General features: G+C 45.3%; 389 protein-coding genes, 1 tRNA gene, 3 pseudogenes and 2 riboswitches (1 of these 395 cut by a window edge). Of the genes and pseudogenes, 275 read left to right on the top strand and 118 right to left on the bottom strand.

Annotation, left to right across the window (positions count from 1 at the left end):
• Positions 1-79: 79 nt before the first annotated feature.
• The gene (locus L6I86_RS08695; RefSeq protein WP_056624388.1) at positions 80-1,513 is read right to left on the bottom strand and encodes a SpoVR family protein; all 1,434 of its coding nucleotides are present in this window, start codon (positions 1,511-1,513) and stop codon (positions 80-82) included.
• Complete coding sequence (gene yhbH, locus L6I86_RS08690; RefSeq protein ID WP_056624384.1) at positions 1,510-2,667, bottom strand: sporulation protein YhbH; 1,158 nt, start codon at positions 2,665-2,667, stop codon at positions 1,510-1,512. The genes L6I86_RS08695 and yhbH overlap by 4 nt, the downstream gene beginning before the upstream one ends.
• A gap of 340 nt (positions 2,668-3,007) precedes the next feature.
• On the opposite strand from yhbH, the gene L6I86_RS08685 reads away from it, so the two are divergent.
• From L6I86_RS08685 to L6I86_RS08620, 14 genes and pseudogenes are all read left to right on the top strand, one after another.
• Positions 3,008-3,553 carry a hypothetical protein gene (locus tag L6I86_RS08685; protein WP_236286235.1) on the top strand — a complete coding sequence of 182 codons (546 nt, stop codon included), beginning with the start codon at positions 3,008-3,010 and terminating at the stop codon, positions 3,551-3,553.
• A 138-nt stretch (positions 3,554-3,691) separates the two neighbouring features.
• Positions 3,692-5,218, top strand: a complete 1,527-nt coding sequence (locus L6I86_RS08680) for a replicative DNA helicase (RefSeq protein WP_236286233.1) — start codon at positions 3,692-3,694, stop codon at positions 5,216-5,218.
• On the top strand, positions 5,202-5,966 hold the full coding sequence (locus L6I86_RS08675) for a DUF6063 family protein (protein WP_276574820.1): 765 nt from the start codon (positions 5,202-5,204) through the stop codon (positions 5,964-5,966). The genes L6I86_RS08680 and L6I86_RS08675 overlap by 17 nt, the downstream gene beginning before the upstream one ends.
• Positions 5,950-10,380 carry a coiled-coil domain-containing protein gene (locus tag L6I86_RS08670; protein WP_236286221.1) on the top strand — a complete coding sequence of 1,477 codons (4,431 nt, stop codon included), beginning with the start codon at positions 5,950-5,952 and terminating at the stop codon, positions 10,378-10,380. The genes L6I86_RS08675 and L6I86_RS08670 overlap by 17 nt, the downstream gene beginning before the upstream one ends.
• Positions 10,381-10,835: 455 nt before the next feature.
• A complete protein-coding gene (locus L6I86_RS08665; RefSeq protein ID WP_236286220.1) occupies positions 10,836-11,669 on the top strand; it encodes a (2Fe-2S)-binding protein in 834 nt (277 codons plus the stop codon).
• Positions 11,670-11,754: 85 nt separating this feature from the next.
• Positions 11,755-13,571: pseudogene (locus tag L6I86_RS35790) on the top strand (FAD-dependent oxidoreductase).
• A 124-nt stretch (positions 13,572-13,695) separates the two neighbouring features.
• Entirely contained in the window at positions 13,696-14,316 is a 621-nt protein-coding gene (locus tag L6I86_RS08655; RefSeq protein WP_236286218.1) for a hypothetical protein, read from the top strand.
• A gap of 288 nt (positions 14,317-14,604) precedes the next feature.
• Positions 14,605-15,246, top strand: coding sequence for an ABC transporter substrate-binding protein (locus tag L6I86_RS08650; RefSeq protein ID WP_236286212.1), 642 nt, complete (start codon positions 14,605-14,607; stop codon positions 15,244-15,246).
• On the top strand, positions 15,243-15,488 hold the full coding sequence (locus L6I86_RS08645; protein ID WP_236286210.1) for a hypothetical protein: 246 nt from the start codon (positions 15,243-15,245) through the stop codon (positions 15,486-15,488). The genes L6I86_RS08650 and L6I86_RS08645 overlap by 4 nt, the downstream gene beginning before the upstream one ends.
• Positions 15,485-15,706, top strand: a complete 222-nt coding sequence (locus L6I86_RS08640) for a helix-turn-helix transcriptional regulator (protein WP_236286209.1) — start codon at positions 15,485-15,487, stop codon at positions 15,704-15,706. Before L6I86_RS08645 ends, L6I86_RS08640 begins: the two co-directional genes overlap by 4 nt.
• Positions 15,703-16,236 (top strand): hypothetical protein, encoded by a 534-nt coding sequence (locus L6I86_RS08635; protein ID WP_236286207.1) that lies wholly within the window; start codon positions 15,703-15,705, stop codon positions 16,234-16,236. The genes L6I86_RS08640 and L6I86_RS08635 overlap by 4 nt, the downstream gene beginning before the upstream one ends.
• Entirely contained in the window at positions 16,233-16,559 is a 327-nt protein-coding gene (locus tag L6I86_RS08630) for a hypothetical protein (protein WP_236286206.1), read from the top strand. Before L6I86_RS08635 ends, L6I86_RS08630 begins: the two co-directional genes overlap by 4 nt.
• Positions 16,556-17,254, top strand: coding sequence for a sensor histidine kinase (locus L6I86_RS08625; RefSeq protein WP_236286204.1), 699 nt, complete (start codon positions 16,556-16,558; stop codon positions 17,252-17,254). Before L6I86_RS08630 ends, L6I86_RS08625 begins: the two co-directional genes overlap by 4 nt.
• Before the next feature lie 75 nt (positions 17,255-17,329).
• Positions 17,330-18,286: a 3'-5' exoribonuclease YhaM family protein gene (locus tag L6I86_RS08620; protein WP_236286203.1), complete on the top strand. Its 957-nt coding sequence runs from the start codon at positions 17,330-17,332 to the stop codon at positions 18,284-18,286.
• Positions 18,287-18,932: 646 nt separating this feature from the next.
• On the opposite strand, the gene L6I86_RS08615 is transcribed toward L6I86_RS08620, so the two are convergent.
• Complete coding sequence (locus L6I86_RS08615) at positions 18,933-19,394, bottom strand: Lrp/AsnC family transcriptional regulator (RefSeq protein WP_056624330.1); 462 nt, start codon at positions 19,392-19,394, stop codon at positions 18,933-18,935.
• A gap of 284 nt (positions 19,395-19,678) precedes the next feature.
• Here L6I86_RS08615 and L6I86_RS08610 point away from each other — a divergent pair, with 284 nt between their 5' ends.
• The 12 genes from L6I86_RS08610 (at position 19,679) to L6I86_RS08555 (ending at position 33,835) form a co-directional block, all read left to right on the top strand.
• Positions 19,679-21,064 (top strand): amidohydrolase family protein, encoded by a 1,386-nt coding sequence (locus tag L6I86_RS08610; protein WP_236286198.1) that lies wholly within the window; start codon positions 19,679-19,681, stop codon positions 21,062-21,064.
• 25 nt (positions 21,065-21,089) lie between these two features.
• Positions 21,090-22,085: an aromatic ring-hydroxylating dioxygenase subunit alpha gene (locus L6I86_RS08605; protein ID WP_236286196.1), complete on the top strand. Its 996-nt coding sequence runs from the start codon at positions 21,090-21,092 to the stop codon at positions 22,083-22,085.
• A 211-nt stretch (positions 22,086-22,296) separates the two neighbouring features.
• Positions 22,297-23,379, top strand: a complete 1,083-nt coding sequence (locus tag L6I86_RS08600) for an ABC transporter substrate-binding protein (RefSeq protein WP_236286195.1) — start codon at positions 22,297-22,299, stop codon at positions 23,377-23,379.
• A gap of 24 nt (positions 23,380-23,403) precedes the next feature.
• Positions 23,404-24,783, top strand: a complete 1,380-nt coding sequence (locus L6I86_RS08595; protein WP_236286194.1) for an amidohydrolase family protein — start codon at positions 23,404-23,406, stop codon at positions 24,781-24,783.
• Between the two features lie 9 nt (positions 24,784-24,792).
• Positions 24,793-25,515, top strand: coding sequence for an NAD(P)H-dependent oxidoreductase (locus L6I86_RS08590; RefSeq protein ID WP_236286192.1), 723 nt, complete (start codon positions 24,793-24,795; stop codon positions 25,513-25,515).
• A gap of 101 nt (positions 25,516-25,616) precedes the next feature.
• Complete coding sequence (locus L6I86_RS08585) at positions 25,617-26,429, top strand: creatininase family protein (RefSeq protein ID WP_236286190.1); 813 nt, start codon at positions 25,617-25,619, stop codon at positions 26,427-26,429.
• A gap of 38 nt (positions 26,430-26,467) precedes the next feature.
• Positions 26,468-27,271: an ABC transporter ATP-binding protein gene (locus L6I86_RS08580; protein WP_236286188.1), complete on the top strand. Its 804-nt coding sequence runs from the start codon at positions 26,468-26,470 to the stop codon at positions 27,269-27,271.
• A 20-nt stretch (positions 27,272-27,291) separates the two neighbouring features.
• Positions 27,292-28,635, top strand: coding sequence for an FAD-binding oxidoreductase (locus L6I86_RS08575; protein ID WP_236286186.1), 1,344 nt, complete (start codon positions 27,292-27,294; stop codon positions 28,633-28,635).
• A 99-nt stretch (positions 28,636-28,734) separates the two neighbouring features.
• Positions 28,735-29,550 carry an ABC transporter permease gene (locus tag L6I86_RS08570; protein WP_235550648.1) on the top strand — a complete coding sequence of 272 codons (816 nt, stop codon included), beginning with the start codon at positions 28,735-28,737 and terminating at the stop codon, positions 29,548-29,550.
• Between the two features lie 39 nt (positions 29,551-29,589).
• Positions 29,590-30,831, top strand: a complete 1,242-nt coding sequence (locus tag L6I86_RS08565) for an amidohydrolase family protein (protein WP_236286364.1) — start codon at positions 29,590-29,592, stop codon at positions 30,829-30,831.
• A gap of 137 nt (positions 30,832-30,968) precedes the next feature.
• Entirely contained in the window at positions 30,969-32,876 is a 1,908-nt protein-coding gene (locus L6I86_RS08560) for a sensor histidine kinase (protein ID WP_236286185.1), read from the top strand.
• Positions 32,877-33,004: 128 nt separating this feature from the next.
• Entirely contained in the window at positions 33,005-33,835 is an 831-nt protein-coding gene (locus L6I86_RS08555; RefSeq protein ID WP_236286184.1) for a methyltransferase domain-containing protein, read from the top strand.
• Positions 33,836-33,968: 133 nt separating this feature from the next.
• On the opposite strand, the gene L6I86_RS08550 is transcribed toward L6I86_RS08555, so the two are convergent.
• From L6I86_RS08550 to L6I86_RS08540, 3 genes are all read right to left on the bottom strand, one after another.
• Positions 33,969-34,208: an NHLP leader peptide family RiPP precursor gene (locus L6I86_RS08550; RefSeq protein ID WP_236286183.1), complete on the bottom strand. Its 240-nt coding sequence runs from the start codon at positions 34,206-34,208 to the stop codon at positions 33,969-33,971.
• Between the two features lie 74 nt (positions 34,209-34,282).
• On the bottom strand, positions 34,283-35,221 hold the full coding sequence (locus L6I86_RS08545) for a hypothetical protein (RefSeq protein ID WP_236286175.1): 939 nt from the start codon (positions 35,219-35,221) through the stop codon (positions 34,283-34,285).
• Positions 35,218-37,503 carry an AraC family transcriptional regulator gene (locus L6I86_RS08540; protein ID WP_236286173.1) on the bottom strand — a complete coding sequence of 762 codons (2,286 nt, stop codon included), beginning with the start codon at positions 37,501-37,503 and terminating at the stop codon, positions 35,218-35,220. Before L6I86_RS08540 ends, L6I86_RS08545 begins: the two co-directional genes overlap by 4 nt.
• 273 nt (positions 37,504-37,776) lie before the next feature.
• Between L6I86_RS08540 and L6I86_RS08535 the strand changes: the two genes are divergently transcribed.
• From L6I86_RS08535 to L6I86_RS08500, 8 genes are all read left to right on the top strand, one after another.
• Positions 37,777-38,700 (top strand): ABC transporter permease, encoded by a 924-nt coding sequence (locus L6I86_RS08535; RefSeq protein ID WP_236286172.1) that lies wholly within the window; start codon positions 37,777-37,779, stop codon positions 38,698-38,700.
• Positions 38,701-38,749: 49 nt separating this feature from the next.
• Positions 38,750-39,604, top strand: a complete 855-nt coding sequence (locus L6I86_RS08530) for a carbohydrate ABC transporter permease (RefSeq protein ID WP_236286362.1) — start codon at positions 38,750-38,752, stop codon at positions 39,602-39,604.
• Positions 39,605-39,678: 74 nt separating this feature from the next.
• A complete protein-coding gene (locus tag L6I86_RS08525; protein ID WP_420851860.1) occupies positions 39,679-41,277 on the top strand; it encodes an extracellular solute-binding protein in 1,599 nt (532 codons plus the stop codon).
• 134 nt (positions 41,278-41,411) lie between these two features.
• On the top strand, positions 41,412-41,852 hold the full coding sequence (locus L6I86_RS08520) for a MarR family winged helix-turn-helix transcriptional regulator (RefSeq protein ID WP_236286167.1): 441 nt from the start codon (positions 41,412-41,414) through the stop codon (positions 41,850-41,852).
• A 40-nt stretch (positions 41,853-41,892) separates the two neighbouring features.
• A complete protein-coding gene (locus L6I86_RS08515) occupies positions 41,893-42,813 on the top strand; it encodes an AEC family transporter (protein WP_056624274.1) in 921 nt (306 codons plus the stop codon).
• 97 nt (positions 42,814-42,910) lie between these two features.
• Positions 42,911-43,213: a hypothetical protein gene (locus L6I86_RS08510; RefSeq protein WP_236286166.1), complete on the top strand. Its 303-nt coding sequence runs from the start codon at positions 42,911-42,913 to the stop codon at positions 43,211-43,213.
• A 35-nt stretch (positions 43,214-43,248) separates the two neighbouring features.
• Positions 43,249-43,617 (top strand): DUF423 domain-containing protein, encoded by a 369-nt coding sequence (locus L6I86_RS08505; protein ID WP_236286360.1) that lies wholly within the window; start codon positions 43,249-43,251, stop codon positions 43,615-43,617.
• A 193-nt stretch (positions 43,618-43,810) separates the two neighbouring features.
• A complete protein-coding gene (locus L6I86_RS08500; protein ID WP_236286165.1) occupies positions 43,811-45,670 on the top strand; it encodes a putative bifunctional diguanylate cyclase/phosphodiesterase in 1,860 nt (619 codons plus the stop codon).
• A 42-nt stretch (positions 45,671-45,712) separates the two neighbouring features.
• Here L6I86_RS08500 and L6I86_RS08495 read toward each other — a convergent pair whose 3' ends face one another.
• On the bottom strand, positions 45,713-46,204 hold the full coding sequence (locus tag L6I86_RS08495; RefSeq protein ID WP_236286163.1) for a hypothetical protein: 492 nt from the start codon (positions 46,202-46,204) through the stop codon (positions 45,713-45,715).
• Positions 46,205-46,357: 153 nt separating this feature from the next.
• Between L6I86_RS08495 and L6I86_RS08490 the strand changes: the two genes are divergently transcribed.
• From L6I86_RS08490 to L6I86_RS08430, 13 genes are all read left to right on the top strand, one after another.
• Positions 46,358-46,543: a hypothetical protein gene (locus L6I86_RS08490; RefSeq protein WP_236286162.1), complete on the top strand. Its 186-nt coding sequence runs from the start codon at positions 46,358-46,360 to the stop codon at positions 46,541-46,543.
• A gap of 448 nt (positions 46,544-46,991) precedes the next feature.
• Positions 46,992-47,294 (top strand): YunC family protein, encoded by a 303-nt coding sequence (locus L6I86_RS08485; RefSeq protein WP_056624253.1) that lies wholly within the window; start codon positions 46,992-46,994, stop codon positions 47,292-47,294.
• 227 nt (positions 47,295-47,521) lie between these two features.
• Positions 47,522-48,310 carry a basic amino acid ABC transporter substrate-binding protein gene (locus L6I86_RS08480; protein ID WP_420851856.1) on the top strand — a complete coding sequence of 263 codons (789 nt, stop codon included), beginning with the start codon at positions 47,522-47,524 and terminating at the stop codon, positions 48,308-48,310.
• A gap of 83 nt (positions 48,311-48,393) precedes the next feature.
• Positions 48,394-49,041 (top strand): amino acid ABC transporter permease, encoded by a 648-nt coding sequence (locus L6I86_RS08475; RefSeq protein WP_056624247.1) that lies wholly within the window; start codon positions 48,394-48,396, stop codon positions 49,039-49,041.
• Position 49,042: 1 nt separating this feature from the next.
• On the top strand, positions 49,043-49,774 hold the full coding sequence (locus L6I86_RS08470) for an amino acid ABC transporter ATP-binding protein (protein WP_236286160.1): 732 nt from the start codon (positions 49,043-49,045) through the stop codon (positions 49,772-49,774).
• Between the two features lie 141 nt (positions 49,775-49,915).
• The gene (locus tag L6I86_RS08465; RefSeq protein WP_236286158.1) at positions 49,916-51,670 is read left to right on the top strand and encodes a sensor histidine kinase; all 1,755 of its coding nucleotides are present in this window, start codon (positions 49,916-49,918) and stop codon (positions 51,668-51,670) included.
• Positions 51,671-51,677: 7 nt separating this feature from the next.
• Positions 51,678-53,249: a response regulator gene (locus L6I86_RS08460; RefSeq protein ID WP_236286156.1), complete on the top strand. Its 1,572-nt coding sequence runs from the start codon at positions 51,678-51,680 to the stop codon at positions 53,247-53,249.
• Between the two features lie 151 nt (positions 53,250-53,400).
• Complete coding sequence (locus L6I86_RS08455; RefSeq protein WP_236286154.1) at positions 53,401-54,090, top strand: ABC transporter ATP-binding protein; 690 nt, start codon at positions 53,401-53,403, stop codon at positions 54,088-54,090.
• A complete protein-coding gene (locus tag L6I86_RS08450; RefSeq protein WP_236286358.1) occupies positions 54,080-55,120 on the top strand; it encodes an efflux RND transporter periplasmic adaptor subunit in 1,041 nt (346 codons plus the stop codon). The genes L6I86_RS08455 and L6I86_RS08450 overlap by 11 nt, the downstream gene beginning before the upstream one ends.
• Positions 55,121-55,183: 63 nt before the next feature.
• On the top strand, positions 55,184-58,057 hold the full coding sequence (locus L6I86_RS08445) for an ABC transporter permease (RefSeq protein ID WP_236286152.1): 2,874 nt from the start codon (positions 55,184-55,186) through the stop codon (positions 58,055-58,057).
• 2 nt (positions 58,058-58,059) lie between these two features.
• Entirely contained in the window at positions 58,060-58,944 is an 885-nt protein-coding gene (locus tag L6I86_RS08440) for an ABC transporter ATP-binding protein (RefSeq protein WP_236286150.1), read from the top strand.
• A 177-nt stretch (positions 58,945-59,121) separates the two neighbouring features.
• Entirely contained in the window at positions 59,122-60,417 is a 1,296-nt protein-coding gene (locus L6I86_RS08435) for a homocysteine synthase (protein ID WP_056624226.1), read from the top strand.
• Between the two features lie 202 nt (positions 60,418-60,619).
• Positions 60,620-61,486: a M15 family metallopeptidase gene (locus L6I86_RS08430; protein WP_236286149.1), complete on the top strand. Its 867-nt coding sequence runs from the start codon at positions 60,620-60,622 to the stop codon at positions 61,484-61,486.
• Between the two features lie 59 nt (positions 61,487-61,545).
• On the opposite strand, the gene namA is transcribed toward L6I86_RS08430, so the two are convergent.
• Positions 61,546-62,550, bottom strand: a complete 1,005-nt coding sequence (namA, locus tag L6I86_RS08425; RefSeq protein ID WP_236286148.1) for an NADPH dehydrogenase NamA — start codon at positions 62,548-62,550, stop codon at positions 61,546-61,548.
• Between the two features lie 366 nt (positions 62,551-62,916).
• Between namA and L6I86_RS08420 the strand changes: the two genes are divergently transcribed.
• Together L6I86_RS08420 and L6I86_RS08415 are read left to right on the top strand one after the other, a co-directional pair.
• A complete protein-coding gene (locus tag L6I86_RS08420) occupies positions 62,917-63,933 on the top strand; it encodes a Gfo/Idh/MocA family protein (RefSeq protein WP_236286146.1) in 1,017 nt (338 codons plus the stop codon).
• A gap of 40 nt (positions 63,934-63,973) precedes the next feature.
• Complete coding sequence (locus L6I86_RS08415; RefSeq protein WP_236286144.1) at positions 63,974-64,942, top strand: helix-turn-helix domain-containing protein; 969 nt, start codon at positions 63,974-63,976, stop codon at positions 64,940-64,942.
• A gap of 334 nt (positions 64,943-65,276) precedes the next feature.
• Here the strand turns inward: L6I86_RS08415 and mtnA are convergent, their stop codons facing one another.
• Positions 65,277-66,374 (bottom strand): S-methyl-5-thioribose-1-phosphate isomerase, encoded by a 1,098-nt coding sequence (mtnA, locus tag L6I86_RS08410; protein WP_236286142.1) that lies wholly within the window; start codon positions 66,372-66,374, stop codon positions 65,277-65,279.
• Positions 66,371-67,591 (bottom strand): S-methyl-5-thioribose kinase, encoded by a 1,221-nt coding sequence (mtnK, locus tag L6I86_RS08405; protein WP_236286141.1) that lies wholly within the window; start codon positions 67,589-67,591, stop codon positions 66,371-66,373. The genes mtnA and mtnK overlap by 4 nt, the downstream gene beginning before the upstream one ends.
• A gap of 238 nt (positions 67,592-67,829) precedes the next feature.
• Between mtnK and L6I86_RS08400 the strand changes: the two genes are divergently transcribed.
• The 8 genes from L6I86_RS08400 to sufB all read left to right on the top strand — a co-directional run bounded on the left by L6I86_RS08400 (position 67,830) and on the right by sufB (position 74,846).
• Positions 67,830-68,288: a Dps family protein gene (locus L6I86_RS08400; RefSeq protein ID WP_236286139.1), complete on the top strand. Its 459-nt coding sequence runs from the start codon at positions 67,830-67,832 to the stop codon at positions 68,286-68,288.
• Between the two features lie 92 nt (positions 68,289-68,380).
• The gene (locus L6I86_RS08395; RefSeq protein ID WP_236286138.1) at positions 68,381-68,560 is read left to right on the top strand and encodes a hypothetical protein; all 180 of its coding nucleotides are present in this window, start codon (positions 68,381-68,383) and stop codon (positions 68,558-68,560) included.
• A 265-nt stretch (positions 68,561-68,825) separates the two neighbouring features.
• A complete protein-coding gene (locus L6I86_RS08390; protein ID WP_236286136.1) occupies positions 68,826-69,395 on the top strand; it encodes a DUF1802 family protein in 570 nt (189 codons plus the stop codon).
• Positions 69,396-69,561: 166 nt separating this feature from the next.
• Positions 69,562-70,392 (top strand): Fe-S cluster assembly ATPase SufC, encoded by an 831-nt coding sequence (gene sufC, locus L6I86_RS08385; RefSeq protein WP_056624201.1) that lies wholly within the window; start codon positions 69,562-69,564, stop codon positions 70,390-70,392.
• A gap of 53 nt (positions 70,393-70,445) precedes the next feature.
• Positions 70,446-71,741 carry a Fe-S cluster assembly protein SufD gene (gene sufD, locus L6I86_RS08380; RefSeq protein WP_056624198.1) on the top strand — a complete coding sequence of 432 codons (1,296 nt, stop codon included), beginning with the start codon at positions 70,446-70,448 and terminating at the stop codon, positions 71,739-71,741.
• Positions 71,738-72,964 (top strand): cysteine desulfurase, encoded by a 1,227-nt coding sequence (locus L6I86_RS08375; RefSeq protein WP_236286134.1) that lies wholly within the window; start codon positions 71,738-71,740, stop codon positions 72,962-72,964. Before sufD ends, L6I86_RS08375 begins: the two co-directional genes overlap by 4 nt.
• Positions 72,951-73,385 carry a Fe-S cluster assembly sulfur transfer protein SufU gene (gene sufU / locus L6I86_RS08370; RefSeq protein ID WP_236286133.1) on the top strand — a complete coding sequence of 145 codons (435 nt, stop codon included), beginning with the start codon at positions 72,951-72,953 and terminating at the stop codon, positions 73,383-73,385. Before L6I86_RS08375 ends, sufU begins: the two co-directional genes overlap by 14 nt.
• A 63-nt stretch (positions 73,386-73,448) precedes the next feature.
• Positions 73,449-74,846: a Fe-S cluster assembly protein SufB gene (gene sufB / locus L6I86_RS08365; protein ID WP_056624188.1), complete on the top strand. Its 1,398-nt coding sequence runs from the start codon at positions 73,449-73,451 to the stop codon at positions 74,844-74,846.
• Positions 74,847-74,905: 59 nt separating this feature from the next.
• Here sufB and L6I86_RS08360 read toward each other — a convergent pair whose 3' ends face one another.
• Entirely contained in the window at positions 74,906-75,337 is a 432-nt protein-coding gene (locus L6I86_RS08360; protein WP_236286356.1) for a PH domain-containing protein, read from the bottom strand.
• 178 nt (positions 75,338-75,515) lie between these two features.
• Here L6I86_RS08360 and L6I86_RS08355 point away from each other — a divergent pair, with 178 nt between their 5' ends.
• The 6 genes from L6I86_RS08355 (at position 75,516) to L6I86_RS08330 (ending at position 79,865) form a co-directional block, all read left to right on the top strand.
• Positions 75,516-76,628: a C40 family peptidase gene (locus L6I86_RS08355; RefSeq protein ID WP_236286131.1), complete on the top strand. Its 1,113-nt coding sequence runs from the start codon at positions 75,516-75,518 to the stop codon at positions 76,626-76,628.
• 122 nt (positions 76,629-76,750) lie between these two features.
• Positions 76,751-76,972 (top strand): hypothetical protein, encoded by a 222-nt coding sequence (locus L6I86_RS08350; protein WP_236286127.1) that lies wholly within the window; start codon positions 76,751-76,753, stop codon positions 76,970-76,972.
• Complete coding sequence (locus tag L6I86_RS08345) at positions 76,969-77,631, top strand: hypothetical protein (RefSeq protein WP_236286125.1); 663 nt, start codon at positions 76,969-76,971, stop codon at positions 77,629-77,631. Before L6I86_RS08350 ends, L6I86_RS08345 begins: the two co-directional genes overlap by 4 nt.
• Before the next feature lie 4 nt (positions 77,632-77,635).
• Complete coding sequence (locus L6I86_RS08340; protein WP_236286123.1) at positions 77,636-78,832, top strand: glutathionylspermidine synthase family protein; 1,197 nt, start codon at positions 77,636-77,638, stop codon at positions 78,830-78,832.
• A complete protein-coding gene (locus L6I86_RS08335; RefSeq protein ID WP_236286122.1) occupies positions 78,829-79,479 on the top strand; it encodes a hypothetical protein in 651 nt (216 codons plus the stop codon). The genes L6I86_RS08340 and L6I86_RS08335 overlap by 4 nt, the downstream gene beginning before the upstream one ends.
• Positions 79,476-79,865, top strand: a complete 390-nt coding sequence (locus L6I86_RS08330) for a DUF350 domain-containing protein (protein WP_056624173.1) — start codon at positions 79,476-79,478, stop codon at positions 79,863-79,865. Before L6I86_RS08335 ends, L6I86_RS08330 begins: the two co-directional genes overlap by 4 nt.
• A gap of 15 nt (positions 79,866-79,880) precedes the next feature.
• Here L6I86_RS08330 and L6I86_RS08325 read toward each other — a convergent pair whose 3' ends face one another.
• The 3 genes from L6I86_RS08325 to L6I86_RS08315 are packed head-to-tail and all read right to left on the bottom strand — an operon-like array spanning position 79,881 to position 82,767.
• Positions 79,881-80,930: an HD-GYP domain-containing protein gene (locus L6I86_RS08325; protein ID WP_236286121.1), complete on the bottom strand. Its 1,050-nt coding sequence runs from the start codon at positions 80,928-80,930 to the stop codon at positions 79,881-79,883.
• A 46-nt stretch (positions 80,931-80,976) separates the two neighbouring features.
• Entirely contained in the window at positions 80,977-82,041 is a 1,065-nt protein-coding gene (locus tag L6I86_RS08320; RefSeq protein WP_276574818.1) for a ThiF family adenylyltransferase, read from the bottom strand.
• Between the two features lie 21 nt (positions 82,042-82,062).
• On the bottom strand, positions 82,063-82,767 hold the full coding sequence (locus tag L6I86_RS08315; protein WP_276574817.1) for a molybdenum cofactor biosynthesis protein: 705 nt from the start codon (positions 82,765-82,767) through the stop codon (positions 82,063-82,065).
• A gap of 124 nt (positions 82,768-82,891) precedes the next feature.
• Between L6I86_RS08315 and L6I86_RS08305 the strand changes: the two genes are divergently transcribed.
• From L6I86_RS08305 to L6I86_RS08255, 11 genes are all read left to right on the top strand, one after another.
• A complete protein-coding gene (locus L6I86_RS08305) occupies positions 82,892-83,362 on the top strand; it encodes a molybdopterin-dependent oxidoreductase (protein ID WP_236286117.1) in 471 nt (156 codons plus the stop codon).
• Between the two features lie 68 nt (positions 83,363-83,430).
• Positions 83,431-84,897 (top strand): bifunctional metallophosphatase/5'-nucleotidase, encoded by a 1,467-nt coding sequence (locus L6I86_RS08300; protein WP_236286116.1) that lies wholly within the window; start codon positions 83,431-83,433, stop codon positions 84,895-84,897.
• 47 nt (positions 84,898-84,944) lie between these two features.
• Positions 84,945-85,757, top strand: a complete 813-nt coding sequence (locus L6I86_RS08295) for an undecaprenyl-diphosphate phosphatase (RefSeq protein ID WP_236286114.1) — start codon at positions 84,945-84,947, stop codon at positions 85,755-85,757.
• A gap of 118 nt (positions 85,758-85,875) precedes the next feature.
• Complete coding sequence (locus L6I86_RS08290) at positions 85,876-87,009, top strand: HD-GYP domain-containing protein (RefSeq protein WP_236286113.1); 1,134 nt, start codon at positions 85,876-85,878, stop codon at positions 87,007-87,009.
• Positions 87,010-87,084: 75 nt separating this feature from the next.
• Complete coding sequence (locus L6I86_RS08285) at positions 87,085-89,310, top strand: MMPL family transporter (protein ID WP_236286112.1); 2,226 nt, start codon at positions 87,085-87,087, stop codon at positions 89,308-89,310.
• A gap of 128 nt (positions 89,311-89,438) precedes the next feature.
• Positions 89,439-90,566 (top strand): radical SAM/CxCxxxxC motif protein YfkAB, encoded by a 1,128-nt coding sequence (gene yfkAB, locus L6I86_RS08280; protein WP_236286111.1) that lies wholly within the window; start codon positions 89,439-89,441, stop codon positions 90,564-90,566.
• Between the two features lie 26 nt (positions 90,567-90,592).
• The gene (locus L6I86_RS08275; protein WP_056624147.1) at positions 90,593-91,930 is read left to right on the top strand and encodes a hemolysin family protein; all 1,338 of its coding nucleotides are present in this window, start codon (positions 90,593-90,595) and stop codon (positions 91,928-91,930) included.
• 14 nt (positions 91,931-91,944) lie between these two features.
• Positions 91,945-92,991: a sporulation integral membrane protein YtvI gene (gene ytvI, locus L6I86_RS08270; protein ID WP_236286110.1), complete on the top strand. Its 1,047-nt coding sequence runs from the start codon at positions 91,945-91,947 to the stop codon at positions 92,989-92,991.
• A 193-nt stretch (positions 92,992-93,184) separates the two neighbouring features.
• Complete coding sequence (locus L6I86_RS08265; RefSeq protein ID WP_236286105.1) at positions 93,185-93,424, top strand: spore coat associated protein CotJA; 240 nt, start codon at positions 93,185-93,187, stop codon at positions 93,422-93,424.
• Complete coding sequence (locus tag L6I86_RS08260; RefSeq protein ID WP_236286101.1) at positions 93,421-93,687, top strand: spore coat protein CotJB; 267 nt, start codon at positions 93,421-93,423, stop codon at positions 93,685-93,687. Before L6I86_RS08265 ends, L6I86_RS08260 begins: the two co-directional genes overlap by 4 nt.
• A gap of 15 nt (positions 93,688-93,702) precedes the next feature.
• Positions 93,703-94,272, top strand: coding sequence for a manganese catalase family protein (locus L6I86_RS08255; protein ID WP_236286097.1), 570 nt, complete (start codon positions 93,703-93,705; stop codon positions 94,270-94,272).
• A gap of 268 nt (positions 94,273-94,540) precedes the next feature.
• On the opposite strand, the gene nagA is transcribed toward L6I86_RS08255, so the two are convergent.
• Both nagA and nagB read right to left on the bottom strand, forming a co-directional pair.
• A complete protein-coding gene (nagA, locus tag L6I86_RS08250) occupies positions 94,541-95,713 on the bottom strand; it encodes an N-acetylglucosamine-6-phosphate deacetylase (protein ID WP_236286096.1) in 1,173 nt (390 codons plus the stop codon).
• Positions 95,710-96,438 (bottom strand): glucosamine-6-phosphate deaminase, encoded by a 729-nt coding sequence (gene nagB, locus L6I86_RS08245; RefSeq protein ID WP_171637939.1) that lies wholly within the window; start codon positions 96,436-96,438, stop codon positions 95,710-95,712. Before nagB ends, nagA begins: the two co-directional genes overlap by 4 nt.
• 262 nt (positions 96,439-96,700) lie before the next feature.
• On the opposite strand from nagB, the gene L6I86_RS08240 reads away from it, so the two are divergent.
• The 4 genes from L6I86_RS08240 to L6I86_RS08225 all read left to right on the top strand — a co-directional run bounded on the left by L6I86_RS08240 (position 96,701) and on the right by L6I86_RS08225 (position 99,358).
• Positions 96,701-97,372, top strand: coding sequence for an HAD family hydrolase (locus L6I86_RS08240; RefSeq protein WP_236286095.1), 672 nt, complete (start codon positions 96,701-96,703; stop codon positions 97,370-97,372).
• A 75-nt stretch (positions 97,373-97,447) separates the two neighbouring features.
• Positions 97,448-97,672 carry a spore germination protein gene (locus L6I86_RS08235; protein WP_236286094.1) on the top strand — a complete coding sequence of 75 codons (225 nt, stop codon included), beginning with the start codon at positions 97,448-97,450 and terminating at the stop codon, positions 97,670-97,672.
• A gap of 250 nt (positions 97,673-97,922) precedes the next feature.
• A complete protein-coding gene (locus tag L6I86_RS08230; RefSeq protein WP_236286093.1) occupies positions 97,923-98,951 on the top strand; it encodes a cation diffusion facilitator family transporter in 1,029 nt (342 codons plus the stop codon).
• 29 nt (positions 98,952-98,980) lie between these two features.
• Positions 98,981-99,358 (top strand): ArsR/SmtB family transcription factor, encoded by a 378-nt coding sequence (locus tag L6I86_RS08225; RefSeq protein ID WP_236286091.1) that lies wholly within the window; start codon positions 98,981-98,983, stop codon positions 99,356-99,358.
• Positions 99,359-99,423: 65 nt separating this feature from the next.
• On the opposite strand, the gene L6I86_RS08220 is transcribed toward L6I86_RS08225, so the two are convergent.
• The 5 genes from L6I86_RS08220 to L6I86_RS08200 all read right to left on the bottom strand — a co-directional run bounded on the left by L6I86_RS08220 (position 99,424) and on the right by L6I86_RS08200 (position 105,646).
• Positions 99,424-100,530: a YheC/YheD family endospore coat-associated protein gene (locus L6I86_RS08220; RefSeq protein ID WP_236286088.1), complete on the bottom strand. Its 1,107-nt coding sequence runs from the start codon at positions 100,528-100,530 to the stop codon at positions 99,424-99,426.
• A 6-nt stretch (positions 100,531-100,536) separates the two neighbouring features.
• Positions 100,537-101,664, bottom strand: coding sequence for a YheC/YheD family endospore coat-associated protein (locus L6I86_RS08215; RefSeq protein WP_236286086.1), 1,128 nt, complete (start codon positions 101,662-101,664; stop codon positions 100,537-100,539).
• Positions 101,664-103,028, bottom strand: a complete 1,365-nt coding sequence (locus L6I86_RS08210) for a YheC/YheD family endospore coat-associated protein (RefSeq protein ID WP_236286085.1) — start codon at positions 103,026-103,028, stop codon at positions 101,664-101,666. Before L6I86_RS08210 ends, L6I86_RS08215 begins: the two co-directional genes overlap by 1 nt.
• 105 nt (positions 103,029-103,133) lie before the next feature.
• On the bottom strand, positions 103,134-104,240 hold the full coding sequence (locus tag L6I86_RS08205) for a YheC/YheD family endospore coat-associated protein (protein WP_236286083.1): 1,107 nt from the start codon (positions 104,238-104,240) through the stop codon (positions 103,134-103,136).
• A 14-nt stretch (positions 104,241-104,254) separates the two neighbouring features.
• The gene (locus L6I86_RS08200; protein WP_236286081.1) at positions 104,255-105,646 is read right to left on the bottom strand and encodes a YheC/YheD family endospore coat-associated protein; all 1,392 of its coding nucleotides are present in this window, start codon (positions 105,644-105,646) and stop codon (positions 104,255-104,257) included.
• 535 nt (positions 105,647-106,181) lie between these two features.
• On the opposite strand from L6I86_RS08200, the gene L6I86_RS08195 reads away from it, so the two are divergent.
• The 7 genes from L6I86_RS08195 (at position 106,182) to L6I86_RS08165 (ending at position 112,405) form a co-directional block, all read left to right on the top strand.
• Positions 106,182-106,520, top strand: coding sequence for a hypothetical protein (locus L6I86_RS08195; protein ID WP_236286080.1), 339 nt, complete (start codon positions 106,182-106,184; stop codon positions 106,518-106,520).
• Positions 106,521-106,550: 30 nt separating this feature from the next.
• Positions 106,551-107,516, top strand: a complete 966-nt coding sequence (locus L6I86_RS08190; protein WP_236286079.1) for an FAD:protein FMN transferase — start codon at positions 106,551-106,553, stop codon at positions 107,514-107,516.
• A complete protein-coding gene (locus L6I86_RS08185; protein WP_236286078.1) occupies positions 107,513-108,085 on the top strand; it encodes a ferric reductase-like transmembrane domain-containing protein in 573 nt (190 codons plus the stop codon). Before L6I86_RS08190 ends, L6I86_RS08185 begins: the two co-directional genes overlap by 4 nt.
• A gap of 116 nt (positions 108,086-108,201) precedes the next feature.
• A complete protein-coding gene (locus L6I86_RS08180) occupies positions 108,202-109,257 on the top strand; it encodes an acyltransferase (protein WP_236286076.1) in 1,056 nt (351 codons plus the stop codon).
• Positions 109,258-109,782: 525 nt separating this feature from the next.
• Positions 109,783-110,511 carry an oxygen-insensitive NADPH nitroreductase gene (gene nfsA, locus L6I86_RS08175; protein WP_236286075.1) on the top strand — a complete coding sequence of 243 codons (729 nt, stop codon included), beginning with the start codon at positions 109,783-109,785 and terminating at the stop codon, positions 110,509-110,511.
• Between the two features lie 86 nt (positions 110,512-110,597).
• Complete coding sequence (locus tag L6I86_RS08170) at positions 110,598-110,900, top strand: hypothetical protein (RefSeq protein ID WP_235550640.1); 303 nt, start codon at positions 110,598-110,600, stop codon at positions 110,898-110,900.
• Between the two features lie 176 nt (positions 110,901-111,076).
• The gene (locus tag L6I86_RS08165) at positions 111,077-112,405 is read left to right on the top strand and encodes a DRTGG domain-containing protein (protein WP_236286073.1); all 1,329 of its coding nucleotides are present in this window, start codon (positions 111,077-111,079) and stop codon (positions 112,403-112,405) included.
• On the opposite strand, the gene L6I86_RS08160 is transcribed toward L6I86_RS08165, so the two are convergent.
• From L6I86_RS08160 to L6I86_RS08150, 3 genes are all read right to left on the bottom strand, one after another.
• Positions 112,402-112,695, bottom strand: coding sequence for a YtpI family protein (locus L6I86_RS08160; protein WP_236286064.1), 294 nt, complete (start codon positions 112,693-112,695; stop codon positions 112,402-112,404). The genes L6I86_RS08165 and L6I86_RS08160 overlap by 4 nt on opposite strands.
• Before the next feature lie 85 nt (positions 112,696-112,780).
• Positions 112,781-113,182 carry a sporulation membrane protein YtrI gene (locus L6I86_RS08155; RefSeq protein WP_236286063.1) on the bottom strand — a complete coding sequence of 134 codons (402 nt, stop codon included), beginning with the start codon at positions 113,180-113,182 and terminating at the stop codon, positions 112,781-112,783.
• Positions 113,183-113,268: 86 nt separating this feature from the next.
• A complete protein-coding gene (locus L6I86_RS08150; RefSeq protein WP_056624073.1) occupies positions 113,269-113,601 on the bottom strand; it encodes a YtrH family sporulation protein in 333 nt (110 codons plus the stop codon).
• Positions 113,602-113,724: 123 nt separating this feature from the next.
• Between L6I86_RS08150 and L6I86_RS08145 the strand changes: the two genes are divergently transcribed.
• From L6I86_RS08145 to L6I86_RS08110, 8 genes are all read left to right on the top strand, one after another.
• Positions 113,725-117,324 carry a DNA polymerase III subunit alpha gene (locus L6I86_RS08145; RefSeq protein ID WP_236286062.1) on the top strand — a complete coding sequence of 1,200 codons (3,600 nt, stop codon included), beginning with the start codon at positions 113,725-113,727 and terminating at the stop codon, positions 117,322-117,324.
• Positions 117,325-117,445: 121 nt separating this feature from the next.
• Positions 117,446-117,946: a phosphatidylglycerophosphatase A family protein gene (locus tag L6I86_RS08140; protein WP_056624067.1), complete on the top strand. Its 501-nt coding sequence runs from the start codon at positions 117,446-117,448 to the stop codon at positions 117,944-117,946.
• Between the two features lie 263 nt (positions 117,947-118,209).
• A complete protein-coding gene (locus L6I86_RS08135) occupies positions 118,210-118,398 on the top strand; it encodes a hypothetical protein (RefSeq protein WP_028554922.1) in 189 nt (62 codons plus the stop codon).
• A gap of 66 nt (positions 118,399-118,464) precedes the next feature.
• Complete coding sequence (gene accD, locus L6I86_RS08130; RefSeq protein WP_056624064.1) at positions 118,465-119,331, top strand: acetyl-CoA carboxylase, carboxyltransferase subunit beta; 867 nt, start codon at positions 118,465-118,467, stop codon at positions 119,329-119,331.
• A complete protein-coding gene (locus L6I86_RS08125; protein WP_056624060.1) occupies positions 119,321-120,301 on the top strand; it encodes an acetyl-CoA carboxylase carboxyltransferase subunit alpha in 981 nt (326 codons plus the stop codon). Before accD ends, L6I86_RS08125 begins: the two co-directional genes overlap by 11 nt.
• Positions 120,294-122,048 carry a pyruvate kinase gene (pyk, locus tag L6I86_RS08120; protein WP_236286061.1) on the top strand — a complete coding sequence of 585 codons (1,755 nt, stop codon included), beginning with the start codon at positions 120,294-120,296 and terminating at the stop codon, positions 122,046-122,048. The genes L6I86_RS08125 and pyk overlap by 8 nt, the downstream gene beginning before the upstream one ends.
• Positions 122,049-122,483: 435 nt before the next feature.
• Entirely contained in the window at positions 122,484-122,927 is a 444-nt protein-coding gene (locus tag L6I86_RS08115; RefSeq protein WP_236286059.1) for an acyl-CoA thioesterase, read from the top strand.
• 4 nt (positions 122,928-122,931) lie between these two features.
• Positions 122,932-123,327: an FxsA family protein gene (locus tag L6I86_RS08110; protein ID WP_236286057.1), complete on the top strand. Its 396-nt coding sequence runs from the start codon at positions 122,932-122,934 to the stop codon at positions 123,325-123,327.
• A gap of 32 nt (positions 123,328-123,359) precedes the next feature.
• On the opposite strand, the gene ytvI (L6I86_RS08105) is transcribed toward L6I86_RS08110, so the two are convergent.
• Positions 123,360-124,496, bottom strand: a complete 1,137-nt coding sequence (ytvI, locus tag L6I86_RS08105) for a sporulation integral membrane protein YtvI (protein ID WP_236286055.1) — start codon at positions 124,494-124,496, stop codon at positions 123,360-123,362.
• 186 nt (positions 124,497-124,682) lie between these two features.
• Here ytvI (L6I86_RS08105) and L6I86_RS08100 point away from each other — a divergent pair, with 186 nt between their 5' ends.
• A complete protein-coding gene (locus tag L6I86_RS08100; RefSeq protein ID WP_236286051.1) occupies positions 124,683-126,824 on the top strand; it encodes an RNA degradosome polyphosphate kinase in 2,142 nt (713 codons plus the stop codon).
• On the opposite strand, the gene L6I86_RS08095 is transcribed toward L6I86_RS08100, so the two are convergent.
• On the bottom strand, positions 126,790-128,331 hold the full coding sequence (locus L6I86_RS08095) for a Ppx/GppA phosphatase family protein (protein ID WP_236286049.1): 1,542 nt from the start codon (positions 128,329-128,331) through the stop codon (positions 126,790-126,792). The genes L6I86_RS08100 and L6I86_RS08095 overlap by 35 nt on opposite strands.
• Before the next feature lie 299 nt (positions 128,332-128,630).
• On the opposite strand from L6I86_RS08095, the gene citZ reads away from it, so the two are divergent.
• The 5 genes from citZ to L6I86_RS08070 all read left to right on the top strand — a co-directional run bounded on the left by citZ (position 128,631) and on the right by L6I86_RS08070 (position 134,654).
• Entirely contained in the window at positions 128,631-129,743 is a 1,113-nt protein-coding gene (gene citZ, locus L6I86_RS08090) for a citrate synthase (protein ID WP_056624039.1), read from the top strand.
• 157 nt (positions 129,744-129,900) lie between these two features.
• On the top strand, positions 129,901-131,199 hold the full coding sequence (gene icd, locus L6I86_RS08085; protein ID WP_236286047.1) for an NADP-dependent isocitrate dehydrogenase: 1,299 nt from the start codon (positions 129,901-129,903) through the stop codon (positions 131,197-131,199).
• A gap of 51 nt (positions 131,200-131,250) precedes the next feature.
• On the top strand, positions 131,251-132,192 hold the full coding sequence (mdh, locus tag L6I86_RS08080) for a malate dehydrogenase (RefSeq protein ID WP_236286046.1): 942 nt from the start codon (positions 131,251-131,253) through the stop codon (positions 132,190-132,192).
• 176 nt (positions 132,193-132,368) lie between these two features.
• Positions 132,369-133,943 (top strand): DNA-binding protein, encoded by a 1,575-nt coding sequence (locus L6I86_RS08075; RefSeq protein ID WP_236286043.1) that lies wholly within the window; start codon positions 132,369-132,371, stop codon positions 133,941-133,943.
• Positions 133,944-134,213: 270 nt separating this feature from the next.
• Positions 134,214-134,654, top strand: coding sequence for a hypothetical protein (locus L6I86_RS08070; RefSeq protein WP_236286042.1), 441 nt, complete (start codon positions 134,214-134,216; stop codon positions 134,652-134,654).
• Positions 134,655-134,809: 155 nt separating this feature from the next.
• On the opposite strand, the gene yfbR is transcribed toward L6I86_RS08070, so the two are convergent.
• On the bottom strand, positions 134,810-135,406 hold the full coding sequence (yfbR, locus tag L6I86_RS08065; protein WP_056624026.1) for a 5'-deoxynucleotidase: 597 nt from the start codon (positions 135,404-135,406) through the stop codon (positions 134,810-134,812).
• A gap of 285 nt (positions 135,407-135,691) precedes the next feature.
• A complete protein-coding gene (locus tag L6I86_RS08060; RefSeq protein ID WP_236286041.1) occupies positions 135,692-136,834 on the bottom strand; it encodes a polysaccharide deacetylase family protein in 1,143 nt (380 codons plus the stop codon).
• 117 nt (positions 136,835-136,951) lie between these two features.
• On the opposite strand from L6I86_RS08060, the gene L6I86_RS08055 reads away from it, so the two are divergent.
• From L6I86_RS08055 to L6I86_RS08040, 4 genes are all read left to right on the top strand, one after another.
• Complete coding sequence (locus L6I86_RS08055; protein ID WP_236286040.1) at positions 136,952-138,502, top strand: fumarate hydratase; 1,551 nt, start codon at positions 136,952-136,954, stop codon at positions 138,500-138,502.
• A 135-nt stretch (positions 138,503-138,637) separates the two neighbouring features.
• Positions 138,638-140,434, top strand: a complete 1,797-nt coding sequence (gene pnpS, locus L6I86_RS08050; protein WP_236286039.1) for a two-component system histidine kinase PnpS — start codon at positions 138,638-138,640, stop codon at positions 140,432-140,434.
• 120 nt (positions 140,435-140,554) lie between these two features.
• Positions 140,555-141,271, top strand: a complete 717-nt coding sequence (locus L6I86_RS08045; protein WP_236286038.1) for a response regulator transcription factor — start codon at positions 140,555-140,557, stop codon at positions 141,269-141,271.
• Between the two features lie 190 nt (positions 141,272-141,461).
• Positions 141,462-142,544, top strand: a complete 1,083-nt coding sequence (locus L6I86_RS08040; RefSeq protein ID WP_236286037.1) for a Gfo/Idh/MocA family protein — start codon at positions 141,462-141,464, stop codon at positions 142,542-142,544.
• A 65-nt stretch (positions 142,545-142,609) separates the two neighbouring features.
• Here L6I86_RS08040 and L6I86_RS08035 read toward each other — a convergent pair whose 3' ends face one another.
• A complete protein-coding gene (locus L6I86_RS08035) occupies positions 142,610-143,488 on the bottom strand; it encodes a helix-turn-helix domain-containing protein (protein WP_236286036.1) in 879 nt (292 codons plus the stop codon).
• 192 nt (positions 143,489-143,680) lie between these two features.
• Between L6I86_RS08035 and L6I86_RS08030 the strand changes: the two genes are divergently transcribed.
• Positions 143,681-144,523, top strand: a complete 843-nt coding sequence (locus tag L6I86_RS08030; protein ID WP_236286035.1) for a phytanoyl-CoA dioxygenase family protein — start codon at positions 143,681-143,683, stop codon at positions 144,521-144,523.
• 97 nt (positions 144,524-144,620) lie between these two features.
• Here the strand turns inward: L6I86_RS08030 and L6I86_RS08025 are convergent, their stop codons facing one another.
• Complete coding sequence (locus L6I86_RS08025) at positions 144,621-146,435, bottom strand: glycoside hydrolase family 43 protein (protein WP_236286034.1); 1,815 nt, start codon at positions 146,433-146,435, stop codon at positions 144,621-144,623.
• A 248-nt stretch (positions 146,436-146,683) separates the two neighbouring features.
• On the opposite strand from L6I86_RS08025, the gene L6I86_RS08020 reads away from it, so the two are divergent.
• A complete protein-coding gene (locus tag L6I86_RS08020) occupies positions 146,684-147,838 on the top strand; it encodes a family 43 glycosylhydrolase (protein WP_236286033.1) in 1,155 nt (384 codons plus the stop codon).
• 48 nt (positions 147,839-147,886) lie between these two features.
• On the opposite strand, the gene L6I86_RS08015 is transcribed toward L6I86_RS08020, so the two are convergent.
• Complete coding sequence (locus tag L6I86_RS08015) at positions 147,887-148,672, bottom strand: AraC family transcriptional regulator (RefSeq protein ID WP_236286032.1); 786 nt, start codon at positions 148,670-148,672, stop codon at positions 147,887-147,889.
• 504 nt (positions 148,673-149,176) lie between these two features.
• Between L6I86_RS08015 and thrB the strand changes: the two genes are divergently transcribed.
• Positions 149,177-149,677, top strand: a complete 501-nt coding sequence (gene thrB, locus L6I86_RS08010) for a homoserine kinase (RefSeq protein WP_276574814.1) — start codon at positions 149,177-149,179, stop codon at positions 149,675-149,677.
• 165 nt (positions 149,678-149,842) lie between these two features.
• Here the strand turns inward: thrB and L6I86_RS08005 are convergent, their stop codons facing one another.
• A complete protein-coding gene (locus tag L6I86_RS08005; RefSeq protein WP_236286030.1) occupies positions 149,843-152,947 on the bottom strand; it encodes a collagen-like triple helix repeat-containing protein in 3,105 nt (1,034 codons plus the stop codon).
• Positions 152,948-153,302: 355 nt separating this feature from the next.
• On the opposite strand from L6I86_RS08005, the gene L6I86_RS08000 reads away from it, so the two are divergent.
• Entirely contained in the window at positions 153,303-153,677 is a 375-nt protein-coding gene (locus tag L6I86_RS08000; protein ID WP_276574813.1) for an HAD-IA family hydrolase, read from the top strand.
• Positions 153,678-153,806: 129 nt separating this feature from the next.
• Here L6I86_RS08000 and L6I86_RS07995 read toward each other — a convergent pair whose 3' ends face one another.
• A complete protein-coding gene (locus L6I86_RS07995) occupies positions 153,807-154,691 on the bottom strand; it encodes an AraC family transcriptional regulator (RefSeq protein WP_236286028.1) in 885 nt (294 codons plus the stop codon).
• A gap of 116 nt (positions 154,692-154,807) precedes the next feature.
• On the opposite strand from L6I86_RS07995, the gene L6I86_RS07990 reads away from it, so the two are divergent.
• The 12 genes and pseudogenes from L6I86_RS07990 (at position 154,808) to L6I86_RS07935 (ending at position 169,405) form a co-directional block, all read left to right on the top strand.
• The gene (locus L6I86_RS07990) at positions 154,808-158,149 is read left to right on the top strand and encodes a DUF5107 domain-containing protein (RefSeq protein WP_236286351.1); all 3,342 of its coding nucleotides are present in this window, start codon (positions 154,808-154,810) and stop codon (positions 158,147-158,149) included.
• A 26-nt stretch (positions 158,150-158,175) separates the two neighbouring features.
• Entirely contained in the window at positions 158,176-159,096 is a 921-nt protein-coding gene (locus tag L6I86_RS07985) for an aldose epimerase family protein (protein WP_236286027.1), read from the top strand.
• A gap of 47 nt (positions 159,097-159,143) precedes the next feature.
• Positions 159,144-159,325 (top strand): annotated as a pseudogene (locus L6I86_RS07980) (ABC transporter permease); the annotation flags it as partial.
• Positions 159,326-159,536: 211 nt separating this feature from the next.
• Positions 159,537-160,505, top strand: a complete 969-nt coding sequence (locus L6I86_RS07975; RefSeq protein ID WP_236286026.1) for a lysylphosphatidylglycerol synthase transmembrane domain-containing protein — start codon at positions 159,537-159,539, stop codon at positions 160,503-160,505.
• A 1-nt stretch (position 160,506) separates the two neighbouring features.
• Positions 160,507-161,967 (top strand): alkaline phosphatase family protein, encoded by a 1,461-nt coding sequence (locus L6I86_RS07970; RefSeq protein ID WP_236286025.1) that lies wholly within the window; start codon positions 160,507-160,509, stop codon positions 161,965-161,967.
• Positions 161,960-162,709, top strand: a complete 750-nt coding sequence (locus L6I86_RS07965; protein ID WP_236286024.1) for a glycosyltransferase family 2 protein — start codon at positions 161,960-161,962, stop codon at positions 162,707-162,709. Before L6I86_RS07970 ends, L6I86_RS07965 begins: the two co-directional genes overlap by 8 nt.
• Positions 162,706-164,235, top strand: coding sequence for a hypothetical protein (locus L6I86_RS07960; RefSeq protein WP_236286023.1), 1,530 nt, complete (start codon positions 162,706-162,708; stop codon positions 164,233-164,235). Before L6I86_RS07965 ends, L6I86_RS07960 begins: the two co-directional genes overlap by 4 nt.
• A 125-nt stretch (positions 164,236-164,360) precedes the next feature.
• On the top strand, positions 164,361-165,392 hold the full coding sequence (locus L6I86_RS07955; protein WP_236286022.1) for a hypothetical protein: 1,032 nt from the start codon (positions 164,361-164,363) through the stop codon (positions 165,390-165,392).
• A gap of 53 nt (positions 165,393-165,445) precedes the next feature.
• Positions 165,446-166,936: a copper amine oxidase N-terminal domain-containing protein gene (locus L6I86_RS07950; protein ID WP_056623849.1), complete on the top strand. Its 1,491-nt coding sequence runs from the start codon at positions 165,446-165,448 to the stop codon at positions 166,934-166,936.
• Positions 166,937-167,026: 90 nt separating this feature from the next.
• Complete coding sequence (locus L6I86_RS07945; RefSeq protein WP_236286021.1) at positions 167,027-167,950, top strand: FTR1 family iron permease; 924 nt, start codon at positions 167,027-167,029, stop codon at positions 167,948-167,950.
• A gap of 54 nt (positions 167,951-168,004) precedes the next feature.
• Positions 168,005-168,769, top strand: a complete 765-nt coding sequence (locus L6I86_RS07940) for a Rossmann-fold NAD(P)-binding domain-containing protein (RefSeq protein WP_236286020.1) — start codon at positions 168,005-168,007, stop codon at positions 168,767-168,769.
• Positions 168,770-168,790: 21 nt separating this feature from the next.
• Positions 168,791-169,405: a fumarylacetoacetate hydrolase family protein gene (locus L6I86_RS07935; protein WP_236286019.1), complete on the top strand. Its 615-nt coding sequence runs from the start codon at positions 168,791-168,793 to the stop codon at positions 169,403-169,405.
• Between the two features lie 5 nt (positions 169,406-169,410).
• Here the strand turns inward: L6I86_RS07935 and L6I86_RS07930 are convergent, their stop codons facing one another.
• Positions 169,411-170,991: a PucR family transcriptional regulator gene (locus tag L6I86_RS07930; RefSeq protein WP_236286018.1), complete on the bottom strand. Its 1,581-nt coding sequence runs from the start codon at positions 170,989-170,991 to the stop codon at positions 169,411-169,413.
• A 273-nt stretch (positions 170,992-171,264) separates the two neighbouring features.
• On the opposite strand from L6I86_RS07930, the gene L6I86_RS07925 reads away from it, so the two are divergent.
• From L6I86_RS07925 to pckA, 16 genes are all read left to right on the top strand, one after another.
• A complete protein-coding gene (locus tag L6I86_RS07925) occupies positions 171,265-172,143 on the top strand; it encodes an ABC transporter substrate-binding protein (RefSeq protein ID WP_236286017.1) in 879 nt (292 codons plus the stop codon).
• A 31-nt stretch (positions 172,144-172,174) separates the two neighbouring features.
• Entirely contained in the window at positions 172,175-172,825 is a 651-nt protein-coding gene (locus L6I86_RS07920) for an amino acid ABC transporter permease (RefSeq protein WP_056623832.1), read from the top strand.
• 12 nt (positions 172,826-172,837) lie between these two features.
• On the top strand, positions 172,838-173,617 hold the full coding sequence (locus L6I86_RS07915; RefSeq protein ID WP_236286016.1) for an amino acid ABC transporter ATP-binding protein: 780 nt from the start codon (positions 172,838-172,840) through the stop codon (positions 173,615-173,617).
• A gap of 1 nt (position 173,618) precedes the next feature.
• Complete coding sequence (locus L6I86_RS07910; protein ID WP_236286015.1) at positions 173,619-174,521, top strand: nitrilase-related carbon-nitrogen hydrolase; 903 nt, start codon at positions 173,619-173,621, stop codon at positions 174,519-174,521.
• A 39-nt stretch (positions 174,522-174,560) separates the two neighbouring features.
• Positions 174,561-175,307, top strand: a complete 747-nt coding sequence (locus tag L6I86_RS07905) for a sulfite exporter TauE/SafE family protein (protein ID WP_420851859.1) — start codon at positions 174,561-174,563, stop codon at positions 175,305-175,307.
• 56 nt (positions 175,308-175,363) lie between these two features.
• On the top strand, positions 175,364-175,831 hold the full coding sequence (locus L6I86_RS07900; RefSeq protein WP_236286014.1) for a NanQ anomerase/TabA/YiaL family protein: 468 nt from the start codon (positions 175,364-175,366) through the stop codon (positions 175,829-175,831).
• 300 nt (positions 175,832-176,131) lie between these two features.
• Positions 176,132-177,067, top strand: a complete 936-nt coding sequence (locus tag L6I86_RS07895; protein WP_036744170.1) for an ABC transporter permease — start codon at positions 176,132-176,134, stop codon at positions 177,065-177,067.
• Between the two features lie 16 nt (positions 177,068-177,083).
• Positions 177,084-177,965: a carbohydrate ABC transporter permease gene (locus tag L6I86_RS07890; protein ID WP_236286013.1), complete on the top strand. Its 882-nt coding sequence runs from the start codon at positions 177,084-177,086 to the stop codon at positions 177,963-177,965.
• Between the two features lie 59 nt (positions 177,966-178,024).
• Positions 178,025-179,542: an extracellular solute-binding protein gene (locus L6I86_RS07885; RefSeq protein ID WP_236286012.1), complete on the top strand. Its 1,518-nt coding sequence runs from the start codon at positions 178,025-178,027 to the stop codon at positions 179,540-179,542.
• Between the two features lie 41 nt (positions 179,543-179,583).
• Positions 179,584-181,050 carry an aldehyde dehydrogenase family protein gene (locus L6I86_RS07880; RefSeq protein ID WP_236286011.1) on the top strand — a complete coding sequence of 489 codons (1,467 nt, stop codon included), beginning with the start codon at positions 179,584-179,586 and terminating at the stop codon, positions 181,048-181,050.
• Positions 181,051-181,083: 33 nt separating this feature from the next.
• Positions 181,084-181,995, top strand: coding sequence for a dihydrodipicolinate synthase family protein (locus tag L6I86_RS07875; protein ID WP_236286010.1), 912 nt, complete (start codon positions 181,084-181,086; stop codon positions 181,993-181,995).
• Complete coding sequence (locus tag L6I86_RS07870) at positions 181,992-183,161, top strand: mandelate racemase/muconate lactonizing enzyme family protein (protein WP_236286009.1); 1,170 nt, start codon at positions 181,992-181,994, stop codon at positions 183,159-183,161. Before L6I86_RS07875 ends, L6I86_RS07870 begins: the two co-directional genes overlap by 4 nt.
• A 95-nt stretch (positions 183,162-183,256) precedes the next feature.
• Positions 183,257-185,470, top strand: coding sequence for an AraC family transcriptional regulator (locus L6I86_RS07865; protein ID WP_236286008.1), 2,214 nt, complete (start codon positions 183,257-183,259; stop codon positions 185,468-185,470).
• A 34-nt stretch (positions 185,471-185,504) separates the two neighbouring features.
• Positions 185,505-186,611: a glycoside hydrolase family 88/105 protein gene (locus L6I86_RS07860; RefSeq protein ID WP_236286007.1), complete on the top strand. Its 1,107-nt coding sequence runs from the start codon at positions 185,505-185,507 to the stop codon at positions 186,609-186,611.
• A 22-nt stretch (positions 186,612-186,633) separates the two neighbouring features.
• Entirely contained in the window at positions 186,634-187,605 is a 972-nt protein-coding gene (locus L6I86_RS07855) for a bile acid:sodium symporter family protein (protein ID WP_236286006.1), read from the top strand.
• A 197-nt stretch (positions 187,606-187,802) separates the two neighbouring features.
• On the top strand, positions 187,803-189,386 hold the full coding sequence (gene pckA, locus L6I86_RS07850) for a phosphoenolpyruvate carboxykinase (ATP) (RefSeq protein ID WP_420851855.1): 1,584 nt from the start codon (positions 187,803-187,805) through the stop codon (positions 189,384-189,386).
• Positions 189,387-189,530: 144 nt separating this feature from the next.
• Here pckA and L6I86_RS07845 read toward each other — a convergent pair whose 3' ends face one another.
• Together L6I86_RS07845 and L6I86_RS07840 are read right to left on the bottom strand one after the other, a co-directional pair.
• On the bottom strand, positions 189,531-190,247 hold the full coding sequence (locus L6I86_RS07845; protein WP_236286005.1) for a response regulator: 717 nt from the start codon (positions 190,245-190,247) through the stop codon (positions 189,531-189,533).
• Positions 190,219-191,856, bottom strand: a complete 1,638-nt coding sequence (locus L6I86_RS07840) for an ATP-binding protein (RefSeq protein ID WP_236286004.1) — start codon at positions 191,854-191,856, stop codon at positions 190,219-190,221. Before L6I86_RS07840 ends, L6I86_RS07845 begins: the two co-directional genes overlap by 29 nt.
• A 251-nt stretch (positions 191,857-192,107) precedes the next feature.
• Here L6I86_RS07840 and L6I86_RS07835 point away from each other — a divergent pair, with 251 nt between their 5' ends.
• From L6I86_RS07835 to L6I86_RS07815, 5 genes are all read left to right on the top strand, one after another.
• Positions 192,108-193,178, top strand: a complete 1,071-nt coding sequence (locus L6I86_RS07835) for a tripartite tricarboxylate transporter substrate binding protein (protein ID WP_236286003.1) — start codon at positions 192,108-192,110, stop codon at positions 193,176-193,178.
• 67 nt (positions 193,179-193,245) lie between these two features.
• Positions 193,246-193,707, top strand: a complete 462-nt coding sequence (locus L6I86_RS07830) for a tripartite tricarboxylate transporter TctB family protein (RefSeq protein ID WP_236286002.1) — start codon at positions 193,246-193,248, stop codon at positions 193,705-193,707.
• A gap of 1 nt (position 193,708) precedes the next feature.
• Positions 193,709-195,235, top strand: a complete 1,527-nt coding sequence (locus L6I86_RS07825; protein WP_056623786.1) for a tripartite tricarboxylate transporter permease — start codon at positions 193,709-193,711, stop codon at positions 195,233-195,235.
• A 5-nt stretch (positions 195,236-195,240) separates the two neighbouring features.
• Positions 195,241-196,668, top strand: a complete 1,428-nt coding sequence (locus L6I86_RS07820; RefSeq protein WP_236286001.1) for an NAD-dependent malic enzyme — start codon at positions 195,241-195,243, stop codon at positions 196,666-196,668.
• Between the two features lie 48 nt (positions 196,669-196,716).
• Positions 196,717-196,971, top strand: coding sequence for an HPr family phosphocarrier protein (locus L6I86_RS07815; RefSeq protein ID WP_236286000.1), 255 nt, complete (start codon positions 196,717-196,719; stop codon positions 196,969-196,971).
• 335 nt (positions 196,972-197,306) lie between these two features.
• On the opposite strand, the gene L6I86_RS07810 is transcribed toward L6I86_RS07815, so the two are convergent.
• Entirely contained in the window at positions 197,307-198,068 is a 762-nt protein-coding gene (locus tag L6I86_RS07810) for a YheC/YheD family protein (protein ID WP_236285999.1), read from the bottom strand.
• 183 nt (positions 198,069-198,251) lie between these two features.
• Positions 198,252-199,205, bottom strand: coding sequence for a helix-turn-helix transcriptional regulator (locus L6I86_RS07805; protein ID WP_236285998.1), 954 nt, complete (start codon positions 199,203-199,205; stop codon positions 198,252-198,254).
• 208 nt (positions 199,206-199,413) lie between these two features.
• Between L6I86_RS07805 and modA the strand changes: the two genes are divergently transcribed.
• The 18 genes from modA to L6I86_RS07715 all read left to right on the top strand — a co-directional run bounded on the left by modA (position 199,414) and on the right by L6I86_RS07715 (position 234,868).
• Complete coding sequence (gene modA, locus L6I86_RS07800; protein WP_236285997.1) at positions 199,414-200,265, top strand: molybdate ABC transporter substrate-binding protein; 852 nt, start codon at positions 199,414-199,416, stop codon at positions 200,263-200,265.
• 11 nt (positions 200,266-200,276) lie between these two features.
• A complete protein-coding gene (gene modB / locus L6I86_RS07795) occupies positions 200,277-200,939 on the top strand; it encodes a molybdate ABC transporter permease subunit (RefSeq protein WP_236286346.1) in 663 nt (220 codons plus the stop codon).
• Positions 200,940-201,172: 233 nt separating this feature from the next.
• On the top strand, positions 201,173-204,172 hold the full coding sequence (locus L6I86_RS07790; RefSeq protein WP_236285996.1) for a chondroitinase family polysaccharide lyase: 3,000 nt from the start codon (positions 201,173-201,175) through the stop codon (positions 204,170-204,172).
• Positions 204,173-204,216: 44 nt separating this feature from the next.
• The gene (locus L6I86_RS07785; RefSeq protein WP_236285995.1) at positions 204,217-206,445 is read left to right on the top strand and encodes a helix-turn-helix domain-containing protein; all 2,229 of its coding nucleotides are present in this window, start codon (positions 204,217-204,219) and stop codon (positions 206,443-206,445) included.
• A gap of 222 nt (positions 206,446-206,667) precedes the next feature.
• On the top strand, positions 206,668-207,579 hold the full coding sequence (locus L6I86_RS07780; protein ID WP_236285994.1) for an ABC transporter permease: 912 nt from the start codon (positions 206,668-206,670) through the stop codon (positions 207,577-207,579).
• A 12-nt stretch (positions 207,580-207,591) separates the two neighbouring features.
• Complete coding sequence (locus L6I86_RS07775) at positions 207,592-208,476, top strand: carbohydrate ABC transporter permease (protein WP_236285993.1); 885 nt, start codon at positions 207,592-207,594, stop codon at positions 208,474-208,476.
• Between the two features lie 60 nt (positions 208,477-208,536).
• Positions 208,537-210,153 (top strand): type 2 periplasmic-binding domain-containing protein, encoded by a 1,617-nt coding sequence (locus L6I86_RS07770; RefSeq protein WP_236285992.1) that lies wholly within the window; start codon positions 208,537-208,539, stop codon positions 210,151-210,153.
• Complete coding sequence (locus L6I86_RS07765) at positions 210,150-211,592, top strand: sulfatase family protein (protein WP_236285991.1); 1,443 nt, start codon at positions 210,150-210,152, stop codon at positions 211,590-211,592. The genes L6I86_RS07770 and L6I86_RS07765 overlap by 4 nt, the downstream gene beginning before the upstream one ends.
• 133 nt (positions 211,593-211,725) lie before the next feature.
• Positions 211,726-212,772, top strand: coding sequence for a glycoside hydrolase family protein (locus tag L6I86_RS07760; protein ID WP_236285990.1), 1,047 nt, complete (start codon positions 211,726-211,728; stop codon positions 212,770-212,772).
• 408 nt (positions 212,773-213,180) lie between these two features.
• Entirely contained in the window at positions 213,181-218,232 is a 5,052-nt protein-coding gene (locus tag L6I86_RS07755) for a pectinesterase family protein (RefSeq protein ID WP_236286344.1), read from the top strand.
• A gap of 95 nt (positions 218,233-218,327) precedes the next feature.
• Positions 218,328-220,040, top strand: coding sequence for an S-layer homology domain-containing protein (locus tag L6I86_RS07750; protein WP_236285989.1), 1,713 nt, complete (start codon positions 218,328-218,330; stop codon positions 220,038-220,040).
• A gap of 61 nt (positions 220,041-220,101) precedes the next feature.
• Positions 220,102-226,611 (top strand): pectinesterase family protein, encoded by a 6,510-nt coding sequence (locus L6I86_RS07745; RefSeq protein WP_236285988.1) that lies wholly within the window; start codon positions 220,102-220,104, stop codon positions 226,609-226,611.
• Positions 226,612-226,903: 292 nt separating this feature from the next.
• On the top strand, positions 226,904-228,253 hold the full coding sequence (locus L6I86_RS07740; protein ID WP_236285987.1) for an ABC transporter substrate-binding protein: 1,350 nt from the start codon (positions 226,904-226,906) through the stop codon (positions 228,251-228,253).
• Positions 228,216-230,018 (top strand): cache domain-containing sensor histidine kinase, encoded by a 1,803-nt coding sequence (locus L6I86_RS07735; protein WP_236285986.1) that lies wholly within the window; start codon positions 228,216-228,218, stop codon positions 230,016-230,018. The genes L6I86_RS07740 and L6I86_RS07735 overlap by 38 nt, the downstream gene beginning before the upstream one ends.
• Positions 230,011-231,282 carry a response regulator gene (locus tag L6I86_RS07730; RefSeq protein ID WP_236285985.1) on the top strand — a complete coding sequence of 424 codons (1,272 nt, stop codon included), beginning with the start codon at positions 230,011-230,013 and terminating at the stop codon, positions 231,280-231,282. The genes L6I86_RS07735 and L6I86_RS07730 overlap by 8 nt, the downstream gene beginning before the upstream one ends.
• Before the next feature lie 139 nt (positions 231,283-231,421).
• Positions 231,422-232,363 carry a carbohydrate ABC transporter permease gene (locus L6I86_RS07725; RefSeq protein WP_236285984.1) on the top strand — a complete coding sequence of 314 codons (942 nt, stop codon included), beginning with the start codon at positions 231,422-231,424 and terminating at the stop codon, positions 232,361-232,363.
• On the top strand, positions 232,356-233,195 hold the full coding sequence (locus L6I86_RS07720; protein WP_236285983.1) for a carbohydrate ABC transporter permease: 840 nt from the start codon (positions 232,356-232,358) through the stop codon (positions 233,193-233,195). Before L6I86_RS07725 ends, L6I86_RS07720 begins: the two co-directional genes overlap by 8 nt.
• 110 nt (positions 233,196-233,305) lie before the next feature.
• Positions 233,306-234,868 carry a glycoside hydrolase family 43 protein gene (locus L6I86_RS07715; protein ID WP_236285982.1) on the top strand — a complete coding sequence of 521 codons (1,563 nt, stop codon included), beginning with the start codon at positions 233,306-233,308 and terminating at the stop codon, positions 234,866-234,868.
• Between the two features lie 53 nt (positions 234,869-234,921).
• Here L6I86_RS07715 and L6I86_RS07710 read toward each other — a convergent pair whose 3' ends face one another.
• Positions 234,922-236,280, bottom strand: a complete 1,359-nt coding sequence (locus L6I86_RS07710) for an ABC transporter substrate-binding protein (protein WP_236285981.1) — start codon at positions 236,278-236,280, stop codon at positions 234,922-234,924.
• Between the two features lie 380 nt (positions 236,281-236,660).
• On the opposite strand from L6I86_RS07710, the gene L6I86_RS07705 reads away from it, so the two are divergent.
• From L6I86_RS07705 to L6I86_RS07665, 9 genes are all read left to right on the top strand, one after another.
• Positions 236,661-239,726, top strand: coding sequence for an S-layer homology domain-containing protein (locus L6I86_RS07705; protein ID WP_236285980.1), 3,066 nt, complete (start codon positions 236,661-236,663; stop codon positions 239,724-239,726).
• Between the two features lie 138 nt (positions 239,727-239,864).
• Positions 239,865-243,017 carry an ATP-binding protein gene (locus L6I86_RS07700; RefSeq protein WP_236285979.1) on the top strand — a complete coding sequence of 1,051 codons (3,153 nt, stop codon included), beginning with the start codon at positions 239,865-239,867 and terminating at the stop codon, positions 243,015-243,017.
• A 3-nt stretch (positions 243,018-243,020) separates the two neighbouring features.
• Positions 243,021-244,118 (top strand): BTAD domain-containing putative transcriptional regulator, encoded by a 1,098-nt coding sequence (locus L6I86_RS07695; RefSeq protein ID WP_236285978.1) that lies wholly within the window; start codon positions 243,021-243,023, stop codon positions 244,116-244,118.
• 261 nt (positions 244,119-244,379) lie between these two features.
• Complete coding sequence (locus tag L6I86_RS07690; protein ID WP_236285977.1) at positions 244,380-244,775, top strand: (R)-mandelonitrile lyase; 396 nt, start codon at positions 244,380-244,382, stop codon at positions 244,773-244,775.
• Between the two features lie 178 nt (positions 244,776-244,953).
• Positions 244,954-246,858: a 1,4-alpha-glucan branching protein GlgB gene (gene glgB, locus L6I86_RS07685; protein WP_236285976.1), complete on the top strand. Its 1,905-nt coding sequence runs from the start codon at positions 244,954-244,956 to the stop codon at positions 246,856-246,858.
• Between the two features lie 7 nt (positions 246,859-246,865).
• Positions 246,866-248,047: a glucose-1-phosphate adenylyltransferase gene (locus L6I86_RS07680; RefSeq protein WP_276574811.1), complete on the top strand. Its 1,182-nt coding sequence runs from the start codon at positions 246,866-246,868 to the stop codon at positions 248,045-248,047.
• Between the two features lie 23 nt (positions 248,048-248,070).
• The gene (gene glgD, locus L6I86_RS07675) at positions 248,071-249,204 is read left to right on the top strand and encodes a glucose-1-phosphate adenylyltransferase subunit GlgD (RefSeq protein ID WP_236285975.1); all 1,134 of its coding nucleotides are present in this window, start codon (positions 248,071-248,073) and stop codon (positions 249,202-249,204) included.
• A gap of 23 nt (positions 249,205-249,227) precedes the next feature.
• A complete protein-coding gene (locus L6I86_RS07670) occupies positions 249,228-250,043 on the top strand; it encodes a PPK2 family polyphosphate kinase (protein WP_236285974.1) in 816 nt (271 codons plus the stop codon).
• 29 nt (positions 250,044-250,072) lie between these two features.
• Positions 250,073-250,615, top strand: a complete 543-nt coding sequence (locus L6I86_RS07665; RefSeq protein ID WP_236285973.1) for a DUF1003 domain-containing protein — start codon at positions 250,073-250,075, stop codon at positions 250,613-250,615.
• 129 nt (positions 250,616-250,744) lie between these two features.
• Here the strand turns inward: L6I86_RS07665 and L6I86_RS35640 are convergent, their stop codons facing one another.
• Entirely contained in the window at positions 250,745-250,876 is a 132-nt protein-coding gene (locus tag L6I86_RS35640) for a hypothetical protein (RefSeq protein WP_268796257.1), read from the bottom strand.
• 44 nt (positions 250,877-250,920) lie between these two features.
• Positions 250,921-251,802 (bottom strand): AraC family transcriptional regulator, encoded by an 882-nt coding sequence (locus tag L6I86_RS07660; protein WP_236285972.1) that lies wholly within the window; start codon positions 251,800-251,802, stop codon positions 250,921-250,923.
• A 118-nt stretch (positions 251,803-251,920) separates the two neighbouring features.
• On the opposite strand from L6I86_RS07660, the gene L6I86_RS07655 reads away from it, so the two are divergent.
• The 12 genes from L6I86_RS07655 to L6I86_RS07600 all read left to right on the top strand — a co-directional run bounded on the left by L6I86_RS07655 (position 251,921) and on the right by L6I86_RS07600 (position 275,447).
• Complete coding sequence (locus tag L6I86_RS07655) at positions 251,921-253,786, top strand: ADP-ribosylglycohydrolase family protein (protein WP_236285971.1); 1,866 nt, start codon at positions 251,921-251,923, stop codon at positions 253,784-253,786.
• Positions 253,787-254,064: 278 nt separating this feature from the next.
• Positions 254,065-258,537 (top strand): S-layer homology domain-containing protein, encoded by a 4,473-nt coding sequence (locus L6I86_RS07650; protein ID WP_236285970.1) that lies wholly within the window; start codon positions 254,065-254,067, stop codon positions 258,535-258,537.
• 198 nt (positions 258,538-258,735) lie between these two features.
• The gene (locus L6I86_RS07645) at positions 258,736-259,746 is read left to right on the top strand and encodes a zinc-dependent alcohol dehydrogenase (protein WP_236285969.1); all 1,011 of its coding nucleotides are present in this window, start codon (positions 258,736-258,738) and stop codon (positions 259,744-259,746) included.
• Positions 259,743-260,876 carry a Gfo/Idh/MocA family protein gene (locus L6I86_RS07640; RefSeq protein WP_236285968.1) on the top strand — a complete coding sequence of 378 codons (1,134 nt, stop codon included), beginning with the start codon at positions 259,743-259,745 and terminating at the stop codon, positions 260,874-260,876. Before L6I86_RS07645 ends, L6I86_RS07640 begins: the two co-directional genes overlap by 4 nt.
• A 34-nt stretch (positions 260,877-260,910) precedes the next feature.
• Positions 260,911-261,789, top strand: coding sequence for an AraC family transcriptional regulator (locus tag L6I86_RS07635; protein WP_236285967.1), 879 nt, complete (start codon positions 260,911-260,913; stop codon positions 261,787-261,789).
• A gap of 149 nt (positions 261,790-261,938) precedes the next feature.
• Positions 261,939-266,957: a golvesin C-terminal-like domain-containing protein gene (locus tag L6I86_RS07630; RefSeq protein ID WP_236285966.1), complete on the top strand. Its 5,019-nt coding sequence runs from the start codon at positions 261,939-261,941 to the stop codon at positions 266,955-266,957.
• Between the two features lie 78 nt (positions 266,958-267,035).
• Positions 267,036-268,847: an S-layer homology domain-containing protein gene (locus L6I86_RS07625; protein ID WP_236285965.1), complete on the top strand. Its 1,812-nt coding sequence runs from the start codon at positions 267,036-267,038 to the stop codon at positions 268,845-268,847.
• A 119-nt stretch (positions 268,848-268,966) separates the two neighbouring features.
• Positions 268,967-270,061, top strand: coding sequence for a response regulator transcription factor (locus L6I86_RS07620; protein WP_236285964.1), 1,095 nt, complete (start codon positions 268,967-268,969; stop codon positions 270,059-270,061).
• Positions 270,058-271,836: a sensor histidine kinase gene (locus L6I86_RS07615; RefSeq protein ID WP_236285963.1), complete on the top strand. Its 1,779-nt coding sequence runs from the start codon at positions 270,058-270,060 to the stop codon at positions 271,834-271,836. The genes L6I86_RS07620 and L6I86_RS07615 overlap by 4 nt, the downstream gene beginning before the upstream one ends.
• Positions 271,837-271,935: 99 nt before the next feature.
• On the top strand, positions 271,936-272,904 hold the full coding sequence (locus L6I86_RS07610) for an ABC transporter permease (protein WP_236285962.1): 969 nt from the start codon (positions 271,936-271,938) through the stop codon (positions 272,902-272,904).
• A 27-nt stretch (positions 272,905-272,931) separates the two neighbouring features.
• A complete protein-coding gene (locus tag L6I86_RS07605; RefSeq protein ID WP_236285961.1) occupies positions 272,932-273,807 on the top strand; it encodes a carbohydrate ABC transporter permease in 876 nt (291 codons plus the stop codon).
• 26 nt (positions 273,808-273,833) lie between these two features.
• Positions 273,834-275,447, top strand: coding sequence for an extracellular solute-binding protein (locus tag L6I86_RS07600; RefSeq protein WP_236285960.1), 1,614 nt, complete (start codon positions 273,834-273,836; stop codon positions 275,445-275,447).
• Positions 275,448-275,735: 288 nt separating this feature from the next.
• Here the strand turns inward: L6I86_RS07600 and L6I86_RS07595 are convergent, their stop codons facing one another.
• Together L6I86_RS07595 and L6I86_RS07590 are read right to left on the bottom strand one after the other, a co-directional pair.
• Entirely contained in the window at positions 275,736-276,809 is a 1,074-nt protein-coding gene (locus tag L6I86_RS07595) for an amidohydrolase family protein (RefSeq protein ID WP_056616897.1), read from the bottom strand.
• A 17-nt stretch (positions 276,810-276,826) separates the two neighbouring features.
• Positions 276,827-277,180, bottom strand: a complete 354-nt coding sequence (locus L6I86_RS07590; protein ID WP_056616894.1) for a Rieske (2Fe-2S) protein — start codon at positions 277,178-277,180, stop codon at positions 276,827-276,829.
• Positions 277,181-277,281: 101 nt separating this feature from the next.
• Here L6I86_RS07590 and L6I86_RS07585 point away from each other — a divergent pair, with 101 nt between their 5' ends.
• The 16 genes from L6I86_RS07585 (at position 277,282) to L6I86_RS07510 (ending at position 296,125) form a co-directional block, all read left to right on the top strand.
• Positions 277,282-278,100, top strand: a complete 819-nt coding sequence (locus L6I86_RS07585) for a helix-turn-helix domain-containing protein (protein ID WP_236285959.1) — start codon at positions 277,282-277,284, stop codon at positions 278,098-278,100.
• A complete protein-coding gene (locus L6I86_RS07580) occupies positions 278,097-279,833 on the top strand; it encodes a sensor histidine kinase (RefSeq protein ID WP_236285958.1) in 1,737 nt (578 codons plus the stop codon). The genes L6I86_RS07585 and L6I86_RS07580 overlap by 4 nt, the downstream gene beginning before the upstream one ends.
• Complete coding sequence (locus tag L6I86_RS07575) at positions 279,830-281,431, top strand: response regulator (RefSeq protein WP_236285957.1); 1,602 nt, start codon at positions 279,830-279,832, stop codon at positions 281,429-281,431. The genes L6I86_RS07580 and L6I86_RS07575 overlap by 4 nt, the downstream gene beginning before the upstream one ends.
• 253 nt (positions 281,432-281,684) lie before the next feature.
• On the top strand, positions 281,685-282,635 hold the full coding sequence (locus L6I86_RS07570) for an ABC transporter permease (RefSeq protein ID WP_236285956.1): 951 nt from the start codon (positions 281,685-281,687) through the stop codon (positions 282,633-282,635).
• 20 nt (positions 282,636-282,655) lie between these two features.
• Positions 282,656-283,522 (top strand): carbohydrate ABC transporter permease, encoded by an 867-nt coding sequence (locus L6I86_RS07565; protein WP_236285955.1) that lies wholly within the window; start codon positions 282,656-282,658, stop codon positions 283,520-283,522.
• Between the two features lie 62 nt (positions 283,523-283,584).
• The gene (locus tag L6I86_RS07560) at positions 283,585-285,090 is read left to right on the top strand and encodes an extracellular solute-binding protein (RefSeq protein WP_236285954.1); all 1,506 of its coding nucleotides are present in this window, start codon (positions 283,585-283,587) and stop codon (positions 285,088-285,090) included.
• 21 nt (positions 285,091-285,111) lie between these two features.
• Positions 285,112-285,861, top strand: coding sequence for a LamG domain-containing protein (locus L6I86_RS07555; RefSeq protein WP_236285953.1), 750 nt, complete (start codon positions 285,112-285,114; stop codon positions 285,859-285,861).
• A gap of 547 nt (positions 285,862-286,408) precedes the next feature.
• Positions 286,409-286,654 (top strand): hypothetical protein, encoded by a 246-nt coding sequence (locus L6I86_RS07550; RefSeq protein ID WP_236285952.1) that lies wholly within the window; start codon positions 286,409-286,411, stop codon positions 286,652-286,654.
• An 84-nt stretch (positions 286,655-286,738) separates the two neighbouring features.
• Entirely contained in the window at positions 286,739-288,094 is a 1,356-nt protein-coding gene (gene gabT, locus L6I86_RS07545) for a 4-aminobutyrate--2-oxoglutarate transaminase (RefSeq protein WP_236285951.1), read from the top strand.
• A gap of 9 nt (positions 288,095-288,103) precedes the next feature.
• Positions 288,104-289,528 carry an aldehyde dehydrogenase family protein gene (locus L6I86_RS07540; protein ID WP_236285950.1) on the top strand — a complete coding sequence of 475 codons (1,425 nt, stop codon included), beginning with the start codon at positions 288,104-288,106 and terminating at the stop codon, positions 289,526-289,528.
• Positions 289,529-289,777: 249 nt separating this feature from the next.
• Positions 289,778-292,210, top strand: a complete 2,433-nt coding sequence (gene helD, locus L6I86_RS07535; RefSeq protein ID WP_236286342.1) for an RNA polymerase recycling motor HelD — start codon at positions 289,778-289,780, stop codon at positions 292,208-292,210.
• 195 nt (positions 292,211-292,405) lie between these two features.
• Positions 292,406-293,044, top strand: a complete 639-nt coding sequence (locus L6I86_RS07530; protein WP_236285949.1) for an FHA domain-containing protein — start codon at positions 292,406-292,408, stop codon at positions 293,042-293,044.
• Between the two features lie 19 nt (positions 293,045-293,063).
• Positions 293,064-294,356: a UDP-N-acetylglucosamine 1-carboxyvinyltransferase gene (gene murA / locus L6I86_RS07525; protein WP_236285948.1), complete on the top strand. Its 1,293-nt coding sequence runs from the start codon at positions 293,064-293,066 to the stop codon at positions 294,354-294,356.
• A 55-nt stretch (positions 294,357-294,411) separates the two neighbouring features.
• Entirely contained in the window at positions 294,412-295,182 is a 771-nt protein-coding gene (locus tag L6I86_RS07520; RefSeq protein ID WP_236285947.1) for an arylamine N-acetyltransferase family protein, read from the top strand.
• A 156-nt stretch (positions 295,183-295,338) separates the two neighbouring features.
• Positions 295,339-295,641: a hypothetical protein gene (locus L6I86_RS07515; RefSeq protein ID WP_236285946.1), complete on the top strand. Its 303-nt coding sequence runs from the start codon at positions 295,339-295,341 to the stop codon at positions 295,639-295,641.
• 13 nt (positions 295,642-295,654) lie between these two features.
• Positions 295,655-296,125, top strand: coding sequence for a hypothetical protein (locus L6I86_RS07510; RefSeq protein ID WP_236285945.1), 471 nt, complete (start codon positions 295,655-295,657; stop codon positions 296,123-296,125).
• On the opposite strand, the gene L6I86_RS07505 is transcribed toward L6I86_RS07510, so the two are convergent.
• Both L6I86_RS07505 and arfA read right to left on the bottom strand, forming a co-directional pair.
• Complete coding sequence (locus L6I86_RS07505; protein WP_236285944.1) at positions 296,122-297,738, bottom strand: glycoside hydrolase family 26 protein; 1,617 nt, start codon at positions 297,736-297,738, stop codon at positions 296,122-296,124. The genes L6I86_RS07510 and L6I86_RS07505 overlap by 4 nt on opposite strands.
• Positions 297,739-297,885: 147 nt before the next feature.
• Positions 297,886-299,397, bottom strand: coding sequence for an arabinosylfuranosidase ArfA (gene arfA, locus L6I86_RS07500; protein WP_236285943.1), 1,512 nt, complete (start codon positions 299,395-299,397; stop codon positions 297,886-297,888).
• A 146-nt stretch (positions 299,398-299,543) separates the two neighbouring features.
• On the opposite strand from arfA, the gene L6I86_RS07495 reads away from it, so the two are divergent.
• From L6I86_RS07495 to L6I86_RS07470, 6 genes are all read left to right on the top strand, one after another.
• Positions 299,544-300,446, top strand: coding sequence for an ArsR/SmtB family transcription factor (locus L6I86_RS07495; protein WP_236285942.1), 903 nt, complete (start codon positions 299,544-299,546; stop codon positions 300,444-300,446).
• A 143-nt stretch (positions 300,447-300,589) separates the two neighbouring features.
• Entirely contained in the window at positions 300,590-301,351 is a 762-nt protein-coding gene (locus L6I86_RS07490) for a DUF975 family protein (RefSeq protein ID WP_236285941.1), read from the top strand.
• 13 nt (positions 301,352-301,364) lie between these two features.
• Complete coding sequence (locus tag L6I86_RS07485) at positions 301,365-302,384, top strand: hypothetical protein (RefSeq protein WP_236285940.1); 1,020 nt, start codon at positions 301,365-301,367, stop codon at positions 302,382-302,384.
• A complete protein-coding gene (locus tag L6I86_RS07480; protein ID WP_236285939.1) occupies positions 302,381-303,223 on the top strand; it encodes a hypothetical protein in 843 nt (280 codons plus the stop codon). The genes L6I86_RS07485 and L6I86_RS07480 overlap by 4 nt, the downstream gene beginning before the upstream one ends.
• A 167-nt stretch (positions 303,224-303,390) precedes the next feature.
• Positions 303,391-303,669 carry a hypothetical protein gene (locus tag L6I86_RS07475; protein ID WP_057310523.1) on the top strand — a complete coding sequence of 93 codons (279 nt, stop codon included), beginning with the start codon at positions 303,391-303,393 and terminating at the stop codon, positions 303,667-303,669.
• A 217-nt stretch (positions 303,670-303,886) separates the two neighbouring features.
• A complete protein-coding gene (locus tag L6I86_RS07470) occupies positions 303,887-305,650 on the top strand; it encodes a glycoside hydrolase family 2 protein (protein WP_236285938.1) in 1,764 nt (587 codons plus the stop codon).
• A gap of 95 nt (positions 305,651-305,745) precedes the next feature.
• On the opposite strand, the gene L6I86_RS07465 is transcribed toward L6I86_RS07470, so the two are convergent.
• The 8 genes from L6I86_RS07465 to L6I86_RS07430 form a co-directional block, all read right to left on the bottom strand.
• Positions 305,746-307,431 carry a hypothetical protein gene (locus tag L6I86_RS07465; RefSeq protein WP_236285937.1) on the bottom strand — a complete coding sequence of 562 codons (1,686 nt, stop codon included), beginning with the start codon at positions 307,429-307,431 and terminating at the stop codon, positions 305,746-305,748.
• Complete coding sequence (locus tag L6I86_RS07460; protein WP_476739353.1) at positions 307,428-314,138, bottom strand: DUF7507 domain-containing protein; 6,711 nt, start codon at positions 314,136-314,138, stop codon at positions 307,428-307,430. Before L6I86_RS07460 ends, L6I86_RS07465 begins: the two co-directional genes overlap by 4 nt.
• A gap of 136 nt (positions 314,139-314,274) precedes the next feature.
• Entirely contained in the window at positions 314,275-315,048 is a 774-nt protein-coding gene (locus L6I86_RS07455) for a class I SAM-dependent methyltransferase (protein WP_236285935.1), read from the bottom strand.
• Between the two features lie 162 nt (positions 315,049-315,210).
• Complete coding sequence (locus L6I86_RS07450) at positions 315,211-316,086, bottom strand: carbohydrate ABC transporter permease (RefSeq protein WP_056616807.1); 876 nt, start codon at positions 316,084-316,086, stop codon at positions 315,211-315,213.
• 16 nt (positions 316,087-316,102) lie between these two features.
• A complete protein-coding gene (locus tag L6I86_RS07445) occupies positions 316,103-317,032 on the bottom strand; it encodes an ABC transporter permease (RefSeq protein WP_236285934.1) in 930 nt (309 codons plus the stop codon).
• A gap of 75 nt (positions 317,033-317,107) precedes the next feature.
• On the bottom strand, positions 317,108-318,772 hold the full coding sequence (locus L6I86_RS07440) for a type 2 periplasmic-binding domain-containing protein (protein ID WP_236285933.1): 1,665 nt from the start codon (positions 318,770-318,772) through the stop codon (positions 317,108-317,110).
• 368 nt (positions 318,773-319,140) lie between these two features.
• Positions 319,141-321,510, bottom strand: coding sequence for a helix-turn-helix domain-containing protein (locus tag L6I86_RS07435; protein WP_236285932.1), 2,370 nt, complete (start codon positions 321,508-321,510; stop codon positions 319,141-319,143).
• Between the two features lie 129 nt (positions 321,511-321,639).
• The gene (locus tag L6I86_RS07430) at positions 321,640-322,905 is read right to left on the bottom strand and encodes an MFS transporter (protein ID WP_236285931.1); all 1,266 of its coding nucleotides are present in this window, start codon (positions 322,903-322,905) and stop codon (positions 321,640-321,642) included.
• Between the two features lie 157 nt (positions 322,906-323,062).
• Here L6I86_RS07430 and L6I86_RS07425 point away from each other — a divergent pair, with 157 nt between their 5' ends.
• The 3 genes from L6I86_RS07425 to L6I86_RS07415 all read left to right on the top strand — a co-directional run bounded on the left by L6I86_RS07425 (position 323,063) and on the right by L6I86_RS07415 (position 324,522).
• Entirely contained in the window at positions 323,063-323,296 is a 234-nt protein-coding gene (locus tag L6I86_RS07425; RefSeq protein ID WP_056616791.1) for a cold-inducible protein YdjO-related protein, read from the top strand.
• Between the two features lie 164 nt (positions 323,297-323,460).
• Entirely contained in the window at positions 323,461-323,883 is a 423-nt protein-coding gene (locus L6I86_RS07420) for a DUF2663 family protein (RefSeq protein WP_236285930.1), read from the top strand.
• A gap of 30 nt (positions 323,884-323,913) precedes the next feature.
• Entirely contained in the window at positions 323,914-324,522 is a 609-nt protein-coding gene (locus tag L6I86_RS07415; RefSeq protein ID WP_236285929.1) for a carbohydrate-binding family 9-like protein, read from the top strand.
• Between the two features lie 226 nt (positions 324,523-324,748).
• Here the strand turns inward: L6I86_RS07415 and L6I86_RS07410 are convergent, their stop codons facing one another.
• Positions 324,749-325,948 carry an ornithine--oxo-acid transaminase gene (locus L6I86_RS07410; protein ID WP_236285928.1) on the bottom strand — a complete coding sequence of 400 codons (1,200 nt, stop codon included), beginning with the start codon at positions 325,946-325,948 and terminating at the stop codon, positions 324,749-324,751.
• Positions 325,949-326,184: 236 nt separating this feature from the next.
• On the opposite strand from L6I86_RS07410, the gene L6I86_RS07405 reads away from it, so the two are divergent.
• Entirely contained in the window at positions 326,185-327,603 is a 1,419-nt protein-coding gene (locus L6I86_RS07405) for an aspartate ammonia-lyase (protein WP_236285927.1), read from the top strand.
• 61 nt (positions 327,604-327,664) lie between these two features.
• Here L6I86_RS07405 and L6I86_RS07400 read toward each other — a convergent pair whose 3' ends face one another.
• Together L6I86_RS07400 and rocF are read right to left on the bottom strand one after the other, a co-directional pair.
• Complete coding sequence (locus L6I86_RS07400; RefSeq protein WP_276574822.1) at positions 327,665-328,027, bottom strand: glyoxalase superfamily protein; 363 nt, start codon at positions 328,025-328,027, stop codon at positions 327,665-327,667.
• A gap of 33 nt (positions 328,028-328,060) precedes the next feature.
• The gene (gene rocF / locus L6I86_RS07395; protein ID WP_420851858.1) at positions 328,061-328,969 is read right to left on the bottom strand and encodes an arginase; all 909 of its coding nucleotides are present in this window, start codon (positions 328,967-328,969) and stop codon (positions 328,061-328,063) included.
• Between the two features lie 236 nt (positions 328,970-329,205).
• Here rocF and L6I86_RS07390 point away from each other — a divergent pair, with 236 nt between their 5' ends.
• Positions 329,206-330,501 (top strand): hemolysin family protein, encoded by a 1,296-nt coding sequence (locus L6I86_RS07390; protein ID WP_236285924.1) that lies wholly within the window; start codon positions 329,206-329,208, stop codon positions 330,499-330,501.
• Between the two features lie 55 nt (positions 330,502-330,556).
• Here the strand turns inward: L6I86_RS07390 and L6I86_RS07385 are convergent, their stop codons facing one another.
• Positions 330,557-331,789, bottom strand: a complete 1,233-nt coding sequence (locus tag L6I86_RS07385; RefSeq protein ID WP_236285923.1) for an aminopeptidase — start codon at positions 331,787-331,789, stop codon at positions 330,557-330,559.
• Positions 331,790-331,958: 169 nt separating this feature from the next.
• Between L6I86_RS07385 and L6I86_RS07380 the strand changes: the two genes are divergently transcribed.
• Both L6I86_RS07380 and uxaC read left to right on the top strand, forming a co-directional pair.
• On the top strand, positions 331,959-332,891 hold the full coding sequence (locus L6I86_RS07380) for a VanW family protein (RefSeq protein ID WP_236285922.1): 933 nt from the start codon (positions 331,959-331,961) through the stop codon (positions 332,889-332,891).
• Between the two features lie 135 nt (positions 332,892-333,026).
• Complete coding sequence (uxaC, locus tag L6I86_RS07375; RefSeq protein ID WP_236285921.1) at positions 333,027-334,427, top strand: glucuronate isomerase; 1,401 nt, start codon at positions 333,027-333,029, stop codon at positions 334,425-334,427.
• A 130-nt stretch (positions 334,428-334,557) separates the two neighbouring features.
• Here the strand turns inward: uxaC and yicI are convergent, their stop codons facing one another.
• A complete protein-coding gene (gene yicI / locus L6I86_RS07370) occupies positions 334,558-336,879 on the bottom strand; it encodes an alpha-xylosidase (protein WP_236285920.1) in 2,322 nt (773 codons plus the stop codon).
• A 147-nt stretch (positions 336,880-337,026) separates the two neighbouring features.
• On the opposite strand from yicI, the gene L6I86_RS07365 reads away from it, so the two are divergent.
• On the top strand, positions 337,027-337,950 hold the full coding sequence (locus L6I86_RS07365) for a helix-turn-helix domain-containing protein (RefSeq protein ID WP_236285919.1): 924 nt from the start codon (positions 337,027-337,029) through the stop codon (positions 337,948-337,950).
• On the opposite strand, the gene L6I86_RS07360 is transcribed toward L6I86_RS07365, so the two are convergent.
• On the bottom strand, positions 337,898-338,722 hold the full coding sequence (locus tag L6I86_RS07360) for a helix-turn-helix transcriptional regulator (RefSeq protein ID WP_236285918.1): 825 nt from the start codon (positions 338,720-338,722) through the stop codon (positions 337,898-337,900). The two genes, L6I86_RS07365 and L6I86_RS07360, sit on opposite strands and share 53 nt — an antisense overlap.
• Before the next feature lie 157 nt (positions 338,723-338,879).
• Between L6I86_RS07360 and L6I86_RS07355 the strand changes: the two genes are divergently transcribed.
• A complete protein-coding gene (locus L6I86_RS07355) occupies positions 338,880-340,163 on the top strand; it encodes a Gfo/Idh/MocA family oxidoreductase (RefSeq protein ID WP_056616737.1) in 1,284 nt (427 codons plus the stop codon).
• A 22-nt stretch (positions 340,164-340,185) separates the two neighbouring features.
• Complete coding sequence (locus tag L6I86_RS07350; protein ID WP_236285917.1) at positions 340,186-341,202, top strand: dienelactone hydrolase family protein; 1,017 nt, start codon at positions 340,186-340,188, stop codon at positions 341,200-341,202.
• Positions 341,203-341,251: 49 nt separating this feature from the next.
• Here the strand turns inward: L6I86_RS07350 and L6I86_RS07345 are convergent, their stop codons facing one another.
• Together L6I86_RS07345 and L6I86_RS07340 are read right to left on the bottom strand one after the other, a co-directional pair.
• Positions 341,252-341,629 (bottom strand): YmaF family protein, encoded by a 378-nt coding sequence (locus L6I86_RS07345; protein ID WP_236285916.1) that lies wholly within the window; start codon positions 341,627-341,629, stop codon positions 341,252-341,254.
• A gap of 104 nt (positions 341,630-341,733) precedes the next feature.
• Entirely contained in the window at positions 341,734-342,168 is a 435-nt protein-coding gene (locus tag L6I86_RS07340; RefSeq protein WP_056616729.1) for a methylglyoxal synthase, read from the bottom strand.
• A gap of 248 nt (positions 342,169-342,416) precedes the next feature.
• Here L6I86_RS07340 and L6I86_RS07335 point away from each other — a divergent pair, with 248 nt between their 5' ends.
• The 6 genes from L6I86_RS07335 to L6I86_RS07310 all read left to right on the top strand — a co-directional run bounded on the left by L6I86_RS07335 (position 342,417) and on the right by L6I86_RS07310 (position 349,910).
• Positions 342,417-343,043, top strand: coding sequence for an SLOG family protein (locus tag L6I86_RS07335; protein WP_236285915.1), 627 nt, complete (start codon positions 342,417-342,419; stop codon positions 343,041-343,043).
• A 639-nt stretch (positions 343,044-343,682) separates the two neighbouring features.
• Entirely contained in the window at positions 343,683-345,752 is a 2,070-nt protein-coding gene (locus L6I86_RS07330; protein WP_236285914.1) for a bifunctional aldolase/short-chain dehydrogenase, read from the top strand.
• Between the two features lie 27 nt (positions 345,753-345,779).
• On the top strand, positions 345,780-347,000 hold the full coding sequence (gene rhaI / locus L6I86_RS07325) for an L-rhamnose isomerase (RefSeq protein WP_236285913.1): 1,221 nt from the start codon (positions 345,780-345,782) through the stop codon (positions 346,998-347,000).
• Complete coding sequence (rhaB, locus tag L6I86_RS07320) at positions 346,994-348,496, top strand: rhamnulokinase (RefSeq protein ID WP_236286338.1); 1,503 nt, start codon at positions 346,994-346,996, stop codon at positions 348,494-348,496. The genes rhaI and rhaB overlap by 7 nt, the downstream gene beginning before the upstream one ends.
• Positions 348,497-348,505: 9 nt before the next feature.
• Positions 348,506-349,267, top strand: coding sequence for a DeoR/GlpR family DNA-binding transcription regulator (locus L6I86_RS07315; protein ID WP_236285912.1), 762 nt, complete (start codon positions 348,506-348,508; stop codon positions 349,265-349,267).
• Positions 349,268-349,412: 145 nt separating this feature from the next.
• Positions 349,413-349,910, top strand: coding sequence for a metallophosphoesterase family protein (locus L6I86_RS07310; RefSeq protein WP_236285911.1), 498 nt, complete (start codon positions 349,413-349,415; stop codon positions 349,908-349,910).
• A 64-nt stretch (positions 349,911-349,974) separates the two neighbouring features.
• On the opposite strand, the gene L6I86_RS07305 is transcribed toward L6I86_RS07310, so the two are convergent.
• Complete coding sequence (locus L6I86_RS07305) at positions 349,975-350,838, bottom strand: aldo/keto reductase (protein ID WP_236285910.1); 864 nt, start codon at positions 350,836-350,838, stop codon at positions 349,975-349,977.
• A gap of 351 nt (positions 350,839-351,189) precedes the next feature.
• Here L6I86_RS07305 and motA point away from each other — a divergent pair, with 351 nt between their 5' ends.
• Positions 351,190-351,987, top strand: a complete 798-nt coding sequence (motA, locus tag L6I86_RS07300) for a flagellar motor stator protein MotA (protein WP_236285909.1) — start codon at positions 351,190-351,192, stop codon at positions 351,985-351,987.
• Entirely contained in the window at positions 351,984-352,790 is an 807-nt protein-coding gene (motB, locus tag L6I86_RS07295) for a flagellar motor protein MotB (RefSeq protein ID WP_236285908.1), read from the top strand. The genes motA and motB overlap by 4 nt, the downstream gene beginning before the upstream one ends.
• Before the next feature lie 326 nt (positions 352,791-353,116).
• Here motB and L6I86_RS07290 read toward each other — a convergent pair whose 3' ends face one another.
• Positions 353,117-355,042, bottom strand: a complete 1,926-nt coding sequence (locus tag L6I86_RS07290; protein WP_236285907.1) for a methyl-accepting chemotaxis protein — start codon at positions 355,040-355,042, stop codon at positions 353,117-353,119.
• Positions 355,043-355,313: 271 nt separating this feature from the next.
• Here L6I86_RS07290 and L6I86_RS07285 point away from each other — a divergent pair, with 271 nt between their 5' ends.
• The 5 genes from L6I86_RS07285 (at position 355,314) to phoU (ending at position 359,674) form a co-directional block, all read left to right on the top strand.
• Positions 355,314-356,222, top strand: a complete 909-nt coding sequence (locus tag L6I86_RS07285; RefSeq protein ID WP_236285906.1) for a phosphate ABC transporter substrate-binding protein — start codon at positions 355,314-355,316, stop codon at positions 356,220-356,222.
• A gap of 205 nt (positions 356,223-356,427) precedes the next feature.
• Positions 356,428-357,366 carry a phosphate ABC transporter permease subunit PstC gene (pstC, locus tag L6I86_RS07280; protein WP_056616694.1) on the top strand — a complete coding sequence of 313 codons (939 nt, stop codon included), beginning with the start codon at positions 356,428-356,430 and terminating at the stop codon, positions 357,364-357,366.
• Entirely contained in the window at positions 357,363-358,220 is an 858-nt protein-coding gene (gene pstA, locus L6I86_RS07275; RefSeq protein ID WP_056616691.1) for a phosphate ABC transporter permease PstA, read from the top strand. Before pstC ends, pstA begins: the two co-directional genes overlap by 4 nt.
• 3 nt (positions 358,221-358,223) lie before the next feature.
• A complete protein-coding gene (pstB, locus tag L6I86_RS07270; protein ID WP_236285905.1) occupies positions 358,224-358,991 on the top strand; it encodes a phosphate ABC transporter ATP-binding protein PstB in 768 nt (255 codons plus the stop codon).
• A gap of 23 nt (positions 358,992-359,014) precedes the next feature.
• Complete coding sequence (gene phoU, locus L6I86_RS07265) at positions 359,015-359,674, top strand: phosphate signaling complex protein PhoU (RefSeq protein WP_056616685.1); 660 nt, start codon at positions 359,015-359,017, stop codon at positions 359,672-359,674.
• A 63-nt stretch (positions 359,675-359,737) separates the two neighbouring features.
• Here the strand turns inward: phoU and L6I86_RS07260 are convergent, their stop codons facing one another.
• A complete protein-coding gene (locus L6I86_RS07260) occupies positions 359,738-361,309 on the bottom strand; it encodes a response regulator (RefSeq protein WP_236285904.1) in 1,572 nt (523 codons plus the stop codon).
• A 187-nt stretch (positions 361,310-361,496) separates the two neighbouring features.
• Here L6I86_RS07260 and L6I86_RS07255 point away from each other — a divergent pair, with 187 nt between their 5' ends.
• Complete coding sequence (locus L6I86_RS07255) at positions 361,497-363,239, top strand: GGDEF domain-containing protein (RefSeq protein ID WP_236285903.1); 1,743 nt, start codon at positions 361,497-361,499, stop codon at positions 363,237-363,239.
• An 18-nt stretch (positions 363,240-363,257) separates the two neighbouring features.
• On the opposite strand, the gene L6I86_RS07250 is transcribed toward L6I86_RS07255, so the two are convergent.
• Positions 363,258-364,007, bottom strand: coding sequence for an HAD family hydrolase (locus L6I86_RS07250; protein WP_236285902.1), 750 nt, complete (start codon positions 364,005-364,007; stop codon positions 363,258-363,260).
• Between the two features lie 141 nt (positions 364,008-364,148).
• Here L6I86_RS07250 and polA point away from each other — a divergent pair, with 141 nt between their 5' ends.
• From polA to L6I86_RS07225, 5 genes are all read left to right on the top strand, one after another.
• Complete coding sequence (gene polA, locus L6I86_RS07245) at positions 364,149-366,812, top strand: DNA polymerase I (RefSeq protein WP_236285901.1); 2,664 nt, start codon at positions 364,149-364,151, stop codon at positions 366,810-366,812.
• Between the two features lie 56 nt (positions 366,813-366,868).
• On the top strand, positions 366,869-367,723 hold the full coding sequence (gene mutM, locus L6I86_RS07240) for a DNA-formamidopyrimidine glycosylase (protein WP_236285900.1): 855 nt from the start codon (positions 366,869-366,871) through the stop codon (positions 367,721-367,723).
• Between the two features lie 105 nt (positions 367,724-367,828).
• Complete coding sequence (locus tag L6I86_RS07235; protein ID WP_236285899.1) at positions 367,829-368,569, top strand: MntP/YtaF family protein; 741 nt, start codon at positions 367,829-367,831, stop codon at positions 368,567-368,569.
• A gap of 35 nt (positions 368,570-368,604) precedes the next feature.
• Positions 368,605-369,201, top strand: a complete 597-nt coding sequence (gene coaE / locus L6I86_RS07230) for a dephospho-CoA kinase (protein WP_236285898.1) — start codon at positions 368,605-368,607, stop codon at positions 369,199-369,201.
• The gene (locus tag L6I86_RS07225; protein WP_236285897.1) at positions 369,198-369,785 is read left to right on the top strand and encodes a lytic transglycosylase domain-containing protein; all 588 of its coding nucleotides are present in this window, start codon (positions 369,198-369,200) and stop codon (positions 369,783-369,785) included. The genes coaE and L6I86_RS07225 overlap by 4 nt, the downstream gene beginning before the upstream one ends.
• 100 nt (positions 369,786-369,885) lie before the next feature.
• Here the strand turns inward: L6I86_RS07225 and L6I86_RS07220 are convergent, their stop codons facing one another.
• The gene (locus tag L6I86_RS07220; protein ID WP_056616653.1) at positions 369,886-370,095 is read right to left on the bottom strand and encodes an alpha/beta-type small acid-soluble spore protein; all 210 of its coding nucleotides are present in this window, start codon (positions 370,093-370,095) and stop codon (positions 369,886-369,888) included.
• Between the two features lie 111 nt (positions 370,096-370,206).
• Here L6I86_RS07220 and nrdR point away from each other — a divergent pair, with 111 nt between their 5' ends.
• Positions 370,207-370,707: a transcriptional regulator NrdR gene (nrdR, locus tag L6I86_RS07215; RefSeq protein ID WP_236285896.1), complete on the top strand. Its 501-nt coding sequence runs from the start codon at positions 370,207-370,209 to the stop codon at positions 370,705-370,707.
• A gap of 62 nt (positions 370,708-370,769) precedes the next feature.
• On the opposite strand, the gene L6I86_RS07210 is transcribed toward nrdR, so the two are convergent.
• Together L6I86_RS07210 and L6I86_RS07205 are read right to left on the bottom strand one after the other, a co-directional pair.
• Positions 370,770-371,192, bottom strand: a complete 423-nt coding sequence (locus L6I86_RS07210; protein ID WP_236285895.1) for a DUF4183 domain-containing protein — start codon at positions 371,190-371,192, stop codon at positions 370,770-370,772.
• A 283-nt stretch (positions 371,193-371,475) separates the two neighbouring features.
• Positions 371,476-371,664 (bottom strand): hypothetical protein, encoded by a 189-nt coding sequence (locus L6I86_RS07205; RefSeq protein ID WP_236285894.1) that lies wholly within the window; start codon positions 371,662-371,664, stop codon positions 371,476-371,478.
• Positions 371,665-371,706: 42 nt separating this feature from the next.
• Positions 371,707-371,805: riboswitch (cyclic di-GMP riboswitch) on the bottom strand.
• An 84-nt stretch (positions 371,806-371,889) separates the two neighbouring features.
• On the opposite strand from L6I86_RS07205, the gene L6I86_RS07200 reads away from it, so the two are divergent.
• Positions 371,890-372,063 carry a hypothetical protein gene (locus tag L6I86_RS07200; protein WP_236285893.1) on the top strand — a complete coding sequence of 58 codons (174 nt, stop codon included), beginning with the start codon at positions 371,890-371,892 and terminating at the stop codon, positions 372,061-372,063.
• A gap of 49 nt (positions 372,064-372,112) precedes the next feature.
• Here L6I86_RS07200 and htpG read toward each other — a convergent pair whose 3' ends face one another.
• Entirely contained in the window at positions 372,113-373,993 is a 1,881-nt protein-coding gene (gene htpG, locus L6I86_RS07195) for a molecular chaperone HtpG (protein ID WP_236285892.1), read from the bottom strand.
• A gap of 598 nt (positions 373,994-374,591) precedes the next feature.
• A complete protein-coding gene (locus tag L6I86_RS07190; protein WP_236285891.1) occupies positions 374,592-375,263 on the bottom strand; it encodes a DUF559 domain-containing protein in 672 nt (223 codons plus the stop codon).
• Positions 375,264-375,441: 178 nt separating this feature from the next.
• Between L6I86_RS07190 and L6I86_RS07185 the strand changes: the two genes are divergently transcribed.
• The gene (locus tag L6I86_RS07185; protein WP_236285890.1) at positions 375,442-376,197 is read left to right on the top strand and encodes a PIG-L deacetylase family protein; all 756 of its coding nucleotides are present in this window, start codon (positions 375,442-375,444) and stop codon (positions 376,195-376,197) included.
• Entirely contained in the window at positions 376,146-376,577 is a 432-nt protein-coding gene (locus L6I86_RS07180) for an MFS transporter (RefSeq protein ID WP_338113372.1), read from the top strand. The genes L6I86_RS07185 and L6I86_RS07180 overlap by 52 nt, the downstream gene beginning before the upstream one ends.
• An 817-nt stretch (positions 376,578-377,394) precedes the next feature.
• On the opposite strand, the gene L6I86_RS07175 is transcribed toward L6I86_RS07180, so the two are convergent.
• Together L6I86_RS07175 and L6I86_RS07170 are read right to left on the bottom strand one after the other, a co-directional pair.
• Entirely contained in the window at positions 377,395-378,063 is a 669-nt protein-coding gene (locus tag L6I86_RS07175; protein WP_236285889.1) for an NAD-dependent epimerase/dehydratase family protein, read from the bottom strand.
• 141 nt (positions 378,064-378,204) lie between these two features.
• A complete protein-coding gene (locus tag L6I86_RS07170) occupies positions 378,205-379,035 on the bottom strand; it encodes a helix-turn-helix domain-containing protein (RefSeq protein WP_236285888.1) in 831 nt (276 codons plus the stop codon).
• A gap of 194 nt (positions 379,036-379,229) precedes the next feature.
• Between L6I86_RS07170 and L6I86_RS07165 the strand changes: the two genes are divergently transcribed.
• Positions 379,230-381,482 carry an FAD-dependent oxidoreductase gene (locus L6I86_RS07165; RefSeq protein ID WP_236285887.1) on the top strand — a complete coding sequence of 751 codons (2,253 nt, stop codon included), beginning with the start codon at positions 379,230-379,232 and terminating at the stop codon, positions 381,480-381,482.
• Between the two features lie 215 nt (positions 381,483-381,697).
• Here L6I86_RS07165 and L6I86_RS07160 read toward each other — a convergent pair whose 3' ends face one another.
• Positions 381,698-382,081, bottom strand: coding sequence for a GerAB/ArcD/ProY family transporter (locus L6I86_RS07160; protein WP_236285886.1), 384 nt, complete (start codon positions 382,079-382,081; stop codon positions 381,698-381,700).
• A 24-nt stretch (positions 382,082-382,105) separates the two neighbouring features.
• Between L6I86_RS07160 and L6I86_RS07155 the strand changes: the two are divergent.
• A pseudogene (locus L6I86_RS07155) lies at positions 382,106-382,285 on the top strand (spore germination protein); the annotation flags it as partial.
• A gap of 99 nt (positions 382,286-382,384) precedes the next feature.
• Positions 382,385-383,575: an oxalate decarboxylase family bicupin gene (locus L6I86_RS07150; RefSeq protein WP_236285884.1), complete on the top strand. Its 1,191-nt coding sequence runs from the start codon at positions 382,385-382,387 to the stop codon at positions 383,573-383,575.
• Between the two features lie 63 nt (positions 383,576-383,638).
• On the opposite strand, the gene L6I86_RS07145 is transcribed toward L6I86_RS07150, so the two are convergent.
• The 7 genes from L6I86_RS07145 to L6I86_RS07115 form a co-directional block, all read right to left on the bottom strand.
• A complete protein-coding gene (locus L6I86_RS07145; protein ID WP_236285883.1) occupies positions 383,639-386,059 on the bottom strand; it encodes a 3-keto-alpha-glucoside-1,2-lyase-like domain-containing protein in 2,421 nt (806 codons plus the stop codon).
• A gap of 23 nt (positions 386,060-386,082) precedes the next feature.
• Positions 386,083-386,964, bottom strand: coding sequence for a carbohydrate ABC transporter permease (locus L6I86_RS07140; protein WP_236285882.1), 882 nt, complete (start codon positions 386,962-386,964; stop codon positions 386,083-386,085).
• Between the two features lie 19 nt (positions 386,965-386,983).
• The gene (locus L6I86_RS07135; protein ID WP_236285881.1) at positions 386,984-387,889 is read right to left on the bottom strand and encodes a carbohydrate ABC transporter permease; all 906 of its coding nucleotides are present in this window, start codon (positions 387,887-387,889) and stop codon (positions 386,984-386,986) included.
• A gap of 157 nt (positions 387,890-388,046) precedes the next feature.
• Positions 388,047-389,420: an ABC transporter substrate-binding protein gene (locus L6I86_RS07130; RefSeq protein WP_236285880.1), complete on the bottom strand. Its 1,374-nt coding sequence runs from the start codon at positions 389,418-389,420 to the stop codon at positions 388,047-388,049.
• Between the two features lie 89 nt (positions 389,421-389,509).
• Positions 389,510-391,111: a response regulator gene (locus L6I86_RS07125; protein ID WP_236285879.1), complete on the bottom strand. Its 1,602-nt coding sequence runs from the start codon at positions 391,109-391,111 to the stop codon at positions 389,510-389,512.
• Positions 391,089-392,879 (bottom strand): sensor histidine kinase, encoded by a 1,791-nt coding sequence (locus L6I86_RS07120; RefSeq protein ID WP_236286334.1) that lies wholly within the window; start codon positions 392,877-392,879, stop codon positions 391,089-391,091. Before L6I86_RS07120 ends, L6I86_RS07125 begins: the two co-directional genes overlap by 23 nt.
• 446 nt (positions 392,880-393,325) lie before the next feature.
• A complete protein-coding gene (locus L6I86_RS07115; RefSeq protein ID WP_236285878.1) occupies positions 393,326-394,000 on the bottom strand; it encodes a DUF6022 family protein in 675 nt (224 codons plus the stop codon).
• Between the two features lie 107 nt (positions 394,001-394,107).
• Between L6I86_RS07115 and L6I86_RS07110 the strand changes: the two genes are divergently transcribed.
• Positions 394,108-394,818 carry a TetR/AcrR family transcriptional regulator gene (locus tag L6I86_RS07110; protein ID WP_236285877.1) on the top strand — a complete coding sequence of 237 codons (711 nt, stop codon included), beginning with the start codon at positions 394,108-394,110 and terminating at the stop codon, positions 394,816-394,818.
• 627 nt (positions 394,819-395,445) lie between these two features.
• On the opposite strand, the gene L6I86_RS07105 is transcribed toward L6I86_RS07110, so the two are convergent.
• The 4 genes from L6I86_RS07105 to L6I86_RS07090 form a co-directional block, all read right to left on the bottom strand.
• Positions 395,446-395,901 carry a VOC family protein gene (locus tag L6I86_RS07105; RefSeq protein WP_236285876.1) on the bottom strand — a complete coding sequence of 152 codons (456 nt, stop codon included), beginning with the start codon at positions 395,899-395,901 and terminating at the stop codon, positions 395,446-395,448.
• Between the two features lie 81 nt (positions 395,902-395,982).
• Positions 395,983-396,432, bottom strand: a complete 450-nt coding sequence (locus L6I86_RS07100) for a DoxX family protein (RefSeq protein WP_236285875.1) — start codon at positions 396,430-396,432, stop codon at positions 395,983-395,985.
• Positions 396,433-396,452: 20 nt separating this feature from the next.
• The gene (locus L6I86_RS07095; protein WP_236285874.1) at positions 396,453-397,049 is read right to left on the bottom strand and encodes a TetR/AcrR family transcriptional regulator; all 597 of its coding nucleotides are present in this window, start codon (positions 397,047-397,049) and stop codon (positions 396,453-396,455) included.
• A 203-nt stretch (positions 397,050-397,252) separates the two neighbouring features.
• Positions 397,253-398,287, bottom strand: coding sequence for an AraC family transcriptional regulator (locus L6I86_RS07090; protein ID WP_236285873.1), 1,035 nt, complete (start codon positions 398,285-398,287; stop codon positions 397,253-397,255).
• 112 nt (positions 398,288-398,399) lie between these two features.
• On the opposite strand from L6I86_RS07090, the gene L6I86_RS07085 reads away from it, so the two are divergent.
• A complete protein-coding gene (locus L6I86_RS07085; protein ID WP_236285872.1) occupies positions 398,400-398,981 on the top strand; it encodes an NAD(P)H-dependent oxidoreductase in 582 nt (193 codons plus the stop codon).
• A gap of 84 nt (positions 398,982-399,065) precedes the next feature.
• On the opposite strand, the gene L6I86_RS07080 is transcribed toward L6I86_RS07085, so the two are convergent.
• Complete coding sequence (locus L6I86_RS07080; RefSeq protein ID WP_056616564.1) at positions 399,066-399,224, bottom strand: hypothetical protein; 159 nt, start codon at positions 399,222-399,224, stop codon at positions 399,066-399,068.
• A gap of 203 nt (positions 399,225-399,427) precedes the next feature.
• Here L6I86_RS07080 and L6I86_RS07075 point away from each other — a divergent pair, with 203 nt between their 5' ends.
• Entirely contained in the window at positions 399,428-401,077 is a 1,650-nt protein-coding gene (locus L6I86_RS07075) for an alpha-amylase family glycosyl hydrolase (RefSeq protein ID WP_236285871.1), read from the top strand.
• Positions 401,078-401,088: 11 nt separating this feature from the next.
• Here L6I86_RS07075 and L6I86_RS07070 read toward each other — a convergent pair whose 3' ends face one another.
• Complete coding sequence (locus L6I86_RS07070; RefSeq protein ID WP_236285870.1) at positions 401,089-401,631, bottom strand: PadR family transcriptional regulator; 543 nt, start codon at positions 401,629-401,631, stop codon at positions 401,089-401,091.
• A gap of 122 nt (positions 401,632-401,753) precedes the next feature.
• Here L6I86_RS07070 and L6I86_RS07065 point away from each other — a divergent pair, with 122 nt between their 5' ends.
• Positions 401,754-402,878, top strand: a complete 1,125-nt coding sequence (locus L6I86_RS07065) for a serine hydrolase domain-containing protein (RefSeq protein ID WP_236285869.1) — start codon at positions 401,754-401,756, stop codon at positions 402,876-402,878.
• A gap of 302 nt (positions 402,879-403,180) precedes the next feature.
• On the opposite strand, the gene L6I86_RS07060 is transcribed toward L6I86_RS07065, so the two are convergent.
• The gene (locus tag L6I86_RS07060; protein ID WP_236285868.1) at positions 403,181-403,468 is read right to left on the bottom strand and encodes an SDR family NAD(P)-dependent oxidoreductase; all 288 of its coding nucleotides are present in this window, start codon (positions 403,466-403,468) and stop codon (positions 403,181-403,183) included.
• An 83-nt stretch (positions 403,469-403,551) separates the two neighbouring features.
• Between L6I86_RS07060 and L6I86_RS07055 the strand changes: the two genes are divergently transcribed.
• On the top strand, positions 403,552-404,172 hold the full coding sequence (locus L6I86_RS07055; protein ID WP_236285867.1) for a DUF5701 family protein: 621 nt from the start codon (positions 403,552-403,554) through the stop codon (positions 404,170-404,172).
• Here the strand turns inward: L6I86_RS07055 and L6I86_RS07050 are convergent.
• Both L6I86_RS07050 and L6I86_RS07045 read right to left on the bottom strand, forming a co-directional pair.
• A complete protein-coding gene (locus L6I86_RS07050) occupies positions 404,169-405,323 on the bottom strand; it encodes a PQQ-dependent sugar dehydrogenase (RefSeq protein ID WP_236285866.1) in 1,155 nt (384 codons plus the stop codon). The genes L6I86_RS07055 and L6I86_RS07050 overlap by 4 nt on opposite strands.
• Positions 405,324-405,357: 34 nt before the next feature.
• Positions 405,358-405,840 carry a CBO0543 family protein gene (locus L6I86_RS07045; RefSeq protein WP_236285865.1) on the bottom strand — a complete coding sequence of 161 codons (483 nt, stop codon included), beginning with the start codon at positions 405,838-405,840 and terminating at the stop codon, positions 405,358-405,360.
• 234 nt (positions 405,841-406,074) lie between these two features.
• On the opposite strand from L6I86_RS07045, the gene L6I86_RS07040 reads away from it, so the two are divergent.
• Entirely contained in the window at positions 406,075-407,151 is a 1,077-nt protein-coding gene (locus L6I86_RS07040) for a glycosyltransferase (protein WP_236285864.1), read from the top strand.
• A gap of 17 nt (positions 407,152-407,168) precedes the next feature.
• Here L6I86_RS07040 and L6I86_RS07035 read toward each other — a convergent pair whose 3' ends face one another.
• Both L6I86_RS07035 and L6I86_RS07030 read right to left on the bottom strand, forming a co-directional pair.
• Positions 407,169-407,840: an acetyltransferase gene (locus L6I86_RS07035; protein ID WP_236285863.1), complete on the bottom strand. Its 672-nt coding sequence runs from the start codon at positions 407,838-407,840 to the stop codon at positions 407,169-407,171.
• Positions 407,800-408,912 carry a DegT/DnrJ/EryC1/StrS family aminotransferase gene (locus L6I86_RS07030; protein ID WP_236286332.1) on the bottom strand — a complete coding sequence of 371 codons (1,113 nt, stop codon included), beginning with the start codon at positions 408,910-408,912 and terminating at the stop codon, positions 407,800-407,802. Before L6I86_RS07030 ends, L6I86_RS07035 begins: the two co-directional genes overlap by 41 nt.
• Before the next feature lie 394 nt (positions 408,913-409,306).
• Here L6I86_RS07030 and L6I86_RS07025 point away from each other — a divergent pair, with 394 nt between their 5' ends.
• Entirely contained in the window at positions 409,307-410,053 is a 747-nt protein-coding gene (locus L6I86_RS07025) for a metallophosphoesterase (protein WP_236285862.1), read from the top strand.
• A gap of 572 nt (positions 410,054-410,625) precedes the next feature.
• Here the strand turns inward: L6I86_RS07025 and L6I86_RS07020 are convergent.
• Positions 410,626-410,698: transfer RNA gene (locus L6I86_RS07020), tRNA-Ala, on the bottom strand.
• 210 nt (positions 410,699-410,908) lie between these two features.
• Between L6I86_RS07020 and L6I86_RS07015 the strand changes: the two genes are divergently transcribed.
• From L6I86_RS07015 to L6I86_RS07005, 3 genes are all read left to right on the top strand, one after another.
• On the top strand, positions 410,909-411,196 hold the full coding sequence (locus tag L6I86_RS07015) for a hypothetical protein (RefSeq protein WP_171633970.1): 288 nt from the start codon (positions 410,909-410,911) through the stop codon (positions 411,194-411,196).
• Between the two features lie 17 nt (positions 411,197-411,213).
• Positions 411,214-411,732 carry a VanZ family protein gene (locus L6I86_RS07010; RefSeq protein ID WP_236285861.1) on the top strand — a complete coding sequence of 173 codons (519 nt, stop codon included), beginning with the start codon at positions 411,214-411,216 and terminating at the stop codon, positions 411,730-411,732.
• Between the two features lie 242 nt (positions 411,733-411,974).
• Complete coding sequence (locus tag L6I86_RS07005; RefSeq protein WP_236285860.1) at positions 411,975-413,792, top strand: SgrR family transcriptional regulator; 1,818 nt, start codon at positions 411,975-411,977, stop codon at positions 413,790-413,792.
• Between the two features lie 17 nt (positions 413,793-413,809).
• On the opposite strand, the gene L6I86_RS07000 is transcribed toward L6I86_RS07005, so the two are convergent.
• On the bottom strand, positions 413,810-414,073 hold the full coding sequence (locus tag L6I86_RS07000; RefSeq protein WP_056616503.1) for a hypothetical protein: 264 nt from the start codon (positions 414,071-414,073) through the stop codon (positions 413,810-413,812).
• A 158-nt stretch (positions 414,074-414,231) separates the two neighbouring features.
• Between L6I86_RS07000 and L6I86_RS06995 the strand changes: the two genes are divergently transcribed.
• Positions 414,232-414,897: a tetratricopeptide repeat protein gene (locus L6I86_RS06995; RefSeq protein ID WP_236285859.1), complete on the top strand. Its 666-nt coding sequence runs from the start codon at positions 414,232-414,234 to the stop codon at positions 414,895-414,897.
• A gap of 11 nt (positions 414,898-414,908) precedes the next feature.
• Here the strand turns inward: L6I86_RS06995 and L6I86_RS06990 are convergent, their stop codons facing one another.
• Positions 414,909-415,970, bottom strand: coding sequence for an acyltransferase (locus L6I86_RS06990; RefSeq protein ID WP_236285858.1), 1,062 nt, complete (start codon positions 415,968-415,970; stop codon positions 414,909-414,911).
• Between the two features lie 269 nt (positions 415,971-416,239).
• Here L6I86_RS06990 and L6I86_RS06985 point away from each other — a divergent pair, with 269 nt between their 5' ends.
• The 4 genes from L6I86_RS06985 (at position 416,240) to L6I86_RS06970 (ending at position 420,850) form a co-directional block, all read left to right on the top strand.
• On the top strand, positions 416,240-416,671 hold the full coding sequence (locus L6I86_RS06985; RefSeq protein ID WP_236285857.1) for a DUF86 domain-containing protein: 432 nt from the start codon (positions 416,240-416,242) through the stop codon (positions 416,669-416,671).
• Between the two features lie 83 nt (positions 416,672-416,754).
• Positions 416,755-417,387, top strand: a complete 633-nt coding sequence (locus L6I86_RS06980; RefSeq protein ID WP_276574810.1) for a helix-turn-helix transcriptional regulator — start codon at positions 416,755-416,757, stop codon at positions 417,385-417,387.
• 394 nt (positions 417,388-417,781) lie between these two features.
• Positions 417,782-419,404: an S-layer homology domain-containing protein gene (locus tag L6I86_RS06975; RefSeq protein ID WP_236286322.1), complete on the top strand. Its 1,623-nt coding sequence runs from the start codon at positions 417,782-417,784 to the stop codon at positions 419,402-419,404.
• Positions 419,405-419,602: 198 nt separating this feature from the next.
• Positions 419,603-420,850, top strand: coding sequence for a S1C family serine protease (locus L6I86_RS06970; RefSeq protein ID WP_236285856.1), 1,248 nt, complete (start codon positions 419,603-419,605; stop codon positions 420,848-420,850).
• Between the two features lie 70 nt (positions 420,851-420,920).
• Here the strand turns inward: L6I86_RS06970 and L6I86_RS06965 are convergent, their stop codons facing one another.
• The gene (locus L6I86_RS06965) at positions 420,921-421,556 is read right to left on the bottom strand and encodes a bifunctional 4-hydroxy-2-oxoglutarate aldolase/2-dehydro-3-deoxy-phosphogluconate aldolase (RefSeq protein ID WP_236285855.1); all 636 of its coding nucleotides are present in this window, start codon (positions 421,554-421,556) and stop codon (positions 420,921-420,923) included.
• Positions 421,557-421,736: 180 nt separating this feature from the next.
• Between L6I86_RS06965 and L6I86_RS06960 the strand changes: the two genes are divergently transcribed.
• Both L6I86_RS06960 and L6I86_RS06955 read left to right on the top strand, forming a co-directional pair.
• Entirely contained in the window at positions 421,737-422,183 is a 447-nt protein-coding gene (locus L6I86_RS06960; protein ID WP_236285854.1) for a DUF948 domain-containing protein, read from the top strand.
• 14 nt (positions 422,184-422,197) lie between these two features.
• The gene (locus L6I86_RS06955; protein WP_236285853.1) at positions 422,198-422,563 is read left to right on the top strand and encodes a YtxH domain-containing protein; all 366 of its coding nucleotides are present in this window, start codon (positions 422,198-422,200) and stop codon (positions 422,561-422,563) included.
• Between the two features lie 55 nt (positions 422,564-422,618).
• On the opposite strand, the gene L6I86_RS06950 is transcribed toward L6I86_RS06955, so the two are convergent.
• Together L6I86_RS06950 and L6I86_RS06945 are read right to left on the bottom strand one after the other, a co-directional pair.
• Entirely contained in the window at positions 422,619-423,743 is a 1,125-nt protein-coding gene (locus L6I86_RS06950; protein ID WP_056616459.1) for a phosphodiester glycosidase family protein, read from the bottom strand.
• Between the two features lie 118 nt (positions 423,744-423,861).
• A complete protein-coding gene (locus L6I86_RS06945; protein WP_236285852.1) occupies positions 423,862-424,524 on the bottom strand; it encodes a helix-turn-helix domain-containing protein in 663 nt (220 codons plus the stop codon).
• Positions 424,525-424,732: 208 nt separating this feature from the next.
• Between L6I86_RS06945 and L6I86_RS06940 the strand changes: the two genes are divergently transcribed.
• The 5 genes from L6I86_RS06940 (at position 424,733) to L6I86_RS06920 (ending at position 428,468) form a co-directional block, all read left to right on the top strand.
• The gene (locus L6I86_RS06940) at positions 424,733-425,152 is read left to right on the top strand and encodes a disulfide oxidoreductase (protein ID WP_236285851.1); all 420 of its coding nucleotides are present in this window, start codon (positions 424,733-424,735) and stop codon (positions 425,150-425,152) included.
• Between the two features lie 89 nt (positions 425,153-425,241).
• Positions 425,242-426,234 carry a polysaccharide deacetylase family protein gene (locus L6I86_RS06935; protein ID WP_236285850.1) on the top strand — a complete coding sequence of 331 codons (993 nt, stop codon included), beginning with the start codon at positions 425,242-425,244 and terminating at the stop codon, positions 426,232-426,234.
• Positions 426,235-426,346: 112 nt separating this feature from the next.
• Entirely contained in the window at positions 426,347-427,156 is an 810-nt protein-coding gene (racE, locus tag L6I86_RS06930) for a glutamate racemase (RefSeq protein WP_236285849.1), read from the top strand.
• A 124-nt stretch (positions 427,157-427,280) separates the two neighbouring features.
• Entirely contained in the window at positions 427,281-428,156 is an 876-nt protein-coding gene (locus tag L6I86_RS06925) for a M14 family metallopeptidase (protein WP_236285848.1), read from the top strand.
• A 99-nt stretch (positions 428,157-428,255) separates the two neighbouring features.
• Positions 428,256-428,468: a hypothetical protein gene (locus L6I86_RS06920; RefSeq protein ID WP_056616437.1), complete on the top strand. Its 213-nt coding sequence runs from the start codon at positions 428,256-428,258 to the stop codon at positions 428,466-428,468.
• Between the two features lie 464 nt (positions 428,469-428,932).
• On the opposite strand, the gene L6I86_RS06915 is transcribed toward L6I86_RS06920, so the two are convergent.
• The 3 genes from L6I86_RS06915 to L6I86_RS06910 all read right to left on the bottom strand — a co-directional run bounded on the left by L6I86_RS06915 (position 428,933) and on the right by L6I86_RS06910 (position 431,590).
• Entirely contained in the window at positions 428,933-429,100 is a 168-nt protein-coding gene (locus tag L6I86_RS06915) for a hypothetical protein (protein WP_162261632.1), read from the bottom strand.
• Positions 429,101-429,205: 105 nt separating this feature from the next.
• A complete protein-coding gene (locus tag L6I86_RS35635) occupies positions 429,206-429,337 on the bottom strand; it encodes a hypothetical protein (protein ID WP_276574809.1) in 132 nt (43 codons plus the stop codon).
• A gap of 6 nt (positions 429,338-429,343) precedes the next feature.
• Positions 429,344-431,590: an FAD-dependent oxidoreductase gene (locus tag L6I86_RS06910; protein ID WP_236285847.1), complete on the bottom strand. Its 2,247-nt coding sequence runs from the start codon at positions 431,588-431,590 to the stop codon at positions 429,344-429,346.
• Positions 431,591-431,710: 120 nt separating this feature from the next.
• Here L6I86_RS06910 and L6I86_RS06905 point away from each other — a divergent pair, with 120 nt between their 5' ends.
• Positions 431,711-432,490, top strand: coding sequence for an AraC family transcriptional regulator (locus tag L6I86_RS06905; protein ID WP_236285846.1), 780 nt, complete (start codon positions 431,711-431,713; stop codon positions 432,488-432,490).
• A gap of 55 nt (positions 432,491-432,545) precedes the next feature.
• Here L6I86_RS06905 and ytvI (L6I86_RS06900) read toward each other — a convergent pair whose 3' ends face one another.
• The 3 genes from ytvI (L6I86_RS06900) to L6I86_RS06890 are packed head-to-tail and all read right to left on the bottom strand — an operon-like array spanning position 432,546 to position 434,823.
• A complete protein-coding gene (gene ytvI, locus L6I86_RS06900) occupies positions 432,546-433,658 on the bottom strand; it encodes a sporulation integral membrane protein YtvI (RefSeq protein ID WP_171633992.1) in 1,113 nt (370 codons plus the stop codon).
• Positions 433,659-433,676: 18 nt separating this feature from the next.
• The gene (gene map, locus L6I86_RS06895) at positions 433,677-434,423 is read right to left on the bottom strand and encodes a type I methionyl aminopeptidase (protein ID WP_236285845.1); all 747 of its coding nucleotides are present in this window, start codon (positions 434,421-434,423) and stop codon (positions 433,677-433,679) included.
• A 40-nt stretch (positions 434,424-434,463) separates the two neighbouring features.
• A complete protein-coding gene (locus L6I86_RS06890; protein ID WP_056616422.1) occupies positions 434,464-434,823 on the bottom strand; it encodes a winged helix-turn-helix transcriptional regulator in 360 nt (119 codons plus the stop codon).
• A 220-nt stretch (positions 434,824-435,043) separates the two neighbouring features.
• Between L6I86_RS06890 and L6I86_RS06885 the strand changes: the two genes are divergently transcribed.
• Both L6I86_RS06885 and L6I86_RS06880 read left to right on the top strand, forming a co-directional pair.
• Positions 435,044-435,346: a HesB/IscA family protein gene (locus tag L6I86_RS06885; RefSeq protein ID WP_056616419.1), complete on the top strand. Its 303-nt coding sequence runs from the start codon at positions 435,044-435,046 to the stop codon at positions 435,344-435,346.
• Positions 435,346-435,567 carry a YuzB family protein gene (locus L6I86_RS06880; protein ID WP_028556521.1) on the top strand — a complete coding sequence of 74 codons (222 nt, stop codon included), beginning with the start codon at positions 435,346-435,348 and terminating at the stop codon, positions 435,565-435,567. Before L6I86_RS06885 ends, L6I86_RS06880 begins: the two co-directional genes overlap by 1 nt.
• 59 nt (positions 435,568-435,626) lie before the next feature.
• On the opposite strand, the gene L6I86_RS06875 is transcribed toward L6I86_RS06880, so the two are convergent.
• On the bottom strand, positions 435,627-436,121 hold the full coding sequence (locus tag L6I86_RS06875) for a glutathione peroxidase (protein ID WP_236285844.1): 495 nt from the start codon (positions 436,119-436,121) through the stop codon (positions 435,627-435,629).
• A gap of 70 nt (positions 436,122-436,191) precedes the next feature.
• A complete protein-coding gene (locus L6I86_RS06870; protein ID WP_236285843.1) occupies positions 436,192-437,082 on the bottom strand; it encodes a TIGR01777 family oxidoreductase in 891 nt (296 codons plus the stop codon).
• 189 nt (positions 437,083-437,271) lie between these two features.
• Here L6I86_RS06870 and L6I86_RS06865 point away from each other — a divergent pair, with 189 nt between their 5' ends.
• The 5 genes from L6I86_RS06865 (at position 437,272) to L6I86_RS06845 (ending at position 441,016) form a co-directional block, all read left to right on the top strand.
• On the top strand, positions 437,272-438,495 hold the full coding sequence (locus L6I86_RS06865; RefSeq protein ID WP_236285842.1) for an MDR family MFS transporter: 1,224 nt from the start codon (positions 437,272-437,274) through the stop codon (positions 438,493-438,495).
• 115 nt (positions 438,496-438,610) lie between these two features.
• Positions 438,611-438,704, top strand: a riboswitch (cyclic di-GMP riboswitch).
• A gap of 118 nt (positions 438,705-438,822) precedes the next feature.
• Positions 438,823-439,128, top strand: coding sequence for a hypothetical protein (locus L6I86_RS06860; RefSeq protein ID WP_171633998.1), 306 nt, complete (start codon positions 438,823-438,825; stop codon positions 439,126-439,128).
• Between the two features lie 145 nt (positions 439,129-439,273).
• Positions 439,274-440,188, top strand: a complete 915-nt coding sequence (locus L6I86_RS06855) for an exopolyphosphatase (protein ID WP_236285841.1) — start codon at positions 439,274-439,276, stop codon at positions 440,186-440,188.
• Positions 440,189-440,258: 70 nt separating this feature from the next.
• Positions 440,259-440,654 (top strand): SMU1112c/YaeR family gloxylase I-like metalloprotein, encoded by a 396-nt coding sequence (gene gloA2, locus L6I86_RS06850; RefSeq protein ID WP_236285840.1) that lies wholly within the window; start codon positions 440,259-440,261, stop codon positions 440,652-440,654.
• 35 nt (positions 440,655-440,689) lie between these two features.
• On the top strand, positions 440,690-441,016 hold the full coding sequence (locus L6I86_RS06845) for a copper amine oxidase N-terminal domain-containing protein (protein ID WP_236285839.1): 327 nt from the start codon (positions 440,690-440,692) through the stop codon (positions 441,014-441,016).
• Between the two features lie 475 nt (positions 441,017-441,491).
• Here the strand turns inward: L6I86_RS06845 and L6I86_RS06840 are convergent, their stop codons facing one another.
• Entirely contained in the window at positions 441,492-442,631 is a 1,140-nt protein-coding gene (locus tag L6I86_RS06840) for a THUMP domain-containing class I SAM-dependent RNA methyltransferase (RefSeq protein WP_056616402.1), read from the bottom strand.
• Positions 442,632-442,767: 136 nt separating this feature from the next.
• Between L6I86_RS06840 and L6I86_RS06835 the strand changes: the two genes are divergently transcribed.
• Entirely contained in the window at positions 442,768-443,403 is a 636-nt protein-coding gene (locus tag L6I86_RS06835; RefSeq protein WP_236285838.1) for an O-methyltransferase, read from the top strand.
• Between the two features lie 56 nt (positions 443,404-443,459).
• Here the strand turns inward: L6I86_RS06835 and L6I86_RS06830 are convergent, their stop codons facing one another.
• On the bottom strand, positions 443,460-443,681 hold the full coding sequence (locus L6I86_RS06830; RefSeq protein WP_236285837.1) for a hypothetical protein: 222 nt from the start codon (positions 443,679-443,681) through the stop codon (positions 443,460-443,462).
• Positions 443,682-443,845: 164 nt separating this feature from the next.
• Complete coding sequence (locus tag L6I86_RS06825; protein WP_236285836.1) at positions 443,846-444,817, bottom strand: metallophosphoesterase family protein; 972 nt, start codon at positions 444,815-444,817, stop codon at positions 443,846-443,848.
• A 130-nt stretch (positions 444,818-444,947) separates the two neighbouring features.
• On the opposite strand from L6I86_RS06825, the gene L6I86_RS06820 reads away from it, so the two are divergent.
• Complete coding sequence (locus L6I86_RS06820) at positions 444,948-446,225, top strand: CapA family protein (RefSeq protein ID WP_236285835.1); 1,278 nt, start codon at positions 444,948-444,950, stop codon at positions 446,223-446,225.
• An 18-nt stretch (positions 446,226-446,243) separates the two neighbouring features.
• A complete protein-coding gene (locus tag L6I86_RS06815; protein WP_236285834.1) occupies positions 446,244-446,870 on the top strand; it encodes a fumarylacetoacetate hydrolase family protein in 627 nt (208 codons plus the stop codon).
• Between the two features lie 61 nt (positions 446,871-446,931).
• Here the strand turns inward: L6I86_RS06815 and L6I86_RS06810 are convergent, their stop codons facing one another.
• Positions 446,932-448,125, bottom strand: coding sequence for an HD domain-containing phosphohydrolase (locus L6I86_RS06810; RefSeq protein WP_236285833.1), 1,194 nt, complete (start codon positions 448,123-448,125; stop codon positions 446,932-446,934).
• Between the two features lie 201 nt (positions 448,126-448,326).
• Here L6I86_RS06810 and L6I86_RS06805 point away from each other — a divergent pair, with 201 nt between their 5' ends.
• Positions 448,327-449,139, top strand: coding sequence for a DUF92 domain-containing protein (locus tag L6I86_RS06805; RefSeq protein WP_236286321.1), 813 nt, complete (start codon positions 448,327-448,329; stop codon positions 449,137-449,139).
• A 29-nt stretch (positions 449,140-449,168) separates the two neighbouring features.
• Here the strand turns inward: L6I86_RS06805 and L6I86_RS06800 are convergent, their stop codons facing one another.
• The 5 genes from L6I86_RS06800 to L6I86_RS06780 form a co-directional block, all read right to left on the bottom strand.
• Positions 449,169-449,474 (bottom strand): LapA family protein, encoded by a 306-nt coding sequence (locus tag L6I86_RS06800; protein ID WP_236285832.1) that lies wholly within the window; start codon positions 449,472-449,474, stop codon positions 449,169-449,171.
• Between the two features lie 234 nt (positions 449,475-449,708).
• The gene (gene pepF, locus L6I86_RS06795; RefSeq protein WP_056616376.1) at positions 449,709-451,499 is read right to left on the bottom strand and encodes an oligoendopeptidase F; all 1,791 of its coding nucleotides are present in this window, start codon (positions 451,497-451,499) and stop codon (positions 449,709-449,711) included.
• Between the two features lie 248 nt (positions 451,500-451,747).
• The gene (locus L6I86_RS06790) at positions 451,748-451,930 is read right to left on the bottom strand and encodes a hypothetical protein (protein ID WP_028556538.1); all 183 of its coding nucleotides are present in this window, start codon (positions 451,928-451,930) and stop codon (positions 451,748-451,750) included.
• Positions 451,931-452,012: 82 nt separating this feature from the next.
• Positions 452,013-452,849, bottom strand: a complete 837-nt coding sequence (locus tag L6I86_RS06785; RefSeq protein WP_056616369.1) for a TerC family protein — start codon at positions 452,847-452,849, stop codon at positions 452,013-452,015.
• Between the two features lie 266 nt (positions 452,850-453,115).
• The gene (locus L6I86_RS06780) at positions 453,116-453,361 is read right to left on the bottom strand and encodes a hypothetical protein (protein WP_056616367.1); all 246 of its coding nucleotides are present in this window, start codon (positions 453,359-453,361) and stop codon (positions 453,116-453,118) included.
• 189 nt (positions 453,362-453,550) lie between these two features.
• On the opposite strand from L6I86_RS06780, the gene L6I86_RS06775 reads away from it, so the two are divergent.
• A complete protein-coding gene (locus L6I86_RS06775; RefSeq protein WP_236285831.1) occupies positions 453,551-454,255 on the top strand; it encodes a class I SAM-dependent methyltransferase in 705 nt (234 codons plus the stop codon).
• A gap of 139 nt (positions 454,256-454,394) precedes the next feature.
• Positions 454,395-454,592 carry a cold shock domain-containing protein gene (locus L6I86_RS06770; RefSeq protein ID WP_028556542.1) on the top strand — a complete coding sequence of 66 codons (198 nt, stop codon included), beginning with the start codon at positions 454,395-454,397 and terminating at the stop codon, positions 454,590-454,592.
• A gap of 128 nt (positions 454,593-454,720) precedes the next feature.
• Here the strand turns inward: L6I86_RS06770 and L6I86_RS06765 are convergent, their stop codons facing one another.
• The gene (locus L6I86_RS06765) at positions 454,721-455,341 is read right to left on the bottom strand and encodes a TetR/AcrR family transcriptional regulator (protein ID WP_236285830.1); all 621 of its coding nucleotides are present in this window, start codon (positions 455,339-455,341) and stop codon (positions 454,721-454,723) included.
• Between the two features lie 123 nt (positions 455,342-455,464).
• Here L6I86_RS06765 and L6I86_RS06760 point away from each other — a divergent pair, with 123 nt between their 5' ends.
• Positions 455,465-457,690 carry an MMPL family transporter gene (locus tag L6I86_RS06760; protein WP_236285829.1) on the top strand — a complete coding sequence of 742 codons (2,226 nt, stop codon included), beginning with the start codon at positions 455,465-455,467 and terminating at the stop codon, positions 457,688-457,690.
• Positions 457,691-457,735: 45 nt separating this feature from the next.
• On the opposite strand, the gene L6I86_RS06755 is transcribed toward L6I86_RS06760, so the two are convergent.
• From L6I86_RS06755 to L6I86_RS06745, 3 genes are all read right to left on the bottom strand, one after another.
• Positions 457,736-458,383, bottom strand: coding sequence for a nitroreductase family protein (locus L6I86_RS06755; RefSeq protein ID WP_236286320.1), 648 nt, complete (start codon positions 458,381-458,383; stop codon positions 457,736-457,738).
• A 154-nt stretch (positions 458,384-458,537) separates the two neighbouring features.
• The gene (locus L6I86_RS06750; protein WP_236285828.1) at positions 458,538-459,671 is read right to left on the bottom strand and encodes an MFS transporter; all 1,134 of its coding nucleotides are present in this window, start codon (positions 459,669-459,671) and stop codon (positions 458,538-458,540) included.
• 65 nt (positions 459,672-459,736) lie between these two features.
• Entirely contained in the window at positions 459,737-461,071 is a 1,335-nt protein-coding gene (locus L6I86_RS06745) for a multi antimicrobial extrusion protein MatE (protein ID WP_236285827.1), read from the bottom strand.
• 170 nt (positions 461,072-461,241) lie between these two features.
• Between L6I86_RS06745 and L6I86_RS06740 the strand changes: the two genes are divergently transcribed.
• Positions 461,242-461,373, top strand: partial view of a hypothetical protein gene (locus L6I86_RS06740; protein ID WP_236285826.1) — the start only. The gene runs 183 nt beyond the window's last position; 132 of the gene's 315 nt are visible here — the first part of the coding sequence; it begins with the start codon at positions 461,242-461,244; the stop codon falls past the right edge of the window.

Genomic DNA, 461,373 nt, shown 5'->3' with positions numbered 1-461,373 from the left:
TATATCGGACTATGGGCCTGCAATTTTTAGCGAAATAAATGCACAACCAAAAGCCCAACCCCCTGGGTTGGGCTTTCTCTTACAGAAACCTCCGATGATGCTTCTTCCCATCAAAGCTAAATAACACCGGCTTATCTTCTACCATCGTATGCATATGAATGGTCTTACCCCACAGCTTATAAATATACGGCAGCGTCCGCTCGACATATTTCAAATCCAGCTCCACACCTTCAAAAGCATGCTTCAGATACAGCTCCCCGTTACGCTGGTAGTCGCCATCCTCAACAACGATGTAAGGGAATCCTCCATTTACTCTGGAGTAAATGAGCTGATCCCGCGTATTCTCCCACGTTTTGTCTGTGATTTTCCACTCAGGTCCTTTCTTCTCAAATACGTACAGATCTAACTCTTCAACCAGTGGCTTATTTAAATAGTTGCGGATAAACGAGGTATCGGACTCGTATTCACGAACTTCGAAGATTTTCTTCCTGCCTTGCCCAGGCTTCCGCCCGAATCTGCGGATTTCTTCATCGGTTGGAGCATCCCAATGTTTTTCGATGTCTTCAAATATTTTGACACCCAGATAATAAGGATTTAAGGAATGGCGAGAGGGAACGACGACGGAGGAGTTCAGCTTGGAGTATTCGATCGTTTCTTCCTCGGTTAAATCCAACTCACGCAGGATATGTTGATGCCAGTAGGAGGCCCAGCCTTCGTTCATGATTTTGGTTTCGAGCTGCGGCCAGAAGTAGAGCATTTCATCACGCAGCATGGTCAGGATATCTCGTTGCCATTCTTCCATATAAGGGGCATTTTCCTCTATAAAAAGAAGGAGATCCTTCTCCGGTTTCGGTGGAAAACGCTTCGTATCTTCTTTATCCAAGGAGACAATAGGCTTGTTTCGACTATCTAAGTCCCATAAATCCTCATACCCGTATGTGGCTTCGCCTCGAACGGTTGGTGTAGCTGCCTTGTTATTTTCTTGGCGTTTGCGAGTCTGACCATACGTTAGCGTTAGTACAGGGTCAATGTGCTCTTGGATGGCGAGAACGGCATCTATGAATTGTTCGACCTCATCGATTCCATGCTCAATTTCATATTGGCGGATGCGTTCAGCTGTAGCGGACATGCTCTCGACCATGTTGCGATTCGTTTTGGAGAAGCGTGCGTTATTTTTGAAAAAGTCGCAGTGGGCGAGCACGTGCGCGACAATGAGTTTATTCTGAATCAGCGAATTTCCGTCTAAAAGGAAGGCGTAGCACGGGTCCGAATTGATGACCAATTCGTAAATTTTACTAAGTCCAAAATCGTACTGCGTTTTCATGCGATGAAAATTTTTACCAAAGCTCCAGTGACTGTAGCGTGTCGGCATCCCGTAGGCACCGAAGGTGTAAATAATTTCCGCCGGACAGATTTCGTACCGCATGGGAAAGAAGTCGAGCCCAAAGCCTTTCGCGATCTCCGTGATTTCATCAATAGCATATTCCAGCTTTTGGATTTCGGATTTACTCACTGTGCAGGCACTCCTTCCTGTTTGGTAAAAAAGGTTTTCAACGCTTTATACACTTCACCTTTTTCACGGATGACATAATGCAAGAATTTCGGATTGTTGATATGGCGGAAAGCGGACATCAGCGTTGAACTGCGGTTATATTGATTCACTTCCCCGTAGCCAAACATATTCGAACGTTCCATTAATTGTGTAATCAGCTTCACACAGCGCTCGTTATCGGATGTTAAATTATCGCCGTCCGAGAAATGGAAGGGATAAATATTGAACTGAGATGGGGGGTACCTTTTATCAATAATATCAATGGCCGTTTGATAAGCTGAGGAGCAGATCGTGCCCCCACTTTCGCCTTTCGTGAAAAACTCTTCCTCTGTCACCTCTTTGGCCTCGGTATGATGCGCGATGAACACAATCTCAACGTTCTCGTATTTCGTGCGCAAGAAGCGGGTCATCCAGAAAAAGAAGCTGCGGGCTATGTACTTCTCGAAGGAGCCCATGGAACCAGAGGTATCCATCATGGCAATAATGAGCGCATTGGAGTGCGGTTTTTCGATTTCTTCCCATGTTTTAAACCGCAAATCATCTGGTGAAATATGATGGATTCCCGGCGAGCTGCCGCGCGAATTGCGGCGCATATTTTCGAGGATCGTCCGTTTCTTGTCGATGTTGGACATGATCCCTTTTTTACGAATATCGTTGAAAATAACTTCGGTGGATGTCATATTCCGCTTCTCTTTTTGCTGCAAATTCGGCAGCTCGAGCTCGGAGAACAGCATCGCTTGCAGCTCTTCCATGCTGACTTCCGCTTCGTAATAATCCTCGCCGGCTTGATCGCCAGCGCCTTCGCCTTTGCCAGGACCTTGGGCAGGCTGCGGGTCTGTTCCAAGTACATCGCCAACCTGTGAATCACCGTCGCCTTGACCAACATGCTTGCCTTTGTTGAAGTTGTAGCGGAAGCGATATTCGTCTAAGCTTTTTATCGGTACCTTCACGACTTGTTTACCATTGGACATGACAATACTTTCGTCTGTAACCAGATCAGGAAGGTTCTGTTTAATCGCATCTTTGACCTTCTCTTGATGTCTGGTTTGATCTTGGTATCCTTTGCGGTGGAGTGACCAATCCTCTTTGGAAACGATAAATAAGGGCTCTGTCATGGGGACACCTCCTTGGCGTTTATGATAAGCAGAACGCTAATCAGACATAGGGGAATAAAGCTTGTTATTAAATATATTCAAGTGTGCGGGGGATATGTGGTGGCGGGCGGATTTTCTCTTCAGCTTCGACTTTTCACCTGACTGTGTCTTTAAATTAGAAGGAATATTCCAAGCGTAATTTTCTATATAAAACAAAGTCTGTCGATTCTCCCGCGGCCACGCATCGGAGATCAAGCAGACTTTTTTCTTATTTCTGGAATCCGTCAAAGATCAATGGTTTGAACGATCACAATCGGTTATGATGTAAGGTGGATATATTCTCAAACAGGAGCATGCGTTCATGAATCCCAACTCTATCATTCGTACATATTTGCAAAAGATAAAGAATAGCAAAGTCTCACTTCACGAATTAGAAGCTTTATTTCAAGGCCAGCCATGTACCTACGAACAATTCGCTCAGTCGGTACTTGAGCTTGAAGCTGAGGGGATCATTCAGATGGTTCAGAGCAAAGGGAGAACGGGTAAGCGACCATCCCTTGCCTATCAATATAGCGTGCAGAAGAATCGGTTAAAAGTAGATACGCATAAGGACATCCATCAGGCCAGGATGCTGCTGCATCCTGATATTCAACTGGATACTTACTATTCGGTAGGAGCGGAAGTTTGGGAGCAAGACAGGCCCTATTTGAAACGGATTGACGCTTATTTGAAGCGGGGGAAGCTTCCAACCACCCCAGTACCGGCGCCGGAGCGCAGCTTTGAGCTAGTTGCAGATGAGAAATGGATAACAGAGAAGCAAGGGAAAGAGCAATCTAGCCCTTCCCTTTTACAGAGCATGTCTGAGCCTAGAGTTTGCAAACGGAAAAGAAAACCAACGTGGCCATGAGCAAGCGTTGCAGGATTTTCTCTTTCATTTTACGGTGGAAGAACAGAAAATTATTAACCAATGTCTAACAACGGGGGGCTATTTTCCCCAAGAAGTATTATCGACACACGAGCTTTGCAGAATTTGGAGGCACACAGCATGGACTACGTAGAAATTGGTCAGGTGATTTCCGGGTTTCGGGAACGAATGACCAAGCTGGCACTTTTCGACCCGCTCTATGAGCTGCAGAGAAAGCGCCAAACAGATCGACAGAACAAACCCATTGATTTTATGGAACTCGGGCTTCTAACCCTGCTTTACTTTTTCGAGCAGAAATTGATGCGAAATAACAAGGCGGGTGTCAAAGACTTAGCCGAGTTTCTACTCAAAGTGACGGGAATCTTCATTGATTTAGATGAAGCGGGATTTGAGGATCTAGCTAGGCAGATCACACAAGTGTTTCGCCCGACGACAGGGAAGAAGCGGGATTTTACGTTTATGAACTGGGAGTCTGGGGTGCGGGAGCATATTTACATATCGATTCTAAAAGCGAATGCCTTCGATTTAAAAACGAATACGCAATACTACACGCTCGACGAGGATGGGTTGGAGCTTATTTTTGCGACCAAGGAATTTTACACCGAATTTCAATTGTCCATTCATCAGTTGGTATTGCGCAAACAGTTGGAAAAGGGTGAGTTTGAAGGCGCTCTGCGGCAAATTAACGAAATGCGGATCGACGTGGAAGCTTTGCAGGAACGGATGATTAAGCTCGAGCACGAGTTGAAAAGAAACATTGTATCGGAGGAAACGTTCGGACGATATAAAGGTCTGCTAGAAGATATTTATTTGCGATTACAAATGGAGAATGAGGAGTTTGAAGAATTACGCCAATTCGTCAAAGAGACCAAGGATCGCGTTCAGGCACAGACCGTTAGACAGACGGATCAACGACCTTATGAGTTAATTTTACGGATATCGAATGAACTGGAGAAGGTACATGGCGAGCATTCCGTTCTTTTTCACCAGAGTATGGTGTTGAAATCACATGCCTTGGGCGCAGCGCAAGAATCCTTGTATTATACCGGACTAGATTCCTTTAATTTTGATCAGGATATTGCTTCTCTTATTTTTAGTACGCCGTTGCCATTGGAGACAATGAAAGGTGTTATTGCTCCGTTCTTACCTGTGCAAGAGTCGAAGATGTGGTCGCTGTTAACGGTATGGTCTGAGCAAAATTTACTTGAGGATAGCACTGGACAGGAGCGTGAGGATACGTTTCTGGAAATTGGCGGAGACAGCGATGAATACCGGTACCAGACGATGCAGAAAAAGTTGTACAAGCATCTGATGGAGCTCCTTCTGCAAATGATGGAAGAGCAGGGCCAAGTTGAAGTGAAACTTTTCATCGAACAGTTCGAAATACGTGAAGATGCAAGATTGCTGAGCGAGAGAGCTTTCTACGATTTTTGGATTTATCTGCATCAGAGAAGCCCCTTACGGGCGGTGGATATGGATCAGCAGCAGAATGAGGAGCAGGCGACATTACTGGAAGATATGTATGCGCTTCTGGGAAGCCGCTGTTTGGTCGTTATTGAACAACAGGAGATCATTCAGGTGAATGACAGGTTTAGCATACAGAATATGTTGATTTCATGGGGAGAACAGGATGACAATCGGACTTGAAAATGGAACAGTAATGAAAGCTTTTCGGATCTACACGTTGCTCGCTCGCGATAACGAGGTGGGGAAAGAGTGGCTCCAAGTCTACATGGCGGACGACGTGGTCCGCGGACTTGTGGATCAATTTGCGCGAGAAGTCGATTGCGTAACGATCATTGCTGGCGAACAACTGTATATGATTCCGGAGACAAGGCTATCGCCTTTTCATATGAATAACGAAGTGATTAAACGCACTTATCTGCGGGCGAACGCTGTGAATGCGGATCTTTATCTCATGTATGTCAGCATTATTGTGCTTATTGGTGCCTTCTATGATAGCTATCAAACGATGGAGCCCACGAGAAGTTTTATCGGGATTGAAGAGTGGACAGCGCTTGTGAATGAGCGAATTGCCTTATTGAAAACACATCCGGAAGCGGAATTAATAGAGATGGAGAAGGAATTCTCGTATAACTGGACAGCCTTGATTGAAAAATGGAGTGCCATGGATGATATCAAGGAGACAGCCGCGAGGCAAAGCGGGAATACGATCAGCCGGGTTAGTTTCATGGATTCTGTCCGCAAGTTTCTCATCGCGCAAGAATTGGTGATCGATATTGGCAATCAGGAAATTACATTGACCGAAAAGGCCAAAGTGGTTGTGCAGCGCTATTTTATGGAACTAGAGTATAACCGTGGTATTTTGGAGTTTTTATATCAAAGCCATGATGCATTTGAGGGGGAGGGAAGCGAACATGCCAGCGATCTCTAGAATACGATTTACGAATGTCGTCTACGAGGACGGAAATAAGCGTTACAACGACGAGTTGTTTCATTTCGATGGGCATAATGGCGCGATTCTGTTGGAAAATGGAGGAGGCAAGACGGTTTTCATCCAGTCTGCTATTCAAGCCATTTTGCCACATGAGGAGCTAGCTGGGCGTAAAATTAAAGATACGTTAAGTCTCGAAAATGGCCCTGCACACATCGCGATCGAGTGGATTCTAAGCGAGCGGCCTCGGCGATATGTCGTGACCTGCATCAGCTTATTTTTGACAGCAACAGGGATTGATTCTTATCGGTATGTGTATGACTATCCAGTACTTGATCCCGACGCGATTGATCGGATTCCTTTTGTGAAAGAAAGCGCGGGCCATTTGCGAGCAGCGGATAAAGGTGAAATTCATGATTATTATCACCAGATGACGGTGAAGAGAATGAATGCGAAGCTGCCAGCCTCGATGAAAGAATACAGAAAAATATTGGAAAATGATTACCATATTATAGCTTCAGAATGGGAACGGATTGCGAAGATCAATAGCTCGGAGGGCGGGGTTGAGAGCTTCTTTGACGAATGCAAAACGACGGGCCAGTTGTTTGATCGTTTGTTAATCCCGACGGTTGAAGATGCGATGGCTGGCTATGAACAAGGCGAGTTCGCGAATAATTTTGAAATGCATAGGGATAGCTTCAAAAAATATAAAGAATTAAAAGAAAAAATTGAAGAAAACAAAAAAATACTCGTTGAATTGGACCAGTATGTGCTTCGTTATGCCACGATGGATACGAGGCAGGTGGCTTATGCAGCTGCACAAGCTGAAACGAAGGCCTATTGGCTGCTCGTTGGTGGGCAGAAGAATGAGGAAACCGCCAAGCTCTCGGGGTGGCATCAGATGATATCGGCATGCGATGAGCAATTGCAGGTATTGGCTCGGAAGAAGGAATCGCTGCATATTGCGAAGCAACAGCAGGAGCAATCTGTCTTGGAAACGAAGCTCAAGCTGATTGAGGATGACGTTGAATTCAAAGAACAACTTGTCCGAAGTGCGAAAGAGAGCTACTATTCGTTGCGTTTGGCCGATTACAGGCAGCAGTGGACCTCGGCCGAGGAGCGTATGAACTACGTGCAACGGGAACTTGAACAATTCGGTCACACCCAAGAAGAGGATGTTCTGCGGAACGCATGGAGCCAGAATGGCGGGCAAATTCGCGGTATTTTCAGCAAGATGGAGCAGGAGTGGCAGGCTGAACAAGAGAAGCTCAGTCAGGAAGAAGCTGCACATCAGAATAGGTTGAACCTAGAGGAAACGATTCTGCGTGATCTCTCAAGCGAATTAGAGCTATTAAACAAGCAACTCATTGAACATAGATCGCTTGTACAAGCCCGCGAGAAAGATAGAGATGTGCTGAGGGCAAATGTTTTGGCCAATCCTGCTGTCGAGAGCATGGAGGGCAGCATGGCAGACTGGAGTCAACGTTATCAGAAGTTGGATGACAGTAATGTTCAGCTGGTCCAGAAGAATAAGGATTTGGCATTGGGCAAAGAGGAAAGTGAGAGACAACTTGCAGACGTGAGTGAGAGCCTCAAGGCTGCCTTCGTGGAGCGGGCCAATACAGAGCATAAGCTCGAATCATTTAAAAAAGAGCAGCAATCCATGCTTGAAGTAATCGCATCTTACAGGTCTTCATGGGGAAGACTCACGTCTGTTTATGAGAAGCAGAGTTCGATTGAAGAACGACTTAGTGAGGATACGGCAAAGCTCCTGCTCGAGAAAGAAGCTTACTTGCTGAAAGAGCGTCTTGCTTTTCGCTATATCGATGATTATAGCTCTCAGCCCATATTTTTTGCCGATGTCTATGTGGCGGGCTTAGTGGACAAGTGGAGAAACCAGTTCAAGTTATTGGAGACAGGTATTCAATATTTGCAGAGTTTGAAGTTAACCGAGCGGGCGATGACGCATCCTCTATGGTCCGTCACGTTGATTACGACGGAAGGTGAAGTTGGGTTAGTTACAAGCAAGCTGCAGCAGTATGCGGAAGATATGCAGTTCCCGATTCAGGTAATCTCTTCTCAGGAAGCGGCGCGTCTAGCGGGTAGTGATGCACCGGTGGCAGCGGAGGATAGCGCGTGGGTTGAACCGCAGCATTGGCGTGATAATGCGGAGGCGGCAGAATTCATCAACTGGAAGCATACGATCTCCTTGAAAGGAGAGGAAGTTCGGACAGCACGCAAAGAAAAGGAACGTGATCTGCAGCGTACTTCTGAGCTTCAAGCTGCGTTTAGCCGATTCCTCTTGCAATATCCGCTTGAGGCTGTGCAAGAAATGGAAAGGCGAGTAGGACTTGCGCGCGATTCTGTGCGTGAACTAGAAGGCCAAGAGGATGCCATCAAGAAATCCATTCGTCAGGCAGAGCAGGTGATTCAGCAGCATAATACCGTCCTGGATGAGCAAAAAGAGGAAATGATTCAGCTCGGGCAGTGGATTGAAAAAGGGCGGAAGTATGTTGAGCTGGGCAAAGAAATCGTGACATTGAACGGGGCGATCGACCAGCTTGCCCAGCAGTCTGACGATCAGCAGCATAAGCTGGAGGGCAGACGGCGCTCAATGGAGCAAGCGAAGCTGCAGAGCGAGTCCTTAAAGGGCAGAATGAGCGTTTTGAGAACGGAGAAAGCGAGTCTGTTAAGTCAAGATCTATATATCGAACTAGTGGATGTGCAGCCTATTGAAGCGAAGTATAGCTTAGATTGGTTGAAAACAGAGAGAAAAGATTTGCATCTCAAGCTCAATCATATTTCCCAAGGGCGCCAGCAGCTGGAAACGGAGTTAAAGCATGCTCAAGCTAGCAGAACAACGTTGGAGCGAGAGATGAACAAGCTTCGCTTGGAACAAGCGGATCTGAACTTGAACGAGGAGCTTGCTTTTTCTGTGACGGGTGAAGATCAGATGTCACAGCTATTGTCTGAGCTCAAGGAACACGAATCACGGTTGACACGCGATAAGGAAGAATTGGTGCGGGTCGACAAACAATTTAATGAATTGACAGCGCGAATTAAATTACTGATTGAGCAGTATAGTGGTTTACACGAGGGTGAGCGGCCACTAAGCTTTACGGAGTCTCTGAGCGTAGTGGATGCCCAAGTCCAGAGTGAGGATGCACGTCTGCAAAAGCAGAAATTGGGCTTACAGCAGCAACACACGCAAATCCAGGCGCAATTAAGTAAAATCGGAGATGTGATCGATTACTTAAATCAATACAAAATTTTGCATGGGTTTGAAAATCCACTCATTCAAGCAGCTTTTATTACACAGGAGCAGAAAGCGGAGTTTCTGAATGACCGCATGAGATGGGTACGGAAATCTGTGGCGTTGCTAATCGCCTTGATGAAAGAACTAGAAGCGGAAGAGTCGACGGTGAAAAAGGCCAGGCTGCATTTTATTGATTTTTGCCGGAAACAAATTAAGGATGTCAAGATGAGGGATATGGCTGAGCAAGGTGTCGAGAACAAAGACAACTATGTGGAGCTGACACAATTTCAGCATAAAATGCACAGCCGCATTGAACGCGTCAATCAAGTCGCGGAAGAGACGATGCGCACACACAATCAGCAGCTTGAACAGTATATCATTCATGTGCACAGCCATTTGAAGCTGATCGCGTCTGAACTTCGAGATATTCCCAATAAAACGAGAGTTAAAGTTGAAGATCAGTGGAAGCATATTTTCTCCTTTCTCATTCCTGAATGGGATGAACTTGAGGCGAAAGATCATTTGCGCAAGCATCTAGAATGGGTTTTGACCGAACTAGAAAAAGGCCATTACCGTGATGAGAACGATCAAGAAGTGAAATCAACGGTTCGCAAGGAGCTCGAAAAATGGTTGGATACCAAGCAGCTTCTGCAAATTGTTTTGCAAGAAAAAGTCATGAAAGTTTCCTGCCGTAAAGTCACCAATGAAAATAACGTAACGAAGGCTTCCTTCTCATGGGAACAGTCGAACAATTGGTCTGGCGGGGAAAAATGGAGCAAAAATATGACATTATTCTTAGGCTTACTTAACTATGTCGCCGAGAAACGCCAACATATTCAAGCGAACATGAAGCGGCATCGCACCGTGATCCTCGACAATCCGTTCGGGAAGGCATCGAGTGACCATGTGTTAAGTCCTGTGTTTTTTATCGCGGAACAGCTTGGCTTCCAGATCATCGCACTGACTGCGCATGCGGAAGGCAAATTCCTCAAGGACTATTTCCCAGTTGTCTTTAGCTGTAGGCTTAGACAGGCAGCCAATGGAAGTAAACTGGTCATGACCAAAGAAAAGGAAATCAATCAAGCTTATTTCCGTGATCATGCGCCGATTTCGCTGGAAAGACTAGGGGACGTTAAGCAGATGGAGTTATTTATCTAGGGAGGGCTTTACTTCATGAACCAAGCGGGAGTATATGCTGTATTACGTACCTAACAATGATAGTATGTTCCCCGTTTAACGGACACCAGCGACGTTATTTCTAATAAAGCAGACAGTGTCCTCGTGTAACGGACACGAGCGACGTTATTTACTGTTTTGGAGGCAAAATTGTGCCCTAATCAGGGGAATAACGGCCATGTTGTCCGTTAGAATTTGTAATGGCTACTTTGTCGCTTAATAACGTTTCCTGCGTCCGTTAAACACTAGGTTGGCTTTATTTCCTGGCGAAAAACAATTGTTTATTGAATTACAAAAAGTCTGCTTAATCTTCTGTGGCTACGCTTCGGAGAACAAGCGGACTTTTTAGTTACTTCAATGACGGAACGAAATGGTATACTAGTTCCCAAGAGGATGAAGATGGGTGAGATACGTTAACGACAAGGGGAGAGGGGAATATGAGCACATCGGTTCAGGCTTATATAGCGGAAAATTACGGAGTTCGGATGGAGTCCCATCCGGACCCGCTTTTCACGATGGCAGGACAGCAGCTTTTAACGGAAAAAGGGATGCAAGAGTTCTTAGCTGCTTACTCGCCCTTGATGAAAGCACTCGAACCCGCAGCGGCTGGTGCTTATTTAATTAGCCGTCTCGGGGGTCTGAATGCGGCGATGCAGTATATGGTTACACATGATGAATTATTTGATCTGTCTCCGGAGTTATGGTCGCTGCAATTGTATCGAAGTGAGAAGGGGTTCGTTGAGTTCCGTATTGTGCTTAAAGAATTAAGAAAACTTAGTGGTCCAGAGTGCGGACATCGAAGTGAATGGCGTGAAGAACACTTATCCCACTGGTATGCTGGGACTATTCGGCCAATTGTCGAAGCAATCGCCGTTGCCGCCGATATGGACATTCATCATTTGTGGAAAATTATACCGATGCGCATTCGTTTTATTTTCGAACAATGGAAACAAATGAATACATCAGAAGAGTGGCATGCTCGTTATGCTGAGGACCATTTATTTGTAACGAAGGAATTGAAAGGTGAAGTATTCGGCCGACTTCGGAATCCCTTGTATGCCAAGGTTGTGACTGTGGATTACCCTGGTTATCCCGGCGAGCCCGACACGAAAATTAAACTGAAGACGGCCTGTTGTATGTACTACCGAACAGAAGGCGGGCAATATTGTTATACGTGTCCCCGGATGAAGCCGCAAGAGCGCGATGAGCGCAAAGAACAATTGCGAGTTCAATTCGCTCAAGAAGCAGCCGCTAAAATTGCTGTGAACTAACGCACTCATACGGTCATTTTCCTGTTGGTTTTTTTCTGCAATATGCATACAATAAGGGAAAGCACGTATTCGATGCAGCAGGGTGATGAACTTTTTGAAAAATTGGCTAGCTAGTAATATGAAATCGACATTGATTATCGGTATTCTCGCATTTATTACGATAGCTGGCGGAGTATTAGGCTACTTCGGACTGCTCCGAGACAGTGATGGGGGATTTACCCTACATACGCATTCGACCTTTCAGCCAGATGTGGTTGTCATGGGAACAGAATTAGAGGGCATGTATCTTGCTCAAAAGGCAAAGAAGGAAGGTCTCGACGTATTAATCCTCGAAACGAAAAGCCGACTAGGCGGGCAACTCATTCAAGGTGAGATGCTCTATCTCGATGGAACCTACGATGATGAAGGCACACTGCTCATGCAAGGCGGCATGAAGGAGCTTTTCCAAGCGTATACACAAGGAAGTATCCGTACAAAAACGGATTTTGCCCATTATTTCCACAAACTTATTGAAGGCATACCCGTTGAGAAAAATATCGTGCTTGAAGACTTGCGAGTAACAGGCAATAAGGTCATTTCTCTCGCTTATCAAGACGGTGATGGGAAAAAGCGGATGGTGAAGCCTTCCTATCTGGTTGATAATTCGGATGACGCTGCGTTGATTCGCAAGCTTGATGTGAAACCGCTTCCTGGGTTAGAAGCGCTATATGGGAGTAAGGAACGCGAATATATGAGTGGTACGTACATGATGAAATTTAAGGGAGTCGATTGGGATAAGTTTCAAACTCAGTTTTGGAAAATGACGAAGATCGAGCGTTCTCATACATTCGGACCTGAAAGCTATGTGAATTCGCACATCGCTTATGGGTTTCCTCCAATCGTATCGGCGTATGAACTGCACAACAAGAATGAGCTTAATCTCCGAGGATTGAACATTCTTAATCAAGGTAATGGAGAAATCATGATTAACGCGCTTCAGGTATACGGTATTGATCCGAGCCGGAAGGAAACAATCGAACGAGGGATGCAGCTCGCCAAGGAAGAAATGCCTTTCATACGCGATCATCTTCGCAAGCATATGGCTGGCTTCGAGAAGTTGGAGCTAGCTGGAGACAGGCATCGGATTTAATGACCGGCCGGATGTTCTGGGATAACGTTAGCGTCGGTGGGTATTTTATGGACATTCAAGGCTCACGCTCGAATCGGGAGGGACTGGCTATTGGGCGTCCGGATAAATATGGGATGCCTCTACGAAGCTATTTGCTTCATGATTACGACAACGTTGTCACCGCGGGGAAGCTGGTTGGTGCAACCGCTGTGGCTTACGGGAGCGCAAGAATACAACCGAACGGGGCAATGGCTGGAGAGACCATAGGCGTATTGATGGCGCAGATGCAGGGGAGAAGCCTGAAAGCGACGACCCCAGAGGAGATCGCTCGCCTTCATAAGCGGATGGAGAAGACTTATCAGATCAAGCTGTATGACCAAGTAGCGAAGGACAAAATTGCTCATCTCTCAGAGGCGGAGCGGTCAGAGTTGGACAATGGAAGGATTACATTGCTGAAAGGCAACAAAATCGCACATCATTTGCCTTTTATCAGAATCAGATTGGAAGGTCAAGCAATCACTTATAACGGGATCAAGCCAATTGTCATTGGAGGCATCCCCTGGGTGCCACTCAGTCAAACGTTTGAGAAGCTAGGCCAGGGTGATGCTACCTACGATGAAGAAAATAGACGTATTCAATACACGTTTATGGGAAGGAATGGAACAATTCCTTCGGCAGACGTACAAGTGCTGAACAATTTCGTGCTCGTAAGCTGGGCGAAACTTGCGGAAGAACTAGGCTACCATTGGGATTGGAATGAGTCTCGCGATGAGGTCATCGTGAGGCGTTTATAAGCGTGTTTGAAAGACTGCCTGAGCATAAGCTCAAGCAGTCTTTTTTTGTTTTGGCCAATGCCCACACCTTCCCACGCCATAAGCAATAGTCTACTCTATATGGTGATTAGGAGTGTGTATACAGATGAATAGATACGGAACGAGTAAGCGACTCGTCAAATTCCAAAGAAAAGCTAACTTGCACGTGGCAAAGCCAATCCAACAACGCGTGTATGCGATCCGCAAAGTCGCTACGGTCATGTTGCCATTTTACCGCAAATTGGTGAGCAGCCGTACGTACTCCGTCCAGTGGGCGAAGGCCGTGCGGGAGGCAGATATTGCACGCATGAATAAGCTGCTGCGCTCCGTCATCGGTTCAGAACCGCTTTCGGCCTTAGCGTCGAATGGCGTGGGGTGGTTCGTCGATTTGCCACTGCCGAAACCGCTGCTTGTAATCACGAATGGGACAACGATTCGTCCAGGTCAAGTGCAGTTCACGTTCAGTTCCACGATTAATCGTGCGATCGCGAAAGCAGTCATTCCTCTATATCGGGAAATAATATGCAATCCGAGTTACGCGGCGCTGATCGTGAAGGCAATCAATACGCAGAATGAGACCTTGTTGAATCATCTGATACGAAGTACAGTGACGAGTCGGAGACTTGTTTCAGTTCAAATAGATTTCTCTGGCTTTTTCCTCGGGTTCAAATATCCAACGAGCAAATATGTGTATCTAAATGAGGTTTTTCGTGAGTATGTCATGTAAAAGGTTATGATTAGGCGCCTTGATCCCTGAGTTTGAAGGATTCGCAGGTGCTTGGCTGGTTGGCAGATGGACAAGCACTGCACAGCTGTATCAACTTCCCTCATCGGGAAACCTATCACCTTTAGCGCCCGTTCCTATCAATAATGGATATGCATCTGTAAACGCTTCATTTGTGATAGTTTTTATCAAGGCAGCGTCCTATTTTTCCCAGGTGCAGGATGATATTCTCTTAATAGGAAAGAACAAGGCACACAACCATTAGAACAAACCATTCAGGAGGAAGCGGATATGAACAAAAAATGGGGTAAAATGCTCGGCAGTGTGGGGATTATGACGGTACTTGTCTCCGCAGTTGTTGGATGTAGTAGTGAGAAGGCAGCGGTAGAGACGACGAAACCAGCGCAAAGTACAGAGACACCTAAAGCGCAAGCAAAGCCTGTTACGCTACGGTTTGCTTGGTGGGGGTCTGATGCTAGGCATAAAGCAACTTTAGCGGCAATTGAGGCTTACACCAAATTCAATCCGAATGTGAAAATTGAAGGCGAGTACCAAGGATATGAAGGTTACCAACAGAAGATTATGACGCAAATTGCTGGCAACTCTGCACCTGATCTGATGCAATTGGATTACCCGTGGCTGCCAAGTCTATCTGCACAAGGTGATATTTTCGTGGATTTGAGCAAAGAATCAGTGATTGATCTTAGCCAATTTGCGAAGAAAATTTTGGATGAGTATGATTCCGTAAATGGCAAACTTGTTTCATTGCCAATGGGAACGAATGGTTTTGGGACGATGATTAATAAAGCCTTTTTCGATAAAAATGGTCTTTCCACTGACACGGTAGTGTCCATTATCCCAAGATTAATATTATCTTCTTTAGTGCTTACAAAGATTTCGATTATGCTCAAAAGGCAATTGAAGTTGGTGTGAAACGATATATATTGAAATCCACGAATTTCAATGAACTAGTTCGTGTTTTCACGACGATTAAGACAGAGCCGGATAACCTGAACCAAGCCGCAACCCCGCTGCAAGCGAGGAGTCAGCCGGAAGATCTAGCTAATTTTGCCGACAAAATGATCCACACCATTAAAGAGCACGTGGAGCAGAACTATCAGCATGTGACCTTGGAGGATCTGGCGCGAATCGTGAATTTAACCCCGATTATTTGAGTAAGTTTTTCAAAAAACACGCAGGAATTCTTTTCTCTGAGTACTTAACGCAAGTTCGCATGCAGCGAGCAGCACAGTTTCTGGATGATATTCAATACAAAACATATGAAATCAGCGAGATGGTAGGTAATAGCAATGCTTTCAATTTTACTAGGGCGTTCAAGAACTACTATGGCATGAACCCGAGGGATTATCGTAATAAGAAGGAGTTGAAATGAGGAAAAAGTTTTTTATCAAAAGCCTAATCCGCTTAATCATTCCTTTATTGATTCCATTAATCATTCTGGGGACATTTTCGATTATTACGACGCAGCGCTATATCAAAAAAGAAGTCAATACGTCCAATTACAAAACGCTTGAACAAACGAAAAGTACAATTGAATTGCTTTTTAATGAGCAGGAATCGTTGCATTATACCTTTAACTACAATGCGCGTTTGATTCAAAAGCTGAAGTCAGTTTTGCGAAATGAAGAATTGAATCCGTATGATATAGAGGCTTATGGAACGTTCATGAGTATGATGAATTCTCCAGCCAACATTAAACCCTATATTCATTCGATCTATCTGTACTTTTCTAATGACAAAGGGAATTTCCTTGCCTCGAACGAGGGAATTACGAGTATTACCCAGTTTTATGATACATCGTGGTTCCGGACGGCGAGTTCTATGACGAGTGAAGGTGACCTTGTTATCCAAAATAGAACGATAAAAAGATTCTCTTTTGAAAAACCGAAACGCCGGTCGTGACGATCTACAAAAAAATATACGCGCCGGGCTCCACGAAACCTGATGGCTGCCTTGTGATGAACATTAAGAAGGAAGATATAGAGAAGGTAATGAGTGATTTCCTATACCTGCCGCATCAAGCTATTTTTCTTCTGAACACCGGCGGTGAGGTTATTGCGAGCTCGAATGAAGAGGAGCTGGATGTTAGTCAACTGCTGGACGCGAGTCAGCTTCCTTCAAACTTTTATGAGAAGACGACTTCGAATGAGCGATACATTATCTCGAGTATTGCTTCTACGCAATATCCGATGACCTATGTGACCGTTTCGCAGGAAGTTATTTGAAAATCCAGCTGTCAGAGAAGAAATACAGGCTGCAAGCGATGGAAATGATGGCGCTGCAATCCAATATTAATCCCCACTTTTTGGCGAATACGCTGCGAACGATTTTCTGGAAATCGATGGGCCAAACGGGTGGTCATAACGAAGTGAGTCAGATGATCGACTATTTGTCGGAGGTTGTGCAGTATTCAATTAGCCAGGGGAATAAAATGGTTACGCTAGCTGAGGAGATTTATCATACGAGCAATTATATTGAAATTCTCAAAATTCGCTACAAATCAAAGTTTCAAATCATTTGGGAATACGACGAGGCGATCACCCATCATATGGTTATGAAGTTAATGCTGCAGCCACTTGTTGAGAATGCCATTTATCATGGGATCAAAGAAAGTGAGCGCTTCGGCTACATCCGAATTCGAATGAGAGCACGTGGCCCTCTCATTGCGATTACGATTTTGGACACTGGTGTCGGAATGACTAGAGCGAAGCTGTTGGAACTTAGGAAAACGTTGAAAGCGGAGGATCAAGTCGAGCATATTGGCCTCTTTAATACGAGTAAGCGGCTTCAGCTCACGTTCGGGGATAAGCATCGTTTTCACATTCGGAGTAAGGTGGGATATGGTGCGGTGGTTGACATTACTTTCCAGACGGAAGAGGGATTGGTCTTAGAAACAGGTGCGGAGAGGGATGCGGTATAAATTTCTAGGCGGGCCACTAATCAATTAGGCGTATTTCGTAGTATAATGTTCCTATTGATTATTGGAGGCACACACATGACATTAATTAAACATTTACAAGCACCAGATGAATTTACGGGCTTTTACTTAATTAAAGAGTTGGAAATTAAACAGACGAATACAACACCTGCCAAAGATTTCATGGATATTGTACTCTGTGATGCGAGCGGACAAGTATCCGCCAAAATGTGGGACGTCAGCGCTGCGGATAAAGAGACCTTTTTCCCAATGACCTTAGTAAAGGTACAGGGACTTGTTCAACTGTACCGTGAACGCTTGCAAGTGAAGATTGGGAAAATTCGCAAAGCGCTGCCGGAAGATGGCGTGCAAATCACTGATTTTATTCGTTCTGCGCCGATCAGTCCAGCTGATCTGATTCATACGATTAATGGTGTATTAGCGAGTATTACGAATCCAACGATTCAGTCAATCGTTTCGTTTTGCGTGGCGAAGGTCGGGGATAAGCTGGACCATTATCCAGCGGCTAAGACGCATCACCATGCGTATTTCGCTGGGCTTGCCTATCACATCGTGCGGATGCTGGAGCTTGGTGAGTTTGTTTGCAAGCAGCGTCCATTTCTCAATGCGGACTTGATCAAAGCAGGCATTATCCTTCATGATATTGCAAAGCCGGAGGAAATGATCGCGCAACTCGGCATCGTTTCCGACTATAGTGTGCAAGGGAAGCTACTGGGACACATCTCCATGGCGTCCAACTGGATTACAGAGGCTGCTCTGCACCTTGGGTTAGATCTTCAATCCGACCTCGTCATTGGATTGCAGCATATTGTCCTTTCTCACCACAACTTGCCGGAGTGGGGAAGTCCTGTACTGCCGCAGCTACCGGAGGCAGTCGCACTTCATTACATCGACTCGATGGATGCGAAGCTGCAAATGGTCGAGGACACGCTGCTCATCACACCGGAGTCCGAGTCTTGGACGCCGATGATCCGCGGGTTGGAAAACAAAGCGATGTATCGGTTGAAACTGTAATAGAGGAAAGCTGTTTCCAAGTGGAAGATCTACTTGGAAACAGCTTTTTGTTTTTGGGGGAGGTAGCTGGAGTTAAGTGCCACCGCAACGCCGCCACTATTACCCGCAGCCGCACCTGCACTCGCACCCACACTTGCACCCGCACCCGCTACCCAGCCTAGGCGCTCATATAAAAGTGAATATATGGAAAATATGTTGTTAATTTCATGGTAATCTTCGCTTTATTTGAAATAACTGTAAAAAGTACAGTTATTTTCAATCGAACCCCGCCCAAATCAACAGAATCGAGAGAATTAAATGTACTTTTTCCATCTACTCTCTACATTTCATCCTAAACTGACGATATAGCTGGAGTTTTTCCAGTTAATTGAATCTAAGCGGGCTCGCCCTCCGAGACTTCTCGACCTAATAGTAAATCTCCGCGGGTTGCTTTCTTTACAATCAATTAATGATGCTACTCAACACCCAAGCCTGCCACAATTCTCATATTCAGCAGCATTATTATTAATTCTCCACCTCACCAATTAACCAACTCCAATCCCATTCCCATCAACAGTACCTCAACCCACAAGTACCCTTTAGTAGCCAATCTTTTCTCCTCGACAAAATCCTCGGCAGTTAACCACCACTCTCGACCGATACCAAATCAAAGCTCCAAACCCGTCCCTTGTTTGAATCTTTTAATCACCATTTGTGTGTTCACGCGCACAACGCCGTTCAGCTTGTAGATGTTCTTATAGAGGAATTCCTCCAGCGCAGCATCATCCTTTAACAAAGCGTGCATGTGTAAGGAGCTGGTTCCCGTCATTTGGTAGATCGACACCACATTCGGGTCCGCCGAAAGTGTGTTTCCCACTTCCTCCGCGAAGCGCGGCTCCACTTCCACTTCGAAGAATGCACTAACTACCTTCCCTAGCTTCGTTGCATTCAAGCGAATCGTAAAATTCTCGATAATTTCATTGTCGATAAGGTTTTCAACACGCTTTTGAATCGCGACACGCGATAGATTCAGAATCTCACCGATTTTTGCATAGGACATTCTGCTGTTCTCATGCAGCAACTTAATAATTTCTTGATCGACAGGGTCCAGAACGTGCAAATCTAACATAATCATCACTCCTATTCATAATCTAAAAATATATACAATTGCACAGTATTCCTTGCTAACTTCAAAATATGCCTTAAAAAGCATTGAAAATACAACAAATGTTAAGCGAAAATCACACTATCAATAAATAAACGAAACAATTCTTATGATACACATTTACACATGGTGTTGACGATTTTCGAAAGTGTACATATAATCATGTTAATTAATATAACATATATAAACCAATATGAGTTAAATGTTAGATAACATAACACATAAAACATAAAACGAGGAGGTGCCGCATGACCAAAAAACTCATCTACAACGGAACCGTCCTGACAATGAATGCCACGAACCAAATGTTCAAACCAGGCTATGTGTACATGGAACATGATGTCATCTGTGAAGTTGGCGAATGGAAATCAGATGGCAGTTTAGATCATCTTCTCACAGAGTCCTCCTACCGTTATAACGCAGAGGGGAAAGTAATTATCCCCGGCATCGTGAATGGCCACACGCATCTGTTTCAAACATTTATGCGAGGCGTATCTGATCACTCCCCCTTAGCCCAGTGGCTGAAAGAGATCATTTGGCCGATGAGTCTCGCGATGGAGCCGGAGGATTTCTATTTAGCCGCATTGATCGGGTGTATAGAGAATTTGAAATCAGGCGCTACCTATATGATGGATCATCACTACATCCACACGTACCCAGAGAATGATGCCAGTGTGTTAAGAGCAATGATTGATTCGGGGATTCGTGGACATTTGGCACGAGGAGGATCCGACCTAGCAGGAGAGGTTCGCTTGCGAGAGACAGGTGAGCAGATTTTCAACGCCACAGATCAATTGCTTGATCAGTGGGAAGGTGCAGGAAATGGCCGCATTCGAATAGCGCTTGGACCACTCAATTTATATGGTTGTTCCCGAGAATATCTCGAACAAGCAGCCGTGTTCAGTCGAGATCGTAAGCTCATTTCTCATGTACATGTCGCAGAAACGAGTGAACAAATCGACACAACGATGGCGCGATACGGTCTTAGAAATTTGGAGCTTCTAAATGAAGTAGGCTTACTCAGCGATCAGACACAGATTGTCCACGGTGTTTGGCTGGATGACGGAGAGCTCGACCTCATCAAAGAAAAGCAAGCATCCGTCATCCATTGTCCCGTTTCCAATATGTACCTAGCTTCCGGCGTTGCACGGGTACCTGAGATGCTGCGGATGGGCATCAATGTTGCGCTAGGAACAGATGGTCCTGGCAGCAACAACTGCCAAGATAACCTCGAAGTGCTGAAATTTACTGCTTGCTTGCACAAGGTGAATGAGTTGGATGCCACATTGCTGCCTCCGATGGATGTACTGCGTATGGCCACAGTGAATGGGGCAAAGGCTGTTGGCCGAAGCCAGGATTTAGGCAGCCTCGAACCAGGGAAGAAAGCAGATCTAGTGACCGTTGATATGATGAAAGCCCATATAAGTCCCGTGCATCGCGCTTCTTCAGCTCTTGTCTATAATGCGAACGGCAATGACGTCGATTTGGTGATGGTAGGCGGGCAAGTCGTTGTGGAGCACGGGAAGAGCACATGGATTGATGAGCAGGAGATTTTGAGAAGAGCACAAGCCAGAGTTGACGTACTTAGAAGCAAGTTAGCGGGGCAGTATCCTATTTTTGCGAATCAAATGTAGGTCCAATTAGAGGAGGATGAATTCTATGGCATTACAACGTCTACATGATCCCGTTCTTGAACATGATTGGCATGCGGTGTACCTTGCATCTGAGCTGAAAGATCAACCGGTAGGTGTCATCATTTTAGGAGAAAGAGTAGCCCTTTATCGCTCTAGCCGGGGCGTTCACGCCATGCAAGATCTCTGTGTCCATCGTGGAGCCATGTTATCCAAAGGGTGGGTCAAGGATGATGTGCTGGTTTGTCCGTATCATGGCTGGCAGTACGACTCCTCGGGACAGTGTGTTTGTATTCCTGCACAACCCAAAGGCGAGAAAATTCCGCTTCGCGCGAAAGCCGTGACGTACGCTTGTGAAGAGAAATATGGCTTCATCTGGGTATGTATTGGTGAACCTGCAGCCCCAATCCCGCATTTTGAAGAGTTTGCGAATCCAGAGTACCACCCACTTCCGTGCGGACCCTATAAGGTTGCAGCAGCAGGGACGCGTGTCATTGAAAATTTCACAGACTTCGCTCACTTAATGTTCGTCCATCAGGATTTACTGGGTCACCCAGACTATGCCGAGCTTCCTGATTTCCAGGTTGTGAAAGAAGAGGATCGCATCTATATCGAAAATATTCCGATTTTCCAGCCTGTTGCGCATTCGGGTTCGGATAAAAGTGAGGGTACTACGTATGTCTATATGAAGGAAGTGTATCGGCCCTTGTCTGCTAGGCTATCGAAGGCGGATCCAAGCAATGGTCAAACGTTATGGATTATGCTCACCGTACTTCCTGTAGCTGCGGAAGAATGTGTCGTCTTCATGATGGTTTCACGTAACTATGCGTATGACGTTGATGACGCGAACTTCATTAAATTCCAAGACATCGTGTTTGAGCAGGATGCTAGGGTCATTGAGACGCAGAAACCTGAGCTGCTGCCTCTAGATCTGCAAGTCGAGTTGAATCATAAGGTGGATCGTTTCTCAATTGCGTATCGTCGTTGGCTGAAAGAATTAGGCGTGGTGGTTGGGACAGTTTAGCTCTAAGACATAATGTTCGGTTTTAAGTGGTATTATTCACTTTACAATAATCATACAGTTGGAAAAGTAATGAAAAGGCGTACTTTTATTGTGTAAAAATACAAAACATCAGTCTATTCGTTGACGCAGACAAGCCGTGAAACGTATATTTGACTCAAGGTTAAACAAGATTTGTAGACATAGAAAACCAAATATGGAGGGGAAGTTAACCATGAAACGATTTCAACGTACTCTTGCACTTGCAACGAAACGCCCAGCAGCTGTATCCCTTAGTTTAGTGATGATTTCTAGTTTGTTAGCCGCATGTGGAAGTTCCAGTACTCCTGTTTCCTCGTCTGCGCCAACAGCAGCACCAACGGTGGCGGCGGCTTCTCCTGCAGCATCAGCGGCACCAGCCGCCAAACCGATTGTTCCAGCAACGGTGGTCTTGAACTGGTTCGCGGAGCCTGAGCATGGTGGGAATTTTGCTGCTTTGTCGAAAGGCTATTACAAGGATGCAGGTTTTGATATGACATTGATGCCTGGTGGTCCTTCTGTATCCTCGACACAGATTGTAGCATCTGGTAAAGCCCAATTCGGGATGGCGAACGGTGATGATATTTTGGTAGCCAGACAAGAAGGAATACCAGTAGTGGCGATTGCAACCTCTATGCAAAAGAGTCCACAAGCCCTGTTTTATCATAAAGATGCCGGTGTGAAAGACTTCGGAGATTTAAATAGTCATAAAGTGTATGTAGCATCCACGGCGAGCTTCTGGCAATTTATCAAAAATAAATACAAGTTAACAAACGCACAAGAAATGAAATATACAGGTCAATTAGTGAACTTTGTGAGTGACAAAACGGCGCTAACGCAAGGCTATGTGACCTCTGAGCCATTCACGATGGATCAACAGAAGGTTGAATACGGTACGCTGCTCGTTGCCGATTCTGGTTATAAAATTTACGCTGGCGTGTACTTCACGACAGAGAAGATGATCGCAGAGCATCCGGATCAGGTCAAAGCCTTCGTTGAAGCGACGGTAAAGGGTTGGGATTACTACAAAGATCATTCCGATGAGATCAATCCAAGCATACAAACGAAGAACCCAGACATGGGCCTCGACATGATGAAATACAGCGCAGCGAAGGAAATGGACTTTGTATTCGGTGGCGATGCAGCGACTAAAGGCACAGGCATTATGACTAAAGAGAGATGGGAAGAAGTGCAGAAGCAATTAGTTGAAGTAGGCGTACTGAAGACTGCTGAGAATATTGATAAAGTGTTTACGACACAATTCTTGCCTAAAAAATAAACAAAACTTCGGGAGGTGGCGGCATTGGCTTCTAACAACAACATCGATCTATGTAACGTCAGATTGCCATTATTAAATGAGGGGGAATTATATCGTCTCTCGATTCGCGATGGTCATTGGACGCATATTCGCATACAAGAAGCAGATGCCGCTGCTCCCATTTCAACCTCGCTCGAGTCATGGAATCCTGATCAACATGTAGAAATGTCCAACATTACAACACTTGATCTTGAAGGTAAAATCTTGCTTTCAAGCTTTGTGGATTCGCATATGCATCTCGACAAAGCGTTTTCCTTAACCACCGTGGAGAATATCAGCGGTACGCTGGAAGAGGCAGTTCGCAACTACTCATCGGCATCGCCTACGTTCTCGAAAGACGAGATTAAAGCCAGAATGATGCGATCGGCGCTGCAGGCACTGTCTTTTGGAACTACACACATTCGCACGCATCTGGATTTCAATCTTCGATATTCACGGGACATCGCTTTACGTACCATTGAAGCCGCACTGGAAGCCAGAGAGGCCTTAGCGCCATACATGACTTTGCAGCTTTTCCCGATGTGTCCGTACAATTTCATGTCTCTGGATAATGAAGCCATTGAGGAAGCCTTACGGATGGGGGTGGATGGTATCGGTGGTGCACCGCATTTATCGGTAACACCGAAGGATGACATTGATTTTATTTTCAAAATGGCAGAGAAATACGATGTTCCGATTGATCTACACTGTGATGAAACTGATAATCCGCAGATGCGAACTGTTGAATATGTAGCAGAGTGCACGAAAGAAAAAGGCTATGAGGGCAGAGTGACCGTTGATCACTTGTGTGCATTAGCCTCGATGACTGATAAGGATGCAGGCGGCATCATCGACAAGATGGCAGAGGCCAAACTAAAGGCAGTTTCCTTGCCTGCCGTTAATCTCTATTTGCAAGGCAGACAGGATTCATTCCCTGTGAGAAGGGGCGTCACTCGCTTAAAGCAAATTCATGAGCGAGGCATCCCAATTGCAGTTGCATCGGACAATATTCATGATCCATTTCACCCTTTCGGGCGAGGGGATTTACTTCAAATAGCACTGATCTCTTCCTATGCTGCTCATATGGGCAGACCCGCAGATCTTCGCACATTGCTGCGAATGATCACAGAGGCTCCCGCAAAGGTTCTTGGACTTTCTGCCTCTGGGATTACAGGAGGTTATCCAGCCAATTTCGTCATCGTAGATGGCAGCTCAACCGAAGAAATCTTTACCATGCTCCCTGAACGCAGATGGGTGTACAGCCAAGGACGCTTTGTCAGATCCCCTGGCACGAAAGCTGCGTGGAACAACAATGCCTTAGCTCAGTTATGGCAAAAGGCAAGTGAAGCTGTATCGTTCCAAAAGCCCGAATTCGCGAAAGGGTGAACCGTCAAGATGGCTAATCTGTTGGTCATTTATTACAGTGCCTTTGGTCACGTGTATCAGATGGCGCAAGCCGTTGCAGATGGTGCAAGCCAATCAGGCGCGCATCCTGTAAGAATTGTGCGTATACCCGAAATGGCTGCCGATGTGAATCGTGTGATTACATCTGATAAAGATAGACGCCCTGCGCTGCAGGAGAAGACATCTAGCTCCACTACGTTAGCTAAGCAATTTCGTCTTACGGATCGTTATCAGAAGTATGAAGCTACACTCGCGCTGCAAAAAGAAATCCCAATCGCGACAAATGATGATCTGCGTTGGGCTGATGGGATCCTTTGGGGCTTCCCCACATATTACGGCTCAATGCCCGCGCAAGTGAAATTGTTCCTTGAGATGGCTGGAGAGCTTTGCATCGAGGGTGCCCTTGAGGGCAAGCCGACCGGCATATTTAATAGTACAGCGTCCATCCATACAGGACATGAAGCAGCCATATTAACCGCGATGGTCCCCTTATTTCATTTTGGGATGATTTTCGTGGGATTGCCATATTCGGAGAATCCGGAGTACTTAACGTCAGATGCGATTGGCTGCTCGCCTTATGGGGCTTCCACTTTAGCTGGGCCGGATAGTTCACTTTCGCCAGATCCTAGAGAGCTGCTGATGGCAGCGCGATTAGGTGAGCGAGTAGCAGACATTGCGGCTGCTATCAAGCAGTTTCAAACCAAGAAAGCATAAGGCGTGCACCATTTAAAATTGGCAAGTAGAAAGAACCCCTCTTTGAAGAGTTTGGTTCTTTTTTCGCAAATAGATGATCTATCTTACAGGAGGTGCTCAGCATGACATTTAATCGCTATCAAGGGAAAGCTTGGGATCGTTGCTTCTTCCCGAGCCTTAGTAAACTTCAGGTGGCTGAGATTCCCAAAGAAAATGCATTAATCGTGCTTCCAGTCGGAGCTGTTGAGCAGCATGGTCCGCATATGCCGGTGTTTACCGACACGTTAATCTCGGAAGTGCTGTTGACTGAAGCTTTCGAGCAGCTTCCTGATGACGCGAATATATGGCTGCTGCCAGCCATCCCCTATGGGAAGAGCACAGAACATTTAGGTCATGCAGGAACCATCACCTTATCGGCAACAACGTTAATGGCTGTTGTGATGGATATTGCGAAAAGCCTGCGGCAAAGCGGATTTCAGAAGCTCGTTCTCGTTAACTCGCATGGTGGGAATACCGATCTGTTGAACATGATGGGCAGAGAAATTCGGATCGAAACGGGTTTAGCTGTGTTTCGCTTAGATCCTGGTGGGCTTGGCGGCGCTGATGAATGGATAACACCGCTAGAGAAACAAGCGGGCATTCATGCAGGAGATATGGAGACATCCATCGTCATGGCGGCAATGCCGCATTGGGTGAACATGGATGTAGCGCCAACGGAGTATCCGAATTACCCCGAATCTCGTTATGTGGCACTTCGGAATCGCGCCTTCGCTTGGGTGATGGATGATCTCTCTCATACCGGCGTATCCGGAGATGCCACGGCAGCAACAATGGCCAAGGGTAGGGCAATGACGGAAAAGTATGGGACTTATATCGCAGAGGCGCTGCTCGCATTCCAAGCCTTCGATATGCAAACGCTCAAAATCAGCAAGTAGATCTGGTAAGCCACTAACACGTATAGGAGATGACAAATATGTCGAAACATTCTTCTCTAATGGATACAGCTAGCCCCCAAACCGCAGGTTCTACTTTCGTGAGTATGACGAATCTCTCCAAGACCTACCCGAATGGAACGATTGCCTTGCAGGATGTCAACCTGACCATTCAAGAAGGTGAATTCTTATGCTTTGTAGGTCCATCGGGTTGCGGGAAATCGACGATATTCAAAATCATTACAGGCTTATCCAAACCAAGTAAAGGCTCGTTGGATGTCTTTGGAACGACTCCGAAGGAAGCACGCAAGCAAAGTGACATCGCTTTTGTGTTTCAAGATCATACGCTCTTACCCTGGTCGACGGTTGAAGCGAATGTGAAGCTTCCGCTGGAATTGCGCGGAGTGGATAAGAAGACCCAACAACAAGAAGCGGAGCGAGTGCTTGAACTTGTTGGATTGAAGGATTACATGAAAGTGCTGCCTAGGCAGCTTTCTGGTGGTATGAAAATGCGCGTATCCATCGCGCGTGCGCTAATTTCGAGACCGAAGCTGCTGCTGATGGATGAACCGTTTGGTGCGTTGGACGAAATTACGCGTCAAACCTTGCAAATGGAGCTGCTCAATATTTGGCAGCAGGATAAATCGATGACCGTGTTATTCGTGACACATAATGTGTTCGAATCGGTTTTCTTATCAACAAGTGTCGTTGTGATGACACCTCGACCAGGTAAAATCTCAGCACGTATTGATATACCTGTTCCTTTTCCAAGAGATGAATCTTACCGAACAACAACGCAATTTAGTGATTTAGTGCGCATTGTGAATGACGCTCTGGACCATTAAGACGAGAGGGTGAAGACAGCATGTCCACAGAAGCGGAAGTTACCTGGGTTCATCAGATCGAAGAGCAGCTAGGGAAAGAAATCGTATCCATCGATCAAGCAACAAGAGATAAGCTTTCTAAGGATTATTACTGGTACTCTCCTGTACTTAATCGTAGGCTGGAGGGAATAGCATCGGCCGATGTCGTCGTGCTGCCCCGTAATGAAGACGAAGTGGCTAAGGCTTTGGCTTTTGGATATCGCCATGGCATTCCTGTGACGGTACGCGGTGCTGGGACTGGCAATTACGGTCAGGCCGTTCCCTTACAGAAAGGGATCGTTCTGGATCTAAGCCGCATGGATGAAATCCTGGAGATTGGACTTGGCTATGCGCGCCTGCAATGCGGAGTTCGTCTAGGTGTTATTGATAAAAAGGCACGTGAAGTGGGGCAAGAAATTCGCATATACCCTAGTACGTATGTGAAGGCGACGGTTGGAGGCTTTGTGAGCGGTGGCTCTGGCGGTATCGGTTCGATCATGCATGGCAATCTGTGGGATGGCAACGTCCATGAGGCTGTGATCTATACGATGGAAGAAACACCCCAGCGCCTCGTTGTTACAGGTCCTGAATTGTTTAACTATATCCACAATTACGGGACTACCGGTATTTTGACCGAGGTCACCATTCCACTTTCACCGCGTACTGAATGGACACAAGGCATAGCCCAATTCCCTACTTTTGAGCAGGCGATGCAGTTTGGTGAGGCACTCGCTCGTGAAGAAGCGATTCCCAAACGTCTCATTGCACCGATGGAATGGCCGATTCCTTCCTATTTTGTACCCTTTAGCAAAGTAATTATGCCAGAAATGGCTGCTGTTATGTTGGAGTTTGCTGAAGAAACACTGCGGTTAGTAGAGATGCTTGCGAAGCGATTTGGCGGTCATGTCGGTCATGTGATCGAGGCCAAAAACTACCGTAAAACCATAGGTGTATCTGACTTTACATGGAACCACACGACTTTGTGGGCGATGAAGACAGACGCATCGATGACGTATCTGCAAGCAGGCTTTAAAGTGGATAGCTACTTAGAACAAATAAAGCAAATCAAATCGAAGTACAGCGACGAAGTCTATCTGCATGTCGAATGGGTGCGCAGTGGCGGAGCGGTGACGCCTACAGCCCTCCCTGTTGTAAGGTTTACAACGGAAGAACGCTTATATGAAATCATCGAATTTTTCGAATCTATTGGTGTCAAAATATTTGATCCACATACCTGGGTGCTCGACCAAGGTGGTCGTGGCGAAGTGGGCAGTATGGAACGCAAGAAGCGGGAGAATGATCCGAAGGGGCTTCTCAATCCTGGCAAAATCATTTGTAAGTCATAAAGAAGGGGGATATGTGCAATGGCTGTCGATTCGAAGTACCTACAAATACTACCTGATGAAATATTTCCCGCTCGTGAACGTGCAGCTTGGATGAGTCGCATGGAGGAGGGCGTGTCGTTTAGTCGCCGTTTGTTGATGCTGCTCAAACAGCTGCTGCCGCCTTTAGTTGCGTTCGTAGTCTTTATTGGCGGATGGGAGCTGATCGCTGCCTTGACGCACGCGCCAGTCTACCTCGTTCCTAAACCCTCGGATATTGTGAAAGCCGCTATCGAGAATAGGAGCGGTCTTTGGGTATCCGTGCGAACGACAACTTTCGAAGCTGTTCTTGGATTTATACTCAGTATTATCCTAGGCATAGCGGGTGCTATTCTGCTTGCCAGTTCGAAATGGATTGAGAAAAGCGTGTATCCATACGCGATTATTTTACAAACGATTCCCATTGTTGCAATCGCACCATTGATCGTGATCTGGTTCGATGCAGGTATGAATGCGATTGTGATTATTACTTTCTTAATCGGGTTCTTCCCGATGCTATCGAATACCTTAATTGGACTTAATTCGACGGATCAAAATATGAGCAATTTGTTCTATTTGTATAATGCCAATGGCTTTCAAACGATGTGGAAACTTCGTATTCCGGCCGCGCTTCCTTATATTGTGGCGGGTTTGAAAATTTCTTGTACCTTGTCAGTTGTCGGTGCCATTGTCGGGGAATACATTGCCGGAATTGGCGGGGGGCAAGGTGGATTAGGCTATGCGATCACCTATGCAGCTGCCCGACTAAAGACGCCATACTTGTTTGCATGCGGGTTATCCGCTTCTGCGCTGGGGATTGTTTTCTTCCTGTTGGTGAATGCCTTTGCCAAATGGCTCCTAAGCTCCTGGCATGAGTCTGAAATGAAGCGTGATAATTAATCGCGTAGCTCTAGATATGAGGTGATTAACTTGCTTGATATGGTCTATCGTCAAATTCGTTTACTCGGTGATCACGAGTTCCAAGGACCTATAGATATCGGCGTGGCAAATGGTAAAATTGTCGCGATGGGTAAAGTTGCCGATCACGGCGAGCGAGAGGTTGATGGGACGGGGCACTTGCTGCTGCCGCCTTTCGTAGAGTCGCACATTCATCTAGATACCGTGTTAACTGCGGGGGAGCCTAATTGGAATGAGAGTGGCACGTTATTCGAAGGGATTGATCTATGGCAGAAACGAAAGCGGACACTCACGTTTGAGGACGTCATGGCACGCGCGGAGAAGGTGCTTCGGATGCAAATCTCATCGGGCGTCCTTCATGTACGGTCGATGGTGGATATTTCAGATCCAAGTCTGACTGCTTTAAGAGCGATTCTCGCGCTTCGTGAGCGTGTGAAGCCTTACATGCATGTGCAGGTTATCGCCTTTCCACAGGAGGGGATTCGTGCCTGTCCAGATAACGAACGACGGCTAGAGCTTGCCTTGGAGCTTGGTGCCGACGGTATAAGTGCAGTCCCACATCTGGAGCCTACGCGATCAGAAGGAGAAGCATCCTTGGACATCTGCTTCCGGATTGCGAAAAAGCATGGATGCTTCGTTCACGTGTTCTGTGATGAAATGGATGATCCCCATTCCACGTTCTTAGAAAATGTTGCTCATTTGGCCCTTCGCTCGGGCTTAAGAGAACGAGTAACTGCTGCACACGTGAATGCGACAGCCTATTATAGTGAAGCTTATTTTCAGAAAATACTGGGTCTCGTGGCCAGATCGGGCATTCATATCGTATGCTGTCCGCTCATCAATAGCGCCATGCAAGGGCGATTCGACAGCAGTCTCAAAGGTCGTGGTATTGCTCGCATCAAGGAAATGTGGATGGCCGGTATCAATGTCAGCATTGCTCATGATGATATTCGGACGCCATTCTATCCTTTAGGAACGGGAAATATGCTTCAAGCGGCTCATATGGCTGCGCATTTAGCCCATATGACGGGGCGTGAGGAACTAGACGAGCTCGTTCGGATGATTACCCTACGAGCTGCCCGAACGTTACAACTTAAGGATTACGGTATTGGTTTAGGCCTACCTGCTAGTTTCATTATGCTTCCTGGTGAGACGGCAATGGATCTTATTGGCGGGCAATCTACGTGCCGCAATGTCGTTAGTCAGGGTCAACTTATTACCGAAACCTTGCCAGCCAAAACGTTTTGGTTCTCTGATAATTAAGGAGCGCTCGCCTATTGGAATGGGGCGAGCGTTTCATTTTGTTTGTAGAATGTTTACTTTGCTAAGAAGGAAAGCACATAACCCCGTCGAATTCATTTAATGTAAATTACTTACAGTCATCGGGGGAAGGTGAATGCATGCAACAATGGCTTCAAAAACATCATTTGCGGTGGAAAATAGGGTTGGTTATCATGTTTGGCTTATTATTTATGACTAATCATGCTTTCGCGGAGCAGCCTAATGATGTGAAAACAATTCCAAACTGGGAGATGAAGTGGGGGGGGCCCGATGATACGATTCAAAATATCATAGCTTCGTCACTTGAAGATCGATGGATGACGATCGAGAGTGGAGCAAAGATGCCGGATAAACCGGAAGAGGTTACTACAGCGTGGGTTCGCATAAAGCTACCAGAACAGCTTACTAAGGACTACGGTATGTATATTGATGAGATATATGCACAGCAGTTATCGGTGTATATAGGTGATCGACTCCTGCATGAGGTTAAGTTTGATTTCCCTACGGATCGACAGCGAAGTTTATTTCCACTTAGTGCAGAGGATGCTGGGGGAATTGTTTACTTAAAGCTACAGACATCCATGGACCGATTAGGTGTACAATCTGACATACAATTAGATCACTATTCGAATTTGACCAGAACATACATATTCCGGGATTTACAGAACATTATTCTTGGGTTTGCTTTTATATTTATTGCTGTGATCATGCTCATTTGTTCTTTCTGCTTGAAGAAAATTGGGCGAGCTACCTGGATTTCTCTTAGTTTAATCATACTATCGTTAGGTACTATCTTTCTTACCTATTCACCATTTCTGTATGCAAATTTTACTCGGTTTGGAGATGTATTCCTCGATATATTTGATATTTCTTTGGCGGTATTATTACCTTCACTGATGTATTTCTTCGAAAAAATATTTGATAATGGTAAATTTAAATGGATTCGTATTCTTCGTAAATTTCAAATAGGCTATTCGGTGATCTCGATTATCTTCATGCTGATAAATCAACTAAATAACTATAACTTTATTCAAACGTATTTCTTTTTTTCGGTTACTGTTCTTGGTGCAATTATGATTTTTCAATTTATCATTATTATTGGTCTATCCATTGTTTTTGTAATAAGAGGTAACAAAGAGGCAGTTATTTTCTCTTCAGGATTCGCTATTTTCGCGCTAATGGGGATGTTTGATCTTATTCTTTACTATGCAAATAATCAAAAGTATCAGTTTTTCCTATGGAAATTTGGTGTGGTGGGCTTTATTATCGCACTCATTGTTATTTTAGGCAGGCGATTCGCAATCAATCAGGAGCAGATGGCTAACTATTCAAAAGAACTAGAATTTTACAATCATCAGCTTCAGCTTTCCGAAAAGATGGAGATGATTAGCTCCTTAGCTGCTTCCGTTGCCCATGAAGTGAGAAATCCATTACAAGTTACACGAGGGTTTCTACAGCTAGTAGCGGCTAGAACGGATGATAAGAATAAGGAGTATATGACGATTGCCATCGAAGAACTAGATCGTGCCTCCGTCATTATTACGGATTTCCTTACATTTGCTAAGCCACAGCTGGATGAAATTGTGGAATTGAATGTGAGCAAGGAAATTAATCAAATTGAAGGGATCATTATGCCCTTAGCCACCTTGAATGGTGGACGGATTACTGTCAATGTACCTGCTGATTTACACATCAATGGGAATTCGTCAAAGCTGAAGCAAGTCTTGATCAACCTTATCAAGAATAGTATCGAAGCGTTTCAAGTCGATGGGCAAATTAATATTTGGGCCTATGAGAAAGATAATGAGGTGTTCATTCATATCAAGGATAATGGAGAGGGCATCGAACCTATGCAGTTAACGAAACTAGGCGAGCCTTATTATTCGACGAAGACGAAGGGGACCGGGCTAGGCCTAATGGTAACGTTCCGGCTAATCGAGATTATGAAAGGGCACATTGAGTTCAAAAGTCAAAGATACTTGGGTACAGAGGTTATTATTCGGTTCCCCATTGTCACAGTTACTTGAATCCGTGAAACTTTCCGGAATGCAGACTTCCCATTCAGAAAGTTGTGTAAATCCTGTCAAGTACGAACAATTCACGTAGAGTAGTGTATTTCAATAAATCCATATAGGTTAATTTACGGGGGTGCTGGATGAAAGAGCGTCAGTCAACTTACAACATTCAAGAAGCGTCTCTGGGTTTTGAATCTGAAGTAGAACGGTTGAAGTTACAGGCAACGATGGGATGGACTAAAGAATTTCGCAACCTTCAATTGTACGGATTAGAGAACGGAATGAGGATCATTGAACTCGGTAGTGGACCTGGCTTCGTTACAGAGCAACTCGTTAATAGCTTGCCAGACAGTCAAATTACAGCTTTGGAAATTGATGAGACGTTACTTAATAAAGCTAAGAAACTGTTGGATAATGTACCTTTGTCAAGACTGCAGTTTGTGCAATCATCGGTTTATGACACAGGATTGCCTGATCAATCCTTTGATTTCGCTATTGCAAGGTTACTCTTTCTTCATCTGCATAATCCTCTACTGGCCGCCCAAGAAATTTATAGAGTGCTAAAGCCAGGAGGGAAGCTTGTTATCATTGATGTAGATGACGGAATCTTTGGGGCATTTAATCCTGATATTCATGCGCTACCTAGTGTGTTAAAGAAAGTGGCTGATTACGTAGCCGAAAAAGGTGGAAACCGTCACATTGGGAGGAGTTTGCCACGCTTATTAAAAAATGCAGGTTACATAGATGTGGATATTGATGCGATTATTCAGCATAGTGACATTCTTGGAATCGAGGGTTTTAAGCGTCGACTTGACATCAACCGTTTCGCTGTTTTTTTCAAGAACGGGATTATTAATAAGCAAGAGTATGATCAGTTAGAAGAAGCATCCCATCAAATTAACAATTCCGCTGAAGCTTATGCGATGATGACCTCTATTACGGCATGTGGTAAAAAACCAGAGCTGCAGTAAGTTTGGGTTAGAAAGCGAAATAGTGGTTTAGGGATGGAAAGTTAATTAAGAAAACTTAAGCTCACGGCTTATGGCCTATCTAACTAAAACTAAAAAAGGTGTCCCGCTTTTTAAAGCGGAACACCTTTTTATATTACCAAACGCATTCTACGCTATTAGATGATACCAATATTTTAGCTGGATTTGTAGGGATTACTAGTACGAAATCTGTCGATGTTTCTTCAACAGCTTTAACCTTGATGTCTTCAGGAAGTGTAATGTTAAATGCTTGTTTCAGCGCTGCTCTCGGGTTGGCTAGAAGTTGTTGTTTGAAGGCTTCATCTTCCCAAGCTTTTTGAATAATTTTGGCTTTTACGCTATCATTTGTGGACATTTGTAATCACTCCTAGTCATTTGGGTAATTTTTCCTACAAATAAAAGTATACCACGATCATATCTATTAATCTATCAAAATCTATCAGAATTAGACAAAAAATAGTAGAATCCACCAGAGGCTAAAGTCGCCCTTCGTTCTTTGATTTCTTGTGCTACCCGATGGATATTTTGTACGAGAGAATCATGGAAGGCAAGCAGTTGCTCCATGCCTACTGATAGGGTTAGCAGATGCGCGTGGTGAGAGTCAGCAGTCTTTCCGTAATCGGCGAAGAAGTCATGGACGTAGAGCTGCTGCTTAATCATTTCAGGCGTTAGCGTATCTTCTGTCGAAAGCTGCAATTGCTTGCTGATAGAGGCTAATAAGCAATTATAAGAGCCATCTGCTAGATCTTCTTCCCAGTCTGCCCAATCATCCAACATCTGCAGGGTTACGAGTGTCTGTTCAACGGCATCCGTTACGACAGAAATGAGATGTGATTGTTTAGCAAGCAGCAGTGCTCCTGTACTGGCATTTTTAACAGGACTAGCTTTCTTAGCAATTTGAAATTTGTCCTCGTGGAAATAATCGGATTGTCGTTCATTTGTGACACTTTTCGACCATTCTAGGATATAGGTTTCGTAATAGTCCCAGAAGGGGGAATCTGAAGGGAATAGCTCTCGATAAATCGAGAGGAATTGGACATGGAATAAGTTGGCGAGTGGCAGTTTGCTTGCGTGTTCGCCTTTGTTAGCGTCCATAATATCATCTTGTATGAAATAGTACAGCATGACAAAGATATTCCCTAGAGAAAGCTTGTTAAACGACTCTGCAGGCAGCTTGCAGATGTCTTTCATCCAATACGGAAGAAGATAACAAATATAATTCTTGCTGCTACCTTCTTGAGTGGGATCAAACTTAGCTAAATAGGTAAGACCTAGCTGGTCCAATGGAGAAGGGAATTGGCGTACAGCATCCTTTGCTTCTGCAAAAATAAGATGTAATTGATTCTTGTGATCATGGAGCCAATTCATCGTTCTTCAATTCCTTTCTGTTGGAGCGTATTTTCATATTTGAGTTGTTTGCGGAAATCGTTCGGTGTAATCCCATTATATTTTTTAAATAAACGATAGAAATAAGAGTCGCTCGTAAAGCCTGTCTTCTCAGCGATTTCAGCAACGGAAAGCGATGAGTTTAAAAGCAGATCTTTGGATTTGTTCATCCGCACATCTTGAATCACATCGGTAATGGCCGCCATCGTGTGCTGTTTGTACAACCGGCTAATATAAATGGAAGACATCGCGAGTTCATCGGCAATTGAGTTCAGTGACAAGTTCTGATTCGCATAATCCCGATCAATGATATCGTTCATTTTCTTGATCAGCTCCACATGCTTAGAGCTTCTTTTCTCATCGAGCTTTTTCTGAAGCTGCTTGAATACGTCAATGAACTGCGCGTTAATTTCTTCAATGGTCTCGACGTGGGTCAGAGAAGCGACAGCGGCATCCAAGTAGAGGGGGAAGGCTAGCGCATTATTCTTGTTAATCGTTGTTAGTACATTATTAACGGTTAAGGTGAGGTGGGAGATGGCCAAGTGGACGACCGTGTAAGGATATAGTGATGTTTCATTCACGATGTCGGTATAAAGCAGTTCGGCCTCTTCCGAATCGCCTGTCATGAGGCAATCGACGAGTTGTTTTTCCTTCTGAGATGGGAATTTGTACTCCTTGGTGCGGTATGCAATGATTTCATCCGACCAAATGATGCAGCCATGTCCTCTAAATAAACGATGGTAAGAGGCCTCAAGCAGTTGCTTATAGAGTTGGAAACACGGTATCGCTTCGTCTTGCAGCGGGCTTACTGTAATCGATACGGATAATTTAATGAAGGAAGAAATGGATGCTTGCATATTTTGAAGTAACTCAGTGAAATGTACAGGTTCCCATTTGAAGTCCGTTTCTTTCGCAGAGAGAAGCAACAGAATATGATCATCTCCCATATCAATGCCTTCCGCGTGAAAGGTGGAGGCGCTGATTTCGGTACCGATATTCATGATGGCATAGCGTAATAAGGTAAGTTGATCTTTATAAGTTCGAATGTTTTCTTCATATTTATCAATTTTGACCATGAGAAGTAGAGAAGGATGATCAATGGTGATTTTGGAGCCGAAATAGGTTAATTTCGATTCCAAGACTTGAGGGTGGTAAGCGTCTCTGCCCAGCATAATATTTCTCAGGAAATTTTGTCGTAAAATTTGCAGGTTATCACGCTTTTCGATTTCTAACGTTTTTAAGCTTCGAATGACCTTATCAATAGGACCGAATAATCGTTTGGACATGAAGAACGAAATGAGAAGCCCGAGTAGAAGAATGCTAAGTGAGATATAAATCGTTTTGAGACGCATGTCTCTGATCTCTTTTGTGATAATGGTGTAAGGGGTTGTGCGAACGTAACGCCATCCTAGAGAATCAGGAGCTGTATACGAAATCAAAGACTTATTCTCATTGACGGTATCAACCAAATAACCCGGTGTAGAAGCATTAGCGATAATTTTCTGGATGTAGCCTTTATCTGCATAATTGGAAAGTACAGGATTGGATCCATCTGTGGAGATCAGAACGCCTTCTTTATTAATAATAAATTCGTTGCTTGCCCGATTGTTTGCGATTTTTTTCAATGACTTATTGAAGAAGGACTCTGAGATATTGACGACAACGGCCGAATTCAAAGAATTATTCAAATTGATGGCATCATAGCACAAATAGGAATAGATCCCGACAGTTGTTGTTTGGAGTGAGCTTACATTAGTTGACTTGAAGGTTCTTGGAATCGGTAAGAAAGGAATGTAATCCTGAAAATGATCGAGGATATCGACCATGCCAGGGTCGCCAAGATTAGCTTTTGTTTGGATGCCGCTCTGAAAGTTATTCGAGCTGACGTAGAAAAGCTCTGAGTTTCCGTTATACACATAAATGGAATCAATAAATGGCATGGCTAGCCGATATAAATTCAATTGAGCCATGCTGCCTTGGACATCATAAATATCTGGTTTATCGTAAAACAACAATTTACTAATGACGAAATCACGATAAATTTGAAAAGACAGGGAGGTTGCAGTCTCTGTTATCGTCCGAATTTCTTGACTCGTTTGGAGCAAGGAGTTGGAGTCGGATTCATACACTTGCTTCAGCGCAATATTGTCGAAGTTGACATAAAGAATCGTAGAGGAGACAAGCAAGGTAATGACAATGGATAAAACAATACTGAGAAGTATGTTGCGATACATAAATTTGCTCTCTTGATTTCGAAGTATCAAGTTATCCGTCCCCCCCTTAGGTAAAAAAAGTATATCCCAACTTTATTCGGCTTGCAATGGAATCGGAGAGCTCATGGGCTGGAAAAGCACTATAAACGCCGAATTCTCCATGAAAGTTTACATTGTGCATATGCCGTTTAGGCGGTTTTGGGTGGGTTCGTTCATAAATGTTAGCAGATCTTCAGTATCCTTGACAGAACGATTCTGTCTATAATTCGAGTATGGCAACCGACAAGATAAACAAGACATATTAACGCAGGGAGGTATTACAGCATGATCCGAAAGAAAGGATTTCTCTATGAGTTAAACAAAAATAAATTGTTGTTTCTCATGATAGCGCCAACATTAATCTTCTTCTTTATTAATTCGTACGTACCGATGGTTGGGATCTACTTTGCATTTACCCGGTTTGATTTTAATGGGGGACTTTTCGGAAGTCCGTTTGTAGGATTGGAAAATTTCGAGTTCTTATGGAAATCAGGCGTTCTGTGGACGCTAACGCGGAATACGGTGGCCTATAACCTGGCATTCATCGTGTTTTTAAATGCGACAGCCATCTTTTGCGCCATCCTATTAAGTGAAATGACAGGAAAGTTCTTCAAGAAACTTACGCAATCCGTGATGTTCTTACCTTATTTTATTTCATTTGTTCTCCTCAATGCAATCGCTTACAACATGTTTAATTATGATACTGGATTTGTAAATACGACGCTTAAATCCTGGGGATCTAACCCGGTGGACATTTATAACACACCTTCTTCATGGGTTTTTCTTCTGATTATGTTCTATGTATGGAAAAATGTAGGCTACACCATGGTAATCTATCTTGCCACGATAACGGGTATAAGTGATGAGTATTACGAAGCAGCGACGATTGATGGAGCGAACATTTTCCAGCGGATTTGGTACATAACGATTCCGATGCTGAAGCCAACCTTCATTATATTGCTCTTATTCGCACTCGGCAGCATTATGAAAGGTCAATTCGATCTCTTCTACCAATTAATTGGAAACAACGGTATTCTGTATAACGCAACCGACATCTTGGATACTTACGTTTTCCGCTCTTTAAAGGTTACGTTTGACATCGGGATGGCGACTTCAGCGGGGCTGTTCCAGTCGATCTTCGGTTTTGTACTTATTATGACTGTGAACTATCTGATTAAAAAATCAAATGATGAATATGCACTTTTCTAGGAGGTGACTGCACTTGCGTACCAGAGGAATTGATTCCGTTACATTCAACATGATTGCCTATCTTGTCATTATCGCGTTTTCTGTGATCTGTTTGTTTCCCTTCCTTCTCATCATTTCTGGTTCACTAACGGATAATGAATCCATTATACGAGATGGATATCACCTCATACCGAGTGTCTTTTCATTGACAGCCTATAAGGCGGTTCTAACGTTCCCTGAAAAAGTATTAACAGCTTACGGGGTTACGATTTTTGTGACGGTTGTTGGGACGGCGCTAGGGTTGTTCATGATGACGATGGCCGGTTACGTGCTGCAAAGGAAAGATTTTAAATACAGGAATAAGCTTTCCTTCTATATTTACTTTACTACGCTTTTCGGTGGTGGCCTTGTCCCTTGGTACATCATGATGACGAAATATCTGCAATTAACAGATACGTACGCAGCACTGATTTTCCCAGGACTCATGTCTCCATTCCTTATTATATTAATGCGCAGCTTCATTAAGTCATCTATTCCGGAAGAGTTAACAGAGTCTTCGAAGATTGACGGCGCGAATGACTTCACGATTTATTACCGTGTCGTTCTTCCGCTGGCTATGCCTGGGATTGCCACTGTTGGATTATTCCTGGCTTTACATTATTGGAACAGCTGGTTTTCGACATCGCTCTTCATTAATGATCAGAATAAATACGAGCTGCAGTATTTCTTGTATAACATCATTAATACAGCTGCTGCGGTTTCACAGTTGGGTGTCAGTACGGGGGTAACGATGAGTCAGGACATTCCATCGGAATCTACCAAACTAGCCATGGCTATTATCGTAACCGGTCCGATTTTATTTCTGTATCCATTCGTTCAACGATTTTTCGTTAAAGGCCTAACCATAGGCGCTGTAAAAGGTTAGAACTGTAACGGAGTTATTCCGTCAGCTAACATAGATGGTTTGACCTATTTAAATTATGCACAAATAAAGGGAGGATTTACATGAAAAGTAATGCGAAAAAGATGTACAGTGTGTCAATGGCATTAGCGCTTGCCGGTTCCGTTGTTGCAGGGTGTAGCAGCTCCACATCCACAAGTTCGCCAAGCCCTTCCGCAGCAGCAGCAACGAAAGCACCAGAAACTACAGCAGCAGCGGCTACAGCTAAGCCAGCAGGAATAGACACATCGAAGAAAGTAGAATTGCAATTCTATATGTTAGGACCTGCACCGAAGGATCTTCCAGTCATTGAGGAAGAAATTAATAAGCTGGCCTTGAAGGATCTGAACGCGACGGTTAAATTCAATTTCACAACGTGGACGGATTGGGATCAGAAATATAAGTTATTATTATCTTCCGGCCAAGCGGTTGATTTGATCTTCACAGCAGAGTGGACGCAATACCAATCCTATGCCAAAAAAGGTGCTTTCCTAGCACTAGATGAGTTGCTTCCGAAAGCAGCGCCTAAATTGAATAGCTTCGTACCGAAGGACATGTGGGAAGCTGTCAAAATTGATGGCAAAATCTACACCGTTCCTGCCACTTATAAAGAATACGTAACGACAGGGTTTATCTGGCGTGAAGATCTCAGAGAGAAATTCAATTTGCCGAACCCGGATTCCCTTGCTAATTTCGAAGCGTATCTAGCTGGAATTAAGAAAAATGTACCTGATATGGTACCATTGGCAGCGAATAGTGATGTAAAAGGCAGTCTATCTGATCAATACAAAAACTTAACAATCGATCCCATTGGAGCCGTTCCTTATGGGTTGAACATTGGCTATAAAACACCATCAGAGGTTAGCTTGTACTGGGGTTCTGCTGAGCACTTAAATGAGCTGAAAGCAATGAAAAAATGGCAGGATGCTGGCTACATTACGAAGAACGTTTTGAACACGAAGGATGCAATGACGGATTTGATTACAAGTGGTAAAGCAGCAGCCAACCTAGGAGATAATCCTAGCCGCTTCAATGATCAAAAGTTGAAAATTGCTTCTACACACCCAGACTGGAAGCTTGAGTACTACCCAGCGCCAATGATTAAAGGTCATGCTGAGCCGGTTCACCCGATCCACAATGGCTTTGCGATTCCAAAAAGCAGTAAAAACGCTGAGCGTGCACTTGCCTTTTACGAAAAAATGGTAACAGACAAAACGTATAATCAATTGACTGAGTACGGTATCTTAGGTAAAAACTACACCGTTGATAATGGTTACTACACCATGATCGGTGACACGAACAGCAATGGTTTCCCTAGAGAAGCTATGCAGGGCTGGGCATGGAGAAATCCTGAGTTTATGTTATTCGATAAAGGATACGATGGCGTGAAAAAGATCTTCACTGATCTGGATAAAATTGCAACACCTGATAAATACACAGGCTTTGCAGAAGACTACACGAGCTATCAAGCAGAAAGAGCAGCATTAGAGCAAGTGGAGAAACAATATCTGTACCCTCTTGAAGCGGGTCTCGTTGCGGATGTTGAAGGCGGATTGAAAACATTTATGGAAAAAGCCAAAGTAGCAGGGCTTGATAAAATCCAAGCTGAATACAAGAAACAATGGTTGGAGTATGTGAAAAGTCAAAATATTAAATAAGTAAACTTGAAAAACGCGGATGTGTGCCCGATGGATGGGTGCTCATCCGCGTTTTGTATTGACAGTCGCAGACTTTTTGTTTAAATTGGAAGCAAATCGATTGTTCACAATATGACGGAGGAAAGGAAACGACTATGAGCAGCAGTGAATTTTTGAAGCTGGAGAATCAGCTTTGTTTCAGCCTATATGCGAGCTCCAGAGCGATCACTCGGATGTATCGCCCTTTTCTAGAGGAGCTCGGTATCACGTATCCGCAATACTTGGTTCTGCTTGTGCTCTGGGAGCAAAAGGAGAGCACAGTGAAGGAGCTTAGTGAGAAGCTTGATCTAGACTCCGGAACATTGACTCCGATGCTCAAAAGAATGGAAGCGCAGAAATTGCTCGTTCGGAACCGTTCACAGGAAGACGAGCGGGTCGTCCTTATTCGCATCACAGAAGCCGGACTAGCTCTCTACGATCAGGCGCTGTGCATTCCGCAGACACTGTTCGCTTCGAGTGGTTTATCACCGGAAGAAATTGCGAATTTCAATACGCAGTTGAAACGAATTATCACAAGCGTTAATGCCTCCATGTAAGGAGCATCATGGGGATTCTCGATGAATTGAGGCTATTGCAATGAATTATTTCGTGTATATTCTAATCAATAATATTGTTCCGATTTGTATCATGATCGCGATTGGCGTGACCATGTATCGCGCCTTTCAAATTGACATTCGCACACTCTCGAAGCTGAACTTTTATGTATTTTCGCCAGCGCTTGTTTTTGTAAAGCTGTATGAATCCGAAATGAGTCTCTCTATCCTCATGCAGGTGCTCTTATTTTTTGTCATTTTCTTCAGCCTTTTATTTGCGATCATTGAAGTGATCATCCGCATACAGAAGCTGCAGCGCGGCATGCGGATCGCCATGCGCAATAGTGTGATTTTCTACAATAGCGCGAATTATGCACTTCCACTCAATCAAACCGTATTTGGCGGCAACGCCTATACACTGGCTATCCAGATCGTTATTATGATTATGCAGACGCTAATCCCTAATACTTACGGAATTTACACGTTAAATGCACATAAGGCTACTTGGAAAGCGACGATGAAAACGATTCTTTCTTTACCCGTCATTTATGCCATTCCAATAGCACTCTTATTGCGTTATTATCATGTGCCTGTGCCATCTTCGATCGACATCCCGTTGAACTACATCGCAAATGCCTTTATGGCCACAGCGCTGTTGACGTTAGGCGTACAGCTTGGCGCCATGAAATGGACATTTCAGTTCTCGAATGTATTATTGTCGAATATGCTGCGCTTGGCGATAGGTCCGTTGTTAGGTTTTCTGGTTGTGTGGATGTTGGGGATTGAAGGATTGACCGCGAAGGCGTTGATTCTGTCCTGCGCAGTTCCAACGTCATTAAGTAGTGTACTCCTTGCCATTGAGTATGAGAATGAGGCTGAGTTTTCTTCACAGGCAGTCTTTACTTCGACACTATTTAGCATGTTTACGATACCAATTGTCATCTATTTGTTGGATTTTATTTGAACATTGTGGGGAATCATGAAACTAGCAGGAATATCGACAATTTTCGGCGAATGGGTATATATACCTAAATACATCCAATCGAGGGGGATTTTTTACGATGAGATACCAATTTTGCCAGTACGTCACGATTGTCGATATGAATGATGAGATTTTGTCCGAGGTGATATTTGAACACGGAGAATTCGAATCGAATGCAGTCTCCATTGGTTCTTCCGTTTTGATTCATCAACTAGGTTTGAAGCAGTTCGACGTTGTCTATGACAAGCGTGAGGGAAAGACGATTCGTTATAAGATCGAAGATATTGAAGTCAATTTAATCGAGCAGCCTACCGTTACGCGTGTTTTCTTGGAGCCTGTTCGTTTAATTGTAGGCCAACATGATATTGGTGAAGTCGAGTAGTTCATTACAGCAGTGAAAGGAAATAAAGTCTTATGATGAAATTGTTTATGATCTTAGGAAGCTTGAATGCTTTCCTATCTGTCGCATTAGGTGCGTTTGGCGCCCACTATTTAAAAACGAAAATACCTGATAAGATCGACGTGTTTCAAACAGGCGTTCATTATCACATGATACACGCGATTGCTTTACTCGTGATCGCGCTGCTCTCTGACAAGCTAGGAAATACTTCCCTGGTGAATGCCTCAGGTTGGGCCATCTTCATCGGAATTATCTTGTTCTCTGGTAGTTTGTATGGATTAAGCTTGACGGGTATTAAAGCCTTTGGACCTATAACTCCGTTAGGCGGATTAAGCTTCCTTGTCGGTTGGGCTCTGTTAGCCATTGCGGCTTTTAAATTAAATTAGTCGAAAAGAGCCGGAGAAATCTGGCTCTTTTTCGCGTTTCATGGCAAGTTAGCAGGAAATGGCACAACCTTTGTAGAAAGTAAACAGTGAATGGTAATGTGCGCGAGATTAATTTACATCATTTGGGAGCTAGGGTCGGACATCTACGAAAGGCTTCCCTATCGAACATAGAATTATAGAAGGAGGCGAATTCGTGAACAATCGGCTCTATATTGGCGTATATGTCGTCGTAGCCATATGCGTTAGCATTTTCGTAAAGCCGTACGCCCCATGGATTTGTCTCTTGGGCGCACTCGCACTACTTTATGTATTGCATGCTAAGAACTCGCTGCGTCAACCGCAGATACCCAAGGAACTCCCGAGAGATCATGCGTATCTAAGTGTACTGGATTCACTATTTGAACATAATCCCAATGCGATCGGGATATTTAATGATGAAGGTAAATTTATTCGCATGAACCAAGCAGTAGAATCGATTCTGGGATACTCGGTCACAGACCTGCTGCATCAACCTTTTACGGACATTGTAACGGAAGAACAGTTGGAGCTAACCGAGTGGCAATTGCAGCAAAGTCGCAACGGAATTCCATATACTTTTGATACGTCGGTGCTGCACCAGCGCGGTTATCGCGTCGATTTGCACGTAACCGCTGTTCCAGTCGATATTCATCACCATTCCAAAGGTAATATTCTGATTTGTCAGGATATTACGGAACGTAAACGTGGCGATGAGCAAGTCCGTTATATGGCCTATTACGATGATATGACCGGCCTTCCGAATCGACGGTTATTTAAAGATCATTTGAACGAACGACTGCGTCTATGTAAAGAAGAAGGAAATAAGGTCGCGGTGTTTTATTTGGATATTGATCGCTTCAAACTTGTAAATGATAGCTTTGGACATGACTATGGTAACATGCTGCTGCTTCAACTCGCAGAACGGTTCACTCGCTGTTTGACCGCTGAGGATTTCCTGGCGCGTACAGAAGGTGACGAATTTGCCTTTTTCTATTCCAATGTGGAAGATGTGAATGATGTGATGACCGTTATTGCTGAAATCAATCGTGTCTTGGAGAAGCCCTTCCTCCTTGAACAGTATGAGCTGCATGTCACGGCAAGCATTGGTGTCGCCATTTCCTCGGAAGATACAGATGAGGCTGACGTATTGATGAAATATGCGGATATTGCATTAGCCAGGGCCAAAGAGAAAGGTCGAAACGATTTTCAGATATTCAATTCGGATATGAAATCTGTTTCGATTAATCGTTTGAGGCTGGAGAATGAGCTACGCAGAGCATTAGTTAATGAAGAATTCGTACTTTACTACCAACCTCAAGTGGATATAGGATCGGGGCGAATTGTTGGTGTAGAAGCTTTAATTCGGTGGAATCACCCGGATAAGGGAATGGTTATGCCTAATCATTTTATCCCATTAGCGGAAGAAAGTGGTTTGATTGTACCGATTGGCGAGTGGGTGCTCCGTGCGGCATGTAAGCAAAATAAAACATGGCAGTCTGAAGGGTATGCACCTATTCCGATCTCCGTGAATTTATCGATGAGACAGTTTTTTCAGCATAATCTGAAAGGGAAAATAAGCCATGTTCTTGAGCAGACCGAGCTGGATCCGCGATATTTGGAGTTGGAAATTACTGAAAGTATGACGATGGATGTGGATCATGCCATTCAATCACTTCTTGAATTGAAAGAGCTTGGTGTGAATGTGAGTATCGACGATTTCGGTACTGGCTATAGTTCGCTTTATTATTTGAAGAAATTTCCGATTGATAAGCTGAAGATTGACCGCTCCTTCGTACGCGATATCATGGTAGATCCGAATGACGCAGCCATTGTTGCGACCATTATCGCCATGACGCACCATTTGAATCTGAAAGTTATCGCGGAAGGTGTAGAGACAGAGGATCAATTGAAATTCTTATATCAGAATCGATGCAACGAGGTCCAAGGTTATTGGTTTAGTCCTCCTGTTGATCGTTTAGAGCTGGAGCATATGCTGAGGCATGGCATTTCAGTTGCAGCTGCGTCAAGTGAATAGAAAAAGGTACCCTTGCAGATCGTTTGCAAGGGTACCTTTTATTCAATTTGTTGCCACGTAGTCATCAATTTCATTTAACTTGAACAGATATACCTTCTTCTCATCAACATGATAGACAGTTACATTCTGGCTGCTCGCGTCAAAATTGAGGATTCGACAAGGGAGGTTTAGTTTAATTCCCTGCGCTTTGACCACCGTCAAACGAATCAAGGTATTGTTCGTTTTGAAACTCTCTAACTGCTCAACAATGTGCTTAGCGGCTTCAGTTGGGTTCGTTCTGCCAGTTGTGGTTGGCGTAGGAACGACAGTTTTTTTATTTGTATGTAAGGAAGCTGGACTTCCTTGTTTCGTATTCAATTCAATAAGTTGACCGAGCTGGATACCTTTAAGGATTTGGTAATCTTTGATCGCGTCTACATTTAACAAATGAAGGAGCTTTTCCATTGCTAGGCCATTGGTTTGATCTTCAATTAAAATCTCTACGGTGAATAAATGTCCATGCTTCGGACTTGTGTTTGAATCCCGTTGGTTCATCATAGCCTCCTAACTGCACTGAAATCGCACTCATCCTAACTATATCATGATATCATTAGCAAATGTAGCCTCGTTTTCATTAATGGCTCTTTCCCCTGAGTAATTTCGAGTAAATGTGAGTAGAGCAAATAAATCGATATGGGAGATGCCACATTGGATGATTATACAGCACGAGAAGATCTGAGATTAAAATTGATGGAGGCAGAAGCCATTCTCAAAGAAGCAGAAGAGGAATATGCTTTATTTGTAACGCAATTAAAAGTGTATGAAGACGTTATTAAAGAACAGAAAGAAAAAATTCGCATGATTAAAGCAACATCGCAGTTCCACCTCCAGTAAACCTGTAAGAATACCCCGCATGAAGGAAGGTTGCGCTATGAAATGGATCGTACTTGTTATCGTCCTATTGAGTGTGCTTCTTTTGATTTATAGACTAACCTTTAGAATTAGAGATAAGGTTGAGACGACGAAAATTATACAGATGTCACTTCACGGTAAGCGAGTATCCAAAGTGAATAAACAAATGTGTTCGTTTTGTCGTAAAAAGGATAAGAAGCTGAGTTTCTATTCAGACGAACAAGGAAGAGTTGTAGGTGTTTGTTCAGTATGTAGACCTCAAGCAGAGCGGAGAGCTCTAATGAGGTTATGAAATGGTAATGAATTAGCCTTATTTCACGAAATTCACAATAAAATGGAAAAACACACAGAATCTTTACAGTGACCTCACACCGTACTAGCCACAGGCGCATATACTACCGTAAGACTGCGAAGAGGAGCTGTGCAGAGCATGATGCGCGTAGAACCCATTCTTCTTGAAGGACATACAGCAATCGCGATAGAGGTTAAATTGCCGAAAACGACCTTGTTAGTGGTGACAACGGATAAAGGTTATATTATGTGTGGCGCCCTCGACGTGGCGTTGCTCAACGAGCGATTAAGTGACAGGAATATTGTAGCGGCGAGAGCTACCGGGGTTCGAACGATCGAGGAGCTGTTGGAAGCACCACTTGAATCAGTAACCTATACGGCGGAAGACCTAGGTATTGTAGCTGGGATGACTGGACGAGAAGCGATACTTAAAATGATGTAAAACAATTTAACGGCAAGCTCAAGCGCTTGGGTCTCTAAGACCTAAGCGTTTTTTTGTATCATGCATGATGACAAAGCTGTGTAGGCCGTCTGTGCATAAAACTGAAAATGCATAAAAATTCACACTTCCTGCAATTTCCTTGCTTTTTTTACACATAAAAGTGTTGTTATTTTATTGACCAAATGTTAATATATGATTCGTCCATTACATAGAACGGGGGAAAAATGATGAAAAAATTAATGATTTCTGTAGTAGCAGCAGCTTTAGTTTTAACAATGGCAGGTTGTGGATCGAAAGATAGTGGTGGCACGAAAGTTAAATTTGCAACAGATGCAGCTTATGCACCGATGGAATATATGGATAAAGACAAGGTTGCAGGTTTCGATATTGACTTCCTTGCTGAAGTGATGAAAGAAGCAGGTCTAGCTTATAGCGTTACGAACACGGGCTGGGACACAATGTTGACGAGTGTTCAACAAGGTAAAGAGTATCAAGCCGGTATTTCCAGCGTATCCATCACAGATGAGCGTAAACAAACGTATGACTATACAGCTCCTTATTTTGAGTCAACAAACATGATTCTTGTTAAAGAAGGCAGCCCGATTAAAAGTGCACTTGATTTGAAAGATAAGAAAGTAGCGGTTCAAATCTCTACTACGGCTGATACGCTTATGACGAAAATCATGGGTGGCGATAACAAGTCCCTGAAACGTATGGATAATAACACGCTTGCTTTGATGGAACTTGAAAGTAACGGTGTTGACGCAGTTGTTGCGGATATTGCTATTATTCGTGAGTATGTTAAAAATAATCCAAACAAAAAATTCGTTTCGATCGCTGACGCGAAAAACTTCGAATCCGAGTACTACGGTATCTTGCTTCCTAAAGGCAGCGACTTAAAAGCGAAGCTGGATCCAGCTATTAAGAAAGTAATCGAGAACGGCAAGTATGCGACTGTGTACAAAAAATGGTTCGGTCAAGAGCCAGATACGAAAAAATTGCTCGATCAAAAATAAAAGTTCAAAAGCATGCGTGACTTAACCTTACGCATGCTTTTCTTCTGTGAGTAGCAGAATAATTAATGGAAAGGAAGTGTGGAATGGATTTTCGGTTTGATATTATTCTTGATTATGTTCCCTTGCTGCTGAAAGGTACGCTATGGACGATTGGTATTTCCATTCTCTCCATCTGTTTTGGGTCTGTACTGGGTCTGGCAGTTGGTTTAGGTAAAATGTCACACCGCGGCTATTTGAGATGGCCGACAAGTATTTATGTTAACTTTTTCCGCGGCACACCGTTGCTGGTTCAAATATTGCTTGTTCACTTTGGGGTTGTTCCTTTGTTTTTAGGGTCGACGAACCCGATCATTGCTTCCATCGTGGCATTGTCCTTGAATTCAGCGGGGTACATGGCGGAGATCTTCCGTGCAGGTATTCAATCGATTGATAAAGGCCAGACAGAAGCCGCGCATTCTCTGGGCATGACGCATTTCCAAACGATGAAATCGGTTATTTTACCCCAAGCGATCAAACGAATGATTCCGCCTTTCGGGAATGAATTTATCGTACTCATCAAGGATTCCTCGTTGTTCGCCATTATCGCGGCGCCTGAGTTGATGTATTGGTCGAACGCGATGCGCAGCCAATATTTCAAAGTATGGGAGCCTTATCTGACAGCTGCACTTATTTATTTTATCCTTACTTACTCTCTTAGCAAGCTTCTTGGCTATATTGAAAGGAGAGTATAATATGACAGCTTTAATCGAAGTAAAGAACTTGAAAAAAGCGTTCGGAGATAACGTTGTTCTTCGTGACATTAGTACGGAAATTCGACACCAAGAGGTACTGGTTGTAATTGGCCCCTCCGGATCAGGGAAATCTACGTTCTTACGTTGCTTGAACCTGCTGGAGCAGCCCGATGGTGGAACGATCACGATTGATGGTCGCAATCTTATGGATCCTGCGAACAAAATTAACGAGATCCGCATGGAATTAGGTATGGTTTTTCAGCGGTTTCATTTATTCCCGCATATGAAGGTTATTGATAATATTATGCTTGCGCCAATCCAGGTACGGAAATGGCCGGAGGATAAAGCACGGAAGAACGCCTTGGAGCTTTTGGCCAAAGTTGGACTCGCAGACAAAGCGAACGCACTTCCGGATTCTTTATCCGGTGGTCAGGCACAGCGTGTTGCGATTGCACGTGCACTAGCGATGGAGCCGAAGATCATGTTGTTCGATGAACCGACTTCAGCACTGGATCCCGAAATGGTTGGTGAAGTACTCAACGTTATGAAACAGTTGGCCAAAGAAGGTATGACAATGGTCGTCGTGACGCATGAAATGGGCTTCGCGCGTGAAGTAGGCGATCGCGTCATGTTCATGGAGCAAGGTGTTATTGTGGAGGAAGGCAGTCCGAAACAAATTTTTGAGGCACCGACTCAGGAACGTACGAAATCGTTTTTGTCCAAAGTGCTATAGTGATATATATGAGGAGGCTCGCGCTTAGCGCGGGCTTTTTTTGTTATTTCATTAAAAAATGAAACTACAAAAATTTCCAATATGCTATGATAGAAATAAGTTCATTCAGATAACAATCCAGTCGAAAATGAAAGGTGACGTATGCCATCGTTGTTCTCTCACCTCACGAATCGATTCCAACTTCGTGTGTTTCTCTATGTATTTATGGCGATTTCCCTGCCAGTAGGACTTGTGCTGGATATGGGCTATCAGCAGTTCTCCTCTTACACGAACAAAACGGTTATGCATGCCGTGGATGTACAACATGATCAAATCATCACAGGATTACAGCAAGAATTACGTTATATAGAAGAAATGACACATCGACATGCAGCGGATTATGGCCTTATTTCGTATACGAAACTCAATGATTCTTCCTCACAGGCTGCCAAAGAACTGAGTACCTATGTGAATAACTTGTTATCAGAGCAAACTGTACACACGCGTTATATCGAACAGGTATGTCTGACCGTTCAGTCAACCAATCGCACATTATGTGCTCATACAGGGGAAACGGATGGGGCTCTCGTTCCACAAGTGAAACGTACGAACAAACGTTTTGAGTCGTTAGGAGATGAATCTAGTCGGTATAACGCCTATCTAATGACCTATTCAGAGTCAATTATAGACGGATCAAATACACAAGAGCTTGGTAAACTTACAATTTGGATGAATATGAACAAGGTTTGGAAGGAGTTCACTGTAAAGAGTCCAACACATACTTATGTATTGATGGATCCAGATCAACGGGTGCTGTATCGAGAAGGTGTTTACTCCGGGGATTTGCTGCAAGGAGCTGGTCCGCAAGTTGGCAGTGTGTCTAGGGATGGGACGATGATTCATTCGGTGAAACAAATGGAGGTTATCGGAAATATTCCTTGGCTATCGTACTATGAGGCACCTATGTCAGAAGGTCTTCTAGAAGTATTCCCTAACTACCGTACTTGGCTCATCGCCCTCATCACTTTCATAATCGCACTTAGCCTAGGTGGGTTACTCCTCTTTATCAACGCTGTGACGAAGCCGCTTTATGTTCTGAAAGCATTAATGAATCGTGCAGAGCGAGGTGATCTGAGGGCCTATTGGACGTTCAAAAGTTCTGATGACTGGACGCAAGTAGGCGAGAGCTACAATCAGATGTTGAATCGATTGGAGGATTTAATTAAGCAAGTGAAGCGGGAGGAATCCCTGAAGAAAGAAGCTGAAATGGAAGCGCTCCATTATCAATTGAACCCCCATTTCCTCTACAATACATTGAATACGATCAAATGGGTGGCCAAAATCCATAAGACACCTCAGATCTCAGAGGTGGTTAGTGCGTTAGTTCGCCTTTTGCAAGCTAGCTTAGGTAAAAAAGGGGACTTTATCACCTTACGTGATGAAATTGGTTTAACGCATGATTACATGGAAATTCAAAGATTTCGTTACGGGGATCGCATTCAGATGGATATGCAAATAGATGACATCACATTAGGTTGTTTAGTTCCCAGGATGCTCTTACAACCGCTGGTGGAGAACGCGATTATTCACGGTATTGGGCCAACCAAGCGTGAGGGCGTTATTACGATTCGGACATGGTTGGATCGCGATCTATTATTTTGCCAAGTTGAAGATAATGGGGTTGGCATGCAAGTCGAAGAGGGCGGCTCCGTTTGGAATGCGATGGCAGCAACTGGCACTGGAGGTGCGCAGGCTGATCTTATGCTGAAGGAGCGAATGAGCGGTGTGGGGATTTCGCATATTCGAGAGAAAATAAAGCTGATCTATGGACCCGAGTACAAAATGCATATTAGCAGTAAACCCGGAGAAGGAACCACGGTTCGCATGTTTCTTCCCATTCATCAAGGTGAGGAGTAAAGCGTACATGAATGTGCTTGTGGTGGATGATGAACCTATCATTCGGCAAGGTTTGCGTGAGCTGGTAGATTGGGAACATTTCGGCTTTACGTATGCGGGTGATGCTGAGGATGGCTTAGAGGCATACGAGCTTATTGATACCTTACATATCGACATCGTCATAACGGATCTCATTATGCCTCGAATGGATGGCTTGGCATTGATTCGAAAGCTCAAAGAATGTTCAAGACCGATCAGCAGCGTTGTCCTGAGCTGTATGGATGACTTCACTTATGTCAAAGAAGCGATGAAGCTGGGAGCCAAAGACTATATTCTGAAACCAACGATGGAGCCCGAGTCGTTAATGGACATCCTGGTAGGCGTTAAGGGCGATCTGGAAATACAGCGAAATGAGCGAAGGGAGCAGGGGCTGCGAGAGCTGGAGCTCGCGTCGACTCTGCAGATGCAGCTATCGACCCGACTGCATACATATCTGCAGTCGGGGGTTGGCGAAGCGGAGCTGCAGGCTGAGCTATTCGGCGCATCTGCAGACAGCTCAAGGGCAGATGCAGCAACTGGCAGCCTAGTCAGCCTGCTGCTGCACACTGGTGCCAGCGCCGCTACCACGGGCTGGCGCTGGACCGGCTGCCTCGCGGCGCTGCCGCTGGCCGCGGACAGCGTGCTGCTGCTCATGCCCGTGGCAGCAGCAGTCACAGACAGCGGCGCCCTCGCTGCTGCCGCAGCGCTCGAGCGCGCTGCGCAGGTCCGGCTCGCAACCGCGCCGGACTGGTTCATTGGAGCCGGCGTCGTCCTACGCCGGCTCCAAGATGTGCAGCCTGCTGCGGCGCTGCATGCGCAGCAGCTGCACGAGCGATTCTACGGCGTGAGCCGGAATCGCCGAATTATGCTTGCGCCGGAGGCCGCAAGCACGCCAACTGCAGCGCTGCCGTATGACATACGCAGCGACCTGCTGCGCTGTATCGTACACGATAACAGCGAGGGGTATCTGCATCACGCGGACGTTCTCTGCGCGAGACTGATGGAGCAGCGCCCAGAGAAGGAGCGGGTGCTGCCTTTTATCCAAGAGCTGCTCGCGTTAGCAGCTGGTTATGCCCGCGAACGCGGCTATGCGGAGATTGAACGCTATGAAGAATTGTTCGTGCATAACAAAGCACTTCATCCATGCGCCAGCTTTGAACAAGTAAAGCTGTTTCTACTGCAAGCGATGAGCATGCTTAGCGAGCATCAAATCGCGCTTGAGAACGATCAGAAGCATCGCTCCAATAATCCGTTTATTCGGAAGGTACTCACGTATATGCGAGAGAATTATGCCTCGCCAATCAGCACATCGGACATGGCTGACCATGTCAGGCTCAGCCGCAGCTATTTAAGTGATTTATACAGTAAGGAAATGGGAGAATCTCTGAGTGAAACGCTGACTCGAATTCGAATGGAAGAAGCGAAGCGGAGGCTGCGTGCGGGCGAAATGAAAGTATATGAAGTAGCAGATGCCGTTGGCTTTCCTGATGCCAAAACATTTGCAAAAACGTTCAAGCGTGTTGTCGGTTGTTCACCGAAAGAGTTCGAGAAGCCGAATTAGACTGATATTTCCCCTAAGTTAGTAAGGACTCACAAAAACGAACAAACAGACACCTTTTCCAACAAAGGCAGTCTGTTTATTTGTTATGTAAAGGTTTACATTTATAGAGAAGATGCAGGATTAGCGTAAAGATGAGGTGTTCACTTTGACTATGCAGGACAATCAGGTGCCTATGGTGCAAGCCATTGGTGTAACACGTGTGTTTGGAAAGGGGTCAGGAGCGGTTCATGCCTTGCGTGGAGCGAATCTCTCGATCCCTAGAGGCAGACTTGTGGCTTTGCGTGGAAGATCAGGGTCAGGGAAAACAACGTTACTTAACATTATAGGTGCCTTGGATCATCCTTCGGAAGGGGCAGTTTACTTGGAAGGGATGGAAATCAGCACACTCTCTGAATCCAAGCGAAATGAACTCAGACGGAAGCAAATCGGGCTTATTTTCCAATCGTTTGCCTTAGTGCCGTATATGTCTGCCTACGAAAATGTAGAGTTTGGTTTGCGCATATCGGGTGTACCTCCCAGTCAATATAAGATTCTTGCCGAAGAGGCGCTGCAATTCGTGGGGTTAAAGGCAAGAATGAAACATCGACCCTATGAGCTTTCTGGCGGAGAACAACAGCGAGTTGCCATAGCAAGAGCGATTGCTCATAAGCCTAAGCTGATTCTGGCAGACGAACCTACAGCGGAATTAGATAGTCGAATGGGGCTTCAGATTCTTAAACTATTCAAGGATTTGGTGAAGGAAGGGATGACCATAATTTTGACTACGCATGATTTGGCGATTATGGAAATTGTAGATGAAGTTTATGCATTGGAGGATGGTTCCATTGTCGATGAAGGTTAATAAAATCGCATCAAGGCTTGTGCTACTAACAGGTGCCCTTTTCATACTTGCTGGCTGCTCGCTGCTGCCCAAAGAAGAAGACGCGTTGAAGCCGCCGTTGGTGAAGCCAGTCAAAGAAAACTTTGAGCTGTATGAAGTGAAGAAAGGCTCCATCATGAGGAAAGTCAGTGCGATGGCGACACTAAGATCAAGCAAAACGACTAATTATTTTTTTAAAGAATCGGGTCACCGACTCGCTGGATTGCGTGTCAAATCTGGAGATATCGTGAAGCAGGGGGATGTGCTTGCGGAACTAGAGCAAGGTGATTTAGAAACAAAAATTGCCCTGCAGAAATTGAATTTGGAGAAGGCTCAGATCGCTTATACGCAAGTTAGGATGACCTCGAGTTCGTCGGAACAAGAGTTGTCTATACGTCTTAAGGCGATCGATGTGGAAGCAGCACAGCTGCAGCTCGCTAATTTGCAAGCTGAATTGGCAAAAACCAAATTAACGGCTGAAGCCGGTGGCATAGTTACGTATGTGACGGATGCTCAACAAGGAAATATGGTGGATGCTTACAGCACGCTAGTCGTTGTTTCAGATCCGAGTAAGCTGCAGTTATTTTATGAAGCACCAGACAGTGGGACGCTAACAGGGATTGAAGTGGGGATGAACGTGGAAGTGAAGTTCGGATCTAATGGAAGTGTGGTGCCAGGCAAAGTGCTGCAGACCCCTTCAAGTGCGCCTCGGACCGATAATAAGCAGATAGCTGAGCGTAATGCCAAAACGATCATAGTGGGGATTCCAGAAGGCACAGCTGGCGCAGAGATCGGGGCGTCTGGTGATATGACAATCATTGTAGAGAAACGTGATAACATCCTAATTATTCCAAGAACAGGTCTCCGCTCTTATCTAGGTCGAGATTATGTGCAAGTACTGAATGGCGAGAGCCGCAAAGAAGTCGATGTCGAGAAAGGGCTTGTCTCCGCTACGGAAGTAGAAATCCGAACGGGGCTAACGGAAGGCCAGAACGTCATTTTAAATAATTAGCACACGTGAAGGATAATGTTTACGATACTAGTTTTGCTAAGCAAAACTTTTAGGAGGATTACAATGGCTTTATTACTGATGATTCTCCGCAAAATGGCAAAGAACCGTTGGTTAGAGCTAAGTTTATTACTAGGGTTAATTATTTCTGTCGCCCTTGCGAGCTCCATGCCGATTTATACGCATGCCATTTTGCAACGTATGTTGATCAAAGATTTGGAAGTTCAACAAACGAATACACAGAAGCATCCAGGACTTGTAGCGAACCAGGCTTACTTTGGCAAAGCCAAAGAAGGTGATAAACGATTAGCAGAAACGGACGCGTTCATGACCGCAATGAGTAAGCGCTTTGATTTACCGATTCTGCTTTCTACGGTAACCAGGGGTACCAAGACGTATAAACTTACACCTAGCGATCCAAGTAAATTAGATCCCAAGGTAAATAGGTATGGCGAAATTGCTGCCATGACCGATTTGGAAAAGCATATTCGTCTTGTTGATGGCGTCATGCCTTCCACAAAGCCCGTAAACGGCGTTTATGAGGCTTTGGTATTTCCAGAGTTGTTGACGAAGCAGAAAATCGTATTAGGTAATGAACTTACCATCGTGGACGATGATTTGAAGAGTACTATTCGAATTAAACCGGTTGCCGTGATTGATCGGGCCGATTTCACTGACCTATATTGGACAAATACGATGAAGGATCTGAATTCAAGATTTTTCATTCCGTCGGTCTTATTTGAACAAGATTTTACGAAAAGAAGTAATTTCATGGATCAGTTTTCATACTGGGATATCGTCTTGGATTATCATCAATTGAAGTTAGAGGGTATTGACACCTTTATCGCGACTCAGAAGGAAATAGACGACTATTTTAGTCGAAATTTAGAGACGTATACATCCAGTAATACAACGATAATCACCTTGCAATCCTATGGGGAGAAAGAGAAAAAGCTCCGTATCCTGCTATGGTCATTGAATGTGCCCGTTTGTATTTTACTTGCTTTCTATTTATTTATGGTTGCGAATTTGATTACCGATCGGCAGAAAACAGAAATCGCCGTGCTGCGAAGCCGAGGTGCAAGCCGAGCTCAAATCATGATTGGGTATGTGATCGAAGGTATTTTACTAGGTGGAGTTGCTCTGTTATTCGGTCCATTTGTAGGGCTGCAATTAACGAAAGTCTTAGGTGCTTCTAATGGCTTTCTGTCATTCGTCCAACGTGCAGCGATTGAAGTAAAGCTAGGTCAAGAGGCTTACCAGTACGGGTTAATCGCAGTAATTGCTTCGGTTGGTATGGTGCTCATTCCTGCTGTACTCGCGACACGAGTGAGCATCGTGGGTCATAAACAAACAATCGCGAGGAAGAATAAGCTTTCTTTTGTCCATAAAATATATCTAGACGTCGTCTTATTGGCTGTGTCCATGTATCTCTTGCAAAGCTTTAAGCGACGGATGGATGATTTAAATGCTCTAGGATTAGATTCTCTGGACATGAAGGTTGATCCGCTTTTATTTGTTGTCCCCGCCTTTTTCATATTCGCTATGGGGCTCTTTCTGCTCAGGATCTATCCTTGGGTCATTAAACTGATCTATGCAGTCGGTCGAAAATGGTGGCCGCCCTACTTATATTCAACGCTGTTGCAAGTGGGGAGATCAACGACCCAATATCAATTCATCATGTTATTTATTATTATGACATTGGCAACGGGTATTTTTAGCGCGAGTGCAGCAAGAACGATGAATAAGAATGTGGAAGAGAAGATTCAATATAAGAATGGTTCAGACATCGTCTTGCAAACCGCATGGGATAATGATGCACCACCTCCACAGTCAGGTCCGCCAGGACTCGATAGTGGAGAGAAACCTCAAGGCAGCGAAGGCGGGGGGAAGAAACGCGTTCAATACGTAGAACCGCCGTTCATGCCGTTCACACAATTGACCGGTGTAGAGTCTGCGGCAAGGGTATTTAAGAAAGAAGATGCGTATATTTCCATTGGCAAAGATACGAAAAAGACGACACTCATGGGGATTGATACCGATGATTTCGGTCGAACAGCCTGGTTCCGGGATCATTTATTAGATCATCATTTCTATGACTATCTGAACGTGTTGGCGACGGATTCCAAAGCAGTTCTGATCTCTAGGTCCATCGCGGAGGAAACGGGAGCCAAAGTGGGAGATGTCATTCGAATTGGCTGGAATGATGTGGAAGGTGCTACATCGGTGATCTACGGTATCATTGATTATTGGCCTAGCTGGAATCCGAATCCGATCTTAACGGCCTCATCGAGTTCAGGAAGCAAAACAAATGCACCGAAGCTCGTCATCGGACATCTTTCTTTTATCCAAAATAATTTAGCTGTAGAGCCTTATGATGTGTGGCTAAAGCTGAAGCCAGATATGACTAGTCAAGCCTTATATGAGTCATTAGAGCAGAAGCGCTTGTCAGTCACACGTCTAGTTGATACGAATATGATGGTGATTTGGTCGAAGAACGATCCCTTCCAACTGGCAGTGAATGGTGTTATGACGCTTGGATTCCTGATCGCGATTGGCATCAGCTTCATAGGATTTCTCCTATATTGGTTACTCTCGTTGTATGGCCAGATCCTACAATTCGGTGTGCTTCGTGCCATGGGAATTTCCTATAGACAGTTGATCGGAATGCTAGTCGCCGAACAGCTTCTAACGTCGGGGGCTGGCGTGCTGATCGGGATGATTACGGGGAATGTGGCTAGCCGTTTGTTCGTTCCTTTATTCCAGTTAACGTTCGATTCGTCAAGCCAAGTGCCACCTTTTCAAGTCAGCTTTGATCCGAAAGATCAGCTTCATTTGTATATAATCGTTACGATCATGATCGGGCTTGGATTGCTGCTGCTCGGCACGATGCTCTCCAGAATTAAGATTCATCAAGCCGTTAAGCTTGGGGAGGATTAGGTATGATTCATTGTGAGAATTTAGTTAAAATTTATAAGGCAGCTGATCTTGAAGTTGTTGCGCTGCAAGGCCTTGACCTTCATATTCAAGAAGGGGAGTTGATGGCCATTATCGGCAATAGCGGCAGTGGGAAATCGACGCTGCTCAATATGCTGGGAGGGCTGGATCGACCGTCGGCTGGCAATCTGAGTGTGGATGGGAAAGATTTATTGAAGTTTAAAGAGTCCGATTTGGTCAAATATAAGCGGGAAACCGTTGGCTTCGTATGGCAAAATAATGCCCGTAACCTGATTCCCTATTTGACGGCACTCGAAAATGTAGAATTGCCCATTCTGCTGCAGGGTCGACGCAAACGCTATCGTGCGCTGGATTTATTGGATGCTGTAGGCTTGAGTCATCGGAGAAATAACAAACTTAATGAGCTGTCTGGCGGTGAGCAGCAACGCGTCGCAATCGCGATTGCACTAGCCAATCAGCCTAGGCTTTTGCTCGCGGATGAACCGACCGGATCTGTCGATACGAAGATGGCGAATCAGATCCTTGATCTGTTTCGAGAGCTGAATCGCAGCTTCGGTCTGACCGTCGTGATCGTTACGCACGATCCTCTTCTGGCGAAGAAGGTAGACCGTGTAGTTGCGATTCGTGACGGCAAAACCTCCTCCGAGATACTACGACGCAAATCCTATCAGGAAGAATTGCTGGAGCTGGAGCAGGGGATTATTTCGTCAGAAGAAGATTCCCATGTTGAATATGCGGTCGTCGACAAAGCTGGCAGATTGCAAATTCCAGCTAACTATCTGGAATCCATAGGTGCTGCGGGGACGAATAAAATGCGTGTAGAAATGGAAAACGGACGCATTATACTACTCCCACAGGACAAAACGTGAGAAATGCTCGTAATCGAAATTCGTTTCGATTGCGGGCTTTTACATATTGGAAATTCTTGTGTTGACTTTAGGTAGAATTTTCCTTTAAACTTATATCATACTATTTTAGTAGGAATTAAATTAGTTATTATATCTTTGGTGGATCCACAATGAATCATTATCCTAGGAGGCATGTTCATGTCAAATTCGGAACGTAAACATTTACCAGAAACACTAGCGATTCACGCAGGTCAAAAGGTTGACCCCGCGACTAATTCACGAGCGGTTCCTATCTATCAAACGACGTCGTATGTGTTCAACGACACCGAGCATGCTGCGAATTTATTTGCACTGAAGGAATTTGGCAATATCTATACACGGATTATGAATCCAACGACAGATGTATTTGAGCAACGTATTGCTGCACTGGAAGGTGCGCCTGCCGCGCTTGCGGTGGCGTCCGGTCAAGCAGCTATCACGTTTTCGATTCTGAACATTGCCGAAGTTGGTGATGAAATCGTATCTGCTTCGGCTTTATATGGTGGGACTTATAATTTATTTGCGAATACATTGCCTAAATTAGGGATTAAAGTGAAGTTCGTTGATGCAAGTAATCCTGATAATTTCCGAGCTGCGATTACGGAGAAAACGAAAGCCATCTATGCTGAATCCATTGGCAATCCCAAAGGGGATGTTTTGGACATTGAAGCCGTAGCGGCGATTGCGCATGAAAATGGCATTCCGCTTATCGTAGATAATACGTTCCCAAGTCCGTATCTGCTTAGACCGATTGAGCATGGCGCCGATATTGTGGTGCACTCTGCGACCAAGTTTATCGGAGGTCACGGTACGACTATCGGTGGGGTTATTGTCGACGGAGGGAAGTTCGATTGGGCAGCAAGCGGCAAATTCCCAGGTTTGACGACACCAGACCCGAGTTATAATGGTGTTGTTTATACGGAAGCGGTCGGTTCGATAGCTTATATTATCAAGGCACGCGTGCAATTATTGCGAGATTTGGGAGCGTCCCTATCCCCGAATAGTTCATTCTTATTATTACAAGGCTTAGAAACGCTGCATCTTCGTCTTGAGCGTCACAGCTCCAATGCGTTGAAGGTAGCTCAATATTTAGAAGCACATGAGTCCGTGGAGTGGGTAAGCTATGCTGGTTTAGAAAGCCACCCGACGTATTCACTGGCTAAGAAATACTTACCGAAAGGTCAAGGAGCCATATTGAGCTTTGGCATTAAAGGCGGTATCGAAGCCGGCAAAAAGCTGATACATGCTGTAGAGCTATTCTCTCATTTGGCCAATGTGGGAGACTCCAAATCCTTAATTATTCATCCTGCAAGCACGACACATTCGCAATTAAATGAGCAGGAACAAGCATCAGCTGGTGTATCTCCTGGACTTATTCGTCTATCCGTTGGAACAGAAGCGATTGAGGATATTATTTATGATTTGGAACAAGCCATCGTCGCTAGTCAGAAGTAAACTTGAAACATTAACCCGTTCCGCATAAAATATGAGAAGGCTGCGATTTAGGAGCTCAACCTAAATGCAGCCTTTTTTGTTGAGCTAAAATAATAGCGAGCATGAAACTTTTTTATCTAAATCGCGGTCTATTACTTTGAAAAGCTTTTTCAACCTCTTGGAGGCATGACGACACGAAATGAAAGGACTAATGAAAACCAACATGAAAATCAAAATGAATGTATCCATTGCCATTCTCTTGGCGTTAACTATTGTGGCAGGTTGTGGGAGTAAGAACGAAGGAGCCTCTACGATTACTCCTAGCCCAACACCTACAGCTAGTGCGACAACAAGCCCCACGGTTTCACCAAGTGTAGGAACGACACCTACGCCATCAGCGACTACTTCACCTGCGGCTACAGCTACAGTGAAGCCATCGTCGAATCCTGTGACTTCACCTGCTGCAAGCCCTACGCCAACTAAGAATGGCGCGATTCAGGTGATTGCCAAACCGGAAAGTATTACGGTTCTCGTCAATAAGATGAACTCGCTGCCATCCAGCTATGAGCCGACAGATCTTGTCTATCCGAACATTGCCTTTACATTTTCCGAAAAAATTGACAAGCGCAAAATGCGCCAAGTCGCAGCAACTGCCATAGAGAAGCTATTCGCTGGAGCGGCCAAGGATGGTGCTCCGTTAGCAGGTGTTTCTGCGTATCGCTCGTATGCAACACAGAAATCCCTTTTTGAAGCCTATGTGAAAAAAGACGGGGAAGAAAAGGCTAAAACCTACAGCGCTGTACCTGGAACTAGTGAGCATGAAACAGGGCTTGCCATCGACGTCACCGGCAGCAATGGGAAATGTGCAGCTGCGGATTGTTTTGGTGGAACGAAAGAAGCGATTTGGTTAGAGAAGCACGCGGGTGAGTATGGTTTTATTATCCGCTACCCACAGGGGAAAGCTGCCATTACGGGCTATCAATATGAGCCATGGCATTTACGATATGTGGGAGCCGACATTGCGAAGGAAATCCAGTCGAAGAACTTGACGATGGAAGAGTATTATCACACTGTTCCTGTTTCGAAATAAATGTATGCCAAAAATCCCGCTGGACGTGTGAAGTCCAAGCGGGATTTTTATGCTTTGGTTTACCATCCTCGTTGATAAGGTCCCGGTGGTGCGAGCTCGACGCGTAAGTCACGGGCGGCAGATCTAGCCCAGTAAGGATCTCGTAACAGCACTCTACCTAGAAAAATAAGATCGGCACGGTGATTCTGAAGAATCTCTTCCGCTTGCTGCGGTTCTGTAATCAATCCGACAGCACCGACAGGGATGTCGGATTTGGTACGAATTTCTTCGGCGAAAGGCACTTGGTAGCCTGGGAAAAAGTTCGGAACGATCGGTGCATTGCCACCGGAGCTGACATCGATCAGATGGACGCCAAGTTCTTTGAGCTGAGTTGCGAAATAGACATGATCCTGCGGTGTAAGTCCGCCTTCCACATACTCATGAGCCGAAATACGGACAAACAGGGGACCACTCCACTGCGTTTGAATAGCCTGAACCGTTTCACGCAAAAAGCGGAATCGTCCCTCTTGATCACCACCGTACGCATCTTGACGATGATTCGAGTAGGGAGATAGGAATTCATTAATGAGATAGCCATGAGCCGCATGTATTTCAATAACGTCAAACCCCGCTTGCTTGGCACGGTCAGCTGCATCAGCAAACGCTTTGATCGTATCCTGAATATCCGTGAGTGTTGCTTCCTCAGGTGTTTTGAACGTATCTGAGAAAGGGATGGCAGATGGGGCTATAATCGGCGTATCCAGGACGGCTTTTCTGCCTGCATGGGCGAGCTGAATGCCTGCATGAGAGCCATGATGATGGATGGACGTGACAACACGCTTTAAGCCATCGATATGTGCGTCATCCCAGATTCCTAAATCTCGCGTTGAGATCCGTCCTTGTGCAGTGACTGCTGTGGCTTCAAATATAAGTAGTCCCACCTGGCCAACGGCCCGTGAAGCGTAATGAATATGATGCCAATCCTTGACTTCACCAGTTTCATCCGATGCATACATACACATAGGTGACATGACGATACGGTTCTTCAAGGTTAAGCCGGCAATGGTGTAGGGTGTAAATAACATGCATAATCAACTCCTTACAAAGGATAGAAATAATTACTCAATTGTATACTATTCCTCTTGGAATTATCAACTTTAAGTTTCTGACCACATAAGAATTTATTGGTTTCCGGTACATGGAAAAACAAATTCTTATTGGCGATAAAAACAACCTTTGAAACGCGGTCGCTCATCCTTGAAGGACTTCGATAGAAGTTTTTTTCATTTAAAAAGCTTGACGTACTAGAGATTCTATCCTAATCTTCGTGTAAGATAATAAATATATGTATGTCGTAATGTTGCACCTTCATCTGTCACGAATTCGAAATTTATCCGCATTCAAGCCCGTGATACAATGAACCCAAGTCACTTATTTGGAGGTCATTCAGGATGAAAGTAGCAATGTTGAGTTTCTGGCATGTACATGCAAAGGATTATGCGAAACAGGTAAACGAGCACCCGGATACAGAGATCGTTGCGATTTGGGACGAGATTGTAGAAAGAGGACAGCAAGAAGCTGAAACACGAGGTGTGGCCTTCTACGCAAGTCTTGAAGAGTTACTAGCCAATCCAGAAATCGAAGCCGTTGTTGTAGATACACCTACCAACCTTCACCGAGATGTCATCATCGCTGCTGCACGGGCAGGTAAACATATTTTTACAGAGAAAGTCATTGCTCCTACGCTTCACGAAGTGAACGAGATCCTCGCAGCTGTTGAGGAAGCAGGCGTGACCTTAACGGTCTCCTTACCACGTTTGAATTCACCATCAACACTCGCTATTCAAGATATCGTTGCTAAAGAGTTATTGGGGCAAATCACGCTTGTGCGTACACGACTCTCACATAATGGCGGAATTTCGACGACGGCGAATCCGAATGGCTGGTTGCCTCAGCATTTCTATAATGCGGAGCAATGTGGTGGCGGAGCACTCATCGATCTTGGTTGTCATCCGATGTATCTCAATCGTCTACTACTAGGTCTGCCCGTCTCTGTAAGCGCTTCTTATGGCTATGTGACGGGAAGAGAAGTTGAAGATAATGCCGTATCGCTGCTCCAATATGATAATGGTGCGTTGGGTATCGTTGAAGCAGGCTTTGTGAATGCATTCTCGCCTTTCGTTATTGAAGTACATGGCACGGCAGGCAGTGTATTATACTCAGAGCAAGATGGCCGTGTTATGCTGCGTACGAACAAGCTGGAAGAAGCGACAGGACAATGGGTGGCTTACGAGGCTATACCAGAGGCAAAGCCAACTGCGTTTGACCAATGGGTTGCACATATTCAAAATGGTACCAAAGCTACCGAAAATATCGGATTGGCTGTAGACTTAACGAAGCTAATGGAAGCTTCCAATCTATCCGTGGCTAGCAAAAGCCAAGTACGTTTGGATTCACTGACCAACTAATACTAATCGCCAAATCTGGAAAGGAAGCGGTGTTTCCTCTATGAGTCAACCCTTTTACTTCGAACCTATGCTAGAAAATCCGATGGCGTTAGATCGTCTAGAATTAAGCTTTCGTTGGGGAGCTTACGGAATTCGAGTATTGCGTTGTCATCTGACTTCCTTTCCAGCTGGAGTGATCGTAAACTATCATCAGCATTCCGAATACGAGATTCACTATATCCCTTGCGGCAAGGGGAGAGTAATTCTAGACGGAATTACACATCCACTCCATGAAGGACTGCTCTACGTCACAGCACCTGGTGTCATTCATCGGCAAGAAGCAGATGAGCATGAAGCGATGGGTGAACTGTGTCTACACGTGGATATTGTGAAACTATCAGATAAGGAAGAAGCAGGATCCTCCGCGTTGTCCTCCTCTGGTTGGGGAGAGGAATGGGAGATGGCAGAAGCCGAAGCATGCATTGGACAGCTTGGTGAACTGCCGCATACGCCAGCAGTGGATCGCCATGAAGCGATGAAATGCTTCCTCGTCGCTTACGAAGCGTGGCGAAACAATCAATTAGGTCAGTACACGGTTATTAAACAGTCCATTATCCAGATGCTGTTAAGAACCGTTAGTGCGTATAAACCGGAACAACAGGGCGTTAATCTGCCAGCTCGTGATATGAAGAACTATCGTTATCAGATGGCCGTTCAATTCATTACAGACAATTTCCGTCGTCCCCTGACTTTGGAGGGGGTAGCTGAGCGCGTGCAGATCAGTTCTAGGCAGCTTCAACGGATTTTCAAGGAAAAGGCCAATGTTTCCTTCAGTGAATACTTGGAGCAAATTCGCCTCAAATTCGTATGCAGCGAGCTGCAGCAGACTACGCTGACACTGGAGAAAATAGCAGAGCGCAGCGGCTTCACGTCCAGCAATTACTTACATTACGTATTCAAGAAGGCACACGGCACAACGCCTAATGCCTACCGTGAAAATACAGTGCTCCAACACGCGAGCACGATGTAAATCCCACAAACAGAGCTATCCGTAAGTAGAGAATCTACTTCTGGACAGCTCTGTTTGTTTTGCTCAAGCTACTCCTACCACCACAAATCAGCAATCCCCCCAGCCGCCACTAGCATCCTACTAACTGGAAAACATACAGCTATTTCGAACCAATTTCGCACTTTGAACCGAATAACTGGAAAAACTCCAGCTATTTTCAGGATTTCTCCGCATAAGAAGCAGATAGCCGGAATTTAACTGGAGTTTTTCCTTCTAAGCTCATAGTTTAGCTGAAGCTGATGAATTTAACTGGAGCTTTTCCAGTTAAACAAATCACTTTCATCCCAACAAAGATCTATTCGAAAAGCTTACGCAGGTTTTCGCCATAAGGTGCCTGAACGATGCCTTTTTCCGTGATAATCGCGGTTACATACTCATTCGGCGTCACATCGAATGCCGGATTGAACACTTTCACGCCAACAGGCGCTGTACGCTTGCCAAATCCTTGCGTGATCTCGTCCTCATGGCGCTCCTCGATCGGAATATCGCCGCCAGTCGGCGTGTTCAAGTCGATTGTCGACAGCGGACTTGCCACATAGAATGGGATGCCATGCGCCTTCGCCAGCACAGCTACGCTGTAAGTGCCGATTTTGTTGGCTACATCGCCGTTCGCCGCAACGCGGTCCGTTCCGACGATGACCGCCTGAATCCAGCCCTTCGCCATGACCGCGCCGGCCATGTTGTCGCAGATCAGCGTGACGTCTACGCCAGCCTGCTGCAGTTCAAAAGCCGTAAGCCGCGCGCCTTGCAGCACGGGCCGTGTTTCATCGGCGAACACTTTGATGTTCAGCCCTTGTTCCTTCGCCAAGTAGAACGGCGCTAACGCCGTGCCGTACTTGGCAGTAGCCAAACCGCCGGCGTTGCAGTGCGTCAGCACGCCGAACCCATCCTCGAACAGCGTGAGCGCATGTTCGCCAATACGGCGGTTGGTGTCTTCGTCCTCCGCCTGAATCACTTGCGCTTCTGTTAGAAGCGCAGCCTTGAACGCATCCGGGCTAACGCCTTCGGCTGCCAAGCTACTTGCTCTCGCACGCATGCGATCGAGCGCCCAGAACAAGTTCACCGCTGTCGGACGTGACGTCGCCAGGTAATCCGCTTGCTTCTGGACTTCTTCCAGAAGCCCATCAACAGCAGCATCCACGCCGCGGATGCCGAGATATACCCCATACGCGGCGGCGATCCCAATCGCAGGTGCGCCGCGAACTTTCAAGTGCCGAATCGCTTCCCACACCTCAATCGGTGTCTCCAGCGGTAAATACACAATCTCCTCCGGCAGCAGTCGTTGATCCAGCAAATCCAGCTGCTGGCCGTTCCAGCGCAAGGATTGCAAAGCACCTTGCACGTCATTTTCAGCACTTACGTTGCTTCCATTTACATCATTCGTAGTCGTCATAGTACAAAACCTCTTTCTGCTGCTCGTGTTGCGATTGCGATTAGCTCATCAATCGTCGTAACCTGACGGTTAGCTCGAATGCTGGCTGTGCCGATCGTTAAGGCCATGCGCTGAGCGCGTTCTCTTGCTGCAGCATCTTCGATTTTATCGATATCGGCGACGTGGGCAAGACCCACTACGCGACGGACCATTTTGGCTCCTGTGAATCCAACCGTATCACGTAGCAAGTTTAACAAGAAGTAATCTTGGTAGCCTGGAGCGGTAAATACACGGTCAACCCCTTGCTCATTCCAAAGGGCACGGAAATTTTCTTCAAAGTGTCTCCATACATCCTTAATGGTTTGTGTTAAATAGGCACGGTAAGCGGAACGGCTTTCTTCATCCTTACTCCAACCTTCTTGTGCAGCAAAGTTAAGTAAGAGATTGGCAAGAACAGCACCAATATCGAAGCCCATCGGACCATAGTAGGCAAATTCAGGGTCAATCACTTTCGTAGAATCGGGTTTGATGAAAATGCTGCCCGTATGCAAATCGCCATGAAGCAGGGCTTGTGCTGAAGTGAGGAACTTATTTCGTAGAATCGCAACTTCGAATTGAAGCTCGCTATCTGCCCAAAGTTGTTCCGCTGCATCACGAATTGGGGCTTCGATATTGTTCGTTTCCGCATCCCGATACGGATCATCGAAGATCAAATCTTCCGTGATTTTGCAAAGTTCAGGGTTGATGAAGCGTCCCAGCTGAATCTTTTTATCTTGTTGATTTTTGCCTAAGTCGGATGTAAAGAACAATGTACTAGCTAGAAAACGCCCGATATGTTCAGCAAAAAGCGGGTATTGGTTACCCTCAATCAACCCTCTGCGCATGATGACATGATCGCTCAAATCTTCCATTACTGTAAGCGCTAGGTCTGCATCATAGGCGTACACATGCGGGACTAGGTCTGGCACGAGCCCTTCTTCAATGATCAATGCTTCGCTTTCAATGCGCGCACGATCGAGCGTCAACGGCCAGGATTCCCCAACAACTTTGGCATAGGGAAGAGCTTGTTTCAAAATAATACTTTTTCCTGTAGCAGCCTCTGTTATACGAAATACGAGGTTTAAATTCCCATCCCCAATTTCTTGGCTGGTCAGATCAGAACCTGGTTGAAATAATTGCGGAATACGGCGTGCGTATTCGATGGCTTGCGCTTCCGATAACGGATGATAAGTGGACATGAGTGAACCTCCTAAAAGTTTTCGTCAGAAAACTGACTTCGTATGCGTCCTCTAATTTGATTGGAATTAATTCCAACTAATTTACTGAGTATTAATTGTCTTTACCTAGTATAAGACAAATTGTTTCCGCATGAAATACACTTTTCGGAAATGTCGTTTATTTTACATAAAATCCGCGTGATTAACGTAAATTAGCGTGTACAAGGACGATTTTTAGGCAAAACGAAGGAGGATTTGCATGACGAGCTCAACATTAGTTTCAACGCAATCCATTCAAACTGTTCTTAATAAGCAAATTTCCAACTGGAATTTACTGTTCGTTAAGCTTCATAACTTTCATTGGTATGTAAAAGGGAATCAATTTTTTACGCTTCATGTAAAATTTGAGGAGCTCTACAATGAGGCTGCGCTGCATGTGGATGAGTTGGCTGAACGCTTATTGGCGATTGGCGGTCAACCTGCCGCTACGATGAAAGCTTACTTAGAAATTTCTTCGCTAAAGGAAGCATCCGGCACGGAATCAGCTACGAAAATGGTTGAAGCGATTATAGAAGATTTCACGATCCTTACGCAAGAGCTGAAGGCGGGCATGCAGATCTGTGAGGAAGAGAGTGACGATACCACATCGGATATGCTTTTGGCGATCCAAACATCTTTGGAAAAGCATCGTTGGATGCTGCAATCATTCCTGGGATGAGAAATTTACACAATCTTTAACTTACACAAACATTCACGATATGAAATTCCATTATCCTAGAGATAGACGATTTCAAAGGATGTGAAATGGATATGAAAATTCTGAATGTCCTATTCGCGATTGCTGTGGGCACTATTTTCCTACTCCTTGCGTACCAGGCAGATGCACCTGACAGCACCCATGATCCGAATCCAATGAAACATAATCAAGACCAGTTTACCCGAATGCAGGTTACGTATGAGAAAACCTCTATCGAGGCAATTCAAGGATGAGCGACCGCGTTTGAAGAGGAGAGACTTTGGACTCCGACCAAAGATCCCTATAAATGGTTTTATCGCCAATAAGAAAATATAAATTTTCGGAAACCGATAACTTATATTTTCTTATGTGGAGAGAAGAATGTAGAGAAATAAAGGAATGGCCGACTTTAGGGCTGTTCCTTTTTATTTTTCCTGAAAATTGTCAATCTGCATTTGTTTTGCTTTCAAAGTTTATTTATAATAGATAGATTAATGAGGAGAACGAGGGGTTGGCGAGATGGGGAATGGGAAAGCATTGAAAGAGTGGGCCTCTGCAGTAAAAGCGTTAGAAGCTGGCTCGCAAATTTTTATTATGCGCAAGGGAGGTATTGTCGAAGAAACAAGAGATTTCCAGGTGGAATCGAATGATTTCTTTCTCTATCCAACATATGAGCATCAGAGAAAAGAACTACTGAAAGAGCAGTATCGCGGGATTATCGATGAAACGTTGGTCAATTGGAGCGCGCAGGATACACACGTAACAATCAACTCCTTTGCCCGAATGGTGGAAGATATCGAAGTCAGCGACCAAGAAAAGCTAAATCAGCTATTCCCTTTTCATATTTGGACAGAAAATTTCACAGAAGAGCGATTGAAGTGGAAACGTAAAAACCCGCTGCATATAATGATTTTAAGGGTTTATACGCTGAACCAACCAATCCAAATTGAGATCGAACAGGCCTATATTGGCTGCAAATCATGGATACAACTACAGGCACTGGTACCGGATGATTCCGGCATGACACCCGTGTTGAATGAGGAAGAATTTAACGCACAAGTTGCTGAAATAAAACGTACTTTGGCGTAAAATTCACGTAGCATTTCACAAAACGCTTGCCTTTTTCATGGAATTGCCCTTTCTTGATTTGTCACAGTAAGTTATAATAGAATTATTCTAATGAGAATCAGTGATAATCATTTCCTATGATTGTCATCTATCTAGTACACTCAAACATTATGGAGGCTTAAAGAAAATGGCAAATTCATCAACATTTACAATAGAGGGTCTGAAAGCGACCATCGAAGGAAAGGAAATTTTGAAAGGTCTTAGCCTAGAAATCAAAGGCGGCGAAATTCACGCGATCATGGGGCCGAACGGTACGGGTAAAAGTACATTGGCATCCGCGTTAATGGGTCACCCGAAATATGAAGTAACAGAGGGCTCTGTTACATTAGATGGCGAAGATGTTCTTGAAATGGCTGTTGACGAGAGAGCTCGCGCTGGCTTGTTCTTGGCTATGCAATACCCAAGTGAAATCACGGGTGTAACGAATGCTGACTTCTTGCGCAGTGCAATGAATGTTCGCCGCGGTGAAGGCAACGAAATTTCTTTGATCAAATTTATTCGTCAAATGGAAGCAAAAATGAAGCAATTGGAAATGAACCCTGAGTTCATGCACCGTTACTTGAACGAAGGTTTCTCCGGCGGTGAGAAAAAGCGTAATGAAATTCTTCAAATGCTTTTGCTTGAGCCTAAATTCGTTATCCTTGATGAAATTGACTCCGGTCTAGATATCGATGCTTTGCGTATCGTTGCTGAGGGTGTTAATGCAATGCGCAGTGAAGAGCGTGGATTCTTAATCATTACGCATTACCAACGTTTGTTGAACTACGTTAAACCTGATTTTGTACATGTTATGATGCAAGGTCGCATCGTGAAATCCGGTGGTCCTGAGCTCGCTGAGCGTTTGGAAGCGGAAGGTTACGATTGGATCAAAGAAGAACTTGGCATCGTTGATGAAACGGTTGGTCAAGACGAGGAAGAATTCAAAATTCCTATGAACACACCAGGGCCGAAGTACTAGGAGATGAGAGACTTTGATCTTAGGGTCAAAGATACTTATAAATGGAGGAAATCATGAGCACTAAAACAACACTTTCCATCGATACTAATGCTGTTACTGAGCTCTCCCGCAGCAAGCAAGAGCCGGAGTGGATGACAGCCCTTCGTACTGAAGGGGTAGCATTAGCGAATTCGTTGGAATTACCTATACTAGAAAAAACAAGAATCGACCGTTGGAGCATTTCCGCCTACGGTTCCTATAAAGAGCAAGCAGCTTTGAGCTCACTTGATGCACTGCCTGAAGTGACTAAGGGCTTGACGAGTTCTGGCAACCTGATCGTACAACGCAACTCCGGTATCGTGTTCAATCAAGTATCCGAAGAATTGAAAAAGCAAGGCGTTATTTTCACAGATCTTGAAACGGCTGTTCGTGAGCATGGAGATTTGGTTAAACCTTACTTCATGAAGGCTGTTCAAGCGAATGAAAATCAACTTACAGCTTTGCATGCAGCATTATGGAATGGCGGTATTTTCATCTACGTTCCCAAAAACGTTGTTGTTGATATCCCACTTCAAGCTTTGTTTGTTGCAGATGATGCAGAAGCTACGTTTGCACCGCACGTTCTCATCGTTGCTGAACAATTCAGTTCCGTTACGTATGTAGACAACTTCGTGTCTTCCGTTGGCGGTGCAGATCTTGTACAAAACGGGATCGTTGAAGTGTTTGCAAAACCAGGTTCACGCGTTAGTTATTCCTCCATTCATAGCTTGGAAGCATCCGTAACAGATCTCACTTATCGTCGTGCGATTCTTGAAGATGACTCCCGTATTGGTTGGGTTGTTGGTGAGTTGAACTATGGGAATTCGATGTCCGATACGACGTCTATTCTCAAAGGGAAAGGCTCCGACTCCGATGCGAAAGTCATCTGTGTGGGTACGCACGAACAGAAATTAAACTTGACGACTCGCGCTGTTCATTGGGGCAAAGCGTCTACAAGCGATATGATTACACGCGCAGTTATGCGTGATAGCTCTACAGCGATTATCAACGGAATCACGAAGATCGAGAAAGGCGCACAAGGCTGTAACGGTCAACAAACCGAGAAAGTCTTAATGCTTAGCCCGAAAGCTCGCGGAGACGCGAACCCGATTCTTCTCATTGATGAAGATGATGTTAAAGCAGGTCACGCTGCAAGTGTTGGGCAAGTGAATGCAGAACAAGTTCATTACCTAATGTCCCGTGGGATTACCAAGGAAGAAGCTCAACGCTTAATCATTTACGGATTCTTGGCACCAGTTGTTTCCGTAATTCCAGTTAAGAGCGTTGAAGAACAGCTGCAAAGCTTAGTGGAGAGGAAGCTAGGACAATGATATCTGCCGAGATACGTGAACTTTTTCCCATTCTGAAGCAAGAAGTGAACGGTCATCCTCTGGTTTACTTGGATAGTGCTGCTACTTCCCAGAAGCCTATTCAGGTGATCGAGGCACTGAAGCATTACTACGAGTGGGATAATGCGAACGTTCATCGCGGGGTTCATACCCTAGGTTCCCGAGCAACTGATGCGTATGAAGGAGCTAGAGCCAAAGTGGCTAAGTTCATCGGCGCAGCTAGTGAGCAGGAAATTATTTTCACTCGCGGCACTACAACTGCTATCAATATTGTGGCAGCTAGCTTTGCCGAATCGGTACTTCGTGAGGGCGATGAAATCGTCCTTACACCGATGGAGCATCACAGCAACCTGATCCCTTGGCAGCAAGCTGCTAAGAAATCAGGCGCAACTTTAAAATATATTCCGCTGCAGCCAGACGGATCCGTATCCCTTGCAGATGTTGAGAACACCATTACCGATCGTACTAAGATTGTTTCGATTGTGTATGTGTCCAATGTGCTCGGCGTCATCAATCCGATCAAGGAAATTGCCGCTATTGCCCACAAGCATGGTGCCAAAATCATGGTCGATGGTGCGCAAAGCACACCTCATATGAAAGTGGATGTGCAAGATTTGGATTGTGACTTTTATGCATTATCCGGGCATAAGATGTGTGGACCTACCGGAATCGGGGCATTGTATGGGAAGAAGTCTTTATTGAATAACATGGAACCTGTTGAGTTTGGCGGAGAAATGATCGATCATGTCGATCTTTATGAGTCAACTTGGAAAGAACTTCCGTGGAAATTCGAAGGCGGAACGCCTATGATTGCAGGAGCAGTTGGGCTTGGCGCGGCCATCGACTTCTTAACCGAAGTTGGGATGGATAACATATTTAAACATGATGTGGAGCTCACGAACTACGCATTGGATCGTATGATGCAGATTCCTGACTTAGCTGTATATGGTCCTACAACGAATCGTGCAGGACTGGTAACGTTCAACCTTGGGGATGTTCATCCTCATGATGTAGCAACCGTGTTGGATTCCATGGGTATTGCAGTTCGTGCTGGTCACCACTGCTGCCAGCCACTTATGAGATGGTTAGAACAAAGCAGCACGGCTCGTGCAAGCTTTTATCTATATAATACGGAAGATGATGTAGACCGTCTTGTGACGGCTTTACTGAAAACAAAGGAGTACTTCGGCGATGCAATTGGATGATTTATACCGTAGAGTAATTATGGATCACTATAAAACTCCTCGCAACCGTGGAAAATTTGAGTCCGGCGAGTCCGTTACGATTGACCTTAACAATCCAACCTGTGGGGATAAAATTTCCCTGCAGATGCAAGTTGAAGAGGGTATCGTGAAAATGGCGAAATTCACAGGTGAAGGCTGCTCGATTAGCTTATCCTCTGCATCCATGATGACGGATGCTGTCAAAGGCAAAACAGTCGAAGAAGCACTGAAGATGGCTGATAATTTCTCAGGCTTGATGAAGGGCGAATCCGTAGAATTTGAATATGAAGACATTGAGGCCCTGTCGGGCGTTAACAAATTTCCAGCGAGGATTAAATGCGCAACTCTGGCGTGGAATGCACTACGCAAAGGGATTGAACATTCTCATAAGACCGATAACTAACGCATTTGCGGGTGGAATAGGTTAAAGATATGGAACAAAGAGAACGTTAAGGAGGAATCAACCATGGCGAAACAAATGCCAGATTTAGAAGATTACAAATATGGTTTTAGAGATGAGCACAAATCCATTTTCCAATCCGGTAAAGGCTTAACTCGTGAAATCGTTGAAGAAATCTCAAGAATTAAAGGCGAACCAGAATGGATGCTAGAATTCCGTCTGAAATCCCTTGAGCAATTCTTCAAAATGCCTATGCCACGTTGGGGCGGAAACATGGATGACTTGGATTTCGATGATATCCAGTACTATGTTCGTCCATCCGAAAAGCAAGGTAAAACGTGGGAAGAAGTTCCTACGGAAATTAAAGAAACGTTCGACAAGCTTGGTATCCCTGAAGCAGAGCAAAAGTTCCTTGCTGGTGTATCTGCACAGTATGAGTCTGAGGTTGTTTACCACAGCATGCAAAAAGAACTTGAAGATCAAGGTGTTATCTTCACAGATACAGACACAGCTCTTCGTGAATATCCGGAGTTGTTCAGACAATATTTCGGAACGATCATTCCGCCAGCTGACAACAAATTTGCTGCATTGAACAGCGCAGTTTGGTCCGGAGGATCCTTCATCTACGTACCAAAAGGCGTTAAATGTGAAGTGCCTTTGCAAGCTTACTTCCGTATTAACTCCGAGAACATGGGTCAATTCGAGCGTACGCTGATCATCACCGACGAAGATAGCTTCGTGCACTACGTTGAGGGCTGTACAGCTCCAATCTATAGCACGAACTCACTTCATAGTGCGGTTGTTGAGATCGTTTGTCTGAAGAACTCCCGTGCTCGTTACACAACGATCCAAAACTGGGCACCTAACATCTACAACCTCGTTACGAAACGTGCGGTTGCAGAAGAAGGAGCTACAATGGAGTGGGTTGATGGTAACATCGGTTCCAAGCTGACAATGAAGTACCCAGCAGTTGTTCTTAAAGGCCGCGGCGCTAAAGGGATGGTTCTTTCCATCGCTGTTGCAGGCAAAGGTCAACATCAAGATGCGGGCGCGAAAATGACGCATTTGGCACCAGATACAACTTCCACGATTGTTTCTAAGTCGATCTCCAAGCATGGCGGTAAAGTAACGTACCGTGGTTTGGCTTCCTTCGGACGTAACTCCCAAGGTTCCAAAGCTAACATCAAGTGCGATACGTTGATCTTGGATAACGAGTCCACATCGGATACAATTCCTTACAATGAAATCCTGAACGATAACATTACGCTTGAGCATGAAGCAACAGTATCCAAGGTATCTGAGGATCAATTGTTCTACCTCATGAGCCGTGGTCTTACAGAAGCAGAAGCAACGCAAATGATCGTTATGGGCTTTATCGAGCCATTCACCAAAGAACTTCCGATGGAATATGCCGTTGAAATGAACCGTCTCATCAAGTTCGAGATGGAAGGATCTATCGGTTAATCTCCAGATAATAAAAAAAGCGTGCCAGAGATTTTTCTCTGGCACGCTTTTTTGCCATGTTATCCGTTAATTCGCTTACGATTCTGTGTTGCTGCCGATTGGAGGGCCACATATAACGACTGGATATTGAACTTTTTCTTGAATTCAAAACGATAAGCCGCCGTCGTAATGTTATTCGCTTTGTAATAAGGTGAGGTTATGTAATGAATAATGAGTTCGCTGTCATCAAACCCTGTACCGCCAGATTCCATCGATACCTCATAGATGGCATCCAGATCTATCGTGGAGACTTTGGTTTTCTTACCAGTGACACCTTGATGATCAATAAGGATAATGCGCTCGTCGGTGATTACAAATGAATCTCGAACAAGTTTAAAACCTGTAGAGATAACTTCATTTGGCATGAGATAAGTACCATACTGCCTCGTAAGCTCCTCAACAGATACTTCTGATAAATTTCCTAGTAATCCACTAAAAATACCCACTATCATCACTCCTTCTTGAACAAATATATGTATTAACTCCACATTTATACGGCATTCTCCTCTTACAGATTCCATTCCTTCCAACAAACGCCAAGCCCATTTGAACGAACGGATTGCATATTTGCATGCCACTTGTCTCACTCTATAAAGGATAATAATGTGTCCCTGAAGGAGAGAGAATTTCATGTGGAATAAGCTAAAGATACCGGCAATAGGAAGCGTGATCGTTGTGCTGGCGATTTCGACTGCTTGTGGGAAGGATCATGCGAGCCCACCAAGTGTAACACCGTCTCAAAGCCCGACAGGTTTAACTGGCTCTGGTAATTCGGTTACGAAGAGTATGTCGCAAGCGGGCAAAGAGATCATTTCACTAGCAAGTAATGATGCCGTTCTACCGATGAAACAAATTGGAAATGTCAATTATGTATCTGCCCAAGATCTCATTAAAACACTTAAATTCCAATCTGAATGGGAAGATTCTGAAGGTAAGCTGATTTTAGGGGACAATGATGCTAATTTTGAGTTGATCATGAACTCGAATAAAGCCATGAAAGATGGGGCGGATATTCAATTAAGCCAGCCGGTAGTGAAAGAGGGCGGAACGGCTTACTTACCTGTCTCAGACTTAGCTGACTTATTTCAAGATGATATGTCGTACGAGGTTAGAAAAGGGGACGTCATTATTCATGCTTCGCCCATTGCGATCATCGAACATGAAGATGACCCAGCAAGTGCGAATGATAACTCACCAGAGTTGAGTTTCGGAGATGATCCTACAGATCCATTCAAAGGCAACGGGGCAGGTGCTAATCCTGCAGGGATGCCTATTCAGACCCAACATGATCTTCAAGTATGGTCGCCAAATGATCAAAATGATGTTATGCCGGTTTTGAAGAATATCGATATTAATGCATTGATTAATAAAGGGGAAAATTATATGGGTGTAAAGTATAAATTTGGTACAGGCCCATATCCCCAAACAGGACGATTTGATTGCTCGACATTTACCCAATATATTTATGGGAAATATAATATTAAACTGCCGCGGGTAGCTCGGCAACAAGGTACTAAAGGTAATTTGGTTTCTCGCAAGTCGTTACGCAAAGGGGATCTGATGTTTTTCTACGTGCCAGGTCGTTTCAAATCGAACAAAACCGTTGGTCATGTAGGGATTTACATTGGAAACATGAAGATGCTGCATGCCTCCCCGGAGCCGAAGAATGGGGTACAAATCAGCAATATTGATAAAGCTTATTGGAAAAAAACATTTCTAAAGGCAAAGAGAATTGCCTATTAATAGGAGTAATGGGAAAAGTCTATCCGATGGATAGGCTTTTTATTTTTATCTATTTTGAAACAATTGAATCTCTCGTGCGTTTAAATGTGTAGAAAGTTTTTTTTGTGGAGGAGGCTAGCAGTATGACAATCGTGCTTTATGAAAAGTTGCCCGAGGGGCAACTGCTCAAACTTGGTGAACGTGCCTGGGATGATCAACTTATTCAAGCCTTAAATGTGGCTAACTTTATTCTCGTTGGCGGAAAGGAATACGAAATGATTGAGGGCCGTTTGAATCTAGATCTCCAAGTATTTGAGTTGCTGCTCGTGAAAGCTGGCGCTGTAGGGGGAGGGAGCAAGGAGTGAAACGACCGCTTAAAGTACTATCAACTTCACTGAGTTTGATCTTGTTAGGCCACTTGCTGCTAGGAACAGCACAAGCTGCGGAGACACCTGGTCCCAATACAGGCTCATCTAAATTGGTGGAATGGTCGAATGAGGATGTTAAGGCCTATTACGATCCTCAGGTCGATTGGAAATTACCTGTCCCGCCTGATAAGGGTTTAGCTGCACCTTCACCTACGCCAACACCAGTTACGACAGGCAGCAGTGCCTCCAGCAGTTCTACTGTCATTGTGAATCAGGTTTCGGGAAGTGGAATTGGTAGTGGCTTTGGATGGGATGATCTGCTGCTATATCATCTGATTTTCAATACGGTAAGTCCGTATTCATCTAGCAGTTGGGGGAATAATCATCGCTCGTATTATTATCGATCCAATACGCCATATGTTAATAAAACGTATCAACCCAGCTCATTTACGAATCGTTCGACGACGAAGACACCAACAACTTCAAGTGGTAGTGGGACCTTTACTTCGAATTCGAATAAATCGTCAACTACCACCAAATCAAATACAACAGGTTCCTCTGCTAGCGGCTCCAAGTCAACATCAACTTCATCAGGCAGCATAGGTGGTAAATCAAGCGGTTTTAGCTCCTCCTCCAGCTCAAGCTCTGGGGGTTAATGGCATGGTATTTGAAGTGATTGGGACACCAGCCCCTGACAGAAATTCTCGCGTACAGCAACTAGCTGAGCTTGGATTTACATGGGCTAATTTGGAGAACGAAGAGTACTGGATTGATCAGCTTGTCGTTATGTCGAATGAGGTATATCAGGACCTTATTCATGCTGCTGCTGGACTGTGGCAGGCGTTTGATAAAGCTGCCTGCTACGTTTTCGGCAAAAGGGAGCTTTATGCAGACTTATCGATACCAGAAGTACTATGGGATGGGCTGGATCGACTTGAGCCGAATGGCGAAGGCTTCATAAGCCGCTATGCGAGATTTGATTTTACTGTCGATCAGGCAGGCAACATTAAATTACTAGAACTAAATGCAGATACGCCTACGGGTTATGTCGAAGCCTCCATTGCGACTCCGTGGCTTTGTAAGCAATATGGGTTGGAATCACCAAATGGCAGGATGAAAGAGCTTCTAAAAGCGGCCTGGGAGATCGAGGCACCTGATTATGCAGCCTGTATAGCCTACGGTGTACATGCAGAAGACACAGGGACGATAGATGCGCTTGTTGCACACAGCGGAAGAAAAATGACCTGCGTGGACTGTTTGGATTTATGGATCGACGAGGGCGTCGTCAAGGTTGGTGCTGATCAGACCATTCAGCGTATGTTTGCCTTATATCCGAAGGAGTGGATGGGGGTTGACGACGGGGGAGAAGCGCTGTCGTATGCAATCGAGGAGCAATTCGTTCATTTGTTCAATCCTCTGCATGCTGTGATTTTACAATCCAAAGGCTTGCAAGCCTTGATCTGGGATCTTCATATCAGACAATCCACGTTATTTACGCAAGAGGAACATGACATCATTCAGACTTACATGCTGCAGACCTTTACGAATCCTATCCTTGCAGGTAACTATGTGTCCAAATCGATGTTTGGCCGCGAAGGCGGCTCAGTTGAGCTATATAACGAGTTAGGAGAATTGGAATACAAGGATGAAGCGGGCTTCGATACGAGTGTGTTTTTTAAACGTGTGTATCAAGAACGGGCAGACCTGCCGCGGCTAACCTTTCAGCATGGTCAAGGACATTTATTAACCGGTCTATTCGTATTGAATGGTACGCCATGTGGACTTCTAGGTAGAGCTGGCGGCATCATAACGGGAAATGCAAGTCAATTTGTGGCGATTGGAGTGAAAGCGCCTTGAAACAAGGAAGATTTATACTATTGGCAGTAGGACTTATCGGCATCATTGTCATCATTTGGATCATCTCAACGGCATTTGATAAGAAACCATCCGTCCTAAGCCAATCAACAACAGGCAACATATCGACAACATCGAAGTATGCTCCTGGTGATGTGCCATGGGACTATCAAGTCCAGCAAGTCAAGATTGGTGATCTCATCGATGGTGATATGGTGCTGTTACCGAACAATGACCGAATGTCTAACGATCAGAATTTTGCGACTGGGGATAGTATCTGGGTATTGAGTTTCATGCAAGCCACGATGAAAGCAGACAGTCAAGGGAAGAACGATGTCACGTTGTCGCAATGGAAACCGATCAAGTCCTTCAAAACAAAAGAAGAAGCCGACAAAGATCTAGTGGAGCTGAAAGTGGAAATAAAGACGGATGTGAAATTAATCGGTGTTTATAAAACAGAGCTGGATAGCCAATTCAGGTACTTTGCGGTAGTAGAATTGCCAACTGGGCAGAAGATTAAGCAACCGATTCCAGAAGAGAGATACAAAGCGTTCAAGGATAAAAAAGAAGTAAGTGTAGTCCTAGAGGAAGTACATGATTATACAGATTTTGATCAATCGATGGCTAAATTTCGGGGGTGGGCAGAGTGATCGTTGTAGATCTTATTATAAGTTTATTCGTCATTGTCTTGTTACAGTTTGCAGGGATGTACATCTTTAGTTTAATGACACCCTATCGGGATATGGAAGAAATAAATAACGGCAATGTGGCTGTGGGGATTACGATGGGAGGCAAGTTCGTAGCTACGGCCATCATTCTAGGCATTGCCGCCTACACGAACTCCTCCATTTGGCATATGAGCTTATGGTTTGCGGTAGGGTACGCATGCTTAATAGCCTCATATTGGGTGTTCGATTGGCTTACCCCAGGTATGAAGCTATCAGATCAGCTAAAGGGAGGGAATGTGGCTGTAGGTACCCTTCTTGCTGCGGTGTATATTGGAATCGCGATTTCGGTAAGCAGTCTAATTATTTAACCTATTATCTATGTATTAGATCGCAATTTTTGTAATTTCTACATTTGCAAGCTGCGATAAATCCAAGAACTGATTGTCAATGTTGATGAGCGGTCGGAAGAAATCAGTAGGGTTCGTCATGATGATCGTTCCTTCACGTCCGTCGCTCAAAGACACTTTTTTACCAATAAAGTTAGGAATCATGTTACGTATGAACACTTGGGTGATCTTGGGATCCAGCTCGCCGAAGCTCATGCGGTGAAGCTCTTTAAGTACATGCAGAAGATCACGTCGCTGTTGATACACTCTGCTGGATATCATAGCGCTATAGACATCTGCGACCGCGACAATCTTGGAGTAGGAATGGATGTCCGTACCGCTTTTCCGTAGGGGATAACCTGTACCATCCATACGCTCGTGATGTTGAAGAGCAACAAGTGCGAGCGTCTCATCTTTTAATGATTTACGAATGATATCATACCCATGAATGGTATGCTTCTGAACTTCCTCGAATTCTTCCTTTGTCAGCTTACCTGGCTTATTCAGTATATCGGGATGTATTCTACATTTGCCGATATCGTGCAAATAGCCTGCTTTTCCGATGACGATAGCATCCTTCTCGGATTTATTCATCCATTTGGCAATATAATAAGACAGCATCCCAACTTGAACGCTATGCTGTAGGGTATAGTCATCTTTACTATGCAAAGATAGAAGCAGGGAAACAACATCCTTTTCCTCTTGTATGCTGTCGATCAGTGGATTGAAAGCGGATTCTACAACGTCATTGCGAAGAGATCCACCGTCTTGCAAAGCTTCAAACATTTCTTTAATACCCTGTGTTGCGTTGTTAAAAGAGGTTACCTGTAAGATATTAGCTTGTCTCGTTGGCGCTTCCTCTACGACTTTCTCGATTTCACTGCTTCTTGGAGCTATATCAACATAATCCACACTGTGGCGATTGAGCATCGAAATGTCCCCAGCATCGAGAACAGTGCCCGAGGATAGAAGATGAAGGCCTACGGCATTGTAGGAATCGGAAATTAATTTGTCACCAACAATAAGTTGAAGCACATGTACACGCATAGAAGCTCCTCTCCAAGTCCTAGTATCTGGTAGGTATATTGTAATACTACATCCCAATATAACGACTGTAAAGACTTTTGGCTTGAATTAAATCCTCAGTCCCTTGAATGAGAACACGACCGCCAGGGAATAGAATTATTTGGATATCTGAAGAAGCGTGAAACTTAAGTAGAAAACGGTTTCTCTCAACCAGGCCAAGAGGTTGTAGTCGTTCCTCCCAGTATTCCAGTGGTTGCGTGCTGGGAATAACCGGTAGAATTTGAACCGAATTGCGCCCGCATAAGGATTGAATTGTATCACTTTCAAGATGGGCATCTAAGTACTCATATTGCTTCTGCGCACAAGCGGGACAATCTGACTTCTTAGCACCAGAGACCCGTATTGCCGAGTTCTGATTGAACCATAAGTCCCATTGCTGCATGCTGAGATTGAGCTGCTCCGTAGCACCTACGAGCAGCTTAAGCGCCTCTGTGGCTTGAAAAGAAGCGACAACATGGATGATTCCTCCAATGACACCAGCAGTGTCACAAGTATCCGTGGTGCCCGCAGCAGGTGCTTGTGTGAACAGGCAGCGCAAACAAGGTGTTCGTTCAGGGATAATCGTCAATGAGACACCTCGCGAAGCCACGGCACCACCATAGATCCAAGGGATCCCTAATTTCAAGCTGACATCGTTGAGCAAGAACCGAACGGCAAAGTTATCGGTGCCATCGAGAATCACATCGACATCATGAAGCAATTGTTCAGCATTTGTGGCATTAAGATCACAGACATGAGGATCTATGACGACATTGGAATTAACTAGCTGAAGACGTTTCGCAGCGGCGATTGATTTGGGAACCGTGGCAGCAGCGTCCTCTTCATCGTACAGCATTTGTCTTTGCAGATTGCTTTTATCAACAAAATCACGATCAATGATCCGAACAAATCCAACGCCTGCTCGCACCATATGATTGGCAAGAACGGTGCCTAAAGCACCCATACCAACAATAGCAACACGACCAAGGCCAAGTTTGCGTTGACCTTCCATGCCAATTGGGGGAAAAAGAATTTGTCTCGAATAACGCGAGTCAACATCTGACGCAGTTTCTGTATGTAAATACGGGTCCAAGTGAAGTCATCTCCGTTCAAATCAGTTATCAGTTTGCGGTGCTTGTAGCGGGTTCCAGGGTCCTGTTTGATTGCCTTTCCATTCGGACCCATCCTCCCATATTTCTTTTTTCCAAATGGGTACGATTTGTTTCAAACGCTCAATCGCATACCGACTTGCTTCATAGCAATCAGCGCGGTGAGGGGAGGATACAGCGATCACGACGCTGGCCTCTGCAATTGCAACCTTACCTAATCGATGTGTAATGGCACAAAGCGTGCCAGGCCACTTCGCATCGATTTCTTCGCCGATGCTTGCCATCGTTTTCAAGGCCATGGGGGCATAAGCCTCATACTCCAAAAGGACGGTTCGCTGTCCATACGTCATTTCTCGCGTCGTGCCGATGAAGGCAAGTGAAGCACCGTGGTTGGGATGATTCACCTTAGAAGTCACGGAAACGACATCAATCGTTGAATTGGTGATTTCATAAAGCGAAGGCTGTCCACCTGAAACAGGCGGAATAAGTGCGAGCTCGTCGGAGGTGGAAACCGTTTCCTGATCACCGGCATAAGCTTGATTTTTGGCGAAAAAGCATATAGGAAGCTGCGCCGAGGCAGCAGGATAATCGGTGATGATTTTATCCTTCAATTGTGCAATGGTAATCGAATCTTGATCGACTGAAATCGTCAGAACCGCAGTACCGAATAGGTCTACAAGACCTGCGAAGAGTTGAATGTGTAAGTTCAATTTGTTTCTCCTTGTGATAGATGTTAGAATCCCTTACAGCATATCATATTTTGCCCTGAAAATGGTATAATGGAGTGATCCTTTGGAAGGACATGGAATTTGAATTGACGGAGGAGATCTACGCATGCAAACCAATTCACACATAGAAGTGTCTGACTTACATAAGCACAAAGAAACCTTTACTGTTGACGAAATGGTCACACTCTCGGATCTGCGGTTGAACATTCAAGATCGGGTTCCAGCGGTGGAAGGGGAGGCATTTGATCTCAAATCATGGTACCGAAACTGGAATAACAAGGGGAAACATCCTGAAACTGAAGAGCCAACGCATGTGAGAGTGGAAGCGGTAGATGAGTTCCAAGCGTTGATTCCTTGGGGGCAGGCGGATCAAGCGCTATTCCTATACGCACAAAAGGGACAACCATTGAAGAAAGGGTATCCTATTCGACTATACGTACCTGATGGAAGCAGTGAATGTCTGAATGTAAAAAGTATTGTAAAGGTATGGTTTCTGAACGATCCAAGTTTAGGTGAAGAAGCAACTTATGGGTTTAAGAACAAAGTTACCCCGGGTGAGCTCAAATTCAAGAAATGAGGAAGGGGATACTTGCATAATATAGAGACATGCTAGGATCTACTTGCCCATGAAGAGAGGTGAACGGGATGACGTCCCCCTTGCAACGGCTAGTCATATTACATACGAATGATATTCATAGTCACTTTGAACAAATGCCCAAGATAAGCGCCTATTTTGATCGTGTCCGCCGTCTCTGGCCGCCAGATCAGGTATTGACACTTGATATTGGCGACCACATGGATCGGATGTTTCCAGAGACAGAAGGAACGAATGCGATCGCCAATTTGGAAATCATGAATGCTACGGGCTACGAAGCTATGGTTCTAGGCAATAATGAAGGATTAACCTTCACACCGGATTGGCTCAGGGCTGTTGTTTTGGAGCATGCGAAATTTTCGATTATTGGCAGCAATATTACGGATATCAACACGAAGGAAACGCCAGATTGGATGTTGCCATCACTTACGATTGAGAAATCAGGTCTTCGTATTGGTCTGATTGGGGTTACGGCTGCTTATCAAGCTTACTATGAGCTGCTAGGCTGGGATGTAACGGATCCTATGAAGGCTGTAAACGCCCATGTGAGCCTATTACGTCCCAAGGTGGACATTCTAATCGTTATGTCGCATCTGGGCCTAAGAACGGATCAACGGATGGCTGAGGAGTTGGATGGCATCGACATCATCCTTGGTGGTCACACCCATCATTTACTCGAAGAGCCGCTGCTGCTCAGCGGCACTTATATTGGTGCGGCCGGTAAGTTCGGTCAGTATGCCGGCCATATCGAGCTTGCCTACGACCCGGCGCAGCGCCGGATCGTAGAGCTGAACGGCCGCGTCGTCCCGATGACGGACGCGAGTGAAGAAGACAGCAGCGTCATCACGCTGCTGGAGCACTACCGCATCGCCAGCAGCGCCTCGCTGGCGGTGGAAGTAGCGCAGCTGCGGCAGCCGCTGCGCCTGGATTGGTACGGCGAGTCCCCGCTCGGCAACTTGCTTGCCGCGGGTATTCGCCGCTGGACCAGCGCCGAGATCGGGCTGGTCAATAGTGGGCAGCTCCTTCAGGGACTGAAGGAGGGGGGCTTGACCCGGGGCCGGCTGCTGGAAATCTGCCCCGGCCCGATCAATCCCTGCCGCATGCTGCTCAGCGGCGCGGACATTCGTCAAGCGCTCGAAGAGTCGCTGCTTGACGAGTTCATGGAGAAGCCGATACGCGGCTACGGCTTCCGCGGGGAGGTGCTAGGTGTCCTCTGTGTGGACGGGATAACCGTCCAAGTGGATGCCTCGCGCCCTCCCTACGAGCGCATCGTCGCCGTATATGTCGGCGAGGAATTGCTGGATCCAGAACGGTCCTACCTCGTGGGTACGATCGATATGTTTACGTTCGGCTCAGGCTATTTATCGCTGAGCCGAGGCAAGGAGATCGTTTACATGCTGCCGGAATTTATCCGTGATGTGTTAGCTGATCAACTGCAAGATGAGGCTGCGATTGCAAACAGCCACCACCTTCGGTTCTTAGATGTTGTCAGACCCAGTCCTAAACAGGTAGAATAGGAACCGGAGCAAGATTCCTGATAATTATCAGAATATAGGGGGCAATTATGCATACAATTTTTGAGGCGATCATTATTGGGATCGTTGAAGGCTTGACGGAGTTTTTACCCGTGTCCTCGACAGGACATATGATTTTGGCACAAAGCCTGCTAAACACACAAAATGACGAAGTCATGAAGACGTTCGATTTCGTGATTCAATTGGGTGCTATTATGGCGGTCGTCATTATCTATTGGAAGCGAATCCTTTCCTTATTTGGACTTGTGAATCGGAAAAGCGAAAGTAAAACTGGGAAAAAGCTGAATTTATTTCATATTTTAATTGGCATCCTACCTGCTGGTGTGATCGGTGTTTTATTTAATGATATTGTGGATGAGAAGTTATTCAATACAACAACTGTCTTAGTTGGACTCGTGCTCGGTGGTATTCTACTAATCATTGCTGAGAAGAAAAAGGAACAACCGAAAACGACGGTCCTTGATGATTTGACGTATCGACAAGCATTCGCTATCGGATTGTGGCAGCTCGTATCGATTTGGCCTGGCTTTTCTCGATCAGGTTCCACGATTGCCGGTGGTATGCTTTCTGGTGTAAGCCGTGCCGCTTCAGCGGATTTCACCTTCATTATGGCGATTCCAATTATGTTCGGGGCTTCAGGCGTCTACTTTTTGAAAAATTATGAAGCATTGTCATCCGATGATTTGGCCTTCTTTATTGTAGGATTTCTAGTGGCTTTCGTAGTGGCTTTACTGGCTGTTGTATCCTTCATTAAATTTGTACAAAAGATGAAGCTCACTTACTTTGCGTATTATCGTTTTGCCATTGCGATTATTTTCGCGCTTTATATGTTTTTAAAGTAAAATATTTATGAAACATTAGCGAATCGCGTCGAAAGACGCGGTTTTTTGTATTGAACTTTTCTTAAAAATCTATTACATTTAAATAGAACGTAATGCTCACCTATGCGGGGGTCCTGAAATGCTGTTTATGCCGATCAACATGTGTCAACCTGGGATGAGGCTGGCTAAGAATATATACAACGATGATGGTATGGTCCTTCTGGCCGTTAATGTTGAGCTTACACAGAGACTCCTTGATCGCTTGTTTAGTTACGGAATTGATTATATTTACATAGAAGATGCTAGAACGAATGATATTATTCAACAAGATGTTATTCAGGACGAAACAAGAAGCAGAGCGGTTACCGAAATTCGCAATACGTTCAAGAAGGTAATGGAAGATTCCAATAAACGCGGAGCTGTGAATTATTACGACATTGGTCGTAATTTTCGTGATGTCATGAAGATGATTATTGATGATCTTAGTGCTCATGATGGCGCTATGGTCATGCTTAATAATATGAATGTGAAAGATAATTACTTATTTCAACATTCGGTTAACGTGAGTATCTATGCGATCATGCTTGGAATCAGTTATGGGTATAGTCGAGATAAGCTCGAGACGCTTGGCTTAGGTGCGTTACTGCATGATATTGGGAAAACGAAAGTGCCATTAGGCATTCTTCGCAAGCCTTCGCAGCTAACACCAGACGAGTTCAAGGAAATGAAGAATCATACAACCTATGGCTTCAATCTATTGAAGGATGAGCCGAATATCCCACTTCTTTCAGCTCATTGTGCCCTGCAGCATCATGAACGGATTAATGGCAGTGGATATCCGCGGGGGATTCAAGGGGGCGAGATTAATGAGTTCGCCAGATGGATTGGACTTGTCGATTCCTATGATGCTATGACGACTACACGGGTATATCGCAGACCTTTATTGCCACATGAAGCGATGGAGCAGTTATTCGCTGGCTCTGGCACGATGTATGATCAAAGTCAGATTGCTTTGTTTCGAGACAAAATTGCTATTTACCCACTAGGGATTACAGTACGACTGAATACTGGCGAATATGGCCTCGTATCGAAGTTGAACATGTCTGTTCCGCACAGACCTACTATCCGCGTATTACAAGATGAAGCAGGTACAGTACTTAAGGAACCTTATGAAATCGATCTTTCAAGCAAGCTATCGATATTAATTTCCGAAATTGGAGAAATTAAGGTAAGTGAATCAGAATTAGATTCAAGTATGCCTACACTTCTATAGTATAGATATAGCACGTATTAGATAAAGAACCTGGGAAACCAGGTTCTTTTTGTAGATTAAGGAGGAGGAAGCACGATGCGGGAGTCCTTGGAAAAAGGTGTGTTTTGGAGATGGGGGCACGCCATGTTTCGGTTCCGATGGTTAGTGCTAACGATTGGCATTAGCTTAATGCTGATCTTTGCTATGTTTGCTCAAAAAACGCCAGGGATGTTGAAAGACAATGGGTTTACTCCAAAAGGGAGCGAATCTGACCTCGGCTTGATTCATATGAGGGATGAGCTTGGTGTGCCTCGAACACAGCTGAATATCGTGTATACGGGGCATAATGGGCTTGATTTAACGGTGAAAGATCAGCAAGATGCGATTATGGCCTCACTTACGAAACTGAAAGAACTGCCTTATGTGGAGGATGTGAAATTTGTAACTACACCTCGGAATGAGGGACATCTAGAAATCCAGGCGGTAAGTGTATCGCTCACGTTGGATACAGATCCTGCACTAGAGGCATACCCGGAGCTCAAGTCGCTTGTTCATCCACCGGCAGGTATGGATGTGTATGTAACGGGAGGTCCCGCAATTCTGTATGACATGCAAGTAGCCAGCAAACATGATATTGCCAAGTCGGAAGCGATTGGTTTACCTATTGCACTAATCGTGTTGTTAATTGTCTTCGGTACCTTCGTTGCAGCACTCCTGCCTATGGTCGTGGGATTAATGAGTGTGACGCTCACGCTGGGAGTTACCTATTTTATCGCACAACATCAATCTTTATCGAATTTTTTGCCGAATATGGTTACGATGCTGGGGCTTGCTGTTGGGATTGACTATGCACTCTTTCTGGTTAGCCGGTTTCGTGAGGAACTCAAAGTACAAGGTAGTGTAGCTGCTGCCGTAGCCATGACATGTCAAACAGCAGGAAGATCGATTTTCTTCTCAGGTATTGCTGTACTCATTGGTTTATTGGGGATGCTGTTTGTGGATTTGACCTTCTTCCGGTCTCTCTGTCTCGGGGGGGTTATCGTTGTTTCTATTTCCGTAATTGTGGCTAATACCGTATTGTTAGCGCTTCTAGGTATTCTAGGTCATCGCATTAACTCTCTACAGGTCGTTCCTAAACGATTCCGTAAGCAAGAAACATCGAAATTCTGGGAGAAAATCGCCTATGCGGTGATGAAACGTCCAGTTGTTTTAGTTGTGGTAGTAGGCGGTGTGTTGATCTACAGTATGACGCCGATCTGGCATATGAAATTAGGTGTACCGAATGCGGAGGTCCTTCCTCCAAGCTATGAGTCCCGTTATGGAGCGGAGCTGCTCAAAACCGCCTATGACCCTCGTATGACAGGGCCGATTCAAATTGTGATACATACGAAAGAAGAAATCTGGTCATCAGCTTCGATTGGTGAGATTCAAGCCTATGGAGAACAGGTCAAAGCTGTTGCTGGCGTAAAAGAAGTGCAGAGCTATCTAACCGTCTTAGGGCAGCATTCGAATGCAGAGCTTGCGGGTATGTTTACAAAGTCTGATGTTCAAAAACAGTTAGAAGAAGCGCAATTAGCGAAAGGTCGTACTGCTTTGATGGTTGTTATCCCTGAGAAGGACACGGATGATCCTGCGACGGATCAGTTAGTTCACGAGCTCCGCAAGTTGGATAAAGAAGGAATTGAGACTACCGTGACAGGTGGACCCGCCTATCGATTGGACATTATTGATCGCATTCAAAAGGAAATTCCTGAAGTTCTTATTTTCGTTATGGGAATTACCTATCTCGTACTCTTGTTGGCATTTCGCTCCATCCTGCTCCCGCTCAAAGCTGTGCTGATGAATATGCTTAGCTTAGGCGCTAGCTTAGGAATCGTTGTATTAGTTTTCCAACATGGATTTATGGCAGATATGCTGCACATTACGTCAATCGGATATGTGAGTGCAACGCTGCCTGTAATCATCTTTTGCGTCGTTTTTGGTATCTCCATGGATTACGAAGTATTCCTTATTTCACGTATCATGGAAGAGTACGAGGCAAGTGGCGACAATGATCAGAGTACAGCGGAAGGTTTGAAAAAAACAGGGAGCTTAATTACAAGCGCGGCTTTCATTCTTGTTGTCGTGGTTGGATCTTTTATTTTCACGGATATCGAAATTATGAAAGCATTGGGACTTGGCCTCGGACTCGCCGTATTGATTGATGCCACGATCGTACGGGTTATGCTTGTTCCTGCGCTAATGAAACTGCTCGGTGACGCCAATTGGTGGGCACCAAGGTGGCTCCGTGTGAAGCCTAAGGGAAAAGTGGAGAAGCGGTAGCGCCATCTGCACTTCCTGTCTCTGTTTCCTTTTTTGTGAATCATAAGTTACAATAAAGGGCATAGGTATAGGCATAATAGGTAGTAACATGTTCTTGAATAGGAAATGATAGGTCAGGTGTAAACAGCATGAATAGGAACGTAACACACTCCATCTTACCGGAGTTAACTCCCCATTATGATCCTTGGGACCCCATTCGGTCATATCGGAAATACGGGAAACATGTATTAACCAGCATAGAGCTTACCATCACCAATCTGTGTAATATGCGTTGTGAGCATTGTGCAGTTGGTGATTCACTTACGATGTCAGAAGGACCACGTATTCCGTTGCCAGTTATTTTACAAAAGCTGGATGAAATTGAACATTTGGAAACGATCAGTTTAACAGGCGGCGAGCCGTCTTACCACATCAAGATTGTGAAGGACTACATGCTGCCAATCCTGAAGTACGCGCGGGAGCGGGGAATTCGCACTCAAATCAACTCGAATTTAACATTAGATTTGGAGCGTTATGAGCTGCTTGCGCCGTATCTCGATGTGATGCATATTTCGTTTAATTATTTGAATGCAGATGATTTCCATCAGGTAGGATTTGTGAATTCTCAGCGTCCGGTCGGGCAAGGAGCGGCATTAGGGATGTATGAGCGAATGGTGAATAATACGATCGCGCTAAGTAAGGGCGGTTTGTACGTTTCTGCGGAATCGATGATTAACACGCGAACACATTTGAAATTGCCAGAGATTCATCAGTTAATTAACGAAATGGGCTGTAAGCGTCACGAGGTACATCCGATGTATGCAAGCTCTTTCGCCTCACATCTTCCGATGGTTACGTTGGACGAATTGCGTGCGAGTATCCATCGCTTGTTGGACCACCGCAATCCGGACATGTGGATGCTGTTCGGCACGCTGCCTTTCTTCGCATGTAATGAACTGGAAGCGGACCGTAAGTTAGTTAAGCGTCTACGTGAGGAGCAAAATGTTACGGTTCGTAACGACCCAGATGGGCGGAACCGATTGAACGTCAGTACGTTTACTGGCGAGGTTTTCGTCACCGATTTTGCTAATGAGCCTCCGCTTGGAAATATACACGATGATGGGCTTGATGATATCTTTGCACGTTGGGAGAACAATCCGCTGAACCAGCGGGTGAATTGTTTCTGTAGTACGGCATCCTGTTGTGGACCCAACCTGCTTGTAGCTGACTCGTACTATCGCACTGTGGATTTCAAAAGCCGTAAAGCTATTATCTAATCATCTTTCTGAAGGAGAAATACATTTTGCCACATACGTCGTTTGATTTCGGTTCCATCGCACTCAATCTTTTCCTGGTTATCTTACTCGTTCTGTTAAATGGATTTTTCGTAGCAGCTGAGTTTGCCCTTGTGAAAGTTCGACATTCTCGTATTCAACAGCTTGTCAATGAAGGCAGCGGAAAAGCTAAATATGCGAGTATCGTAACGTCACAACTGGATAGGTATTTATCAGCCACACAGCTTGGCATTACACTTGCCTCTTTGGGACTGGGTTGGATTGGAGAGCCTGCGATTCATGATCTGATTATGGAACCTCTATTTCATACGTTTGGTTTAGGGGAATCCGTGTATACAACGACTTTGTCTTTTGTTATTGCTTTCGGATTTATTACGTTTATGCACATTGTGTTAGGGGAATTGGCCCCTAAATCATTTGCGATTCAAAAACCTGAATTGACCTCTTTGTGGCTCTCAGCTCCGCTATTGTTTTTCTACAGAATATTTCGCCCGATTATTTGGGTGCTTAATGGCGCAGCGAACAAATTTCTGGCGATGATCGGCGTAGAGCCTGCCAGTGAGAACGAAGCGGCGCATACAGAGGAAGAAATTCGAATCCTGATGGATGAGAGTGTCAAAAGCGGTCATATCAATGAAGATGAGATGACGCTTTTCGATAATATTTTCGAATTCTCCGATCTCATCGCTCGTGAAGTGATGCTGCCGCGGACAGATATGGATTGTCTGTTTCTAGAAACAAGTTTTATCGATAATTTGCGATTCGTTCATGAAACCAAGCACACACGCTACCCTGTAGCTGATGGGCATAAAGATAACATCGTAGGTTTTGTACATATTGCTGACTTACTTACGGCGGATCCTGATGTTGAGCAGGAACTCAAAACCTTCATTCGTCCGATTCTAAACGTCCCGGAGTCGATGGAAGTTAGCCGCGTACTTAAGCTCATGCAGAAAAAGCATTCCCAACTCGCGATCGTTGTTGATGAGTATGGGGGAACTGCGGGTCTCTTAGCTTTGGAAGATATCATCGAGGAAATCGTGGGAGAATTGCACGACGAATTCGATGTGAATGAGCGACCTGGCGTGGAAGTGAAAGACAAATATACCTCTGTCGATGGTCGTGTATTGCTGGAAGACCTGAACGACATGCTGGACCTTCAAATTGAAGACGACGATGTGGATTCGATTGGCGGCTGGCTGTTCAAGAAGGTGGAAGGCGCGCCTGTCAAAGGGAAGAAAGTGCCTTATGCTAATCATGTTTTCGAAGTGACTGAGGTAGATCGATTACGTATTGTTCGTATACATATAACGAATATCGACACGGTTAAACCGGGAAATGAATAATCGGAGGAGTCTCTATGTCACCCAGGACAGCTATAATCATGGCGATAGGAATATTGGTGTTATACGGTTTGTTCACCGTAGGGCTGCCATTTTTCTTAGCGTTGGTGACTGCTATTTTTTTAGACCCACTCACAACTCTCTTGATGCGTGTCGCGAAAATGAAACGCTTTGTCGCCGCAACAATCGTTAGTACGGCATTTACTTTGCTGATGGTGGCATTAATCTATTTTATTGGGATGAATGTCGTAACGGAGTTAATCGATCTTGGTCGTAAAGCGCCTAATTATATGGAGGATGTCAATAAATACGTGGATCAAGCTGTGGTGCGAACCCAAGTATTCTATGATTCTTTATCACCAGAGATGGCAGCGCAAGTACAGACGTGGGTAGAACGGAGTACAGAGACGTTAACCGGAGCATTGACAAGTATTTTGAGTGGTATTTCAGGCTTTTTCCTCAATATGGCCGGGAAAATTCCTAATTTATTCATGCTATTGATCATCTATGTGATCACCTTGTATTTGTGCATGTACAACTTGCCCAATTTGAAGGTTGCTTTTCTCTCGATGTTTGAAACGAAAACGAAGGATAAAATGGAGCATGTGCTGACTTATTTGCGTGAGGCCATTTTTGGCTTCATACGCGCTCAGCTGATCATGGCGATCTTTACGTATTTGTTGACTTTCATTGGATTGCTCGTCCTTCGAGCAGAGTACCCACTCGCAATTTCACTGCTCGTTATGGTGATGGAATTCGTGCCTGTGATTGGGACTGGAATTATTTTCATCCCATGGATCATTTATCAGCTGTTGCTAGGATATACGAGTATGGGAATTGGGCTATTCGTGCTCTTCTTGATACTCATCATCCTTCGTCGGATTGTAGAGCCTAAAGTGCTTAGTGATGCGGTTGGGATCAACTCTTTAGCGGCTTTAATTTCCTTGTACATTGGCTTTGAATGGCTAGGCTTTGCTGGCTTGTTCCTCGGCCCTCTGGTCGTCATTATTTATCAAGCATTGCGCAAAGCAGGCGTGCTGAATTTGAATATTAAATTAGATTAAAAATGGGCTAAAAGAAATCCCTTTTCGAATTGCGTGGGTGCAATCGGTGAGGGATTTTTTTGCGTTGGTGGAGAGAAAGGCTTGGGAAAGAAGCAGAAGTGATTTTTCCATCGAAAAAGTTGGGGAAATGGTGATTTTGGTCAAGTTATGCCGCATATAACGAGTCATATAGGCTCTGAAAAGGAGGAGACGTATGTACACACAATTTAAAAGTTGGTACCCGTATATCGGACCATGTGATCCTTGTCCACCGATTCGAGTGAAATGGTATAATACACCGCCACAATTATATATGCATTTTCAACCGCCAGGATTGCCGCAATTTAGCCCCTATGATGCCCTGAGAATAGGAACATTGTGGCCAGCACTTTATGGGCCCTATCCGAATCCGTTACAGGAGACAAGAGGTGATGAAGGAGGCCAATCAACATGAGCGAGCGAGTACTGCCTGAAGCCTATTACAAGCAACTTCGTGATTTGCAAGCCGTGGATTTTGTATTGGTGGAGTTGACTCTGTATTTGGATACGCATCCTGACGATCTCAGCGTGCTCCAGCAGTATAATCAATTTGCCCATAAGCGCATGCATATGGCACAACAGTTCGAAATGGAGTTTGGCCCCTTGATGCCCTTTGGACACAGCTTCACGAAAGCGCCATGGCAGTGGGTGGAGACTCCTTGGCCATGGCAAGTTTAAGAAGGAGGATAGCCCATGTGGATTTATGAGAAAAAGTTGCAATACCCAGTCAAGGTAAGCAAATGTGATCCGCGGATGGCCAAACTGCTTCTTGAGCAGTATGGGGGAGCAGATGGGGAACTTGCTGCGGCACTTCGTTATTTGAACCAACGCTATTCGATTCCGGATAAGGTTGTAGGTTTGCTGACGGATATAGGTACGGAGGAGTTTGCTCATCTTGAGATGATTGCGACCATGGTGTATAAGCTGACGAAAGATGCCACTTTGGAGCAAATGAAAGCGGCAGGATTGGATGATCACTACGTAGCCCATGATCGAGGGCTCTTTTATCAGAGCGCTGGTGGTGTCCCCTGGACCGCAACCTACATACAAGCGAAAGGAGACCCTATCGCCGACCTTTACGAAGACATAGCAGCAGAAGAGAAGGCGAGAGCGACTTACCAATGGTTAATTGACGTGACCGATGATGTGGATTTACAGGATAGCTTGAAATTTCTGCGGGAGCGGGAGATTGTGCATTCCTTGCGGTTTAGGGAGGCAGTTGAGATTTTGAAAGCGGATCGGGAAGAGAAGAAGATTTATTAGGGAGTGGTGCCGGTAAAACCGGCTAACTCGGGTGTGGGAGCGAACCTGTGCAAGGAATTAGTCGAAGAACCCGGCTAACTCGGGTACAGAGGCGAGCTTGAGAGAGGAGTTACTCGGTAAAACCGACTAACTTGAGTGAAGAAGTGGCTCTGCTTATGAATCTAGTTAAGTCTTGCTGAAACTTAAATCAAAAAGAGGTCACTCCTCGTTGAATAACGACAGAGTGACCTCTTTTTCATATTAAATTTAATTAATTCGACAACCACGATTAAGCTTCTTTCATCGCCACGCCGTGCACCCAAACCTGCTCGAGCTCAAGCTCCGAGCTGATCAGCAACAAGTCGGCGTGCTTGCCTGCGGCAATCGAGCCGTGCGTCGCTTCGAGGCCGAGCAGCCTCGCCGGATTGCCGCTAGCATAGCGGCTCGCGTCTGTGACGCTGACACCGACCTCGCGCACCATAAACCGGAGCGCATCGATCATCGTCAGCGTACTGCCGGCGAGCGCGCCGCCCTCCGTCAGCCGGGCAACGCCTGCCTGCACGGTCACGGCTTGGCCGCCGAGGTCGTACTGCCCGTCGCCGAGCCCGGCGGCGGACATAGCGTCCGTGATCAGCAGCAAGCCATGCGGCTGCTTCACCATCGTCAGCAGCTTAATCGCTGCTGGATGCACATGGATCCCATCGGCGATCACCTCGCCGCTGATGCGTGCGTCGGTGAGCACAGCACCGACGGTCCCTGGCTCGCGATGATGCAGCGGCTTCATCGCGTTGAAGGTATGCACCGCATGCGAGAGCCCCACTGCCACCGCCGACTGGATGTCGGCGTAAGAGGCGTCCGTGTGGCCGCATGCGGCAACGATGCCATGATTGCGCAGCCACGCGATCATCTCATGGCCCCCCTCGCGCTCGGGGGCCAACGTCAACTGCTTCATGAGCTGCGGGAACCGCTCATGCCATTCTTTCAACCAATCAAGCTGCGGCGTAACCATGAGCTTCGGATCTTGAGCGCCGGCCCACTTCGGCGAGATGAAAGGACCTTCCAAGTGCACGCCAAGCAGCTGAGCATAAGGCATGCCCTGCTCCATATAGCTGTGCACTTCAACGAGCACACGATCAATGGCTTCACGCGTTGCGGTCATCGTCGTAGCCAGCATGCCAGTTGTGCCGTGGGAAGCATGATATTTGGTGATCGTATTCAAAGTTTCCGAATTCGCATCCATGAAATCTGCGCCGTAACCGCCGTGCACATGAACGTCAATGAAGCCAGGCAGTAACCATTTACCGTCTGCTTCGATGCGAACCACACTTGGACTAGCTGTGTCCTGCCAATCAGATGGTTCGCCTACGTAGGCCAATTTGCCATCTACTACATGAACAATTCCATTTTCAATGATACCATGTTCCGTGACGACCTTGGCACCTGAGATGAGTAGCTCGCTCATTCGAACAGCCTCCCAGCCTCAGCATCAAGAAGAACAACTAGGTGAGGATGAGTCTGCAGCAGTGTTGCAGGAACTTCGGTTGTAATAGGTCCCGTTAGAGCGCGATGTACGATTTCGGCTTTATCAGCGCCGCGTACGATCAATAGAATTGTTTTGGCTTTCAAAATGGTACCAACGCCCATCGTCAAAGCATGTGTAGGCACGTCATTAATGGAATCAAAGTATCGCGCATTGGCTTCACGCGTTTCTTCTTTTAATTCAACACGGTGTGTACCACTGATTAAGGAATCGTCAGGCTCATTAAAGCCGATATGACCATTATGGCCAAGGCCTAGAATTTGCAGATCAATTTGCTTCGCATCATCCAAAAGTTGATTGAATCGCTCACACTCTGCTTCCAAATCAGGTGCATTTCCATTCGGGATATGAGCGGCTTCCGCAGGAAGATCAATATGCGCAAATAAATGCTGCTGCATATAAGCATGATAGCTTTCAGAATGATCCTCAGGTAAGCCAACGTACTCATCTAGATTAAAAGTTGTCACTTGTTTAAAACTAACGCGCCCCTTCTCGTAGGCTTTCACGAGCTCTTCGTAAATACCAACCGGTGTGCCACCTGTGGCTAAGCCGAGAACAGCTTTGGGCTGCATTTGAACCAGAGAGGTTATAATACCTGCACCTGCTTCGTTAAGTTCTTGTTGATTCTGGAAAATATGAAGATTCATATTCATTATTCCTCGCTTTCATGGATGTAAGATGGAAGTGGTTAGAGAGATAAGTAAGTTCAATTACTATTTAGTAAGAGTTCGTTTTATTTTGCGTGAAAATTTCATTTATTGATCAAATTATTCTCATTTCAATCATAACTGATATTTTTAAGATCGGCAATAACCATTTTCCACTATTCTACATTGACTTACATGGGTATGTTTGCCATTCTTAACATAGATCATTACAACTATTTTATACATATAAAGGAGTAAGAACATGACTACTCGGGGACAACTGCCAGAAGCGATGCTTTTTGATTTGGATGGGACGTTATTTCAGACGGAAACCTTACTATTACCAGCTTACCATGCGACCTTCGACGAGCTTCGAGCCCAAGGAATATATGAAGGGGAGACACCGCCTGAAGAACGAATTCTCGGGGCGTTAGGCATGCTCCTTGAACAAATATGGATGCGTGTTATGCCAGAGTCGCCTGTTGCCGTACATCAGGAGGCTGATAAGCTTTTGATCAAATACCAGGTCGAGGGACTTCAGGAAGGTCGCGGGGTATTATATGAGGGTGTGGCAGAAACCTTGCAGACCTTGCATGCCAAAGGCGTTCGACTATTTGTAGCCAGCAATGGGTTAGAAGATTACGTCAAACAAGTTATCGCGGAGATGGGGCTAGAGCATCTGTTCGAGGGCTTATATAGTGCAGGAGAGTATCAAACGCGTTCCAAAGTAGATTTAGTCCAAATTTTGCTTGAAAAACACGGTATTCAGTCTGCTTGGATGGTTGGAGATCGTTCGTCAGACGTAGAAGCGGGACTTCGCAATAACCTTACTGTTGTGGCATGCGACTATGCAGGCTTTCGAGACGCTGGTGAACTTGAGGGTGCACATATCCGAATTGGACGATTTGCTGAGCTGCTTGACTACATATCCTAATTCTCGCAGGTTGTCGCAAAGAGGGAGCCTTGGGCATACACTGTAGCACATTGAGAGATAAAGGTGCTGATCAGAATGCCTTCTTTTGTAGGGATATTTAATATTATAAGGAATGAAGGAAACCTGATTAACGGAGATACGTGTATCATAGCCCCGACGAGTGCTTCCAAAACATACACAGGAGCTGGCGGAGGAATCACTGGGGACTTCTCCATATCTGGGACCGTATTCAGTGCGACAATTACAGTAGACCCTGACGTGGTGGAAGCTGGGGCGAATAAAACAGCAACGGGGACCTAAGCGAGTCTAGTTGCTCATGAATAAGACCGATTCATGCTCACCATGCGTGGTGTGACGAATCGGTCTTATTCCACTTGAGAGAGTATAAGTTTTCGCTCATCCTCGAAGGATATCGATACAAGTTTTTCTCATTTTTGGAGAAGCCTATTGACACTGGCAAGCATGCTTATTTATTATTAACATATGAGTAATCATTCATATATCAATTTGTAGTTATAAGTATGTAGTGTGCAACTGGGGAGGGAATGCCATGCATCAGCATGATTCGAAAAAGGAACACGCATGTGGACATGACCACGGAGAAGCTAAGCATCATGAAGCTGAGAACCACGGTCAACACCATGATCATCATCATGACCACGGGCATCACCATCATGGGCACGGACATCACCATGGACATCATCACGGGCATTCAGGCAATAAGCAAGGGCTGCTGATCGCGTTAGGCATAACAGCGGGTATCATGGTGCTTGAATTTGTTGGCGGACTCTGGACGAACAGTTTGGCACTGCTATCGGATTCTGGTCACATGCTAAGCGATGCAGGTGCGTTAGCATTGAGCCTTTTAGCGCTATGGTTTACAGCGAAGCCTAGCTCAGCTCGTTTATCCTTTGGATTTCATCGTATTGAAATATTAGCAGCACTTTTTAATGCGGTGACCCTATTCGTCATTGCTGGACTCATTATATGGGAAGCGATTGAACGATTCCTCCATCCTACTGCCGTTGCTAGCGGGTCCATGATGATCATCGCGTGCATAGGACTAATCGCCAATTTATTAAGCGCTTGGTCGCTCATGCGTAAGGGCGATGTACATGGTAATCTAAATTTACGCAGTGCTTATCTGCATATCTTAGGTGATGCGTTAGGTTCTGTTGGCGCAATTATTGCCGGTGCTGTGATGCTGCTGTTCGGCTGGTACGCGGCAGATCCAATTATTAGCATCATTGTGTCACTACTTATTTTAAGAGGCGCCTGGGGCGTCCTGAAATCAACCCTTCATATCTTGATGGAAGGAACACCAAGTTCTATTTCTATGGTCTCTGTTAAACAAGTCCTAGAAGGAATCGAAGGTGTCATTGATGTGCATGACTTGCATGTGTGGACGATTACTTCGGGCATTGAAGCCATGAGTTGTCATTTGCTGATTAAGGATGATCAGGATAGCCAAGCTATTCTGCAGCAAGGAATTAGCGTGATTGAGAAGCGGTTTGGCATTACACACGCGACCATACAAATTGAGAAGTCAACGATCAACCATCAAGCGCTTCCGGTATAAAATACGTGACGAAGACAGGAGGATTTCCTATGGATAAGGGAGTACTGGAAGCGAGGAAAGTATCCGAGGATGATTGCAGCTGTGAGCATACGGCTATAACGCAAGCGGAACGAGAGAGTGAGCTGACCGATGAGCAAGCGACTGGAATTGCAGAGATCTTCAAAGCTCTAGGGGATCCTACACGCGTCAAAATCATCTACTTTCTACTGAACAAGGAGCTTTGTGTGCACGATCTGGGCATGCGAATTGGGATGGAGCAGTCTGCAGTATCCCATCAGCTTAGGTATTTGCGGGATCTTCATATTGTCAAAAGACGAAAAGAAGGCAAGACCGTTTATTACTCTTTGGACGACGAGCACATTGAGCAAATTTTTGTACAAACGATGGGGCATCTAGGGCACGAATAAGCGAAGTAAACCCAAAAAACAAGCGTTCACCCAGCAAGGTGATTCGCTTGTTTTTTCGTGAACGATTAATCAGTTCTGTCATCCGTGCCTTTTTTCTGCCGCAGCATCCAAAGCGCATATTCTAGTGGCCTTGTTACGGCCTTCTGGTAGGTGGCGTGCTGTCCGATCCTGCGAAATACTTCCCTTGATGGTTTGGGATTTACTTCAAGCAGCCAGACATTGCCTTTGGGATCTACAGCGATATCCATCCCCAATTCACACAGCTTCCCGAATTTGACCTCCAAATAGTCGGCCAGCTTATAGGCGAAATCGTTCATCTCGTCTTTGATGCTTACAATTTTCTCTTGAGATGAGAAGCGGTATCCTAGTAAGCGATCTTGCGTTACAGCCGTGCCGCCACCGTGAAGATTGGAAGTAATACTGCGATGAGGGCCAATTCTTCCTGCGCACCCCGTCACTTCCCATTCGCCTTGACCATTTTTCTGAATCAATAACCGATAGTCATGAACACGACCATCATTCAATGTTAGATGGATCCCTTGCTGAACGACATAGTCGGGACTCAGATTCAGCGTATGCAGCTTAATGGCCAGCTGTCTCTCATTCGCTCTGAAGGGAGCAATGATCGATCGGTATTGATTTCTGCCTTGTAACAAATAGAGATCATTGGAAATCTGTTCAATTCGAAGAATTCCTCTACCTCCAGTGCCATTTTTCGGTTTTACGTAGATGAGCTTATGTTTCTTCAGAAACCTCATCAACTCATGAATGGTGCTATAGCGAACGGTTGATGGCAGATAAGGGCGAATGGCATTGCTTTGAGAAAGGGTTTGATGCATCGCCCATTTATTGGCCAGCGGTTTGCTCAAGTAGATGAGCTTGGCATGGCGGTTGCGAAAAGATTGAAGCATATGATAATTCGCCGCGGCTTTATAGCGGCAGCGATCGTAGATAATGGGAGGTAATGTTGTGTACTTCCGAAGCCATCTTCCTCGACTTGTATCAAATGTGAGAGTTCGCACGGCATTTCCCTGTACATCCGCCGGAGTAAACACCTCGACTTGAACGCCTAGCCGTTGGCCTTCCTTGCTAAGCCGCTTGAAATAGGCTAGTTCCTCAAGTCGTGAGTTGTTTAAATAAATAGCGAGTACGCCTAGTCGTTCTTGAGCCAAGCATAATCACCTTCTTCTCCGATTATTGATCAAATGCAGACTGTATTGAATAATCCGTTCAAGCGATTTCTGGCGGATTTGAGGTTCATCGAATTTCATTGGTTTCGAATTCGCTTCAAAAAACCAAATATGTCCAGACGTATCAACACCGATATCCATGGACATTTCACCAAGTGGATTGCCTGATGATTTCTCTATTTGTGTAGCCAGTGTTATCGCCGCTTGACGAACCCGTTTGAGAATATTTTTGGCTTCTTTGGGCCCGAAAACATAAGCAAGCAGCTTCCTTGGTTCGTCAATGGAACCTCCGCGCGGAACGTGTGTGGTTATGCTAGCTTTGCCTGCTACGCGGGCGCCAATCCCCGAGACACTCCATTCACCTCTTGCAGTTTTCTGGACTAATGCACGCAGATCGTAAGCACGTTCTTTGAATCTGGTTAGCGCAATCCCTTGTTGGACGATATAATCTTGGCCACCGCTATGACGCTCCCAATCATGCCAGATATCCTCCGAACCGTTATGATAACTATAGACCATCTTCTTGTCTTCAAGGCGACTAAGACGATATTGTCCATTGCTTCCCTTAGTGGTAACACGATCTATACGCATAATGCCCATACCAGCTTTACCTTTAACAGGCTTCAAATAGAGTACAGGGTGCTTTTGTAATAATTGGGAGAGATCAGATACTTCTTTCATTTGCAGGGTATCCGGCATGAACGGCTTACTTTCTTTAGCGTTATTTAACCAACTGAATAATGTCCATTTATTGAAAAAGGAAGGATTGAATAAATGAATGCTGGTGCTGCGTTTACAAGCCTGAATCGTTTGCTGGACCTCAGGTCTCATTTCCATTTTTCGATAAGGGATACGGTTGTAAACAACTTGAGGAGAGGGAACGAGTTCCCTGCTCCATTTATTCGCACTTGGTCGAAAGCGATATCCGTACATTTCAGAGTTCGAAATACTGAAGTCCTTGGTTGTCACGACATAAACGTCCAGACCATATCGCTCGCCTGTTTTAATCAGGTCAAGAAAGTTATCTAAATTTCCACGAAATACACGGGAACTGTCTTTTACGGTGAGGATAGCTAATGTTGGTTTAGGAGCTCTCTCATGAAGGGTAAAACCCATTAGTTTTCCCTCCTTGAGCGGAAACGGCTCAAATAAAGACAATGCTCATACACACTTTGAAGGGTGGCCGTATCTCCTTCTTTTAGCGAAGGATGCTTGAAAATAGATCGACCAGGCTTTGCATTAGCTTCAAACATCCACACTTTTTCGTTTTGATCAATTCCGATATCGAAACCTAATTCTCCGAGTAAATGATTGTAATTATTTTCAATGCCTTGTGCGAGTTTAATCGCTGTTTCCTTGGCATTATCAAGAATTTGTTCCCCGCGTGCCCCATAAACTAGACGAAGAACCTGCTCAGGTGTCATGAGCTGCCCACCGTTTCGGATATGCGTTGTGACACTGCCTTTTCCTGATTTCTTAGCCCCGATCGCTGCAACAACCCATTGGTTACTGCCGTTTTTCGTTAAGTGAAAGCGGAAGTCAATCGGACAGTTATCAATTTCGATGAGTCGAATTCCTTGTTGGGCGACATAGCTGGCTAAACGGCCGCGTCCCGTTCCCAGCATTTGCATTAAACCTTCGAATTTGGCATAACGAATCAGGACGTTTTTATTCCCTTTCCGGAAGCGGACGAAATAACCACGCTTCGGATTATAGGTAACACGATATATGCCGATGCCAAGGCTGCCTGCTGTTGGTTTTAAGTAAATAAATTTATGTTTATCCAGCATTTCTTTGATTTGTTCGGCAGTGGGATTTATTCGGGATTCGGGTACGAAGCGAAAGGCTTCGTCGCCATCTAGCATTTTGTAAACATCCCATTTATCAAAGAAGCTCCAGTTAAAGATCGGAACGCCTCGTTGTACGAAGCGATTCTTAAATCCCTCCATTCCTGCTGATTTCTCAGCTTTACGGCTAGAGAGCCGATTGTAAATGACATCTGGAAGCGGGAAGGTTTTACGCATCCAACCGCCGCCTTCTTTGGGAATAATGCCCGATACGGTCTCTTGAATCCAATTCACACTCTTAGGGCTGAAAGCGAAGCTGAAAGAACGTTGTGAGCCCGTGTTGATAACTTGACGTATGAAGCCTGTTTTGGAACCGAATGGCGATGTACCGTTTTCCACATTGGTTAAAACACCAATAAGTGGACCGATGCGAAGCTCTTTATTGTTGGTATTAACGACTAACACATTCCCAGTGCGAGGAATACGCAAGGAGGCCATTAGGGAAAGCGGGATGTACATATGCTGACCACTTTTTTTGATCAAACGGACCGGTAACGAAGTCCCTTTACTCCCAACCTTTACAGTAATGGATTTAGTTCCGGTTAACCGTAAAGCTTTGGCGAGATCACTCGTTAAGTAGACCGATCTATCTGTTCGTTGTACGGCGTGGAGCATACACGATGTCAAACTCATTAGGTTACCCTCCTAAACTTGTTGCCCTACGGGGCTTTCCGTGTCAAACCAAGCAGATATGACGTTCTGCCCCCATGAGCACGTTCAAACAAAGCTTAGCTAACTTCAGCTCAGCTGTTTGTTCAACAAAAATCCAGCATAGTGGATTGGATTTGCAATTGATTTCGAACGAGCTCGCTCATTATGCAATCGGGCGAAAATCGTTCGACCCGGCTTTGAATTCACTTCAAGAATCCACACGCGTCCGCTGGTATCAATACCGAAATCAATGCCTAACTCGGCTAACCGACCGTGATTGGACTCGAGTACAGACGGGATATGATTAGAAAGCGTGGTTATGGTGTCTATTAGTTGTTCGGACTTCATCACCCCGAATTCGCGAGTTAGATACGCACTCACATCTTCGGCAGTACCTCCGCCATGCAGATTAGAAGTGATGCTTCCAGGCTTTCCAACGCGAACGGCCATGCCCGTATGTTCCCAATTTCCCCGACCATTTTTCTGAACTAGCGATCGTACGTCATAGGACATTCCGTTCATGGAGTGGAGTTGTAAATATTGTTGCAGGAGATAAGGACGTGAGCCTATTTGATGCTTCAGCCATTGCCAGCAAGCTGACCATTCTTGAAACTCTTCTGAGACGGGATGATTACGTCCATCTCGTCCTTGCAGCCCAAATCGGGAACCCTCTTTGTGAATGTGAATTGCACCCTTGCCTTGACTCCCGCCTTGAGGTTTTAAGAATGCATCTGAATGGCTCTGTAACCAACTTTCAAGTTGATGTCCGCTTCGGAGTCTACTGGTCTCTGGCAAGTAGGGCAGTAAGGCAGGATCTTTCTGCAGAATCAGCCCCACTTCCCACTTTCCGCCAAGACCGTAGCCAAGGAATCGAATCGTAGGGATCTCACGCAGCTTGCGTACATGATATTGATAAGTGAGATAACTATGTTTATTACTGAAGAAGCAGCGATCATAGATGAGAGAGGGAAGGGGGAACAGCTTAGTCATCCATGCTGACTGTATCCGGTCATACATATAGCCTCTTACCATCCCTTGCATCCAATCGATGCGATTTGGCGAGAAAACAAACACATCGATCCCTTTGCTAGCACCATGTGCCGACAGATTCTGATAAAAACTCGAGCTTGCAAAGGGCAGTTCTCGGTTTAGTTCGGTAACCATGATGCCTAACAAAGGTCGTTGTGTTCGCAATCGCATAGTTCACCTCAATGCTTCGCTAGAAAACGAGCGTATTTAACTAAAGTTCTTACAGATGGTCTGATTTTATTTTTCGTGTTGTCGGTGTTGAGCGCTGTATTATCATCCTTAGAGGGCTTGGAGTTCACTTCGAGCAGCCATACTCTACCTGATCGATCAACAGCAAGATCAATTCCTAATTCACCGAAATGACTGGGGATTTGGGTTTCGATCCCTTTGGCAATGTCCAAAGAGGCCTTGCGTAAACGACGAATAATTGAAGCGCGCGCTGCAGTCGTGGAGAAAGAGGCTTTGGCGAGCGCAGCCGGTACAGTGGATAAGGATCCACCTCGTGCCAGGTTAGAAACAAAGTGCTGAGCACCTGCAATCCGACCTACAATCGAAGTGATTTCCCATTCTCCTTTTTCTCCCCGCTGCACAAGTGCTCGGAAGTCAATCGGATTCCCCTCGGATGAAATGAGATCAAGTCCTTGCTGTATTTGATAGCGCTGTGTCTTAAGCTTTCCGGAAACGGATTGAAAAACGGCTAGCAGAGAAGGGAATGTTTGTCGGCGGACGCCTGCAAGGCTAGTTGAATGAGCCGTATACGCTTCGCCAAGGCCTTCTCTGCGAATACGAATAATGCCATTTCCAAGACTTCCCGTAATGGGTTTAAGGAATAGAACACTATGGCGAGCAGCCATAGATTTCAGCATTTGAAAGTTTTTGAAAAGATAAGACTCAGGCAAGTAGCTATGCAACGAGCTATCTTTCCGTAAAGCCTCGAAAACCTCTGTTTTGTTGAGATATTTCTCATTAAAGATTTCCGTGCCATAGCGGGACTTAACGTCCTTCATGAACTGTTGAACATTGGGCATATTCTCGTACTTGCGTGAGGTGAGACGATTGTAAATGACATTCGGAATCGGGAACGTTCTTTTACTCCAAGAACCATTGGCATAAGAATAAGCAGAAAGTGACTGTGGGTTGGCGCGCATTTCTTTGGGTGGGAAGAAACACACGCTAGCCCCCATCTGATCACACGCATCGGTCAGTTCTTTACAAAAAGTGGTGATAGCACCAAAAGGGCGGCTCGTAGAACTCGCGTTAACGCGGCTAATCATGACACCAATTAAGGGTCCAATCGACATTGTATTCGAAGTTGGCTTATAGTTGATGGTAAGCCGAGCCCCATGATGAAGACCTATCTTAGATGCAAGCGCAGGGTCGACACGAAGGCTATTCGGTACAGCAGCTGTGACCACTTTAACATCCTGCTGAGAGGAGCCGAATCGCATGTTAATCATTTGATTGGACGGAACTTTCCATTTTCTTGCAATAGCTTCACTTAGAACAACGGTCCGATCATCCAAAAAGATGCTGGTGCTTTGAATGGTTACGCCAACTTTCGATCTGGTCAATAGTGAACACTCCTTCCAGCATGAGAAAATCCCTATCGAGGCCATTCAAGGATGATCGACCGCTATTCTCCCCTACAAAGTGACGAGAATCTTCGAAGCAAAGTCAGTCCGCACTGAGTGAGAGTTCAGTCGGCATCTACACTTTCCGCTTAACACGGTTAGTCATCATTGGCTTTCTTCGAAATGCGCTTCTACATTATTTTGTGGGGGCCCCGGGAAAGGAGAGACTTTGGTTTCCGACCAAAAATCCCTATATCTGGTAGATTTTATCTCCAACAAGAAAGTTGTTTGGTAAACCGAAAGCGAATACTTTCTTATCTGGTCATGGCGGTATTGCTGTTTATACAAAGTAAACTACTCCATCATATGAGGACATATTTCCCTTTGTGCCTAGGCTTCGGGAGGAAAGCGCCCATTCTTCAAACATAACTTCAGGGATTATTCAGCTAATTTTTAGGGTTTACTCAGGATTTTAGGTACTTAACCGCGTATAATGAGCTTAGATTCTTATTCATAGAGATGGGATGGGATGGGTATGAAAGCATCCTCAAAATGGACCAAATGGCAGATCGGACTCGTTAGTGCGATGATTGTTGTCTATTTGTTTCAGGAAGTTAAAGAGAGCCCTGAATTTCTTGCAGCTGTTCAAAAAGCATCGAATTCTATGCTGAATACGACAACCGTGGTTGCACAGAAAAAGCAGGATGTGCCACCTTCAGAATCTTTCGATCGCAATTCAGGTAATAGGATGAAGCGCAGTGCAAGTAGTAGTCGAGGCCAGCTTAATCAGTCAGATAGCTCTTCCGCGCAATCACTTCCACAATCGCAAACGCAAAACAATACGCAGACCCACACAAGAAGTCACGCATCCTAGCTTCGAGTCTGGGCTGGAGGGGATGGCTACATGTTTCGAGACTTTACATTTCGTGCGATGAATTCACACATACAAGTCTTATTGGAATCGGAAAAGTCAACCGCTGAGCTTGAAATCCCTGTATTGGATGGTTTTGATCTTGCTGAGCAAAGGTTTAGCCGGTTTCTTCCTACAAGTGAATGCTCATATCTCAATGCGAGAAGTGGTCAGCTAAGTTTTGTTTCCGACAGCATGCTCGAAGTTCTTGAACTAGCGAGGCATTATAAGGAACAAACAAATGGTGCTTTTGATATTTGTGTTGGACATGCAATGGAACAGGCTGGATATAGACAATCATTTGAGCGTATACAGGAACGAATGATGGAGCTTGAGCAACCGAATTCTCCCCCATACTTAGGTATGGCGCTGCAAGTGGATCCTTGGATGAAATCGGTTCGCTTATTAGCTGGGGACAAAGTGGATTTCGGTGGAATTGTGAAAAGCTGGACTGCACAGCAGGTTGCGAATCGTTTGAGGACGGATTGGCGAGTTCGTAGAGGCTTCATTAATGCTGGTGGAGATGTAACGGTATGGGGAGGGGCTGCAGTGAATGAGCCTTGGTGTATCGGGATTGCCAATCCCTTCGAAACGGATCCGTCCAAGGAAGTTACGCTTCAACTACGAACGGGTGCTGTAGCTACTTCCAGCATTTTACGCAGACGTTGGCTAACGAACGCAGGGGAGATGCACCATTTGATAAATACACGCACGATGCGGCCAAGCCTATCATCTGTTGTGCAGTGCACAGTTGTCGGCCAAGATTTGATTGCATGTGAAGTCTGGGCAAAAGTGTTGTGTATGCTCGGAATGGAGGAAGGAGTTCCGCTCTTCCAACGTAGATCACAAGATATGGAAGCGCTCATATATACCTCTGTGGGTGATGTGTTTCAAGTGAAGCCGCTTCTCGGGAGCATGGAGCATTCCTGGACAGGGTTGAAAGGAGAAAGAAGCTTATGATTCAATTCTTGATTGAACTGCCAACTTGGATGCTTATTCGAACCTTTGGTATACTTTCTTATTTAACTTTGTTCGTTGGCATGGCGATCGGTATTATCTATAGCTATCCCCAGATCAAAGGGCATAAGAAAGGCCAACTGCTCCGCTGGCACACCTATGCGAATTTAACAGGAACCTGCTTTGCCCTTCTACACACGGCTTTTCTCATTATAGATACTTTCATGCCTTTCGACTGGGCGGAACTGTTAATCCCTTTTTCAGCTAAAAATAATCCAGTACTGAACGGCTTGGGGACGATCGCCATGTATGGTTTACTCCTTGTACTGTTCACAACAGATATTCGAAATAAGTTGAAAAGAAAGGTATGGCTTGCCCTTCATCTGTTGTCTTATCCGATATTTGTATTGTCCCTGCTGCATGGATTCTTCCTAGGGACAGAAAGTAAGCAAGGCTGGGCAGCCATGATGTATATCGCAACAGCGATCATTCTTGTGAGTTTAACGTTGGTTAGATTTCAATTGTCGTCACGTAAACGTCAAGTTAAGGTAGGTCAATCGAAGCAAGTATGATACAGAGTTCCAATCCATGCGATTGGGACTCTTTTGCGTATTCCCTTGTTGCGAAACATGTCGAAAATGTCTATAGTTAAAGGGTATTTATTATGAAATGAGGATAGAAAACCGACATGGCAAAAGCAAAGATTACGGAGCTTGATATTGTCAGAGCTATTTCCATCTTGGCTGTAGTTCTGATTCATGTAACGGCGGACTGGACAGTAGATCCAGCGTTGAAAGGCAGCAGCACGCAGCTGTTTATTTTATTTTTGAACAAAATAAGTTATTTTGCTGTGCCTGTCTTTATTTTTTTGAGCGGCATCGTGCTGTTCTATATTTATGCGGATAATTGGAGCGCTAAGCAAGCTGGCATATTCTATTGGAAACGCGTTCGGCAAGTGCTGGTCCCCTATATCGTTTGGTCCTTTTTCTACTATATATATAATCCGTGGTTATGGACGCCAGGGCATCCACTTAAAATAGATTTAAGTGTATTTCTCAAGCAGCTAAAATGGGCAGATTCCGGCTATCATTTATATTTTATGATCATTATTGTGCAGTTCTACCTGTTGTTTCCTTTGCTCGTCTGGGCAGTAAGGAATGCAGCATGGTTTCGTAAAACACTAGCCTTTTGGGGATTAGCGATTCAAGCTGGTGTCTACATCTATAGTCACTGGGTCGGACCTATCAGCCATAAGCCGGAGCTATGTATCACCTATTTCGGTTACTTCCTAGTTGGCGGCGCCATTGGGATGAATTACAGCAATTTCCGCGCGTGGCTGGATCGCAACAAAGGGTGGGTCATTCCATCCTCAATCTTGAGTGGTTTGGTGTACACGGGACTGTATTTATTAGCTTCTAGAGGATATTCTTTTGAAAATACATGGTATGAGATTGCGTGGCTGCTGTACAACCTTGGCATTGGTGTGAGCATGATCTGGATGGCTAAGGAGCTCTTGTTAAAATGGAAGCGTGTTGCGAGCTTTTTCGTCTCACTGGGGATGGTCTCCTTCGGCGTCTACCTGATGCACCCCGCCCTACTCTCCTTATGGAAATATAAGGTTCACATGCCGGGATCAATTCTACTATTTAATGTCTATAATGGCATTGTGTTTGTCTTGATTGTGGCCATACCGTGGATCTTAACTTTGTTGTATCGGAAGGGAAGAAAAGTTTTGTTTAAGTGAGGTAAGAAACCTCTGAGCAGTAGCTCGCTTAGCATTTGTACCAGCTATTACGGGAAGAGTTCTGTTCTAGCCCCATTCTAGTCCAGCACCGGTCAGACATTCTCATCAGCACCTGCATAAAGAAACTATGATGCCTCAGCTTTCACAAAAACGGCTCCCACAAAACTGCGGCAATGCAGCTTTGGTGGGAGCTTTTTCGTGGAAAAGGGGAATATGTGCCTTGAACGAGCATTAGGAACTGGCAGAGGTCCTGCGCTGCGCACCATCCGCTGAGCCCCCGTACGAGTATCAGTAGTGTGGACTATTAGCAGAGCTTCCGCACGTGCACGAACATCCTGCCCCCCTCATCATCAGTTACCAGCCCCACTATCTACTCTAGCATCCTCGTCCTCACCACCCCAGTCTCTGCAACTGCCTCAACACCAGCCCGCCAAAACACCTCTCATTTCAAATCTGATCAGCATTTGAAAATCGCTCCAAATTCAAGGATACTGATAGAAAAGAGATAGAGGAGTGGACCCATTCATGAATGCAATCATTGATCTACTAAAAAGTCATCGCTCTATTCGTAAATTTACGAATGAGCCCGTAAGTACCGAGCAACGCGAGGCGATTATCCGAGCGGCTCAGGCTGCTTCCACCTCTAGCAATATGCAAGCATACAGCATCATCCATGTGACAGATGATGATCTGAAGAGCCAGCTAGCTGAGCTAGCTGGCAATCAAGCTTACGTCAGCGAGTGCCCGCTGTTCCTCGTGTGGTGCGCAGACCTTTACCGCTACGCGGAGGCGGTCCACCAACACGTGGACACGCCGGTCACCGGCAATGCTGAGAATCTCATCATTGCCACGGTCGAGGCTGCATTAGCTGCGCAAAATGCAGCGATCGCTGCCGAGTCACTCGGCCTCGGCGTCTGTTATATCGGCGGGCTGCGCAATAAGCCCGCGGAAGTATCCGAGCTGCTGGGCCTGCCACAGCTCGTGTACCCGATCTTCGGCATGTGCATCGGCATGCCGGACCAAGAGCCGCTGCACCGCCCGCGGCTCCCGCTTGAAGCCGTATACCATGAGAATCGGTATACGCTCAATCCAGCCGCGGCCCTTGCATACGACGAGACGCTACGCGACTATATGAACGTGCGTACCGGCGGCAAAGTCGATACGACCTGGTCCAAGGAAATGGCTGCGAAAGCGCAGCGTCCAAGGAAGCATATGAAAGCCTTTCTAAGCAGCCAAGGCTACGAAGTAGAATAAACTTGGACATGTTGCGCCCCACGCATTCATATCTCGACGACTTGTCTCATACAATGGAAGTAGGTAGAGCTAGGTTCGAGGTTATTATGAACGAAAGGCGTGTGATTCGGTTGAAAGGTTTCAAAAATGTCGTGTACATGAGTTTGGCGGTCGGCATGTTATTTTATTCCATTCCCCAATTGAATTTTCGCGAAGTGGGCTCATTGCCGATGATTTTTAGCGTCATCTGGCTTGTGATGGCGCTGCTCATCATCGCCGCACATTTGCACCAAATCCTTGGTGTAGATGAAGAGAAACGCAAGCAACAACTCCGCATTAACCGGATGAAGAAATGGCAAATGGAACAACTTGTACAAGGCAGACGGAAGCTTCTTCAATTCCGCAAGTAAGCGAAGAATGAGCTAAACTTTGACTTCGAACATATGTTTGGTATAATGACTATGAAGCATCCAATCCTATAGGGTTGGATGCTTTTCCATCTTCCAAACCCTCATTGTTCTTACCCAGTGGAACGATTATACTAGTAGTACAGACTAATACAGGATCTAATAATGAGGTGTAACAGTTGGATACACATTCCGTCGATACATTAACGAAGCATGAGCAGATTTTGCGGCACATTGAGGACTTGAAGTTAGGAAGTCGGATTTCCGTACGCAAAATCGCCAAAAATATGGAAGTCAGCGAAGGCACAGCATACCGCGCAATTAAAGAGGCCGAGAATCAGGGACTCGTTTCAACGAAAGAGCGGATCGGAACCGTTCGTGTCGAGAAGAAACTCCGTCAGAACATTGATAAGCTGACTTTTGCCGAGGTTGTGAACATGGTGGATGGCCAGGTGCTTGGCGGAGCGAAAGGGCTGCATAAGACGCTGCATAAGTTCGTCATCGGCGCAATGGAGCAAGACGCCATGATGCGTTATATTGAGGCAGGCAGTTTACTTATTGTAGGTAACCGGAATAAAGCTCACTTGTGTGCTCTCGAACAAGGCGCTGGCGTTCTTATTACAGGTGGATTTAACACGAGTCCTGACGTCAAAGTTCTAGCGGATGAGCTGGAACTGCCGATTATTTCAAGCAGCTATGACACGTTTACCGTCGCATCCATGATTAACCGGGCTATCTACGATCGTTTGATCAAAAAGAAAATCATGCTCGTGGAAGATATTCTCGCCTCTGGTGCAGCCCTCTTCGCCTTAAAGGCGAATAGTACATTGAAGGATTGGCAGCGCATGTCCGAGGATACAGGCTACAGCCGCTTTCCTGTTGTCGATGAGTGGAATCGGATTATCGGTGTTGTAACGTCCAAAGATATGGTTGGCGCGAGTATCCAACAATCCGTTGATAAATTAATGACACGCAATCCATTAACCGTGTCACCGCAGACGTCGGTCGCATCGGCCGCACACATGATGGTGTGGGAAGGCATTGAGCTTTTGCCAGTTGTGGATACGAATCGCAAAATCGTCGGTGTGCTGAACCGCAGCGATATCTTGAAAGCCATGCAATCGATTCAGAAGCAGCCGCAGAACGGCGAAACCTTTGAAGATTTGATCTGGTCCGGGATGGAAGAGGTCAGAGATGAGAAGGGCAAACTGCAATTTCATGGTGTCATTACACCGCAGATGACGAATCATTTGGGGACGGTTTCGGAAGGGGTTCTTACGACACTTATGACGCAGGCAGCCTATCGCATTGTGCAGGAGCATAAGAAGGGGGATCTCGTCATGGATAATATGTCGACCTACTTTCTAAAGCCGCTTCAGATTGATTCCAAAATAGAAATACGACCCACCATCATTGAGGTGAGCCGTAAATTTGGCAAAATCGATGTAGAGATTTACCATGCAGGAGCCCTGGTTTCCAAGGCGATGCTAACCGCACAAGTGATCTAGCGGAGTAGACGATCAAAGTGACCGTGATTCCGAATACCAACGAAAACATTGAATACACCGATCAATACGAGCACGGTACCGAAAATGCGGCGGAAGCTGGATTCACTGAAGAAAAAGATCTGTGTAATCGCAATGAGTACGAGCATCAAGCCCATGCAAATGTTCATGCGTGCTGTGTACAAGCCTCGTTTGGCAGCATCTGGTTCGCGACGTGAGCGAATGCTATAGAACAAGGTAAGCCCAAGGAAGAGGCAAATAAGAATGAATAACGTCAATTGTATGGCGTGCATAACGACAATCCGTCCCTTTTCGTTGAATTTACAATTAACTTTAGCGATTTTAAGAGGGGATTGCAAGATGAGCGGCCATTTCACGTTATGTTTTTTTCTCTTGCGCTGTAATCCAAAGGGTTAATTCGGTTTGGATTAACACAATGGATTTGACCTCGACGACATATTTTTTATCATGCAGGAAATACGTTCTTTGTGTGATAAGACGTTCGTAGAGGGGTTGTGAATCCCTGACGAAAGTTGCCTTTTGGCCAATGACGAGCTTGAGCTCAGCTTTCACATCACCTTCGATTTCCTTTTGAATATCCTCGCTGATTAGATCATCTTGATTTTTGGGCAGCAGATGAACATTAATGACATTGACTAAGGTTTGATTATTTTTGGTTTTATTCAAGCTAGCGATATCATCTTGGAGATCATAATTCTCCTGTATAACCTTATGCAATTGTACGTACAACTCATTATACGTGTGTTGATGAATGCTCATATAAACTGCGCTCCCAATGATTGCTCCCGACAATAATAATCCGAAGCTCGCAAGCAGTCGTTGGTATCGGGCAAAAGGAGGGACTCTCAAGGCTGATGCCCACCTTTGCAGATCATTTGAATAAGCGCAGTTCCGAATTGTGCCCCTGTAAATGCAACGACGATATAGACAATCTGCTTGATTGCCGGATTGAGGTGGCCGATGGCCACATGACTTTCAATATAACGGATTGGATCAATAGTACCGCCTACCGCAGCGACCATTGCCCAAATTTTGATATTTTCCGAAATGGTCAGCATTTTCTCGGTTGGAGATTGCAAGGTTAATACGGCTGCGATCCCGCTTAACATACTGCCTCCGAATACGACTCCAAACGCAATACAGAAATACATGATAATACTTGCCCAAAAGCCAGCCATGTGCCAATCGCTTCCTTTCTACTGAGTTGGAGGACATACTCTCTCTACTACTGTATGGGACTGGCTAGCTCCAATATGATAAAATGTAAGGAATAAATCACGAAAGAAGGGGGGAACCAGCGGATGAGTTCGTTTGTACATCTGCATGTGCATAGTGAATATAGCTTATTAGATGGTGCGGCACGGATGGAGGAGCTTGTTACACAAGCTGCCAATCTGGGCATGACTTCTTTGGCGTTGACAGATCATGGCGTCATGTATGGGGCGATAGCTTTCTACAAAGCTTGCAAACAGCGGGGCATCAAACCAATTATTGGCTGTGAGGTTTACTTCACTTCGAGTTCCATTCGTGAAAAAGGATCGCGGCAGGAACAGCCGATTTATCATCTTATTTTGCTTGCCAAAAATTTCAAAGGCTATCAAAACCTAATGAAGCTCACGTCGATTGCACATCTACAGGGCTTTCACTATAAACCACGTATTGATTTAGAGCATTTATCCCAACACTCGGAAGGGCTTATTTGCCTTAGTTCCTGCTTAGGCAGTGAGGTTTCTCAGCATTTGCTGCATAACCGATATGACGAAGCTCGCAAAGCAGCAGAGCGTTATCGCGACATATTCGGTGACGATTTCTTTCTGGAGATTCAAGATCACGGCATGATTGAGCAGAAAAAAGTGATGGTTTCGATGATTGAATTGAGCAAAGAGACCGGGATTCCTTTAATCGCAACGAATGATGTGCATTATGTAACAGAGCCAGATCATGTCATGCAGGATATTCTTATTTGTATAGGCACTGGCAAAACAGTAGAGGACACAGATCGCCTCAAGATGGGCACGAGTCAGATGTATTTGAAAAGCGAAGAGGAAATGCGGCGTTTATTCGTCCATGTGCCTGAAGCGCTTGCGAATACTGCTGTGGTTGCCTCGCACTGCGAATTAGAACTGAAGTTCGGTAAGTCGATTTTGCCAAGTTTCAGTCCGATCCCTGAGCATTTAACAGCAGGGGCTTATTTGCAGGAGCTGTGCAGACTAGGGCTAGAACAGCGTTATGGAAGCAAGCCTGAGTGGCACGATGCGAGCCATCCATTGAGAAAACAAGCCGAAGAACGACTCTCTTACGAGCTTGGTGTCATAGCGAACATGGGCTTCTCGGATTATTTTTTAATCGTGTGGGACTTTATTCGATTCGCGCATGAGAAACGGATCATGACAGGGCCAGGGCGGGGATCCTCTGCGGGAAGTTTAGTAGCGTATGTGCTCCGCATTACGAATGTCGATCCGCTGCAATATAAGCTGCTATTCGAACGATTTTTAAATCCGGAACGGATAACGATGCCCGATATTGATATCGATTTTAGCGACGAACGTCGGGATGAAGTTATTGATTATGTCGTTGCCAAATATGGTCATGAACATGTAGCCCAAATCATTACCTTCGGAACGATGGCGGCGAAAGCCGCAGTTCGGGATGTAGGGCGTGTCCTTAATGTGCCTTATGGGGATGTGGATCGGGCAGCAAAAGCAATTCCGAATCAACTCGGGATGACTTTGAAGGAAGCACTTCAGGTTAGCTCAGATTTGAAAGGGATGGTAGCCAGACAACCGAAGACTGCAGAACTATTAGAGATGGCTATGCGAGTTGAGGGGATGCCGCGCCATGCTTCAACGCATGCTGCCGGAGTCGTCATTTCACGAGAGCCACTAACGCATTACGTACCTCTACAAGAAGGAACGACACAGACGGCACTCACCCAATATACGATGGAGCATTTAGAGGCGATCGGACTCCTCAAGATGGATTTCTTGGGGCTACGGACGCTTTCCATTATTGAACGAACGGTCGATTGGCTTTCCGAAATGGAAGAGGTTCAGATTAACTTCGATCTCCTTAATATGGATTCGGATGCTATCACCTATGAGATGCTTAGCAGAGGGGAAACAACAGGCGTATTCCAATTGGAGTCAACAGGTTGTCGCAAGGTCCTCAAGGACTTGAAACCATCTGAATTCGAAGATATTATTTCTGTCTTAGCCTTGTATCGTCCAGGTCCGATGGAGTTTATTCCCAAATATATTGCCGGTAAGCACGGACAAGTGGAGGTTGTTTACCCGCATCCAACGCTTGAGCCCATTCTACGGGACACTTACGGCATCATCGTTTATCAAGAGCAAATTATGCAAATTGCCTCGTCGATGGCAGGTTTCAGCTTAGGAGAAGCGGATCTACTGCGTAGAGCTGTTTCCAAAAAGAAGCGGGAAGTCCTTGATGAAGAGCGAACACATTTCGTGTCGGGAAGTTTACGTCAAGGCTTTAACGCGGATGAGGCGAATCATGTGTATGATATGATCGTGCGGTTTGCCGATTACGGCTTCCCGCGTGCTCATGCAACAGCCTATGGCGTCCTTGCCTTCCAAACGGCTTATCTTAAAGCGCATTATCCGATCTACTTCATGGCCTCGATGCTAACCGCAGTCATGGGGAATCATCGTAAGGTTGCTGAGTATGTTGACGAATGCAGACGAGTGAAGTTAGCTGTCCTGCCACCCGATGTGAATGGCAGTGGAACGGTGTTTACGCCGGATTCGAGTGCTGGCGCTATCCGATTTGGACTGGCTGCTATCAAAAATGTAGGAACACAAGCCATCGATGCCATTCTTAGCGAGAGAAAGAAAGCTCCGTTTGAGAGCTTGCTTGATTTCTGTCGCAGGGTCGACCTCCGTGTATGTAATAAGCGGGTTGTTGAATCGCTTATTCAAGGCGGAGCTTTCGATTCACTCGGTGGACATCGTGCCCAGCATCTCGCTATTCTCGATGAAACCATTGCTTCTGCTACGAAATGGCGCAAGGAACGGGACGATCTGCAGCTTCACCTCTTCGGATTCGTTGAAGAGCCGAACTGGGAGGTGGAGGTGCCGAATATCCCTCCGATGCCGCAATCCAAGCAGCTCGAGCTCGAGAAAGAGCTGCTCGGTATGTATATCTCTGGTCATCCACTGGATGCCTACACGGAACAGCTAGCAGAGCTGGATGCCGTGATGCTGCATCAGTTAACAGAGCTTCCAGATCATAGCGATGTTCTGGTTGCTGGGATGATCCTCTCGAACAAGACGATCGTCACCAAAAAAGGTGACCCGATGGCGTTCATGGAGCTGGAGGATCGCATTGATAAGGTCGAGGTGGTCTTGTTCCCCGAGACCTGGAAGAAGTCGGCTCCGCTCGTGCAGAAGGGCAGACTGGTTCTCGTCCGTGCGAAGCTGCAGCTTCAGGACGAGGACCCGCCCAAGCTGCTCGCGGAGCAGCTGGCCGCGCTGGACGACCCGGAGGCCGTCCAGCGGCTTCGCCGGCAGCCTGCGGGCAGACGATCCCCTGACGACGTCAGGGATCGTGCACCGCGCCCGGCTGCCTCACAGAGCGGCGCGCGCAGCGCCGCTCCAGCACCGCAGGCGGCCCCGGCAGCGGGGCGCCCACAGCCTACCGCTGCTGAGGCGAAGCCGCAGCGCGTGTTCGTCAAGATCACGGCTGATTGCGAGCAGCCGGATAAGCTCCTGCAGCTGAAGGCGCTGTTGAAGCTGCATAAGGGCCAGCTTGCGGTTGCGCTATTCTATGAGAGCAGCAACAAGCTCTTGGCCTTGAGCGACCAGTACCGGGTCGATCCGAACAAGGATCTTACGCGCATGATCGAGACGATTATGGGCAAAGATTCCGTGCGAGTAAAATGAGAAAATTTTAATCTTTGTTTTTCGCTTGTCGTTCTTGTGGTAAATATGACTTCCTCCGCATATGAATAGGAACCCGGCTTTTCTTATTCATATAAGCATCCCATTGCTAGGAGGAGGATTTATGACCGAACAACACATGATCCAGCTACTCCAGAAACGCGGCGTGTCCGTGGATCAAGTCTCAGAAATTGTATACAAGCTGCAGAAGCCGTATAATGATCAACTCACGATTGAAGAATGTGTAGACAGTGTAATGGCCGTACTTTCTAAGCGTGAAGTGCAATACACCCTCTATACAGGGATTGCACTGGATGAATTAGCCGAGAAGAAACTGCTGCCAGAGCCGCTGCAATCGATTCTTGAGGTGGATGAACCTCTCTATGGGGTAGACGAGACGTTAGCTCTAGGTATTGTTCATGTGTATGGGATGATTGGTTTAACCAGCTTCGGCTATTTGGACAAGGAAAAAATTGGAATTATTCGTGCTTTGAATGATGATCGCAGCGCTGTTCATGTGTTTCTAGACGATTTAGTTTGTGGATTAGCGGCAGCAGCCTCAGCCAGAATTGCTCACCAAAATGAGCATGCGCCTGATTATAGCTCTAAACACCGTCTGGACTAAGCCTAAATAGTTCAGGCTTTATTTTACATATAGAAATGATATGTTTCACGCGTTAAATCTGCTATATTTCTAGATAAACGCTCACGTCCAAAGTGGACTGTGTAGTCGTTTATTTTCGTTTCATCGATGTGCTCTGTTGCGGGCAAAAGTGGAATTATGCTATCATTATTGCATTGTGTGTTCCTATGCGTATAAAGGATGTTATTATCGTCATTGCTTAGTTGCCTTAGTGGTTGTAGTTGCACGTCATAGGAGGTTTATTCATGTGGACGGTGATCTATATAGCTCCTACTGCGAAAATTGCAGAGCGGATTAAACAGAGACTGACGGAAGAAGGTTTTCTAGTTCAGGTACGAGGCATCTCTTTATCCAAAAACCAGTTTGAAATTGTTGTTCCCGAAGGGGAGCTAGAAGAAGTACAAGAAGTGCTCAATTCTATTTTACATAGATAGATAAAGTAGAACTAAGAAACGTGGCTTGTCAGGGAATATAGATCATAGCCAAGTAGAGGTGGAAATGTGCTAAAGGATTTATTTCAAAAGCGAAAATATGCAACGATTCCTTCCGAGAGAACGAAAAGGGATATTCCTGAGGGTTTAATGAATAAATGTCCGAAGTGTGGCACGATTCAAACAAGCAAAGAGCTTGAGAAGAATCTAAAAGTGTGTACGTCTTGCGGTTATCATTATCGTTTAAGCGCATCTGAACGAATCCAACTTACGCTCGATGAAGGTCAATTTGTAGAATTTGATGCGGATATGATCTCCGAAGATCCATTGCAGTTTCCTGATTATGTCGAGAAATTGGACAAAGCCAAGAACGCTACGAAACTTCAAGATGCGATTATGACGGGTCAAGGAACAATTGGCGGATTTCCGGTTATCGTTGCGGCGATGAGCTTTGATTTTATGGGAGGCTCGCTAGGTTCCGTTGTCGGTGAAAAAATGACGAGAGCCGTCGAAATTGCGATTGAGAAAAAGCTTCCGATTCTCATTTATTCCACATCTGGTGGCGCACGTATGCAAGAAAGTATTCTTAGCCTTATGCAAATGGCCAAAACGAGTGCAGCATTGTCCAAGCTCAGCGAGGATGGCGGATTATTCATATCTATTATTACCGATCCGACATTCGGCGGGGTTTCGGCGAGCTTTGCGATGCTTGGCGATATTATTATTGCAGAACCGGCTGCTTCGTTTGGTTTTACGGGCCGCCGTGTTATCGAGCAAACGATTAAGCAGAAGCTTCCGGATAATTTCCAAACATCTGAATTCAATCTCGAGCATGGTCAGCTCGACAAGGTCGTCTGCCGCAAGGATATGAGACCGACGTTAATTAAGCTGCTCGACATGCATGGAACGAAGGAGGAGGCGACTTATGGCGGGTGAAATGCCGTTTGAACAGCCACTGGCGGAACTAAAAAGCAAAATTGCGGAGCTGCGTAAATTTGGGGCAGAAAAGCAAATCGACTTTTCAGAGGAAATTCGCCGTTTGGAAGAAAGATATGCGCAATTAGAGGATGAACTGTATACAACGATGACGTCTGCGGAGAAAATGCAATTAGCACGTCATCCGCAAAGACCGACGACGATCGATTATATTAACACAATTTTTACGGATTTCATTGAGTTTCATGGTGATCGCTTATATGGTGATGATCTAGCTATCGTTGGTGGACTGGCGAAACTGAACGGGGTACCCGTGACGGTTGTTGGTCACCAAAAAGGGAAAGATACGAAGGACAATATCGCGCGTAATTTCGGATGTCCGCACCCTGAAGGGTTCCGTAAAGCGCTGCGTTTGATGCGTCAAGCTAACAAATTTAAGCGTCCCATTGTGACATTTATTGATACCAAAGGGGCATTCCCTGGGAATGCTGCGGAAGAACGCGGTCAAGGAGAAGCGATTGCCAGAAATCTACTGGAAATGGCCTCTTTTCGTGTGCCGATCATTTGTATCGTTATCGGAGAGGGCGGCAGTGGCGGCGCTCTTGCATTAGGTTTAGGTAATAAGGTGTTAATGTTGGAGAACGCGATCTATTCGGTTATTAGTCCCGAAGGCGCGGCTTCGATTCTTTATAAAGATGCTTCTAAAGCATTACACGCGGCAGAAGCTATGAAAATTACGGCTGATCACATCCTTGAACTCGGTGTCATCGATGGAATCATACCGGAGCCCAAGGGCGGCGCTCACCGGGATTTACCAACACAAGCCGAACATATTAAATCAGCGATCTGGGAACAGCTTCAGCAACTGCTAAGTTTGAACGAACAGGAGCTGCTCGAGGACCGTTACCGGAAATTTAGAGATATCGGTCGGTTCACATTCACTCAGGAGGGTAACAGTAACCATGCGTAAAACCAAAATTGTCTGTACGATTGGACCAGCAAGCGAATCACAAGAAAATCTTAAAAAGCTTCTAGAAGCGGGCATGAACGTAGCTCGTCTTAACTTCTCCCACGGAGATTTTGAAGAGCACGGTGCACGTATCCGCAACCTTCGCGCTGCATCCGCCGAGACTGGTAAAGTAGCTGCTATTTTGCTTGATACCAAAGGACCGGAAATCCGTACAGGTAAGCTAAAAGAAGAGCCAATTGAGCTTGTTCAGGACAAGCATATTATTTTGACAACCGAAGAAATTCTTGGGGATACAGACCGTATTTCAGTTACGTATTCGGATCTGCCGCGTGACGTTAAAGTCGGATCAACGATTCTGATCGATGATGGTTTAATCGGTCTTACGGTTGTTGATATTCGTGGAACTGAGATCGAATGCCGTATCGTCAATGGCGGAACGATCAAGAGTAAAAAAGGTGTTAACGTACCAGGTGTGAAAATCAGCCTTCCAGGTATCACAGAAAAAGATGCGAATGATATCGTGTTCGGTATCGAACAAGGTGTAGATTTCATCGCAGCTTCTTTCGTGCGTAAAGCAAGTGATGTCATGGAAATTCGTGAATTGTTGGAGCGTCACAACGCTTCGCATATCCAAATCATCTCCAAAATCGAAAACCAAGAAGGCGTTGACAACCTTGACGAAATTCTTGAAGTTTCCGACGGTTTGATGGTTGCTCGTGGAGATCTTGGCGTTGAAATTCCTGCTGAAGACGTACCAGTTGTTCAAAAACAAATGATCAAAAAATGTAACATCGTTGGTAAACCGGTTATTACGGCTACAATGATGCTCGATTCCATGCAACGTAACCCGCGTCCTACACGTGCGGAAGCAAGTGACGTAGCGAATGCGGTATTCGACGGAACAGATGCGGTGATGTTGTCCGGTGAGACAGCAGCTGGGAAATACCCAGTTGAATCCGTTGAAACGATGGCTCGTATTGCTGAGCGTGCAGAAGCGGCTTTGGAATATAAAGAGATTTTCCTTCGTCAAGCACAAGCGCAACAAGTAACTGTAACAGAAGCGATCTCGCAAGCAGTAGCAAACTCCGCATTAGAGCTAGGTGCGAAAGCGATTCTAACGGCAACAGAAAGTGGTTACACAGCGCGTATGGTATCCAAATACCGTCCAAAATCCCCAATTATCGCTGTTACACCAAGCGAGCAAGTGATTCGTCGTTTATCCCTTGTTTGGGGTGTTATTCCGGTGTTGGGTACACAAGCGAAAACAACAGATGAGCTATTCAATCTAGCGGTAGACAGCTCCATCAAAACAGGAATCGTTTCCCTTGGCGATATCGTTGTCATCACAGCAGGCGTGCCAGTAGGCCGCTCTGGAACAACGAACCTAATCAAGGTTCATCACGTTGGTGAGATGATTGCCAAAGGGACAGGCATCGGGATGCAAACGGCTACGGGTACGGTTGTAACGGCGCGCACACCTGAAGAAGCTAACGCCAAAATGGTAGACGGCGCTGTGCTTGTAACAGTTTCAACAGATAAAGAGTACATGCCGGCTGTTCAACGAGCCTCTGCTTTGATTACCGAAGTGGGCGGCATCACGTCTCACGCGGCAGTCGTTGCACTAAGCCTTGGGATTCCAGTCATCGTAGGTGTAGAAAATGCCGTTGAATTAATTAAAGACGGTACAGAAGTTTCCATTTACCCAGAAGTAGGCGTTATCTACTCAGGTCAAGCGAGCGTTCTGTAAGAAAAGAGATAATGAAGAGTGAAGCGAGAGTATTCTTGCTTCACTCTTTTTTGCGTTGTTTTGATTCTACTAAACATGATTTAGGAATTTTCATGCCTCATCTACTCTAAACTAACCTCGAACTTTTAAACTTTGAACCCATTGGACTTTTCCAATGGGAAGCCATTATAAATGGCCAAAAAAGGGATTTGAATGGATAAATCCAATCAAATATCAGAAAAAGGGCATATTCAGACCAAGATAGGGCTCATCCAATGGATAAATCCAATGTTTAGCTTAAAAGAGAGGGCTAAAATAGAGTATTTAATGTATTTATCCAATGACACGAACTGAAAAAGGAATAACAGAACCCAAACGCGCCTCACAGCAGCATTTAAGACTCACATGCTACCTATGTTATAATGGATTTACAAAGTCATAGCGGGAGGATGTATCATGACTCAGCAACGGTGGCACCAACAACAGCTGCGTGTGCGTTATCAAGAGACGGATCAAATGGGGGTTGTGTACCATGCCAATTATTTGACTTGGTTCGAAATCGGCCGTACAGAGCTTATACGATCCCTAGGTTATCCCTATCGCAAAATAGAGGAAATGGGACTCTTGCTTCCCGTTACAGAAGCGGATCTCAAGTTCAAAAAACCAGCGCGATACGATGATCTCGTGGGTATCTATACATGCGTATCACAAATAAGCAGCGTTCGGATGCAATTTGCGTATGAAATTCGGAGAATAAACGACGATTTCACCGAAGAAATATTGGTGACAGGAACATCTGGTCATGTTTGGGTGAATCCTTCTTGGAGGCCAGTACGTATAGAAAAGGAAGCGCCAGAATTGTGGCAGCTTATTGCGAAGTATACTGAAGACGGAGGCTAAACCTATGTTTCGATGGATTATCGCTATTTTTATTCTCGTTCCTGCCGTAGAAATTACTATGTTAATCATGCTTGGACATCTAGTCGGAGGTTGGATGACCTTCCTGTTAATCATAGCGAGCGGTTTCTTAGGTGCTTACTTTGCGAAGCGCGAGGGGCGCAAGGTGATGGAATATGCGAAGTTCGAGTGGTCGCAGGGTCAGCTGCCAGCGCAGCAAATCCTTGATGGTATCTGTATTTTCCTTGGAGGAATTTTGCTCATTACACCTGGGTTCATTACGGATATTCTAGGTTTCCTGCTCGTCTTTCCTTACACAAGACCGATTTTCAAAGTATTACTGCTGGCCATCATTCGCAAGCAAATTGGCAAAGGCAATATGCACATCATCAATCGCAGATAAGTAACGAGTAAACGAAAGGCTCGGTCATCCTCCTATTCAGGAGGTGCCGAGCCTTTGTGTATGTAAGCTGCTATATCATGGAAGATTCTTGCCCGATAGAAGGCGGTTATTAGGATAAGGGAGACAGGTCCGACGATGAGTCCCAGCAGCCCGAAAAGTTTTAACCCTACAAACATCGCAATAAGCGTAGCAAGTGGATCCAGCCCGACTGAGGAGGCTAATACCTTGGGCTCCATGATTTGCCGCGCGATCACAATAACGCCATACAGGACACTGAGTCCAATACCAAGCACGATATTACCTTGAGCGAAGAAAACATAGAGGATCCATGGTACCATCACGGCACCTGTTCCCAGATACGGCATCAGGTCTGCTAAACCGGTTAATAAGCCGATGGTAATCGCATAATCAACACGGAGAATAAGCAAACCGATGATCACGACGAGTGCAGTAAGTGAAACGAGAATCAACTGAGCTCTCATATAGCCGAACAAGGCTTTCTGTAGATCCGTTCGGATCAATTTAGTCGTTTTAACAATCATGTCAGAGAAGATGCCCTTATAGCGTTTGATGAGCCCGTACCAGTCTTTACTGATGAAAAAAGTGGCCAACATGACGATGATCGTGATCGTCGCTATATTAGGTAGAGATGTCAGGAAAGCTTTGAGTGCGGCAAAAGTATAGGTGATGACCAATTTACTAACGTCGGCAATAGAGCCGGCAGTCGAGGAGAGATTGGTGTTAACTGTCTCCTGATATTTTGGATTATTTTCAAAAAACTCATTCACACGTTCAATCCATTGCTGGAAAGTGACTGAATTAATGAACACATTGAATTCCTCGACCCATCGGTTGATTTGAAGTTGAATCGTATCCGCAAGGGAGCCAAGTTCCACGACAATATTAGCTACAAGCAAAGTAATAATCGTAACCATCGCACCTAAAAATAAGAGCATGGATAACGAGACAGACAGCCACCTTGGCAGCTTTAATTTGAATTGAAAGAAATTAACTAGCGGGTTGAGCATAAGTGCGATAATCCAACCAAAAATAAATGGGTAAATGAGTGGAACGATATAGTAAAAGGCAATGGCTGCTAAGAAGAGAATTATGGCCACCCATATGCCTCTGAAAATTTGGTGAACCAGTCGCGGATTTAGGATACCCATGGTAGGAATCACTCCTTGTTTCAAGTCATTTATATTGTAACATGAACATGGATAAATACGGAAATATCATGATCTTTACAAAATCTTAATATATTGAAATACAGGGTATTGGATTGTCGCCCCACTAAGCCGCATAGTACAATGGAGATATTAGGTCACTAAAAATGGAAAAATACTGGAGGATTTATGAGTATTGCGCGCGAACCAGAACTAAAGGACGTTAAAGAACTCAAAGAAGTCAAAGAAGTCAAAGAGATTTCAACCAAGTACTTAAATCGTGATTTGAGCTGGATCGAGTTCAATTGGCGTGTGCTTGAGGAAGCGCAGGATGCGAGTACACCATTGCTAGAGCGTGTGAAATTTCTGTCGATCGTATCGAGCAACCTCGATGAATTCATGAGTGTTCGTGTCGCAGGACTCAAGGATCAGATTAAGGCTGGCTATACCAAAAAGGATTTCACCGGCTACACACCGGCAGGCCTCATTAAACGCATTATGAAGCGCACGGCGAAAATGGTGACAGAGCAGTACAAGACATATCGAGAAGTGACGCGGCTTTTGACGAAGGAAGGCATTGTATTTACCGAGTATGAGGATCTAAACACGTCTCAGAAAAAGGCCATGGATGCCTACTATCATGACATTATATTTCCTGTATTGACGCCGATGGCAGTCGATCAAAGCCGTCCTTTTCCACTTGTACATAATCAGTCGTTATATTTGGCCGTTTTACTTGTACGCGAAGGCGAAGATTTGGATGAGGAGCCTTATTTTGCAATCGTCCAAATTCCTAGTAATTTAGCTCGCTGCATACCTGTTCCTACCCGTTCCAATAGTAAAAAGACAGAATTTATTCTGCTTGAGGAACTGATTGAGCATCACATTCAATCGCTATTCAGCGGGTATACACCGATTTCTGTGCATGGGTTCCGTGTCACGCGTAATGCGGATCTAACGCTTAATGAAGAAGGCGCGGAGGATTTACTGGAAGAGATCGAAAAGGAGCTTAGACGCAGACGTTGGGGCTCACCCGTGAGGTTAGAGGTACAAGAGGGGATTCATCCTTATGCGTTAGCACAATTACAGGATGAATTTGAGATCGAGGAACAAATATTTGAGATCGATGGCCCTTTGGATATCACCTATTTTATGAAGCTTGCCAACACATTGAATGGGTTCGATAATCTACGTTATCCACGCATTGTTGCCAAATATCCTATTGAGTTTGAAGACACAGCAGATTCGGCGGACTTTTTTAATATTCTCAAAATGAAAGATGTCCTCGTTCACCATCCGTATGAGACGTTTGATGCAGTGACGGACTTTATCGTTCATGCCGCTTATGATCCTCACGTATTGGCCATCAAAATGACCTTATACAGGGCGAGTGGTAAATCGCCGATTATTCAGGCATTGGCTAGAGCGGCAGAATCCGGTAAACAAGTGACGGTAGTTGTCGAACTGAAGGCAAGGTTCGATGAAGAGCGGAATATAGCCTGGGCGAGAATGCTGGAGAAATCGGGCTGCCACGTCGTTTACGGACTAGTAGGACTCAAAACGCATGCCAAAATCACACTTGTCGTTCGTCAGGAAGAACATACGCTTCGACGTTATGTTCATGTTGGAACAGGTAACTATAATGACAGTACGGCGCGGCTCTATACAGATGTAGGCTTGTTCACGTCCAACAGTGTGATTGGAGAAGATGCTTCTGCGCTTTTCAACGAAATTACGGGCTATTCTGCCCCTCACGATTGGCAATCCTTTGCTGTCGCGCCAACGGACTTGAAAGATAAGTTATTTGAGCTCATCGCACGTGAATCGGAGCATGCTAAAGCCGGTCGTCCAGCTCGAATTATTGCGAAAATGAACTCCCTATCGAATCAAGAAATGGTGGATGCGTTATACGCAGCGTCACAAGCTGGTGTGAAGATCGAACTCATCATTCGAGGTGTCTGCTGCTTGAGGCCAGGTGTGCCTGGTCTAAGTGAGAATATTACCGTTCGGAGTATTGTAGACCGATTCCTGGAACATTCACGGATTTACTATTTCGAAAATGGGGGATATGTCGATGTCTATCTATCTTCAGCAGATTGGATGACGCGTAATTTAACTCGGCGAATTGAGTTGATGTGCCCGGTTTTGGACCGAGATATGAAGAAAATGATGATTCAAATTCTAAACGTGACACTCCATGATAATGTCAAAGCGCGAGAGCTGATGCCCAATGGCATGTATACGCGCATAAAAAATGAACTGACCCCTTATCGGAGCCAGTTCGAGGCGATGCGGATTACTTCATGGAAAAAACTTCGGTTTGAATCTTAAGCTTAATACCCCAGATTTTATCGAAATCTTTGGTGAATGCGTTAAGCTCCTTGAGTTCCAAATAAGGGTTATGCGCACAAAGCAGATTAAGATTCATGGAAGTATCATTGCGCTGGATCCTGATGGCTGCAAGAATGGGTTGTGTCTCGCTGGCATCCATAGCCATGGCAAGCTTAAGGATCGTACCAAGCTTAATGATTAAGGTAACATCGGATTCCAGTAATAGGTCCTTGTATACAAGTGCCTGCTGCTGGGTCCGATTTTTTGTTTTGAATGTTGCGATCAGAGAGGCAATGACAATCTCACGATGACTGAGGCCGTCAATATGCGCTTCTTGAATCATGTATTCGGTGTGCTTCAAGTATTGGTAGTAATGGACACTCACACCAATTCGGTACAAAAGAGCAGCTGTGTGCAGCATCAACCTGCCGCGTGCTTCCAGATCTGTCGATGGCGCCAGCGCGTCGTACAGTTGCATAGCAAAGGTATCAATATGCCGGACATGCGTGGTAGCTGCATTTGGGTGAAGTGCCAATATATTCTGAATGCTGGCTTCCAATACGTCAGCTTTCACGGGTTGCTTCGGATTATAGGTTTCAAAGAAAAGTCCGTCACGTAAACCAGATCCGCTGATGAGACAAGATGAGGATTTCGCGGCTTCGAAGATCGTCTCTAGAATAAGCAGGCCAGGTACCATGATATCAGCTCGTTCTTTGGCGAGGCCATCGATTTTCTTCCGTTTCTCAATAGTTATTGTGGATAACTGCAATGAAAATTCCTGCACCTCACCTGGCTTCATGACATAATTGTGAGCCAGCTGAAGCGGGTAATTATTTCGCTTGCGGCTCATTTTACCAAGTGTACGGATCGTCCCGCCTAGTCCGATCATTGGAAGATTAGGGGATTGCATAATCCATGGTTGAGAAGCTAACGCTTCGTTCACCATCTTGCGAATATCGCTGATTTCGGAATCTGTTAGATTAGCGCCCTTCATAAATTGACGAGTGGTATTCACGGCTCCAAAAGGAAAAGAGACACTTTGAACTAACTTCCGATCCTTTACTAAAGATACCTCCGTGCTTCCGCCACCGATATCAATAATCATGCCATTGCGGATATCCATGGAGTTAATGACGCCTAAATAACCATAGCGAGCCTCCTCAAAGCCGCTCAGAACCTCAATCGTGAGCCCTGTTTGTTCCTCGAGAATGCGTACGATTTCTGATGTGTTGGCAGCGTTCCGAACTGCAGCAGTAGCAACGGCTCGAACAGTTGTAACAAATTGAGACTGGCATAACCTGGCATAGTGGGTTAAGATAGGAACGATTGAAATAATATCTTTGTTATGTAAGATGCCATCAGGACCCATGCGTTCGCTAAGTCTTGCGGAATCTTTATGCTCACTTACAACGCGATAAGCTCCATGGGCATTTATTTCATAAATGACAAGTCGGATGGAGTTGGATCCGATATCGATGATGCCAATCCTAGTTGCAAGGTTGCTCATTATGTCGCTCCTTTTTAACTCAATTCACGGATTCATTCCTTACATTGTATCAATCTCGCACAAGGTCTACAAATTTTTCCGCGAACACTGCATAATTCGAGGAAATTAACAAAAACTTGTATCGTGTGTTTAGAACCTGTGTACGAAAAATGGTGTGAAAATTCCGCCAAAAAGAATTTCTATGGTAGTGATAATTTACTTCTATGACCTCTTTTGTTCACTTACCAAGTAAAATACTTTATTATTAAGAGTAGAAAACAGCAATATTATGCTAATAGAGTAGCTAAGGAGAGATTCCCATGTCTGCAACCAAAGGTTTAGAAGGAATTGTAGCCACAACCTCGTCGATCAGCTCCATTGTAGATGGTGTGCTTACGTATCGCGGGATTGATATTGATGACCTCGCAGAAAATGCGACTTTTGAAGAAGTTATTTACTTACTTTGGTTCGGTAAATTGCCTACTCAAGCTGAACTTGAGAAATTGCAAAGCGACCTGAACGCATACAGCAAAGTACCAGACGCGGTAATTGATCTTATTCGTGCCTTCCCGAAAGATGTGAATTCCATGGCTGCACTTCGTACAGCAGTGTCTGCACTTGCCCTGTATGATGCCGAAGCAAATGATTCAAGTTCGGAATCCAATGTGCGTAAAGCCATCAAATTGCAAGCGCAAATCCCTGCTATTATCGCGGCGTTCGCACGTATTCGTGAAGGCAAAGAGCCAGTAGCTTCCCCAGGATATTCTTCTGTAGCTGCTAACTTCTTGTTCCAACTGACGGGTAACGAGCCGGATAAAGTTGCAATCGAAGCTTTGGACAAAGCATTAGTACTTCATGCTGACCACGAGTTGAATGCATCCACATTCGCTGCGCGCGTAACTGTAGCAACATTGACAGATATCTACTCAGGTATTACTTCCGCAATCGGCACACTCAAAGGACCTCTTCACGGTGGTGCTAACGAAGCGGTAATGGTTATGCTGGAAGAGATCGGTACTGTTGAGAACGTTGTTCCTTACATTAACGGTAAATTAGAGCGCAAGGACAAAATCATGGGCTTTGGTCACCGCGTATACAAAAACGGCGATCCACGTGCAAAGCACTTGCAAAAAATGTCCTATGAGCTTGGTAAATTGACGGGCAACCTGAAATGGTACGAAATGTCCATTAAAGCAGACGAGTTGGTAACAGGTCTTAAAGGTTTGAAACCGAACGTTGACTTCTACTCGGCATCCGTATACACAACGCTAGAAATTCCACGTGACTTGTTCACGCCGATCTTCGCGATCAGCCGTACATCCGGTTGGGCAGCTCATATTCTTGAGCAGTACGAGAACAACCGCTTGATCCGTCCTCGCGCTGAGTACACAGGTCCAGTTAACCAAAAATATATCCCAATTGGCCAACGCTAATTGTTCATGCATTAAGCTCAAGGTGCGGGCAGTTCGGTACCCATCCCTAGGTCATCTGGGGGAGTACTGCGACTCCCGTCACTTTTTGTGTGCCTAGTTATGCACAACATATAGAAAAGAAATCATTTTCATACAAATTTGAGGAGGAACTATTATCATGCCACAATTCGAAGCTTACGAACTTCCAACAGAAGGACAAAAAATCACGATCGAAAACGGTGTACTTCAAGTCCCTAACAATCCAATTATCCCTTTTATCGAGGGTGACGGTACAGGTCCTGACATCTGGGCAGCTTCCGTACGCGTTCTAGATGCTGCAGTAGAGAAAGCATACAAAGGCGAAAAGAAAATCGCTTGGTACGAAGTATACGCTGGTGAGAAAGCATTCAACAAATTTAACAGCTGGTTGCCTAACGATACGTTAACAGCTATGAAAGAATACATCGTTTCCATCAAAGGACCTCTAACTACACCAATCGGTGGCGGTATCCGTTCCCTGAACGTGGCACTTCGTCAAGAGCTTGATCTTTACGTATGTTCCCGTCCAGTTCGTTACTTCGATGGCGTACCATCCCCAGTTAAACGCCCTGAGTTGGTTGACATGGTTATTTTCCGTGAAAACACAGAAGATATCTACGCAGGTATCGAGTGGGAAGCTGGATCTGAAGCAGTTAAGAAAGTAATCTCCTTCTTGCAAAACGAAATGGGTGTTAACAAAATCCGTTTCCCTGAAACTTCAGGTATCGGTGTTAAACCAGTATCCTCCGAAGGTACAGAGCGTTTGGTTCGCGCAGCTATCGAGTACGCAATCAAACATGGCCGCAAAACATTAACATTGGTTCACAAAGGTAACATCATGAAATTCACAGAAGGCGCGTTCAAAAACTGGGGTTATGAGTTGGCTGAGCGTGAATATGCTGATAAAACATTTACATGGGCACAATACGATCGTATTAAAGAAGCAGAAGGCGCAGAAGCTGCAAACAAAGCACAAAAAGATGCAGAAGCTGCTGGCAAAATTATCGTAAAAGATGCTATCGCTGACATCGCGCTTCAACAAGTATTGACACGTCCAACTGATTTCGACGTAATCGCTACATTGAACTTGAACGGTGACTACCTGTCTGATGCACTTGCTGCACAAGTTGGTGGTATCGGTATCGCTCCAGGAGCTAACATCAACTACTTGACTGGTCATGCAATCTTCGAAGCAACTCACGGTACAGCTCCTAAATACGCTGGTCTTGATGTTGTTAACCCAGGTTCCGTAATCCTTTCCGGCGTTATGTTGCTTGAGCACCTTGGTTGGTTGGAAGCAGCTGAGCTGATCTACAAAGGCTTGGAAACATCCATCAACAACAAAACTGTTACTTATGACTTCGCACGTTTGATGGAAGGCGCGAAAGAAATTAAGTGCTCCGAGTTCGCGAACGAAATCATCAAAAACATGGCTTAATTCATACCTATCGTTGAGTTAGACAAAAGATTATGAGGAGGTACATTTTAAATGGCTATTCGTCGTAATAAAATTACCGTTGTTGGCGCGGGTTTCACAGGTGCTACTACTGCTCTAATGCTAGCTCAAAAAGAACTTGGTGACGTTGTTTTACTCGATATTCCGCAATTAGAAAACCCTACAAAGGGGAAAGCACTTGACATGCTTGAGGCAGGTCCAGTGCAAGGCTTTGACGCTCAAATCACAGGTACATCCAGTTATGCGGATGCAGCTGGTTCTGACATTGTCATCATCACGGCAGGGATTGCTCGGAAACCAGGGATGAGCCGCGACGATCTTGTTAACACAAATGCGGGTATCGTGAAATCCGTATGTGAGAACGTGAAGGAAGTTGCTCCTGATTCCATCGTGATTATTTTGAGTAACCCTGTTGATGCGATGACTTACGTCGCTTACCAGGCGCTAGGTTTCCCGAAAAATCGCGTTATCGGTCAATCCGGTGTACTTGATACAGCCCGTTATCTGACGTTTATCTCGCAAGAGTTGAACGTATCCGTTGAGGATGTGAAGGGGGTTGTTATCGGTGGACATGGCGATGACATGGTACCACTCGTGCGTTACACATACGCTGGCGGGGTGCCTATTGAGAAGCTGATCGCAGCTGATCGCATCGAAGCCATCGTTCAACGTACACGTACTGGCGGCGGCGAAATCGTTAACCTGCTTGGTAACGGTAGTGCATACTACGCACCAGCGGCTTCTCTTGTGCAAATGACGGAAGCCATCCTGAAAGATAAGAAGCGAATCATTCCAACAATCGCGCTGCTTGAAGGCGAGTACGGCTATAACAACCTGTTCATGGGTGTTCTCACAGTTCTGGGTGCTAACGGCATCGAGAAAATTATGGACATCGAATTGACAGACGCTGAACGATCTGCATTGGACAAAACAGCTGAATCTGTACGTAACGTCATTAAAGTAGTGGCAGGTTAATAAATGAGAGGCCAGTCTCCTAGGTTTTAGGGGGCTGGCCTTTTTTTGTAATGATGCACAAAAAGTTGTTGTTTTTGTAAATTAATTTCCAGAATCTATCCCATGAGCATGGCCTATGATACGATATGTATAGCCAAATTACATTGGTTAATTATTCCATAGGATGGTGGGAATTAATGTTGAGAAGAAGTTGGTTTAGCAAGAAAGGCTTGCGAAGATTGTGGGTTACCGCGGCAATATTTAGTACATTGGTAAGCGTCGTACCGCAAGCATGGGCGGAAGGACCAAATGATCCAGCACCATCGATTACACCTGCATCCCCTAATGGAAAAAAGGTCTTGTTTGATAATACCCATGGTCAAACTGCAGGAGCGGCAGATTGGGTAATCGATGGGGCTTTCTCTGATTTCGCAAATGCGTTAGGAAACGCCGGTTACTATGTGAAGGAATTACGTAAAAGCACAGCAATTACACTTTCGGACTTATCTGCTTATGATGTATTCGTTATAGGGGAAGCTAATATTCCATATAAAACCACAGAACAAAGCGCTATGCTGCAGTACGTGCAAGCAGGCGGTAGCATTTTCTTCATTGGCGATCATTACAATGCAGATCGGAATAAGAACCGCTGGGACGCTTCAGAGGTATTCAATGGCTATCGCCGAGGGGCTTGGACGAATCCTGCCTTAGGGATGAGTACCGCAGAGGCAACTTCGGCAGCGATGTCAGGAGTAGCAAGCTCAGACTGGTTATCGACGAACTTCGGTGTACGTTTCCGATACAATGCGCTAGGTGATATCACGGCGAATAATATGGTGAGCGGTGCGCAGGGGTTTGGCATAACAAGCGGAGTTTCCACCGTGGCTATGCACGCAGGTTCTACCTTAGCGATTACCGACCCTAACAAAGCAAAAGGTATCGTGTATTTGCCGGCGACAACGACGAAATGGGCGAGTGCTGTGGATCAAGGCGTATACAATGGCGGAGGCGTAGCGGAAGGACCGTATGTGGCCGTTTCCAAAGTCAGCGCTGGTAAAGCGGGCTTTATTGGTGATTCATCGCCTGTTGAGGATGCAACACCGAAATATAAGCGAGAGGAAACAGGCGATACGAAAACGACATATGCCGGTTTTCAGGAGCAGAATGACGCAACCTTGCTCGTCAATATGGTCAATTGGTTAGCTACCAAAGAGAGCTACACGAGTTTGACGCAGGTGTCAGGATTGACTTTAGACACGGCGACCACGCTATTCACATGGGAACAGCCGGCTAACACGACGGAGCCGCAAGCGGAGCCATGGGCAGCACCAGCAGCAGGGTATAAGTGGTATGATCCAACGACATTTAAAGTAGGATCGTATGGAGTTGCTTCGTCTACGAATACAACAGACCCCTTTGCTTTCGTTCATCAAGCTCAGCTGCCGAATCATTACGTATTCCAAGTAAAGATTATTATGAACGGGTTAGCTGCGAATTCGACAACCACTGGTTATAATCTAGGGATTTACAATGGTTCTGGAACGCAAGTGGCGAAGGTACAGAATAGTGATGGCTCATGGCCAGCTGCCTATGGATATAGCACGAGCTTCTCGATGACAGCGAATGCTAGCGGGCACGCAGAGAAGATTGTCAGTGTCCAAATCAATACGACCGCATCTGGAGCAGCGAGCATGCGGATTAGACAGAATACAACGAATAAATTCACGGAAGCTGTGACGATTGCAAATGTAGCAGCAGAGCCGTTGCCTTAAGCCCATAAGATTAAACGAAGGTAGAACAACGCCAGCTTCCTGTACGGAAGCCTCCGGATGAATGGACAATAGAGGATCGAAAGGTCATTCTATGTCACTGTTCGAAGGCTTCCGCAGGGAGAGTAGGGGTTGTTTTCTACTTATTTAGTCACAGTTTTATGGAGATATGGTGAATTTGTAAGAATTTTGACATCGCTTTCTTGTTACCCACATTCCGATTCTGTATACTAAAAGAGAACGATTCTAATTAAAATTGCGGAGGTCGACTTAATGCCAGAATCAGTGCAACATGTAATGCTTTTTTTACACGTAATTAGTGCTTTATTGCTTGGATCTTATGTTGTTTTCCCTTTCATTGTAGGACGAGCTGCTAGCTTATCCGGCGCAGGACAAGAAAGCTTCATGGGATTACTATCTACGCTTAACCGAATTGGTCAGTTTTCATTGATTGTTACCTTCATCTCTGGAGGAGCAATGGTTAGCGAAGGTAGTTTCTCTGGTTTATGGATGGCACTCGCTATCATTTTACTCGTAATTGTGGGGGCAGTTACAGGAATGATCGGTGGCCGCATCAAGAAATTGAGAGCGAACAGTGCAGCAGGTAAAAGTACAGCAGCTGATGCTGCGAAAATTAAAACATTCAGCTGGATCGCTGCTATCGCGGTTATCTTAGCTATTGTGATTATGACAAATCCCCAAATTTTGGCGTAGTCGATAAAGATACAAAAAGAACCTCTTATATCGCATGGAACATGCGGTGTAAGGGGTTCTTTGTTGATGATATTTGCTGAATAATTATTTAGCGAATGAGGTGAATTAGGTGAATATAGCTGGAGGTTTCCAGTTATTCGAGTATGAAACTGAAATTAGCTCGGGTCCGCGATATCCAACGTGATCTCATCCAACGTTTTCTCGAAGGAGGCACTCATATGCTCCAAGAAGTAATCGACTTCCGGCATGTTCATCTTTTTCAAGCTGTCGAGCACTTGCTGCTTAGCAACAACAAACTCGCGGTTGCCGGTAGAAAGCTCTGTTAAGCATTTGATATAGGCTTCGATTAGATCAGCGGCCTTTACCCAACGGTAGAGCTCAGGGTCAGGATCTTGAATGAGGCCACGATAGATGTTGCTGAGCGCTGGTGGGATTGTGCCTATCAGCCGTTCTACGGCGACGTCTTCAATCTCGCGGAAATTCCGCAGAATTTGCTCGTTGTTGTGTTTCACGGGCTGAGGGATGTCACCCGTCAGCACCTCGGAGGCATCGTGGAACAATGCGATAGAGACGACGCGGTCGGTCGGGACATTCCCACCGTAGACTTCGTTGGAGATGGTGCACAGCATGTGCGCGATCGAAGCTACGTAGAAGGAATGCTCGGCTACGTTCTCGCGGCGCATGTTCCACATGAGACTCCAGCGGTCAATATATTTGAGACGATATAAGTAAGCGAAAAAGTGATGATTCATAAGTGAATAATTTCCTCCTGAAAACGGACCGCAAACATTCCGCAATTTATGGTACCTAACAGGTATATCACTTCGCCAATTTGAAGTCAACAAATCAGTTTGGCGAGTGGGAAGGAAGGGACTGTTCCGTAAGATACCGCTCCTCTTGCATCTTAGTTTAAGTCCATTTCAACTAAATAGGTATCTACGTTACCTCTGAGACTCGTCTTGAAAGCTAAAAAGATTGCACAAAAAATGCTGTCCTAAAGTAGAAATATCTACTTATGGAACAGCATCTAGTTGTGTCTATTTCACGCTCGGCGACACCCGTTCAGCCATCTTACCGGTGGCCGGGGTATAGACGAGCGATTGCCCGATCAGCGCTTGCAGATCATCAAGCGCGATCGTGACCTTCCCGTGCTCACGCAGCACGGGCTCCCGCAACCGGACGCGCGTGTCGCTGCCGCGCGTTGCGGTCTTGGCATTCACCTGCAGGGTGAATGCCTGTTGCCCGAGGCGGAGGCGAAGCGCTCCGCCTTCAGCCGTGGCGCTGCCGCCGAGCTGCGAGATGGCAGCGGCGGCGTCCAAGCGCAGCGGCGCACTGTCACGCTGCGCCTGAACACGGCGCTGGATCGAGCGCAGCAGCAGCTCCGGCGTGATGTTCGGGCTGCCCGCGTTGATCCGCGGGATCAACATGTGATCGGCGCTGCGCGTCGCCATCTCGGGCGAGATCGTGAAGGCGTAGCGGATGCCTGCCTTCTTCACTTGTTCCGTCGCCGCAGGCGATGTGATGCCGTACGGGTACGCCATCGCGTCGAGCGGCTTGTTATCCGTGAGCGGTGCAAGCTTGCCGATGCAGGCTTGCGCATCCGAGAAAACGCGCTGCTGATAAGCATCCGCGTTCTCTCCATCAAGTCTGCCTACAAGCGCGGCTTCTCCACTCGGGAGCTTGTGGTGAAGGTTGTCCGTGTGGCAGCCGATGTCGATGAAATTCGTCGTATGCGTCATTTCGCTGATTTGCTCCTTGGACATCGACGGAATATAGGAGGCCAAGGGGTTCGCTAAATCCGTTGTGATGACGAAGTTGACAGCGGGTATGCGTAAGCTTTTGAGAATCGGATAAGCTCCTGTAAAGAAGCTTTGATACCCATCATCAAAAGTGACCAGCACCGCGTTCGATGGAACCGTTGAGCCTGTCAAATACATTTTAAACTCATCTAATGAAATAAAATGATAGCCTTTGCTGAGCAGAGTTGTTAACTGATTCTGAAATAGCGCACTTGTGATTGTACTTGAGCTTGTATCGGTGTCATGGATGTGATGATACATCAGGACGGCAACCTGATCTTGGAAGTAAATGGTCTCGGACCGTTCAGCCTGCAAAGGGGTTAGCAAAAGCGTAAGCCCTAGTAGACTAACGAGAATCGAAATCGCAATCCGTTTATACATGTCAGTGAATCTCCTTGTTTTGCTCACAAGAACCGTCGAACTGTTCCTATGAGGTATGGTATAATGGTTTATATTCTTTACGATTATGCGGGTAATTGAGAGGAGCTAGAAAGCGTTATGCAACATTTTTATCAAAGTGTGTATGATTTAATTGTAGAAACATCCACGAATCTTCCTGGTGATGTTCGTCGTGCGGTACAGGCTGCACAAATAAAAGAGGACAATGGCACGCGTTCCGCGTTGTCGCTATCCCGAATTGCTGATAACATTCATATGGCGGAAACGAATGTATCCCCGATTTGTCAGGATACAGGAATGCCAACGTTTATTATACACTGTCCAGTTGGGGCAAACCAAATTGTTATGAAGAAACATATTCTTGAAGCCGTTGCGAATGCGACGAAAGCTTCTAAACTTCGGACGAATTCCGTAGATTCACTTACGGGTGCTAATAGCGGGGATAACCTCGGGCCAGGAACACCAGTTATTCATTTTGAGCAATGGGAACGCGACGATGTGGAAGTGAAGCTCATTCTCAAAGGCGGCGGATGCGAGAACAAAAATATTCAATATAGCCTACCAGCTGATCTGGAAGGTGTAGGCAAAGCAGGTCGTGACCTCGATGGGATTCGCAAGTGCGTTATGCACGCGGTCTATCAAGCACAAGGTCAAGGTTGCAGCGCAGGCTTTATTGGTGTTGGCATCGGTGGCGATCGGACAAGCGGTTACGAGCTTGCGAAGCATCAATTGTTCCGTCATGTTGACGATGTAAACCCACATCCAGACCTTCGTAAGGTTGAAGAGTACGTGATGGAGCATGCAAACACGCTAGGGATTGGGACGATGGGCTTTGGCGGTCAAGTTACTTTGCTTGGTTGTAAAGTGGGAGTGATGAACCGTTTGCCAGCTAGCTTCTTCGTTTCTGTGGCGTATAACTGTTGGGCGTTCCGTCGCCAAGGTGTGATTTTGAATGCGGAAACAGGCGAAATCAATGGCTGGTCTTACCCACGAGGTGTTGAGGTTTCTTTCCAAGAGGCTTTCGAAGCAAGTGCGGAAGAAGCTAGAAACACGCCACAAGAAGAGCGTCGCGAGATCGTGTTGACGACTCCAATTTCGGAAGAGCAAATTCGCAGCTTGAAGGTCGGTGATGTCGTAGTTATTAATGGGACAATGCACACTGGACGCGATGCCTTGCACAAATATTTGATGGATCACGATGCACCAATCGATCTGAATGGCGCAGCTATTTATCACTGCGGTCCGGTTATGGCTAAGGATGATGCGGGTGAGTGGCACGTGAAGGCGGCTGGGCCGACAACGAGTATTCGTGAGGAGCCTTACCAAGGCGAAATTATTAAAAAGTTCGGTATTCGCGCGGTTATTGGTAAAGGCGGCATGGGGCCGAAAACGCTAGCGGCGTTGAAAGATCACGGCGGTGTATACTTGAATGCCATTGGTGGTGCTGCACAGTACTACGCACAATGCTTCAAAAAGGTTGAAGGCGTTGATTATCTAGAATTCGGTATTCCAGAAGCGATGTGGCATCTGGAAACAGAAGGCTTCGCTGCGATCGTGACGATGGATTCACATGGCAACAGTCTACATGCAGATGTAGAGAAGAACTCGTTAGAAAAATTGGCAGCTCTGAAAGAGCCCGTTTTCAAATAATAATTGGCTCGGGATCACCTTTACAAAAAAAATACTGGATTAGCTGTAGAAATTAGGGTTACTATTTAGAGTAGCCCTTTTTCTATATGTTATAGACTACATCGGCACACAACCCTGTTGGAGGTTCATGCATCCATGACGAAATTTCGTGCAAAGTTAACCCTGATTTTAATCTTATTAATTGGATGCTCGATGTTGGTTGCCGGTATTTTCATGGCAAAGGTTCTCGAGAGTTCACATGTGAATTCATTACAAGAAAATATGGAGCGAGAGCTTCATGTGATTGCTTCCAGTGGTGTATGGGATTATCAAGGGACGGACGCGGAGTTGATTAAGTATTATACGGCGCAGGCCCACCGGCTCAAAGACGCGACAACGGAGCGATTGACGTATGTACGTGCTGACGGCAAAGTTCTCGGTGACTCCGACCAACTGCCAGAGCAGATGGACAATCATTTAACAAGACCGGAAATCGCGGCAGCGGCTAAAGATGGAATTGGTTATACGACACGGTATAGTGACACGCTAAAGGAGAACATGCTGTATGCCGCTATTCCGGTAAAAAATGAAGCCAAAGTGACAATGGGGTATTTACGTATTTCGTTGAGCTTAGCTCAAGTAGATAAATCCATTCGCAGTCTCTGGTATTTCCTTGTTTCAGGACTCGCGATCCTCTTTGTTATTGCAGGTATTGTCAGTTATCGCATTGCTAAAGGAATTACACGTCCGATCGAGCGGATGACGAAAGTAGCGCAGCAAATCACGAATTTGAATTATGAATCTCGTGTCCCTGCTTATCGGAATGATGAGGTAGGGCAGCTTGGACAGGCTATTAATCGTATGTCTGAAAGCTTGCAAGGTCAAATGGCGCGCATCCAAGAAAATGAACGCAGACTGCAAGGCGTCATGGAAAATATGATGAGCGGCATCATGATGATTGACCGCGAAGAGCGGATTATGCTGCTCAATCCTTCAGCTGAAGCTATTCTGGGCTTCTCATCCCAAGAGCTATTAGGGAAGAAATATAATGAAGCAAAGCAGCAATATGATTTTACCAAGATGATTCAAGAATGCATTGAGCTTCAGGAACCGATTTCGGACGAGATGATGTTCTATTACCCAGCTGAGCGTATCTTGGATATTCATTTGAGTCCTATTGCACATGAAGATGAAGAATGGTCAGGCGTGCTTATCGTCCTGCACGATATCACGGCAGTTCGCAGATTAGAGCGAATGCGCAGTGAATTCGTGGCGAATGTTTCCCATGAGTTGAAAACGCCCATTGCGGCAGTTAAGGGCTTTGCGGAGACGCTGCTGGCAGGCGCGTTGAACGATAAGGAAACGGCGGTATCGTTTCTGCAAATCATTTTTGATGAGAGTGAACGGTTGAACCGATTGATTGGGGATATTCTAGAACTTTCGAAGATTGAATCGAAGCGAATTCCGATGAATTTCTCTCCTGTTTATTTGCCTGAATTTGTAGATAGATCACTTAGTGTATTGCGAAAAGAAGCCGAGAAGAAGCATATTGAGCTCAGTATGACGGTTGAGGATGATATGTATATTGAAGCGGACGAGGATCGGTTGCGACAAATTATCATCAATTTGCTGTCCAATGGCATTGCCTATACGCAAGATGGCGGGAAAGTCAGGCTTCGTGTAGAACCTCTGGAGACCAATGCTGACGGGGATTATGAGCGACTGCGCATCATTGTCTCGGATACGGGGATGGGAATTCCGAAGAAGGATTTGCCGCGTATTTTTGAACGGTTTTATCGGGTGGATAAAGCGCGCTCCCGAAGCTCAGGCGGTACAGGACTAGGGTTATCCATCGTTAAGCATTTAGTGGAAATGCATAAAGGCACGATTCGCGTTGAGAGTGAAGTTGGCGTAGGTACGAAATTTATTATTGAATTGCCTGTGATTCATTAAAATAGATCGATAATAAGTTGCGGATTTACACCGCGATGACGAAGGTTTTACAATGCCTTTACATTTGTGTGATACACTCAAGTTGTGCATTGTTAATAAACTGTAAATGCGGGGGATCCCATGGCACAAAAGATACTAGTAATTGAAGATGAGCCGACATTGGCTCGGTTGTTATCTTATAATCTTTCGCAGGAAGCCTATGATACGAAGGTCATTGATCATGGTGGAGATGGCCTGCAGGAAGCGCTTCAGCAGTCGTATGATTTGATTATTTTGGATATTATGCTGCCAGGTCTTAGTGGCTTTGAGGTGTTGGCGAAGCTTAGACAGAAAGGAAATCGAACGCCTGTCATTATCCTGACGGCACGCAACGCAGAAGATGAAGTTGTACAGGGATTGAAGCATGGGGCGGATGATTATATCACGAAGCCATTTGGGGTGGCCGAGCTGCTTGCGCGTGTGGCTGCTGTCTTGCGGCGTACTCAATCGGATGAAGCGGCTGCGGATATAGCCAAATCGAATGAGAAAGTGATTCAGGCGGGTGAGCTTCGTATTTATCCAGAGAAATATGAAGTTGTGCTGGGTGGCGAGTCGATTCCGTTGCGTCCTAAAGAGTTTGAGGTTCTGTTATATCTAGTTCAGCGACCAGGCGTCGTTGTTACACGAGATGATCTTATGAATATCGTGTGGGGCTTCGACTATATTGGGGGCCAGCGTACGGTTGATGTGCATGTGAGCTCTCTGCGCAAGAAGTTGGAAATGAATCAGCAGTCGGTTCAGATTGATTCAATACGCGGCGTGGGGTACAAGCTTGTAGCCACGATGATTAAAAAGTAAGTAGCATGGATGCTGATTAGTCAGTGGCCGTGCTTTTTTTCTGTTGTGGGACTTAGAGGCGATAACACAATTGCATACAATATTCGCAAAATCGGGAATTTTATTAACGGTGGTATTGGGTATAATTAATATATACATATGAGTACTGTCATTATAAGAATTTGCAGGATCATTATAGAGGAGGAACATCATGTCAACGACGTATCGGATCGCGATTATTGGGTGTGGAGGGATTGCTAATGGCAAACACATGCCTAGTCTAAGTAAATTGGACAATGTAGAAATGGTAGCATTTTGTGATATCATTTCGGAGAAAGCGCAGGAAGCTGCTGCGAAGTTTGGCAAGGGAGAAGCTCGCGTTTATGAAGATTATCGTGAGGTGTTGAAAGACAGCTCCATCGATATCGTACATGTGTGTACGCCGAATGATTCCCACGCGGAAATTACGATTGCTGCTTTGGAAGCAGGCAAGCACGTGATGTCAGAGAAACCTATGGCGAAAACAGCAGCAGACGCAAGACGTATGGTTGAAGCAGCTAAACGTACTGGCAAAAAGCTAACCGTTGGCTACAACAATCGCTTCCGTGGCGATAGCCAACATTTATATAAGATTTGTTCCGAAGGCGAGCTTGGCGACATTTATTTCGCGAAGGCACATGCGATTCGTCGCCGCGCAGTACCTACATGGGGCGTGTTCCTAGATGAAGAGAAACAAGGCGGAGGCCCGTTGATCGATATCGGCACGCATGCATTGGATTTGACGTTGTGGATGATGAACAACTATGAGCCAGCGGTTGTTTTGGGGACTTCCTATCACAAGCTATCCCAGCGTGAGAACGCGGCAAATGCTTGGGGCCCTTGGGATCCAGCTAAGTTCACCGTGGAAGATTCCGCATTTGGCATGATTACAATGAAAAATGGTGCCACAATTATTCTTGAATCGAGCTGGGCGTTGAATACGCTTGAGGTTGACGAAGCGAAATGTACACTTTCCGGAACGGAAGGCGGCGCTGATATGAAAGGCGGCCTTCGCATCAACGGTGAGAAGCACAGTCGTTTGTTCACGACAGAAGTGGAATTGCAAGCGGGCGGAGTTGCATTTTATGATGGAAAGGCAGAAGTTGCCTCAGATCTAGAAATGAGATTATGGATTCAAGCGATAGAGAATGACACTGATCCTGTTGTTACACCAGAGCAAGCTTGTGTGGTATCTGAGATTTTGGAAGCCATTTATGAGTCTGCGAAAACAGGTAAAGCTGTATATTTCGACTAGGACTATAAAATCCTATTTCCTGGGAAATAGTTAATGACATGAAAAATCCCTTCTTCCGATAGCGATTATCGGTTGGAGGGATTTTTTGTTGATTTTCGATGCTCACCAGGTGACGCGCCAGTGCGTTGTTTGAATATTTTAGAAAAATGATGCAAATCAGCAAAGCCACAATATTCGGAGATGGATTCAAGACTGAGCTCTGTATTAATAAGTAGTTCCTTGGCATGGTGAATGCGCATCTGCAGTAAGTATTGATGAGGAGAAGTGCCGTAACGTTGTTTGAAGAGGAAACTGAACCTAGAAACAGATAAATTGGCGCGATCCGCCATATCCTGAACGGAAAGGGGATCACTCAAGTGATTTGAGAAATAGGAGGTGATCCAGTTTAGGGATGGCGTAGGTGAAGGAACCTCGCGTTGATACGATTCTAATAAAGTTAGGATGATTTCTAGCATAATTTGCTGAGCTTTTAGTTGGTTAAGCGGATTAGACAAATGGACAAGCTCAATGGTTTGCATCAGTTTTTCTTTGAGCAGAAGGGGATCTTGTGGTTGGACGTGTACGGGAACTCGAATACTGAATAGTTCTTGAAGAGTTGGTTGCATCAGATGGCTATAGGCAGATAGGTCAATTTGCCCTGGTCGTGTGGGAAAGCTATCTTCTCTTTCGGGATTATAGGCGATGTCAAAGTGGAGAAATGGTGTGACTGTGTTCGTTAGTCCCTCTAAGGAAATCAGACTGCCTGGTTGGACGAGGCAGAATTGACCTGGATTGAATATGTACTTCTGATGATCGACCCAAAAACAGCATGTACCTTCCTGGATGTATACCAATAAATAGTCGAGGAGTCTTCTCTCTGGGTAATTCCATGGTTTGCGAACGGCAAAGTCACATTCTCTGATGTAAGGGACAATCGGTGGGGTATCCAGTAGTGGTTGCAGCATGAAAGGCCTCTTTTCATAAAATTCACAAGTATCTTCCGGATTGTAGGTGGTCGTACACTACTCTATTTTAGTGCAGGAAGAGTGTTGAAATCCAGTTGTTTTTGACAAAACGATAACCTTGTTTGACAAAGATTATTAGGGACGAGGATCCTATAATAAAGCTATAAATAGACAAATAGAGGTGCATAGCGAATGAGTAATCTAGAGGCGAATCAAATCCACGCATTACCATGGTTAGAAGACAGTTACGCGTTGTCGCAAGAGCAGCAGGCCAGCTATCAGAGAGATGGCCACATCGTTCTTCGCGGAGTAGCGAACGAAGCCGAAATCAATATTTATGAACCGATTATCTCCGATTTGGTGAAAAAGTTGAACAACCAAGATAAACCTCTAGATCAACGTGATACGTACGGGAAGGCCTTTATCCAAATTTCTAATTTATGGGAGCAAAGTGAAGCGATTCAACGTTTCGTGTTTGCTAAGCGTTTTGCCAAAATTGCCGCTGACTTAATGGGTGTTGATGGCGTTCGTATGTATCATGATCAAGCGTTGTATAAAGAACCACACGGCGGTCATACCCCTTGGCATCAAGATCAAATTTATTGGCCGCTAGATACAGATAAGACGATTACGATGTGGATGCCGCTTGTACCGATTTCTGAAGCAGTGGGTTCGATGACTTTCGCATCACAATCCCATCTCTTGGGCTACATTAATAAGATGGTTATTTCCGATGAATCCCATCGTACGCTGGCAGGCTATATCGAGGGGAAAGGGTTCGAAACCAAATCTCACGGTGCGATGGCTGCAGGAGATGCAACGTTCCATGCCGGATGGACGCTGCATAGCGCGCCAGGCAATCCGACGGATACGATGCGTAAAGTCATGACGGTTATTTATTATGCAGATGGCTTGCAAATTGCTGAACCGGATAGTAAAGCGCGTGAAAGTGATTTGAAAAGGTGGTTTCCTGGCTTGCAGCCGGGGGAGCTAGCTGCTTCAGAGCTGAATCCATTGTTATATAGCCGCAAATAAATAAAGAGATCGCTTGCCCACTTAGTGAGCATTAAGAATGGCAAATCGCCGATCAACACCCCTTTGAAACAAGGTGTTGATCGGCGATTCGTTGTTTCTACAGCTGCACAGGTTGTATAAAACCGTCTTCCCCAAATGTGAGCGAATCTATGCAAGTTTCCCGATGAAAGCCTTTGCCTTGCTTAAACCGGGTCGTTGGAGTTACAAACCTGTGATAGGCAATCCAATATTGATCCGTGCCGGGCTCTTGGAGTATGGAATGATGAGCAGTGCCGAGCATATCTTTTTCTTTATTTTTGACTAGAACGGGGTAATGGAAAGTGACTGGACCGTACAACTGCTCAGCGGTGCCATAGTTGACGTGATAGTCTTCGCTGCCAGTATCGTCACATGACCATGTAAAATGATACAACCCTCCTCGTTTGAGCACGGTCACAGCCTCTCGGAAGTCGTGTAGGCCGTCCACATTTCTCATCGTATCCTCCGCTATGCTAATCATATCGTCGCTGAGGCGTACGATCGTTGGGTTCCCATTTCCGAACAACAAGTAAGCGGTGCCGTCGTCCTCTACATAAATGGATGGGTCAATGGTCAAGCTCATGGGAATCCCCAAACGCTTCATTTGCTCCATCGAGATAAGAGGCTCAGGTTGTGCGCGAAATGGGCCCACAGGTGTCTTCGCAACCGCAACGCCGATTGCGTGGCTTCCGCTTTTCGTTTTGCCGCAGAAGTAGTAATAATAGTTGTCATTCCTGAAAGCAATCGCAGGCGCCCACGCGGAACCGATGGTCCAAGGGACATCCTCCGTAGCAAGATCCAAAATGATTCCCTCATCCCGCCAAATCTTTAAGTCATCCGAGGAAAAAGCGCGAAATTGCGTGCCAGACCAGCCATCAAAGCCATCGGTGGTAGGATAGAGGTAATAACGATCACCGAATTTCACAAGATCCGGGTCGGCAAATTGTCCGGGCAGCACCTGATGGCCGTCGCCGAATGCCGCGAGTAGACGGCAACTCTCTTCAAAAGTAATCGGTAAGACGCCGCCATGACGTTTCTTGGATGTTCCCAAGTCGAACTCGCCATCCTCCAGAACTCGAAACTCACCGCTTTCCAGATCTGAGGTGAGAAGCGGGAGGTAACCTTTTCCTTCTGCGAATCGGTCTACGATGAGGCACCATTCTTCTCGTTCGTTAAACTTATAGATTTGAGGGCCTTCCACGCCTAACAAGGCTTCTAATGCCGGGGCAATCAGTGGGGTGAAAGCGTCTCTTTCTAACGATGTGCCTTTTTCGACTCGAATGTTTTTGGTCGTTTCATCTTTGGAATAACGGTAATAGTAACCGTTATGCGCGATCATCGTCGTATCGATGATATGGTTATCCCGCTCAATGTACGGTTCAGCCGCTGTGAAACTGCGGAAATCTTTGGTGCGTGCACAGTAGATCTTTTGTTTCCGCTCTTCCTCATGCGGTTCCTGCGTGGCTGAGGCCCAAAATACAAGGAAATCGCCGGAGACTTCATCATAAATGGATTCCGGTGCCCAAACACAGCCAGCATTAGGCAGACCAACCGTAACGGACCAAGGGGAGGACCAATGCACCAAGTCGGTCGATTCCCATACGATAATGTCGCGACTTCCAGCATTAACAGCTGTATGCCATCCTTTTCCATTTGCAATACGGAGATCCGTGGCGATCAGATAAAATTTGGTGTCCTTGGGTGACCGTACGATAAAGGGATCCCGCACGCCTTTTTCCCCCAACTCGGAACACAGTACTGGCTGACCGGCGTTAAGGTCCTTCCAATGTAAACCGTCCTCGCTATAGGAGAAATAGACTTGTTCACCGTCTGGCTGTTCCCCGATAAAATGTACTAAAAGATAGCCCATATAGGCTTGATTCAACAATGACACGTGAAACACTCCTTACCCAATTTTAGTGATCATAGTGAAAGTATAGGAGACTCCTATGGACGGATCAATAGACTATCATGGTATTCAACTGACTTATTGTCCTTATTTTCAGATAAAGGAAGTGTAATAGATCAGTTATTAGGCAGAATCTGTTATTGTCCCGAACGGATGGATAACTCTATACTAAATAGAGTGAAATTTAACGATTTGATAACTAATCATGAAATCGCCATAAAGGAGTGCCCACTATGAGCCATGCAGTGTCAGCCGAGATTCAAATTTCCGTTCCTGTTAACCAGATACCGGAAATACCTGCCCAAGTTGAGATCGAATACATTGAAGGGTTACGCGCTGCGGTGAATGTAAAATGGGATGCTGTTAAACTAGAAGTAAAGGGACAACCCTGTACATTTCAGATAAAAGGGACAGCGCATGAGATCACCTATCTGGATCCTTGGATATTCCAGCGGGCGGATCCCCATGTGCTGAAGCATACGGACGGTTATTATTATTTTACAGCTTCAGTTCCGGAATATGATCGGATTATTCTTCGAAAGGCGCGAACGCTTAGTGGGTTAAGGGAAGCCCATGAAGCAGTAATTTGGGTTAAGCATGAGACGGGGGAGATGGGCAACCATATCTGGGCTCCAGAGATTCATTTCATCCATGGCAAATGGTACATCTATTTTGCAGCAGGAACGGCTGAAGATAGATGGGCTATTCGTCCCTATGTCCTGGAGTGTTCTGATGCCGACCCCATGACCGGTCAGTGGATTGAAAAAGGAAAGATATTTTTGGATTTTGAAAGCTTTTCCTTAGATGCCACGACATTCCACCACCGGGGGGAGCAATATCTAATCTGGGCTCAATACCAGGAAAAGGACAGCAATTTGTATATCGCAAAGATGGCTAATCCGTGGACGATCTCGGGTCCACAAGTATTAATAGCGAAGCCTGAGCATCATTGGGAAATTCAAGGATTCCGTGTGAATGAGGGACCTGCTGTGCTGATGCGTGATGGAAGGATTTTTGTTACCTATTCCGCTAGCGCTACAGATCACAACTATTGTATGGGATTACTGGAAGCTTCTTTGGAAGATGATTTGTTGGATGCCCGTTCATGGCGTAAACAGCCATCACCTGTATTTCAGACCAACGAGGAGACTAGTAACTACGGTCCTGGACATAATTGTTTTACTGTGTGTGAAAATGGTGCCTTGGATCTTATCGTATTCCATGCACGACCTTACCGAGATCTTATCGGCAGCCCATTGACAGACCCGAATCGTCATGCTCACGTACAAGTCATTTCATGGAATGAAGATGGTACTCCTTGTTTAGGAACTCCAGGAAGAACGGCTATCGATGTTACTGTGATTGCAAAGATTGTAGTTCAGTCCTAATCTAGGATACTTAGGCTGTCGAGATCTTCTCGACAGCCTTTCATGTATTCAATTTGGCCCTCCAGCTCTATATTGACTGGGAGTAACACCCACAAATTTTTTGAACTGTCTCATAAAGTGAGTGTCATTCTCATACCCGCACTTTCTCGAAATAGTACTTATGGATGTGCTGCTGTTCATGAGAAGATACTTGGCGTATTCCAGTCTCGCCTTAATGAGATCCGTTATGATGGAGCACCCGAACAATTCCTTATATAAGTGTTGGAAATAAGATTTGCTTAAATTTACGCTGGAAGCGAGCATATCTACTGTATATGTGACGTTAGGTGCACTATACAGTTGGTTTCGCAGTTGTGTGAATGGCAGGAGATATCGGCTCTTATGCTCATGAACAGCCGTCTGTTTGTGTATGGTGACCAGTTTCATTAAGAGAGATTTAAGCTCACAATCCAGAATTCTCTCCATTAAAGGGGAAGCCTGTCTAACAAGATTGCTCATTTCCATAATACATTTGGAGATTAACATCGTATCTTCAGCGCGTACTGGCGTATCCATTGGAAAATCGATCTCGGTCAGGAACGCGTCTATGCCGTTACTGGAACAATGAAACCAATCATTGATAAACGGCTTTTCATAATGTCCGTAGAGGTGCGGAGTATGAGGATTCAATAACATATAGGTATTCTTCTCGATTGACATTAATTTACCGTGAAGCACTAGTTTTGTGTTGCTCTTAAATAACACAAAAGCATAATCGCCTGAGCCTTTCGGCCGATCAATGACGATGCCATCTTCGTGTAAAAAATTATAACCACAAGCAAGCAGTTGTATCATTACGTATCACCATAAGATCATAGATCATGAGATTTTTTTTATCTTCCAGAACGTAAAGAAAGTTAAATGATAAATCAATTTATTATAGCACAATAAATCAGTATAATGCTGTGGCATCCAAATGGATATGTATCATATTCGCACTAGCTGTTCTTGCATCATGGTCTACTTTTCTAAATCCATCAATCGCTTCGGCATCTTTCGAAGACCTCTTTAGTGAAAGGGCTGAACACATTAATGCTGTCGGTTTTAAACCAATGATTTTTTTCCATGGGTTGTATGGTGGAGACTAGCTGATAAAAATAGGCTTAAAGATATCATTTTGTTCGGTGTTTCATTGAGTTTTCTCATCTCAATGTTAGACCACATAGGTTATGAATTAAATCTTTGGATATACCCGCATAAACTATTTCAACGGGCGTTTAATGACCTCTGAAGGATATTTATGATGATTGCCGAATGGTTTAACGAAACCAATATCAATTAGCAATAGTGAGGAAGAATATGAATATAGTTCTTATAGGTATGTCTGGAGCAGGTAAGAGCACTTTAGGTGTTTTACTTGCCAAAGCTTTAGGAATGGACTTCGTGGATACAGATATTGTTATACAACAACATGAAGGTAGGCTGTTACAAGATATAATTGATAATGAAGGTATCGAACAATTCTTGGAAATCGAAGAAAGAACTGTGTCTGAATTGCAACTGGAAAATTGCATAATTTCTACAGGTGGAAGTGTTATATATTCAGAAAAGGCTATGAATATCCTAAAACAGGATGGTCAGATTATTTATTTACATGTCCCCTATGAAGAAATTCAGAGAAGACTAGCAAATGTAACAACCAGAGGCATTGTTATAAAGAAGGGAAATAGTCTAAAGGATGTTTACGAAGAAAGAGTCCCTTTATACAATAAATACAGTGATCATACCCTTGATTGCTCAAATAAGAATATTGAACAATGTGTTAGTGAGATTCTAGAAAAAGTACAAGAATGTCGTTGATTATTCAACTAACGAAAGAACGATAGCACAATAATAACACAGGTTGCCGAGATACTGGGCGGCCTGTTCAAGTAACGGGCAGCATTCCTATATGTAGAAATACGAGGTTTGGAAAACAAAAAAATCCGCCTCTCATCAAACGACGGATGTGTTCGTAATATGCACTTAATTAACTGCGGGATTAGTATTGACGGATAAGGGGAATAGGAATATGACATTAGGATCCCCTGGAAACGTGGATGTAAGAATGCCATAGTTCTTGACTGTTACTATAACTGTCGAGAATATGCAAGGGGACACGTTGCTAATAAGAGTCGTATTGATGAACCGAAGTACGTTTGGCGGTGCTGCTGTACTGTCAATTATAACCGTTGATGTGGGACCAAAGGTTCGATATAAACCTTTAAACGTATAGTCCGCAGAGTTACCATTAGGCAGGTTGTTTATATTAATGGTTTCCACATCAAACGACTCTACCTCATCTGCATATAGTTGAACTCTGCCTGTGCTGGAGGTTCGCAGTCCGTTGTTCGAAGAGCGAATGTAATCAATATCTCCAATAAAATTGGCATCATTAGCAAGGAGAATACCGAATCCAGTGATAAGTCCTGTTCCATTTTCAATCCGGCTTCCCTTTACCTGTAAGGTACCGGTGGTCATAGCAATGGCAGCTGTATCCGTTAGCGTTACACCGCCCACAACAGTTAGCACATCGAAGAAGAAGTTTGAAGATGCTGTAGAATTATATTGAAGACAAGTACCGCCCACTCTCATTTCGTTGATATGCGCCTCGAGAAATGCCGTATCCGAAACAACAATACCTGCATAATCCGTACCACCCTGAATTAAATCGCCGACGATTCGGGCTGCAACATTTCCACTGAGAGCGATGATAATGCGTTCTAAGTCGGGTTGAAACACTGAAATCTCGACAAATGTGAGCGTTACGAAGCCCAAGCTCGCCTCCAATGCACGGGTGCCCATTTGAATTCTGTTGATGTTGCCGTTAAAAGTCCCTCCGGAAACCACAATTCCCGTGGAGGGGGCAAAGGTGTTGAATATAAGCTCTCCATCTATTTCAAGATTTCCATTTATGACTCGTATCATTTGCGATGAAAAGAAAGCATCCATCCGATTGAATCGAATGATGGCGTTGCCTGTTTCTTGAAGAATTAAGCTAGTTCCCGCATATATAGGGTCTGGGTTCACTGTGCTGAATAGCTCATTTACGTAACAACGCAGATTGGGGTTGCCGCCGGACGATAGATGGATGCAGCTTCCAAATGCAGAGATCACATTAACGTTTGCATCGACTAGACCATCCACGATCAGCAAGGCTGTCTTTAAACCGCTGCCGCTATCATTGGTGGTGATGCGATCTCCGATCATATTCAAATTGCCACCGGTCTCCACAGTAATAAGTCCATTAACAGAGCCGGTAATCTCTTGGAAATTGAGAAATAAGTTGCTATTATTGGCCACTCGGACTGCCGGAGCCGCCTGTCCATTGGTCGACATCTGCATAACAGTCAGCTTGTGACTGCCTCCAGTCACTTGAATACAGCCAGACTCGCTGGAAATAAGATCCACCTGCAATCTCATTTGACCACCTTGAAGATCGATGACTGGGCTCATTGTCTGGAAGGAGTTCATAGTTTTGCTATGGATAACTGCCTCACCATTTAGCATTAAAATACACGCATCTTGACTAAATATTCTATCAAAATCACCCGTGAATTGAGCAGACCCGCCAAGAACAAGTGTTGGAGCTCCTTGATTAATCACGACCAAAATATAGGAATTCAAACTAACCGACCCGCCTTGGATAGATACTCCTTGGGAAACGCCTACTAAAGCGATGGAGTAGCTGATAAAGCTTCCTGCAAATACAGGTGCGACATCTATAATGAGCCCGGAAATGGTCTGAATAACTCGGGTTCGCATGGTAATAACCGATAATTGGTTCGGAGCACTGTTGTTCACAACGACAGCCCTGCCCCCACTAGTGATCATCGTGGCTTCAAGATTCACGCTAATCGGATCTGTCCCCGCAAACATGATGAGGTCATCTGTACCGTTGGTGTCGTTCGTAATTTCAAAAGCTTTCATAAATAACGTTCCGCTTGAAATCACAAGCGCGGAACCTCCAATGATACCGTTCGTGATACTCTCCTGGACGTTGATGGTGTAATTGCCGCCTCCGGCGAGATTGATCGTATTGCCTACCGTATCACTCATGGATTCACAATCAAAGTGGATCGTGCTGGCACCTGTGCTTTGGAGAATGGAACTGCCACCAGTTGTTGCCCCATTGGTCAGAAACACACCCTCTCCAAGCACGTCAAAATCAATCGCGGTTCCTAGATCATCAAAAAGATTTGCAACTGCTGTGACTATGGCACCCTTTTCAAATACCCAACTGATCCCGTCTTTAGCCAAATTCGTCTCTGTATACGATCCGGGTCGTACTACGATTGTTGTGCCAGAAGGAGCGGCAGCCACAGCCGCAGCTGCCGTTTGCCAAGGCTTGGTCATGTCATCAAGCATGGCTGTTGCGTTGTTCCCATACATAGAATCGACAAATGCCGTCTGATTCACAAGTAACTGGGAAGGGCCTGCAGCGCCTGTGCCACCTGTTGCTCCAGTAGCACCTGTTGTACCAGTGGCTCCAGTAGCTCCAGTAGCACCTGCCACACCTGTAGCACCTGTAGGGCCTGTTGCACCTGCCACACCAGTAGATCCGGTAGCTCCAGTAGCACCTGCCACACCAGTAGCTCCGGTAGCTCCAGTAGCTCCAGTAGCACCTGCCACACCAGTAGATCCAGTAGCTCCAGTAGCACCTACCACACCAGTAGATCCGGTAGCTCCAGTAGCACCTGCCACACCAGTAGATCCGGTAGTTCCAGTAGCACCTGCCACACCAGTAGATCCGGTAGCTCCAGTAGCACCTGCTACACCTGTAGATCCAGTAGCTCCAGTAGCACCAGTCGGACCTGCTCGACCCCGTTTACCATGATGTTGATTGTCATCAACATCAAATTCAATTTTTATTTTACTTCCGTTGTACAACTTTATTTTCACTTCCTCAGCCCATTTCCAATCAATACTTTCAAGAAAGGGCTTGAGTTCATCCTCTCTTTCATGCTCATCTTCGTCTTTATCGAAAGACAGCTCAAATTTATTCCCATATAAATAATTAATTTCAATTTCCTTGATTTTTTTGATACCTACGGACTCAATAGCTTCTTTAACTATTTTAACGCCCCCCATAAAGTGGTACCTCCTTTTGAAACTCTCTTATACTAATATATGACTATAAATAGATGTCTGATTGGACGAATTAAATAGAGTATCTATAAATGGCTTTCGTCTATTAAAGATCGCGATTTAAAAAAGGAGAGAATCTCATAGTTACGGTCTGGGATAAACTATAAGCCTGCCACTGATGGGCTTACACCTTATTCGGTAGAAGGTATATTACGGTAGGTTCTAACGGGGGAAGTTCGCGACGGCAACTATATTCAACCAGTTTACTATTTCAAGGTAGTACAGATGACAAAGTGCCAGCTAATGCAATTTCTGCTGCTCCAAGTCTATACCTTTTAGCAGTATAGACAATGAAATATTGGATATGTTGGACCAAATAAGAGCTTTGGGATTGAAAATCTGTCTAATTAGCAATTGTACGCCAGAGGAAATTTCAGCATGGGATTCCTGTGCCATATCAAAATATTTTGATGATGTTATCTTTTCTTTTGCTGTCAAAACGGCAAAACCTAATTCTTCCATTTATCATCTTGCCTGTAAAAGAATGGGGGTGTCACCAACTGAATCATTATTTGTTGGTGACGGGGGCTCCAATGAGCTAGAAGGAACTGCAAGTATTGGAATGAGGGCTTACCATGCTACATGGTTTATTCCGACTTTCAAAAGTGAAAAAATTATGGGTTTTCCCAAGCTAATAAAGCCATCAAAGTTACTAGAATTAATAAGACCTTAATGTAATAATCAAAATTTTTTTGACAGTTATCTCGGAGTCCCTTGGTGTAGAAGGCTCCAAAAAGATTTATATGACAGTTGAAGCAGGCGATAATACACACTTCAATGATTCAAGATCATTTCCTCCATGTTATCCTTTCGGAACGTTTCGAAAAGTACTAGGGGCAGAACCCATCATTTTCTTAAATAATCGCGAGAAATAATAGGGATCAGTAATCCCAATGCTTGCGCCAACTTCTTTGATAGACAGAGGCGTTAAACTGAGCAGTTGGGCTGCTTTTTGAATTTTCATACGTAAAAAGTATTCAATCGGCGGAAATCCTGTTTCTTCGTTAAATAATAAAATTAAATGCTGTCTAGATAAGCCAGTGTGTTTGGCCAACTCAGGGAGCTTAATGGCTTCTTCAATACGATCATTCATGTATTGGATGGCAACTTCTAGATAGTACTCCCTCTTTTTGACTTTGGCTGTACCGCCTACACGGATACCAATACTGCTAATCAGTTGGCGGATTGACTGGGAAACATGTGTGTGGATGGGTAATGAATAGGTTTTATCGGATAGCAAGTAATAACATTTATCAAAAACATCTTTGTACTCGGTTATAGTGCCGATGGGTAAATGTAGGGGGCCCGTATCCATTCCGTACATTTTTATAAAAGCCGCTGTATGGTCGCCTTGGAGATGAAACCAGTAAATACTCCATGGTGTATGGGTAGATGCTCCATATCGATGTGGTGTATGGGCAGGAATGACTGCCAAGTGATTTTGAGTTAGGGTGATTGCAGGTTGTTGACCTAATTGGATCCAACCTTCTCCTTCGGAGCAAAAGATGAAAATATGAGAGTTGCTGCCCTCGGGACGTTCGCGATAATGATGGCGAGCATGTGGGAAGAAGCCAATATCACTTACGAATAAATCACGCGTCAGCTCGGAGCGGGATAGTTCAGTTTGCATATAATCAGGAAGGATGAACAATTTCTCCTCTTCAAACCCTTCCGGTTTTCCAGCCATATCCAATTGTCGAACCTCCCTCTGATAATAAGAATATAATCCATTATATTAAGCATTTTGTCAATTGGCTGTTGGCAGCTTCCGAGGTAAAGTAGAGACAATCAGATAAGGGAGTGATGATGTTGAGTCAGAAGGTTCGCATATGGGAAGAAGCAAAGTCGATTCCGACTTATGGCATTGGTGAGCCGGATCGCAATCCGATGTTCTTAGAGAAACGTGTTTATCAAGGAAGCTCTGGTAAGGTATACCCTCATCCAGTTATCGATAAAATTGAAGATGAGAAGAAGCCCCATTCTTATCGTATGGTGATATTAGAAAATGAATTTGTTCGTATCGAGATTATGCCTGAGCTTGGCGGACGCATTTACCGTGCGTTGGATAAAACGAATGATTACGACTTCGTTTATTATAATCAAGTCATTAAACCAGCACTGGTTGGCCTAGCCGGTCCATGGATTTCCGGTGGCATCGAATTCAACTGGCCGCAGCATCACCGTCCAAATACGTACGGTCCGGTTGAATACAAGCTCACTGAACAAGAAGACGGAAGCGCTACCGTATGGGTGAGTGAGATCGACCGCATGTACGGCACGAAAGTGACGGCGGGATTCACGTTGTATCCAGGCAAAGCCTATCTAGAAATTTCTGCACAGCTATATAATCGAACACCGGAACCACAAACGTTCTTGTGGTGGGCGAACCCTGCAGTTGCGGTAAATGAGCATACGCAATCTGTATTTCCACCAGATGTTACAGCCGTCTTTGATCACGGGAAGCGTGATGTGTCTAGGTTTCCAATTGCAACAGGAACATACTACAAAATGGATTATTCGGCAGGCGTTGATATCTCACGCTACAAGAACATTCCGGTTCCTACATCGTATATGGCTTATAAATCTGATTACAACTTCGTTGGCGGTTATGATCATGGTGTGCAAGCAGGCTTGTTGCACGTGGCGAACCATCATGTGTCTCCTGGTAAGAAGCAATGGACGTGGGGGAACGGTGAGTTTGGGCAGGCTTGGGATCGCAATCTGACAGATGAAGATGGCCCATATATCGAGCTCATGACTGGCGTTTACACAGATAACCAACCGGATTTCACGTGGTTACAACCCTATGAAGAAAAATCATTCAAGCAATATTTCATGCCTTACAAAAATATCGGAGTCGTTAAAAATGCCTCCATCGATGCTGCAGTCAACTTAGAAATTGATGAAAAGACACGTGAAGCAGTTGTTCTTGCTTATGCGACTTCCTTGTTTAATGGCGCTGTTGTCCAGTTACAAGGCCGTAGCCGAACGTATTTGAAGGAAATTGTGGAGCTATCTCCAACACAAACGTTCAAATCAGTCCTTACACTGGATGAAAACGATCAAGCACACGATTTGAAACTGACTGTTAGGGATGCCAAAGGGACGCTGCTCATTGCTTACCAGCCAGCGAAGCCTTCGATTGAGCAAGTCCCAGATGCAGCTAAGCCACTGCTGGAACCAGCGGAATTAAAAACGAATGAGCAGCTGTATTTAGCCGGTCTACATTTAGAGCAATATCGCCACGCAACCTTCGAGCCGGAAGATTACTATTTGGAAGGCTTAAAGCGCGACCAGGATGATAGCCGTATTAATGTAGCTTACGGCACACTCTTGCTGCGTCGCGGGCTGTATGACAAAGCGGAAGTTCACTTCCGGACGGCAATAAAGTCTCTGACTTGGCGGAATCCGAACCCCTATGACAGTGAAGCTCTCTATCAATTAGGCGTAGCGCTTAAGGAACAGGGACGTAAAGAAGAGGCATACGCTGCACTATACAAATCGACATGGTCCGCGAACTGGCAAGATGCAGGCTTTTTCACACTGGCACAAATTGCTTGTGAGAAAGGTTCGTACAGTGAAGCGTTGGAATTGGTTGAGCGTTCACAAGTACGCAATTCCCGCAATTACAAGGCGCGTCACTTGAAAGCTGCGCTTCTGCGGAAGCTCGGACATCTGCATGAAGCACTAGTCTTCTCGCAGGAGACACTGCTGCTGGATATCGCGGATTTCGGATCAGCGAACGAACGATACCTTACGCTTTCAAGCCAAGGCGAGCAGGTGATTGCAAATGAAGTGAAGACGGAGCTTGTGCGACTCATGCGCGGCGATGCGCATAATTATTTGAACTTGGCGGCGGATTATGCGAATTGTGGCTTATATGAGGAAGCCATTGAATTGCTAGGACGAATTATTCAAGATCACGATTCTGCAGAAGTGAACCCGATGATTCATTACACACTTAGTTTTTTACATGATAAAGCAGGAAATGCTGACAAGGCTGGACGCCATAGAAAAGCTGGAAACGCGGCGAATTCAGATTACTGTTTCCCTAATAATTTATTTGATTTGCAAGTGCTGACAAGCGTTATTGCTGTGGATACTGAGGACGATGATAAAGCGCACTATTACCTTGGAAATTGGTTTTATGATAAAAAAAGATACGAAGATGCGATAATGCATTGGGAAGCATCACGTACCATTCGAGAAGATTTCCCGACCGTGCATCGTAATTTGTCACTCGCTTATTTCAACAAACGGGGGGACAGAGCATCGGCTCTGATTTCCATGGAGAAAGCCTTTGCTTGCAGGCAGGATGATGCACGGGTTTTCTATGAACTGGATCAATTGTATAAAAAGCTTAGTTACACCGCAGCTACTCGTTGCGCTAAGCTAGAGGAACACCAAGCTTTAGTTAACAAACGTGACGATCTCTACGTGGAGTATGTTACTCTCCTTAATGCGCAAGGTTATCATGACAAAGCTATTCAAGCTATACAATCACGCAATTTCCACCCTTGGGAAGGTGGCGAGGGTAAAGTCACGGGTCAGCATGTGTTTGCCCATGTTGAGCTTGCGAAAATAGCGTTAGCCGATAATCATTTTGAAGCGGCAGTATCATTTTTACAACAAGCACTTATTTATCCGGATAATTTAGGTGAAGGTAAACTGTCGGGAGCGCAAGAAAATAATGTGTATTATTATCTTGGACTTGCTCATGAAGGTTTAAAGCAGACGAAGCAAGCACAGGAATGTTTCGAAATGGCTTCACAGGGACTAGATGAGCCAGCAAGTGCCATGTATTACAATGACCAACCGCCTGATATGATCTACTATCAAGGAATGGCCTGGCTTGCTCTGGGCAATGAGAAGGAAGCTAAGCGCCGCTTCAATAAGCTGATCGATTATGCAGAGAAGCATCTGTTTGATGAAGTGAAATTTGATTACTTTACAGTTTCCTTGCCAGACTTCCTAGTATTCGAGGACAATTTGAATGTTCGAAATGAAGTTCACTGTCTATATATGATGGGTCTGGGGTATCTCGGTCTGGGTAACATGGAAAAGGCGAAGGAACAGTTTGAAAATGCACTAGTTTTGGAAGCGAATCATTCAGGTGCACGCATTCATTTGAGTATGTGCAAATGATGACTGAGCGTATAAGCAACATAACAATGGGATCTTATAAAGGTTTCTTATCGGTGACCATTGAAAATGAACAAATCCGCATGGTGATCGTACCGAGCCTCGGAGCCAAATTGGTTTCACTGGTTTATAAGCCTAGTGGTAAGGAGTGGCTGATTGATTCAGGTGAAAGACCTTTAAGACAGCCTGAATACGGCTCTTCTTTTGGCGAATGGGATATGAGCGGTTGGGATGAATGTTTTCCGACGATTAACACTTGTCCATGGGAAATGGATAAGAGCATGAACCTGCCCGATCATGGCGAAATTTGGTCGCTTCCTTGGACATATAGAATCGAAGAGAACGAGGTTATTTGTTCGGTAGAAAGCCAGTTGTTATCGTATCAGTTCACAAGAAGCATCTCCTTCTACTCGGGGAATAAGGTAAGGATGAATTACCGTGTGGTAAATAAGAGTGATCAACCCATGCCTTTTTTGTGGGTGCCTCACCCCCAACTTGCAGTCACTGAACCGACGCGTATACTTCTTCCTGAATCCATGTCGGAAATGCTATGCGTGTACGAAGGTCATAGGCTGAAGAATGGGGAAACGTATGCTTGGGATGATATATCTTTCATTTACCCCAAGGTTACTGGAGATGGAAGAAAGTTTTATTATGAGGGGCAAGTACCTGTACGTTGGTCTGGCCTATACGGTCAGGATAGTGAGAATTTCTTGATCGTCTCTGTTCCAAAAGAGAAGGTTCCTTATCTAGGAGTTTGGATAGATGAAGGCATGTTCAATGATCGAGTTACTTGTGCATTAGAGCCTAGTATTGGTTACTATGATTCACTTGATATGGCCGTAAGTAATGGGACTGCACAGACAATACCAGCACACGACTCTTTTGAATGGTATGTAGATATAGACCTCGGTGCAGGAGATTGGCATGATGTAATTGACAAGTTATAAGGATATGCATTATGAAAAGAGGATGCACTTAGGTGTGTCCTCATTCGACAGTCGGACTTGTTCAGCTTCCAGGGATGATGACAGGTATGATCGTGGCAGGAGCTGAGCAGTGGAAGCTGTGCGTTATCAAATTTTAATCGTATTCTCCTTTACCGGCTCTGCAGCATTTACGAGCATACTGTTAAGTGTCTTCATCTATAAGCTAGTGTTTTCGGAACAGCTGAAGTAAAGGTATTTCACGAGAGCCGATAAGTAGTTATTGTTTTGGATAAAATAGACAGCACAAGAAACCTGAGGGATTGCAGTTCATGCTGCCCTCAGGTTTTTTATACACTCTGGTAAATCTTCGATTGACGTAAAGGTGTAAACCGCCTATACTGACCATGATTCTCATTCTCATGCTGGTATTTAACTTCATTCCAAAGAAGGTCTCAACAAATATGCTGACAAAAAAACGAATGATCCAATCTATAGCGATCATTCTGGTCGTTTGTTCCATTGTTATCACATGGCAATGGTTCGATTCGAAGGAATGGCTTCGCGATGTAGGGCTGCTCTTCCGCCGGCCCAAATGGTTTGCCTTCATGGTAATCGCCTACTTAGCTTCCTTTCTTCTCAAAGCGGCAGCTTGGCGAATTTACGCGGGACAAGATGTCAAATTCTCGTTCTATTTTCATGCGATTAGCTACAGTTTGCTCGTAAACCATGTGCTGCCGATCAAGGTGGGAGATGGGGTCCGAACCGGTTTATTAATGAAAAATGGCAGAAAGTCATGGGAGGATGCACTCCATTCCGTAGCGGTTATGCGCCTGTTGGATATGCTTGTGCTTGGGGTCATTGGAGGCATTGGTATCGTCCGCATGGGTCTGCCTTCTTCATGGATGTGGGTGACGCTGCTAGCCTCTGGCACAGCGATTCTCGCAACGGCTCATTATTTACCTGTGATTCGCAAATTCCCATTTGTCGTCAAACATTCTGCCTATTTTCATCTTAAAATGCTTTCGGGCAAAGGGCTCGCCATTCTGGGCTTAATCACATTCAGTTGGGTGCTAGAAGCGGGGGTCATTATCGCAGTCTTCCAAATTATTAATTTGCAATTAGGAAGCATTTCGCTCGTATGGGCCAATAGCATGACGATTGCTGGGCAAATTTTTCATATTACACCTGGGGGCATTGGCACCTATGAAAGTACGATGAGCGGCTCACTTGCCTTATTGGGTATAGATGGGAAAGACGCCTATAGAGCGGCGCTATTGTCGCATACGTTTAAATTTCTATTTGCCTATGCGTTAGGTGGCTATTCTTTGTTGCGGATGCCGCTGCACTTTAGAGAAATGAAAGCTTGGATTAGCCGAGTCACAAGTCAAACTAAATCACAATCCTATAACAAAGTGCGGAAGGAAGATTAATATGAAAAAGGCATCATCTTTTGAGATTGTTGCAGCACGCTGCTGGAACCTGTTGAATGAGGGGAAACCGTTTACACCAATTTTCGTTGTCGGCGTTTTTCTGTTGTACCATATCGGTGTATGGTCTGATTCTAGCTTTTGGAGCGCGGCGGGTCTAAGCCTGCTTGTGACGCTTCCTCTATTTGTACTTTATTATTGCTTCGATTTTCCGCTCTTTTTACGCAATTATTTATGGTTGCCTCTTATTGCCGCACTTCTTATTTGGGAACGAAATGAACTAACTCTATATGTGCTGGCGTTAGGGGTGTTTTATTTTTTTACGATTTATTTCTGGGGCACGTTTTACTACCATTTGCGAATTGGAACGACCTGGTGGAATTTCACACGCTTTTGGAAGCTTGTCCTGAAGAATAGTGACTCTACAAGCGGCAATGCGCAGGAGCAGATGCCTAAGTTTCTACTGTTGCTGTTTGTATGGAGTCATTATTATGGTCAATTCGAGGCGGATGTTTCGGTTGATGTGGGTACAGGGCTGCTATTTGCAGGAGGTTTGTTGATCTACAGTTTCATTCTGCACCGTAACTTATTCGACTGGAAGCCATCTGAAATTCCAACGTATACACGTGATTCAAGCCCTGTACAAGCAGGCGCTAGAGCATTGAACCAGAAAGTGATCGTTATCGTTGTGGATGGTATGCGTAAAGAACGCTTTGAGGAAGCGGATGCCCCATTTATGAAGAAACTGCGAGCAGAAGGCACCGAATATGCGCAAATGGAAACCGTATATCCAGCGCGTACCGTAGTATGCTTCTCCTCGATGTTTACAGGTACATATCCACGTGAGCATGGGATTCGCTCCAATATGGTGTGGAAGCTGGGTATTCGGGTTGAGAGTATTTTCGATTCACTGCGTAAAGTGGGCAAAAAAGGTCGCTTGCTGGGCATTGCACACTTGATTGACTCCATGAGAGACGATGTGGAGAGTGTGACGGCTGTTATGCACAACGATGTTGCAGATCGTAATATCATCGAGCGAGCGAAGAAGATTATGGCAGAGCAAAATCCTGACCTACTCGTTGCCCAATTAATTGGAGTTGACCAAACAGGTCACAGCCGAGGTGTTCTCTACGATGATTACACGCAAAAGATTGCCGAAGCGGACCAACTTATTGAAGAGTTCGTCGGTTGGCTCGAAGAACGCGGTATGATGGCGAATACAACATTGATCATCTGTGCAGATCACGGGCAAGCAGATGGCATTGGCGGACATGGGCATCTTGACGAAGGCGAGCGTTATGTACCTTTCTTCCTGCACGGTCCAACCATCGAAGCGGGCCGCCGCATTGATGAGAAGCATTCACTCGTATCTATGGCGCCGACGCTGGCTTATTTGCTGGGAGCACCCTTTCCAAGCCATAGTCGTGGACCTGTTCTAACGGAGGCTATTAAAAATCATGACTAAGAAAAAAATCATCGTTTTCATGCCTGCACATAATGAAGAAGAGAATATCAGCGGGGTCATTGCCCGCGTTCCGAGAGATTTCCACCCGCAATATGAGGTGGAAGTGCTTGTGATCGACGATGGGTCTAAGGACCTCACCGTCCAAGTTGCGCACGAAGCGGGGGCCGACCACATTGTGTCGTTTCCGCACAATCGGGGGCTCGGCGCAGCCGTTCGCGAAGGGCTGAAGCAATGTTGCCTGCTCGGCGGCGACATTGGCATCATGATTGATGCGGATAATGAGTATCCACCGGAGCAAATCCCTGACGTCCTTACGCCCATTATCAGCGGGCGCGCGGACTACACCTTTGGCTCACGTTTCAAAGGCCATATTCAAGGGATGAAGTTGCATCGCCGCTTAGGCAACTATACCTTTACCCTGCTGCAGGCGATTCTACTGCGCAGATGGATTTATGACGGCCAGTCAGGGATGCGTGGATTCTCACGCGATGCCATGGAGAACGCCGTCATTATTCATGACTACAATTACGCCCAGGTGCTCACGATTAATCTGGTTCGTCAGGGCTACCGTTTAGAGGAGATTCCGATCTCGTACCAAGTACGGACCAAGGGTCAATCCTTCATCAAGTTCAGACAGTATGTATCTTCCGTAATTCCGGCGATTTACAAAGAAATGAGACGTCCCGTCTCCCGTAAGCGCAAGGCCACTGTCCAAATGCATCGAGATGAACCGAGCTTATGACACGTAACGCGTTAGTAATGGCGTTTTTTGCAGCTGCAGTTATAGCCAGTGTGATCTGCCTTAGTCTGCTATATGCGAGTCCTTATGTGCGTACATGGGACGAGGTGGACTTCACACTCGCACTGCATCGGTATGATCTACTGGCCATGCAGCCTCATTTTCCTGGATATCCCTACTTTATTCTGGGTGGTTGGTTTATTAATCGATGGATGAATAATCCCGCTATCGCCTTATCCGTCTTCAATACCTTAGCGGCATTAAGCTCCGCGATTCCTATGTTTTTATTAGCACATCGTCTGACGGGTAGCGGCATCAAGAGCCTTTTGCTGCCTGCACTCGTTTTAAGCAGCCCCTACATTTGGCTCATGTCCTCACGTCCCATGTCGGAATGCGCAGGCATGGCCATGCTGTGGTGGTTTCTTTGGAGTATCCGCTTTGCGATGGATCGTCCGCACGCTGTGCTGCGTCACGGGCTAGCGCTGCTGATGTTCAGCTTCTTGATGGGGATACGCCTATCTTTCTTTCCTTACGGTTTAGCCTTATTCCCCCTCTGGTATTCGCTTTGGCAGCAGGGGGCTACCCGTTGGAGGAGATGGCTCCGAGTAGGAGGTTCAGCTCTGGCAGCAGGGCTGTTTCAATTGATTTGGGTAGCCGGCTTGGTACTTTCAGAAGGAAATGTGGCTGGCTTCTGGAAGTTGTCCCTAGCTTTTGTAGAGGGGCATTTCTCTGAGTGGGGCGGTGGAGTGATCTCAACGCCGATGCCCATGGGGGACCGAATCATCCAGCTATTCGGGCAAAATTTGCTAGGTTCTGCCCTTTTCGGTGGTTCCATTCTAATTGGAGCGAGTCTCGCGATTTTGGCTGTCATAACGTTGGTCGTACGAGGATTCGTCGCATCGATAGAGCAGCTTAATAAAGAGAACAGGAATTACTTACTTTGGTTGGTCGGTTGTGCTGTTCTTTATTCCATATGGGCGTTAATAGGTCAAAATATCGAAAAACCTCGACATATTGTTCCAGTCGTTTCGCCAATTTTATGCCTCCTGTTTGTCTATATCATTCGAACGGCAGATGCTGTGAAGGCCTCAGATCCCAAGTCCCGACTGTTGAGACTAGCACCAAAGTTACTGTACACGCTCTTCATTAGTTTCATTGTCGTACAGGTTTTCTATGGCTCGCAGCTATTAAAAAGGCAGGCTTTGGACGAACCGGCGATTTATCAGCTGCATGACTATCTGAGTAGCTTGCATGAGCCTCTCATTCTGTTTACATGGGAAGAAACGAGAGTCCTGCAGTACTTACAAGCAGATTACGAACATGAGCGCATCTATACGTACGGGTATTTCCAATCATTGGCAGGAGCCAATTCGGATCGACGCGTTTTTCTAACCGATCATGTTGTGCAAGGTTTTGCCGCTCAGGGAAAATCGGTGGAATCGCATTTAAAACAGATTGCCGAGTTTACATCCGATTCGCTGTTTGACCCTGCCTATGGACACGTGACTTTATTTGAATGGGTTCGTTAGTTACCTTTATGAACGGACGATGATCAATGTGTGATCAAATTGTAAAATAAAGGTTGACATAGAAATGGACAATGATTATCATTATCAATGACATTGAGAATCACATTCATAGTAGAGGTGAAGATATGAAAAGATGGCTACTAGCCGGATTGACTCTTGTGATTGCGGCAATATTGATCCTGCCGACTTCCGCGCTGGCCTATTCTTACGGCGACGCCAATACGGAAGATGTCGCTGAGACGTTCAAACTGGTGCAAGCTAGTGTTGGTGATGGTGCGAATGATTGGGGAGCAGCTGAAGGTGCGTACAAAGAGAGAAGAGCAGAACTTGTAGCACACTTTGGTGAAGAGGTCGGAACTACGTTAGATGCTAATTTCAAGGAAAAGGATAATAAATTAGTTATTGCTAATTTCAAAGCTGTCCTTGTTATGAACTTAGATCGTCGTTTTACCTATGCTGAACAGGGTATTGATGACTATGCGGGTGCAAAGCTGCTATTGGCGAAAGCCAAGGCAACCTATGATACCCTAGAGCCTTACATAGGATCGGGCAAAGCAGAAATTGATAAGTCATTTGACGCTGCCCTTGATGCATTAGGTAATCCAGGATTGTTCGGCGTTGGGAAGAAGCCAGTGCAGCCTGCTGTCTTTAAGGAGAAGGTTGATTTTATCTTTGGTAAGGTAAAGCCACTATTTCCTTATAAAGCTTACAGTGCACCAGCACCAGCTGCCACAAGTACGCCGACGCCTACCGTTAAGCCGGTAGAGACGACAAAGACAGAGCCCGTTGTGAAGGTGGAAGTTAGTCCTAAGCAAGAACAGCCTGCTGCCACGACGGAGGCCAAACCGGCAGAGACGAAGGCGCCAGACGCAGCTGCGACAGTATCGACAAGTTCTCCTGAGCCGTCTGCATCAGTAAGTCCAAGCCCAACACCGACGACTGAAGCGGCTAAGCCTACTGCTACAGTAGAAGCACCCGCTAAAGCTACAGAGACTAGCGCAGCCGTGAAAGCTGAGCCTGTGAAAGAAGCAGCCGCTCATGCACCGATGCAACGCTCAGACAAAACGAATCCATGGGTCAGTGTTGGTGTCATTGGTGGTGTCATCATTGTATTAGGCGGGGCCGTATGGTTCGCTCGCAAAAGAAAGTGGATTTAACCGTAACCGTTAGGTCAACCAAAAAATTGAGACGAATAGAGGAGAAACTTATCATGCGTAAATTTTTATCAGTAGTATTAAGTGCTTCAATCGCTCTATCAAGCGTTGTTACAGTAACATCCGTTGCTTTTGCAGAAACTAAATTTCAAATCAAAGAAGATCAAACGATCTCCGCTAGCCTTAAGTCGTTCACAGATATTAAAGCACTCTTCACAGATAAAACGGATAAAGCTGTGCTTGCTGATATTAAGAAATTATATGTTGATAAATTCCAAACAGATGTTAAACGACTGGATGTCAACATCAAAGCAGATGACCCTAAAATGGATGCCAACATCTTGCTTATTTTGGATGCTGCCATTAAAGGTGACTTGCCAGTAGGTCCAGCGAAAGAAGCAATCGATAAAGGATTGCAATGGTATTACTTCTTCGCACTTCGTGATTTGATGAGTAACCAAGTACGTCCTGCGTTGACCAAGGGTGACATCGCTGGAGCAACGGCTGCATTCGATAAAGTCGTTCAAATTTATGAAGGTGCTCTACAAGCTAACGTTGTAAAACGTGATACGAAGTATAGCTTGAACATGGTTCCACTTTTGAAAACAACAATTGAGCTAATTCAAAAAGATATCAAAGACAACAACTTGAATGACTTTAACTTTCACCGTCAAATTCTTGACAAAACATTGATCAAAAACTATGCGCTTGCAACATATACATACGCAGAAAACGTTGGATTAGCTGCTGCAGCTGACCAATCAAAAGCGATCACAGAAGGTTACTTCCTGTTTATGCCTGTATACACTTACCTTAAAGGCGGAAGCCCTGCTGACGCTGATTTCGTTAAAAATGCCTTTGCTTCCGGCGATGCTAGCAAAATCAAACAAGCTGAAATTGGTGATGCGCTTCAACGCACGATGATCGGTAAAGTATCTGAATACCTTAACCAAATCCTAGTTAAACAAGAAGCTGGTGATCTACAAGGTGCACGCGGATATGTTGCTGAAGGTACGATGTTCCTTGCTAGCCAAGAAGTGTTCTTAGGTAAAGAGAAATTTGCAGCTGCAAGTGTTGCAGCTACGAAATTAAATGAAGCTGTTGATAAATCCGATGCAGCCGCTACGAACGCAGCAATTTTTGACATCGTAAAATTCCTCGTTGACAAAGATGGTTCCAGCTTAAAAGTGAACGACAAAGGATATAAAGTAAATGGTGCTGCTTTCACAGCTGAGAATGCTCCGTTCGTTAATCAAGAAAGCGGCCGTACGCTAGTACCGGTTCGAGTTATTGCTCAAGCGATTAATGCGCAAGTTGAATGGGTTGAAGCAACGCAAACGATCGTGATCACGAAAGATGGCAAGAAAACAGAAATCAAAGCTGGTTCCGATCAAGTTGTTGAGAATGGTAAAGTAAACGAGAAAGTTAAATTGGATCAGCCGGTTGTTCTTCAAAACGGCAGTTCATTCATCCCATTACGTGCAGTAGCTGAGTTGTTCAGTTATGGCGTATTCTATCAAAATGGTGAGATCATCATTCTTCGTTAATCATCTCGTTCAGAAGGGAGACACTTGTGCTGTATAAGCACAAGTGTTTTTCAATGTTCAGATGCAAGGAAAGAGAACAGGAGGCAGATCATGGATTTACAGGCATTTCTCATTACGTTTCGCGAAGCACTGGAAGCCATTCTCATTGTAGGTGTCATCCTTACTTATTTGACTCGAATTGATGCGATCCATTGGCATAAATGGGTATGGGTTGGCGTGTTTTTCGCCATAGTTGTCAGTTATGGCTTGGCTCTTGCTTTCCAGGTTTTATTAACTGGTTTTGCAAGTATGGGTAGTCAGAATTATTTGAAGATCGGGATTATGCTCGTCTCATCTGGTTTATTGACTCATATGATTATGTTCATGGGGAAGCAAAGCAGTGAGATGCAAGGCAAGGTTCAGAGCAAGGTTGCTCATATATTGACCATTGGCGGCGCCATTAACATGGTTGTTCACTCCTTTTTGGTCGTTGTGCGCGAGGGGGTAGAGACAGTATTCTTCTTCGCAGCCATTACGGGAGGCAATATTCAGAAAGCACTTGAAAGTTGGGGAGCTCTATTCGGTCTGGTGCTAGCCGCAGTGGTGGGACTACTCTTTTTCAAAGGGACGAAGAAAATTCGTTTAAGTACTTTCTTCCGCATAACTGCCGTGTTTCTGATGATGATTTCGGCTGGACTGTTTGTTCAGGCGATTGGGATTATGCAGGATTTAGGAATTATAGGCAGCCTATATCGAACAGCAGGACACCAGATAGCTGAAATTTATAATATTACGGCCTTTATGCCAGAACACCCTATTGACGGTGTGCAATATCTGCGTGATTATGGAAAAGAGCCGCTTATTAACGGCCAAGTCGGTATTTTCTTTAAAGCTTTCCTTGGTTATACGCAGAATCCTTCACTGGAAGAGTTCGTGGGTTACTGGGGATATTACTTCTTAGTATTCATTCTTCTAGCTGTTCAGAAGAAGCGTCAGGAACAGCAACAGATCCAAGAAGATAAAGTGGCAGCGTAATACATAGGGGAGTCGTTTATAAATTAATTAACAACATGAGGAGCGAGGATAACGATGAAGATAGGAATTGTTGGATATGGCCATGTAGGCAAAGCGATTCATGCTTTATTTCCCAAGGCTGTTATATATGATGGACCTCTACAGATGGGCAGCCAAAATGAGGTGAACGCATGTGACATGGTGTTTGTTTGTGTTCCGACGCCCTCGCTTCCGAATGGTAAATGCGATACATCTATTGTGGAAGAAGTTGTTGTGTGGCTGACATCTGAAGTGATTGTTATTCGTTCGACCGTACCAGTTGGCTTCACGGATGATATGAAGGAACGCACAAGGAAGAGAATCGTTTTCCAGCCTGAATATTACGGGGAAACAGTGGATCATCATTTTGCAGACTTGCGTCACCGTACGTGGCTTACGCTGGGAGGCGCATCTGCTGATGCTAGCCTTGTGGTCCGTGCGTATCAGCAGGTGTATAACGCGGAAGTGAGAATACGGTTGACAGATGCTCGTACAGCCGAAATGGCGAAGTACATGGAGAATTGCTTCCTTGCGCTGAAAGTGTCATTTTGCAACGAATTTTATGATGTCGCTGGTGCTTACGGCATTGATTACAATGAATTGCGTGAAGTTTGGCTCGAGGACCCTCGAATCGGGCGAAGTCATACATTTGTCTATGAGGATAATCGCGGTTATGGTGGCAAATGCCTGCCCAAAGATGTTAACGCACTCATCAGCTTCGCTGAGGATAAGGATGTTAACGTCGACTTAATGCGATCTGTTCAGCAAAAAAACAACCGACTTCGGGATTTAAAGGATTAGAGAAATAAAGGGGAGCTTCTCATGAATATCCAAGCGTACTTGAAAGAAACACGCAAAATCATTGGTGTGGGACCGAATTTTAAAGCTTTTCGCGCTCAAAAAGGGATCACCCATGAAGAGGATCCCTTCCTCTTTATCAAGTCTCCGCAAAGCTTAACAGTAGAGACCGATATTTATTTGCCGCCCCAGCTTACGGAGTTCATCTGTGAGGTGGAAATGGCGGTCATTATCGGTCAGGAAGCCAGAAATATTGCGGAAGAGGATGTAGCGTCCATTGTCGCGGGCTATGCTATTGCTAATGATATGACGGCGAGCGCGCATTTTGATACGGGAAGATTCAAGATGTTTGATCAGATGACCCCGATTGGCCAGATGGTTTCTATTGCTGATCCACATCAGGTTGATCTCGAAATGTGGGTGAATGGCAATCTTATTCAGAAAGATAACACAGTGAACCTGCTATTCTCTTCGAACTGGTTGATCTCGCATATTTCACGCATGACAACCTTATGTAAGGGGGATATCATCCTAACAGGGACACCGTCGAATCCAATGACTTGTCAAATTGGCGATGTCGTTGAGATGAAGAGTCCGCAGCTAGGCAATCATCACTTTACGATTCACAAGGAACTATGAGCCCATCATAGTTCCTTTTTTTTTGTGGAAAAAGCGAACACTTTGACAGCCATTTGCAATTGGAAACGAATATCAGGGTCTTTCAAATCAACCCCTAATAAGGTTTGAACTTTTTCTAGTCGATAGACAATGGAGTTGTAATGGCAGTAAGAAGCCTTTGCGGTTTCCTTAATGTTGCCGCCGAATTGCAAGTAAGTAATTAACGTATCAACAAGCTTAGCGTTATTCTCTTTATCGAACATGTATAGGGGCTGAATATACTGAAATAGCTGTTTTTTGATGGATTCTTGATCAGAAAGTACATGAACAATCGAGTACATACCGAGTTGGTCGTAGTAACATAGCGTTTCATTTGGCTGAATGAAGTCCCAGAGTTCTAGTGCCGTTACGGTTTCTTTGTATCCCTCGTTTATGTCGGACAGTCCCTTCATACTGCTGATGCCAAGACGAATGCCAGGTTGTTTCAAATATTTATGGAGCTCTGATTGAAGCTTCTGATAGGCGCTTTTCTGATTAGCCAGCGGCTTTGGAATAAGGAAAACCCATTCATTCCCCATAGAAAGTAAGACAATGCCTTGAAGAATACAGTAAGCTTTCACATTCATGATTTCTCTTGATGAAAAAGGTGGGAGCGGTGAGGTTAGACAAACATTGTAGCTAGTTTGCAGCTGAAGTCCGCATGAAGCAGCCTGCAGCGCTATGGCCTGTGGATCGGTAATTTCACCTAGGATCCAGGTTTTGAGAAAAAGATCTTTCTGATTATCCTCTAAACTGCGCAGCGAATGTTGTTTGCTGAGGTGCAGGGTTAGTAAGTTAACCGTATGCTGAAGCAGGAACTGCAACGGCTCCCATTCCCCGTCCTTACAACCCCAACAGACAAAGTAAGCCATCGTTTCGTTATTTTTCTCAATCGGCAAATAAATGGTGGTTGTGTCAGCGTCGAGCCAATAAGAAGGCAGTGCTGTGGTAGATGAATGCGGTGCAACGGGCCGAAGGTGTCTGGCATCAGGCCATTCCTTCCTAAACGCGGGATCAGTGGCATACATGTCAGATTCATAGGTAATCAAGGCAGCTTGCAAACCTGTACTCTTGGAAAATGTCTCAATAAAGGTTTTGCTGTTCTCGCCCATAATTAGCGTACTGGTAAGCAACTGTATCTTATGATGCTGTTCCATGAGCCAATTCGTTTTCTGGTTGAGAATTTCCTCAAGCACTTCCGAAATAGTCTGGGAATAGCCGATTTGATAGGCCAGCTCCAAGATGGGCAGCCCATATTCATTAGAAAGAGTAACCATTTCTTCTGGAACGGTTTCGAGATACCGCTTGGTTTTGATACCTATAGCGGCTATTCCTGTTGCAGCAAGTTTGGGAATCAGCTCATTCTGAGCATTGGGGTTATCTTTAATGGAGTATGCGGTGGTGAGGAGGAGATCGCCATGCCTTACCCAGTTGAAAACATCCGGTACTTCCATCACATTCACATTGGTAATGCGACGGTTTAAGCCATTGGCGCCACTTATGATAGGATCTTCTCCAAATAGGAAAGGTTTATGAGCGATTAATTCATTCACACTGATTCCATTCATAGCCTGACCTCCTCAATTGTTATGTTAATAAACCTAACATAAAATGAAGATGGAGGAAAGAACAAATTTAGTAGGAAATACTAAAAAAATCTTTCGTATATAGAGGGAAAGTAGAATGAATCGTTGAATATTACCGTTATGAGTGCAGAATTTTTGTGAATGGTTCACAATGGAATCATGATAGATTTGTGAAGCAACTCTAATGTAAACCTAATTTCAATGATATATAATCTAACATATAAAGACAATATACATTACGGGGAGCTGGGGAAAATGAAACATGGTAAATGGATGAGTAAGGGCTTGGTTATTGCATCGCTTTTATTAGTTACCGCTTGTGGAAGTAAGGCAACGACAACAGGTACATCTGCTAAGCCTACAGATCAGTCAGTAGCATCAACAACTTCAGCCGTGGCTGCATCAAGTGTGCCTGCAACATCAGCAACAGTTCAGCAAATTAAAAAGAACGGCAAGCTCGTGATTGGAACAAGCGGAAACTTCCGTCCAATGACCTTCATGAATGAACAAAGCCAGATCACAGGACTAGATATCGACATCGGTACAATGATTGCAGAGAAACTTGGCGTTAAGGTTGAGTTCGTGCCAGGAAACATCTCAGGCTTAATCCCAGGTCTCGTAGCAGGGAAATTTGATCTTGTGATGTCAGCTCTTTCGGAAACGGATGAGAGAAAGAAGAGTATTGATTTCTCCATTCCTTATGGCAAAGACGGCACGGTAGCTGTGACGTTGAAGGATACCACCAAAGTAGAGGACGTAACAAAGCTGAGTGGTCTGATTACAGGCGTGATTGGCGGTTCAGCAACACATACCGTCATTAAGGAATTCGGAGGCTTCAAAGAGCTGAAGGAATACCCAGGGAATGCGGAAGCATTCACAGATCTAAAAGCAGGTCGAATCGACCTTTATGCAGTTGGCAACATTGCAGCGAACGATTACATCAAGAATGATAAGAGCGATAAGCCACTTAAGCTGGTTGGTAATGTTGCAGCAGTGAAAAACATGGGAGTAGGTATGCGTAAAAATGAACCCGAATTAAAGGCAATTATTGATAGTTTGATTGATGAGAAGATGAAGGACGGAACTATCGATAAACTCGCTACCAAATGGGTAGGGGCACCGCTTCCGAAGTAACCTAAAAATAAACAGAAAATGAGTGATTGGCATGGACTGGGAAATTGTATCCAATTATATGCCCCTCTATTTAGAGGGGGCGCTGACGACTTTCAAAATCTCCATACTAGCCATCTTGTGCGCAACAATACTTGGCTACTTTATTGCTCTTATGAGGCTTTCCAGTATCAGTGTAGTTCGCGGCATTGCCTTCGTTTATGTATGGGTATTTCGAGGAACCCCGTTAATGCTTACGCTGTTCTGGTTGTATTATGCGACACCATTCGGTCTCAAGCTTCCTGCCTTTGTCGCAGGGCTTGCGGCCATGTCGATCAATTCCGCTTCCTTTAAGTCGGAGATCATTCGAGCAGGCATCATGTCGGTGGATCGAGGTCAATTAGAGGCAGCGGATTCGATCGGGATGAACCCTTTTCAGAAGATGATTCGCATCACCATCCCGCAAGCAATTAGACTGCTAACCCCACCTTATATTAATAACTGTGTCATCATGCTGAAAGAGTCAGCCATCGTATCCATTGTTACCGTGCCGGATTTAATGCTTGGCGCACAACGAGCTTATAACAGTACATACAGTGTCATGGAGACACTGGGTGTGGCAGGCGTTATCTACTTAACCATGACCAGTTCGATCATGTTGCTGCAATTCTTCATTGAAAAGAAGCTGCGTATTGCGAAAAGGTAGGAGGCGTGAGATATGATTCATATTCGTGGACTAAATAAACAATTTCATGAGAAAAAGGTACTGGATCAAATCAATCTCGAAATTCGAGAGGGTGAGGTTGTCTCGATTATTGGACCGAGCGGTGCGGGGAAAAGCACATTACTACGCTGTATGAACCTACTGGAGGTGCCGACCTCAGGGGAGATTTACGTGGATACACGTAAAGCCGAATATAAGACGAACGCTCGCGGCCGCTTAACGCTTCAATCGTACATGAAATTGACCTGGCTTCGATCGGAGGTCAGCATGGTCTTTCAGCAATTTAATCTATGGCCGAATAAAACCGTACTGGATAACGTAACCGAGGGACCGCGTATTGTGAAAAAGGTTCCACGTAAAGAAGCAGAAGCCAAAGCGATTAAGCTGCTTGAAAAGGTTGGCTTACAAGAGAAAATTAATGAGTATCCCGCTAATTTATCGGGTGGTCAACAACAGCGTGTGGCGATAGCAAGAGCTTTGGCCATGGAACCAAAGGTTATTTTGTTCGACGAGCCGACGTCCGCACTTGACCCTGAATTAGTCCATGAAGTGCTCGATATCATGGTCAAACTTGCGAAAGAGGGCATGACGATGGTCGTCGTGACACATGAGATGAATTTTGCTCGCAACGTATCTGATCGCGTTCTTTTTATGGAGGATGGTCAAATTACGATGAGCGGGAAACCAGATGAAGTTTTTCATTTGAAAAATGCGAGGATGAATCAATTCATGCGAAAGATCACCCATGAGGTCGAACTGAGAGGAGTTAACTAAGATGAAGATTGCCAGCAGCCAGTTTCGGGCCAAAAAGCTAAGATCAATGAAAGACTTTGAGGATCATGTTCGTTGGCACGTTGAATCAGCCGTAGCACAAGGGGCGGAGCTGCTCTTATTGCCTGAGTTTTTCGCGATTGAGCTGCTCACGCTGCACCATTTTGACATCAAGAGTACGGAGGATGTCACGAAAATTTTCGAGTGGTTTGGCAAGGAATACACAACAGCGATCAAGCAATTATGTGCCAATTTGGCCAAAGAGTATCAAATCACACTCGCTGCGGGGACACATTTCGCCTATCAGCCGGATCGTAAATGCTATTACAATACAGCGTATGTCTTCACAGCTAGCGGCGCAGTCTTTGAACAGAACAAGATTCATCCTTCTTATGAGATGGTGTATAACAAAGAATTGACCACACCTGGCGATAAGCTGGATGTTTTCGAAATAAATGGTGTGACCTATGGCATCTCCATCTGTTATGATAACTCGTTTCCCGAAGTGGCGCGTATCCTTAGTCAAATGGGGGCTGATATTATCCTCGCACCGACTTGTTGTCTCGATGAGTGGGGGCAAAGCCGCAATATTCTATTCGCTCAGGCAAGAGCTTCGGAGAATCAGGTGTACGTTGTGAATAGTCATATGATCGGATCGATTCCGTTTCCAACGCATATTCCTTACGGTTTCACATTCACGGGTAAAAGCGGCATCTATTCACCGATTCAACCGATGATTGGCACACCGAATGCGATTGTCAGCCAAGGGGAAGCGAATGTGGAGATGGTTGTCGTCGGAGATATTAATCTAGATTACTTGAAATACATTCGAGAAAATGGACATAATCGGAATCGTACCGATATGAGGCCTTCTTTCTATCAACAATATGCCTTTCAAACAACCTGAATGAGAAAGTAGTTGGCGAATGTGGACATTCTAGTAACCATGCTTCTGATGGGGATGATCTTAGGCTTTGCCGGGACGGGGGGCTCTGGCTTTATTATTGGGATTCTTCTAGCCGTGTTTCATGTCCCTGTTCATACAGCGCTTGGCACTTCAATTGCAGCAATGGTTTTTACAACTTTATCGGGTTCAATCAGTCATTTCCGAGAAGGGAATGCTAGGCTTCGCTCAGGCCTCATTATTGGAGCCTTCGGAGCGGGTGGTGCGTATGCTGGAACCTTTGTGGCTCGCATGATTGCAGCCGATCAGCTGATCTGGCTAACCAGTGGTATGTTGTTCGTCTCTGGACTTCTTATTTGGCTTCGAACAAGCAAGGTGTTTTCCTCGAAGGAGCGGGTGCTTGCTACGGAATCCGACGAGTTAAAAAAGGTGAAGTTCTGGTTTTTAGCGGCGGTTACGGGTATAGTAACGGGATCACTCTCTGGAGTCTTTGGGATTGGATCGACACCATTCATCCAGCTGGCTTTGCTCATTCTATTCGGGTTTCCACTCCGACAAGCGGTGGGGACGACAATGGTCGTTATTCTACCGATCGCTTTGTTCGGGTCGATTGGATTTTTCCAAGCGGGATTCTTGGACTTTGTATTGCTCGCTCAAGTCGTTGCAGGGACGATGATCGGCTCTTATATTGGGGCTAAGTTTACGAAGAGAGCTCCGAAGCTGCTGCTTCGCTCGGCGATGATCATGACACCGATAGCAGGATCGTTATTGATGCTAGTGAAAACATAGGATGTGTGAGGACTTCACTCGGTTGAAACGATCATATTGGCAAGGAGGAACCACACGTGATCTTAGGAGATTTCCGTAAGTGGTCAGAGGATAAATGGTTATACGCAGAGCGGCTTGCGCAGCATTTGGACTACCTGTCTACATGCACATTCGATGATATCGAGGATGGGGTATATCCTGTGGGGGAAGACGGTACCTATCTGGTCGTGAAAACGACAGCTACGCTTCCCTTCGCGGAGGCATTGCCAGAGCGACATCAACGATATATGGATATTCACTATATCCTTGCCGGATCAGAGACCATTGGATTCGCACGGGATTGCGAGAGGAATCAACCGGTTGAGGTGAGTCCAGCCATTGACGATCATACCTTTTTCGATGGTGCGGAAAATGAGATGGAGTTGACGCTATGTCCAGGGCAGTTCGCCATTTTCATGCCATCAGATATTCACAGGCCTTGGTGCAGGGATACTAAGTCCGACTATGTCAGAAAGGCTTTACTGAAAGTGCCTGTCTGTAATTAATGTATAGTATTAGAAAAGTTTATAACGAAGCCCAGTAAATTAGATAGTTAATTTACTGGGCTTTTTTGTGTGATATAACGGAATGAAGCTAATAGCTAAATCATTACGATGACAGCAAAGAATGATTACTTGAAGGTTTCACATCCGCTAAACGCCCGTCATGTAAGGGTTTTCAAGGTTGAGAAAAAGAAGTTAAATGAGTACGATAGCCTGATATTCATTTCATAACTTATGATACGAGGGAAGCCAAACACATACCAGTCAGGAGGAAGTCGAGTGCCGCAACCCTTGGAAGCACAAATGCAAAGAGCTCGATTAAGCTCATTTAAACGATCACAGCTAGTGCGAGATCTCTTAAGAGATCGATGGATGTATCTACTTTTGTTTCCCGGGATCTTATATTTTGTCGTATTCAAATATGTTCCAATGCTTGGTCTGGTCATGGCGTTTCAGGACTACAAGCCTTTTACCGGATTTATAAACAGTCCATGGGTTGGCTTTAAACATTTTGAACGATTTTTTATGGAGCCCCAATTCTGGTCACTGTTTCGAAATACTTTGTTGTTAGCCATCTATAATTTAGTCTTCTTTTTTCCGCTTCCGATCCTATTAGCTCTTATGATTAATGAAGCGCGAAGAGAGATGTTCAAACGAATCGTCCAAACATTGCTCTATTTGCCGCATTTCATTTCGTGGGTAGTTGCTGTAGGTATATTTTATGTGTTATTTACGACAGAGGGTGGCGTCGTTAATGAATTGCTGGCACAATTCGGGTTTGAGAAAATCCCATTTATGTTGAGCGAAGAATGGTTTAGACCCATGATTATTGCGCAATCGATTTGGAAAGAGGCAGGTTGGGGGACGATTATCTTCTTAGCCGCTTTGTCTGGCGTCGACTTGCAATTATATGAGGCTGCCCGTATGGATGGGGCTGGTCGCTGGCGTCAACTCTGGCATATTACGATACCTGCGATCCGCAGTACGATTGTAATTCTGTTTATTCTACGATTGGGCAGTTTCCTGGATACAGGCTTTGAACATATCTTCCTGATGTTGAACTCGATGAACCGTGAAGTGGGCGAAGTGTTCGATACCTATGTGTATATGAAGGGTTTGACACAGGCGCAATATAGTTATAGTGCTGCAGTTGGTTTGTTCAAATCGTTAGTGGGGCTGATACTTGTCCTCGGTGCGAACAAGCTAGCGAAGAAGTTTGGCGAAGAAGGCGTTTACTAGGAGGTGGAGATATACAATGCCAACAAATGATAAGACATTAAGCAATAAAGTATTTGATTGGGTTAACTATGCGTTATTAACACTTGTTTCCTTGATCACGATTATACCGTTTGTCTATATTGTTTCGGTATCTTTTGCTGCCCCTTCAGAGGTTGTCAAAGGTGGATTGCTTTTGATACCTACTAAATTTACGTTTAGTGCGTATAAATACATTTTTTCAACGGACACCATGATTAGAAGCATCGGCGTATCGATTTATGTAACCGTTTTAGGAACATTGATCAATCTCATACTCACTTCGTTTACGGCGTATCCATTGGCTCGGGCCACGTTGCGTGGGCGTAAAACCTTTATGCTATTAATCCTCATTACGATGCTTTTCAGTGGCGGCATGATTCCGACCTACTTCGTCGTCAAATCGGTTGGTCTAATTAATTCATATTGGTCTCTTATGATTCCAACAGCCATTAGTGCATTTAACTTAATCGTTCTAAAAAACTTTTTCCAGCAAATTCCTGATGGATTGGAAGATGCTGCGAGAATTGACGGCTGCAACGATATCGGAACTTTATTCAGAATCGTGCTGCCCTTGTCCATGCCAGCTATGGCGACTTTCGGACTGTTTTACGCAGTGGGACATTGGAATACGTTCTTCCATGCTGTTATTTATATCAACGATTCTGAGAAATGGCCCGTACAGGTTGTGCTTAGGCAAATTGTGCTCATGTCTCAAGATAAAATTGGTGATTCGACCTCACAGTCCGATCCGACGGATTATTTGCCTCAAACGATTCGGATGGCTTCGATTGTCGTCGCGACAATACCGATTGTTCTCGTCTATCCATTCTTACAGAAGCATTTCGCGAAAGGCGTTTTATTAGGTTCGGTAAAGGGATAACCTATAAGGGTTCATCTTTGCATATGTACCATATTATTCATAATCATGGAGGGGTAAGAATGATGAAAAAAAGGTATATGGCTTTACTTTGCTCCATCGCATTGACAACAGGTACACTTGCAGGTTGCGGAAACAGCACAGATCCGAAGAAAGAAGAAAAAACGGTGGATAACACACCACTAGAGGTAACCATTGCTACGCCGCAGGTAGGGGAAGCGCCTAAGAAGGGCAGCGATATCGAGTTGGCGATAGAGAAATATACGAATGCCAAAATTGATATTCAATGGATTCCAGATGCTGCTTTTGAAGACAAGAAGAACATCATGATTGCTTCTAGCGAAATGCCTAAAGCTTTTAAAGTGAAAGCTAACGCATCGACCCTAAATGCCATCCAGTCTGGCTTGTTCTGGGAAATTGGCCCTTTATTGAAGGATTACAAAAATTTATCGGAGCTTAGTCCGATGTATTACGACAACATTAAAGTGGATGGCAAACTATACGGGTTGCCGTTATACCGTGACATAGGACGTGCAGGTATCATCTACCGTAAAGACTGGTTTAGTGGGCTCGGCTTAAAGCCTCCAGTTACACTAGACGATTGGTACAACATGGCCAAAACAGTGGCAGAAAAAGATCCGGATAAGAATGGTCAAGCGGATACGTACGGCTTCTTCTTGGATAAAAACTATAACGATCCAGTTCTTAGCAGCAGCTTTTTAACTCGTCTATCTGTTCCGAATGGGGCGCCTAATAAATGGGGGGTTGAAAATGGTAAAATCGTAGCTGAATTTATGACGAAGCCGTATATGGACTCCTTGAAGTTATTGAAACGTTTGTATGCTGAGAAATTAATTAACCAGGATTTCTCCATCGTGCAAACAGCGGATTCCGATAATAAATGGAATGCTGGTAAAGTTGGTATTCGTGTTAACACGGTAGCAACAGCTGCTGCACTTTCTTTTGATAATGTTTCGAAATCAACACCAAGCGCAGTAGTAGATGTCGTACCATTTGAAGGTCCATCTGGACTTAAAGTTCCGGCTGAGTCTGGAAACAACGGTTTCTTCCTATTCCCTAAATCAAGCGTGAAGAAGGAAGCGGAACTGAAGCGCCTGTTAGGCTTCTTCGATAAGCTGCTAGATGCTGAAATGTCAACACTGCTGACAAGAGGAATTGAAGGCAAACACTTTACCAAAACCGAGGATGGCAAAGGACAAATAAAAGATTTGACATTGTTCAACCTTGAAGTTAAACCGTATCGTGATAGCTTGCCGTCATTCGAAACAGCAGGAAAAGGACTCCCGTTGAAGCAAAATGATCTTCAGGCAAAAGGTTCGAAGATCGCTCAAGATAATCTGAAAAGTGTCGTTCCGAATGTGGCCCTGACATTTAATTCGAAGACCTACGCCGAAAAAGGCGTTGAGCTCGATAACATGATTCGTGATGCTCAAACCAAATACATTATGGGTAAAATCGACGACGCTGGCTGGCAGGCTGAACTTGATAAATGGATGAAAGCAGGCGGCGAGAAGGTCATTGCTGAGTACACGGCAGAATACGCTAAGCAGAAAAAATAGAGTGATCCATAAATATAGAGTCTGAGAGACGGAGTGAGTACATGCTTACAAATGTAAATGTCATCGAAAAAACCGCGTATATCAATGGCTGCTGGGTAGAACCCGGCAGCCACCCTTCTAAGGATCATTACAGTCCCCTAAATACGGAGTTGTTAGTAGGACGGAGCCTCCAATTGAGCAAGGAAGACGTTGACTTAGCCGTTGCGAGTGCTAAGAAAGCGCTTCCAAATTGGTCAAGCTTGTCAGGTACACAAAGAGCAGCTCATTTGTTTAAGGCTGCACAGAAGATTGAGGATCATCTAGAAGAGTTGGCACAGCTTCTCACAGCAGAGATGGGTAAACCAATCGGAGAAGCGAGAGGTGAAGTCAATCGTGCTGTCGTACTGTTCCGGTATTACGCAGGTGAGGGACTACGCGGCATTGGCGAGGTATTGCCTTCCACGGACGGTGTATCCCACTTATACACGACGAGGGTACCACTTGGCGTCGTAGGTCTGATCACACCTTGGAATTTTCCTGTTGCCATTCCCGTATGGAAGATGGCTCCAGCTTTAATATTCGGTAATACCGTTGTATGGAAGCCTGCAGAGCATTCTACCATTACGGCAGCCAAGCTCATGCAGCTCTTGGAAGAGAGCGGCTTCCCGCAAGGTGTAATCCAGCTAGTTAGCGGCTCAGGTTCCGTTGTCGGACAGCGTATTCTAGATCATCCTGATGTGACGGGAATCTCATTCACGGGCTCAGATGCTGTCGGCAAGCAAGTTTCGCAAGCCGCATCGTCCCGTCATGCGAAATATCAATTGGAGATGGGCGGGAAGAACGCGACCATTGTGCTTGCGGACGCCGATCTGGAGAAAGCGGCTGATGTCATCATTAGCGCTGCCATGCGATCTGCTGGCCAAAAGTGCACGGCGACTAGCCGTGTTATCGTCGAGAAGTCTGTGAAGGAACAATTGACCTCCTTATTGATCGAGCGAGCGAATCGCATTAAATTGTCCAATCCGCAGGAAAATGACTGTTACCTTGGACCTGTTGTGTCCAAACGCCAATACGAGTCGATTCTGGAATTTATCCAAATTGGTATCCAAGAAGGAGCCCAAGTTCTTGCTGGCGGTAAAGCGAAGACGGAAGCCGAATTTGCTAAAGGGTACTATATCGAACCTACGATTCTAGATCGTGTCGACCCGCAATCCACGCTCGCACAAGAGGAAATTTTCGGTCCGGTCTTAGTGATTAACGAGGCCGATCATCTTGATCATGCGATCGATCTGGCTAATAGCGTTCGTTACGGATTAGCAGCTGCTATTTTTACACAAAACCAAAAGCATGTTCATCACTTTGTGAATCGTATCGAGGCAGGCCTGATCAAGGTGAACGGTGAAACCGCTGGTGTGGAACCGCAGGCTCCATTTGGCGGGATGAAGCTATCCAGCTCCTATTCTCGTGAACAGGGAAGAGCAGCAATCGAGTTTTTCACACAGGTCAAAACGGTCGTGATTACACCATAGTCGTGGGAACGAAACGAAAGGAAGAGAACTCAGATGGATTATGCTGCATTCAGTAAAAGGCTGGAAACGATTTCAGCTATCAATATTACACCTTTTGATGAAGAGACGCGCCGTATTGATTGGGAAGGACTGGAAGCGAATATCGAGTTCTTGCTGGCAAATGGTACCGAAGTGATTGTGCCCTGCGGAAACACGGGCGAATTCTATGCGTTAACGCTGGAAGAAGCCAAGGAAGTGACCAAACGGGTCGTTGAAATCGTAAATCATCGTGCTATTGTTATGGCTGGAATCGGATATTCCGTTGAAACCGCTGTAGAGCTTGGTAAGCACGCCCAGCAGGTTGGAGCGGATTGCGTGATGATCCATCAGCCCATTCATCCTTATATCACGACGCCTGGTGCGGTGTCCTATTACCGTAATGTGATTGAAAGCTTGGATATTCCGTCCATCCTTTATTTGAAAGATGCTCATGTTTCGGACGATATCTTGTTTAGCTTAGCACCGTTGGATAAATGCGTGGGTGTGAAGTATGCGATCAACGATCTTCCGCGTTTTACCGAAACGGTGCGCAAGATCAGCGCTGACTACAACATCGCCTGGATCTGCGGGACAGCTGAAAAGTGGGCACCTTTCTTCTACAATGCAGGCGCAAAAGGATTTACATCGGGCTTAATCAATGTAAATCCCAGCATCTCGCAGGGGATGCTGCAAGCATTACGCGATCAAGATTGGCCTACTGTGTGGAGACTGTGGGAAGATGTTCTGCCTTTCGAGAACTTGCGTGCCAAATATCATGCAGGTAACAATGTGGTTGCTGTAAAGGAAGCGATGGAACAGTTGGGACTTCGTGCCGGCGTTACGCGCGAACCTGTAGATCCTTTGAATGAAGCGGATAAGAAGGAAGTAACGAATTTACTAAACGCATGGGGGCTGCTAACAACATGAAAATTTCAGATCTTAGACTTACGGTTATCGCAATGCCGCGTAATACAGGGTTTGTCTGCAAGCATGTCATCGTGGAGATTGATGCGGATAACGGATTAACAGGTATTGGTGAAATGTCGGACTTCTCTCATCTTCCTCATTATTCATTAGACATTCAGGACATGGCTGTGGTGCTCAAGTCCATTCTATTAGGCCAGAGCCCATTTGATATTTCACTGCTCAATAAGGAGCTGCTCAGCAATTTTCCAGAAACGATGTTTTATTATGAAAAGGGTAACTTTATCCGTAACGGAATTGATGCGGCATTACACGATCTTTGTGCGAAATCGCTAGGTATTTCCGTAGCTGAATTTATTGGCGGCAGAATCAAAGAGAAAATTAAAGTCTGCTATCCAATTTTCAGACATCGCTTTATGGAAGAGGTAGAAGAAAATTTGGCGATTGTCCGCGAGAGACTGAGTAAAGGCTTTGATACATTCCGACTCTATGTTGGAAAAAACTTAGATGCCGATGAAGCATTTTTGGCTGGCGTAAAGCAGGAATTTGGATCGAAAGTTACGATTAAATCGCTGGACTTCAGCCATTTATTGGACTGGAAATCGGCGTTGAAGGCCACGAAGCGATTGTCGCAATATGATTTCCAAATGGTGGAGAGCCCAGCGGTTCAGAATGATTTCGAGGGACTTCATCATTACCGAATGAACACGGAATACCCTGTAAGTGAGCATGTATGGAGCTTCCGTCAGCAGTCCGAAATGATTAAGCACGATTCGGTGGATATCTTCAACATATCACCTATTTTTATCGGTGGAATTACCGCTGCTAGGAAAGCGGCTGCTGCTGCGGAAGTCGCTGGCAAATCCTGCTTGATCGGCACAACGCAGGAGCTGTCTGTAGGTACAGCCGCTATGGCACATCTGGGAAGTTCTCTAGTAAATTTAAACTATACATCAGATCCGACTGGACCTGAATTGTATATTGGCGATATTGTTAAAAGTCCAGTGCAATACGAGAAGGGATATCTTCTTGTTCCAGGCCGTGACTTACCCGGTCTAGGTATGGAGCTTGACTGGGATCAAATCAACAAATATCGCGTGGACGATCTAAGCTGGGGGAACGTATCTGTTCATCAACTTCAGGACCGTACCTCGCAAACCAAGAAGTAAGCATGCAAGCAGCCGTCCGCACATTCACACCGGACGGCTGGTTTTGATATAATAAGGGTCATTGAAACGAAAGTAAACAGAAGTGAGGAATAACATTGCCCACCTATTTATATCGCATGATCCTATTCGCTATGTTGCTGGTTGCCATTCCAGTCACGACAATCGGAATGATTTCTTATCATATTTCCTCCCAAGATATAGAGAAAAAGGTTAAAGAAAGCAATTCTCAAATTTTGCTGCAGAACCAGATGAGAATTGAGCAAGTATTGAAAAATGTAGAAATGGGTGCCGTGCAATATTTAAACTCACCGCTTGTAACAGACAACCTCTACAATGCGTTGACACAGGATGATTTCCAAACGATTACAAGCCTTGCCAAGGGTTTATATAACTTGCACTCTTTATCGGGCGTAGCTGACACCCACCTCATTAACCTGGAAAAGGACTGGATGATCAGCAATTTAGGATTCACCCATACGGCGGATTATTCCGATAAAAACCTTTTGCAAGATTACGCAAAAAATCCCAAAAATTTATTCTGGTTAGCAGATGAATATGGGGTTCGGATGATTGTAAAGCTCCCAATGATTGCTCCTTCGGCAGCTCCGAAGGCATTACTGATCATAGAAATGTCGAAGACGGAATTGGAAAAAGGGTTAGCCCAAACGAAGCAGTTGGGAGACATCTATGTACTGAACCGCGAGCACATCCCCTTCTTAAGTAACGCGGGAGCAGATTATATTTCCGATTCGATCCTGGAGCCTTTGAAAAAAGTGACAGATGCTAACGGCTATTATGAAGGCAAAAATACAGCTGTGAATTACCGAGTATCGTCCAATAGTTGGATTTATGCTTCCGTCGTTTCCATTGGTCAAGTGACGATGGAATCCAAGAAGATTGCACTCGTTACAATTAATGTCTGCTTGATTGTCTTCCTTGTGATTGCATCTGCCGCATTCTACGTGAGCAGACGGATGTATTCTCCGATCCGACGTTTATTTCAGACGATGGAACAGTTCGGCGGTGAAACGACAGAGTCTCGCAGGAAAGATGAGTTTGCTTATATCGAGGATAGATTTAATGCGTTATTCCGGACACGGAAGCAGTTTCAACAGCAGCTTCAAGGTCAAACGGGACAGATGAAAGAGTTCTTCCTGTTGAAACTGTTCATGGGACAGGTGACGGAGAGCGAATTTGCTTTCAAGTGTGAAACCTATGGCTTCGCGGAAAAAGGGAAGCCCATGGGTGTGATTGCGCTGCAGATCGATTCCCTTCAGGATACAAGATACATGGAAAGCGATAAGGAATTGCTGTTATTTGCTATTCATAACATTGTCAGTGAGCTTTTGCCAGCTAATCGTTTGCTTGGTTCCTTATTGCTGGATCAGTCTCAGGTATCCCTGCTTACTGGGGATGTCGAAGATCTGCAGGAACTGCAAGTGAGTTTTCACCAAGCGGCGGAGGAAATTAAAGATAAGGTGCACGAGCTGCTTCAGCTGAAAGTCAGCATCGGTATCAGTCGCGTATTTTCCCGATACACGGATGCCATGAATGCACATGCAGAGGCTTTGGAAGCGCTGAAGCGAAGGATTCGTCTGGGGAATGATATCATCATTCATTATGATGATATTGAAACGGTTCATGAGAACAGCAAACATCTGGCAGCCTCGCTGAATTATTTGGAAGATTATTTCGTAAACGCATTAAAAACGGGTGATTCCACATCTACGTTTGAACATTTTGATAAATACGTTGCGTTGATCATGGAAAGAGAGATCCGGTTTAACGATTTTCAATTCGTGATGATTGAACTGATTACGGAGATTCATGGCTTAGTCCAGCAGCAAGGCGGTAAATTGGAAGGCTTAATTGATTCGAAATCCGTGCTTCATTCTTTTATGAAGTTGAACACGGTACAAGAAATTACGTCTTGGTTTAAGACCGAATTGCTGCCGCCAGCACTCGCCTTCTTCAAAGGACGGGCAGATTCGCAATATATCAACCTCGCGCATCAAATGCTTACAATGATTCATGAAGGATTCGAGCAGGATATTACACTTGAATCGTGTGCTGCTCAGCTCAAATATCATCCTGTTTATGTCAGTCGTGTTTTTAAGAAAGAGATCGGTGTTACTTTTATTGATTATTTAACCAACTATCGGGTTAACATGGCGAAGAAATGGTTGAAAGAGACAGATATGAAGATTTCGGAAATTGCGGAGCGGCTGAATTATGCCAATTCTACGGGTTTTATCCGGACTTTTCGAAAGCTGACAGGCATGACACCTGGCCAATATCGGGACACCTAAGTTAACCATGTTAACCATTTGGGAGATGAAACATATGACGTATCAAATGCTGGATCAACTTAGAGATCACTATATGGAAAGTGAAGGGAAATGGTTTTCCCTGCGTTGGCATTATATTGAGAACTGTATTCTCAAATCGTATATGGACAGCTATAAGCAATCGGGTAATGAAGACTTTTACCTGTTCGTCAAAAGCTTCATCGACCGTCTGTATGATGAGAATGGCAGTATCCCGGCCATTGATGTGCGTTATTATAGTATTGATCAAATCAGACCAGCGACTATTCTTTTTGACTTATACCAAAGAGAGAATGATCCCAAATATAAGCATGTGCTTGATTTGATCTATGAGCAGTTGAAAACCTATCCAAGAACAGCGTCAGGAAGCTTCTGGCATAAAGAAAATTATCCAAACCAAATTTGGTTGGATGGACTTTACATGGGACAACCATTTTTGGTTCGTTACATCAAGGAATTTGAGGAAAAGAAGGATTATTCCGATACCATACATCAATTTTTAAATGTAAAAAAGTTTATTTTTAATGAAGAAAATCGTCTATACTACCATGCTTATGACGAGAGTAGAGAGATGTTTTGGTGCGACAAAACGACGGGCATGTCTCCGAATGTCTGGGGGCGTGCTGTAGGCTGGTTGGTGATGGCCTTGGTGGACGTACTTGAACTTCTGGAAGATGAACAGGTGAACAGCGAGCCTCTGAACATGATGTTGCAGGAAACGCTAGACGGTATGTTACCTTACCAGCATAGCGGGGGTATGTGGTATCAGATCGTTGATATGGGAGATCGGCCAGGGAATTATTTAGAATCTAGCGGGACCTTGATGCTGGCTTATGCGATGTTGAAAGGTTCGCGCCTTGGCTATCTTGCTACCGAATACGCTGAGCGCGGGAAGTCTGCCTTTGACGCTACTGTCCAGCAATATCTCCGTGAGGAGGATGGAGAAGTGCTGCTTGGTGGAATCTGTAGAAGTGCAGGACTTGGCACAAATCCGGATACAGGCAAGGTTCGTGATGGGACCTTTAAGTACTATACCGAAAACGAAATCATCGTGAGTAACAATGGACATGGCGTAGCACCGTTGATTATGGCGTATACCGAGGTTAAGCTTTCAGAGCTTTAAAGTCAAGTTAGGAGAGAATCCAATGCTGCATAAATTAAACAAGAGCCTGGAGAAATGGCTTCCGCTGATTACTCCAACGAGTGTTATTCTAGGAATTATTTTGACAGTATGGTTAAAGTCCTTTACTTACTTAGTACCATGGATCTTCGGCTTTATGACATTTACAGGCAGCTTAAGTATGAACTTTAAAGATTTAAAAAGGGTATTAATACAGCCTTTCCCGATTTTCGTCTCACTGCTTGCTCTGCATGTGTTGATGCCTGCTATAGCATGGATCATCGGCAATGTATTTTTTCATGATGATGTGTATCTGAGAACGGGACTAATTCTAATGGTCGTCATTCCTACTGGTGTCGTAAGTTTCATGTGGGTTTCCATCTTTAAGGGGAATATTGCGCTAACGTTATCGGTTATTTTGATTGATACCCTATTATCGCCGTTTCTCGTTCCTTTTACGATGGATGCGTTTCTCGGCGTACAAGTGAAGATGGATGTGTTTGGTATGATGAAAGGCCTTTTCTTTATGATCGTCCTTCCGTCCTTATTGGGTATGCTGCTAAATCAACTTTCGCAAGGAAAGGTGAAGGAGAAATGGGGGCGCCCCTTATCGCCCTTCTCTAAAATAGGGTTGGCCTTCACCATTGCGATTAACAGCGCTGTGGTGGCACCATATTTCACGAAAATTGACAGTAAATTGGTCCTGACAGCTTGTGTGATTGTCGTCATGGCTTCATCTGGTTATCTGATTGGTTGGCTGATCGCCAGATGGCTAAAGTGGGACCGTGATATCATGGTTACCATGGTGTTTAATACCGGGATGAGAAATAATAGCGCTGGTGCCGTGCTGGCCATTTCGTTTTTTCCGCCGCCTGTCGCAATGCCTGTTATTATGTGTATGCTTTTTCAACAACTCCTCGCTTCCTTGTTCGGGCAATTATTATGCAAAGCACCTGATTCGATAAAACTGAAGCGTGTATCACAAAAAACGATATAAGGGGAATTCAGGTGTTCACATGCCGTGCAAGGAATATTGTACTTACCGGTAAGGGAACATTAGACGGACAGGCAAGTGCCGATGTGTGGTGGAACTGGAAGCATCACCATTATGGATCAGATATCGGATTTTGCTGGGATGTAATCTTCGAGGCAGCTTTTCATGAATGCCATTGAAGAAAAGGAGGGCGACAGCTTATGAAGATGACTAACACGAATCGTCGTCAGTTAGAAGAAGTACTAGCAAGGGAATCGGTTCATTATCAATTATCTGTTCCTAGACTTGTGGAAAAGGCAATAGCTCGTGAAGAAGGTGTATTAGCCGCGAACGGTGCGTTTAGTGTTTCCACTGGTAAATTTACAGGACGTTCTCCGAAAGATAAGTATATCGTTTATGAACCGTCTGTCGCTGATCATATTGCTTGGGGATCTGTAAATCAAGAGATGTCCCAGGCTAGTTTCGATAAACTATATGAAAAAGTATTGGACTACTTAAACGATCGTGAGCTTTTTGTATTCGATGGTTTTGCTGGTACTGATCCCAATTATCGGTTGCCAATTCGAATCGTTAATGAGTATGCATGGCATAATCTGTTCGTTCATCAACTATTTATTCGTCCAACAGAGGAAGAATTGACAACGCATTCAGCAGAGTTTACAATTCTGGCTGCTCCGGGGCTAAAAGCGAATCCCTCAATTGACGGAATACGATCGGATACATTTATTGCTATCTCTTTTGAAAAGAAAGTAGTTCTGATTGGTGGCACGGAATATGCTGGTGAAATGAAAAAGTCGATATTCAGCGTTCTTAACTATGTATATCCCTTTAAAGGGATATTTCCAATGCATTGCTCTTCCAATATTGGTGTGAATGGTGATGTGGCGCTTTTCTTTGGACTTTCAGGCACGGGGAAAACCACACTGTCAGCAGATCCTGATCGTCATTTAATTGGAGATGATGAGCATGGCTGGACAGAAACCGGAGTATTTAACTTTGAGGGCGGATGTTATGCCAAATGTATTGGCCTTTCTAGAGAGAAGGAGCCTCAAATTTGGGAGGCTATTCGATTCGGTTCTGTGTTAGAGAATGTGGTTCTGGAAGCTAATACCGGGAAAACGGACTATAACGATAACTCGATTACGGAAAACACTCGTGCCGCTTATCCGATTGAATATATTTCTGGTGCCAGGATTCCAAGTCTTGGAGGACATCCGGAAGTGATATTATTTTTGACAGCGGATGCTTCAGGTGTGCTTCCTCCTATTGCTAAGCTAAATAAAGATCAGGCCATGTATCACTTTCTTTCTGGCTATACGTCGAAATTGGCAGGGACTGAGCGCGGAGTTACAGAACCAGAAGTTACGTTCTCAGCTTGTTTCGGAGCCCCTTTCCTTCCACTTCGTCCTAGCGTGTATGCGGAACTATTAGGTAAGAACATCGAAAAGCATCGTGTACGCGTTTATCTAGTGAACACAGGATGGTCTGGAGGGGCATACGGCACTGGTAAAAGAATGAATCTTGCTCATACAAGAGCAATGGTTACGGCCGCGATTAACGGGAGTATTGAACAAGCCGAATATAACCAAGATCCTATTTTTGGGTTTTCGGTGCCCAGTCATATTCAAGGAGTTCCAAATGACATTCTTATCCCCAAAAACACGTGGGAAAATAAGGCCGCCTTTGATTTAAAGGCTTCAGACTTGGCGACTCGCTTTGCAAAAAACTTCGAAAAGTTTGATGATGTAAGTGAGGGTATTCGCTTAGCTGGACCTAGCGTGTAAATAGCCTTTTTGACTGTGTGAAAAAGCAAAAGCGATCCTTAACTCGGATCGCTTTATTATTTTAGAAAACTTCAATGGCATTTTTACCAGATATAGTTGGTCAACCTTAGAATACGAATATATCAATCAAAGGGGCAGGTCACATCACGACTCCCGTTTACGATACACTCTCTCAGGGCGACCCACGACGCCATAAGTCAGATCGGCGAAAACTTCGCCCGAGGAGACTAGATGCTCCAAATACCGGCGTCCAGTCGAACGACTGACGCCTATTTCTTTGGCGATTTGATCCGCAGTCATCCCGTCTGCCGCGGTAGAAATCGCCTGAACGATTTTGACTAGCGTTAATTTGTCGATGCCTTTAGGGAGATACGCAATCTCAGCGCGGGAATCTTTTTTACTCGTTCCCAAAATGAGGCGATCGACATCGCTTTGATTAATAGAGCCCGTATGATGAAGCCGATTCAACTCGCTATGGAAGTCTAGATAACGCAGGAGCGTTTCCTGCAGCCGATTGAAAACAAGTGGTTTCATAATATAATCAAACGCTCCGCTGCGAACGGCTTCCCGTATAGCCTCGGCTTCTTTGGCAGCCGTGATCATAATGACGTCGGTATCTCGGAAATGTTGACGAATATAGGAGAGCAACTCCAAGCCATTGGAACCAGGAATGTAAATATCCAACAGAACTAAATTTGGCCGTAAAATGTCTAGCTGTTCCTTGGCTTGAACATCGTCTGTAGCGATACCGACAACGTGAAAGCCGTCTACTTTTTCAATAAACCTTCGGTTTATTTCGGCGATCTTCACATCATCTTCGATAATCAAAACTTCAATGTTCGGTTGTTGGTGTTCCATCATCAGAGATTGAACTCCTTTCTGTGGACATCGGATGTTTCGGTATAGCGACGGTGAAGAGTGTGCCGCATTCCGGGTTTTTATGGAAAGTGATATACCCGTTAAGCTTATGGACAGCGTGCTGGACTAAGGCTAAACCGATGCCGCGATGTTCACCTGCTTTAGTTGAGAATCCTTTCTCAAATACGGCATTGCCTAACTCATCGGGAATGCCAACGCCGCAGTCCTCGCATTCGATAATCAAATCCTCGCCCAGATCGGTTAAAAATAATTTTACATAGGGCGTTTGTTGTACCTCAACGGCCAGAACTGCTTCCATGGCATTGTCAATCAAGTTGCCGATGATGGTGACGAGTAAATTTCGGTCGATTTCCGGAGGAATATCTCGAAATGAGCTTTCACGGTCAATTTCAAAAGTTAGCTTCAACTCCTGTGCATGATTGAATTTGCCAATCAACAGCCCCCCAATCATGGGATCAGGGATTTCGGTCATGATGAACTGCACCCAGTTCTGGTGCACGTCTGATTCCTTGGAGATGAGATCGACAGCTTCTTGATACGATTCCAATTGGATGAGTCCAGAGATGACATACAGCTTATTGGAGAATTCATGCGTCTGAGCGCGCAGTGCTTCAGCGAAGCGTTTCACCTGAGACAGCTCCTCGGCCAACCGGTAGAGCTCGGATTTACTTCGAAAGCTTGAAACGGCACCAGTAACACCGTGTTTTCGGCTCACAATCGGCACACGATTGACGATGACATCATGATCGCCGATCAGCATTTCATGGTCAAATTCGGCTTCGCCCGTACGTACCACTTCATGCAATCGCGTGTTCGGGATCACATCTTCAATGTGTCTGCCTGTAATTTTCGCACTGAGGGGCAGCTGCATAAGCTGCAAAGCATAACGGTTTGCCATTGTGATGATGCCATCTCGGTTTACCGCGATAATTCCCTCACGGATCGTTTGCAGAATGGCTTGTTTCTCGGTATACAGCTCACCGATTTCCTTAGGCTCAAGTCCATGTATGGAGCTTCGAACATTACGTGCGATAAGGACGGAGCCGATCAGGCCAACGACTAGGACGATGAGAGAAATGAGCTCGATTCGCGACTGATAAGTATAGGTAATCGAGTTGATATCTTTCGTAAGAAATCCAACGGATACAATGCCGATGACATTGCCTTGATCATCAAACAGAGGCGCTTTACCGCGAAGTGAAGGGCCAAGTGAGCCGATGGCCTTGGAGATGATCGATTGTCCTGCAAGAACAGGACCGTTGTCCCCGCCGACCATTTCTTGCCCAATTCGTTCAGGGAGCGGGTGTGAGTAGCGAATGCCTTCGCGGTTCCCGACAACGATATACTCGGCATCGATTTGATCTCTTACCTTTTCGACGAGAGGCTGGATGATCTTGGATGGATCCGAAGTTTGAAAAGCCATACGAATATCAGACATATTAGCAACGGTTTCAGCCACCTTTAAGGCACGAGTCCCGATTTGATCCTCTAGTGCTGTGGTCATCATGTAATCAAATATACTGCCCAAACTGATGATGACGATGGAAAGGAACGAACAAATAATGAGGATAAGCTTGGTATGAAGCCTCATTTTCCACGCAGCCTCCCATTTTTGGTTAATTTAGAAGAATGTATGTGTTTGGTATTGTAACATAAAGCGTTCTCATTTTGATGATTATAGGGTCTCCAGATCCGTGAACAATATGAACAAAATGGTCAAAACGCCGTTATTACAACTAATCGCCATAAACTTCCCAATAGGCACAGGGGGTGTTATTCTGAAAGCGCTTCAAAGAAAGCGGATACATTGATAAATTAAAACCAAACATGGAGGGGTTTCATTTGATAAAACAACTTTTTTCAGCATCTTGGAAAGTAACAGCTATTAGCTTGCTTGCAGTTAGTTTGTCCGCTTGCGGAAGCAATTCAGCGAAACCATCATCGTTATCAACGTCATCAACGTCATCAACGTCATCAGCTCCAGCAGCTGCGAAATCCAATTATCCAGAAAAAGCACTTAGCATTATCGCTCCATCTGGTGCTGGCGGCGGCTGGGATATGACTGCACGTACCATCGCTAAAGTATTAACGGAAACAAAAGCAGTCGATAAGCCCGTTTCAGTTGAAAATAAACCAGGTGGTGGCGGTACTGTATTTATGGCGGAATACGCGACTAAAGATATCAAAGATAACTACAAGCTGTTCGTGAGTTCGCCACCAATCCTTATTAATCATTTGAAAAAAGAAGGAAACACACCTTACGGCTACAATGATACGACGCCGTTAGCACAACTGACCAAAGATTACGGCGCTGTCGCGGTAGCAGCCAATTCGAAATACAAAGATCTGAAGTCCTTGCTAGCTGATATGAAAGCAGATCCTACGAAGCTAACGGTTGCGGGCGGTTCGGCACCTGGTTCCATGGATCACTTGGTATCGATTCTACCCGCGTTCAAATTTGGGATTGACCCGAAAAAAGTGAAATACGTGTCCTATGACGGTGGCGGTGAAGCCGTAACTGCGTTGCTTGGCGGTAATGCTGATGTCTTAGGTACAGATGCTTCTTCCTTAGATCAATACGTGAAAGCTGGAAAAATCCGCATACTTGCTGTTGCAGCACCTGCCCGCCTTGGTGGCAGCCTGAAAGATGTTCCGACGATGAAGGAACAAGGCGTTGATGCCGAATTCCTGATTTGGCGCGGTTTCTTCGGACCGAAGGACATGTCAGCAGATGCAAAAAAATACTGGGAAGATACGATTAAGAAAATGGTAGATTCCGATGCTTGGAAAAAAGAAATGCAAGCGAACAGCTGGGAGTCGGATTATAAGAAAGCAGATGATTTCAAAGCTTTCTTGGGCCAGCAAGAAACACAATTGAAAGATATGCTGACAGCGCTTGGTATGCAGAAATAAAACCTAACGAGACAAGGGAGAAGATGACCTCTTCTCCCTTGCCCTTAGTGGGGTAGGAGGCAGAGAAATGAATACAACGTTTGATCGTTATGCAGGTATCGCCTTTTTCGCGATTGGTCTTGCCTTTGTGATTGGTTCCTTAGGTATTTCAACTAGTGCTTATGGTAGTAATGTAGGTGCTAATATCTTTCCGATGATTTTGGGCTCGTTCTTGTCTTTGATGAGTTTGCGTCTTATTTATGAGACGTTCCGCAGGCAGCGTGCTGAGAAGGGCAAAGAAGACTTGGATTACAAACGATTTCTCATTATTTTCATCGCGGCTGTCTTATATGCCTATTTCCTTGAAGATATCGGGTTCGTGATCTCCACGTTCCTGTTCCTTATGATTGGTTTTCAAACGATGCAAAAGGGGAGAGTATGGGTTTCCTTGCTGATTGCAGCTTGCTTCTCTTATGGTGTGTATTACTTATATGTGAATCTGCTGGATGGTTCGCTTCCCGGATTTCCAACATGGTTAGGGGGGGCATAAGATGAGCACTTTGGATTATGTGTTGCACGGTTTGGGCACAGCGATGCAGTGGCATAATGTTATTTTTGTATTTTTGGGCGTATTGATTGGTACGGTGGTTGGCGTTCTACCTGGAATTGGCCCGATGAGCGGTGTTGCTCTCTTGATTCCGATCACGGCAACAATGACAGCTGGCTTAGGCCCAGAAGAGGCAGCTACGAGTTCCATCATTTTGTTGGCAGGCGTGTATTATGGGGCGATGTACGGAGGTTCGACGACGTCGATTCTATTAAACACACCTGGAGAATCGTCTTCTGTCGTCACAACACTTGACGGTTATCAAATGGCCAAACAGGGTAGAGCAGGAGCAGCGCTCGCGATTTCAGCAATCGGTTCCTTCGCTGCGGGCATTATTTCGCTGATCGGTCTTATCTTCTTGGCTCGTCCTTTGTCGGCAGTCGCAATCAAGTTCGGACCTGCTGAATATTTCTCCTTGATGGTGCTCGGCTTGCTCGCGATCAGCGGACTGGCTGGGAAATCGATGGTGAAGGCGCTTATGATGACGGCATTTGGTCTGTTGTTAGCGACGATCGGTATCGATAACGTGTCGGGCGTGGAGCGATTCACCTTCGGCATTCCTGAGTTATATCAGGGCTTGGAATTCCTGACTGTGGCCGTGGGGACATTTGCTGTCGGCGAAGTATTCAAAACCATCCTTCAGCGCGAAGGAAACGATGGCGAGATTGCCAAGATCAATCGCATTCTGCCGACAAAACAAGATATGAAAGACAGCGCGGCACCGATTGCACGCGGTTCTGTGCTTGGTTTTTTCATCGGCTTACTTCCTGGTGCAGGCGCTATTCTTGCTTCTTTCTTTGCTTATATCGTGGAGAAGAAGATTAGCAAAAATCCGGAAAAATTCGGCAAGGGTGCTATCGAGGGTGTCGCTTCGCCGGAAGCTGCGAATAACGCTGCATCGGGTGGTGCGATGATTCCGCTTTTGACATTGGGGATCCCATCCTCAGGAACGACGGCTATTCTGATGGGTGCTTTCATTATGTACAACGTCCAGCCAGGTCCATTGCTATTCCAAGACCACCCACAGTTAGCATGGGGGGTTATTGCAAGTATGTTCGTCGGCAATCTCATGCTGCTGATTCTTAATATGCCGTTGGTTAAAGTGTTTGCCAAAGTCATTGAAACACCTGCTAAGTATTTAATTCCGTTAATCATCGTCTTTTCCGTATTCGGGGTTTATGCCGTACAGTATTCGACGTTTGATTTAATGCTCATTATGGGCTGTGGTCTTGTGGGATACTTCTTATCTAAGAATGATTATCCACTAGCACCACTCGTACTTGGTCTTATTTTGGGTCCAATGATGGAAAACAACATGCGCAGAGCACTGACCATTTCAAATGGTGATTTCATGATCTTCCTGCAAAAACCGGTTTCTCTTGTATTTCTCATCATCGGTCTGATCTGGATTACCATTCCGCTGATAATGAAACTTAGAGGTAAAAATGTACTTGTGAATGAGGAAGGGTAACTAATATGAAAAATACGATGGCTGGCAAAAGTATTATTTTGCGTCTGGAATTGTTAACAGAGCAAATCCATTTCGGTCAATTAATTACGGTAATTACCGAAAATGGCGGGGATGTTATCGCGATTGACGTTATTCAAACCGGTGCGAATTGGACGGTTCGAGACATTACCGTATCCGCTTCCGAACAGTCCCAGTTGGACAGTATTGTCGCTAGGATGAAGGATCTCGCTGGTGTACGGCTGGTTCACGTGTCGGATCGCACATTCCTGCTTCATCTCGGCGGCAAAATTGAGATGAAGCCCAAATCACCAATTCAGAACAGGGATGATCTTTCCCGCGTGTACACGCCGGATGTAGCCAGGGTCTGTATGGCTATCCATGAAGATGAGACTAACGCTTATAAGCTGACGATCAAGCGAAATACGGTCGCTGTTGTTTCCGACGGCAGTGCCGTGCTCGGACTTGGAAACATCGGACCCTATGCGGCGATGCCTGTCATGGAAGGCAAGGCGATGTTGTTCAAGCAGTTTGCTGATGTCGATGCTTTTCCAATTTGTTTAAGCACGCAAAGTACCGAAGAAATCATCGCGACCATCAAGCATTTGGCACCAGGTTTCGGCGGTATTAATCTGGAGGATATATCCTCTCCACGATGTTTTGAAATTGAAGAACGGCTGCGGAATGAACTGGACATCCCCGTATTCCATGACGACCAACATGGTACAGCTGTGGTCTTATACGCAGGGCTCATCAATGCGTTGAAAGTAGTTGGCAAGCAGATTAATGAAGCGAAAGTTGTCGTCTGCGGTATTGGTGCAGCGGGAATGGCTTGCTCCAACATTTTGCTGGCTGCAGGCGTGAAGGAACTGATCGGGGTTGACCGAGAAGGTGCGTTGGTACGTACGAAAGAGTACGCCAACCCGCATTGGACGGAATACGCGGAGCGGACGAACCCTAACCTGCGCTCAGGTAATCTTCATGACGTTATCGAAGGAGCAGATGTGTTCATCGGACTCTCCGCAGGAGGCTTACTGAAGCGGGGGGATGTTGAGCGAATGGCGGCTAAACCCGTAGTGTTCGTGATGGCGAACCCAACGCCGGAAATTCATCCCGATGAAATCGAAGATATCGTGGGTGTCGTTGCTACGGGGCGTTCGGATTTCCCGAATCAGATTAACAATGTACTGTGCTTCCCAGGTATATTCCGTGCGGCCTTGGACTGCCAAGCCTCTACGATCAACGAAGAAATGAAGCTGGCCGCTTCCGCCGCGATTGCGTCGGTTGTCACACAGCAGGAATTGAACAAGTTATATATCATTCCAAGTGTATTTAATCAAGAAGTAGTTAGACGGATTCGTGAAGCCGTCATCCGTGCGGCTATTCAAACAGGGACAGCGCGACGGATACCGCGTGAGTTTCGACAGGCGGAATAGTCCTACCGAAACGGATACCAACGATGGAACTAAAGTGGAGGGATTCGTATGGGTGGTTTGGAAACAAAAGCCATTGTAGAAATCAATCAAGCGGCGAATCAGTTTCAATCCAGTATTGTCATTCAGGTGGGTACGAGGTTTATTGATGTGAAAAGCATTCTGGGTTTGAGCGTTACGCTATTCAACAATCAAGCGTACAAGCTTGATATTCATGGACCTGATGAAAAGGAAGCCATTGAGGTCATGAAGAGGATTTTTGAGAAGCATGACCTAAAGTTAGATCGTGGGCAGACATATAATTAGAGGATTTTAAACATAGTAATCTATGAAACTAGCCCTCGCATCTATGAATCATATGAATATCATATATTAACTCAATTGAAAGGAGTTGATATATGATGCTTTTGGTCAACCAGTTTTATGGCATAGTTTATAGAAATGCTAATGGAACAACCACCGTTTTTAATGCGCGCGTCGTGGCAAGAGGGTTAACTAGAATAAGAATTAAATTCATGAACGCGAGAGGTTTTATCGTGTTTAGATTTCTTTTCATTCGCCAAATTCTTAGATTTGTCTTAATTTAATAGCAATAGTAAAACACTCCAATTCCATGTTTACAAGGATTGGAGTGTTTTACATTACTTACGTCGCAGACGTAAGAACCGTCCGTTTGCTCGCGCGTAATGCAGAGCTTTGAAGAACATCTTTTTATCATGTAATTGGTTGAAAATAAAGGGATCCGGTGATGTATTAACTTCTATTACCCATGGTTTCAATTTTCTATCGATGCCAATGTCGATACCAATCTCTTTGAATCCCGGATAACTCGTCTGATAATGCTTAGCAATTCGATACCCTAATTTTCGCAGGCTATGGATATAATCCTTTTTCTTCTGTCCATTTACATAGGAACTAAGCAGCAATTCTAAGGGTAACGGCTTCCCGCTATTATGAAAGTTTGTCACTATTTTCTTGGGATGCGCGACACGACCGATATAACCAGTAGTTTCCCAAGTTTTCATCTGGTTTTTTTGCACCATAATACGTATATCGAATATTCGCTTGTGATGAGTTAGAAGATGAATGCCTTGTTGAACTAGGTAAGATCGTTTTAACTTGGCTTTATTCAGAGCAGCGAATAAGCTTTGAAACGTTCCAAATGACTTAGCAACTTTACCGGCTTGAAAGTGGTATTTATCACTTTTCACCACTCGAATAATGCCATTCCCAGCAGTACCATGGTCGGGCTTCACATAAACCATCTTATGTTTGATTAACATCTGGAGCAGGTTGGTCCGACTGTAGATCCTTGTTTCCGGAACAAATTTGCGAAGTTCTTTATTGCGTAAAAGAACTTTCGTTTTTACCCATTTACTGCCTACTGTTCTAGCACGACTCATTGTCAACACAGCACCTTTACTTGGGAATTGGCTTGGATCATACCAATTATCATATTCGAAAAAAGGTTGAGTGACTTGGAGTTGAGTCTAGTAGGAAATTAATTTCTTTGACTAGCAAAGCTCAGAGTTATGAAAGATTTATTGCCGCGCATTATCATGCCTATTGTTGTTCATGTAGCTAAGTTAAGTCTCGAATAAAATGCGTCCTGTCTGCGATAAATCATATCCTTGGATAGGACGCAGCTCTTTATGGAAGGATTCCGATTGCAAGATTTGCTTTACGCGTTCAATCCAAGCAAGATTTTCTGGTTTTTTTAGCATGACAAGATCATAACGCTCTTGAATAAGCGGGATGAATTCAACGCCGTTAACCATAGAGGCTACTTTCTCTATACCCACACCGAAATCAGCTTCACCTGTAGCAACTTTACCAGCCACGCCTAAGTGATTCGATTCTTCCTGCTCATAACCATGTAGCCGTTGTTTTGGAATTCCATGAAGTCGGAGTTGTTCATCTAACAGAACACGTGCACCGGAACCTTTTTCACGATTAACCAATCGAAGTCCAGGCTTTTTGAGATCAGCCCAACTATGTAATTGTTTAGGATTTCCCGGTTGAACATATAGACCGGCCGATCGTGACAAGAGATTCATAACAATGTACGAAGAACCAATCAGTAATTTTCGGATATAAGGAAGGTTATACTCACCGGTGTCTCCATCCAGCAGATGCGTGCTGACAATATCGGACTCGCCCTTGTACATAGAGATTAGACTATCCATACTACCAACATACGAACGAAGCGGTCTGTAATGGGCTACATTTCTTTCGATATGTTTAGCTAAAATGTCCAAGCTAACATCTTGTCCAGTTATTACAAGAGAGTGATTGGAAGATGAAACGGCTTGGAAAGAATGATGAGTAACGGGTTCGACATACTCACTTTTAATCGTAGAAACCATACCATCTTTTGCACGTGTTTTATAGGCTTCAAGATCTGATGCATCCACACGCATTTGCTTGCCAACACGATAAGCGGGTAGATCGCCTTTTTTTATTAAATCATAAACAGTTAGTTTAGATATTTTCAAAAGTTTAGATATTTCTTCCGTTGTATAGGACATGTCAGTTGTCATTGTAAACCTCCATAAGCTTGTCTTCTAAAAAAGTAGCGTAGATTTACTCCTGCATCCGTACGGAACCACCATCATCTATCATAAGCTGATAAATAGGGTATTTCAATCCTGTTGTTTACTAATTAATTCTGTTTTTATATAATGATCAGAGATTATATTATTCTATTTATAATCAAATAGATATAAATTTAATCTTGGAGGGGACGTAATGTTAAGTTTAAGAAGGTTTAGTTATGTTTTATCTTGTTTTGTTGTTGCGGCCATGATCATCACAGGTTGCTCCAGCCAAAAGGAACAACCCGCTGTAAGTACAACACCAACACAGGCAACTGTAGCACCTACAGCAACACCAGTGCCGACCGAGAAAGTAGAGCTAACTATATCGGCAGCTGCAAGCTTAACCGATGCATTTAAAGAAATTCAAACCAACTACGAGACCAAAAACAAACAAATTAAACTCAACTTTAACTTCGGAGCTTCCGGGGCACTGCAACAGCAAATCGAACAAGGGGCACCCGCGGACTTATTCTTCTCGGCAGCAACCAAAAATATGAAGACGCTAGTCGACAAGCAATTGATCGATACGGCACAGCAAAAAAACTTGCTAATCAATGAATTAGTCGTTGTAGTTCCAGTGGATGGCAAGGTTGCCATTCAAAAAGCAGAGGATTTAACGAATGAAAATATTAAACATTTAGCAGTTGGGGAACCGCAAATCGTTCCAGCTGGCAGCTACGCCAAAGAGGCATTGACTAATGCGAAACTTTGGGACTCGCTTCAAGCTAAAATCGTACAGGGCAAGGATGTTCGCCAAGTACTTACCTACGTTGAGTCTAGCAATGCAGAAGCTGGTTTTGTTTATAAAACGGATGCGCTGACTTCCAAAAGTGTCAAAGTAGCATTCAGTGTTGATCCAAAATCGTACACACCGATTGAATACCCTGCTGGTATTGTGAAAGCAACAAAACACAGTAAAGAAACGGCTGACTTTTACGCTTATCTTCAAACGAAAGAAGCACAAGATGTCTTCGTCAAATACGGATTTTCTATTCCAAAATGAGGTGAGATCAGATTAATTGGACAGAATTTGTTTTTCCTATCCTACTTTCGTTTAAGGTATCCGTGGTATCCAGCATCTTCGTTCTGTTCATAGGAGGAATAGCAGCTTGGGGAATGTCGCGGCGTAAGTTTCGTGGGAAGACATTGCTTGAAACGGCCATTCTTCTGCCACTAGTACTCCCTCCAACAGTTGTAGGCTTTATCTTATTAGTCCTATTGGGCAAAAAGAGTTGGATTGGATACCTAATGGAGAGATTTTTTGATCAGTCTATTATATTTACATGGGGGGCTGCGGTGATCGCATCGATCGTGGTGGCTTTTCCATTAGTTTATCAAACGATGAAAACAGGGTTCTCACTAGTCAGCAAAGATTTGGAGGACTCGGGGAGATCAATTGGTGCAAATGAGTGGCAAGTTCTACGTTATATAACCTTGCCTTTGGCGTGGCGTTCTGTCACGGCAGCTTACATTCTTGGATTTGCTAGAGGACTGGGAGAATTCGGTGCCACACTTATGATTGCGGGCAACATCCCTCACAAAACCCAAACTTTGCCTACCGCCATCTATATCGCTGTTGAATCTGGTAATCAAACTCTTGCATGGTGCTGGGCAGCAGCCATCATAGTCATCTCATTCGGACTCATGTTTATCGCAAACCATAGAGCTAGGAATTAATAATTAATGAAGTTGGGTTTGCCTCGCATCTCCTACGGGAAATTTATTATGAAGTAATTCGACGTTCACTCAATTGAGTGAACTTTTTTTTGCAGATTACTACTGATATGTATCGTGTTCAGATTTCGCATATGCGTGGAGGGAAACCGCCGATTTACAAGCGGGTAGGCGCTGTTCTACACTTTCTTATAAATCACTTTGACAGATTAGGTGTAGAAGAGGGGGAAAGACGAATGACTATTTTCAGTTTTGAAAGCGGTATCCCAGTTTGTTTTACTTGTGACAGGCATTCTCGCTTGTCCATTACGAATCAATACTACAAGGATGGCAACGCTAGCTTGCAGTGGGATTATACAGAAAATTCATCCGTGATCGTCACGGAGTCGATAGGATATCGTCCGTTTCAGGAAGGAACGAAGGATCAGGCGCGCGACTCGTTTACGATCTGGATCTATAACGCTGCTGCGGTAGAGGGCGAACTTGTATTCGAGTTCGGGCGCAGTGGAGCCGTGGATTGCTCCTTTCAATTTGGGTTGAATTTCCGTGGTTGGCGAACCGCTTGGGTTGCTTATGAACGGGATATGACAGGTTGCCCTCATCCAGATATGGATACGGTTACAATCCGTATGCCAATGGGCATACAGCCAGGTACGTTGTTCATCGATCAGATGATGCTGAACACGCCGATCGATCCTAGGTTTCATACTAGGGATTTTCAGGTGCCGTTGGTAAATCTTCGCGCTGATGTATCTGCAAACGCACACTGGCTTGCGTTATATGCGTTTGAACAGTTAGCCCCGAAGCATGCGATCCCTTCAGCGGTTATACAGGAAGATCAAGATGCCTTTGGGCTGATGAACGAGCGGTTCGAGGCGCTCTTCTTCAAGGAACGGCGTGTGTCGAAGGAGGAGATCACGTTGCTTCAGCGGCGTTTCGCCGAGTATGGGATCGCGCGCAAAGGTGGAATTCTCACAGGCCGTCCGATCGAGCTGTTCTTCGATCATTATCCGCCTTTGCTAAAGGAGGAGCTTAAACGCCTTTCCAACGGTGTACAGCTGAGCGAGATTACACAGTTCCTGCTGGAAACGGCGATCTGTTTCCGGTCGTGCGAAGAGGAGGAACAACAAGCTCATCTGCAGGCAATGTTTATAACCGTATTGGACTATATGGAGGATCAAGGGTGGACGTACGGTAGCTCGCAAGGAACCGTCCATCATTTTGGCTATAACTTCCGTGATTATTATCCTGCCGTCTTTCTTATGAGAGCTGATCTTAAAGAGGCAGGAATCCTGGAGCGAACACAGCGGACTATGCGTTGGTACAGCGGCGTGGGCCGCACGCATACGCCACTTGCAGAAGTAGAAGGCAACATCGACATCTACAACACGACGCTGCACGGGATGCTTGCTTCCTTACTGATCATGGACGACACTCCTGAAAAAGTACGGGACCTGAAAGCGTTCTGCGATTGGCTCTCCCAGTCGTTGTTGCCTGCTCCGGGTTTGCGTGCAGCGTATAAAATCGACGGGTCTGCTTATCACCATGTCAATCATTACCCAGCCTATGCAGTAGGCGGCTTTCAAGGCGTGACGCCGATGATGTACGTATTGAAAGGTACCCCGTTCCGTGTCAGCCGAGAAGCACATGAGACGATACGAAAGGCCCTCCTCTCTATGCGGTTGTACAGCAACAAGCGGGAATGGCTGATCTCGCTTTCTGCCCGTCATCCGACAGGTAAGTGGGCGCTCGATCCGGAGCCTTTTGCTTTTTTAGCGGAGAGTGGCACGCCTGATGGTCGCAGTGAGGTAGATACAGAAGTAGCTGCAGCTTATCTGCGTCTGCTTGACCCAGATGAGCGAACGGAAGCGGCACATCGCTTTGAAGCAATGGGCATCATAGCGGAGCCAGATCCGAACGGTCACTGGACGATGAACTACGCTGCCCTAGCCATTCACCGACGTGGTTCCTGGCTTGCCGGCATGCGCGGGCATAGCCGCTATTTGTGGGCGAACGAAACGTATGTGAACGCGAATCTGTACGGCCGCTACATCTCCCACGGTCATCTCCAGATTATGAGCCGTGGCGAGCCAGTCAATCATCAAGCCAGCGGTTATCAGCAAGATGGCTGGGATTGGAACCGGTGGCCGGGGACGACCACGGTACATAAGCCGCTGGAGGAGCTCCGCGCCAGCGTCTGCAATGTAGATACCTTCAGCGGCTTCGAGGAAATGCTTCTTTCGGATGAAACCTTTGCAGGCGGGCTTCATTTGGAAGGACACAACGGGATGTTTGCTATGAAACTGCATGAGCATCCCAAATATGAAGGGAGTCATCGAGCGCGCAAGTCGGCGTTTTTCTTCAATAATCGCATTATTTGCTTGGGTTCAGGTATCGAAAACGACAATACAGCCAACAGGACAGAAACGACCCTGTTTCAGAATCATTTGCCTATCAGGGAAGATCCGCTCTGGATTGACGAAGCAGGGCCGATTTATGATTTCCCTTATTTCCAAAAAAAGCAATTGGACAATCCTACATGGATATTGGACAATAAAGGAAACGGGTATTATATTCCAGCCGGACAGACGATTTCTGTCTCGAAAGCAACACAACATTCCAAGCATCAATCGACAGATGTCGATACACAAGGGGATTTTGCTGCAGCATGGTTGGATCATGGGACTTCACCGACTGAGGGCAGCTACGCGTACGCGATTCTGGTTGATACGGACTGCGGACAAGTTAAGCGCTTTTATGAGCAGATGGAGCATCCGGATTCAGCGCCATATAAGGTGCTGCGTCAGGAACGATCAGCGCATGTGGTGTTTGATGCAGAGAGCTGTACAACCGCATACGCGCTGTTCGAAGCGGACGATTGTCTCGGAATCGGGTACGTGACGGCAGTTGATACGCCAGCAATGGTCATGATTCGCGAGGAAAGTGGAACCTTGACGATGAGTGCGGTCGATCCGGATCTTCGTTTATATGAGGAAATCGAAAAGGATCAATACGATAGGAACGGGATTCAGAAAGAAGTCAGTGTCTATTCACGCAAGTGGGTGCATGCGAAAAGCATTGCGCATCCGATGCGAATTACGCTCAAAGGACAGTGGATGCTTTCGTCGCCTGAACAGGGAGTTCAAGTTTTTGCAGGTGAGGGGGATTGCAGTGTCGTTGAGCTAATCTGCCAAGATGGGATGCCAAAGGAGCTTGTTTTGGTTCCAATCGTGTAATCACTTAGAAATGCTCAAATACAAATCGAAATGGAGGCGAAAAGATGAAAGCGGCGATTAACCAACTACCGGTCTTTTATCGTTATCTTTTTTCCTACATGGCGTTATTTTTGCTCCCGCTGCTTGTATTAGGGGTGACCGGTTACCATCAGTTGGTTCATATCGTCGGGGATGATGTGGAACGCAACAATCAGGCGCTTCTTCAAGATCTGCAGGATGGGATGGATCAGAAGATGATCCTATTGAATCGAATTGCAGGTCAACTAGAGAGTGTTTCCGAGCTATCGCCTTATGTGCTGACGCATGATTACTACAATGTCTATCAGGGGAAAAAGGTGCTGGAAAGCAAGGTTGTTGACGAAAGCGTTCGGGAAGTTGCTTTGCATATTCGGGGGACTGATTTTCTGCTTTCATCGACAAGCATCTATAAGGTCAATTCCTTCATTGATGAATTTTATCAGTATAAACAGTGGACCTCAGCGCAGTTTAACGATGACTTGAACCGTTTGACAACCCCGCAGCTAAGGCCAGCGGAGGACGTTAGCATTTCAGGGCTGCCTAATCAGCGGCTAGTTACCTACATTGTGCCGATTCCGATTAACAGCTTGCATCCTTACGGCACAGTTTTGTTCATCTTGAAGGAAAACGAATTGCTCAAAAGCTTGCCGGTGGCAGGGGGCAATGCTATTGTTTTCGACAGGGAAGGGCGCGTCTTAGCGGCTCAAACGCCTACTGACTACTTGCACGATCCCGGCTTCTTCGGCAAAATTGTGAACGGCAAAGCCAAATATCAGGATGTTACAATTCAGCATATTACCTATGCAGCCTCTTACAAGAAATCGGACAAGAGTGGGTTTACTTACGTCACGATGCTTCCTAAGTCTACCCTGGTGGCCCCCATTAACCGAGCGATTTGGCAATGGGGAAGCTGGATGGCTGCTATTTTCCTTGCAGGCTGCGTGCTCGTCTATGTGCTCATGATTTTTAACTATAATCCGGTTAAAAGACTTGCTGCGCTTGTGGAGACGATACGGGGCCAGTCACTCCGTAGAGCGAACGTATTTGAGATGATCGGTAACGTTATTCATGATATGGCGGATTCGAACCGAAGCCTGGGGCTGAAGCTGGAAGCCAACCGTTCCGCCGTTATGGAGCACCTGCTTGCCAGTATACTGAAGGGGGAATTTACTTCTGTCGAAGCGTTAAATGAACAGGGGAAAGAGATTGGCTTCCTGCTCCCTTACTCGGAAACAGCCGTGTTAATGTTGGAATTTCCTGCTTCTTTTGTGCCTATGAAAGGTAGACTGCATGAAGAGGTGGATGCTTGGTTCGGAGGGCAAATTGTCGGGTATCGCAAAGAAAGTCTCGAAGAACGACGGATGCTGTTTATTATATCATCAGCCTGTTCGCCGGAAGCTTGGAGAGAATGGCTGAATCAAATGCACGAACATCTGACAGCCGTTTTCCAAGCGCCCATCACGATGGGGGTGGGTAATCGTTATGCTGAGGTTGTGCAAGCGGGCCGTTCTTATCTGGAGGCTTCAACTGCCATTGATTATAAACTGATCAAAGGCAATCAGCGGGTCATTTTCTTTGATGAGCTGCTCGTATATGACCATGCGGACCTATTAAGTCCCAGAAGAGTGCTGGAGGATTTGGAAATCGTGCTGCAGCACGGAAACGCAGGCCGAGTCGCGGAAACCGTCCATCAAATCGGCATGCGGATGAAACAGAGTGGACTTACGTTGTTTGTTGCTAGAGAGCTTTGTTACGATATGATTCGTAAGTTTATTGCCTACGCGGATAAACGCAATTCAGGCGGGGCAACCACCAGCTTTCCCGACGTGCTGACGCTGACTGAGTATATGACATTGGATGAAATCGTGGATCTTCTGACGACCGCCTGTGCAACCTACTGTGATTTGCTTGAATCGAAGAAGCCGGCAAATCCATCCGCATTGATCCAGCAAATCACGCAGTACATATCACGGCACTGTGGGGAATATGACTTTTCTGTGCAGAGGATCGCCGAGCATTTCTCGTTATCCTTATCGTATTTGAGCAGATATTTCAAGGAACAGACGGGTAGGACCATCATGGACTATATGAACGAAGTTCGAATTGATCACGCCAAACGACTGCTTAAGGCAGAGGATTACTCCGTAAAAGATATTGTTCAGCAAATTGGCTATAGTGATGTCTCCAGCTTTATTCGCAAGTTTAAACAGACAGTTGGTGTCACACCGGGTGAGTATCGGAAACAGCATCGATGATGACATGTTCATCAAACGCCCCTTCTTTGAAGAGGCGTTTTTTGCTATTCCGTATTGAAATTGGCATATAGACAAGTTAAAAATGACTTATTCTTGGCCAAATCAGGCCAATATCAAGAATGGCATAGTCCATGTAGCGATCTCACTTATATACGGACGGTCTAAAAGGATGATACAAATGAGACATGAAGAGCTGATAGCTAGCGGAGGTGAAAGAACAACATGACACAACAACAAATGTTTAAGCGTATCATCCGTAACTATGATTTATATCTACTGCTTTTGCCCACGCTGGCCTATTTTATTATTTTCCACTATCTCCCGATGTACGGGCTTCAAATTGCTTTCAAAAATTTCAACCCAGTGAAAGGCATCGTGGGAAGTGCGTGGGTAGGATTCGATAACTTCGAGCGATTTTTTGAATCGTACCAGCTTGTTACCATTATTCGGAATACGCTAGGTATTTCTATTTATGAACTGCTGGTCGCGTTTCCGGCACCAATCATTCTGGCATTGATGATCAATCAGCTAACGAGCGAAAGATTCAAACGTTTTGTGCAAACGGTTACGTATGCTCCCCATTTCATTTCTACGGTAGTCGTAGTCGGCATCGTATATCTGCTGCTTTCACCGAAAACAGGAGCGGTCAACAGTCTCCTCGGTATGGCAGGCATCAAACCGATCTTCTTCATGGGAAGTGCCGAATGGTTTAAGACCGTTTTCGTCTTCTCTGGCGTATGGCAAAGCGTTGGATGGGGGACGATTATATACCTGGCAGCCCTAACTGCGGTCAATCCGGATCTGCATGAAGCAGCAACCGTTGATGGTGCATCCAAGCTGCAGCGTGTCTACCACGTGGATATTCCATCCATCATGCCGACGGTTATCATTATGCTAATCATGAATATGGGCCATATGATGAGCGTTGGATTTGAGAAAGTGTATCTGATGCAAAACCAGCTCAACATTGACTCGTCGGAGACTATTCAGACGTATGTCTATAAAGCCGGACTTGTGCAGGGGCAGTATAGCTACTCCGCAGCCATAGGGCTGTTCAATACCGTGATTAACTTTATACTGCTGATCAGCGTTAACAAAATTGCGAAATCGTTAAAACAAACTAGCTTGTGGTAAGGGGGAGAACCGATGAAACTAGCGAGAACAAGAGCGGATCTCCTGTTTGATATTTGCAACTATACGCTCATCTCTATTCTGGTGCTGTTAGTTTTGTATCCGCTTTATTTTGTCTTGACCGCGTCTGTTACAGATCCTGACCTGGTTTATTCCGGGAAGTTGCTATTCTTTCCTGAACATATAACCTGGGACGGCTACAAACGGCTGCTTGCCGAGTCCTCCATCTGGCTTGGCTTCAGTAATTCGCTCTGGTATACACTCACGGGAACGGCGATTAACGTCGTGCTCACGATCACCGCAGGGTACGTGCTGTCCCGCTCGGATCTAATTGGTAGAAATGTGTTTATGTTCTTGCTTGTATTTACGATGTTCTTTGGCGGCGGACTTATTCCCAGTTATTTGCTTGTCAAAGAGCTGCACATGCTGGATACGACTTGGGCGATGATCATTCCGAATGCAGTTTCGGTCTTCAATGTAATTATTGTAAGGACGTTTTTTCAAACCAACATACCGGGGGAATTACTCGAGTCAGCTCAAATGGACGGGTGTTCCAATCTCAAATTTTTCTGGAAAATTGCCATTCCACTTGCACTGCCGATCGTAGCGGTGATCGTTCTCTTCTACGCCGTAGGGCACTGGAATTCGTACTTCCAAGCACTCATTTATTTGAAAAGCAACGACAAGCAGCCGCTGCAAATCATATTACGGAATATCTTGATTATGAATGAGGGCTCTGATATGCAGGGGATGCTCGATGGTTCGCAGGAGCAGCAGAAACGGATGGAGCTGATGAAATACGGTATTATTATCATATCCAGCTTGCCCGTTATGATTTTGTACCCGTTCCTGCAGCGGTATTTCGTCAAAGGCACATTGGTCGGTTCAGTCAAAGGGTAATCGCGATTTCTTCGCTTACTATAGGCAGGGTAATCTCTATATCAGAAAGGGGAAAAAAAGATGACAAACAAATGGTCAAAAGCTTCACTTGGATTAGTGCTAGGCATGTCAGTTGCACTTGTAGGCTGCAGTTCAGACAAAGGCGCACCAGAGGTGAGCGGCAAGCCGGAAGGATCTGTACCGTCCAATATGAACGTGAGCGGCTTCCCGATCGCCAAAGAGAAGCTAACGCTAAATATTGCGGGGTTTAAGCCGCCTTCAGGCAAGGATTTGAACGACTACAAGCTTTTCCAGGATATAGAGGCCACGACAAACCTTCATATCAATTGGAATTTGACCCCTGGCAGCAGTTGGACAGAGAAGAAGAACCTCTTGTTTGCCGGCGGCGAGCTGCCTGACGCTTTCTATGCGCACGGTATTCTCAGCGAAGACACAGATATTGTGAAGTATGGTTCTCAAGGTATTCTCATCCCGCTTGAGAATTTGATCGAGAAATATGCCCCTAATGTGAAGAAATTGCTGCAAGATAATCCGACCTATAAAAAGCAATTAACCGCGCCGGATGGGCACATTTATTCGCTGCCTACGATCGACGAAAGCTATTCGCGGACGAAATCGACGATGTTTATCAATAAAAAGTGGCTTGACCAGTTAAAGTTGCCTATGCCGACAACGACCGACGAGCTCTATAAAACGCTAAAAGCCTTTAAAGAGAACGATTTAGGCGGTAACAGCAAGAAGGATCAAATCCCGCTATCGTTCCTACAAAACTGGAACAGTGATGTCAATTCCTTCTTCGGTGCTTTCGGACGAATTGATCGCGATGTACATAAAGCGGGCAACAATCACCTAGCTGTTGAAAATGATAAAGTTATTTACACAGCGGTACAGCCAGAGTACAGAGCGGCAATTGAATATTTCAACAAACTTTTCGCCGAAGGCTTGGCAGATCCAGAAAGCTTTACACAAGATGGCAAGGTGCTCACGGCCAAAGAAAGCAAAGGGCTTGTAGGCGTTGTGTTCGATTGGAATCCAGCCAACCAGGACTATGTATCGCTACCGCCGCTAAAAGGACCCAACGGTAAGGATCCGGTATGGGCGGAATATGCAAACGGTATTTTGTTACGAGGATCATTCGCCATTACGAACAAGAATCAACACCCGGAAGCGACGATTCGCTGGATTGATTACACGTATGATCCGAAAATTTCCATGCAAATGAGCAGAGGGGTTATCGGAGGCGATAGCTTAAAAGAGCGCTCGGATGGTAAATACGATGCGATTGCTCTGCCGCAAGGAGCCAACTCGGAAGACTTCATGAAGGTGCCGCCAACCGCCTATTCAGTCTGGGCGCTGACCAAAGCTGTCAGTGATATGGTCGTGCCGCCTTCACCGTCGCAAATCCGCTCCAAGGTAGATGTAGATAACCTATACGGCAAGTATCTGGTTGACAATGCGTTCCCGAAAACGTATTTCACGGCGGAAGAAAGCGATCAGATTTCCCGCTACTTGACGGATATCGATGCCTACGTAAGTAAAATGTACGCGAAGTGGATGCTTACAGGCGGTATCGACAAAGAATGGGACGATTACGTGAAAAAGCTGAATGACATGGGTATGGATAAAATGGTGAAAATTTACCAACAGGTTTACGATCGGTATAAAACAACGAAATGAGTGGGAAACCGAACATCATTGTGATACTCGCTGACGACATGGGGAGTTGGGCACTTGGCTGTGCGGGCAATCACGAAATCCACACCCCGAATCTCGATCGGCTTGCAGCCGATGGGATGCGATTCGATCATTTCTTCTGCACGTCGCCGGTTTGTTCCCCGGCGCGTGCTTCAATATTGACTGGACGTATGCCGTCTCAGCACGGCGTTCATGACTGGATTTGCTCCGGCAATGTGACTCGGAGCGAATTGCGGGAAGAGGTGCAGAGTCAACCAATTTTTGCCGACGAGCGTACAGCTACTGAATATTTGGCCGGTCAGCTGACGTATTCGGAGCTTATGGCCGAAGCTGGATATGCTTGTGCTTTGAGTGGGAAATGGCATCTTGGTTCCAGCACGGTCCCACAGAGTGGCTTCGAACGCTGGTTTTCCATCGCCAGGGGCGGATGCTCGTATATGAAGCCTGATATTGTGGAAAATGGCGAGGTTACACTAGTGGATGGCTATGTGACAGATTTGATTACGGATCGCGCACTGGACTTTCTGAATGAGCTTTCGCAGCAGGACAATCCTTTTTACTTGAGCGTTCATTACACAGCGCCGCATTCACCTTGGGATTGCTCTGAGCACCCAGAGTCCTATGTGTCCATGTATAAGGAATGCCCGTTTGAATCTGTTCCTGAGCTGCCACTGCATGCGAATCAAATCACTTCTGCACCGCATGGCGAAGGTGAACGCCGTAAGGAGTTGCTTCGAGGCTATTATGCTTCTGTTACTGCTATGGATGACGGCATCGGCAGAATAATCGCAAGGTTGGAGGAACAGGGATTAAGGGAGCAGACACTCCTCATCTTTACGGGCGATAACGGTATGAATATGGGGCATCACGGCATTTGGGGCAAAGGAAACGGGACATTCCCTCTGAATATGTTCGATACCTCCGTTAAGGTTCCCGCGATCTTCAGCCACCCAGGTGTCATCCCTGTCGGTCGTGTTTGCAGTGAACTGGTTAGCCAATATGATATGTTTCCAACACTACTGGCCTATGCGGGATTGTCCAATCCGGATCCGTATCCGCTGCCAGGTCGTAGCTTTCTTCCGCTATTACGGGGAGAAGAGGACGACGGTCATGAGGATATTGTTATTTATGACGAATACGGACCGGTTCGTATGATCCGCACGCAAGCATGGAAATATGTACATCGTTATCCATACGGTCCACACGAGTTATATGACTTGCATAATGATTCGAACGAAGATGTGAATCTGATTCATGATGCTGCATGCCAAGAGGTGCTGGGAGACATGCGACGAAGACTCAGTGAATGGTTCGTGAAATATACGGATCCAAGTAAGGATGGCCGGGTTGCACCTGTTACGGGAAATGGTCAGCTAGCTCCGCTTAGAGCGGGGATTGCCGAAGGCGGCGCTTTTAAGTAACACGACCCAAAAATATACGTTTCTGGTTAGCAAAAACTATGCAGACCAAGAATCAGCGACTCAGGATATATGGAATGATTAGTCCATCTAGGCACGCGTCTGATCCATTTCGTTACCCAAGGAGGAAAGTTGGATGTTAGCTAATCAAATGTTACCCTCGCCACGATCTGGCGGTTTTCGAATGGATGGTTACTGGGTGTGGTGCGGTTCTGTTGTGAAAGGCGAGGATGAGCGCTATCATATGTTTGCTTCCAGATGGCCTAAATACCTGCCGATGCATCCTGGCTGGCTAGTCGCATCCGAGGTGGTGCGAGCCGTTTCGGACGCTCCCGAAGGACCTTATCAATTTGAAGAAGTTGTTCTTCCTTTCAGAGGAGCGGAATACTGGGATGGAAGAAGTACGCATAACCCGCATATCGTGAAGCATCAGGATACGTATATTTTATACTATATGGGGTCCACGCACCCATTTATGGATGTATCGCCTGAAGAGGCAGAGTCCTATGATCTTCATGATCCAAGATGTATCGTAGCGCGAGCTAATAAGCGGATTGGCATTGCTGTTTCCAAGAGTGTATATGGGCCGTGGGAACGAATGGATTCTCCCATCTTACAGCCAAGACCGGATAAGTTCGATAATTTCTTCACTTCTAATCCTGCGCCGTGCATGCATGAAGATGGATCCGTACTTCTGGTGTATAAGACTAGAACCTACAAATCCAGGCCGTATCCTACCTTTTTGCACAGTCAAACTATGTCGTTCGGGGTTGCAAAGGCCGATCATTACAGGGGACCCTATACGGCTTTAGCGGATGAGACGGTATTTCCTACAGATAAATTCTGCTTGGAGGATCCTTTTATTTATCAAGTACCTGGCGGCTATGAAATGATTGCGAAGGATATGATTGGCAACATTTGTGGTGAATATCATGGCGGGATTCTGGCAAGATCGCAGGATGGGATACACTGGGAAGCTCTTGAGGGAGAAAAGTCATACACCCGGAGTATCAAATGGGATGATGGCACGGAACAGGTCATGGGGAGCCTGGAGAGGCCCTTTATTTTATTTGAAAATAACGAACCCACCCATATGTTTTTTGCTACTGCTGACGGCCCTGGTGAATTTACAAAAGCTGCGAATACCTGGAATATGGTTATTCCATTGAAACGGGATAAATAAGGTTAGTGCACAAAATAACCACATAAGATCGTTGAAACGGCAGCCGGCATGGCTGCCGTTTTCATATATAAGCATATGGAATATTTCTGCATACAAGTTGATTTTCTACCATTTTATCGTCGGCCGACCGTGATTTGGAAATCACAACACTAAGAACTCTCGGTGTATAGAGATCTTTTAGGTGAGCAAGTTGGAGATTATGCAGGATTATCTGTTGCGATGAATGTGTTAGAAAATACTAGGATCTGAAATGGCTAGCCTTACGAGAAATCGTAGGGCTATTTTTTTTCTCAATCATAACAAACAAAACTGTATAAGAAAACTTATTTTGAAAGCGGTTTATTTGAAGTAATCTTTGTATTGTACCTTGTCAAAATTGTATAAAGGGAGTGTAATAACTTGAAAAAAATGCGAAGTACGATGATTACAATGGTTTTCCTATTACTTGTTTCTTATTTGCCGGGATTATCACAGTTTGCTCTAGCCGACACGATAGCTGCCTCTACACATGGTGTATATGTTCCAACAGATCTCAGAATGTCGCCAGCGTCAAACACGGAAGATTCGGTAGTACTCGTATGGGAAAAGCCGTTGACCTACGATAACGTAGCGAATTACAACATTTACAACAGTGAGGGTTTGTTCATTGGAAGTACGTCCAAAACCTACTATAAGATACTCGGCTTGTCGCCGAATACAATAAGTAGTTACATCGTACGGGCTCAGGATGCTTCAGGACTAGAATCATTAGATAGTAATATTGTACAAATCACAACCAAGCCAGTTGGCGTAAAGCTGAATGTGAAAGATTTTGGGGCAACCGGTAATGGGTCGACGATGGATACGGTTTCCATACAAGCTGCGTTAGACGCAGTTCCAGCAGGTGGAACGGTATATTTCCCGGCGGGTTCCTATTTAACGGGAGCGCTGTTTTTTAATCACAGTAACATTACCGTGTATGTGGATGCAGGGGCACAGATTAAACCAAGCACACATAAGGTCGATTTTAAGCCTTTCGTGATGGCTAGGCATAGTTTAGAAGAGCCAGAATCCTATGCTAGCCTTTTTAATGCAGGGGTTATGGACCACAATAATTACGGTTATTCAATTCATGATATTGCCATTATCGGACCTGGAACGATTGGGGACGCGCAAAATGGCCTCGACCTACGGGTGGAATATGACAATGATGTGAAAGAAGTCGGCAAGACTTACGGAGGCGGAAGCTTGCTTAGCTTCAATAATGCCCATAATGTGTATCTGGACGGTTTGCAAATTAGAAACGGGATGATGTGGACCATCGTGCCTGTATACTCCAAGGATATTACAGCCTATGGCCTTGATATTAATACTTCTGTCCATAATGGGGATGGTTTTGACCCTAACTCTTCTGAAAATGTCTACATCCTTTCTTCCACTTTTCAGACGGGTGATGACAGCAGTGCGATTAAATCCGGTATTAATCAAGAAGGTCGAGAAATAGGTAGACCCTCGCGCTTTATTTACTATCGTGGGGATACGTTCAGCGGTGGCCATGGCGGGATCGTATTAGGAAGTGAGATGTCCGGAGGGGTAAGTGATGTGTACGCGGAGGACTGTAATCTTATACCAGTCGATGTATCTTCCAATGCAGTAGCGCCAGGCTTCAAAATTAAAACGAGTACTTCCAGAGGCGGATACATCCGCAATATACAAGTCAGGGACTCACTCATTAATAAGATTGACCTCAATTCCAATTACGATAAACTGACAGTTCCCGATATCTATCCGCCGGATATGAGCAATTTCCGTTTTATTAACCTTCGAAATAATGATACAGCAGGAACGGGAACGGATAATATTATTTCCTTGATTGGCGCGGCCTCGACTCCCACCTCAGACAATGCATTGAAGAATGTGCAATTCATCAATAGCTCCTTCACACAAGCCCAATTAGCCTATACGGAAAATATTTTCTTCTATAATTGCAACTTACCCAAGGGAATTAATGCGACAAATAGCTCGAATATCGTACAAGACGGAGCCGTTGTGTATGATAAATCCTTCCCTGTTAATGATGATTTCACTTCTTACAAAGTAGGCGATGTGCCTGGCGGCTACTGGGCAGCATCAAGTTATGCCCCAGGTCTCATCACGATTGCAGCGGATGGTGCTCGGGATGCGAACAGTATTTTTCTCGATGATGAAAATGCTGGTTATGTATCCGTGTCCCGCAATTTTGCCGCACAAACCTCTGTCGTAACGGCAGAAGTATACATGAAATTCCCGGCACCGCCAAATTTAACGAATGGTGTGCCCAACGGTACTTATGCGACTAAACCAACAAGCAACAACAGAGTATTTCAGTTGCTCGGTTCCAACGGCAAAATTGCCGTATGGTTAAACACGGAAACTTCAGGAGCGTTAAGCTACGTGATTAATGGTGTCACATCGCCAATTGTCGTTCCCTCCATACCGATAAATACATGGTTTTCGGTTAAGACGGTAGTGGATATCCCAAATAAGGTAGTTGATGTTTATTACAATGGAACGAAGGTACTTAGCGGGCAGCCTTTCTATGATAAGACGGTCATTCCGCCGGATATAAACACTTTTAAATCTATTGGACCGAACAATAATACGACTGTAGCCTCCCAGGTTTTTCTGGATGATTTAACGATTAGCAGCCCTGTGACGGACAATCAAGGGTACGGGATCAATCTATCATCAACGAATCGAGCTACCTCTATTTCTGAGAAGGGGGGCAGCTTACAACTTAGCGCTGCAAGAACGACAGGCGCCACTTCCTCGGCAGTCACATGGGCTGTTTACAATCGTGATCTTACAGCTACGGATGCTGCCACAATCGATACCAATGGTCTATTAACTGCGAAGAAAAATGGAAATGTCGTTGTTGCCGCCTCGTTAATGGATGGTACTGCCATCGTAAGTTTAATGCCGATTAAGATAACAGGCCAAGAAAATACAGTAGGCTTTAAAACGATAAACGTATCTACTGCGGTCGGAACTCCGCCGAACTTGCCTGCAGCTATAACGGTCATGCAGGATGATGGATCCGTGATTCCATCCCCTGTGATTTGGGATTTGATAAATCCAACACAGTACAATCATGCCGGAACAATAACGGTAAATGGGACTGTAACGGGATATGCACCAAGAGCTACTGCCACAATTCAGGTTGTTCCGCTTGCTGTCACAGGCTATTCGTCGCTTGTCATAAAGACCAAAGCTGGAATAGCGCCTAACCTGCCCACTATGGTAACAGCTATGTATAACAATCATTCTTCTCAATCTCTTCCTGTCGTATGGAATGCTGTTCAAGTGAATCAATATGCCCAAACCAATGTCAAAGGATTTAAGGTACAGGGCACTGTGCAAGGATCAACATTGCCGGTCGCAGCCTATGTTTCTGTCCTTCCGGACCTTGGTCAAGGCGGTACGCCAATTCTTGTAGCTGCAGATGGCAGTGGAGATTTCAAGAGTATACAGGCCGCCATTAATTCCGTACCGGATCAAAACAATAACAGAGCTGTTATCTTTGTGAAAAACGGTGTCTACTACGAAAAAGTGCTAATTCCGGAAACGAAACCTTACATTTCCATGATTGGTGAAAGTAAAGACGGAGCCATTCTTACCTATGATGACAATCCGAAAAAGACGGCTCTCGATGGAACTTCGTTAGGACTAGGCACATATAACGACTATACGTTTATGATCAAAGGGCATGATTTTTACGCTCAAAACATGACCTTCATCAACTCCTCAGGATCCGGAGCCGGGCAATCAGTTGCCGTTGACGTGTATGCGGATAAGGCATTTTTTGAGAATTGTAAAATTATTGGTTATCAAGATTCACTCTTGACCCGGAACTTGACGGATAATGTGGATCCAGCGAATTATGCGAATAACACAACGATTCAAACCTATCGCTCTTATTTTAAAAATAGTTACATTGCCGGTTCTGTTGATTTTATTTTCGGACCGGGAACAGCCGTATTCGAGAATAGTGAATTGCATGCTAGACTGGCTGGTCATGTGACAGCTGCTTCGACGCCAAGGGGCCAGAAGTATGGGTATGTGTTCTTGAACAACAAAATCACTTCTGAATCTTTGATACAAAGCACGGCAGGTACATCTGATCTTGGAAGAACATGGCGTCCATACGCGCAAACGGTTTATTTAAATTCCTATATGGAGAAGCATATATCTCCGGCAGGCTGGAATAATTTTGGAAATGCTGCTAATGAAGCGACGGCCTATTACGCCGAATATAACAGCAGCGGACCTGGAGCGAATCCTTCTGCTAGACTTGCTTGGACACATCAGCTAACCAGCACGCAAGCACAGAGCTATACGCTGGGCCAGATATTCCAAGCGAGTAGTTTGATTGGCGGAACAGACGATTGGGATCCATCGATTCAAACGCCTGTTGCCTCCATTGTCTCAATCACTTCTACACAGATCGTTACGCCTGTAGGCACGGCTCCTTTGCTGCCCTCGGTTGTAGATGCTGTGTACTCAAATGGAACTACACAACAAGTTCAAGTGATTTGGGATACAATCGCACCTGAACAATATGCTCAAAATGGCAGCTTTACGGTAGTAGGAACCGTTCAAGGTACAACGATAAAAGCGCTAGCAACGGTTACCGTTCGTGCGGGCAGCGTTCTAACGGGACCTCAATCCATTCATGCGGGTCAACCTTTGACGCTTACTTATGGATGGTCGGGCGTATCGGAGCAAGTATATGGGCTAGATCTAACATTGACTTACAATCCGAATCAACTGCAATATGTATCAGCTGAATCCTTACTTCAAGGCATATCCGTTGTAGATCAGTCCAGTACGTCAGGGCAAGTGAGAATTCTTGTTGCAAGCTCAACACCTGGTGTAACAATGACGGGGAATCTAGGAACTATTCTTCAACTTCACTTCCAGGCAGGCAACGCCAATCAAGATGCATCCGGCACGGTGAACCTAACTCAGGCAATCATAGCAGATGGAAGCGGGACAGAGACGGGGATGGATGGCACAGCTTATCAAGTGTTCATTCAGGTGCCTGATGCAGCTAATAAAGCAGCGTTGATCTCAAAAATTAGTGATGCACAAACCGTAATGGCTCCTGAGAATATCGGAAACTTGTGGGGACAATATGCACAGACATCGGTGAATACGTTAGCTGCAGCAACTTCAAGTGCAGCGGGAGTAATGAATAATAACCAAGCAACACAGACGGAAGTAGATCAAGCGCTCGAACATTTAACTAGCGCGATACAAGTTTACTTGGCCTCGGTTAATACGCATGCCAGTATTGGCGACTTAGCAGTCGTCGCCTCCCATTACGGACTAACATCGACCAGAAGTGATTGGGCTATCGTGAAGCGCTACGATTTCAATCAGGATAATCAATTAGATATCGTGGATTTGGTAGCGATCGCACGGAAAATTTTAAACAAATAATGTAGTAAGTGTATCGATCTCATGGGAGCAGCTTCGCTGCTCTCTTATAACTAAGTTGGAAGTGAGTTGATGTCCTAGTGGCTAGAATAAGAATCATGTTCCTGATGATATGTTTGATCCTACTGTCCAAACCAGCGGTTTCACAAGCAAGTGGCGCTCCGGATTTTTCGCTTTCTACGACGCAAACGAGTTCAACGGTTCAAAGTCAATTTGATGTTACGGTTAATGCCACAAATCTATCCGATATGGTTGGATATGAAATTAATCTGACGTATGACAGCACCAAACTAGAATTTATCAACTATACGGCGGGCAATGGCGGATTTACGATTAGTCCTATTCTAATAACGAATGGCGTGCAGTTAGCGCATACTGAAATCGGAGAAAAGCCTGGCTCGAATGGAAGCGCAATGCTTGCGAAGGTGACATTCAAAGCTCTTCAAAAAGGGAATGCCGAGATTGCTATAACCAGTATTAAGCTCGTGGATTCACAGGTATCTTCTGTTGTTTATACGAGTAACGCTTCTAAGAGTGTGACGATTAATGATTCAACTGGCGGAGGAGGCCAACCAGGAGGAGGCCAACCAGGAACAGGTCAACCAGGAGCAGGCCAAACAGGAACAAGCCAAGCAGGAAATGGAGAGAAGGGCATTCTCATTCCGGACGTGCAGTTGGATAAAGACACACATTCTGTTATATCGACAGTGGATTCAGATTCGTTGAAGCGGGCCCAAAAGGAAGCTGTGGCCAATGAGAAAGGGATCAAAAAAATTAGTATTGCTATTCCGAAGAATCTAGATGCAAAAGCTTATGTGCAGGTTGTGCCAACAACGCTTGTGTCTACGCGTACAAAAAGTGAAGAGATCGAAATTATTTCTGATTTTGCCACGATTGTATTACCTAGTAATATGCTTCAAAAACAAGCTGCTTCTTCGACGGATGTCAGGATTCGCATTGCTCATGCGCAACTAGAAAATCTGTCATCAGAAGTTCGAAATCAAGTAGGTACCCATCCAGTCATTGAGTTAAGCCTTGAATCAGGTAACCAGGTTATTCCATGGAATAATAGTCAAGCTCCAGTATCAGTAAGCATCCCTTATGCACCAACTCCCGAAGAACTTCAAAATCCGGAGCATATTGTCGTTTGGTATATCGATAGTTCAGGCAACGTGACATCCGTTCCTAGCGCCAAATACAATGCAAGTACAGGGAGTGTGACCTTTAAGACGACGCATTTCAGCACATATGCAGTTGCTTACTTGGTGAAGTCATTCGATGATCTTCAATCGGTGCAATGGGCCCAAAAACAAATTGAAGTGTTGGCATCCAAAGGTATAGTCAATGGCATGTCAGAAACCCATTTCGATCCTTCTCAAGCGATCACGAGAGCCGACTTCTTGGTATTACTTGCTAGAACCTTGGAATTACACGGTGACTTAGGGGCTGCTTTCTCGGATGTACCACAAGATGCTTATTATAGTGAATCGCTGCGCATTGCAAGAGGATTGGGAATTACGGATGGAGTTGGCGATAACCAATTTAATCCACGGGATCCTATTACACGAGAGGATATGATGGTATTAACGGCTAGAGCACTAACGCAAACAGGCAGCTTGGCTAATTCAACTGCTTTGGGGGCCTTAGACCAATTTGAAGACGCGGGCTTGGTTTCGTCTTATGCAGCAACAAGTATCGCTACATTAGTAAAAAACGGACTTGTTCAAGGCTATAATCAGGCGATTCATCCCAAAGAAACCACGACTCGTGCAGAAACTGTTGTGCTTATGTATAACATCTACAATCACTAATGGGAATTCAAGGGATTATTTTGGGAGGGGTTGAACGGCAATGAAGGGTAACCGCCGAATCATGATTCAGATTTTGATTGGATTGATGCTTGTAACGACTTGCATTCCGATGTTCCCAATCGGTGCATGGGCAGCAGGAACTTTGCCGCAATATTGGAGTGCCTCGGCCATCAAATGTACCGATGCAGCTTGTCCGGCTCTTTCGAATTATGATGCTAATTATGCCAGCAATGTCATGACACTGAAAACCAGCAGCGGCAAGCTGCAAACGCAAGGCGATACCATGTATGCGGCTTCTATGCCAATTACTGGCGATTTTACAGTTACAGCCAAAGTGAATAATTTTAAAAACCAACCTTCGAATGCAACAGATACAACGGGGGCGGGAGCGCTAAGCTATCAGAACAAAGCACTGCTATTTGTTAAGAAGTTAATCGATCCTTCTGACTTGAATGCAAGCTCGATTTCTCCTTCTATTATGCTTTCGTTTCAACCGAAACAGTCAGCGGAGGTGAATGGTTCCGGTGTATTGAAAAATAGCAGCTATGTCTATGCGTGGCAAAATCATGTAACATCGACGACTTCTGCCGGTAACGTCGGAACTGCTGTGAGCGAAACGAGTCAACTCGCTGGTTATCCAATCTCGACGAGTGATTTAAGCACGAAGGCGCTTTATTTTAAACTGGTGAAGAAGACGGATTCCGTCTCCAAAAACAGTACCTATTCAGCGTATATATCTAACGACGGATCGAATTACGGTAACGGAACAACGACAGGTACAGCCCTATATTCGTTTACAGATACTAATAATGCTGTTTTTGGAACTGGCAGTGTGTATATCGGGCTCGGAGTTGATTACGGAACGGTTGAATTTAGCCAGGTGACGATTATGGATGCCTTCGGCAATGCGGTGTTTCCAAGCTCGTTGTCATCTTCGACACCAACTGGATTATACACGATTGCCGGCAATACGAAGGGCACGGTAGGGTGGACGGCGGTAACGGGCGCTTCCTCCTATAACGTGAAACGGAGTACGACGTCTGGGGGACCTTATCAGCTCGTTTCAAATGTGACTACCAACAGTTATACGGACTCGAATCTATTGAATGACACGACTTATTATTATGTCATTAGTGCGGTAACAGGGAGCGGTGAAAGTCCGGATTCCCTTCAAGCGAATATCACACCGGTCTATGCGCCAGATCCACCGACGGCCCCGACAGGACTGAAGGGAACGTCAAGGGATAGTCAAGTCAGCTTGCAATGGGATGCCGTACAAGGATCAGATAGTTATAATGTGCTCAGGAGCAGTGACGGAGGAGCCATATATACGAACATCGCTCTTGGCCTGACAACAACGAGTTATACGGATGCTGGACTGACCGACGGAACGAGCTATATGTATGTGGTTCAATCCAAAAATGTTGGCGGGGTAAGCGGGAATTCGGCTTCCTTGTTGATTGCGCCTGTATCCACGCTCGCGAGTCCAACGAATCTTGCTGCAGCTACAGGCAATTCCAAAGTGGATTTAAGCTGGAATTCAGTAACAGGTGCAACCTACTACACGGTGAAGCGGAGCACGTTGTCGGGGCGTTCCTATTCTGCAGTTGCTAGCCATTTGAGCACGCCTGTCTTTACCGATACGACGGTTGTTAATGGAAGTACGTATTATTATGTCGTTTCGGCATCGAACGCTCAGACGGAAAGTATGAATGCCAATGAGGTTCGTGTAACCCCTTACAATGTTCAAGCAGGTTCCCCTTCGACTCCGGTCGGTCTAACAGGGGAAGCCGGGGATAGTGAAATTAGTTTGACTTGGACTGCAGTTTCTAGTGCTGCGACTTACCATGTACAACGGGCAACCACACTCACTGGACCCTACATGACACTTGCGAACGTAGCTGGAACAAACTATGTAGATAACAGTGTAGTGAACGGAACGACCTATTATTATACCGTTTCCGCCGTCAATGGGAGCGGGGAGAGTGCTAGCAGCGCGGCTGCTACCGCAACGCCTGCGCATGTAATCGTAGTAGCGAAGGATGGTACGGGTGATTACGCCACTGTACAATCGGCTGTGGATTCGATTCCAAGTGGTAATACGACAAGACAGGTCGTCTATATTCGTAATGGTGTTTACAGCGAAAAAGTGACTGTACCCAGTACGAAACCTAATCTTAGCTTTGTAGGGGAAAGCAGAGACGGAACGATTCTGACCTACAATGATTATGGGAACGCTGTAGGTACTAGTAACAGCTACACGATTTCTGTTTCAGCGAGCAATTTCACAGCGGAGAACATGACAATTCAAAATACGGCGTTTAGCAGAACAGCGGTAGGCCCAGCTGTTGCGCTCTATGTGACGGCTGACCGGGCAATTTTTAGCAATGTCCGACTGGCAGGCTTTCAAGATACGCTATATGTAAACGCTGGCCGTCAATATTTCAAGAACGCGATTATTGAAGGCGATGTGGACTGGATTTTCGGCAATGCAACGGCTATTTTTGACAACTCGGAAATCAAATTTGTCGGTAATGGCGGGGGGCATACAACGGCGGCCTCAACGGACCAACTCGCTTCTTTCGGATACGTTTTCCTGAACTCCAAATTGACTCGGGGGACGTCCTCACTGAAAAATGCAGTAACGGTAGGAACGTGGGACCCATCTTGGGATATTGACAACAATATAGCCGCTACCAACGGATCCGTGGATTTAGGCCGCCCTTGGCGAGCATACGCGAATGTGAAGTACATTAACACTTGGATGGATGCCCATATTAAAACAGTTGGCTGGGATAACTGGGGAAGTACAGCCAACGAATTAACTGCGCTTTATGGTGAATATAACACTACCGGACCAGGAGCGAACCCCAAAGGCCGATATAAGTGGACGACACAAATGACAGCAAGTGAAGCCAATCAATACACAGTGCAGAATGTGTTCAAAGGGACGGATGGATGGGATCCGACTTTGATCGGCGTCTTTCCGCAGAAGCCGCAATCGGCCAAACCGGCTTCCCCGACCAGTTTATCTGCAGCCTTAGGCTATTCGCAAATCAACTTGAGTTGGAATACGGTTGCTGGCGCCAAAACGTATTCGATCTATCGCAGTTTGACCGCCGGAGGTCCGTATACACAATTAGCAACAAGCCTTACTGCTACTGGATATTCGGATATGACGATAAGTTTGGGAACGGCATATTTCTACAAGGTGTCCGCTGTCAATGACTCCGGTGAAAGTGCGCTTTCGAACGAGGCGGCAATTTCAAGCAGTGGAACCTTTGACCGAAAGACGGCAAATCAAGCGGATCTTACTGTTACTGTGCAAGTTGCAGGTGAAACCGTTACGGGTCTAGCCAATGGGACGTTTCAGCTGGTACCGACGACAGACTTTAGTGTCAACGGTAATCTGTACAAGATTAACAAATCCTATCTGGCCCAATTGCCGATAGGAGCAACGACCTTAACGTTTACATTTAGCTCAGGGAATAAGCTTTCTTACGTTATTCAAGTTATTAATACGACGCCGCTTCCAAGTCAAACGATTTTAAATGTACCAACACTTCAGCTATATTCCATTGAAGGTGTGGCACCGTTCCTGCCTAGTATTGTTCCTGTTAATTTTACAGATCAAACGGAGAAGGCCCTCCGGGTAAACTGGAACCAAGTAAATCAGGCTCAATATGCTTCGGCTGGCAGCTTCACGGCTCAAGGGGTAGTCGCTGGAACTACCGTTCCGGTAACTGCGAATGTTACAGTTCAAGCGTTGAATACCGTAAGTGCCGTCACTGGTGGAACTGAACTGTCATCTTATTTGACGAATTTGCCGTTCACGATGCCATCGATATCGCTTTATTCGTATCCTAATCAGGATTTTAACATTCAGGAATATGGTGCGGTTGGTGATGGGGTGACGAAGAATACAACTGCCATTGCGAATGCGATTACAGCCGCTGCGAATGCAGGCGGAGGTCGTGTCATCATACCGGCAGGTGATTGGTTGACAGGACCGATTCAAATGAAGAGTAACATTAATTTTCATTTGGAGGACGGCGCCAGAATCCTATTTAGTCCAGATTATAGTGATTACACGCCAGGCTCCACGAGATATCAGTCCATGTTCCTGGCAACAGGACTTAGTAATATTGCTATTACCGGTAATGGTGCGATTGATGGAAACGGCCAGTACTGGCGTTATGTGAAAAAATCTAAGGTCACCGCAGGTCAATGGACATACCTGTTGTCTTTGGGGGGAGTCGTAAGCGCAGATGGAAGCATCTGGTATCCTTCCCAACAAGCCATCAACGTTGGCCGACCTCTGATGGTTGAAGTTACGAATAGTACGAATGTGCTAGTCGACGGGCCAACCTTTATGAATTCGCCGCAATTTGCTACAAGCTTTACGAGTGATCGCAATCTTGTCATTCGAAATACAACGGTCAATAACGATGCTTGGTATCAGAATGGCGATGGCCTAGATGTCACTTCCTCGCAAAATGTGGTGATGTACCATAACACCGTTAATGCTGGGGATGACGGGATTGGCATGAAGTCCAGTAACGATCCAGGCCCTACAACCACCTTAACGAATGTGGTCGTAGCTGATAATATCGTATTCCGTGGCCATGGCGGATTGTCAATCGGTAGTAATACCTCCGGAGGTGTCAATAATCTTGCAGTTCGGAACAATCAGTATATTGGTACTGATGCCGGCATTAACATTAAATCGTATGTAGGCAACGGCGGACCGATCCAAAATCTTTATTTTGATGGCATTCATATGCAAAATATTGGCGGAACCGCGATTAGTATTAGCGATTTCTACAATGGCCATGACGCTGTGTTGGATAATGCCCAACTTGGGGTGGATCGACGCGTGCCTGAGATTAAAAACATTCATATTCGTAATATTACCGTTGACGGCGCGGAACAAGCCGTAAATATTGAAGCACTTGTTCAAGTACCCGTGCATGATATTGAACTGACTAACGTAAAGATAACAGCTGCGACAGGGTGGGTATCTACGAATACGGCGAATTTTCAATTAAATAACGTTCAAATTACGCCATCCAGTGGAGTACTCTACACGTTAAGCAATGCATCATCCGTACTGTTTAACAATGTCTTCATTCCTAGAGGAACAAGTACGTTTATACATCTTGCAGGAAGCGCAAGTCATATTCAGATGAAGCAGACAGATTATTCGATAGCTGGAGTTCCTTTCCAAATAGATCAAGGGATTAGTCCAAGTGTCATACAGATTCTAGATCCAGGATTAGAGCAAGTTCCGAAACCACCTGCCAACCTTAGTTCATTCACAGGTTATTCTGACGTACACTTAACTTGGGATGCCATCTCAGGGGCGACCTCATACAACGTGAAGCGTAGTACTACGATTGGAACTGGTTATCAAACCATTGCTGCTAATGTTACGGGAACTACGTATACTGATGTTGGACTCCTTGCGAATACGTATTATTATGTTGTTACAGCAACGAATGGAGCTGGGGAGAGCGGATCTTCGAATGAGGTTGTTGCGTCTATGACCAATACATCTGCTGGCTCTCCAGTAGCGAATCTAACAGGCGCAACCTCCAGTTATGTAGGTGAAAACGTAAACTTCATCTACGGGTTAAGTATGGATGCCAATAGTGTCCATGCATCTGTTTACGGACAAGATTTAACGTTCCAATATAACCCGAATCTGATGTCGTTCGTTTCGGCGGAATCACTCGTACCTGGGCTTACGATAGTGAGCGTAGATCAAGACGCGATTGGGAAAGTCAGAATCTTTCTCGCAAGTCTGAACGCAGGAGTCCGTACAAGTGGCGATCTGCTGAAATTAATCTGGAAAGCAATAGGGACGGAGCAGCCTGGTGAGGCAACCACACTCATGTATTTGAATCAGATTGTCATTGCTGACGAAGTTGGGACGGAAATGACATTAAACCATGCATTTGCTACCCTGCGACTTCAGATTAATAAATCAGTATTAGTGGCTAAGGTGGATGAAGTATCAGCGCTGACTGCCGACAACTACACGCCAACCTCGTGGGCGGTGGTGCAAGTGTATTTAGCATCTGCGATTGCAGTCAACACGAACCCGCTTTCCACGCAAAGCCAAGTCAATGCCGCCGTATCGAACCTGCAAACAGCAGAAGAGCTCTTGGAATCGGTGTCAAACAAATCGCCGTTAAGTTTGAAAATAGCCAGCGTGAGCGACATATTGACTTCTGCATCGATTGGAGAACGATGGGGGCAATATGCTCAGAGCGAGGCAACTACGTTGAACGCTTCGATTAGCTCTGCGGTGCTTGTACGCAATAATCCGAATGCGGACCAGTTAGCTATCGATCAAGCTTTATCTGATTTGGATCACAAGCTGCAGCATTTCTTGAGCGCCATAAATACCAAAGCCAGTATCGGTGATTTGGCCATTATTTCGGCTAGTTACGGAATGACGTCAGTTAGTTCATCTTGGAACCAAAACAGAAGGTACGATATAAATCAGGATAATAAGCTGGATATTGTTGATCTGGTAGCTATTGCTAGAAAAGTTTTAGGTAATTAACGTATATGGCGAGTCCAAATTCACATTGGGCTCGCCTTTTAATAAAAACAAACAAAAGTTTCGAAAATTTCTTATTTAGTTATGGGGATCTTTCGTCTATGATGAAGTAGAAGTGTCTAATTTTACAACGGTTCCTTGCCATAGATGCGGCTTTTCCACAAAAGGGGGAGCTGCTTTTTTGTAGTCCTGCTTGCCGACTTAGGGTATCTTTATATGGCGTAAATTTGATAAATTAATTGTAAGCTGCGGAACATTGTCGTTCCAAGTGGCGTTGACCTGAGGAGATGGCATAATGAATAAACAGATAGGGAGAATTGCCATTACGGCTGCTTTACTGGCTGGCGTCTTATTGACTCGCTATACGATAAGCTACTTTACTTCGAACCCTAACGACCCGTCTAGTCATGGCGTAAGCCAGAAGACGTCTCTTGTATTTTGGGCAAGTGTTATCACGCTGGAGCGGGAAGCCTTCTGGGAAGAGGTCGTGGAGGAGTTTAATGCCAAGAACCCAGACATGCATGTTACCTTTTTGGGAATTCCCGGAGATTTAAATGCTTACAACAATAAGGTGAACGTTGCCATTGCTGCGGGACAAGCGCCCGATATTATGAATAATTTTACAACGGATATTGTTTCGCGCGGTGTACTGGAACCTCTTGACGATTATTTTGACAAATGGGAAGGTAGAAATAAAATCACGCCTAGATCAATTGCTTCGACTCGGTCCGCTGACCCAAGGGAAAACAAGCTGTATGGCTTGCCCTACGGCATTTTGCCATGGATGATGTGGGTCCGAACAGATTGGTTGAAAGAACAGGGTTTGCCCCTACCCGTTACATGGGATCAATTTTTTGACGACGCTAATAAATTGACTGATTTGTCTCAGGGGCGCTATGGTTACGGCATACGAGGTGGATCCGGAAGTGCTAGTACACTCGAGATGCTTATGTACGCCTATTCTGGCATTACAAATTACTTTACAGAGGATGGTAAGGCGACAATAAATGATCCAAGGCATGTTCAATTCCTGGAGAAGTATTTGGGGGGATTTCATGTGAATACACCAGAGGATGATCTAGGAAAAGGATGGACAGAATTAGCTGCATCCTTTCAATCGAGCAAAGTTGGCATGATTTTCCACAACTTGGGATCGGCCAGCTCTCATGTGAAAAGTTTCAATGATGATTACTCCAAATTTGCGGCAGCACCATTCCCGAAGAGCATGCAAGGGTATAGTGTCCATCCCAATGTTCCGCCATCCATTTTAATGATGCTCAAGTCGTCGAAGAATAAGGCAGCCGCGTGGAAGTTTATGACTTTTTTTGCCACCCAGTATAATGATGCTTATGGTAAACTGTACGGAGAAATCCCTCCAACGATAGATGCAATGAAAGCCGATTGGATACAGAATACTCCCTATTTCAAAACGGGGGCTGCACTTATGTTGTCGACGACAACCAAATTTACCGATAATCCCATCTATTTGCCGGGTTACACAAGTATTCAGAAGAATATGGAGCCAATGATTCAGAATGTCATGACCAAGAAAATAAGCGCCAAAGAGCTGTTGGATAAATGGGCAAAGCAGCTAGAGGAGGAACGGCATGATTTCATTGATAACAAGGAGTCCCATACGAATTAAATTGCTCATCTACTTTGTACCTATTCTGATTTTATCCGTTGTACTCACAGGACTATTCTCCTACTTGTCTTCTGTTAAGCAACTGGAGAACAATGCTTATTATTTGTTGAATGACACTGTGGAACAAACGAAAACGTTTCTGGATGATAAATTTAATACTGTATTTGAACAGCTTGTTGTGATAGAAAACAACGCAGCCTTCCGAAATATATTGGCTAATAATGGCCAGTCTGAAGATCAGCACCGTTTCGACGACATTATCGATCTTCAAAGACAGTTTTCGGAATCGTATGAGAATAACTTTCAAATGATTGACTCGATCTATGTGACTTTCAGCAATGGTCGTTCATTTAATTTACAGAAGGATTTCGTTCCAAGGCATGTCGGATTTGACTTGAATGAGTGGATAACTCGATATTCACGCGTAGATAATCCAGGTGGCTATTACTGGCTGAATCGGCATGAGGATCATGTATTTGATACGGTCGAGAAGAGAAATGTGGTCAGTTTATTTAAAATCATTGGCAAGAAAGAATCGGATGTCAACGGCGTTATTCTTATTAACATGCGGGAGACCTTTTTACTTAATATTTTACGGAATGTAAAAGTAAGTCCTAATGGCGTACTAGCCTTAATTAGCCCAGATGGTATGATGTATTCGAAAGCGTTAGCGCCCAATTTCACGATTGATGAGAAAGCGATCCAAGCTATTCAGAATAGTGCCGAGGCACAAGGCAGCATCGTAGAGACGAGTACGGCCAATCATAAAATGATGATTAGATATTCGACCTTATCTTTGAATAAATGGAAGTTGGCAGCGATTGTTCCCGAAAGCGATATTCTGAGCAATGCCAGTCAAATTAAATCGATCACTTTGTACATTGTGTTAATCATCTTATTTGTTTGTATAATCGTTGCTACATTCTTTGCAAGCAGAATTTCAAATCCAATTCGGTTTCTATCCAAACAGGTTCAAAGGGTTAGTCAAGGTGATCTGAAGGTTAGCTTCCGTTTAGAAGAGCAAAATGAAATAGGTGTTTTGGCAAAAGGTCTCGAGAGCTTGGTTGAATCTGTTCAGGAGCTGCTGCAAAAAGTGAAAAATGAGCAAGAGCAGAAGCGGCAGATTGAATTGCTGGCTCTCCAATCCCAAATCAAGCCTCATTTTCTATATAATACGTTAGGCTCGATCAAGCATCTCATTGATTTGGGTGAAAAAGAGAAAGCTTCCACCATGGTGAATGCGTTAACACACTTTTTTCGGATTGGGATCAGTAAGGGGCGGGAAGTCATTACGATCGGTGAAGAAGTGGAACACGTTAGAAATTATTTGCTGATTCAAAATATACGCTACATCAAGGATTTTGAATTTGAAATCGAAATCGAAGAGTCGATCATGCATTTTCCGATTATGAAGCTGACCTTGCAACCCATCGTGGAGAATGCCATCTATCATGGGATCAAAAGTAAGCGAGGGCGTGGCGTTATTCGGATCACGGGAAGCCGGAGAGGCGATTATGCGGTATTGGAAGTATTCGATGATGGAGCTGGCATGAGTGGAGAAAGGTTACGTGACATTCAAACTTCCATCCAAGCCCCTAAAGTTCAGGAAGTACCTGTTACCTTTGGGCTGCGCAATATTTATTTGCGTCTTGTCCTTCAATTTGGCAGGAGCTGTGAGATGACGTTGGAAAGTCGCGAAGGGGAGTATACCCTTGTCAAGCTTGTTATACCATCTACCGATAAGGAGGAATACACCCATGTATAAGTTGGTTATCGTAGATGACGATGAGTGGATCAGAGAGGGGATGCGAAGGAACATTCCTTGGGAGCGAGAGAAAATTCAAGTCGTCGGCGTTGCTGAGGATGGTAAAATGGCTTGGGACCTGATTCAGAAGGTGAAGCCTGATATTTTGCTTTCAGATATCCAGATGCCATTCATGAACGGCTTACAGTTAGCGGAAACGATTAAAGCTCATGGGTTGGATACGAAAGTCATATTTCTAACCGGTTATGATGATTTTTCCTTTGCCAAGCAAGCACTTCAGCTGCAAGCATCTGATTATATTTTAAAATATGAAGACAATAACAAAATATTGCAATCTGTCGTGAATGCGGCGAACAGACTCCATACGGAACGAAAAGTGGTCTTGAAAGAGAAAAAAAGCCAAGGACTGATCATCAACCAATTTTTTAGTGATTTGATTGCTGGGGTAGGAAACGACGATACCATTGAAAGGGACAGTCAGTTACTGGAAGTCTCATTCTGCGGCAACACATTTGCTATGGGCAGTATTGATATGGGAAGTGTAACAAGGTATCTAAAACCTAATAAACCGGAAGATATGGAACTGCTGCTATTTTCGATGAAGAATCTGTGTACGGAAGTCATCGAATCCGAAGAAATCGAGAATTGTCAGGTTCAAGTCATTCAATATAATCACCGTATTAATTTGCTATTTAATTTTACTGAGGCTATTTCGGATGACTGGAGGCTTGTCGTAGAACGGGTATCCAGAACCATGATCGAATCCATTAACCAATACCTGAAAATAACCGTCAATATTGGCGTTGGCAGCTTTGGAGAAGGGTTCAGACACATTGCTTTATCTTACGAGGAAGCCTTAATTGCGTTGCAAATGAAAGGCATTTTTGCCACGCAGGATGTAATCTTTACCGATCAAGTGAAGCAGTCGAATAGCTCGCATCACGCCATAATCAAAATTATTACGGATTATATTGATGTTCATTACGCAAATGAGGATTTGGATTTGAAGGAAGTTGCGGAGAAGGTACATATTACCCCCTCCTATGTGAGTACGCTTTTTAAAAAATATAATGATGTTAACTTTAGTGATTATGTGATTCGTGTCCGGATGAAAAAGGCGAAAGAATTGCTCATTCATTCAACGCTCAAAGCTTATGAGATTGCGGAGAGTGTGGGCTATCCCAACACCCAATATTTTAGTGTAACGTTCAAGAAATATACAGGATTAACCCCCATGGAATATAGGCAAAATCACCGTCAATAAGGTGATGTTTAGAGCTGGCAGGAAGTCAACGTGGTTGGCGGATGCTGGCTTTTTCATTTAAAAAAAACAAACAATCTTGTATAAGATATCTTATTTAGAAAAAAACGTGTAACACCTATGATAGTAGAGAGGTGATTATATGAAAGTACAACAGCTGGTATCAGAAGGACCCGTCAGCTCAGTCAAAAAAAGGAGAAATCGGTTAAGAGGGGATCGTGCACTTCCCTATTTCCTAGTTGCTCCAACACTAATTCTCATTGCAATTATTATGGTTTTTCCTATTTTTCGCGTCTTTGAATTAAGCGTGCAACACTATGATTTAACACGGCCCCAAGAATTCGGATTCGCTGGGCTAGCTAACTTTAAACATATTTTGTTTGAGGACGATATGTTTTTTGGCACATTGGGCGTTACGGCAAAATGGGTTAGCCTTGAAGTTGTACTTCAACTCGTTCTTGGTCTCATTGTTGCCTTATTGCTTAATCAAAGCTTTCGATTTCGAGGATTAGTACGCTCACTCGTCTTAGTACCTTGGGCCGTATCAGGCGTACTGACGACCATGTTGTGGACGCTGATGTACAATCAACATATTGGCGTTATCAATGATGTTCTCAAGAGGCTTGGCGTTATTCATCAAGATATTGCCTGGCTGTCCAATACTTCAACGGTTTTCGGATCGATAGTCGTAGCGGAATTATGGCGAGGGATCCCCTTCTTCGCAGTGACCTTGTTGGCATCCTTACAGTCGATTCCAAGTGATGTCTATGAGTCCTGTGAAGTGGATGGTTGCGGCAAAGTAAGGAAGCTGTTCTATATCACACTTCCTTATCTGAAAGAAAGTATCGTATTCGCAACATTGTTGAGAGCGATATGGGAGTTTAATTCCATCGATATGATTTTCACAATGACGAACGGCGGCCCAATGAATATGACAACAACGCTTCCGATCTATATGATGCAGACGGCGATTCTGAAAGGCAATTATGGATATGGTTCAGCCATTGGCGTCATCACTTTCGCGTTTCTAATGATCTTTGTTCTGATCTATTTGAAGCTAAGTAGGAGTGGACAAGATGATTAAAGTCAAAAAGGCGATTTCCTCACTAACCCTATTTTATATCCCAATGACGATTGCTCTTGTGTTTGTCTTGTTTCCTTTTCTCTGGGCAGTTTCCACCTCACTCAAAAAGGAAAGTGACATCATTAGTGCTACGGTCCGTTACTTTCCGAGCCCGATGACCTTCGATAATTTCGTCAAAGTATGGAGTGTAAACAAGTTTTCAGTCTACTTCATTAACAGTTTATTCATTAGCATTATAGCGGTTGTATTCATTGCTATTCTTTCCATTGCGAATGGGTATGCCTTAAGCCGATATAAATTTAAGGGAAAGAATGCGTTTATGCTAATCCTGCTTAGCACCCAAATGCTGCCGGTTATTCTTTTCGTAATCCCGTTGTTTCTCATCTTCAAAAATATGGGATTAATTAATACGCCTTATGCCATCATTCTGTTCTATATCGTTTCGCAAGTTGCCTTTAATACCTTGCTCATGCAGGGGTTCGTCAACAGCATTCCGAAAGAAATTGACGAGGCTGCGATGGTCGACGGCGCTGGAAGACTCCGCATCATAGCGACGATTATCACGCCGGTCATCCTGCCAGGTATTGTTGCTACAGCTGCTTTTGCCTTTATTGGTTGCTGGAACGAATTCCTCGTTGCATTTTCGTTCATTACTTCAGCGAAGAAATTTACGATTCCAATTGGGCTGAAGTTTCTAATTGGCGAGTACAGTGTGGAGTACGGATCACTTGCAGCAGGGAGTATTATTGGTCTCATCCCGCCAATCCTGCTTTTCATGTATATTCAACGCTTCCTGGTTCAAGGGCTGGCTGGAGGTTCTGTTAAAGGATAGTGTGATTATAAAAAATTGAAAATGGGCTCTGTGCGTGGGAAAAGCAAACGCGCAGGGCCTTTTTTAGGACAACGAGAGGACCTAAATTAAACTAAAGGAGAGAACGGCAAATGAATGACTTACAGAGATTGATGAATGAACAACCATGGGTGGCAGATCAAGGCGATGGTACCTACAAGAATCCTATCCTACACGCGGATTATTCGGATCCAGATGTGATACGTGTTGGTGAGGATTTTTATATGACGGCATCCAGTTTTGGGCATATTCCGGGCTTGCCGATTTTACACTCTCAAGACCTAGTAAATTGGAAGCTCATCAATCATGCTATCCCTAAGATGAATCTGGATGGGTATGAGGTACCTCAACACGGGAATGGTGTATGGGCGCCAAGTTTCCGTTACCATGAAGGAAAGTTTTGGATTTTCTATGGCGATCCAGACGTTGGGATCATGATGACAACAGCGGAAGATCCTGCGGGTGAATGGACGCCTCTGCACATGGTGAAAGAAGGGAAAGGACTGATCGATACGTGTCCTTTTTGGGATGAAGATGGGCAAGCATATCTGATTCATGCCTACGCTCAAAGTCGAAGCGGTATTAAACATAAGCTCCGAATCTGCAAGATGTCAGCGGATGGGAAACGACTGCTCGATGAAGGGCAAATTGTTTATGATGGTACGGAGTCGCATCCAACGCTCGAAGGCCCCAAACTTTATAAACGTAATGGGTATTATTATATATTTGCTCCAGCAGGAGGCGTTGCAACAGGGTGGCAGACGATTTTCCGTTCGACTACAATTTGGGGGCCGTATGAGGATAAAATTGTACTCCACCAGGGTCAGACGTCAGTAAATGGGCCTCATCAAGGCGGCTGGGTCGAGCTGGAATCCGGGGAATCCTGGTTTGTACATTTCCAAGACAAAGGCGCTTACGGTCGAGTTGTACACCTGCAGCCTGTTGAATGGGTAGAAGACTGGCCTCTGATGGGAGAAAGAAGAGAAGGGGAGCGTATCGGCGAGCCAGTTCTAACGTATAAGAAGCCTGATGTGGGTGGCGTGTTTCCCATTCAAGTGCCAGCTACGTCGGATGAGTTTGATCAGGCTAAGCTTGGGCTTCAATGGCAATGGCAGACTAATCCGCAAGAGGATTGGTATAGCTTACGAACGCATTCGAGCCAAATCCGGCTGCATGCTGTTTCGAAGTACCAACAACTAAGCTTATATGATGCACCGCACCTGCTTCTACAGAAGTTCCCTGCACCCGAATTCGAAGTAGCAGTCAGTTTCGACGCCTCTGGACTTCAGGAGGATGATTTCGCTGGTTTGATCGTATTCGGATACCGTTATGCTTATCTGGGCTTGCGCAAAAGTGATCTTGGATTGGCTAGCAAGTCACTGACGCTATTTATGGCCCAAGGGGATGCTGACGGGGAAGAGGAGTTGTGGTCTGTGGCTGTAGAGGAGATAACTGATGTTATTCTCAAGGTCAAAGTAGTAGAAGCAGCACAGTGTTCCTACAGCTATAGCTTAAATGGCAGTAATTATCAGGCGATACCGATTGAACCTTTTGTGGCAAGTGAGGGGCGATGGGTCGGTGCCAAGGTTGGCATGTTTTGCTCTGGTGAAGCCCGTGGATTTGTTGATGTGGATTGGTTTCAAGTTTCCAAATAAACGAGATGTTAAATAGAAAAGGGCAGCCGATGTTCAATTCGGCTGCCCTTCTTTTACTTACTTGTTACAGATGCATCGAAAGTTGCTTTTTCTTTTTCCAATAACTTCGCCCACTCATCCAGCATGTCTTTGGCCGTCATTTTCTTCGCCATAACCTTCTGAACCATCGGTTCCATCGTTTGTTGAATATTCGTGTAGCCTGGCATGTAGACAGGGTTGTCAGTAAGTTTCGTATCTTTGGAAGCCATGAGATCGGCACCTGTTTTGATATACGTTGTATTCTGGATCCAGTCTTCTTTCATAGCATCAATATTCGTTGGGATTTCTCCGTAAAGCTTCCCAGCAGCACCATCATAATTCATGTAATAGAAGGTTAAAAACTTCCAAGCAGCGTCTTTGTTTTTGGAGGATTTGGTGAGCATCAAGGTGCTTGGCGTTACGCCTGGGTGCACATTATAACCTTTGACACTTTTAGGGAAAGGTGCTGCAGTAAACTTGGACAAGTCTCCGTTGAACGCTTTAACATGGGCACTGGCCGACCCTAGGTTATGGAAAATCATACCGATTTTACCTGCCTGGAACGATGCTGCTAATTCTGTCCAACCTTTACTCAAATCGTCCTCTGGCGTGTTAACATTATATCCGCCTAGGTACTTTTCGAGGAATTGAACATGCAGCGGATCGTTTATTGTAGCCTTGCCGTCCTTGAAATAATTTGTGATGCCTGAGTAGGAGTACATGAGCATCTCCAATGTGTTAGCGCTTCCAGCTCCACCTCGAATGCCGTATCCATAGAGGCCTTTAGGTTTGTCTGTCAATTTCTGAGCATCTTCAAAGAATTGATCCCAAGTTCCTGGGGTTGGCAGATTAGCTGCTTTTAACCAATCGGGTCTAAACCACATAATCCATGGTTGAATGGATGTTGGCAAGCCATAAAGCTTACCGCCTTTAGGATCCATGGATCTAACCGAAGCAATTGCCGTCGTAGCGACCTTGTCTTTGTTTTCCCATTTCGTGAAGTAATCGTCTAGTGGCTCCAACACACCACGACTCACAAGATCAGAAGTAAAGTTGCTAATAATATCGGGAGCCTCGCCAGCGGCAAGTGCTACGTTAACCTTTTGGTTATAGCCCGCTAAATCCCCAGGTACCCCTAAGAAAGTGGCTGTAATATCCGGATTTTTGGTATTAAAATCCTTTACAATTCCTTGCCAGAACTGTTCTCTCTCTGGCGTAACCGCTGCGCCCCAGATATCAATCGTTGTTTTCTTTCCTGTAGCCTTTTGTGTTGCTTCCGCACCGCTTGCCGGGGCACTAGTTCCAGAAGCTGATTCACCGTTCCCGCAGCCAGTAAGTGCAATCGATGTTAGTATGATGGTTGTCATACCAAATCCCCACAATTTCTTTCTCATTTCAACATCTCCTTATACCCCTTAATTATTTAGGCAAATGTGACGAGAGCTCTTTCGTCTTGTATTAAGTGTAGCTTGGAGAGCCTTGTTTTTACATAAGATTTCTTTCATTCTTTTGTTTCATTTCTTTGAAACTTCGTTCGGTGTAAATGGGGAAAACTCTACCCGTTGTATAGTGGGTAGAGTTTCTTATTGTGTGCCACGTATGGGGGGAATACCGAAGGATTTCATCTTGTTCATTTTTTGTTTATTCGTAATTTGTATAATAATCCCGATTACTGTCGAAACATTTTTTTTGTAAATAGGTCCATGGACAGGGTCTTGTAGTCATGTATGTATTATAATTGCATGAGATTATGACAAATGGGGAGAGAACGAAGATGACAACAATGAGACGAAACTCTTTAACCAGGGCAGTAGGCATGTTGATGAGCTTTATGCTTACGCTCGCTTTACTTGTACCTTATGGCGAAGGCGATACTGCTTATGCACGACCTGCTCCAACAGCTCCGGCGTACACAGGGCCTTTGACTTGGATGGATTATACGGTGAGGAGTGTAAATAGTCCACTCGGTCCAGTACCTTACTCCTTAGCATTTGATGGACAAGATAACTTATATGTGACCAAGTTCACCAATATTGTCAGCAACGGCCCTGGAATAGCCAGCAAGGTGGAGAAAATATCGAAGTACGATCAATCGGTCACGGATATTACTTATAATCTTGCGGGCACGTATACAGTGGGCATTGCTTTGGACCATAATGAAAACGTGTATGTGACGGATAATTCTACCTCAGGAAATAACGTTTCCAACGTTGCCCGAATTAAGAAGCTAACGTCGGGAACGGATACTTGGACGGACATTACAAACGGCTTGACTCCGCGCTATGCGATGGGCGTTGCAGCAGATAGGCTAGGCAATGTGTACGTCGTTGACAGCGATAATACGAACGGCAGTTTGGTGTCGAAACCTAAAGTTTTCAAATTGGTAAGCGGACAGCAGAGTTGGACGGAGATTTCGGATGCTTCTTTTCCTAACACCGTCGCTTTTGATATTGTCGTTGATACCGTAGGAAACTTGTTTGTCAGCTTTATTCCATATTCTGGGATTGGAGGCGGAGGTGGAAAAATATTGAAGTTGGCGTACGGGGCGTCCAATTGGACGGACGTTACACCTACTACACCACAGGGATCACTTCCATTCATTCCTTACGGACTCTCTGTCGATCAATTTGATAACGTGTATGTAGTTAATATGATAAATGGCGGTATAAAGAAGCTTGGCTATAACGGTGACTCCGATAATTGGACGGAATTTGTGATCATGTCCGATCCGCTCAGCTCCCTCAGTAATTTCGATGTTGCGGTAGATAGCCTTGGCTATATATTTAGTACAAACATGAGTCGCAAAAACGTGAATACCTTGATGGCTACGGTCATTTATAATGGCATGGGGAATACGTCAGGAACCGTTCCTACCGAACAGCTACACGGATACAAACCGGATGAGTTCGCTACTGTAGCGGGTCAAGGTAGCTTGGCGAAAACCAATCACACCTTCTCGGGCTGGGATACTTCGTCAACTGCGACGACTGCTGTGTATGCTGCGGGAGATATAATACCTATGACACAAAGCGTAACGCTGTATGCAGTTTGGACGCCTATTCCAACGTACACGGTGACTTATGTAGCAGGAAACGGCGGCAGCATCAGTGGTTCCGGAAGTGAGATTGTTGCTCAAGGCGGTTCTCCTCTTTCGGTACCTGTCGTAACGCCCGATCAAGGCTATATATTTCTAGGTTGGAGCAGTGATGGTGGAGCAACGCTGCTCACGAACGTTCAGTTGGCCTCAGTCGTGATCACTGGCAATATAACGTATACAGCATATTTTCAGCCTCCTGTAACGGTAACAGGTCTTCAGCTCGATAGCACCAATTATTCACTTTATAATGGTGATACGCATGAAACGGTCGTTACAGCAGTATATTCCGATACAACTACGCTTGATGTCAGCACTGGCGCTTTGTACACGTCAAGTGATACGAATGTCGTTACGGTGAACTCCACAGGGTTAGTGACGGCGAAAGCGAACGGGCAAGCTGTTATTACAGCCGAATATGAAGGACAGCAGGCTCAAGCGACGGTAACGGTTTCGGCTAGACCGGATACAGGTGGAGGCTCTTCAGGAACGACGACAAATCCGGGAATCGAAATCATCGTCGATGGTGTGAAGCAGGGTCAATTAGCAACCGCCAAGCAGGATACGGTGAACGGACGGAAAGTAACGACAGTTCTGCTGGATAGCGGGAAAGTAAGTGAGAAACTGAGCCGTGACAATAGCAAAAAGTTGACGATACCTGTAAGTGGAGACAGCCAGGTTGTTACAGGGCAGTTGGACGGCGGCTTGGTCAAATTGTTAGAAACGCATGACGCAGAAATTCAGATTGCAACGGACAAAGGCAGCTATACGCTCCCGGCTTCGCAAATCAACATCGATGCGATATCCGAGAAGTTTGGAACTGGTTTGAAGCTGGAGGACTTGACGATTCGAATCCAGATTTCCGAGGCTTCTGATGATCAGAAGGCACAAGCGCAAGCAGCTTCACAAACGGACAAATTCCAAGTGATCGTGCCGCCGGTTGATTTTGATATTGTGGTCTCTTACAAAGGACAATCGGTCACGTTGGACAAATTTAGCAGCTATGTGGAACGTACGATAACGATTCCTGACGGTGTTGAGCCGAACCAAATAACGACAGGTGTCGTGGTAGAGCCGGACGGAACGATTCGCCACGTACCGACGAAAATCGTCGTTGACGGTGGTAAATATCGCGCTCAAATCAACAGCTTGACTAATAGTACGTATGCGGTCGTCTGGCATCCACTTTCATTTGCTGATGTCGCAAAGCACTGGGCGAAAGGGGCAGTGAACAGCATGGGCTCGCGTATGATTATCGAAGGTGCGGGTAACGGTTTGTTTAACCCGGATCAGGACATTACCCGAGCAGAATTCGCGGCCATCCTCGTCCGCGGGTTGGGACTGAAGCCGGTTGGATCATCTGTACCATTCTCGGATGTGAAGGCACAGGACTGGTACAGCAGTGCGGTAAGCACGGCTTATGGATATGGTTTGGTTGCTGGTTTTGAAGACGGATCGTTCCGTCCGAACGACCGCGTTACTAGAGAACAAGCGATGGTCATGATGGCCAAAGCGATGCAGATTACCGGGCTGACGAGCAAAACGAGCGGCGTGGAGATAGTTCTTGAGCAATACGTCGATGCCAATGAAATGTCATCTTGGGCACGTGAAGGAGTCATTGATTGTATCGGAACTGAACTTGTATCGGGCAGAAATTCGGATGTGCTTGCTCCGAAGGCTAACATGACCCGAGCGGAAGTTGCCTCCATTGTGCAGCGTTTGCTTCAGAAATCAGAACTGATCTAAGCACGTGTTATTCAGACAAAGAAACCGCTTCGTATCGAAGCGGTTTTATTTTCATTGTAAGCCGCATAGCGAATAGGAATTCACGATGACGACAACGAAATAGTTTATATCGTTAAGTAATTGTACTGGAAGGAGGAGGTGAACCTGATTCAAAACGAAAGAATATTTTGGGTTGCAAGGGTCTTGCTTGTCACTGTTATCGGATTGATCGGTTTTTCGCTCGTACCTCTTTCTGGGAAGGTTGGAGGCGGCGAGCAGCAAAACCAATGGATTGTGCAGAATGGCGTCTTAGATCTTGCGCGGTGGAGTCCCGAAGACGATCCAGTTATCCTGTTGGATGGCGAATGGGAGTTCTACTGGAACCAGTTGCTTACGCCGGATGACTTCCGAGAACCATCGAAATTCCCTGATAGTAGCGGTGTTTCTTATATGAAAGTCCCCTCCCCGTGGAACGGGAAGCTGATTAATGGCGACGAGCTCCCGGTTTATGGAGCGGCTACGTACAGGATGGTGTTGACGGGGCTTTCCTATTCCGGAGAGTTGGCACTGAAGAAAACGAATATTCGTTTTGCCAGCGAGATTTATGTGAACGAAGTCAAGCTGCTTGCGGATGGGCAAACGTCAGGCGACAACAAATCGGGCTATCGCTCGGGAAACCGCCCGCAGCTTGGCGTTTTTTCCGCGAACCAGGGACGCATCGAGATTATCGTGCAAGCGGCTAACTACGATTATGTAAATTCAGGTATCGTCGATTCGTTGCGCTTTGGGTCAGCCGACCAATTGATCGCAGAACGGCAGCTAGCGCTCAGTAAAGATTTTTTCGTACTAGGTATTCTCTGTACGCTGACGCTGATTTATTTGATCTGTTTCGTAGCTGCCTCCGCTTATCGCATCAAAGACAATTCGCTTTTCCTATTGGCGTCCATCTGTCTGATGTTTGGGCTGTATCACGGGCTAATGGGAGAGCGATCGCTGTTTTTTTTGTTGGAAGGCAGATTATCTTTCGATGTCTTATATAAAATCAAGGATTTCGTTTCGGTTTCCGGTTGTTTGGCATTAGCGCTTTTTTTCCATCATTTGCATCGAAGCAAGCTGTCACTACGGATTACACAAGGAGTATCGTTCGTGCTGATTGGATTTATGCTCCTTATTCCATTGCTATCCATCCGTGCGTATACGCCAATTCAGATTTATATTGTTCTCCTGTACCAAATCGTTCAATTTTGGAATTTTCTCGTATCTGCACAATTGTTCGTCCGAGGCGAGCGAGGGTCACGGTTTAAATTACTGATGCTGTGTGTGGCTGTCCTGATGATTAATATGTATTCACTGGACGTTATTTTTTTCGCAATGGGGATCCATAGCAGCGCTTCGCTGGCGCAGTTTTGCATCATTATTTTTAATGTCGTGATGGTACCTGTAGTAGTACTGCGCTTTTTTGAAGCTTACCAGACAGTTGACAGGATGAAAGACCAACTGTTGCGGCTCGATAAAATCAAAGACGACTTTCTGTCGAATACGTCTCATGAATTGCGGACACCGCTGAATGCGATCGTTAATATTTCACAGTCACTGCTTAAGGGAGTGGAGGGGACGCTTACAGACAAGCAGGCTCGCAACATGTCCATCGTGGTTGATAGCGGCAGAAGGCTGATGATGCTCGTAAACGAGTTGCTCGATTACTCAAAACTCAAGCACGGTGATTTGGCGTTACAAAGAAGCACAGTCGATGTGAAATCATATGTGGAATCGGTTATTCAGATTCACGGCTTTTTGCTGGAGGGTAGTAGCACGAAGCTCATTAACAACGTACCGGATCACTTGCCTCTCGTTTATGCGGACGGTAATCGTCTCATTCAAATTTTGCATAATTTAATCAGTAATGCGATTAAGTTTTCCAATCAAGGGACCGTCGAAGTGAGCACAGAAACTAGGGGAGAATGGATGGAAGTGCGAGTGAGAGATACAGGGATTGGGATCGCTGCAGATATGCGCGAACGCATTTTCCTAGATTTCGAACAAGGCGGAGCGGCCGATTACGGCGGCACCGGGCTCGGGCTCAGCATTACGAAACGTCTGGTGGAGCTGCACGGCGGACATATCGAAGTTGATTCAGAGCCGGGTAGGGGGGTGACATTCCGCTTCACGCTGCCCCTGGCAGGTGATAAGTTGAAACTGGATGGCGACGGAAGGTTGGCTGAATCAGTCGAATTGCCATTGTCCGGAACTTTCAGCATGCACCCTACCGAGTATCCACTTTATGTTGCGGGGAAAGAAAAGGAACCAATCCTGCTGGTGAATGACAACTTTGCCAATCTTCAAAGTATGATGAACATGTTCAAGCTGGAAGAGCGCACTTTCATCGTTGTCGACCGTGGGCAATTAGCTTTGGAAACATTGTTCAGTCATCCGGATATTTCCCTTGTCGTACTGGATCTCATCATGTCGGACATGTCCGGCTACGAAGTTCTTGGGCGCATACGGGAAAGATTCTCGCCGTTCGAATTGCCAGTGCTCGTGCTGACGGCCCGCAACAGCAGCGAGGATATTCGGATTGCGCTAGAAAATGGAGCGAACGATGTCGTCGCTAAGCCGTTTGAATCCGAGGAATTGATGGCCCGCGTACGTAATTTGACCGAGCTGAAATCTTCGGTCAAGCTGGCCAGAAATGCAGAGATCGCTTTTCTACGTTCGCAGATCAAACCGCATTTTCTGTATAACGCGCTTACGGCGATCGCCGAACTGTGCGTGATGGATGCCGAACAGGCGGAGCAGCTTACGCTCCGATTGTCGCGGTATTTGAGAAGCAGTTTTGATTTCAAGCACCTTGAAGCGTTGACTACGCTGGAGAACGAGTTGGAGCTTGTCAAATCTTATGTAGCCATTGAGCAGGCAAGATTTGGCGCGAGGCTGCAGGTGGAATACGTCTTGGAGGCAAATTTGGGGGTCATGATCCCCCCTCTTGTCATTCAGCCGATTGTCGAGAACGCGATTCGACACGGCATTATGTCCCGTTCGAAAGGGGGGACGGTGAAATTGACCGTCATCGAACGGGTACAAGGTGATATATGGATACGCATTGAAGACAATGGCTGCGGCATGAATGAAGGTCAGTTGAAGTCAGTCATGAAGCCCGATACGACTGTCGGAGGCATTGGATTGTGGAATATTAGTCAGCGCCTGCGATTGCTGTATGGAACAACATTGTGCATCGACAGCCGAGAGGGCGAAGGTACGCGTGTGGAGATGGAATTGTCGACAAGCCACATTTTAGAAAGAGGGGAGACGTAGCGTATGCTGCGATTGATGATCGTAGACGACGAGGAAATGGCGATAAGGAGATTGAAGCGCCTCTTGTCGGAAATCGGTGGAATCGGGAGTATCGGGACATTCTTAGATCCCCAAGAAGGATATGATTATGCCAAAGAGCATGACGTCGATGTCGCCTTTCTAGATATCTCCATGCCCGATATTAACGGAATGAGATTGTCGGCGTTGCTAACGGATTTGCGGCGAAATATCGATATCGTGTTAGTGACGGGTTCCGACGAGTACGCGGTTAGGGCCTATGCGATTAACGTGCTGGACTATATCGTAAAGCCTGTTACGTCGGAGAGGCTGGCCGTTACCATGGAGAAGATTCAAAGGGTTCGTCGGCAGGACGATCCCGCCCCGAACCTGGACGTTCAACTGTTTGGTGGTTTTAAAATTATAGGCCGTACGATCGAAGGGAAGAAAGAAGCGATTCGATTGCGGACTCCGAAAACCGAGGAGTTATTTGCTTTTTTGGCTTGCAAAAGAACGGTCGCTCGGGAAGAAGTGACGGAAACGTTGTGGCAGAATCTGGCCCCAGACAACGCATTGAAGAATTTGAATTCGACGCTGTACGCTATCCGTAAAGCAGTCGGATACGACCGGTCTGGCGGCGGGATTACAACGACAAGCAACGAGATACGCTTAGAAACCGATGACCTGAAGTGCGATCTGTATGAGTTCGAGCGATTAATTAAGGAAATTAGAAGAGCACCCAGTGAGAGTGCAGTCTTGTTGGAAAAGGCGGAAGCCCTCTATAAGGGACCGCTGTTGAAAGGCAGGTCCTATGAGTGGGCCATCGAGATCAGTCGCTCGCTAGAGCAACAGTACATTGATTTGCTGGAGCTGACCGCTCAGCATCATCGGACACATGACCGTCAGCAGCAAACGCTGCATTACTACGGGGAAATGTTGAAGATCGATCCCATGAGAGAAGACATCCATTACAAAATGATGCGGTTGTATACGGAGCTAGGCCGGAAGAACGAAGCGATGAAGCAATATCGCGAATTAGAGCAACTGCTCCAGCGAGAGCTTGGAACATCGCCAGATCTTCGACTAGAGGATGTGATTTCATAAGAAAGACAAGCTCCTCATCTAATAAGGGAAGGGCTTGTCTTTGCTCATTCCTTTATGCGATGCTAGTTCTTGCCACACAGTCGTCGTCAGCAGCGTCGGCAGTTTCGAAAAAACTCGCACAAATATCTGTATATTTTTCAGTTAATAGAAATTTTATGGCGTATGCGCTAGCGAGAATTTAATTTAGCCATCCCTTTTGGTATCATTATGTTTACAACAACGCGACAACAAATACGTAACTTTTACGGAGGTAATTAGAAAATGGAAATCAAAAGAGCAGGATCCCAACCTTCGGGTAAAGGACCATCTGATTATTTCACGGGAACGGTTCGGATCGATCCATTATTTGAAGCAGCTGAGCCTGCACGCGTAGCAAGTGCAAGTGTTACGTTCGAACCCGGCGCACGGACAGCGTGGCATACACATCCGCTGGGTCAAACGCTGATCGTAACGGCAGGGGTAGGACGGGCTCAACGATTGGGGGGGCCAATCGAAGAAATTCGCCCTGGGGATGTGGTCTGGTTCCCACCTGGAATAAAGCACTGGCACGGAGCTTCGCCCACCACAGCTATGACACATATTGCCATTCAAGAACGTCTTGATGGCAAGGCGGTCGAATGGCTGGAGCAAGTCACTGATGATGAATATCAGTCCTAAGACGCGCGGAATCGATGTTATAACAGCAAAAGCGCTAAATAAATTTACTGTTCAAAAAACACGAGCCAAAATGGCATCGTGTTTTTTTTTTGTGCTGCAAAAAGTTATAAGTTCGTTGTTTCAATCTATCCATATGCGTGTAATTAGCATTAAATAACAACACTGGGGAGGAATGAGCATGACAATGATCGCCTCGAAATCAAACACGGATGCGCTTTATTTGCTGCATGAGGGCACACAGTATCAAAGCTATCAATTTCTTGGAGCACATTTGGAAGAACGCGATGGCTGCAAAGGAGTCAACTTCGCTGTGTGGGCACCGAATGCCAAGCAGGTGAACGTATCCGGAAGTTTTAATGGTTGGGATGGCACTCATCATGCTATGACCATGCAGGAAGGTATTTGGACACTGTTCATACCCGAGCTGGAAGAAGGCACTTTATATAAATATGAAATCGTTACGCTGGATGGAGATCGTTATCTGAAGGCGGACCCATATGCGTTTCAAACGGAGGTTCGACCGGAAACCGCTTCCATTATTGCTTCGCTTGATAATTATGACTGGCAGGATGAAGACTGGTTGGCGAATAATACGTCGAATCAACACTTGCAGCAGCCGCTTCTCATCTATGAAGTGCATTTGGGCAGTTGGAAGCGCAAGGAGGATGGCGGATTTTATAGTTATGTGGAATTAGCTGATGAGCTCGTCGATTACGTTCACGAGCGAGGGTATACCCATATTGAGCTCATGCCACTTGCCGAACATCCACTTGACTCATCGTGGGGATATCAGGTAACCAGCTACTATTCGGTGACAAGCCGTTATGGATCACCGAAAGACTTTATGTATTTTGTGGATCGTTGTCATCAAAAGGGGATCGGCGTGATTATGGATTGGGTCCCTGCTCATTTTTGCAAAGATGCGCATGGCTTATCCCGTTTTGACGGCTCCCCCCTCTATGAGTATGCAGATAGTCGCAAAGGTGAGAATCCGACGTGGGGGACGTATATTTTCGATTATGGGAAGCCGGAAGTCATTAGCTATTTAATTTCGAATGCTCTCTTTTGGATGGATATGTATCATGTCGATGGACTAAGAGTCGATGCCGTCTATAGTCTGCTAACGCTGAATTTTAATCGGCCAGAAGAGGAATACATTCGAAACGAACAGGGTGGAGAGGAGCATCTGGAAGGGATTGCATTTCTACAAAAATTAAATGCGGTCGTATTTTCCAGGTATCCTAATGTGCTTATGATTGCAGAAGACTCCAGCGCATATCCGGGTGTCACTACACCTGTTGAGTATGGAGGACTAGGGTTTAATTACAAATGGAATTTAGCCTTTACCTCCGATACGCTGGAATATATGAAGAAAAATCAGAGCGAACGCGTCGGACAGGAAGATCGGTTAACGCGGTCACTGCTGGGGACAAGCGATGAGAATTATGTCTTGCCTTATTCTCATGACGAAATGAATTATCCGAGCAAATCCTTGTTAGGTAAAATGTCTGGGGAAGATAATTGGCAGCGTTTTGCTAATCTGCGTGTGCTTTATACGTATATGATGGGACATCCGGGTAAAAAGCTGCTTTTTATGGGTACTGAATTCGGTCAAATGGACGATTGGAATTCAGAGGATTCCTTGGTATGGGGATTGCTTAGGAATGAAGAGCATCAACAATTTGCGGAATTTGTGAAACGGATGAATCATTTTTACATAGCAGAAAAAGCATTGTGGGAACTGGATTTCGAGTCGAACGGCTTTACCTCATTAGTTGCGGATGAGAAAGAGGATGGTCTGGTGACGCTCTTGCGAAAATCGAAGACGAACAATGAGCAGCTAATTATCATCAGCAATTTCAAGCCTGAAACGCATGAGGGATATCGCCTTGGGGTCATGGAGCCTGGGCGCTATCGGGAGGTTTTTAACAGCGATAAGTTGGAATTTGGCGGTTCAGGAATAACGAATGACCATAGTTTGGAAACCCAGGAATGGTTTTGTCAGGGGTATCCTCAAAGTATTTCAGTTAACATACCGCCACTTGCAGCGGTTATCGTCAAATATATGCCTACGGAAGGATGAGATTAAAGTGAAGAAACAGGAATGCGTAGCTATGCTTTTAGCAGGTGGTGAGGGCAGTAGACTTAGTCCGTTAACGAAAAATATTGCAAAGCCAGCTGTCCATTTTGGTGGGAAATATAGAATCATTGACTTTTCTTTAAGCAATTGCCACCATTCGGGCATTGACACGGTAGGCGTATTGACGCAGTACAAGCCTGCTGTTCTGCATGCTCATATTGGAAACGGGGAAGCATGGGGGATGAAGAGTGATAGAGGGGGGATCTCTCTATTTGAAAGACAAGTTGGTGCGCCCAATGCTTACTCGGGGACAGCAGATGCCATTTATCAGAATTTGGCTTTTCTCCGGGAACAGAATCCAAGCTATGTTTTAATTATTTCCAGCGACCATATCTACAGCATGGATTACCGCGCGATGATCGAGCATCACAAGGCATCTGGTGCGGATGTTACCATATCCGTGACACCTGTGAAATGGGAGGAAGCGAGTCGGTTTGGCATTATGAGCACCGATGAAAACGACCGGGTCACAGCTTTTGAAGAGAAACCACTGAAGCCAGGTAGTAATCTCGCTTCCATGGGTGTGTATTTGTTCAATTGGGATGTTCTTCGATCATCTTTGGAACAAGACGCGAAAGATCAGGCTTCGGACCATGATTTTGGACATAATATCATTCCAGGACTATTAGCTGGAGGTGCCTATTTATCAGCGTATCCGTTTGAAGGATATTGGAAGGATGTGGGCACGATTCAAAGCCTATGGGAATCCCATATGGATTTACTGGGATATACGCCTAAATTGCAATTGGAACAGGAAGCGTGGCCTGTCCTGACCAAAACAAAGAATCTCTCGAAGACTCACGTTGCCTTGACGGCCAGAGTAAATAATGCCGTTATCGGGGATGGCTCGACGATCTATGGAAATGTCAGTCATTCCGTGGTGTTCGATAATGTTCGGGTTGGAGAAAATAGCAGAGTACTCAATAGCGTCATCATGCCAGGTGTGCAAATTGGTAAAAACGCACTCATCAGTAATGCGATTATCGGAGAGGGCGCTATGATTAAAGATGGAGCTGTTGTAGGTCAGTTAGACGCGATAGAGATCACGACAATTGCTGAGAGAACAACGGTAAGACGCCAATATCCAGCTGTTATTCCGGCCAAGCTGACCAATCAGGTGTACTTTGGGTAATCCAAGACAAGGAGGAGTGTACGATGAAGGATGTTCTTGGGATGATCAATTTGATGAATGAACAAGATGACTTATCTACACTTACACGCAATCGATGTGTAGGTGCCGTGCCTTTTGCCGGTCGTTATCGGATGGTCGACTTTGCGCTCTCCAATATGAGCAATTCAGGTATTCAGAAGGTGATGCTTTTAACGAATGACAAAGCGGACTCCCTCCTCGAACATGTGGGTAACGGGCATCATTGGGGCTTAGATACGACCGCGGAAGGCGGTGTAACGGTGCTCCCTCCTAGTTATCTCGCTAAGGATGTGCGTGGAGATCTATTTCATCTATACAGTCATCTTGATTTATTGAAAAATTGTACCGAAACGTATATGCTGCTTGCTCCAAGCAGTGTGATTTACCATATGAATTTTGAAAATATGATCGATTACCATCTGGGCAACGATGCTGATATTACGATTCTCTACAAGCATTTAATGGAGATGGATCGCCATGCGCATATTGGTCATGCCTATAACTTGGAAATGAACGACCAGGGCAGAGTCGTCAAGGTTACGCCAACGTACCATGCGTTGCCAAGCTTAAAACCGCAAAATATCGATTTGGATACGATGGTGATCAAACGAAGTCTGCTCATTGAGCTGATCGAGCAAAGTATGATGCTTGGCAGTGAGAGGTATCTGAAAGAAGTCATATGGAACCACTTAGCCGATATTCATGTTCAAGGTTATGCCAATCATGGATATGTGGCAATTATGGATTCGATCGATAGTTATTATGCCCATAGTATGCACCTTCTGCAACCGCATGGATGGCATGAATTTATGATTAACCATGAATCTGTCTATACAAGGCAGGAAGAAGAACTGGAAACGGCCTATCATGATCAAGCGTTGATTCGTAACTCATTCATCGCTCATGGCTGCAGCATTGAAGGCTATGTGGAAAATAGTATTTTGTTTCCCGGTGTGAAGGTGAATCGAGGCGTTAGCATCAAGAATAGTATCGTGATGCATCAGTGCGCGATCGAAGCGAACGCCTATTTGGATCATGTTATTTTGGACAAACAAGTGGTGGTGGAACAAGGAGCTGTCTTACGCGGCGAGTTCGCACACCCCATTGTGGCAGAAAAAATGGTTGATATCAGCCAATGACAACAAGGTAGAGGAGGTCAAGTATGCCTATTAGCCATTTTCGATGGGAACCTGGTAAAAAAGTACATTTATCGAGCTTAGACCCCAATGATACGAATGCTCATCATGACAGAGAAGAAATCGAGCCGAATATGGCACGTTTGAAAGAACGATTGCAAGATCTTCAAAATATGCTTTATGCAGAAAAGCAGCGTTCTGTTCTGTTCATCATTCAAGGCATGGATTGCAGTGGGAAAGATGGTGTCGTGAAGCAGGCGCTCGGATGCTTGCATCCGCAGGGGTTCCAAGTAACGAGTTTCCGAACGCCAACAGAAGAAGAGGCATCCCATGATTTTTTGTGGCGTGCACATAAGGCGACGCCTGCCAAAGGCATGATAGGAGCTTTCGTTCGGTCTTACTATGAAGATGTACTGATTACCCGTGTACATCAATCAATTGACGATTCGGAAACCAAACAACGGTTCAAGCATATCAAACATTTTGAGAAACTACTGGAGAGCAGTGGTGTGAAAATAGTAAAGATTTTCTTGCATATTTCGCAAGATTTCCAACTAGCCAAGCTTAGAAATCGACTCAAGGATCCAACCAAGCGTTGGAAATTCGATAAGAATGACCTGGTTGAACGTGAATCTTGGGACGAATATCAAACGGCTTATGAGGATTTAATTAAACACTGCAGTTCGGAGTCAGCACCTTGGTATATTGTTCCTGCCAACCATCGCTGGTATCGGGACTGGTCAGTTCTGCAAATTGCCGTAGCAGCGTTAGAAAGCATGGAATTAACTTATCCGGAATCGGACAAGGAGTTTGATGACAAGCTCCTCGCTACATTGCAGTAAGATTGGCTTAGGGAAGAAGGGACACGAAAATGGAAAAAGAGATAGGAAATGAGAAGGAAGGGGCTCAAGCCGCAGGTGATTTCACATCGGAGCAGTTGTTTCATGAATTAGATAATGATCCGAACTTTAAACTGGACAATGACCAATTAGAACGCATAGCTTCCATTGTAAATGCGTATAAAGGGAACATTAAGTCCCATTTAATAGAGCAGCAGGAGAAGAAGACTTCTTGGGCTGATCGGCTTGCTGATGACATTGCAACGTTCGGTGGAAGTTGGGCGTTTATCTTGCTATTCAGCTTGTTCTTAGTCATTTGGATGTCGATTAATCTCATGAGCTTCGCCTTCGATAAACCCCCGTTCATCCTGCTTAATCTTATCCTTTCTTGTATTTCAGCCTTTCAAGCTCCCGTCATTCTCATGAGTCAGAATCGACAAGCTTCCAAAGATAAGCAGGAGGCGATCCTTGACTTCGCTATTAATTATCATGCGGAGCAGGAAAATATGGAGATCAAGGTCTTGCTGGAAAGGTTGGATCAAAGGCTTAAAAGAATCGAGCAACAGGGGCGGTAAGTAGTGTCTTGTTACATATATACATAAGTAGAGAACGGTTGGAATCGCAGATCTTATTTTCCTATTTGTATGTTTGAGCCAAAAAACTCATTTGCTACCTATAGCAGATGAGTTTTTTGGTTCTACTATTTATCTAACTACATGACGCGTTCCACGGTTAAAAGGTTCATGATGCTCCAAGTCGTCTTCATCATCGTCAATATCCAAACCAGTTGCAATGATCGTGTCATTCACGATGGTTTCAAGCTCACCATCTTCCATTGAAATCCCTCCATTTTTCTCATGGTTTTCAGAAGTACCACTTTCTATTCTTTATTCCGATAATGCAGAGGTGCAACACCTTCGATCTTTTTGAACATACGGCTGAAGTAAAAAGGATCTGGATATCCCAATTCATTGGCAATTTCCTGAACACTTTTATCTGTAGTGCGCAGCAGATGTTTGGCGCGTTGGGTTTTGAGTTGGTGGATATAATTGTGGATGTTCGTTCCGGCATATTTTTTGAATACCTGACAGAGATATTCATATTTACGATCCATCAATCGTTCTAATGTCTCTTTGGAAATGTCCGAATCGTAAAAATTATTCAAGTAATTGACTAGATTGCGAAAAGTAAGGTAGGAAGCGGAGAAAGCGGTGTCCAATTGGCTTTGCTTCAAAAAATCATTGGCCATAAGACGAAGGATTTCACCAACCAATAAGGTAGCATGATAACGAAAATAACCCGTCGGCTGTTTCATTGTTTCCACGAGTTCTTCAAACAAGCCAAGCAACTTATAACGTTGCAAGGAACGAAATTGTCGCGGGATTACAAGCAAATCCTCATGCAGGTTTTCCGTGGTTCTAAGCTCGGTCCGTTCGGCATGGACAATATTAAGCTCTGCAGCCCGATCTAGCACGTATTCATTTAGGGGGGGATTGCAGGAAAATTGCACCCAGAAAAATTGCCCTTGTCGTTCTTGGGGATTCCAACCGGTATGCGTTTCCCAAGGCTTCAATAGAAGCGACTCCCCGGCGTGTAAGGTCATGCGTTCATCTGCAGTCTGCAAATGCACCGTTCCGTCGGCAATGACGATAAGCTCATAATAGGGATTATGATGCTGACCGAAGAAATGGGGGTTATTGGCATCAAAAAGATCGGCCCATTTGACATCCAATGTGGATAATCGAGAAAGAGAGTAGTGCATGGCATGACATCTCCTGATGTTTTTTCTTTTTAGAACAAAACTATGTACATGGCACTATAATGGAACCGCTTTTATACTGAATTCAATGTCCATTATATCAAACAACGGAGGTTTCCACATGCCTATTAGTATTTTAAATGAACAAGATTACTATCGTATCGTATTTGGGGGATGGCTAGGGAAAAATATCGGAGGAACGCTTGGAGCACCGGTAGAAGGCAAGAAGGAGCTGCTTGAATTGAGCTTTTATCCAGAGCTGCCGGACGGGCCACTAGAGAATGACGATTTGGACCTGCAATTGGTGTGGTTGCACGCTTTGGAGCAGTATGGTCCGGGATTGACCGCAACTGAGCTTGGACAGGAATGGTTAGAGCATGTCTTTTTCCCGTTTGATGAATATGGCTATGCGCTGACGAATTTAAGACGAGGTTTACTTCCACCGGTTGCGGGTTGGTTCAACAATCCATTCAATGACTGTATGGGCTCACCAATTCGTTCCGAAATATGGGCAATGGCAGCTCCAGGTGCCCCGGAAATTGCCGCTCACTATGCGTATCAGGATGCGATTGTAGATCATGCTGGCGGCGAAGGGGTCTATGGTGAAATGTTTTTCGCTGCGTTGGAAAGCGCCATATTCTTTGAGAAAGACAGGGATCGGTTGATCGAGATTGGAATGAAGTATATCCCTGAGGATAGTCGTACCTCCAAGGCATTGAAAGATCTGCTTCGGTGGCATCAGGAAGGGAAAAGCTGGATTGAAACGCGCTTACTCATTCTGGAGCACCATGGCAGCGATAATTTTACCGATGCTCCTCAAAATATTGCCTTTACCATCCTTGGATGGTTGTATGGGGAAGATTTTGAAGACGCGATCTTGAAAGCCGTCAATTGTGGTTACGATACAGATTGTACAGCAGCAACGCTGGGTGCAATATTGGGCATGCTGGTAGGACCGGAAGGCTTGCCTGCTAAATGGGTAAAGCCAGTAGGCGACCGCATTGTCGTCAGTCCCCCAATCAAGGGATTCCCAGCGCCTAAGAATTTGGACGAATTAACTCGTCGTACAATCCGTATGGGCAAACAGATTCTCGCAGCTTGGGATACTGGGATCTTGGTACATCCTGAGTTTCCTACTTCTTGGGAACAATCGCAGGCAGTGGGAGATGCGGATGAAGCCATAAGGGAACTTTGGGAGAGAAAAGTAACATCGAATCATTACTTGCTGCCTCTGGGTACGAAAAGATGCCCGGACGAAGAATTAATCATCGATTTCGGACCAGATGGTCCAGCTATTGGTACAGGACATAGCAAGGTACTGCAGTTCACGCTGACAAATCGCTCATTGACCCGGATCGATGGAGATATAGCATTAGAGCTACCTTCAGGTTGGCATGGACCAACAACGGTTAAGATTAGTTTGCAACCAGATGAATCCTTCAAGTGGGATACGGAAATACAAGCTGGACCGAATGCAGCTGTAAGTCATGAGTTAACGTTTAGTTGGACTCGAATCCATGACCTTGCGATTTGGTCGATTCAAAAAGTACCATTTGCCATGGTCAATTCCTCCAGATGGATCGTCTGGGGTCCCGAAGATAGCGAAGGAGAAGTGATCTATTTCCCAGGGAATAGCGTACAGTGGGAGAAAGTCGAATTAGAAGGCGTATATAAGGCGGAAACAAGGCTTACCAATCCGATTGAGCGCAAGCTGAGACTTATTGCAGCAGCGAATAGTCCTGTAACGCTGAAGTTGAATGGTCAGACGGTGATTTCATGCAAAGAAACGCTGGAGTTCATGCCAGCGTATCACCGTGCCCCTGACCAACAGTATGTGGAGTTAACTCTAGCAGCTGGAAGTCATCTTGTGGAAGTGGAGGCCATGGGCAATGGCTCACCGCTTGAGGTGTATATCTTGCCGGTGGCCCTTCTCGATACGACCTCACCGGGTCCTTACTATTATTATACGGATATATTATTGGGATAAACGATGTGAATTTGCCCAAGTCGCAGTGACCAAATAGATTGCCAATCACCTAGCCAGGAAGGCCGGGATGAGTGGCAATCTTTTTTGTTTCCAAACTCACTGCTTTTTTAACTGAACTGCTGAATTGCGTTGAAGCTGAGCGCTATTATCAATAAATATCTGCCCTTGAAATAGAGATTACCGCATTATAACCAAAGAACCCAGTTGCTATAATGAAAAAATGGTAACGCTAACATCCTTGAAAAAGTCAGCGAAGCTATACAGGGGGGAATAAACAGATGATAACAATGAATCGATTTTTCAGTATGATCATGGCGGTTATTTTTACGGCAGGGTTTCTTTTTAACCCTCTAACAACTAGCGTGGAGGCAGCAGTGACTCCAGACATTAATGCAGCAGCGTCGAAAGCAGTCATATATCCTTATAATCAACCAGCGAAGTATGCGGCTTCCGTTAACTACACGCTGAAGGCGAACGGAGTGGATATTCCCGTAGTCAAAGCTTTTGACGATTATGATTATGCGAACTTTTCCATGTCCAATGGACCGGTTACCTTCGAGGTTACGATACTAAATACGGACAAAGTTCACGATTACGCAATTAGCCCCAAGAAACTGGGAATTCAACCAGACAGCGTTGTGGGTCGAACCTTGACGTTCACCACGCAGAAAGATGAATATTTGATTGTTACGATGAACAGCAGGAAGACGCGCCTCGTCATTGCGGCTGATCCGGCAGAAACCGATGTGCCTGCATCTACAGGGACAGGTATTTTCAACGTAGGACAAGCCCCTTATCTTGTTAACTCAACCGGGGAGCAAACGGGCGTGACAGCTAGGACAGCAGCTATTCAGCAAGCCATTGACGATGCTAGCAGCTACGGTACACTTGCAGGGAATGGCGTTCAAGGAATCGTGTACATTCCTGCGGGACAGTACTATATTGGCAATCTCGTGCTGAAAAGCAATACCGCGCTGTATATGCAGCCTGGGGCTGCTTTTATAGGAACGGGAAAGACAGCCGATTACAAGGAACATTGGTACAAAGATTCTATGGGCAGGCCGGCAACTTGGTGGATTTCCACCGCATTTGATTCGACGAACATCAAGATGTATGGACGTGGAACGATAGATGGGAATGGCGCTGCGCTATATGCCGATAAATCAACCAATGCCAAAGGCATGATTAACAATCTGGTTGTGCCTATTGCGACATCCAATTTCACTATGGATGGGATTATCATCCGAGAATCCGCGTCTTGGGCGGTTACGCCAGTTCGGTCACATGACCTAAGTTTTACGAATGTGAAGTTCTTTAACAGCTTAGGCATGGGGGAAAATGACGGCATCGATGTGTGCGAGTCGCAGAATGTCATAGTGAGAAATGCGATCGGGATTGCCCTGGATGATCCCTTTTCAACGAAAGCTTGGAAAGAAACGACGGATATTGCTTCGGGCAAAGTACCTTGGCCGGGCAGTCCACAGCCTGTAAGTAATGTGCTCTTTGAGGATGCCATCACTTGGACATTGTGCTACGGTTTCAAAATTGGCCAAGGGGTCATGCAGGATCAGAATAATATTGTCTTTCGAGATGGCGTCGTGTATAAGGCGGCTGTCGGGTTTGCCATTCATCACAAATATGGCACTGGTGCTGTGAACAATGTTACCTTCGAGAATATGGATGTCGAGGATATCAGCGGCTTCAACGAAGATAACAGTGCTTGGATGACGCTTTTTACGGTAAATGGCAGCAATTCGGGTGTAGGTCCGATTTCAGGAATTACGGTTAAAAATATTACTGTGCGCGATGCTGGCGAGGGTGTTGCCAAAATAAAAGGGTTGCCCGACGCGCCTATAAGCGGAATCACGTTTGAAAATGTCTATATGCCGGGAAAAGTTCAGCCTGCTACAAGTCTATATGAGATGAATTTCGCAAATAAGGATAATTATAGCGATATCACCATTAAACCTGTGCAGAATCCGGAGCCTCGGCCGCAGACGAATTTAGCCCTGAATCAGCCAGCGGTGGCTTCCTCTAATGACACTACGGTCGATACGGCGCCTTGGGCTTTTGACGGAGATATGTCGACCCGGTTCGGTTCCAAAAGAGCCGTCGATCCTGGCTGGATTTATGTTGATTTGGGAACTATTAAAACCATTAATGAAGTCCGGCTTTACTGGGAGGCTGCCTATGCAAAAAGCTATCAAATTCAGGTATCGAATGATCTGCAAACCTGGAATAACGTGTATAGCACGACAGCTGGCAAGGGTTTAATGGAGAAAATTACATTTAATCAGACCGATGCTCGATACGTAAGGATGTATGGTACAGTAAGGGCTACGCAGTATGGCTATTCCTTGTGGGAGTTTGAGGTCTATGGTCCCGAAGTTTTTCCTGAAACGATCTCTTTGAACAAAACGGCATTTACCTTGCTTCCAGGCGAAACGGAGTCCTTGACGGCAACGGTGCTGCCAGCAAATACAACGAACGATAAAGTATTATGGTCGTCGAGCAACAAAAATGTAGCTGCGGTAGATAAAAATGGACTAGTTACTGCGATTGGTTTAGGCACAGCTTTCATAGAAGCCAAAACCTCGAATGGTGAATTCAAAAAAGTGGCAACGGTTACGGTAGCTGAACTGAACAAGCCTCAATTGCTATCTGTCATAAGCGGTGATGGTTACGCGAATCTGAGCTGGAGTAACGTAGACAGGGCCACGAATTACCGCATCTATGCTAGCGCGACAGCGGGTTCATATGGTTCCCCGCTAGCAACGGTTAGCAATGAAGTTTACAATTACAAGGCTGAAGGGCTGAATAACGGCGATACCTATTACTTCGTCATTAAGGCAGTTCGTGGTGAAAGAGAGAGCGAGGTTTCCAACGAACTGTTAGCAACACCGCAAATAGCAATGCCAGGAGTTCCTCAAGTAACGTCCGCGTTGCCGGGCGATGCCCAAGTGCGTCTCACTTGGGAAGCCATGGATTCAGCCACGAATTATCATATTTATGTCAGTGATCAGTCAGGCTTATACGGAGATGAACTTGCAACCGTTAGCGGCTCTGTTTATACGTATGATGTTGTGAATTTAACGAATGGAACGCCTTACTACTTTGTTCTAAAGGCCAGCAATCTAGGAGGATTAAGTGGAGCATCGCAAGAAGTTAGTGCAACACCACAAATATCGCCGCCTGGAGCACCAACCTTTAAACCCCCAGTTGCTAGCAATAGGCAAGTAAGTCTCAGCTGGGACCCGATGGATCATGTGACGAATTATCAGATCTTTGTCAGCACGAATTCAGGTGAATATGGAAGTGAACTTGCAACCGTAAGTGGCTCCGTTTATACGTATGATGTCGTGAACTTGATCAATGATACGAAGTACTATTTTACCGTTAAAGCTGTAAATCCGGGTGGAGTCAGCGAAGCATCAAATGAAGTAAGTGCAGTTCCATATACGGAAGAACATTCCAATAGTGGCGATGACAATCAATCTAGTACACCATCGGAACAAGCTCCTGTTACCTCACAAACAGGTGAGTTGGGCTCCACAGTCAAAGATGAACTAGGAGGTAAATCCACAACCACCTATACCGTGGATGCTCAAAAGCTGGAGCAACTTTTATCCACAGGTGGAGAGGGTAGTCATATTATTTTGTCGACTTCGGGTACCACGGATGCGTTCATAGGTAAACTGACCGGACAAATGATTAAAAGCATGGAGCAAAAGAATGCAGTGCTTGAATTACAAACCGATGCAGCTAGGTATACTTTACCAGCAAAGCAGATTCAAGTTGAAAGTTTACAGAGTCAGTTTGGCGAAAATGTGGAGTTTCAAGATATTACAATCCAAATTGAAATTGTGAAACCAAATGAGGATATGGTGCAGCTTGTAAAGAATACTCTTTCCACTAATGAGCTGGAACTGAAATCTTCGCCAGTTGATTTCAAAGTGACTGCTAGCTATAAGGGCCAAACTATAGAGATTTCTCGGTTCAGCAATTATGTAGAAAGAATGCTGCCTATCGAAGATCAAGCCGATGTGGGGCAAATCACGACAGCAGTCGTGATCGACGAAGACGGAACCTTACGGCAGGTACCTACCAAGATAGTAAAAGTAGATGGAAAATATTGGGCCCAAATAAATAGTTTGACGAATAGCGTCTACTTTCTGATCTCACACCGTATCGAGTTTGGAGACGTTCAAAATCACTGGGCGAAAAAAGAAGTGAATAATTTGGCAGCCAGAATGATTATTCAAGGGCAGGACGATACTCACTTTAACCCGGATCATGACATTACACGAGCGGAGTTCACCGCTATTATCGTTCGAGCGCTAGGATTGAAGCCACAAATCGGTAGCGGCCTATTCGTTGATGTGACCTCTGCGGAGTGGTATCATGATGCGATTCAAACTGCCTCTGCCTACCATCTTATTGAAGGGTATGAGGACGGCACTTTCCGGCCGACGAATACCATCGACAGGGAACAGGCGATGGTGATCATGGCTAATGCCATGAAATTAACAAGCATGAAGGAGAACTTGTCGGACGCAGCACTTCTTACCAAGTATCAGGATGCCGATCAGGTATCGGAATGGGCGCAAAGAAGCATAGCCATCTGTTTACAGGGAGGCATAGTAACTGGCCGAACGGACAGTACGCTAGCACCGAAAGGGCAATTGACACGAGCAGAAGTTGCTGTCATGTCGCAACGTCTGCTGCAGCAGGCTGGGTTGATCAATCCGTAAGTCAATCTTTTTCATACTTTGGATAATCGATGTTGTCAATCATATATTATTTCTGAAGAACGTCGCAAGAACAAGAACACGGAACCCAATTTAGGGTTTCGTGTTTTTTGATAAAAAATCATTTTTTACGTCAAAGACGCTCCAAGTAAAAACATTTATATTGAAAATGAGATCAATATAAAGGAGTGTATCAATGCGATGAACAACAAAAAAGTGATTTTTCTAAGTCCATGGCAGGTTGAAACGGTGGAAGAGAATTTCTCCGTGCAGATAGGGGTAGAGGAGGTACTGGTCAAGAAGCTGTATACCTTAATCAGTCCGGGAACTGAACTGGCCATGCTGTCGGGGAACGAAGCTTGGTTCCAGATGCCTGGCATTCCAGGTTATGCAGCCGTAAGTGAGATCGTGGAAGTGGGGGCAGGCGTGACGGGGTTTACATCCGGCGATATTGTTTTTCATTACGGAACTCACTCCAAGTATGAGGTTGTTTCGATAAGAGGGACTTTCCTTAAAGTTCCGGAGAACTTGGATTTGAAATGGGTACCATTTACTCGCATGGCAACCGTTGCAACGACGGCGATTCGTGTTTCGAACATTGAATTTGGTGATTATGTTAGCGTAACGGGGCTTGGACTCATCGGAAATATGGCCGCTCAACTGGCACAGGCACAGGGCGCTACGGTGATTGGTGTCGATTTATCTGTGGAGCGACTTCGAATAGCCAAGCAGTGTGGTGTTATCTATGGTTTGAATGGTGGACAAGACAGTGTGAAGGAACAAATCGCCGATATTACCCATGGAAAAGGAGTTTCTACGCATATTGAAGCTACGGGGGTCCCGCAAGTAGCGATCCAGAGCCTCCCCTATATCGCCAAATTAGGCGAAATCATTTTCTTAGGCAGTCCTCGCGGTGAATATAACACGGACGTGACGGATGTTCTGAACTACTGCCATCTCTATGGCAGGGGCTGTATTACGTTCAAGGGAGCGCATGAATGGCGTTATCCGATTGAGGCTAACGAGTTTGTCAAACATTCGTTGGTTAGAAACTCGAGCATCATATTCGAGATGATGAAGCAGAGACGGTTGCAGATTGAACCTTTAATCAGCCATGTGCTGAAGCCGGAAGAAGCTAAGAAAGCTTACGAGGGTCTTCGATTGCATAAGGATCAATACAGTGGTGTTTTATTTGACTGGAGCGAGTCATGAGTCTGAAAAGAAAAGTTCGCATTGGCATGATCGGCTACAAATTTATGGGCAAAGCTCATAGCCATGCGTACCGGGATCTTCCTTTCTATTTTGATACAGATATCGACCCTGTACTGCAAACGATCGTTGGTCGTGATGAAGCCAGTGTTAAACGTGCGGCTGATAAATTTGGATGGTTATCGTATGAAACCGATTGGCGTCGCCTCATAGAGAGGAATGATATTGATGTCATTGATATCGGTACTCCGAATCATTTGCATGCGGATATTGCCATAGCAGCTGCTCAAGCGGGGAAGCATATCATCTGCGAAAAGCCACTCGCCATGCAGAAAGAGCAAGCTTTCACCATGTGGAAGGCTGCTCAGAAAGCCAATGTGATCCATATGATCTCGCATAACTACCGGTTCGCACCGGCCATCCAATATGCCAAAAAGTTAATTAATGATGGGGTTATAGGGGAAATCTATCATGTGAGAGCGCAATACTTGCAAGATTGGCTCATGGATGCGGATTTTCCTCTTGTTTGGCGTCTTAAGAAAGACATATGCGGCTCAGGAACTTTAGGTGACCTTATGGCTCATTCTATTGATTTGGCTCGATTTTTGGTGGGAGAAATTAAAGAAGTTACTGGCATGATGGAAACGTTTATCCAGAAGAGGCCTGTAGAGGGCGAACCAACCATGGCAGACGTAGATGTAGACGATGCGGTTGCGGCTTTGGCCAAGTTTGAGAATGGCGCCTTTGGCGTATTCGAAGCTTCGCGTTTTGGCAAGGGAAACCGCAATGGGAATCGCCTCGAAATCAACGGTTCCAAAGGTTCTTTACGCTGGGATATGGAAAATATGAATACCCTTCAGTTATACTTGGACAATGATGTATTCGGCATGCAAGGCTTTAGAACGATTCATTGTACGGAAAGCGTACACCCATATGCTGGGGCCTATTGGCCTGCTGGCCATGGTATTGGCTATGAACATACGTTTATTAATCTGATGCATGCGTTTATGCAAGGCATTTCAACACATGTGAATCCGTCCCCAAGCTTCGAGGATGGCTATCGGAATCAAGTGGTGCTGGATGCGATCGCAAAGTCGGCGTCAAACGGAGCACGGCTTAAAATTAAATATTGAGACATTCATCAATCATTTCGCTGGAGGGAAGTACATGGAGACTTGGATGAACAGCTTATCGCCTTACGTCAGAGTGGTCAAAATTCATAAATCCTTCTCTCTGGCAGGTGAATGGATGGATTATGACCATGTGTTTACCTATATCGAGCAAGGGGAAGCTGAGTTTTTTTTGAACGGAGTCAAATATGAGGTGAAGGAGGGAGATATTCTCCTTATGCCTCCCTTTATGGCGCATATTATTCGCTCTACATCAGAGATACCTTTGATCCAATATATCGTTCATTTTGACTTGTATTATGACGAAGAACGAAGCTCATGGAAGGACCAAGTGATTACGGAAGAGCGTAAAGCCATTACAGATAAAGAGATGCAGTTTGCATCTACAAGCCCCATTTCCCGCTTGCAATTGCCGGACCAGATTGAGTTAAAGAAAAGATTCCTCATCATGCAGAAGGAGTTTCTGGATCGGAGATCAGGTTATTCGTTGATCCTTAAAGGGATTTGTTTAGAGTTATTAGTCCTTTTTATGAAGGGACAAGTGGGTCATAACAGTAGAGAGGGAAAGCTGACGAAGGGCTGGGTGTTTATTGAAAACACCATCACATTCATTAATGAAAGATATTGGGACCCTGAACTCGATAATCATACGATAAGTGAGCATGTTGGCATATCAACCAATCATTTATCGTTTTTATTTAAAGATCAGCTTGGCATTACGATTCATAAATATTTGACACATATTCGCATCGAGCAATCGAAAATAAGAATGATCGAAGGGACTCAAACTTTAACCGCTATTGCGGAGATGGTGGGCTTTTCAAGCATTTATTTATTCAGTCGATCTTTCAAGTCTACGGTAGGAGTTAAGCCCAGTCAGTTTATGGCGATGAATTCCGATATTGGCAAGCGTTGAAATAGTCCGTCCTTTTGTCATAGATATCTTACTTCTGTCCTGTTGTGGACGCATCCATCCATTTCTTAGAATAAGATCATACCCATAAGATCTGAGGTGACTGAAGTCTTATTACTGGTGTGATCATAATCATGGAGGTGTGTCTCGAGATGTTGAAGAAGATGACAAGGGTACGGGAAAGTCGTGTTGTTAAAAAGGTCATAGCGCTGATCATGATTGCGATGCTGCTTATCAGCATCGTCCCGATTGGAATGACAGCCGTTTATGCAGCTACAGGTGATGTGCTAGGCGCTGAGGAGATTGGTGTAATCCTAGATGATCAAGATCCGGGTGTCACATACACGGGGCTTGCAGCTCCGCCAAGCGTGGCGAACTTCATTCAAGGAGCAAGTGGAACGTATCAAAGCAGATTTACTTATGCGAATTTGAACAAGGCTACGCCTCAAAGTATGACGTTTGCACCTCAGTTTCCGCAGGATGGCATGTACGCCTTCTATGTAAGGAAGCCTGCAACGACTCGCTGGTATGCGGGCAACGTTCCGTATAAGATTACGAATGCCGCAGGTGAACATGTTATTAACAACCCGAGTTCAGGCAACGGGACAGATGCATGGGTGCCATACGGTGTATACCCTTTCCGAAGCGGGCAGACGTATCCCATTATAGCAGGCGGAACCGGATACCAATATTTCCCTCCAGTGGCACCTGCGGCTAATGGCACGATTCCGATCGCAATCGACGGCATCAAGTTTGTCAAGGTCGGAGAGCTGCCGGACCAAGCAGGATTGGATGCCAACCAAGTTGCGCGTGATGCCGACATGTCAGCTTCCATGAATCAATGGGCAATCGATCTGGAAAAAGAAAAGTACGAATCGACGAGTACGATTGCGGGAAGCACGACAGTTGGTGCGAACGTGTATGAACAAGTTCTTCGATTGAAGACGGGGAGTATAAGTAATCCGAATGTTCAAATTACCGCAATTGCTCCAGTGGACGGCACTTATTTAAAGGTAGTAGATGGAAATCTCCTGCTCAAAGCAAAGAATCTGACAAGCTCGGACGTAAATGAAAACGCTGTCATCAAACTGAGTATAGGGAACGCATCGGTAAATAAAAATCTCACGGTAACGGTTGCTCCGAGTCCGGTCATCAGCGGTGGCGACTCCGGAAATTTCACAGATACCCCTACTTGGTATCGCGATTATGCGCCGGGCATCATCAATCCGAATGAGGGGACGATTGAGCTTCGATTGCGTTTGGATAAGCCTTACGAGGAATTCGGCAACACTTGGGATTTCCTGTTTAAATTAATCCCGGAACAAAGTGGTCCCGGTAATACATTGATTCAGGCGCATATTCCACCGCCGACTAAGAAGCCTACCGGTACGAATGCCGTGTACGAACAACCGCTTACTTTCTTTGTAAGAAACGGCGAAGGTACCAATGGCGCTTATGCGTATGCGCAGCCGAATCAGCTCAGCTATCAAATCGGTCAGCCGTTCAATCTGGCATTTTCCTGGAAAATGGGGACGGGCGGTTATGCCGCCATTTATAAAGATGGTGTTGAAATTACACCTCCAACTCCTGTAACTGCAGCAGCAGTTTTGGAGAAGTTCATGCCCTACGAATTCATGGTAGAACGCAGCAGTCCTTTCAATATCAGTCAGGTTAAGATTTCGACCAAAGCGCTAAGTTCAGGCGAGTTGGAGCACACGGCACAGACTTTCAGCCGAGGAACGGATACAGCACTTCTTGCTGACATTACCTATGGTCAAGACATTCAATCCCAAAAGTTTATGACACCATGGCATAACTCATCTAAGTATAGTGTAGTAAAGCCTGCATTCCGCAATGAGAAACAGGTTTACTATTCAGGCGAAGATGCTGTCTATCCCATGATGACGGTGAATTATGGGGATAGCGCCAAGACCTTCGACGTAAGCATTAAAGCAACTGACCCATACGGGAAGGTGGAATTTACCGAGTCCTACCCTAATGTGCAAGTAGCTGCTGGAGGTACATATCACATCGAAAATCTGGCCCTTCCTATGTTGAAGAATAAGGTAGGCTTCTGGTATTTGGAAACGACGGTAAGTTCAAGCGGTTCCGCCCCCATTGTCTATAAGAGTGGGATATCGAAAGTACCCGCAGATGAATCGGGAGTGGCAGATGGTAAATATGCCAAATATTATGGACAGCACGCGAATTACGACTATGATATGTCCGCATGGACCAAAATTCATACGAGTGCCACGCGCGGTTGGGAAGGTGCATTACAGTTCTTATGGTATGCCGTTGAGCCTACGAAGGGCAATTTCGATTGGGTCAAAAGCGATGCTTACGTCGAGAGAGCACAAGAGGCAGGAATGGATGTGCTCGCCGTCCTTGGTTACCCGTCCGATTGGGCATCTACCAGACCTTCCGAACAGGATATTCAAGCAGGCTTAAACGACCTTATGTATCGAGCGGAGCGTTGGGTGCCTAAGGATATCAAGTATACGAATGGAGTTCCTGGAACTGGCGAGGATTGGAGCAACTATGTGTACCAGACAATGAAGCGCTATGCTGGCAAAGTGAAATATTGGGAGATCGTCAACGAGGTGAATTTCCACCCAACTTCGAATCCCAAGACCATTGCAGCTGGCTTCTCCGGTACGAACGAAGAGTATATCTTGATGCAAAAAATTGCCTATGAACAAGCACAGCGAGTGAAATCCGAGTATAAGTTGGCAACAGGTCAAGACCTTGAGCTCTTCGTAACAACTAGCGGATTTGCAACGCCTGACCCGGCTGCGGATCGTCAGTTGGCTGTTGATATGCTCAAAGGAGATAACGTTAACTATTACGATATTTACAATGTGCATGGATATAGTGGAACGGAGAAAATAGCGGATATACTTACTGCGTATGCTCAAGCCAAAACGACTCACCCGAATCTGCAATTGTGGCAGTCGGAAGTGTACCCACTTAATAGTACCTATACACCATGGCGCATTTATGACACGGTGTGGAATTACATGGATTTCTTGCGTGCAGGTACAGCTAAATATATCAACATGGGCACACCGGCCGAGGATACATTCGTCACACGACATTCTCAGTCGCCTACAGAAATGTATCAGACGTTAGCGACGTTGCAGCATCATATTCGTAAGGCTGACGAGTATTTAGGTTCTTATACTGGCTTTGAAGGGGCTAATTTCCTCAAAGTTAATCACTATCTGAAACGTACGGATGGTAAATATTTAAGTGTACTATCAGCGGATGACCTCTTACTATATGTGACTGTCGCCAACGCTGAGCAAGTCGTTAGTGCGCAGGATGCCTATGGCAATGCGGTTCCGGTTACGGATTTCGATGGAACGAAACGGTTGATGAAAAAGAATAGCTTGTTTATTGTCAGTCAAGCTCCATTACAAATCACGAAAGTCACGGGAGATGTGCCACTTGCGACAGTGAAGAATGGGGACTTCGAACGCTTAAGCGGAGACACAGCTGGCGGCTCGTCCGCTGTGCTGCTACCGGATTGGACGATGGGCTGGAACAGAGGTGTATATGGAACTAATGCTTATGTGACGAAGACTTCTCAATTTGCAGGACAAAGCGCGGCAGAATTTAATTCGGCAGGTGCTCCGAATAATAGAACGTTCATTTACCAGCAAGTAGATATCATACAACCTGGTACGTACGTGCTTTCCGCCCAAATTAAAAAGCTGGAGGGCAGCGATGTACAACCAGAGTTGAACATTTGGGACGGGGCAAGCGACCATCAACTTGCACCTGTTACCTTAACGAATCAGTATGTTAACTACAGCCAAACGTATGAAGTCACTGCACCCAAAACGTTGGTTCTTAATGTAGGTATCCTTTCAGGTGTCGGCAAAGTTGTGTTTGATAACATTAGCTTCGAGCTGGTGCCAGAGAACGTTACGATTACCATGGATAATTCAGATCCGACTGGCGTGACCCTCTTGGGCCAATGGGAAAACAGAACGAATGCAGATGCAAATAAAGGTAATTTTGCTTTAAATACAACGAAAAATGGCGCATCTAGCGTGAGCTACAAGCCAGTCATTCCAACTGACGGCATGTATGATGTCTATGTATGGCAGCATATAACGACTGGAACGCAGAATGCTCCTTTTACCATCCATCATGCGAACGGTTCTGAAACAGTCTTCGTGAATCAATCGCAAAATGGGAAGAGTTGGTATAAAATTGGCAGCTACCCTTTTCATAAAGGGGAATCAGGCAGCGTTGTTGTTACCAATTCTTATACACAAGGCAATTTTATTCTAGCCGATGGCGTTCGCTTTACGCGGACAGGTCCAATACCGATTCCTAATCAGGACTTGAACAATAAATTGACAGGACCTGCCTCCGTAGATGGAGGACAAAACTTCAATGTCACGTACAGTCTGGATAGTGTGACGGACAGCGTATATGCGCTGGATGCGACGGTAACTTATGATGCGAGCAAGCTGGATTTTATCTCAGCTACATCATTGAAGGATGGTTTCGATATTGTTTCAACGAAAACCTCAGTTGCGGGCCAAGTGCGCATTATTGCTTCAAGTTTAGGTGCAGCTAAAGCTATCACGGCGAACAGTGATGTGTTCGAGTTGAACTTTACATCCAAAGCGAATGGAACGAATGGAAGTGTAGATCTTCAAGCCGCTTCCATTGCCGTTGTCGGCGCAGGACTTGAAAGTACACTTGCTTCCTACAAGCTTACAGTAAACGTGCAATATGCAAACAAAACAAACTTAACCGCAGCCATTGTTGCCGCAGAGGCACTCATTAATGCTTCGGTGGAGGGAACGCTGATCGGACAATATCCGGCAGGTTCCAAAGCGACGCTTCAATCGGCGATTAACGCAGCCAAGGCAGTAGAGACTGACACTGCCGTGACCCAGGCACAGATCGACGCGGCAACGAGCCTACTTGTAGGAGCTGTAGATGCCTTTAAACTGACTGTGAATAAGCAGAAGCCTGAGGACTTGAATGGTGACAATCGGATTAGCGTCAGCGACCTCTATCCCATTTTGATCCATTATGGTAAAACTTCGGCAAGCGCTGATTGGTCGACTGCTCGCCAATACGATGTTAATCAGGACCTTAAGATCGATTATCTTGATATGGCCGCAGTTGCTATGAAAATCGAATAGAACTATCCAACTTCGGGAGATTGGTACTATCACACCAAATCTCCCGAATCTTTTATTTTGTGCAAAGGAGCATTGACAATGTTATTAATACATAAACCGAAGCTTAAGCAAAGCGCGCTTCTCCTATTTATTTGTTTGCTGCTATGTATGCTTCTACCTCCATTCCCGGCTCATGCTAATTCATTGCCTTTCTCTTCCGGCATCACCCTATCAGCAAGTACAAGTACACCTGAAGTAGGGGGCAGCTTCACGGTAACAGCGACAGCGAACGTTTCGGAATTATTCGCATTCGAGACGAAATTTACCTATGACCCGCAGAGTGTAAAACTAATCCGTGCTGATGCAGCTGCAAATGGAAATCTGATTAAACCTGTTGGTGAAGAGGGGGAGATCATACTTGCATGGTCAAAGGAAGGCAATGAACAGCCGACAAACGGTACCATGAGAATGGCCGAACTGACTTTCACCGTGCTGAAAGAAGGGGAGACGGAGGTCAGCTGGCAATCACTAAGGATTGCGAACCGCAGTTTGCAAGAAGTTGCCGTAACGCCGGATATTTCACTTCGGGTTCATGCTCGATCTGAATCTGGTCTAGGTGACGCAGGAGGTGTAAGCGCGCCGAAAACGGACGGGATTGGGAAAGGACCCGCCACTGTAGCCCCAGAAGTCGCTATTTTCACGAACCCTGCTCAAACCATGCAATTGTCTGAAAAAGCGGTTACGGTCACATCCGAATCAGGAAATCGTGTACATGCCGTCTTGAATATGACGCAAGTTCTGCAAGAAATTCAGGGATCCTCTAAGGAGAATTCCACGTTCGTCATCATGATTCCAACGCAGGAGTCTTCCGCCGTTTCGGTGGATGTCCCCTCCGAAGTTCTGCAAGCAATCCAATCTGTAAGCGGTAGAAGTGGCTCTCTAGTCATTTCAAGCTCTGTCGGCATGTATAAACTGCCAATTGATCAACTCAAACTTGATGCGAGTTCGACGGTTACGATAACGATAGCCCCCGTGTCAGAAGAACAAGCGCAGGCACTGAGGACGATTGTTGCTGATGAGGGCTTTACGCTAGCTGGTGTACCCGTCGACTTTTACATTTCGATCCTAGATGCCTCCGGTCAAGTAACGGAGATGCATGACTATGAAAGCGCATTTGCTGCTCGTACGTTACCAGCAGAGAATATAGATCCAGCCGAATCCGCTGCGGTTCTTTTTCGGACGGACGGCACATTGGCCCCGGTTCCAACCTTGTTCGTCAAGCAACCGGATGGCTCCTATATGGCACTTATCCACCGGATGGGCAATAGCACCTATGGGCTTATTATGGGGAGCCGAACATTTGCAGACTTGAGCGGTCACTGGTCTAAAGGGGATATTGAAAGATTGGCTGGCCGCTTGCTCGTAAATGGGGATACGGATGGAAGATTCCGTCCGGATGATGCGATAACCAGAGTCGAATTTGCCAAGTTGTTAGCGGATGCGCTTGCTTTGCCGGAGAAAGATGCCCGTATGACATTTCGTGATGTAGACCCGTCCACTTGGTATTTCCCTGCTCTCCGTACGGCGACAGCCTTCGCTCTAATGGAAGGCTACGACGGAGGAGAATTCCGTCCAGAGTCATCCGTCTCGCGGGAGGAAATCGCCGTCATGCTGGATCGTGCACTGCATTTGACCGGATATAAATACGATTCTCCTGTCCCAAACATTCACTTGTTAGATAGGGACCAACTTAATGACTGGTCTAAGGATGCTATTCAAACGATGTTAGGACTGGGCATCATTACTGGGGATCAGGAAAACAGGATCCAACCTTTACTTTCAGCGACACGTGCGGAAGCAGTTGTAATGCTGAAACGTTTGATGATTAAGCTTTCGTTCATGAATGAGTAAACGGAATTTTCACCAGGAGTCTCTTAACAAGATCTTACCCTACATTGTGATTGAGCAAATCCATCAGAGTAAGATACAATTAAGAGAACGCTCTCAAATTGCCAAGGAGGTCCCTGCCCATGTATACAATGATGCTTGTCGACGACGATTATATTTCGAGGGAAGGCCTGCGAGATCTCATCGACTGGGATAGTCTGGGTATCGAGATTACAGGTGAAGCGGAAGACGGGGCGGAAGCTCTGCTCGTTGCCCGCGACCTGCGGCCAAATATCGTGATAACGGATGTCGTGATGCCAGTAATGGATGGCATTCAATTTGTTGACAAGTTGAAACATGAGCAGCCTGCTATAATGGTGATCATGATCAGCGCTCATCAAGACATTCAATATGTGAAGGCTTCGATTAAATTGGATGCGATCGATTACATATTAAAGCCCTTCAATCGGGAGGAATTAAAGCAGGTTGTAGCCAAAGTTGTCGCTAAGCTGGATAAGGAAAGAGCCGAGAAGCAATTGAAGGACGACGTTAGCCAGTATTATTCAGGCAGTATCTCATCTACGGGGTTGCCGGTAATTGTGGATTTCATAGAGAAGATCGTAGGATTGTGCAGCACAGGGCAAACAGAAGCACTAACGGCTGAGGTCCAGCACCTCTTTATTACGATCAGGCAATTGAAAATGGAAAGCATGCTGTTCCTAACGACCATATGCAGTGAGCTTCTTATTAAAGCGATACGAAAAGCAGCCGTGCATGTAGATTCTGCCATTGCGCAAGAGGTGAAAGAGTCCTTGCACCAATTCAGAACGATGCAGAGCCCTCAACAAATTGAGATGTTTGTGCTCGAGAAGCTGCTCTATTTGGAGATGGCTTCCAATGAGTTGCGAAACAGCAAATCCCGAAGAATTATTCGGGATGTTGAGGGTATTATTCATAAAATTTACTATCAGAATCTGACCATTGGGCAGCTGGCGGCAGAAGTATTCATGTCTCCTGGGCATCTACAGACGTTATTCAAAAAAGAAACAGGGCACACGATTAACGATTATATCACGCATGTACGATTAAAGAAGGCGCAGGAGCTGCTCAAGGACGCCTCAATTAAAATATATGAAGTAGCCAATCAAGTCGGCTATCAGGACACGCACTATTTCACCAAAATATTCAAAAAAGTGGTGGGCGTCAACCCTATGGAATATCGGGAGAAAATGCTATGAGAAAAGTGATAAACAAGCTCAGTGGCGTGTACTATAATATCAACTTGCGGACCAAGCTGGTTATCTCCTATTTAATTTTGATTATTATTCCGGTTATGGTATTGGTTTATTTCTCCTATATTACGATTCATAAGTCCGTGGTTGAACAGACAGGCAAGGCTTATTTGGAAACCTTGAAGCAGGCGGAGAAAAACATCGCCTTCGGCATCGAAACTGCCTATAACATTGCCGATCTGACACAAAGCAATTATGATATTCAACTCATTCTAAGAACGGTATCTGAACGAGCTCTGACTTCGGGGGAAGTGATTGATTTTTTCAATCTGCTCAACAAAAATGTGAGCAATTACGTGGGCAAGAGCAATGTGCTCAAGGTTAGCTATTTTATGAAAGGGAATCCAACCTTCGTCTCGGCTAGCCCTAACTTTTTTGGGATAGACCAGCTTCAACTTGAGGCTGGTCTACAGCCACTTTTGGAAGGCAAAATCAAAGAAAAGTGGTTCTATGCAAGCGACGTGGAACATCTAAGCATCGTTCAAGGGGATGAGGTTCTCTTTATTAAGGAAATCAAGGATATCAACCGATTTCAGCATGTTCTTGGCTATGTGATGGTCGAGCTGGATGCCAAATTTATCTGGTCTATTCTAAATGATATTCGGCTTCCAGATGGAGCGGAAACACTTGTTATGTCCCCTAACAAACGAATTGGAAGTACGCAATTACTGGCAGGGGGCAGCGGTGTAAGCGACCTCTTTTTGAAGTCTTTGCCAGAAGAGGAAGAGGGCATTGTCAGTTTCGGGCCTGAGGAGAGAACTAATTATGCTGTTTTCAGCAAGGCGAAAGGGCTGGATTGGCAGATTGCATTGCTAATGACGGAAACGCATCTGGGTATGAACAGTAGGTGGATTCAGAACTTCATGCTCGCCTTGGCGGGGGTAGTGTCAATTATAGCTATCATTACGGCTTTAATTATTTCGGGCAGTATCACCAAACGGTTAAAAAAGTTGGTGAAGCTCATTAAGCATGCAGAAAAAGGGAGCTTTGAAACAGAGGACAATATCCGAGGAAATGATGAATATGCAAGATTACAGCGTTCTTTTAACAAGATGAGCACGCGAATTAAAGCCCTTATTGAAGAGGTGTATCAGGCCCAAATTAGCAAACAAGATGCGGAAATGAAACTGCTGTATGCGCAAATCAATCCGCACTTTTTGTATAACACGTTGGATATTATTCAATGGAGCGCCCTACGAATAGATGCGAAAGAAATCGCAGAATTAACCGAATCACTTGCTAAGTTTTTGAGGTTAAGTTTGAACGAGGGCAAGGAGCATATCTCCGTTGCTGAAGAGGTTATGGAGGTCAGCAAATATATGCAGATCATCAATTACCGCTATCGAGGAGCCATCCAGTTCATAACGAACGTCGAAGAGGGTCTAGAAGAGAAGATCATGATCAAAATGATTTTGCAGCCACTGGTTGAAAATGCCGTTATTCATGGCATCAGACCCAAAAAAGGGAAAGCTGGAACAATTGTTGTCCGTGCTTATCGGGAAGACGCATACATGTATTTGGAGGTCATCGATGATGGCGTCGGGATACCTACAGAGCGGCTTCAGCAACTGTTTGAAACGGAGACCAGAGGGTATGGCGTGAAGAACGTGCATCAGCGTATACAAGTTTATTATGGCATGGAATGTGGGTTACAGTTTTACAGCGAACCCGGTATGGGCTGTCGTGCCGTTGCGAAACTAAAGATTTCGGGGAGTCTATAATCCGTATTTTTGTCAGTGATATCTTACTTCTGTCCTGTTGTAGCTGATGGGTACATTTACGTAAAATAAAGCTATACAACAAGGAGTTGAGGTGATGAAATGGCAAAGATTACACCGTCCCATACGATTAAGTCTCTAGAAGCAGGTGTGATCCCCAAGACAAAAAATCGCCTGAAGGCAAGAATCGTACATAATCTGGATTTATATCTGATTATTTCGATCCCCTTACTGGTGCTTTTGATTTACAGTTATGTCCCGATGCTGGGGATCGTCATTGCATTTAAGAATTATCGGGTGTTCGACGGCATACTGGATAGCAAGTGGGTAGGGCTAGCTCATTTTCGAACATTGTTGACCGATCCTAAATTTTTTAGCGTGTTGAGCAATACGATGCTGATCAATCTGTTCAAATTTATTTTTCAGTTTCCTCTGCCCATTATCTTGGCACTGCTATTAAATGAAGTCAGGTCGGGTTTGGTTAAACGCATGACGCAAACGCTTACCTATCTGCCACATTTTCTATCGTGGGTCGTTATTGCAGGGATTTTTGTGGATATCCTGTCCCCAAGTACAGGCATTATCAATGGCATTCTGAAGGCATTCGACATATCGCCGATTTCATTTCTTGGTGATGATAGCTACTTCCGAAGTGTTCTCGTCGCATCAACGGCTTGGAAAGAAACCGGTTGGAGTGCCATTATTTACTTGGCTGCTTTAACGTCAATCGATCCCGATCTGTACGCTGCGTCCAGCGTTGACGGTGCAGGTAAGCTCAGACAAACGTGGCATATTACGCTCCCAGGCATATCCAGCACGATCGTATTCATTATTATTCTAAGGGTGTCTACCTTATTGGGCAGCGATACGGAACAGGTGCTACTGCTGTACAATCCTCTTGTATACAGTGTTGGGGATGTCATCGGGACCTATGTGTACCGCGAAGGGATTCAGAACGGTAGCTACAGTTATACAACCGCAGTCGGTTTGTTTGTATCTGCTATCGGATTTACCTTGATGGTTACGGCCAATAAGATTAGTCGCAAGTATTCGAACCGAGGGATATGGTAAATAAGCAGCAGAGAGGAGCAAATAGCTTTGTTCGACAAGAGGATGAAGACCGGGGAAAAGGTTTTTACGGTTGTTAATTACACATTGTTGATTACAGTAGGTCTCATTTGCGTCCTACCGTTCATCACACTGTTAGCGAAATCGGTTAGTGAGGAAGCTTATGTCGTTAGTGGTCAGGTTAGCTTATGGCCAATGGGCTTTCAGTTAAAAGCTTACCAAGTGTTGTTATCAGGCATTGATTTTCGCACTGCGTTTACGAACAGCTTGTTCGTCGCAGTTATCGGCACAGCCATTCAAGTGTTTTTTACAGCATGTGTGGGGTACGCCATTGCGAAAAGGGATTTGGTAGGCCGCAAAGCGATCAATATTCTTTATGTGTTCACGATGCTGTTTAACGGCGGAATGATCCCTACCTATATGGTTATTAAAAATACCGGATTAATTAACCATCTGTGGGTGCTTGTCATTCCGGGGATGGTGAGCGCTTTCAATCTCATTCTGGTACGTAATTACTTTGAGTCTCTGCCCTATAGCCTAGAGGAGTCTGCGAGAATCGATGGAGCTGGCAATCTAACCATTCTATTCCGCATCATGCTTCCGATCTCCAAGCCTTTGCTAGCGACAATCGCTATTTTCAGCGCGGTAGGGATATGGAACAACTACATGGACCCTTTAATGTATTTAACGAAAAAAGAAGTTCAGGTTCTACCGTTGTTTTTGCAAAATGTAGTGGCCGCAGCCAATAAGAACGGTTTGGAAAATCCCGACCAATTGGCTAATATCGCATCCGAGACATTCAGAGCGGCAGCCATCTTCGTTTCTTCAATTCCGATACTGCTCGTCTATCCATTTCTGCAAAAGTATTTTGTCACAGGCTTAACGCTAGGCGCTGTTAAGCAATAGCTATACATTTTGAAGGGGGAAGTAATATGCGGAAAAAATTAAACAAATGGTCAACGACAACATTAGTAGTTGCACTTGCAGCTACGGTATCTCTAGCTGGTTGCAGTAATGAAGCGAAGCCAGAAAGCAAGGAAACGAAAGAGGCGACTGCTACCCAAGGCCCAAAACTGAATAAGGCGGCCAAAATCAGAATCGCCGTTCCCGACAATGCAGGAGTCAAAGGCTACGAGCAAGGAGCAAGTGCAAACGATAATCAATTTTTGAACATGATCAAAGAGAAAACAGGTTACAGCAATATTGAATGGAATGTCATTCCGGCTGCGAATCAATTGGATACGTACAATTTGATGTTTGCTTCTGGTGATGTGTATGATCTCATTTATACGAATGATTTGAATATTTTCAAACGTTTCAGTGCTCAGGGAGCTCTCCTGCCAGTGGACGATGCGATCAAGCAATTCGGTAGCGAGGTGGATAAATTAGTTACCGAGAATGCATGGACGGCTGTATCGTTAGAAGGGAAGAAATATGCCATCCCGGTTCCTCCGTTTCAGAAATTCGAAAACGTAGATTTAGGCGCAGGATTTCTAGCCAGACAAGATTGGATGGATAAGCTGGGACTGAAGGCGCCCAAAAATCTGGATGAACTGTATACATTCTTGAAGACGATGAAGGAGAAAGATCCAAGTGGCAAGGGAACCATACCGTACGTAGCAGCAGCTGGAAATAACGGTAATCCGCTTGATGGACTGGATGTCATTACCGCAGCTTTCGGATTGTCCGGCATAAATAATCTCGCTGTCCCTTTCATTGTGAAGGATGGCAAGCTGGTTGATGCACAGGATGTGAATCTGAAGGACTTGCTGACCTACCTGAATAAGCTCTACAAAGAAGGCTTGATTGACAATGAGTACCTATTCAATAAAACACAACAAGTGACTGAAAAGATGTCATCGGGGAAAGCAGCTGCCGTGTATGCGGGCTACTGGGATCCTGCTACCTACCAGGCGGGTTTAAGTAAAACAGATGCTAATGCGAAGTTAAGCTTCTTGCCTACAGTAGAAGGAAAAGATGGACAGAAAGGCTATACAATGCCCGCTCCTGTATCCAACTTCTATATCATTCCTAAAAGTTCCAAAAATGCGAATGAAGCTGTGGATCTACTGAACACCTATTTGAAAGATAAAGATTTGCAGAAGTTTGTTAATTTCGGTAAAGAAGGCGTTCACTATGACATGGTAAACGGCGCGCTAAGTCCGAAGAAACCTGCGTATGATCAGATCATCTATAAACTTTATTATAGAATGTGGAATACACCGGACATCTGGCTGCCTAACGCATTACTTGGCGGATATGAGCCAGCTATGAAAAGCTTCGCCCAAGCGGGTGCGCAGCTGACTGCATTCAATATCAATCAGTACAGACCGCAGACGGAAGTCGAACTTGCCAAAGGTAGAGCGTTGATTGACCTGAGAAATGAGTACGTCGCCAAAATCATCAACGGCGCATTACCGCTTACGGCATTGGATGAGTACTTTAAAAAGGCGGATGCGGCTGGCAGACAAGATGTTATCAAAGCGTCGCAGGATTGGTTTACCAAAGAGGGCAAGGCTATTCATGATAAATTGAATAAGAAGTAGTGTTTAGTGCTTCGGAAAGTAGAGCAGTTCACCTTATTGGGGAACTGCTTTTTGTTTGTGAGGCCATAAGTCTTCGCTAGGTGGCCTGTCACTGTGAATAGATGGATTTTCTCCAGTAAAATTTATGGATTTTCAGGGTAAATATCTCATAAATAGCTGTTTATTTTCCAATTAAACCTAAACGCTGCGAACTAAAAACTCCCTCCCTCATTTTCAGAGAGAGAGGGTGAGAGAGTGAGAGAGAGTGAGAGAGAGTGAGTGTGAGTGTGAGAATGGAGTTCTGTTCATTCACTTCAGCTTGAACAACTGCCGAGCATTTTCGCTGAATATTTTCTTCTTCTTCTCAAGTGGCAGTCGCTGCAGGATCTTCGTCGGATCATCGAAATCCCAATGTGGATAGTCGCTGGAGAAGAGCAGCATATTCTCGGCGTCGAACATATTGAACATCGCTTCGAGATGCTTGAAGTCATCCGGTTCCTCGATCGGCTGCGTCGTCATGAAGCAGTGGTCGCGCACATACTCGCTCGGCATTCGCTTCAGCCATGGCGTGGATGAGCGTAAGGCTTTGAAGTTCTTGTCTAGCCGCCATAACAGTGGAGGCAACCAGGTGACGCCACCTTCGCAAAACACCACTTTAAACCCCGGATACTTCTCAAACACACCTTCGCACACGAAGCTAACCAGATGCGCCATGAAGGTTTGAGGCAAGCATGTATGCCACTGCAAATAGTTGGACACATACCCGACCGCAGTTGGTGGATTAAAGGTACCTGCGCCTTCGGCGCCCGGATGGATCATAAGCGGAAGCCCATTGCGCTCACATGCTTCGTAGATCGGATGGAAGAAACGCTGGCCGTACGGCATCCGGGCACCTCCGATCACGCTGACCGCGACGATGTCTGGATGCGGACCGACCCTGTCTATCTCACGAGCAGCCTCCAATGGATCTTGGGTACCGATACATAGGTAACCTTTGAACTTCGGGCTAACGGGCAGCCATTCGGCGATTAGATAATCGTTGTAAGCCCGGCATACGGCTGCAACGTGATCGCTGTCGGCATAACCAGACATACCAATTATCGAATCGGAGCAAAGCAACGCGTAATCAAGATTAAATGGTTCGACCAAGTGCTCGAGCATGTAATGCGGATCGGATCCCAACGGTAGCCCGCTAGGCGGATCCGCATCTTTGCGCTTGCTGCCAATCGGCGACGAATACGGCAGCCCAGCTCCAGGAATACCGAACCTTTCGGCATGGCTTTTCCACGGCTCATCGAGATAAGGGATTAAGTCGTTTCTACTACGGAACTGATTGTGCACATCACAGTCAATGACAGGCAATTTCTCTTTGTTCGAAATCATCTCGTTTCTCCTCCTTATTAACCAATCACGATGCCAATTTGTCCATCTTCTACGACGACGGGGTAGGTGCGTGTCCGCACTTTATCACTGAACAATGATTTGCCCGTCTTGAGATCGAACTCCCAGCCATGCCAAGGACAACGTAATATTTCTTGGTCCCGCCCATAGATAAATTCATAAACTTGAGATTCAAGTGTGGTTCCGCAGACCACGCCTTTGCATAACTCTGCCCCTTGATGCGGGCAATAATTATGTACGGCATAATAGTCACCTTTCACGTTATAGACCCCGATGGAACGTTGTTCGATTTGTACGATTTTGAAAGCACCGGAAGGAATTTCTTCTATGGAAGCGACCGGATATATGGCCATCATGTTCAGCCCCTTTAAGCTTTGTTAGATTAATCTTAAGGGAATGGCTGAAAAATAACTATTGCGGAAACAACTGTTTTTTGTATAATTCTAAGGTATAGATGGAAGGGGCGATACTTGATATGATGCAGCTCGTATCCGTATTTATTGATGATATGAACGTGGATTGGCAAAAGGCGGAGGAGCCGACCTTGACAGACATGTTGATTCTTGTGACGCACGGGAAAGTGAATTATGTGGTGGACGGGGATCCGGTTCATCTGGAGAAAGGTGACTTTCTATATATCCGGCAAGGCGTCAAGCGCGCTGGAACGAATGCACCAGACGGCCCGCATGTGAAGTATTCCTCGCATTTTCATTTGCAGACTGGACAGTCTAGCCAGGAAATGAAAGCGTTATCTAATGTTGAACCCTACCGGAAGGTGAAAGCCCAGCAGTTCGATTACGTCAAGCAGCGTTTTAGCACGCTTGCGCAGCATTGGTTCGGCCAGCGTGAGCATGCCGACATCATCTGCACCGGAATCGCCACTGAGCTGTTTGGCTATTTCGTGCAGGAAACGTCGGAAGAGCGATTTGGCTTTGCCAAGCTAAGACTTATGCGTGAGGTTCAGGACTATATCTCTGCCCACTACCGTGATCGGATCCGCATTGAGGAGCTGTCCCGACTCGTGGATCGCGCTCCCAACTATGTTACGCAAACGTTCAAGGAAGTAACGGGCATGACACCGATCACTTATCTGCATCACATTCGTGTGCATTCGGCACGCGATTTGATCCTCAATACAAGAATGACAATCGGAGAGATTTCGGAGTATTTGGGATATAGCGATCAGGCCCATTTCAACCGTGTGTTTAAAAAAATAATGGGCCACCCGCCTTCAGCTGTGCAGCGGGAAGTCCAAAGAGGTGGCTTACGATGAAGCTGCTTAATCGGCTGCATTCGATCCAGTTCAAGCTAACACTAACTTTTCTACTTATCTTGCTGCCGCTCGTTAGCGTCAGTGTTTTCGCTAATAACTATTCCCAGTCGATTCTGGACGATCAGATCAACGACCGCACGCGAGGAGCGCTGCTGACGACTCTCGAGTACGTGGATCAACTGACGAAAAATATGGATCAACAAACTTTACTTATCGCGTTGAATTCGTCCATCGTTGATATTTGGAATAATATCGATAACCCGCTTAACCCTGACCATTTGTATGGACTGCATACTGTACAGCAGCAGCTGTCCGCACTTACCAATGTGAATGGTTCTATCAAAGAAGCGTTTATCATCCATGGGGAAAGCGGCAACGGTGTATCCACAATGACCGGAGGCTTGAGATGGCCAGATGTGAAGCAGGAGTTTTGGTTTAAGCAAACGGTGAACTCGAATGGCGGACTTGTGGTGCATGTACCGACGGCCAAAGTCGGTGGACCGTCAGCCTATCTGAATAACGATATGATTTATTATTCCCGGCTTCTCGATATGCAAAGCAACAGCAAGGAGCCGAACGTGCTCGTGCTTGCCGTGGATAAGGCTTCCTTTCGCAAAATCATTCAACATCTTCAGACATCCGATAATATGAACATCAGATTGTCCTATAATAACGGTTTCGTGTTGGAGACAAATCCTGGCGCCGTGCACGGGAATGGCAATGAGGCCGATGTGATGTCGATCAAAGAAGAGAGCAATTTCTGGTCGATCGAGTTGGAGCAACCGCGTTCGGAATTGTTCAAGCTGACGCATAGGCTGCAACAGTTTACGTATTTGATCATTGTTATCAGTATTATCATGGCCATATGGATTGCGTGGCTCGTCTATGTGGAAATTTCTAAACCTCTTCAGAAGTTGCTGGCGGCGTTCAAGCAGTTCAGTGGCGGCAGCCTGAATACACAAATTGTTCATCGACGCAAGGATAAATTCGGTGCCGTTATGAACGGTTTTAACCGGATGGCGGAAGCCCAACGGCTATTAATTGAGGAGGATTACGAGAAGGAGCTTCGGCTCGCCAAATCGGAGTTCAGCCTCCTGCAATCGCAGATTAACCCGCATTTTTTATACAATACGTTAGATTCGATCTACTCAGTTGCCTTTAAGAATAAAATTCACGAGATTAGCGAAATGGTTATTAATCTTGCTCGATTTTTTCGGGTCAGTCTCGGTAAGGGACGTGAGACGTTTACGCTGGAAGAGACGGTTCAGCACCTGATGTACTATATCCGGGTACAGCAGATCCGTACGGATCATTTTACAGTTCAGATAACGCTGGAGGAATCAACCAAATCGATTCAAATCCTGAAGCTGCTCCTGCAGCCTGTTGTGGAGAACGCGATCATCCACGGGCTGGAGCGAAACTCCAGTGGTGGCGAACTGCGGATTAGCTCGCATCTGGCGGGCGATACCTTGTTGATACAGGTGGAGGACACAGGCATGGGGATTCCGTCGGAGAAAATGAAGCACCTGAGCAACGAGCTAAGCGCGATTACTAGCCATTCGTACCGGATTTCGAAGAGCAGCCCGCCTGATATGTATTTTGGGCTGAAAAATGTAAAGTCACGGCTCAAACTGTACTACGGCGAACAGGCAGATCTGCACGTGCACAGTGTGGAAAATGAGGGGACTCGGGTTACGATTACGATTCCATTAGGGAAGGACGAAGCGCGATGAAGTTGTTAATTGTGGAAGATGAACTTTATGTCCGGGAGAGACTCGCGGAGGGGATCGAGTGGACTGAGGTGCAGATTGAACTGGCGGCTGCCGTGTCAACGGGCAAAGAAGCGATATCCGTGCTTCAGAATGATCATATCGATATTGTGCTGACGGACATTCGGATGCCGGAGATGGATGGTTTGGAACTGGCGAGAATGGTCAAACGGCAATACCCGCATATTAAGCTGCTGATTTTGACCGGGCACGACGATTTTGACTACGCTCGGGAGAGCATTGAGCAAGGCGTATTCAAATATTTAATTAAGCCAGCTGAGAATGAGCAGATTGTAGAGGCAGTGCTGGAAGCGAAAGTACTGCGGGAAAAAGAGTTAAACGAAAAGCATAATACGACCCTGCTGGAAATGAGGTGGAACGAACATCTGCCCCATCTGAAGGAACTATTTTATAAAAATTGGTTGAATGGCCGGTATTCTGCCTGGGAAATTGATCGGAGAGGGCATGACCTTGCCATTCGATTAGAGAACCGAAAAGCATTGCCCATTATTCTAGATATGGATCCAATACCTGAAGGAAACGAGCGGTTTGAGGTGAAGGACCGACAGTTGGTGCAGTTTTCACTGTTTACGATTGCCCGGGATGTGCTGGAGAATGAGAATTGCGTTGTTGTGCAGGATGATGATAGCTTGACAGCAGCTATTTTCTTCGCATCTACGGACGTAGGTGACGAGGTGATGAAAGGGCTAGTGAATGGGCAGATTCTTGCGCTGCTGGAGACGGTTAAGGATACACTGAAACTGACTGCAAGTGCGGGCATAGGTACGCCGGTGGCTGAGAGTTCCTTGCTGCCCCGTGCTTACAAGATGTGCCGTCTTGCCCTGCAGGAGAGGCTTATTCTCGGTAACGGCGTTGCGATTCCATATCGTGACGATACGCCCGAAGAGGATTCTTGGGATGCGCTACAAGAGATCGAACGTGAGTTTGAGGCGGTGATCGAAGCGGGCAGCCAGGAAGAGCGAAGAGAGGAACTCGTCCGTCGTATTATGGAGACGGGGTTCGCCAGCGGTATACCCGTGGTGGAAGCACGAGAGGTCTTGTTTCGAATGGCTTGCTTACTTGCACGGATTGTGCATGCGCAAGGCTGGACACTGCGTGGTACGCTGAAGAGTGATTACGAGGAGTTCGAGTCGTACACGTCCTTGCTTACCCGGGAACAGATCGAAGGCTGGTTGAATCGGATGGCTGGCCGAATTAGTTTGGCCATCGCACAGAGAAGGCAGTCCAGCTCGCAGAGGACCGCACATGAGGTCATGCGTTTTATTCAAGAGCATTTGCATAAAGAAGAGCTAAGTTTACATTTTGCAGCGGAAAGCATGTACATCAATTATTCGTACTTAAGCCGAATTTTCAAAGAAACGATTGGGGAATCGTTCTCCAGTTATGTGCTGCGGCTTCGAATGGAGCGGGCCAAGGAGCTATTGAGCACAGGAGTCAAGGTATCTGACGCCACGGAACAGGTTGGTTACCGCCATATGAACTATTTCTCAAAAAGCTTTCAGAAATTCTGGGGTGTTAAACCGAGCGAGGTTAACAAATAATGGCCAATCTTTTGATTGGCTTTTGGGAGTAACCCGGTCGACCAACGCACGCTAGCGCACAAATAGTGTGCGCAAGTGAAGTAACCCGGTCGACAAATATCAAAATGGCGGCGCATGCCGCCTTTTCTTATTCAGGAAGTAAAAATAGTTGCAATGAAAGTAAAAGGAATGGTATACGCTTCCATTTCTACAACAGATATAATGAGGGCACAGAAGTTCAAATCCAGCATCTCGGAGAGGAGAGATCCAAAATATGAAAGCTTCAGTCCCTGCCACAGCATCCCATGTGCTGACAAGTAAGCGAGCCAATCGCCATCCGCTGCTTAAGTATTGGGATCTTTATTTGATGGTTCTGCCTGCGCTGGTGTTCCTGCTAGTGTTCAAATATGGACCGATGTACGGAGTCGTAATTGCCTTTAAGGACTACAACATTATGCAAGGGGTATTTGCAAGTAAATGGGTTGGTCTTCAGTACTTTCGTGAATTGTTCATGTTCGATGAGTTCCCGAGAGTGGTCATAAACACGCTAGTCATCAGCCTGATGAAGTTGGTTGTCGGTTTCCCGGCTCCTATCTTGCTCGCACTACTGCTCAATGAGCTTCGTTTGGTGAAATTCAAGCGCTGGGTACAGACATTTACGTACCTGCCGCATTTCATTTCGTGGGTCGTTATCGGCGGAATCGCTGTCGACTTGCTGTCACCGAGCAGCGGTATTGTGAATAAAGCGATTCAAGCATTTGGCGGTGAGCCGATCTTCTTCTTAACGAGCGAGAAGTTGTTCCGCTGGATTCTCGTGTACACCGATGTATGGAAGGAAGCCGGCTGGGGCGCTATCATTTACCTAGCGGCATTGCTCAGCATCAATGAGGAATTATTCCAGGCAGCCACAGTAGACGGGGCCGGACGGCTCCGACAAATCTGGCACATCTCCCTGCCGAGCATCCGCTCAACGATTATAATTCTGCTTCTGCTGCGAATTGGTCATTTACTTGATGCTGGATTCGAGCAGGTGCTTGTGATGTATAACCCGACCGTATACGATGTCGGTGATATTATCGATACGTATGTATTCCGAGTGGGATTAGGGACCATGCAGTTTGGACTGACTACGGCGGCTGGGTTGTTTAAATCAGTCATCGGTTGTGTGCTGTTAGTTATTGCCAATACGCTTGCCCGGCGAATGGGTGAGGAAGGAATTTACTAACCTAGAGAGGTGGTGCCTGTGTGATTCGTACTAGAGGAGAAACCGTATTCGGTTATTTTAACGTGTTCATACTTTCCGTCATATCACTGTCGATGATTCTGCCGTTCATACACGTGGGAGCCAAAGCGTTCAGCAGTGAAGCACATGTGCTAGCCAAGGACATCCTGTTATGGCCCAAGGGTATAACGACGATTTCCTTTGAATACGTGCTTTCAAATAAGCAATTTTACTATTCGTTCGGTAACTCGGTGTTTATTGCCATCGTCGGGACGATAATCAGCATGGCGCTAACGGTGCTTGCAGCTTATCCGCTTTCCCGTAAAGGCTTACCGTACACTCGCTTTATGATGTTACTGTTCGTCATCACCATGTTCTTCAACGGTGGGCTGATTCCAACGTACCTTGTCGTGAAGCAAGTTGGGCTGCTCAACTCCCTATGGTCGCTCATTTTACCAACTGCGCTCGCACCGTTTAATATGATTTTGATCCGCAACTTCTTCATGGGCGTACCAGACTCGCTGGAGGAATCTGCCCGAATAGACGGTGCCTCAAACTTGCGGATTCTGACCTCGATCTACCTGCCGTTATCCGTACCTGCACTGGCTACCGTTGGCATGTTCTACGCAGTTGGCTACTGGAATGCTTTCTTCCAAGCCATGATGTACATCACCGACCGGCAGTTGATGCCGCTTCAAATGTTTCTTCTTCAACTCGTAACCGATGAGAAGTCAGCTGATCTGGTTGTGAATGATGTATTCCGCGAAGTTACCCCGGAAACGATACGGGCGGCGGCCATTCTGTGTGCGGTAGTTCCGATTCTGTTTGTGTATCCGTTTATTCAACGATATTTCGTCAAAGGGGTTATGTTGGGTGCTGTCAAAGGGTAATGGCCAACCTGCAAGCACGCCCGTTTTTTTATAAATAAACACTTCAGGGGAGGTTTTATTCGATGAAAATTCAAAAAACAGCGCTTGTAAGCATGTCAGCTGTCCTATTAGCTGGGCTTGTTGTTGGTTGCAGCAGTAATAACACTGCTCCTGCAAGCACTAGCACTGGAGCGGCAAGTTCAAGTGGAACGGTCAAAAACAAGGAATTGAAAGTAATGCGCATCTATCATCCCTCAATGGAACAATTCAAGGGCAGCGACACTATCAACGATAATAAGTTGGTGAACGTTCTGAAGGAGAAATCGGGGTATAATGTGAAATTCGAGTCGCTGCCTAAGGATAATCCCAACCAGAAGATATCGATCATTTTGGCTTCAGGTGATGTACCGGATATTATGTGGATTCCTGGAAAATCTGACTACTTTAAACTGGCGCAGCAGGGAGCATTCGAGCCACTTGACGAATTGACTAAAACCCATATTCCCAATCTATCTACATTTCTCCCCAAAGAAATTCTCGACGCCTCCAAGCTGGATGGCAAAATGTACGGTATTCCAGTGCGTGTTGCCCAAAAGGTTGGCAACGGCCTTCTGGAGCGCTCCGACATACTGAAGGAGCTCAGTCTGAAAGAACCGACGACGATGGACGAGATGTATACGACGCTTAAAACAATCAAAGAGAAAAAGAATATGGCGCCTCTCACAGGTGCCGCTGGAAATCCGGGTGCGTTTATGGCATCCTTCCTGCCGTACGCATCTGCGTTTGGGGTAGGTAACTCAACGGTAACTAAAAATGGTAAGTTAGAATTCTCGTGGCTGCAACCGGAATATAAAGAATACCTCACGACCATGAAGAAATGGTATTCCGAAGGTTTAATCGACCAAGAATTTGCTATCAATAAAGACATTAAGGACAAAATGATCAACGGCACTGCCACTTTTGGCACGGTGTATTGGGGTGATGCGCTGACGATCGATACATCCATCAAAGATAAAAAGACCGGAGGAACCTTGCAGTACATCGCACCTGTTAGTGGCAAGAACGGAGCAGCAGGCTTCCAAGAAGAAGGTATTCCAGGCAGCTACATCGTTATTCCGAAGCAAGCTAAGAACAAGGAAGGCGCAGCTGCCTTCATCAATTACATCATGAATGCAGATACGGACAAATTTTTGACTTACGGAATTGAAGGTCAGGATTACAAGGTAGAGAACGGTCAAATCGTGCAGACACCGGAACAGAGCAACAATATTCCATGGCGGACACTCTACTTCTTTGGTGACAGCGACCCGAGCTTCAATGCACGTTTGAAGGTAAAAGGATTCCTTCCGTATTACGAGCCCCTGCTGAAATTTAAGCAAAATCGAGAAGAAACCTCCTACGCACCTTCGATTGAGGCGTACGACACCAAATTCACAGAGCTGCGCAACTATACAGAAGAAAACGCGTTGAAATTTATTATGGGTAAACGCGATCTGGGCGAGTTTGATAAGTTCGTACAGGAATTCAACGCCAAGGGCGGCAAAGTTGCCATCGATGCGATGAACGAATGGTTTACCAAAAAGAAATAGGAAACTTTGGAGGCTTCATACATGAAGAAGGATATTGCAATCATCCTCAACCATCCGAATGTAGTAACTTTCTGGGACTTTCAAGAAGGCCCTGGTGAAGCGCGCATTTCGAAGGGAGGAAAGCCGTATGCTCTGAAGGAAAGTGGAGGTCCGGTAGAGCGAGATGATGAAGGCAAATTCGGTCCATACAGTGCTCTGCTAGAGGAAGGGAAATGGTTTCGAATTCCCCGTGCGCAACTCCAAGAGCTGAACATCCATGGTGAGAATGCGCAGGTGACGGTCGCCGCTTGGGTTAAACGCAGGAAAAAATCCAATAATGAATGTGAATTCATTGCTGGCATTTGGAACGAAACGAATAAGAGACGCCAATATGGACTTTTCCTGAATTTATCGATTTGGGAGAGCAGCCAACAGGTGTGCGGCCATGTATCTTCCGTAGGCGGCCCGACACCTGGCTATCGCTGGTGCATGGATTCATCCATCGGTAAAACGGAGATTCCTCTTGAGGAGTGGCACTTTGTTGCTTTTACTTACGACGGCCAGTATGTGCGGTCCTATGTAAATGGGATACTGGATGAACGCCCGATCCGTAATCCTTATCATTACCCGGGCGGCCTTTTCGATGGCGGGCAGGATGGTGCTGATTTTACCGTTGGCGCAGTGGATCGTTCTCAGGAGATCGGTAATTTCTTTGTCGGCAGCATCGGTGGATTAGCTATTTATAACAAAGCGTTAACCAATGAAGAGATGTACCAACTGGCTTGTTTGTAAAAGAGGAAGGGTCCCACTAGCCATGGTTGTGGCGGTGGACCCTTTTTTGCGTTCATGCAGGGAATATGGTTGTGTAGCATGCAAGAGACAAGTATGCACAAGTTCAAAAATGCAAATGAGCATCATTTTATATCCAACGTTGCACTTAATCTAAAATTGATGCAAAAGTGCAATAATTTCTGCCTTCAATGATAGTTTTGGCACTTTATGGGTCCTGAAAGATGCTCATTCGCATTTATGGAGAGACCCCTAGTGTCATTTCCTCCACCCAAAACCTTATATATGGGTACTGTACCAATTTGAACGATCAAAGCTCCTACCAGAATAAAAAGGAAACTTAACTGACCGATAGATATTCTTTCGTCCATTTTTTTGGTACCAGCCGGAACTGCTGCACTGCCTGGAATCGTGATGATCGAAGAGAAATACTGTACACGGTGTAAGTAACAACCGCGTAGACTAACTTTCCCGTTGTACTTAAATCTGGAACAGTGAAAGTTAACCATCCGAAAATGCCGAAAGGGACACCTAAGATGTTATTTTCGTTTTGAATAAAGGGGATATGGTTCATGTGATAGGCAGCGCTGAGAGTGCGACGCTTAACGTGAAGTTTCTGATCAATGAGTATCAGGAGGAGTTTCCACCATTTAAACTGAACATTCCGCTATCGATGGTATACAAGAAAGACGGATACGAGTTAATTCGGCGAAGCTATCGAATGCCTGGGATGTGTTGCGTGAATCAGGCGTGGCCCTCTATTGGGCTTTTTTTGCGTTATATGCTGAATTTGTAATCCGTTGCCGTCATAAAATGAAAGAGAAAGTAGTGGTAATTATTCTACAAATATGAAAAATTAAAATCAAAGGGGAAGATGAACATGCAAATCGCACGTAAATTTGCTTCAGTACCCTCCAAGCTACAGGGCGGACGCACCCAAGAACTCATGGATAAAAGACAAGCATTCGTACCCAGAGGTGTTGGCAACAATACACCCATTTTTGTTGAAAAGGCAGAAGGGGCATTGATTTATGATGTGGATGGCAATGTGTTCATTGACTTTGCTGGTGCCATTGGAACGCTGAATGTGGGCCATTGCCCGCCTGAAGTTGTCAAAGCTGTGCAAGAGCAGCTTGAAAAATACATTCATCCTTGCTTTCATGTCGCTATGTATGAACCCTATCTGAAGCTAGCTGAGAAATTAGTGCAAATCACGCCAGGCAACTTTCCTAAGAAAACCATCTTTCTGAATAGCGGTGCAGAAGCGGTTGAAAATGCTGTGAAAATTGCCAGGAAATTTACAGGGAAATCAGGTATCGTCTCCTTTTCGCGAGGATTTCATGGTCGGACGCTCTTGGGCATGTCGCTTACAAGTAAGGTCAGACCCTATAAGTTCCAGATGGGTCCGTTTGCTCCAGCCACCTACAAAGCACAATTCCCGTATCCGTTGAATCGTCCGCCAGGCATGTCGGAGACAGATTATGCGCTTTATTGTGTTCAGCAATTTGAGGATTTCCTCCTTACGGAGGTTGCACCAGAAGAGTTAGCAGCGGTCATCATGGAGCCGATCCAAGGTGAAGGCGGCTTCATCGTTCCTCCAAAGGCATTTGTTCAAGGTATATATGAGATTTGCAAAAGTACACATATTCTGTTTATTGCCGATGAAATTCAAACAGGTTTTGGACGTACGGGAGAAATGTTCGCTTCGACACATTTTGGGATTGAGCCCGATTTGGTGACGATGTCTAAATCTATTGCGGCAGGCTTGCCGATATCGGCAGTTACGGGACGTTCGGAGATTATGGATGCACCTGCACCTGGCGAAATCGGTGGGACCTATGGTGGAAGTCCACTGGGATGTGTGGCAGCATTAGCCGTTATCGAGAAGATGGAACGCGAGAATCTTGTTGAGCGATCACGTGTTATCGGTGAGACGATCCGTGGATTCTTTACGGACTTGCAGAAGACAATCCCGCATATTGCCGAGGTGCGTGGATTAGGTGCGATGTGTGCAATCGAATTCGTACATCCCGATACGAAAGTACCAGATAAAGCGAGTGCAGCTGCGATTCAAAAAGGCTGCTACGAAGCAGGAGTGATCCTATTAAGTGCTGGAGTGCACAGCAACGTCATTCGTTTTCTGACCCCACTCGTAATCACGGATGAAGAGCTTGCTGAAGGTCTTGATATTATCCAACATGTTATAATTGAGCAATATGCCGAAGAGAGAAAGTAGGGAGTACAGATGAAGAGGCATTTGTTTATTAACGGACAATGGAAAGAAGCTGCTCATTATGAAGCACTTTACTCACCATTTTCTGGAGAGTGGATTGCAGACGTGGGGTATGCGAATGAAGCAGAGACGGATGAAGCGATCCAAGCTGCGCAAGCTGCTGCACAAGTGATGGCCCAGATGCCTGCGCACGAGCGTACGGCTATTTTAAATAAAGTCGCTGAATTGTTAGAAAAAAGGAAAGAGGAGCTATCCCGTCTAGTAGCTTTGGAAGCGGCAAAGCCGCTCAAGACCGCGCGAGGCGAACTCGCTCGGACGATTCAAACGTATAAATTCGCTGCGATGGAAGCAAGTCGAATTCATGGAGAAACGGTACCTCTGGATGCAGCTCCTGGTGGAGAGGGACGCATTGCCTTTACGCTGCGCAAACCGTTGGGTGTAATCGCGGCTATAACGCCATTTAACTTCCCCTTTAATTTGGTAGCACATAAAGTCGGCCCTGCAATTGCGGCGGGGAACACGATTGTACTCAAACCCTCAGGGCAAACGCCACTCTCTGCCTTGGTACTTGCTGAGATTTTCCAAGAAGCGGGACTTCCGAAGGGAGCACTGAATGTTATACCTGGACCCGGTGCGGTTGTGGGAGAGAAGCTCGTGAGCGATCCTCGGGTGAAGGCTGTTACCTTCACAGGTAGTCCTGCCGTCGGGATTGCGATGAAAAACAAAGCCGGTTTAAAGCGGGTTACCTTAGAGTTGGGTTCGAATTCAGCTTTACTGATAGACAAAGCCTACGAGATTACAGATGAGTTAATCAGCCGTTGTGTGCTCGGTGCATTTTCATATAGTGGTCAGGTATGTATTTCCATTCAACGGATTTTTGTCCATGAGCTGCATCATGATAATTTTATGAATAGATTCAAAGCGCAAGTGGAGAAATTGGTTATTGGTGACCCGCTAGAAGAGTCAACGGATGTATCGGCGCTGATTAGTGAGAAAGAAGTCCGTCGGATGCAGAATTGGGTAGACAGTGCGGTCTCCAAAGGAGCCGTTGTGATCACCGGCGGCAAAGAGTTGAATTCTCGCATGTATCCTCCAACCATTTTGACGCATGTAGCTGCTGATGAACCTGTTTCCTGTGAAGAGGTGTTCGGACCAATTGTTACGGTTTCCTCTTTCACCTCGCTGGATCAAGCGATAAAGGATGTGAATCAATCTCGCTATGGACTACAAGCAGGCATCTATACGAACGATATCCGTGCCGCGATGCGTGCTGCAGAACAGTTGGAAGTAGGCGGCGTCATGATTAATGATTTCCCTACATTCCGTGTGGATAACATGCCTTATGGCGGTGTGAAGGAAAGTGGATTCGGACGGGAAGGTGTTCGATATGCGGTTGAGGAGTTGACGGAGCTGAAGTTCATTTCAATTAAGTTATAGGTGTGGATACACAACGGAGTTAGGTACAAAAAAAGAAGAACCGGCAGAAATGCCGGTTCTTCTTGCTAAATATGTATTTACACACAAGGAAGCTTTATGTTAGAATACAAAGACTATTGTCTGTTTATTTAATATTAAGACATAGATATTTCATCTTATCTTTAATTAAATTTTACCACGAAGATCGGCTAGTTGTCAACATTATTTTGTTTTTTTCACACAAGACCCAAAAGGAGCGTGTTCGTGAAGATGATCAAGGTGAACGAATGGCAGCAAGAACAAGAGCGATTAGATATGGTTACGGAAAAATTACGATCTGCCATTGTCGAAATAGAACCAGAGGTAGTTGGGTTGCGCGATCAGGTTACGGATTTCCGCAAGCGGTTTTGGGAAGAAGTGTCGATCAATACGAGTACACATGAAGATTTCGAAGAGGCGTTTTATAGTATTAGACAGCAAGAAGCGTTGTTATCGGAACGAGAGCGCAGTCACCAGCAGCGGATGCAACGGTTGAAGAGCATGAAGCGGTTGCTGCCGTCGCCTTATTTTGGGCGGATTGATTTTCAAGAAGATGGTATTAGCTTCAGCGAGCACATTTATATTGGCGTTTCGTCTTTCGTTGATGTGGACGGTTTAAGCTTCCTGGTGTATGACTGGCGAACACCCATTGCAAGTATGTACTACGACTATTCCCCAGGAGCTTCGGCCTATGAAACGCCAGGGGGACGCGTTGAGGGGGAAATGACGCTGAAACGGCAATATCACATCGGCGATGGTCAGTTAAAGCGTGTGTTCGACACGAGTGTAACCATCGGCGATGAATTGCTCCAGCAAGTGCTTGCCCAAGGTGCAAATTCACAAATGAAGAGCATTGTGGCGACCATTCAGAAGGAGCAAAATGCCATCATTCGCAACGATAAGACGCGAATGCTCATTGTGCAAGGAGCAGCAGGGAGTGGAAAGACATCAGCAGCTTTGCAGCGAGCTGCCTACTTATTATATAAGCACCGCGATAAACTAAAAGCGGACCAAATTGTACTTTTTTCCCCGAATCCAATGTTCAACAGTTATGTATCAACGGTTCTTCCCGAGCTCGGTGAGGAGAATATGCAGCAGACGACTATTCAAGAATATCTGGTCTATTGGCTTGGATCCACGTTACAGCTGGAGAGTCCGTTCGAGCAGATCGAATATATACTGACGTCATCATCATCTCCTGAGTGTGAAGCACGACGAAGTGGGATTCACTATAAAGCATCTGAAGTTTTTCTCCATGCGCTGCAGCAATACGCGGTGTGGTTGGGGAAAGAAGGCATGCTATTCCGCGGCATCCATTTCCAGGATCGTGAGTTAATTGCCGCGGAGGAGATTCAGTTGCAATTTTATAGTTATGACAATACAATCCGTCTGGCTAATCGAGTCGCTCTTTTACAGGAATGGATTCTGAAAAGGCTGGCAACCCTCGAGCGTAAAGAACAAAAAGCGCATTGGGTTCAAGATGAACTCGATTACCTCGATAACGAGCAATATGCCGAAGCCTACAGAGAGCTGCTCAAGAAGTATCAGCAAGAAGAAGAAGTAGTCCTTCATATGAATGAGCAGCTTCTGGATGATTATGGACAGTTTCTTGGCAAGGAGCAACACGAAGAGCATAATGTTGATTTTGCCATGCAGGAAATAGAAGAACTGCTTCGGAAGATGATCGTGAGTGGACATTATAAGCAATTGAGAAATGACGTAAAACGATTTAAGTTTATAGATGTCATCGGGTTGTACGATCAGTTGTTCAGCGATGAAGCAGCTTATCGGAACATGACGAACGAGACTACTGTGCCCGAACAGTGGACGGAAATTTGCAAGCAAACGAAGGAAAAGCTGAGTAGGCTCGAACTGTTTTATGAGGATGCGGCGCCGTTCTTGTGCTTGAAAGAATGCGTAGAGGGGACACGGAGGAATACGAATGTGCGGCATGTCTTTGTCGATGAAGGGCAGGATTATTCACCTTTCCAATTCTATTTCCTTAAGCAGCTTTTTCCCCGCGCCAGCATGACCGTGCTCGGAGATTTCAGCCAAGCGATCTTCCCGCAAGCAACCAATCTGTCTGAGGAGGATTCGCCACTGATTAAGTTATATGGCCAAGATGAAACCAATCTAATCCGTCTTGTGCGAAGCTACCGCTCCACCCGTGAGATTGTGGAGTTTACGAAGGCGTTGTTACCTAGCGAAGAAATCGTACCTTTTGAGCGGAGTGACCAGAAGCCCCACCTCATTAAGGTTAGCGGCAGTGCAGAGAGAGCTGAACGAATGATAGAACATCTCGCTGAACTGAGGGCAGAGGGGTTTGAGTCAATTGCCGTTATTACGAAGACCGCAGCGGAGAGCCGTGAGGCTTATGAATTGTTGAATTCTCAGAGCTCTGAGACACTGAGACTCATTACGAAGGATACGTTGACCTTTGAGAAAGGGACGATGGTCATTCCTGCCTACCTCGCCAAAGGAGTCGAGTTCGACGCGGTATTGATTTATGATGCATCATCACACGTGTACGACCGAGAGAGCGAACGTAAGCTATTTTATACGGCTTGTACGCGGGCGATGCACCGGCTGCTGCTGTATACGACAGGGGAATGGACGCCATTTATCCAGTCACTGGATCCGAATTTATATGAGGTAGAGGGTTAACGGAAATGTTACTAAAAAATGAGCGATCCGTCAGTGAGTAGGGGTTTTATTCACCTACAGTTTGAGGTACGATAAGTAATGGGGTTATTTCCCAAGCTGTGAGGTAAGCTGCATGAGCAAACGGAGGGGACACAACTGGAAAACTTTGCATGCTTATATGTCGTGCGCGGTGAGCCCTATCGAGCGGGCACTTGCGTGAATTTGAGCGAGGTTGAAACGAAGGTCGGCCGGGTATCCAATGAGTTAACGCCGGATTTGGCATTTACCAACACTTTTATTTCCCGAAAGCATATCATCATTCGCAAGGAGCAAGACAAGGCGGTGCTCTATGATTTGGGAAGTCTTCATGGTACTGAAATTAATGGCGTACGACTAACGCCGCACACACCTTATCCACTGAACAATTTTGATATTATTAGGCTTGCCAAAGGGATGACCGTCATCCATTTCTCATATATGTTTGCCGATCAAACCCTTGAAATCGAACCGCTCAGCATCACCAGACAGCTAGAAATCCCCAAACTCCCATTGGAAATCTGTTGGGAGAAACGGGAGTGTGTGGTGGAAGGCAGGCGAATCCCTATGTCCGAGAAAGAATATCTATTGATCCGTGTGCTGCATGAGCATACAAATCGACTCGTTCCGCTTGAGGAAATTAAATCTAAGGTCTGGCCAGAACGATCACCGGGTGCAGAAGGTTTCTCGGATGTGACTCTCGACGAACTGAATGCCCTGGTCTATCGGGTGCGCAAAAAATACGGAAAAGACACCTTTCTCATTAGTGCCGTCCGCGGCGGCGGTTATATGCTCGAATCCGAATTGAAATCGTCATAACGAAAGTTGGGATACCTTCATGAAGTATATACAAGCGGAGTACTCAGGCCCACTAAATGGAACGGTACACATACCAGGAGCAAAGAATAGTTCTCTTGCCATACTTGCAGCTGCTTGTCTGGCGGATAACATAGTAACGTTAGAGGGTATTCCACACATAGATGATGTGCGTCTTATTGCGGAAATTGGCCGGGATATCGGCCTGAAACTCACACAGAATGCTGGGCAAGTCATCATTGACCCACGCTGGATTCACAGCTCAGTCATTGATCCCGGCAAAGCATCGAGCTACCGAGCGTCTTATTATTTTGTAGGTGCGCTGCTGTCCAAATTCGGCAGAGTCACGATCGGATTACCTGGTGGTGATGATTTTGTTTCAAGACCCATGGATCAGCATATCAAGGTATTCAAAGCACTTGGAGCCGAAGTGCGGCTCTACAAGGATTATTATGAGGTCGAAGCAGCAGAGTTAAAGGGGGCAGACATTTATTTCGATACCCTTACCTCGGGGGCGACGATGAATGCGATGATGATGGCTGTGTTGGCAAAAGGGCGGACTCAGTTGCACAACGCGGCCATGGATCCGGAGGTCTGCGATACCGCAAGATTCCTGAATCAACTTGGTGCACGAATTTATGGGGCAGGTACGGATCGCATTCGGATCGAAGGTGTTCCATACTTGAATGGGGGCATGCACACGGTAATTCCAGACAGGCTGATTGCTGGAGCATTTTTGATGGCGGCTGGGCTCAATGGGGGACAAGTTACCGTTAAGGATGTCATTCCAGAGCATCTTGGCTCCTGTCTAGCTAAGCTAGAGGAAATTGGTATGCATGTGGAATGCGGAGAAAACAGTATTACTGCTTATGGGACTGGTGCTCTCAAAGCAACGCGAATTCGCGCAGGCATGTATCCAAGCTTCGCCACCGATTTACAGCAACCAATGACGGCACTCCTTTTGCAGGCGGAGGGCAAGAGTATCGTAACCGACCGTGTGTATCCAAAAAGGTTCGCTCATGTTCCACAGTTAAGACGACTAGGTGCGGAAATAGAGATGCGCCAAGAATCTGCTTTTATTCGCGGCGGACTCCCCTTGCGAGGTGGTTGGGTGCATGCGACCGATGTGCGTGCAGGGATTTGTCTGCTGATGGCCGGTTTCACGGCTGAGGGCAGCACGTGTATAACAGGCGTCGAGCACATCGAGCGCGGCTATGAGGACGTGATCGGCAGCTTCCGATCCATCGGTGCCAAGCTCTCGATGCGTGAACTGGACGCGCAAGAGATTTCCAGCCGAATTCACATGCAAGGGTAATCGTAATCCTTTACATAGTAACGATTAACTCACTTAAGGAAGGTGTCTTCCCCTGATGAATACAAACAGTCAGATTGAGAAGTATCTGGATCGCATCGGTTTTAGTGGTTCGCTCGATGGCAGTGCAAAGACATTGGCTGACCTGCAGGAACGACATCTGCACACGGTTCCCTATGAGAATTTGGATATTCTCGAAGGGAGAGCGTTATCTCTTGATCCGCAGGAACTGTATCAGAAGATTGTTATACGCCAGCGAGGGGGGTATTGTTTTGAAACGAATGCCCTATTCGGTTGGCTCCTTCGTGAACTTGGCTATACGGTGACGGATTTGGTCGCCAGATTCTGGCGAGATGAGCCGAATTTGCCGCCCAAAAGGCGCCATCACATCTTGAAGGTAGAAGCCGAAGGTGTTAACTACCTGTGCGATGTTGGTGTTGGCGGGATCGTCCCCCGCAGACCCCTTCCTTTCATCGAAGATCATGTACAGCAGCAAGGCGATGAGAGCTACCGCCTTGAGAGAGATCCCCAGGATGGCTGGGTGCTTTGCGAACAGAAAAAGGAAGCATGGCATCGTATCTACTCTTTCACAGAGGAGCCTCAGCTGCCGAAAGACTACCTATTCGCCAGTTTCTGGTGTGAAAAAGCCCCAGATTCGATTTTCAACAAGTACCCGATCGTTGCGATACGCACGTCAGAGGGAAGGCATACGCTTGCTGACAAGGAGTTCCGTATTTTCAGTGCTACAGATGTAAAAACCTATACCCCACAGACAGATGAAGCGTATAAAGAAGCTTTATTCACATATTTTGGCATTCGTCTTAATTAAATAGAAGCATGTGTGAAGGCAGCGGACCTCGTGGTTTGGTTGCCTTTTTCAACTATCAGGGAGACGTGTGGCTCATTATTGACTACGTAAGCACCCCCTGAAATCGACGAAATTCGACGAATTGTATACAAGTTATTGCATAAGGAGTGAATCACGATGGCGAACAATTACAAACGCTTCATTCATAATCAATTCGAAAAAGCGAAGTCTACCGCATCCGAGTTCATTTCTTCAAGAAGCGTGGAACAAGATGAAGACATGATAGATCTCGACCCACGACATGTTGATCAGCTGAAAGAAATCGCCGATCTGCAGCATACAACCGTACAAGCAATCGTCAATGGACTTATTGCTCAATATCTGGCAAGCGACTCATACGAATTAACTCCCATCTCTGTGGATCAAAAGGAAGCAAATCCGCTGCTGTATTTAGATGGCATTTGCAAACAAGAGGATTAAGGAGGTCTGATCTATGGATAATCAATTGCATATTCAGGATGCCATTTTTCTAGATGAAACAGCTCTAGCCGCGTTAATGAATCCTGAAGACCCACGATACAACAAAGCACGTTCCATGTTTCTAGATTTGCATGATCTTGAACGTAATTACATGACGACGAACTCCATCGTATTCGATCTCCACGAATGGCTTCGTAATGAATACAGCTATGAGCAGGCAGAATATTTTCTGAAGGCGATTGAAAAAGCAGTAAGTAAAGGCAAGTTGGCGGTTATCTCAAGCGGCCCTGAATTCGAGGGGGAATCGCGTAGATTGCTAATGGACAGGCCCGAGCTCCGCTTCTCGCTTAGCGAAGCCCTTACGGCTGTGACCATGTCGTACTACCAGGTGAAACGCATTTTTACATTCAATCGTAATTTCATGATGCTTGCTAACTTGGATAAAGATATTCGCATAATTCCATCCTATCACTTTGGCAACTAAGGTGTAACGGAATTTGCACCCGTGATAGGCCCAACGACTGAATTGACAGCAGTCACTTCCATTTGGTCATTGTAAGCTACCACATACCAAGGTTCTGATGCCGATTCTGATTGAACTTGAATGTCAATTTCCCATGGAGCTTCATAACTGACGCCAAGCAATTGAGTGCCTTGGTAAATAGCGATTGCAAAAGGTGGTTTACCCTCTTCATTTGTAAGCTTGGGATAGACAAGGACGGTCTGTTGACCGCTAGGAAGAGAACGGTCTAAGACTGGTGTATAGCGGTATTGAATGGGATCTACCCCTGGCTCTACCTTACTTAGAAACCAATCGGATGCGATCAGCCGTTGATAATAGCCGTCCATAAATGGATTTTCGCCGATGTCATAGACATAATTCCCGTTCGTTCGAATCGCCTGAGCTTTGCTGAAATTAAAGTAGGTGATGGCTTTAACTTGAGGGAATAATCGTGGAAGCAGACCATACATGTAACCTAACTGGCTTTCTGCCCAACTCCAATAAGCTTGGTTAGTCGGCAAATACGTATGAGCAATAGCACCTTCAGAAATCATAATAGGTTTATGGCTATATCGTTTATAGAGAGGAGCGAAGGTATCGATCACGGTACCCTTTAGCTGCTCTTTTTCTGCTGAGAAAGGGGTGCTATATAACGAGAAGCCAACCCAATCCACGTAGGCGTCACCTGGATAGTAGCTATCGATCGTATCAGGTGGCCAGAAGTTTGGCGACCACACCATGGCGACATTAGGCGCTTCTTCGGCCATAATGTCGTGAATAAGACGGAATTTCTCAATATATAGTTGGGGCTCTCCATGCCATGGCACCCAAGCTCCGTTCATCTCTGAAGCATAACGCAGGAAAATGGGGATGCCGGAGGCTTTGGCTTCACGAGCGAAACGACGAACATATTCATCATCCTGCACATCGTTTAAGCCGAAACGCGGCTCCCATCCAATCTGGAGTGCGCCGTCAAGATCCTTCACTCTTTCGGCAGTACGCGCTGGGAAATAAGTGTTGGTATCGGTCTGTACCTTGCGCCACCCAACATAAGACAAATACAGCGCATGTTTGCGGCCGTAGACGTCTTCAATCTTTGTAACATCGTAGCCAACTCTGCGATCTGCCCCGAGCATGCCGATGTAAACCCCTGATGCAGGCTCATGTTTGGCTAGCGTTGAAGTTACAGGGGTAGCAGATTCAGCTGGTTTAAGGGGTTGAGCTGATAGAGGAACGCGGAGATAGAGTTCCATATTGGTTGAGGGTGTCTGGATATTAGGCTTATTAGGCGTAAATAAAGGTAGCGTTGGAAGTCCAGCCGCGTATAGATCGATCCTGTTGCGATAGGCTGCTGCGGTCTCTGTAAGTCCTGCTTGCTCGGATTTCTTCTCTTGGTTAACCCAATAGGTTAAGATATCTGGTTGCTTAGGTCGTGAAGAAGGGACAGCGGCAAGCGGATTATCCAGCTTGGCAATTGCATCAAGCGAACTTTGTTCGTGCGAATCGCCATCCGTCTTCATTATAAATAAGGGAATCGCGATACAGCTCGCCAAGCCGAGAAGGGCCGTAAGCACCCAGACAACTTTATTTCGCATGATAAAAGTTCCTCTCAAAGGGGATTCCTCTTAATTGTATGCCCTAACCTGAGAGGCGGTCAATGGCGCACACAAGATGAAAACGAGGGTTCCTCCACCACATACATGGTAAATGGGAATCCCTCGTTTATGGTGTCTAGCAATAGCTTATCCTTGTTTGGTTTGAAGGCGAATAACATTCCAAGATGCTTTGGTAAGGCTGCTTTTGACGTGTCCATTGTCCAGAACGGATAGACCGCCATGATGTGGCCTAACATGTTGTGGGTTAGCTTTTGTATTTACCGCTTTCAGATCTTCGTGTTCCAGCACGATGTGCTCGATCAAGCTAACTTCGCCGAAGCTGCGGAAGTCGAGGTCCAATTCCATAGCTTCTGAGAGATGGCGATTGACAGCAAAGACAGTAATATGACCTTGCTCCTCGTCGTACACGCAAATCGATTCCAGATAAGGGACATCTGTATAATCTTTGGAATCATATTTGGGTGAAGAATTGACGGTATGAAGGACAGTTCCTCGGCCATAGATGGAAGCATGAAGGAATGGATAGTAAGTCGTTTGCAGCCACAGCGGACCACCAGTTTCTGTCGTAATCGGTGCGATAACGTTAATCAATTGCGCCATACAAGCCATTTTGACACGATCAGCATGCTTGAGTAACGTAATAAGGAAACAGCCAACGGCTAGTGCATCCTCATGGGTATACACGTCTTCAAATTCGGGTGGAGCAATCTGCCAACGTTCTTCTGCGCGACTTGTCCCAACCGTATGCCAGACATTCCATTCATCTAAGGAGAGCATAAGCTTTTTCTTACTTCGCTTCTTGGCTTTCACATAATCACAAATGGCTGCGACACTGCTAATGAACTGATCTAAATTCAGTGATGTGGCAAGGAAATTGGATGTATCGTTGTTATTATTATTGTAATAGGCATGCAGCGACAGATAGTCAACATTGTCATAACTCAAATCCAGCACGGTAGCTTCCCAATCTGCAAAAGTACTCATACCGCTTGATGAGCTGCCACAAGCCACTAACTCGATGGTAGGATCTACCCAACGCATCACTTTTGCCGTTTCATTTGCGAGGCGACCATACTCAACAGCTGTCTTGGTGCCGATCTGCCAAGGCCCATCCATTTCGTTGCCAAGGCACCAGGTTTTGAAGCGATGAGGTTCCTTATAGCCATGTGAAATACGTAGATCACTATAGTAAGAGCCAGAAGGGTGATTACAGTACTCGATCAGATTTCTGGCATCGTCAATGCCGCGTGTGCCGAGATTAACCGCCATCATAACCTCTGAACCAACTAATTTCGCCCAATCCGCGAACTCATTCGTACCGACTTCATTGGTCTCCGTTGTCCACCACGCTAGTTCTAGCAATCGCTTACGGTCTTTCTTAGGGCCAACGCCATCCTCCCAATTATAACCAGAAACAAAGTTGCCACCTGGATAGCGAATAATCGGAACTTGCAGCGCGCGGATAGCTTCAATTGCATCTTGTCGGAAGCCATTCGCATCCGCAGTAGGGTGATCTGGTTCGTAAATACCACCATAAACAGCCCGTCCCAAGTGTTCGATAAAGGATCCATATAGACGAGGGTCAATTTGAGCTTTAACAAAACTTTTGTCGATGAGCATTTGTGAACGTAAAGACATGATCGATCGCTCCTTATATTAAGAATTAGCTTATTAGTGAATTCTTATTTATTGATTTCATCTATATTATGTACGATAATGGAGTTAGTCTTCAATAGTTATTTTGTAGGATTAATAAAATTACGTATTCTAAAGGGTGTTGATTAATGTATCTAAAGACGGATGCTGCGTCGCTTCAGGTGTATGAAGCATTGGCGAGTGAAGTTCGCCTGAAAATCATAGATAAACTATTTATCAAGGAAATGCATATTAAGGAACTTGCTGCCGAGCTCTATCTCAGTAATGCGATTGTCAGCAGCCATGTGAACAAACTCGAACAAGCCGGACTCGTAGGGAGTAAGATGAGGCGAGTTAACGGTGGTACCTACAAGTATTGCTATGTGAACACGTCCTATTTGCAAATCAAGCTCTCGCCAGAAAGAACCTCCTTGCACAAATATAAGGAAGTTTCCGTCCCTATAGGCCATTACACCGATTATGAAGCATGGCCGACTTGTGGATTGGCGACCACCGAGAAGATAATTGGCCACTATGATAATCCGACCTATTTTATGGATCCGGAAAGGGTAGATGCAGGTATTCTCTGGTTTGCGAAGGGGTTTGTCGAGTATAAAGTGCCCAATTACTTGTTAAAAGATGACAGTTTAAAGGAGATCGAAATTTCGCTGGAGATTGGATCGGAAGCTCCTCAAGTGAATGAAAACTGGCCCTCTGATATTTGTTTTACGTTAAATGATACGTTGCTTGGCACATGGACTAGTCCAGGCGATTATGGGGAAACGAGGGGGAAGCTAACGCCAGAGTGGTGGCATTCGGACGTGAATCAGTACGGGCTGCTGAAGGTTCTTCGCATCACGGAAAGCGGCACGTATATGGATGGTCAACGTCTTTCAGATATCAGCATCACGGATCTGCGTGTTGATCCGAAGTACTGGGTATTTCGCATTAGCGCGGAGGATACGAAGCGTGGGCGCGGTGGTTTAACGCTTTTTGGCAAAGGATTCGGCAATTACGAGCAAGATATCTGGATGAGATGTTTTTATGAGTGAAGTTGGTGACACGGACCTAAGTAGGGTTTCGTGTTTTTTTATATGTAGAAGGACGGGCTGCTATTGGAAGAAAAAGGTACTGTTCTATGACATTCCGAGATAAAATAAGATGGTATATATGGATTTACCTGAGGAGGGATTGCGTGGATTGGTCACGTAAAGAGTTGAAGAGTAGAGCGAAACAAGTACTTCGAACATCGTATTGGAAAGCTTTTCTGGTAAGCTTACTGCTTGCCGTCGTTGGTGGCGGGGTTCCGAGTTGCAATTGGAATTCAAACAGTGGTTCGTCATCGTCCTTTAACTTAGGTAACTTAGATCTAGGCATGGGAGATATCTCGAATGGTGTAGGTGCACTGATTCTAGCTTTCATCGTTATGGTTGCGATTGTAGCTGGCTTGGCAGCACTTGCATTCAGTATTTTCGTGTTGAACCCGTTTAAGGTGAATGCGCAGCAATATTTTAAACAAGCCTCTCAAGGCAATGTCGACATGCACTATTTGCTCTACGCATTTGGCAAAGGGAGATATATAGGCACGGTTGTTAGCATGTTTTGGAGTTCTTTACTTAATTTTTTATGGTATTTATTACTCATCATTCCAGGCATAGTGAAGTCCTATGCATACAGTATGGTTCCGTATATCCTTGGTGATAATCCGACAATTGGTCGGAAAAGAGCCGTTCAACTCAGCAATCAGATGACGCGAGGCCATAAATGGCGGATGTTTGTGCTGGATCTCTCTTTTATTGGGTGGTTTCTCCTCGGTACCATTGCGCTTGGCGTAGGTGTGCTATTCGTATTACCGTATTATAATTCTACGAAAGCAGAGTTATATGTGGTATTGCGTCAGCAGGCATTATATGATGGACTGAGTAACCCAGAAGAATTGAATTTACCCATTTCATAAGGAGCTGATTGTTTTGTCTGTCCAAGTAGCGGTGAGTAAGTCGCAAGCAACCACGACGACGTCCAAGCATTCGATCACGATGATCATGGGCATGTGGCTTATCATTGGTTTATTTATTGATGGCTTCGTCCATAATCACGGTGCGGTAGAAACCTTTTTTACACCGTGGCACGCGATTCTTTACTCTGGCTATTTGGCTTGTGCGGTGTGGATTTTTATGATGATTCGTTCGAACAAAATCAGCTCTCAATCGACCTCATGGTTCGCAGCGATTCCCGTCGGCTATAAACTTGGTGTTGCGGGGGTCATTCTTTTCTTTGTAGGTGGGCTTGGTGATATGTACTGGCATACGGTATTTGGGATTGAAAAAAATATCGAAGCCCTGCTTAGCCCTACGCATCTTCTGCTCCTGTCTGGTGCCTTAATGATTCTGACAAGTCCCTACCGTGCGATCAGCGCTGCTGAAAAGGGGACTGCACCGACGTTTCGCCAATTGTTACCGGCGTTAACTTCGATAGGACTAACCTTTACGGTGTTCGCCTTCTTCCTTATGTACGCATGGTCCTTTCGGCAGAATCTATGGATGGCCAGAGGTGAGGATGCTATTGGAAGAGCTGTGGTGGATTTCCTCATTACGACGATGATTCTTGTGATTCCTTTGATGTTTGTATTGCGCAGATGGAAACTCCCGTTCGGTACGGTTACGTTCTTCTTTCTATTTGAGTCGATATTCCTGGCGGTGCTGGACGGATTTAGAGACTCTAGCTCGATTATCATTTTGCTTATCAGCGGTGTGATCGGTGATGTATTATTTCGAGAAATCAAGGAGCGGGACACTGCAGATTGGCGGTATAAAGCTGTCTTCTTTGTACTGCCTGTCTTGATCTGGGGGCTATATTTCGCACATTTGAAATTATTCGAAACGTTGAACTGGTCTCCAGAGCTCTGGGGTGGCTCGATCTTCCTATGTGCACTGTCCTCACTTGGTTTAAGCATTCTTGCAGGGCCGGTTTCATCCGTCAAAAGCCAATGAGATTAAAGCTATTGCCCTTAGCTTGCTTCGTTATACTCCTATCCGCTTGCGGTTCGTCAGGCACCACAACAATTGATATGTCCGATATGTCTGGCATGTCGAGTATGACGATGTCATCGTCATCCGTTACACATCAACATACGAGCGATGCAATTGCTCATTTTTCGGTGGATTCACCGAACTATTTACCGAAAGAGTTATCGAACATCACAATTCTGGTTCAAAATAAATGGAATCGCCCCATCGAGAAGTTCGATGTGATGCACGAGAAGCTCATGCACCTTATTGTGGTTAGCAAGGATTTGTCCTACTTCGAACACTTGCATCCCACCTATGCTGGCGCGGGGCGATTCGATGTCCAAGCGTCCTTCCCAGCTGGAGGTTACTATCAGCTTATTGCTGATTTCACGCCAACGGGTTTAGGGGAAAGTGTGCAGTCCCATTGGTTGACCATTAACGGGAAGGTGCCGAAGGCTGTGAAGCTGCAGCCGGACAAAAGCTTAACGAAGCAGGTCGGTGACAAGGAAGTCACCCTAGCCTTCGATCATCTCATGGCAGGCATGGAGCTGGACATGGTGTTCACGTTTAAGCAGGGAGCTGCCAAAACACCTGTAACGAATCTGCAACCATATCTTGGGAGTGTTGGACATGTAGTTGCCATTAGTGAGGATGGGAACGATTTTGTCCATGTACATCCGACGGATTCAGCAGCGACTTCAGGGCCAACCGCGGCGTTCAAGATTGTATTTCCTTCGAAAGGGATCTACAAAATTTGGGGCCAGTTTCAGCAAAATAACGAAGTGTTCATCGTCCCTTACGTAATTCATGTAAATTTGTAATATAAAAGAAATATAGTAGTCATCTGCCATACATGTAAGTCGGTTATAATAAAAGACGACCCCCTTTTAAAATATAAACCTTTAGGCCCGCAGCCCGTTGCTGTGGGTCTCTTTTTGTCCATCTATGGTACAATAGATTGCATACATCGAATAGGAGTGAGAGAAGAATGACTGCAGGCGTGAATGAGCAGGAGCTTTTACAATTCATCATCAGCAAGACGAAGGCAGATCCGAAACAGATTGAGTTAGTTTTAAAACATGAGAAAGCCTACATCGCCAAAGCGGAACAAGGCTCGAAAGGCGCTGTAGATATCGACAGCGATGATTTGATCGATCATATTCTAGGCCGTCCCGACGTGAAACTAAGTGAGCTTGCGGTGGATACGATTCTGGAAGCCGAGATGGAGTACTTGATGAAAAATGGCATGGCCGGTTACATCGACTAATTTATGATCTAAGGACCCTTACGTAGAGACTATCTATGTGGGGTCTTTTTGTATGTGAAGGGGAAGTAGAGTCACGAGAAGATACTTAAGAGTAACTTAAAAGTTAATTGAATAACGCGTATTGACTTTGATTTCGTACGGATGCATAATGAAAACAGGAATTATTACGTTATTTAGTTAACTTATAAATTATCTAATTGGAGGTTTTCCTTTACCAATGAGCAACCAACCGAGAGCTGAATATCCTAGACCGCAATTTGTACGAGATAGCTGGATCAACTTGAACGGAGAGTGGCAGTTCGAGTTCGACGATGCTTCCATAGGAACGAAAGAAAAATGGCATAAAGGTGAGAAAGCGTTCTCGCAGAAGATTCAAGTTCCTTTTACTTTCCAAAGTCAATTAAGCGGTATTGGCAGTAATGAATTCCACGATATCGTGTGGTACCGCCGCGAGCTGGAGATTCCACAATCTTTTGTCGGTAAACGAATTCTGCTGCATTTTGGTGCCGTGGATTATCTGGCATCGGTTTGGGTGAATGGCATTCTTGTAGCAACTCACGAAGGTGGTCATACGCCATTCCATGCGGATATTACGGAAGCGCTTCAAGCAGGGACGAATATGCTCGTTGTGAAGGCAGTGGATTTTAGCAAAGACGTAACACTACCTAGAGGAAAGCAGTACTGGAAAGCGGATTCCGCAAGTATTTTTTATACAAGAACTACAGGGATATGGCAAACGGTTTGGATGGAGGCTGTTTCTGAGAACGCCTACTTAGATAAGGTAAAGATGACGCCGGATATCGATGCGAAGCAAATCGAAATCAAATATGAAATCGAAGGAATCGACGCTCAATCGACGTCCAAATACCAGTTGAAGGTTGCTATATCTTTTAAAGGCGAGCTAGTTTCAGAAGATGTGTATGGGATTAGGAGCGGGACAGGAGCACGGAAGATACGTTTGAATGATTTTAATGATCATGGGCTTGGCGGATGGTGGACACCAGAGAAACCGAACTTATACGATGTCACGTTCACGCTGCTAGTCGATAATGAGGTTGAGGATGTTGTAGGAAGTTACTTCGGTATGCGCAAAGTTTCGATCGAGGATGGCAAATTGTGCCTGAATAATCGTCCTTATTTTCTGAAAATGGTACTGGATCAAGGCTATTTCCCTGATGGGAATTTGACGCCACCGAGCGACGATGCAATTAAACAAGATGTTGAGCTTACGAAGGCTATGGGCTTCAATGGTGCTCGGAAGCATCAGAAGCTGGAGGATCCAAGATTCCTGTACTGGTGCGACGTACTTGGGCTTGTAGTCTGGAGTGAAGCAGCGAATGCCTATGAGTACTCGGATAAATACGTAGGTCAATTTACCAAAGAATGGATTGCCTCGATGGAGCGTGATTATAATCACCCGTCGATTATTGCTTGGGTACCGCTCAATGAAAGCTGGGGTGTCCCGAACATCCAAATTGATAAACTACAGCAACAGCATGCTTTGACGATGTATCATTTGAGCAAATCGCTGGATCCTATGCGACCTGTTATCTCAAATGATGGATGGGAGTTGGTGACGACCGACTTATTCGCCATTCATGATTATGAGTGGAGGGAAGAGGTCTTGAGCGAGCGTTACAGCTCCAAGGAAAAGGCCGTTCATGCGATGCCGGCGAATCGACGTTTGTTTGTAGAAGGGTTTCCTTATCAAAATCAGCCGATCCTTGTCACCGAATTTGGCGGAATTGCCTACAAGAAGAGTGAATGGGAAGGCTGGGGTTACTCAGGTGCAGATAACGATGAAGACTATGAGCAAAAGCTGCGCGCCGTCATTCGTCCACTCTTGAACTCAGGCGTTGTGCAAGGCTACTGTTATACGCAATTGACGGATGTCGAGCAGGAAATCAATGGGTTGCTAACTTATGATCGCAAGCCGAAGATTCCTGTGGAAATCATCAAGGCGATTAATGATCGTAAGTAACAAAACAAGCCGAGGCTATTACAGCCTCGGCTTTGTTTGTTATGAAGGCGCGCTCGCGTAAGTCGGCAAAATCGACTTATACGCGATCTTCTCGGCTACTCCTCCGAATGTTCAATTCGAATGACGATGACATTTGAAAGCACAGTCCCTTTATGAACGGGCACATTCACTTGGTACTCAAACGTTGCAGGAACTTGAAGCGTGAGACGTCTCGCATTGGAATGATGAATAATCGAAGCATCATAGGTAATTTCACTGGTCGATCGTGGTTGCAGATTGCCTAGGAACAATGGCTGTTTCACATTGACTTCTTGGATGAGAATGCCATTTATCCGCAGGGAGCCCGGAATAAGTGTATTGAGTTGAGAGATCCAGTCGAGCACATTCACCTGATTCGCGGCTAAATTTCCAGTGTTGGCAACTAGAATTTGGTAATGAATGATCGTACCAGGCTCAGCATGACGAGGAGTAGCTGAGAGTAGAACATCCATGATAGGCAGTAAGAGTTCAACGCCCACTAGATTAGCTAACATCTGATTGGAGACGATGCGACCATCTGGCAGTTGATAAGTAAATAGAACATGAGCCTGACTAATTAGCAGCCTCTGATCCAAGGAAATGGCAAACGAATTGACAGTGACTTGGAATTTCACGAGGAATGACTTGTTGGGCTGCAACGTGCCAAGCGGTATGGAGCTTGGGAGAATCTTCTGACTATAGGGAACGCCATCTACGGTAAGACTTCCCACGACATAGAAGCTGCCTTGAGGAATGAAATCGGAAAGCTGAACCTCTGTGGCAATATTGCCATGATTGGTAATGGTAATGTCATACGTCAAAGTATCTCCAAGAGTTGCCTGAGGTTCAAGCACGGATTCAACCACAGTCAGGGCAGGATCGTACACGTGGATCGATATCGTATTCGAAACGATCTTTCCTTTGTCAACTTCGTTGGAATACGTTAAAACGGCTGAATTAACTATGCAATGGGATGTAGGCACGTGCATAATGGTAACTTGAAACTGAAGACAAACTTCCGAATGCGCAGGCATTTCTCCAAGCTTAATACCCACATTCGGATTTGCGGACGGGTAACTAACCTGATCGATTTTGACACTTCCGGGTACAAAGGCAACCCCGGCAGGCAATTCATCTTTAAAAAACGGATGATGGACCGGACAAGCTTCTTCATTCCTTATGGTGAAATAAAAAGTTACGGTGTCACCAACATACGTTGATGTTGTACTAGCATGTTTGGTGAATCTTATTTTCGTTTCTTTGAACGGAATGATGACTGTGTTGGACTTCGAGCTTCCTGAAACATCTCTACCTCCAGGTGTATGAAAGTAATAGACAGTGGTTGCTTGATTCTTAAGGCATCTACTGGCAGGTATTTCGAGAACGATGACTTGGAAGGTAACTTCAATGGTTTGGCATACATGCACGTTTCCAAGTGGAATGCCAGTATCAGGTTTGGCCATCGGCAGCGGGGTATTATCAACGATAACACTGTTTGGAATAAAGGTCGTACCTTCAGGCATGTTGTCAAAAAGGGTAACTTGTGCATCCAAGTTACCCTTATTGGCGATTGTCAAGGTATAGGTGATGATCTGGCCGAGAACGGCCAGATGGGTGTTTGCCTTTTTGAGCACAGTAATAATTGGACCAACCACAGGAGTATCTACAATGTTGGAGTAAGAATGGCTGGTCGAAGTGCCTGAACTGAATCTTACGACAGATTGATTTATAAGGTGATTTGCAGAGTGTGAGTCGGCCGTCATACGACCGTCACCTCGAATATAACCGTGACAAACGCACCGGCAGGAATCGTACCGATTGGAACGCCTGTGCTCGGATTCAGCGCTGGTTTGGATATGCCATCTACTTTTACGCTGCCTGGAATAAAGACGGTTCCTGTTGGAATAGGGTCCGTCAAAACGACGTTATTTACAGCTTCAATGCCGCTATTCGTAACAACGATTGTGTATGTAATCGTGTCGCCAACAATCGCATCAATGGCATTCGTGCTTTTCACAACGGTAACATTAGGTGCTGAAACAGGAATAATCAGAATATTGGAAAGGACGCTTCCTGATAACTGACGACCATCTGGCGGTGAGTACGTATAGTTCGCTGTCGCTTGATTGGATAGAAGTTGAGGAGATGGTAATGCATCGACAGTAACTTCAAGAGTAATTTTAACATCGACAGAATCACCTGGTGCAATAGTACCCGCGTTGATTCCTGTTGATGGGTCTACGCCTGGCTGAGTAACCCCATCGATGATGACGCTGTTAGGAACAAATGCCGTACCCGATGGGATGGAATCAAACACAGTAGCGACAGCCGGAAGATTTCCAGCATTATGGAGCGTTAGGGTGTAAATGATCGTATCGCCAACTGTGGCATTGGTTGTACTCGCGCTTTTCAGAACCGAGATAATCGGCTGATAGACTGGAATAATAACGGTGTTCGAGAAGGCTGATGCGGCGAAAGCGCCAGTTGTAAAGCTGACGGACGACTGATTGCTTAATTGCTGGGATGGTGGTAAAGCCGTTACGGTGACATTGAAGTTGACCGTTACCATGTTGCCAGGCAGAATGGAGCCAAGTGAGATGCCGTTCGCTGGATTTGCATTTGGTGCTACAACACCATTAATCGTGACGCTGCCAGGAATGAACGCTGTGAAAGCAGGAAGCTGATCAAAAAACTGCACATTGTTGACGGTAGATATACCACTATTTGCGATGGTAGCGGAATAAGTAATCGTATCGCCAACGACAGCATCGGTTGCTGTCGATGATTTGACAATCGTGACGTTAGGAGCGGAGACAGGGATGTTCACGGTATTGGAATTGATGGCCCCAGTTAGTACACGACCATCAGGTGGAGTAAAGGTGAAGTTGGCCGTTGCTATATTCGTTAGCAATTGCGGATTCGGTAAAGATACAATTACAACACCAAAGGTAACGATATCGGTAGCACCTGGCTGTGAAGTGAACGGAATGCCGACAGCAGGATCTGCTCCTGGTTGTGTCATGCCATTCAGGACGACACTGTTCGCTTGGAACATCGTACCGTTCGGAATCGTATCAACCAAGGATACGGATGCAGGATAATTACCAGTGTTCGAGACGTTGATTGTGTAAATAATCAGATCGCCAATCGTGGCGTTAGTCGTACTAGAACTCTTCACAGCAGCGAGAATCGGTTGATAAACAGGTGTTGTAATCGTGTTGGAGAACGTAACCGCTGAGAAAGCGCCAGACGTGAAACTGACTGTTCCATAGTTGTTCAATTGCGCAGGATCAGGTAAGGCCGTTACTTGGACATTAAATGTAATCGTGACCGTCGCACCCACTGCGATGGTGCCAAGACTAATCCCTGCCACAGGATTCGGTGGAACGGGAGGAGTTGGTGCTCCTGTAATAACAACACTGCCTGGAACGAACACTTCTCCAGTAGGCAATGGATCTGAGAAAACGACATTATTGATAGGAGCAAGACCATTGTTGGTGATAACGAAGGTATAGGGAATGATATCGTTAACGACAGCATCTGTAACCGTAGTGCTTTTGACAATGCTGACATCAGGAGAAGAAACAGAAATCGTAACCGTATTCGAATTCGTGCTTCGATTGAATATCCGACCATCTGGCAGCGTAAACGAATAAGCAGCCGTTGCGGTGTTAGTTAGAAGTTGTGGGTTTGGCAGTGAATCAATAATGATGGAGAAACTGACGGGAACTGTTGTCCCAGGATTAACGGTACCGATGGAAAAGCCTGTTGCAGGGTCGGCACCTGGCCAAGGCAGATTGCCAACGAATACGCTGTTCACAAGAAATGTCGTATTAGAAGGAATCGTATCAGTAATGAACACATCAGTTGCATAATTGCCTGTATTCGATACATTTAGGGTGTAGACAACGGTATCTCCAACCGTGGCATTCGTCGTGTTAGCACTTTTGAGAACAGCGATAACAGGCTGATAAATAGGTGTTGTTATCGTATTGGAAGTGGTTGTGCTCGAGAACGCACCGGATGTAAAGCTGACTGCTGAAAAATTATTGAATTGTGCAGGACTTGGCAATGAAGTAACGACGACATCGAAGGAAACGGTAACGGTTGCGCCTGCGTTAATCGTACCAAGAGTTACGCCAGTAGCCGGATTCGGTGGGACGACAGGCGTAGGTGCGCCGATGATAACCACGCTGCCTGGAACAAAGGTACCTCCTGTTGGGATTTGGTCAGAGAAGGAAACATTATTGATTGCAGTAATACCACTATTCGTTATGAGTGACGTGTAAGTGATAGTGTCACCAACAGTTAGCGCTGTGGATGTTGTGCTTTTAGCTACTAGAACATTCGGTGAAGAGACAGGGAATGAAACCGTGTTGGACGTAGACGTTCGCGTAACAACACGACCATCCGGTGGAATAAATGTGTAGGTGGCAGTTCCTGTATTACTGATTATTTGTGGACTAGGCAGGGTGTTAATGATAACCGAGAAGGAAATTGTTTTGGAGCTGCCGGCTGCAATCGTTCCAGCATTAATGCCAGTAACAGGATCAGCACCTGGCTGTGGCGTTCCATCTACGAGTGCACTATTCTGAACGAACGAGGTTCCAGCTGGAATCGAATCTGTTACGATGACGTCAGCTTGAAGATTCCCTGTATTCGTCGCTAAAATACTGTAAACAACGGTATCTCCAACTGTTGCATTTGCCGTATTGGCAGATTTCACCAACGTAAAATTAGCTTGAGTAACAGGCGTAACAACATTATTGGAAGAGGATGAACCAGAGAATGTTCCAGATGTGAAGCTGACACTGGATTGATTAATGATTTGTGGCGTTGGCATTGTGATTTTCACCTCAAATGTCACGGTAACTGGCGTATTGGGAGCCAGAGTACCGATTGGAATACCGGTGGACGGATTCGTGTTAGGCGAGGGTACGCCATTCACGATGACGCTTCCGGGAATGAATGAAGTGCTTACATCGGCAATGCTGGTCAAAATAACATTGTTGACGTTCGCAACACCTTGGTTGGTGACCACAACGGTGTAGATAACCGTGTCACCTTGAATCGCAGTGCTCACATTGGCAGTTTCCATCACCACGACGTTGGGAGCAGATACAGGGATCGATACCGTATTGGAACTGCCTGTTCCGGAGAGAGAACGCCCATCAGTGAGCGTAAATGTGTAGCTAGCTGTACCTTGGTCAACTAATTGCTGCGGGCTAGGCAGCGATTCTACAGTCACCAAAAAGGAGACATTCCTAGTACTACCTGCCGAGATGGTGCCGATAGGGATTCCGCTTACAGGGTCAACGCCTGGCAATGGTGCATTATCGACACTAACACTGTTCACGAGAAAGGAACTGCCAGCAGGAATATTATCAAAAATCGTAACAATTGCTGCTGTACTTCCGGTATTACGTACTTCAATTGTGTACGCAATGATATCGCCAATAACCGCTAAGGATTGACTAGCACTTTTGGTGAGAGAAATGATCGGCTGTTCGATGTAGGTGATGACGGTATTCGAAAAAGTTGCCCCAGAAAATGCGCCAGAAGTGAATGAGATACTGGCATGGTTTTCAGCCTGTGGCGGGTTGGGGACGGATGTGACAGTTCCACGAAAAACGACATGAGAATTGAGGCCAGGATTTAGAGAACCTAGCGTGTAACCAGACGTGGGGTCTGCCGTAAGTTTGGGAACACCATCTACGCTCACACTTCCGGGTAGGAAGGTAACACCATTCGGAAGCGCATCATTAATTACCACATTGGTAACTTGAACTACACTATTGTTAAGAATATCGAGGGAATAGATGAGAACATCGCCAATAGCTGCATAGGTCAGGTTTATGGTCTTAGTAACCAAAACATTCGGTGCAGAGGCAGGAATGTCGATCGTGTTGGACGTGGCACTTCCTGACAATATTCGCCCATCCGGTGGTTGATACGTGTAATTGGTAGTAGCCAAATTCGTGAGTCGTGGCGGCGATGGCAAGCTTTGCAAGACAACTTGGAAGGTAATGACCGTTGTTCCGGATGCTGCTAGTGAACCTGCGACGATGCCCGTAGCAGGATTCGAACCTGGGCTTGAAACACCATTTATCGTAACACTGCCTGCTACAAACGAAGTTGATGCGGATATAACATCGAAGATCGTTGGTTGCACAGTGATATTACCTTGATTGCTAACCGTAAGTGTGTAGGTCAGTGTATCGCCTACTGTAGCGTTCGTGCTATTCACACTTTTGGCTATCGAGACTTGGGGTTGAAAAACAGGTGTTGTAATCGTATTGGTTAACGAAGTTCCATTGAATGTACCTGACGAGTAAGAGACTCTTGCCTGATTAGATAATTGTCCTGAGGGTGGCAAGGAGACAACATTCACTTGGAAGGAGACCGTAACAGAACTCCCCGCAGCAATCGATCCAACACCAATTCCCCCATCTGGAACAGCGCTTGGCTTTGCAATTCCACCGACGAGTACACTTCCTGGAACGAATACAGCTCCCGTTGGTAACGTATCTGTCAGAACAACATTTGTAACGCTCTCTACACCTGAATTTGTGATTACAGTGCTGTATGTAAAAGTGTCGCCAACAACGGCATCGACTACTGGTGTGCTTTTGACTGCGCCCACGCTCGGTAATCGAACGGGGATTGTGAGTGTATTGGATTCTGCAGAGCCAGAAATCGTGCGGCCATCTGGTGGTTGGAACGTATATGTACTATTCGCTTTATTAATGATTTGTGAAGGCGAAGGGAGTACGAGAAGTAGAATATCGAAGGTAACGGTTGATGTTCCACCGGCGGCTACTGTCCCGATGTTGACTCCTGTCACGGGATTCGCACCAGGGATGGTGACGCCATTTACCTTAAAGCTGTTTGGAACATAGGATGTACCCGAAGGAATATTATCCGTAATGGTGACATTCGCTCCGATATTCCCTGTATTGGCGACTTGCAGTGTATACGTAACAGTACTGCCCACGGAACCATTGGCTGTGTTTGCGGATTTCACAATACCAATTTTGGGTGCATAAATGGGCGTAGTTACGGTATTCGATGGAATTACACCTGTAATTACAGGCCCCCCAGCGACACTTTGGAACGTAAATGCAGCATTCGCCATATTCCCAATCTGTTGAGGTGTCGGAATACTGGTGATCGTAGCTTTATATGTCACGATAATCGATGTACCGAAAGCAAGTGAGCCAAGCGGGGCGCCGGCAGTAATATCATAGGTGGGTTTGGCAACTCCAGCTACCGTAACGCTTCCAGGCACGAAGGTTGATCCCACGGGCAATGCATCGGACAAAACAATACTAGCCGCGCTGGCAGTTCCCGTATTGCTCGTCGTAACGGTATAGGTGATGGTATCGCCTAGAATGGCTCCAGTCACATTGGCGCTTTTGGTGACATTAATTTTGGGTGCATTAATATCTACCTGAATCCCATTGCCGTTCACCACATAGGCGTCCCCAGAGGTCGTTAATTGCAGTACGGCTGAGGACTGATTGTTAATGAGTCGTGCTGATACATCAATGTTGGTGATATCCCAACCTTGCCGTCCCCCGCTAATATTGGTACCAGGCGTTCCATTAATTTGATTGGAAGATCCGAAAGTACCTGTCGTATTAAGGTTTCCTGCGTCATTATTGATTTGCGAGGCAAAGAAGTTATTGGCAAAGTTGTTGGGTCCAGACAATGCGACTAATGAAGCGGTTGTAGGACCGAATAGAGCTTGGTCCCCTGTTCGATTGGCATCTCCTTCCTGGGCGCTGAATAACGCTCTGCCGCCTAAAGCTCCCGTAACTGGTGTAGCAAACCCCGTAATAGTTGTGTTGACAGGTGGTGATGTGGATTGTACGAGTACAGCACCAACGCGTAACGACATATTGCGAAAAGGCAAACTGGTGTTCTGGTAAATGACGGCAAGTGTCCAGCCAGCGTGGTTGGCAGTGGGATCATTGTTAACCACGATAGTTCCGACAACATTACCTGTAGTGTAAGTACCTGCCATTCCTTGATGGACTAATGTCGTGACATTGGCTGATCTGACATATCCAAGTGCCCCGTTGCCTAAGTCGAATTCATTCTTCGTTGCGTTGTCTGGCGTGATACTGGAGGTCCCTGAGGGTGTGGTAAAGGTGACCGCATTGTTAATAAAAGCAGTTAAGTTAACGTTGCCATTCACGTAAGAACCGCCCCAGATTAACTCAGCGTACAATATGGTGCTCCCAGCAGGAAGATTTAGTATGGCAGATGAATTGTTGAGCGTATATTGACTGGTTGTTCCTGATGGATAGGTTCCAAATTTGAGAGCTGTATTGGTCGTGATAAAAGCACCGATGCTGTCCTGGGTTCCCGGTTGGCCTGTAGTATCGGAACGGCTTAGACCAAGCGTATTTCCGGTGAACGTAATCGCGCCAGTTGCGTTGAGTGTGGCCCTGACGACGAGAGCTATGATCGTCACCCCCTAGTATTTGTACCGTTCCTTCCTTATTGGCGAGTAAACGGTGTGGTGATGGAAAGTAAAATAGGCCGATGGTCTTAAGATATGAGCAAAAACCGAAAACATGATCAACTGCAGATGAAAAATGTTACTTGTTTGTGCGGGGTTTCTTCTTAACCGTTTGTATTGTTTTTTTGGCTGGTTTTATTGACTCATAGAAAGAAGTTGGATTCACAGGTGAATCTTTTTTGGACAGAGGGGTGGTACCGAATTCTTCGAAACTTTCCCACACGTCGGGTGATTTTTGACGTCGGAGGGAAGGGACCCAGTGGGGTTCATCATACTTTTTTAGGCAGATCCGATGCCAATCATCTATGCGTAAGTCATTCTTAACGACAACGAAATGATACATGATTTCGCTAATCAGATTGGGTTGCACGTATTGCAACATGTCCAATTCATCCTGTTCATATAACGTGGTTGAAAAAGGCGGCTCATAGAAAAACTCCATGCGAACGAGGCGGAAATCAAAAGGAACTACATGCTCAAGGTACTCAGGCACAGGTGGGCAAATCGGACTGCCAGCTGGTTGAAGAAAGGTGTTTGTCAAATAGCGAGGCGTATATTCATCGAATTTTTGCTTCAAGTACGGATTCGACGTATGACGAAAATGATGAGCATAAGGGGAGAGAATGCATACAATCGCTTTGTGCGTACAAATCCGATAAAGCTCGGACATGACAGCGAATAAATCAGTTACATAGGGAAGACTGCGACTAGCCATGACAAATTCCACGGAATTATCGGGCAATGGAATGCCCTCGTTTATATCACATACCAAATCAACGCCTGGCAGCTCGGCGCGATCAATACCGTAGAAGTTCAAATGCTTGTGGTGACCGCAACCAAGATCGATATGCAAAGTGATTCCCCCTAACCAAGTATAAAAGTCATCTGCCATATAATGTATGTCCAGATTCCCACACAGACTCTGCGTCTGCCTAGCTATGTGAAATATTGAAACCTGTGCCTAAACACAAAAAAACGCCGTCCCTCCTGGCGGAGCGGACGACGTTTATGATAGTTACCCTTTAACAGCGCCGATCATGACGCCTTTCACGAAATACTTTTGAACGAACGGGTAGAGGATCAGAATCGGTACAGAGGCAACCATGATGGTGGCATACTTGATCGTTTCTCCGATCTGGTGTTGATCGGCAGCATTGGCGCCGGAAGACATCATATCCGTGTTATTAGCTATTAATATTTCCCGAAGGGTGAGCTGAAGCGGGTACAGTTCTCGATCTTTTAGGAAGATTGAAGCCCAGAACCATCCATTCCATTTCTCAACGGCATAATACAAGATCATAACCGCGATAACGGGCATGGAAAGCGGGATAATGATTTTAAATAGGATAACGAAATGGTTAGCACCGTCCATTTTGGCTGACTCTTCCAAACTCTCGGGAACGGCCATAAAGGCAGTACGCATTATAATTAAGTTAAACGTGTTGACGGCGAATGGTAAAATGGTAGCCCATAAGGAGTCGATTAGTCCGACACCTTTAACAACAAGATACATCGGAACAAGTCCACCGCTGAAAAACATGGTTAGAATTACGATGAAAATAAACACTTTGTTCCACATGACATTTTTACGGGAGAGCACATAGGCCCCTAATGCCGTGACTATGAGGTTGGTCGTAACACCAAAGACAAGAATAAATAAGGTGTTGCGGTAGCCTTGTAATATCGATGGATTTTTAAATACATTGTGGTAAGCTTCCAGACTGAAGCCCAGCGGGCGATAGAGCAAGCCTTTATGGGTGATAAGTTGCGCACCGTCGCTAATGGAAGCGAAAGTGACATAGATGAGCGGATAGAGTGTAACAATCACTAATAAAATCAATAGAACATGGTTCACGGTGTAAAACACGCGGTCTGAATAGCTGGTTTTCATCTAAGTCCCTCCTTCACTACCATAAGCTATTTTCACTAACTCGTTTACTAATTTTGTTGGCAGTTATGAGTAAAGCTAAATTGATTACGGAATTGAATAAACCAACCGCCGCACTATAGCTCCAACCAAATTCGAGCAAACCTTTGCGATAAACGAAGGAAGAAATAACATCAGCCGTATCGTAAGTACTAGGATTGTAAAGTAAGATAATTTTCTCGAAACCTACGTTGAGCAAATTCCCCATTCGAAGAATGAACATAATCGATATGGTTGGTAGAATACCAGGTAATGTGATGTGCCAAATGGATTTGAGTCGTGAGGCTCCGTCCATTTTCGCGGCTTCGTATTGCTCTTGATCGATGCCCATGAGTGCTGCTAAATAAATGATGGATTCCCAGCCAATTTTTTGCCAAATTTCAGACAACACATATATGGTTCGAAACAGCTCAGGCTTCTGCAGCATCGCTGTATCATTCGCGCCAAAATAAGTCAGTAACGTATTCACTACACCGCCGTTATTTGTAAAATCTTTAATCATCCCGGCAATGACGACTAGCGAGATAAAGTAAGGCATGTAAGTAACCGTTTGCACAAAACGTTGGAATCTTTTATTCGCCAGCTCATTAATGAGAATAGCTAAAATAATCGGGGCAGGAAATTCAAAACATAACGTATAGAGTGATATCAGAACTGTATTTTTGAGAATGCGCCAGAAATAATAACTGGTAAAGAAATCATGGAAGTTTTGGAATCCGATCCAGGGGCTGCCAAGTATCCCTTTAATCGGGGTGTACTCTTTGAACGCAATGATGGCTCCATACATCGGCGCATAGTGGAAGATAAAGTAGTAAGCCAGGACGGGAACCATCATCAGATACAAGTATTTATTCAATAGAAAATCGCGTTTAAAGCGTACAGAAAAGCTAGCCTCCGCTGTTTTACGCATCATATCTCTCCTTTCGCCGAGGAAAATGAATCCATGGAGATGAGGAGCTTGTGCTCCTCATCCCCATGTTAGATTCTAACGTTTGTTATAACGATCTAAGGATGCTTTCTTGATTTCGATTGCACGGTTCAATTTTACGGAATTGAATTTCTCCATATACTTGTCAAAGCTTTCAACCGGCTCTGTTCCCAGGATGATTTTCAGAGTCATTTCATCAACGATGGTGTTCAGATCTGTCATGATTTTAGCAAGCTCTGTACTTTCTTCTGGAGTTGCTGTAATTGGCGGCAATTTGTGCTTATCTACATCGGTTTTGGACCACGTGGTTAAAGCGTCTCGTTGTGTTTGCAAGGCCAGATATTGTTCGATATAGCGTTTATCCTGAATGAAAGGACCATTGTAGTTACCGCGGATATACATGGACATTGCTTGTGCTGGAGCTAATTTATCCGGATTTTTCATAAGCAAATCTGTGTATTTCGGATAGTTATTTTCCATATTATAGGAAACCCCAGGAGTTCCGAAGTTGAAGAATAGAGCGCCTTCGGTCGAATAACCATAATCAAGCAGCTTAGCAGTAGTTTCAATGTTCTTGGAAGTAGCTGTAATCGCTACAGATCCGCCGGGTGCATTCGCAGGGTCCTTTTGACTGTACATCGCGATGTCACCTTTTTTGAGAACGGGATATGGAGCTGCGATCAGCACACCTTTAGGATCTTTAGCTGAAATAAGCGGCTGCCATTTACCAATACCGCCACCAGCATTCCCTACAGTTACACCAGTAGCTCCTGACGCGATGTTCGCATCTAGGGATTTGCTGTCTGCCGTTGCAAAGTTCTTATCAATCAAACCTTCCGCATACCATTTGTGGAAAGTCGCAAGGAAGTCTTTGTAACCTTTCTCGGCAGGACCGAATTTAATCGCGCCTTTATCATCCATGTAGAAATCACGTGTGACACCGAAAGCACTTGCGAATGCACCGTTAGCCAATTCGTTGAATGGTCTAGGAACACTAACGACAGAGAAGGAAGCTGTAGCACCTTTTTTCTCTTTGAAAGCTTTGAGAGTGGTATACCACTCGTCAATCGTTTGAGGAACAGGAAGTCCTAATTCGTCCAACCAGTCCTTACGTACGATAGGTCCTTGGAAAACGCGCAGCAAATCGTCGCCGCGGATGAATGGGAAGACATAATAACTGCCATTGTCTGTTTTGACTTGCTTATCAATTTCTGGATGTTCTTTGAGATATTTCTTCAGGTTCGGTGCAAATTTATCAATGGTATCATTCAATTTGAGAATATATCCGTCTTTGATCGCTTTTTCAGGTCCGCCTGGGAATTTACCTTGGAAATCATATTCAATCATATCCGGTAAATCACCAGTTGCTAACATGACGTTAATGGCTTGATCCGCTTGGTTGGTCGGAGGTGCAGTAAACTTCATAGTAACGCCGGTGACTTTTTGCCAATTTTGAAAAAATGGTGTATCTGCATGTGTCCCTTTGACACCTGTTAAGTTCCCAGTAACCTCTCCCCAGTAGGTTAAGGTTTTGTCAGTTTTGAGCGGATACGTAACGGCTGCGCCAGCGGCTGGTGCTGTTGATGTTTTTGTCGCATCTGCTGATGCTGCTGGATTAGGCGTATTTGTCGTGGAAGAGTTGGATGAACAGGCAACAACTAAACTTCCCATTAAAGATGTGGTTACCAACATGGTGAACATTTTTTTACTGTTTCTTTTCATGTGTTGACCTCCTCAAAGTTTTTTGCCACATGTCTGGCAACGAAAGCGTGACTGGTGTTTCGCCAAATTGGCTGGCAGATGAGCTAATCTAAGCTAAGCTAAGCTGTACTGAGAAATTGACCAGAAAAACAGGCTTCGGAAGTCTTGGAATGTTGTTGCCTGTGCTATACCTCAACTATATGGTAACGCTTACATGATTGAAATCTCGAATATATCCAATATCGTCTTGATAAATACCGAAAGAATCTACAAAATATCCAATTCCTTCACGAAAAAAGCCAATTTCGGGGGTGAAAAGCGCTTATTTCAAGAAAATAAGAGCGGTTTCCCGCTCCTATCTCAAACTATCACCTAGTTATTTCCTTCCGTTACTTCTCAAGCATTTCCTTATATTTACCTGGCGTAATGCCCTCGACTTTCTTAAATACACGAATAAAAGCGTTAATATCATTAAACCCGACCCCATATGCAGCATCGCCAACGGATTGTTCTTTCCCTTTGAGCAGCTGCTTAGATTTCTCAATCCGCACTTTATTGATCCGATCGAGTAAACCTTCTCCTACATAATCCTTGAAGAGTTTGGATAAATACGTGGCTTTGCGATCAAAATGACTGCCAATCATCGTTACATTCAAGTTTACATCCGTGTAATTGTGTTCAATATAGGTATTGACTTGCTCCACGAGCTGTTGAAGTGCTTTCTGCTTCGTTATTGAATTCGCATGTTGCCGCTTAGCGGCCGTATACGCACAGACTTGTGTAAGCATGTCATCTAGCTGGAGCTCCATATCTTGGACGGTTTTTGCGTTCAATAGGCGATCCAGCTGCTTCGGATTGCGAATGAAGAAGCTTTCCTGCATCCCGCCAGTGTCGTTAAGACTTTTCATTATCGTAGTCACTAAGCCCATCATTAAACATTTGGTTAAAGAGACGGAAATACCTGAGCCTTCATAATTTTTCTCCATGACCTCACGAAGAATTTGGCGAGCATCTGACAGTTCTCCGAACTTCAATGCATTGAGGAATTGTTGCTCCACGCCCATTGGATAATAATAACCTGAAGGATTCTCACAGTGTGTATGAGGTTTGAGATCATTGTAGGCGAGAATTTCATGTCCACCCATGACAAGCTTGTAAGTCATCGCATCCAAGGCTTCCAAGAAAGCTTGCGGAACACTTGAAATGTGCTCATTCACGTTACTTATTGCAATAGTGAGATGGATATCATAGGTGGAAGCAAGGAACGTTTGCGCTTCTTCTGCTATTCGCAGTAACTCCTCTTTGGCGCTGTGGCCATCCTCCATGGACAGGTTCACTAAGCACGCAAGTGTATCTTCAATTTCTGCGACATAGCCGCGGTGTCGCTGTGAGACTAGTTCTTCAACCACATTACTTACGATAAATTGAAGCAGCTTCCACTTCTCCTCGTCAGGCGTGTTTGTAATGCGTTCGAAGAACGCTTCACTTTTATCAGTGACGAAGAGCATGACCGCAAATTCTTTCCGATCTAGCTTCATATCAAACGTTGTTAAGGCTTCGGCAATAGGTATTTTACCGTCAAGTTTACCTTTCAACAGCTTTTCTACGAAATGAGACCGCACGATATGCCGGTGTTGTTCGACTTTGCTTTTGAAATCAGCCATCTCAATTAACGTACTATCCACGGCTTCCTGAATGAAATGAAATTCATTGTAGGTTTTGCTGGATTCTATGGACTGCTTCTTCGAGAAAGCGTGTACCAAACGCCGAACAGGGTTGTAATTTCTTCGAAGGAAAAAGAAGGTCAATATACCTCCGCCTAGCAAGCTAATCAACATGCTTAGATAGGTCAGATTGCGGATATGTGAGGCTTTCTGCCAATAGGTTGTGCTAGGCATGATCGAGATGTATTTGAGCTTGGAACGCGGCGATTGAATATTAAACACTTCATATTTCTCGCCATCGTTACTTTTAAAATAGAAATTCGTTGCTTGATCCAGGTTCGCATAAGGGAAATCCACGGGCATCGTGCCTTCCGAGCTGGACGCTAGAACTTGATTCTGTTCATTCAGAATAAGGACATGCCCTTTATTGAAGATTTCCATGTTTTGAATAGCTCCAAGAATGCGGGATTGATCGATCATGATGACATTCGTTGCGAGCGGTTGGTCATGTTCAAAGGGATACGTGCTAATATACGCAACTGTTTTCCGAAGACTATTATCGTCGCCAATCCGGTACATCGGGATGAATCCTTTGAAATTGCTGCGAGTCATAATCGATTGCCAGGAAGAGAAGGGGAAATCATCGCTTTTGTGCAGCGTCTCGTAAGCAAAATCTTTCGAACGAACGGTCGTTGGGAGTATGACAGACTGATTCTTGTTCAAGTACACATAAAAAGAGTCGATTAAGGGATAAGAGGTTTTGTACATAGAGAAGCTCTTTGCAATTTGATAGGTATCATAAGGGAGATCTTTCGGATAGGTTTCATATTTATTCGAGTAGAGCAACTCTTGTACATTCACATTCCATGTGATTTCAAAATTGAGCTGTTCCATCGCTTTGAATTGGTTATCCATGACTTCGCGGACTTGCTTAAGCAAGGAGTCATTCGCTTGTTGAATTTCTTCCTTTAATGTACGGTTGGACTCTACATATAGTAAAAGACCTATCACGACAGGAAGCAGGAGGATGACAATATAGGAAATTAACCAGGTTAAGACGATACTTTGTCCATTAAAAATGAGCTTTTTCCGCATAGGTAAGGCCCCCTTGGCATTCTACTTGTCATATGAGCACTGAGAAGTAGGTATGAATGCGCTCTCATTCTATTGTATTTCCTTTCCTTCGTCTACGTCAACGAGGGAAAGGAGCTTTTTTCGGTGGGTTTATTCCAGTGTTTTAAAACGCTGCTTGCCAAAGAAAAAATAAAATAAAAATGAAATAACGGAGTATACAACGGCTGTGATGCAAAAGGCGTAGGCATATCCGAAATAACTGCCGTATCGGAAGACGAGGCCTGTACTAATCGGTGATGCGATAAACCAACCGAGGTTGAATACCGCTTCGCCAGAGCTTGAGGCTAGTCCGCGAAGCGAACGATGGACATAGCTCATTTTGATCGAATTATAAAAAGGATTTGCCGCATTCATTAGTGCTTGGCGGAATAGATAGCCACCGGACGATAAAAAAAGGTTAGCTGAAAAAGCGGTGATGAGCAGAAAAGGAATCGAACTCAACTGCAGATAGACGACGGATTTCACCTCACCATAACGCTTGGCTATCATAGGCCCAATTAAGAAGGCTACGCCAGTAGCAGCTTGTCCTAAAGCAACGATGATACCAATCGCGGATTTCGATGCCTCAAAGCGATCTTCAAAATACACATTGAGATAGGGAACAATCATTCCGCCGCCAAGTGAGGAGAGTAGTCCAAGCAAACAGAATATCGCGATGACTTGGATAGATGTTTTATGCTCACGCCAAGTGGCTTTCCAACTCAAAGATTCGCGGTGCGGTGTATCTTCTTCCTTCTCGAGATCACTTTTTTCAAAAAGAGACATCGGAATGACACCCAGTGCTGCGATGGCGACGCCAATGAGCAAGGTATATCGTAAGCTATGAATTTCGTCTAAGCCAATTAAGAATTGGAAGAAATCACAAAGCACACCACCGATGGCAATGCCAATGACATTGGCGAGCATAACCAAAGCCATATTGAGTGAAAACAGATGAACCCGCTGCTGAGGCGTGGAGTTATTCGCCATGAACGGCAGAATTGTCGCGGAGACGACAGCTAGCGCCATGCCCCCTAAGAAAGCGGAAATCAGCATGCCTTCATGGAGTTGAATGAGTGATCGTGCGGTCAGTGCGGCAATTGTAAAAATGAGACCGAAAGAAATGACGCGCTTAGGGCCGAAGCGATCGTTCATGATGCCCGCCGGGATGAGGATGATGGCCGCGGCCAAAGCTGTCATCCCTACGATGCTGCCTACCATCGTTTGCTCATAGCCCAAGCTTCTTACATAGAGGTTGTACACAAGCCCAAACATGCTAATGCCCAAGTTCCAAACAAAATTGAACCAGAAAAATAGCTTAATATTTCGGCTATAGCCTTCGAGTTGAAGCTTCCATTCGCGTAGTAGATTGGTCATGCGATATTCCTGCCTTTGTATTTTGTGTCTAAATTGCAATCGCTTTGTCTATTCTACCACTGGTAAATACTTTTGAACACGGGAAAGACTTGATATTCGATGCGATCTGTATAATAATAAGTAGTCTAATCTACGAAGCAGGGAGCACATAATTGAAATGTCTACAACAACGAGTATTGTAACGGAAGAACAGAAACCAGAAGTTGAACAGATTGAGATTTGGAAATGTAAAGCAACAGAATGTAAAGCTTGGGTTCGCAAAGAATTCGTAACGGAAGCTTTACCAACTTGCCCGCTTTGTAAAACACAGATGGTACGCAGCTACAAGCATGTACCGGTAGCAGCTAAAAAAGGAAATAAAAAGTTCCTTGTAGGAAAGAAACGGTTTTAATCGGAATTATTGATAATTTCTACTAAATAATAGGTCAAGATCAAGAGCATCTTCAGCGAGGCGTGAAGAGTGATGCTCTTGGTCTTTTTTTATGGAAAGAATAGCAATAGACAAGCATAGCATGGTAACGAGGGGGAGATGCTGTGATTGGGCCTACGATAAATGTGAGTGATGATACAGAAGTCATGTTGAAAGAGTTGCAAGATAGAAAGATGAAATGGGACAATTTGAAAAAAATGCAACCCATTCTATCGATCGCGACAGGGGCAATCTTATTAATGGCCATTTATATGTTATATCGACAAGTCATCGTCCGTTCGGGCGGTAACGCCATCATGGTATTAGATTTGCTCATTTCGAATAAACTGTTATGCGGCTTGTTGCTCGCATGTATCACGCTGTTTCTGTATGCCTCTAATCGGTCGCGCGAAACAGAGAAGGCGAAGAGTAAATATGAAGATTTACGCATAGAAGCGATTGAACGTTTGGAGGCTTCCTGGTTGAAAGATGTGAAGTCAGAAGCAAGAGACCAAATTTCGAGCTTCCTTTCCAAGGAACATGATATTAATATAGTCTATAAGAATTGATTTGAAAGAGTGGGGGAGCAAGGAATACAGATGAGATATATTTGTCGCTACATAGATGAAGGTAGTCGTGTGAAATGGGAAGATGTACAAGTTGGTTACTTGCGTGATGTGGTGTCGGCGGATGCACCGAGACTGGAAACCCGCTTTCGAGCATACTGGACTGCGGAGAGTCTGCACATTCGATACGACTGTGAGGATGACCATGTGGTGTCGACGATGACACGGCGTGACGATCCTCTCTACGAGGAGGACGTAGTAGAAGTGTTCCTTGACCCATTCGGCGGCGGCACGACCTATTACGAGTTTGAAGTAAGCCCGCGGGGTGTCTTGTTCGATGCGTTGATTCATAATAAGCTGGATGGGAACAAGGATGTGGATACCTCGTGGATTGCGGAGGGATTCCAAGCCGAAGTCACACCAAGTAACGAAGACGGATGGCTCGTCTATGATGTGCGGATCCCATTCGCGGATTTGGATGACGCAGGGGTGCCTCATTCCGGAGCGGTCTGGCATTGGAATGTATTCCGTATCGATGATGATCGCGATGGCGTTCGGCATTATTCAGCCTGGTCGCCTACAGGGATCGTTAATTTTCATGTTCCTCAGCAATTTGGGGAACTTGTGTTTGTTAAGGAATAGACTCCTGCTCCTCTTTATGGGGAGCGGGATTTTTTTAATTGTGAAATTGACTTATGTAGCTTCAAAGGCCTAAGTCCACGCGGCGTAACTCGAAAAAATCGACTTACGCAAATAGCCTAACTAAATCGATCAAATCAACGAAAAAATCGACTTCCAGACGTTGCAAAGCCAAGCTGCGCCTGTGTAAGTCGAAATAATCGACTTACACACGTCCCGCCGCTGCGACTCACTCCACTCGCAACACTTCGTGTAACTGCTGCCAAGCCCAATCCAGCTCATCCTTCGTGATCACAAGGGGAGGCGCCAAGCGAATAATATGCTCGTGTGTTTCCTTGCACAGCAGGCCTTTATCCTTCAATGCTTCGCAGAATGGCCGGGCCGGGACCGTCAAATCGATCCCGATGAATAAGCCGCGGCCGCGAATTTCCTTAATGAGCGGATTCTCGATTTCCTGAAGCCGCTTCAGGAAATAAGCCCCCAGCGCATCGGAACGCTCTGCGAGCTGTTCCTGCTCCAACACCTCAAGTGCAGCAATCCCGACGGCGCAGCCGAGCGGGTTGCCACCGAACGTCGAGCCGTGCGAGCCCGGCTCGAACACCTCAAGGACCTCCCGATCTCCGGCTACGGCCGAGATCGGAAAAACACCGCCGCCAAGTGCTTTGCCCAGCACATACAGGTTCGGCGTGACGCCTTCCCAGTCACTGGCAAAGCGGCGGCCGGTACGGCCGAATCCCGTCTGGATTTCGTCCGCAACGAACAATACCTGATTCGCCTTGCAGAGCTCATAGCTTTCCCGCAGAAACCCTTCCTGCGGGATTACAATGCCAGCTTCCCCCTGAATGGGCTCGACAATAAACCCGGCGGTGTTCGGCCCAATCGCCTCCCGCAATGCATCGACATCGCCGTATGGAATCATCCGGAAGCCTGGCGTGAATGGCCCGAAACCCCGTTTGTATTCCGGAGATGAGGAGAAAGAGGTGACGGTCACGGTACGACCGTGGAAATTACCCTCACAGACAATGATCTCCGCCTGATTCTCGGGAATCTTTTTCACATCGTAGCCCCAACGTCGGACAGCTTTGACAGCCGTTTCAACCGCTTCTGCCCCCGTATTCATAGGTAATATCATGGGTTTACCCGTATATAGCGCCAATTTCTCATAGAACTGTCCAAGGATCTCGCTATGGAAGGCTCTAGAAGTCAAAGTAAGCTTGCCTGCTTGTTCAACTAATGCATGGATTATATGTGGGTGACGATGCCCCTGATTCAGAGCTGAATAGGCGCTCAGCATATCCATAAATCGCTGGCCTTCGGGGTTTTCAACCCAAACTCCTTCGGCTTTTGAAATCACCAACGGCAGCGGGTTGTAATTACGTGCACCATATTTCTCAGTTTGCTCAATAATCTTCGAGCTTTGTGTAGTCATAAGTTTTCCCTCCCCGTAACATAAATCAAGGTTGTACTTCATTGTATTCTATTATTAGCGTACGATGACTTCTTGAGTATATAATTGAAAAATAGGCGAGGATTTGCAATCTTAGCTATCCGGTGCATATCCCTCACTTTTAAGCTAAAAATAACCATGTTAGTGGACTTATTGTCGTTCTAGGTTCAATCGAGGCTTTGGGAATGAAATATGAAGTGAAAAAGGATGGTAATCGAATGAGTTATCGCATCGAGAAAGACTTTTTAGGAGAAAAGCAAGTCCCATCTCATGCCTACTACGGCATTCAAACGATGAGAGCAATTGAAAATTTCCCGATCACAGGTGTTACGATTCATGTTGAACTTATTACTGCGTTAGCGGAAGTGAAGCGTGCAGCGGCACAAGCGAATATGGATACCCATATGCTGCCTAAGAAAATTGGAGAAGCCCTAGTACAAGCTGCTGAAGAAGTGAGTGGAGGTAAGCTCTTAGAGGAATTTATCGTCGATTCCATTCAAGGCGGAGCAGGTACCTCCATCAATATGAATATGAACGAAGTGCTGGCCAATCGATCCCTAGAGATTCTAGGTGAGGAAAAAGGAAGCTACTTCCACTGTAATCCGAATAATCATGTAAATATGTCGCAATCGACGAATGACGTGATTCCAACCGCGATCAAAATAGCTGCCTACCGCTTGTCGGAGCAATTAATAGAAGCCTTAATGTCCTTACAAAGCGCATTTGCACGGAAAGAAATTGAGTTTGATGATGTGATCAAAATGGGGAGAACCCATCTACAAGATGCCGTGCCGATCCGTATGGGTCAAGAATTTGGCGCTTATGCGCGTGTATTGATGCGTGATATCCATCGAATCAAGCAAGCGATGCGAGGGCTTCTGATCGTCAATATGGGAGCAACTGCCGTTGGTACAGGGCTTAATGCCAAGCCGGAATATGTGGAGCGAGTTATGTTTCATTTGAAAGCGGCGGCTGGTATTCCAGTTGAAATCTCGGAGCATTTAGTCGACGGTACACAGAACATGGATGCATACACCGAGCTATCTGCGTCACTTAAAGTATGTGCTGTGAATCTCTCCAAAATATGCAATGATATCCGCATGATGGCTTCTGGACCTCGCGCAGGGTTAGGCGAGCTTAAGTTGCCGCCAAGACAGCCAGGTTCGTCCATTATGCCGGGTAAAGTAAATCCCGTGATGCCGGAGGTAGTGAACCAAGTGGCTTTCCAGGTCATAGGAAACGATCATACGATTTGTTTGGCCTGTGAAGCAGGGCAGTTTGAGCTTAACGTGATGGGGCCAGTTCTTGCTTTTAATCTCTTGCAGTCCCTTAAAATATTACGAAATGCGGCTAGTGTATTCGAACGCTTCGCAATTGAAGGTTTGGAAGCGGACCGCGAACGGTGTAAAAATTACGTGGAGCAAAGCTTCGGTATCGTAACCGCGTTAAATCCGCATCTGGGCTACGAGGTTGCCGCGCAGTTAGTTAAGGAAGCTGTACGCACAGGTCTTACCTTGAAGGAACTCATTTTAGAAAGAGGACTTCTTACAACGGAGGAGATTGAGGAAATTCTGAATCCAATTCAGATGACCACACCAGGTATTGCTGGCGACAGACTGCTGCGCCCCGCAGATTAACGCAACTCCTTATATAACAATCCCCCCATCTCGAGCAAAGAGATCGGGGGTTTTTGGTGTGTTACGATACGTTTCTCTCGAAAAAGATGATACGGTTACCAAATGGATCAATCACCGTAACTTCACGGGTGTCCCAAGGTGTTTTATGGATGCCGGGGCGCGAATATTTCGATTTTTGCGCCAGTAATTGGGCGTGAAAGGATTCGATATCTGCCAGTTCAACGCGAATCGCAGCTCCAGGGGTGCAGTCCCCGTGATGCTCCGATAAATGGATCGTGAGTGCATCCAAGGTAACTTCCATGTAAAGGGGCAGATCAGGTTCAAAACGGTGTTCCCAAGCCAAGGTAAACCCTAGATAATCTAGGTAAAATTCCCTAGCTTTCGTTTCATCAAACATTCGGAAAATAGGTGTGACCCCTTTGATGCTTGGAATAAGATCTCCCTCCTACGCAGTCGATTATAAAATTTGATCCCCGAAGAAAGAACTGATAAGGCTTACTGCTAATTCGGAGGTTTTGTTACTTTCATCCAGTAGTGGATTAACCTCAACAAATTCAGCAGACGTCACAATGCCGGCTTCATGCAGCATTTCTACAGCGAGATGAGCTTCGCGGAACTGTAGACCACCTTTGACAGTTGTTCCTGTTCCAGGTGCCTCTATGGGATCCACGGAATCGACATCATAGCTAAGGTGAACGCCATCTGTTCTTATTTTAATATAATCAATCGCTTCTTGCATCACACGGGCCATCCCTTTGCGGTCAATATCGTACATCGTGTAACATTTGATGCCGAGCGAACGAATCAGCTTCTTCTCTCCTTCATCAAGCGAACGAGCTCCGATTAGTACGATATTTTCAGGCCTCACCTTGGGAGAAATCCCGCTGATCTGGGTCAATAAAGGATGCCCAATGCCAAGGCTGACGGCAAGTGACATCCCGTGTATGTTTCCAGAAGGGCTTGTTTCTGGTGAATTTAAGTCCGAATGTGCATCAATCCAAATGACCCCTAATTGCTGATAATGACTAGCTAAACCTGCAATGGTACCAATGGCAATACTATGGTCGCCACCGATAACGAGTGGGAAATAATCTTGGGTTACGACGCCAGAAATTTGCCTAGCTAATCGCGTATTTATATCAATGACTTCTGCGAAATGTTTGAGGTTTGTGGTATCGACATGGGCATCTAAAGGTGTTAACTTCTCGTTCAGGTGCAGATCTGAAACATGATCAACGCAATAGCCCATTTGGTGTAAGGCGGGAAATAATCCTGCTTCCAATATAGCTTTAGGCCCATGACTGGCACCTCGGCGACCTGCCCCTAGATCAAAGTTGACACTGATTGCAGCGATTTTTGGTGGGATACTCATCGGATCAACTCCTTCTGATGGGATGATTTTGATAATAAATCCTTGAGCCACACTCCTTTGACTAACATTCCCAATCTGCATGTAACCATCCTTATATACTATATGAAGCTATATTTTCTTTGTTCGTTGGTGAAATCCTTTTTATAGCTATGGGGATTCGTGGAAATTGATAAGTTACTCCAAGAAAGTTAAACTTATAGAGATAAACTAAACGCTGAAGGTAGGTTACCATGTTAATCAATTTGGTTTTAATCGCAGTACTGATTGTACTTACCGCTTTTTTTGTCGCGACAGAATTTGCAGTTATTCGGATTCGTCCAAGCCGCGTAGATCAAATGGTTGCAGAAGGCAAGAAAAATGCACTAGCTGTTCAAACCGTTACTTCGAATTTGGATGGCTACTTATCCGCATGTCAACTCGGCATCACGATTACCGCGCTAGGGCTTGGTTGGTTAGGCGAGCCCACGGTCGAGAAGATCCTCGGTCCTTTGTTCCATGGGCTTGGTGTAGGTGAAACACTGTCGCACATCCTATCTTTTGGTATCGCCTTTTTATCGATTACTTATATCCATGTTGTTCTTGGTGAACTAGCTCCCAAAACGTTAGCGATCCAGAAAGCAGAAGCGATTTCAATTCTAACTGCTCCGTTTATTATTTTCTTTTATAAAATTATGTACCCATTCATTTGGATTTTAAATGGCTCAGCGACTCAACTCGTCAAGCTATTTGGCGTTAAGCCAGCAAGCGAACACGAAGAAGCTCATTCCGAAGAGGAAATACGCATTATTTTATCAGACAGCCTTGAAAGTGGAAAAATCAATAAGACAGAATACGGATATGTGAATCGCATCTTCTCATTCGATGAATTGTTGGCGCGTGAAATCATGGTCCCACGTACGGATATGATCTGTCTTTATGCGGATAAATCACTTGAAGAGAACATGAATATTATAATCAAAGAACAATACACACGTTTTCCCGTAGCCAAAGAGAGCAAAGATCATATCATTGGATTCGTCAATACGAAGCAATTTTTCTTAAGTTACATCTCGAATCCGGATTTTAATTTCAAAGGTTTACTTCAACCAATTATGACGATTCCCGAAGGAATGCCTGTGAAGTCTCTGCTCAAAAAGATGCAACGTGAAAACGTACATATCGCTTTGCTGATGGATGAGTACGGCGGAACGTCCGGATTGATAACGATTGAAGATATTCTAGAGGAAATCGTAGGGGAAATTCGTGATGAATTTGATAAAGATGAACTGAAAGAAATTGACAAGTTAGCCGAAGGGCACTATGTCGTCGACGGTAACGCCTTGATCATCGAGTTAAACGCTAGATTGGGACTTGACATACAGGACGAGAATGTGGATTCTATCGGTGGCTGGTTATATAGTAAGCAGTCGGAATTGAAAATCGGTGAACTCTGGCAGTATCAGGAGTGGACTTTCATTGTGCGTGCTAGAGACACGAATCGAATTCGTCAAATTGAGCTTATTAAAAATCAAATCATACATAAGTAGAAAAAGAGGGATCCCTCGCCACTTACATGGCATTCAGGGATACCCTCTTTTTTAATTAAAACGCCCAATTCCCCTTACGAAAGATCGGTTCTAACGTGCCATCCGCGTGTTCACCGTCAATATCCATCTCGGCAGAGCCGATCATAAAGTCGACGTGAATGAGGCTGTCATTCAGCCCTGCTTGCAGCTGTTCTTCTTTGGTCATCTTCGTACCGCCTTCAATACAAGTCGGGAAGGCACGACCGAGGGCCAAGTGATTTGAAGCATTTTCATCATAGAGCGTATTGAAAAAGATTAAGTTTGTGTTTGAAATTGGTGAGACATGCGGCACGAGTGCGATTTCGCCCAAGAAGTGCGCGCCTTCATCCATCTCAATCATCGCTTGCAGCGATTCAAAGCCTTGCTCAGCTGTGTAGTGGGTGACGCGGCCTTGCTCGAAGGTGATCGAGAAGTTATCGATCAAGCTGCCTTGGTAGCTAAGCGGCTTGGAGCTGCGGACGGTCCCATTCGTTCCTAGGCGATTCGGGGAAATGAACACTTCCTCTGTCGGGATGTTCGGGTTGAAATCGAAGCCGCCTGTTTCGTTCGTCGCAGAACCGCCTCGCCAAATGTGCTGAGGTGGAAGCTCCACCGTAAGCTCCGTTCCAGGAGCGCGGTAATGGATTTTATGAAATTGTTTCTCATTCAATTGTTCCCGTTTGCTACGGAGAGTCGCGTTGTGATCCTGCCACGTTTGTACAGGATTTTCTTGATCTACACGGGTGGCTTCAAAGATCGCATCCCAAAGGGCTGTGACTGCAGCCTGATCTTCGAGATCAGGGAATACCTTTTGTGCCCAGGCTAGGGAAGGGGCAGCGATGATGGACCATGTCATTTTGTAAGAGGACATGTATTCACGCCATTTGACCAGCAGGGGACCTGCCGCTTTCGCATTCGCTGAGATTCGAGCAGGATCCACATCCTTCAGCAGCTCTGGGTTGTCCGCGTCAATCCATAAGTAGGCGCCATTGTTTTCAGCTAACTCGGTTAGTGCTTGCGCACGCCAAGCGGGGTATTCATTGAATGATTCATCGGGTGCGTGTGTATAGCGGATTTGGGTACAGATTTCATCCTGCCATTCAATATGTACATGCTTAGCGCCGGCTTCGTACGCTTTACGAGTGATGAGTCTTACGAATTCGGGGTGCCCAATTGGCGCATTAATCCAAAGCGATTGACCAGCTTGAATGTTGAGTGCAACTCGAACAGTCAGCTCCGCATATTTCTCAAGATTGTGTTCAAACGTCATTAGAAAAATCCTCCTTTTACTTCATCTTGTTTGAAGTTTATCGCTCTGCTCGTCGACTGTCAAATAAATTTTACCGTCAGTGGAAATCCATTTTCAAAATGTATCTGAGTTGTCATTGCATGGAATTTTGACATTTGTTTACACTAGGGGCAGGAGGTGAATTGCGTTCATGCGCTATGAATGGCTATTGGGCCTGTTACTGCTTGCCCAGCCCAAAGAATTGCCTTTTCAACTATCGGAGAATTCGAATGGTGAAAAGATGGCTCAGATTAGGCGAGAGCCGATTACGACCGATCTCTTGGATATTCCACTGGTAGATACGCAGAAATTAGACCGGCTTGCTGAACAAATTGACAAAACGATTTACCGCAAGCCAATTAACGCTACAATTAGTGACAGTGGGGGCATTGTGAAAGAGATTGCAGGCGTTCGGTTGAATCGAAGTGCTTTTATCAACCAATTCTATGGGCATTTTTATTCAGAAGGCCCGATGAATGTAGCGTTACCGCTGCATTCCTTGTATCCCAAAGTAGATAGTGAACTGCTTGCCAGCATTCGAGTCCGTCCAATAGGCTATTATGTTACCTATTTTAATTCCCGGAATAGTCACCGTGTAACGAATCTCAAATTAGCCACACAGGCGATCAACAATTATGTTGTGCAGCCGAATGAGACGTTTTCTTTCAATCGCGTTGTAGGCGTTCGAACACCGAGCAGGGGGTATATGTCGGCCAAGGTGATTGTAAGGGGGGAATTCTCCGAGGGAATCGGTGGCGGTATTTGTCAAATATCCTCAACGTTATTTAATGCGGTTGACCGTGCAGGGCTCACGATTATTGAAAGGTACTCCCACAGTCGATCGGTGCCTTATGTGCCCCATGGAAGAGATGCTACCGTGAATTGGGGCGGGCCTGATTTTAGTTTTCGTAACGATTATAATCAGCCGATCTTAATTCGTGCACATGTATTGTCTGGTTCTGTCCATATCAGCATCTCTTCTTCGGACCAGATTAATGTGAAATCCCGTCATGTTCCTGGTGCTACAGAAGCGATACCAGAAGAAATTGAAACAAATTCAAATGTAAGAAGTACGCTACCTTAGCCGCTATGAACCCTTCTAGAGGTCAAGATATGCATATTTTATGAAATAAAAGCACGAAATCGCAAGATTTCTAAGCTGATTTTTTGCTAATATAGATGGCAGATCATTCAGCTTGAGAAGGGTGGAAATCGCTTTATGAAAACGTTTTTAGACGAAAATTTCTTACTTAACAATGAAACTGCCGTACATCTTTTTCATGAATATGCCAAAGAACTGCCGATTATTGACTATCACTGCCACTTAAGTCCGAAGGAAATTTATGAAAATAAACAATTTAACAACATAACCGAAGCTTGGTTATATGGTGACCACTACAAATGGCGGATGATGCGTGCCAACGGTATCGACGAGTCCAAAATTACGGGTGAAGCTAGTGATTATGATCGCTTTGTAGCATGGGCTTCCACGCTTCCTATGGCGATCGGCAATCCATTGTACCACTGGTCCCATATGGAACTTCAAACGTATTTCGGTGTGTACGATATCATTAATGAGCAGAATGCACCAGCAATTTGGGAAAAAGTGAATGCGAAGCTGGCTGAGGGTGGATCCCGCGCTAGAGACCTGATCACAAATTCCAAAGTAACGGTCATTTGTACAACTGATGATCCTGTGGATTCCTTGGAATACCACATCAAAATCAAAGACATTGAAGGATTCGATACGCAAGTATTGCCATCCTACCGTCCGGATAAGGCGCTGGAAATCAACCGTGCTACCTTCCTTCCATGGATTGCTCAACTTGAAAAAGCAGTAGGCACGCCGATCCGCACGTATGATGATTTATTGGCTGGTTTAGAAAGCCGCGCTGTCTTCTTTGACTCTGTCGGCTGTAAAGTGTCTGACCATGCGTTGGATTATGTGCCTTTTGCGGCAGCGACCAAAGAAGAAGTTGACGCGATCTTCGCGGCAGGACTTGCTGGTCAAGCAGTGAGTCTGGAAGATGAGAAGAAGTACAAAGCATTCACACTCATCTTCCTTGGCGGCATCTACAAGAAATTGGATTGGGCGATGCAGTATCATATCAACGCTTCCCGAAACAACAATGGACAGGCGTTCGCTAAGCTAGGACCAGATACAGGATTTGACTCCATTGGTGATAGCCCGGTTGCGGGTGCATTAACGGGATTGCTGTCCGCACTTGCTGTGGCAGATTCATTGCCGCGTACCATTCTATATTCCTTGAACGCGCGTGACAATGAGATTCTTGCTTCCTTAATGGGCAGCTTCCAAGGCGATGGCATCGCTGGCAAAATCCAATTGGGTGCCGCATGGTGGTTCAATGATACACGCGATGGCATGATCTCCCAAATGAAATCCCTCGGCAACTTCGGTTTGCTCGGACGTTTCGTTGGGATGCTTACGGACTCCCGCAGCTTCTTGTCCTACACGCGCCACGATTACTTCCGTCGCATTCTATGCAACATGATCGGTGAGTGGGTTGAAGCAGGTGAGTTCCCGAACGACGAGCAGTTGTTGAAACAGTTGGTTCAAGGTATTTCCTACAACAATGCCAAGCAATATTTCAGTTTCTAAATGGCAAACCTTTGTGTGAGCGCGAGCTTGCACGAAGGTTTTTTTATTTGTAATTCCGCATAACGGATCGAAAAAGCAAAACTTCCCCTCACATTCATATTGAAGTGAAAGGAAGTCTATTTGCGTTCTATCAGATCGTTAGGAAGATAGCTGAGTTTGCGTTGATAACATTGACTTTCAGGCCATACTCATGCGGTATAAGGGTACCGTTTTCAACGTTAGATACGGATGTTGTTCCTCTAAGTACAAGGCTCCAAGGAGCTGAATTGCCCGTAGGTAGGATCTGGATGGCATGGCCATCGCGCTTTGCAGTAAGTGTAAACTCAGCTTTCGTTGTCGGATGATACACGCGGGAAACGGCTTCATGTCCATCTTCCAGCTCAAATAGGTGGAATTCACTATTCGCCAAGTAATCGTAGTCTGGCTTCGCATCAACTGTCCCGATCGCTAACAGCGTGTTCGGTCGTACGAGGAGTGGGATGCTCAAATAATCATGGTGCACCTTGTACCATCGATTGCCTTCGGCTTTTTCCCCTGTTAATACATGCGTCCAAGTTCCAGCAGGCAGGTAGTAGGACACTACGCCCGAGTCATCAAAAATTGGCGCGACTAGAAGAGAATCCCCAATCATATATTGACGATCTAAGTGATCACATGTTGGATCATCGCCGAATTCCAGCACCATGGCGCGCATTAGCGGTAATCCGAGCCTGGAGGCGTCAACAGCCGTTTGGAACATGTAAGGCATTAATCTGCTTTTGAGCTTCGTGAAAAAGCGCAATATATCAACCGCTTCGTCATCATACATCCACGGTACACGATAGGAACGGCTGCCATGTAAACGACTATGGCTGGAGAGCAGTCCAAATGCGGCCCAACGTTTATATAGATCTGCGCTGGATGTACTTTCAAATCCTCCGATATCGTGACTCCAGAATCCGAATCCGGAAAGTCCAAGTGATAGGCCGCCTCGTAGGCTTTCAGCCATGGATTCGTAAGTCGCGGTGCAATCGCCGCCCCAATGAACTGGGAATTGTTGTCCGCCAGCTGTTGCGGAACGCGCGAACAAGGCAGCTTCACCTTTTCCAAGTTTCTCTTCTAACACATCGAATACCACTTTGTTATACAGTTGGGTATAGTAATTGTGCATTTTGACTGGATCGGAACCGTCATGATAGACGACATCTGTCGGAATACGCTCGCCGAAATCAGTCTTGAAGGAATCCACGCCCATATCGACAAGCTTTCCTAGCTTAGCTGCGTACCACTCACACGCGGCAGGATTCGTAAAGTCGACGATGCCCATGCCGGGCTGCCACATATCCCATTGCCATACATCCCCGTTTGGTCTTTGCAGTAAATAACCGCTTTGCATGCCTTCTTCAAACATCGGGGAACGCTGCGCGATATAGGGATTGATCCACAGACAGATTTTCAAACCTTTGCTTTTGAGGCGCTGCAGCATTTGTTCGGGCTCTGGGAAAATACGCGTATCCCATTCGAAATCGCACCAGTGGAACTCACGCATCCAAAAGCAATCGAAATGGAAGACGTGAAGCGGTAATTCACGCTCAGCCATACCATCAATGAAGCTAGTTACGGTGGATTCGTCATAATTAGTTGTGAACGAAGTGGTCAGCCAGAGTCCGAATGTCCAAGCTGGCGGCAGCGCAGGTTTTCCTGTTAACGTCGTATAATTGCCAAGTACTTCCTTCAAATTGGTCCCGCCAATCAGGAAATAGTCGAGATATTCACCTTCTACACTGAACTGCACCTTAGATACTTTCTCAGACGCAACCTCAAACGAAACGTTCTCGGGGTGATTAACGAATACGCCATATCCTTTATTGGTCAGGTAGAAAGGAATATTTTTATACGATTGTTCGGAGTTCGTTCCTCCATCACGGTTCCAGATATCAACGCTTTGCCCGTTTTTGACAAGCGAAGTAAACCGCTCGCCGAGGCCATAGACGTTCTCACCAACCCCTAAGTCTAACTGATCTCTTACATAAGCAGCCCCGTTATCAGAGATTACGTATCCGATGCCCTTGAAACCGCTGGAAGTAAGCTTGCGACCCTGATAATCAAATGCCAGATGCCATGGTTGATCTCTTCGAATGCTGGCCTTTAGGTTGCCGCTGGTTAAGCTTGCTTCAAGCTTATTTACCTCAATCTGCAGGGTGTGGCCCTCATCTGTGTTGAGTGAAAAGTAGGGACCCGCTTGCTTCTTCCCTTTATGATGATAAATTTGAACACGAATAACATCCTTCAAGGGAGAAGATAATTTGACTTCAATTAAAGGCGTATCTAATTCACCAGAACGGTCAATTATCGGTTTAGGCGGACCGAAAAGGGTAAGAGAACTTTCAGTTGCGTACGCATCATGTACTTCAACAGGACTAATAATTTGGTATTCCTTACGGGTCATCCATTGACCATCACTGAATTTCAACGCAGTCAGCTCCTTGTGTGCAAATTGTATAACTATATTGATGATCTTAAGAGTCTTAGATTAAAAGTGTAACCGCTTTATGTTATGATTGTCTTGCAAAATGCTGATGCAGATATATAACAATTTTGATATAAAGAGTGTGACGCCATGAATATGGATGCTTTACATGAAGGTCGAATGCACGGCGATCTCATGTTCCCGCTAAGTGTGTACCGAGTTGAGAAGGTTAATGACGTTTTCTTTAACTACCACTGGCATGAGGAAATTGAATTTGTTTATATGACGGAAGGAAGCGCACGCTTTTATATTGGTTCGTTTTTGACTGAGCTAGAGCAAGGTGAAGCGCTGCTCATTCCGAGCGGTCAATTACATGCTTGTTACCCAGCGAGCGAATTTCCGGCCTATTTTCATGCAATCGTCTTCGATTCACATTTACTCAGCAGCAGTGCTTATGATGTCATCCAAAGTAAATACATACAGCCGTGGATTGAACGGCGATTAATTTTACCAGGCATCTTCCGTTCAACGGATTCGTGGGAACAGCATGTACGCCTGATGCTCATGAACATTATTAAGCAATTCGAGGGAAGGCCGCTGGGTTATGAGCTCCAAATAAAGGCGGATCTGCTCGCGATATTCGCTGAGTTACTGCCACATGGTGAGCTATCCTCTGATCAGCCTCGAAACGCAACAACACAAGCAAGCAAAATTGAGAGAATTAAGCCTGCGCTTCAATATATGCATGAGCATTATCATCAGCGGATTCTGATTTCAGAGCTCGCAGCGTTGATCGGGATGAGTGAAGGTCATTTCTGCCGTTTCTTCAAGGCAATCGTCAAAAAGACACCCATCGAATATCTCAACTTCTATAGAGTCGAGAAAGCGATGAAGTGTCTGGAAGATCCCAAGATCAAAATCATAGATGTTGCGAGTGAAGTTGGCTTCGAGAGTCCGAGTTACTTTATTAAGACGTTCAAAGGGCTTAAACAGATGACGCCGACCGATTATCGGAAATTGATCACAGACCCAGATGCATCATCTTCCGGCATTCCAATGGGGTCTGCGACGTAACTTGCTTGAATACACGTCCAAAGTGAGCGACGCTGTCAAAGCCTGCTTGCTCGGCAATGTGGATTACTTTGAGCTTCGTTTCCCTTAATAAGCGTTGCGCCTCACGGATGCGCAGGTTGTTCAAATACTCGACAAACGAGAAGCCAATCGTATCCTTGAATGAGCGGCAGAAATAACTCGGACTAATATGGAACTTTTCGGAGATTAGCGTGAGTGTTAGTCGTTCATTGAAGTGTTCATTGATATAGCTGACGATCTCGAAAATCTTCGGATTATAAGCCTGGGGATGCTCATCTTGCGTTCCGGGCTGGTCCATGAGTCGCGAGCAGAATATCAGCAGCTGTGTAAGTAAGGCTTTGCTATTCAACTCCCAACCGAGCTGCTCTTGCTGCTTTTCTCGCAATAAGCTGAAGAGTAAATTCTCAACGAGCGTGCGATTTGCACCGGAAAGTGAGACGATATAATGCTTTGGACGAAACGGAGATAGCGCAATGGAATAAGTCTCATCATCTTTCATAGCGAGCCAGCGTTCTTCGAAATTGATTAAGATGCGCTCGTGCGGACGATCATTAGCATCTAGCGTTTTATGGAGTGTATGTTTATTAATAAATACAAGATCACCCTCTTGCATCGCATAGACGCGGTCTTGAATGAAATAATTGCGTTTACCGCTAAGTAAATAATAAATTTCATAATGATCATGGAAATGATTCACTAGCATTGTGTAGGGTTGATCTCTGCGAATTCTTTCAATCTCGTAATGAAACAACATTGACACCTCTCTAGGTTAGGTTCTGTCTCTCTATTTTACAGCAATATATGCAAGGAAATAAAGGGATTAAGTAATATTTGATTAGAAACACAACAAATATTGTATTAATCTTGCTATAAGAGATGACATTCTTTTTAATCGAGAGGGGCATTAACCGATGAAAACACGTTATGCGATTGTAGGTACTGGTGGACGAGCTGAATTCTTCTATGGCTCCATGGTGAAGGATTTTAGAGATACATCCGAGCTTGTTGCCATTTGTGATATTAACCAAACGCGCATGAACTTTACGAATGACTTGCTTGCTAACAAGTATGAGTATCATGCCGTTCCTACGTATAAAGCCGATCAATTCGAAGAAATGATCCGTAATGAGAAGCCGGATGCAATTATCGTAACTACCGTGGATCGTACCCATCACACGTATATTATCAAAGCAATGGAATTAGGCTGTGATGTCATTTCAGAGAAACCGATGACGGTTGATGAAGAGAAATGCCAAGAAATTTTGGATGCGATTAAACGTACGGGCCGCCAGCTTCGTGTTACGTTTAACTACCGTTATGCACCGCACAATACGAAAATTCGTGAGTTAATTATGGATGGAACGATTGGTGATGTTCACTCCGTTCATTTCGAATGGTTGCTCAATACAGAGCATGGAGCTGACTACTTCCGCAGATGGCACCGCGATAAACGCAATGGCGGCGGGTTGCTTGTGCATAAGTCAACGCATCACTTTGACTTGGTTAACTTCTGGTTGGGGACGCAGCCTGAGACGGTTTTTGCCATGGGAGATCTGATGTTCTATGGAAAAGCCAACGCAGAGAAACGCGGTGAAACGAAGTTCTATCAACGTGCCACAGGGAATGCGTATGCGAAAGAAGATCCTTTTGCACTTCAATTGGATAAGAATGAACATCTCAAAGGGCTCTATTTGGATGCGGAGCATGAGGATGGTTATCAGCGTGATCAAAGCGTTTTTGGCGACGGGATCTCCATTGAAGATACGATGGGTGTAATGGTTCGCTACAAAAACAAAGCGATTCTAACGTACTCCTTGAATGCGTACTTGCCGTGGGAAGGCTTTAATGTGAACATTAACGGCAGCAAAGGCCGTATTGAAATGAAAGTTGTTGAGAAATCATACGTGAATTCCGGTGGCGATAAAGCGGATGAGGGTGCGTTGAAAGCGAAAACGATTACTGTATTCCCGATGTTTGCAGCACCGTATGAAGTTGAAATCGAAGAAGGCGTTGGCGGTCACGGTGGTGGCGATCCAGTTCTATTGAAGGATATTTTTGACAAGCCATCCGACGATCGATTCAACCGCGCGGCATCTCATGTAGATGGAGCGATGTCCATTCTTACAGGTATTGCTGGGAATATTTCATTGCGTACGGGGCAACCAGTGGCTGTAGATAAACTTGTGAAATTTTAACCAGTGACGGAGGTTGAGCTAGATGTGGAGTCCTGACGCAAGTATGGAACAGCTCTACCGCGCTTTCGAGTTGAAACGCGAGCAGAGTCGTACGGAATGGGCTGAACATACAAAAGCACATATGAAAAAGCGCTTGGCTGACTCCTTAGCTGTGACCATAGAAGAACAGGACGATCTTCGTCCTGTTCTTCTTGATCGTGCCCAGCTTGAGGATCATATCCGAGAACGAATTGAAATCGGAACGTTTTGGGGCTTTCGCGTTCCCATGTATGTCCTGTTGCCCAAAGGCGATACTCATAAACGTGCTGCCGTGCTTGCGCTCCATGGTCATGGCTATGGGAGTAGGCAGATTGTTGGCTTAAACGCTGATGGGACTGAGAATACGGGGGAATGGGATCTTCATGGCAACTATGCGCTAGAGTTGGTAAGGCGCGGCTTCGTCGTTGTTGTGCCTGAAATCCTTGGCTTCGGTGATCGACGATTGGAAGTGGACAAGAAGGATGGACAAGTGGGGAACTCTTCCTGTCAGTCTCTTGCTTCTCATTTTATGCTATATGGGATGTCTATAGCTGGTGTTCGTGTACAAGAGGCGATCCGTGTGTTAGATTACCTCGTGTCACGCGAGGAGGTAGACGCGAGTCGAATCGGTTGTTTTGGATTTTCGGGTGGTGGCTTACTTGCCGCTTACACGGCTGTACTAGATGAACGCATTCAGGCTTCGGTCCTGTGTGCGTTCACCAATACATTTAAGCGCAGCATCATGGGTGTGCGGCATTGTATCGATAACTATCTGCCTGGCGCGCTCGACTTCGCGGAACTTCCTGAACTAATCGGTTTGCTTGCTCCGCGTCCGTTGTTCATTGCATCAGGAAGACAGGATCCGATTTTTCCTGTTGATGGCGTGGAGGCAGCCGTTTCCTACCTGCAGCAAGAGTATGCGTTAGCGGGAGCGCCTGAGCGATTGGGCGTACATCTATATGATGGTGTCCACGAAGTGAATGGGAGTCAGGCGTATCCATGGTTGGTTAAAAATCTGTGAATATAAATAGAAGGACTACTGAACAGGGTTCAGTAGTCTTTTTTGTCATTTATTTTACCCTTTGACGGACGATGCTCTCAATAATCAATTTGTGTCCAACCACGACGCCAAGACGAATGACACCTGTGGTTCTTCCAGAAATGATGTGGCGATGTCCATCTGCAATATTTGTTGAGATTTGAAAACGATGGAAATGATTCACCCCTACACCGATGTTGAGGCCAGTACGGCCAGAATAGGAATGACGATGCCCGTCAGCAGTTGTCGTAATGCCTTGGAATGTGTGACGGTGCCTGCCATCCTCCGGAATCACGATGTCACTTAAATTACCGAAGGAATGCCTATGATTTTGAGTGAGAGATGTCAAGCCCTCCATGCGATGTCTGAATTGAACGGGGCCGCCTGATCCTTGTTTAATCTTTGCCATGTTTCTATCATCCTTTCAAGAAGAGATGATATTAAGATATGCAAATCATAGTGGACTAGCTTGGTCGAATGGCATGCATATGTGAAAAATAGTGAATCCAGGCATTATTTGTTTTCCGTACCATTCAATCGTGGAGAATCATATTTGCGTATTTCTTCACGCCAGGAGAGGAATCCGTTTTCCATGGCTCTAATCAACATTTCTGCGGTGCCAAGATTAGTAGCAAGGGGGATTTGTTGAACATCACAGAGGCGAAGGAGTGCTGTAATATCGGGTTCATGTCCTAATGCAGAGATGGGATCGCGGAAAAAGATAAGTAAATCAATATCATCCATCGCAATCATCGCGCCGATCTGCTGATCTCCGCCAAATGGGCCTGAGCGCAAGCGAATGACATCGAGTTTGGCTGCTTCGCTAATTCTTCTTCCTGTAGTACCTGTAGCATAGAGCTGGTGCTTTTGGAAAATATGCTTATAAGCTATGACAAAGTCCACGAGCAAGTTTTTGTAAACATCATGCGCAACAAGTGCAATATTCATTATCTCTCCGCCCTTCTTTAATGTTAGAATAGTTAACGTTCATTTGTGTGATGAGAACAGAATAACTTAATTAATTTGAAATTTCAATCATTATTTTGATAAAAACAGTCAATAAATTGTCTTTAATGTGCGAAAAGTAACAATTGTGTCATATAATATAACATAATAATGATTGGAATCCGCACTTCTTCCTAATTCGATCTAACTATGCTAACCTGTTAGGATGATCAACAAGGAGGTGAGTTCATATGAAACGAGTGCTGATTACTGGGTACAAAGCGAATGAACTTGGCATTTTCTCATTAAAGCATCCAGGCATTCCGATTATTAAAAAAGCAATTCAAAAACGACTCATCGCCTTGTTAGATGATGGGCTTGAATGGGTTGTCGTCAGTGGTCAATGGGGCGTGGAGCTATGGGCGGCGGAGGCTGTACTCGAACTGAGAGAGAGCACGCATCCAGAAATTAAGCTTGCAGTGATTACTCCTTTTCTAGAGCAGGAAGAGAAGTGGAGTGATGATAAGAAAGGCTGCTATGCGAGCGTTATGCAGCGCGCCAATTACGTGAACAGTGTAACAAAGACCAAATATGATGGGCCTTGGCAGTTCAAGGAGAGGGACAAGTTCCTCTTACGAAACTCAGACGGCATTTTGCTTGTATATGATGAAGAGACAGAAGGCTCGCCGAAGTTTATGAAATTGCAGGCTGCTCAAATCGCCGCGCATCATACCTATCCGATCATAACGATCAACGCGTTTGATTTGCAAAATGTAGCCGAGGACGAGACCGGTGATTACGGCAGCGACATGCAGGATGACATGTCTGGCGATTCAGTTAGCGGTGGAGAAAAGTGGCATTTCGATGATGATATATAGACTGACTGACTAGGCCGCTCTCCACCAACCCGAGTAAATGGAAAACATGCAGTTAAATTCAGTGTTTACTAAGGTGGAAAAATTAAAATAAATGGAAACCATGTAGTTAATAATGAGGTTTTTACCTGAATCAGCGATTACAGCTGAAAATAGCTGTAGGTTATCCAGTTAATGTCCTAGAAGAAATGATTTCCCCAGAATTAGCTGTAGTTTTTCCAGTTATTGCTCCGCTGTAGCCTCGTTGCCGAATGAAAAGACAGAATCAAAGCCAAATACAGAAAAAACCATACGGTCATCAAACTTGCCCCTAACACCATAGCTACTCAACAAACATCGAACTATTCCTCTTACACCATAGCTAGCTCAGCATGAGTAACGTTATTGAATTCAGAATAAAACCCACACATTCGCAGATTAGCACAGTAATTTTTGTCTCTGACCGTCAATTTCATCCGAATATCCCCCTTTATAACTAGTTAATCCCTTCTTTTAAACACAATACACGGATAAATCTGTGTTTACTTTCCCATGGAAACAAACATAAAAATAATTATTCAAAAACAAACAAAGATGTGTTAAGATGAAACCATCAAAAACAAACACATACACATGGGATGTAAAACTTAGGAGGGTACTTACATGGTTGCGAATTTATGGGATGCTTCAAAAGCGAATGCAGTATCGAAAGGCGTAGAGGAAATTGTTTATCGTTCTAATTTATTAGGTACAGATCGAGCTGTTTGTAACTGGGGCGGCGGCAATACTTCTTACAAAACGATCGAGAAAGATTTCCGTGGTCGCGATGTTGAAGTGATGTGGGTTAAAGGCAGCGGTTCTGACCTTGGAACGATGAAAGCAAAGAATTTCACAGGTCTTCGTATGGAAGATATTCGTCCTTTGATTGAGCGTGACGAAATGTCTGACGAAGAAATGGTTGCTTATCTTGCGAACTGTATGATCGACAGCAAGCACCCGCGTGCTTCCATTGAGACGCTTTTACATGCGTTCTTACCATTCAAAAACGTTGACCACACGCATCCGGATGCGATTATCTCGCTGTGCTGCGCACACAACGGACGTGAGCTAGCGAAAGAAATTTATGGCGATCGCTTCGTATGGGTACCTTATGTACGTCCTGGCTTTACACTTTCCAAAATGATCGCAGATGGCGTTCGCAACAATCCAAAAGCTGAGCTTGTTCTTATGGAGAAGCATGGTCTTGTTACTTGGGGCGAAACGTCTGAAGAGAGCTACTTGAAAACAATCGCTATCATTAATGAAGCAGCAAGCTTCATCGAAGCGCGCGTGAACGAAGCGAACCTATACGGCGGATCCAAATATGAATCCCTTAGCGTAGAAGCTCGCAACGATCTATTGGCTCAAGTTCTGCCAGTCGTTCGCGGTGCAGTAAGCAATGAGAAGAAAATGATCCTCACTATTGACAGTGCAGATGATGTGCTTCAATTTGTAAACAGTCGTGATGCCGCAACGCTATCCCAAGTAGGTGCAGCTTGCCCAGATCACCTCGTTCATACAAAAATGAAGCCTTTATATATCGATTGGAACCCAACAACAGGTGACGCGGCTTCCTTAACTGAAGCACTTAATGCCGGTATCGAAGCTTACAAAGAAGAGTACAAAGCTTATTTTGACCGTAACAAAAATGAAGGCGACGTTATCAATGAAGCAGCTCCGCGTGTTATCCTTATTCCAGGAATCGGGATGATCAACACAGGCAAAAGCTGGGCTATGGCACAAATTAGCGGTGCGTTATACCACCGTGCAATCTCCGTTATGAGAGGCGCTACAGCGCTTGGAACGTTCGTATCCCTAAGCGAAAATGAATCCTACAATGTGGAGTACTGGCCTCTTGAACTTTATAAATTAACACTTGCTCCTGCAGAAGCTGAGTTCTCCCGTCAAATCGCCTTCATCACTGGCGGCGCTGGCGGAATCGGAAGCGTAACGGCTCGTCAATTCCTCAAAGATGGCGCACACGTTGTGCTTGCTGACTTGAACCTGGAAGGTGCACAGAAGCTGGCAGCTGAACTTAACGAACAATATGGCGAAAACAGAGCGATTGCTGTTCGCATGGACGTAACGAAAGAGGAAGAAGTAGTAGCAGCGTTTCGCGAGTCTATTCTTAGCTACGGCGGAATCGATATTATCGTGAACAACGCAGGTCTTGCGACTTCCAGTCCTTTTGACGAAACATCGCTTAAAGAGTGGAACTTGAACATGAACGTACTTAGCACTGGGTATTTCCTTGTAGCTAGAGAAGCGTTTAAGATTATGAAAACACAAAAAGTTGGCGGCAGCATGGTATTCGTCGGCTCCAAGAACTCCGTATTTGCTGGTAAAAATGCATCCGCATACTCCACTGCCAAAGCGGCTGAGATCCACTTGGCGCGTTGTATTGCAGCGGAAGGCGGCGAATTCGGTATCCGCGTGAACTCTGTATTACCAGATGCGATTCTTCAAGGTTCCGCGATTTGGAACTCCGGCTGGCGCAATGAACGTGCCGCAGCTTACGGAATTGAACCGGATCAACTAGAAGAACACTACCGTAAAAGAACGACACTGCTTGTTAACATTTTCCCGAAAGACGTTGCAGAAGCTATCGTGTACTTCGCATCATCCAAAGCAGCTAAAACAACAGGTTGCATGATCACTGTTGATGGTGGCGTACCTGCTGCCTTCACGCGCTAATAAACCTACTAGGAGGCCATTAAACCGATGAGCGACAAAGCCTACGCATTATTCGAAGAACAACAAGCCCTGAGAGGCATTGATATCGCAGCTGTCAAAGCGAAGCTGAAAGCATTGAAAGTTGAGACGCCATCATGGGGTTACGGAGACTCAGGAACACGTTTCAAAGTCTACAAACAAACAGGCGTACCACGTAATCCGTTCGAGAAATTCGAAGATGCGGCGCAAGTGCACAAACTGACGGGTGTTTGCCCGTCGGTTGCGATCCACATCCCATGGGATAAAGTGGATGACTACGCAAAGCTGAAGCAGCATGCTTCTGATCTAGGCGTTTCCATCGGTGCGGTGAACCCGAACCTTTTCCAAGAAGATGATTACATCTTCGGTAGTGTAACGAACTCAAACGCTGCGATTCGCCGTAAAGCAACGGATCACCTCCTTGAGTGTGTAGACATCGCGAAAACAGTAGGTTCTGACGTGTTGAGCTTGTGGTTTGCTGACGGTTCCAACTACCCAGGACAAGTGGATATCCGCGCTCGTAAAGCATGGATGTATGAGTCACTAAAAGAAATGTACAACGCGATGTCACCTAGCATGCGCATGTTGATCGAGTACAAATTCTATGAGCCTGCGTTCTATCACACAGATCTAGCTGATTGGGGTATGGCATTCAATTTGGCGAACAAATTGGGTCCGCAAGCCGAAGTGCTTGTTGATACAGGACATCATCCACAAGGAACGAACATTGAGCACATCGTGACGTACTTGTTGGATGAAAATAAACTAGGTGGATTCCATTTCAACTCCCGTAAATATGGAGATGATGATCTGATCGTTGGATCAGTGAATCCGTATGAATTGTTCTTAATCTTCTATCAAATCATTGATGCAGCGAATGACAAGAATCCACAAATTCGTCAAGCGGCTGACAATATTGCGTATATGATCGACCAAAGCCATAACATTGAGCGTAAAATCCCAGCGATGCTGCGTTCTGTACTTAACGTACAAACTCAATACGCGAAAGCGCTTCTGATTAACCTTGAAGAAGTTCGTGCTGCACAAGAGAATCAAGATGTTCTTGGCGCTGAGGATGCGGTTCGTAAAGCATTTGAATTTGATGTTACACCGTTGCTTAAAGCTGTTCGTGAAGAAATCGGCGTGCCAGTTGACCCGATGAAAGCTTACTTGGCAAGCGGCTATGACGAGAAAATTAACGCGCGTGGCAAAGGCGGTGCAAGCTGGTGAGTACCCCATCGACAGTTCTAGCCTTTGATTTGGGAGCAAGCAGCGGCAGAGCGATCGTCGGACGTCTTGATTCTGAAGCGGGCCGGATCACGATCGAGGAAATTCACCGCTTCTCCAATGATCCAGTGCAGGTGGGTAACCACCTTCACTGGGACATTTTGCGGCTGCTTCATGAGTTGAAGCAAGGCATTTTACAAACCAAACATCTAGGCTACACGAATATCGAGAGCTTAGCGATTGATTCTTGGGCAGTAGATTTCGGACTGTTGGCTGCGAATGGCGAGCTATTAGGAAATCCGTATCATTACCGGGATCATCACACAGATGGCATCATGAGCGAAGTCATGGATATTGTCGGACGCGAAAAACTGTATGCGCTAACAGGGCTGCAGTTTTTGCAATTCAATTCCATTTTCCAATTGTATGCACTTCAGAAAAATAATCCGGAATTACTTGACCGCGCGGCGACGTTTCTCATGATTCCAGACCTGCTACGCTACTTCCTGACGGGTGAAAAGCATAGTGAATTCACGAATGCGACGACCACGCAGTTGTTTAATGCAACGAGCTTCACATGGGACACCGAATTGATTGATCAGCTAGGCCTGCCGGCTCAAATCTTCTTACCGCCTGTCGCTTCAGGGACTCAAGTTGGATCACTACGTCCAGCTGTTTGTGAGGAACTGGATGTTCCTTCCATTCCTGTCATCGCCGTTGGCGAGCATGATACCGCATCTGCGGTTGTTGCCGTTCCTGCGCTTGATGATGACTTCGCTTTCCTAAGCTGTGGGACATGGTCGTTGTTGGGAACTGAAACGGAGAAGCCGGTGCTCGCGGAACAAGCCTTAGCGTGGAATTTCACGAATGAAGGCGGCGTGTACGGCACGAATCGCTTATTGAAGAACATCATGGGACTATGGCTCATTCAGGAATGCAAGCGGACATGGGAAAAAGAAGGCAAAACAACCAGCTTCGCGGAACTTGTGAAGCAAGCAGAAGCCGTGAAGCCATTCCAATTCTTCATCGATCCGGATGATGATATGTTCCTTAACCCTGCTCATATGCCCAAGCAAATTCAGCAATATTGTCGTGACACCCAGCAGACTGTGCCTCAGACCGATGGTGAAATCGTGCGCTGCATCATGGAAAGCTTAGCACTGAAATATCGCTTTATCTTGGAGCGTACAGAGCAGCTTTCAGGCAAGACGTACCGCGGTTTACATATCGTTGGTGGCGGCATTCAGAATGAGCTGCTTTGTCAGTTCACAGCGAGCGCTACACAGCGTGAAGTGTGGGCTGGGCCGGTAGAGGGTAGTGCCTTAGGAAACCTTGTAGTACAATGGATAGCACTAGGGTATATCGCGAATTTGCGCGAAGCCAGGAAGCTGATTCGGAATTCGTTCCCAGTCAAGACGTATCATCCTCAGGATGAGGCGGGTTGGCAGGCGGCGTATGCAGTGTTCTGTCAGGTGGCCTCCCGATCGACGGTGAAATGAGGGGTAACGATGCTGGTAGCAGAAAGATGGCAGAGAATCGTTCAATTAGTTAATGAAAGAGGAAGTATCCGTGTGACCGAGTTAAGTGAGCTATGTCAGGTCACGGAAGAAACAATTCGACGTGACTTGGATCGCTTAGAAGCCGAAGGCAAGCTCATGCGCAGCCATGGCGGTGCGGTGAGCGTGAAGGAAGCGCAGACCGAAGTTCCATTCATGGAGCGGGAGACGGCTCATGCGGATTTCAAGAATAGCATTGCGAAGGAAGCTGTTTCACATATTGTGGAGGGGGATCGTATCATACTTGATGCGAGTACCACGGCTTGGTATATGGCGAAAATGATTCCCGACATGGCGATTACCATCATCACCAATTCGATGAAAGTCGCCTTGGAGGTAAGTGGCAAGGAGAAAATTCAAGTCATTTCCACCGGCGGCTTGCTTTCTCCGAAGTCTTTATCTTACGTAGGTCCATTATCGGAGCGATCCTTGGATATGTACCATGCGCACAAGCTGTTCCTTTCATGCAAAGGGGTTCACGTACAGCGCGGCATCAGCGAATCGAATGAGCTGCAAGCGTTAATTAAGCGTAAAATGATCAGCATTGCAGACGAAACCTATCTGCTGGCTGACCATAGTAAATTCGGCACACAGGCTTTAACACAAGTTGCGGGTTGGTCGGAGATTCAACATGTGATTACCGATCGACTCACGAGCAAGGAAGCACTAGATCGCATTCGAGACAAAGGCGTGCAAGTGCGTCAATTGGATTAGCAGCGCATACGCAAGCAGCCGTCCCACGTATAGTCGGGCGGCTGTTTGTTGGTTGATTCATTGATCACATAAACTTATTTGCATTCCTACTTATTCCTGACTAGTATAAGCTTAATAACTGTTGATATTGGAAGGAGTTAAGGTGATGCGAATAGGTGTTATAGCAGATACACACTTATCCTACCGTGCCTCGAAGCTGCCCGATGCGCTTATAGCCGGGCTTCAGGGTGTCGATCTGATCATTCATGCAGGTGATTGGGTGAGTGAGCATGTCATCGATCTAGTCGAGCAGATTGCGCCGTGTGAGTCCGTAGCTGGCAATAATGATGGTGATGACATTGTGGAGCGATACGGGAAAAAGAAACTGCTAAGTTTTGGTAACTTCCGCATAGGGCTTATCCATGGAGATGGGTTCCGGAAAACGACTGAAGAAAGAGCACGTGAGGCATTCGAAGCTGAGCGGCCTAATATGGTGATCTTTGGACACTCACACATCCCATTTCTACAAAATGTTCAAGGAACGATTATGTTCAATCCAGGTTCGCCTACGGATAAAAGAAGACAGCCACGCTACTCGTATGGCATTCTCCAGTTAGGGGAGCAATGGAAGGTGGAGCATTTTTTCTTCGACTCCAAAGAATAATCTTTGGTGACATGATAGTTAAAAAAGCCCGATAGGCCCTGAGCTTATCGGGCTTTCGCTGTTGCTACCGCTCGTACCACTCGCCGGAAACCCAATCCGTCGATTTCCACTTCAGCACATCCGGATTCGCCAAATGCATAATTTCCTTCAGGAAATCAAGCTGTTCGAGATCGGTCATTGGCTTGAAATTTTTCGCTATCGCAAGATTCTGCTCCAGTTGTTCCATAGACTCCATACCAACGATGGCCGTTGAGATTGGCAAAGATAGCGTGTAGCGCAAAGCTTTCTCATACCACGGCGCCAATTTGCCCAGCGCCATGACTTTCATGCCAATGACCGCGATTCCCTTTTCATTGGCCTTGGGGAGGAACTCATGGGCGAAGCTATAAACAAGGTGATCGGCAGCAGATAGTGCCACAAGTGCGCTATCGAATGGAAAGCGGTCAATCGCTTCGAGTTGGACCTGAGGATTCGTATGACCACTGATAGAGATATGCTTAATCATGCCTTGTTCCTTCGCTTCAAGTAAAGCTTCGAGTGCGCCCCCTTTGGCCAAACACTGATCGAGCTCTTCCATTTTCATAATGTTATGTAGACGCCATTCTTCGACGTGATCCGTCTGCAGTCGCTTCAAGCTGTCTTCGAGAAGTCGCAAGGAACCGTCCCGCGTTCGGTCATTGGTCTTGGTTGCAATCCATACCTCGTCCCTGCGATTATGCAGGGCTAGTGCTTTACCTAACCGTTCTTCCGATTGCCCTTTCGAATAGCTAGGCGCTGTGTCGAAGTAAGTAATTCCCTCATCGATTGCACGATTCACTATCTGAATCGCTTGTTCCTCCGTGCAATTATGTTCGTCTACAATACGTTGGGCGCCAAAACTTAATAGTGGGAATTGTGCTCCCGTCTGGCCAAAAGGTCGTTTCTCCATTCCAAATATTCCTCCTATACTGGCAAGCTGAAGTTATTATGTCCTATCGTTCCCACAATGGATACCAAGACATACCAATTTTACCACATCGGTTGAATTCTGAGAGAGAGCGAAATAAGAAGGAATTCAATGCAGCTCCACATAATTTAATGAGTAGCGTTCTTCGTCAGGATTCGACCTAATTGGTTCGAAATGATGAACAAATGGGTCTTTCGACCTAATATTTTTACGAAAAAGGATTGTGGTAATGCACAATTAAACTTATTATGAATATAGGACTCAGTTATTGTCGAAAGCTTGCTTGAACAAGTTGGAATTCATAAATCGATTACTTGAAGAGGTGCATGAAGGATGGAGAAATCATCAATTATTGGGATCGTACTTGCTGCTGTATCTATTGGATTTGGGATGGTACTGAAGGGTGCAAGTTTAGCGGCATTATTAAATCCTGCGGCTGCTTTAATTATTTTCGGTGGAACAGCTTCAGCATTGTTCATAGCCTTCTCGCTGGATGAGATCAAGAAAATCCCGGCTTTATTAAAAATCATTTTTACTGAACAGAAATTAATGCCAAAAAAAGAATTGATTGAGACGTTCATTAACTGGGTGAGCATTACGCGTCGGGAGGGACTACTTTCTTTGGAGAAGCAGGCTGAAGAGCTTTCGGATCCTTTTATGAAAAGTGGTATGCGACTGATAATCGATGGGAACGACCCTGACTTCGTGCGCGATGTACTTCTTGAAGATATTGCTGAAATGGAAACGAGACATAAGAAATTTGCGAGCATTTTTACACAAGCAGGTACATATGCGCCTACATTAGGGGTACTTGGTGCCGTTGTCGGACTTATTGCTGCTCTTGGTAACTTGAGTGAAATTGAGAAATTAGGACACTTGATTTCAGCGGCGTTCGTTGCTACCATGTTTGGTATTTTCTTAGGTTATGTTGTGTTCCACCCATTTGCAAACAAGCTTAAGCAGAAGTCCAAGAAAGAAGTGGAAATTAAACTGATGGTCGTAGAGGGATTACTTTCCATCCAATCCGGTGTGTCTGCCAATTCCGTGAAGCAGAAGATGATGATTTTTGTTGCTAACAAAGATCGCGAGTCCTATGAAGCAAGCATGGAGGGGGGGGCATCCGGACAGTGAGTAAAAAAAAGAAGCACGAGGATCATGAAGAACATATCGATGAAACTTGGCTCATTCCCTATGCGGATTTGTTAACTTTACTACTGGCCCTTTTTATTATTCTTTTTGCTTCAACACAGGTGGATCAGAAGAAATATGACACGATCATGCGTTCATTAAACAGTGCTTTCACCGGGGGCGAAGCGCCCTTCGCGATGTCGAATTTAATTCCCATTGATAATGCTGCAAATTCAACGAAAAATAATAATAAGAACCAGAATCCACCCCCAAATGAAGAGAGTAAGCCCGAAAGCCAGCTAGCAGCTAAGCTTCAGAAGGAAGAAAAGGATCTGGAAGAACTAAAGAAAAGTATGGATGCTTTCATTAAAGAGAATAACATGAGTGAACAGCTGACAACCAAGTTGGATAATGAAAAATTGACGATCACAATAAGCGATCGCGCACTGTTCGATTCGGGATCTGCGACGATTAAGCAAGAGTCCCAGAATCTAGCCACATCGATGTCGAATCTACTGGGACAATACCCAGGCTATCAGGTTGAAGTGGCTGGACATACGGATAATATACCGATTCACCGGGCGGATTTTGAAACGAATTGGGATTTAAGCGCCAAGCGTGCTGTGAATTTTATGAAATTGCTGCTCGTTAACACCAAGATTCAGCCAGCGTCTTATTCCTCAGTTGGCTACGGCGAGTATCGCCCAATTGCTGAGAATGCGACAACCGATGGCCGTGCCAAGAATCGCCGAGTCGAAGTGAGCATCCTCCGCAACATCAAAGCAACGGATGAGATTGCGAAATAAATGATTTTCGAAAATGAAAAGAGCTAAGCGGATTAAAACCCGCTTAGCTCTTTTGCTTGTTGGAAGTTAGTCGGAGAAACCGACTAACTCAGTGTCGGAAGCGCTCGCAGGAGGAAGTTAGTCGGGAAAACCGACTAACTCAGTCTCGGAAGCGGTTCGCGGGAGGAAGTTAGTCGGGAAAACCGACTAACTCAGTCTCGAAAGTGGCCCGCGGGAGGAAGTTAGTCGGAGAAACCGACTAACTCAGTGTCGGAAGCGCTCGCAGGAGGAAGTTAGTCGGGAAAACCGACTAACTCAGTCTCGAAAACGGTTGGAGGCTCTATGGGTTACTTAACCCCGACCAATTCTTTCTTTTCTCCTAAACGCTGCTGTTCAGCCTTGCGTTCCTTCTGTTGCTGAACATCACGCTGCTGTTCAAATACGGGCTCTACGTTCAATTCCTGTTCAATGGCTGCGATTTGTTCCACAATTTGTTCCACGATATGCCCTTCAGCCAGATGGATGTCTATTGGCTCATCTACACTAACAACCTCCGCAATTTGAAACTTGCTAATTTCTGCAAAAAGCTGCTGAGCCAGCTCAAGAATATCATCCGACTCTTCGGCAATACGGCGGATCGACGCGTCCTGTTGGATACTGGTCGAGTTCACCTCTTCAACTCCTGCAGCTGTCTCTTGCGCAATAGCGGCAACGAATTGAACGGAATCAACAAGATGATCATTTTTCGATTGGGCTTGCTCGATTTTCTGATGAATCTGCACAATCTGCTCACGGATGACTAACGTCGATTGTTCAATTCTATTGAACGCGCCGAAGGTTTCTTCCACGTGGCTGCTTTGCGTTAGCGCAGATTCACGCGCATCGCCTAGTGAAAGCTGCAGTTCCTGAATCTGTCCCTGCAGCGTCCCGATGATACCGCTTATCGTCTTCGACGATCCGTTCGTTTGCAGGGACAGCTCGCGCACTTCGTCCGCGATCACGGAGAAGCCGCGGCCATGCACGCCGGCTCTGGCCGCTTCGATCGCGGCATTCAACGCAAGAACATTCGTTTGCGTTGAAATTTCCATGATCGAGCGCACGATGGCGCCGATCTGATTCGAGCTAGCGCTGAGCGTCTGCATCGCCGCGTCAACCTTGTGCAGCAGGAGCTGCGATTGCGCAGTCGATGCTTTGAGCGCTTGCACGTACGCAGTACCTTGCTGCGTATCGATAGCTGCCTCGTCGCTGCTGCGTTTCATTTCATGGGTATACGCGCTGATATCGCGGATTTCTTCTTCAAGCTCGGCAATGAGTAATGAGCTGCTCTCTGTTTTCATCGCTTGTTCATCCGCGCCTGTCGAAATCTCGTGGATTGCTTTGAGGATATCTGTATTAGCCGCAGCCGTCAGCTGTGAGAAGCGATGAAATTCATGCGAATGGGCAGATAAGGAAGAAGCGATGCCCTTGGTCGCGCCAAGCATGAGTCTGACCTGTTTAATCATTTGGTCGAAGCTGTTACTTAATTGCCCTAGCTCATCTTTGGCAGAAGAATTAATGGTATGGGTTAAATCCCCGGAGGCAATGCGAGCGACGGCTTTTTGCAGAATGGAAATCGGACGCGTGAACGATGTAATAATGAGAAAAGCGATAACAAGGGTGAGTAAGAACACAACAGCGGAAGCAACCAACATGATCGTACGGCTATTATTGAGTGCTTTGGAGGAGTCAGCGATGGCAGCAGCAGCACCGTCTGCATAGGTTATGTAAAATTTATCGACTAATCCAAAAATGTTATCCTTCAACTCTTGCGATTCACTATATAAGTACAGCAAATTAATCTGAAGATCGGTTGGCTTGATGTTGGGGTCCTGAACCATTTTAGCTGCTGAATCGAAATTGTTAATGTAATCAACAGAGGCTTGGATTAACTGGCTTCGCCATTTTTGTTGATCAGGAGTACTGGCGGTATCGCCTATCTTCTTAATGGAATCATTGTAAGGTTTTCGTTTACTATTGTATTTTTCAATAAATTCGGGTTTCTTCGAAATCTCAAGGCCCGAAGCGATAATGTTCATCTCCTGAACCAAATTCTTAAGCTCTAAGGCCATTACTTTAAGATCTACCTTATCGTTCTGATCGATCATATGCTGCTTGATTTGTGTCACCTGATGAAGATTAAACAGAGCAACGGTTAAGAAAATTACTAATACACCACTGAAGCTTGTGATTAATTTTGCACGCATAGAGAAGTTTGACATCATCAATCTAATCATATGTATTCCTCCTATAAATAGACAAGCTTAGACATTCTTCGTCTAATTACTTATTAATATAGGGGGCTTCTATTAACTAAAGCGTCGAACTATGTAAACGATTTGTAAATTAAAAGTTTTACATTACGTTAACGTTTCGTGGGTTTGTAATTTACATTCGCTTGTTACCATATGGAAGTAAGGTCGTTCGACACACAAGTAGATGGGGATCGAACATAACCAAATCCAGCACATACATTCAAAGGAGGACATGCTAACTATGTTTAACTTCATGTCGAGAAAAGGAATTACATTTACATTATCCGCGGTACTTATGATGGGGACTTTGGTTGGTTGCGGCGCTAAAACAGAGACGAACAACGCAGCAGCAACAACAGCAGCAACGACTGCAGCTTCAGCTTCTGCTAAACCGACAGATGCACCGAAAACAGAGTTGAGCGGCACAGTAACAGCTTCTGGTTCCAGTGCTCTTCTTCCATTGGTTAAACAAGCAGCAACAGAATTTATGGAAAAGAACCCGAAAGTAACCGTTAACGTTACTGCTGGTGGTTCAGGTACAGGAATTAAAAACGTAGCAGACGGAACATCCGACATTGGTAACTCCGACGTAGAACCTGCTGCTGAATATAAAGATAAAGGGCTTGTGGATCACCAAGTAGCAATCGCACCTTTCGCACTCATCGTTAACAAAGATGTTAAAGTAGACAATGTAACAAAAGCACAAGCGGCTGACATCTACATGGGTAAAATCACAAACTGGAAAGACGTTGGCGGCAATGACGCGAAAATCGTTCTTGTTCACCGTCCGGACAGCTCAGGTTCCCGTACACTAGTTAAACAAATTATTTTGGATAACAAAGAATTCACGAAAGACGGTATCACACAAGAAAACAGCGGCGCGATGAAAACAGCAGTTGTTGGTCAATCCGGTTCCATTGGTTATGTTGATACGCCGTATATCGATGACACTGTAAAAGCTTTGAAAATTGATGGCGTAGCATTCTCCGAAGAAAACATCAAAAACGGCACGTACAAATTGTTCGGTGTTGAGCACATGTATACAAAAGGTGAAGCGACAGGTGCTGCTAAAGCATTCATCGACTACATCTCCACAAAAGAATTTCAAGGTAAGCAAGTTCGTGAATTGAAGTTCTTACCAGCTGATTTGTTGAAAAAATAAGATATCCCATCAGGAGCGTCTGCATATTCATGCAGCGCTCTTTTTCTGTGTATGTGTGCGGGGAGATCACTCGCTGCAAGCGCGGAATACCGTGCTTACACGCAAAACTTTTACATTCCCTTAACAATTCATTTACGATCCAATGACATTCGTATTCTATGATAATAGTAAGTCGTGTGTATTGTAGAGAAAGGGGAATCACCCAGTGAATTCCATAGTAGATCAACTTACCAGCAATGTGAAATCAGATGCAAGTCGCCCAGTCGTCACCAAATGGACTCAAAATCAGCATCGGCAAGATAGAATGATGAGGTGGGTGTTTGTTGGCAGTGCTGCTCTAGTTTCTGCAATTATATTCTCAATCATCATTTTCGTAGGTATGCAGGGTATCAAAACCTTTCAAGGTGTGAGTCCTCTCGAATTTTTCTTTTCTACCGATTGGACACCTGGTCAAAATAAATTCGGCGCATTTCCGTTTCTTTACAGCACGTTACTCATGACACTAGTTGCGGTCGTCATTTCCGTTCCGCTCGCCTTATCAGGTGCTTTGTTTATGGCTAAAATAGCACCAAAATGGATGCGTGAGATCATGCGTCCTGCCACGGATCTATTCGTTGGGATTCCTTCAGTTGTTTATGGACTGATCGGGATGACCGTCATTGTACCAGCGTTAGGTAAAATAACAGGTGGCATCGGGTATGGCATTTTGCCAGCAGCGATCATTCTAGCCATTATGATTCTACCTACTATTCTGTCCATTTCCGAAGATGCGATTCGCTCGCTTCCGGGCCGTTTGGAAGAAGCCTCATTGGCACTGGGAGCAACACGGTGGCAAACGATGTGGCGTGTACTCCTGCCAGCAGCGAGACCTGGTATTCTAACAGCGATCATCCTTGGGATGGGCCGCGCGATTGGCGAAACGATGGCCGTGTTCATGGTTATCGGGAACTCACCGCAAATGCCCAAATCGCTTCTCGATTCAACGACAGTACTAACAACCGCCATCGTTAAAGATATGGGGAATACAAATTATGGCTCAACCTGGAATAACGCGCTCTATTTGATGGCTTTGCTTTTACTTGTCATCTCCTTATCCCTCATTCTCATCATTCGTATTGTAGCCAAGAGGAGTGAACTCAAATGACAAGTAAATCAACGGATCGCATCGCAACCATCTATTTCTGGACATCAGGCATCGTCATTATCGGGATTCTGGCATGGTTTCTCGTTCGCATTCTAGGAGATGGCATCCCGCATTTATCCTGGCATTTTATCTTCGGTAAGCCCGAAGAAATCAAAGCCGGCGGTGGCGTAGGACCTCAGCTTTTCAACTCATTCTACGTACTGTTCCTGTCACTTGTGATTTCGATTCCAATCGGTTTATTTTCAGGTATTTACTTAGCCATTTATGCGCAAAAGAATTGGTTCACTGATCTCGTCCGTATTTCCGTAGAGGCACTATCTTCCGTACCATCTATCGTATTTGGTCTTTTCGGATTTCTTCTATTCGCTAACTTGCTAGGACTCAAATTTTCATTAATTGGTGGCGCGGCCACTGTAGCCTTGCTGAATTTGCCCGTCATGGTTCGGGTGACAGAGGAAGCCATTCGGACAGTGCCTGACTCCTATTGGGAGGCTAGCTTGGCGCTAGGCTCAACGAAATGGCAGGCCATTCGTAAGGTGCTCATTCCAGCCGCTTTACCAAGCTTGATTACAGGTATTACGCTAATCGCCGGACGGGCGCTTGGGGAATCCGCGATTCTCATATACACAGCTGGCTTGTCCGTATCGCGCTTTTTCCCAGATTTCAATCCGCTCAAAATGGGAGAGACGCTCTCCGTTCATCTCTGGTACATCGGTGCAGAATCACTTGTTCCTGATGCGAAAGAGATTGCCAAGGGCAGTGCCGCTTTACTCTTAATCGTTGTTCTGATCTTCAATCTGCTGGTTTCGATACCAAGTCGAATCTTACAAAAAAGACTTTCCGGGGGGAAATAACATATGGCTATCGCGACGAAGTACAAAATTAAAGCAGAGAAATTGAATTTGTTTTATGGCGAAAACCAAGCGCTTCACGATATTGATTTGAATATCGAAACAGGATCTATCGCCGCGTTGATCGGTCCTTCGGGTTGCGGGAAATCCACGTTCCTTCGTACGTTGAACCGAATGAATGATCTCATCGATAATGTGCGGATCACAGGGAATGTAGCCGTGAACGGCCACAATATTTATGGCTCCGATTCCGATGTCGTGTCGCTGCGTAAACGTGTGGGTATGGTATTTCAACGTCCAAATCCATTCCCAATGAGTATCTATGATAACATCGCTTATGGTCCAAGAATTCACGGTATCAAGAAGAAAGCTGTGTTAGATGAAATTGTAGAACGCAGTCTCGTACAAGCTGCGCTTTGGGAAGAAGTCAAGGATCGACTGAATAAGTCTGCGATGGGATTATCCGGGGGACAACAGCAACGTTTATGTATCGCACGATTACTCGCTGTCGAACCAGATGTATTGCTGATGGATGAGCCAACATCGGCTTTGGATCCTATTTCAACATTGAAAGTAGAAGAACTAACACAAACGTTAAAAGAGAAATATACGATCATCATCGTGACCCACAACATGCAACAAGCAGCGAGAATCTCAGATAAAACCTCTTTCTTCCTGAACGGTTATTTAGTCGAAACCGACCAAACCGATAAGATCTTCACGAATCCGAATGATCAACGTACAGAAGATTACATTACCGGACGTTTCGGTTAAAACACATAAAGGGAGAGATACACATGGATGCAAGACCAGGGTTTCATCAGTCGTTGGCACTATTGCAGAAGGAATTACAGCAAATGGGAGAAAGTGTGGAGGATTTAATTTACACCTCCGTGGAGTCCCTTGCCAAGCTGGATGAGAAAGCCGCTCAGCAAGTCATCCAGAAGGATGATCTTATTGATGATTATTTAACGACCATTGATGAGCTATGTTTACGATTAATTGCTCTTCAACAACCCATGGCTAGTGATCTGCGAATTATTGGAACGGCTTTGAAGATTGCCACGGACTTGGAACGTATTGCAGATCATGCTGTCGATATCGCGAAGATCACGATTCGTTTTGCTGGTGAAGAGCTGGTGAAGCCACTAGAAGTCATTCCGCAAATGGCGGAAATTGCTATCGAAATGTTGCATGAGAGCCTTCTATCCTATACGGAACGCGATGTACATAGGGCGGCATCGCTGGCCGAGAAGGATGACCGTGTAGATAAGCTGTACAGTACGGTGATGCAGGAGCTGATGGGGATGATGGGTACCGATTATCACCGGAATCGTCAATTGACCCATCTGTTGTTTGTTGCGCACTTCTTGGAGCGTGTGGCAGATCATACCACGAATATCGGCGAAGGTGTCATCTACATGGTTACGGGGAAACGGAAAGATCTGAACGTGTAAGCGACATAGAGAAGGGCCATCTCCAAAAGTAGATTAAATCTACTCTTGGGGATGGCCCTTTTATCATTTGGAATGAAGCGGGAAGCGAATGAAGAAGGTCGTCCCATTTGGACTGGAGCTCACTTCAATCGTAGCGTGATGTCTGGCAGCAATACTATAGCAGATGGCTAAACCGAGTCCAGTGCCTTCATCCTTCGTCGTGAAGAAGGGGCGGCCTAGCTTCTCCAAATGCTCTGTCTTAATGCCACTACCCTGATCAGCAATTAAGAGGACAACGTGTTCAGGCTCCTGATAGGTTTCGATCGATAGCGTTCCGCCTATGCTCATAGCTTCAAGACCATTCATACACATGTTCAGAATAAGCTGCCGCATCTCTTTGTCGTCAAGTTGTATCTCCGGACAATATCCGAATTGACCATTCACATGTTTGCCTGACATGACGGCTTCTGCTTGAATCAGAGGCAGCAAGCTTTCAATGATACGGTTAATACTCTCAGGACGTTGATAGGATTGCTTATTTTTGGCTAGAGAAAGATATTCCGTAATAATATCGTTGGCCCTGTCCAATTCTTCCAACATGATGGGGATATATTCTTTTTGCATATGTCGATCATTTTCTTGAAAGAGTTGAAGGAAGCCACGAATCGTCGTCATCGGATTCCGAATTTCATGTGCGATACCCGCGGCCATTTCGCCGACTAGGTTTAACTGAGCAAGGCGCGCCATTTCGGTTTCAAATCGAAGACTTTCCGTAATATCAACTGCGACATGGAGCAAGCAATTTTCATCCTCGATATCGATGATCTCTGTGGATAGGAGCGCAGTCCGAATGTCGCCAGATTTGGTAACGTAACGAACTTTCTCATTACGGACAATATCGCCATATTTAGTGGAATTATTAAGATCGTCACGCAATAGATTCAAGGCTGTGCCAATAACCTCGTCTCCATAGCCTGTATGCTGCTTCCAGCTTTCATTAACATCCAGATAGGTAAGATCAGGTAAACGGCGAATGGCCATTAAGGAAGGGGAGAGGATGAACATTTTTTTGAAATGTTCTTGGGAGTTCATAAGCTTCTCATGGGCATCGACCAGCTCAGATGTACGCTCTTCGACCCAATTCTCGAGAAGTAAGTTTTGCTCTATTAACTTCTCCTCAGCTTCTGCCAGCTTGCGATTCGTTTCTTCAAGATCTAATGTACGTTTATGTAAAAGCTCGCTTTGAGCTTTCAGCTTCTGATGGTTCAGATGCATATTAACAAAGCCATCCACCTTCATGCGCAGCATTTTGGGATGTACAGGTTTAAATAAGTAATCAATCGAACCCACATGATAGCCTCGCAAAACATGCTCAATCGAGGTGCTCAAGGCGGTTAAGAATATAATTGGGATATCTTGGCAGGCTTTCCGTTGCTTTATTAATTCTACGGTTTCAAAACCGCTAAGCCCTGGCATCTGCACATCCATCAAAATAACTGCAATATGGTCAGCAGGTTCTTTTAATAAATAGCGAAGTGCTTCCTCCCCTGATTGTAAAGAAATAACGTCATAGGAAGAAGAGGCCAGAATGCTATTCAGAGCCAGCAAGTTTTCATAGCGATCATCTACCGCCAAGATTTTTACTTGTTGTTCCATCGGATGTCCTTTCCGCACGAGATCTGCTATACGCACCTACAATCCATACCTCACCTTTTCGAGGAAAAAGTGTAATTCCCTCTTTTTTTCTTAAAGTCTTTACATACATTTTACATATGGTTAATCTTACCTATCATTTGATTTGCTAGACTTGGGGTAGATGCAGAAATAGATGAGGATGATGGACATGTTTACTCAGTCAGAAGTCGCGATAGAGTTTCATAAGTTGATAGAAGAACAACGGATTTCTTCCGTTTATCAACCAATTGTATCCTTGCAAGATGGACAAGTGATGGGGTATGAAGCTTTAACTCGCGGTCCGGTGGACGGCCCTTTCCATTCGCCGCTCGCGATGTTTCAGTATGCGGAGCAGCAAGGTGAGCTATATCGTCTAGAGCGGCTAGCACGTGAGAAGGCGATACAAGGTTCCATTTTGGAACACGGACAGCAATTGTTATTTATTAATATCTCGTCACACGTTTTAGAGGATCCTGGCTTTATTCCAGGTAAGACGCTTGAGATTCTTCAGCAGTATGGACTTCGTCCGAGCAATGTCGTATTCGAAATTACGGAAAGAAGTTCGATCGAGGACTTCACTTTGGCTAAGAAAATTTTAGCTCATTATCGGACACAGGGTTATCGCATTGCGATTGATGACGCGGGGGCAGGATATTCTTCACTCCAAGCGATTGCCGAGCTTCAGCCTGATTTTATTAAAATCGATCGTTCATTGATTGAAAATATTCATTTGAATAAAGTGAAAGCTTATATTCTCGAAACCTTCGTCACCTTTGCTCAGAAAATGAACATTTCGTTGATCGCTGAGGGCATTGAACAAGTAGAGGAGCTAGCCAAATTAACTCAAATGGGTGTGCATTATGCGCAAGGCTTTTTACTCGGGAGACCTTCTACATCCATTGCGACTGTTCAAGACACGCATAAAATGACCATTTGGCAGCATCGCAACGTACAAGGGAGCACTATGACTTGGCATATTGGCGAGCTGAAAACACCCGTTGGTGTGTTCCATACGAAAGTGCAAATTTCTGAAATTGCGGAGTTTTTCAAAAAAAATCAAGAGGCAGTCGGGGTTGTCATTGTTCATGACGATGAGCCGCGCGGACTTATGATGAGAGATCGCTTATTCCAGCATTTGGCTGGTCAATATGCTTACTCCCTGTACTGGAATCGCACGATTGATAGTGTGATGGATGCTTCTCCCTTAATCGTAGACGAGTTAACGCCTGTGGAGCAAGTGTCCCAGTTAGCAACTTCACGTGCGATTCATCATTTATACGACCTTGTCATCATTACTAGTCAGGGGAAAATGGCAGGTTCAGCATCCATACGAACGATATTAGAGAGTATTACGAATGTGAAAATGGAATCAGCACGCGTCGCGAATCCACTAACAGGCCTTCCGGGGAATTTGCAAATTAATCGGGAATTGAACAAACGAATAACGGCGAGAGTGCCATTTCATGTGATCTATGCGGATTTGGATTATTTTAAATGGTACAATGACCGTTTTGGTTTTCAAAAAGGGGATCAATTAATTCAGTATATGGCGGACTTAATGCAGCAAGCCATCGCTTTCTATGGAACACCAAGCGATTTTGTCGGTCATGTGGGCGGTGATGATTTTATTGCGATATCCACCTCGTTATCACCGAAACTCTTGTGTCAGGAAATCATCAATCGCTTCGAAACCGGAGTCCGTATGTTCTATGAAGGCGAAGATTGGGAGTATGTGGTGGATCGGGGGGGCCAGCAAGTGAAAAGCGAAGGGGTCACGGTGTCCTTATCTTTAGTCATCTGCAGCTGTGAGTCCCCTATTTCACTAGACTATATTTCTCAAACAGCGGCTCAACTCAAAAAGAAAGCGAAGGCGCATCAAGGCAGTATTTATTGTTTCCAAACGATTGGCTAACGAATGCTGTGAAGAGTTTCAGAACGTATAGATTAGTTGTTTAAATGAACGAACGATGATCACTTTCTGCTTCCCAATCCGCCTCTCAGAGATTTTCTTAATATTGGCTGGGTGAATCCAGACCGCATCCATCCCAGTAGAAGCCGCACCTACCACATCATTACGCCATGAATTCCCAACCATCACACTCTGGCCCGCAGCCGTGTTCATCGATTTCAGGGCTTGCTCAAAAATCGCGGGATGCGGCTTCCGTGGTCCATCATTCTCCGTTGTAAATAAACGCTCTTGGTCGAACCAGGAGGTCAGCTTCATTTTCTCCAAATTACGTTGTAGTCGATTTCGATTTCCATTGCTGATAATCGCCAACTTATATTGACGTGCCAGCAGCTCTAGTGTGTCTTCTACCCCTGGAAATAAAGCAACGAAATTGTCCTCTTTCTCTTCGATTTGATTGAAAAAGGATCGCGTAAACGCCGTGCTCACTTGCATCGGAAATGGATGGAGTGCTTTGATTAAACAAATATGCCGCAACTCGTCTGGCGAGATAGGGCTTCGGATAGGCGTTTTGCGATGGCGGCTCCACTCGGACTTATAGCTAAGCAGTGCCTCTTGCGCGGTCAGTTTCGAATCCTCTGTTTCCCACCGTGCCGTGAAATCCTGCATAACTTCAAGAAAAGCGGAGTCGAAGCATTGTCTGCGATCAAGGATCGTGTTATTCATATCAAAAAATATAACCTTTTTACGTGTGGGTGAGAAAAAAGGACTCATACGGAGAACCTCCTTCTGAAGACCTGACCGTCCTAACTTGTAAAATTTCGGCTCCTTACATGTTTATGTAGGGAACCGTTTTTTTATTTTAATTTCGTATGCTATGATGAAGGAAGTATGTTTAAAATTGGGGTGGAACTTATGGATAAGCTTATTATTATTGATGGGAACTCAATCGCGTTTCGTGCCTTCTATGCGTTACCTTTGCTGAGTAATTCAAGCGGTTTACATACCAATGCGGTATATGGATTTACGACCATGCTGCTGAAATTGATTGAAGAAGAAAAGCCAACCCATTTTCTTGTTGCATTTGATGCGGGGAAAATTACGTTCCGACATAAAGAATATACCGAGTATAAAGGCGGTCGTGCGAAAACGCCGACAGAGCTTTCCGAACAATTTCCTTTGATTAAAGAATTGCTGAAGGCTTTCAAAATCCCGCAATTCGAGCTATCTGGCTATGAAGCGGATGATATTATCGGCACGTTGACGAAAGAAGCGGATGCGAGAGGGGAGAAAGTTCTCCTCGTGTCTGGTGATAAAGATATGCTCCAACTTGCCTCTGAGCAAGTGACGGTTGCGATTACCCGCAAGGGAATCAGCGAGATGGATCGCTTCGATCCTGAAGCCATTAAAGAGAAATACGGGCTTACGCCGGATCAAATCATTGATTTGAAAGGTCTCATGGGCGATACGTCCGATAATATTCCGGGTATTCCCGGCGTTGGTGAGAAGACGGCTCTTAAAATGCTGCATGACTTTGGCACGGTCGAAGAAGTGTTGGCAAACACAGCAAGTCTGAAAGGCAAAATGAAAGAGAAAGTGGAAGAGCATGCCAAGAGTGCACTCATGAGCAAAGAGCTGGCCACTATTTACCGTGAAGTCCCGATGGAAACAGCTTGGGAATCGTTCCGTTATGATGGCTTCGATGGACAAGCGTTATCCAGTATGTTTCGCAAGCTGGAGTTCAAGTCGCTGCTGGAGAAGATGGATTTCGGTTCTGTCAGCGTAGAAGCTGAAGATCTCGTCATCGAAAGTCTGGAAGCCGTTGCGGTTACAGAAGCTAATATGGGTGAGTTGGTTGCCAAATTGGACGACCATGCCGCGATCCATGTGGAAGCGGTTGGTGAGAATCCACATCAAGCGGTGATGGTTGGGGTTGTGTGGTTTATCGATGATGGTGCTGCCAACACTTCGTATTATGTGCCGTTTGCCCTGCTGCAAAGCGAAGCAGGTAAGCCGCTGCGCGATTGGCTCGGCGATGCTTCCAAGAAGAAGCAGCTCTTCGACCTGCACCGCGCGCAGCTGGCGCTGGCTTGGCAGGGCATCCACCTAGCAGGGGTGGATTTCGACGTGCTGCTGGCCGCTTATCTCCTTGATCCGACGGAGTCGAATCTCAGCTTGAGCGGTCTGTCGGTGAAGTACGGTCTGCCTTCTGTGAAGGCAGACGAGGATGTGTTCGGCAAAGGCGCGAAGTTTCGCCTGCCGGAACTCGCTGCGCTTAGCGACCACGTGGGTCGCAAAGCGATGGCGATGGCGCGCATGGTGCCCGTGCTGCGCGATGAATTAGAGAAGAGTGAGATGCATCAACTCTTCTACGAGCTTGAATTGCCTCTCTCCGGCGTTCTCGCGGAGATGGAGATGCGCGGCATCGCGGTGGATGCCGAGGGGCTCAAAACGCTCGGCGTGGAGCTTGGGAAGCAGCTGGACACGATCATGTCCAGCATTTACAAGCTCGCCGGCGTCGAGTTCAACATCAACTCACCGAAGCAGCTCGGTGAGGTTCTGTTTGAGAAGCTGGGACTGCCAGCTTCGAAGAAGACCAAGACCGGCTATTCGACGGATGCCGAGGTGCTGGAACGTCTTGCGCCCTACAACGAAGTTGTCGGGCAGATCTTGCACTACCGTTCGCTAGCGAAGCTGCAGTCGACGTATGTCGAGGGGCTGCTCAAAGAGGTCCGGCCAGAGACCGGTAAGGTGCACACCTATTACCGGCAGACGATTGCCGCGACGGGACGACTAAGCAGCCAGTTCCCGAACCTCCAGAACATTCCGATTCGTCTGGAGGAAGGCCGCAAGATCCGCAAAGTCTTTGTTCCATCCGAGCCTGGATGGTACATTCTTGCTGCGGATTACTCTCAGATCGAGCTGCGCGTGCTAGCGCACATCTCGCAAGATGAGAAGCTGAAGGAAGCATTCCTTCAGAATATGGACATTCACACGAAGACCGCGATGGACGTCTTCGGTGTGGAAGAAAGCGCCGTTGACAGCAATATGCGCCGTCAAGCGAAAGCCGTTAACTTCGGAATCGTATACGGAATCAGCGACTACGGCCTGTCACAGAACTTAGATATTACCCGTCGGGAAGCCGCTCAGTTCATTGAACAGTATTTCGCGGTGTTCCAAGGGGTTCGTCGATATATGGATGAAATCGTCAAGGATGCTCGTCGTGACGGATACGTAACCACGTTGCTTCAGCGTCGACGCTTATTGCCCGAAATTACGCATTCGAACTTTAATATACGTTCATTCGCAGAGCGTACGGCCATGAATACGCCGATCCAAGGGACAGCGGCAGATATTATCAAGCTTGCCATGGTTCAAATGGCAGATCGCTTGGTGAAAGAAGGGCTGAAGAGCCGCATGCTGCTTCAAGTACACGATGAGCTTGTCTTTGAAGTGCCAGCTGATGAGCTGGAAACGATGAAGGAGCTGGTGCCTGAAGTCATGGCAGCTGCGCTGAAGCTGGACGTTCCTTTACGTGCAGATGTTGATTTCGGTCTAACTTGGTATGATGCGAAGTAACAAGGGGTCTAGTGGTATGAACTGCCGCTCCCAACACCTAGAAGGAGGTGCGCACCTTGCCTGAGCTACCCGAGGTGGAAACCGTCAAACGAACACTGAATGAGTTAATTACAGGAAAAACGATCGCCCATGTTGAGGTTAGACTGCCTCGTATTATCCAAAAGCCGGACGATATTCAGCAGTTTGAAACGCTGCTGCAAGGACAAACCATTGAAACGATTGAACGAAGAGGGAAGTTTCTTCGCTTCGTGCTCACGGATTATGTGATGGTCTCCCATTTGCGTATGGAAGGTCGCTATGGCTTGTACGCAGGCGATGATCCGCTAGAGCCGCATACGCATGTTTTGTTCCGTTTTACAGATGAAAGTGAGCTGCGGTACAAGGATGTGCGGCAATTCGGCACGATGCACTTGTTTCCGAAGGGGGATGAGCTTACGCAGCCACCATTGGTGAAGCTCGGTCTTGAGCCGCTCGATGAGGCGTTCACCCTCGAAGCATTCCGCGGGGTGATTGGTCATCGAGCTACGAAGATCAAGCCGTTGCTGCTCAATCAAGCATATATCGTGGGTATCGGGAATATTTATGTAGACGAGTCCCTCTTCTTAGCGGGGATCCATCCCGAACGGGAAGCTTCCTCACTGAGTAAGAAGGAGTTAGCCTTGTTGCATGAGGCGATTATTCGTACCCTCCAAGAATCCGTTGAGGTAGGCGGATCATCCATTAAATCCTATGTGAATGGACAAGGCGAAATCGGCCTTTTCCAGCACCAATTAAACATTTATGGCAGACAATCACAGCCATGCAAAACGTGCGGCCAGGAGATTGTGAAAACCGTCGTGGGAGGCAGAGGGACACACATATGTCTCACTTGTCAACCTTTGAAGCCCAAGCGGTCGCGAAAGAAGTCCTGAGAAATAGGCACGAGAAGCGTACCCTCCCCATATGATATGGAGTACTTAGCCTAGGTAACAGCCCATATGGCTTGTTATTTGGGTAAAACGCTTAGGAGGGTTTGTATGCTTCCTGTCATATCTCTGCTCATTTTGGCATTTGCAGTTTCTTTGGACGGTTTCGGTGTTGGTGTGATGTATGGGTTACGTAAAATACGAATACCCCTTATCTCAATTGGAATTATATCGCTTTGGTCTGGTATCATTATTTTTACTTCGATGCAGATCGGCGTTTTGATGTCTTCCTTCATGTCCCCTGGGTTTGCTAAGCGGATAGGGGCGCTCATTTTAATCGGTATTGGCGTTTGGGCTCTTGTTCAAATGAGACAAGGGCAGAAAAACCAAACGCAACAAGAGCAAACAGCTGCAACGGCAGATCAAGCGATGGTTAGCAGCATGCCTTATGGAGAGATTCGCAACTCTGGTTACGTGGAGCCGGTGACGTTCGATACGTTACAGCGGACCAAAGAGATTCTAAGTATTGAGCTGAAACGTTTTGGGCTAGTGATTCAAATTTTACGAACGCCTTCCATAGCGGACGTAGATAAATCAGGCAATATTTCAGCCTCTGAGGCTACTTTGCTCGGCTTAGCGCTGTCTTTGGATGCCTTCGGAGCGGGAATCGGCGCTGCGCTTATTGGCTTCGTGCCGTTACTGACGGCTTCCGTCATTTCAATTTCAAGCGGCTCCTTACTTGCAGTCGGCTTGCGGATTGGTTTCCGATATGCAGAAATGAACTGGATGAAGAAGCTGTCTATTCTCCCAGGCTGTGTACTTATTGTCATGGGACTTTTGAAAATGCTATAGTTCACTCACAATGAACCTTTAGGAGAGAATCGCTTATGAATATCGGCTTAACTGGAGGTATTGCTTGTGGAAAAAGTACGGTTAGCCGCATGCTCGTTAGCCGTGGCGCACTTTTAATCGACGCCGATCAGATCGCTCGTGATGTCGTCGAGCCTGGCAGCCCTGTTCTCGAACAGGTTGCTGCGCATTTTGGACAAGCTGTGATTGGACCCGATGGATCTTTGCAACGTAAGAAGCTTGGTGAAATTATCTTTGGATCGCCTGAAGCGAGAAAGCAGCTAGATGGCTTGTTGCATCCCCCAATTCGGGCAAAGATGCGTGAACAAATGACTTTGTATGAACGGGACTTCCCCACCAAACTGGTGGTGGTCGATGTTCCTTTACTCATAGAATCGAATCTGGTCTCAATGTTTGAGGAGATCATGGTTGTTTACATTCCGCGTCACTTGCAATTGGAGCGCCTGATGCAGCGAGATGGCTTGTCAGCCGAGAATGCTCAGCTTCGACTTGATGCACAGATGTCGATTGAGGAAAAACGAAAGCTAGCCGATATCGTGATTGACAATAGCGGAACTTGGGAAGAAACCAACATGAGGGTGGAGCTGTTCTGGGTAGGGAAGGGATTGGCATGACGTTCTTTCGGAAAAAACGAATGTTTGCTCTTCTGCTTATCGCATTTATCATGATTCTCTTCATGAATAGCGCAATTATAGGTAGAAAGCTATATCCCATCTACTTTCAGCAGGAGATTAAGCAAAGCGCGGCGAAACACAATATAGACCCATTTCTAATTGCAGCTATTATTCGCGTCGAAACGAATTATAAATATCATTTAGAATCAAGCAAAGGGGCATTAGGGCTCATGCAGCTTATGCCTGATACCGCTGACTGGATTGTTGAATCCTCGAATCTAGGGCCTCATACACAAGAAGATTTGCTTCGAGTTGATATTAATATTTATTTAGGGTCATGGTATCTTAATTGGTTAATTAAGCATTATAATGGGAATTTAGTCTATGCCATTGCAGCGTATAATGCAGGTCAAGGTAATGTGAATAAATGGAAAAACGGTAACGTTTGGGACGGTTCTGAAGACAATATTCGTGATATTCCATTTGGTGAAACCCGTCATTATGTGCAGCGTGTTCTTTATTACTATGAGAAGTATACGAAGCTATACACGGACACGGAGCAATGGCAGGGTGCAGATGCTTAAGTTAGCCCCACAAAACAAAGAAGCATTGGACTAGCTCCGAGTGGAGCGCAAAGTCCAATACTTCCTGTTTTGCAGAGTCAAAAGCGTGTGTTATTCAAGATTACTTGAATTGACCTGCTAGAGATTGTTCTGCGATTTGCACCAGGCGACGAGTAATGCTACCACCAATAGATCCAGTTTCACGAGAAGTCATGTTGCCATAGTAGCCATCTTGTGGGATAGCGATACCTAGCTCCTGAGCTACCTCGTACTTCAACTGATCCAAGGCTGCATTAGCTTGTGGAACGACTAAAGTGTTGCTTGAGCTCATGTCTGTTCACCTCCTTGTCGGTTGGTAAATCTATTGTGTGCAGAACTCCAAACTTCAAGACATGTAACATATGGTAAAGATATTCTCAAGTGAGAAAGGAGATGAAAGCGAATGAAATGCCCGTTCTGTGACCATTCTGGTACGAAAGTGCTTGATTCCAGGTCTGCCAATGAGAATAAATCCATTCGTCGGCGCCGTGAATGCGAGAAATGCGCGCGAAGATTCACAACTTTCGAAATGGTAGAAGAAACACCTTTAATTGTGATTAAAAAAGATGGAAGTCGGGAAGAATTTAGTCGAGAGAAAATTTTACGAGGCTTAATTCGTGCTTGTGAAAAAAGACCTGTTTCCATGGAGCGGCTAGAAATGCTTGTCTCCGAAGTCGAAATGCAGCTTCGTACGACGGCACATGCTGAAGTCGATAGCCTTGGCATTGGTGAAATTGTGATGGAGCAATTGTACCCCGTCGATGAAGTGGCCTACATTCGCTTCGCCTCTGTATATAGGCAGTTCAAGGACATTAACATGTTTTTGAAGGAGTTAACGCAAATATTGGGAAAGCATGATGTCGGGCTGCTTCGAGACAAAAAAGCAGCAACTGCATGCTTCTAAGTAAAAGCCGCGTCATCTCATGAATGATTTCATGAGATGACGCGGCTTTATTTGTTTTTGAGCTAATTCGTATGAATCGTTGTTGTGACTACCAGATTGTTCGTAGTTGATGTGGAGGAAGAGGCGGCTGTGAATGATAATGTTTCTAAATTGACAGTGACGCCAATCGTGAGTCCAGTATTAATGACTAAACTGGCAGTTGATAAAGTCGTCAAGTAGCCTAAGAGAAGGGCACCATTTACAAATACGTTGTAATACCCATTGCTTCCAGGAACCGTAAGGCTATTGGCAGGCAGGTTAGCGCCTGTATCGTCTCTAAAGCTTGAGGAAAGAATCGTTGTCACGCCTCCGAGAATGTTCCCTAATACCACATTAGCTGTGAATCGTTTGACAGACGGGGTAAGGGTCGTGGTCGTCGTTGTTGTAATACTTCCTGTAACTACACTAGTCGCTGTCAAGTGGAGGGTAATCAAGTGTTCGCTCATGGTTGTCCTCCTTTCAGGAAGTGAACATATCCTATTCTAGTATTTGTTATATGATATGTTAGAGACAGCTAGTTTGCTTGGGAAAATTTGAGGGTGACACGAATTGATTTGTTTTTTTTCGAAATGTGACAAAAAATAAACAAAAGACAGCGGCAGATGCGCTGTCTTTTGTTGCTTCATCGGAGAAAAGTCAATAACGACGCGCTCTCATGAGCTTTTGAAAAAAAATTATTCTCATGACATCAACCGACTGTATTTTTGAGAGCGATAAGGCATAATTCGGTTATTGAGTGCGTTTGTCCAATTCACTTCGCAGAAAATGAATAAATCGGACGGCTTCATCAGATGTTAATAGGTTGCCGCTGAATGAAAAGGAGAACATGTCCAAAATATCATCATCAGGGAGATGCAAGTTATCGATTAAATGCTTTACGTCTATGCTCATGTTGCCGTCAATTACCATTTTATTCATGAAGCTGATTCCTCCTTTGTCGTACTGCCATTATCGGATGGAGGCGGTAGCTGGCTGACATATTGGACACTAGACAGGATTGCCAATTTAGTCCCTTTAGCTTTGCGTCACCACTTTTCAGCGGTTTTGCCCTTATCATACCGATAACGTCTTATATGAAAACTATATCACAGGTTAGGTTTAACGTGCTATTAATTACATTAATTCGAAGGATGGTTGAAGCATATGTCCGTCAATAGCCCAAAGTCTAGTAAAATTATTCATGAATTGGATATTGTTAAGGTGGCGGAGGCGCTTGGTCTGGATCAAGCTCGTTTACTCGCTTATGTCTATAATCGTCCAGAGGCTATTCACGCTTATGTGCTAGATGAGCCAACTGCTCCTTCGGATCCTTCCTAAATGTAAAAAAGCACCGCAACATGGAAGTTGCAGTGCCTAATGCATGGTATTACACCATGATTTTACAAATATCGTTCGTGAATTCAACTGGATCCTGCAGCGGCAGACCTTCGATAAGAAGAGCCTGATTGTACAAGAGTGCTGTATACAGGTTCAATTTCTCTTTATCCTTTTCAAAAGCATCCTTCAAGGAAGCGAACACGTCATGATTGACGTTGATTTCTAATACTTTCTCTGCCTTAACATTCGGATTGTTTGGCATCGCGTTCAAGATTTTTTCCATTTCGATGGTGACATCACCATCTGTAGATAAGCATACCGGATGCTTTCTTAGACGCTTGGAAGCTTTAACGCTTGTCACTTTACCAGCCAATAAGCCATTCATGTAGTCGAATAGATCTTGATTTTCTTTTTTATCAGACTCAGAATCGTTGGCGTTATCCTCTACATCAATACCAAGATCCCCGCTTGAAACCGATCTGAATTCCTTCTCTTTGTAGGTCATAATCATTTTGATTGCGAACTCATCAATATCATCTGTGAAGTATAAAATCTCATAGCCTTTGTCAGTTACAAGCTCCGTTTGCGGAAGCTTATCGATTCTTTCCATCGACTCACCGGAAGCATAGTAAATGTACTTCTGATCTTCTGGCATTCTAGCTACATACTCGTCCAACGTAACAAGCTGTTTCTCCTTGGAGGAAGAGAACATTAAAAGATCCTGCAAAAGCTCCTTATGCGTGCCGTAGTCGCTGTAAACACCGAATTTAAGCTGTCTGCCGAAGGACTTGTAGAATTGCTCATATTTCTCTCTCTCGTCCTTCAGGAGGCTTTGAAGAGAGCCTTTGATTTTGCTAGAGATATTCTTCGCAATTAATTTAAGCTGACGATCGTGCTGCAGCATCTCACGGGAGATGTTAAGTGATAAACTTTCGGAATCAACCATCCCTTTGACGAAGCTGAAATAGTCAGGAAGCAGGTCCGCACATTTATTCATAATGAGAACGCCGTTTGCGTAAAGCTCGAGGCCTTTCTCGTATTCTTTGGAATAGTAGTCATAAGGCATGTTTTCAGGGATAAAGAGGATCGCTTGGTAGACTACCGCGCCATCTGCACTCACATGAATATGCTTAAGCGGCTTGTCGAAGCCGTAGTGTTTCTCATGGTAGAACTTCTCGTAATCTTCAGGAGTAAGTTCGCTTTTGTTTTTGCGCCAGATTGGCACCATGCTGTTCACGTGCTGCTCTTCTTGATAGTCCTCGAATTCACTCTCGCTGCCTTCTTTGAGTCGCTTGCCCGTGATGTCCATTTTAATAGGATAACGGATGAAATCTGAATATTTCTTGATGATCGCTTTCAAGCGGTACTCGTCCAAGTATTCGTCGTAGTTATCATCTTCGGTATTCGCTTTAATGGAAAGAACAATCTCCGTACCAATTGAATCCTTCTCGGCTGGTGCAATCGTGTACCCGTCTGCGCCATCGGATTCCCATTTATAAGCTGTGTCGCTGCCAAGGGCTTTACTCGTTACTGCGATGTGATCAGCGACCATGAACGCGGAGTAGAAGCCTACCCCGAATTGGCCAATAATGTTGTGGCCATCTTTAGCTTCGTTCTCTTTCTTGAAAGCAAGAGATCCGCTCTTCGCGATAATCCCCAAGTTGTTCTCAAGATCTTCTTTCGTCATCCCGATACCTGTATCGCGAATCGTTAAGATGCGATTGTCTTTATCGGCTGTAATTTTGATGAAGTAGCTATCTTTGTCAAAAACGAGCGAGTCGTCTGTAAGTGCCTTGTAGTAAATTTTGTCAATCGCATCGCTGGAGTTGGAGATAAGCTCTCTTAGAAAGATTTCACGTTGTGTGTAAATCGAATTGATCATCATTTCCAAAAGACGCTTGGATTCGGCTTGAAACTGTTTCTTTTCCACGGATAGATCTCCTTTCGATATGTAGCAAGGATTATATAATTAGCACTCGCACGCTGTGAGTGCTATACACTAACTTTATATCATCCCTGAAATTTAATGTCAATTGGCAAGGAGAGAAATTATGTGAAGTTGCGGGTAGTAGAGGGCGCGAAGGGAATGCCTGAGTGCAAGTCTTCAAGTCCTCAACTCATCTTGCGCAGTCAACAATGCAAAAGAGCACTTTTGGAATAGGTTTCCTCTCCGAAATTGGAAATTGATGCAAAAAGGCATCAATTTGGTGTGATTTGAGGAGATTCTCTTGAAATTCGTGAAAAAGGTTGCCTATTTGCACGCATTTGCCAATTTCGACCATAAATTAGTGAAAAAGGTTGTATAATTGCATTTTTGAGAGAGTGAGGTGGGAGAGAAAGTGGAGAAAGAGAGAGCAATTCGCCAGCTTACTCCACATGTGCTCGCCATCCACTACACTCCACCCGCCACAGACAAGCACCGGACTCCTCATACTACAGACCAGCTACCGCACTTCGCCATCCACTACACTCCACCCGCCACAGACCAGCTATCCACTCTTCCCCACCACCAATCCCCACTTAACACACTACATCATGCGTATATGATCCCTTTTTACTAACTCATAACGAAGCACATGTTTGCCTTCAGCTCCTTTGTGCGGGATGAACCAACCTTTGTCGCAGAGTGATTGGAGCACTCGAACGGTTGAGCGGTAGTTGATATCTAGATGTGTTCGAACATCAATTGGACGGAGTGGCCCAGCGAGCGTATAAGCAAGCCTAATAATTTCCCGTTCCATCACATTGTCTAGACTGACAGGTGATGTGATAGCCTGAAATCGACTAATCAACATGCGAAGCAGCGTGATGCATAGGTCAGGGCGATTCGCGACGTCATCATATGAAAATGAAATCACCTGATACCCCATCGCTGTCAAAAAGGTTTCCCTGTTCAGCTCATTGCAGTATTTCTGCCTGTCCATGTCTCGCACGTGCGGGCCGTATCCTTTGACCTCGATGATCAATTTCACAAATCTCGTCAGCCAGGCGAAGTCGCAGAAATACGAACGTCCACGCCAATCCAATACTTCGAATTCTGGGTGTAACTCATCGAAATTTCCTCGGAGGTCCCACCAGACTCTCTGACAGAATAGTTTTTCCGCCTCCTGATGCCCACGTTCTAAGCGGCCTCTGCGTTCTCTGGTTCTGCGGTCAAGATGGTTTTGAATCCATACAGCATGCATTTCCTCGAAATTCATATGAGCTTTCCCTCCTTTAAAATGAGAAAAACGCCCCTGTTCCACTCATGAAAAATGGACAGGGACGTTCTTCGCCTCTTGCAAATAAGTATAAAGGAAATCCCTGATTTCACGAGGGAACATTTTCGACATTTCTCCGCCTTATATGATAAAATGTGACATATTGGAGGGATGTCACATGGATATTAGACGAATTTTAGGTCTTCCTGAGTTGTTAGATGTCAAAAAAGTCGCATGTGTTCAACCTCACCCTGATGACAATGAAGTTGGGGCGGCAGGAACTTTATATGAACTTGCAAAGCGCGGTTGTGAAATCGTTTACATTACCGTTACGGATGGAAGTGGCTGTGGTTCAACTGGCGAGGTAGAACCAGAAGCGATCGCAGCGATTCGCCGTGCAGAGCGGTTGGCCGCTGGGGATATTTTGGGTGTGACCAAGCATATTGCGCTTGATTACCCGGACATGGGCAGTTATACCGAAGAGGAACTGCTAGCCAAGTTGATTCCGATTATCCGCGAAGAGAAGCCGGATTTGCTGATGACCGTAGATCCTTGGATGCCATATGAGGCTCATCCGGACCATATCAAGACTGGGAAAGCTGTAGCTTCGGCCATGCTCTTCTCGTCAAATGAGATCCTATTCCCTGGATCCAAACCACATGATGTCCCGCAAATCGCGTTCTATGCGACGTCTCATCCGAACACCTTCATTGATGTATCGGCCCATTGGGAAACGAAAATCGCGTCCATCCTTGCCCATAAGAGCCAATTTGACAACGTTAATTGGCCCTTGGTTAAGGGGTATTTTGACTATCAAGGTGTTCAATTGTACTCCAAGTTGAAGCAAGACCCCGATGCCAAAGGATATGCGGAAGCTTTTAAATTACTTACGTCCCACCAACTGCACTTCTTTCCATCCGCACTATACAGCTAACAGCTACATATGACGAAGGAGGCAAGTCCAATGATTTCATTATCAAAAAAAAACTCGCCTACAGCTCGAATCAAATTGGACTTAGCATCTTATGGCAAGCGTTTAGCGCCATTGCTATTTTTTATTACGTTACGGTGTTGAATGTTTCCGGCACTTCGATTTCCATCGAAATGATCATTTACGGTATCCTGAATGCCTTGTTCAATTTGGCTGCTGGGTATGTGAGTAATCGTACGAAAACACGCTTCGGCAGACGTATTCCGTATATTTTGTTTGGAAGTCTACCGTTTGGTGTGCTATTCTTCTTCCTCTTTAATCCTCCTTCGGGCAGCACGACGATGTTGTTAATTTACTTTTTCACACGTTCTTCTTCGATTTGATCTACTCGTTCATTGGACTTAACACAGGTTCGTTATTTCCGGAGATGTATCAAACCAAGAAGGATCGTTATCATTGCCGATGCTTATTCTTGTGATCGCCTACATGTGCCTGCAAAATATCAGTCCTCCCGAGAAGAAGCTAGAGGCGCGAACAGTTAGGAACTCAGAAAGCTATGAAACATATACAGATTTGGTGAGGCTCCCCTGATGGTCGACGTATGGTAAAGGTTCCAACCTGCAGGCTGGAGCTTCATTCCTGCCGCGGCGATGCTCATGGACGGCGACGGGTTGTATCCTAGCTTGGACGCGGAAGTGTGTACGATATAGCCTACTAAGATGGGGAGCAAGGGTACAGTGCTGGACCGCACGTTGTGCAATTGCCTCGTTGTGATAGATTGGCCACGGAAGTGACCTAAATGAACGAGAAGAGCCTCCCGGAATGGGAGGCTCTTCTGTGTTCTAGGGTAGGCTAATTGCCTCAAGTCGGTGTCCGATCGCTGAACAGTAATACCCTCCTCCAACGTTTAACTGTAAAACATACAGTTAATTTTAGCGCTTTTCCGCTATTTCCCCGATTAACTGTAGAACATACAGTTAATTCAGCAGGTTGTATCTATGCGGCGTGCAATGGGAGAAATTAACTGTAGGAAATACAGCTATTGCCCAAAAGCAGCCGCTTTCGGCGAAATTAACGACATAAAATCCATCTAATTCAAATTGAATCTATCTAGTTGGTGGTTATGCAAACCTTAGAGACTGATCCACATCTTGCACACAACTCATCAAGTAGATAACGCGCTAGCACCTAGCACCTCGGCTATTTCCCCGACGCCTCACGAATATCGGTGCTCTCCAGAATCGCTTTCGGATATCCGTCTCGCGCGACGGCGATCATGGCACGACCAATTTGCTCGGAGTCAATAACGGCATTTGGAAACCATTTCTGTAGGAGAGGAAAAATTGGGCGCAAGATGACAATGAAGGTCTGGTATAGTTTGGTTTTGGATTTGACGCCATTCTTCGGCAGAATCGCGCCAGGACGGAACATGAAGGCTGACTTGAACGGCAGTTTGAGGAGCGCATTTTCCGTTTTGCCTTTGACACGTGCCCACATGCTGCTGCCTTGCTCTGTGCTATCGGTGCTCGCACCGGTCACATAGACAAAGGTCATCTTGGGCTGGATTTTGACTAGGGTGTTCGCAATATTCATGGTCAGATCGTAGGTGATCGCATGATACTTCTCTTCGCTCATACCTACAGATGAAACGCCGAGGCAGAAGAAACAAGCATCGATACTTGAAAGCTCATCCGTTAATGGGGATAGATCGGTGATATCCTTGAGGACATGCTCATGGAATTTTGATTGCGTCTGATGTGTAGCGCTTCGACCGATCGAAACGACGTTGTTAACCTGTGGATCGAGCAAACATTCACGTAATACGCTTTGTCCAACCATCCCCGTTGCTCCAAAGATGAGAATGTTCATAGAGAGAGCCACCTTTCACAAAATTATTAAGAGCGTAGAACAGTTAGGAGACAAAATATAGTGTCTTCATTTGTGATGCTAGTATCATACTAAACTTGTGTTCTACTCGTATAGTTACACGTGTTGGTCTATGACGTCCGTTCATAGGCGATGAAGCTTGCGATAGGAAGACGGTGTCACATGCATGCGTTTTTTGAATACACGGCTCAAATAAAATTCGTTCTCAAAGCCGCATTGCCCAGCGATCTGCTGCAAGGTCATCTCACTATCCAGCAAGAGCTGCTGTACCTTCTGCAGACGTAACGTGGTTAAGTAATCGATCGGCAGCATGCCGGTCGATTTTTTGAATCGGCGGGTAAACTGCACCTGTGTCAATCCAAGTTCCATGGCGATGTCTTTCATGATGCAGGTGGATGACGCTAGTTCATGCAGACGTTGAGTTGCCCCAGAAATGAGGGCATCCTTATTGTTCGTAATCCCTGCTGTCCAAGGAGATAAGGCTTCTGGGCTTGCTGAATAAGCTTCTTCCACAACCAACATCCATAGGTCAGTAACTACATGTTGGCGCAGGGAGGAAGCAACGTTTCCTTCATGTTGGAACCATTTTTTCAAGTAGGCATAGTTAGATGACAGTCGATTGAGATCTTGGATGGAAATTTTCCCTGAGGGGATATGCGTTTCCATGGCTAAGGGATGTCCTGACGGATCACACCATTGCAGCAACATGACGTGAAAAGATAAGGGCTGAATGACTTCTCTTCGAAAAGTAACCCCCGGTGGACATAGCACTAGATCTCCGAATGCAGCAGTCCCCTCGTGATCTTGAATCTGGTAGGAGAAGCTCCCATTCTCTACGGCAAACAGCACCCAGAATTCATTCGAATCCTCCTGAAGCTGAAAGGCTGTTTTCTCCCTCCAATACATGTGACTGAGCAACTTTGGTTGTGTCTGATCGGCATCTTGAAGTTGCATCGCGCTTACCTATCCTCTCTCATTCCGAATCATCATGGGTATGGTATACCTACTTTCATCATAGTGGATTCGCTTGGTAGAAGAAAGTCTTGTTAATGAAATTTTGTATAAGTTATTGCTAAAAGCGTGCATGGTTTAAAGCGCTGTCAATCCTATAAAATAAAGGTAATATCAAATATTATGGAGGCTATCCAATGAGAGAAGAATGGGTAAAAAAAGATATTACAGTCATCGGTGGCGGACTTTCAGGCGTGTGTGCAGCCATAGCTGCTGCGAGATTAGGTCAGACGGTGGCACTAATTCAAAATCGGCCCGTACTCGGGGGGAATTCGTCAAGTGAGGTCCGTGTGTGGGTTTGTGGTGCAACGGCGCATGGTATTAATCGCTACGCACGTGAAACAGGCATTATGGGAGAGCTGTTTGTAGAGAATCAGTACCAGAATCCTGATGGAAATCCGTATCTGTGGGATCTCATCGTGCTAGAAGCCGTACGCGCTGAAGCGAATATACAGTTATTCCTTAACACCGATGTGCATGAGGTGGAAGCGGATGGGGATGAGAATAATCGAATCATTCGCTCGGTTACGGGATGGATGATGGGTTCGGAGCGGCGAATTCGATTCGAGAGCGAAGTGTTTCTAGATTGTACGGGGGATGGCCTAATAGGATTCTTGGCAGGAGCTAAATTTCGTATCGGCCGTGAAGCACGAGAAGAGTTTCAGGAGGAGTGGGCGCCAGAGATCGCAGATGACATTACACTCGGGAGTACAATTTTATTTTATACCAAGGACGTGGGCCACCCGGTTAAATACCATCCGCCTAGCTTCGCCAAAGACATCACAACGACCTCGATCCCCATCAAACGGGTGATTCGTAGCGGCGATTCGGGCTGTCATTATTGGTGGATTGAGTGGGGCGGCGAGCTAGATACTGTACATGAGAACGAGCGTATTCGGGACGAATTATGGTCGGTTATTTATGGGATTTGGGATTATATCAAAAATTCAGGTCAATTTGATTCAGCGAATATGACGCTAGAATGGGTAGGGGCTTTACCAGGCAAAAGAGAATATCGCCGTTTCATCGGGGATTACATGCTGAACCAGAATGACATTCTGGCTCAGACGAGGTTCGAGGACACCGTCGCCTTCGGCGGTTGGTCCATTGATCTACACCCGCCGCAAGGGATGTATTCAACGGAGAGCGGTTCGAAGCATTTGCATGCGGATGGCATCTATCATATTCCGTTTCGCAGCTTATACTCCGTCAATGTATCCAACATGCTCATGGCAGGGCGTAATATAAGCGCATCCCATGTGGCCTTCGGCACGACACGCGTCATGGCGACTTGCGCTGTGATTGGGGAAGCCGCAGGTACGGGGGCGGCGCTCTGTGTTCAGAAACAAGTAACACCGCGTGAGCTGTATCAGAAGCATAATAAGGAGCTCCAGCAGGTGCTGCTAAGGCAAGATGCCGCGTTGATTGGTATTCGCAATGAGGATGAGCGCGATCTTGGACGGCTGGCCAGGTTGAAGGCTTCCTCTACGTTAACACAGCTGAGTGTTTCCCATGCCGTGGAGCCAAGGCGGCTGATCGACGATGTGGCGGTGTTATTCCCTGTGGAACCACAGCTGAAGGGCTTTGAGCTGCTGGTTGATGTGAGTGAAGCAACGACGCTTCAAGTGGAACTGTGGGATACGGGCCGGGCGGAGAATTACGTACCGAAGGTGCTGATCCAGCAGACCGAGAGAGCTGCGAATGCTGGGGAACAGCAGTGGATCAGCTTTCCACTGGATTGGGAGCCAGACGAGACGCAGAATGCTTTCGTCATTATCAAAGCCAATGAACATGTGGTGGTATATCACTCCGATCAGCAGCACACGGGAGCGATTGCTTTTGTACGAGGAACGAACCCCATTGTGGATCCGAAGTTGGAGAATCATCAGCCGGATCAGCCGGTCGTTCAATGGAGTATGAAAAATGGCGTGGATCGCAAGCCAATCTGCTTCCGACTCACATCAGAGACGAAAGCATTCTCAGCGGAAAAGGTGACGAATGGCTATCTGCGGCCGTATGGCGCCCCACATCAATGGATGTCAGAGCCGATGTCGCCAGCGAATGAAGAGTGGCTTGAGCTTCAATGGGACGAAGCTCAAAATCTGAGGTATCTACAAGTAACCTTTAATGATAATGTCCATGAGGATTTAATTAACCTTCACGCGTTCAGGTCGAGTGATGAAGTCAGACCGGAGTTGGTGAAGGACTACCGATTGGAAGCATGGGTGGATGGGGCGTGGATGGTCCTGCAGCGTGTGACAAACAATCGGAAGCGAACAAGAAAATTGCAGGTAGACGAGGCCATTGCCACAGATCGGCTGCGACTTGTCGTGGAAGCGACGAACGGCTGCCCGTGTGCGGAGGTGGTTGAGGTACGGGTCTATGGGTAAGGAAGGCACTTGAAACGGAGCGAATCAGTCGTTCGAGGTGATAGGAGATTTACTTTTCCGCTTCGCAACATGTATGAGGATCACAATAAGAACAGGCACTAGATATCCCAAGGTTCCCCAAAGGGGGTGTATAACGGATATTAAGTTGCCCCAGAACGCTTCGCCTTTCACATGTGTACTATTCTGTAAATTAAACAAGTGGGTAAAGGTCAAATTTAAAGCGATAATTCGTAAAATTCAATGGTTCGAGCTAACTGAAACATCGAATATTTGCGATCGCCAGCGATAGGTCCATACGTCATAATTGTGCATAGTGTGACCGTAATCAAGCTTAAAGCGTTGATGGAAAGAGCTACAAATAAACCACGTCTCAGTGGTTTATTTTGGTTTGTGGAGACAAAGGGAAGAATCATGCTGAACAGAAAGAGTTCAACATACGGAAAACCATAGGAAAAATACCCTCCGAGCAAGATGGGCTTAACCCCAAAAGGCATGACAGGCAGCAGATAAGTTGGATGATAATTGAAGCTTGCCAATCCTAATATGAGAATGACATAAACCATGACCATAGCTGTATGTAAAACAAACAACCGTGCCATGACTTTAATGCGCTTACTTTAGAAACAAGACAAATTAGTGAACCCATGAATGAACCGGTAGTTAGAGGACCTCAGGAAGCTACTGTGGAGAGTCTGAGAATCAATTTGGGGTTGCTGCGGAACCGTTTGAGAAGCGCCAATTTATTTATTGGTTACACAGGTTTATTAATCCAATTTCAAGGGAAAATATGTGAACTTCTATAAGGGGAAATTGATGCTAAAGTTATGAACGCAGAATTAGTCTCATATATCAATTAGGATGAGATACAACGTAAACTCACCTTAATGGAGAGGAGACAGTCGATGAATACTCCGAATAGGAATCAGGGCGTGTACGGCAATGTGCCACAGCCAATTCGGCCAGATGGAGCTGGTGGGATAGATACTGGTCCTCGAGATGTTATGAGGGATATGGAAAACCCCAATATGTTAGTACCTCCAATAACGGATTCTGGCTTGCTGCCGAATTTGAAATTTTCATTTTCCGATACTTCGATGAAATTGAATTTTGGAGGCTGGTCACGGGAAGTTACGGCTAGGGAATTACCCATTGCAACCACGCTGGCTGGTGTTAACATGAGTTTGACGCCTGGTGGTGTTCGCGAGTTACATTGGCATCAACAAGCCGAATGGTCCTATATGATAGTAGGTTCAGCTCGAATCACGTCGATTGACCAAGAGGGTCGCAATTTTATAGCGGATGTAGGTCCAGGGGATCTTTGGTACTTCCCGCCAGGACTTCCGCATTCCATCCAGGGACTAGAGCATTGCGAATTCTTGCTTGTTTTTGATGATGGTAACTTTTCTGATTTGAATACAATTTCTATCTCCGATTGGTTTTCACGAACACCGAAGGATGTACTTTCCGCCAATTTTGGCGTTCCCATGAGTGCCTTTAACAACATTCCCAAAGAGCAAGTCTATATCTATCAAGACAAGGTTCCTGGCCCAATCGAAAGCCAGAAGGTACAGTCCCCTTATGGGACGATTCCCCTTAGTTTTAAGCATCGACTGCTCGCGCAACCTCCGATCAAAACGCCAGGCGGCAGCGTCAGAATCGTAGACTCTACTAATTTTCCGATATCCAAAAATATTGCAGCGGCGCTTGTTGAGATTGAACCTGGCGGAATGAGAGAGTTGCATTGGCATCCAAATAACGATGAATGGCAGTACTACCTCACTGGTCAGGGACGTATGACCGTTTTCGCTGGGGATGGTAACGCTCGTACATTCGATTATCGCGCTGGTGATGTTGGTTATGTGCCATTTGCATTAGGACATTATATACAGAATACAGGTACGCAATCTTTATGGTTTTTGGAGATGTTCAAGAGTGATCGGTTTGAGGATGTGTCGTTAAATCAATGGATGGCGCTTACGCCACGCGATCTGGTTAATACGAATTTGAACGTCGGACCAGAGGTGTTGAATGCGCTGCGAAAAGAAAAGTGGCCCGTCGTCAAATATCCGGGATTCTCTTATTACCCGAAATAAAAAACAAGGCTATTTCATGTAGAATTTCTACAAGCAATAGCCTTTTCATATTTGAATGAAAGTTTAATTCACCACAATGTCATCGAAGCTCGCTGTTTGCTTATATGTTCGGAAGCCAATCTTCCCATTAGTGAACGTACTGTCAGTTACAGAGACGAGCTGTGTACCATTCACATAACCAGTTAGCGAGCTGCCGGACATGACTAACTTAAGTGTGTACGCAGTGTTCGTATTCACCGTCAGCGGAACTTCTTGGAGCAGGGTAAAGGCTCCCCCTGATTTCTTGTACAGCTGAGCGGATCCAGCAGTGATCAATCGAAACAAGTAATAGTTGTTGTCATCCACATACCGGCCAATGATGCCGCTGGCATTGAAAGAGAGGGCGTCATACATCTTGAGCTTCGCTTGAAGTGTGTAATTGGCCCAGCTCGCATTACCAGTAACGGTGACGGCTTCACCTGATGTTGAGGTTTGCTTCAATACATTGGTTCCGTCGGTGACAACGTTCCACATGCCGCTTATAGGTACCCAAGAATAAGCGTCACCATCTTCATACTGATCTCCAAATGGCAGATTCTGCACGACAGCAACATTATCCATACTTGCCGTCTGATTGTAGGCTCGGAATCCGATTCTACCAGCGGAAATCGTGCTGTCTGTAGCAGATACCTTTAACACACCCCCGACATAGCCGGATATGGAAGAGCCGTCCATGACAAGCTTGAGTGTATACGACGTATTCGTAGTCACGGACATCGACACTTCCTGTAGAAGTGTAAAGGTTCCTCCTGCTTTCTTATACAGCTGTGCTTTGCCAGATGTGGTTAACCTGAACAAATAATAGTTGTTATTATCTGCATAACGACCGACCAGACCTGTGGCATTGTTGGCAATCGCGTCATACAATTTGACGGTAGCTTCATAGCTGTAATTGCTCCATGCCGATGTATCTCCTGCTAAGACGAGAGCTTCCCCCGAAGTGGAGGTTTGTTTGTACACCTTGCTGCCATCCGTGACGACATTCCATGTGCCATTAACCGGCGTCCAGCCTGTTGATGTGCCATCTTCAAAGGTATAGGTAAACGGATTGACTGGAGCAGGAGCAGGAGCGGAATAGGTTTCGTTGGTTAAGACGTACTTATTTTGCTTTATGATCCATTTGGTTAAATAGTCTCGACCTGCGAATTGCGCTACCCATTCTTCTCTTCCTGCGTAGGTATCTTCCGATGACGCCTCATAGGTGTGCCCATCGGTATGCCCCGCACGGTTTTGCATATCTAGTACCATTTGGGCGTGATAAGGCTCCCAGTAGTTACCTTTCTGGCTGGCCAACGTATCGAATCCGAAGGCAGAGGCAGCAGCATCCATATAAGCAAAATGCATACGACGCTTCGTTCCCCAGTCATTCCCCTGTGGATAGTAGGCATCAGCACTGCCGTCGATATAGATCGTTCCGCCAGGCGAGGCATAAGGTGGATTTGCAAAATTAAGGTCAACCAGTGAATCATACACAATATCAGCATTAAAGAGTGCTGCCTCAGGTGTATTTTTACCTGCTAGTGTGTATAAAAGAGGAGCATTCAGCAGTTGCGTGATGGAATTCATATAATCGGGATGGATGATATTGTGGTTCACAACGGTACCATCTTCGTTCGCATTAGAGCCATGCAGCCACTCTGCTACAGTTTTGCCATGAAGGACACGTGTGCTTGTCGTATCGGATGGGCGAGAGTAAGCGGAGATCATAAGTTCAATGTTTTTGTTCATCCATAGATTCCAATTGGGGTGATCGGGCATCATGGCGGTTGCAAGTTGAAGTAAGGAGGAGTTCCAGGCATTTTCTTCAGCCTTCGTATCGCCTGCTGAGATAATCGTGCCAGCTTCATTGCGATAATAAGGGACTGTGTAGCTGTTAAAACGATTCGCTTCATATTCGACCATTTTGCGGACATATTCACGGTCGGTCACGGAGAGATCATCCCACAGTAGGTAACCAGCTGTACCGGCTAGATAAGCCCAGAAGGCCGTCTGCCAACCATTACCCCAGCCTGAGGTTGTATTGATCCGGTGTTGGTAGGCTAATGAGGCTGTAAGCTTGGTTGCAATCGCCATCGCATTCGTTTGGGTGACACCTGTTTCTGTGGCATTATAGGCACCTGTTTTTAGCGAAATTGCGAGTGCTAACGCTTCACTGGCTGGAGGTCTAATGTTCGGCTCATCGACACCGCCGAAGGTGAGATAGCTGCCGGTTTGTGCGGCAAAGCCTTTGTTCGTCCACCACGTACCTAAGGCATATTTGTTCGTGTTCAGTAAAGTGTCCAATACCCGTAAGGAATTGGCATCAGTAGGATTGCCGGCTGTGAACGAGCTCCATGCAATGGGGACAACAGCTGTGCTAGACGCTTCCGCACGACTTGCAGGGAGAGCGCCTAGAACAAGCAAAGCGGTGAAGAAAAGCATAAACCATTTTTTGAAGGAAAGCATGGTGAGGCCTCCTTTTTGTGAGGCTAGCCTTTCAATCCCGAGCTTGCAATTCCCTCTACGAACCATTTTTGACAGACAACCACGACGATGAGCAGAGGAACAAGCCCAGAAACAGAAGCTGCCATGGTGAGGACATAATTCGTACCAAACTCTTCAACATAACTCGTTAAACCTAATGGAATCGTGTACAAGTCTTTCTCTCGAAGCATAATGAGCGGGGTCTCGTATTCATTCCAATGCCAAGTAAAAGAGAGAATCAAGAGTGTGACTAACGCAGGCTTGATCAACGGCAAACAAATTTGCCAGAAGGTTCGCCAGTAGCCCGATCCATCAACACGACCTGCTTCCAGCAGTTCGTTCGGAAGGCTGATGAAGAACTGGCGCATCAAGAAGGTGCCGAATACGGTAAATAGTCCTGGTAAAATAATGGAAGCGTGTGTATTGATCAGCTGCAGCTGATCGAACAAGATGAAGCGAGGGACAAGCAAAACCTGGCCCGGAATCATCATCGTTGATAAATAAAGCAAAAATAGGAAGTTACGGCCTTTGAAGCGTATTTTGGCAAAAGCATAGCCAGCCATGGCACTCGTTAATAGGTTACCAGCAACAGTGATTCCCGTAATTTTGATTGAATTCCAATAGAATAAATAGAAAGGATCTGTGCCGGCCCAGACTTTCTTGTAATTCTCAAAATGCCATGTATTCGGAATCCAATCGATCGGATATTTGAATACTTCGCCATTTATTTTGAAAGAGGTAGAGATCATCCATAGAAAGGGCAGAATCATAACGATGGAGATCGCTCCCAAGATGATGGTAAGGAGGATCTTAAGCCAGAAGCTGCCCCTTCTGATAGTGGTAATGGTTGTTTTTCGTGTAGCTTCAAGAGGTGCGATAGTTTCCATAGGGGTTGCTCCTTTACAATTAGAAGTGTTGCTGCCAACGTTTCTGGCTCTGCCATTGAATGATCGTGACGACGAAGATGATGGCAAATAGCACCCAAGAGACGGTAGCTGCATAGCCCATTTTGTAGAATCGGAAAGCAAGTAAATAAATGTGATAGGATAACACCATCGTCGAATCTATTGGGCCACCCTGTGTCATAATGTTGACGGGGCCGAATATCTGGAAGGAGCCGATAATAAGTGTAATGGCAACGAGAAAGGTGGTTGGCGTGAGCATAGGAATGGTAATTTGGAAAAACTGACGAATCTTCGAAGCTCCATCAATATCGGAAGCCTCGTACAAATCCTTGGAAATCCCTTGCAATCCGGCCAAGTAAATGACCATCGAGTACCCAATCGTTACCCACACCTGCATAATAATTATCGCGAAGAGAGCAGAATTTGGGCTCGACAACCAGCCTGGTGGATGATCGATGCCAACGGACTTGAGCAACTGGTTGATCGGACCATCGGACGCACGGTACATAATGCTCCAAATGACGGATACGGCGACGAGCGAGCTGACATAAGGCAGGAAGATCAGTGTTCGCAGTGTCTGCTTGAAAAACACATACTTGTTCAGTACGACAGCAAACAGGAGTCCTATAATGATAGAGCCTGGAACGCTGACTAGTGTAAAGACCATATTATTTTTGAGCGCTTTGACGAATTTGGGATCACTGCCCAGCGCTTTGAAATTATCTAATCCAACCCATTCGATCCCCGCAAACCCTTTGAGATATTCCCAATCCACGAATACGAGGTACAGACTGAATAAGATCGGCAGTAATATAAAGATAAGGTACCCTGAGAAGTTGGGCAAAATGAACAGGTAGCCTGCAAGGTTTTCCCTGAATTTGGCGTTATGCCAGAAATGTCGTTTCATTCGTAAGCCACCCTTTCGAATTCATGTGTTAACGTAACTTTACCAAGCGAATGAACGAATTCCCATAGCGTGAACGTGATCTTTTCTGTAGTTTCATTGAAAAAACCTCCAGCAAGAATCTGCCGGAGGTTTCCAAGTGACTGAGAATGAATTTGCCTTATTTTTTGGCGCCTTTGATCGTCGTATCCGCACGCGTTTTCATCGTTTCCAAAGCTTTGTCAAGCGGTTGAGCCCCAAGCAGGTATTTCTCCATTTCATCTTTAAAGATGGCTCTTAGTTCAGTTGGAACAGGTACATTGTAGGAAGTAGGGAATGTGTAATTTCCAGCTAAGAGTGCTTTCAAGGAAGCTTCATCAATCAGATCTTTCGCATCGCCAATGAGGATGGAGGCAATTTTCGCAGGATCAGCTTTTTTGCTTGTTGGAATACGTCCGCCAGGCACCATGGCCATATTACCTTCTTGTAAGTACCAAGAGATGAATTTCATGGATGCTTCTTTGTTTTTACTGTTTTTATTAATGGACATATAGTCGCCCATACCGCCGCCTGGATTAATGTTGCTGCCTGCCGTAAATTGCGGATAAGGAGCGAATGCAACTTTGAAATCATGCGGGAAGCTCTTGATGTCCTTAATATAGCGGATGATGTAAATTTGAGAAGCCATCATAGCAGCTTTGCCGGTTAGAAGTTCATTTTGTACGGTAATTTTACCAGCTACAGCTTCGGAATATTTCATCATGACGCCTTTGTCTTCCAAGCTCTTCTGCATTTCCAAGCCTTTCTTCATAGCTGGGCTATTGAAGTTGGATGTGCCATCTGCAGCGATCACCCAGTCTTGCGGTTTGGCTGTTTGTAGAACGGTATCCCCGAACCAACCTAGAGCTGGATCCAGCATGGTACCCTTCATAGCCCCTTTGTTAAGTTTGGTAGCCATTGCACTGAAATCGTCCCAAGTCCAAGCAGTTGGGAGTTTCTCGCCGGCGGCATCTAACGCTTTCATATTGAAAAGCACAGCCCCCAAGTTCTTATTAGCTGGTAAATAATAATATTTACCGTCAGCGAACTTCTTGATATTCGCCGCTCCGATAATGCCCTCAACGTCAAAGCCCGATTTGGCGATCAGGTCATCTAGTGGTTCCGCCATGCCAGCAGCTTGGCGTTTTGTCATATAGGCGTCACCGTAGTTCATGTAAATATCAGGTGCATCTGTATTAGATAGAAGAGCAGTTTCGAGCTTTAGGTTGCCTGGATCGTCATTAACATAACGTGTATATTCCACTTTAATTGTCGGATTCGCTTTATTCCATGCATCGACGGCATCTTGTGGCCCGCTTTCTGGCGGAACGCCTCCCCAGAATTTAAGGGTAACTGGTTTCTGTGCTTCAGGTGTAGGCGTAGCCGCTGCCACTGTTGCTGCAGGTGCGACGGACGCAGCTGCGGAAGGTGAAGCTTCAGGTGTTTTGGAGCAACCGGTTACGAGAACGCTTACAGCTAGGGCGATTGATGCCCCCATGCCAAATACTTTTTTCATTTGTTCATCCCCTTTTCTTTTGGTAGTTAAATCGTAATGCAATTTTTCCCAAAAAGACACGGAGTATTCTTTACGAAGTAAGCATTATTCTATGATGTTCGATGGCCGAAGACGAGCTTTCGAAATTCGGTCGGGTACATGCCTTCCATTTGCTTGAAACTGCGGCTGAAATGATTCGGATCAGCATACCCGATGAGCTCAGAAATTTCGAAAATTTTGTAATCTGGATTCTTGAGCAGCTCGCGGGCATTTTTCATCCGAACATTCGTCATATAATCGGTGATTGTTTTGCCGGTTTCTTTTTTGAACAAAATGCTCAAGTAATTTTCAGTATAACCAACGGTACTAGCTAAATCAGCTACTTTGAGGGGTAAATTATACTTCTCCATAATTTGGCGAATCACCATTTGAATCTCCGGTCGGAGTTTCTCTTTTCCATGCTCACGCTTGTACGCCAGAAAGACGGGCAGCCATCCGATGAACCAGGCGGATAACGCCTGCAAGGTTTCAGCATTGCGAATAACATGGTACGGATACTGCTGCTCATGAAGGGTAACGGAGTAAATATCGCCGCCTTCCGCCTTCAAACAACGTGCGAAAATATGAAGCAGACCAAGCCACTGCTCTCGCAATAGGGCAGGAGGGATATTCTTATTCTGGCAAAGCTCCTCTGTCCAGGCGGTAATCTTCTCACGTAAGCCGACTTCGTCACCTTCTTCGATACGTTTCATCCATTCTTCTTCCTGCCATGGTTCAGATAACGTGGAAGGAGATACATGTAAATGATCATAATAAACGATGCAGGAGCCCCCGTAGTAGAATCGGTAGCTTAAGGCATGATCTGCTTTTTCATAGGCTTGATGCAGAGCAAATGTATCCTCGTAGGAAGGAGACACACCGATAGCCAGTGAAATTTTCAGGAAAACCTGTACGGCATTCTGCATTTCGACCAACATGTTCGCGTTGATTTGGCCTGTAAGGACACAGAACTTTCCAACTGCCATCTCGACCAGCTCGCCATTGCCATACTTCTTGAGAATTTCATTGAGGACATTTTTCACCGTGTATGTCAAAAGACGATCGCTTTGGAAACGGTTATTTTGCGTCAATTCCTCATAAGAATCGATCTGGATCACCGCCGCTGATAAGGGGGAAGTGAATAGCTCCAGTTGGAATTCTCGCCATACTTGTTCGATTTCCCCACGGGAAACATGGCCTTGGAGGAGCTCACGCAACCGTTTTTCTTTGACCTCGTTGCTATATTGATTCACCTTCTGCTCCAGCTGCGTTCTCGCATTCTGGCCTTGCTTCTCCAGTTGTAATTGATCCCTGATTGCGCCAAGCTTCTCCATGAGTTCGGAGGGATTGATTTCTAATTTCGTGACATATTCGATGGCACCTAGGCGTAATGCCTGTTGTACATAGTTGAAGTCGTTATGATTGGATAAAATGAGGCATTTGATCGCCGGCCAGCGTTCACGGATCTGTTTTAATAATACAAGCCCGTCCATCTCCGGCATCCGAATATCCGTAAGTACGACATCGCAAGCCTGCGATTCTAATATTTTCAAAGCTTCCAACCCATTAGCAGCTTCGCCTATGACCTGAAACTCTTCATTATCTCTCGGAATGATCGTTTTTAAGCCAATGCGCACAAGGATTTCATCATCAACGATCAGAATTCTCAGCATCTGTATTCCTCCTTTTCAAAGGCAGCACCAGTAGTAGTCGGACGCCTTCGCCCTCCACACTTGAGATTTGCATACCGTACTGTATGCCAAAATGGAGCTTGATTCGTTCATTTACATTGCGTATTCCGATGCCGCTGAACTTTGCGTGTGGCTGATTCAGGGAAGACTCGACTTGCTCAATCATCTCCATACTCATACCTACGCCGTTATCCTGCATCACAATATGCAGATTCCCACCAACTTCTTCAGCTTGGAGCTCGATAAGAAGCGGGAACCGATTGCCATGAATAATACTGTTTTCTACGGCTGGCTGCAGCGTGAATTTTAATACTTCGCAATCAAGCAGCGCTTCCGGAATGTGAGAAGTAAATGTGATTTGATCATGATATCGAATTTCTTGGAGAGATAAGTACACTTGTAAATAGTCGAGTTCTTCTTGCAAGGTGACGAATTCTTGTTCATTCCGCATGGTGAAATTCAGCAGTTTACCCAGTTTAGTAATCATTTCACTGATATGATCAGCGCCAGAAAGCAGCGCCATCCATTTGATTGAATTGAGTGTATTGAGTAGAAAATGCGGATTAATTTGCGCTTGAAGCGCTTGGAACTGGGCTTTCTGCTTGCGCCGCTGCTCATCATATAAGTCGGATATGAGATCTTGCAGATGCAGCACCATACGATTGAAGTTATTGCCAAGCAGGGCAATTTCGTCTTCCCCTTTTATCGTAACCAGCGTATTAAATTCCCCTTTACCTACCTTGGTCATGGATTTGGCCAATTGTTTGAAAGGACTCGTTACACGAAGCATGAGTATGATGAAGGCGATGGCAAATAGAAGGAACCAAGCGACAACCCAGGTAATGGATTTGTCTTTTTCCCGACTAAGCTGTGTGGCAAAATCCTTCTGATTCATGAATTGGACTAGCCGCCAACCTAGCTGTGGTACGTAAGCGTCATTCATAAAATAGAGATGGTCTTTGATTTTCACTTCTTGAATGCCATTTACATTGGTACGAACGTTCTGAAGGGCATGATTCGCCAACAAATCTGCAGCCGCACGATCACCGATTAAGAGATTCTGGTCTTCATCGACGAGGACAGAGGTTATGCCTGAAGCTTGCTGCTGCTGGATCTCGGCGTTCGGATAGAAGAAAACTGGGATCGGTACGCTGATAAAAAACACACCATAGTTACTCGTATATTCGCCATTAATTTGTCTCGTCATAACGATCAGATCTTGTTTATTATTGGATGAAGGAAGTGAGTAGGGAACCGTCCAGTAAGGGAAGCCATTGCGCCGCAGCGTTGGTTCGTACCAGCTTTCCTTGTAGAAGGATTGGACATTCGTTGGTGTGACGGCAGACCATGTGGTATGTGTAAACCCTCTGTTGTCGTATATCCCAAGCTGCGTAGTACTGTCGAGAAGTAGGTCTTTGACATTGGACATTTTCTTCTGCAGGCTCGTGAGCTTAATGAAGGAGAGGTAGTTATTGGACCAATCCGCAGGCTCTTTCAGAAATTTCTCCGTCTCTGGATCATTAATAATGAGACTAGACGCGGTGATCATGCGAACGGCCATCTCGTTCATGGCTGTGGCTTTCTGGGATACGGCGGCTTGATTGGATTGGTTGAGCTGAATTTGTACAATATCTTCAGAAGACTTATAGAACCGGTATAGAATGGTCACAACTGGAAGGATAATCAGGAAAAACAAAGAGATCAGAATCTTTCCACGCAATGTCTTGATTGGACTGCGAAGTTTCATCATGGATGTCACCATTAACCTCATCTTCTAGGATTAGTAATCTCTTCTATCATACAACGATGACTCTTATCCTGCTAGAGAGAGTAGGGGGGAGCGTAGTATTTCAAAGAATATGCCGTATAAAACAAAGAATATGCGTGGTCAATGTTAGGCGAATGGAGGGCGATAGGGGAAGGGGCAGATAGGCAGAAGCCAGAAGCCAGAAGCCAGAAGCCAGATAGGCAAAAAAAAGAGGTGTGAGATTCTCCCACTACCTCCTGTTAGCTTATTGATTCGCAGCGTTCGGATCCATCCAAAATAATTCCCATTGATGGCCGTCAAGATCTTGGAAGCTGTGCTGATACATGAAACCGAGATCGTTAGGGTCACTATAAAGCGTACCTCCAGCGGCTACAGCATTTTCGATGATAATAATGGTTCGTAAATTTGCGCGTCAAATGCGCCGGAAATTAGGGAGAGCGAATAGGACGTTTGAAATAAGCAATCATTTTCCCGTCCGCTGGCGTCACAGTGACAAGTTCCCAACCATAACGTCCCCAGTGGGATAACGCTTCATCCAGTGGCCAGCTGCTATGTTCGGATTCTGATTTTCCAAGACAATCGGCCAAGGAGACATCCGTGGCGTATTCCCATTGCGTTATCTGGTGAGGTTCTTGGGAAAGATTACGTACTTCTTTACGATCCCATCTCACACGTGTACTGGCTTGGGATAAAGCCGATAAGATATCATCTCTTTCCGTGACTTGTAGCAAAAGTAGCTGTGGTGCCCGCGGCACGAAAAAGGAACGATGCGAATGATAAATCTGAAGCACCAGTGTACCGATGGGCGTGCCATCATGATCATGTATGAGGTACCAAGCGCAGCGCTCACGCTCTTCGGGAGGACCCCAGTTCTCGACCGAATTGTGACGATTAAAACCAGCTTTAACCTGGTAGCCTTCTTGTTGGAAAGGTTCAATAACGTGTGCCATGAAGTCTTGAATCCAGACACCGTACGCACGATCCCCATACGCGTTGAACATTGAAATGAGTTCAGTTTGTTTATTCTCGTAGACCGATTTCCAAGTATCGGATAGCCGTTTTTCTGCTTTTCGGAATAAAGGATCGATTTGGTTGTTGGTCATGAAGAACAACTCCTTTCGGATTTTATCTAACGATGTTAGAATAATAATTTAATGATGTTAGATTAATGTATTGTGGTATAATTGTCAAGAGAAATTGGAGGTCGAACATGGCGCGTAGACGAATTCATCCCATACAAACGGAGGGGGCAGATGAAAAACGAGGGGCATCCGATATACATACCCCATTAGATCGTGGACGTATCATTCAAGCTGTCCTAACAATGCTGCGCGATGAGGGGTTAGGATCTATTAGCATGCGTAAAATTGCAGATTCTCTTGGCGTTAAGGCAGCTTCTCTGTATTATCATGTCAAGGACAAAGAGCAATTAATGCATCTTCTCGCCGAGCAAATTAGTTCTGACGTGAGCTTTCCAGATGAAAGCCTCGATTGGCAGGAGCAGCTTCGCGAGTGGGCGCTTCATTTTCGATCCGTGCTGCATCGTTATCGAGATGCGATATCCATCATGAACGCTACGATGGCAGGGAGCCCCCAGCGGCTGGCGCATATCGAGTTTCTATATCGATTATTCGCCAAATCGGGCTTCAGCGATCCGCACATTCCATGGTTCGCCAGCATGGTTAAGAACTTCATCTATAGTTTCGTCGATGAAGAAAACCGCTTAATGGCAATCGCGGCACCCGTCGAGCCTTCAGATAAAATCGAAGAGACCCCAGCAACACGTATGCAATCGCTCTCTGCAGAACAATATCCCCATTTTGTTCGGCTGTTGTCGTATACGACAGCAGTCAATTGGGATGAAGAGTTTTTGTTCGGGCTTAAGGTGTTAGTCGACGGTTTTGAAGCTCAGCGCAAGTAGGCTGCATTACGCGAAAAAGAGGGCTTCCCCGAAAGCCGTGTAGGTGGCAGGGGACCCTCTTTTTGCTGTTTTTTGGTGACACGCAAGTGCGTTACCACGGGATGATATTTCAAAGCATGCAAAATTACGGCTCAGCAGCTCCTTCGCACCACCCCGCCTCCTAGACGTCAAAAATCGACTTCTCAGCTAAACAAATTAGCTGGATTATCGAATATATCGCGTGAGACGTCCGAAATCGCAGTCTCAGCAGCTCCTTCGCACCACCCCGCATCCGAGAGGTCGAAAATCGACTTCTCAGCTAAACAAATTAGCTGGATTATCGAATATATCGCGTGAGACGTCCGAAATCGCAGTCTCAGTAGCTCCTTCGCTTCAACCCGCATCCGAGAGGTCGAAAATCGACTTCTCAGTCAAACGTAAACTTAAAACAGCTCCTACCTTGTCACCAAATTGAGGGCTGTCTTAAGTTTGTAATTAGTGCAAGGGTGGTGATATTTGACGCTGCTGTAACGATGTTTTTCATCGTTACAGTGCAGGAGTGAGCGCCCCCGCTACAGCTGTAAAAAAAGGAGCTAAGCGAAAACACGCTGCTTAGCTCCCTTTCATTGCATGCTATTGTTTTCGTACTTATCCTTCGTAAGCTTGCTTAAGCGCGGCGATGTCAATCTTCTGCATGCCGAGCATCGCGTTCATCACACGAGCCGCTTTCACGCGATCTTCGGCATTGAGTAATTCCCCTAGGGTACTCGGGATGATTTGCCAAGACAGGCCAAATTTATCCTGTACCCAACCACAGCGCTGAGGCATGCCGCCTTCAGACAGCTTTTCCCAATAGGTGTCGACCTCTTCTTGCGACTCGCAGTTTACGTATAGCGAGAGGGCAGGGGTGAATTTGAAATGAGGCCCGCCATTTAAAGCCATATACTGCACCCCACCTAGCAAAAATGTTCCTGAAATAACTCTTCCCTCAGGCCCAGAGCGATTAATACTTTCAATGTGGGAATCGCTGAATATGGAAGTGTAGAAGTTCATTGCTTCTTCGGCATTGCCGTCGAACCATAAGAATGGCGAGATTTTTTGCATGTCAGCAGCTCCTTTTATTAGGTATTGTATCACAGATATGGATGAATTCATGCGCATCGTAGCTGATATCGCACATTACATCTATTGCGCAAACCATGGCGATGCCAACACAACAGCTCCGATAAAAACGAGCAGCAGTACAATCCGAACCGCCAACCGAGGCACAGGCTTGCCGCCAATCGTCAATTTCTTGCGGGCAGCGAAGACGTTAGCGGGAAACATTGCGAGCAGCAGGAGCAATAGACCGATCGAGGCAGTCAGTGACACAACGGGAATCAGTATCCCGATGGCACCGGCAATTTCTAAGTAGCCCGTAATCGTTACGATTGAGGCGGGTCTTGGGAAAGCAGGAGGGACCATCCGAATCAGATCTGGACGTCTTTTACCCCAATGTGCGGAGGCTGTAAGCAGAAACATGACAGCGACTGCGCCTTGCAGCGCGGTGTGCCAATCATCGAAATATGACCACCCGAGAGAACCGATTCCCCAAAAAAGTAGAAATGATGACATCAAGGCAATAAAAGGTGCCATGCGAATACCTCCTTAGGATCTTACCTGGACTGGTCTTTCAAAATGGTGGACATAAATGTAGAAACCTCAGTAGAGATCTGCGAGGTTGTAGAGGCAAAAGATGAACGGACACGTAATCCAAGGGAAAGCAGGACGAACATTTCAGCTGTTTGGTCCGGGTTAACGTTTTCCATAATGACACCATGAAGCTGACCAATTGTGATCCAGTTCTTAGCAAATGACACGGATCGCTCATAGAAATGCTGCAGCACATCCGCAACGGTCGGATCATCTTCTTTACCAAGTAAATACTTGAGTATTTTATTCGTGATATCATGAGGATCTTCTAGCGCGATAAGATTATGAGCGATGCTCTGCATCGGTCCATCAAAGGTTTTGGCAGCGTGTTCCGTCTCCTGCATGAATTTCGTATTCGTTTCTTCGAGTCGCTCGTGCAGCACCATCGCATAAATTTCGTCTTTACTCTTCACGTAATGGAAGATAGCTCCTTTGGATAGCGATGATTGAATCATGATATCTTTCATCGTGATCGCGTGGCAGCCTTTTTCCTTCAACAGCGCTTTCGTCGCTTCGAGGAGCTTACGTGTGGTGATTTCTCTGCGTTCCTCATTCTTCATAGGCACAATCCTCCGTCTTTTGGAAAATAATCCATAACCTCATTATACAAACAGACCATCGGTTTGTAAATAGACTAATCGAACGACGCCACAAGAGTTAGAACCCTAGAAGCGTCGCAGCTCACCATTTGTTTGAATATTACGATTGTATGAAAATTAAGCGTCGTCCCTAGCATTTGTTTAATTTAACACAACAGCCCCGCTTAGCCATTCACGCGTATTTGTCCACTTTGGATCGTGGCTCGATACTGTCCAGGCGTTAAGCCAGTCCATTTTTTAAAGGCATTTTGAAAGGCGCTAGGCTCAGAGAAATGCAGCACATAAGCGATGTCCCCAACGGAGAACTCCCATTTGCTAAGGTAGCCCATGGCTAATTCTTTACGTACTTGAATGGAGAGATCGTTATATGTCGTATTCTCTTCTTTCAATTTATGTTGAAGAGTGCGTGCGCTCATTTGGAGGAAATCTGCCGTTTGCTGCAAGGATGGGAAATAGGATGGCATGCACGTGCGTATCCACTGGACAACTTGCTCAGTAAATCGGCTAGCTTGTGTGAGCTCTTGTCTAGTTTCTTGTGCGATATTCTCAAATATGCTCAGTAACTTAGCGTCAGAATAGAGGACGGGGTAATGCAACACATCCTTGCTGAAACGCAAATAATTGCTATTCGAAGCGAATTTGGGGATTCGCCCAAATACGGGGTGATAAGGAGTTAAATCTGCCGTTGCTTCGTGACGAAATGCGACCTCCAGAAGCGGGATTACACGGTTACTGAGTCTGCCGATCAAACGGAATAATGAGCTGGCCATATCTTCGATACAATGACGGGACATCTGTCCCTGCCCAGGATGTTGTAGAAACATGGATATCCGTACATCATCGCCCTCCACGTCCCAGTCCAAATTAAATCCGCTGCATAACAGCACATTATATCGCTGGTAAGCCTTTAATGCATCGACGACGGATTGGGAATGCATCATAACATAGCCAAGGATGCCCATATCGGCGAATTCCATGATCTGTCCTTGATGTAAGCCGAAATGCGTATCCTGCGTATAATGGGCCGCGGCTATCGTTAATCGCTCCAATTCCTCGCCTGAGATGCGTGCCTCTACATCTTGGAGAAGACTAGCGTCGAAGGATGCATACCGGAGAAATTGCTCCGAATCAAAGCCTTTTTGCACCACCGTTTTCATAATGGGATACACCATAGAAATGGCAACACCTTGGCTTTTCAAGTTGAAAATCCCTCCTTTGCGTGAATCAGCAATTGGTTTGCGTGTTTCATCATTCCAATCAAATCTCATTCATTCTATGCTGATTATAGTCGCAAATAAGGAGGAAATCATCTTGAAATCGAATATTCTTGTCATTAATGGACATCCGGATCCGCAAAGCTATTGTGCAGCGCTAACGAATGCGTATATCGAAGGGGTCTCACACAATAAAGTTGACATTCAGAGGATTGATATTCATTCCTTAACGTTTGATCCGAATCTGCAGTTTGGTTATCGGAAGCGTACAGAGCTCGAGGCGGATTTACTGCATGCGCAGGAGCTTATCCGCTGGGCTGATCATCTTGTCTTCGTTTATCCAACTTGGTGGGGCGCGATGCCGGCGATAATGAAGGGATTCATTGATCGTATCTTTTTACCTGGCTTCGCTTTCAAATATCGAGAGAAGTCCGCGCTTTGGGATAAGTTGCTTGTAGGTAAATCGGCACATCTCATTGTGACAACGGATACACCTGCTTGGTACAGTCGATGGATCAATAGGCATGCGGGATATCGTGTAATGAAGCACAATATTTTGCAATTCTGCGGGATTACGCCAGTACGTCTAACGGAGATAGGACCAGTAAAGCCGTCCTCACAAGAGAAGCGAGCCAAATGGTTGGAGAAAGTAAAGCAGTTTGGAACGAAATTAGCTTAGTTAAACGCGCCTTTATCATCGAGCTCGAAAGTTAATAATGCAAAGAGGGAGGCCCCTAAGGACCTCCCTCTTGATCTTACCAACCTAACGATGTTCCACCAAATCGATTGCTCCTAGAATCACATGAGCAACACCAAAGCCGAGCACGCCGACACCAAGAAGCTTATATTTGCTTTTTAGCATAGTAGCACCAGATGCAGAAACGACAGTTCCAAGAACAGCAGGAATCAATCCCTCGCGCATGAACATCACTCCTCCAAGTTTGTTTGGGTTAGGCAAGACATCTTAGTTTGCGCCAAAGTCATTAACATATGCAGGATGGACGAAATGGAACATAATCGCATCATAACTGAGTAGAAACGGACATTGGCAGGTTATGCCATAAACGCTACGATGTGAGGAGGAGTAAGCGATCGCATCATACAAACTAAAGGAGATTCACATCCATGTCTCATTTTCCCACAAAAGGATCACAAGGTGTACGGTTCACGTTTGCGACGGATAGCCAGATAGAAAGTGTCGCGGTTGCAGGGACTTTTAACAATTGGAATGGCGATAGGAACTTCATGCGTCAAATCGAAGGGGAGAACGTCTGGGAGCTTGAACTACCGATCCCGAAGGGGAGGCATCTCTATAAATTCGTCGTGAATGGGGATAACTGGATACTAGATCCCATGAATCCGAGTGTATCGGAAGATGGGCAAAATAATTCAGCGATCACGGTGACGGAGCATGGCGATGTACTGATTAGAACAAATGACATTTCAGAGGAACAACCCGGATATATGTATGACAATTATAAGGCGCTCTCTAGTCCAGAATGGATAAAGAAAGCTGTGATTTATGAACTTCATATTCGAGCATTTACTACGTATGGATTTAACGGATTGGCTGATCACATTACCTATTTCAAAAAACTCGGGGTAAACACGCTGTGGCTAATGCCCTTCAACGAAGTGGGTCTTGAAGGTAGGATTGGTAAGTATGGTGATCCGTATGCTGTGAAGGATTTTTATCGTATTGATCCAAGCTTTGGAACGGAAGAGGAACTAGCAGCATTCATCCGCTTAGCGCATGAGAACGGGATGAGGGTCATTCTGGATTGGGTTCTGAACAGAACGAGTGTGGATCATATCATGACTACAAGTAATCCGGATTTTTTCACACGTACGGAACAAAATGAGCTGTATTACGATGTACCCAATCGTTCCTATTTCGCAGGACTACAGTTTGATAATCGTGATATGCGAAGCTACGTCATTGAGGCCATGAAGTATTGGGTTGTTGCATTTGATTTTGATGGTATTCGACTGGACGATTCGGACATTACTCCGTATGATTTTCTAACAGAAATCAAGCAAGCTCTGCAAGTGGTAAAAGAGGATCTCATCCTCATTTCACAGTCCTACGATGAGTACCATCATCTGGAATCCTGCGATTTGACTTACGATGGCAAGCTGCGCATTCTCATTCGCGATTGGATCGATAGAAAGATCACTCAACAGGAGTTCATGTCCATTTATAACTCTTTTAAGTACAGCTTCCCTCAACATGCGCTTAGAATGAGTTGGCTCGAGGAGAAAGAACAGTCCAGAATAGCTTCCTATTTAGGCGAAAAACTTGCTGGACCCGCAGCTACGATTTTGCTTACGTTAGAAGGTGTTCCATGCTTAATGATGGGGCAGGAGTTTAATGAGCCGACCTTGGCAACATGGGCGTCGTTATTCGATGAATATCACCTGAATTGGCAACAATTTGATAGCGAAATGTTTGAACACTACGCTTTTCTCATTCAACTTCGGACAAGTAATCCCGCATTTTGGAAGGGGAAACTGACGTTTATCCGTAATACGGGTGACATGGTTTTGTCGGTTGCGAGGCAGTATGAGAGTGATACCTATATGATTGTTGTTAATTTATCGCCAGATGCGGTAGTTGTTCGATTTGACGATAGCCAGCTAGACGAGCTTGATATCCATGATTGGCAAAATGTGATTTATCGAACAGGGACGGGCAAGCACCAGTTTGCGGATGACTCGTCTGAGTTGTGGCTGGACGGATATGAGAGTGTCATTTTTAGAAAAGTCAACGTGTAGTTGATTACGGGTTAGGGTGTGTGAGGGGGGAGATCCGCAAGCAGGGCTTCAAACCATTCCTTGGCAAAAGTATGAGAACGGATCCCATAATCAAGTGTCTTGATCTGATAAGCAAGAATATCTGCATAGGGTGCCGGAACCTGAACGTTCTGGAGCCCTTTGTCCATTTGCTGGAGTTCATTTTCAACCTTTTCAATCTGTGAAATGATTTGCTGTAAGATGTAACGTTTATCTTGGGTGGACTCAATTAATCCCAGAAAAAACACTTTAGCTAGGGCTGTAGATTCTAACCTGCTTGTTGGTATCTCCGATCCCATCCATGTATAGAAAGCTCCTCGACCTTTGTCTGTGATGATGTACACTTTCTTGTTTCGCCCGCGATCTACCTGCTCCTCATAGCCAATATCACCTTGTTGAAGTAATTTCTTTAAAGCCGTCTGCAAGCTGCCATAACTGGCACTATAGAACAAGGCGATGCCTTGTTGAAATGCTTTGTTGAGCTCATATACCGTCTGATTCTTCAAAATCAATAAACCGAGAATGACGAATTCCATATAGCGAGTCTCCTTATTCGTGTTGACATACGACTTGTCCTTACAATACGATTAGTTATATTACTAATAGTAACATTGGTCGTTAGGAAACACAATTCGTTCTGGGGAGGTTCCGTGTAGCGATGCTTGTTCGAAAATCATGGAGCAATGAGGAAGCCTCAAAGCATCTCGATTCGTACTTCACGAATTTGCGTAAGAGCAGCCGCCATCAGACTGGATTACAGGTATGGATTGATAGTAGTGGATTTACATATCGTTATGCCGCAGGGAAAATAACAGCCTATAAAGATGCTTCGATCACACCCAATCAGCCCTTTCATACGGCAAGTATTGGGAAAGTTTTTACAGCTGTGTTAATCATGAAGCTGGCTGAGAGAGGGAAACTCGCATTAGATTCTCCGGTAGTGACCTATTTGTCACCGTCGGAGTTGGAAAATCTCTTCGTGTATCGTGATGTTGACTACGCTAATCAAGTGACAATCAAGCAGCTGCTGGGGCACACATCGGGTATGGCAGACTATTTCGATGACCCTGTCTTCCACAAGCCAACGTTTATGCAGCGTATTGTTGCCAATCCTCAGGAATGGTGGACACCAGAAACTTTGATTGAATTTACGAGGAGAAATCAACGAAGCCTTGGACCTCCAGCGTCGCGCTTTCATTATTCGGATACGGGGTATATCCTGTTAGGGAGAATTATCGAGCGTGTCACGGGAAAAACTTTTAGCGACAATCTGCACTTTGAGATATTCAATCCCCTACAAATGAATGATTCGTACTTGATGTTCTATTCGCAGCCGAAACATACGCCAGCGGAACCGATTCAGGATATTTGGTTGAACAAGGTTGAAATCAGCCGGTGTCCAAGTTTAAGCTGCGATTGGGCAGGTGGAGGCATCGTGACGACACCGCAAGATCTTTTGCTTTTTCAGAAAGCACTCTTGAATGGAACATGCATGGATGCAGCATCGTTACAGGACATGACAACCTTCACACATAAATTCAGGAATGGCATTCAATATGGGTTGGGTATGATGGAGATTCATTTCGAGGGGTTTTTCTTCTTGCTCCGAGGGTTACCAAGGCTCCAGGGCCACAGCGGGATACTGGGAACGCATATGTTCAGCCATCCTGAAACTGAAACCCATATCGTCATGAACTTCGGTTCGAGTACGGCGATTGTTCGAAGTTACAGAGCTCTGATTGAAGTGGTGATGACGTTGAAAAAGATGCAAGTACTGGTGTAGAGTAATTCCAAAGCTACTCCAGCGCACCTCATCGCTAACGGACACAGATGACATTATTTATCTGGAATTAGGCATTCCATTTGGCTAACGGATACAGAAGTCGCTATTACGCAGATTTCATGTTTTTATCGGCTAATTAAGATCGTTTAACGACGATTGTGTCCGTTAGCTTTTGCGCAGAGACGTAGATGAGGAACTAACGCTAATGGTGTCCGTTAGGTCAATTGGAGATCCTGGCTAATAAGGATTATCCATCAACTAGGTGAATATGAAGGATCAACCTGCGAAAAGGGGCACGGATTCTACCAAGGCAGAGGCTCCGATTTATGAAAGAATCCACCTGACGGACCATCAGCAGGAAGTGTAGCCAGATATACGGCAGTCTCGGCGCCTTCATGGATTTCCAAGAGGGCGCTTGGTCCGCCCATGTCTGTTTTTACCCATCCTGGGTGGCAGGCATTTACTTTTAAGTTTGTTCCTCTGAGTGTGATGGATAGCTGCGCCGTCCATGCATTCAGCGCGGCTTTCGATGCCGTGTACGCAGGAACAGCAGCACCAGCATACATCTCGTTTGTTCGAATGGTGGTCATCGAGCCAATTACAAACCTTTGAATTAGCTTTAATGTTGTAAGATAACTATATAGCATTTCATTGAGGAGGTAATCACGGACCTATGTTGCATGAGGAGTTCGAACGACAAGTCGTGAATCTAATAGTTAAAGGATATCCAGAGGTAGTTGGATTAACCGCAGCTGCATTTAAGCAGGAATTAGAACCGTTAAAGCATAGAATCTCAGAAATGCATCTAAACCAAATAGAATCACAGTCAAGCAAGATTCCTTTTGTCATTGTGATTAAAAGTGATTGGTTACATGCAGAGCGGGCGATGCAGCTAGTGGAACGTGAAGGGAAGAACGGTTTTAGTAGCATGGATGTCGAGGAAATCAATCGCTTTCAACCTATTGAGGGGATTGGGCTCCCTAATGGGAGGGCATATCTGTTGTTAGATATCGATACTGGCACAGGAACATTAAACGTGACACCAACCGCAGCATTGGCCATCATAGCTCAAGAAAATCGTTCTCCGCTTACCTTGGAAGAAGGGATTAGTGTGATTACCCATTTTCCTGAAGTGTTGCGTAAAAATAATGGCTTCTCTCTGCTCGGTTCTCGCTGTGGTGACCGAAGAGTTACTGCGCTATGGATTAGTGATAAAAAGCCAAAGCTTGGCTGGTGCTGGGCGGGAAACCCACATACGTGGCTAGGCTCCGCCTCTTGCAGAGCTAGATGCTAAACGATTTTCATGATCTTTCCATCTTGTGTGGCCAGGTAAAGCTCGCCTGCTGCGTCCGTGCCGAAGGAAGCAATATTCAAACCGGATGCTAGTAAAGTTCGGTTCTTGATCGTTCCGTCACTTTGTTGAGATAATGCCCAAATGTTCCCCGTACCATAATCTGCGTACACATACCAACCGTATAGTTCAGGGAGCTTCGTGCCCCTATACACATAACCTCCGGTAATCGATACGCCTTGATCACGACCATAGGTAAACAGTGGTTGCTCTAAGCCAGCCTTATTGCAGCCTTCTTTTGGTTCATAGCATTCAAATCCTTCTTGTATACGCCACCCATAGTTTTTACCTTTTTCTATGAGATTAATTTCTTCAAATCTATTCTGGCCAACATCGGCTGCCCAAAGCTTTCCAGTGACGGTATCGAAACTGAATCGCCATGGATTCCGCAGTCCGTAGGCATAGATTTCCTTAGCTCCTTTGTTAATAAAAGGATTGTCCCCAGGGATTGCATAAAGAAGCCCAGGATCTTGCTTGTTTACGTCGATACGAAGTATTTTGCCTAGCAGGGACTGAAGGTTTTGGCTATTGTTCTGAGGATCTCCGCTGCTGCCACCGTCTCCCGTCGCTATGTACAAGTAACCATCTGGCCCGAAAGCCAATTGACCGCCATTGTGATTCGGATAGGGCTGCTTGAAAGTTAGCAACACTTTCTCACTAGTTGGATCCAGAAGAGAGGGATTATTAGGAAGCGTGTTGTAGCGAGCGATGACAGTATGGGTCTCTGTCGTGTAGTTCACATAGGCTAACGTTGGATCCTTCGGATGAAAGGCTAGTCCTAGCAAACCTTGTTCGTTTCCACTATCATTGACGCGATAAGTAATATCGAGTACAAGTGCAGGTTTTTCCTTCGGCTTATCCAAATTCACGCTGATGATCCTACCAGGCTGCTCTACGATATACAGGAGTTGCGGTGCGTTAACGCGATGCTCAAGTCCAACGGGATGATCGAAGTTGTTTGGCTCGAAAAAAGGAGTCAGCGTAATGCTGTTCGATGTCGTGGAGGAAGGTTCGGAATCTTTTGACCAAAAGCATGCAGGTAGAATTAATAGAAAGATTAGGCTCATACATGCAAGACTATAACGCTTAATCATAATCAACCTCCTTATGGAAGACGCTACAGATACGCTACAGATCTTCGGCGTTTATTTTCTTCATTTTCTTAAAAAACCATAGGTAATACCAATAAGATAATAATAACGTGATCGTTATCGTGATGAAACTCAGATACCAAGACCAATTTAAATACTTGATTAAATCGGTGTTCTTTTCTAGTAAAACCTCGACTACTGTCATGATGGATGGGAAGCTAAGCGTATACAACGTTTTGATCAACCATGATTTATCACGAGGGAAATGCACGTTGAAGATGGCACTTACAGCTGGGAAAACGAAATATTCAAAGGTAAAACTAGCTTTATAGACAACGCTAAGAAAACCAACAGGGTATTCAATTAACCTTCCCTTAACAACTAATGTACCGAATAACCAAGTTGGAACTTGCATGAACATGAAACTTAATTGTGCTTTCAATAAATTCTTTCTTCTGATGAAAATCACCAATAGAATAGCCGTAACAATCCAAACGAAATAAAGAATAAGCGTATCCATAGTTTAATGTCCCCTAATTATTAACTAAATTAAATTATGGTCATAACTAGGGAATATTAATCACGGATGAAGAAAGGACCACTCGGCTTAATTTAGATTCATGAATTCCCCCATAAAACACGTCGATTGAGGTTATTCAGTGCAGGACTTCCGCATACAATATAAATATTGTAATTTTCCTCCATATATTTCTCTGAGTATATCCATCAAAGCTACTATAGGAGGCATGCAAACTTGTCATCTAATACAGAATTAACTCCATTTCCTCATCGCAAGCTTGCCGTAATCGATACACATTTCCCATGGAAATTGAGTGGTTTCCGCTATTGGGAAAATAGGGAAATACATGCTCAAAGACCTGACACCTTATTTTTTGCCACTGATCCTCACCATGATACATTTCCAACAACCGTTTATCCTTTTTCCGAGTTTCAGCATATAGCGGTATCCCAAGGAATCACGGATGTTTATTGTGTATTTTTAAATCTCACTTTGAGCTTGCTTGGTTTATGCAGTCTTCCCGATGGAAGGCATATGCCTGGATCCAATATGGCATGGAATATTAGAGCCTTTTTGGATGATCGTAAAATTAAGCTTCATAGTACTCTATATCCTGGAGGGGGGCTAGAACCAGGGACTCCTATTGAATTTTTGAACTACGCAGCCAAACATTGCTCAACTATTTTCACGAATATTGATGAAGTGCTGGGTGCTATTCCTTCTAGCCTGTACTACCCAGTTGTAATAAATACCGACTTGTTTGCCTATTCACCTAAGCATCCAACTTTACCGATTGAGGTAACCTTTTGTGCTTTTAATTACCCCAGAAAAGGCTTTCCTTTGCTGATACAGGCATTTAATATGCTTTCTGAGGATTTTCATTTAAATATTGTAGGTGATTGGCAGGATCATTTACACTTGTTAACGAACAGCAATTATTCGTATCATGGGCTCTTAGAACCTGAAAGCTTGCGCTCCATCTATAAGAGAACTCATGTGTTTGTAAACTGCAGTTCGCAAGATCAATTTGCTCTAGACGGCTTTCCCACTACAGCGGCGGTGGATGCCATGTCTACAGGCTGTATTTTAGTGTCTACAAATCCTCGAAACGATAGGCTTGTGCTTCAATCGGGGGTCGATTATATTGAGGTAGCAGCAGACGCACAAGCCATTGCAAATACGTTGTTGTGGGTTAAAGCAAACTTTAAGGAAGCTCTGAAAATAGGAACTCATGGAGCAGAAACAATAAACGAACGTTTTGATGTAAAAAATATTGTTCGTTCTAAATTAAAGCATATGATGGGTAATTAGAAATAACTTTTGTTACATTACGACAGATTCTTTTTAAATACGGCTGGGACGCCAGCATATAATACCCCTCCGGGCACTTGATCCTTTACAAAAGCTCCTCCGCCTATCATCGACCAAGGGCCAATAGTAATTTTCTCACGAACAGCAGATCCAACTCCTATAAAAACCCCCTCCTCCACCGTGACATTTCCACTTAAGTTAACACCAGGAGATAGGGTGACATAGTCAAATATTCTGACATCATGGGCAAGGGTTACGCTGCTATTAACGATAACAAAGTGACCAATGTGAACATTAATTGTCATGATGGTTCCTGCACCAATAATAGATCCGATTCCCATTTGAATCTTTCTTGAGAGTTGTACAGCGGGATGTACAAGGCTATCTGCAAACGAAAAACCGAAATCTTTAGTTTTCTGAACGAGCCTTTTTTTTAATTGAGGGCTTCCGACGCCAGCGCATACGACCTTTACTTGATCACGAAGGTGAATAATATCCGGCAAGTCACCAAGTACTGGTATTTCATCAATTAACTGTCCACACATCTCCGACCGTTCATCTAGAAAACCTATAACCTCAATATTCAGCAGTTCACACAAATGGTTAACCTCGCGGCCCATCCCTCCGCAGCCCCAAATGACAAGCTTGCTATCCTTCATGTGAAAGCCCTCGCAAAATCTTTTGTACATGCCCTTGATCCATGTCTTCCCACAACGGCAAATTGATGATCCGCCTTCCAATTTGTTCGGTTATATGAAGAGATGTTCGAGGATAAGACTGAAAAGCAGTCTGTTTATGGCAGGATGGGGTAAAATAAGTACGGGCTTGAATGCCATGTTTGGCTAGCTTTTCAACGAAATAGGCATTGCTTCTTTTTTCAGGGCATAACAAAGAAAAGAATGAATAGGCAACGCTCCCTCTTACTTCTTGCAGTTGCCAGCCAAGATCAAGGAGCCCTGTTTGCTCAAGCTCCTCCATATACCAGTCAAAAATTTGCTCGCGCTTTTGCTTTTTCTGATGAAATACATGGAGTGTGGCGAGTCCGATTGCAGCTGCGTATTCCGACACTTTCCCATTAAGACCCCTTTGCATGGATTCTCGATCTTCGTTAAACCCGAAGTTAGACGCTTGTCGCACCCTATTGATTGTCTCTTTATCACTACTGTATATGAGACCGCCTTCCCCAATCCCAAAGCCCTTCGTTGCATGAAAGCTAAATACAACAGCGCCTGAAAAGCCTTGACCAAAATGCTGATTCATCCTAGACCCTATGCTTGCCGCAGCATCAATAACTACGGGGATATTACGTTCTTGCAGGGCTTCATAAAAGCTTGTATCCATATTCGTTCCAAAGGTCGCATAGGGGATCACAACAGCAACCTCATCCCCTAATTGTTGGATCACTTGCTGCAGCAGCTCTTCATTCATGCACCAGTCACGTTCGTTTACATCTATAAAATAAGGCTCCAATCCGCACCACATTGCAGCTAATGGTGTTGCTGCGAACGTGAAACTAGGCATCAGCGCATATTTACCTGGGCGTTTGATCTGGGAGATAGCTAGGATAAGTCCTGTTGTTGCGTTATTGACAGTTACGGCATATCCTTCGCCTTGAAATAAATCTTGAATTAATTGCTGTTCAAAGCTTGTGTTCAAGGCTCCATAATTGGTATAGGATCTAGAATCATCAATCTGCTTCAAATAGTCCATATACTCTTCTTTCACTACAAGCTTGGGTCTTAGAAAGGGGATATCAAACATGAAGGTTTCCACCTTCCTTATCATGGTTGGTCAGGTACCAGAATTTAGATTTCGATTCAGCCAAATGATATTGATCATCCAAAATTGTCACTCTCCTTCAGGGTAGCTGGAAAACATATTGACTGCGTATCGACTGAATAATTTACATGGGATTATTATATGAGATATACAATTTCCAAGTATCAGCAGGTGTACTAGGTATTACAAAAACCTCTACGATTGGATTTTTCTGGATTTTGGGACTTAAGAAAGCCCACCCCGAATTTTTTCAAACCAGTACATCAATGGGAGAAATAATAAAAGGGATATTCCAGATTTATCTAGAATAAATATTAATTTAATAAAAATGAATCTGCTAGGTGAGGAGAATGGTGAAGTGATCTATTTATACATAGTGATTCTAATACTCTTCTTCTTGTATATTAATTTTATCTTACCTACACAATGGCTAAAAATTGAACGGATTACATATCCTCTGGATTTAAATTTAAAAATCCTACAGATTAGTGACTTGCATGTAGAACGTTTAAGAATAAGTCCTACCAAACTAACTACTATTATCAATAATGAAAAACCAAACCTTATTTGTATTACAGGTGATTTTACCAAACATCGTAATAGTCTCTTCAAACTAGAGAAGTATCTAAGAGCTATGACTATTGGACATGTACCCATTTATTGTGTACTCGGCAACCATGATTATCAGCAAAAAAATGTCATGGATCTAATAAAACTATTAAGGAAATATGGCTTACATGTATTAAGAAATGAATCGGTACATGTAGATCAAATTGAACTTATTGGCATTGATGATTTTGATTCAGGCAAGAGCAACATAGAAAAATCGTTTCAAAATGTTGACCAAGCTAAACCTAAAGTTATTATTACGCACGATCCTAACATCGTTCTACATTTAAATAAGTCCTATGATTATTTAATGGCTGGACATTTGCATGGCAAACAATTTAATATTCCATTTTTGTTTAAATTGAAAGACGCGGGTAAATTACCCCGCATGGGGATATATAAGGGGCTGCATACAAATCAATATGGGGCTTACTACATATCAAAGGGGATTGGGCAGACGGGTATTAATGCAAGATTTTTAGTCAGAAGTGAGGTAACGATGCATTATTTATAGGGTGGAAAAGGGATGTCCGAATCCTGATTAAAATGGCTGACGCAGGGAACTCGACGAGGATTTAAGAGGTAGATTCAGACGCCGTGCTCCTCCGCTACGCTACGTCCGCGCGGGCGAACCCTGAGGGGTTCTCACCCCATGATCCATACAAAAAACCACGATCCCAAAAGATCGTGGTTTTTATTGTATGGAGCATAGGGGGATGTCCGAATCTTGATTGAAATGGCTGACGAAGCGTAATCGAAGAAGACTTTTAGCGGTAGATTCAGACGCCGTGCTCCTCCGCTTCGCTACGTCCGCGCGGGCGAACCCTGAGGGGTTCTCACCCCCATGATCCATACAAAAAACCACGATCCCAAAGGATCGTGGTTTTTATTGTATGGAGCCTAGGGGGATGTCCGAATCTTGATTGAAATGGCTGACGAAGCGTAATCGAAGAAGACTTTTAGCGGTGGATTCAGACGCCGTGCTCCTCCGCTTCGCTACGTCCGCGCGGGCGAACCCTGAGGGGTTCTCACCCCCATGATCCATACAAAAAACCACGATCCCAAAGGATCGTGGTTTTTATTGTATGGAGCCTAGGGGGATCGAACCCCTGACCTCATCGCTGCCAGCGATGCGCTCTCCCAGCTGAGCTAAGGCCCCGTGTTGTCGCTTACAAACGTCGACTTTTTGTATTATACATGAATATATCGTGGCAGGCAATACCTGTCATTCAGGATTTTTCTTGCAAATGTGTATCTTAGATGCTCTATGTCGATTCTGTTGCAAAGCGGGGCCGAACGTTGTTTTCGTGCGTATGTTCATGCTAACCTAGTAATATAAACTAGTTGAACGTTTGGGAGTGACGTAGAAGTGTCAAACGCAGTATTGTATTGGATTTACTTGGGTATCGCTTTCGTTGTGCCTTTTGTGATTGGTGTACTTTTGATGCGAAAAACGAACCGTTTAGGATTCTCCTTTTGGATCACGACGGCGTTAAATATTGTACTGACGGGTCTTGCAGCTTTGTGGTGGAAGTCTGTAACGACAGATCAGTTTCAGATGATGTTTGGGATGGCATTTTATGGCGTATCCGCTGTGAATTTAATGGTTATTGAATTTTTTGCTTTATTCAGTATTCGCAAGAAAATGAATCCGTGAGTGAGAAAGGGGCCGTTATGCCGAAGTTAACACGATCGAAGACGGTATTCTACGTGTTCCTAGTAGCAGCCATTCTATGGATGGCTTTCATCTATATGAAGTCTGCCGAGCCATACCAGCAGCAGAGCTTGAAGCCATACTTAGAATCGAAATTTTCCACTGAAAAGTTGAAAGAACATATCCCCAAAGTGAAGTTTACCTATGATCAGCAAGTGATTTCATGGCAAGATCCCATTAATTTGATTGAATTCTTCATAAGAAAAGCAGGGCACGTTAGCGAATACGCTGTGCTTGCCCTGCTTTGGTCAATAGCTTTACTTGCAAAACCTGTCAGAATGAACATAGCTTTGATCAGCTCCTTCCCAATTTCATTGCTCTACGCAATGTCGGATGAATGGCATCAATCGTTCGTAAAGGACCGAACGGGGCACGGCATCGATGTTGTCGTCGACGGAGTTGGTATTGTGTGTGCGCTCATTCTGATTGTAGTGGTGGTTTCCATACGTAATAGAATTAAATCCAGAAGAATAAGCTAGTTAGAAGTACGTAGACTTTTCTTTTTCTAACGGATTGCCATTTCCAATGCTCGCGGGACTGGCTTTCCAAATCGTGCTGTTGCCACTCCATTAATTTCTCTGAAACATAGAGGTCTGTTGGTTGCATACGAGAGTCACTTTCCTTTCTTTTCCTGATACGTTTAGTTTACGCTAGAATAAGGGGAACAAAAAGAGTATAATTCACTTCAATGATTTCCCCTTTTATCGAAAGGACGTTGAAGATGCAGCTACTTACTCATTTTCTGGAGCTACGCGCGGGTTTTGAGCATGGTGTTGAGCATAAACCGCAGCCCATTACATTAGAAGAATTAGCGGAAAGATTATATTGCTCGACACGGAATGTAAAAATTTTATTGAAAAAGATGAGTGATCAAAATTGGATTTCCTGGAAACCCGGTCGGGGAAGAGGGAACATCTCAGAGCTTACTTTTTTGGTCTCATCGGAAGACATGATCTCGAAACAAGCGATGTCGCTTGCTAATCGCGGCGATTATTTAGGCACAATTGAGCTGATTCATCAACTAGGCAAGGGAGAAGCACTTCAGGACTCCTTTATCGAGTGGTTGTTCAGCTTTTTTGGCTACCGGACGGTTGAGCTTGAGGAGCGGTTTAAGGATACATTGCGTGTACCTGTTTATAAATGGTTAGTGACGCTGGATCCTGCGCACACTTTTTTTGCGTTTGACTTCCATCTAGTGAGTCAAATTTTCGATACTCTCATACGATATAATCCGCAGACAAGGGTGATCGAGCCGCACTTGGCCCATTACTGGGAAATCAGCGAGGATGGTTTGCATTATACGTTTTATTTGCGAAAAGGCGTGCTGTTCCATCATGGCAGAGAGATGACAGCGCATGATGTAAGTTACTCTTTGGCGCGACTAAAGAAGCTTGGCCAGGCTGCCACGCAAGGATGGATGACCGAAAGCATTGAGACGATTACCGTGCTGAATCGAAGTTCGGTTGCTATTGAATTAAGCCAGCCGAATGTGCTGTTTCTTCAACAGCTGGCACATACGTCTATGGCGATTGTTCCCGAGGAAATATGCCGGGATAATGAATCGATTTTTGGGCGAATGCCCATTGGGACGGGGCCTTTCAGGCTAGAGCGGAACGATGATTATATTTGCAAGCTGCGAGCATTTGATAGTTATTTCGGTGTGAGGCCGCATATGGATCTCATCGAATTTTGGCTGCTGCCCTCGGATCTGCAGGAATCAACACCAAGCTGGGATAAGATCCAAGTGTATCGTGGGCAATCGAATTCGAGTAAGCCGGTAGGCGTGATTGATAAAGATTCAGAATGGCATCAAATTGAACAAACCATTATGGGGTGCAGTTTATTAACATTTAATCGCAATAAGAGAGGGCCGCAGTGCCATCGTAACTTTCGTAAAGCGGTTGATTTGGTCATAGATCGTGAGCGTATGATTGGCGAGCTGGGTGGTTTTCGAGAAGCGCCGGCAAGCAGTTTTATCCCGACAATGGAGCCGCTAGTGAGGTCAAGAACGGATTTTGCAGAAGCAAAGCGTTTGCTAAATGAAATGGGCTACAACGGCGAGACGTTACATATGTATGTCTATCGGAATAACAATGAGGACGCCATGTGGATTTGCCAGCAGTGTGCGCAGATTGGCATTCCGATCGAGATCACGATTCGGAGTGAGTCCGACATGACGCAGAGGTACACCATTGATGAAGCCGATCTTATTTTTTATCACATTTGTATGGAAAGCAATTATGACCTTCATATCATCCAAACATTGAAACAAAGCAACAGTTATGTACGTGCACATTTGAATGAAGAGCGGCTGGTGTGGGTGGATTCGAAAATGGAGGGGATTCTGAGTAATCCTAACCTGGATGAGCGTATTTGTGGATTACATCAATTGATTGCCGAGCTTCAAGAGGAGAAATCGTTTCTTTTCGTCCTGCATCGATCCCAACAAACGACGTATCATGACTCGATTAAAGGAGTAACGATCAACGATTTGGGCTGGATTGATTTCCGGGAAATTTGGTTTACACCAAGTGTTTGAATATGAAAAAAACGACCTTACGGTCGTCTAGGAGCAGGCGGCTCAAAGCGGTATTCCATCGCTACCCAGCGTCCATTCGCAACGAAAAAACCGATGAAAGCGAATACGATTAGTCGAATAGGAATCCAAGCGGAATTAACGGATTGGAAGCTTATATATTCAAGCAAGGTCGTGAGGATCGCAGCGCCGATTCCCCAAGGTACAATCCCGAACATAATTAAATATCTAGAGCGGCCTAGTTTCTTTCTCTTAAGCCATATAGCCTTATGCGAATCTTTCATGTCAAAGCTCCCTTTTTTCTTTCTAGTATAGCACTGCTGGCGAAAAATCTCGAATGATAGAGGCTCCTTGCCTTTAAGACTTTTTTTTCTTAAGGGAGGGGTAAACATAATCAGCATAATATGGTAGTATAAGGAAGTTGAAAAAGGGGGAGTACACCATGCTAATCAAAATACTACTATTTGGATTACTCTGGCGGATCGTTGGTAATCCGTTTCTAGCATTACTCATTTTACTCGTCATTCTGTATATGCTGGACAGAAGATACGTTGGCATCCTGCCGAATATTTGGAGACCGTTTCAGTTAAATCGAAGAGCATCACGACTGCGAATTGATCTCCATGCGAACCCGCACAATACATCAGCGAAGCTGGAATTGGCGCGCATTCTGATTGAACGCAAAAAATTTCAAGAGGCGCTGCCCTACTTGGAGCAAACACTACCGATCATGCAGGAATCTGCCGATGTTCATTACGAAATTGGACTGTGTCAACTGAAACTCGGCCGAATCGCCGAGGGTGAATCCTTTATGCTGAAAGCGATCGAACTCAATCCTCGTGTAAAATATGGTGAAGCCTACCTGCGCCTCGGCGAGGCTCTGGCTCCCCAGCTACCGAAGCGTGCGGCGCAGTTTATTGAACAATTCCGCGACCTGCACTCTTCCTCGGTCGAGGCTTACTACCGACTCGGCCAGCTGTATCAACAGCTCGGCCGCCAGGAAGATGCCAAGCGCGCGTATCGCGAAGCGCTGGACATTTACCGCGGCTTGCCTCGCTACAGCCGCAGACAGCAGCGGCGCTGGGCATGGCTAGCGCGCATGAAATAGAAAGGTTCCGCTCATCTGCGAGCGGAACCTTTTTGGACTGCGCGAGCGTAGCCGCGCGTGAGCAGCAAAGCGCCCAGCAGCCCGATAACTACGGCTGCTGCGGTGTGCACATCATAGAGCCAGAGGCGCCCAGGCGCTGGCTCTGGCGTAACGCGATCCCACAGGGTGAGAATCGCGGGATGCACGAGATAAATGCCGAAGGAGGCTGCGCCTAAGGCAGATAAAAAGGCGCTGAAGCGTGAGCCGAGCGCCAGCTGGCTGCGCGCCCACGGCACACAGACGAGTGGGATGGTCAGGCAGTAAACGAGCAGAGCTAGCTCGAACCAAGTATTTTCGATTACAGCAAGACCATATTGCTGAAGCAGGAGCATACCGACATAAGCGCCACCGGCCACATAGACGGAGATCCATATCCACCTTTTGAAACGAATCACCCAAGTCACTAGCGTTGGATAATAAATGCCCATAAAGGCACCGAAGCAGAACGTAGCCATATAGCTTAAGCACAACGAGGCATATTCAGGCAGCGGGATTACCCAATGATGAAAGGTATAGGAAGCCGCTTGAATGCCGATACCTAGAGGAATCAGGCCGCGGCGCAGCCATGCGTAACGTTTGATCGCAGCCATCATCAAGGGGAACAGCGCATAGAATTGAACGATAATGACAATGTAATAGAGATGATAGCTTGCATTGCCCGAAAGGAGCAATTTAAATAGATGAAACGCATCGACCTGTATCGTGCCATGAAACATGATTTGATTATATAAATAATAGAAGATGGACCAAATGACATAAGGAATTAATATCTTTTGCAGTCTTTTTGTCCAAAAAACACGTGCCATCCCTGGCTCCCAGCGATCATAATACGAGTAAAATAAAACCAGACCACTAATCCAGATGAACAAAGGAACGGTAAATAAGCTAGCTTTGTTCAGGATGAAAAAGAAAGTCTGGGAGCCTGTCCCTACAGGAAGTTGAGTGGCGCCAGAGGTACCATGAATGAGTACGACGGCAAAGATGGCAAACGCACGTACAATGTCGATTTCTGACAGTTTGGGCTTAGATAACATCAGTCAAATTCTCCTTTTTTCTCTCGTTTCACTGTAACATGATCCCTTGGGGAGGACAATGCTTTTAGGAATGAAAGCCCGCGCGGCTTGACGCTCTCACCTACCCGAGATAAACTGTTGATAGCATGTAAAGAGATCAATCAAGAGGGTGAATGAACGTGAGTTATGAATATCTGATGCAGGCGGTTTTGCTCATATTTTTGGTTATTATCACTTTTTTTGCGATGTTGGTTTGGACGAAATGGCGAAAAAGAGGACGGAGATAGACCATGTATTTTATTAATCATGAACAAATTGATGGGCGCATTCAGTTCTTGTCGGTACTAGCTGAGGCGAGTCAGCAATTAGAGGCGCAGTGGGCCCAAGGTAAGAAGGATCTGACTTGGCAGCTTTCGCAAGAAAGAGTACTACATTTGGCGATAGAAACCGTGACGGATATTGGGAGCTTGCTCATTGATGCTTTTATATTAAGAGATGCAAGCAGCTACGAAGACATCGTAGAAATCGTACATGGAGAAGGGGCTTATTCAGAGTCTTTGACGGAAACGCTGCTGCAATTAGTGAAGCTGCGCAAGCCGTTAGTACAGGACTTTGTAGAATGGCCACGACAGGACTTGCATCCATTAATACCGAAACTCCCAGCGGCTTTTGAGGAATTCGCGGCATCGGTTCGTGCATTTATCAAAAGCGAATTGGCATAACATACATAAGTGTTTCATAATTTACTTATTGCCTGTGATGCTGTAAAATGAGACCTAAACGAGTTCCGGGGGCAGGTGAGAGCGTGAATCAAACACTAGAAACATCGACGCGTAAAGTGATTCTTTCTATGCTCAAAACGCAGGGACCGTTAAGTGTACAAGATATGGCTAAACAACTTGGGATTACAGAGATGGCCGTTAGACGACATATTCATTCGATGGAGAAGGATGATTTGCTCGAGGCTAAGCTCGTAAGGCAAGCTATGGGACGTCCTACAAATGTGTATACCTTAGCACCACAGGCTGACGAATTATTTCCCAAGAAATATTCGCAGTTAACTTTGGATTTATTAGACGAGTTATTAGAAGACGAAGGTCAAGATAAAATCGAACGGCTCTTTGAAGGTAGGCAGGGGAAGCTCGAAGCTCGCTATCAGTCAAGGATGCAAGCCAAAAGCTTAGAAGAGCGCGTGGCTGAACTAGCACACATTCAGAATGAGAATGGCTACATGGTTGACTGGTCCGCGCAAGGTGATGATGCTTATATCTTTAATGAGCATAACTGCCCCATTGCGAAGGTGGCCAATACCTTTCAGCAGGCATGTCAGTGTGAATTAGCACTGTTTCGCAATTTGCTCGATGCCCAAGTAGAACGTACAGAATGTCTCGCCAAAGGTGCTAACAAATGTGTGTATATCATACGTAAAAATAAATAGTTTTGAATGAGATAAGCAGACATTGTCTGCTTATCTTTTTTTTACCACGTAGGAAAGTATAAGTATTCTGCAAAATGGCCTCGATAGGAGAGCGCCACTGGCACTGGAGAGAAGTTAGTCGATGAAACCGACTAACTCGAGTGCTGGAGAGGCAATTGGAGAGAAGTTAGTCGAAGTGGGGGTTCTTTTATCTATATATAATTCCATATAAATCCAAATTGGAATTGTTTTTGGTACAAATTTCCAATGTACGGACTGAAATGGAACCTAATCTATCGAAGTCTATACTACATAGGTAGTAGAGGAGGTGAATCTATAGATGATCACAAATAATCAGTTCGATTCAAGATCAAGTCAAATAGAGAGAAAAAGGAGTGCATTCAGAGTGAAATCAATGATGGGGAAAATATCTCATGCTTTGGCTCTATTCATGATCGTTTCTATTCTAGTACCAGTGATTGCCTTCGGGGCGACGCTAGGTATAAAGTCGTACACATACGACAAGACGACTGGCAATGTGACAGCAACTGTTTATAGTGACGTTTATGACAATGTATCTGGCGCCGTTTATCTGAATGTGTATGCTCCTGATAACAGTCTGTTGAAGAAAGCTTACATGTCTAATTACACGAACACGGAGACAGTAAATGGCGTTACATACTACAATTTCACGTTCAATACAGGGATAACAGCTAATGTATATGACGCCGTATATTTAGCAGGCCAATATAATTCTACAGTATCTAGCCGCGTGTACGCGACTGATGCCAATCCTGATGTGCCAGGATGCACGAGTTACTGTGGCGGGGGGTATGGTGGAGGAGGTAGTTGGATACCACCAGTAACTGGGACTAGTATTAATGTTCCTACTAACGGTGAAGTTAACGAAGATAGCCTGAAAAATGCACTAGCTTCATATGCGAATATAGAACTCAAATTATCCGGTGACATCGCCCTTATTCCAGCTTCTGCTTTAGTTGATGCTGTAGGTAAAGTGGGCTCCACAATGACTGTACGTTCAGACAATGGAACTTATATACTTCCTCTTTCAATATTAGATCTGAATGCTCTAGCCAAATCGCTAGGTATCTCCATTAAGGATTTGAAGATCAAAGTAAGTATTACGAAGCTAACTGGTGATTCCGCTGATGCGGTTACTTCTGCAGCCACTACAATTGGTGCTAAAGCCATCACTGATGCCGTAGATTTTAATGTCATTGCTCTAGGTCCTGGAGACAAAACAACTTCGATTGATTTTGGCAAAACGTATGTTTCACGTTCGATTAACATCTCAAATGTTGTAGATACCAAGATGGTTACTGGCGTTCTCTACAATGAAACAACGAAGAAGCTAAGCTTTGTTCCTGCAATCTTTGAAATTAAAGATGGCAAAACAGTTGCTACACTGAAGCGTAACGGCAATAGCATCTACACGGTTGTCGAAATGAACAAAAACTTTACAGATACGATTTCCCACTGGTCTAAGGGTGATGTAAGTCTCCTTGCCAATAAGCTCGTGATTGATGGTATGACAGATACAACATTCGCTCCTGACCTTCACATTACACGTGCGGAATTTGCGGCCTTGGCTGTTCGTTCATTAGGTTTAAACCTGGAAACTACAACATCGACATTCAGCGATGTCCAAGCTTCCGATTGGTACGCAGCGACAGTTGCAACTGCAGCCAAAGCGGGCATTATCGATGGATATGAAGATGGTTCGTTTAAGCCAGATGCTCAGATCACTCGTGAAGAACTTGCCGCTATGATTGTACGAACAATGAACTACGCAGGATTGAAATCAAATCTTTCTGATTCACAGCAATTCGAGTTATTAAGCAAATTCAGCGATTCTGACAAAATTATTTGGGCACAGAAAGAAATTGCTAGGGCTATCGATGCCGGTATTATCAATGGTTTGACGGATACAACCATCGGCTCTAGCAACCTAGCGACTCGTGCAGAAGCCGCTGCTATGCTGAAACGCTTCCTAAGTAAAGCCGGATTCATTAATTAATATTTTTAAAACAACACCTGATTCTGCGGACCAATGTGTCCAGGAACAGGTGTTTTTTATCTCCCCTACCCTTCAGCATACTTTCAGCTAACATTCATACAGCTATCAGCCCAGTTTAAGTAACACTTCAGGTTAGCGTTCTATACTTGATCTATCGGCAAGACAACAAAATGATAGCAATCGAGAGGCGGTAATCGTATGAATGAAGATATGAACAATAACGTGAACTTGAATGATATAAAAGTGGAGCGCAAACCAAGCAGCTCGAGAGTCAAGCCAATCTTTGCAGCTTTTATGGCTGGTGCGGTTGTCGTTGGCGGTTTAATGTTCACTTCGGACAAATTGAACCTTTTTGGCTATGATACGCAAACGGTGCAGTCCAGCGCAACCGTGGCGGCAGCTGCGAATACAGCAGCAGGTGTCCAAACTGCGTCGCTGAACAATTTAGGGACCAATAGCATTTCACAAATAACGAAGGCGTCGAGTCCGGCCATTGTCAAAATTGAAACGAAAGTCAAACAAACAAGTTCACCAAGCACTCGTAGAAATTCGCAGCAAGGAGCGCAAAGTGGTGATACGATCGAGAATGGAATCGGATCTGGCTTTATTTTTGAAGATAGTGGCTATATAGTAACGAACGAGCATGTAATTGAAGGCGCAGATGAAATCGATGTTTACGTACAAGGGTATGATACCCCATTTAAAGCGACGCTGCTCGGGAACAGCTATGATTTAGATTTGGCTGTACTCAAAATTCAAGGAGACAAAGCTTTTCCAGCGCTGAAAATCGGAGATTCGGATGCAGCCGAAGTAGGCGAGTGGGTTGTTGCGATTGGAAACCCGTATGACTTCGATTATTCCGTTACAACAGGGGTGTTAAGCGCCAAAGAACGCGAAATCAGCATTGATGATGAGCAGGGCACCCGTAATTACAAGCATTTGTTACAAACGGATACAGCTATTAACCCTGGCAACTCCGGTGGTCCATTATTGAATTTGAATGGTGAAGTCATTGGGATTAATACGGCTGTCAACGCTGAAGCACAGGGAATGGGCTTTGCCATCCCCGCAAGTACCATTAGCGCAGTTGTAGATAAATTGAAAAACAATGAAACCATCCCGAAAGATCCAGCCCCTTACATTGGCGTAGCTTTGCAAAATATTACCGATGACATGCTGCAGGATTTGAAAATAAGCAGCACCAATGGCGTGGTAGTTGCTGAGGTACAGCAAGGTTCACCAGCGTTTAGAGCGGGAATTCGCCAGTTTGATGTCATTACGGACGTGAATGGGAAAGGAATTGCGAATACAGAAGAACTGACCAAAGCGGTTCAAGCCGCGGCAGTTGGCGATGCTTTGAAGGTGAAAATTTCGCGCGATGGTCAAACGAAGGACGTTGCTGTAGAAGTTGGAGATAAAAACGCAGTTGCCGCCTATCAGAGTTAAATAGTCCACAAAGAAGCAAAAAACGGAGCAGCGATCATTCGCATGCTCCGTTTTCTAATGCATCACAGTATTATGCACGCGACGCTGCGAGCAATTGTACCGCCTTATCCGTGATCCAGCCGAAATTGCCAGCTTCAATTTCCTTCAGGTTGATGAGTGAGCCGCCAATGCCTAGTCCATAGCAGCCGATGCTCAAAAATTGCTTGATATTGCCTTCGGTTACGCCTCCGACAGCCATCATTGGGATGTTATCCAATGGTCCCATTAATTCCTTGATGTAGGGCAAGCCTAAGCTTGCACTTGGGAATATTTTAACGGCCGTAGCACCGGCTTTCCATGCTTTCACAACTTCGGTCGGCGTCATCGCACCAGGGAAGATCGGAATGCCCTCCTGCTTCGACCAGCGGATGACCTCCTCATCCAAATTCGGAGTGACCAGGAAAGCAGCCCCGGCAGCAACAGCGCGTTTGGCGTCCTCCAGATCGAGCACAGTGCCAGCTCCGATGAACATGTGATCTCCATATTGCTTTTGGAGGTTTGTGATCATGGTGAGAGCGCCAGGTGTGTTTAGTGTTACTTCCATAACGGTGACGCCACCTTGGTGAAGTGCTTCGGCAACAGACAGTATGTGTGCCTCCTGCACGCCACGGACGATTGCCATGATGCGTGTACGTTCAATTTCTTGTAAGCCTTGTTCTCGGTTCATTTCTCGATTCCCCCAACTCAAATACCACGATTTTGTTATTCATTATGACAGGTTCCAGAAATTTTTCCAATCCGTTTGTGTCAAAACAAGCCCTACCTACCTATACTGTAGTAATTCATAGGCATTCGTCTAGAAGCCTCATCAACCCTCACAGCTTTCAGCTCATAGGAGGTGACCTACATGACATGGAGTGAGATCAGTATCGTCAGCTTGGCAGCTGCTTGTTTAGTGCTCATTGTTTTTACCGTTCGTATGTTCATTACGGCTACACGAACGCTTCGCTTGTTAGGGGATACGGTTATTGAAGTTAAGCAGCAAGTTGTCCACACAACAGAGCATGCGGAGAATCTAATGAAGCAATTAGGGCAGCTTACGGAAGAGGTACATTTGCAAGTCCTTGCCTTAGAACCAAGTATGCAATCGGTTGAAAAGGCAGGGAAGGCAGTTGGGGAAGTCGCTTCCACGCTGCGCAATGCCTCACGCATGATGAATGATTCCTTACTAGGTGCGGAAAAGGTCGTACATACGCACCAGAAGCGTATTCACGACATCATGGAATGGGCAACCACAGGGTATGAGCTATGGCAGAGATGGCAGGCGCAGCGGAGTGCGAAATCAGATCAATAAGGAGTGGATATCACATGTCCAATGGAAAAAAAGGAAAAGATCTTCTCATCGGTGCAGTCGTAGGCGGTTTAGTTGGGGCTGCAGCAGCGCTGCTGTTCGCACCAAAATCTGGTCGTGAACTACGAAGTGATATTGCAGAGGGAGCTACCGTAGTTAGCGACAAAACCGTGCAACTAGCCAGTACAGTTAGTCAAAAAACGCAAGCAGCTGCCAAAACAGTGAGTACGACAACTACGGACCTCGTAGGTAAAGCAAAGGACACAGCAGTAAGTGTAGTCGAGACAGTTCGCTCGTGGAAGGATTCGCAATCTGAGGATGACATTCAAGACGAGATCGCAGCTTCGGAAGCCGCGGAAGATTTGGTCATCGTAGGCCGCTAGAATTCTAATGAAAGAAGCAGAGCGCTCCTTCTAGGAGTACTCTGCTTCTTTGTTGTTACCATTTGGAAGGATCAATTTTACTAATATCCAGCCCTTCCCAAACATTCTTAATATCAGCGGTTTCAGGATGATCGAAAAGCAACCATGCCGTAGGGAGATAGCGTTCTCCGTATTCACTAGAAGGTTTATTAATAATAGCATTATTGTGAACCAGCACGGTTGATGCGCCACCATCCAGGTTCGCCGCGGTAATTGCGCCATGCGCTAAGAAAATTTCCTGCACATCATAGAGCGTTGCACCTATACTGTGCGTTTGTCTGCCATCAATAATGGCGAATAGAATCGCTCCGTCCTTCGTTTGAGCCATGCATGTTCGCGGTGCGATGCCCCAGCCATCTGCTTGACTTTTGACTTGACCAACACCATTCACGATGAAACGAGGGCTGAAGGAGACGGCTTCTTGAACACCCATTTCGAGCAACTCAGATACTTTGTATTTTCCTGAAATCATTCGGCCTTGCTTATCAATCCCAACGATCTGTACAGTACCGTTCATACCCTTGTCATTGTAGAAGATTTTACCTCCTGAGATGACAACGCCTTCGGGTTGAAAGCCATTGCCTTCCCAGTTCGGGTCAATAAATCCACCGCCATTCACACCGAGGATCGCCCCGGTACGTTTGACCATGGAGGATACTTTCTCCCCTTTACCTGCTTTCTCTGGCACTGCTATGCGAAGCTTGGTAGGGTCTGAAATGGTTACAAGCTTACCTTTGAAATTGGGACCCGAAATATTCTCGATGGTGACTAAATCTTTTTTTACTGGGGCTACTACTTCGGTAGGTGTGTAAGATGGCAAAGGTGCGATTTCTACAAGTCCTAAATCCTTCTCGGTACCCATTTCGTCAAAGCTTTTCGTATATGCGGCTACACGTTTCTGCAACTCGGATGTGCCAATTAAATATTTGGCCCAATCCCGATGCTGTGTGGTGATGATGGTATCGGCCATCATGAAACGCAGGCTCGACCCCGAAGCAGTCAGGAAAAACCAGCTTAAACCTAAAATTGCTAGAACGGTAATCGTAAGGACTGTATACGACAAAAAGCGTATTCCAGCAGAACGTTTGCGCTTTACGCGGGCTTGCAAAGTAGTCTGGGTGGTTGTTTGTTGAACAGCCATGCTTAGGCATCTATCCTCTCTAACACAAATCAAGTCCACACTGTCAACTAATAAGACGAAAAGAAAGGAGAATAAGTTTCAGAATTCCCTGAAATTATCTCCTTTTTTTGTAAAATGCTCAATTTTGTCGTTGAAGTGAAGCAAGTAGAGAGTCTTTACCCGTGCTTTTTTCAAAATGATATTCAAGATCGTTCCCTGAATGATAGGCGACACTGCGTAAAATAAGATCATGGTATTTCTTTTGGCGCAGGGCAGCAATCGTCACACTCAGACTCACACCTAGCGGATCGAAATATAGTTTACCTGCTTGTGCATCATATTTCTTAACGTGAGATAAATTGACGAATAGATCCGTATCCATTTTCTTAAACCCTTGATCTTCTAGTTGGTCTAAGAAATGACTGAAATCTAATAGTGACTGCATGGGAATCGTGCGATTACCGATACGTGTATGATAGGTCATTTCGGTAGATCCAATTTCTATAAAAAGGATGTCTGCTAGGGGCAGTGTGGGCGGTGCCGATTGACTATCTGGGATACCTTTTTCAAGATATCCAGCTTTCTCCATAAGATCTGTATACGAAAACTTATAGGCATCCGACAGTTTCTTTAATGTGACAGGGGATGGCTTAATCTTTTCATTCGTCGAACGGTTACGTTCTAATTCTAAATCTCGAATATAGGCATGGGACAGGCCACTCTTGTTGGCAGCTTCACGTAAGGACATCTTTCCACGTAAGCTCTCCAAAAATTTACCGAATCCTTCAAATTGCTTCATCATAGGAATCCCTCCATATGTTAATTGTAATTGAATTGGCTCAAAATAGAAACGTTTATAGCACTTATTGGTACTAATTACCTGAGTAGAATGTGAACATCTTATATGATTCGTAAGTAAATTGCGAATTTGGTAGGTCGCGAGAATCAATCCCGTGACTTCTTACTTCTATTTTTTTATAATAGGGGAGTAGAAAGGGGACGATTTCGTCATGTTTAAAAAATGGCTGAGAGACAACGGCATGCATATATCATGGCTAGTTGCCTTAGTAGCGACACTAGGAAGCTTATATTTTTCGGAAATCTTGCATTTTGCACCATGCAAACTTTGCTGGTATCAGCGAATTCTTATGTATCCATTGGTCGTAATTCTTGGCATTGCAGCTGTTCGTAGAGATTACAAATTAACGATCTACGTGTTGCCGTTAACGATTTGGGGAGCATGCATCTCCATCTATCATGTTTTATTACAAATGGGTGTTTTCAAAGAAACGGGTACAGGTTGCGGTCCCATTGCTTGTGATACCGATTATTTAAACTGGCTTGGATTTATAACGATTCCGATGCTGGCAGGAACAGCGTTTATCCTACTTACCGTTCTACAATACTTGACTTATCGCGCTACAAAATAAGCCCGAAAATCAATTGTTAGGCAGGTAATTTGTCATTCACTGTCGAATAGGGTGGAAGAAGAATCCATTCCCATCTCGAGGTGTATCTCATGATTAAACATACCCATAAAGCTGCACTGCTGATCGTACTGAGTGTTTCGTTGGTCGGTTGTGCAGATATAAGCCTAACTGCTCCTGTAGGTACGGAAGCGGCTTCCAAAGCCAGTCCAGTTATTTCTCCTAGATTTTCGCCAACACCTTCTCCCACACAAACCGTTAGACCATCGCCAACAACGACACCTGCGCCAACTCCACAGCCAACGACTGTGCCGAGTGCGTCACCAGCTACACCGACACCTAGTGCAACCCCTAAAGCCACAGCTGATCCTGCTAAAACGAAACCTTTGCCAGCTGATCGAACACCTTATTCATGGTACTATATGAAGAAAAAAACAGGGCAAGTTCCTGATTTTCCGCATGAAACCAAATCCTTTACCAGTGACCAGAAAGCGGTCTGGGTTGGGACAGGGAAAAAGGTCTATTTAACCATTGATGCAGGAGGACCGCTCATTGAGGTTGATCTCATGCTGAAATCACTCAAAGAGAACAATGTGAAAGCGAACTTTTTTATCACAGGAAACAACATCAAGAAGAACCCAGACTATTTGAAAAGAATTGTGGCTGACGGTCATTATGTAGCGAACCACACCATGACACATACGGATTTTAATGACTTGACGGATGATCAGATACGCAAGGAAATTAAGGATTTTGAAGTCGTCTATAAGCAAATCACCGGTAAAGAGGTCGGGAACTATTTCCGTTTCCCTTACGGGCACTATAATGCTCATAATTTAAGTTTGGTTTCTGACATGGGCTATACTTCTGTGTTCTGGTCTACAGCCATGCGTGATTGGGAGCCTAGAGCGAATGGCGCTGAGGATCCGTACAACGATATTATGAATAATTTGCATGATGGTAACGTGATTTTGATGCATCAGGGTTCTGTTGAGAACATGCAGGCGCTGGATCGGATTTGTAAAGAAATCAAAAAGAGAGGGTATGAATTCGGACTTGTAACCGAGCTTCAGCCGAAAAAGTAAAAAGATTAGGTCCAAATCTGTGTAGTACTCTTGGTACCTTTAAGCTTGGCCGCACATATCCTAACCATGTGGTTTATATCAATTCATCAACCGGCAAAGGAAGCGGATATGTGTGCAGCAAGCGATAGCCGTACTGGACTCCGGAGTCGGAGGGTTAACTGTTGTAAAAGAAATCATGAAACAGCTGCCGCATGAAAAGGTCATTTATTTTGGAGATACAGCCAGGAGCCCCTACGGCCCCCGACCTGCTAGTGAAGTTCGTCACTTTACTCGTCAAATTGTAGACTACTTACTTCAGTTTAATCCCAAAATGATTGTGATTGCCTGTAATACGGCAACTGCGGTTGCAATTGAAGACATACGTGCGCGTGTCTCTATTCCTGTGGTAGGCGTGATTTCACCAGGAGCTAGAGCAGCAATCAAAATGACTCGAAGCGGTATGATCGGTGTCATTGGCACCGATGGAACGATTCGCAGTCAAGCATATGAAACAGCGTTGAAGCAGATTACGCCTGATATCCAAGTCTATAGTGAGGCGTGTCCGTTACTAGCTCCATTTGTTGAGAGAGGACTTTTTAGTAGTGATCGTGCTCATTCTATCGTGGAGCAATCCCTGAGTCCTTTGAAAGATAAGCCGATTGATTGCTTAATTTTGGGATGTACCCATTATCCATTTCTGATGGAATCCATTTCTCAAGTTATGGGGCCTAAAGTGACATTAATTTCTTCGGCCGAAGAGACAGCCAGAGATATAAGTACGATCCTTTCTCAGAGAAGCATGCAAACGGAATCCAATGAAATACCGGTTCATCAGTTTTTCTGCAGTGGTACGCCAACTGTTTTCCGGCAGATTGCGGAGAATTGGCTCAAGGAATATATTTCTTTTATGCCTGTCGTGTGGCAGGTGCCGACTATTATTTAAGTGAACGAAATAGACCCTTATGGGTCTATTTTTATTTCATCTCACGAAACCGAGATACCGCATGATTCCTGCGATCAAGGCATAAGCATAGCCATATGAAAGAAGTAAAAAGGCAGGTGGTTGTGTGTTAGGATATGGCTATCAGACGTTGGCACAGGAGCTGAATCGTTTAGGCAAAATATATCCATTTTTGCAAACAGCGTGTATAGGCCAAAGTGCGATGGGGAGGGACATTCATGCGCTGCGTATCGGGCACGGTACGAAGGAAATCCATTTTAATGCAGCCATGCATGCGAATGAATGGATAACAGCCCCCTTGCTAATGCAATTTGTTGAAGACCTGGCATGTGCGTATGCAAGAGGGACGGCATGGCAGGGACGTAATGTTAGACGTATTTTGTCAGAGTATGCTTTGTGGGTCGTGCCTATGGTCAATCCAGACGGGGTTGAGCTTGTTTTATATGGACTGCCCGAGGAACATCCGCATCGTGAAGCATTGTTGGCGTGGAATAAAGGCTCCTTATCGTTTATAAATTGGAAGGCGAATATACGCGGTGTAGACCTCAATGATCAATTCCCTGCCCATTGGGAGGAAGAGAAGCTGCGAAGAGAACTCGATGGACCAAGCGAGCGTGATTATGGAGGTGAAGCTCCACTATCTGAACCTGAAGCCGCGGCATTAGCGCGGTTCACCGAGTGCCATGACTTCGAGCTTGTGGTTGCCTTACATACACAGGGGAGAGAAATTTATTGGAATTACCGTGATTATGAACCAGCTGAAGCTGAAGCACTTGCAGAGCGATTGGCATTAGCCAGTAATTACGAGGCTGTGAAGCTTACAGGCAGTGACGCGGGGTATAAAGATTGGTTCATTCAACATTTTCGGCGCCCAGGCTTTACAGTCGAGGTAGGATTAGGCGTAAATCCGCTGCCTGTGGAAAGCTTTGCTTTACTTTATGAGGAAGTTGTTCCTATCTTATTGACGGCTTTGGAATTATAATCTCAAGACAAGTTTCTTCAACTTGCTTGCCTTCGCTACGAACCGACTTTGCCCAGACATCATATACTGAGGAAAGGAAGCTGTTGGGGAGGCGTGAACATGGCACCACCTAAAGGTAAAGGCAAAGTTGTTAAGAAGAAAAAGGAACTTTCATCCCGTGCTCAATACACGATGAGGATAGTTGAATCTGCCACTTGTTCGGTGTGCAAAACACCTTGCGCAAGGGGCATGCGCTATCTAGATATGATGTCACAGCCTGGGGCTGTCGGCAGAGGTGTGCCGTGTATTTTGACACGTAGGAAAATCAACTAACCAGGATCCGCCCCTTGGAGGGGTGGATTTTTTGTCTTTTAACTACTCTCAACAATCCGAACAAGCGCAACTCCAACAACTCCCAAAACTCCAACTACACCCGCAACTCGCGCACTCCCGAAACTCCGACACCTCCAGCCTCCCTCGAACTCCTAGTAACCCGCTGATTGTCACGAATAGATGGATTTTATGTAGCTAAATCATTAGAATATCGGCCGAAATAATGTTTAGATGGATTATATACTACAGCTAATTAGCTGCGTTTTTGCAAATAGGATCGAATGAGGCAGAATTAACTACCTATTTGCCATCTAAATTGAATTTTGGGGCTGATTTCGCTAGAATAGCTGTACTATTTCCAGTTAATTCAAGTTTACCGTGGATCCGAATTTCCTGTAGATCCCTCTAGGACATCAATAAAAAGCCCCACGAGATAATCTCGCGGGGCTCCATATGTGTATGAATTAATGGTTTGGTGTGAGTAATTTATCTGCTAAAGATTGTTTGAGCTTCTTCATTGCGTCTGTCTCAAGTTTGTTGCTTTGGGCAAATTTCGTTCCAGTTAGTGCAAGCGCTTCCTTAACTGTCATTTCAACACGAATAATTTCTTCGCCATGCGGAATTTGTAACATTTTCATCACTCCTATGTCAGCTTTTAAAAGCGAAAACCTTGATTCTACGCACTTTTAATATAACACATCATGTAAGGTTAAACAAGAGCAAAGCGAGCCTATTTTTCAAGTAATTAAGTGGGCTTGTCCGAGTGCCTTAACACCTATACGAGCAAACAAAGGACCATTATTCAAGTCAGCATAAAAAGAACCGATCTCAACCATGAGGCACATGGCGATATCGGTTCTTTCATTCACACTATTTTAACGATAACAACGTAATTCCACGATTTCTACATGCGCAGAGCCATTCGTTGACGCCACTACGACACGCAGACGGTTCGTTGATACAGCGCTGTCTAACACATGAACATGGTGCCGAGTATGATTGTTAGTCGCCTCAACAACCGTTGTCCATGAATCCCCAACCCAAGCTTGCACTTGATAATCCTTAACGAGTTCAGGGATGATTTCGAATTCGGTCCGATGGTGATGCAAGTTAATTAGATCCTCGTTGACGTCATCGTTGAACGTCACATGCACTTCCCTAATGCTATGAGTTTCCGTCCAGCTGGCTTCGAGCCATTCCTCAGCACCACTGCCTCCAGCGGAAGACCACAGATGCGGGCTACCGTAAGGCCGTTTATGGCCGTCTGCTGCTTTCTCAGCCGTGAAGGCGGAAGTAGGAGAGAGAAGTCGGAAGCAAATCGGCTTCCGAAGGAAGCCTCTTGGACTCCAGTCAATCACCGGTTGATGATGGTGCATATCCCCGAAATCCACGGTATCCGCTGAAGTTGCATCATGCTTGAAGGATAGCACGCCAGACTGCGGACGACTCGACAGATGAACGGATACAGATGGATTACTTTTAAGAATGATGAAGGCATTTTGAGCATGCTCAGGTTCCCATTGCAAAGCAGCAGTGACCCATTGCTCGGATCCTTCACTAACGGGCACTACAACCGATGAAACCAAAGCATGTGGGACATAATTCTGCGGCTTACCAGTGTTCCACAGCTCGACAGTAAGCTCTGTAGCAGCAGTAGTGTCGATGAATAACGCAATGCCATTTATAAACGGATCTACAGGCACTAGAAGCGCTACATGTGTGTTCAAAGGATAAAGACCAGCCGACTGCTCCAAAGCAAGCTCTGTCAGCGTGCTAGAGGCCGTCAAAGCCGCGCTGCGCACGAGATCTGCCTCATCCGTATTCGCTACACCGAGAATCGATGCATCCTGTCGCAGCAGCGTCTGCTGCAGCTCGCTCAAGTGCTCGCTGTGCAGCTCGCGCGGCGAGATCCCTTTGGCTGCACAAAGCGCGGCGCCAGTGCCCGCAGCTTCGCCAATAACCGCACATGTCGCCATGACACGTGTTGTACCGAAAGCAACGTGGGACGCACTGATATTGCGTCCACCCATAAGCATATTCGACACGTTGGTCGAATAGAGGGAACGGAAAGGGATATGGTAGGAGCCATCCATATGCATATGTTTAGAGCCTTTGGCAGTGGCGTACATGCCTTGCGGTGGATGCAAATCAATTGACCAGCCGCCGAAGGCGACGCGATCCTCGAACAGTTCTTGGGCAATCACGTCATTTTGATTCAGGACATAGTCCCCGACGAAGCGGCGGTATTCCCGTTTCCCTGGAATCGACCCGATCCATTCCAAGGTTAGATTGGCGCTGTCAAATTTCCCAGAGTTTTTGATATAATCCCAAATCCCATAGATAACAGAGGAGAGTTCATCTCGAATTCGCTCATTATCATGGACGGTGTCATGCTCCCCGCCCCATTCAATCCACCAGTAAGCGCAACCATTATCACCACTGCGAATGACACGTTTCATGGGAATTGAAGTTTGCGTGATATCTTTAGCAAAACTCGGTGCGATATATTTCACGGGACGACCGGCATCCTTGGTGTAAAAGAGAAGTGTGCTTCCTAGCGTGATATCATCTGGCACGAGTGGTGCCCATTCTTCGTTAAATTCATGTTGAGCTTCGCGGCCAATACGGAATTTAGCACCTGCTAGGAAGCCAACTAGACCATCCCCCGTACAATCGAGGAAAACACGACTTTCAAAACGAATTCTTCGTTCCGAGCCCATCATCCAACCTGTGACGGCTTGAATGGTACGATGGTCGTCATCGCCTGACGCATCGACCTCATGTACATCTGTGTTGAGAAACAACGTAATATTGGGCTCAGCTTTCACTTTCTCAAGCACAACCAAATCCCAGATATAAGGGTTGCCATCGATATTGCGATATTGATTCTCGACAAATAGTTCACCCATAATGCCGGTTTCCCGGGCGTTGCGATGGACACCATGGGAGGTGGCACCACACACCCACACGCGTATTTCACTGCTTGCATTTCCGCCAAGAACAGGCCGATTTTGGACTAGAGAAACAGTTTGACCTAATCGTGCTGCAGCAACTGCTGCACAAACGCCTGCCAAGCCACCGCCAACGACCGTGATATCAGATGTAACGATTTCATGCTTCATTATGAGCACCTCACTAGTATTAGAATATCTATGCTTTCATTTTAAAATAGGTGATATCCTTTTAACATACAGTGAGTTACAATTATCATATACTTTATTTCATTAAATGGAGAGTGAGATATGGTGTATCGCGATCCAGCCTTGAAACTCTTATCTCATGTGTATTGGCATCAGAAAAAAGAATTTATGTTTGAGCGTGATGACTATCCATGCTGGACGTTGTTTGCGGTGGAGGAGGGGAGCTTCTTCTATGAAATTCGAACGGAGCAAGGTGAGGCTAGAGTCGGAGATCTGGTGCTTTGCCCTCCTCGAACCGTGTTTCGTAGAAAAACGATCGAGCCGCTGACTTTTCATTTTATACAGTTTATAGGGGAGCCCCATATGGAACATGAAGCTACCTGGACGGGAAAGCTGTCCGTACAAGACCTGCCACGACTGACATCCAGTTATCGCTATTTGCGATCTATGCAGGGGTGGGATGAAGAGAGCACACAGCATAAGCTGCACCTTGTGAATGATCTCTTCCGAATGGTACAAATGGAGAGGTTGATTCAGGAGAGTCCCCCTGAGACGGTTATGGATGAACAGATGGATCAAGCACGGGGGTTCCTTACTGATCATGCCTACAGTAATCTTTCGATGTTGAATTTGGCTCAGAGACTAGATTTGACGCCTGTTCAATTTACCCGTAGGTTTCGAAAAGCCTTTGCCCAAACACCAACAGAATTTATTAATGACTTGCGGTTAACACGAGCGAGGCATCTATTAGAAAGTACGACATTCACGTTGGACGTGATCGCGTCTCAATGCGGGTATGAGAATGGCTTTTATCTAAGTCGTGTGTTTACGAGCAAAATCGGCATGGCCCCCTCGATCTATCGCAGCATGCATCGGGTATAACGGCTGGTGGCAAAAAGAAAAGGAGCTAAGCGATTGAACTCGCTTAGCTCCTCTTTCAATTGCCCGTATACGGCAGTTTTCCTTCTGTATATTCGTTCTCCGGCTTACGGATCCAACGCTGTAAATATCCTTGCGTATGTAAGGCTTTGATCAGAATGATCAGCACCGGCGAGAGAATCACCCCGGCTACCCCAAAGAGGGATAAGGAAATAATCATAAACGCTAAGGTTGTAAATGCAGATACCCCTAAGGATTCACCTGTGATTTTGGGTTCCATAATTTGTCTGACGAGAATCACGACGAGGAGCAGTGAACTTAGCCAAATGGCCAACGTCGTATTGCCAACGATGAACAAGTAGATAATCCACGGGATGAATAAAGTGGAAACACCGAGCAAGGGTAGGACATCGAAAATCGCTGACAACAGCGCGATAGAAAATGCATTATTGACATTCAGTACGAGCAAGGCAATAAAAACAACGATGAACGTTAATGTGATGAGCTTGGCTTGTGCTTTTACGTAAGATACGATCCCCTTCACGACATTTTCTTTGAGAAAAAAGAAGGCGGACTTGAAGGTGTTCGGTGTTTGCTCACTTGCAATACGTTTCCAAGATTCAATTTCGATGCTTAAGAAGTATGCGAGAATAATGCCGACGATGAAATTGAACATGAATGTGGAGAAGGAGGTCAGGGAAGCGACCAAGCCTGATAAAAAGGCGACAAGGAACGTAGACGCTTTGCCAGCAAATTGGCCAGCATAATCTTTGGCTTTGCCAGTCACATCATCGGGCAGGGCTTGGAATCGATCATTTAACTCAGCAATCCGATGAATGATTTGCTCATTGAAAATCGCTGCGTAGTCATCGATTTTATCCACAAGGCTCATAATCTGACTGGTGAAGATGACGACTGCCCCAGCCAACGCACCTAGGATGATCAAGACGAAAACCAAGGTGGAAATGGCGGAGGCAAGCGATTTACGCATGCCTTTGCGATTCAAGAACCGAGCCAGGGGCTCGATCATCATGAAAATAATCAAGGCCAAGAAGATTGGCGTGGCGATGGCGTATAAATAACTGAATAGCAGCATGAATAAGTAGACGGTTAATACGATGAGCCCTATGTCGAATACCGTTCGCCAATATTTCTTGTAAAAAGAAAGCATCCCTTTTCCTCCAGATCGTTATTGTTCAGTTAAAATAATCGGTCCGTTACTTGTGATGGCAATCGTGTGCTCGTATTGTGCAGATAAACTGCCATCGTACGTTCTAGCTGTCCATCCATCTTGGTCAACTTTGGAGTGATATTTACCAACATTCAACATCGGTTCAATGGTGAAAACCATGCCTTCCTTGATGCGCGGACCTTTGCCAGCAGGTCCATAATGCGGCACTTGAGGCTCTTCATGCATCTCGGAGCCGATTCCGTGACCGATGAAGTCCCTAACAACGGAGAAGCCTTGCGATTCCGCGTAGACTTGGATAGCGTTGGCGACATCGCCGATCCGATTGCCGACCACAGCTTTTTCAATACCTTTATATAAGGAGTCCTTGGTAACTTGCAGGAGCTTCTCAGCAACAGGTGAAATCGTACCAACCGCGTAAGACCAAGCGGAATCTGCTAACCACCCATCGACCCGAACGACCATGTCAATCGTAACAATGTCACCATCATTGAGCGGCTCTTTCTTTGGGAAGCCATGACAAATGACGTCATTTACCGAAGCACAGGTTGCGTAGGGATAGCCGTGATACCCTTTTTGCTCAGGTGTAGCGCCATGTTTGGCCAGAAAGCCTTCGACAAATTGATCGATTTCCCACGATGTAATGCCCGGGCGAATCATTTTCGCGATTTCTTTATGACAATCGGCAAGGATTCGGCCTGCTTTCCCCATGGCTTCAATTTGTTCTTTTGTTTTAATAGTAATCATCAAGTTTCTCTCCTCTTCAGCTAGCTTCCCTAATTGTTCATTATGTCCATTTTGCTGACCAAAGCTTCATCTCTCTAATAATTTGATGCAGATCCTGCCCTTTTGGTGTCAAGGTATACTCAACTGTAACAGGAACTGTAGGGAACGCCATGCGCTCGAGAACCCCATGTTCTTCCAGATGGCGCAAAATATCCGTAAGGGATTTGGGACTGATGCCCGTAATTTGGCGCTGCAGCTCTCCGAAACGCTTCGTTCCACAGAATAATTCACGAAGTACAAGAAATGCCCATTTCCCGCCAATAACCTCCAAAGTTCGTTCGACGGAACACTCGATTTCTTTGGGGATTTTGGGAACATAGTTGCTAAGTGGAGCGACTTTTTCATTTTCAAGAGTGGACATGAGATCGCTTCCTTTCATCAAAATCGTGTAGGGTACTTACTTTTAGGTTAGTAAGTTAACATTTTGTAATAAGGGATTAATACTCATACTACTATGTATTTTAAAGTTCCTTATGGAATTTGGCAATAGAAGGGCAGATTAGGACGAGGTTGATTTCATGCGCTAGATTCTTTACAATAGAGTTAAAATTAAAATTTATTGTTTCAGGAGATGTGTACATATGAATGTCAAAATTTCTCGTAATGCAGCAAAAGTACTTCAATTGGAGCTCAATAAAGAAGAAAACCAAGGTTTGTTGGTTCGCGTACAAGTGACGCATAAGCATGGTGATCATGCTCACTATGGTTTGGGTCTTGATGATAAAACAGAAAATGATGTTGTAGTAAACACGGACAAAGGAATTGATGTTTTGTTAGATCAATCCGAGCCGCTTCTAGACGGTATCCGTATCGACTACTTCTACACACCAGAAGAAGGCTTCATGATTACTAACCCAAGTAAGGGGAACCACGGAGACCACTAATGCGGAATGATATTCGCATTTGTGATAAATGCAAACACATGAAGGTGAAATCGGCGCTTGCCAAAATAAGTGCCATTGCACCGGACACGGAAGTCAAAGTTGCGTGCAAATCGTATTGCGGTCCATGTTCGAGATTCGCATTCATCTTTATTAATGGCCGTTACATTACGGGCGCAACGGAAGACGAAGCCATTGAGAAAGCAAAAAAATACGTGAAATAAGAAAAAAGCATCCGTCCAATGGGACAGGATGCTTTTTTTTCATATTTATAAGCTAGGAATTAGGCGTGAACGGGTGATTTCTCTAGAAGCTTACGAATTTCACGGTCGATCTTATGCGGTTTCGTAGTTGGAGAGAAGCGCTTGATCACATTACCGTTTCCATCGACTAGGAATTTGGTGAAATTCCACTTGATGCCAGATCCGAATAGGCCAGATGCCTTGCTCTTCAAATAACGATACAACGGATGGGCATCAGAGCCATTCACATCGATCTTGGCGAATAGCGGGAAATTAACACCGAAATTAAGCTGGCACGCCTCTTCAACTTGCTTGTTATCGCCAGGCTCCTGATCCCTGAATTGATTGCAGGGAAAACCTAGGACACTAAAGCCTTGATTTTTATAGGTGTCGTGTAACTCTTGAAGTCCTTGGAATTGTGGAGCTAATCCACATTTCGTCGCGGTATTTACAATAAGCAGGACTTGGTTCTTGTAATCGCTAAGAGATTTGTCCTCACCGCGAATCGTCTTCACTTGAAATTGATGTACACTCATAGTGACACTACCTTCCGCAACTAATATTTCTCACAATTTAATTGTACACAATTTTAATTTGGAAGGGAAGCTATTTTTTTGCCAAATCTTCTAATGCATCTGCCAGCCAAGGAAAGCGCCACTCAAAACCATGCTCTTGCAATACACGAGGAATGACCTTCTGACCCTCCAGAAGCAGTACTGAAAGTTCGCCAAAAATCAACTTCATCATAAATGCCGGAACAGGGAAGAGATTGGGTCTTCGTATGGCAGTCGCAATCGCGCGTCCCAATTGCTTATTCGTAACCGGATTTGGAGCCGTGGCGTTAACCGGACCAACAATCGAGTCATTTTGAACGCAAAAATCAATTAGTCTCACCATATCATCGATGTGAATCCACGAATGCCACTGCCTGCCGCTGCCAACTGTTCCGCCTACTCCAAGCTTATAAGGAAGTGCCATCTTGGGGAAGGCACCTTCTTTATTATCCAACACAAGTCCAACCCGCACTTTCACGATACGTGTTCCTTGGATAAGATCAGCCGCAGCTTCCCATTGCTTGACTACGCTGGCTAGGAAGTCCGTTTGTCGATAAGGACTCGTCTCGTCAAAGGTTTCCGTCTCCGAAATACCGTAGTACGACATGCCTGATGCATTCACAACGACCTTAGGCTTGGGGTCCATTGTCGCGACTAGCTTGGCTACATGCTCAGCCGCTTGCAAGCGGGATTGTACAATTCGCGTCTTAGCTGCTTGCGTCCAACGCTGACTGATGGATTCACCCGCCAAATTTACAATGGCATCTAGACCTGCAAGGAGTTCCGTATTTCGCTCCAACTCGCCCCATGTTAACGTTCTAACACCTGGTACCTGCTTCGAAGATGAGCGTGATATATTAATAAGTTCGTGACCTTGTCCCAACCAGTAAGCGATTAATCGTTTTCCAATAAACCCGCTGCCACCTGTGATCGCTATTTTCATATGCAAGCACCTCCATATCGTTATTATAATTTTTCTACCCAATAAATACCATCTGTGAGATGGCGATAGAGAAAGGTAAACTTCGCTGTCTAAAATGACGACACAATTCGCTATTTTCGTGTATAATTGGAATTCGGTTATTAATTAACCATAGGGTAATTCGTGTGTCAGCGAGAGGAGTCTTCGTCTATGAATCGTATGCGTCAATTTCTTCAAGCCTATCATCCAATCGTACATACGCTTATCTTAGGTACGGTCATGGCCCGGGCTGCTTCTTCCATGAGTTTGCCGTTCCTAGCTATCTACTTGGCGAAGCACTCTGATATGAGCCCTGGGCTCATTGGTATTGTAATAGGAATGGGTGCATTAGCTGGAACGTTCGGCGGTTTTATCGGAGGTACTTTGTCAGACCGATTTGGTCGACGCGTGATTATGCTAGCGGCACTTTTTGGGTGGGGGTTCGTATTCCTCGGCTTCGGTGTTGTTAAATTACCGGTCTTATTTATGCTGCTCAATATGCTGAATGGACTTTGCCGTTCCTTTTACGAGCCCGTATCGCAAGCGTTAATGGCGGATCTAACAGAGCCCTCCAAAAGACGACAAGTATTTTCTCTTCGGTACATGGCGATCAACGTGGGTGTAGCTGTCGGTCCATTACTAGGTGCTTTCTTTGCCACAATGAACGGAGCCTTACCCTTTCTGCTCACAGGCATCATTTATTTAATCTATGGCATAACACTTTACGCCCTTCTCATTAAGTTCGGGATTAAGAAAATTGAAGGTGAGAAGAAATCAATCGTTACTTTCCGTTCTGCGATAGGTGTTATTCGTAAGGACATTACTTTCCGTTTATACATTATCGGGGGGATTATCGGAGCAATTGGTTATTCACAGGTTATGGTGACATTGTCGCAGTACTTACAAAGGGATTTTGCTAATGGGGTCAAAATGTTTGCTATTCTCATGAGCGCCAATGCCATTGTCGTCATTGCGATGCAGGTCCCTTTGGGGAGATGGGCTGAAAAGTATTCTCCTCTAACGGCTATCGTTGTTGGCAACTTTATGTTCGCATTAGGCGATATCGGATTTGCCTTTTCACACACTTTGGCATGGCTGATTGTTTCAATGGGGATTTTTACGTTTGGTGAAATTCTGAATTATCCTGCCGCGAACATGTTGATTGATAAGCTAGCTCCTGAACATATGCGTGGAACCTACTACGGTGCTCAAACATTAACGAACATCGGTCACTTTATGGGGCCATGGGTTGGTGGCTTTTTATTAGTTTCCTATGGCGGCAGCACGCTCTTTCTCGTGATAGCGATTTTGTCGATGATGGGCTCGATTTTCTATTGGAGAGGCACAAAACGTCGAAATACTGCGAAAATATCGTCGAAAATGCAAATATTTTGATGGATTTCGTAAAAATAGTTCTTACGAACTATTCGATTTCAAATCGTCATCCCTTATCCTTGAGAGTATAGTAAGAATTATTTGAAGGATTCATCTAAAAAGATTGTGCACATCATCTCGACAAAGGCAAAGCTGGCGAAAGCCAGTGACGCAAAGCTACAGGGGCCTTACTTCTCCTGCAAAGGACAAGCAGCCAGCCAGCCGCCGAACGATTGGGAATTCACTTCAGAACCCCTCTAGTCGGTTCACTACGGTGGGGTTTTTTCTCTGTCATAGCGAAGCAAATGAATCAAATGGAATGACACGTACAAAGGAGGCCCTAGCGGCATGAAATCGGAAGTAAAATTGCAGGATGAACAGAAAGCAACATCGTTATGCGGTAACCATGTTGCACGATTGGTGCCATCCACGGATGGACCTAAGCTTATGATTAACCGAGAAGAATATGCATTAAATGAAGCGTGTTGGGATGTTGAGATGTTTCACGGGAGAAACAATAGCATTCTGATTTTTTACTGGAAAGGCGAAGTGAAGCTTTCTGTGAAAATGCCTCCGATGGCTCAAATCGAAGGGTTTGTCACAAGACTTTTGCAATGTCTATCATCCAAATTGAGAGTGGTTCAACCTATCTAGGTGGATCGCTCTTTTTTTTGTCACTGGAAGATCAGGCATAGGTAGACCTGGTGATTTTCTCATTGTCACCTATCTATACTAGCTGATATAATATGACCATCACATTTCATAGTTCTTAAGAACTATATTAAAGGAGATGCATGGCATGAGATTGATCACACGTTCCGATTTCGATGGTTTAGTATGCGCGATGCTCTTCAAACAATTAAATATGGTGGATGAAATGAAATTTGTCCATCCCAAAGATATGCAAGACGGTTTAATTGAGGTTACTGAGAATGATATTTTGGCTAATGTACCCTATGTCGCAGGCTGTGGTTTATGGTTCGATCATCACTCCAGCGAAATCACACGGATGGGGGAATCCGTAACGTTCAAAGGTGAAACGCGGCTTGCTCCAAGTGCTGCACGAGTTGTCTATGATTACTACGGTGGAAAAGAAACCTTCGGCGATATCGACGATATTATGCTTGGTGTAGATAAAGCGGACTCCGCACAATTTAGCAAAGAGGATATTTTGAATCCGAGCGGTTGGGATTTGCTTTCGTTTATCATGGACGCTCGAACGGGGTTAGGTCGTTATCGGGATTATCGCATCAGCAACTACCAGTTGATGGAGGATCTAGTGGAGCATTGTGCAACGAAATCCGTTGGCGAGATCATGGAGTTGCCCGATGTGAAAGAGCGTGTAGCTCGTTATTTTGAACTAGATGCGCTATACCGGGACATGTTGAAAATCTACACACGGGTTGAGAGAAATGTCGTCATTACGGATCTTCGCGATGTGGAGACGATCTATCCAGGGAATCGTTTCATGGTCTATGCGCTCTATCCGGAGCAAAACACCTCGATTTGGATTGTTGATGGCCGAAACAAGCAGAACTGCGTATTTGCTTGCGGGCACAGCATTGTCAATCGCACGGCACAAACAAACATTGGCGATTTAATGCTTCAACATGGCGGGGGTGGGCATCACGCTGCAGGGACTTGCCAAGTGGATTATGCGCAAGCCGACGAGGTTCTACACAAAATCGTTGAAACGATGCAAGCAGCAGGTTAAAATAAAAGGACAAGCCGCAGCGGGGAAGCAGCCCAGCGTGCGGTTTTTCTATGTAAGGAGGCCATATTCAATGGAATTAAAACAGATGCATCACGTTGCGATTATTTGTTCGAATTATGAGCAATCGAAGCATTTCTATGTTGATTTACTCGGACTAACCGTCATTCACGAAACGTATCGCGCTGAAAGAGACTCGTACAAATTGGATTTGCGCATTGGGGATACCGCACAGGAAATTGAATTGTTTTCTTTTCCGAATCCGCCCCTGCGCGTGAATCAACCCGAAGCGAGGGGACTACGTCATCTGGCCTTCGTTGTATCTAATATGGAGCAAAGCGTACAAGAATTAGAAAGCAAAGGCATTCCGGTTGAGCCGGTACGGGTTGATCCGATTACGGGGAATCTGTACACGTTTTTCGCGGATCCGGATGGACTGCCGTTGGAATTGGTGGAGATTGTTGGATAGATGAAATCATTTTGCGTGAAAGGCTAGGTTTTTTAATGAGAATAAGAAATGTTTTCCTATCCGCTTGTTGTTTCGTGTTCATGGTCACTAGCACGCCTACATATATTCGAGCTGAAGCTGGTGGACAAGCCATCGTGTTGAAGTTTCAGGATGTAATGGCAATGGTCAGAGGGAACACCTACGAGTTGCAAAGTGCCCCAGTTCTCGTAAATGGCGTAACGATGGTTCCACTGCGATTCGTTGGAGAGCAACTTGGTCAAACGGTAACTTACAATAACCAACATCAAACGATCACTTTGACCATGGATGTGCCAATTGTTGCCCCAGTAACTGAACCAAAAAGCTTTCTACACCGACAGTAGACAACCTTGTTCTGGATCCAGATGGCGGAAAGCCAATTGCCAGGGCAACGCAGGTTTTAAGTGTGGTAGTGGACAAAGATGGTAACATATACTCACTTCGTAATTATGCCAACAATGACGGTTACATCATTAGTAAATACGAACCTGACACAAGAATAGAGCTAACGTGAGGTTAGTTCGATGAAAACTGAGCTAACGGACACCAGCGCCGTTATTGTTATGTAATTTGTTTCTTTTTGCGTGTAACGGACACCAGAGCTCTTATTTTACCATTTCGGGGGCGAATTTTCTCCAAAAACGGTGAATAGCAGCTCTGGTGTCCGTTAGTATACTGAATCGGCGATGTTTCGCCGAATAAGGGCTTCTGTGTCCGTTACCTTGGCAAGGGAATGGTATGCCTCTGTATGAGTAAACCAAAAACAGCGACAGCTAAGACGTAAAGTCTCGCTGCCGCTGTTTTATTTATATTCGAACCTTACCTCCGCGGAGGCAGAGGCCCTAGATACTGGAACAAATTACATTCGATCCGTCCGTTAAAAAGCTTACGCTTTTTATCAGCGCGGCGGTTCATATAATGCTCGAGCTGCGTGCTCGGGCTTAGGATGAACAGGCTCCACGACGGCATCGGCCGTGTTAAAGCGCCGAGCTCGCGCAGCGCCAGCTCGACATCCGGTGCTTCACCAAGACGCTCGCCGTACGGCGGGTTGGTGATCAAGCAGCCATAGTCGCCGCGCGGACGCGCTTTGGCGATGGGCTCAACCTTCAGCTGGAACTGCTTCGTCAGTCCAGCTGCCTTGGCGGCCGCCTCTGCCACTTCGATGGCAGCAGGATCAATATCGCTGCCGACGATGTGCAGCGGCACGTTGTCTTTCACCGCGTCGAACGCTTCGTCGCGGGCTTTGTCCCACAGCTTGCGGGGAATGTTCCCCCAAGCTTCACTAGGGAAGCTGCGCCGCAGGCCTGGCGCGATGTTCCAGCCGATCATCGCCGCTTCGATCGGGATGGTTCCCGACCCGCAGAACGGGTCGTAGAGCGGCCGGTCGACGTTCCAGCGGCTTAGCAGGATCAAAGCTGCCGCCATCGTTTCCTTCAGCGGCGCTTCGGTCACGAGCTTACGGTAGCCGCGCTTATGAAGGCTGGGGCCGGTCGTGTCGATCGTTAGCGTCGCGATATCGTTCAACAGCGCAACTTCAATCACGTAGCGAGCTCCGTTCTCGGGGAACCATTCGGTGCCGTAACGCTGCTTCAGCTTCTCAACGACAGCTTTCTTGGCGATCCCTTGGCAAGCGGGAACGCTGGATAATTGTGACTTATGGGATCGCCCCTCGACAGGGAATTCGGCATCATTCGGAATCCAGTCTGGCCAAGCGAGAGCTTTGGTGCCTTCGAAAAGCTCATCGAAGGTTGTTGCTTTGAATTGCCCCATTAGCACGAGGACGCGATCGGCTGTTCTCAGCCAAAGATTCGTCCGACAGATGGCCAATTCATCACCAAAGAAACGGACGCGTCCATTCTCGACGGTCATTTCCTCATAACCGAGGTCACGGATTTCGCGGGCAACGATTGCCTCAAGTCCCATCGGACAAGTGGCGATTAGTTCAATTTTTTGTGGCATAGGTATAGTCCTTCCATCCGGGTTGTACAACGCTCAGAAAACTCATACAATTAACAAGTATAGGACAAATAGGTTACACTTACAAACGGGTATTGCAAAGTACCTATATACGATGCGAATTTAGGAGGACAAATACATGGAAACGGTCACTGCAGAAAGCTATATGGAAGGTTTATATGAAGAAGATGCCGTACTAACACGGGTGAAAGAGGTCATTGTTGCTCACAACATGCCTGAGATTTCTATCGCTCCAGGATATGGCAGATTGTTAACGATGCTGGTTACGATGATTGGTGCGAAGCGAGTGTTGGAAATTGGTGCGTTAGGCGGATACAGTGGCATTTGCTTAGCTAGAGGGTTGAAAGAGGGCGGCAAGCTCATTTCACTAGAGCTGAAACAAGATTTCGCGGATGTGGCGAAACGCAACGTGACCGAAGCAGGTCTAGGTGAATTCGTCGAGTATCGGATTGGCGAAGCACTCGATCACTTGAATGAGCTGTTGGAGCGGGGCGAGCGCTTCGATTTCTTCTTTATTGATGCAGATAAAGTGAATTATCCGAACTACTTGGAGCTTGCGATCAAGCTGGCGAATCCAGGTGCAATCATTGCTGGAGATAACACGTTGATGCGCGGTAAAGTTGTTGATGAGAAGCAAACGAAGGCATCGGTTCAAGCGATGCGAACGTTTAATCAGCGGATTGCGACAGATGAGCGGCTGGAAAGCACCATATTACCGGCGTATGATGGTTTGGCTTTAGCTCGGGTGAAATAAAATGAATTGAGAAAAAGAGCGATTCGCTGCTAGCAGCTGATCGCTCTTTCGTCTTGCTAGGAGGCTTTATCCTTCGTATGTAAATCAGAATCGATCATTTTCGTATCATTTATTTGTGGTTGAATTTGTGTTAATGGTGCCTGAGGTTGCTTGGTAGGTGCGAGGTGAGTCGTTGTACGTTGTTTCTTGAAGCTCATCGTGCTAAGGCTGTTCCAGTAGATAAACAAACATTCTGCACAAACGATAATCAGTATGATTTTACGCCAATTTAGCTTCATTCAGATAAGCCTCACTTTCCATCGTACACCTATATTAGCATATAGTGGAATTAATTTCCATGAGTTTTCATCCAAGGGTAAAATCATTCCGAATTCGCTAGTCTTGATATTTTCCATTTATCTTGTTTGGAGGTGGTGTGATAGGAGTAGGCTGGAGCACAAAATTAAACGTCCAAATGCACCAATCCCGTCGTAATCTCCAACTCGTACCTTCGACTATCCGGCATCTGAGCGTCGTAAGCCATCTGGACAGCTCGCTTCATATCATAGGGTACTCGCACGAATTGCAGCGCAACCCCTGCTTGAACCGAAGGGTCTGATTCTCCCTCGATCACGCAGTAACACGCCTGAGGTATGCCGTCGTAGGGAACACCGACGCTCCCTACGTTGAATAACAGCAACCCGCTGCGATCTCCCGCACTTGCACTCCGCTGTCCCAGGCTCCCGCTGCGATCTCCCGCACTTGCACTCCGCTGTCCCAGGCTCCCGCTGCGATCTCCCGCACTTGCACTCCGCTGTCCCAGGCTCCCGCTGCTCTCCATTTTACTCGGACTTGTAGACTGCACAGAATCCTCGTTCAGCAGCAAACTCCGTTTCCCATCTCCCGCACTCAGCTCACCTCTCTCTGAAGGGTTGCTCAACGTCAACATATACGGGATATGGATATCTCCGTAACCAACGATATCCGGCTCAGTTCCATCGTGAGGGGTTCCGGTCATCTCTGTATTTTCAAACATCGCTAGTCGCTCATTCTTCGAAGCTTCCCGTTTCAATCGATGAAAGACGCTCTGAGCCGACGCATGGAACAAGCGAATATGTTTCCCGCTGAGCATCACGTCGATGGAGAAGGGAAGCTGCTTTAAATAGGCTAGCCGTTCATCACCAAGCGATTGTTGCTGCCACAAGCCAGCAGGAAGCTCCTGCGGCATCGTGATGCCGAGATCCCAGTTGCCTTGCACAACGGCTTCACAAGTCAATCTAGTAAGGTCAACAACCTCTGCAGAGCTTGGCCCCTTGCCAACAAGATCGCCTAAACAGAAGATACGTGTAATGCCTCTACGCTCAATATCGTGATGCACTGCTTCCAAGGCAGGTAGGTTTCCATGAATATCAGAAATAATGGCGATTTTCTCCAAGCGACCCGTGTCCTTTCTTATCCTACGTAATGCTTCTGTTATACCACATGGTAGACATTCTGAAAATGTGAGTCTCTTCCTATTACCCAACGATGTCGACATCTGTTATAATTTGTAGGGGGAAAGGGGAATGTTTGAATTGGAATCTAGACAAGAACGTCACGGTAAATCGAAAAAAGAATCAAATCCGAGCAAAAAGCCTTCACTTAAAGTTTTAGGTGGCTTCACAGTTGCAGCGATTGCTTGTTTTGCCATTGGAATCGGGGCTTCTTATTTATCCTCCAATTATAATAATGGGGAAGAAGAGGGAGCGGCTTCAACACCAATGGCTGTTATTTCACCTAAACCATCGGCCTCCACTTCGAATGGAAATTCGACTGTGCAGGTAAGTCCCAAAGCTTCTACCGTCGTTACCCCGACACCAACACCATCAGCGAATGCAGCAGCGGTACAGCAAGTAGGAACTGGCGCACAAGTGAAATTAACTTTTGTGGGTGATGTGATTATGGCCTCCAAAGTGGAAGATATTCTTAAGCAAAAAGGCTATGATTACCCGTACACGAATGTAAAAGATTTCTTGACCAAAGCTGATTTTACAATTGCAAATTTGGAATCACCAATAACGACTAGAGGCAGCGTTCAGAGCAAAGAGTACGTGTATCGTTCTGCGCCTGAGGCATTGCCCCCGCTTAAACAAGCAGGTGTTGACATTGTTAACCTAGCCAATAACCACATCATGGATTACGGATCAGAAGGCTTATTAGATACGATGAAAGCACTGGATCAAGAGGGCATTAAGCGAGTAGGAGCTGGCAAGGATAATTCCGAAGCCTACCAACCAACCATAGTGGAAAAAGATGGCATGAAGATTGCTGTTTTTGGTTTCAGCCGTGTTGTTCCAGAAGCGTCTTGGAAAGCTGCACCAGGTCATCCTGGCGTTGCCGAAACGTATAACTATAAGCCGCCAGTTGAAGCCATCGAGAAAGCCAAAGCAACAGCTGATCTTGTTGTAGTTGTGGCTCATTGGGGTGTAGAACGCGATGACAATCCGGATAAAAATCAGAAAGAGCTCGCACATCGTTACATTGATGCAGGGGCAGATCTTGTTATAGGCGGACATCCGCATGTCCTGCAAGGCTTTGAACAATACAAAGGCAAATGGATTGCCTATAGTTTAGGGAACTTCATCTTTACGACAAATGACACGCCCAAAACTTGGGAAACCGTCATCTTGGAAGCGGCTTGTACAAAGGACAAGTCCTGCAATATTCATCTAGTGCCGATTTTGACGAAATTAGCCTTGCCTACTCCAATGAATGAGGAAGATGGAGCGAAGTTATTTCAACGATTAAGCAAAATTTCAATAGGTGCCACGGTGGATGCGCAAGGCAATGTGAATAAGAAATAGAAGAGGTGTTCATCTAACATGACAGCAACGATTCGAAATATATATTGCGTTGGACGGAACTATCGTGCACATGCTGCAGAACTTGGGAACGACGTCCCTGATCAACCGATGATTTTCACAAAGCCTACTCATGCGTTAGTGCAAATGGAGGGTAGCACATTGTCTCTCCCAAATGATCAAGGTGAGATTCACTATGAAACGGAACTCGTCTTACATATTTCAAAGCCGTACTCGGAAGGCATAAAAGTCGATGAGATCGTCGATCAATATGCACTGGGAATTGATTTTACACTTCGTGATGTGCAGAACGTGATTAAGAAAAAGGGGCAACCATGGCTGCCTGCCAAAGGGTTCTTGAAGTCAGCTCCAATCACAACGTTCCGTCCGTTTCCTGGTGCGTCCGAATTGACGAAATCGAACTTCCAGCTTCGTCAGAATGGGCAAGTTGTTCAGGACGGGAACATTTCTAATATGATTTTCGATCTTCAAACCATCATCGATTACATCGCGAAGCATTATGGATTGGGTCCTGGTGACATCATTTTCACGGGGACGCCGGAAGGTGTAGGCCCTGTCCAAGACGGCGACCGATTAGAGTTGCACTGGGGAGAAGAGCTATTTGGGGCTTTTTCCATTCATTTATAGCATAAAAGGGCAGTTCTCCAAGGTCACTTGACCTCTGGGAACTGCCCTTTTCATTGGCTTTCTATGTATTCGTTTCAATTGGATTAGCTAAAGCTGCATCCGAGTATTGCTCTCTTACACGGAGAATAGCAGGTAATTGCTTGAAGAAGGCATCAACCACATCAGGGTCGAAGTGCTCTCCACGTTCCTCCTGAAACAATCGGAGAATACGATCGAGCTCCCAAGCTTTCTTGTAAACACGGTCACTGCCAAGGGCATCGAAAACATCAGCTAACGCTGTTATGCGACCGTAAATATGGATTTCTTCACCTTTAATACCGCGAGGGTACCCTCGACCATTCCATTTCTCGTGATGCTCATAAGCAACGACCGCGGCGGTTTTGAGGATATACCGGGTGGAATTTCGAAGCAGATTATAGCCGATCAGTGTATGATTTTGCATGAGTTTGAACTCGTCCTCGGTCAGCTTGCCCGGCTTATTGAGAACCGCATCAGGGATGGCTACCTTGCCGATATCATGCATGGGTGAAGCAATTTTCAATAACTCAGCTTCTTCTTGAGTCATACCCAATTCAAGCGCTAGCAAATAGGAATACTCGGCAACACGCTTCACGTGATTGCCCGTTTCCTTCGAACGACTTTCACCAATTTCCCCCATTCGGAAAATAATTTCTTTCTGTGTCTCCTCTATTTCCATCGTTAGGAGGGCAGATTCCAATGATTTTCCAGCGTAAGAAGAGGCCAAAGTTAAATATTCCATATCTTTGTCGGAGAATTGCTCGCTCGCTGTAAGCTTATTAATGGCTTGATAAGCTCCCATAATCTCACCTTGACTATTCCGGAAGGGGATGACCATTAAGGCTTTTGTGCGATAACCCGTTTGTTGGTCTGTACGGATGGCGCCATTTTGTAAATAAGATTTGTATTCCTCATTGGTATAAGCATCATGAATGAAGACAGCTTGATCATTCGTCACGGCATAGCCGACAAGGCCAGCTGAGCTTGGGATCCGGATTTCATCAAGACCATGAGCCACTTTAGACCATAGCTCATTCTTTTGTGTATCGAGCAGCCAGACGGTACAACGGTCGGAGACAATCATCTCACGCCCCATATCTGCCATCAGCATTAGTACGTTATCAAGAAGACGTTCGTTCGCAATCTTGGAAGCATAGTCGAAAATGACACGCAGCATGTCTTCGGGTTCTAGGTCTTTTTTGAAAGTGGAATTGGTAGTGAAGTGATCTTGCTCCATGTCAGCCTCCTATCGCTTATCACTTTTATAGTATCATAAAATAGGATATTTATGGTCAACAATTTGCAGAAATAACCGAAAAATGTCGAATTAATTTTACAAAATGCAATAATAAATTGACTAAGTCGAATGTGATACAATATACATAATTAATTTGAGCGTAGAAACTAAATGAAAGGGAGAGTCCTATTTATGTTGTTTATGCCGGTAGTCTATGGATTCATAGGAAGCGTAATAATTGCAGGTGCTGCCTATTGGAAGAAATCCTTATCTATAACTGGTCTGATAGCAGCGGTGCTGCTAGGAACGACGATGTTTGCGTGTGGGAGTCTAGCGTGGTTCGGAACACTAATCGCGTTCTTCATCTCTTCTAGCTTGCTTTCGAAACTCAAACATCAGCGTAAGGCCGCAGCAGAAAGTGGTTATGCCAAAGGAGGGCGACGCGATGCAGGTCAAGTTACCGCCAATGGAGGGCTTGGATTGCTGCTTTGTATCGGAAATGCGATCTTATCTGATCCTGTCTGGTGGTATATGTATATAGGTGTTATGGCAACTGTGAATGCGGATACGTGGGCAACAGAAATTGGCGGCTTGAGTAAGTCGATTCCTCGGTCTATTGTGAATGGGAAGCAGGTGGCTGCAGGTACTTCAGGAGGAATTACAAGTTTAGGAATCGTAGCTTCCTTGCTCGGCGGAGCGTTTATCGGACTTGTGGGGGGCATTTTCAATCAACTAGGGGAGACACAGGAGATAAGTAATTCAATCATGTTCATAGTTGCGGTTGGTGCAATTGCGGGCTTAGGTGGATCTCTCATGGACTCTTGGCTCGGGGCGACGCTGCAGGTGATGTTTCATTGTGAAGTTTGCGGTAAAACAATTGAGAAGCAGGAACATTGTACTCAGAAAGCTAGGCAAATTCGAGGTCTGAGATGGATGAGTAATGATGTGGTAAACGCAACTTCCTCATTAATCGGAGGGGTAATATGCTTCTATCTGAGCACCTTACCTCTCTGATGGTTGTTTTTCAGTAAGTCTCAATAAGTCTATACACTTGGCTCATTCTGTTCTAGGTCGGAAACCGTGGTGGATACGGCTGTTGGATGAAGCGCTTCGTGTAGCTGTTTCTCTAACTGTTTAACTTTACGCTGCAGCTTATATTGACGTACCATGCCGAAGAGGCCAACAATTAGACCGCCTAATAAGGTTGAGGTTAAAATGACGAGAATCAAAGGTGTGGACGTCGTGACGAACATGAAGTTTACTTGTACGGGCTCCACATTGACGACAGCAAAAACTGCGGTTATAAGAGCAAACACTAAAGCACTGATTAGAATCCATTGCATCTTCATGTAGCCATCATCCTCTCTTGTTTATGAGAAAACCTCTATCGAAGCCATTCAATGATGAGCGACCGCGTTTAGTGGTAGGTTTTATCGCCAAATAGAAAGCTGTTTTCGGGAACCGAAAACTTATACTTTCTATTGTGGTGAAAAAGGTTGAAAGCCTCTGCTTTCAACCTTTTCTTTGTTTGCTATCAGCCCACGAACTGTATGAAGAGGGCTTCCCATGTATCGATGAATCGTTTACTTCGTTAGCTCTTCCATCTGATCCAACAACGAGCTGAATACGCTCATAGCTTGCTTAATCGGCTCAGGTGTAGACATATCCACCCCAGCCTTCTTAAGAATGTTCAACGAGTAGTCGCTGCCGCCGCTTTTCAGGAAGCCGAGATAGCGGTCAACCGCTGGCTGGCCTTCGTCCAAAATCTGCTTCGCAAATGATGTAGCAGCAGAGAAGCCTGTCGCATATTTATAAACATAGAAGCTGTTATAGAAGTGAGGAATCCGAGCCCATTCCATCTCGATATCTTGATCTACAACCATGTCATTGCCATGGTACAGCTTATTCAAGCCATAGTAGATTTCACTGAACTCTTGTGGTGTCAGGGATTCGCCTTCTTCTGCCTTCTCATGCGTGATCATTTCGAACTCAGCAAACATCGTTTGGCGGAATACTGTCGTCCGGAATTGATCTGCATAGTACGTGAGCAAATACATTTTTTCCTTCGGATCCGTTACACGTTTTAACAAGTAATCCATGAGAAGAGCCTCATTAAGTGTCGAAGCAACCTCTGCTAAGAAAATGGTGTATTGCGCATAACGATACTCTTGGTTCTCATCCGACAAATAGGAATGAATCGCGTGACCCATCTCATGTGTTAACGTAAACATGCTGTTTAAGTTGTCTTTATGGTTTAACAGGACGTAAGGATGCGTACCGTAAGCACCCCAGCTATAAGCACCATTGCGTTTATTTTTGTTCTCGTATACATCAATCCAGTGGTTGTCGAAGCCGTCTTGAAGAATTTTCAAGTAATTTTCGCCTAGTGGTGCTAAGCTTTTCTTGATTTCTTCTTTGGCTTGCTGATAAGTAATATCCATCTTGAACTCTTCAACGAGCGGTGCAAACAGGTCATACATATGTAACTCATCGACCTTGAGCAGCTTTTTGCGGAGTTTGAGATAGCGTTGCAGCTGTGGCAAGGATTCATGAATGGTTGAAATTAAGTTTGTATACACTTCTTTTTTGATATTGTCACCAAATAGAGTGGATTCAAGAACAGAAGGGTAATGACGCGCTTTGGCGTAGAAAATGTTTTTGTTGATATTCGCACTTAGTGTCGCACCAATCGTATTCCGATTATTGCGGTACGTTTCATAAACCGCTTTGAAAGCATTCTTCCGAACCTCAGGGTCACGGCTCTCTAGGAACTGAATGTAGCTTCCGTGGGTAAGCTCAACTTCCTCGCCTTTTTCATTCTTCACCTTCGGGAATTTCAAGTCTGCATTGTTCAGCATTCCGAAAATCGTACTTGGCGCCCCCGCCATTGTGCCGGCTTGAGCAAGAAGTGCTTCTTGTTCTTTCGATAATGTATGTGGCTTCTGACGAATCATTTCTTCAAGCGTATCTTTATAAAAAGATAAGGAAGGATCGCTCACAAGCTGCTGAAGCTTTTCGTCCGAGAGGCTTAGAATTTCAGGGGAAATGAAGGAAGCTGCTTCCCCAACTTCAACACTGAGTTTTTTTGCTTTTTCGGATAAAGCCTGATAAACAGGTTCAGCTGTATCTTCATGATGCTTCATGTTGGCGTAGACATATAATCTTTCCATTTTCACAGAAAGCTCATCTTCCAATTGGAAAATTTGCTTCACGGAAGCCGCATCGTTAAGTTTTCCTTGGAAGGCACTGACTTTGCTAAGCGAGCTTTTTACCTCTTGAAATTCTTGATCCCAAGCCTTCTGATTAGCAAATAAATCCTCCAATTGCCAACGGTGCTCGGCCGGTACTTGCTTGCGTTCCAATAATTGAGTCATCGGAGCCCTCCTGTCCTTGTTTTGAGATTGGGGTAAGCTGGAATCCTTTGCGTGTAAATCAGCTATAGGGATGGAGCTAAGAAGAATTCCCATTACAGCTGTTACATAAAGAAGGCGCATTGCGGTCACGCTCCCGGCATATTCCCATGAGGGATGTTCTAACTGAAATCCCAATCCATGGTTTTCACCTAGTATGACCGTTTACGTATTCAATTATGATTATATGAAAAAGCTGGAAGGAAGTAAATTCAAGTTCCTGCTCGGAAGAAGCTTAGCAAGATCAGAACGAAGGATATGGAAACCATAACAATCGCCAGCAGAGCCAGATAGCGTTTCATTTGTGCTGGTAGGCTGTCTTTTTTCATAATTAAAATGATCGCAAGGCAAAAGGATACAATTACAAATGTGAGTATAGATCCAGAATCGGTCATCGAAAATCATCCTTTTTCCTATAGAGTATGATACTTGTTCCATATCATACTAATTTTCGCTACGCAGGGTCAAACTCCTTTTTCAACCGGCATGCTGCATGGAATCTTGGTTCGAATCATCGTCTTCCTCTTTCACCAGAATAAACTTGCCGCGAGAATCCATTTTAACTGTGAAACGATCCTCAGGGGAAATTTGTGCCTCTTCACTAAGCTCTTTGGGAAGTGTTAATTGTCCGCTATCCCCGACACTTACTTGATAGCCAATCATCTTTGACCATTTACCTGCACCAAGTACGAGGACGACGAGTAATCCAATGAATAACCACTTGCCTAACGGATTGGATTCGAAGAAGGGGGCTAGGAACTTTTCTCCGGTAATCATCTTGCCAGCAGTAAGCGCCAGTACGCCTGCACCGATATAAATAATCGAAGGATACTTCTCGATCCATTTAATGAATAAGGTGCTTCCCCAGACCACGATAGGAACGCTGACAAGTAGACCAATAATGACGAGCAAGAAGTTACCATGTGCAGCACCAGCGACTGCGATGACATTATCTAAACCCATGACCGCATCAGCGATAATAATCGTTCGGATGGCTGCCCACATAGTGTCCTTCACTTTCATATCCTCGTGACTTTTCTTTTCGCTGAGAAGCTTATACGAAATCCATAGAAGCAAGATACCGCCGACTAACAGCAGCCCAGGTATTTTGAGCAACGTAACGACCACAAGCGTGGCCAAAGCTCGAATCACAATCGCGCCAACCGTGCCCCAGAGAATGACTTTCTTTTGTGTTTCCTTTTTCAAATTACGTGCCGCCATCCCAATTACAATCGCGTTATCACCAGCAAGCACCAGGTCAATCAGAATAATACTTAGCAGAGAGACGAAAAAGCCCGTTGACAACCAATCCATACGCGAACACACTCCTTCAAGGTTTTTTTTGATGCAAAAAAGAGCCCAGCACCTTTTGACCGGTGAAGGCTCTAATTCATCAAAAAAGACCTTCACCAATGTACATGGCAAAGGTCTTGCTAACAACGTTGTCGTTGCCAATAAAGCCGGGATCTGATGAGGATCCGAATTGACGACTTTACTGTATCAGCTACTCCCCTTTGGAGTGTTACTATGAGATTATACGTTTAGTATATGCGATGCGTTTCAAAATAGTCCGCTTTTTTTTACACGTTTTTAAAAGCATCCATAATAGCTTGCAATTCTTCTTCTGTACCATCGAAATTTTCTTTGGTAAAGCGCTCGTTAGCCCAGTGGAGCATAGCAGGTCGACCAATAAAAGTATGGCATTCTTCGCCCCATTGATCAGAGATTTCGGTTAGAACAATTTTGGTGCCTTGAACCTCGACATTCAGCATGTTCCATTTATCTTTTTTATAAATCGTATGTCTTTTGAAGGGTTGATGCGACATGGCTTTTTTCCTCGTTTCTGTAATAAGCTTATAGATGTAAACAATCGTATCATAAATTGCCGCTATTTCCAAACAGGGGGATCGATTTTTTCGTTATTTTCTTGTTGCGCAGGGGAATTTCTCGTGATAGAATTCTCCTAATCCTTTCCAGAGGGAAGGGGTTATGAGCCGAGTCGAGGAGAGATGAGCATGGAACAGAAGCGTGTTTATGAGCAAACTGGGGTCGCTATGACCTCAAGATCGTATGTCGAATACGAGAAAATGTTTATGCTGCAGAAGGTAGATTTGGTTGGAAAACGAGTGTTGGACGTCGCTGGTGGCGCATCTTCGTTTACGTCTGAAGCAAGGCAGCTTGGGATTTACGCAGAGGCGGTTGATCCGTTGTATGAGAAGTCGCCACGTGCTATCTCAGAGCATGGCATGCAAGAGATTGAGCTTGTCGCCATGAAGATGGCCAAATTAGTTGATGTATACGACTGGACGTTTTACGGATCTGTTCAGCAACATCGGGCAGGACGTATTCAAGCCTTACAACGTTTTATAGAGGACTTCTCAAGCATGGAAGGAGCAGCCAGATATCATATGGCTGCTTTACCTTCTTTACCATTCGAATCGGAGAGCTTTGATCTCGTGATGTGCAGTCATTTTCTTTTTCTGTATGAAGAGCAGTTCGATTATGCGTTTCATGTAGGGGCTGTTCGTGAGCTGCTTCGTGTTTGCAAGCCAGGTGGCGAGGTAAGGATCTACCCCTTAATGAGTTTCCGCACAGAGGAATATTCGCGTCTACCTGATCTAATCAACGAGTTCGTGCTGGCTGGATGTACCGTTCAAAAGCGAGAAGCTAGTCTACCTTTTCTACCGAATTCTCATCAATTTTTAAACATAAAAAAGTAGCCCTCTGCATAGTGGAAAACCTTGGTACATCAACAAATTTCAGCTTATCCACCTCGGAATTTTCGTTGATTTTTGATGGCTCAAATGGTATAATTTCCTTATTCGCCATAGATGGCGATATTTTTAGGAGGTTGTTCATTTGAAGGGTACAGTGAAATGGTTTAACGCAGAAAAAGGGTACGGTTTTATTTCTGTTGATGGAGGCGACGATGTATTCGTTCACTTCTCCGCAATTCAGGGCGAAGGATTCAAAACATTAGAAGAAGGCCAATCCGTTGAGTTTGATATTACTCAAGGTAACCGTGGTCCTCAAGCAGCTAACGTCACCAAATTATAAGACTCTGGGATTCCCTACTTATAAATAGTGTCATAGCACAAGCAATAAAGACAGTTCTCGAGTTCGCTCGGGGCTGTCTTTTTTGTTTGCTCGAATATCACAACAAAGGATGCTTCCTGATCGGTTTATCATTGTGGCGGGAATAAGCCGTGCCATAGAATGTCGATAATTTGCGTAGCGGCTTCCCCTTCATGAGGAAACATTTTATTCCCGTCGCCGTCTGTCGCATGGCCCATCATGAGAAGTGAGGTATATGCGCGTGCAATCACACGTGGATTGACTGGACCGATTTCTCCGGAGTCAATCGACTTCTGGAATTCGGTTTCGAGCGCATCCAATATGCCTTGTTCGGATTTGCGCATGGCTTTCATTTGCTCTTCGGAAAGTGTGGCCTCCATCTTGCGCATGAACGAATGCAAGTCGAAATCGACCGCTTTCAGATGGCCCTCTGTAATGCCGAGAAGCCTGTCGCGAAGCGGAGTAGGCTCACTTAAGCGTTGAATGGTTACACGTCTTACGTTATCCATCAATTGGATCATGGAGGCTGTAAGCAGGTCGGTTTTGGAAGGGAAATAGTAATATACAGATGCCTTCGTTACCTTGCATTCTTTGGCGATATCGTCCATGGAGACGGACTCGAAGCCCCGGGACAAGAACAAAGGAATAGCCGTCATTAAAATTTTCTGATTAAGAGGCATGTCGCCCTGGGAGACGCGTGGTCTGCCGAGAGGCTTTGATTTTTTTTCCATAAGTGTCACTCCTGAGAGGATTTAAAATAAAAACTTGATTAATTAACTATATAGTATATATAATTAATTCTGTTACGAGATTAATTATAACACTATTTCATTTTTTAGGAGAGAGGCTACGTCATGCATGAAAATCCTTTTTTTAGTAAAATAGGCGGTATTGTCGCGGGTCGTCGCAGCAAATGGGTAACATTAGCCATTTGGATTTTACTTACAGGCATTTTATCTGTCTTTCTACCTAACGTCAATTCACAAGAAAATAATGCTGCAAGGCAACTGCCAACCGATTCCTGGTCACTTGAAGCAGCAGCGTTGATGAACGAACAATTCCCAAGTAATGAGGGTGTGCCAGCGCTCGTTGTTTGGTATCGTGGATCTGGACTGACAGATCAAGATTTGGCTGCGGTTCAAAAGGTTACGAAACAACTCACGGATACCCCGTTAGCTGCTCAGAAGGGATTGCCCCCTTTGCATCAGATGCCTGCTCCTGCACTTAAAGGCATGGTATCCAAGGATGGCAAGATACTCGTTCTGCAGATTTCGTTTAACGAAGGGACGGAAACGGAAGTTCTCCAAGATGGCATGAAGAAGCTAGAAGAGATGACCGTAAGTCAATTAGGCATTGACCCCTTTGAAGCTAAAATTGAGGAAGATGGTTTGCATGCCCGAATTACAGGCCCTGTAGGCATTCAGACGGATGCAACAGCGCTATTCAAAGGAGCAGATTTCACTTTACTCTTGGCAACGGTGCTACTGGTCCTTGTTCTTCTAATCCTACTATATCGCTCACCAATTCTGGCTTTTATTCCATTAGTAGGCGTCGGCTTTGCTTATGGCATCATTTCACCTATTCTAGGTTACCTCGCAAAGCAGGGATGGATTACCGTTGACGCGCAGTCGATCTCCATTATGACCGTCCTATTGTTTGGTGCAGGAACGGATTATTGTCTCTTCTTCGTGGCTCGCTATCGACAAGCCCTATTGGCTGAGAAAGACAAATATACCGCACTTCGTGTTTCATTCGGTGGTTCAACAGGTGCGATTGGGATGAGTGGACTCACCGTAATTGTTTCATTACTGGGCTTACTATTTGCTCACTATGGCTCCAATCATCGGTTCGCGATTCCGTTTAGCGTAGCGATTTTCATTATGGCCGTTGCGAGTCTAACACTTGTTCCAGCGCTTCTTGCCATTATTGGACGTGTGTCTTTCTACCCATTCATTCCGTTGACACCAGAAATGCGAGCAGAGAAAGAAGCGCGCAAAGGGAAACGCATTCGCGAGCAAAAGCCTGTTGGTGCCATGAATGCTGCGCTTGGGCGAGTGGTCACGGAAAGACCCAAAAGCGTGCTCGCAATTTCATTAATCATTCTTATTGCGTTAGCAGCTTTCGCCCCGCAAATTAAGTTTACGTATAATATTTTGGAGTCGTTCCCTTCCACTATGCCGTCGCGTGAAGGATTTAGCTTGTTATCCGAGCATGTTTCACCGGGATCACTGGCACCAGTTAATGTGGTCGTCAATACGGAAGGGAAGACGGCAGATGTCCAAGGAGCGCTTGCTAAGCTGCCTTATGTGGAATCGGTGAGCAAACCTGAGGACAGTAAGAAGGACGCCAATTATAAAGTGTTTGAGTTGATTTTTAAGCAAGATCCTTACGATTTGGATGTCATCAATCAGATTCCTGAGATTCGAAACACCTTGGAACAAAAGCTAACTGAGGCAGGTATTGCTAACCCGCAGGTTTGGGTTGGTGGCGAGACTGCCACCCAATATGACACCAAAACCGTCGTAGAGCGGGATACGAAAATTGTAATCCCAGTTGTTATAACCGTAATCGCGATCCTATTACTCGTATATTTACGTTCCATTGTTGCAACCGTCTATCTGATTGCAACGGTACTGCTTTCCTATTACTCGGCGTTAGGTGCCGGGTGGCTTATCTTGCACTATTTCATGGATACAGCAGCGATCCAAGGGTTGATACCGCTATATGCTTTCGTCTTCCTTGTAGCGTTAGGCGAGGATTATAATATTTTCATGATTTCGAGCATTTGGCAGGAAAGAAATCGGTTGAAACTGAAGGATGCGATACGATTAGGCGTTAGCTCAACGAGCAGTGTTATCACTTCGGCAGGCTTGATTTTAGCAGGCACCTTTGCGGTTCTAGCTTCACTGCCGATACAAGTGCTTGTGCAGTTCGGTGTCATTTGTGCCGTAGGTGTAATCTTAGATACCTTCATCGTTAGGCCGTTCCTAGTCCCTTCCATCACGATGCTGCTTGGGGATGCGGTGTTCTGGCCAAGTAAAGTGAAGCGGGCGCCACTCGCGTCTGGTTCTAAGAATTAAGTAAAGAAAAAGGAGCTATCCGCAATCGCGGACAGCTCCTTTTCATTAATCGATGATTTCAAGAATATCGTCAACTTCTTTACGCGCCATTTTACCAGGCTTATCCTTCGGATAGCCAAGGGAAATGACCATGTTAATTTGATACTCTGCTGGAATCTCCAGGTAAGCCCGGATTTGATCCTGTGCTAACAACACAGGGCCCGTCATAGGGCAAGTTGCTAGCCCTCTAGCATGCGCAGCAAGCATCAGGTTCTGTGAAGCTAGGCAAGAGCTCTTAATGCCTTCTTCGGCCCAAATATGATCATCGACCAATTGAATGGGGTCGAAGATGCGATCACGGAATTTGGATTCATAAGGTGTCGCCAAACAAATGATGAGAACAGGCGCGTCCGAGAAGGCTGTTGCGTAAGGACCGAAGGATCTCACCAGCATGCGTGCTTCTCTGGATAACCCTTTCTCCTCGGCAGCCGCGGCACGGAGATGCAGCTGGTCCCAAGTCAATTGCTCGATATGTTTGATTTTTTCTGTATTTCGAATGGCGATAAATTTCCATGTTTGTGAGTTCGTATCGCTGGGAGCATAACGAGCACAATCGATGATTTCACGAATATCTTCAACTGCGACTGTTTGCTCGGTAAAGTTGCGAATGCTGCGTCGTTCAAGAACGATGGTTTTGAAATCTTCATACATCATAATAAATGTGTACCTACCTTTGCTGCTCATAATATTCATCTTGGTTTATTACTTGGTACTAAGACTATATCCTTATTATAGGGGAGATCTACAAGGAGTACAACTGTTGTTACTCCCAATATGCTCAGGATATAAGGAAGTAAGCATTCTCTTATCATCGACTAGGAAGGGCATCCTCATTCCTTTGAAACAGATACGTGCACAGAAAGCCTATGGCTGATGTTATCGATAAGCACGCTGCAATCATATAAACGGTACTTCCGCCAGCTTCATTATAGATCCAGCCACCTGCGGTTCCGCTTATCAAACCAGCTATACTAGACCAAGCGACAGCGAAAATGGCTTGACCTGAGGACCGGTACTCATCCGGAATAATTTGACTCAAATAACGATTCGCGGTGAAGAGGAAAACACCAAAAGTCAAGCTGTGTAGAAGCTGAATGCTGATAACCCAAATGGGATCCTGGATGAAACTCATCATGACGAAACGGAAGGCGTAAATCACACCAGCAAAGGCAAGTAAGGGTAATTCCTTGAAGCGATGCCCGTGTTTGCTCAGATAGAAAAAGACTGGAATCTCGCTGAGTGCGGATGTCATCCACGCATATCCGATGAGTGAATCAGAAGCACCAAGCTGACGCATATACAGGGCTAAGAAGCCATCATTGAACCGATGTGATACTGACATGATGATCACAAGCGCAAGGAACCAAATGAATTTTTTGGAACGGATAATGTTTACCATACCGCCAAATGCCATTTTTTTGCCGCCTTGACGCGTATCTTTCAGCAGAAAAAGAATGATTAATGTACAGCCTATCGTTATAAAAAGCAAGAGAGGTGTTAGTCCCGTTCCATATGCTCGTAGGATTAAACCGAAACCGCCAGCTGACACTGCGAAGCCAATGGAGCCATACACGCGGAAGGAGGCATAGCTTTTCCCACTCGATCGGATATGCAGCATGACTTGACTGTCATTCAAAGAGTTCACTGGCTGTTGGAAGAAGAAAAACGCTGCCAAACAGACATAGAGCAGGGAAAACCAGCCTGCGGTAGAAACCAAGATGGCTGTGACGAGCTGGCCGAGGATCAGAATAATCATGATTTTCTTGACGGTTTGAAACCGATCGCTCAGGAACCCCCATAATAGATTGGTTGCAATGCCGATCAGCGGTCCAATGGCGTAGAGTAAGCCGATTTGGATCTTAGAATACCCTTTATAATCGAAATAGAGCGGGAAAAAAGTCACAACAATCCCCATCGTCATAAAAAAAGAAAAAGTAAACATTTTAAGCAATCGATCATTTCTATCAATCGCATTTGAATTTGACAAGCGTAATCATCACCATTTCATTACATATTTTCTTGTGGCTGACTAGGTTGTTGCACATCATTCGTTCGTTTGAGCACATAGATGACGACAAGTAGTTCTGCCAACATGCCTACCGATTGGGCTAGCGCGCCGATCACTCCATTCCAGCTAGGAACCGTTGCAATGGCAACGAATAAAGTGAGTACCGTAATAGTAGCATTCGCAGATTGCGAGAAAACCATGATTTTTGTTTGGCCGCGCAGCATAATAATCCCATTCATATAATCAAGCCATGGGAATACAATCGTCATGATCATGAAAATACGCATGGCACTTAGACTGGCTTGCCTCAGTTCCGCATTTACACCCATGACATGTGTCATAAACCAAGGGCCAATCGGCGTATAGGCCAGTATGGCTATTAGAGTTCCTGGAATGAAGCTAAGCAGGAGAATGAATTTTTTGACTCTCACAGCATCTTTACGATAGAAGTTTAAGACGATTTGATGTATGTAGGAGAAGAAACTCATCACTAACTGTGTTAAGGATCCAGCGATCGCAAAGGATGAGATGGCTAGATGGATATGTGTTGTTTTGCCTAGCATCGCATTAATAGACGGTCCAATAATTACAGCAATAACAGATGAATATAAGAGCGGTTTGTAAAAGCTGAAAATTTGCTGTTTCGTCTCAATTGGATGATTGGGTGCTTTCTCCGGAATCACATGCTTGAGTAAGCTTGTCCCTTCCCAAATCGCAACAGTTGCTTCAATGACCATACCGACAAGGAAAATAATGGCGCCTACTTTACCGCTGGAGACATTATCCGTTGTAATGAAATATAAAGATAAGAAATACATCGCGATAATCCGTACGCCCATGCCGATGGTGAGCCATTTGGTACGCATATTGAAAATGATAATCCCATGAAACAAACAACGCAGGCCAGAGAAGATGCTTACATACATAAGGATGCGGTAAACACTTAATGTAGCAGCAAGTAATTCACGTTCTACGCCGAAAAAATAAAGAAACACCCATTCTCCAACCGGTGTGTAACAGAGTATGAGGCCGAGCAGGATGATACAGGCAAAAACGTATGAGCTGACAACGCCCATGGCACGGAATGAGATCCTGTCTCTGACAAGTGCCGAGCAGGCTTGTCGTAGCAATACAACGGGTTTTTCGGTCAGTCCTAGTAGACTTAGGGGAATGGCATAGCTGGCGATGACAACCTCGGGATTATCAGCCCTAGCCAAGGTGCTGTTAATAATAACATGCGAGAGGGTTACAAGCGTTGCAGAAAGTCCGAGGGGGAGGAAAAAGGAGATGAGCTGTTTCCATGTGATGGTTTCCTTTAATGTCTTAGCATTCATCCAAATCGCACTCCTTCGCGTTTTGCAAAACATTTCTTAAGTATATCAGAAAATGAAATCGGGATGACATACAATTTTAACTGGAAACCGAAGGTTTGAAGTGATACATTTAAAGGTAGAATGTTTCTTGAACAAGACTGCCAGTTTTGCCTGCAAGGAGGTATACATGAATGAACAGCTATTTTCAGTATGATGAAAGACTCGGCATTGAGATTCCCGTTTTGGAATTGGAGTGGGAAATGTATGATGCTGCTGTTCGCATAAATCTGTTATTACAGTGGGAACAAATTCGAGGCGTTATT

Origin of the sequence: Paenibacillus allorhizoplanae (genome assembly GCF_927798215.1) — a bacterium.
GTDB classification, from domain to species: domain Bacteria; phylum Bacillota; class Bacilli; order Paenibacillales; family NBRC-103111; genus Paenibacillus_E; species Paenibacillus_E allorhizoplanae.
The sequence above is the reverse complement of the archived record's forward strand: the minus strand, read 5'-3'. Positions and strand labels throughout refer to the sequence as shown.

What these genes read in the sequence shown, in the direction of transcription:
- yhbH (WP_056624384.1), bottom strand. Translation starts at nt 2,667, where the DNA reads ATGACAGAGCCCTTATTTATCGTTTCCAAAGAGGATTGGTCACTCCAC.
- L6I86_RS08685 (WP_236286235.1), top strand. Translation starts at nt 3,008, where the DNA reads ATGAATCCCAACTCTATCATTCGTACATATTTGCAAAAGATAAAGAAT.
- L6I86_RS08680 (WP_236286233.1), top strand. Translation starts at nt 3,692, where the DNA reads ATGGACTACGTAGAAATTGGTCAGGTGATTTCCGGGTTTCGGGAACGA.
- L6I86_RS08675 (WP_276574820.1), top strand. Translation starts at nt 5,202, where the DNA reads ATGACAATCGGACTTGAAAATGGAACAGTAATGAAAGCTTTTCGGATC.
- L6I86_RS08670 (WP_236286221.1), top strand. Translation starts at nt 5,950, where the DNA reads ATGCCAGCGATCTCTAGAATACGATTTACGAATGTCGTCTACGAGGAC.
- L6I86_RS08665 (WP_236286220.1), top strand. Translation starts at nt 10,836, where the DNA reads ATGAGCACATCGGTTCAGGCTTATATAGCGGAAAATTACGGAGTTCGG.
- L6I86_RS08655 (WP_236286218.1), top strand. Translation starts at nt 13,696, where the DNA reads ATGAATAGATACGGAACGAGTAAGCGACTCGTCAAATTCCAAAGAAAA.
- L6I86_RS08650 (WP_236286212.1), top strand. Translation starts at nt 14,605, where the DNA reads ATGAACAAAAAATGGGGTAAAATGCTCGGCAGTGTGGGGATTATGACG.
- L6I86_RS08635 (WP_236286207.1), top strand. Translation starts at nt 15,703, where the DNA reads ATGAGGAAAAAGTTTTTTATCAAAAGCCTAATCCGCTTAATCATTCCT.
- L6I86_RS08620 (WP_236286203.1), top strand. Translation starts at nt 17,330, where the DNA reads ATGACATTAATTAAACATTTACAAGCACCAGATGAATTTACGGGCTTT.
- L6I86_RS08615 (WP_056624330.1), bottom strand. Translation starts at nt 19,394, where the DNA reads ATGTTAGATTTGCACGTTCTGGACCCTGTCGATCAAGAAATTATTAAG.
- L6I86_RS08610 (WP_236286198.1), top strand. Translation starts at nt 19,679, where the DNA reads ATGACCAAAAAACTCATCTACAACGGAACCGTCCTGACAATGAATGCC.
- L6I86_RS08605 (WP_236286196.1), top strand. Translation starts at nt 21,090, where the DNA reads ATGGCATTACAACGTCTACATGATCCCGTTCTTGAACATGATTGGCAT.
- L6I86_RS08600 (WP_236286195.1), top strand. Translation starts at nt 22,297, where the DNA reads ATGAAACGATTTCAACGTACTCTTGCACTTGCAACGAAACGCCCAGCA.
- L6I86_RS08590 (WP_236286192.1), top strand. Translation starts at nt 24,793, where the DNA reads ATGGCTAATCTGTTGGTCATTTATTACAGTGCCTTTGGTCACGTGTAT.
- L6I86_RS08585 (WP_236286190.1), top strand. Translation starts at nt 25,617, where the DNA reads ATGACATTTAATCGCTATCAAGGGAAAGCTTGGGATCGTTGCTTCTTC.
- L6I86_RS08580 (WP_236286188.1), top strand. Translation starts at nt 26,468, where the DNA reads ATGTCGAAACATTCTTCTCTAATGGATACAGCTAGCCCCCAAACCGCA.
- L6I86_RS08575 (WP_236286186.1), top strand. Translation starts at nt 27,292, where the DNA reads ATGTCCACAGAAGCGGAAGTTACCTGGGTTCATCAGATCGAAGAGCAG.
- L6I86_RS08570 (WP_235550648.1), top strand. Translation starts at nt 28,735, where the DNA reads ATGGAGGAGGGCGTGTCGTTTAGTCGCCGTTTGTTGATGCTGCTCAAA.
- L6I86_RS08565 (WP_236286364.1), top strand. Translation starts at nt 29,590, where the DNA reads ATGGTCTATCGTCAAATTCGTTTACTCGGTGATCACGAGTTCCAAGGA.
- L6I86_RS08560 (WP_236286185.1), top strand. Translation starts at nt 30,969, where the DNA reads ATGCAACAATGGCTTCAAAAACATCATTTGCGGTGGAAAATAGGGTTG.
- L6I86_RS08555 (WP_236286184.1), top strand. Translation starts at nt 33,005, where the DNA reads ATGAAAGAGCGTCAGTCAACTTACAACATTCAAGAAGCGTCTCTGGGT.
- L6I86_RS08550 (WP_236286183.1), bottom strand. Translation starts at nt 34,208, where the DNA reads ATGTCCACAAATGATAGCGTAAAAGCCAAAATTATTCAAAAAGCTTGG.
- L6I86_RS08545 (WP_236286175.1), bottom strand. Translation starts at nt 35,221, where the DNA reads ATGAATTGGCTCCATGATCACAAGAATCAATTACATCTTATTTTTGCA.
- L6I86_RS08535 (WP_236286172.1), top strand. Translation starts at nt 37,777, where the DNA reads ATGATCCGAAAGAAAGGATTTCTCTATGAGTTAAACAAAAATAAATTG.
- L6I86_RS08530 (WP_236286362.1), top strand. Translation starts at nt 38,750, where the DNA reads ATGATTGCCTATCTTGTCATTATCGCGTTTTCTGTGATCTGTTTGTTT.
- L6I86_RS08520 (WP_236286167.1), top strand. Translation starts at nt 41,412, where the DNA reads ATGAGCAGCAGTGAATTTTTGAAGCTGGAGAATCAGCTTTGTTTCAGC.
- L6I86_RS08515 (WP_056624274.1), top strand. Translation starts at nt 41,893, where the DNA reads ATGAATTATTTCGTGTATATTCTAATCAATAATATTGTTCCGATTTGT.
- L6I86_RS08510 (WP_236286166.1), top strand. Translation starts at nt 42,911, where the DNA reads ATGAGATACCAATTTTGCCAGTACGTCACGATTGTCGATATGAATGAT.
- L6I86_RS08505 (WP_236286360.1), top strand. Translation starts at nt 43,249, where the DNA reads ATGAAATTGTTTATGATCTTAGGAAGCTTGAATGCTTTCCTATCTGTC.
- L6I86_RS08495 (WP_236286163.1), bottom strand. Translation starts at nt 46,204, where the DNA reads ATGAACCAACGGGATTCAAACACAAGTCCGAAGCATGGACATTTATTC.
- L6I86_RS08485 (WP_056624253.1), top strand. Translation starts at nt 46,992, where the DNA reads ATGATGCGCGTAGAACCCATTCTTCTTGAAGGACATACAGCAATCGCG.
- L6I86_RS08480 (WP_420851856.1), top strand. Translation starts at nt 47,522, where the DNA reads ATGAAAAAATTAATGATTTCTGTAGTAGCAGCAGCTTTAGTTTTAACA.
- L6I86_RS08475 (WP_056624247.1), top strand. Translation starts at nt 48,394, where the DNA reads ATGGATTTTCGGTTTGATATTATTCTTGATTATGTTCCCTTGCTGCTG.
- L6I86_RS08470 (WP_236286160.1), top strand. Translation starts at nt 49,043, where the DNA reads ATGACAGCTTTAATCGAAGTAAAGAACTTGAAAAAAGCGTTCGGAGAT.
- L6I86_RS08465 (WP_236286158.1), top strand. Translation starts at nt 49,916, where the DNA reads ATGCCATCGTTGTTCTCTCACCTCACGAATCGATTCCAACTTCGTGTG.
- L6I86_RS08460 (WP_236286156.1), top strand. Translation starts at nt 51,678, where the DNA reads ATGAATGTGCTTGTGGTGGATGATGAACCTATCATTCGGCAAGGTTTG.
- L6I86_RS08455 (WP_236286154.1), top strand. Translation starts at nt 53,401, where the DNA reads ATGCAGGACAATCAGGTGCCTATGGTGCAAGCCATTGGTGTAACACGT.
- L6I86_RS08450 (WP_236286358.1), top strand. Translation starts at nt 54,080, where the DNA reads ATGAAGGTTAATAAAATCGCATCAAGGCTTGTGCTACTAACAGGTGCC.
- L6I86_RS08445 (WP_236286152.1), top strand. Translation starts at nt 55,184, where the DNA reads ATGGCTTTATTACTGATGATTCTCCGCAAAATGGCAAAGAACCGTTGG.
- L6I86_RS08440 (WP_236286150.1), top strand. Translation starts at nt 58,060, where the DNA reads ATGATTCATTGTGAGAATTTAGTTAAAATTTATAAGGCAGCTGATCTT.
- L6I86_RS08435 (WP_056624226.1), top strand. Translation starts at nt 59,122, where the DNA reads ATGTCAAATTCGGAACGTAAACATTTACCAGAAACACTAGCGATTCAC.
- L6I86_RS08430 (WP_236286149.1), top strand. Translation starts at nt 60,620, where the DNA reads ATGAAAATCAAAATGAATGTATCCATTGCCATTCTCTTGGCGTTAACT.
- namA (WP_236286148.1), bottom strand. Translation starts at nt 62,550, where the DNA reads ATGTTATTTACACCCTACACCATTGCCGGCTTAACCTTGAAGAACCGT.
- L6I86_RS08420 (WP_236286146.1), top strand. Translation starts at nt 62,917, where the DNA reads ATGAAAGTAGCAATGTTGAGTTTCTGGCATGTACATGCAAAGGATTAT.
- L6I86_RS08415 (WP_236286144.1), top strand. Translation starts at nt 63,974, where the DNA reads ATGAGTCAACCCTTTTACTTCGAACCTATGCTAGAAAATCCGATGGCG.
- mtnA (WP_236286142.1), bottom strand. Translation starts at nt 66,374, where the DNA reads ATGACGACTACGAATGATGTAAATGGAAGCAACGTAAGTGCTGAAAAT.
- mtnK (WP_236286141.1), bottom strand. Translation starts at nt 67,591, where the DNA reads ATGTCCACTTATCATCCGTTATCGGAAGCGCAAGCCATCGAATACGCA.
- L6I86_RS08400 (WP_236286139.1), top strand. Translation starts at nt 67,830, where the DNA reads ATGACGAGCTCAACATTAGTTTCAACGCAATCCATTCAAACTGTTCTT.
- L6I86_RS08395 (WP_236286138.1), top strand. Translation starts at nt 68,381, where the DNA reads ATGAAAATTCTGAATGTCCTATTCGCGATTGCTGTGGGCACTATTTTC.
- L6I86_RS08390 (WP_236286136.1), top strand. Translation starts at nt 68,826, where the DNA reads ATGGGGAATGGGAAAGCATTGAAAGAGTGGGCCTCTGCAGTAAAAGCG.
- sufC (WP_056624201.1), top strand. Translation starts at nt 69,562, where the DNA reads ATGGCAAATTCATCAACATTTACAATAGAGGGTCTGAAAGCGACCATC.
- sufD (WP_056624198.1), top strand. Translation starts at nt 70,446, where the DNA reads ATGAGCACTAAAACAACACTTTCCATCGATACTAATGCTGTTACTGAG.
- L6I86_RS08375 (WP_236286134.1), top strand. Translation starts at nt 71,738, where the DNA reads ATGATATCTGCCGAGATACGTGAACTTTTTCCCATTCTGAAGCAAGAA.
- sufU (WP_236286133.1), top strand. Translation starts at nt 72,951, where the DNA reads ATGCAATTGGATGATTTATACCGTAGAGTAATTATGGATCACTATAAA.
- sufB (WP_056624188.1), top strand. Translation starts at nt 73,449, where the DNA reads ATGGCGAAACAAATGCCAGATTTAGAAGATTACAAATATGGTTTTAGA.
- L6I86_RS08360 (WP_236286356.1), bottom strand. Translation starts at nt 75,337, where the DNA reads ATGATAGTGGGTATTTTTAGTGGATTACTAGGAAATTTATCAGAAGTA.
- L6I86_RS08355 (WP_236286131.1), top strand. Translation starts at nt 75,516, where the DNA reads ATGTGGAATAAGCTAAAGATACCGGCAATAGGAAGCGTGATCGTTGTG.
- L6I86_RS08350 (WP_236286127.1), top strand. Translation starts at nt 76,751, where the DNA reads ATGACAATCGTGCTTTATGAAAAGTTGCCCGAGGGGCAACTGCTCAAA.
- L6I86_RS08340 (WP_236286123.1), top strand. Translation starts at nt 77,636, where the DNA reads ATGGTATTTGAAGTGATTGGGACACCAGCCCCTGACAGAAATTCTCGC.
- L6I86_RS08325 (WP_236286121.1), bottom strand. Translation starts at nt 80,930, where the DNA reads ATGCGTGTACATGTGCTTCAACTTATTGTTGGTGACAAATTAATTTCC.
- L6I86_RS08305 (WP_236286117.1), top strand. Translation starts at nt 82,892, where the DNA reads ATGCAAACCAATTCACACATAGAAGTGTCTGACTTACATAAGCACAAA.
- L6I86_RS08300 (WP_236286116.1), top strand. Translation starts at nt 83,431, where the DNA reads ATGACGTCCCCCTTGCAACGGCTAGTCATATTACATACGAATGATATT.
- L6I86_RS08295 (WP_236286114.1), top strand. Translation starts at nt 84,945, where the DNA reads ATGCATACAATTTTTGAGGCGATCATTATTGGGATCGTTGAAGGCTTG.
- L6I86_RS08290 (WP_236286113.1), top strand. Translation starts at nt 85,876, where the DNA reads ATGCTGTTTATGCCGATCAACATGTGTCAACCTGGGATGAGGCTGGCT.
- L6I86_RS08285 (WP_236286112.1), top strand. Translation starts at nt 87,085, where the DNA reads ATGCGGGAGTCCTTGGAAAAAGGTGTGTTTTGGAGATGGGGGCACGCC.
- yfkAB (WP_236286111.1), top strand. Translation starts at nt 89,439, where the DNA reads ATGAATAGGAACGTAACACACTCCATCTTACCGGAGTTAACTCCCCAT.
- ytvI (WP_236286110.1), top strand. Translation starts at nt 91,945, where the DNA reads ATGTCACCCAGGACAGCTATAATCATGGCGATAGGAATATTGGTGTTA.
- L6I86_RS08265 (WP_236286105.1), top strand. Translation starts at nt 93,185, where the DNA reads ATGTACACACAATTTAAAAGTTGGTACCCGTATATCGGACCATGTGAT.
- L6I86_RS08260 (WP_236286101.1), top strand. Translation starts at nt 93,421, where the DNA reads ATGAGCGAGCGAGTACTGCCTGAAGCCTATTACAAGCAACTTCGTGAT.
- L6I86_RS08255 (WP_236286097.1), top strand. Translation starts at nt 93,703, where the DNA reads ATGTGGATTTATGAGAAAAAGTTGCAATACCCAGTCAAGGTAAGCAAA.
- nagA (WP_236286096.1), bottom strand. Translation starts at nt 95,713, where the DNA reads ATGAGCGAGCTACTCATCTCAGGTGCCAAGGTCGTCACGGAACATGGT.
- nagB (WP_171637939.1), bottom strand. Translation starts at nt 96,438, where the DNA reads ATGAATCTTCATATTTTCCAGAATCAACAAGAACTTAACGAAGCAGGT.
- L6I86_RS08240 (WP_236286095.1), top strand. Translation starts at nt 96,701, where the DNA reads ATGACTACTCGGGGACAACTGCCAGAAGCGATGCTTTTTGATTTGGAT.
- L6I86_RS08235 (WP_236286094.1), top strand. Translation starts at nt 97,448, where the DNA reads ATGCCTTCTTTTGTAGGGATATTTAATATTATAAGGAATGAAGGAAAC.
- L6I86_RS08230 (WP_236286093.1), top strand. Translation starts at nt 97,923, where the DNA reads ATGCATCAGCATGATTCGAAAAAGGAACACGCATGTGGACATGACCAC.
- L6I86_RS08225 (WP_236286091.1), top strand. Translation starts at nt 98,981, where the DNA reads ATGGATAAGGGAGTACTGGAAGCGAGGAAAGTATCCGAGGATGATTGC.
- L6I86_RS08215 (WP_236286086.1), bottom strand. Translation starts at nt 101,664, where the DNA reads ATGGGTTTTACCCTTCATGAGAGAGCTCCTAAACCAACATTAGCTATC.
- L6I86_RS08210 (WP_236286085.1), bottom strand. Translation starts at nt 103,028, where the DNA reads ATGAGTTTGACATCGTGTATGCTCCACGCCGTACAACGAACAGATAGA.
- L6I86_RS08195 (WP_236286080.1), top strand. Translation starts at nt 106,182, where the DNA reads ATGAAAGCATCCTCAAAATGGACCAAATGGCAGATCGGACTCGTTAGT.
- L6I86_RS08190 (WP_236286079.1), top strand. Translation starts at nt 106,551, where the DNA reads ATGTTTCGAGACTTTACATTTCGTGCGATGAATTCACACATACAAGTC.
- L6I86_RS08185 (WP_236286078.1), top strand. Translation starts at nt 107,513, where the DNA reads ATGATTCAATTCTTGATTGAACTGCCAACTTGGATGCTTATTCGAACC.
- L6I86_RS08180 (WP_236286076.1), top strand. Translation starts at nt 108,202, where the DNA reads ATGGCAAAAGCAAAGATTACGGAGCTTGATATTGTCAGAGCTATTTCC.
- nfsA (WP_236286075.1), top strand. Translation starts at nt 109,783, where the DNA reads ATGAATGCAATCATTGATCTACTAAAAAGTCATCGCTCTATTCGTAAA.
- L6I86_RS08170 (WP_235550640.1), top strand. Translation starts at nt 110,598, where the DNA reads ATGAACGAAAGGCGTGTGATTCGGTTGAAAGGTTTCAAAAATGTCGTG.
- L6I86_RS08160 (WP_236286064.1), bottom strand. Translation starts at nt 112,695, where the DNA reads ATGCACGCCATACAATTGACGTTATTCATTCTTATTTGCCTCTTCCTT.
- L6I86_RS08155 (WP_236286063.1), bottom strand. Translation starts at nt 113,182, where the DNA reads ATGAGCATTCATCAACACACGTATAATGAGTTGTACGTACAATTGCAT.
- L6I86_RS08150 (WP_056624073.1), bottom strand. Translation starts at nt 113,601, where the DNA reads ATGGCTGGCTTTTGGGCAAGTATTATCATGTATTTCTGTATTGCGTTT.
- L6I86_RS08145 (WP_236286062.1), top strand. Translation starts at nt 113,725, where the DNA reads ATGAGTTCGTTTGTACATCTGCATGTGCATAGTGAATATAGCTTATTA.
- L6I86_RS08140 (WP_056624067.1), top strand. Translation starts at nt 117,446, where the DNA reads ATGACCGAACAACACATGATCCAGCTACTCCAGAAACGCGGCGTGTCC.
- L6I86_RS08135 (WP_028554922.1), top strand. Translation starts at nt 118,210, where the DNA reads ATGTGGACGGTGATCTATATAGCTCCTACTGCGAAAATTGCAGAGCGG.
- L6I86_RS08125 (WP_056624060.1), top strand. Translation starts at nt 119,321, where the DNA reads ATGGCGGGTGAAATGCCGTTTGAACAGCCACTGGCGGAACTAAAAAGC.
- pyk (WP_236286061.1), top strand. Translation starts at nt 120,294, where the DNA reads ATGCGTAAAACCAAAATTGTCTGTACGATTGGACCAGCAAGCGAATCA.
- L6I86_RS08115 (WP_236286059.1), top strand. Translation starts at nt 122,484, where the DNA reads ATGACTCAGCAACGGTGGCACCAACAACAGCTGCGTGTGCGTTATCAA.
- L6I86_RS08110 (WP_236286057.1), top strand. Translation starts at nt 122,932, where the DNA reads ATGTTTCGATGGATTATCGCTATTTTTATTCTCGTTCCTGCCGTAGAA.
- ytvI (WP_236286055.1), bottom strand. Translation starts at nt 124,496, where the DNA reads ATGGGTATCCTAAATCCGCGACTGGTTCACCAAATTTTCAGAGGCATA.
- L6I86_RS08100 (WP_236286051.1), top strand. Translation starts at nt 124,683, where the DNA reads ATGAGTATTGCGCGCGAACCAGAACTAAAGGACGTTAAAGAACTCAAA.
- L6I86_RS08095 (WP_236286049.1), bottom strand. Translation starts at nt 128,331, where the DNA reads ATGAGCAACCTTGCAACTAGGATTGGCATCATCGATATCGGATCCAAC.
- citZ (WP_056624039.1), top strand. Translation starts at nt 128,631, where the DNA reads ATGTCTGCAACCAAAGGTTTAGAAGGAATTGTAGCCACAACCTCGTCG.
- icd (WP_236286047.1), top strand. Translation starts at nt 129,901, where the DNA reads ATGCCACAATTCGAAGCTTACGAACTTCCAACAGAAGGACAAAAAATC.
- mdh (WP_236286046.1), top strand. Translation starts at nt 131,251, where the DNA reads ATGGCTATTCGTCGTAATAAAATTACCGTTGTTGGCGCGGGTTTCACA.
- L6I86_RS08075 (WP_236286043.1), top strand. Translation starts at nt 132,369, where the DNA reads ATGTTGAGAAGAAGTTGGTTTAGCAAGAAAGGCTTGCGAAGATTGTGG.
- L6I86_RS08070 (WP_236286042.1), top strand. Translation starts at nt 134,214, where the DNA reads ATGCCAGAATCAGTGCAACATGTAATGCTTTTTTTACACGTAATTAGT.
- yfbR (WP_056624026.1), bottom strand. Translation starts at nt 135,406, where the DNA reads ATGAATCATCACTTTTTCGCTTACTTATATCGTCTCAAATATATTGAC.
- L6I86_RS08060 (WP_236286041.1), bottom strand. Translation starts at nt 136,834, where the DNA reads ATGTATAAACGGATTGCGATTTCGATTCTCGTTAGTCTACTAGGGCTT.
- L6I86_RS08055 (WP_236286040.1), top strand. Translation starts at nt 136,952, where the DNA reads ATGCAACATTTTTATCAAAGTGTGTATGATTTAATTGTAGAAACATCC.
- pnpS (WP_236286039.1), top strand. Translation starts at nt 138,638, where the DNA reads ATGACGAAATTTCGTGCAAAGTTAACCCTGATTTTAATCTTATTAATT.
- L6I86_RS08045 (WP_236286038.1), top strand. Translation starts at nt 140,555, where the DNA reads ATGGCACAAAAGATACTAGTAATTGAAGATGAGCCGACATTGGCTCGG.
- L6I86_RS08040 (WP_236286037.1), top strand. Translation starts at nt 141,462, where the DNA reads ATGTCAACGACGTATCGGATCGCGATTATTGGGTGTGGAGGGATTGCT.
- L6I86_RS08035 (WP_236286036.1), bottom strand. Translation starts at nt 143,488, where the DNA reads ATGCTGCAACCACTACTGGATACCCCACCGATTGTCCCTTACATCAGA.
- L6I86_RS08030 (WP_236286035.1), top strand. Translation starts at nt 143,681, where the DNA reads ATGAGTAATCTAGAGGCGAATCAAATCCACGCATTACCATGGTTAGAA.
- L6I86_RS08020 (WP_236286033.1), top strand. Translation starts at nt 146,684, where the DNA reads ATGAGCCATGCAGTGTCAGCCGAGATTCAAATTTCCGTTCCTGTTAAC.
- L6I86_RS08015 (WP_236286032.1), bottom strand. Translation starts at nt 148,672, where the DNA reads ATGATACAACTGCTTGCTTGTGGTTATAATTTTTTACACGAAGATGGC.
- thrB (WP_276574814.1), top strand. Translation starts at nt 149,177, where the DNA reads ATGAATATAGTTCTTATAGGTATGTCTGGAGCAGGTAAGAGCACTTTA.
- L6I86_RS08005 (WP_236286030.1), bottom strand. Translation starts at nt 152,947, where the DNA reads ATGGGGGGCGTTAAAATAGTTAAAGAAGCTATTGAGTCCGTAGGTATC.
- L6I86_RS07995 (WP_236286028.1), bottom strand. Translation starts at nt 154,691, where the DNA reads ATGGCTGGAAAACCGGAAGGGTTTGAAGAGGAGAAATTGTTCATCCTT.
- L6I86_RS07990 (WP_236286351.1), top strand. Translation starts at nt 154,808, where the DNA reads ATGATGTTGAGTCAGAAGGTTCGCATATGGGAAGAAGCAAAGTCGATT.
- L6I86_RS07985 (WP_236286027.1), top strand. Translation starts at nt 158,176, where the DNA reads ATGGGATCTTATAAAGGTTTCTTATCGGTGACCATTGAAAATGAACAA.
- L6I86_RS07975 (WP_236286026.1), top strand. Translation starts at nt 159,537, where the DNA reads ATGCTGACAAAAAAACGAATGATCCAATCTATAGCGATCATTCTGGTC.
- L6I86_RS07970 (WP_236286025.1), top strand. Translation starts at nt 160,507, where the DNA reads ATGAAAAAGGCATCATCTTTTGAGATTGTTGCAGCACGCTGCTGGAAC.
- L6I86_RS07965 (WP_236286024.1), top strand. Translation starts at nt 161,960, where the DNA reads ATGACTAAGAAAAAAATCATCGTTTTCATGCCTGCACATAATGAAGAA.
- L6I86_RS07960 (WP_236286023.1), top strand. Translation starts at nt 162,706, where the DNA reads ATGACACGTAACGCGTTAGTAATGGCGTTTTTTGCAGCTGCAGTTATA.
- L6I86_RS07955 (WP_236286022.1), top strand. Translation starts at nt 164,361, where the DNA reads ATGAAAAGATGGCTACTAGCCGGATTGACTCTTGTGATTGCGGCAATA.
- L6I86_RS07950 (WP_056623849.1), top strand. Translation starts at nt 165,446, where the DNA reads ATGCGTAAATTTTTATCAGTAGTATTAAGTGCTTCAATCGCTCTATCA.
- L6I86_RS07945 (WP_236286021.1), top strand. Translation starts at nt 167,027, where the DNA reads ATGGATTTACAGGCATTTCTCATTACGTTTCGCGAAGCACTGGAAGCC.
- L6I86_RS07940 (WP_236286020.1), top strand. Translation starts at nt 168,005, where the DNA reads ATGAAGATAGGAATTGTTGGATATGGCCATGTAGGCAAAGCGATTCAT.
- L6I86_RS07935 (WP_236286019.1), top strand. Translation starts at nt 168,791, where the DNA reads ATGAATATCCAAGCGTACTTGAAAGAAACACGCAAAATCATTGGTGTG.
- L6I86_RS07930 (WP_236286018.1), bottom strand. Translation starts at nt 170,991, where the DNA reads ATGAATGGAATCAGTGTGAATGAATTAATCGCTCATAAACCTTTCCTA.
- L6I86_RS07925 (WP_236286017.1), top strand. Translation starts at nt 171,265, where the DNA reads ATGAAACATGGTAAATGGATGAGTAAGGGCTTGGTTATTGCATCGCTT.
- L6I86_RS07920 (WP_056623832.1), top strand. Translation starts at nt 172,175, where the DNA reads ATGGACTGGGAAATTGTATCCAATTATATGCCCCTCTATTTAGAGGGG.
- L6I86_RS07915 (WP_236286016.1), top strand. Translation starts at nt 172,838, where the DNA reads ATGATTCATATTCGTGGACTAAATAAACAATTTCATGAGAAAAAGGTA.
- L6I86_RS07910 (WP_236286015.1), top strand. Translation starts at nt 173,619, where the DNA reads ATGAAGATTGCCAGCAGCCAGTTTCGGGCCAAAAAGCTAAGATCAATG.
- L6I86_RS07905 (WP_420851859.1), top strand. Translation starts at nt 174,561, where the DNA reads ATGCTTCTGATGGGGATGATCTTAGGCTTTGCCGGGACGGGGGGCTCT.
- L6I86_RS07895 (WP_036744170.1), top strand. Translation starts at nt 176,132, where the DNA reads ATGCAAAGAGCTCGATTAAGCTCATTTAAACGATCACAGCTAGTGCGA.
- L6I86_RS07890 (WP_236286013.1), top strand. Translation starts at nt 177,084, where the DNA reads ATGCCAACAAATGATAAGACATTAAGCAATAAAGTATTTGATTGGGTT.
- L6I86_RS07885 (WP_236286012.1), top strand. Translation starts at nt 178,025, where the DNA reads ATGATGAAAAAAAGGTATATGGCTTTACTTTGCTCCATCGCATTGACA.
- L6I86_RS07880 (WP_236286011.1), top strand. Translation starts at nt 179,584, where the DNA reads ATGCTTACAAATGTAAATGTCATCGAAAAAACCGCGTATATCAATGGC.
- L6I86_RS07875 (WP_236286010.1), top strand. Translation starts at nt 181,084, where the DNA reads ATGGATTATGCTGCATTCAGTAAAAGGCTGGAAACGATTTCAGCTATC.
- L6I86_RS07870 (WP_236286009.1), top strand. Translation starts at nt 181,992, where the DNA reads ATGAAAATTTCAGATCTTAGACTTACGGTTATCGCAATGCCGCGTAAT.
- L6I86_RS07860 (WP_236286007.1), top strand. Translation starts at nt 185,505, where the DNA reads ATGACGTATCAAATGCTGGATCAACTTAGAGATCACTATATGGAAAGT.
- L6I86_RS07855 (WP_236286006.1), top strand. Translation starts at nt 186,634, where the DNA reads ATGCTGCATAAATTAAACAAGAGCCTGGAGAAATGGCTTCCGCTGATT.
- pckA (WP_420851855.1), top strand. Translation starts at nt 187,803, where the DNA reads ATGAAGATGACTAACACGAATCGTCGTCAGTTAGAAGAAGTACTAGCA.
- L6I86_RS07845 (WP_236286005.1), bottom strand. Translation starts at nt 190,247, where the DNA reads ATGATGGAACACCAACAACCGAACATTGAAGTTTTGATTATCGAAGAT.
- L6I86_RS07840 (WP_236286004.1), bottom strand. Translation starts at nt 191,856, where the DNA reads ATGAGGCTTCATACCAAGCTTATCCTCATTATTTGTTCGTTCCTTTCC.
- L6I86_RS07830 (WP_236286002.1), top strand. Translation starts at nt 193,246, where the DNA reads ATGAATACAACGTTTGATCGTTATGCAGGTATCGCCTTTTTCGCGATT.
- L6I86_RS07825 (WP_056623786.1), top strand. Translation starts at nt 193,709, where the DNA reads ATGAGCACTTTGGATTATGTGTTGCACGGTTTGGGCACAGCGATGCAG.
- L6I86_RS07820 (WP_236286001.1), top strand. Translation starts at nt 195,241, where the DNA reads ATGAAAAATACGATGGCTGGCAAAAGTATTATTTTGCGTCTGGAATTG.
- L6I86_RS07815 (WP_236286000.1), top strand. Translation starts at nt 196,717, where the DNA reads ATGGGTGGTTTGGAAACAAAAGCCATTGTAGAAATCAATCAAGCGGCG.
- L6I86_RS07810 (WP_236285999.1), bottom strand. Translation starts at nt 198,068, where the DNA reads ATGAGTCGTGCTAGAACAGTAGGCAGTAAATGGGTAAAAACGAAAGTT.
- L6I86_RS07805 (WP_236285998.1), bottom strand. Translation starts at nt 199,205, where the DNA reads ATGACAACTGACATGTCCTATACAACGGAAGAAATATCTAAACTTTTG.
- modA (WP_236285997.1), top strand. Translation starts at nt 199,414, where the DNA reads ATGTTAAGTTTAAGAAGGTTTAGTTATGTTTTATCTTGTTTTGTTGTT.
- L6I86_RS07790 (WP_236285996.1), top strand. Translation starts at nt 201,173, where the DNA reads ATGACTATTTTCAGTTTTGAAAGCGGTATCCCAGTTTGTTTTACTTGT.
- L6I86_RS07785 (WP_236285995.1), top strand. Translation starts at nt 204,217, where the DNA reads ATGAAAGCGGCGATTAACCAACTACCGGTCTTTTATCGTTATCTTTTT.
- L6I86_RS07780 (WP_236285994.1), top strand. Translation starts at nt 206,668, where the DNA reads ATGACACAACAACAAATGTTTAAGCGTATCATCCGTAACTATGATTTA.
- L6I86_RS07775 (WP_236285993.1), top strand. Translation starts at nt 207,592, where the DNA reads ATGAAACTAGCGAGAACAAGAGCGGATCTCCTGTTTGATATTTGCAAC.
- L6I86_RS07770 (WP_236285992.1), top strand. Translation starts at nt 208,537, where the DNA reads ATGACAAACAAATGGTCAAAAGCTTCACTTGGATTAGTGCTAGGCATG.
- L6I86_RS07765 (WP_236285991.1), top strand. Translation starts at nt 210,150, where the DNA reads ATGAGTGGGAAACCGAACATCATTGTGATACTCGCTGACGACATGGGG.
- L6I86_RS07760 (WP_236285990.1), top strand. Translation starts at nt 211,726, where the DNA reads ATGTTAGCTAATCAAATGTTACCCTCGCCACGATCTGGCGGTTTTCGA.
- L6I86_RS07755 (WP_236286344.1), top strand. Translation starts at nt 213,181, where the DNA reads ATGCGAAGTACGATGATTACAATGGTTTTCCTATTACTTGTTTCTTAT.
- L6I86_RS07750 (WP_236285989.1), top strand. Translation starts at nt 218,328, where the DNA reads ATGTTCCTGATGATATGTTTGATCCTACTGTCCAAACCAGCGGTTTCA.
- L6I86_RS07745 (WP_236285988.1), top strand. Translation starts at nt 220,102, where the DNA reads ATGATTCAGATTTTGATTGGATTGATGCTTGTAACGACTTGCATTCCG.
- L6I86_RS07740 (WP_236285987.1), top strand. Translation starts at nt 226,904, where the DNA reads ATGAATAAACAGATAGGGAGAATTGCCATTACGGCTGCTTTACTGGCT.
- L6I86_RS07735 (WP_236285986.1), top strand. Translation starts at nt 228,216, where the DNA reads ATGATTTCATTGATAACAAGGAGTCCCATACGAATTAAATTGCTCATC.
- L6I86_RS07730 (WP_236285985.1), top strand. Translation starts at nt 230,011, where the DNA reads ATGTATAAGTTGGTTATCGTAGATGACGATGAGTGGATCAGAGAGGGG.
- L6I86_RS07725 (WP_236285984.1), top strand. Translation starts at nt 231,422, where the DNA reads ATGAAAGTACAACAGCTGGTATCAGAAGGACCCGTCAGCTCAGTCAAA.
- L6I86_RS07720 (WP_236285983.1), top strand. Translation starts at nt 232,356, where the DNA reads ATGATTAAAGTCAAAAAGGCGATTTCCTCACTAACCCTATTTTATATC.
- L6I86_RS07715 (WP_236285982.1), top strand. Translation starts at nt 233,306, where the DNA reads ATGAATGACTTACAGAGATTGATGAATGAACAACCATGGGTGGCAGAT.
- L6I86_RS07710 (WP_236285981.1), bottom strand. Translation starts at nt 236,280, where the DNA reads ATGAGAAAGAAATTGTGGGGATTTGGTATGACAACCATCATACTAACA.
- L6I86_RS07705 (WP_236285980.1), top strand. Translation starts at nt 236,661, where the DNA reads ATGACAACAATGAGACGAAACTCTTTAACCAGGGCAGTAGGCATGTTG.
- L6I86_RS07695 (WP_236285978.1), top strand. Translation starts at nt 243,021, where the DNA reads ATGCTGCGATTGATGATCGTAGACGACGAGGAAATGGCGATAAGGAGA.
- L6I86_RS07690 (WP_236285977.1), top strand. Translation starts at nt 244,380, where the DNA reads ATGGAAATCAAAAGAGCAGGATCCCAACCTTCGGGTAAAGGACCATCT.
- glgB (WP_236285976.1), top strand. Translation starts at nt 244,954, where the DNA reads ATGACAATGATCGCCTCGAAATCAAACACGGATGCGCTTTATTTGCTG.
- glgD (WP_236285975.1), top strand. Translation starts at nt 248,071, where the DNA reads ATGAAGGATGTTCTTGGGATGATCAATTTGATGAATGAACAAGATGAC.
- L6I86_RS07670 (WP_236285974.1), top strand. Translation starts at nt 249,228, where the DNA reads ATGCCTATTAGCCATTTTCGATGGGAACCTGGTAAAAAAGTACATTTA.
- L6I86_RS07665 (WP_236285973.1), top strand. Translation starts at nt 250,073, where the DNA reads ATGGAAAAAGAGATAGGAAATGAGAAGGAAGGGGCTCAAGCCGCAGGT.
- L6I86_RS35640 (WP_268796257.1), bottom strand. Translation starts at nt 250,876, where the DNA reads ATGGAAGATGGTGAGCTTGAAACCATCGTGAATGACACGATCATTGCA.
- L6I86_RS07660 (WP_236285972.1), bottom strand. Translation starts at nt 251,802, where the DNA reads ATGCACTACTCTCTTTCTCGATTATCCACATTGGATGTCAAATGGGCC.
- L6I86_RS07655 (WP_236285971.1), top strand. Translation starts at nt 251,921, where the DNA reads ATGCCTATTAGTATTTTAAATGAACAAGATTACTATCGTATCGTATTT.
- L6I86_RS07650 (WP_236285970.1), top strand. Translation starts at nt 254,065, where the DNA reads ATGATAACAATGAATCGATTTTTCAGTATGATCATGGCGGTTATTTTT.
- L6I86_RS07645 (WP_236285969.1), top strand. Translation starts at nt 258,736, where the DNA reads ATGAACAACAAAAAAGTGATTTTTCTAAGTCCATGGCAGGTTGAAACG.
- L6I86_RS07640 (WP_236285968.1), top strand. Translation starts at nt 259,743, where the DNA reads ATGAGTCTGAAAAGAAAAGTTCGCATTGGCATGATCGGCTACAAATTT.
- L6I86_RS07635 (WP_236285967.1), top strand. Translation starts at nt 260,911, where the DNA reads ATGGAGACTTGGATGAACAGCTTATCGCCTTACGTCAGAGTGGTCAAA.
- L6I86_RS07630 (WP_236285966.1), top strand. Translation starts at nt 261,939, where the DNA reads ATGTTGAAGAAGATGACAAGGGTACGGGAAAGTCGTGTTGTTAAAAAG.
- L6I86_RS07625 (WP_236285965.1), top strand. Translation starts at nt 267,036, where the DNA reads ATGTTATTAATACATAAACCGAAGCTTAAGCAAAGCGCGCTTCTCCTA.
- L6I86_RS07620 (WP_236285964.1), top strand. Translation starts at nt 268,967, where the DNA reads ATGTATACAATGATGCTTGTCGACGACGATTATATTTCGAGGGAAGGC.
- L6I86_RS07615 (WP_236285963.1), top strand. Translation starts at nt 270,058, where the DNA reads ATGAGAAAAGTGATAAACAAGCTCAGTGGCGTGTACTATAATATCAAC.
- L6I86_RS07610 (WP_236285962.1), top strand. Translation starts at nt 271,936, where the DNA reads ATGGCAAAGATTACACCGTCCCATACGATTAAGTCTCTAGAAGCAGGT.
- L6I86_RS07600 (WP_236285960.1), top strand. Translation starts at nt 273,834, where the DNA reads ATGCGGAAAAAATTAAACAAATGGTCAACGACAACATTAGTAGTTGCA.
- L6I86_RS07595 (WP_056616897.1), bottom strand. Translation starts at nt 276,809, where the DNA reads ATGATTTCGAACAAAGAGAAATTGCCTGTCATTGACTGTGATGTGCAC.
- L6I86_RS07590 (WP_056616894.1), bottom strand. Translation starts at nt 277,180, where the DNA reads ATGGCCATATATCCGGTCGCTTCCATAGAAGAAATTCCTTCCGGTGCT.
- L6I86_RS07585 (WP_236285959.1), top strand. Translation starts at nt 277,282, where the DNA reads ATGGAAGGGGCGATACTTGATATGATGCAGCTCGTATCCGTATTTATT.
- L6I86_RS07580 (WP_236285958.1), top strand. Translation starts at nt 278,097, where the DNA reads ATGAAGCTGCTTAATCGGCTGCATTCGATCCAGTTCAAGCTAACACTA.
- L6I86_RS07575 (WP_236285957.1), top strand. Translation starts at nt 279,830, where the DNA reads ATGAAGTTGTTAATTGTGGAAGATGAACTTTATGTCCGGGAGAGACTC.
- L6I86_RS07570 (WP_236285956.1), top strand. Translation starts at nt 281,685, where the DNA reads ATGAAAGCTTCAGTCCCTGCCACAGCATCCCATGTGCTGACAAGTAAG.
- L6I86_RS07560 (WP_236285954.1), top strand. Translation starts at nt 283,585, where the DNA reads ATGAAAATTCAAAAAACAGCGCTTGTAAGCATGTCAGCTGTCCTATTA.
- L6I86_RS07555 (WP_236285953.1), top strand. Translation starts at nt 285,112, where the DNA reads ATGAAGAAGGATATTGCAATCATCCTCAACCATCCGAATGTAGTAACT.
- gabT (WP_236285951.1), top strand. Translation starts at nt 286,739, where the DNA reads ATGCAAATCGCACGTAAATTTGCTTCAGTACCCTCCAAGCTACAGGGC.
- L6I86_RS07540 (WP_236285950.1), top strand. Translation starts at nt 288,104, where the DNA reads ATGAAGAGGCATTTGTTTATTAACGGACAATGGAAAGAAGCTGCTCAT.
- helD (WP_236286342.1), top strand. Translation starts at nt 289,778, where the DNA reads ATGATCAAGGTGAACGAATGGCAGCAAGAACAAGAGCGATTAGATATG.
- murA (WP_236285948.1), top strand. Translation starts at nt 293,064, where the DNA reads ATGAAGTATATACAAGCGGAGTACTCAGGCCCACTAAATGGAACGGTA.
- L6I86_RS07520 (WP_236285947.1), top strand. Translation starts at nt 294,412, where the DNA reads ATGAATACAAACAGTCAGATTGAGAAGTATCTGGATCGCATCGGTTTT.
- L6I86_RS07515 (WP_236285946.1), top strand. Translation starts at nt 295,339, where the DNA reads ATGGCGAACAATTACAAACGCTTCATTCATAATCAATTCGAAAAAGCG.
- L6I86_RS07510 (WP_236285945.1), top strand. Translation starts at nt 295,655, where the DNA reads ATGGATAATCAATTGCATATTCAGGATGCCATTTTTCTAGATGAAACA.
- L6I86_RS07505 (WP_236285944.1), bottom strand. Translation starts at nt 297,738, where the DNA reads ATGCGAAATAAAGTTGTCTGGGTGCTTACGGCCCTTCTCGGCTTGGCG.
- arfA (WP_236285943.1), bottom strand. Translation starts at nt 299,397, where the DNA reads ATGTCTTTACGTTCACAAATGCTCATCGACAAAAGTTTTGTTAAAGCT.
- L6I86_RS07495 (WP_236285942.1), top strand. Translation starts at nt 299,544, where the DNA reads ATGTATCTAAAGACGGATGCTGCGTCGCTTCAGGTGTATGAAGCATTG.
- L6I86_RS07480 (WP_236285939.1), top strand. Translation starts at nt 302,381, where the DNA reads ATGAGATTAAAGCTATTGCCCTTAGCTTGCTTCGTTATACTCCTATCC.
- L6I86_RS07475 (WP_057310523.1), top strand. Translation starts at nt 303,391, where the DNA reads ATGACTGCAGGCGTGAATGAGCAGGAGCTTTTACAATTCATCATCAGC.
- L6I86_RS07470 (WP_236285938.1), top strand. Translation starts at nt 303,887, where the DNA reads ATGAGCAACCAACCGAGAGCTGAATATCCTAGACCGCAATTTGTACGA.
- L6I86_RS07465 (WP_236285937.1), bottom strand. Translation starts at nt 307,431, where the DNA reads ATGACGGCCGACTCACACTCTGCAAATCACCTTATAAATCAATCTGTC.
- L6I86_RS07450 (WP_056616807.1), bottom strand. Translation starts at nt 316,086, where the DNA reads ATGAAAACCAGCTATTCAGACCGCGTGTTTTACACCGTGAACCATGTT.
- L6I86_RS07445 (WP_236285934.1), bottom strand. Translation starts at nt 317,032, where the DNA reads ATGCGTAAAACAGCGGAGGCTAGCTTTTCTGTACGCTTTAAACGCGAT.
- L6I86_RS07440 (WP_236285933.1), bottom strand. Translation starts at nt 318,772, where the DNA reads ATGAAAAGAAACAGTAAAAAAATGTTCACCATGTTGGTAACCACATCT.
- L6I86_RS07435 (WP_236285932.1), bottom strand. Translation starts at nt 321,510, where the DNA reads ATGCGGAAAAAGCTCATTTTTAATGGACAAAGTATCGTCTTAACCTGG.
- L6I86_RS07430 (WP_236285931.1), bottom strand. Translation starts at nt 322,905, where the DNA reads ATGACCAATCTACTACGCGAATGGAAGCTTCAACTCGAAGGCTATAGC.
- L6I86_RS07425 (WP_056616791.1), top strand. Translation starts at nt 323,063, where the DNA reads ATGTCTACAACAACGAGTATTGTAACGGAAGAACAGAAACCAGAAGTT.
- L6I86_RS07415 (WP_236285929.1), top strand. Translation starts at nt 323,914, where the DNA reads ATGAGATATATTTGTCGCTACATAGATGAAGGTAGTCGTGTGAAATGG.
- L6I86_RS07410 (WP_236285928.1), bottom strand. Translation starts at nt 325,948, where the DNA reads ATGACTACACAAAGCTCGAAGATTATTGAGCAAACTGAGAAATATGGT.
- L6I86_RS07405 (WP_236285927.1), top strand. Translation starts at nt 326,185, where the DNA reads ATGAGTTATCGCATCGAGAAAGACTTTTTAGGAGAAAAGCAAGTCCCA.
- L6I86_RS07390 (WP_236285924.1), top strand. Translation starts at nt 329,206, where the DNA reads ATGTTAATCAATTTGGTTTTAATCGCAGTACTGATTGTACTTACCGCT.
- L6I86_RS07385 (WP_236285923.1), bottom strand. Translation starts at nt 331,789, where the DNA reads ATGACGTTTGAACACAATCTTGAGAAATATGCGGAGCTGACTGTTCGA.
- L6I86_RS07380 (WP_236285922.1), top strand. Translation starts at nt 331,959, where the DNA reads ATGCGCTATGAATGGCTATTGGGCCTGTTACTGCTTGCCCAGCCCAAA.
- uxaC (WP_236285921.1), top strand. Translation starts at nt 333,027, where the DNA reads ATGAAAACGTTTTTAGACGAAAATTTCTTACTTAACAATGAAACTGCC.
- L6I86_RS07365 (WP_236285919.1), top strand. Translation starts at nt 337,027, where the DNA reads ATGAATATGGATGCTTTACATGAAGGTCGAATGCACGGCGATCTCATG.
- L6I86_RS07360 (WP_236285918.1), bottom strand. Translation starts at nt 338,722, where the DNA reads ATGTTGTTTCATTACGAGATTGAAAGAATTCGCAGAGATCAACCCTAC.
- L6I86_RS07355 (WP_056616737.1), top strand. Translation starts at nt 338,880, where the DNA reads ATGAAAACACGTTATGCGATTGTAGGTACTGGTGGACGAGCTGAATTC.
- L6I86_RS07350 (WP_236285917.1), top strand. Translation starts at nt 340,186, where the DNA reads ATGTGGAGTCCTGACGCAAGTATGGAACAGCTCTACCGCGCTTTCGAG.
- L6I86_RS07345 (WP_236285916.1), bottom strand. Translation starts at nt 341,629, where the DNA reads ATGGCAAAGATTAAACAAGGATCAGGCGGCCCCGTTCAATTCAGACAT.
- L6I86_RS07340 (WP_056616729.1), bottom strand. Translation starts at nt 342,168, where the DNA reads ATGAATATTGCACTTGTTGCGCATGATGTTTACAAAAACTTGCTCGTG.
- L6I86_RS07335 (WP_236285915.1), top strand. Translation starts at nt 342,417, where the DNA reads ATGAAACGAGTGCTGATTACTGGGTACAAAGCGAATGAACTTGGCATT.
- L6I86_RS07330 (WP_236285914.1), top strand. Translation starts at nt 343,683, where the DNA reads ATGGTTGCGAATTTATGGGATGCTTCAAAAGCGAATGCAGTATCGAAA.
- rhaI (WP_236285913.1), top strand. Translation starts at nt 345,780, where the DNA reads ATGAGCGACAAAGCCTACGCATTATTCGAAGAACAACAAGCCCTGAGA.
- L6I86_RS07315 (WP_236285912.1), top strand. Translation starts at nt 348,506, where the DNA reads ATGCTGGTAGCAGAAAGATGGCAGAGAATCGTTCAATTAGTTAATGAA.
- L6I86_RS07310 (WP_236285911.1), top strand. Translation starts at nt 349,413, where the DNA reads ATGCGAATAGGTGTTATAGCAGATACACACTTATCCTACCGTGCCTCG.
- L6I86_RS07305 (WP_236285910.1), bottom strand. Translation starts at nt 350,838, where the DNA reads ATGGAGAAACGACCTTTTGGCCAGACGGGAGCACAATTCCCACTATTA.
- motA (WP_236285909.1), top strand. Translation starts at nt 351,190, where the DNA reads ATGGAGAAATCATCAATTATTGGGATCGTACTTGCTGCTGTATCTATT.
- L6I86_RS07290 (WP_236285907.1), bottom strand. Translation starts at nt 355,042, where the DNA reads ATGATTAGATTGATGATGTCAAACTTCTCTATGCGTGCAAAATTAATC.
- L6I86_RS07285 (WP_236285906.1), top strand. Translation starts at nt 355,314, where the DNA reads ATGTCGAGAAAAGGAATTACATTTACATTATCCGCGGTACTTATGATG.
- pstA (WP_056616691.1), top strand. Translation starts at nt 357,363, where the DNA reads ATGACAAGTAAATCAACGGATCGCATCGCAACCATCTATTTCTGGACA.
- pstB (WP_236285905.1), top strand. Translation starts at nt 358,224, where the DNA reads ATGGCTATCGCGACGAAGTACAAAATTAAAGCAGAGAAATTGAATTTG.
- phoU (WP_056616685.1), top strand. Translation starts at nt 359,015, where the DNA reads ATGGATGCAAGACCAGGGTTTCATCAGTCGTTGGCACTATTGCAGAAG.
- L6I86_RS07260 (WP_236285904.1), bottom strand. Translation starts at nt 361,309, where the DNA reads ATGGAACAACAAGTAAAAATCTTGGCGGTAGATGATCGCTATGAAAAC.
- L6I86_RS07255 (WP_236285903.1), top strand. Translation starts at nt 361,497, where the DNA reads ATGTTTACTCAGTCAGAAGTCGCGATAGAGTTTCATAAGTTGATAGAA.
- L6I86_RS07250 (WP_236285902.1), bottom strand. Translation starts at nt 364,007, where the DNA reads ATGAGTCCTTTTTTCTCACCCACACGTAAAAAGGTTATATTTTTTGAT.
- polA (WP_236285901.1), top strand. Translation starts at nt 364,149, where the DNA reads ATGGATAAGCTTATTATTATTGATGGGAACTCAATCGCGTTTCGTGCC.
- L6I86_RS07235 (WP_236285899.1), top strand. Translation starts at nt 367,829, where the DNA reads ATGCTTCCTGTCATATCTCTGCTCATTTTGGCATTTGCAGTTTCTTTG.
- coaE (WP_236285898.1), top strand. Translation starts at nt 368,605, where the DNA reads ATGAATATCGGCTTAACTGGAGGTATTGCTTGTGGAAAAAGTACGGTT.
- L6I86_RS07225 (WP_236285897.1), top strand. Translation starts at nt 369,198, where the DNA reads ATGACGTTCTTTCGGAAAAAACGAATGTTTGCTCTTCTGCTTATCGCA.
- L6I86_RS07220 (WP_056616653.1), bottom strand. Translation starts at nt 370,095, where the DNA reads ATGAGCTCAAGCAACACTTTAGTCGTTCCACAAGCTAATGCAGCCTTG.
- nrdR (WP_236285896.1), top strand. Translation starts at nt 370,207, where the DNA reads ATGAAATGCCCGTTCTGTGACCATTCTGGTACGAAAGTGCTTGATTCC.
- L6I86_RS07210 (WP_236285895.1), bottom strand. Translation starts at nt 371,192, where the DNA reads ATGAGCGAACACTTGATTACCCTCCACTTGACAGCGACTAGTGTAGTT.
- L6I86_RS07205 (WP_236285894.1), bottom strand. Translation starts at nt 371,664, where the DNA reads ATGAATAAAATGGTAATTGACGGCAACATGAGCATAGACGTAAAGCAT.
- L6I86_RS07200 (WP_236285893.1), top strand. Translation starts at nt 371,890, where the DNA reads ATGTCCGTCAATAGCCCAAAGTCTAGTAAAATTATTCATGAATTGGAT.
- L6I86_RS07190 (WP_236285891.1), bottom strand. Translation starts at nt 375,263, where the DNA reads ATGAATTTCGAGGAAATGCATGCTGTATGGATTCAAAACCATCTTGAC.
- L6I86_RS07185 (WP_236285890.1), top strand. Translation starts at nt 375,442, where the DNA reads ATGGATATTAGACGAATTTTAGGTCTTCCTGAGTTGTTAGATGTCAAA.
- L6I86_RS07175 (WP_236285889.1), bottom strand. Translation starts at nt 378,063, where the DNA reads ATGAACATTCTCATCTTTGGAGCAACGGGGATGGTTGGACAAAGCGTA.
- L6I86_RS07170 (WP_236285888.1), bottom strand. Translation starts at nt 379,035, where the DNA reads ATGCAACTTCAAGATGCCGATCAGACACAACCAAAGTTGCTCAGTCAC.
- L6I86_RS07165 (WP_236285887.1), top strand. Translation starts at nt 379,230, where the DNA reads ATGAGAGAAGAATGGGTAAAAAAAGATATTACAGTCATCGGTGGCGGA.
- L6I86_RS07160 (WP_236285886.1), bottom strand. Translation starts at nt 382,081, where the DNA reads ATGGCACGGTTGTTTGTTTTACATACAGCTATGGTCATGGTTTATGTC.
- L6I86_RS07150 (WP_236285884.1), top strand. Translation starts at nt 382,385, where the DNA reads ATGAATACTCCGAATAGGAATCAGGGCGTGTACGGCAATGTGCCACAG.
- L6I86_RS07145 (WP_236285883.1), bottom strand. Translation starts at nt 386,059, where the DNA reads ATGCTTTCCTTCAAAAAATGGTTTATGCTTTTCTTCACCGCTTTGCTT.
- L6I86_RS07140 (WP_236285882.1), bottom strand. Translation starts at nt 386,964, where the DNA reads ATGGAAACTATCGCACCTCTTGAAGCTACACGAAAAACAACCATTACC.
- L6I86_RS07135 (WP_236285881.1), bottom strand. Translation starts at nt 387,889, where the DNA reads ATGAAACGACATTTCTGGCATAACGCCAAATTCAGGGAAAACCTTGCA.
- L6I86_RS07130 (WP_236285880.1), bottom strand. Translation starts at nt 389,420, where the DNA reads ATGAAAAAAGTATTTGGCATGGGGGCATCAATCGCCCTAGCTGTAAGC.
- L6I86_RS07125 (WP_236285879.1), bottom strand. Translation starts at nt 391,111, where the DNA reads ATGCTGAGAATTCTGATCGTTGATGATGAAATCCTTGTGCGCATTGGC.
- L6I86_RS07120 (WP_236286334.1), bottom strand. Translation starts at nt 392,879, where the DNA reads ATGATGAAACTTCGCAGTCCAATCAAGACATTGCGTGGAAAGATTCTG.
- L6I86_RS07115 (WP_236285878.1), bottom strand. Translation starts at nt 394,000, where the DNA reads ATGACCAACAACCAAATCGATCCTTTATTCCGAAAAGCAGAAAAACGG.
- L6I86_RS07110 (WP_236285877.1), top strand. Translation starts at nt 394,108, where the DNA reads ATGGCGCGTAGACGAATTCATCCCATACAAACGGAGGGGGCAGATGAA.
- L6I86_RS07105 (WP_236285876.1), bottom strand. Translation starts at nt 395,901, where the DNA reads ATGCAAAAAATCTCGCCATTCTTATGGTTCGACGGCAATGCCGAAGAA.
- L6I86_RS07100 (WP_236285875.1), bottom strand. Translation starts at nt 396,432, where the DNA reads ATGGCACCTTTTATTGCCTTGATGTCATCATTTCTACTTTTTTGGGGA.
- L6I86_RS07095 (WP_236285874.1), bottom strand. Translation starts at nt 397,049, where the DNA reads ATGAAGAATGAGGAACGCAGAGAAATCACCACACGTAAGCTCCTCGAA.
- L6I86_RS07080 (WP_056616564.1), bottom strand. Translation starts at nt 399,224, where the DNA reads ATGCGCGAGGGATTGATTCCTGCTGTTCTTGGAACTGTCGTTTCTGCA.
- L6I86_RS07075 (WP_236285871.1), top strand. Translation starts at nt 399,428, where the DNA reads ATGTCTCATTTTCCCACAAAAGGATCACAAGGTGTACGGTTCACGTTT.
- L6I86_RS07070 (WP_236285870.1), bottom strand. Translation starts at nt 401,631, where the DNA reads ATGGAATTCGTCATTCTCGGTTTATTGATTTTGAAGAATCAGACGGTA.
- L6I86_RS07065 (WP_236285869.1), top strand. Translation starts at nt 401,754, where the DNA reads ATGCTTGTTCGAAAATCATGGAGCAATGAGGAAGCCTCAAAGCATCTC.
- L6I86_RS07060 (WP_236285868.1), bottom strand. Translation starts at nt 403,468, where the DNA reads ATGACCACCATTCGAACAAACGAGATGTATGCTGGTGCTGCTGTTCCT.
- L6I86_RS07055 (WP_236285867.1), top strand. Translation starts at nt 403,552, where the DNA reads ATGTTGCATGAGGAGTTCGAACGACAAGTCGTGAATCTAATAGTTAAA.
- L6I86_RS07050 (WP_236285866.1), bottom strand. Translation starts at nt 405,323, where the DNA reads ATGATTAAGCGTTATAGTCTTGCATGTATGAGCCTAATCTTTCTATTA.
- L6I86_RS07045 (WP_236285865.1), bottom strand. Translation starts at nt 405,840, where the DNA reads ATGGATACGCTTATTCTTTATTTCGTTTGGATTGTTACGGCTATTCTA.
- L6I86_RS07035 (WP_236285863.1), bottom strand. Translation starts at nt 407,840, where the DNA reads ATGTACAAAAGATTTTGCGAGGGCTTTCACATGAAGGATAGCAAGCTT.
- L6I86_RS07030 (WP_236286332.1), bottom strand. Translation starts at nt 408,912, where the DNA reads ATGTTTGATATCCCCTTTCTAAGACCCAAGCTTGTAGTGAAAGAAGAG.
- L6I86_RS07010 (WP_236285861.1), top strand. Translation starts at nt 411,214, where the DNA reads ATGCCGAAGTTAACACGATCGAAGACGGTATTCTACGTGTTCCTAGTA.
- L6I86_RS07005 (WP_236285860.1), top strand. Translation starts at nt 411,975, where the DNA reads ATGCAGCTACTTACTCATTTTCTGGAGCTACGCGCGGGTTTTGAGCAT.
- L6I86_RS07000 (WP_056616503.1), bottom strand. Translation starts at nt 414,073, where the DNA reads ATGAAAGATTCGCATAAGGCTATATGGCTTAAGAGAAAGAAACTAGGC.
- L6I86_RS06995 (WP_236285859.1), top strand. Translation starts at nt 414,232, where the DNA reads ATGCTAATCAAAATACTACTATTTGGATTACTCTGGCGGATCGTTGGT.
- L6I86_RS06990 (WP_236285858.1), bottom strand. Translation starts at nt 415,970, where the DNA reads ATGTTATCTAAGCCCAAACTGTCAGAAATCGACATTGTACGTGCGTTT.
- L6I86_RS06985 (WP_236285857.1), top strand. Translation starts at nt 416,240, where the DNA reads ATGTATTTTATTAATCATGAACAAATTGATGGGCGCATTCAGTTCTTG.
- L6I86_RS06975 (WP_236286322.1), top strand. Translation starts at nt 417,782, where the DNA reads ATGATGGGGAAAATATCTCATGCTTTGGCTCTATTCATGATCGTTTCT.
- L6I86_RS06970 (WP_236285856.1), top strand. Translation starts at nt 419,603, where the DNA reads ATGAATGAAGATATGAACAATAACGTGAACTTGAATGATATAAAAGTG.
- L6I86_RS06965 (WP_236285855.1), bottom strand. Translation starts at nt 421,556, where the DNA reads ATGAACCGAGAACAAGGCTTACAAGAAATTGAACGTACACGCATCATG.
- L6I86_RS06960 (WP_236285854.1), top strand. Translation starts at nt 421,737, where the DNA reads ATGACATGGAGTGAGATCAGTATCGTCAGCTTGGCAGCTGCTTGTTTA.
- L6I86_RS06955 (WP_236285853.1), top strand. Translation starts at nt 422,198, where the DNA reads ATGTCCAATGGAAAAAAAGGAAAAGATCTTCTCATCGGTGCAGTCGTA.
- L6I86_RS06950 (WP_056616459.1), bottom strand. Translation starts at nt 423,743, where the DNA reads ATGGCTGTTCAACAAACAACCACCCAGACTACTTTGCAAGCCCGCGTA.
- L6I86_RS06945 (WP_236285852.1), bottom strand. Translation starts at nt 424,524, where the DNA reads ATGATGAAGCAATTTGAAGGATTCGGTAAATTTTTGGAGAGCTTACGT.
- L6I86_RS06940 (WP_236285851.1), top strand. Translation starts at nt 424,733, where the DNA reads ATGTTTAAAAAATGGCTGAGAGACAACGGCATGCATATATCATGGCTA.
- L6I86_RS06935 (WP_236285850.1), top strand. Translation starts at nt 425,242, where the DNA reads ATGATTAAACATACCCATAAAGCTGCACTGCTGATCGTACTGAGTGTT.
- L6I86_RS06920 (WP_056616437.1), top strand. Translation starts at nt 428,256, where the DNA reads ATGGCACCACCTAAAGGTAAAGGCAAAGTTGTTAAGAAGAAAAAGGAA.
- L6I86_RS06915 (WP_162261632.1), bottom strand. Translation starts at nt 429,100, where the DNA reads ATGTTACAAATTCCGCATGGCGAAGAAATTATTCGTGTTGAAATGACA.
- L6I86_RS06910 (WP_236285847.1), bottom strand. Translation starts at nt 431,590, where the DNA reads ATGAAGCATGAAATCGTTACATCTGATATCACGGTCGTTGGCGGTGGC.
- L6I86_RS06905 (WP_236285846.1), top strand. Translation starts at nt 431,711, where the DNA reads ATGGTGTATCGCGATCCAGCCTTGAAACTCTTATCTCATGTGTATTGG.
- ytvI (WP_171633992.1), bottom strand. Translation starts at nt 433,658, where the DNA reads ATGCTTTCTTTTTACAAGAAATATTGGCGAACGGTATTCGACATAGGG.
- map (WP_236285845.1), bottom strand. Translation starts at nt 434,423, where the DNA reads ATGATTACTATTAAAACAAAAGAACAAATTGAAGCCATGGGGAAAGCA.
- L6I86_RS06890 (WP_056616422.1), bottom strand. Translation starts at nt 434,823, where the DNA reads ATGTCCACTCTTGAAAATGAAAAAGTCGCTCCACTTAGCAACTATGTT.
- L6I86_RS06885 (WP_056616419.1), top strand. Translation starts at nt 435,044, where the DNA reads ATGAATGTCAAAATTTCTCGTAATGCAGCAAAAGTACTTCAATTGGAG.
- L6I86_RS06880 (WP_028556521.1), top strand. Translation starts at nt 435,346, where the DNA reads ATGCGGAATGATATTCGCATTTGTGATAAATGCAAACACATGAAGGTG.
- L6I86_RS06875 (WP_236285844.1), bottom strand. Translation starts at nt 436,121, where the DNA reads ATGAGTGTACATCAATTTCAAGTGAAGACGATTCGCGGTGAGGACAAA.
- L6I86_RS06870 (WP_236285843.1), bottom strand. Translation starts at nt 437,082, where the DNA reads ATGAAAATAGCGATCACAGGTGGCAGCGGGTTTATTGGAAAACGATTA.
- L6I86_RS06865 (WP_236285842.1), top strand. Translation starts at nt 437,272, where the DNA reads ATGAATCGTATGCGTCAATTTCTTCAAGCCTATCATCCAATCGTACAT.
- L6I86_RS06860 (WP_171633998.1), top strand. Translation starts at nt 438,823, where the DNA reads ATGAAATCGGAAGTAAAATTGCAGGATGAACAGAAAGCAACATCGTTA.
- L6I86_RS06855 (WP_236285841.1), top strand. Translation starts at nt 439,274, where the DNA reads ATGAGATTGATCACACGTTCCGATTTCGATGGTTTAGTATGCGCGATG.
- gloA2 (WP_236285840.1), top strand. Translation starts at nt 440,259, where the DNA reads ATGGAATTAAAACAGATGCATCACGTTGCGATTATTTGTTCGAATTAT.
- L6I86_RS06845 (WP_236285839.1), top strand. Translation starts at nt 440,690, where the DNA reads ATGAGAATAAGAAATGTTTTCCTATCCGCTTGTTGTTTCGTGTTCATG.
- L6I86_RS06840 (WP_056616402.1), bottom strand. Translation starts at nt 442,631, where the DNA reads ATGCCACAAAAAATTGAACTAATCGCCACTTGTCCGATGGGACTTGAG.
- L6I86_RS06835 (WP_236285838.1), top strand. Translation starts at nt 442,768, where the DNA reads ATGGAAACGGTCACTGCAGAAAGCTATATGGAAGGTTTATATGAAGAA.
- L6I86_RS06830 (WP_236285837.1), bottom strand. Translation starts at nt 443,681, where the DNA reads ATGAAGCTAAATTGGCGTAAAATCATACTGATTATCGTTTGTGCAGAA.
- L6I86_RS06820 (WP_236285835.1), top strand. Translation starts at nt 444,948, where the DNA reads ATGTTTGAATTGGAATCTAGACAAGAACGTCACGGTAAATCGAAAAAA.
- L6I86_RS06815 (WP_236285834.1), top strand. Translation starts at nt 446,244, where the DNA reads ATGACAGCAACGATTCGAAATATATATTGCGTTGGACGGAACTATCGT.
- L6I86_RS06810 (WP_236285833.1), bottom strand. Translation starts at nt 448,125, where the DNA reads ATGGAGCAAGATCACTTCACTACCAATTCCACTTTCAAAAAAGACCTA.
- L6I86_RS06805 (WP_236286321.1), top strand. Translation starts at nt 448,327, where the DNA reads ATGCCGGTAGTCTATGGATTCATAGGAAGCGTAATAATTGCAGGTGCT.
- L6I86_RS06800 (WP_236285832.1), bottom strand. Translation starts at nt 449,474, where the DNA reads ATGAAGATGCAATGGATTCTAATCAGTGCTTTAGTGTTTGCTCTTATA.
- pepF (WP_056616376.1), bottom strand. Translation starts at nt 451,499, where the DNA reads ATGACTCAATTATTGGAACGCAAGCAAGTACCGGCCGAGCACCGTTGG.
- L6I86_RS06790 (WP_028556538.1), bottom strand. Translation starts at nt 451,930, where the DNA reads ATGACCGATTCTGGATCTATACTCACATTTGTAATTGTATCCTTTTGC.
- L6I86_RS06785 (WP_056616369.1), bottom strand. Translation starts at nt 452,849, where the DNA reads ATGGATTGGTTGTCAACGGGCTTTTTCGTCTCTCTGCTAAGTATTATT.
- L6I86_RS06780 (WP_056616367.1), bottom strand. Translation starts at nt 453,361, where the DNA reads ATGTCGCATCAACCCTTCAAAAGACATACGATTTATAAAAAAGATAAA.
- L6I86_RS06775 (WP_236285831.1), top strand. Translation starts at nt 453,551, where the DNA reads ATGGAACAGAAGCGTGTTTATGAGCAAACTGGGGTCGCTATGACCTCA.
- L6I86_RS06765 (WP_236285830.1), bottom strand. Translation starts at nt 455,341, where the DNA reads ATGGAAAAAAAATCAAAGCCTCTCGGCAGACCACGCGTCTCCCAGGGC.
- L6I86_RS06760 (WP_236285829.1), top strand. Translation starts at nt 455,465, where the DNA reads ATGCATGAAAATCCTTTTTTTAGTAAAATAGGCGGTATTGTCGCGGGT.
- L6I86_RS06755 (WP_236286320.1), bottom strand. Translation starts at nt 458,383, where the DNA reads ATGATGTATGAAGATTTCAAAACCATCGTTCTTGAACGACGCAGCATT.
- L6I86_RS06750 (WP_236285828.1), bottom strand. Translation starts at nt 459,671, where the DNA reads ATGTTTACTTTTTCTTTTTTTATGACGATGGGGATTGTTGTGACTTTT.
- L6I86_RS06745 (WP_236285827.1), bottom strand. Translation starts at nt 461,071, where the DNA reads ATGAATGCTAAGACATTAAAGGAAACCATCACATGGAAACAGCTCATC.